The following is a 456,448-nucleotide window of genomic DNA, read 5'->3' as shown; positions in this document are numbered from 1 at the left end:
TTGGCAGAGCCGCCCGCGGAGTCACCTTCCACGAGGTACAGTTCGGAGAGTGCCGGGTCTTTTTCCTGGCAGTCAGCGAGCTTGCCCGGCAGGCCGGCGATGTCCAGCGCGCCTTTGCGGCGGGTCATCTCACGGGCCTTGCGCGCTGCTTCACGGGCACGGGCCGCGTCGATCATCTTGCCGACAACCAGCTTGGCTTCGTTCGGGTTTTCCAGAAGGAAGTCGGAGAAGTACTTGCCCATCTCCTGCTCGACCGCAGTCTTCACTTCGGAAGACACCAGTTTGTCTTTGGTCTGCGAGCTGAACTTCGGATCAGGCACCTTCACCGAGATGATCGCGGTCAGGCCTTCACGGGCATCGTCACCGGTGGTAGCGACTTTGTGCTTCTTCGCCAGACCTTCCTGCTCGATGTAGTTGTTCAGGTTACGCGTCAGGGCCGAACGGAAACCCACCAGGTGGGTGCCGCCGTCGCGCTGCGGAATGTTGTTGGTGAAGCACAACAGGTTCTCGTTGAAGCTGTCGTTCCACTGCAGGGCGATTTCCACGCCGATGCCGTCTTCACGCTGGATGTTGAAGTGGAACACCTGGTTGACCGCAGTCTTGTTGGTGTTCAGGTATTCAACGAACGCACGCAGGCCGCCTTCGTACTTGAACAGCTCTTCCTTGCCGCTGCGTTCGTCCTTGAGGACGATGCCTACACCGGAGTTGAGGAAGGACAGTTCACGAATGCGCTTGGCCAGGATGTCCCAGCTGAAGTGAATGTTCTTGAAGGTTTCGCTGGAAGCCTTGAAGTGGATCTGGGTGCCGGTGGTTTCGCTGTCGCCAACGATGGCCATCGGTGCCTGAGGCACGCCGTGGACATAGGTCTGTTCCCAGATCTTGCCGCTGCGGCGCACAGTCAGTACCAGCTCTTCGGACAGGGCGTTCACTACCGATACACCTACACCGTGCAGACCGCCGGATACCTTGTAGGAGTTGTCGTCGAACTTACCGCCGGCGTGGAGGACGGTCATGATGACCTCGGCGGCGGAAACGCCTTCCTCTTTGTGCACGTCTACCGGGATGCCACGGCCGTTGTCTTTAACGGTGATGGACTCATCCGGGTGGATGATGATGCTGATGTCGTCGCAATGGCCGGCGAGGGCTTCGTCGATCGAGTTGTCGACCACCTCGAACACCATGTGGTGCAGACCGCTGCCATCGTCGGTGTCACCAATGTACATACCGGGACGTTTGCGTACGGCATCCAGGCCTTTCAGCACTTTAATGCTCGTTGAGTCGTACGTATTTTCTTCGCTCAATGCCTTCACTCCCGATGGTCGTGGGTCTGGGTGATACGGCCCTGTTCCACGTGGAACAGAGCGACTGGCGTTTCCGTCTGCCAGCCTTCCCTCAATAATTCGTGATCTACACAGGTGATGAACACCTGGCAGCGTAAGTCTTCCAGCAAGCGGCACAGCGCGCGACGGTGGGCCTCGTCCAGCTCGGACGGCAAGTCATCCACCAGATAAATACACTGCCCGCGTCGGGCCTGGCTCACCAGATGCCCCTGGGCAATCCGCAAGGCACAGACCACCAGCTTCTGCTGACCCCGGGACAAGATGTCCGCGGCGTTGTGTGCGCCCAATCTAAGACGCAAGTCAGCGCGTTGCGGGCCGGCCTGGGTATGACCCATTTGCTGATCCCGTTGCACGGAGCCAGCCAGTACGGCACTCAATTCCCGGTCCTTGTCCCAGCCTCGGTAATAGCTGAGCGTCAAACCTTCAAGCTCAACCAGTTCGCTCAAGGTCTGTTCAAAGACTGGTTTCAAGGCTTTGATGTAAGCGCGGCGGTATTCATCGATTTCAGCGCTGGCCTGGCACAGTTCCCTGTCCCAAACCGCTTGCGAAACGGCGTCAAGTGTACCATGCCGCAGCCAGGAGTTTCTCTGGCGCAAGGCCTTCTGCAAACGTTGCCAAGTGGCCATGAACCGCGGCTCGACGTGGAACACACCCCAATCGAGAAACTGCCGGCGAATCTTCGGCGCCCCTTCGAGCAGGCGGAAGCTGTCGGGGTTGATCAACTGCAGCGGCAGGATCTCGGCCAGTTGCGCAGCGCTACGGGCGTTCTGCCCGTCGATGCGGATCTGGAACTCTCCCTGACGGTCACGGGAGATCCCCAACGCGCTGTGACCACCCTCGGCCAGCTCGACCTGACCGAAGACGGTGCAGGCGAGTTGTTCGTACTGAATGACCGGCAACAGCCGCGTGCTACGAAACGAACGGGCAAGCCCCAGCAGGTGAATGGCTTCCAGAACACTGGTTTTGCCGCTGCCGTTGGCGCCGTAAAGAATGTTGATGCGGGGGGAGGGGGAGAAGGTCACCGGGTGCAGATTGCGCACCGCGGTGACCGAAACACGACTTAAGGACATCCAGAATCAGCTGATTACAGACGCATCGGCATGACAACGTAAGCCGAGTCGTCATTGTCGGACTCTTGCACCAGCGCACTGCTGTTGGAGTCGGACAGGATCAAGCGAACCTGCTCAGTGGTCATCACGCCCAGCACGTCGAGCAAGTAGCTCACGTTGAAGCCGATTTCCAGCGAGCCGCCGTTGTATTCAACGCCCACTTCTTCTTCCGCTTCTTCCTGCTCCGGGTTGTTGGCCTGGATCTTCAACTGACCGCTGGCCAGTTGCAAACGGATGCCACGGTACTTCTCGTTGGACAGAATCGCAGTACGGCTGAACGCTTCACGCAGGGCCTGACGATCGCCCAGTACCAGCTTGTCGCCACCTTTGGGCAGTACACGCTCGTAGTCCGGGAATTTGCCGTCAACCAGTTTCGAAGTGAAGGTGAACTCACCGGTGGTGGCGCGGATGTGGTGCTGGCCGAGCACGATGCTGACATTGCCATCAGGCTCGGTGAGCAGACGGGCCAGTTCGAGAATACCTTTGCGCGGCACGATCACTTGGTGGCGATCCGGCTGACCGATATCGGCCTGCATCGAGCACATCGCCAGACGGTGACCGTCGGTGGCCACGGCGCGAATCACACCCGCCGAAACTTCCAGCAACATGCCGTTGAGGTAATAACGCACGTCCTGCTGGGCCATGGCGAAGCTGGTGCGTTCGATCAGACGACGCAGTTTGCTCTGCTCCAGGCTGCAGGTCAGCGAGCCCGGACCTTCTTCAACGGTCGGGAAATCGTTGGCGGGCAGGGTCGACAGGGTGAAGCGGCTACGACCGGCCTTCACCACCAGCTTCTGCTCGTCGACCTTGATGTCGATCAGCGCATCGTTGGGCAGACTTTTGCAGATGTCCATCAGCTTGCGCGCAGGCACGGTGATGGAGCCTGTTTCAGCCGGCTCTTCAAGTTGCACACGACCGACCAGCTCGACTTCCAGGTCGGTACCGGTCAGCGACAGTTGCTGGCCTTCGACAACCAGCAGCACGTTGGAGAGTACCGGCAAGGTCTGTCGGCGCTCGACGACGCCTGCGACCAGTTGCAGGGGTTTCAACAGGGCTTCGCGTTGAATGGTGAAATGCATGGTCTAGTCCCTTGCCTTAATAAGCTGCGCTGGTGTTCATCAAGTGGTCAGTGTACGCAGCAGGTTCTTGTAGTCCTCGCGGATGTCCGCGTCGGATTCCTTAAGTTCGTTGATCTTGCGGCAGGCGTGCAACACGGTCGTGTGGTCGCGGCCGCCAAACACATCGCCGATTTCCGGCAGGCTGTGGTTGGTCAGTTCCTTGGACAATGCCATGGCCACCTGACGCGGACGAGCCACCGAGCGCGAACGGCGCTTGGACAGCAGGTCGGAGATCTTGATCTTGTAGTATTCGGCGACAGTGCGCTGAATGTTATCCACAGAGACCAGTTTGTCCTGCAACGCCAACAGGTCTTTCAGGGATTCGCGAATCAGCTCGATGGTGATGTCACGACCCATGAAGTGCGAGTGGGCAATCACGCGTTTCAGCGCGCCTTCCAGCTCACGGACGTTGGAGCGAATGCGCTGGGCAATGAAGAACGCGGCATCGTGCGGCAACTCGACTTTGGCCTGGTCGGCTTTCTTCATCAAGATCGCGACACGGGTTTCCAGCTCAGGCGGCTCGACAGCAACGGTCAGGCCCCAGCCGAAGCGGGATTTGAGGCGCTCTTCAAGGCCTTCGATTTCTTTCGGGTAGCGGTCACTGGTGAGAATGACCTGCTGGCCACCTTCAAGCAGCGCGTTGAAGGTGTGGAAAAACTCTTCCTGCGAGCGCTCTTTGCGAGCGAAGAACTGAATATCGTCGATCAGCAAAGCATCCACCGAACGGTAGAAACGCTTGAACTCGTTGATCGCGTTCAGTTGCAGCGCCTTGACCATGTCGGCCACGAAGCGCTCCGAATGCAGGTACACAACCTTGGCATTCGGGTTCTTCTTTAATAGATGGTTACCCACCGCGTGCATCAAGTGGGTTTTACCCAGGCCGACGCCACCATAAAGGAACAGCGGGTTGTAGCCGTGCTTCGGGTTATCCGCCACCTGCCAGGCCGCTGCGCGGGCGAGCTGGTTGGATTTACCTTCGACGAAGTTTTCGAAGGTAAAGGTGCGGTTCAGGTAACTGGTGTGCTTGAGCGCGCCTTCGACCTGCACGGTGCGCTGTTCGGCGCGAACCGGAGCCTGCTGCGACGCGGCACCGGCCATCGGATCGAAGCTGTCGCGGGACGGCTCTTCACTGACTTCGGCGCTTTTCTGCGTGGAGCGCTTGGCCGCAGCTGGGGCGGGTGCAGGGGCTGGCGCGCTGACCGGAGCGGCATTCGCCTGCGCCTGGGAAACCTGCGCGGCGGCCAATGGTGCATTCGGCGCGGCCCGGGGTGCCGAGCTGCGCTTGCTGCCTATTAATAAGGAAAGCGCGGGCGCCATGCCATTGCCATGCTCATCCAGCAGTTCAAGGACACGGCCGAGGTACTTTTCGTTGACCCAGTCCAGCACGAAACGGTTCGGTGCGTAGACGCGCAACTCGTCGCCTTCGGCTTCGACCTGTAGTGGACGGATCCAGGTGTTGAATTGTTGGGCAGGCAGCTCATCGCGCAAAAGCTCCACGCACTGCTGCCAAAGTTCCACTGACACGGATATCCCCTAAGTTGAAAGCCGGTGAGGCAAAAACAAGCGGCCATTGTAGCGGCGAGCCGTCCACTTATCCACATGCAGGTGGCCTGCCGATCATGATTTATCAATGCGTTAACCACTAAAAAGGCGACCAACGGTGTGTGAATAAGCTCTGTGGATAACCGCCTCTGAGGGCACTGGACAACTGGGGGCGAAACTCGGTGGATAACCTGCCTGTGGATAACAGCCCTTTCCACACACAGGTTATCCGACAGCGCAGCACAGGCTGAACACGGTTTTCCACTGTAGTTGTCATTCTCTGTACATCACGTCGTACAAGGGCTTATGGCACTTATCCACAGAAGGAGGCGGGTCTAGCTTTTATAAGCTTTACAGAAAAGCTTTAAATAATTCCCTTCTTTATTTTTATGTATGGCGAACACGCGTTCCCGAAGAAACGCTCCGGAGATCTATTTATAAGGAAACGTTGGTTGGAAATTGACCTGAAGGCTTGCTTTCTCTAGAATCCCCGGTCTCTTAAAACGGGGGCCATTCCGGCCCGTTGTGGACGAACCAGGTAACACGACATGAAACGTACTTTCCAACCAAGCACTATCAAACGCGCTCGTACCCACGGTTTCCGTGCTCGCATGGCTACCAAGAACGGTCGTGCCGTCCTGTCGCGTCGTCGCGCCAAAGGTCGTGCGCGTCTGGCAGTTTGATAATCCGGCACTGGAGGTGAGTCAGGACTTCAGTCGGGAAAAGCGTTTGCTTACTCCCCGGCATTTCAAGGCAGTCTTTGACTCCCCTACCGGCAAGGTTCCGGGGAAAAATCTCCTGCTCCTTGCACGCAACAACGATCTTGATCACCCCCGTCTTGGGCTGGTTATCGGGAAAAAGAGCGTAAAGCTCTCCGTTGAGCGCAATCGCCTCAAACGTCTGATGCGCGAATCGTTCCGTCTGCACCAGGATTCACTGGTTGGCTGGGACATCGTTATCGTCGCGCGCAAAGGTTTGGGTGATGTAGAAAACCCCGAATTGATTCAGCATTTCGGCAAACTCTGGAAGCGTCTGGCTCGTAACAAGCCGGTTCCGGCAGTCAAAACCGAAACTGTAGGGGTAGACAGTCCAGATGCGTAAACTGGCCCTCGTTCCGATCCAGTTTTACCGCTACGCCATTAGTCCCCTGATGGCCGACCACTGTCGTTTCTACCCCAGTTGTTCCTGCTACGCGTTAGAAGCCATCGAAAATCATGGCCTTCTGCGCGGTGGCTGGCTGACCTTTCGTCGTTTAGGTCGCTGTCATCCGTGGAATCCCGGTGGTTATGACCCGGTTCCACCTATCCCTACCTCCCGTTCTTCTTCGATGGCCGAGTAATCATGGATATCAAACGCACGATCCTGATCGTCGCCCTGGCAATCGTGTCCTACGTTATGGTTCTTAAATGGAACCAGGACTATGGCCAGGCTGCCCTGCCGACTCAGAATGTTGCTTCCAGTACGACTACATCCGGTTTGCCGGACACCGCCACTGGCAATAACACTGCCGCCAGTGACGACATTCCGCGCGCCGCTAGCGATACCAGCGCACCTGCCGAAACTCCGGTAGCCGCCAGCAAGGATCTGATCCAGATCAAAACCGACGTGCTCGATCTGGCGATCGATCCACAGGGTGGTGACGTTGCTCAACTGACCTTGCCTCTGTATCCACGTCGTCAGGATCGTCCTGATGTGCCGTTCCAGCTGTTCGATAACGGCGGCGAACGTGTTTATCTGGCACAAAGCGGTCTGATCGGTACCAACGGCCCGGATGCAAATCCTGCCGGTCGTCCGGTTTACTCCTCGGAGAAGAAGACTTATCAACTGGCTGACGGTCAGGACCAACTGGTCGTCGACCTGAAATTCAGCAAGGACGGCGTCAACTACATCAAGCGTTTCACCCTGAAACGCGGCCTGTATGACGTAGCCGTTTCCTACATTGTGGATAACCAGAGCGCACAGCCCTGGAGCGGCGCAATGTTTGCCCAGCTGAAGCGCGATAACAGCGCTGATCCTTCGTCCACAACCGCTACTGGCACCGCGACTTACCTGGGCGCTGCCCTGTGGACAAGTTCGGAGCCGTACAAGAAAGTGTCCATGAAGGACATGGACAAGGCACAGCTGAAAGAAACCGTCACCGGTGGCTGGGTCGCCTGGCTGCAACATTACTTCGTGACAGCCTGGATTCCGGCCAAGGGCGAAAACAACATCGTCCAGACCCGTAAAGACAGCAAAGGCAACTACATCATCGGTTACACCGGTCCTACGCTGACCGCTGCTCCGGGTGCCAAAGTTGAAACCAGCGCTGTGCTGTACGCCGGTCCGAAAAGCCAGGCGGTGTTGAAAGAGTTGTCCCCAGGTCTGGAACTGACCGTCGACTACGGCATTCTGTGGTTCATTGCCCAGCCAATCTTCTGGCTGCTGCAACACATCCACGCCATTGTCGGTAACTGGGGCTGGTCGATCATCTTCCTGACCATGCTGATCAAGGGTCTGTTCTTCCCTCTGTCGGCTGCCAGCTACAAGTCGATGGCGCGCATGCGTGCCGTTGCGCCGAAACTGGCCGCTCTGAAAGAGCAACATGGCGATGACCGGCAGAAAATGTCGCAAGCCATGATGGAGCTGTACAAGAAAGAGAAGATCAATCCACTGGGCGGCTGCTTGCCGATCCTCGTGCAGATGCCGGTTTTCCTTTCGCTGTACTGGGTTCTGCTGGAAAGCGTGGAAATGCGCCAGGCGCCGTTCATGCTGTGGATCACTGACCTGTCGATCAAGGATCCGTTCTTCATTCTGCCGATCATCATGGGCGCAACCATGTTCATCCAGCAGCAGCTGAACCCGACTCCGCCGGATCCGATGCAGGCGAAGGTCATGAAAATGATGCCAATCATCTTCACCTTCTTCTTCCTGTGGTTCCCTGCAGGTCTGGTGCTGTACTGGGTTGTGAACAACTGCCTGTCGATTGCACAACAGTGGTACATCACGCGTAAGATCGAAGCGGCGACGAAAAAAGCCGAGGCGTAACTTGCACTGTGGATAACACCACTCAAAACGCCCCCTAGTGGGGCGTTTTGCTATCTGCCACTTTTGTCTGGATTCCGGTTTATGAGCACACCTCGTGAAACCATCGCCGCTGTCGCCACCGCTCAAGGTCGTGGCGGTGTGGGCATCGTCCGTATTTCCGGGCCGTTGGCCAGTGTTGCAGCGAAAGCCATCAGCGGCCGAGAACTGAAACCGCGTTATGCCCATTACGGGCCGTTTTTCAGTGACGACCAACAGGTGCTCGATGAAGGCCTGGCGCTGTATTTTCCCGGCCCGAACTCGTTCACCGGCGAAGACGTGCTGGAACTGCAGGGCCACGGTGGCCCTATCGTTCTCGACATGTTGCTCAAGCGTTGCCTGGAACTGGGTTGTCGTCTGGCTCGCCCGGGCGAATTCAGTGAGCGAGCATTCCTCAATGACAAACTCGACCTGGCCCAGGCCGAAGCGATTGCCGACCTGATCGAGGCGAGTTCTGCACAGGCAGCACGCAATGCTCTGCGTTCCTTGCAAGGAGCGTTCTCCCAGCGTGTGCATAACCTGACCGAGCAGTTGATCAGCCTGCGAATCTATGTCGAAGCGGCCATCGACTTTCCGGAAGAAGAAATCGACTTCCTTGCCGATGGCCATGTGCTGAGCATGCTCGACAAGGTACGCGACGAATTATCCACAGTGCTGCGCGAAGCCGGGCAGGGCGCATTGCTGCGCGATGGCATGACCGTAGTGATCGCCGGCCGACCGAATGCCGGCAAGTCCAGCCTGTTGAATGCTTTGGCGGGGCGTGAAGCTGCGATCGTCACCGAGATCGCCGGCACCACGCGGGACATTCTGCGCGAACATATCCACATCGACGGCATGCCGTTGCATGTGGTGGATACCGCTGGTCTGCGCGATACGGACGATCAGGTGGAAAAGATCGGCGTGGAACGTGCGCTCAAGGCCATCACAGAAGCCGATCGAGTGTTGTTGGTCGTCGATGCGACAGCGCCGGAAGCAGCAGATCCGTTTGCCCTGTGGCCGGAGTTCCTCGAAACCCGGCCCGATCCGGCGAAAGTGACCCTGATCCGCAACAAGGCGGACCTGACGGGCGAAGCGATTGCCCTGGAAGTCAGCGAGGATGGCCACGTCACCATCAGCCTCAGCGCCAAATCGGCGGGTGAGGGGCTGGAATTGCTGCGCGAACACCTCAAAGCCTGCATGGGCTACGAACAGACCTCGGAAAGCAGTTTCAGCGCACGCCGCCGGCATCTGGAAGCGCTGCGCCACGCCAGTGCAGCGCTGGAACACGGTCGCGCACAATTGACGCTGGCCGGGGCCGGTGAACTGTTGGCTGAAGATTTGCGTCAGGCACAGCACGCTCTGGGTGAAATCACCGGGGCATTCAGCTCGGATGATTTGCTTGGAAGGATCTTCTCCAGCTTCTGCATCGGCAAATAACTCTCCTGCTATTCACAGACAGGTCCGTTCGCGACCTGTCTGCTTCCCTCCTTTTTAAATTCCTTCCACGAGTGCCGGGCAGATTTTTCCGCCCTGAGCGGTTTTCCGCTGCCCGCTGTCTCCTCGTTCATCAGATTTCTGTGGATTAAGCTCTGTGAATAACTGCCACTGAGGTCAGTTGATAACAGGGCCTCAAAACTGGATATAACCCGCCCTGTGGATAACCACCTCATTCATCCACAGGCTTACACCGGTTATCCAAGGGCCTCATGGGCACATGACCACAGAGTTTTGAATCGCTGTACATATTGAAAATAAAGGCCTGTAGAGATCTATCCACAGAAAGGATGGGCAGTAAGAATAAACATAAAAACAAAGGTTTTATAAATTTCTCTCTTTTTTATTCTTTTAACTTCGAGTTCTCCACAGCTGGTTAAATTTTGTGCAAAGGGTTCTTTAGGAAGGGCGAAGTCCCTATACTTGTCGACCAGGTCCAGAAACCTGATCTCAAACTATTCCTGAATGACCTAATTAAGCAGGCACGAGGTGCGTGGTGGATTTCCCTTCCCGTTTTGAAGTGATCGTCATCGGCGGCGGTCATGCCGGTACCGAGGCAGCACTGGCCTCAGCACGTATGGGGGCAAAAACCCTGTTGCTGACGCATAACGTGGAAACCCTCGGTGCCATGAGCTGCAACCCGGCCATCGGTGGCATCGGCAAAAGCCATCTGGTCAAGGAAATTGACGCCCTTGGCGGCGCGATGGCCATGGCGACCGACCTGGGCGGCATCCAGTTTCGCGTGTTGAACAGCCGTAAAGGCCCGGCCGTGCGTGCAACCCGTGCACAAGCTGACCGGATTCTTTACAAGGCCGCTGTCCGCGAGATCCTGGAAAACCAGCCGAACCTGTGGATATTTCAACAGGCTGCTGACGACCTGATCGTCGAGCAGGAACAAGTGCGTGGTGTTGTCACGCAAATGGGTCTGCGGTTCTTCGCCGATTCCGTGGTGTTGACCACCGGTACTTTCCTCGGTGGACTTATCCACATCGGTTTGCAGAATTTTTCCGGCGGTCGCGCCGGTGATCCGCCGTCGATTGCCCTGGCTCATCGTCTGCGTGAACTGCCCTTGCGAGTCGGGCGGCTGAAAACCGGTACGCCGCCGCGTATTGATGGCAAATCTGTGGATTTCTCGGTGATGACCGAGCAACCGGGTGATACACCGATCCCGGTGATGTCGTTCATGGGCAACAAGGAACAGCATCCGCGTCAGGTCAGTTGCTGGATTACCCACACCAACGCCCGTACCCACGAAATCATCGCGGCGAACCTCGACCGGTCGCCGATGTATTCGGCTGCCGGCGAGATTGAAGGCATCGGCCCGCGTTACTGCCCGTCGATCGAAGACAAGATTCACCGCTTTGCCGACAAGGAAAGCCATCAGGTGTTCATCGAACCGGAAGGTCTGACCACCCATGAGCTGTATCCGAACGGGATATCCACAAGCTTGCCGTTCGACGTGCAATTGCAGATCGTGCAATCGATCCGCGGCATGGAAAACGCGCACATCGTGCGTCCGGGTTATGCGATCGAGTACGACTACTTCGATCCCCGCGACCTGAAGTACAGCCTGGAAACCAAAGTCATTGGCGGTCTGTTCTTCGCCGGGCAGATCAACGGCACCACCGGCTACGAAGAGGCCGGTGCACAAGGTCTGCTCGCCGGCGCCAACGCTGCATTGCGTGCGCAGGGCAAAGAAGCCTGGTGTCCGCGTCGCGATGAAGCGTACATCGGCGTGTTGGTCGACGACCTGATCACCCTCGGTACCCAAGAGCCGTACCGTATGTTCACGTCCCGTGCCGAATACCGTCTGATTCTGCGTGAGGACAACGCCGACCTGCGTCTGACCGAAAAAGGTCGCGAGCTCGGCTTGGTCGATGACGTGCGCTGGGCGGCCTTCTGCAAGAAACGCGAAAGCATCGAACTCGAAGAGCAGCGCCTGAAAAGCACTTGGGTTCGCCCGGGCACGCAGCAGGGCGATGCGATTGCCGAAAAATTCGGCACGCCGCTGACTCACGAATACAACTTGCTCAACCTCTTGAGTCGTCCGGAAATCGACTACGCTGGTCTGGTCGAAGTGACTGGCAACGGTGCCGAAGATCCACAGGTCGCCGAGCAGGTTGAGATCAAGACCAAATACGCCGGTTACATCGACCGTCAACAGGACGAAATCGCCCGTCTGCGCGCCAGCGAAGACACGAAACTGCCTGTGGATATCGACTACACCAACATTTCCGGTCTCTCCAAGGAGATCCAGAGCAAGCTGGGTGCGACGCGTCCGGAGACGCTCGGTCAGGCTTCGCGGATTCCGGGCGTGACCCCGGCAGCGATTTCGCTGTTGATGATTCATTTGAAAAAACGCGGCGCGGGCCGTCAGTTGGAGCAAAGCGCTTGAGTTCTAAGGTCACTTCGCAACACGCCGAAGAGTTATCCACAGGAGCCCGCGCGCTCGGTGTCAATCTCACTGAAACCCAGCACGAATTGCTGCTGGGTTATCTGGCCCTGTTGATCAAATGGAACCAGGCCTACAACCTGACTGCCGTGCGCGACCCGGACGAAATGGTTTCGCGGCACTTGCTCGACAGTCTGAGCGTGATGTCGTTCATCGAAAACGGCCGCTGGCTTGACGTCGGCAGCGGCGGTGGCATGCCGGGGATTCCGTTGGCGATCCTGTACCCGGACGCGCAAGTCACCTGTCTGGACAGCAACGGCAAGAAAACCCGCTTCCTGACCCAGGTCAAACTCGAACTGAAACTGGATAACCTGCAAGTTATCCACAGTCGCGTCGAAGCGTTCCAGCCTGCGCAGCCGTTCAACGGGATCATTTCCCGGGCGTTCAGCAGCATGGAAAACTTCACCAACTGGACTCGCCACCTCGGCGATGCCGATACACGCTGGCTGGCAATGAAGGGCGTTCATCCGGCCGATGAGCTGGTAGCATTGCCGGCAGACTTCAAACTCGATAGCGAACACGCCCTGGCCGTACCCGGTTGCCAAGGCCAACGCCATCTGCTGATACTGCGCCGCACGGCATGATTGGGAACACAAGCAAGAATGGCTAAGGTATTCGCGATAGCGAACCAGAAGGGTGGTGTGGGCAAGACCACCACCTGTATCAACCTCGCAGCATCCCTGGTCGCCACCAAGCGCCGGGTGCTGTTGATCGATCTCGATCCACAGGGCAACGCCACCATGGGTAGCGGTGTGGATAAACATGGCCTGGAAAACTCGGTCTACGACCTGCTGATCGGCGAATGCGATCTGGCCCAGGCCATGCACTATTCCGAGCACGGCGGTTATCAACTGCTGCCGGCCAACCGTGATTTGACGGCGGCCGAAGTGGTGCTGCTGGAAATGCAGATGAAGGAAAGCCGTCTGCGCAGCGCGCTGGCGCCGATCCGCGAAAACTACGATTACATTCTGATCGACTGTCCGCCGTCGCTGTCGATGCTCACGCTGAACGCACTGGTTGCCGCCGATGGGGTGATTATCCCCATGCAGTGCGAGTACTTTGCGCTCGAGGGTTTGAGCGACCTTGTGGATAACATCAAGCGCATCGCTGAACTGCTGAACCCGAACCTGAAAGTCGAGGGCCTGCTGCGGACCATGTACGACCCGCGCCTGAGCCTGATGAACGATGTGTCGGCGCAGCTCAAGGAACACTTCGGCGAGCAGCTCTACGACACGGTGATCCCGCGCAACATTCGCCTGGCCGAAGCGCCGAGCTACGGCATGCCGGCGCTGGCCTACGACAAGCAATCGCGCGGCGCCCTGGCCTACCTGGCCCTGGCCGGCGAGATGGTTCGTCGTCAGCGCAAAAATTCACGCATCGCCGCTGCCCAGCCAACTTAAGGAATCCCCATGGCCGTCAAGAAACGAGGTCTCGGACGTGGACTGGATGCACTGCTGAGTGGTCCGACCGTCAGCGCGCTGGAAGAACAAGCGGCGCAGGCCGATACCCGTGAGTTGCAACACTTGCCGCTGGACTTGCTCCAGCGCGGCAAATACCAGCCACGTCGGGACATGGACCCGCAGGCGCTGGAAGAACTGGCGTCGTCGATCAAGGCACAAGGCGTCATGCAGCCGATCGTGGTGCGCCCGATTGGCGGTGGCCGTTTTGAGATCATCGCCGGTGAGCGCCGCTGGCGTGCCAGCCAGCAGGCCGGGCAGGAAACCATCCCGGCCATGGTCCGCGATGTGCCGGATGAAACCGCGATCGCCATTGCGCTGATCGAAAACATCCAGCGCGAAGACCTCAACCCGATCGAGGAAGCGGTCGCCCTGCAGCGTCTGCAGCAGGAATTCCAGCTCACTCAGCAGCAAGTCGCCGAGGCTGTGGGTAAGTCCCGCGTCACTGTGGCTAACCTGTTGCGGCTTATTGCACTGCCGGAAGTGATCAAGACCATGCTGTCCCACGGCGACCTGGAAATGGGCCACGCTCGTGCATTGCTCGGTCTGCCGGACAATCAGCAGGTCGAGGGGGCGCGACATGTTGTCGCACGCGGCCTGACCGTGCGCCAAACCGAGGCACTGGTTCGCCAGTGGCTGAGTGGTAAACCGGAGCCGGTGGAAGCGGCCAAACCCGACCCGGATATCGCCCGCCTCGAGCAGCGTCTGGCCGAGCGCCTAGGCTCTGCGGTGCAGATTCGCCACGGAAAGAAGGGAAAGGGTCAGCTGGTCATCGGTTATAACTCCCTCGATGAGCTTCAAGGTGTGCTCGCACACATCCGCTGAAACATTTCCTCATGTAGCGCGCAGTCGGAAATCACTACCTGACAGTTGAATAGGGGCAGAACCGCCCCTATACTCTGCGCGCATTTTGTCGGCACAAATTATGCCAAGTTATTGAATTTCGGCAGCCGACCATTGGAGAGCAATCGTGATGGAAACCCGCAAGCCAAACCGCCTGCCGTTCCATCGCCTGGCGGTTTTTCCGGTGTTGATGGCTCAGTTTGTCGTTTTGCTCATTGCCGCTTTGGCGCTCTGGCAATGGCATGGAGTCGTTGCCGGATACTCGGGACTTTGCGGAGGCCTGATAGCCTTGCTGCCCAATGTTTATTTCGCTCACAGGGCATTTCGGTTTTCCGGCGCCCGAGCAGCCCAGTCCATCGTCCGGTCTTTTTATGCCGGCGAGGCAGGCAAACTGATTTTGACGGCAGTGCTCTTTGCACTGGTGTTTGCAGGTGTGAAGCCATTGGCGCCGATCGCAGTATTCGGCGCGTTCGTGCTGACTCAGTCGGTCAGCTGGTTCGCTCCCCTGCTGATGAGAACAAGACTTTCGAGACCTTAGGGCGTTTGAGGCAACCATGGCAGAAACAACCGCTTCGGGCTATATCCAGCACCACTTGCAGAACCTGACCTTCGGTCAGCTACCTAACGGCGGCTGGGGCTTTGCCCATACCGCAGCAGAAGCCAAGGAAATGGGCTTCTGGGCTTTCCACGTCGATACCCTCGGCTGGTCGGTCGCGCTGGGTCTGATCTTCGTTCTTCTTTTCCGCATGGCGGCAAAGAAAGCGACTTCGGGTCAGCCAGGTGCTTTGCAGAACTTCGTTGAAGTATTGGTCGAATTCGTCGATGGCAGCGTGAAAGACAGCTTCCATGGCCGTAGCCCGGTGATCGCACCGCTGGCACTGACCATCTTCGTCTGGGTGTTCCTGATGAACGCCGTCGACCTGGTACCGGTCGACTGGATTCCTCAGCTGGCCATCCTGATCTCCGGCGACCACCACATCCCGTTCCGCGCCGTGTCGACTACCGACCCGAACGCGACCCTGGGCATGGCCTTCTCGGTTTTCGCCCTGATCATTTTCTACAGCATCAAGGTCAAGGGCCTCGGCGGCTTCATCGGCGAGCTGACCCTGCACCCGTTCGGCAGCAAGAACATCTTCGTTCAGGCTCTGCTGATCCCGGTGAACTTCCTGCTGGAATTCGTGACCCTGATCGCCAAGCCGATCTCTCTGGCTCTGCGTCTGTTCGGCAACATGTATGCCGGCGAGCTGGTGTTCATTCTGATCGCTGTGATGTTCGGCAGCGGCCTGCTCTGGCTGAGCGGCCTGGGCGTTGTTCTGCAGTGGGCGTGGGCGGTGTTCCACATCCTGATCATCACGCTGCAGGCGTTCATCTTCATGATGCTGACCATCGTCTACCTGTCGATGGCGCACGAAGAAAACCATTAAGACCAGTCTCGACTAGTCTGATGTCCTTCCCGGTCAAACGGGAAGGGGCTCTTCACAGGGCACCTGAAACGATTTGTTTTACCGCTTTAATCTAAAAAACCTAAACCATACGACGTAAAAGTCGGGAGGAAAGATGGAAACTGTAGTTGGTCTAACCGCTATCGCTGTTGCACTGTTGATCGGCCTGGGCGCACTGGGTACCGCAATTGGTTTCGGCCTGCTGGGCGGCAAGTTCCTGGAAGGCGCAGCGCGTCAGCCAGAAATGGTTCCAATGCTGCAAGTTAAAATGTTCATCGTTGCCGGTCTGCTCGACGCCGTAACCATGATCGGTGTTGGTATCGCTCTGTTCTTCACCTTTGCGAACCCGTTCGTTGGTCAAATCGCTGGCTAATCATTCGGATTTTCCGAGTGATTTGGTGTGATGGACAACGTAACTGCGAGGTGTTGGCGTGAACATTAATGCGACCCTGATTGGCCAGTCCGTTGCGTTCCTGATTTTTGTACTGTTCTGCATGAAGTTCGTATGGCCTCCGGTCATCGCAGCTCTGCACGAACGTCAAAAGAAGATCGCTGATGGTCTGGACGCTGCCAGCCGTGCAGCTCGCGACCTGGAGTTGGCCCAAGAAAAAGCGGGTCAGCAACTGCGCGAAGCGAAAGCTCAGGCAGCTGAAATCATCGAGCAAGCCAAGAAACGCGGTAACCAGATTGTCGAAGAGGCCGTTGAAAAGGCCCGTGTCGACGCTGACCGTGTGAAGGTTCAGGCTCAAGCCGAGATCGAACAGGAACTGAACAGTGTCAAAGACAAGCTGCGCGCCCAAGTGGGCTTGCTGGCTGTCGGCGGCGCCGAGAAGATCCTGGGTGCCACAATCGATCAAAACGCGCACGCAGAGCTGGTTAACCAACTGGCTGCTGAAATCTAAGCGAGGGCGATCATGGCAGAACTGACCACGTTGGCCCGACCTTACGCTAAGGCGGCCTTCGAGCACGCTCAGGCCCACCAGCAACTGGCCAATTGGTCAGCCATGCTCGGCCTGGCTGCAGCGGTGTCGCAAGACGACACCATGCAGCGCGTGCTCAAGGCCCCGCGACTGACGAGCGCAGAAAAGGCCGCCACGTTTATTGACGTGTGCGGCGACAAGTTTGATGCCAAGGCACAGAACTTCATCAATGTCGTTGCCGAAAACGACCGTCTCCCGCTTTTGCCGGAGATTGCCGCTCTTTTCGACCTGTACAAGGCCGAACAAGAGAAGTCGGTAGACGTTGAAGTGACCAGTGCTTTTGCATTGAACCAAGAACAGCAAGACAAACTCGCCAAGGTTCTCAGTGCACGACTCAACCGGGAAGTGCGCCTGCAAGTTGCGGAGGATGCTGCCCTTATAGGTGGTGTCGTTATCCGCGCCGGCGACCTGGTTATCGATGGCTCGATTCGCGGCAAAATCGCGAAACTTGCCGAAGCATTGAAATCTTGAGTTTGAAGGGGCAGCAGAGCAATGCAGCAACTCAATCCTTCCGAAATAAGTGAAATTATCAAGGGCCGCATCGACAAGCTCGATGTGACCTCCCAAGCCCGTAACGAAGGCACTGTCGTCAGCGTATCTGACGGTATCGTGCGGATTCACGGTCTGGCCGACGTCATGTACGGCGAGATGATCGAGTTTCCGGGCGGCGTCTACGGTATGGCCCTCAACCTGGAGCAAGACTCCGTAGGTGCCGTTGTACTGGGCGCTTACCAGTCTCTGGCTGAAGGCATGAGCGCCAAGTGCACCGGCCGCATCCTCGAAGTTCCGGTTGGTAAGGAACTGCTGGGTCGCGTAGTCGACGCACTGGGTAACCCTGTTGACGGCAAAGGTCCACTGGGCAACACCTTGACCGACGCGGTCGAGAAAGTTGCTCCGGGCGTGATCTGGCGTAAGTCGGTAGACCAGCCTGTACAGACTGGCTACAAGGCTGTCGATGCCATGATCCCTGTCGGCCGTGGCCAGCGTGAGCTGATCATCGGTGACCGTCAGATCGGTAAAACCGCTCTGGCGATCGACGCGATCATCAACCAGAAAGACAGCGGCATTTTCTGCGTCTATGTAGCCATCGGTCAGAAACAATCGACCATCGCCAACGTGGTTCGCAAGCTGGAAGAAAACGGCGCCCTGGCCAACACGATCATCGTGGCTGCCAGTGCTTCGGAATCTCCTGCGCTGCAATTCCTGGCACCGTACTCCGGTTGCACCATGGGTGAATTCTTCCGCGACCGCGGTGAAGACGCGCTGATCGTTTATGACGATCTGTCCAAGCAAGCAGTGGCTTACCGCCAGATTTCCCTGCTGCTGCGCCGTCCACCAGGCCGTGAAGCTTACCCAGGCGACGTGTTCTATCTCCACTCCCGTCTGCTGGAGCGCGCATCCCGCGTTTCGGAAGAATACGTAGAGAAGTTCACCAACGGCGCAGTGACCGGCAAAACCGGTTCCCTGACCGCACTGCCGATCATCGAAACCCAGGCTGGCGACGTTTCCGCGTTCGTTCCGACCAACGTGATTTCCATCACCGACGGTCAGATCTTCCTGGAATCGGCCATGTTCAACTCGGGCATCCGCCCTGCAGTGAACGCCGGTGTTTCGGTATCCCGTGTGGGTGGTGCCGCTCAGACCAAGATAATCAAGAAGCTGTCCGGTGGTATCCGTACCGCTCTGGCTCAGTACCGTGAACTGGCGGCATTCGCCCAGTTCGCTTCTGACCTGGACGAAGCGACCCGCAAGCAACTTGAGCATGGTCAGCGCGTTACCGAGCTGATGAAGCAGAAGCAATACGCACCAATGTCGATCGCTGACATGGCGCTGTCGCTGTATGCCGCTGAGCGTGGGTTCCTGACTGACGTTGAAATCGCCAAGATCGGCAGCTTCGAACAAGCGCTGATTGCTTTCTTCAACCGCGATCACGCCGATTTGATGGCGAAGATCAACGTTAAAGGTGACTTCAATGACGAAATCGACGCTGGCATGAAAGCCGGTATCGAGAAGTTCAAGGCCACCCAAACCTGGTAAGCCGCAGCGGGAGCCGCGAGGCTCCCGCTTGCTAACCTGATAGGTGTTACATGGCAGGCGCAAAAGAGATTCGCAGTAAGATTGCGAGCATCAAAAGCACGCAAAAGATTACCAGCGCCATGGAAAAAGTGGCGGTCAGCAAAATGCGCAAGGCACAAATGCGCATGGCTGCTAGCCGTCCTTATGCGGAACGTATCCGCCAGGTAATTGGGCATCTGGCCAACGCCAACCCGGAATACCGCCACCCGTTCATGATCGACCGCGCCATCAAGCGTGTCGGTTATGTCGTTGTGAGCAGTGACCGTGGTTTGTGCGGCGGCTTGAACACCAACCTGTTCAAGGCCCTGGTCAAGGACATGGCGGTAAACCGCGAAAACGGCGTCGAGATTGATCTGTGTGTCGTTGGTAGCAAGGGTGCGGCCTTTTTCCGCAACTTCGGCGGTAACGTCGTTGCAGCTATCAGCCACCTGGGTGAAGAGCCGTCGATCAATGATCTGATCGGCAGCGTCAAGGTGATGCTGGATGCCTACCTGGACGGCCGTATTGACCGCCTGTCCGTGGTATCCAACAAGTTCATCAACACCATGACGCAGCAGCCTACCGTGGAGCAGTTGATTCCACTGGTGGCTACCCCGGATCAGGATCTCAAGCACCACTGGGACTATCTCTACGAACCGGATGCCAAAGAGCTGCTTGACGGCTTGATGGTCCGCTACGTTGAGTCGCAGGTCTACCAGGCGGTGGTCGAGAACAACGCGGCTGAACAAGCTGCGCGGATGATCGCGATGAAGAACGCTACCGACAACGCCGGTGATTTGATCAGCGATTTGCAGCTGATCTACAACAAGGCGCGTCAGGCTGCGATCACCCAAGAGATCTCGGAAATCGTCGGCGGCGCTGCCGCGGTTTAACGGTTCAAATATTCAGAGGATCCAGCTATGAGTAGCGGACGTATCGTTCAAATCATCGGCGCCGTTATCGACGTGGAATTTCCACGCGACAGCGTACCGAGCATCTACAACGCGCTGACTGTACAAAGCGCGGCCGCAACCACTCTGGAAGTTCAGCAGCAGCTGGGCGACGGCGTGGTTCGCACCATTGCGATGGGTTCCACCGAGGGCTTGAAGCGCGGTCTGGAAGTTACCGACTCTGGCGCAGCCATCTCCGTACCGGTCGGTAAAGCGACCCTGGGCCGGATCATGGACGTCCTCGGCAACCCGATCGACGAAGCTGGCCCGATCGACACCGAAGAGCGTTGGGGCATTCACCGTCCAGCGCCTTCGTTCGCTGAGCAAGCAGGCGGCAACGACCTGCTGGAAACCGGCATCAAGGTTATCGACCTGGTTTGCCCGTTCGCCAAAGGCGGTAAAGTCGGTCTGTTCGGTGGTGCCGGTGTAGGCAAAACCGTAAACATGATGGAACTGATCCGTAACATCGCCATCGAGCACAGCGGTTATTCCGTGTTCGCCGGTGTGGGTGAGCGTACTCGTGAGGGTAACGACTTCTACCACGAGATGAAGGACTCCAACGTTCTGGACAAAGTGGCACTGGTTTACGGTCAGATGAACGAGCCGCCGGGAAACCGTCTGCGCGTAGCTCTGACCGGCCTGACCATGGCCGAGAAGTTCCGTGACGAAGGTAACGACGTTCTGCTGTTCGTCGACAACATCTATCGTTACACCCTGGCCGGTACCGAAGTATCCGCACTGCTGGGCCGTATGCCTTCGGCAGTAGGTTACCAGCCGACCCTGGCTGAAGAGATGGGCGTTCTGCAAGAACGTATCACTTCGACCAAGGAAGGTTCGATCACCTCGATCCAAGCGGTATACGTACCTGCGGACGACTTGACCGACCCGTCGCCAGCGACCACCTTCGCCCACTTGGACGCCACCGTCGTTCTGTCCCGTGACATCGCTTCCCTGGGTATCTACCCAGCGGTAGATCCACTGGATTCGACTTCGCGCCAGCTGGACCCGAACGTAATCGGCCAGGACCACTACGACACCGCTCGCGGCGTTCAGTACGTTCTGCAACGTTACAAAGAGCTGAAGGACATCATCGCGATCCTGGGTATGGACGAGCTGTCGGAAGCCGACAAGCAGTTGGTAAACCGTGCTCGTAAGATCCAGCGCTTCTTGTCGCAGCCGTTCTTCGTGGCTGAAGTCTTCACCGGTGCATCGGGTAAATACGTTTCCCTGAAAGACACCATTGCTGGCTTCAAAGGCATCCTCAACGGTGACTACGACCACCTGCCAGAACAAGCGTTCTACATGGTTGGCGGCATCGAAGAAGCGATCGAGAAAGCCAAGAAACTGTAATCCCGGCGCCCGGCAACGGGCGCTAATTTAGGTTGAGGCAATCAGATGGCTATGACAGTCCATTGCGATATCGTCAGCGCGGAAGGGGAAATCTTTTCCGGCTTGGTCGAGATGGTGATTGCGCACGGTGCACTGGGTGATCTTGGTATCGCTCTGGGTCACGCGCCGCTGATCACTAATCTGAAGCCAGGTCCGATCCGCCTGATCAAGCAAGGCGGGGAAGCCGAGGTGTTCTACATCTCCGGTGGTTTCCTCGAGGTTCAGCCGAACATGGTCAAGGTGCTTGCCGATACCGTGCAACGTGCCGCCGACCTGGATGAAGCTCAGGCTCAAGCAGCTCTCAAGGCTGCCGAGGCTGCTCTGCACGAGAAGAGCGCAGATTTCGATTACGGAGCTGCGTCCGCACGTCTGGCCGAGGCTGCAGCTCAGCTGCGCACCGTCCAGCAGATCCGCAAGAAGTTTGGCGGTTAATCCGTCAGCCGCTTGTTGTGCGATTGATAAAAAAGGGTAGCCTCGGCTACCCTTTTTTCTTTTCCGAATTCCCAGAACCCGGTCGCAGTTGCTGACCACCCAGGATTGGTAGCCAGTCATGTCTCTCGAAATCGTTATCCTCGCGGCCGGTCAAGGCACCCGCATGCGTTCGGCGCTGCCGAAGGTGCTGCACCCGATTGCCGGCAACTCCATGCTGGGGCATGTTATCCACAGCGCCCGGCAACTCGATCCACAGCGCATCCATGTGGTCATCGGCCATGGTGCCGATGTGGTCCGTGAGCGTCTGGCCGCCGACGATCTGAATTTTGTCCTGCAGGACAAGCAACTGGGTACCGGTCATGCCACCGCGCAGGCGGTGCCGTTCATCAGCGCGGATACCGTTCTGATTCTGTACGGCGACGTGCCGCTGATCGAAGTCGAAACCCTGCAACGTCTGCTCAGGCACGTCGTGCCTGGACAGATGGGCTTGCTCACCGTCGAACTGGATGACCCGACCGGCTACGGCCGTATCGTGCGGGACGCCGACGGCAAGGTGGCGGCCATCGTTGAGCACAAGGATGCCAGCGAAGCGCAGCGCGCGATCACTGAAGGCAACACCGGCATCCTCGCCGTGCCGGCCAACCGTCTGGCCGACTGGATGAGTCGACTGTCGAACAACAATGCCCAGGGCGAGTATTACCTGACCGACGTGATCGAAATGGCGGTCAGCGATGGTCTGGTCGTGGCCACCGAACAACCGCACGACCCGATGGAAGTGCAGGGCGCCAACGACCGCAGGCAACTGGCCGAGCTGGAGCGTCATTACCAGTTGCGCGCTGGCCGTCGGTTGATGGCGCAAGGCGTGACGCTGCGCGACCCGGCGCGCTTTGATGTGCGTGGCGAAGTGACCGTCGGTCGCGACGTGCTGATCGACATCAACGTGATCCTCGAAGGCAACGTTGTCATCGAAGACGATGTGGTGATCGGCCCGAACTGCGTGATCAAGGACAGCACCCTGCGCAAAGGCGTGGTGATCAAGGCCAATAGTCATATCGAAGGTGCTGTTATGGGCGAGGGCAGTGATGCCGGCCCGTTTGCACGTCTGCGTCCAGGCACCGTGCTTGAAGCGCGCGCGCATGTGGGTAACTTTGTCGAACTGAAAAATGCCCACATGGGCGAGGGCGCCAAGGCCGGTCACCTGACCTATCTGGGTGATGCCGACATCGGTGCACGCACCAACATCGGCGCCGGCACCATCACCTGCAATTACGACGGCGCCAACAAGTGGAAAACCGTGTTGGGTGCCGATGTGTTCATCGGCTCCAATAACTCGTTGGTCGCGCCTGTGGATATCTCTGACGGTGCAACCACTGCTGCCGGTTCGACGATTACCCAAAATGTGGATAACGTGCAGTTGGCGGTCGGTCGTGCTCGCCAGAGGAACATCGACGGCTGGAAGCGGCCGGAGAAGATCAAGAAAAGCTGAGTTATACACAGGCCGTTCGAGTGCCATCGCGGGCAAGCCCGCTCCCACAGGATTCGTGTTGAAGGACAGATCTTCAACACACAGCGAATCCAGGTGGGAGCGGGCTTGCCCGCAATGCTTTTATCCACAGAATATTTATTGAGTGCCTGCTTGACGATTCAGGGCCGATAGGTTTTGATTACTTCCGTTATCTTTCGAATCGAAACTTATATCGCCATGTCGAAACGCAACACGCCCCAGCGCCGTCACAACATCCTCGCCTTGCTCAACGAGCAGGGCGAAGTCAGTGTGGACGAATTGGCCAAGCGCTTCGAAACCTCAGAAGTTACGATTCGCAAGGATCTGGCCGCACTGGAGAGCCACGGCTTGTTGCTTCGTCGTTACGGCGGGGCGATCACCATGCCGCAAGAGCTGGTGGCAGAAACTGCCCAGAGCGTTTCCAAATATAAACAGGCGATTGCCCGGGCGGCGGTCAAGCGCATTCGCGAACACGCACGCATCATCATCGACAGCGGCAGTACCACCGCCGCGATGATCCCCGAACTCGGCCAGCAGCCGGGTCTGGTGGTCATGACCAATTCCCTCCACGTTGCCAACGCCTTGAGTGAACTCGAGCACGAGCCGGTGCTGTTGATGACCGGCGGCACCTGGGATCCGCATTCGGAGTCCTTTCAGGGCCAGGTCGCCGAGCAGGTACTACGCTCTTACGACTTCGACCAGTTGTTCATCGGCGCCGACGGTATTGATCTGGTACGCGGCACGACGACCTTCAATGAACTGCTGGGGCTGAGCCGGGTAATGGCGGAAGTGGCGCGGGAAGTCATCGTGATGGTCGAGGCCGACAAGATCGGCCGCAAGATCCCCAATCTGGAGCTGCCCTGGAGCAGCGTCCATACCCTAATTACCGATGATCGCCTGCCTAACGATGCACGCGATCAGATTCAGGCCCGCGGTATCACCGTGATTTGCGCGGCTGTCAGTCAGGAGAAATAAGCATGTGTGGAATTGTCGGCGCAGTTGCTGAACGTAATATCACCGCCATCCTGCTCGAAGGTCTCAAGCGCCTCGAATACCGCGGCTATGACAGCGCTGGTGTGGCGGTGTACACCAATGACGCAAGCCTTGAGCGGATGCGCCGTCCGGGCAAAGTCAGCGAGCTTGAAACCGCACTGGCCGAGCATCCGCTGGTCGGTCGCCTCGGCATCGCCCACACCCGCTGGGCCACCCACGGTGCGCCCTGCGAACGTAACGCTCACCCACATTTCTCCGGCGATATCGCGGTGGTGCACAACGGCATCATCGAGAACCATGAAGCCCTGCGTGAACAACTCAAAGCGCTGGGTTATGTATTCACCTCGGACACTGACACCGAAGTCATCGCGCATTTGCTCAGCCACAAACTCAAGGATCAACCGGACCTGACCGTCGCGCTCAAAGCCACGGTCAAGGAACTGCACGGCGCTTATGGTCTGGCGGTGATCAATGCACAACAACCGGATCGTCTGGTCGCTGCGCGCAGTGGCAGCCCGTTGGTGATCGGCCTGGGGCTGGGTGAGAACTTCCTCGCCTCCGATCAACTGGCGCTGCGTCAGGTCACCGACCGTTTCATGTACCTGGAAGAAGGCGATATCGCCGAAATTCGCCGCGATAACGTGCAGATCTGGGATGTAAACGGTACTGCCGTCGAGCGCCAGACCGTGCAGTACAGCGACGGTGCCGAGGCCGCCGACAAGGGTGAGTTCCGCCACTACATGCTCAAGGAAATCCACGAGCAACCGACGGTGGTTCAGCGCACGCTCGAAGGTCGCCTGAGCCATGATCAAGTGCTGGTACAGGCCTTTGGCCCGCAAGCCGCCGAGCTGTTCGCCAAAGTGCGCAACGTGCAGATTGTGGCCTGCGGCACCAGCTACCACGCCGGTATGGTTGCCCGTTACTGGCTCGAAGAACTGGCCGGGATTCCGTGCCAGGTCGAAGTTGCCAGCGAATTCCGTTACCGCAAAGTGGTGGTGCAGCCGAACACCCTGTTCGTCACTATCTCGCAGTCCGGCGAAACCGCCGACACCCTGGCCGCGCTGCGTAATGCCAAGGAGCTGGGGTTCCTCGCCAGCCTGGCGATCTGCAACGTCGGCATCAGTTCGCTGGTGCGTGAATCCGACCTGACTCTGCTGACCCAGGCCGGCCGCGAAATCGGCGTGGCCTCGACCAAAGCCTTCACCACGCAACTGGTCGGTCTGTTGCTGCTGACCCTGTCGTTGGGTCAGGTGCGCGGCACCCTGGCCAAGGGCGTTGAAGCCCGTCTGGTGGAAGAACTGCGTCGCCTGCCAACCCGCTTGGGTGAAGCACTGGCGATGGACAGCACGGTGGAAAAAATCGCCGAACTGTTCGCCGAGAAGAACCACACCCTGTTCCTCGGCCGTGGCGCGCAATTCCCGGTGGCGATGGAAGGTGCGCTGAAACTCAAGGAAATCTCCTACATTCACGCCGAAGCCTATCCGGCCGGTGAACTGAAACACGGCCCGCTGGCGCTGGTGGATAACGACATGCCGGTGGTCACCGTGGCGCCGAACAACGAACTGCTGGAGAAGCTCAAATCCAACCTGCAGGAAGTCCGTGCCCGTGGCGGCGAACTGATCGTGTTCGCCGACGAGAAGGCCGGGATGACCAACGGCGAAGGCACCCACGTGGTGCAGATGCCGCACATCCACGACATCCTTTCGCCGATTCTCTACACCATCCCGCTGCAATTGCTGTCGTACTACGTCGCCGTGCTCAAAGGGACGGACGTCGACCAGCCGCGCAACCTGGCGAAGTCGGTGACCGTGGAATAAGTTATCCACAGTTGAGATAGCGGAAAAATTCGCAGCCTGCGACAGCTCCTACAAGGTATTGGCGTTCACCCTGTAGGTACTGCCGCAGGCTGTGATCGTTTGATTTTCAAGCGAGAGTCGACCCATGGATCGTTTCCAGGAAATGCACACCTTCGCCACCGTTGCGCAAGAGCAAGGCTTCTCGGCGGCGGCACGGCGTCTTGGAGTTTCGGCCGCCAGCATCACGCGCGCAGTCGCGGCACTGGAACAACGGATCGGTACGCAATTGCTGGTTCGCACGACGCGCACAGTCCATCTCACTGAAGCCGGTCAGCGTTACCTGGAAGACTGCCGCAGGATTCTCGCCGAAGTGCAGGAGGCCGAGGATTCCGCCGCCGGCAGCCACGCCGAGCCCCGTGGGCAACTGACGGTGACGGCGCCGGTATTGTTCGGCGAGTTGTTTGTCACGCCAGTGATGGCCGGGTATCTGGCGCAGTATCCGGACGTTTCGATCAATGCCTTGCTGCTCGACCGGGTGGTGAACATGGTCGAGGAGGGGATTGATGTGGCGGTGCGCATCGGTGAGCTGCCGGACAGCAATCAGCATGCGATTCGGGTGGGAGAGGTACGTCGGGTGGTGTGCGGCTCGCCGCAATTTCTCGCCGAACATGGCCGTCCCCGACATCCCCAGGCGCTGGCAGGCTTACCGGTGGTGGCGACGTCCGCCACTGGCCAGACGCGCAGTTGGCCGTTTCTTGAGCGCGGCGAGTCGCTGGTTGTGCGTCCGGAGCCGCGTTTGGTGGTCACCGCCAATCAGGCCGCGATCGCTGCAGCATGTCTGGGGCTGGGGTTGACCCGGGTGCTGTCCTATCAAGTGGCGAGCAAGGTGGCCGCAGGTGAGCTGGAAATTGTCCTCGCCGAATTCGAATTGCCGCCATTACCGATCCACGTGGTCTACCAAGGCGGGCGCAAGGCCCCCGCGCGCATACGCAGTTTCGTCGACTTCGCGGTCAACGCCCTGCGCGAACACCCGGCACTATTGCGTATGCTGAAATAATTGATTGCATTTGCTGGTTATTCTGTAGTTTTACCGATAGGTGGAAGATGACTCCCATCGGCGCTGTCATTCCCGTAACGGCGCCACTGTCCAGCGGAGTCGACCATGCAAGCGATCAAACTCTATAACTTCCCCCGTTCCGGCCACGCCCACCGGGTCGAATTGATGCTGTCCCTGTTGCAACTGCCTACCGAGCTGATCCTCGTCGATCTGGCGAAAGGTGAGCACAAACAGGCGCCCTACCTGGCCATCAACAGTTTCGGCCAGGTGCCGGCGATTGATGACAACGGCGTGGTACTGGCCGATTCCAACGCGATTCTGGTGTATCTGGCGCACAAGTACGGCAACGGCCGTTGGTTGCCAGCCGATCCGGTCGGTGCTGCACGGGTGCAGCGCTGGTTGTCGGTCGCGGCGGGCCCGATTGCGTTTGGCCCGGCGGCTGCACGGCTGATCACGGTATTCGGGGCGAAACTCAATGCCGACGAACTGATCGAGCGTTCGCACAATTTGCTCAAAGTGATGGACAGCGAGTTGGGCAAGACGCCGTATCTGGCGGGCAGCGAGCCAACCATCGCCGACGTAGCGGCCTACAGCTACATCGCCCATGCACCGGAAGGCAATGTGTCGCTGGACGACTATGGCAACGTGCGCGCCTGGCTGGCCCGGATCGAAGCGTTGCCCGGTTTTGTCGGCATGCCGCGCACCGTTGCCGGACTGCAAACCGCAGTCTGATTTTCTTGATCCACACTGCGCGAGCAGCGCGCAAGGGAGGTCGTGATGGAACGTTCACCGTGGCACGCTGGCGAGCGGCAACTGCAAGAAAAGGTGGGTGTTGCCGAGCGTATGGAGGCGTTCGGACGCAAGGTGATTCGCACCTGGATGCCGGATCAGCACCGTGAGTTCTATCAGCAACTGCCCTTCATGCTGTTCGGCGCGGTCGATGCCGACGGTCGTCCCTGGGCCAGTGTGCTCGAAGGGGCGCCGGGATTTGCCCGCTCGCCTGATCCGCAGCACCTGAGGTTTTCCAGCCTGCCGGCTGCTGATGATCCGGCGCAACTGGCTGACGGCGAGCCTGTCGGCTTGCTCGGCATCGAACTGCATACCCGGCGGCGCAATCGCCTCAACGGGCATGTGGCCAATCTTGCGCCTGACGGATTCGAGTTGACGGTGGATCAGGCCTTTGGCAACTGTCCGCAATACATTCAGTTGCGCCAGTTTCAACGGGTGCCGCTGGCCGATCCGGCCTCGCGACCGGCCCGGCATCTGGCGGCGCTGGATGACGCCGCGGTGGCGCTGATCGCCAGCGCCGACACGTTTTTCGTCGCCAGTTATGTGGATGCCGACGGCCAGCGTGCGGTGGATGTTTCCCACCGTGGCGGCCAGCCCGGTTTCGTGCGGGTGGAGGGCAATCGCCTGACCATTCCCGATTTTGCCGGCAACCTGCACTTCAACACCTTGGGCAATCTGCTGCTCAATCCCAAGGCCGGTCTGTTGTTCATCGACTTTTCCACAGGCGATGTACTGCAACTGAGCGGACGCACCGAGATCATCCTTGAAGGCCCGCAGATCGAGGCTTTTCAAGGCGCGGAGCGGTTGTGGACATTTGAAGTGGAGAAACTGGTGCGGCGCCCGGCAGCCCTGGCTCTGCGCTGGCGCTTCGACGGGATGTCGCCCAACAGCCTGTTGACCGGCAACTGGGCCGAGGCGGATGCCCGTTTGCAGGCGCAGGCTCTGGGCAACCAATGGCGACCACTGCGGGTGGCGAAAATCGAAGCGGAAAGCCGCCACATTCGCTCCATCTATCTGGAGCCGACGGATGGTGCCGGTTTACCGGTATTTCTCGCCGGCCAGCATTTGCCACTGCGCTTTACCCTCGATGGCGAGGTGCATATCCGCACCTACAGCTTGTCGAGCGCGCCGTCGGACGGTTTCTATCGCATCAGCGTGAAGCGTGAAGGCCGGGTCTCGACCCATTTGCATGAACAGATTCGCGTCGGTGATGTGCTGGAGGCGCGCGCGCCGCAGGGGCATTTCACCGTGGCGCCGCTGGAACGCCGGCCCTTGGTGCTGTTGGCGGCGGGCGTCGGCATTACGCCGTTGCTGTCGATGCTGCGCGAGGTGGTTTATCAAGGCCTGCGTACCCGCAGGATTCGCCCGACGTGGTTATTGCAGAGTTCGCGCAGTCTCGCAGACCAGCCGTTTCGCAAGGAGCTGAATCAGTTGCTGGAGAAGGCGGGCGATGCGGTGCAGGTGATGCGTTTGCTCAGCCAGCCGGAAGACGATGCCGACCTGGGCGAGGATTTTGATCGGCACGGACGCATCGACGGTGCGTTACTGCGCAATCTGCTGGAGGTCGAGGACTACGATCAGATCGACTTCGTGCTGTGTGGCCCTGGCAGTTTTACTCAGGGCCTGTACGACAACCTGCGTGAACTGGATGTGCGCGATGCGCGGATTCATGCGGAAACTTTCGGCCCGTCGACGCTCGTACGCCAGCGGGATCCGGACGCGATCGTCATCGAGCAGCCGCCGGCGGCAACAACGTCAGTGCCGGTGGTCTTTGAGCGCTCGGCCAAAGAGGCGCGCTGGCAACCGGACAGCGGCAGCTTGCTGGAGCTGGCGGAAAGTCGCGGACTGCGCCCGGAGTTCAGTTGCCGGGGTGGCTCATGCGGTACCTGCAAGACCCGGCTGATCAGTGGCGCAGTGAATTATCCACAGCCGCCAGCGGAGATTCCGGAAGAGGGGCAGGTGCTGATTTGTTGTGCGGTGCCGGCGCAGAGTGCACAGCCGTTGGTGCTGGACCTGTGAAGCAGAATGGCGCCGGCGCGTGGCGACAGGTGTTGGCAACGGTCGTTCTCTGGTAGCACGCAACAGCCTGCGCCGCTGGATGGGGCGCAGGCTTGTTCATTCGTTCGCGCAGACGCGATGAAACGCTTTCACCAGTGGTGTGATGCAGACCCCGAGACGGCTGGGCGGAGCATCGGGTATTCAGGTTTCAGCGGCAGCGTGGCTGCCGACTCACCGCTGTCCGCCGCGATGGCGCTGCCGTGTGCTGCCGGTACCTTCAGCACACGGTGTGCACTGCGCTCGACCAATTGCTGACTGGCCTGGCGCCAATCGATCCAGCGCCAGTTGCGGACATCGCGGCTGGCAGGGAACTGGCCGCTGCGTTCAAAGGTAATGATCAGCTCTGTGAGGCTACGCGGATCACGCAGGTCAAAATAGGCCATGAACTCGCCGCCAATCTCGCGGAATACCGGGATGTCACTGCCCATCGCCGGCAAGCCACGCTGCATGGCCTCCACCAGTGGCAAGCCAAACCCTTCGACAACCGAAGGGAATACCAGGGAGCTGGCATGAGCGTAGGCATGCTCCAGGCTGGTGTCGCTCAGGTTGTTGAACATGAACAGACGCTGGTTCAATTGCGGGTGGTGGCGAATACGGGCGAGCAACTCGTCGCACTTCCAGCCGACGTGCCCGGCGATGCACAGCCTGGCCTTGGAGCCGTTGGCCCAGGCGCGCTCGAAAGCGTTCAGCAGGTAAGCGTGGTTCTTGCGCGGCTCGATGGTGCTGACCATCAGGAAGACGGGCTCGGCACTCTCGAATACCCGTTGCAACGCAGGATCGACGGCGGCGTCCGAACTGCGCAGGTCCAGCTCCGAACCCAAATGGAAATAGTCGAACCAGCGCTTTTCGCTCTGCTCGGTGCCGATCCGGCGCTGCAGTTCTTCACGCACTTCATCGCGTACGGTGGCGGAAATCGCCATGTAGCCGTCAGCCGTGCGGCAGATCCAGTCGAACCACTCACTGAACACCTGCGCCGGTCGTGATTCATAGAAATGCGGGTGCTTGAGCGGGATCAGGTCGTAAATCACCGCAATGAGGCCGACGCCTTCACGTTTGAGTTTTTCGACGTGGGGGAAGAAATCCGAATGCCAAGAGGAGTCGAGCAGCACCAATTGATCGTCCGGTTGGTGTTGCAACGGGGTGCAGCGCTTGAGCAACTGGAACCGGCTTATGCGCCGGAACACCCGCATCGGCACACTGAACGCGGCGAATGCAGTGGCACGATAGCCGACATACAGCAGCCGTCGCGCCAGCTTCGATGTGCATTGCGCGTCGAGCCGTTGCTGCCATTGCCAGAAGCGATGGGCCAGCCGTTCCACGCGATCGCCAAAGGTTGCCAGGGCGTTGAACACCGGCGTGTCCAGAGGCGCCAGGCGCGTGACCCGATACAGCTGACCATTGAGCAAGATCACCGGCATGCACTCGACACCGTCCGTGCTCGGCGGCAGCTTGTTGATGACGTTGCGTACCACCCGCTGAATACCGGAATTGAGCTTGGGGTGGTTGAAAACGTGGGTGCATTCCACCAGTAGTCGAGTCATGGGGCGCGCTCCGTGATGGCCAAATCGACGCTGCGGATAATCGGTGTCCATTCCGAAGTCGCGGTCTCGCCAGCCGGAAACGCTTGCAGCGGCAGTCGATCCGGGGCGGTTTGCCGCTGACGGGCTCGCAGGTGTTGTTCGAGGAGTCCCCCGGGACCGGCGATGAACAGGCAATTTTTCAACAGCGACCCCTTGGCCGTTAACTTTCGCCACTTCCTGCAGGTTTCAAAGGAAGGTCTGTCAGACCGAAGGCAACAGTCGATCAGACGACAGGCGAAACAGTTGTTGTAGTTGTTTGTGAGCAATCTGTGCCAATTGCACAACAATTTCAACAGGGCAAACCGTGACCGGTCAGTTCTCGATAGCGTAGACCGATTTATTCGCGGCGCATGGTTCACGAACCCTCGACGGATGTGTTTAGAATGCCCTTCGTCACGATTACCCGGGTCCTTTGGGCAAGTCGTGCAAAGAGTTGAAACTGACCACTAAAACAAGAACAAGACGGGACCGCAGGCGTATGACGGACACCGATCCGATCGACGTTTGGCCGTCATAGTTTGAGGCTGCCGGGATGGCAGTTTCATCGTGGAACGCCATGAATTTCATTCTTTATTCGGATATCAACGACAGTTCCATCAGCCAGAATCCGGCTCAGCCTGATTCCAGTGACCTGCTACTGAAGGCCTATCGTCCGCTGCTTGAAACACTTGGGCGCGTTCACATCGTGCATTCTGTCGCCGCGGTCGATCCGCTCTACCGACAGTTGCTCAGCGCTGGCCAGGAGAGCGTTTGCCTCTCGTTCCACCCCCCGCAGACAACGCCCTTCGATCTCGAGTGCCCGACCGTTTGTGTGGTTGCCTGGGAGTACGACTCGATCCCCGACGAACAGTGGGACAACGATCCGCTGCAGGACTGGACGCGCATGCTGGCGAAACACGGGCGGGTGATCACCCTGTCCAGCCACGCGGCCGCCGCGATCCGTCGCTCAATGGGCGACGCGTTCCCGGTGCTGGTGTTGCCGGCCCCCCTGTGGGAAAGCTTTGCGGCGATCCGCGAGGAGCACGCGAGCACACCGGTCAATGCCGGCACCACGTTGACGGTCAAAGGTTGCATCTTCGATTCTCGGCTCATGGACCTGCACCCGGATAACCTGCTGCCGGAACCGCTCACTGCGGAGGAACAGGCGGAAATCGAGGCCCGACTGGAAGCTTCACGCCCACCGCCGTTGACCTTGAAGCGCCGCTATGTGATTGCCCGGCATTTCTTGCGCCTGTGGCTGCTGAATCTGGGCCACGAGCAGACGCCACCGGTGCCGCGGGTGAGATTCCTGCAGAACTGGTACTGGGAAGGACTGCACGATCTGCTGCCGGAGCGGCTGCATGACTGGCTCGGTAAACGCTTGCCAACTATCGCCGGCCCGATACCGGTGCCTGTGGTCGCTCCTGCACCACGGGAACTGCCGGATACCTCGGTAGAGGTCCAGACCCACATTGACGGGGTGGTCTATGTGTCGGCGTTCAGCCCTACGGACGGCCACAAAAACTGGATACAGATCCTTACCGCTTTTTGCGCGGCATTTCGCGACACGCCCGACGCAACACTGGTGATGCGCTTGACCCAGAGCGATCTGACGGATGTCTACGAGCACTTGATAACCCCGATGGCGCAACTGGCACCGTATGCGTGCCGAGTGATGCTGATCGTGGGCGATCTGGATGATCGTGAACATGCCCGGCTTTATCAGGCCGCGAGTTTTTACGTCAACGCCTCGCATTGCGAAGGTGTATGCCTGCCGCTGATGTCGTTCATGGCTTGCGGCAAACCGGTGATCGCGCCCGATCACACGGCAATGCAAGACTACATCGACGAGTCCGTGGCGTTCGTGGTCGGCTCCAGTCTGGAAGTGAGCATCTGGCCACATGATCCGCGTGGGCTGCATCGTGCGCGACGTTACCGACCGGACTGGGGCTCGCTGAAAAAGGCCTACGAAAACAGCTACCGGATGGCCACCACGCAGCCGCAGGATTATCAGCACATGGCACTGGCGGCGGCCGAGCGCATGCGCAACTACTGCGCGGTGCCCGCCTTGCAGGAACGCGTCGCAGACTTTTTCGGGCTGGCGTCACACGCCGGCAACGTTGCCCAGGTTACGGATAACGCCTCATGCTGATCATCATCCATTCGGAAACCAACCAGCACACCATCAACCGCAACCTTGGCCGGTCGGAATACAGCTATTACTTCGTGCTCAAGGAGTATCGGCCTGTGCTGGAACGCCTCGGACGGGTGGTCGAGGTTGCTGATCCGGTCGCTGAAGTCGATGCGTTGTACGCGGACTGCCATGCCCGTGGCGAGCCCTGCGTGTTCCTGTCGTTCTCGCCCCCGCATCGCACCCCGGTGCATCTGGCCTGCCCGACGTTGCCGGTGTTCGCCTGGGAATTCAGCACCATCCCCAACGAACCGTTCAACGGTGATCCGTTGAACGACTGGCGCACCGTGCTCAATGCCTGCGGCGCCGCGATCACTCATTCCAGCTACACGGTCAATGCCGTGCGCGAAGCAATGGACGCCGATTACCCGATCGTCGCCGTGCCTGCACCGGTCTGGGATCGGTTTGCCGCGCGGGGCGTGCAGTTGCAGGGGCAGCCTGTCGTCGACGCCGTGCGGTTGAAAATCAAGGGACTGGTCGTCGACAGCCGCAAGCTCGATCTGAATGCTTTTGGTCCGGTGCGCCTGCGCCGCGGCAAGGGCATTGATTTTCGAGCGCCGGTCACCGAGCAGACGTTATTGCTTGAAGGCGTGGTGTACACCTCGGTGTTCAACCCCCGCGACGGGCGCAAGAACTGGGAAGACATGATCAGTGCCTTCTGTGCGACGTTCCGTGACAACGAAGACGCGACGCTGGTGCTCAAGCTCACCCACCACGATGCCGAAGAAGCCCTCACCGACATCCTTCATCACTTGTACAAGAATCAGTCTTATCGCTGTCGTATCGTGCTGATCTATGGCTACTTGGCAGACGCGGATTACGAGCGTCTGGTGCAGGCGACCCGCTATGTCGTCAACACGTCCTACGGTGAAGGCCAGTGCCTGCCGCTGATGGAGTTCATGTCCTGCGGCAAACCGGCAGTGGCGCCGTGCACGACGGCGATGATCGACTATCTGAGTGCCGATAACGCTTTCCTGATTGCGGCAACGGAGGATTTGACCACCTGGCCACACGATCCACGCTCGGCGTACCGCACCCTGCGCTATGCCACCCAATGGTCTTCGATTTGTGCGGCGTACCGCGCCAGCTATGAGGTGGCCAAAAACGATCCACAGCGCTATGCGTTGATGTCGGCGCAAGCGGTGGAGAGTTTGCGAGGTTTTTGCAGTCAGGCCGTGGCGGAGCAGCGGTTGCAGGTATTTTTTGCGCAACTGTTCGAGCGGCACGCCGAACGGGCCATTGAGGCGACCGGAGCATGATTCGCCGATTGCTTCGGCGTTTGCTCGGCGCACAATCGGTGCCCTCGGTTGAACCTGTTGCCGAGCCGGTGGCTGAGCCGACAACTGAACCGCCACCGCTGTTCACCTGGTCGCCGCGCGATGTCGGCTTCCATGACGCGGTACTCGATGGCTGGTTTCTCAATGACAGCGGCGAATTGCTCAAAGGCTTTGCCATTACGCCGGACGACACCTTGCTCGACGTAGGCTGTGGCGAGGGCGGCGCGACGTTGTTTGCGGTACGCAAGGGTGCCTCGGTGATTTTCACTGACAGCGAACACGACAAAGTGCGTGATCTGGCCCGTCAGGTTGAAGCTCAGAGCTCCCGGCCCGGTCTGGGTCTGGTCAGTAATAGCCTGCCATTGCCTCTGGTTGATGGCTGCGCGAGCAAAGTGGTGTGCCTGGAAGTGATGGAGCACGTCGACGAGCCTGAGCCGTTCATGGCCGAACTGGTGCGCATGGGGCGCCCCGGTGCGTTGTATCTGCTCAGCGTACCGGCACCGGTTGGCGAGCATTTGCAAAAAGGCATCGCCCCCGAAAATTACTACCAGACGCCGAACCATGTGCACATCTTCACCCCGGAGCGCTTTGCAGCAATGGTCGAAGACGCGGGGCTGGTCATCGAGCATCGGCAGGCCAGCGGATTCTTCTGGGTGATGGGCATGATTTTCTTCTGGGCCAGCGAAAAGGCTGCCGGCAAGGATCCGGGGGGCGCGGTGCGCGATCGTATTCATGCGCCGTATCCACCGTTGATGGAAGGCTGGGCCCGAACCTGGGATGAGTTGCTGCAACGACCCGACGGACTCGCGGTCAAGCAAGTGCTCGACCAGTTCATGCCCAAGAGCCAGGTGATCATTGCCCGTAAACCCCTGGATACCGGGTTGCCCGATGAGCGCTGAACGAATGCTGGACATCATGGTGCCGTGCGCCAGTTGCGCCTACCTCACCGCCCGTAGTCCGACTCGCGCGCTGCGAGGTGGCCGCAACCGTCAGGAATCCTGGCGGATGCTCAGTGAACACAACGATCGCATTATCGAACTGCCCCTGCATTACCGTGGCGTTGCACGGGGCGAACGCCTCGGCACTTGCCGAACCGCCGTCCTATCCTCTGGAGCCACCTCATGCTGAGACTGTTGAAGAAACTCACGGCGACGACGCCTGTTCCAGCCCCGGCAGAGCCTGTCGCGGCGCCCGCCGCGAAGGCCGACTCGTACGCGCTCGGCCTGCACGATGCGGTGCTCAGCGGCTGGTTCAACCAGCAGACCGACGAGCTGTTCAAGGGCTTTGTGGTGTCGGCCGATGACACCGTGCTCGATGTCGGCTGCGGCGATGGCGGCAACGTGCATTTCTGCGGCATGCGCGGGGCGAAGATCATCATTGCCGACATTGATGGCGCCAAGGTCGAAGCCACCCGTCAGCGCCTGAGCGACACTCCGGCGCGCGACATCGAGTGCCACGTGACCGACTGCAACCCGCTGCCGATTGCCGACGCCACTGCCACGCGCGTGGTGTCCACCGAAGTCATCGAACACGTCGACGACCCTGCACAGTTCCTCGCTGAGCTGGTGCGCGTCGGCAAACCGGGCGCGTTGTACCTGTTGAGTGTGCCGCACCCCAGTTCCGAAGACCTGCAAAAGGACATCGCCGCGCCTGAGTACTTCCAGAAACCCAACCACATACGCGTCATCAGCGAAGATCAGTTCAAGGCGATGGTCAACGAGGCCGGGCTGGAAATCATCAGCCACAGCCAGTACGGTTTTTACTGGTCGCTGTGGATGCTGCTGTTCTGGGAAGCCAAGGTCGATTTGAGCGATCCGGATCATCCGCTGCTCAATCACTGGGCCAATACCTGGCAAGCCGTACTGGACTCGCCGCGCGGTTTGCAGATCAAGCAAGCGCTGGATGCGGTGGTGGCGAAAAGTCAGGTCATCATTGCCCGCAAGCCTGTTGCCTGATTAAGGTGGCGGTAACATCGGGTTGTATTTTTGGCGAGGGAACTTGCTCCCTCGCCACAGGATTGTTCACGGCATGCTGTTTTTTGTTCGTCAGCTGACATTAGCGGTCGCTGTATTACTGTTCGCCGGGTGCAAGCCGCAGGCCTCATTGCCGCTCGATCAGCAGCTCTACGTCTGGCAACGCCAGTGGACGTCGGCCCATGACCCTGCATTGCGCGACAGCCGTGCGGACTTCTCGACCTTGCGCGTGCTGGCCTTGCAGGCTTTTCCGGATGCAGGATGGAGCCGGGCGCGTATCGATCCGCAGGTGTTGAAGCGCGATGGTCGGCCATTGATCGCGGTCATGCGTCTCGACGGACAACTCAAGTCGCTGGACCAGGCGCAGGTCACGGCACAGATTCTCCAGGTCATTGCTGACTGGCAGGCACAAGGCCTGACCCTGAGCGGCATCGAGGTCGATCACGATGCCGGCAACGCACGGCTGCCGGCGTACGCGCAATTCCTCAAGCATCTGCGCGCTGCGTTGCCGCCCTCTCTGCCATTGAGCATCACTGCGCTGCCTGCCTGGCTCGACAGCGGGCAATTGGCGACGCTGCTGCAAACCGTCGACAGCAGTGTGCTGCAAGTGCACGCAGTGAGCGATCCGCGACGCGGTCTGTTTGATCCCGATCAGGCGCTGCAATGGGCCAGGGCCTGGGCGCGGATCACCGATAAACCGTTCTATCTGGCACTCCCAGCCTACGGCGTGGCATTGCTGCCGGATGAGGGCGGTGCGCCGCTGGTGGAGAGCGAGGTGCCGCTCGAGCGCGGAGGTCAGCGTCAGGAGCTGCTTGCCGATCCGCGGCAACTGAGCCAACTGGGCAACACATTGCGTGAGGATCCTCCGGCCCATCTGGCCGGGCTGATCTGGTTTCGCCTGCCGCTGGCCAACGACCGCCGTGCCTGGAGTCTGACCACGTTGCGCGCCGTTGCCCGAGGCGATGCCTTGAACAGTCAGTTGGGCCTGACGCTCAGCGAAACCGACGGACTCTACGACTTCACACTCGATAACCCCGGTAACCTCGACAGCGCCTGGCCCGCGCGTATCACGGTGAAAGCGCGGGATTGCGAAGGCGCCGATGCGCTGGCCGGTTATGCATTGCAACAAAGCCCGGATCTGCTTACCTTCACCCGCCTGCGCGACGGCCGATTGCCGGCAGGCGCACAACGCGCCATCGGTTGGGCTCGTTGCGCACATATTGATCAAGGAGGTTCGCATGTTGACCCGTAACTGGCCCCGCCATTTGCTCTGCCTGAGTCTCAGCCTGCCGCTGGGTTCGGCGTTGGCCTGCGGCCCGGACTTCCCGCTGCGTCTGCTCGACAATCGCGGGCAGACCCTGGCCGATCTGCCGGAGGGCAACTTCAACTTCGAGATCAGCCGCCTCGGCAAAACCATCGCCGGGCTGAAAAACGCCACGGCCGCGACGCGTAATCCCGATGATCTGTACGGCGATGAGAGCGCAGCTGCTGCGGCGCGGGAGACCGCCGAGCAGGCCGGTCTGAGCGCCGAACAACAAGCGCTGGTCAAACAGTTGCGTGGTTTGAGTGATGCGCGTCAGGCCGAGGCGCAGGGCGCCAGTCTGCCGCCGGAAATCCGTTTGTATGTGGCTGGCGCCGTGGCATTTGCCACGGGCAATCATCCATTGGCGGTCGAGTACTTCAACAAGCTGCTGGCGCTGCCGGCCGATCAACGTCCGTTGCGCAGCACCTGGGCTGCGTACTCGTTGGGCCGTACCTGGTTTGCCATGAGCACCGAGGCGGGGGATGCGCCAGAGGCGCTGGAACAATCGCGCGATGCCTTCCGCCAGGCCCGGCAACTGAGCATCGACGGCTTCAGCGACCCGCTGGAACTGGGGGTCGCCAGCCTCGGCGAAGAGGCGCGCGTGTTGCGCACCGCCGGCGACTGGAGTGGCGCGATCGAACTGTATGAAGCGCAAAACCTGCACGGCTCGGCCGTCGGGTATACCTCTCTGAAGCAATTGATGAATGAGCTGGCCGAGCTGCCCGAGGCTGAACTGGCGGATTTGCTCCAGCGCAAAGCCGTGCAGCAATTGGTCACGGCTTCTCTGGTCAGCCGTCTTGGCTGGTCGTTTGGCGATGAACCGCCGAATGAGAAAAAACTCGTGAAGCTGCTGCAGGACAGTACCCGAGGCAGCCTGGAAAATGCTGATCGGCTGGCAGCGATGAGTTATCAACAGGGCGATTACGCCAGCGCCAAGGCCTTTCTTGAAAATGCCGGGGACGGCGGTCTGGCGTGGTGGTTACGGGCCAAACTGGCGGTGCGTGACGGCGATAAGACTGGCGCTGCCGCCGCTTATGCGAAAGCCGCGCAAGCCTTCCCGCAGACCGAAGACTGGGGCTATCGACGCACGCCAGACTGGGCGTTTGAAACCGTTCAGCCGAAATGCCGGGTCGAGGGCGAAAGCGCGATTCTCGCCTTGCAGCGTGGTGAATACCTGCAAGCCTTCGTGCAGTTGTATCGCAGCAACAGCACCTATTGGTTTGACGCTGCGACCGTGGCCGAACGTGTGCTGACGGTGGAAGAATTAAAGCGGTACGTGGATGAAAACGTGCCGGCCCCAGCGGCGCGAACCCAGCAGGAACGCGACAACTACGTGCCGCTGCCGGTCGCCGCCAGCCTGCGCAATCTGCTTGGCCGACGCTTGTTGCGTGAAGGGCATTACGCCGATGCGGTGGCTTATTTCGACAACCCCGATCTGCAGAACAAGGCCCGTCTCTACGGTGAGCAACGGCTGAAGGCCGATGCCGCGTGGTGGCCGACCAAACGCGCCAGTGCGTTGTACAACGCGGCGTGGACCGCCCGTGAGTGGGGCATGGACATCCTCGGATACGAGATGGCGCCGGACTACGCCACGTTCGGGGGCAATTACAGCCTGGAATCCGTCGAGCTGAACGTCGGCCCGCTGGTGTCCGAAGCCGAAGTGCAGCGCCAGAAGGCCAGCGAAGCGCAACCGGATCAGCGTTATCACTACCGGTTTGTCGCCACCGCGCTGGCCAGTCGCGCCGCCGACAACCTGCCGCACACCAGTCAGGCGTTTGCCGCCGTGTTGTGCTCGGCCGCAGGCTGGAACAGCAGCCTGGAAGAGCAGAGCGCGTTATATCAGCGCTACGTGAAGGAAGGTCCGTACGTGCCCTGGGCGGTGGATTTTGGCCATCAGTGCCCGTATCCGGATTTCGAAAACGCCGACAAACGTTACGTCACCCAGGTCACCGATGCTGTGCGCACAACGCTGCGACCCTACAAATGGCCAGTGATCGGTGTCCTCGGGCTGGGCAGCGCCGCCGCGTTGTTGTTGATCAGCCGTCGCCGTCGCAAGACGCCCGACGTCTAAGCCTGTTGCACAAACGTCAGGCGCACCGCGAAGCCGATCAACAGGCTGCCGAACAGCCACTGTTGAACGCGTTGCGCCGTCGGGCTGTGTTGCAGCCAGCGGCCCAGGGCGGCGCCGGTCAGGGCATATGCACTGTCGAACAGCAGGCCGATGCCGACCAGCAGGGCGCCGAGCACGGCGAATTGGGTCAGCACCGGCGCGCCTTCGGCGACGATGAATTGCGGCAACAGCACCGAGCAGAACAACAACGCTTTCGGGTTGAGCAGGTTGGTCAGCACACCGCGCCGGATCGCTTCACGCCATTGCCCGGGCATGCCGGCAACGTCGCCGGCATTCAGGTTCGGCACCAGGGTGCTGCGCAGGCACTGGATACCGATCCACAGCAGATACGCCGCGCCGGCCAGCCGTACCACTTCGAATGTCCACGGCGCGGCCTTGAACAGCGCTGCCAGCCCCAACGCCGCCAGTGCCACGTGACAACCGCGGGCAATTGCCAGGCCTGTCGCCGTCGCCAGTGCCGCACCGCGACCCTGCCGGGCACCGGTTTGCAGCAGCAGGATCATGTCCGGGCCGGGCAGCAGATAGACCACCGCCAAAGCCAGAAAAAACAGCCAGAGACTCGCCACCTCACACCCCTTTCGTTGTCAATTCGGTGAGCCAAGTCTAGAGCGCAAGGGCGGGGCAGGTGCTTGCGAAGTCCGCTTCAAAAGCCTGCAGGTTTGGCATAACCTGCTGGTTTTCAGCGGCTTTACTCTCGGAATCTGCCAAATATGAAACTGGACGCCTTTGACCGCAAGATTCTCGCCGCCCTGCAACGTAACGGACGCCTGAGCAACGTCGAGCTGGCCGACGAAATCGGCCTGTCGGCATCGCCTTGTCTGCGTCGGGTGCGGATGCTGGAGGAGGCCGGCGTGATTCGCGGTTACCAGGCCAATCTGGATCGCGATGAAGTGGGGCTGGGTCTGACGGTGTTTGTCGGGGTCAAGGTCGAGCGGCACAACGACGCACAGGCCGAGGCTTTTTATGAAGCGGTCACCGCGTTACCGGAAGTGATTTCCGCGTTTCTCGTTTCCGGTGAATCGGATTTTCTCTTGCAGGTGGTGGTGCCGGATCTGCGCGCGTATGACCGCTTTCTCAGCGGGTGTCTGTTGAAGTTGCCGGGGGTGAGCGACATTCGCAGCAACTTTGCGATTCACACGGTGAAGACGCCGGGGGCGTTGCCGTTGGGGCATCTTCCGGATTAAGGCCGGCCTTCATCGCCAGCCTGCTCGCTCCCACATTGGAACGCGGTCAAAGGTGGGAGCCAGCCTGCCGGCGATAACGGTTTCTCTGCCTTGATTACATCTGCGTCGCCATCCCCTCGACATTCATCGCTGCCTGGCGCAACGCTTCGGAGCGCGTCGGGTGCGGATGACACGTCAGCGCAATGTCCTGCGCCGAAGCGCTGAACTCCATTGCCACACAGAATTCGCCGATCATTTCGCTCACGCTCGGGCCGACCAGATGCACCCCGAGAATTTCGTCCGTGCGTTCGTCAGCGAGGACTTTGGCAAAGCCTTCAGTCTCGTGGTTGATCTTCGCCCGGCTGTTGGCGGTAAACGGAAACTTGCCGACTTTGTAAGCGCGACCTTCGGCCTTGAGCTGCTCTTCAGTCTTGCCGACGCTGGCCAGTTCCGGCTTGGTGTAGATCACGTTGGGGATCAGGTCGTAGTTGACCTCGCCGGCCTTGCCGTGGATCTGCTCGACGCAGGCCATCGCTTCATCTTCGGCCTTGTGCGCAAGCATCGGCCCCGACGTGACGTCGCCGATCACCCACACGCCGGGCGCTTCGGTGCGGTGTTGTCTGTTGGCGAGCATGCCGCGCTTATCGGTGCTCAGCCCCACGTTTTCCAGACCCAGGCCCTGGGTGTACGGACGACGCCCGATGGCCACCAGCACGTAGTCGGCTTCCAGCAACTCAGCGCTGCCGCCGGTCGCAGGCTCAACGCTGAGTTGCACACCGCTGGCTGACGAGGTAGCGCTGGTGACTTTCGAACTCAACTTGAAGGCGATCCCTTGTTTGCTCAGCGAACGCTGCAGGGTTTTGCCGGCCTCGGCATCGACTCCGGGGCAGATGCGATCGAGGTATTCGACCACGGTGACCTGCGCGCCCAGACGCCGCCACACCGACGCCAGTTCGAGGCCGATGACCCCGGCGCCGATCACCACCAGATGGTTGGGTACTTCGCTCAGCGACAGGGCGCCGGTGGAATCCAGAATGCGTTGGTTGTCGATCTCCACGCCGGGCAGGGGAGTGGGCTCGGAGCCGGTGGCGATGATGATGTCCTTGGCGGTCAGTTCGACCTTGCTGCCCTGATCGTTGGTTACGCTGACTTTGCCCGGGCCGTCGATATGGCCCCAGCCCTTGATCCAGTCGACCTTGTTTTTGCGAAAGAGGAACTCGATGCCTTTGGTCAGGCCGCTCACGCTTTCGTCTTTCTGCTTCATCATCTGCGCCAGATTCAGCGTGGGTCTGACCTCGATGCCGAGGTTGGCGAATTCCGCACCCATCGCTGTGTCATACAGCTCCGAGGCATGCAGCAGCGCTTTGGAAGGCATGCAGCCGACATTCAGGCAGGTGCCGCCCAAGGTCGCGCGACCTTCGACGCAAGCGGCTTTGAGACCCAACTGGCCAGCGCGGATCGCCGCGTTATAACCACCGGGGCCGCCGCCCAGAATCACTACGTCATAGTTGCTCATGCGCTTGCTCCTGCTTGATGGATGCGGATGCTAAAAGTAGTCGGCGAAGAAAATTACGAACGTAATATGTGCGTTTATGGACATTTCGGTCAAGGCTTCAGGCAAGCGACAGGTTGGAAATCTTTAGATAAATGTAATTGTGTACGAATATTTCACGATTATCGTTATATCGTAACGATATGCGCAGTGAACCAATGATTTCGGGGTGTTATGCAAGTCGATCTGGAAGTTGAAGGCACGCCAGTGACCGGATTGCCGCGCTTTCAGCAGGCGGCGATGCAAGGTCGGCGATTACGGCGCTGGGCCATCGGCCTTGGCGGCTTGGCCGGGGCCGGGTGGGTGCTGGCGTTTTTTGTCGGGTTGTTCGCGCCGCAGTCGTTGTGGCTACCGCTGTTGGTCAACCAGAGTGCGGCGTTGCTGGTGCTGGTCGCTGGTTTGCAATCGGCGTGGTGGGTGGCGCGATGGCGTGAGCGGGTGATGACGCCTCTGGCGTCGAATCCTCCAACAATGGAAGAACCGTCTGCTGCGCAGGGATGGTACGAGCAGCTGTTGGAACGCTTGAGTCAGCGCAGTCTGCATTGGCTTGGCCAGATCGGTGCGGCGACGTTGTGGCTGGGTGGCTGGGCGATGCTGGTGTTGCTTGGCATCGAGCAGGCGTGGAACCTCGCGCTACCGGCTGCGGCGGTGGGTTTGTCTGCCACCGTTGGCGCGGTGATGGCGTTGTTGCTGGCCTTCGCCTTGCTGGTACTGGAGCGGCACCTGGCACAAGAGAGTCCGGCGCAATGGCCAGAAGCGGGCGCGCTGGCGCAACTGACGCGGGTGGTGATTATCACTCTGGTGCTGGGCGCACTGTGTTTACTGTTCGCCAGCGAGAGCGCCGTGTGGCCGGTTCGCGTAGCCGTACTGACTGGAATCTTGCCGGGACTGGTCGCGATCGAGCTGTTATTGCGCGCCGTATTGTCATTATTCAGTCCTCGTCGCGAGCAACTCGAGCCGAGCCTGCTGGCGCGCACTTTTAGCGCCGATCTGCTGCGTTGGCCGCCGCAACCGTTACTCGCGTTGCAGCACGAGTTGCACAACCGTTTCGGCATCGATCTGCGCCAGATCTGGGCATTCAGCTACATGCGCCGCGCATTTCTGCCTGTGCTGGCGCTGGTTGTGGGACTCGGCTGGCTGCTGACTGGCATTCATGAAATTCCGTTGCAAGGTCGTGGGATCTACGAGCGTTTCGGCAAACCGGTGCAGGTGTTCGCTCCCGGTTTGCACGTTGGTTTGCCGTGGCCGCTGGGACGGGTGCTGAACGTGGAAAACGGCGTCGTCCACGAACTGGCGACCAGCGTCGGCGAAAACCCGGCGCCGGTTCAGCCCGATCCTGCCGAAGGCCCGGCCCCCATGACGGCTAATCGTCTGTGGGACGCCAGTCACGTCAACGACAAGTCTCAGGTGATTGCCAGCAGCCGCGGCGAGCAGCAGAGCTTCCAGATCGTCAACATGGACGTGCGGTTTGTCTATCGCATTGGCCTGAGTGACCAGGCGGCATTGGCGGCGACCTATAACAGTGCCGATGTCCCGACGTTGATCCGCAGCACGGCCAGCCGGATTCTGGTGCACGATTTCGCTTCGCGCACGCTCGACGGTTTGCTCGGTACCGATCGGGTAGGGCTGGGCGACCAGATTGGTCGCGCGGTGCAAAACGATCTGCAAAAGCTCGACAGCGGGGTGGAGATTCTTGCCACGGTGGTTGAAGCCATTCATCCGCCGGCCGGTGCGGCCAACGCGTATCACAGCGTGCAAGCAGCGCAGATTGGTGCGCAGGCGTTAATCGCCCGTGAGCGGGGAGCGGCGGCTGAAGCGAGTAATCAGGCGCAGTTGCAGGCCAGCCTCGCCCGCGACCAGGCCAGCGCCAATGCGCGCGAAATCAATGCTTCGGCGCAGGCCGCAGACCTGAAATTCACTGCCGAGCAAAAAGCCTACGCCAGCGCCGGCCAGGCGTTCGTTCTGGAGCAATACCTCAGTCAGCTCAGCCAAGGCTTGAGCAAAGCCAAATTGCTGGTGCTCGACCATCGTCTGGGTGGCAGCAGCAATGCGCCGACCATCGACTTGCGTACGTTTACGCTGCCGGCTGATCCATCGCCCGCGCGCACCACCGCTCAACCAGGAGTTGCCCATTGAGCCAGTCGCACACTCACGATCACCATGACCACGGCGGCCACGATCACGGCCACGGCGGGCATCACCATCATCATGGCCATCACCATCACGGTGCACCGGAAGAGGCGGGGCCGTTCCCCTGGCGACGCATGGCTTGGGCGGCATTGCTGGTGGCGTTTGCCATCGCGGCGGCGAGTCTGGTGCAAGTGCGCTCGGGCGAGGCCACGGTCATCACCCGGTTCGGCAATCCGTCGCGTGTGCTGCTCGATCCGGGTTTGAGCTGGCGTTGGCCGGCGCCGTTTGAAGCGGCGATCCCGGTGGACCTGCGGCTGCGCACCACCTCCAGCGGTTTGCAGGATGTCGGCACGCGCGACGGTTTGCGCATCATCGTTCAGGCTTACGTGGCGTGGCAGGTGCAGGGCGATCCGGACAATGTGCAACGTTTCATGCGCGCTGTGCAGAACCAGCCGGATGAAGCGGCGCGGCAGATTCGCACGTTCGTGGGCTCGGCGCTGGAAACCACCGCCAGCAGTTTTGATCTGGCGAACCTGGTCAACACCGACGCCAGTCAGGTGCATATCGCTGATTTCGAGGCGCAACTGCGTCAGCAGATCGATCAGCAATTGCTCGCCACTTATGGTGTGCGCGTGGTGCAGGTGGGCATCGAGCGCTTGACATTGCCGTCGGTGACGCTTACCGCCACGGTGGATCGCATGCGCGCCGAGCGTGAAACCATTGCCACTGAACGCACGGCGATCGGCAAACGCGAAGCGGCGCAAATCCGTTCTGCGGCCGAGCGCGATGCGCGCATTGTGCAGGCGGACGCCACGGTAAAAGCCGCTGATATTGAAGCGCAATCGCGGGTTGAAGCTGCACAGATTTATGGCCGCGCCTATGCCGGGTCGCCGCAGCTGTATAACTTGCTGCGCTCGCTGGACACCCTTGGCACCATTGTTTCACCGGACACCAAACTGATTCTGCGCACCGACGCCGCCCCCTTCCGCGTATTGGTTGACGGCCCGCCCAGCGTCGACAGCAAATCCGGATCGCAGCCATGAGTGAAGAAGTTCCACGTGGAACACATGCGCTGAACAGTCCGTGGATTCAGGCAGGGCGCTTGGCGTTTTTCGCCCTGTATGCGGTGACATTGCTGGCCGCCCTGGCCTGGGCATTTTCCAATGTGCGGCAGATCGATCCGCAGAATCGCGCGGTGGTTTTGCATTTCGGTGCGCTGGATCGCATTCAGAATGCCGGTCTGTTGTTGGCCTGGCCGCAGCCATTTGAACAAGTGGTTTTGCTGCCGGCAGCGGACCGGGTGATCGAGCGCCGGATTGGCAACCTGCTGCGCAGCGCTGAGGCGGTGAAGGCAGATCGAGTCGCCTCGTTTGCGGTGCCGATCAGTGATGCGCTCGCCGGATCCGGATACCTGTTGACCGGTGATGCTGGTGTCGTGCAACTGGATGTGCGGGTTTTTTATAAGGTCACCGACCCCTATGACTTCGTGCTTCAGGGCGAACATGTGCTTCCGGCACTGGATCGCCTGGTCACGCGCAGTGCCGTGGCACTCACCGCCGCACGGGATCTGGACACCATTCTGGTCGCTCGTCCGGAGTTGATCGGCGCCGACAACCAGGCCGCCGAACGTCGCGAACGACTGCGCGGCGATCTGGTGCAAGGCATCAACAAACGCCTGGCCGAGCTTAAGGCGGGTGGGCAGGGCATCGGTATCGAGGTGGCGCGGGTCGATGTGCAATCGAGTCTGCCCGATCCGGCGGTCAGTGCCTTCAATGCGGTGTTGACCGCCAGTCAGCAGGCCGACAAAGCTGTGGCGAATGCACGTACTGATGCGGAAAAACTCACTCAGGCGGCCAATGAGCAGGCCGACCGCGCGCTGCAAGTTGCACACGCTCAAGCCGGCGAGCGACTCGCCAAAGCCTCCGCCGATACCGCCACCGTATCGAGTCTGGCCAAAGCCCAACAGCAGGGCACTGACCCGCAGATGCTGTTGCGTCTGTATCGCGAACGCATGCCGAAAATTCTCGGTCAGGCTGGATCCGTGACCACGGTCGATCCGAAGGACGATTCCCGTCTGATCATTCAGGGAGCCGCAAAATGACCGCGACTACCGCTGCACCGAGCCTGTTGTCCTCGGCTGAACAACGCCGCGCCGCGCGGCAATTGACCTTGGCAATGCTCGCCTTGGGGCTGCTCGGCCTCGGTTTGATCTGGCGCTGGGTGAGCCCTGAGCAAACCGGCGTCAGCCAGTTGCTGCTCGGTTTCGCTTCTTTATTGGTTGCCGTGCCGGTGATGCGCTCGGCGTGGTTCAGCCTGCGTTACCCGAGTCTGCACGGCATCACCGATCAGTTGATTGCCCTGGCGATGCTCGGCGCCTGGGCGACCGGTGATCTGCTGACCGCAGCGTTGCTGCCGATCATCATGATCTTCGGTCATGTGTTGGAGGAGCGCAGTGTCATCGGTTCCCAGGAAGCGATTCATGCGCTTGGCCAGTTGACCCGCAGCCATGCCCGCAAGGTTCAGGCCGACGGTACGATCATCGAAGTCGACAACGGCTCGCTCACATCCGGTGACACGGTCGAAGTGCGTGCCGGTGACCGTGTACCGGCAGACGGGCGGGTGTTGTCCGGCCAGGCCAGTCTCGACACAGCGTCGATTACCGGTGAGTCGGTGCCGGTAGAAGCGGGCGTCGGCATGACGGTGTTTGGTGGTGCGATCAACCTCGACGGTCTGCTGCGCATCGAAGTGACGCGCACCGGCGGTGAATCGACCCTCGGCAAAGTCATCGCGCTGATGCAAAACGCCGAGCGTTCGAAACCCCCGATCACCCGTTTGCTGGAGCGTTATGCCGGCAGCTACATGGTGCTGGTGTTGTTGTTGGCAGCGGTGACCTGGTTCATCACGCACAACGCGCAAGCGATGCTCGCGGTGCTGGTGGCGGCGTGTCCCTGTGCCCTGGTGTTGTCGGCGCCGGCCACAGCGATTGCCGGTGTGGCGGTGGCGGCACGCCACGGGATTCTGATCCGCAGTTCGGCGTTCCTCGAAGAGTTGGCCGATCTGACGTCGCTGGTGGTCGACAAGACCGGCACGCTGACATACGGCACGTTGCGCTTGCAGTCGATCGACAAGCCGCGTGCCGACGCATCCATCGTTATGGCGTTGGCCGCAAGCCTCGGCGCGGCGAGCAGTCATCCGGTCAGTCGCGCGCTCGCCGGGCTGGTCAGCCAGGAAGAATGCCTGACGCTGACGGATATCCACGAACGCCAGGGCCTCGGTGTGGTGGCGATGACCGCGCAGGGCGAAGCGGCACTCGGCCGTCCGGAGTTGTTTGCTCAACTGGGCATCACCACCACGGCCATTCCCGAGCACGATGGCCCGATCGCGGGCCTGGCCTTGAACGGTGAATTCCTCGCCTGGTTGCTGCTGGCCGATAGCGTCAAACCGGAAGCGCGCTTTGCCCTCGGTGAATTGCGCGACTTGGGTCTGGGCCGGCAACTGTTGTTGACGGGTGACCGGCAAAGCGTCGCCCACGCCCTGGCCAGGGAGGTGGGCCTGCACGAGGTTGAAGCGCAGGCGTTGCCCGAAGACAAACTCAATTGCGTGCTCAAGGAGATCGACAACGGTTTCCGGCCGATGGTGGTTGGCGACGGTATCAACGATTCGCTGGCCCTCAAGGCGGGCGTGGTGGGCGTTGCGATGGGGGCGGGTGGTGCCGATATCGCATTGGCCTCGGCGGATATTGTGCTGATCGGCAGCGACCTGCGTCGACTGGGGACTTGCGTGCGCCTGAGTCGGCAGTGCCGGCGAACCCTGCAAGTGAATGTGATCATCGGTCTGGGCTGGACGCTGGCCATCGTCGTGTTCGCTGCATTCGGCTGGCTGGGCGCCGCCGGAGCGATGATTGCCGCGCTGCTGCATAACCTCAGCACATTGCTGGTGCTGGGCAATGCCGGTCGTTTGTTGCGCTTTCAGGAGCCGCTGCTCAAGCTCAAGGAGGATGCCTGAAATTATTTTTTTCCGCCTCTGTAACGCCACAAGGGTAGGCCCTCTCTAGTGCTATGTCGGGACTGAACAACCTTCCAGCCGACAACCCCTGACAATGACCGAGGATAAAAAAAATGACTATCAAGACCGCTGCTGCTGGTGCCGCTCTCGCTCTGGCTGCTGCCACAATGTTTGCCGGTGTGGCGACCAATGCGATGGCTGCCGATGCCAACGTTCACTGTTACGGTGTGAATGCCTGCAAAGGCCAGAATGACTGCAAAACCAAAGACCACGCTTGCAAAGGCATGGGCTCCTGCAAGGGCCAGGGCTTCAAGGCCATGACCCAGGCGGCGTGCGAAAAGGCCGGTGGCAAGGTCGGCGAATAACCTGACCGCCAGGTGTCGCCGCAGTGGTTAACGCCACTGCGGCCACTATCAACAGGAGTTCGCCCATGTCCGCCTCTCTTCCCTGTCTCGGTTATGGCCTGGGCTTGCGCAGCGCCTATTACCAACAGATCCTCGAACAGGCCCCTGACGTCGACTGGTTCGAAGTGATCTCGGAAAATTTCATGGTGCCGGGCGGTAAGGCCCTGTACTACCTGGACGCCATCGCCGAGCGTTATCCGCTGGTCATGCATGGCGTCTCCCTGTCCATCGGCGGGCCGCACGCCCTCGATCGCGACTACCTGATACACCTCAAACAACTGGCCGAACGGGTCAAACCGGCGTGGATCTCCGACCATTTGTGCTGGAGCCGTGGCAACGCCCATCAACTGCATGACCTGTTGCCGTTGCCGTACACCGAAGAAAGTCTGGAATACATTGCCGGGCGCGTCGCGCAGGTGCAGGACGTTCTGCAGCGTCCACTGGTACTGGAGAACGTCTCCAGTTACGTGCGTGCCGCTTCCGATGATTTCACCGAATGGGAATTTCTCGCCGCCCTGAGCCGGGTGAGCGGCTGCGAATTGCTGCTGGACGTCAACAATGTCTACGTCAGTTCGCGCAATCACGGCTTTGATCCGTGGACCTTCATTCAGCAGTTGCCGGCCGACAAGATACGTCAGCTGCATCTTGCGGGACACAGCGATTATGGCGACTATGTGATCGACACCCACGATCATCCGGTCAGCGATCCGGTCTGGGCGCTGTATCAACGTACGCTGCAACACCTCGGCCCGGTGGCCACCCTGCTGGAACGCGACGATCACTTTCCGCCGTTCGACGAACTGCTTGATGAATTGCGCAAGGCTCGTGAATTGGCGGCAATGGTCCTGCAGGGGAGCACGCAATGCGCCTGAATGACTGGCAGTTGGCGTTCGAAGCATTTCTGCTGGATGAGGCCGTCGCCGATCCGGCACTGGTCGACTCGCTTGTCGGCGGCCCGACGCTGGATGTCGATACCGGTCTGGCGATTTACCACAACGCTTACCGAGCGCGACTGCTTGAGGTGTTGCGCAGCGACTTCCCGACGATCTGGCACTGGCTGGGCGACGAGGAATTCGACCTGCTGGCCAGCGCCTACCTGCGCCAACATCCTTCGACACATTACAGCCTGCGCTGGCTGGGCAAAGGCTTCGAAGGGTTCATCCGCGAACATCTGGTGCTGGCACAGAGTGCGCCGTTGGCTGAATTGGCAGCGCTTGAGTGGGCCTTTACGCTGGCCTTTGATGCGCCCGCAGGCGCGCCTTCAAGCATCGAGACAATGGCGACGCTGGCACCTGAAGAATGGCCTGAGCTGCGATTCAAACCGACCCCTTCATTGCAATGGTTTGAGTGTCGGTTCAACAGCCTTGCGCAATGGCGTGCGGTGAAGGAGCAAAGCGCTTTCCCTGCCAGCGTCAGCCTTGCGACGCCTCAGATCTGCCTGATCTGGCGAAAGGGTCTGGTCAGTCATTATCGCAGCCTGCCATCTGCCGAAGGCGAAGCGCTGAACGGGGTGCTGAACGAGAACTGGAGCTTCTCTGAACTGTGCGCACAGTCAGCAGTCACTTATGGTGAGGGCGCGCCACTTCAAGCCGTCACCTGGTTGAAACAGTGGGTACAGGATGGCTTGCTGGAGCGTCTGCAATCATAGTTTCGGCTAATTAATTCGATAGCCTGCTATTTTTTCAGGATGGTCTACCCTCAGATCAGACGTCTGAAACAAGGGGGATTTTCCATGCTCGCGCAACTTCCACCGGCCTTACAGAATCTGCAGTTACCGCTTCGTCTGCGGCTCTGGGACGGCCATGAAATCAATCTGGGGCCGGCGCCCAGCGTCACCATTGTGGTCAAGGACCCGCAGATGGTCAGCCAGTTTACTCATCCAAGTCTCGACGCGCTGGGGGCGGCGTTCATCGAGGGCAAACTGGAACTGGAAGGCTCGATCAGCGAGGTCATCCGGGTCTGCGATGAGTTGAGCAGCGCGTTGCTCGATGAAGACGAAGACAGTCAGCCGGTGCGTTCCGTGCACGACAAGGAGACTGACGCTAAATCCATTTCCTACCACTATGACTTGTCCAATGCGTTCTACCAGCTCTGGCTGGACAGCGACATGGCGTATTCCTGCGCGTATTTCGAAACGGGCAGTGAAACCCTCGAGCAAGCGCAACAAGCCAAGTTCCGTCACCTGTGCCGCAAGCTGCGTTTGCAGCCGGGCGACTATCTGCTGGATGTCGGCTGCGGTTGGGGAGGGCTGGCGCGTTATGCCGCGCGGGAGTTCGGTGCCAAGGTGTTCGGCATCACCCTGAGCAAGGAACAACTGGAATTGGCCCGTGAACGGGTTAAAGCCGAAGGGCTGGAAGACCGGGTCGAACTGCAGTTGCTCGATTACCGTGATTTGCCGCAGGACGGGCGCTTCGACAAGGTGGTCAGTGTTGGCATGTTCGAACACGTCGGTCACGCCAATCTTGCCGAGTATTGCAAGACCCTGTTTGGCGCGGTGAAGGAGGGTGGACTGGTGATGAACCACGGGATCACCGCCAAGCACACGGACGGTCGTCCGGTGGGGCGCGGTGCCGGGGACTTCATCGAGAAGTACGTGTTTCCCAACGGCGAGCTGCCGCACCTGGCGATGATTTCGGCCGAGATCAGCGAGGCTGGGCTTGAGATCATCGACGTCGAAAGTCTGCGCCTGCATTACGCGCGCACACTGGATCACTGGAGCGAGCGCCTGGAGGACAACCTCGAAGCGGCGGCGAAACTGGTGCCCGATCAAGCGTTGCGCATCTGGCGTCTGTACCTGGCCGGTTGTGCGTACGCGTTCGCTCGCGGCTGGATCAATCTGCACCAGATCTTAGCCGTCAAGGCGCATCCGGATGGCAGCCATGAACTGCCATGGACACGGGAAGATATCTACAATCCATGACGCCAGTGCGCCCTTGGCCTTTGGGCAAAGGGCTCAAAGAATCGGTGAAATGAGCCGGGCGATCCGCATGCCGACCTGTTGCAGGCGGTGGATCTCCCGGCTTTCTTCTTTGGCGACCTCATAGGATTGCTCGAAATCCTGATTGAGCATGTGTTCCACACTGGCGGCGAAGTCGCTATCGACGGTCAGCAACATCACTTCGAAATTCAGCCGGAATGAGCGGTTGTCCAGGTTGGCGCTGCCGATCGCACTGATCTCGCTGTCGATCAGCACCACTTTTTGATGCAGGAATCCGGGTTCATAACGAAATACCCGCACACCGGCGCGTACCGCCTCAAAGGCGTAAAGGCTGGACGCCGCGTAGACGATCCGGTGATCGGGCCGCGATGGCAGTAACAAGCGCACATCGACGCCGCGTAATACTGCCAGGCGTAACGCGGCAAATACCGCTTCGTCAGGAATGAAATAGGGGCTGGTGATCCACACTCGCTCTGTCGCGGCGTGAATGGCTTCGACGAAAAACAGCGAACAGGTTTCGTAGGCATCTGCCGGGCCGCTGGCCAGCAATTGGCAGAGCACGCCATCGTCCGGGTATTCATCCGGCAAAATCAGCGGCGGCAAGGCCCGTGCGGCCCAGAACCAGTCTTCGGCAAAGGATTCCTGCATGCACGCCACCACCGGACCGCGTACTTTCACATGGGTGTCGCGCCACGGTGCCAGCGGTGGCTTCTCTCCCATGTATTCATCGCCGACGTTATGTCCGCCGACAAAACCGACTACACCATCGACCACCACGATTTTGCGGTGGTTGCGGAAGTTGACCTGAAAGCGGTTGAGCCAGCCACTGCGGGTGGCAAACGCCTCGACCTCGACGCCGCCGTCGCGCAATGCCTGCACATAGCTGTGGGGCAGGGCGTGGCTGCCGATGCGGTCGTAGAGCAAATGAATCGCCACGCCGTCGGCGGTTTTCTTCAACAGCAGATCGCGCAGGCGCTGACCGAGGCGATCATCGTGGATGATGAAGAACTGGATCAGCACGGCTTCCTTCGCGTGTTCGATGGCCTGGAAGATTGCGTCGAAGGTGGCCGTGCCGTTCACCAACAACTGCACCTCGTTGTTCGCCAGACACGGCATGCGTCCCAGTTTGGGCATGGCGCGCAATGAGGTATAGGCGTTCGAGGCGCGAGCGGCCAGTGCTTCTTCGACCCACGGCCGCCAGTTCAGCTCGGAAATCGCCTGACGCATCTGTTCGTTGGCCTGGCGTCGCGCCTTGATGTAACCATCGAAAGTGCTGCGACCGAAGACCAGGTAGGGAATCAGCGTCAGGTAGGGGATGAAGATCAGCGACAATGCCCAGGCGATCGAGCCTTGGGCCGTACGCACGGTGAGCACCGCATGTACGGCGGCAATCAAACCGAGGGTATGTATCAGAGCGATGAGATAACCGAAAATGTGCGGTCCAAAATAATCCATGGGGCAGCCTTGCTCCGGAAGATTTAATGCTTAACAGACCATGTTCTGTTGCGAATGTCGCTATTTAATTGGTGCATGAACCGAAGCAATCGGCCGACGTCTAACGGCCACTACTGATCAGGAGTTTTTCGATGAACGTTCGTCTGCTGGGTTTGGCGCTGGGCCTGGGTTTGGCATTGCCGGTGATTGCGCAAGCGCAGATGTTGCAGCCAGGGCTGTGGGAAATGACATCGAGCAACGTCAAAGTCGATGATCAGCCGATGGATGTGCAGTCGATCCTCGGCCAGATTCAAGGCCAGATGACCCCGCAACAGAGGGCGGCCCTGGAAAAGAACGGTATCAATATTGGCGGTAAAGGCATCCGTGCCTGCCTGACGCCGCAACAGGTGGCAACCAACGATATCCCGTTGGCTGATCCGCAATCAGGTTGCAAGCAACAGATCACCGAGCGCAACGGCAACCAGTGGAAATTCCGCTTCAGTTGCCCGAAAGCCCAAGGCACGGGCGTGGCAACGTTCCAAAGCGATCGGGAGTTCACCACGGTAGCCAACGGCACGTTCAATGCCATCGGGATCAACCAGAAGGGCAGTCTGGAGACCCGCGCCGTGTGGTTGGGCCAGGATTGCGGCGCGGTTAAACCAAGAGCTTAAAAAACATCGCGGGCAAACCCGCTCCCACAAGGTTCTGCAGTGGACATCAATGTTGTGTTCACCGGTGCAACCTGTGGGCGCGGACTTGCCCGCGATCGCGTCTTGTCAGTCACTGAATGCCTCAGCGCAAGAATCGCAACGCCAACCCTCGACACCCGTCATGCACCCGGTCGTCCCGCCACGCAATCTGCCCCGAAACAATTGTCGTATTCACCCGATGCCGAAAGCGGCGACCGGCAAACGGCGTCCATCCACATTGCGACAGAATCGGTTGCCGAGACACCTCCAGCGTCTGCGGTTCAATCAACACCAGATCTGCCCAATATCCCTCACGCAAATAACCGCGATCCGGAATGGCAAACAGATCCGCCACCCGGTGACTGGTCTTCGCCACCAGCGTGGTGATCGGCAAGACAGCGTCCGCCACCAGCTCCAGCAAGGCGGGCAGGGCGTGTTGCACCAACGGTAATCCCGATGGCGCCTCGCTGTAAGGTCGCTGCTTTTCCTGCCAGGTATGCGGCGCATGATCGCTGCCGATGATATCCAGCCGCTGGCTGTTCAACGCGGCGCGCAATGCATCACGGTCGGCGGGGGTTTTGATCGCCGGGTTGCATTTGATCAGGTTGCCCAGCGTTGGGTAGTCACGATCATCGAACAGCAGATGGTGCAGGCAGACTTCGGCGGTGATGTGCTTTTGCGCCAGTGGTTTGTCTTCGAACAGTTCGAGTTCACGTGCGGTGGTGAGGTGCAAAACGTGCAAGCGCGTGCCATGGCGCTTGGCCAGGTCCACGGCCAGAGACGAGGAGCGATAGCAGGTCTCGGCATTGCGGATCAGTGCATGGGCATCCGGCGGCAGATGTGCACCGAACCGTTTGCGCAGGTTGGCCGCGTTGGTGTCGATGCTCGGCGTGTGTTCGCAGTGTGCCAATAGAAGGGTCGGTACCTCGGCGAACAGCCGTTCGAGGATTTGCGGATCATCCACCAGCATGTTGCCGGTGGACGCGCCCATGAACACTTTCACCCCGGCCACCTCACTCGGATTGAGCGCCGCCACCGTGTCGAGATTGTCCTGACTCACGCCAAAGTGAAAACCGTAGTTGGCCACCGAACTCATCGCCGCCCGGCGCTTCTTGTCCGCCAGCGCTTCGAGGGTGAGGGTGGCCGGTTGGGTATTGGGCATGTCCATGAAGCTGGTGATGCCACCGGCAACCGCCGCGCGGGACTCGGTATAAAGGCTGCCCTTGGCTGGCGCACCCGGCTCACGAAAATGCACCTGATCATCAATCATGCCGGGCAGTAGCCACTGACCGTTGGCGTCGATTTCCACCGCCGCGTTTTCGCCTTCGATGCTCCGGGCAATCTTGACGATGCGTCCGTTGCCAACCAATAAGTCGCCGTCGAACTCACGCCCTTCGTTGACCAGCCTGGCATTGCGAATCAGCACGCTGCTCATGGTTCAGAACTCGTTCTGCAAGGCTTTGTAGCCACGTACCAGATCGACATTAGTGCGCGCCACGTCTTCGGAAAACTCCGAGGCGCTGACGCTCACCGGTGGGAACTGCGAGAGATCGGTCTTCGGCCCGATGCGGGTGGTGGAGGGCACGTAGAACGCGTCGGGCAGATCGCGCCCGTCGACCACCGAGTTGTGCCGAACCACGCAGCCGTTGCCGACCACGCAGTTGAACAGCACGCTGTTGAAACCGATGAATACCCGGTTACCCACAACACACGGACCATGCACGATCGAACGGTGGGCGATGGAGCTGAATTCGCCGATCATCACCGCCGCGCCGGATTTGGAGTGGATGACCACGCCGTCCTGGATGTTCGAATTGGCACCGATGGTTATCGCTTCCATCTCGCCCGATGCATCCACTTCGTCCGCGCGGATGACCGCATAAGGCCCGACAAATACGTTTTCGCCGATCACTACTTTGCCGCAGATGATTGCGGTTTTATCGACGTAGGCCGATTCGGCAATCTGCGGCAGATCACCTGATGGGTTCTTGCGAATCATGGTTGGCTCAGTGCGTTGTAGAGGGTGTTGAGGTTGTACTCGAACAGACCGGTGAAGGTGCTGGCCGGGCCGCTTGCGGCGAGGGCATCCGAATAGAGCGTGCCGCCAATGTGCGCTCCGCTTTCGTCGGCGATCTGTTTGAGCAGGCGTGCGTCCTTGATGTTTTCCATGAACACCGCTTTGACGTGGGCCTGGCGAATCTGGGTGATCAACGCCGCGACTTCTGCGGCCGAGGGTTCGCGTTCGGTGGACAGTCCTTGCGGAGCCATGAAGTCGATACCGTAGGCCTGGCCGAGATAACCGAAGGCGTCATGGCTGGTGACGATCTTGCGGTTGCCCGCTGGCAGCGAACCGAATCTGGCCTTGGCTTTGGCGAGCAGGGCGTAGATCTGCTTCCGGTAGGTTTGACTGTTGCGTTCGTAGTCGGCCTTGTTGGCCGGGTCGGCGGCGATCAACGCTTTGGTGATGTTGGCGATGTACAGCTCGGCGTTGGCCAGATTGTGCCAGGCGTGCGGGTCGGGGATGGTCTCGCCATCTTCATCCAGCGAACGTGGAATCACCCCGTGACTTGCACTGATCACCGTGGCCTGGGTTTCGGTGCTGGTCACCAGTCGATCCAGCCATGGCTCGAAACCGAGGCCGTTCTTGATGATCAGTCTGGCCTTGAGCAGCGCTTTTGCATCGTCCGGTGTCGGCTCGTAGGTGTGAGCATCGGCGTCGGGGCCGACCATGTTGGTGATCTGGATATGCTCGCCACCGACCTGATGAACCATGTCGGCGAGGATGCTGAAGCTGGTGACCACGGGCAGTTTTTCCGCCGCCGATAACGACATCGACAGCATCAGGCTGAACAGCACAAATAGAGCGCGCATCGGGAGACACCTCATTGGGATGTGAGCAAAGGCGGGCGGCGCAACAGACCGTGGACCGGTCCGAACACCACGGACAGCAGATAACCGAGGCCGGCAATCAGCACGATGGCCGGGCCGCTGGGCAGCGAGTAGTAGAACGACAGCAACAACCCGAGCCAAACCGAGAGGCAACCGAGGGCGGCTGCGATAGCGATCAGGCTCGGCAGGTGTCGGCTCCAGAATCGCGAAGCTGCAGCGGGAAGCATCATCAGTCCCACCACCATCAAGGCGCCGATGGCCTGAAATCCGATCACCAGATTGAGTACGACCAGGGTCAGGAATACGCCGTGGGCCAGAGGGCCGAGGCGGCTGACGGTGCTCAGGAACAGCGGGTCGAGGGTGTCGAGCAGCAGCGGTTTGTAGATCAGGGCCATGGCGATCAGGCTCAAGGCGCAGACCCACAACATGCCATGCAGTGTCGGTCCGTCCACGGCCAGTGCCGAGCCGAACAGCAGGTGCAAGAGGTCGAGGCGTTTGCCGGCGATGCCGAGAATCAGCACACCGCTGGCGAGGGAAATCGGATAGATCGCGGCGAGGCTGGCGTCTTCGCGCAGGCCAGTGCGGCGAGTGATCCACGCGGCGAGGCCGGCCATGCTCAGACCGGCACCGAGACCGCCGAGGGTCAGGGCAGGCAGACTGAGGCCGGCGAACCAGAAGCCCAACGCGGCACCGGGAAGAATGCCGTGGGCGACTGCGTCACCGATCAGGCTCATCCGCCGCAGAATCAAAAACACCCCGAGTGGGGCAACGCTGCAGGCCAGCACCAGCCCGCCGAGCAGCGCACGCCGCATGAAAACGAAGTCGCTGAACGGTTGCCAGAAGTGCGCGATGGCAAGCATCAGGCCACCTGCATGTCGGGAGTTTGTTGAATCAGTTCCGTGCTCGCGCCGTACACACATTGGCGATTGTTGATCAGCACTGTTTGAGCGATGTGTTGGCGGACGGCAGCGAGGTCATGGCAGACCACGACGAGGGTTCGGCCTTCGCCGTGCCAGGCGTGAATATGTTCCCAAAGCAACTGCTGGCCGAGTTCATCAAGTGCGGCGTGGGGTTCGTCGAGCAACAGGATCGGCGCGTCGGTCAGGCTCAAGCGCGCGAGCAGGGCACGTTGCAGTTCGCCGCCCGACAGTGCCATCAGCGGCCGGTGGCTGAGTCCACTCAGGTGCCAGTTGTCCAACGCATCGGCGAGTCGCTGGGCACGCAGCTGGGTCGATAATCTACGGCCCCAGAAACCGGCGGCCACCAGTTCGTGGAGGCTGATCGGGAATTGTCGGTCCAGATGCTGTTGCTGTGGCAGGAAGGACAGACCGCTCTGGCGTGGAACACTCAGCGTGACCTGGCCCGCCAACGGCTTTTGTAAACCGGCCATCACTTTCAGCAGGCTGCTTTTGCCACAACCGTTAGCGCCAACGATTGCCGTGAGACTGCCGTTGTCCAGCTCAAGTGAAAGGGGGGATGTCAGGGCTTGTCCGGGGGCGCCCCACGTCAGGGATTGGCAACGGATCATGCGTGCTCCCGTTGCCAGCGACTTTGCGCAACGGCGTCGTGGGCGTGGAGGCTTTCGGCATGGACTACGCGCAGGTGGAACGCGCTGACGCCCGGCGTGCGTCGCAGGACCAGATTCAGTCGGCGGGCAGCGTCTTCGCAGAACATCAGATTTTGCCCGTTAGCGAGGGCGAAGGCTTGTTCGTCGGCGCGTTTCACTGCGGTTTGGACGGCGGTACCGAGCGCCGCTTCGGCGTCGTTGATGATTGCTGTCAGTGGCAACTCGTCGATGAATTCGTCCAGTTGAAGGTGCAATTCCGCAATGCTGCGTTGGCTGTGCGGCGTGGCGAGAATGCCTTGCGTTGAACCCAGCCAGGTCAAGACATCGGCATGTTGCAACGACTTGTTGGCGAAGTCGTCGATGAATTGCTGCTGAATCAGCTGGCGGGCCAGCGCGGCGGAGCAAGGGCATGTTGATGAGTAGGGCACGTCGATTTGTAGTTCCACGTGGAACATTTGCTTTTCCAGACGAGCAGCAATGGTTGCCGGATAGGATTTCCAGCCGCTCAACGGACTGACCAGTGCGGGTCTTTTCAGCAGCAAATCGGTGTGGATATTCAGATAGGCGCTATTGGATAAACCCTCATGGCTGTCGAGAAACCGTTGCAGCACCTGCCGTATCAGCGCAGGGGAAAGGTTTTCCTGCTCGAGTGTTGCGAGCGCCAGATAGAGGCGAGACATATGAATACCGCGTGCCTCGCCATCATCCAGACTCACGCCAGCATCTGCCTTCGCACTCAGTTGTCGGCCTTCCAGCCACACAGGTAAAGCAATGCCGCGCATGCCCACCCATTCGAGAGGGAGAGCTTGGCGAGCGGCCTGCGCGGCGATGTCCGGTAAGGTCAGCGCATTCATGTTCAGCCCCATCGTGTTAATTGAAATTGATGTTACATTATAACAATTCAAATCACGATGCCTTTTTTATGAACAGGCTTTCATATGCACAGACGCCATCTGCTTAACCTGATATTGGCCAGCGCGGCCTTCGCCCTTCCTTTCAGTGTCTCAGCCGCGCAAGTTCGTAACGCGCGGCTCTGGCGCTCGGGTGAGAAGTTGCGGCTGGTATTCGATTTGAGCGCACCGGTGCGCTACAAGACTTTTGCACTCAGCGCTCCAGAGCGATTGATCATTGATCTGAGCGGCGCCAGTGTGACCGGCGATTTCAGTCAGTTAGCCCTCGGTAACACGGTGATCCGTTCAATTCGATCCGGCCATTTCGGCCAGGATGACACGCGGATTGTTCTCGATCTGAGCAGTCCGGTGCTGCTTAACAGCTTCCTGCTGGCGCCGCAGGATGGCCAAGGGCACCGCTTGGTGCTTGATCTGGTGAGCGCCAAACCGGCCCCGACCGCCCCAATGGTTCCACGTGAAACACCTGCAAAAGGCGTTCATCCTCAGCGCGACATTATCGTGGTCGTCGATCCCGGGCATGGCGGGAAGGATCCTGGCGCGGTTGGCGCCAAGGGCGAGCGTGAAAAAGATGTGGTGCTTTCCATTGCACAACTGCTCGCAAAACGCCTGAAAAAAACCAGGGGTTTTGACGTGAAATTGGTGCGCAATGACGACTTTTTCGTGCCACTGCGCAAGCGCGTCGAGATCGCCCGCCAGCACAAGGCCGACCTGTTTATCTCGGTGCACGCTGACGCAGCGCCACGCCTGACCGCATCTGGCGCCTCTGTGTATTGTCTTTCGGAAGGGGGCGCGACGTCGGCAACCGCGCGCTTCATGGCGCAACGCGAGAACGGTGTGGATTTGCTCGGGGCTACCCGCTTGCTCAACCTCAAGGATAAAGACCCGATGCTGGCCGGCGTGATTGTGGATATGTCGATGAATGCAACGATTGCCGCCAGTCTGCAGCTGGGCAGTACGGTGCTTGCCAGCTTGGCGGGGATCACCACGCTGCACCAGAAGCGCGTCGAACAGGCCGGATTTGCCGTGCTGAAGTCGCCGGATGTGCCTTCCATCCTGGTTGAAACCGGCTTTATTTCCAATGCTCGCGACAGCCAACGACTGGTTACGGCGAGGCACCAGCAAGCGGTGGCCGAGGGATTGTTCGATGGTTTACAGCGCTATTTTCAAAAGAATCCGCCGGTCGACAGTTACATCGCCTGGCAACAGGCACAACACAGTTCGCGGGTCTAACAGCCCGTTATGCGGCTGCAGGTGAACTTTGCGCTGCTACCACCGGAGCTGGAGAAGCGATTGATGGTGGTCCAGCCCACCCGACGGGTGTAGCCCACCCAGGCTTCACCGTCGGACGCGATGCCGGTGAAGAACGTCAGTTGCCCGAAGCGGCTGTTGGTCTGCGCCCAGTAACGCTTTCCAGCTTTCTCGAATCCACGCAGGTAAAGCGTACTGCCCACGGTGTTGACGCTGTACGCATTGCCATCAGCATCCACGCAAGCCAGCAGATTGGCGCTGCGTGTGCAGCTGGCCAGCGCTGGAACCTGAGCCCAGGCATTGCCCACCATCAACAGCGCGAGGCTGAAAACCGAGTACTTCAGCGCATTTCTCATCACGTTTTCCAGGAGGCCAGTTGATTGCAGCTTCCAGTGCTTTGTCGTTCAAGGCAAGACAAGGGCTGGCTTGTTTGCGTTGTTATACTATAACATTAATTTGAACTGAGCCTGACCCGACCGACTTCGAACGTTTACTTTCTCTGAAGCCCATCGTTTGGGGCCAGAAAACGTCCGGCGCGAGCAAAAGCGCCAGTCGGCTACCATTTGATGAGGATTACCCAATGTCAGCTGCATTGCCTGTGACCGTACTTTCTGGATTTCTCGGCGCCGGAAAAAGTACACTTTTGAATTACGTACTACGTAATCGAGACGGATTGCGAGTGGCGGTCATCGTTAATGATATGAGCGAGATCAATATTGATGGCAGCGAAGTTCAGCGCGATGTCAGCCTGAACCGTGCCGAAGAAAAGCTCGTCGAGATGAGTAACGGTTGCATCTGCTGTACGTTACGCGAAGACTTGCTCGAAGAAGTGAGCAAGCTCGCCCGCGAGGGTCGTTTCGATTACTTACTGATCGAGTCCACCGGGATCTCCGAGCCGCTGCCGGTGGCAGAAACCTTCACCTTTCGCGACGAACAGGGGCAGAGCCTCGCTGACGTCGCGCGCCTCGACACCATGGTCACTGTCGTCGACGGCATGAACTTCCTCCTCGATTACCAGGCTGCGGAAAGCCTCGCCTCTCGAGGCGAAACCCTTGGCGAGGAAGACGAGCGCTCCATCACCGATCTGTTGATTGAACAGATCGAGTTCGCCGACGTGCTGCTGATCAGCAAGATCGACCTGATCAGCCAAGGTGATCGCGATGAGCTGATGGCCATTCTCGGACGCCTTAATGCTCACGCTGAAATCATCCCGATGGTGATGGGCGAAGTGCCGCTGGAGAAGATCCTCAACACCGGTCGCTTTGACTTCGAAAAAGCCGCGCAGGCACCGGGGTGGCTGCAGGAGTTACGGGGCGAACACGTGCCGGAAACCGAGGAGTACGGCATCGCGTCAACGGTCTACCGTGCGCGTCGGCCCTTTCACCCGCAGCGGTTTTTCAACTTCATCGACCGTCCGTGGCTGAACGGTAAACTGCTGCGCTCCAAAGGTTTCTTCTGGCTGGCCAGCAAACCCACGGATGCCGGAAGCTGGTCGCAGGCCGGCGGTTTGATGCGTCATGGCTTCGCGGGTCGCTGGTGGCGTTTTGTGCCGAAATCCCAGTGGCCGCAGGATCAGGAAAGCACCCAGGCGATCATGCAGAACTGGACGCCGAGCGTCGGTGATTGTCGTCAGGAACTGGTGTTCATTGGCCAGAACATCGACTTCGCCCAGCTCGCGGCGGATCTGGACGACTGCCTGCTGAGCGATGAGGAAATGGCACTCGGTGCGCAGGGCTGGCGATTGCTAGCGGATCCGTTCGGCCCCTGGCACGAAGAGGCCGCCTGATGCTCGCGTTCAAGCAGCTGCAAAACCGCGCGCGTTATCCGCATCACGGGCCGACGCCCAATGCATTGGCGCGGATCCTGGAGGACGACATCAACCTCGCGGTCTGGCAGCGACAACTGCCGCTGCACATTGCCGATTTCGCCGGGCTGCTGCTTTCGCGCAATGAACCCTTGGCGGAGTCGCTGTGCCTGGAATTGCCTGAGGAGGACGCCGAGCCTGACCTTGCCGGGCTGGCCGCAGGATTTCGTGACCTGGAAGGCTACGACAGCTTTATCGCCGACCTGAGATGGCTGGTCAGTGCATTTGCCTGTTTATTGGGTGCGCGGCGAATCGGCCTGCGGCTGCGGGTTCTGGACAAGGCCATGTGCCCACGCTTCCACGTTGACCATGTGCCGGTGCGCCTGATTACCACGTACGCCGGCGTCGGCAGTCAGTGGCTCACCGAGGGCGCCATGGACCGTACTCAACTGGGGCAGGCCAACGCCGAGCCGCAGGATTGCGCGCAGATCCAGCAACTGGGCAGCGCTCACGTCGCGCTGCTCAAAGGTGAAAAATGGCACGGCAACGAGGGCTTTGGCTTGATTCATCGTTCGCCGGCATTATCGCCGGGCGAGCGTCGGTTGATCCTGACCCTCGACTGGCTCGGTTAAGCGCTCAAGGTTTGAGCCAGGTGCCCTGGCTCTGGCCTTCGCAATACGGTTGCAGATACACCGCATCAGTGGCGACGCCGTAATAGTGGATATCCTGGCGGTAAGGCATATTGGCGACTTGCGCGTTGCTGCACACGCCAAAGGCGCCGGCGGGGCATTGATCGACGTACTGCACCTCGACTTTCTGTCCGGCCAGGGTCGGCTGACAGAAACCGTCGCTGAACAGCTTGGCCGGGATGTTGCGGTTCTGCTGGCAGACTTTTACATCAAGCCGCTCGCCCTGACTGTGCACGACACAGGCCTGAGCCAACGCTTCGCTCGACAGCAGCATCAACAGCAACGACCATCCCACCCAACGCATCTTCAACCTCCTCAGAAAATGCCAGCCATGTTGCAGAACATTCCAACTCATGTCATCGCCGGTCCCTTGGGGGCGGGCAAGACCAGCCTGATCCGCCAGCTCCTGGCGCAACGCCCGGACGGGGAGCGCTGGGCGGTGCTGATCAATGAGTTCGGCCAGATCGGCCTTGATGCCGCACTGCTGACTCGTGACGCCGATGGTATCGCACTGGGCGAAGTGGCCGGGGGGTGTTTGTGTTGCGTCAATGGTGCGCCGTTCCAGATCGGGCTCGGGCGCTTGCTGCGCAAGGCAAAGCCGGATCGGCTGTTTATCGAGCCGTCGGGGCTGGGTCATCCGGCGCAGTTGCTCAGGCAGTTGAGTGAAGCGCCGTGGCGCGGCGTGCTGGCGGTACAGCCGTGTGTTCTGGTGCTGGACGCTCAGGCGCTGGCGGCGGGAAAACCGTTAGCGGCAGCGCAACAGGAGGCACTGGCCGGCGCCGGTTTACTGTTGCTGAACAAGGCTGAAAACCTTGATGAGCGCCTGCGCGGGCAGATAACCGCACAACTGCCGCCCGTGCGGTTGATCTGGACGCAGCAGGCGCAGGTGTCCCTGAGCGAGTTACCGGGCCTGACCGCACGGGCGACGGCGGGTGCGGATAGCCTGATCGTGCCCAACGGCCCGGCGCCCATGCCAACGGTGTGGAGTGATCCGACGCAACCGATTTGTCTGAGCCAGGCCCTGGAGGGCAGTTGGAGCGTGGGGTGGCGTTGGCACCCGGGGCAAACGTTCGACAGCCAGCGAATCGCCGACTGGTTGGCAAGCCTGGAGTGGAAACGCGCCAAACTGGTTATCCACAGCGTCGCGGGCTGGATTTCAGCGAATGCGCTGGACCGGGCTGAATTGAATTGGCAACCGAGCGAATGGCGGCGGGATTCGCGGATCGAGCTGATTTTCAGTGAGCCACAGGAGGTCGGGGCGTTGCAGGCCGGTCTGGCGAGTGCGCGGACAAGCTGAGACTCAAAAGCTCACAAGACGGGGCTCAGGGCTTCCACTTGGTGTGTTCCTGGCGCCACTGACTGAGTTCGATCACTTCCGCGCGAGGCTTGTGCACCTCGACCACCGGCGGCGTATCGTCGAACGGCGCCGGGTAGGGCGCCAGTTCGATCTGTGCACTGTGCGCGCCGAACTGGGTGATGGTGCCGTTGTGGCGGGTTTCGCCGGTGACGGTGAATTCGAAGTTGTACACCCGCGCCAGGCGTCGGCGACCGCTGGCGTCCTTGATCAAGCCAATCTTTTTCAGCGCGACATTACCGTCCAGCAGTTCGATGCCAACGTTGATGCAATGCTGTTTGACCCGCTCCAGCGCTCGCTCGCGCAAGCCGTGGTTGTGCCATAGCCATGCGCCGGCAGCGGCGAACAGCATCAACACGAAGATGTTTTCGAGGGTCAGCATCGACAGGGGACTCCAAAAGATAGCGTCAGCTTAACTGCGTCGCCGGCCTGTCGTACAGGCTGCGTTTCGTCGCATACTGCGCGGCTTGAATTTCAATCGTTTTACGGAATGACCCGAATGAAACGTACGCCTCATCTGCTCGCCATCCAGTCCCATGTGGTGTTCGGCCACGCCGGCAACAGCGCTGCGGTTTTCCCGATGCAGCGGGTCGGGGTGAATGTCTGGCCCCTCAACACCGTGCAGTTTTCCAATCACACTCAATATGGCCAGTGGGCCGGTGAAGTGCTGGCACCGCAACAGATCCCCGAACTGGTTGAAGGGATCGCTGCCATCGGCGAACTGGGCAACTGCGATGCGGTGCTGTCCGGCTATCTCGGCAGTGCGGCGCAAGGGCGGGCGATTCTCAGTGGCGTCGAGCGCATCAAGTCGGTCAATCCCAAGGCGCTGTATCTCTGTGACCCGGTAATGGGCCATCCGGAGAAGGGCTGCAGTGTGCCGACCGAGGTCAGTGACTTCCTGCTGGAAGAGGCGGCCGCCGTGGCGGACATCATGTGCCCGAATCAGCTGGAACTGGACAGCTTTTCCGGGCGCAAGCCGCAGTCGCTGTTCGATTGCCTGGCGATGGCGCGAGCCCTGCTGGCCCGCGGCCCGAAAGCGGTGCTGGTCAAACATCTGGATTACCCGGGCAAGCCGGCGGATGGCTTCGAGATGTTGCTGGTCACCGCTGATGGCAGCTGGCATTTGCGCCGGCCGTTGCTGGCGTTTCCGCGGCAGCCGGTGGGGGTGGGCGATTTGACGTCCGGTCTGTTCCTGGCGCGGGTGCTGCTCGGGGACAGCCTGGTAGCGGCGTTTGAATTCACCGCAGCGGCGGTGCATGAAGTGCTGCTGGAGACGCAGGCGTGTGCCAGTTATGAGTTGCAACTGGTGCGGGCACAGGACCGGATTGCGCATCCACGGGTGAAATTCGAGGCGACGGCCATCAGTCTGTAGCCCGCGTCATGCGCATTCGCGAGCAAGCCCGCTCCGACATTGGTTTGGTGAACAGCACAGATCCAATGGGGGGGCGGGCTTGCTCGCGAAGGCTATCTATCAAGCCACATCAATTGGGGCTGGTCAGGCGTCGCCCTTGATCTCCTGATAACGCTTCTCCAGCTCCTGGCGAATCTGCCGACGCTGCTGCGCTTGCATGTAGCGGCGTTTGTCTTCGCTGTTCTGCGGTTGCAGCGGCGGTACTGCCGCCGGTTTGCGCTGGTCATCGACAGCGACCATGGTGAAGAAGCAGCTGTTGGTGTGGCGCACCGAGCGCTCGCGGATATTCTCGGTCACCACTTTGATGCCGACTTCCATTGAGGTGTTGCCGGTGTAGTTGACCGACGCGAGGAAGGTCACCAGCTCGCCGACGTGAATCGGCTCGCGAAAAATCACCTGATCAACCGACAGGGTCACTACGTAGCGGCCGGCATAACGGCTCGCGCAGGCGTAGGCCACTTCGTCGAGGTATTTGAGCAGGGTGCCGCCGTGGACATTGCCAGAGAAGTTGGCCATGTCGGGGGTCATCAATACCGTCATCGACAGCTGGGCGTTTCCGGGTTCCATAACGTTCTCACGGATCAAGGCTGAGTGGCTGAAAGCACCTCTGCGGGTGCCTGGTCGCTTTTCAAAAGCACCGTTATCGGGACGCCGGGCGACAGGCCGCCGTCACGCCGGAATCGTTCTGTTTCCATATATTGCACCGCCTTCCAGGCGGAAGTCGCGGTGTTAACCTGCAAAAGGCCCTGCCCAAGGGCAATTCCCACGTGAAAAGCGGATTTTTCTCACCTCGCCCAGACCGTTCTGACGTCTGTCCGCGAGTCTCGTCATACAAGGAGGCCACGCCATGCATGCCATCAGCTTTATTCAGGATCTGGCAGTGATCATGTTGGTCGCAGGCGTGGTCACGGTACTGTTTCATCGCTTCAAGCAGCCTGTGGTACTCGGCTACATCGTTGCCGGCTTCATCATCGGTCCGCACACCCCGCCGTTCGGCCTGATCCACGACGAAGAAACCATCAAGACCCTTGCCGAACTGGGGGTGATCTTCCTGATGTTCTGCCTGGGGCTGGAGTTCAGCCTGCGCAAGCTGTTCAAGGTCGGCGCCACGGCCTTCATTGCAGCGTTCCTCGAAATTGTCCTGATGATCTGGATCGGCTACGAAATCGGCCGCTGGTTCGACTGGAACACCATGGACTCGCTGTTCCTCGGCGCGATCCTGGCGATCTCCTCGACCACCATCATCGTCAAGGCGCTCAATGACCTGAAGATGAAAAACGAGCGTTTCGCGCAGTTGATCTTCGGGGTGCTGATCGTCGAAGACATCCTCGGCATTGGCATCATCGCGTTGCTGTCGAGCATCGCGGTGAGCGGCACGGTGAGTTCCGGCGAGGTGTTTTCCACGGTCGGCAAGCTGTCGCTGTTCATGATTGTCGCGCTGGTCATTGGCATTCTGCTGGTGCCGCGCCTGCTGGCCTACGTCGCCAGATTCGACAGCAACGAGATGCTGCTGATCACCGTGCTGGGCCTGTGTTTCGGGTTCTGCCTGCTGGTGGTCAAACTTGAATACAGCATGGTGCTCGGCGCCTTCCTGATCGGTGCGATCATGGCCGAGTCGCGGCAACTGCTGAAAATCGAGCGCCTGATCGAACCGGTGCGCGACCTGTTCAGTGCGATCTTCTTTGTGGCGATCGGTCTGATGCTCGACCCTATGATTCTGCTCGAATATGCCTGGCCGATCGCCGTGATCACTGTCGCCGTGGTGCTAGGCAAGATGCTGTCCTGCGGTCTCGGTGCCTTTATCGCCGGCAATGACGGACGCACCTCACTGCGCGTCGGGATGGGTCTGTCACAGATCGGCGAATTTTCCTTCATCATCGCCGCGCTGGGCATGACCCTGCAGGTCACCAGCAACTTCCTTTACCCGGTCGCTGTGGCCGTGTCGGTGATTACCACGCTGCTGACGCCGTATCTGATTCGTGCCGCCGATCCGCTGTCGATCAAGTTGTCCGCCGCTGTGCCCAAGCGCCTGGGGCGTGTTCTGGGTATGTACGGCGAGTGGCTGCGCAGCATTCAGCCGCAGGGCGAGGGCGCGATGCTGGCGTCGATGATCAGGCGAATCCTGTTGCAGGTCGGGGTCAATCTGGCGCTGGTGATTGCGATCTTCTTCGCCGGGGCCTACTTCGCCGAGCGTATATCGACCTCATTGCAAGACTGGGTCAGCGATCCGAGCTGGCAGAAGGCGTTGATCTGGGGCGGGGCATTGTTGGTGTCGTTGCCGTTTTTGATCGCGGCGTATCGCAAGCTCAAGGCGCTGTCGATGCTGCTGGCAGAGATGGGGGTAAAGCCGGAAATGGCCGGTCGTCACACGCAGCGAGTGCGCCGGGTGATCGCCGAAGTGATCCCGATCCTCTCGCTGCTGGTGATTTTCCTGCTGTTGTCAGCCTTGTCGGCCAGTATCCTGCCGACCAACAAGTTGCTGGTGCTGATCGCCGTGGTGGCGGCCGCCGTGGCGGCGCTGCTCTGGCGCTGGTTCATCCGCGTGCACACGCGGATGCAGGTGGCTTTGCTGGAAACCCTCGACAACCACAAGGAGTCGTCGGGGCACTGACCTACCGGGACGTGTGGCGGATCAGCTTTCCAGCCAGACGTCCCGCGCCCAATGCCACACCGATTCCCAGGACTCTTCGGTGATCAGCTCTTCTTCGCCGGACCACAGCACCACGGTGCCGTCTTCTTCAACGCAGTAGTAGTTGTAGCCGTCCTGACAGATCGGGATCAGGTCGCGCGGTACGCCAATATCCCAGGCGTTGGCCGCGACTTCCGGCAGGTAGGTGTGCGATTGCGGGTCGGTGACGGTCACCGGCTCGAGGCTGCCAAACACCACATCGCTGACGGTCAGCAGAAACTCTTTGAAGACGAACGGAATGTTGATGAACAGTTCTTCCTCGATCTCCACCAGTTGGTCTTCGTCAGGCAATTCCAAAGGAACCGGTACGGGTTCGTTGGCTTCGCGCAGTTGTTCGATGATTTCTTCCACGTCCGGGATCCTCTTGCTTGAATGGCGCGGTTTATATGGGCCGGTTTATACAGTAGCTCGCTATAGATGCAACCGCGAAATAGAAAAACCCCGGACGAGTCCGGGGTTTTCGTGGTCGCAGGTTCAGCGCAGCAAGGCTCAGCCGTTCTGACGAATACCGGCCACCAGCCAAGGCTGGTTGTCGCCCTGCGGACGTTCCATGTTCCAGCTTTCGCTGAACACTTCGCCCTGGTCGAAACGCGAGGTTTTCGACACACCACTGAAGGTCAGGGTGGCGATGGTCTTGTCGGCACGATCATCGACGCCGTCCAGCTGCACCTGCAGGTTGTCGATGTAGGTCGACTGGAAGCCGTCGCCCAGATCCGCACGCTCACGCTTGAGGAAGTCGAGCATTTGCGGGGTCACGAACTCGGCGATCTTGTCCATTTCGTTGGCGTCCCAGTGCTGCTGCAGCGACTGGAAGTGGCTGCGTGCGGCTTCAAGGAAGCGCTGCTCGTTGAACCAGGCTGGCGCGTTGATTACCGGACGAGCGGCAACCGGAGCCGCCGAACCACCGAAGATCGAACCCATGGCAGCAGGCTTCTGTTCGAACACTTCACGCTGCATCGGCGCGCCGGCCGGAGCCAGATGCTCCTGCTGCTTGCGTCGACGGGCGGCGATGAAGCGGAAGATCACGAACGCGATCACGGCCATGATCAGGATGTCGAAGATCTGCATGCCCTGGAAGCCGCCGCCCATGAACATGGACGCGAGCAGGCCACCGGCAGCGATACCGGCCAGCGGGCCGAGCCATTTCGAAGCGCCACCGGCCTTGGCAGCGGCGCCAGCGGCACCGGCAGCACCAGCGGTCGCTGCTGCGCCGCCCATGCCTGGAGAAGAAGGAGCCATCTGGCTGGTCTGGTGCGTCGGCGCAGCGCCGGCGCTTTTGCCACCACCGAAGCGCTTGGCGTTGGCGTCGAGGCTCATCGTCAGGCCGATGCACAACGCCATGGCGATGCTAAGAAAACGTTTCATAAAGGGAATTCCCGTTTGTGGAGACACGCGCGCCATGTTGCACAGCTGAAGTGTTACTGGCTAGCGAGAGAGTGTTTCGGGCTTTTGCCTGACAGGTTAGGTTCAGCTTGGTCAGGGCAATAAGGCTGTTTACTTTTGGCTGTAGGAAACGACGACGTGTTCAGTGAGAAATCGCCTTAACGACGAAACGCCAACATCACCACACCTGCCGTGATCAGGCCGATGCCGCCCCATTGGCGCAGGTCGAGTTTTTCGCCCAGCAGGATCACGCCGAGCACCGCCACCAGCACCACGCTGAGTTTATCCACTGGCGCGACCAGCGAGGCCGGGCCGACTTTCAGTGCGCGGAAATAGCAGAGCCACGATGCACCGGTCCCCAGACCGGACAGCAGCAGGAACAGATAGCTCTTGGCGGAGATCGAACCCAAGGACTGATATTGGCCCGTCGCGTACAAAATCAAGGCCAGGCTGACCAGTACCACGATGGTGCGCAGCAGGGTGGCGAAGTCGGAATTGACGTTTTCGATGCCGACTTTGGCAAAGATCGCTGTCAGTGCAGCGAAAGTCGCCGAGAGCAGGGCCCAGAATGTCCAGGAGGAAAAGAAGCCTGAGCCCATGAAGTGCTCCCAAATTGCATCAAAGCTCACACAAGCTCTGTAGGAGTGAGCCTGCTCGCGATTGAAGCACCTCGGTCTAACTGTCAAACCGTGGTGAAGCTATCGCGAGCAGGCTCACTCCTGCAGAAGAGCAATCGAGCAAAGCCTTAGATAGCTTCCAGCTTGGCGTAACCGAGCATCAGCCACTTGCTGCCTTCGCTGAAATTCACCTGAACCCGCGCCTGCGCGCCGGCGCCTTCGAAGTTGAGGATCACGCCGTCGCCGAAGATCGAATGGCGCACGGCCTGGCCCAGACTGAAGCCGGTTTCCGGAATTTCGCTGCCGCTGAACAGGTTGCTGCCGCTCATTGACTGGTTGCCACCGAACGGTCGGCTGACGCTGTTCGACAAACGCACTTCCTGAATCAGGCCCTTCGGCACTTCGCGTACGAAACGCGAAACCTTGTTGTAGGTTTCGCTGCCGTACAGGCGTCGGGTTTCAGCATAGGTCATCACCAGATTCTGCATGGCCCGGGTGATACCGACGTAGGCCAGGCGCCGTTCTTCCTCAAGACGCCCCGGTTCTTCCAGGCTCATCTTGTGCGGGAACAGGCCTTCTTCCATGCCCACCAGGAACACGTAAGGGAACTCCAGGCCTTTGGCGCTGTGCAGGGTCATCAGCTGAACGCTGTCTTCGTGTTCGTCGGCCTGGGTGTCTCCGGCTTCCAGCGAAGCGTGGCCGAGGAACGCCGCCAGTGGTGTCAACTCTTCGTCTTCTTCGGTGTTCTCGAAGTTGCGCGCGGCGCTGACCAGTTCCTCAAGGTTTTCCACCCGGGCCTGGCCTTTCTCGCCTTTTTCCGCTTCGTGATAGGCGATCAGCCCCGACTGCTCGATGACGGTCTGGGTCATCAGGTGCAGCGGCATCTCCATGCACTTGGCGGCGAGGTTTTCGATCAGCTCGATGAACGCACCCAGCGCCCCGGCGGCGCGACCGGTCAGGCCTTTATTGGCCACCAGTTGGCGCATCGCTTCCCACATCGACACATCGCTGTGGCGTGCGTGGTCGCGGATCGCTTCGACGGTTTTTTCGCCAATGCCACGGGCCGGTACGTTGATCACCCGTTCCAGCGCGGCATCGTTGCCGCGGCCTTCGAGCAAACGCAGGTAGGCCATGGCGTTCTTGATTTCCGCGCGCTCGAAGAAGCGCTGGCCGCCATAGATGCGGTACGGAATGCGTTCGCGCAGCAAGGCTTCTTCCAGAACGCGCGATTGGGCGTTGGAGCGGTACAGAATCGCGATATCGCTACGGGCCAAGCCGGTTTTCAGCGCGCTTTCGATGGTTTCGACAACGTAACGTGCTTCGTCGTGTTCGTTGAACGCGGCGTACAGATTGATCGCTTCGCCGTCGCCGCCATCGGTCCACAGCTCCTTGCCCAGGCGCCCGGTGTTATTGGCGATCAGGGCGTTGGCCGCTTTCAGGATGCCGGCCGTCGAGCGGTAGTTCTGCTCGAGACGAATGGTTACCGAATCCGGGAAGTCGGATGAGTACTGATGAATGTTCTCGATTTTCGCGCCACGCCAGCCGTAGATCGACTGGTCGTCGTCACCGACCACCATCAGGCTGTCGCCACCCTTGCCGAGCAGACGCAACCAGGCGTATTGCACGGCGTTGGTGTCCTGGAACTCGTCCACCAGAATGTGCCGGAAGCGCTTCTGATAATGCGCCAGCAGGCCCGGGTGGTCGCGCCACAGGTCGAGGGCGCGCAGCAGCAGTTCGGAGAAGTCGATGACGCCGGCACGCTGGCAGGCCGCCTCGTAGGCTTCGTAAATGCCGCGCATGGTGGCCAGGAACAGATCGCCACTGGCTTGAATATGTTGCGGGCGCAGACCTTCGTCTTTTTGCCCGTTGATGAACCACTGGGCCTGCCGGGCCGGCCAGCGTTGCTCGTCCAGACCCAGCTCGCGGATCACTCGCTTGACCAGTCGTTGCTGGTCGTCGCTGTCGAGAATCTGGAAGGTCTGGCTCAAACCCGCTTCCTGCCAGTGCGCCCGCAGCAAGCGGTGCGCCAGGCCGTGGAAGGTGCCCACCCACATGCCGGCCGGGTTGATACCCAGCAACTGCTCGATGCGGTGACGCATCTCGGCAGCGGCCTTGTTGGTGAACGTCACCGACAGGATGGAGTGGGGCGAGGCGTTTTCGACCTGGATCAACCAGGCGATACGGTGCACCAGCACTCGGGTTTTACCGGAGCCAGCACCGGCCAGGACCAACTGACGGCCAACGGGGGCGGCTACGGCCTGGCGTTGGGCATCGTTGAGGGAGTTCAGCAGAAGGGAGAGATCATCGCGCATCGGGGCATTCTAGGGTGCGCCGCAGGCCCGGGCAAACCGAGCTTTGCATTAGCCGATGAAAGTGCTGCCGATGACGACCGGTCGGTCATCCGCTGAAGGCGTGAGTCCGTGTGGCTCTGCGGGTTTCGGCGTCGTTGCGGGGAGCAAATGTTTCGCTGAAATTATGACCTGGGGCAGTTTGGCAACGGGATCGGCTTGTGTATGCTCCGTGCACGTTTCGGGCGCACGCCCCCCCTTATAAGAACAAGAACGTTGCCCATGACCCTCAGCTCCGAACTGTCGGGCCCCTCTGTGGAACCCCGGGTTATCCGCAAGCACTATGCCGTCGAAATGGCGGTGGAGCGCACGCGCCTGCTGTACCAGGGCTCTCTGTTGCCCACCCTGTTCATGTTGATCAATGGTCTGGTCTGCGCCGCTTTGCTCTGGAGCCCGCAGCGCTACTTCGTGGTCAGTGTCTGGCTGGTGTGGTTGCTGTCGCTGGTGGCGTTGCGCGTGATTCAAGTGGCGGCGTTCGATTCGGCGATACCCAATCGCCAGGCCCAGCCGATCTGGTTCCGCATGTTCCTGCTCGGCTCGACCATGACCGGCCTGACCCTGGCTGGCGCTGGCATTGCCCTGGTGCCGGCCGACAACTTCATGCAGCAGGCCTGGGTGTTCGGCCTGATCGGTGCCGCGACATTGTCGGCCAGTGTCGCCTATGCGGTGAGCCTGCCGGCGTTTCTGTCGTTTACCTTGCCGTGCCTGCTGCCGGCGATCGGCTATCTGTTCTGGGGCGGCGACGAGCAGGCGCGCGGCTGGGGCTGGCTGGGCCTGATTCTGCTCGGCTCGCTGAGCGTGGTGGCGTGGCAGGTCAATCGCCTGATTGATCGTGGCTTGCTGCGGCGCTTTCAGAATCAGCACCTGATCGAACATCTTCAGCAGACGCAGTCGCGCAGCGAACAACTCAATCAGGAGCTGGCGCGGGAAATCGAGCAGCGGCGTTGCGCCGAAGGCCAGTTGCGCGAAGCGCAGGTCGACCTGGAAGACCGCGTCGCTCAGCGCAGCCGCGAGCTGGACGCCGCCAATCAGGCCCTGAGCAAAAGCGAAGCGCGCCTGGCGCTGGCGCTGAAGGCCAGCGAGCTGGGGTTGTGGGACTGGAACCTGCAGACCGACGAAGTTCATCACACGCAGATTCAGGAGCTGTTCGGCCTCGCCCCGGAATACGTCACGGCCATCCTGCGCGACCTCAAGCCACGCCTGCACCCGGAGGATGTGCCGTCGCTCAAGCACGCCTTGGTCGAGCATTTGAAGGGCCGCACCGAGGACTATCAGATCGAATACCGCGTGCGCCACGGCGATGGTCACTGGGTGTGGATCGAAGACCGTGGCCGCGCCGTTGAACGTAGCGAGAGCGGGCAAGTGATCCGCATGGTCGGCACCCGCCGCGACATCAGTGCCAGCAAAAGCCTCGAAGAGCAGCAGCGCCTGGCGGCGACGGTGTTCGAAGCGGCCAGCGAAGGCATTGTGATCCTCGACCCGAACTACGCGCTGATCGCGATCAATCAGGCCTTCAGCCGGGTGACCGGTTACGACATCGACGACATGCTCGGGCGCAATGTCGTCGAGTTGCCGTGCAGCCGCGATGCCCGTCGGCATTACGTCGCGATCCGCCATGCGCTGGAGCAGCATGGCAGTTGGCAAGGTGAACTGGTGGAAACCCGCAAGAACGGCGAGTTGTATCCACAGTGGCTGCAACTCAATGCAGTGCGCGACAGTCGGGGCAACGTCAGTCATATCGTCGGCTTCTTCGCCGATCTTTCGGCGCGGCGCGAATCCGAAGAGCGCATGCGTTACCTGACGCACTACGATGAACTCACCGGACTGGCCAACCGCTCGCTGTTTCGCGAGCGCCTGCACGAAGCCCACCAACGGGTCCGGCAGGGCGGACGGCGCAGTCTGGCGTTGCTGCACATCAATCTGGATCGTTTCAAATTGCTCAACGACAGCCTCGGCCATGAGATCGCTGACCAGTTGCTGCAAAAAATGTCCCGGCGGCTGGTCAATGCCTTGCCGGAAGCGGACACGATTGCGCGGTTGTCCGGTGACGAATTCGCGGTGCTGTTCGACGCCTACGGCAACCTGTCGAGCCTGGCGCGGGTCGCCACGCGGTTGTCGAGCAAGCTGCGTCTGCCGCTGACCGTCGAAGGGCATGAGCTGGTGGTCAGCGCCTCGATGGGCATCAGTATGCTGCCGGACAACGCCCGTGAAATTTCCGCGCTGGTCAGTCAGTCGAACATGGCCATGCAGCATGCCAAGCATCTGGGCGGCAACAATTTCCAGTTCTACACCGACAGCCTGCAGGCCAGCACCCTTGAGCGTCTGCAACTGGAGAACCAGTTGCGCAAAGCTATCGAAGACAAGCAACTGAAGGTGTTCTATCAGCCGAAGTTGTGCCTGGCGACAGGTCGGCTGAATGCGGCTGAGGCTCTGGTGCGCTGGGAACATCCGATTCTGGGGCAGGTACCGCCAGGCGATTTCATCGGGCTGGCCGAAGAAACCGGGTTGATCGGCCCCATCGGCGAGTTCGTCCTGCGTCAGGCGTGTTGGCAGGCGTGCGAATGGCAGCGCGAGGGCCTGGAAGCGATCCGCGTGTCGGTGAACCTCTCGGTGCATCAACTGCGTCAGGGCAAACTGGTCAGCCTGGTGCGGCAGGTGTTGGAGGAGACCGGTCTGGCGCCGCATTTTCTCGAGCTGGAATTGACCGAAAGCCAGTTGCTCGACAGCGTTGAACACATCATTGCGACGTTCCAGCAACTGCGGGATCTGGGGGTGAAACTGGCCATCGACGACTTCGGCACCGGGTATTCGTCGTTGAGTTATCTGAAACGGATTCCGGTGGATTACGTGAAGATCGATCAGGCGTTCATTCGCGGCCTGGGCGAGGGCAGTGAGGATGCGGCGATCACCCGCGCGATCATTGCCATGGCCCACGGACTGTCGTTGAAGGTGGTGGCCGAAGGGGTCGAACGGCCGGAGCAACTGACGTTTTTGCGGGCCGAGGGCTGCGACGAGGTGCAGGGCTATCTGATCAGTCGTCCGGTAGAAGCTGCCGCGCTGGCCGGGCTTTTGCGTGAGCAGGCAAAACCGTTTTAAGTGCTACATGCGCGTCATCACGCCCAATACGGGGACATTGAGTTACGCATTGAGCAGGCAAAAAGCCAATTCATGTAGTATAACTACAAGCGTGCTACATCCTTGCCCATAAGAAGAGTCCAGCCCCTTGAATCTGCTGCAACACATCGCCCAGTCACGTCACCTGTTACGCAAGTCGGAGCTCAAGGTCGCCGACCACGTGCTGCTTGACCCTGCGGCCGTGATGCACAGTTCCATGGCCGATCTGGCCCACAGCGTCGGCATCAGTGAACCGACCATCGTGCGCTTCTGTCGCGCCATCGGTTGTTCAGGTTTTCAGGATCTGAAACTGAAACTGGCGCAGAGCCTGGCTGCCGGTGCCAGTTTTGGTCAGTTCGCGATCCATGAGGACGACTCGGTCGCCGACTACAGCCTGAAGATCTTCGACACCACGCTGCACACCCTGATGGAGGTTCGCGAGAAGCTTGATCCGGTGGAGTTGCAGCGCGCGGTGACGCTGATGTCTCAGGCGCAGCGTGTCGAGTTCTATGGCTTTGGTGCGTCGGGCGCGGTGGCGGCGGATGCGCAGCACAAGTTCTTCCGTTTGCTGCTGACGGCGGCGGCGTACTCCGACCCGCACATGCAGGCGATGTCGGCGGTGACGTTGAAGCCGACCGACGTGGCGATCTGTATTTCCCAGTCCGGGCGCTCCAAGGATCTGCTGATCACCGCCAACCTCGTTCGCGAGAGTGGCGCTTCGCTGATCACCCTGTGCCCAAGCCAGACGCCGTTGGCCGAACTGTCGACCGTCAACCTGGCGATTGATGTGCACGAAGACACCGAGATCTACACGCCGCTGACCTCGCGCATTGCGCATCTGGTGGTGATCGACGTGTTGGCGATGGGCGTGGCGATGGCGCGCGGGCCGAGCCTGGTCAATCACCTGAAGAGCGTCAAGCGCAGTCTGCGCAGCTTGCGCTTGTCGCCGAAAGCCGTAAAAGCGCTGGATGACTGAAGTCATCTAAGGTCGTTCCGAACTTAATCGCGAGCAGGCTCGCTTCCACAGGGATCTTCTGTGAACACAAATTTTGTGTCACGCCGAGATCAAATGTGGGAGCGAGCCTGCTCGCGAAGGCGTCCTCAGAAACACCACAACCCTGCGCAAGTTTCATCGCACTGTCATCCCCGCGCAGCCAAACCGTCATCCCTCACGCCTATCGTGAAACTCCCGTACTCGCCTTGGGAGACTCGAAATGGCTCAGCCCTACGAAGAACGCAACAGCGCCGCGAAAACCCGTCGTCAACAGGAAGACCAGCGCCGCATGGAATTCCGTCGCGCCATCGAAGATCGCTTCGAACTTCGTCAGCTTCAAAGCGAAATCAGCGATTTTCCCGAGGACATTGAAATCAACTACTGGCAGGCCGTACCGGCAACTTCCCGTCGAAGCGCTCAACCAGCGCGCTGATCTGCACCCGTTCGCTGCGGATAAACGCCAGGAAGGCGTGCGCCACCGGTGACAGCCGTTTGGCCTTGGCTTGCACCAGGCACCAGCTACGGAACAGCGGCAACTCCTCGACCGGCAACTCCACCAGGCCGCCGGTCGCCAACTCCAGGTTCAGGGCGTGGCGCGTCAACAGCGCCAGGCCCAGACCCGCCACCACGCATTCGCGCTGGGCTTCGGCCGAGGCCACTTCCTGAGTCTGGGTGAAGTGCACGCGTTTCTCCTTGAAGTAGTCCTCGCAGGCCATTCGCGTGCCCGAACCCGGTTCGCGGATCAGCAGTGTGTAGGGTTCAAGGTCCTGCAAACGCAGCGGCCCCATATGCGCCAGCGGATGATCCGGGCGCGCCACGGCGACAATCGGGTTGTTCAGAAAGGGCAGAAACTCCAGGCCCATGTCCTGCGGCACCATCGACATGATCACCAGATCGTCGCGGTTGTCCGAGAGGCGGCGGATCACCTGGCCACGGTTGACCACGGTCAGTTGCAGGTTCACTTCCGGGTGCTGGCGCTTGAAGGCGGCGAACAGGTGCGGCACGAAGTATTTGGCGCTGGATTCCACCGCCAGCTTCAGTTGGCCTTGCAGCGAGCCCTGCATGTCCGACAGCTGCATGTCGAGGTTTTCCAGGCGACCGAAGATGTCCCGGCTGGCCCGCTGCAGGGCTTCGGCAGCCTCGGTCATGTAGAGTTTTTTGCCGACATAATCGAATAATGGCTGGCCGATGAGCTCTTCCAGCTGACGAATCTGTAGGCTGACGGCTGGTTGTGTGAGCGACATTTCCTCAGCCGCACGGCTGTAAGAACGCAAATCACACACTTCGTTGAAGATCTGCAACTGGCGTAATGTCATACGCATCAAGGAGTTACGCATTTCTTATAGGCTCTGACGGCAGGCTGATGGTTTAACTATAAGTCTTTGCTTATGCCTGACCCAATTTTTATTCATTTTTGTTAATCCCTTGTGAGCGCTAGTGTGGGGCTGCGACTAAATTGAAACATTTGGTCACGCGTCGACCTGGGTCTAGCAGGTCGTGGTGCCACCGGCTCAAGGGAACCTCCAAGTGATAACAAAGATCCTGATCGCCAACCGTGGTGAGATTGCCGTAAGAATCGTGCGAGCCTGCGCCGAAATGGGCATTCGCTCGGTTGCGATTTTTTCCGACGCCGACCGCCATGCCTTGCATGTGAAGCGTGCGGACGAAGCCCACAGCATCGGTGCCGAGCCACTGGCCGGTTACCTGAACCCGCGCAAGCTGGTGAACCTGGCGGTGGAAACCGGTTGCGATGCATTGCACCCCGGTTACGGCTTCCTCTCGGAAAATGCCGAGTTGGCAGACATCTGCGCCGAACGCGGGATTAAATTCATCGGCCCGTCGGCAGAAGTCATTCGCCGCATGGGCGACAAGACCGAAGCCCGGCGCAGCATGATCAAGGCCGGCGTACCGGTCACCCCGGGCACCGAAGGCAACGTGGCCGACATCAATGAAGCCTTGGCCGAGGGCGACCGCATCGGTTACCCGGTCATGCTCAAGGCCACCTCCGGTGGTGGCGGGCGCGGCATCCGTCGCTGCAACAGCCGCGAAGAACTCGAACAGAATTTCCCTCGGGTGATTTCCGAAGCGACCAAGGCCTTCGGTTCGGCGGAAGTGTTCCTGGAAAAATGCATCGTTAATCCGAAGCACATCGAAGCGCAGATCCTCGGCGACAGCTTCGGCAACGTCGTGCACCTGTTCGAGCGTGACTGCTCGATCCAGCGCCGCAACCAGAAGCTGATCGAGATCGCCCCGAGCCCGCAACTGACCCCGGAACAGCGCGCCTACATCGGCGACCTGTCGGTGCGCGCAGCCAAGGCTGTGGGCTACGAGAACGCCGGCACCGTGGAGTTCCTGCTCGCCGAGGGCGAGGTGTACTTCATGGAGATGAACACCCGGGTGCAGGTGGAACACACCATCACCGAAGAAATCACCGGGATCGACATCGTTCGTGAGCAGATCCGCATCGCCTCCGGCCTGCCGCTGTCAGTGAAGCAGGAAGACATCCAGCACCGTGGCTTCGCGCTGCAGTTCCGGATCAACGCCGAAGACCCGAAGAACAACTTCCTGCCGAGCTTCGGCAAGATCACTCGCTACTACGCTCCCGGCGGCCCCGGCGTGCGCACCGACACGGCGATCTACACCGGCTACACCATTCCGCCGTTCTACGACTCGATGTGCCTGAAACTGGTGGTCTGGGCGCTGACCTGGGAAGAGGCGATGGACCGTGGCCTGCGCGCCCTCGACGACATGCGTCTGCAAGGGGTGAAGACCACCGCCGCGTATTACCAGGAAATCCTGCGCAATCCGGAATTCCGTAGTGGCCAGTTCAATACCAGCTTCGTTGAAAGCCATCCTGAACTGACCAACTACTCGATCAAGCGCAAACCCGAAGAGCTGGCCCTGGCCATCGCCGCCGCCATCGCCGCCCACGCAGGCCTATAAATGCAGCTGCGAGCTGTCAGCGACAAGCTTCAAGTGAGAGCGACTCGGCTTTTTCTTGCAGCTCGTAGCTTGAAGCTTGCCGCTATGAGGAGATACCAATGACTAAGAAGATCTTCGTTACCGACACCATCCTGCGCGACGCTCACCAATCGCTGCTCGCCACCCGCATGCGCACCGAAGACATGCTGCCGATCTGCGACAAGCTCGACAAAGTCGGCTACTGGTCGCTGGAATGCTGGGGCGGTGCGACGTTCGACGCCTGCGTACGTTTTCTGAAAGAAGACCCGTGGGAACGCCTGCGCCAACTGCGCTCCGCGCTACCCAATACCCGTCTGCAAATGCTTCTGCGCGGGCAGAACCTGCTGGGCTACCGCCACTACAGCGACGATGTGGTCAAAGCCTTCGTCGCCAAGGCCGCGGTCAATGGCATCGACGTGTTCCGCATCTTCGATGCGATGAACGACGTGCGTAACCTGCGCGTGGCGATCGAGGCGGTGAAGGCTGCCGGCAAACATGCGCAAGGCACTATCGCCTACACCACCAGCCCGGTGCACACCATCGACGCGTTCGTGGCGCAAGCCAAGCAGATGGAAGCCATGGGTTGCGACTCGGTGGCAATCAAGGACATGGCCGGCCTGCTGACGCCGTACGCCACCGGCGAACTGGTCCGCGCGTTGAAAGCCGAGCAGTCGCTGCCGGTGTTCATCCACTCCCACGACACGGCCGGCCTCGCCGCAATGTGCCAGCTCAAGGCGATCGAAAACGGCGCCGACCACATCGACACCGCGATCTCCAGCTTTGCCTCGGGCACCAGCCACCCAGGCACCGAGTCAATGGTTGCTGCGCTCAAGGGCACCGAGTACGACACCGGTCTGAACCTCGAATTGCTGCAAGAGATCGGCCTGTACTTCTACGCCGTGCGCAAGAAGTACCACCAGTTCGAAAGTGAATTCACCGCCGTCGACACTCGCGTGCAAGTCAACCAGGTGCCGGGCGGGATGATCTCCAACCTCGCCAACCAGTTGAAAGAACAGGGTGCTCTCAACCGCATGGCCGAAGTGCTGGCGGAAATCCCGCGGGTGCGTGAAGACCTCGGCTTCCCGCCGCTGGTGACCCCGACCTCGCAGATCGTCGGCACCCAGGCGTTCTTCAACGTGTTGGCCGGCGAGCGTTACAAGACCATCACCAACGAAGTGAAGCTTTACCTGCAAGGCGGCTACGGCAAGGCGCCGGGCGTGGTCAACGAACAGCTGCGTCGTCAGGCCATCGGCAGTGAAGAGGTGATCGACGTACGTCCGGCCGATCTGCTCAAGCCGGAAATGACCAAGCTGCGGGCCGACATCGGCGCGCTGGCGAAGTCCGAAGAAGACGTGCTGACTTTCGCCATGTTCCCGGACATCGGGCGCAAGTTCCTCGAAGAGCGTGCCGCCGGCACCCTCGTTCCGGAAGTGCTGTTGCCGATTCCTGAGGCCGGTGGTGTGGCGAAGGCTGGCGGCGAAGGCGTGCCGACCGAGTTCGTCATCGACGTCCACGGCGAGACTTACCGCGTCGACATCACCGGTGTCGGGGTGAAGGCCGAAGGCAAGCGTCACTTCTACCTGTCCATCGACGGCATGCCGGAAGAAGTGGTGTTCGAACCGCTCAACGAATTCGTCAGCGGTGGCAGCAGCAAACGCAAGCAGGCGTCGGCCCCGGGCCACGTCAGCACCACCATGCCGGGCAACATCGTCGATGTGCTGGTCAAGGAAGGCGACACCGTCAAGGCCGGCCAGGCCGTACTGATCACCGAAGCGATGAAGATGGAGACCGAGGTGCAGGCCGCCGTTGCCGGCAAGGTGACCGCCATCCATGTTGCCAAGGGCGACCGCGTCAACCCGGGCGAAATCCTGATCGAGATCGAAGGCTGAGATAACGGCCACGATCAAACGCTTTAAACCTCGGGGGGGCATGGTGCTCCCCTTTTTTTTGCCTGAACACAACGCTCACCTGTAGGGCGGCCGCAGACTACAAACCTTTGACTTTGATTTTTAAACCAGATTAAAAGACCGCAGCCTGTGGCAGCACTACCGATCGAGTTTTAGAACGCCATGCGCCATTGACCGACGACGCCGTGAGTGCGGCTGTCGGTACCCATTTCACCGGTGACGCCTACGCCCAGCGTGTGGTTGGCGGAAAGCCCTAGGTCGAGGCCGGCATCCACGGACAGGCTGTTACGATCCAGCGCCGCACCGGCAATATCAAAACGTTTGCCGCCCTTGACCAGTTGTTGGCGGGTATCGTTTTCGATCTCGCCAAAGGTGTGTTTCCAGCCGGTGCTCAGGCGCGGTGTCAGACGCATGCCGTTGTCGAGGAAGCTGGTTTTGGCAACGCGAACCCCGAAGGTGCTACTGAGGTTAGCGCGCGTCTGGCCGAAGACTCTCAGCGCCGCATCGCCACCCTTTTCGCTATAGCTGTCGCGTTGGTAGCGTTGAAAACCGAGGCCGGCGAACGGCTCGAGCGTCACGTTGTTGCGGCCAAGATTGAAACCCAGTTCGGCAAAGGCTTGCTGGGTATTGACGTCGTAGGCGCCTTTGAGGCGATCACTGAAATCATTGAACGCCACGCGTCGTTTGCTGCTGCCGGCATGGCTTGCGTAGGTGGCGCCCAGGCGCAGAGCCATCGGTCCGTCCTGACGCACGGCATAAGCACCGAGGTGCCAGCTGTCGAGGTCGCCGTCGTATTGACGGGCGTCGAGTTTTGTCTGGGATTTCCCGCCGATCAGTCCGACGTGCCATTGCTCATCGAGACGCCAGTCAGCACCGATTACCAGGCCTTGGGTCGCGTGCTTCAGGGCGCTGTCAGCGTCATGATCAACCTTGCCGCCATGGCCGAGCGCCTGAACCCAGACTCTGCCGGTATCAGCCGCGCCAGCTGCCTGGCGCGGCGAACTGGCGGAGCCATGGGTTGTGCCCGAGCGGGTGTTCAGCTGGTGCATGGCCGAGAGCATGCTTTTGCTCACGGGAGTGAGGCTGCTGAGTGTCGCCTTGGCGAGGTTGGCGTTGCTGCTGCCGGCGAGCTGTTCAATGGCGATCGGGGCGGACGCGCGGGTGCTACTTACGAGCGCTTGCACGGCGGTGTTGAGGGTTGCCGTCATCGGCGTATCAACACTGCGCGCCAGCGCCTGGCCACTGGCGGACCCCGCCAGTCGTTCGAGTGCCAGATCGTTGCGTTTGTACGTTAACGCTACGGCAGTGTCAGTGTACGAAAGCGTTGGCGTCAGGAAGGCCAGGTTAGTGCTGACCCGGCCGAATTCGCCGTCGATTTTTCCTGCAAACAGAATGGGGTGAGTGGCACTGTTGGCGTAGTCGCCGGGGGCGGCAAAAACCTGAACGCTGGCATTTGCCAGCGTTGCTGTGCCTTCTACCAGAACGGGGGTCGAAAACTGGTCAGCCGTCACTCCGTAGGAGTAAGTCGCGGTTTCGGTGAATTCCAGGTTGCCTTTGACGATTGGCGAACCGATTTCGGTATTGGCGACCAGTGCGCCTTGGACATATAAGTTGGAGACTTTGCCGTTCCCGCCGTACACGGCGGATTCGTCGACATAGGCATCGCCTTCAATCGAGCCGTTGTTCAACAGGCTGGCACCGGCCTGGACCTCGGCCGATCCCTGGAACTCATCGTGCAATTGCCATTTCCCTCGCGCGACACGTAGACCGGCAAAATTTGCGGTTGCCCCGATCTCTCCGCCTTCGGAAGCGTTCAGCAGTAATCCGTTCTTGCCTGCGCCGCCGTCGAGCCGGCCCTCCCATCGGGCGCCGTTGTTGATAACAAGCAAGTCGTCCGCCTCACCGAGTTGCAACGAAACGCCTTCAACGTTTTCAAGTGCTTGCGAGATAAACGAGATCTGAGTGGTGTAGGCATTCTGAAATTCGTCGAACGAATCTTCATCCAGCTCTGCTATCTCTGTTTCTCCAGTCTCAGGCTCGGGGAATTCGAGAAACTCATAGAAGGCGTCATCGAACTCGACAACCGCTTTGGCCGCTTCGACCACTGGCAATCGCGTTATCGCGTCTTCACGCGGCTCATTGATGGCTGGACGGGTATGCTCCATCGGGCCGATAAAATCCGGAATCTCAAAGAGATCGACGAAGGGCTCCGGTTGCTCGATGGCTGCATCAGGCAGGGCGGGGGCAACCTTTTTGGGGAGCCTTTTACGTGTTTTGGTTCCTTCTGCAGCGGTGACAACAGGTTCTTCTGCCTGTTGAGCGACGGAGCTCTCCACGCAGCAAACGGTCAGTGCAATCGCTAACGCCAGATGTTTCGGTTTGAATGTGTGTTGAACGGGCATCAAGTACGGCCTCTTTTGACAGGAGGCCAAACTCTAGGGAGATACCGCAAACTTCGATGTCGGCTGCTTCCCACGGAATTGCAGGGGACATCGGATCATTCTGTAGAAATTCACCGCGTGAGTCGGAACCGTTGTTTTTACGCGGTTCTACCGATCCCTTTTCCTACAAATAAACGGGACGACGCCTGCTAGCAAATATCAAAAACTCATTTGCCACTGCCCGATCAAACCGTGGTTGCGACTGTTGTTGCCCAACTCGCCGCTGTACCCCAGCCCCAGCGTATGCCGCGCAGAGACGCCCACGTCGAGGCCGGCTTCGAGCAGCAGGCTGTCGCGATCCAGTGCGCTGCCATCGACATTAAACGCAGTGCCGCCGGTCACGAACGCCTGACGCGTCGAACTGCTGACATCGCCGTACGTGTGCTTCCAGCCGAGTGCCATGCGTGGGGTCACGCTCATGCCGTTGTCCAGGCTGCTCAGGTGCGCCAGACGCAGACCGAGGCTGCTGCTGAAGTTGTCCTGGCTCTGGCTGTCGACCTGCAGCGCGGCGGCGCCGCCCTTTTCCTTATAGCTGTCGCGGTGGTAGCGCTGGTAGCCGAGGCTGGCATACGGTTCGGCGCTGAGGCGACCGCTGCCCATGGCGTAACCGAGTTCGGCGAAGGCTTGCTGGCTGTTGGCGTCGTAGTCGCCTTTGGGCCGGTCGCTGAAACCGTTGAAGGCGATGGTGCGTTTGCTTTCGCCCTGATGGCCGCTGTAGGCCGCCCCCAGACGCAGCGACATCGGGCCATTTTGATGCAAGGCATACACACCGGCGTGCCAGCTCTCGACGTTGCCGTCGACGCCGGTCGCGTCCAGATCGGTTTTCGAATAACCGCCCAGTACACCCAGGCGCCACGCCGGATTCAGTGACCGTCGGCGCCGAGCACGCTGCCCTTGGTGCGTTGTTCGAGACCACTGCTGCCATGTTCGCCGTCAAGCTTGCCGTAGCCACCGATGCCTTGCAGCCAGAGTCGGCCGCGAGCGTTCGGGTCATTCAGGTTGCGCGCCTCGGACGGCACGCCGTTGGCCGCCAGCACCGGCGTGTCGCGTTGATCGAGGCTGACCAGCAGTCCCGGGCTGCCGCCCATCTGCTGCAGCGCCGAGAGCATGCTGTTGCCGACCTGACTGCTGGCGCCAAGTGTGGCGCTGGTCAGGTTGGCGTTGCTGGCGCCGGCCAGTTGCTCGACGGCCGCGCTGGCGGTGCTTTGCGTGGTGTTGAGCAAGGCGTTGTACAGCGCCGTTTGCGTGCCCAGCGAGGCCAGGCTGTTGGCGGCGTTGCGGCCGTTGCCGGTGGCGGCGAATTCGCTGAATGCCACGTCGTTGCGGGTGTACGTCAGATCGACCTGCGTCGGCGTGTAGGCGAGGGTCGGCGTCAGGAACGCATAGTCGCTGGTGACCTGGCCGAAACGGCCGTTGACCTGCGCCGCTTGCAAAACGGTGTAATGATTCTGCCACGGCCAGGTGCCGCTGCCGGGCTTGACCGCCAGTGTTGCACCGTTCAGGTTGGCCGTGCCGCCGACCTGCACCGGCGCACTGCTGCCGTCGGCGTTGACGCCGTAGGCGAGGGTGGCGTCGCTGCCCAGGTTCAAGTCATGCACGATGGTTGCGCGGCCGAGCCGGGTGTCAGTACGCAGGGTGCCGTTGACGGTGAGGCTGCCGACCGAGCCGCCACCGGCATACACACCGCCGGTATCGACGGTCAGATTGCCGGCAATGCCGCCCTGGTTGATCAGCGTCGCGCCATTGCGCACTGCACCGCCGTCGCTGAAGTCATCATGGCCGGTCAGGGTCCACGCGCCTTGCCTGACCTCCAGCCACTCGAAGTTGCGACTGCTGCCGAAGTTGCCACCCGCCGGGTCATCCATCACCACCCGGTCATAACCGCTGCCACCGTCGACCACGCCGATGAAGCGGCTGCCGTTGCGCAAGGTCAGGTTGTCGTTGCCGCCGCCCAGATCCAGCGCCAGGCCATTGCTGCCGCTGAAGGTGCCGCCGTTGATGACGTTGTCGGCGAATTCGCCGACAAACTTCACACCGAAACCGTCGAGGCCCTGGATGCTGCCGAAGTTTTCCAGCGTGGTTGCCGCCAACCCGGAACCGCCGCTGCCGTCGTCCACCAGAATCGCGCTGTTGGCGCCACTGATCAGCGCGCCGCTGGCATTGAGGATGTAACCGCCGCCCAGTGCGATGCCTTCACTGCCATTGGCGAAACCGCCCTTGTCCACGCCGCCGGCGCCGACGCCTTGGAGGGTGCCGTAGTTTTCGATGTGGGCGATCTTGTCGATGTCCACACCGTCGCCGTCACCATTGGCCTGCAGCCCGGAATAGGCCCCGGTGATGGTGCCGTGGTTGATCACCGTGCCATCGCCGTCGGAGCCGAAGCCCGAGCCATTGCGCCCGGTGATCTGCCCGTAGTTGATCAGCGTCGCGCCAAGGTCGGTGGTGATGCCGTGACGGCCACCGGAAATCACCCCGTAGTTGGTGATGCTGACACCGTTGGCGGAATCAATGTCGATGCCGTCGAACTTCTCGTCGGCGTTGTGCGAATCCCCGGTGGAGATCTCGCCATAGTTGCTGATGGTCGCATGGGCGCCGGTTTTCATGCCGTCGCTGGCATCGCCGCGGATCAATCCGCCCGCGCGGTTGATAATGGTGGTTGTTACCCCTTCGCTGCGCAGGGCATCAAGGTCCAGGCCCTGGCCGGTGGTGGAGCGAATGATGCCGCTGTTGTCGATCAGCAGGCTGCCGCTGACGAAGTTGCTGTCGACACGCAAGGCGTCGTTGGCGCCGAGAATCTGCCCGCCGCTGCGGTTGTATATTTGGTAGTTGCGCGCCCGGGTCAGGTCGCCGCTGCTGTCGATTGCGCGGCCACCCGTGGAGATGATTTTGCCCGCATTGTCGATCACCACGCCGACCCCGCTGGTGCTGTCTTTCAGGCTCACGGCCTTGCCGCTGTTGGTGATGCTGCCCGGCGCCGAAATCGTCAGCGTGTCACTGCCGCCGAGAGTCTGCGATGCCGTGGTGGCGGTGTCGATCTGCACGGTTTTGCCGTGAGCAGTGGTGGCCGAGATCAGCAGGGCGATGGTGAGGGACAGACGCTGAGGCGGGAACGGCATGGTCGGACGGCCTTTTTGTTATAAGCGGGCCGTCCTGTATAGCGAAGGGTTTTTACAGAATGATGTCGGTGACTGATCTGCATTATTTTGCATTCGGATCGTACTGATAAAGATTTAATCTGCATTTTGTTGCAGATTTAGGGAGAGCTGTCAGGCTTTAAATGCACTATATTGCATCTGGTATGAAGGAAAGCTCTGCTGAAATGCATTTCAATGCAGGTGGGAAGGCATGTACAACCTGACATTACAGATATTCACGGCGGGTAAATGGCAAGACGCGATGATTCTGAGCTTCGACGATCCTGAAAAGGGTTTCGAGAGTCGCTGCAGTTTTGGTTACGAGACGGCCTACCTTGCTGAAAATATTGAAGCCATGGGCTCTCCGTTTTCCAGGGCGGTGAGTGCGTTGTACCCACTGGATTGGGACGGCCATCGTTCCAAAACGCCGGCATTTGTGCACGACATTGCCCCCGCAGGGGCCGCCAAACGCTTTTTACTTGAGCGTCTAGGTCGAGAAAAACCGGCGAACATCAGCGCCGATCTATATCTGCTCGGTCGCAGTACTCCAGCCCCCATCGGCAATATGCGCATAAAAGAGTCGGCCGAGGCTGTCGATGAGCGCAAGCCAATCGGATTCAAGCGTGAGGATGTCGTCCATCGTGACAACCGTTTCCTCGAATATGCCTATGAGCTGGGTGCGGCAATCGGTGGAGCTACAGGCGCGGGTGGTGAGGCACCGAAGCTTTTATTGGCCGAGAACAAGGCTGGTCTCCTGTACCCCGATGCCGTATTGGATGACGACAAAGTCAGACAACATTGGTTTGTGAAATTTGCCAGAAACAGAGGCGGTTTGACCGATCAAGACATCCTGCGAAGCGAATTCCATTACTACAAGGCGCTTCAGAAACTCGGTATCGAAACGATCGCAGCCGAAGGCTTGGCACTGGAAGAAGCGAACAAGCCAAGTTTGTGGATGCAGCGTTTTGATCGCAAGGTAAGGGACGGTGATGTAAGCCGCTTGGCTGTGGAGTCGATTTACTCGTTGGCTCAAGTGACGACGCCGGGAAGTGCGATGAACCATATGGAGGTTATCCGCATGCTCGCCGGGCTTTGGCGCCAAGCAGGGCAGGCCAGTCAGATACCCGCTCTTGTGACGGACTACTTACGTCGGGATCTGATCAACAAGATTCTTGGTAACTCGGATAACCATGGTCGCAACACCGCGATCATTCGTCAGGCAAACACATTTCGTTTGGCGCCGATTTATGACCTGGCCCCGATGGTCATGGATGACGAAGGCGTGACCCGTACGACCAAATGGCCTAGAGATCTGGAGAGGGCTGGAGACGTGGATTGGCGTGGAGTGTGCCGTGCGTTGGCGGATATTGCTGAACCCAATGACCCATTGGCAGCGCTATGTGATGCGCCAGCGCTTTTCGAACGATTGCGCGAAGATGCCCAACGTCTGGCGGCGCTGCCCGACATACTGACGGCCAGTGGTTTGCCCGACAGAACCATGAACCACCCAGGCATTCATCTGAAAAATCTGGAGCAACGCTTGAAAGAGTGGGATCTGCAATGACCATGACGGTTGCCGAGCGCACTGTGCTCATCGAAAGCATTCAAGAGGCGCTGGCCCAGGGGACGCTGGAGATCGGTGAGGCCGTTCGCCGTTTGCGCGTGGAAGTGACCGGTCTGCATCAGACCCAGTTTGCGAAGATGTGCAAAATATCGGTGCGTACGCTGGTTCATATCGAACACGGTGAGGGCAATCAGACACTTAAATCGTTGAACGCAGTGTTTCGTCCGTTTGGACTGAAAATGGGCGTTGTGCGGGTGCGCCGAGAGATCAATTAAAACCCGACGCTGCCCGCAATGTTCTGATCGCCCTAGCTGCGACGCACGTAAGCCTTGCCGTAGTGCCGCTCCATCCGCGCCTGAATCAGCTCCAGCCCGATCGACATCAGCCAGTAAATGATCGCTGCGGTCGTCAGCATTTCGATGTAGCGGTAGCTTGAGCGCCCATAGGATTGCGCCAGAAACATCACTTCCCAGACCCCCATCACCGAAATCAGTGACGAGTCCTTGAGCATCGAGATGAATTGGTTGGTCGTGGGCGGAATGATCGTGCGCATGGCTTGCGGCAGGGTGATCCGCCAGAAAATCACCGTCTCGCGCATCCCCAATGCCAGCGACGCTTCGCGCTGGCCGTGATCGACACCGAGGATGCCGGCGCGGAAGATTTCGCTCAGATAGGCGCCGTAGTTCAGCGACAAGGCGATGATGCCGGCCACAATCGCGCCGGGCACGATACCCAGTTGCGGCAAGCCCAGGTAGATCAGCAGGATCTGGATGAGCAGTGGCGTGCCGCGAAAGAACGAGGTGTAAAAACTGGCGATGCCGAACGCCACGGCGCTTTTCGACAGGCGTGCCAGTGCCGTGATGAAGCCCAGCAGCGACGAGGCGACGATCGAGCACAGACAGAGGAAAAGCGTCAGCGCCGCCCCTTGCAGAAAACCGTTGGGCGCCAGGTGCAGGCCGACCAGATTGGGCAGTTTGTCGAGGATGATCGAGAACTTCAGGTCGAAGCTCAGGAAGAACCCGGCGAACAGGCAGAACAGCGCTGCCCAGGTCAGGTACAGCCGCGTACGGAAACCGAACATGCGTTGCAGGCGAGATTCAGCCACCGGTTGCGGTGGCTGTGGAGGTGTCGGGAAAGCAGTCATTGGCTGATATCGGCGCCGATCCATTTTTGCGACAGTTGGCTCAGGGTGCCGTCCTGTTTCAGTTGCGCGAAGACCTCGCGAACTTTGGCATCCCATTGCGCGTCGCCCTTTTCGATGGCCACCGAATTCGGTTCCGAGTACAGCGCCGGCCCCGCCAGCTTGAAGCGTTTGTCTTGGTTCAGGCGCGGCTGTGCGGTGACGAGGTTGGTGAGAATCGCATCCAGGCGCACGCCGGCGCCCAGCCCCAAGTCCTGGAAGGCGACGTTATCGGTGTCGTATGGCGCGATCTGCACATCGTCGAACGGGTACTGCAACTGCGTGTCTTCGGCGCCTTCGATCACCAGGTTCTTGTTCAGATAGCTTTCGTAGCTGGAGGCGCTGGTGAGGCCGACTTTTTTGCCACTCAGGTCCTTGGCGTCGTGGATGCGCTCATCCTTGGCGTTGACCACGATCACCGCTGGCGAAGCGTAGTACTCAACCGGGAAATCGAACACTTCGGCGCGGGCCTTGCTCGGCGTCATCGAACAGATGCAGATGTCGTAGCGCCCGCTCCAGCGGCCGGCGGCAATGACGTCCCACGACGGCGTTTCGAGTCGCAACTTGACCCCCAGTTTTTCCGCCACAGCCTTGGCGACATCCACATCGAAGCCGTCGAGTTGGTTCTGGTCATTGAGGAACGAGAACGGTGGATAGCTTTCCATCAGCACGCCGACCAGCTCTTTCTTTTGCTCGATACGGTCCAGGGTGGCACCGCCAAACGCTTGCGTGGAGGCAGCCAGAATCGTCAGGCCCAGGGCCAGTAGCGGTTGAAATTTCACAGTCGATCCCTGAGCAAAAAAGAGGTTGTTATTAACCGGATGGTGCGTATTAAATAGTTATAAGAACGACTCCGATAGTGAGTTATTTTCATAAGCATATGAGTGAAAAGCATATGGGCGCAGCAAGCACGATTATTCTCGATGGCGGCATGGGCCGTGAGTTGCAGCGCGCCGGTGCGCCATTTCGTCAGCCGGAGTGGTCGGCGCTGGCGTTGAGCGAGGCGCCTCAAGCGGTCGAAGCGGTGCATGCCGCTTATATCGCCAGTGGCGCCAATGTGATTACCACCAACAGTTACGCTGTGGTGCCGTTCCATATTGGCGAAGAACGCTTCGCCGCTGAAGGGCAGGCGCTGGCCGCGTTGGCCGGTGAGCTGGCGCAACGTGCGGTGCAAGCCTCGGGGAAAACCGTGCGGGTGGCCGGCTCATTGCCACCGCTGTTTGGCTCGTATCGGCCGGATCTGTTCAACGCCGACCGAGTGACCGAGTTGCTGGCGCCATTGGTCAATGGCCTGGCACCGCACGTGGATCTGTGGCTGGCGGAAACCCAGAGTTCGCTGGCCGAGGCGCGAGCGATCCATGCGGGGTTGCCGAAGGACGGCAAAGCGTTCTGGCTGTCGTTCACCTTGCAGGATGAAGACACCGATGAAGTGCCTCGTCTGCGTTCCGGTGAGCCTGTGGCCGAAGCGGCCGCGGTGGCGGCCGAATTGGGCGTCGAGACGTTGTTGTTCAATTGCAGTCAGCCGGAAGTGATCGGTGCCGCGATTGATGCGGCGCGCGCCACCTTCGAGCGTCTGGGGGTGAAGATTCACATTGGTGCGTATGCCAATGCGTTTCCGCCGCAGCCAAAAGAGGCAACCGCCAATGACGGACTTGATCCGTTGCGCGATGACCTGGATCCACCGGGTTACTTGCACTGGGCGATTGACTGGCAGCAGCGTGGCGCCAGCCATTTGGGCGGTTGCTGCGGGATCGGCCCGGAGCACATTGCGGTGCTTGCGCAAAAGCTGGGCTGACAGCCAATCAAAAGATCGCAGCCTGCGGCTGCTCCTGCATGGGATTCAAATGCACCCCTGCAGGCGCTGTCGCGGGCTGCGATCGTTTGTTTTCAAGCGATCAGGAACGGCATTCCACCAAGCCTTTTACCTGCCCGTCTGGCGTCTGATTTTCATCCGCCAGCCACTGCTCGAACCCTGCCGCGATCGCCGGCCACTCTCCATCCAGAATCGAATACCACGCGGTGTCGCGGTTCTGGCCCTTGACCACCATGTGCTGGCGGAACACGCCTTCGAAGCTGAAGCCCAGGCGCTCGGCAGCGTATCTGGAGCGGGCGTTGCTGTTGTTGCACTTCCACTCGAGGCGGCGATAACCCAGCTCGAAGGAATACTTGGCCAGCAGGAAAACCGCCTCGGTGCTTTTCGGTGAACGCTGCATCGGCGCACCGAAGGTGACGTGACCGATTTCGATGCGGCCCTGGGCCGGGACGATCGACATCAGGCTGAGGAGACCTTGCACCTGACCGCTGGCGCGATCAACGACGCTGAAGAAGTACGGGTCGCTGGCGGCCGCGTGGTTGTTCAGCCATGCGTCGAACGCTGTGCGCTCCGGGAATGGGCCGTAGGGTAAATAATCCCAGAGTTTGGGGTCGGCACCGGGGCCTTCGAGGGCGGCGAACAGTTGGTCACCGTGGCGCGCCGGGTCGAGTCTTTCCAGGCGAATGAAGCGGCCCTCGAGCAGGGTGGCGGTGGGGGCGGGGACGCCTTTCCAGTCAGCGAGTGAAGCGGTCATGCGTGCGTCTCCTTAAAGGGCTTTGCGAAACTGGATGAAGCCCGGGCGTTCGGCGATGCGCTCGTAGAGCTGGATCGCGGTGGCGTTGGTTTCATGGGTCAGCCAGTGGACTTTGCAGCAACCGTCGGCCTTGGCCGTGGCGTAGACGTGTTCGATCAGTAGACGACCGACGCCGGTGCCGCGGACTTGCGGCACCACCAGCAAGTCCTGCAGGTAACAGGAGTTTTCGATGCTCCAGTTCGAACGATGATAAATGTAATGCACCATGCCCACCGCCTTGCCGTCGGCCCAGGCCAATGCCGCGTGGGTGAGTTCGCCCGGGTCGAGAAAGCGCTGCCAGGTGCTTTGCGTCACCGTGTCCGGCAGTTCGGTGTTGTAGAACCTCAGGTAAGCCTGCCACAGCGGCAGCCACGCGGCGTGATCGCCAGCGGTGACGGGGCGTATCTCGATCTGACTCATGGTGATTTCCTTAGCGCATCAGTTGGGCGAGGGTTTGATCGTTGACTTCGGGACTGGCGGCCAGGCCTTCGCGCACGCCGGCGATATCGTCAGCGCTGCGGTTCTGGCTGAGCTTGCGCTTGCCTTCGAGGCGGTCGACGGGAATGGCAAAACCGACGATGGCCTTGAGCATGCCGTCGATGTAATCGGCCGGCGCGTCGGCCACCGACCAGGGTTGTGCGCGGCCAGCCTCATGGCGGTCGGTGAGGGTGCTGACGATGTCGAGCAGGCGTCCGCCGTCGCTGAAGGTTTCGGCGCGGCCGTAGGCGTGCACGGCGACATAATTCCAGGTCGGCACGACTTTGCCGTGTTCGGCCTTGCTCGGGTAGAAGCCCGGGCTCACGTAAGCATCGGCGCCGGCAAAGATCAGCATGGCCTCGGCACCGTCGCGCAGGTCTTTCCACTGGGGATTGGCTTTGGCCAGGTGTCCGTACAGCGTACCGAACTCACCCTGTTCGCGATGCAGCAGCACCGGTACATGGCTGGCTTGCAGGCCGTTGGTGCCGTGGCTCACCAGAATGGCGAGGCGGGTGGCGAGAATCAGTTCGTGCAGTTGCGACAGCTCGTCGATGGCAAAGGCTTTGGGCGTGTACATGGCGAGATTTTCCTTGGCGAATGCCAGCATCGTAGGCAGGCTATTGGACTGTTGTAAGAGCCATTACCGGCCAATTTCACAGGTCCATTGCCATGTCCGTTTCGCCGCCGCTGTCCATGCCATTCAATCCTGCCGGTATCGAGCTGGATCGCCGCCAGGGCTTGAGCCGCCAGCTCTACCAGGACCTGCGTCTGCGGGTACTCGATGGCCGTCTGGCCAGCGGCACGCGATTGCCGGCGAGCCGGGATCTGGCGTCAGCATTGGGGATTTCCCGCAACAGCGTGGTGCGGGCCTACGATCAGCTGTATGCCGAAGGCTTTATTGAAGGACGAGTCGGCGACGGTACCTACGTGGCGCAACTGGCTCAGTCGCTGAGCTCGGCAAAAAAACTATCCACAAAAGTATCCACAGGGTTGTCAACAGGCTTACCCACAGCCTTATCCACAAATTGGCTGGATTTGCCTGTGGTTTCATCCAGTAAAGTTATCCACAGCGCGACATTTTCGCGCCTCGAAAAGAACCATTTACCGCGTCCGCCCAGTGGTCCGCCGCGTGCATTTCGCGTGGGTGTACCGGCGTTCGATCTGTTTCCCTTCGAGGTCTGGGCCAAGCTGAACGCGGCTTTCTGGCGCAAACCGGATCTTCAGCAGCTGTGCTACGGCGACCCGGCCGGCGATGCGCGTTTGCGCGGGATGATTGCCGCTTATTTGCGCAGCTCCCGTGGCATGCAGTGTTCGGCTGAACAAATTGTGATCACCAGTGGCGCCCAGCAGGGCATCAGTCTTTGTGCACAGTTGCTGGTAGAGCCGGGCGACGGTGTCGCGATCGAGAATCCCGGCTATCGCGCGGCGGGTCATGCGTTCGCTGTGGCCGGGGCGCAATTGCACGGCGTGGCGGTGGACAGTGAGGGCATCGACTGTGCGGCGATGGCCGGGCTCAGCGATTGTCGCGTGGCTTACGTGACGCCCTCCCATCAATACCCGACCGGCGTAGTGATGAGCCTGGCGAGGCGTCTGGAGTTGCTGGCGTGGGCCGAACGCAACCAGGGCTGGATCGTCGAGGATGACTATGACGGCGAGTACCGTTACACCGGCGCGCCTTTGGCGCCCTTGGCAGCACTCGATCGGCAGGGCCGCGTGTTGTACGTCGGTACCTTTGGCAAAGTCGCATTCCCGGCGTTGCGCCTTGGTTATCTGGTCTTGCCTCCCGGGCTGGTGGACGCGTTCTCGCAACGCCGGGCGGTGGATGTCCGGCATTCCGAGGTGAGTACTCAAGCGGTGATGGCCGAATTCATGGCCGCCGGGCATTTCCAGCGACACATCCGGCGCATGCGCCGCGCCGCGCTCAACCGCCGCAATACGCTGCTCGATGGCTGGCCGTCGGGCATTCCCGGGGTGGGTGCGCTGCCGGCTGTCTCGGCCGGGCTGCACCTGACGGTGGCGGTGGAGAGCATCGCGCGCGAGCAGCAGTTGGTCGAGCAGGCGGCACGCGCGGATGTGGAGATCAACGGTTTGAGCAGCTATTGGTTGCCCGACTCGACGACGCCAGCCGATCGCCGCGCCGGTCTGGTGCTGGGCTTCGCCGCCGTTCCGGAGCCGGCCATCAGAGCGGCACTGATGCGCCTGCGCCAGGCGTGGCTGGGGTGAAAAACAGGCTTTGCGCCAGCGGGTTGCTGATTTCGCTGCGGTAGATTGCGATCAGGTCCTGAGTGCTGTTGCCTTGCCGATAGAACGCGCCTCCCAGCCGTCGTTGCCGGACGGTTTTCATGTGTGCCGCGGTGAAGCGGCCAACCGCGTCAGCGCCTTTCGCGTAATGGAAATGCGCGTACCACAACACCTTGCCGGCTTTTGCATCGCGCACTTCATATTCATCCAGAAAGTCTTTGGCTCGCCCTTTGAGCCGGCGGCGTTTGACGGTTTGCGTGATCTTCACTTCGTTTTTGTGCCGGAGCCATTCCACGCGGGCCGCGGTCGGCGGTTGTTGTTTGATCATCTGAATACGCGCGTTCGTACCCTTTGCGTACAGGGCTGTCGCGGCTTCGCTCAGGGCGTGACCGAGGGCTTGCGTCGGCCGCTTTGAGTCGACGGTCTGATTGCTGGCCGTCAGCGCCTCGTCGATCGCTTCGCCGGCATTGCGTAAACGGGCGGCGTGCTGATGGTAGATTTCTTCGATCTCCACCGGAATGCGTTGCGCCCGATTGATGAGCGCCTCGGTACGTCGCCGGAACAGCGCCAGTCCGTCGATCAGGGCCTGACCGGCCTCGACGCTTTTCGCAAGATTGGGCGTGGTTCTGGCTGGCGTCGGTTTCGGCGAAAGGTGTTCGACCCACTCGCCGGGGGATTTCTCATGGAAGGTCGCGATGACCCCCGTCAGCTCGCCTCGTACTGCCACCAGATGAGCGGAATCTGCCTCTGTGCCGGTCACCGGTTCGCCGACGAGGGTGCCCTTGAATCTGGTTTTGATGATCTTGCGGCTCCATGAGACCGTCGGTTTCGACGGGTCAGGTATTGGCTCCAGCAAATGTTTGTTGCGCAGCAGGTCGGCCAGTCGTTCGTCCGTGCGCACCTTGAACTCAAGCGTGCGCGCACGCACGTGGTTCAGCCGGTCGTTGTCGAGCTGCTCAGGGAATTCGGCGGCAAAATCGACGAAGCGCTGATCGACCGAAGCAAATTGCTCGGAAAGATTGCTCAGGGCTTCGGTCCGCTCGCGCAGGTTGGTCAGGCTTTCGTCGGTGGTCAGATTCAGTGAACTCTGAATATTCAGGGCGGCGTCTTCGATCAGGGCTTCGAGCATCTGCCGGGCGTCGGCGTGAATCGCTGACGTGCCGGGTCGGACGCAGATTTCCTGGCCGAGACTGATCTGCAACAACTTCATGTTGTCCAGATTGTAATCGGGCACGCCCTTGCGATATTTGCTGACCCGCTCGACGCCCTCTTTGCCGAGCCGTTGCAATTCTTCGAGCCGCGACTCGACCGCTTCCATTTTCTCGATGATGCCTTGGGTCTGTCCGGTCATGCGTTCGCAGGCCAGGATAAACACCGACGATTCGGTGTCGGGGTTGGCGGCCATCATGTCCATCGTTGACTTGACGCTGACTTGATAGGTCGCGGAGTGTTCGTTGAGCCACTCCAGTATCAGGAATATCTGCATTTCCAGACGTTGAATCATCAGCCCGCGAAAGGCCGGCTCGGGCTCTATCAGCTCCAGGGCCTTGAGCTTCTCGATCATGGCCCCGTACTCCCGACTTTGCGCGTCGAGGACATCAAGGTATGGCTGGCGTTGCCCCTCACGGGCCTCAGGCAATGCTTCTTGCAGCGCGGCGCGCGCGGCCAGGAGACGGGTACGTTTGTCCGGCATGGTCAGGTCGAACGCTTCGATTTCCGTGTTCAGTGCCTTGGCTTGCGCCTGCCGTCTTTCCCGGGCTTCTCGCTGGCGCCTGCTCAGGCCGCCACCGCGCAGGCGCAAGCGCAGGTCGATGATCCATTGGCCATTGACGGTGCGGGCCAGCACCGGGCCGGCGCGAGGTGGCTGCTGGCGCGAGTCGATCACCTGAATGTCTTCGTTGTCGTTGATCTGCACTTCAAACCAGCGCTGGCCGACGGGCGCGTACCATTTCGTACCGTGGGCATACAGCGATCTGTATGGCCCTGAGCTGTGTGGCGTGCCGAGGTCTTCGGGCCGGGTGACTTTGAAACGGTCGAGCAAGGATGCCAGCGCTGTCGGTGAGCGTTTCAAAGCCGCAGGGGTGTTGAGTGAAGTCTCACGGGGGGGCAGAGGATCGTCGTCAATCACATCCGGCAAACGCTGCGGTTTGAGCGCTTGCGGGACGGGTTTCGGGACTTGCGTGGGTTCTTCCGGTGCGCTGATAGATTGCGTCTGGGGCTTGTCGCCGACCGCCGCGCGATGGGCCAGCACCATCCCCAGCGCGAGGAGAATATCGGCCAGTGCCGACCAGGCGACCTCGCCGGATGCTTGATTGGCGACGTCGCTGACTTCCTGCAGGTCGTCCATGATTTGCCAGATCCATGCTGCCGTTCCGACACTGCGCCCAAGAAACGGCAGCGCCGCATTGAACAGCATCCAGCCACCCTGCTTGAGCGTGGCCCAGCGTGCTTCTGCGTCGGAGACCGACTGACGATCCGCCTGGGTGATAAGCGCCTGGACGTTACTGGCGTACAGGGTCTCCAGTGCATCGTTTTCGATAAGCGTGGTGCCCAGTTCGACGGGGCGTGACATGTCCAGGGGCGTCACCGGATTGACCAGCAACTGCGGAATCGTCCACACCGAAGGCAGTCTGGCGGTGAACACAAACTGGCTGTAATTGAACCGCACATTGTCCGGCAGCCAGGCCAGCACCGACTCGCGCAGATGTTGCGAATGCTGGATCGCATACAGCAGGTTGGCGTGGCCGGGGTATTGGAGCAGTGCCGTTTCAAACAATGGTCGATACAACACGCAGGGGCCTGAACCGGCCACGCGCGGGCCGATGACGAACATGTTCTGCACCGTGTCCGCCCTTGAACTGCTGCGGTGGGCAACGAATGCCAATGGCCGGATGACAATGTCCAGTCCATCGACCCGACGCTCGCCGGCAGTGCTGCCGAGGGCGGCGAGTACATAGCGGTAACCCTGCTCGTCGATACCGGCCTTGCCAAGAATTTTGTTTTGCAACGCCAGCAGCGGCAGTTCGATGCACAGCTGGCGGGTGTAGAGCGCTTGCAGGGTGTGCGCCTGCGCAATGTCATCGACCAGCCGCGCTTTCAGGTACGCCGGGTAGGTCCTGCCGATGTCGACGGTGCTGACCAGGTTTTCCAGGTAAGCCACGCTCATCCACGCCGGCAATGCGCTGCCGTCCCTGGCGCTCACGGTCTTGTTGCCCAATGGCAGGCCCGCCAGGTTCTGCAGGGCCAGTTCGAGGAGCGACAGGGTCCGGGTCTGCGTATTGCCCGGCAGAACGAATGTGCCCCAGACCACCACGCTGGTGATGCTGACCTGGATGTCATCAATGTTCACATCAGCTGCTGTGGGATGGTCCTTGAGCATTGCCCGGCTCAGGGCATCGCGGGTGAAGGTCTGCAGGCTGTCCACTTCACTCTGAAAGGTTTTGCCATTGTTGGCATGCTGCACCGTGGTCAGGTCCAGCAGATGCCGGCTGTAGCTGGACTGATCGGCGGGGGATGCGGTGTTCAGCCACGAGGGTAACAACGGTTGCAGGCGTTCCATATGCGGTTTGAGGCGTGGCGTGGGTTGCTGATAATTGCCCGCAGTACCGGCGTGTGGGTAGAGGTTGTATTCGGTCGAGCCATCGAAGAAGTTGATCTGCCCCAGCGCATCGGCCTCCAGCGCAATCATGCTGCAGGCCTGATGATCGAAAAAATTGCCGTCGGGCTCGAACAGCCGCCACTTGAGCTCGGCACTGGTGCTGTTGCGCCCGAAACGGCGCGGCAGGGTGTCGGCGAACTCATCCAGCGAATCGAAGCGCTGAAATCCATTGATCACCGAGTAGCTGATGATCAGGCTGCGTTCTGCCGCGGTACCGATCAACACGGCTGTGTCGAGCCGGGCCATGTACCCGCGCTCAGCCTCGGCACTGTAGTCGAGGTCGATCAGGCAGGCGCGTGTCTTGTAGGGATCGCCGGGCAGCCGCTGGCGTTTGTCCGGCTGCTGGAAAACCCTGTGCGCCATGGCCTGCAGGTCGGCATCCCAGCCAAGGCTGGCGTCGACGTTCCACAGGTTGCGCAAGGCATCCGACAATTGCAGCCAGCGCGGCTGTCCGGGGCTGGTGAATTCGTCCCAGTATTCGACCTGTTGTTCTTTGTAGGCGATGAACAGCAACGGGGCCAGTTCGTTGAGCAGGGCGCCGATGGCATCGATCTTTACCGGCAACTGGAGTGACACGGGGACGCCAGGCTGCAAGGTGAGAAAGTGCTCGCCCTCGAGATACGTCACCGTGGATCCGGACAGGCCGAGCCGTACCAGCACATCGGTGAGCGATTCGCTGTGACTGGCGCCCGCGATCACCTGGTCGTCGGCGATGAGCCAGGAGGGGGTCACCACCATCGCCAGTTGCGGGTCGATGTCCAGCGTCGGGTACAGTGCTTTCAGCGCGGGTTGCAACGCCCGGGTCGCAACTTCGCACGGCGACGGGCCGGTCACCAGTTGCGTTATCACTTCAACGGCGCTGGGTAAGGAGGGTTCGGTCATGGGCAAGTCCTGCTCTGTTTGGGGCGCCCGGCATGGGCGGCGAGTCAGCGCAAGATAAAAGGCCCGTCGCAACGGTGTGCGGTACATAAAGCTTGCGGGCAAAAAAAGACCCGCAAGGGCGGGTCTCCGTCAGCAACGTTGTGTCAGGTGCCGGACTTGATCTTCGTCCATGCCCGGGTGCGTGCCCGTTCGGCGTCGCGCGGCAGTGGTTGCAGGGTGTACAGCGTGTTCATGGCGGCGTCGGTCGGGTACAGATTGGGGTTGTTGCGAATAGCCGGATCGACCTGTTCGGTGGCGTCCTTGTTCGGGTTCGGGTAACCGACAAAGTCGCTGACCGGCGCAATCACTTGCGGCTGCAACAGGTAGTTGATGAAGGTGTAGGCGTCCTCGGTGTTCTTCGCTCCCTTGGGAATGGCGAGCATGTCGAACCAGATCGGTGCGCCTTCTTTCGGCAGGCGCATGTCGACCACCACGCCGTTCTTCGCTTCCTTCGCCCGGTTGGCCGCTTGCGAGAAGCTGCCGGAATAACCGACGGCGACGCAGATGTCACCGTTGGCGATATCGGCCATGTACTTGGACGAGTGGAAGTAGGTCACGTAGGGCCGGATCTTCATCAGCAAGGCTTCGGCTTTTGCATAGTCGGCCGGGTTCTTGCTGTTCGGATCAAGACCCAGGTGTTGCAGGGCCAGCGGCAGAATCTCCGACGGCGAGTCGAGCAGGGCGACGCCGCACTGCTTGAGTTTGCTGATGTTGTCTTCCTTGAAAATCAGGTCCCAGCTGTCCACCGGCGCATTGTCGCCCAGCGCAGCTTTGACCTTGGCCGGGTTGAAGCCGATCAGGATGGTGCCGTACATGTAAGGCACGGCAAATTTATTGCCCGGATCGTTGGCTTCGATCAGCTTCATCAATTTCGGATCGAGGTGATTCCAGTTCGGCAGTTTGCTGCGATCCAGCGGCTGGAATACGCCGGCCTCGATCTGCTTGGCGAGGAACACGTTGGACGGCACCACCACGTCGTAGCCGGAGTTACCGGTCAGCAGCTTGGCTTCCAGCGCTTCGTTGGTGTCGAAGATGTCGTAGACCAGTTTGGTCTGGGCGTTCTGCGTCTTGAAGTCTTCCAGGGCCTTGGGCGTGATGTAGTCGAACCAGTTGTAGACGCGCAAGGTGCGTTCTTCAGCGTGGGCTGCGCTGCTCAGCAGCGCCGCGCACAGGGCTGGCGCGATGAGATGCTTGAGTCGGCTCATTGTTCAAACCCTTCCAGCACGTTCACTGCGTTGATGCCGATTTCTTCCACCGCGTAACCACCCTCCATGACGAACAGGGTCGGTTTGCCGAGGGCGGCGATGCGTTTGCCCATCGCCAGGTAATCCGGGCTGTCGAGTTTGAATTGCGAGATCGGGTCGTCCTTGAATGTATCGACGCCCAGCGAGACCACAATGATGTCGGCGCCGTAGCGCTCGATCTCGTTGCAGGCCTGGTCCAGTGCCGCGCTCCACACGTCCCAGCCGGAACCGGCGGGCAGCGGGTAATTGAAGTTGAAGCCAACACCTGCGCCATCGCCGCGTTCATCGTCGTAGCCGAGGAAGAACGGAAACTCGGCTTCCGGGTGGCCGTGAATCGAAGTGAACAGCACGTCGCTGCGCTCATAGAAAATCGACTGGGTGCCGTTACCGTGGTGGTAGTCGACGTCGAGGATCGCGACCTTTTTGTGCCCTTGGTCGAGGAACGCCTGAGCGGCGATGGCCGCGTTGTTGAGGTAGCAATAACCGCCCATCAAGTCGCTGGCAGCGTGGTGTCCCGGTGGACGGCACAGGGCGAAGGCACTGCGTGCCCCGCGCTGGATTTCCGCCTGGGCCGTCAGCGCCACTTGCGCTGCGCTGTAGGCTGCTTGCCAGGTGCCCGCGGTGATCGGTGCGCCGCCGTCGAAGCTGTAATAGCCGAGTTGGCCGTGCAGGCTGGTCGGTTTGATCTGCCGCAGCGTGCGCGCCGGCCAGGTGTAGGGCAGCAGATCACCGTCGGTGTTGAATTCAGTCCAGCGCTCCCATGCGCCTTTGAAGAAGTCGAGGTAATCGCGGCTGTGGATGCGTGCGATCGGCTCCAGGCCAAAGTCCTTCGGCGCCTCGACCGGGCCAAGGTGCTGGTTCTGCACCCGTTGCAACACGTGGTCAGCGCGTGAGGGCATTTCAAAGCATGGCTTGAGCTGGCCGTCGATGAGTTCACAGCGACCATGGTGCAGGTGGTGATCGTCCGAGTAGATCGTCAGCATTTGTTGTTCTCCGCAGGGCTGGTTCGGTGGCCTCCAGTGTTGCGGCGCGCGGCGAATCGGAGAACGGCAGAAAAGGCCAAAAGGGGATCGTTATGGCCAAAAGGTCTGACCGCAATTCGCCCCTTGCTGATGCAGGTTTGCACCTGTCATGGGCAGGAAATACAACATCCTTGTGGGAGTGAGCCTGCAGGGGGGGCTCAGTGGGGTCTGAACTGGCTGGGCGCCACACCGCTCCAGCGCACGAACGCATGGCGGAAACTGGCGGTCTCGCTGAAACCCAGCGTCTCGGCGATGCGGTAGATCGGCAACTGATCCTCACACAACATCTGCTTGGCGCGCTCGAAACGCAGCTCATCCAGCAACTCCTGATAACTGCTGCCCATGTCCTTGAGGTGGCGGCGCAGGGTGCGTGGCGAACACTTCATCTGGTGGGCCAGGCCTTCCAGTCCCGGCGCGGCATTCAGCTGGGTGCTGAGCAAGTGGCGGATGCGCCCCAGCCACGCCTGACGCCCGGTGAATTCAAGGTTCTGCTTGCGGCAACGTTCAGCCATCGCCTGATGGGTGATGACGTCGGCCAGCGGCAGTGGTTGCTCGAGCCAGCGGCGGTCGAACGCAAAGGCGTTGTCCTTGGCAGCGAAGTGCAGCGCACTGGCGAAGTGTTCGGCATAACTGTCGCGATAGTCCGGCGCATCATGCTCGAATCGCGTGGCCAGCAGCGGTAGTGGATGTCCGAGCAGGTCGTCGCAAATCACCTTCAGCGACACCAGGCAGAACTCGGCATTGAACACCGCCATCGCCGGGCTCTCGCGATAATCGGCGGCGACGAACCAGACCCGCTCGCCATCCTCTTCCAGACTCAGTTCAAAAAGTGTTCCCAGCAGCGCCGGATAACGGATCGCCAGACGTAAAGCGTCACCGAAGGTGGCACAGGTCAGCAGTGCGTAACCGAGGATGCCGTAGCAGGACACGTGCATGCGCCGGCCCAGTTCGAGGCCGATGTCATGCTTGAGGGCCACGGCGTTGGCGCAGACCTGCATTTCCTGATTGGTGGTGATGCGCGTGTCGGCGCGGGCCAGATCCGCCGCACTGATGCCGCTGCCCGTGAGCAGGGCGTCACTGGACAGGCCCTGATCCTTGAAGGTGTTAAGCACCAGCGAGACGGCGTTGAGGGTGGTGAGGTGGGAGTGCAGCATAGGATCTTCCAGCCTTGGGGATGGCTGGAGCGCAGCAAGTTGCATGCCGGACAACGATCAAAATGCAGGAGTGAGCCTGCTCGCGATAGCGGTCTGTCAGTCGCCCCAGGGTTTACTGACAGACCGCTATCGCGAGCAGGCTCACTTCTACAGGGTATTGCGTTGTGTCAGATCAGTTCGCCACACAGGTCGAGTTCGATCAGACGCCGCACTTCAGCCGTTTCCAGACCGGCACCGAGCAGCGCCTGCAACTTGCCGAACGCCGCCTCGCGGGTCATGCCGCCACCGGACAACACGCCCACGCCACGCAAGCGGCTGCCGGCCTCGTAAACGTCCAGCTCGACGCCGCCTTCATGGCACTGCGTGACCGCGACCACCACCACACCTTTATCCCGCGCACGGCCGAGGCTGGCGAGGAACTCGGCGTTGTCGCTCGGACCGGTGCCGCTGCCGTAGCACTCCAGCACCAGGCCCTGGATGCCGCCGTCGAGCAGGCCGTCGACAATCCCGGCGCTGATGCCGGGGAACAGCGGCAGCACCGCGACATTCGCCAGTTGTCTGGGCTGGTTGTAGTTCAGCGCTGCGGGGATCGCCGTAGCTTTCACGCCGCCACCCTGACGCTCCAGGCGCTTGAACGGATGCCGGCCGAAGCTGCGTACTTTCGCGCAGCGGGTCGGGGCCAGCAGTTCGCCGTGGAAGTACAGGTGCACGCCTGGCGCCAGGCCCTGGCCGAGGGCGACCAGCGCGCCACTGAGGTTTTCCCAGGCGTCGCTGTCAGTGACGCCCGCCGGCAGCATGGAGCCGGTGAAGCACACGCGTGCGTGGAGGCCGAGCAACTGGAAACTCATCGCGGCGGCGCTGTAGGCCAGGGTGTCGGTGCCGTGCAGGATCAGCACGCTGTCGCAGCCTTGCACGTCCACGGCATCGACCACCGCTTCACGCAGTTGCTGCCAATAGGCCGGGGTCATGTTGGCGCTGTCGATCAGCGGCGACATTTCCCGGAAGCGCCACTGCGGCACCACTAGCTCGGGTTGGCTGTGCAGGTAGTCGCGCATGCGGGCTTCGAAACCGGACGCCGGAGCCAGGCCGTTGGCACTGGCCTGCATGCCGATGGTGCCGCCGGTGTAGAGCACCATGACGTGTTGAGCGGCGGGGTAGGTCGACGAATTCATGGGGATTCTCCGAAAGGATGAGGTCCTTGTGGGAGCGAGCCGGCTCGCGAAGGGGGCATCCCATTCAACATTAATGTTGACTGATCAACCGCTATCGCGAGCAGGCTCGCGCCTACAAGTTATTGCATCACAATAACTGACGGGCGCAGGGGATGCGCCCGTCATTCACCTGTCAGCGTTGCGCTGCAGGCACGCCTTGCGGCTCGACGTCGGTCTTGCCGGCGGCTGGCGCGTCGGTCGGCCAGGCTTTCAGGTCCAGGTCCAGATCGGCAAATTTGCTGGAGTCGAACACGGGCTGCTTGACGCCGGCGCGGCGCTGCTCGTCGTAGTCGCGCATCACGCGCATGCCGACCTTGAACAGCATGGCCAAGGCCATCAGGTTGACGAAGGCCAGGCAGGTCATGGTGATGTCGGCGAAGGCGAACACGGTCGACAGGTCCTGCATCGAACCCCATACCACCAGCGCCAGGACCAGACCGCGGAAAATCATCAGTGCGGCGCGGTTGCGGGTAAGGAACTGCAGGCTGTTCTCGCCCAGGTAGTAGTTGTAGAGGATGCAGGTGAAGACGAACAGCGACAGCGCGACGCTGACGAAGATGCGGCCCCAGTCACCGACCACGGCGGCCAGCGAGTTCTGGGTCAGGACGATGCCGTCACCTTCGAAGCCCGGGGTGTAGAAGCCCGACAACAGGATCAGCAGCGCGGTGCAGGTGCAGATCACGAAAGTGTCGAGGAACACGCTGAAGGCCTGAACCACGCCCTGAGCGCCCGGGTGCTTGACGGAGGCCACTGCAGCGACGTTCGGCGCACTGCCCAGGCCCGCTTCGTTGGCGAACACGCCACGCTTCACGCCCATGACGATGGCGCTGCCCAGCAGGCCGCCGAAGGCCGGGTCGAGACCGAAGGCGCTCTTGAAGATGGTTTCCAGCATGGCTGGCACGTGTTCGATCTGGGTGCCGATCACGTACAGGGTCACGCCGATGTAGGCCAGGGTCTTGACCGGTACCAGCAGGTCAGACACTGCGGCGATACGCTTGATGCCGCCGATGAAGGTGATGGCCAGCAGCACCGCCAGGACGATACCGGTTTGGCGTGGGTCGAAGGCAAAGGCGTTCTGCAGCGAGTGGGTCACGGTGTAGGACTGCAGGCCAATGAAGGCGAAGCCGTAGGTGACCAGTAGCAGGATCGAGAACACCACCGCCATGCCTTTGAGTTTCAGGCCGTGCTGGATGTAGTAGGCCGGGCCGCCGCGGTACAGGCCGTCGCCATCGGCGCGCTTGTACACCTGAGCCAGGGTGCATTCGAAGAAGCTGCTGGACATGCCGACCAGTGCGGTCACCCACATCCAGAACACCGCACCCGGACCACCGAGGGTCACGGCGATGCCGACACCGGCGATGTTGCCTGCACCGACACGGCCGGCAAGGCTGAGCATCAGGGCCTGGAACGAGCTGAGTTGCCCGCCGCTGCTTTTCAGGCTGTCGCGGAACACCGCGAACATGTGGAAGAAGTGCCGCAGTTGAACGAAACGCGAGCGAATCGTGAAGTAACTACCGAGCCCGACAATGAGCACGATCAGTACTTTCCCTGAGAGGAAGTCGTTAATGACTTCGAGCATGGATTTTTCCTCGCTGTTTTTTGTGTGAGCAAATGCTGGACGGTCGGAAACATCGTGTTACGCCGGTGTGCACGCGGCACGACAGGAGAGGCGATGGTTTCGTCCCGGAGCTATTTCGCGGGTTTGTTATTAGTTCGGGTTTCGCATGGGTTATGGCCTCGTTACCGACGACCGCTCACGCGAAGAGGGGCGGCACTATACCGATCAGTGCGGCGCCCGTCTGCACGGTTGTGGTGCAAGCGACGAAACGAAGCTTTGAAACACCCGGCGTTACCGGCGCCGGGCTTTTGTAGGCGTGAGCCTGCTCGCGATGCAGACGCTGCGGTTTTGCAGGCTCACCGCGTAATCGTTCAGCGCGAGCAGGCTCACTCCTACAGAAGACATTTGTCCTTTCCAACAGTTAAAAAAAAGGGCTTGGAGACAAATCCCCAAGCCCTCAAAAGGTGAGAGGTGTCTAGTCCCTCGACCTGGTGAGCGGTGCTACACGTAACGCGTCGGCTCAGGCTTTGAGCGGAACCAGACGCGGAGCAATCATGTTTTCCGGGCGCAGGATGTCGGCGAGACTGGCTTCGTCGAGCAGACCTTCTTCGCGCACCAGTTCCAGCACGCCGCGGCCGCTTTCAAGGGCGATACGGGCGATGCGGGTGGCGTTTTTGTAGCCGATGTACGGGTTCAGCGCGGTGACCAGACCGATCGAGTGTTCGACCAGTTCGCGGCAGCGGGCTTCGTTGGCGGTGATGCCGACGATGCAGTGCTCGCGCAGCATGTCCATGGCGCGTTGCAGCAGGCGGATCGAGTCGAAGATCTTGAAAGCGATCAAAGGCTCCATCACGTTCAGCTGCAGTTGGCCGCCTTCGGCTGCCATGGTCAGCGCCAGATCGTTACCGATGACCTGGAAGGCCACCTGGTTAACGGCTTCCGGAATCACCGGGTTGACCTTGCCGGGCATGATCGAGCTGCCTGGCTGACGCGCTGGCAGGTTGATTTCGTTGATGCCGGTGCGCGGGCCGCTGGACAGCAGGCGCAGGTCGTTGCAGATCTTCGACAGCTTGACCGCAGTGCGCTTGAGCATGCCGGAGAACAGCACGAAGGCGCCCATGTCGGAAGTCGCTTCGATCAGGTCGGCCGCCGGCACTACCGGTTGACCGCTGATCAGTGCCAGACGCTGTACCGCCAGCGCTTGATAACGCGGGTCGGCGTTGATGCCGGTACCGATGGCAGTGCCACCCAGGTTCACTTCAGTCAGCAGTTCCGGGGCCAGCGTCTTCAGACGGGCCAGGTCTTCACCCATGGTGGTGGCGAAGGCACGGAATTCCTGGCCGAGGGTCATCGGCACGGCGTCTTGCAGCTGGGTACGGCCCATTTTCAGGACGTGATCGAACTCTTTGCCCTTGGCCGCGAACGCCTGAATCAGGCTGTCGAGGCTGGCCAGCAGGGTGTCGTGACCCAGCAGCAGGCCCAGACGGATTGCGGTCGGGTAAGCGTCGTTGGTCGACTGCGCCATGTTGACGTCGTCGTTCGGGTGCAGGTACTGGTACTCGCCTTTCTGGTGACCCATTGCTTCGAGCGCAATGTTGGCGATCACTTCGTTGGCGTTCATGTTGGTGGAGGTACCGGCGCCACCTTGAATCATGTCGACCACGAACTCTTCGTGGAAATCACCGCGGATCAATCGGGCACAGGCTTCGCTGATGGCAGCGTGCTTGGCTTCGCTCAGGTGACCCAACTCGCGGTTGGCGTCAGCGGCGGCCTGTTTGACCATCGCCAGACCGACAACCAGTTTCGGGTAATGCGAAATCGGAACGCCGGAGAGACGGAAGTTGTTCACCGCTCGCAGGGTCTGGATGCCGTAATACGCTTGAGCCGGTACTTCGAGGGCGCCAAGCAGGTCGTTTTCTGTGCGGAAAGATGCAGCGGAGGACATGATAGAAATCATCTCGATATGGACCCGGTCTGTGCCGGAACGCTGCGAATGCTAGGCTTGTGGGGATTTTTGGGCCAATGCTGTTCAGCACTGCCCTATGCACATTCGGCATAATGCCCGTGTGACGCCGCGTGCGCGGCAGACGTGTGACCCGTTTTGGTGCGTGTCCGGGAGGACGTGATGAATCTGGAAAGCAAATGGCTCGAAGACTTCAGTGCTCTGGCCGCCACCCGCAGCTTCTCGCAAGCGGCCGAACGGCGCTTCGTGACGCAACCGGCATTTAGTCGGCGGATCCGCAGCCTTGAAGCTGCATTGGGGCTGACGCTGGTCAATCGCTCGCGCACGCCGGTCGAACTGACGGCGGCGGGGCAGTTGTTTCTGGTGACCGCGCGCACCGTGGTCGAGCAACTCGGTGAAGTGCTGCGCCACCTGCATCATCTGGAAGGCGGGCAGGGCGAAGTGATGCAAGTCGCGGCCGCGCACTCGCTGGCGCTGGGCTTCTTCCCGCGCTGGATCGCGCAACTGCGCAACGAAGGTTTGAACATCGCCACACGGCTGGTTGCGACCAACGTCGGCGACGCGGTGCATGCGCTGCGCGAAGGTGGCTGCGATTTGATGCTGGCATTCTACGACCCGGACGCGGCGATGCAGATGGACCCGGAGATTTTCCCGTCGCTGCACCTGGGCCAGACCGAGATGCTGCCGGTGTGTGCGGCGGATGCCGAGGGCAAGCCGCTGTTCGATCTGGAAGGCGACGCCAGCGTACCGTTGCTGGCTTACAGCGCCGGGGCATTTCTCGGGCGGTCGGTGAACGGCTTGCTGCGTCAGCGGCAGCTGCGTTTCACCACGATCTACGAAACGGCCATGGCCGACAGCCTGAAAAGCATGGCGCTAGAGGGGCTGGGTATCGCCTGGGTGCCGCAACTGAGTGTGCGCGCCGAACTGGCTCGCGGCGAACTGGTGGTCTGCGGCGGCCCGCAGTGGCACGTGCCGCTGGAGATCCGCTTATACCGCTGCGCGCTGGTGCGCAAAGCCAACGTGCGCCTGCTGTGGCGCAAGCTTGAAGGCGGCGCTGCCCAAAACTCTTGAACCCACCCGCAGCCCCTGTGGGAGCGAGCTTGCTCGCGAAAGCGGTGTGCCAGACAACATCAATGTTGCCTGACACTCCCTCTTCGCGAGCAAGCTCGCTCCCACAAGGGATTTGTGGTGTTTGTCGGCTGACCTTCAGGTCAATAAAACCGGGCTTTTGCGGTAGATGACAGATGGTCGCGAAGGGGGCTGTTTATTGCTTTCTTTGCGGTATACTGCGCGGCCTTCGGCCGGTACGTCCGGCCATTTTTCGTACAATCAAGCCACGCAATCTGCGTGGCTTGTTGTTTTTGACGCGCCTGCGGGCGCCCAGAGAGAAGAGGCGCGACGATGAGTGCACTGGTTGGCGTGATCATGGGCTCCAAGTCCGATTGGTCCACCCTTAGCCACACCGCCGATATGCTGGAAAAGCTCGGCATCCCGTACGAGGTCAAGGTGGTTTCTGCCCACCGCACCCCGGATCTGCTGTTCCAGTACGCCGAAGAGGCCGAAGGCCGCGGCATTGAGGTGATCATCGCCGGTGCCGGGGGCGCAGCCCACCTGCCAGGCATGTGTGCGGCCAAGACCCACCTGCCGGTGCTGGGCGTACCCGTGCAATCGGCCATGCTCTCGGGCGTCGATTCGCTGCTGTCGATCGTACAGATGCCCGCGGGCATTCCGGTCGCCACCCTGGCCATCGGCAAGGCTGGCGCGATCAACGCCGCGCTGCTCTCGGCGAGCATCCTCGGTGCCAAGCATCCACAGTTCCACGCGGTACTGAAAACCTTCCGTGCCGAGCAGACAGACAGCGTCCTGGACAATCCAGACCCACGTATTGCCTGAGGTTGTTGAGATGAAGATCGGTGTAATCGGTGGCGGCCAGTTGGGTCGCATGTTGGCGCTGGCGGGCACTCCGCTGGGCATGAACTTCGCTTTCCTCGACCCTGCGCCGGACGCCTGTGCGGCCGCACTGGGCGAACACCTGCGGGCCGATTACGGCGATCAGGATCATCTGCGGCAACTGGCCGACGAAGTCGATCTGGTGACTTTCGAGTTCGAAAGCGTCCCGGCGGAAACCGTGGCGTTCCTCTCGCAGTTCGTCCCGGTGTACCCGAGCGCCGAAGCCCTGCGCATCGCTCGCGACCGCTGGTTCGAGAAGAGCATGTTCAAGGACCTGGGGATCCCGACCCCGGCCTTCGCCGACATTCAATCGCAAGCCGACCTGGAGGCCGCCGTGGCTTCCATCGGTCTGCCGGCCGTGCTGAAAACCCGCACCCTGGGTTACGACGGCAAGGGTCAGAAAGTCCTGCGCACGCCGCAAGACGTGGTCGGTACCTTTGCCGAGCTGGGCAGCGTTGCCTGCCTGCTGGAAGGCTTCGTGCCGTTCACCGGTGAAGTCTCGCTGATCGCCGTGCGTGCCCGCGATGGCGAAACGAAGTTCTACCCGCTGGTGCACAACACCCACGACAGCGGCATCCTCAAGCTGTCGGTGGCCAGTACCGATCACCCGTTGCAGGCCCTGGCCGAAGACTACTCCAGCCGCGTCCTCAAGCAGCTCGACTATGTGGGCGTGATGGCGTTCGAGTTCTTTGAAGTCGACGGTGGCCTCAAGGCCAACGAAATCGCCCCGCGCGTGCACAACTCCGGGCACTGGACCACCGAAGGCGCCGAGTGCAGCCAGTTCGAAAACCACCTGCGCGCCGTGGCCGGCCTGCCGCTGGGTTCGACGGCCAAGGTCGGCGAGAGCGCGATGCTCAACTTCATCGGCGTGGTGCCGCCGGTGGAGAAAGTCATCGCCATCGAAGATTGCCATCTGCATCACTACGGCAAAGCCTTCAAGGCCGGGCGCAAGGTCGGTCACGCCAACCTGCGCTGCGCCGACATGGCCACGCTGCAGGCGCAGATCGTCAAGGTCGAAGCGCTGATCGCCGAGTAACGACAGTTTCATCTGGCAGCGGCGGAACCATTCAGGGGCCGCCGTTCTCTGATGGCAGGATGCCAAAGTCTGACTAGGCTTCGCATATCTACTATTCAGAGGGAAATGCCATGGGAATTATCGGAACCATCTTTATCGGCTTGATCGTCGGCCTGCTGGCACGCTTCCTGAAACCGGGCGATGACAGCATGGGCTGGATCATGACCATCCTGCTCGGTATCGGCGGTTCGCTGGCAGCCACTTATGGCGGCCAGGCTCTGGGCATCTATCAGGCCGGTCAAGGCGCAGGTTTCATTGGCGCGCTGGTCGGCGCGATCGTGTTGCTGGTGATCTACGGTCTGATCAGAAAGAACTGATCCAAAGCGACAAAGTCCTCTCCGCCAGCGCGGCGGGGAGGGCTAGAATGCTCGGCGATTCAATGTACCTTCCTTTCTTGACCGAGCACCTTCATGCGCCGTCTTCTGTTGACTCTCCTTATTCTGGGCAGTGGTTTGGCCCACGCCGGCGAACTGCCGGAAACCGACTGGCTGGAACTGATGCCCAAGTCGGACCAAAAGGCCCTCGAGGCCATGCCCGAAATCGACCACAACTCCCCGGAAGCCACCGGCACCTTCACCGAGAAGGGCGGGATGAAACAGGCCAAGGGCCTGCCGGCGGTGATGTATTCGACCAAGACCGTGGCGTCGATGAACGACAAGCACATCCGCATTGGCGGTTACCCGGTGCCGCTGGAATCCGACGCCAAGGGCCGCAGCACGCTGTTCTTCCTCGTGCCATATCCGGGCGCGTGCATCCACGTGCCGCCACCGCCGCCGAATCAACTGGTGCTGGTGCGTTATCCAAAAGGCTTGAAGCTCGATGACATCTACACGCCGCTGTGGGTGACCGGCACGCTGAAGATCGAGAAGGTCAGCAATGATCTGGCCGATGCGGCGTATGCGCTGGAAGCGGACAAGGTGCGGGTGGTGCAGGAGTCCGATCTGTAGGACCTATACAAAACAATTGTGGGAGCGAGCTTGCTCGCGAATGCTATCTCTCAGTCACATTGAAGTTGACTGATACGACGCTTTCGCGAGCAAGCTCGCTCCCACAGTTTTATCGGGTGTAGCTTAAAGCGGTTGGCTGCCGACACTGACGCCCATGGTGTGGCTCGCGCCCGGCGCCAGGCTCACGATGTCATCCATCACATTCGCCGTCTCGATGCACAGCATGCGCTGCCAGCCATCGTTGTCCATGTCCGCCAACGCCGCTGCGCGGTCGATCCACGGGTTCCAGATCACCGCCGTGCGCGAACCTGTAGCGGTCAGCACAATACGCCGTTCCCAGGCCGGGTCGACGATGCTCAGTTGCGGCGGAGCGTCGAGGTAGATGCGGTCGGTCTCACCGGCAAAATGCAGATCGCCTTGCTGGCTGAGGGTTTTCCAGTCATCCAGCGTCTCGATGTAATTCAAGCCATCCACGCCATCGACGTGCACATTACGCACGTCACTGACGGCGAAATAGGTGTGCAGCGCCTGACTCAGGCTGACGGTGTCACTGCCACGGTTGTGGCTGGTCAGGCTGAAGCTCAGTTGTTCGGACAAATGCAGGGTCAGGGTCAGGTCGACCTCATGCGGCCAGCCCGGCAAGCCAGCTTCGGTGTCGGGCAGCTTGAACTCGACCTTGACGCCGTCGGCCTCCGATTCGATGCCGCCCAACGCCCAGTCCATCGCCCGCACTAGACCGTGCGCGGGTGCCGGTTGCTCACCGGTGTACATGGCCTGCACGCTCTGCGGGTTGCGTTCGAACTTGCCGAACCACGGCCAGCACACCGGCACGCCGGCGCGGATGCTCTTGCCAGTCTTGAACACAGCCTTGTCGTTGAGCCAGATGATCGGCGGCTGGCCGTCGATCTGATAACTGAGGATGTGCGCGCCTTGCTGGGCCACCAGCACTTCGGCCTGACCGTGGCGGATGCGCCAGCAGTTCAGTTCATTCAGTTTCACGGCTTCAACGTTGGGCGTGTTCATGGGACAACTCTCGATCAGACACTTGGGACGACTATCGACCGCAAAACGGTCGCGAGGTTTAACGTGCGCGTGGCGGTACCGAACGGGTGCGGCCGCTGCCGTCGATGGCGACGAAGACGAACACCGCTTCAGTGACTTTACGCCACTCGCTGGACAGCGGATCGTCGCTCCACACCTCGACCATCATCTGGATCGAGCTGCGGCCGATTTCCAGGGTCTGGGTATAAAAGGACAGCTGTGCGCCGACGGCCACAGGCACGAGGAACGCCATGCGATCAATGGCAACTGTCGCTACGCGACCGCCCGCCACACGGCTGGCCATCGCCGTGCCGGCCAAATCCATCTGCGCCACCAGCCAGCCGCCGAAAATATCGCCAAAGCCGTTGGTTTCGCGGGGAAGTGCGGTGATTTGCAGGGCCAGGTCGCCTTGCGGGATCGGATCTTCTTGTTCGAGCTCTATCATGCCGGGGGGGCCTCTGACCCGTGACTCTTCGTTGGTATTGCTGGTGGTAGCCGTCTTCAGGAAAAACGATTCAGCACCGAACATACTGCGTTCGTCACGTTTTCCATAGGCGCCTAAAGGGAAACTCTGCGAAAGCGGCTGGATCCACGCACCAAGGCGACCAACGACGTTTTCGCACAGCAACCCCCTACAAACCGGAGCAAGGTTGCGAGTATATCGGTCGGTAGACTCCGCGACGACCATCCGGTTCTCATTTTGACCGTCAAATACGCGCCTCTATGTGCTTTTTCGAACAATTTGCTATGGTGCCGAACCTGCCCAAGCCACAGCCAGCGTTGTTGTGGCGGCAGATCCGACTATAAGAGAAGCCCTTGCCATGACCACAGCGCCTTCGAGCCTCGCGCAGCCCGAGCAACCCGCACGACCGTTGACCCGCAATGACTACAAGACTTTGTCGCTATCGGCTCTGGGCGGTGCGCTGGAGTTCTACGATTTCATCATCTTCGTATTCTTTGCCACCGTGGTCGGCAAACTGTTCTTCCCGGCCGACATGCCCGAGTGGCTGCGCCTGATGCAGACCTTCGGCATCTTCGCCGCCGGCTACCTGGCCCGTCCGCTGGGTGGCATCGTCATGGCGCACTTCGGCGACCTGCTGGGCCGCAAGAAAATGTTCACCCTGAGCATTTTCATGATGGCCGTGCCGACCCTGATCATGGGGCTGCTGCCGACTTACGCGCAGATCGGCCTGTGGGCACCGATCCTTCTTCTGTTGATGCGGGTGATTCAGGGCGCGGCGATTGGCGGGGAAGTGCCGGGGGCGTGGGTCTTCGTTTCCGAACACGTGCCGCAAAAGCACATCGGCTATGCCTGTGGCACGCTCACCAGCGGCCTGACGGCCGGTATTTTGCTCGGTTCGCTGGTCGCCACGGCGATCAACAGCCTTTATACGCCGGTGGAAGTCGCGGACTACGCCTGGCGGATCCCATTCCTGCTTGGCGGTGTGTTCGGCCTGTTCTCGGTGTATCTGCGCCGCTGGCTGCACGAGACGCCAGTGTTCGCCGAACTGCAACTGCGCAAGGCGCTGGCTGAAGAAGTGCCGCTGCGTGCCGTACTGCGTGACCATCGCGGGGCGATCGCGATCTCGATGCTGCTGACCTGGTTGCTCTCGGCCGGCATCGTCGTGGTGATCCTGATGACGCCGACCGTGCTGCAGACGGTCTATCACTTCTCGCCTACGGTGGCCCTGCAATCGAACAGCCTGGCGATCGTGTTCCTGAGCGTTGGCTGCATCATCTCCGGTGCCCTGGCGGACCGTTTTGGCGCTGGTCGGGTGTTTGTCTTCGGCAGTCTGGGCTTGCTGATCAGCTCCTGGACCTTCTATCACAGCCTCGCCGATCACCCGAACTGGCTGTTCCCGCTGTATGCCCTGACCGGTCTGCTGGTCGGCACCATCGGTGCGGTGCCGTACGTGATGGTCAAGGCGTTCCCGCCGGTGGTGCGCTTCAGCGGGTTGTCGTTCTCGTACAACGTGGCGTACGCGATCTTCGGTGGTCTGACGCCGATGGTGGTCAGCCTGTTGCTTAAAGAAAGCGCGATGGGGCCGGCCTACTATGTGGCCGTCCTTTGCACGATGGGGATTCTGGTCGGGGCGTGGCTCTGGAAGAAGGGCCGCTGATTCCGATTCTGCAGCGGCTGTTCTGACGCCATCGCGAGCAGGCTCACTCCTACGGTTGGAATGTATTTCAATTGCAGGAGTGAGCCTGCTCGCGATTGGGACCACTCGAATCATTCAGTAGAAACCGGATGCTGGCCTTTCATCCAATTGTCATATTTCAGCCATAGAGTGTTCACACGGCCTGCTAATACTTGGCCCCGAATTAACACCCCCTATCTGCTAGGAGTAAGGCATGAAACTGAAGCGTTTGATGGCGGCAATGACTTTTGTCGCTGCTGGCGTTGCGACTGCCCACGCGGTAGCCGCTGGCGTTGACCCGGCAATTCCGGCTTACACCAAGGTCACCGGTGTTTCGGGCAACTTGTCCAGCGTTGGTTCCGACACTCTGGCCAACCTCATGACCCTGTGGGCTGAGAACTACAAAAAAGAATACCCGAACGTCAACATCCAGATTCAGGCCGCTGGCTCCGCCACTGCGCCACCTGCGCTGACCGAAGGCACCTCCAACCTGGGCCCGATGAGCCGCAAGATGAAGGACACCGAACTGGCGGCCTTCGAGCAGAAGTACGGCTACAAGCCAACCGCTATCCCGGTGGCTGTCGACGCCCTGGCGGTATTCGTGCACAAGGACAACCCGATCCAGCACCTGACCATGGAACAGGTTGACGCGATCTTCTCGTCCACCCGTCTGTGCGGCGCCAAAGCCGACGTCAAAACCTGGGGCGACCTGGGCGTGACCGGCGACCTGGCCAACAAGCCGGTGCAGCTGTTCGGTCGTAACTCGGTATCCGGCACCTACGGCTACTTCAAAGAAGAAGCCCTGTGCAAAGGCGACTACAAGCCGAACGTCAACGAACAACCAGGTTCGGCGTCGGTCGTGCAGTCGATCAGCTCCTCGCTGAACGGCGTCGGTTACTCGGGCATCGGTTACAAGACTGCCAGCGTGAAAACCGTTGCGCTGTCGAAGAAGGGCAGCACTGACTTCATCGAAGACACCGAAGAAAACGCCCTGAACGGCAAGTACCCGCTGTCGCGCTTCCTCTACGTTTACGTCAACAAGGCCCCGAACAAGCCTCTGGCCCCGCTGGAAGCCGAGTTCGTGAAACTGGTTCTGTCGAAACAGGGTCAGGAAGTTGTAGTGAAAGACGGTTACATCCCACTGCCGGCCAAGGTTGCTGCCAAAGCCCTGGCTGACCTGGGTCTGCAAGAAGGCGGCGCTGTCGCCAAGAAGTAACAAATTGAGTCCGGGGTGAACCCCTTCGGACTCAGGTGAAAGGCCGGACCTGCCCGCAGACCGGCCTTTTATACACCTCTCAAATTTTCGATCCTCTGCCAGCTCCGTTGGCGGTGGATTTGGTGCGTCACTGCATTGTCATCTTTCTGTCATACAGGATCGCTAGGGTGTGCGCATGAATGATCTGGCCAATTCCCACATGACTACTAATCCCCCCAAGCGCATTGATTTCAATACGCCTGAGTTGCAACGCAAGCGCCGTATTCGCGCGCTCAAGGATCGCTTCACCCGCTGGTATGTCCTGATCGGCGGTCTTGCCGTACTGGCCGCCATCACCCTGATTTTCTTCTTCCTCGCCTATGTGGTTGCCCCGTTGTTTCAGGGTGCCAGCCTGACCGCGAAAGATGCTATTACCCCGGCCTGGATGCAGGACGCCGGCAAGCCGCTGATGATTTCGCTCGAGGAGCAGAATCAGGTGGCGATGCGCGTTTCCGACAAGGGCCAGGCGCTGTTTTTCGATATCGACAGTGGCGCTGAATTGAAGCGCGTCGATCTGCCGCTGCCGGCAGGCGCTACCGTAACCTCCATCGGCGAAGATCAGCCAGGTCATCCGCTGGTGGCTGTGGGCCTGTCCAACGGTCAGGCGCTGGTGTTCCGTCACACCTATAAAGTCAGCTACCCCGATGGCAAGAAAACCATCTCCCCGGCCATCGAATACCCGTACGGCAACACGCCGATCGTGGTGAACGAAAACGGCGGGGCGCTTGAGCACGTTAGCCTCAATGCCACCGATTCGACGCTGATGCTGGTCGGCTCGACCGGTTCGCAACTCAATGTGCTGTCGCTGACCAGCGAAGAAAACATGATGACCGGTGAAGTCACCAGCGAGCAGAAGCGTATTGATCTGCCGCAGATGACCGAGCCGGTGAAAAACATCTTCGTCGACCCGCGCCAGCAATGGCTGTACGTGGTCAACGGGCGTGCCCAGGCCGACGTGTTCAGCCTGCGCGACAAGAGCCTCAACGGTCGCTACAAACTGCTGGAAAACGCTGACGCCGAAGTTACTGCGAGCACCCAGCTGGTGGGCGGTATCTCGCTGATCATCGGTGACTCCAAGGGTGGCCTGGCCCAGTGGTTCATGGCCCGTGACACCGATGGCGAGCTGCGCCTGAAGCAGATCCGCACGTTCCAGATGGGCACTGCGCCGATCGTTGAAATCACTGCCGAAGAGCGCCGCAAAGGCTTCGTTGCCCTCGATGCATCCGGCAAGCTCGGCGTGTTCCACAGCACTGCGCACCGCACGCTGCTGGTCGAGCCCGTGGCCGAAGGGCAGGGCCTGTTCGGTCTGTCGCCGCGCGCCAACCGGGTGATCGTCGAAGCCGGCGGCAAACTGCAACCGCTGCTGCTCGACAACCCGCACCCGGAAGTGTCGTGGAGCGCGCTGTGGAGCAAGGTCTGGTACGAGAACTACGACGAGCCTAAATACGTCTGGCAATCGACGGCGGCCAACACCGACTTCGAACCGAAACTGAGCCTTTCGCCACTGACCTTCGGCACCCTGAAAGCCGCGTTCTACGCGATGCTGCTGGCGGCACCGCTGGCCGTTGCCGCTGCAATCTACACCGCCTACTTCATGGCCCCGGGCATGCGCCGCAAGGTCAAGCCGGTGATCGAACTGATGGAAGCGATGCCGACGGTAATCCTCGGTTTCTTCGCCGGTCTGTTCCTCGCCCCGTATGTGGAAGGGCATCTGCCGGGCATCTTCAGCCTGCTGATGCTGTTGCCGATCGGCATCCTGGTTGCCGGTTTCACCTTCAGCCGCCTGCCTGAGTCGATCCGCCTCAAGGTGCCGGATGGCTGGGAAAGTGCGTTGCTGATTCCGGTGATCCTGTTCGTGGGCTGGCTGTCGCTGTACATGAGTCCGTTCATGGAGAACTGGTTCTTCGGCGGTGACATGCGCATGTGGATCTCCCACGACCTGGGCATCACCTACGACCAGCGCAACGCTCTGGTGGTCGGTCTGGCCATGGGTTTCGCGGTGATCCCGAACATTTATTCGATCGCCGAAGACGCCGTGTTCAGCGTACCGCGTGGCCTGACCCTGGGCTCCCTGGCCCTCGGTGCCACGCCGTGGCAGACCATGACCCGCGTGGTGATCCTCACCGCCAGCCCGGGCATCTTTTCGGCGCTGATGATCGGCATGGGCCGTGCGGTCGGTGAAACCATGATCGTGCTGATGGCCACCGGTAACACACCGGTCATGGAAATGAACCTGTTCGAAGGCCTGCGCACCCTGGCCGCCAACGTCGCGGTGGAAATGCCGGAGTCGGAAGTCGGCGGCAGCCACTACCGCGTGCTGTTCCTCTCGGCGCTGGTGCTGCTGTTGTTCACCTTCGTCATGAACACCCTGGCAGAACTGATTCGTCAGCGTCTGCGCAAGAAATACTCGTCGCTTTAAGAAAGGTAGAAGTCTGTGAAACAGAACTCCCTGAATGGATGGTTCAAGAGCGGCGCCCCGGGCGTCTGGATCAGCGGTGGCGCGGTGTCCATCGCGGTCATCATGACCATTGGCCTGCTGGCGGTGATCGCCGTGCGCGGTCTGGGTCACTTCTGGCCGGCGGATCTGATCCACGCCAGCTACGACGTGCCGGGCCAGGCCAATCACCTGGTCATCGGCGAAGTGGTGCAGAAAGAAGAAGTGCCCCGCGCCCGCTTGAAGAGCGCCGGCCTGCCGGTGCCCGATCAGGGCCCGGAATTCATGACCCGCGAGCTGATCAAGGTCGGTAACCGGGACTTGAATGGCAACGACTTCACCTGGATCGTCGGCGAGTGGCTGACCAACCAGAAAAATCCGCCGGAGCTGATGGCGCTGGAGCGCCGTGAGTGGGGCAACTTCTACGGCTACCTGGTCAACGTCAAACAGGACGGCAAAGTCATCGCCGAAGGCGAAGCAGCATGGCCTGAGCTGCAAGCGCGGATCAACCGTGTAAACGGTCTGGCTACGCAACTGAAGTCGCTGGAAAAAACTGACATCGGTGCAATCAACGCAGGCCTTGAGCGCATCCGTCTGCACGGTCGCAAACTGGAACTGGAAGGCAAACTCGACGCCACCGCGCAAGCGGACATGGACTCCGAGCGCGCCGAGCTGAATGCCCGTTATCAGGACATTGAAGCCCGTCTCTCTGACCTGCACGCGCAGTTCAACCGTGACGCGCTGACTGCCCGCGATGCCAACGGCAAGGAAATCGAAATCAGCCTCGGCAAAGTGGTTCACGCCTACCAGCCGAACGCCATGGGCACTTTCAGCAAGATCGGTTTCTACTTCAGCAAGGTCTGGGAATTCCTCTCCGACGACCCGCGTGAAGCCAACACCGAAGGCGGGATCTTCCCGGCGATTTTCGGCACCGTGATGATGACCCTGATCATGGCGATGATCGTGACCCCGTTCGGCGTGCTGGCGGCGGTGTACCTGCGTGAATACGCCAAGCAAAACACCCTGACGCGGATCATCCGTATCGCGGTGAACAACCTCGCCGGCGTTCCGGCAATCGTTTACGGCGTGTTCGGTCTGGGCTTCTTCGTCTACGTGCTGGGTGGTTCGGTCGACCGTCTGTTCTTCCCCGAAGCATTGCCGGCGCCGACCTTCGGTACACCGGGTCTGCTCTGGGCGTCGTTGACCCTGGCGCTGCTGGCCGTACCGGTGGTGATCGTGGCGACCGAGGAAGGTCTGGCGCGTATCCCGCGTACCGTTCGTGAAGGCTCGCTGGCACTGGGCGCAACCAAGGCCGAGACGCTGTGGAAGATCGTTCTGCCGATGGCCAGCCCGGCGATGATGACCGGCATGATCCTCGCCGTGGCTCGCGCCGCCGGTGAAGTGGCGCCGCTGATGCTGGTGGGTGTGGTGAAACTGGCACCGTCGCTGCCGGTGGACGGCAACTACCCGTACCTGCACCTGGACCAGAAAATCATGCACCTGGGCTTCCATATTTATGACGTCGGCTTCCAGAGCCCGAACGTCGAGGCGGCACGTCCGCTGGTGTATGCCACCGCGCTGTTGCTGGTGCTGGTGATCGCCACGTTGAACCTGTCGGCGGTGTATATCCGTAACCACCTGCGCGAAAAATACAAAGCACTGGATAGCTAAAGCTATTAGCCACAAGCGGCGAGCTACAAGCCGCTTTTGCTCAAACTTGCAGCTTGCAGCTAGAAGCTCGCAGCTACGAACGGAGTGAGAACCATGCAGCACGAAACACACACCCACGGCATCAACATGTCTGCCCTGGGTCGCGACAAGCAGAGCCTCAACCTCGAACAGGAAACCGTGGCCATCGAAGTGCCGGGCCTGAGCCTGTTCTACGGTGAGAAGCAAGCCCTGTTCGACGTCAGCATGAACATCCCGAAACAGCGCGTGACCGCCTTCATCGGCCCGTCGGGCTGCGGCAAATCTACGTTGCTGCGTACCTTCAACCGTATGAACGACCTGGTTGATGGCTGCCGTGTCGAAGGCGCGATCAACCTGTACGGCAACAACATCTACCGCAAGGGTGAAGACGTTGCCGAGCTGCGTCGTCGCGTTGGCATGGTGTTCCAGAAGCCTAACCCGTTCCCCAAGACCATCTACGAAAACGTGGTCTACGGCCTGCGTATCCAGGGCATCAACAAGAAGCGCATTCTCGACGAAGCGGTCGAGTGGGCGTTGAAAGGCGCGGCGCTGTGGGACGAAGTCAAAGACCGTCTGCACGAGTCGGCACTGGGTCTGTCCGGTGGTCAGCAACAGCGTCTGGTGATTGCCCGTACCATCGCGGTTGAGCCGGAAGTGTTGCTGCTCGACGAACCGTGCTCGGCCCTCGACCCGATCTCGACCCTGAAAGTCGAAGAGCTGATCTACGAGCTGAAGTCCAAGTTCACCATCGTCATCGTGACCCACAACATGCAGCAGGCTGCACGGGTGTCCGACTACACGGCGTTCATGTACATGGGCAAACTGGTGGAATTCGGCGACACCGACACGCTGTTTACCAATCCGGCGAAGAAGCAGACCGAAGACTACATCACAGGGCGGTACGGCTAGCCGTACAGCTGCAAGCCGCAAGTTTCAAGCGGCAAGAAAGATGCGGTGCGATATCAGGACTTATACATAACTGCTTGAAGCTTGCAGCTTGAAGCTTGCAACTTTCGCGGAGCGAACAATGATTTCTAAAGAAGGCCTCACTCATCACATTTCCGCGCAGTTCAACGCCGAACTGGAAGAAGTGCGCAGCCACCTGCTGGCTATGGGCGGACTGGTCGAGAAGCAGGTCAATGACGCGGTCACCGCACTGATCGAGGCCGATTCCGGCCTGGCTCAGCAGGTGCGCGAGATCGACGACCAGATCAACCAGATGGAACGCAACATCGACGAAGAATGCCTGCGCATTCTCGCCCGTCGGCAGCCGGCGGCGTCCGACCTGCGCTTGATCATCAGCATCTCCAAGTCGGTGATCGACCTGGAGCGCATCGGTGACGAAGCGACCAAGATCGCCCGTCGCGCCATCCAGCTGTGCGAGGAAGGCGAAGCGCCGCGCGGTTACGTCGAGGTTCGCCACATTGGCGACCAGGTGCGCAACATGGTGCGTGATGCGCTGGACGCGTTTGCCCGTTTCGACGCCGATCTGGCGCTGTCGGTGGCGCAATACGACAAAGTCATCGACCGCGAATACAAGACCGCCCTGCGTGAACTGGCGACCTACATGATGGAAGACCCGCGCTCTATCTCGCGGGTTCTGAGCATCATCTGGGTCCTGCGTTCGCTGGAGCGCATCGGCGACCACGCGCGCAACATTTCGGAACTGGTGATCTACCTGGTGCGCGGCACCGACGTGCGTCACATGGGCCTCAAGCGCATGAAAGAAGAAGTTGAAGGCACAAGCGGCGAAACCGCTAATGTTCCGGGCGTTGCTGACGATAAGTAAGATTGCCTGAGAAAAGCGCCCGGCCCTTTGGCCGGGCGTTTTTGTTTAGGGCTTTCAAGTAAAAAATCGAATTAAAAAGCAGCACCCGCGAACGAAAAGTCCCGGCGTGACTGAAGAGTTTTGGCAATGTGCCATCAGCCAGCGTTATGCTTGCCGGGATTTTTATAGGGGTGTTGGATGAGCAAGATCAGTGTGTTGGTCGTGGACGATGCGTCGTTCATTCGTGACCTGGTGAAAAAGTGCCTGCGTAATTACTTCCCGGGGATCCGCACCGAGGACGCCATCAACGGCAAGAAAGCCCAGGCAATGCTGGCCAGGGAAGCGTTTGACCTGGTCCTGTGCGACTGGGAAATGCCGGAAATGTCCGGTCTCGAACTGCTGACCTGGTGCCGCGAGCAAGACAACCTCAAGACCATGCCGTTCATCATGGTCACCAGCCGTGGCGACAAGGAAAACGTCGTGCAGGCGATTCAGGCCGGTGTTTCCGGCTACGTCAGCAAGCCGTTCACCAACGAGCAACTGCTGACCAAGGTCAAGCAGGCGCTGAACAAAGTCGGCAAGCTCGACACCCTGATGAACAGCGCCCCGACCAAGATGAACTCGGCGTTCGGCAACGACTCCCTGAGCGCATTGACCGGTGGCAAGCCTGCCGTGGTCGGTGGTGCTCCGGCAGCCGCTGCGGTCAACCCGTTCGCCAAGCCTGCTGCCGCTGCTCCGGCGCCTGCTGCTGCGCCGTCCCGTGGTTTGCTCAACAGCCCGCCAGTCCAGGCCCTGGCCGCCGCGAAAGCGCCGGCCGGCGGACGTGGCCAGGGTCAATTGCGTCTGCCGAGCGGCAACCAGCAATGCGTGATCAAGGCCCTGAGCATCAAGGAAGCGTTGCTGGTGGTGAAGCGCACCGACACCCTGCCGCAGATCCTCGACAGCGCCGTGCTCGACTTGGAGCAGGGCGACAACGCCGAAATCGCCCGCCTCAATGGCTACCTGCACGCCATCGTTGCCCACGAGCAGAAAGCCGACAGCGACTGGCTGCAACTGACCTTCCGCTTCGTCGACCAGGACGCGCAGAAGCTCGACTACATCTCCCGCCTGATCGCTCGCGGCACGGCACAGAAGCACTTCGTTCCGGGCGCTTGATCTTCTTCGACTGATACACCGCTATCGCGAGCAGGCTCACTCCTACATCTGGAATGCATTCCAATGTAGGAGCCAGGCTGCTGGCGATGGGGTCATCAAAAGCACCACCCATCTCCTGCGCTGGCCAATTTGAAACATCTGTCGACTAGCCTGGTCTGTCTGAGCTGCTAGGCTCATTTCCAGGCCTTACTTCGACAGACTCTTGCCCATGCTCGCGCGCCTGCTGTTTTTCTGTGGTCTTTTCGTGGCCTCCACCTCGGCTGTGGCCATGACGATCTACAAATCCACCGATGCCAACGGCGTGGTCTCGTACAGCGACCGTCCGAGCAAGGGCTCGCAGGTGTTCGTGTTTCAGGACCGCATGGTCGAGCGCCTGGAGCGGCAGGTCTATCTCGACATCAAGAAGCAGAAGGGCGGTGACGTGGTGTTCGTACGCAATGATCTGTACGCGCCGGTCGAGGTGGCACTGGCGTTTACCGGCATGAGCAATGTGCGGGGCGCGCCGGCGCAAACCATCCGCAGGGTGCTGCCGGCACGCAGCAACACGCGGCTGGCGCTGCTGACGGCGATTACCGGCGGCAAGCCGTTGGTGTATACGCCGCAATTCCAGTATGCCTTGGGCGACCCCGCTGGCGCGGCGCAGAGCTATCGCTATCCGCTGCCGTGGCGTGGCGGGCCGTTCCGCCTGAGTCAGGGCGCTGAAGGCCAGTACAGCCACTTCGGGCCAAAGAACCGCTATGCGATGGACATCGCCATGCCAGTCGGCACACAGATCATCGCGGCGCGGGCCGGGGTGGTGGTGAAAATCGAGAACTCACAGAGCGGGCGCGGTACGGATCCCTCCGGCAATTTCGTGCGGGTGCTGCACGATGACGGGACCATGGGCGTGTATCTGCACCTCAAGCAAGGGTCGGTAAGCGTACGCGAAGGGCAACGGGTGACCGTGGGCAGTCCGCTGGCGCTGTCGGGCAATACCGGCAACAGCAGTGGCCCGCACCTGCACTTTGTGGTGCAGCGCAACAACGGCTCGGGGCTGGTGTCGATTCCGTATCAGTTCAACCAGCCGCTGGGGGCGTTGCCCAACTTTGCGTTGGGCAAGCAATAAATCCAGTGGAGATCGACGGTGGCGAGGGGATTTATCCCCGTTGGGGCGCGTAGCGGCCCTGAAGCCGGCATTCGCGCGATCCCTGAGGGGATGCATTCAATGGTTTCGGGACGGCTTTGCCGTCCAACGGGGATAAATCCCCTCGCCACAAAAGCTACCCTGCAACCGCAATCAATCCAGCATCAACACCTTGGCCAGCACAATCTTCGGCCCTTTCATCTTCTTGATGATGATCCGCAGGCCTTCGACTTCCAGCACTTCTTCCTCTTCCGGCACCCGTTTCAGGGTTTCGTAGACCAGCCCGGCGAGGGTTTCGGCTTCGATGTGGTCCAAGTCGATACCCAGCAGGCGTTCAACCTTGAACAACGGCGTATCGCCGCGCACCAGCAGCTTGCCCGGCTGATACGCCAGAATCCCGCGCTCAGCCTTGCGGTGTTCGTCCTGAATATCGCCGACCAGTACTTCCAGCACGTCCTCCATGGTCAGGTAGCCAATGATGTTGCCGTCAGCCTCCTCGACCACGGCGAAGTGCGAGCCGCCCTTGCGGAACTGCTCCAGCAGCTGCGACAGCGGCATGTGTCGCGACACACGTTCCAGCGGACGGGTCAGTTCAGCCAGGTTGAACGACTCGGGAATGTGATCCAGCGCCGCCAGTTCCAGCAGCAGGTCCTTGATGTGCAGCAGGCCGACGAACTCCTGGCGCTCGCTGTCGTACACCGGGTAACGGCTGAACTTGTGGCGACGGAACATGGCCAGGATTTCTTTCAGCGGCGCGTTGAATTCCAGGGTGATCAGGTCTTCCCGGGAGTTGGCCCAGTCGACCACTTCCAGTTCGCCCATCTCCACCGCCGAGGCCAGCACGCGCATGCCTTGGTCGCTCGGGTCCTGACCACGGCTGGAGTGCAGGATCAGTTTCAGTTCTTCGCGGCTGTAATGGTGTTCGTGGTGCGGGCCGGGTTCGCCCTGGCCGGCGATCCGCAGAATCGCGTTGGCGCTGGCGTTGAGCAGGTAGATCGCCGGGTACATCGCCCAGTAGAACAGGTACAGCGGCACCGCCGTCCACAGCGACAGCAGCTCGGGTTTGCGGATCGCCCACGACTTGGGCGCCAGCTCACCGACCACGATGTGCAGGTACGAGATGATGAAGAACGCGGTAAAGAACGAAATGCCTTTGACCACCTCTGGCGATTGCACGCCGACTGCGCTCAGCAACGGTTCGAGAATGTGCGCGAACGCCGGCTCACCGACCCAGCCCAGGCCCAGGGAGGCGAGGGTGATACCGAGCTGGCAGGCCGAGAGGTACGCATCGAGCTGACTGTGCACGGTGCGCAGGATGTGCCCGCGCCAGCCGTTCTTGTCGGCGATGGCCTCGACCCGGGTCGAGCGCAGTTTGACCATGGCGAATTCCGCCGCAACGAAAAAGCCGTTGAGCAAAACCAGGATCAGAGCGAAAAGAATCATGCCGAAATCGGCGAACAGTGTTGCGAGGGACAAGCCAGGGGAAGGGTCCATGATGGAGTTTTGCGGGTTCCGTGTGATTCGTAAGAGAGAAAAAATCGCGCCTGAAAGGCAGACGCAAGTCAGCCAATGTAGCGGCTGACTTGGCGATTGCCTAGTGGCGCGTGCTGACCGGCGTTACTCGGCAGTGCTGATCGCCCGTGCCTGAGCAACCTGGGCCGGGGCGAAATGGCAGGTGAACGTGCTGCCGTGACCGGGCACGCTGCTGATCTCCATCCGCGCGCGGTGGCGCAACAACACGTGTTTGACGATTGCCAGGCCCAGCCCGGTGCCGCCAGTGTTGGAGTTGCGGCTGGAGTCGACGCGATAGAAACGCTCGGTCAGGCGCGGCAGGTGTTTGCTGTCGATACCGATCCCGGAATCCTGCACGCTCAGGTGCGCGCCTTGCTCGTCGCCCCACCAGCGAATGCGGATGTTGCCTTCGGCCGGGGTGTATTTCACGGCGTTGAACACCAGGTTGGAGAAGGCGCTGCGCAGTTCCGCCTCGCTGCCCTTGAGCAGGATTCTGCCGTCGGCGTCGAGGGTGATGTTCTGGTTCTTCTGCCCGGACAGCTGTTGCGCGTCGCTCTTGATCGACTGCAACAGCGTGTCGATCTGCACTGGCTGGTTGTCCGACGGGTAATCGGTGGCTTCCAGCTTCGCCAACAGCAACAGGTCGTTGAGCAGCGTCTGCATGCGCCCGCCCTGTTGTTGCATCTGCTGCAGCGCGCGGCTCCAGCGCGGGTTCACGTCCTCGACGTTGTCGAGCAGGGTTTCCAGGTAGCCGCAGATCACCGTCAGTGGCGTGCGCAGTTCGTGGGACACGTTGGCGATGAAGTCTTTGCGCATCTGTTCCAGCTGATGGATGCGTGTGACATCGCGCACCAGCATCAGGTGTTCGTTGTTGCCGTAGCGGGTCAGGTACAGCTGAATGCGCACGCGATCGTTGGTCGGCGAGGGGATTTCCAGCGGTTCGGCGTAGCTTTCCTGCTCGAAGTACTCCTTGAAGCGCGGATGGCGTACCAGGTTGGTCACCGGTTGGCCACTGTCCTGCGGGGTCTTGAGGCCGAGCAGGGTTTCGGCGGCACGGTTCCACCATTCCAGGTTGCCGTCGCTGTCGAGCATGATCACCGCGTCTTTCAGCGCGGCGGTGGACTCCTGCACCCGGTCGATCACCGCTTGCAGGCGCCCGCGCACCCGTTGGTCGCGGCGTTGGAGGTGGTAGATGCTGTCGAACACCTCGCCCCACAGGCCGTAGCCGTCGGGCGGTGCTTCATCGGGTTGGTGCAGGCGCAGCCATTCGTGCAGGCGCAGCAGTTGCTTGAGCGTCCAGGCCAGGTAAAGACCCAGGCCGGCAGCGAGGCTCCAGCCGTAATAGCCGCTGATCAGGCCGATCACCAGACAGGCGGTGACCAGCAACAGCATGTGGCGAATCAGGGTGCCATGCCAGTTTTGATTCACGGAGCGTCCTTAAACGCAGCTTCAAGTTTCAAGCTGCAAGCTTCAAGCTAAAGCGGATCGGCTTTTACTTGCCGCTTGCAGCTAGAAGCCTGCCGCTGCTTTTTTATGCTTTGGTGGAAAACCGGTAGCCGGTGCCGCGCACGGTTTGTACCAGATTTTCATAAGCATCGCCGAGAGCCTTGCGCAGGCGTCGGATGTGCACGTCGACGGTGCGTTCTTCAACATAGACGTTGCCGCCCCAGACCTGATCCAGCAATTGCCCGCGAGTGTAGGCGCGTTCCTGGTGGGTCATGAAGAATTGCAGCAGACGGTATTCGGTCGGGCCCATCTCGGCCGGTTTGCCGTCGATGGTCACGCGGTGGCTGATCGGGTCGAGCAGCAGGCCGCCGACTTCGATCGGCGCTTCGCCATCAGTCGGGCCGGCACGGCGCAGTACAGCCTTGAGGCGCGCGACCAGTTCGCGTGGCGAAAACGGTTTGGTGATGTAGTCATCGGCGCCGACTTCCAGGCCCTGGATCTTGTTGTCCTCTTCGCCCTTGGCGGTGAGCATGATGATCGGGATGTCCCCGGTCAGCTCGTCGCGCTTGAGGCGTCGGGCCAGCTCGATGCCGGAAGTGCCGGGCAGCATCCAGTCGAGCAGGATCAGGTCCGGTTTGCGGTCGACGATGATGGCGTGTGCCTGCTGCGAGTTCTCTGCCTCGAGGCAGTCATAGCCGGCCATTTCCAACGCAACGGCGATCATTTCGCGAATGGGCGCTTCGTCGTCGACGATCAGAATGCTCCTGCCAACCATGCCTTAATCCTCTTGTCATTTAACTGTCTTGCGCCGCATTAGATAACGGAATTATTGCAGTCGTGTGACAGTATTTTAGTCGCCCGGCGGACGGCGGGATCCTGGACTAAGCTCTAAGTCCGAATCCTGACAACCACAAAAGAAGGTTTCCATGACGCAAATGACTGCTTCTTTCAAAGCCCTGCTGATGGCTGCTGCCCTGACTCTGCCTGGACTGGCCATGGCCGCCGAACCGGCCATGATGAAGGACGGCATGATGGTTGATCACAAAGGCATGACCGTTTACACGTTCGACAAGGACGCTGGCGGCAAGTCGATGTGCAACGGTGATTGCGCGAAGAACTGGCCACCGATGATGGCGCCGGCGGGTGCCAAGGCTGAAGGCAAATGGACGGTCATCAAACGCGATGACGGGATGATGCAATACGCTTATGACGGCAAGCCGCTGTACACCTTCATGAAGGACGAAAAACCTGGAGAAATGAAAGGTGATGGCATGAAGGAGATGTGGCACGTGGTGCACGAGCACAAGTAAACGCAAATCCCCTGTGGGAGCGAGCTTGCTCGCGAAGACGTCGTCTCAGTCAGCCTATGTGGCAACTGACCCAACGCTTTCGCGAGCAAGCTCGCTGCCACAGGTTTTTGCGGATCAGCGCAACGCGTAATCCAGCACGATCCCGACAAAAATCGCCAACCCGGCCCAGTGGTTGTGCAAAAACGCCTTGAAGCAACGCATCCGGTCGCGATCGCGGGTGTACCAGAATTCCCACGCATAACACCCGGCAGCCACCAGCAAGCCGAGATGGAACCAGATCCCCAACTCGAACTTCGACCCCGCCAGCAGCAGGCAGCCCAGCGACAACGCCTGCAGGCTCAGGATGATCACCCGGTCCGCCTCGCCAAACAGAATCGCCGTGGATTTCACGCCGATCTTCAGGTCGTCGTCCCGATCGGTCATTGCGTAATAGGTGTCATAACCCACTGTCCACAACAGATTGGCGATCCACAGCAGCCACGCGGCGGCGGGCAGTTCGCCGGTTTCGGCGGTGAACGCCATCGGCATGCCCCACGAAAACGCCGCCCCCAGCACCACTTGCGGGTAATAGGTGTAGCGCTTCATGAACGGGTAGGTGAACGCCAATGCCAGGCCGCCCAGCGACAACCAGATCGTCGGTGCATTGGTGCACAGCACCAGCAGGAAGCTCACGCCCATCAGCAGCGCGAAAAACACCAGCGCCTCTTTCGAACTGATCTTGCCGCTGGCCAGCGGGCGTTGCGCGGTGCGTTTGACGTGGCCATCGACCTTGCGGTCGGCCCAGTCGTTGATCACGCAGCCACCGGCACGAGTCAGTACCACGCCGAGCACGAAAATCACGATATTGGCCAGCGAAGGCGAGCCTTTACCGGCAATCCATAGCGCCCACAGCGTCGGCCACAGCAGCAGGTAAATGCCGATCGGCTTGTCCATGCGCGTCAGCTGAATGAAATCCCAGGCGCGCGGATTCAAGCGGTTCAGGGACTTGAGCAGGCTCTGGTACATCAGCAGTTCTCCGGATGGGCGCGGGCGGCACGCCACAGGCTCGGCAGGAAAATCTCCGCGACCAGCACACTCAGGGCGCCACGGTCGAAACACGAACGGCGGCCCCACAGTTGCGGCGCTTTCGATGCGGCTGGCAACCACGCTTCAGGGTAGTGACAGACCTCGATGGCGCGGCGCTGGAAGGCGTGATCGCAAAACAGCAGCTCACCCAGGGAGCGGCTGCCCAGTTCGTCCATGTGCAAGCCATCACCTTGCAACGCGGCGCGTGACGCCACGCTGCGGGCAAACACCCAGGCCTCGCCGTGACCGCGCAGATACACCTCACGCACCCAGCCTTCGCTGCCTTCGGCCAGATCCAGCGCGGCGCATTCGTCGCTGCGCAGAGTGTCCCAGCCTTCGAACAACGGCGTGACGCTGAAGCCGTCATCGGACAGCCGCGTCAGGCGACGGGTCAGCGAGCCTTCGTCGAACAACCAGTCCAGGGTCAACGGATCGGGGAGGGGCGTCAGTCGGCTTTGAGTCAGCCAGAGCGGGGCCGGGCAGGCATTTGAATGTTGCACAATGAGTCATTATTGGCCGCAAATGAGGCGGCGAGCTTAACATGGCGTGCTGCGAATTTGATTGATCCGGGTCGCCGTTGCGCCGAACAGGCTTGCATCTGTCCGGCACCATCAGTACAAAACGCCCTGAGCCGGATGGCAGCGCAACCACCATCGACCGTCCGCGCCGACAAAAGCCTGAATCCTGAGGAAGTACCTGAATGAAAAAGTGGCAATGCATCGTCTGCGGCCTGATCTACAACGAAGCTGAGGGTTGGCCGGATGACGGCATTGCGCCGGGCACCCGTTGGGAAGATGTACCGGCAGACTGGCTGTGCCCGGACTGCGGCGTCGGCAAGATGGACTTCGAAATGATCGAAATCAACTGAGAAAAACCAAGGAGTAAGGTATGAACGCACCTGTCGTAATCGTAGGCACCGGGCTTGCGGGTTACAACCTGGCCCGGGAGTTTCGCAAACTCGATGGCGAAACCCCGCTGCTGCTGATTACCGCCGATGACGGCCGCTCTTACTCCAAGCCGATGCTCTCCACCGGTTTCGGCAAGAACAAGGACGCCGATGGCCTGAGCATGGCTGAACCCGGCACCATGGCCGAGCAGTTGAAGGCCGAAGTGCGCACCCATACGCGCATCAGTGGTATCGATGCCGGCCACAAGCGCCTGTGGATTGGCGAAGAGGCGGTGTACTACCGCGACCTGATCCTCGCCTGGGGTGCGGAAACCGTACGCGTGCCGATCGAGGGCGATGGCGCTGATCTGGTATTCCCGATCAACGATCTCGAGGATTACGCGCGTTTTCGTGCGGCAGCCGAAGGCAAACGGCGGGTGCTGGTGCTCGGTGCCGGTTTGATCGGCTGCGAATTCGCCAACGACCTGATCCTCGGCGGCTACGAGGTGCAGCTGGTTGCACCGTGCGAGCAAGTGATGCCGATGCTGCTGCACCCGGCCGCTGCGGCAGCCGTGCAGGCCGGGCTGGAAAGCCTGGGCGCGCGTTTCCACCTGGGTCCGGTACTGAATCGCCTGGAAAAGGACGCCGACGGGCTAAAAGCGCATCTGTCCGACGGTCAGGTGATTGCCTGCGATGTCGTGGTGTCGGCCATCGGTCTGCGCCCGCGCATTGATCTGGCAGCGGCGGCCGGGGTGCAGGTCAATCGCGGCGTCGTCGTCGACCGGTATCTGAAAACGTCCCACGCCAATATCTACGCCCTGGGCGACTGCGCCGAGGTCGATGGACTCAATCTGTTGTACGTGATGCCCCTCATGAGTGGTGCGCGTGCGCTGGCACAAACCCTCACCGGAAACCCTGCCGCAGTGAGCTACGGCCCGATGCCGATCACCGTGAAAACCCCGGTGTGCCCGTTGGTCGTTTCACCGCCGCCACGGGGCCGCGAAGGCGTCTGGACCGTCGAAGGGCAGGGCGCCGACATCAAGGCTGTGTGTCATGGCTCCGACGGCCAGTTGCTCGGTTATGCCCTGACTGGCGCGGCGGTGATGGAAAAACTCGCCCTGAACAAACAGCTTCCGGCGCTGCTGGCGTAAATACCGGTCGTTCTGTCGGAATCACCCCGCTTTTGCCCCTACAAAGGTCGCGGGGAGACTGGCGCCGCCGGTATCCGCGTGCCATTCTCACTCCCGTCTGCCGCAGAGTAGAGCCTGCGGCGCCTTGGGCGCTGTTCCAACGAGAACAGCACGGACATAACAACAAAAAACCGTCAAAGGGGCTTCACTAATGCGTAAACCAGAACTCGCCGCTGCAATCGCTGAAAAAGCAGATCTGACCAAAGAGCAGGCCAACCGCGTACTCAACGCCGTCCTCGAAGAAATCACCGGCGCTCTGCACCGCAAGGACAGCGTGACGCTGGTGGGCTTCGGCACCTTCCTGCAACGCCACCGCGGCGCCCGTACCGGCAAAAACCCGCAGACCGGCGAGCCGGTTAAAATCAAGGCCAGCAACACCGTTGCGTTCAAGCCAGGCAAATCGTTGAAAGACAGCGTTAATCCTTAATTGCGGCGAACTCTCCGAACAACGGGGAGCAGCGCAATAAAAAATGGGCACACCGATTGCGGTCGGGTGCCCATTTTTTGTGGTGATTACACAATTGAATCAATATCCAGCTGATAGGGCGCGCCGACCGCGTGTCCTCCCGTCATTGCCGCGATCGCTGCATCGTGGTCCTGGGCGGCGGGAGGAATCATCGCCAGTTGTTCCTGAACGAGATTTTCCGGGTGCGCGTTCCAGCGCAGCAGGTTTTCCTGCACCCACTCGGGCTGTTCGGCGTAGCTGCCGTAGACGTCGGCCTCGGTGACTCGCTGGCCGTGCAGGGCGACCAGTCGAGCGTGGGTCATTTCTATTTTGCTGATTTCTCTGTCGAGAACTGTCGTCTTGTGGGTTCTTTCCTCGTGCCGGACATACGCGCTGGGGTGGTCTCGGAGATTGCGCTTCACGGCACTCAGTTGGTCTTTGAGATTCTTTAAAGCGCCACTCACCCATTCGAACTCCCGGTACGTCACCACAGAGCGCTTGAGCTGCTGCGCCTCCTGCCAGCGGCGCAGACTGGCCCAACAGCCGGGGATGTAGCTCCCGACCATCGAGTGATCGCTCGCCGCGGCGAGCTGCTCCAGAAATGAGCCGCGCTTGGGCAAGCCATTGATATTTCGCAAGGCCTGCGCACAACCGTGATCGTTGATGAGGCTGCAGCCCGGCTGCCAGAGAATGGATGACTTGTGTTCCTTGCCAAACACCACCGGCATGAAGTGGCGTAGTTCACCGTGATGCCCGTAATCCTCACCAAAAAAGTTGGTTACGCCCCAGACCAGCAAGGCAAACCCGGCGACCGGTTGAAGGGCCAACACCACTCCGTTGGCGGTGTACATTTGCTTGGGTTCGGCATAGGTGTTCATCCAGGTGGCGGGTACGCTGGGTACCGGGTCGTTCTGGTTGACGATGCGGTGGTGGGTCAGTGACTGGGCGCTTGCGATGAAGGTGGTGTCGCCGGCGCGAGGGGCACCGTAGGTGTAGAGCACGATATCCGGTTGGTAGCGCTGATTCCGGCGCAACATTTCCGACAAGATCAGTGCTATCGCCCCGCCCAGGCTGTGTCCGGTAATCAGCAGTTTTTGCCCACTGTAGAACCTCTCCAGATAGCTCACGACAAACGGGAAAACCGCTTGGGCGCCCCCGTAGAAGCCACGGTGCACCTTGCCTTCTCCTTCTTGAAAAGGCACCTGATAGGCGTCTCCATCGCGCAGGCCATCGGGCAACGTTTCGCTGGTTCCCCGGACACTGATCAATATCACCTCGTCGTGATGCGTAATAAACGCCTGAGTGTCCGTACTGTCGGCTTGTTTGCGATCATCGAAAAAGTGCAGCTTGGCCGGATGTTCCTGTTGATCCCCCAGTGCTGGATCATTCACTTCGGGGTAGAGCTGTGGATCGAACGGCACCACTTCCAGGCGTTTCGAGTAAGGCACTTCTTCATACAACGGGTGGTACTTCTTCGTTTGCGAGGCATCGACTTTCCACAACTCATCAAACTGCGGCAGCGCATGGCCGAACCAATTGCCGCTGCTGGGCTGCACGGGGAAACTCACACGGTCGGTCTTGACCGGTTGCGTGTTCGGCTCCTGGCCGAAGTCGGTGTAACTCAGGGTCGCCATCAATGACAGTTGATAGAGGTTGAGTGCGCAGAACTCGTTGCCGATCGACAGCATAGGGCGTAGCGCCCGCATGGGGCGCACTTCCAGCACATGGTGCTTGTTCGGCAACAGAGCAATGCCCTTGGGTTCGGGCGGCGGCGGAGAGAAACCCAACTCGACCGTGGCCATGCTGGCCTGACTGAAGATCGCGCTCATTCCTGCGTCCGGCGCATTGCTATCAATCTGCGCGAACGTTCGGGTTTGGGGCGTGGAGCGCATTAGTTTGTGCACCACCATATTCGGCGGATCACGACGCTCTGCCAGAGGCGGCAAGTGCGCTACATGTTTGACCAGTTCGCTCACTTCAACCTGGTAATAGGCGTTGGTCCCGGCAAGGTCTTTTGCTGGATTGGCCTGGGTACGCACGCCTGATTTGGTGACGAAGCGGGTTTTCTCGGCGCGAACCTGGAGTTCGGTTATGGGGAGGGGGTAGTGCTCCCTTGTTCTTAAATCTTTATAGAGTGCTTCTGTTCCTTTAAAGGGCTGGTTGAACTTGAGTACTACCGGGCCGCAGTAATGGTCGTTCACGTTGCCGGAACCCGTGGCATCCAGTTTGCCCGTGTAAACGGTGTCCTCATAATCGATAATTTCGTACGTCAACCCAGCATAGGATTTGCCATCACCAAACTCGTCCACTAATTGAAAACTCGTCGAATGTCCGCGTATTGGGCAGGCGTGGATGTTGCCTTGCATAAAGGCAGCGACGCTCGGATCTAACGGTTCAATGCTCATGGGGTCTCGTCCTTGTTTTCCGTGCAGCCGGGGTAAATGGTGCAGATCCGTTCATCCACCATTCTGAAGGTGCTGAAGTCTTTGTAATTTCCATTGCAGTAACCACGCTGATCTTCCATACCTTCACCCAAACAGCGCTTCCAGCCACCGGGAACTTCAACCCAGGTGTCACCCCAGCCGGGCCTTTCTTCATCAGCCAACTTGATCTTCAGTTTTACGGTTTTCCCCGGCAGTTGCTTCAGCGTGTATGCCGTGGAAGGACGACTCCGGGCAACATTGCCCTGCTCATCCATTTTTTTGCATCTCAACATTTTTATGAGGTAACGCTTGGGGCTGACCGTGCGGAAAAACCACATGCATTCACCGAAGAACTCACCTGTACCGTCTTCGTCGAAAGTCCCCATGTGCCGCTCCAGCAACGCCGGGCGTACGGCAAATGAGGCGTAGTCATAGCTGCTATCACTCCGTTCCGGGCCAAAAACACCAATGACCTTGATCTCCACATGATTCAGCGCCAGCGGGCAGTTGCTCACGGTTCTGTAAAGCGGGATTTCTGATGTACCTTCATATTTCATGTTGGTTTTATTGAACCCAAGCTGAGTACCTTTTCCACCCGGCACCGAGCATGTCTGATCTTGGGCGGGCACGTAGGTGGCCGTCAGGTCGTACTTGAAGTTGGGCGGAAGGTCGGGAACAAAGGTGAAAGTGTTTGGTTTGCTGACAGCCGAGCAACCCACTGTCAGAGCAAGGCAAGCGCCCAATGTCAGACATTGAAGGACTTGTTTGAAATGCAGGAAATACACCCGCGATTGCTGTGTTTTTTGATCCCTCATGGTGTCGCATCCTTGTTTTCCGTGCAGCCGGGGTAAATGGTGCAAACGCGTTCATCCACCATTCTGAAAGTGCTGAAGTCTTTGTGATTGCCGTAACAAAACGCATGTTGATCTTCGAAACTTTTCCCCATGCAGCGCTTCCAGCCGTCAGCTACTTTGACCCAGGTGTCTCCAAAGGCCGGCTTTTCCTGTTCGGACAACCTGATCCTCAGCTTTATGGTTTTCCCCGAGAGTTGTGTCAGCGTGTAAGCCGTGAACGGACGACTTCGGCCAACATTGCCCTGCGCATCCATTTTTTTGCAGGTAAGCAGCTTGATCAGGTAACGCTTAGGCCCGACGGTACGAAAAGACCACATGCACTCGCCGAAGAACTCACCTGTGCCGTCTTCGTCGAAAGTCCCCATGTGCCGCTCCAGCAACTCCGGGCGTACGGCAAATGACGCATAGTCATAGCTGCTATCACTTCGTTCCGGGCCAAAAACACCGATGATCTTGATTTCCACTTCATTCAACGACAGCGGGCAGCCACTCGCGGTTTTGTACAGCTCAATTTCCGCGGTGCTGACGTATTCCATATTCTGCTTATTGAAGCTGACCCAGAAATCCGGCTTCCCCGCCACCCTGCACGTTTCACCTTCGATGGGCAGGTAGATGGCTTTAAGTTCGTACTTGAAGTTGGGCGGAAGGTCAGGAACAAAGGTGAATGTGTTTGGTGTCCCCACAGCCGAACAACCCACGCTCAGCGCGAGGCAACTGCCAAGTGCCAGCAATCGAAATGCACCGTTCATAAACGAGCCTCCCCCTGCCAATACAGCACTTGCTGGTAGACCCGCTCAAAATGCGCCGACGGTTCTTCTTCAGGTTTTGGCAGCCACGATTTGGGCGGCAGATACCCCGGCATCTGCAAACTCTGCATCAGCAAGAAATGCACTTGCTCCGGTGCTTGCCAGCCCCACAGGTGAGTTCGCTGAATCTGCCCCCACAACCAGTCATCCACATCCAGTTGTTCCGCGAGCCTGATCAGCGCTTCGGTGTGTTGGCCCACCAGATAGCGCCGGGCGTTATCGAACAGCACGTTGGCGTAAATCAGCTCCGGTGTCGGGGTCTGTAGCCATGGCGGGTCGGCTGGCACCGGGTGTGCGCCAGGATCGGGATTGTCGGCGACCCTCCATTGCCCGTCGTGCCAGTAACAGACGCTGACCATCGGCCCCAGAAGTTCGGCGTACTGCTGCGGTTGCAGATGAGCCAGTGCGCGGCCGAGTACCCGATTGTCATGCGCGCGATAGACCGCCAGAGTTGGCCGTTCACCGGTCATCACGCGTTCGCGCCAATGCGCAGCCAGGGCATCCAGCTCAACGTGACTGGCGCTTGCCAGCCAGCCCCAGTTGCGTTCGGGGGCGCGCAGCAAACTCTGAATCGCCGGGTCATGAATGGAGTCGATGTGAAACAGCAGCGGCCCTGCTTGCGCCAGTGCGTTTGCGGCTGTTCCTGCATACAGATTGCGATACCGCGCAACGCCCTGTTCGTCCAGCAGCGCAGCTCTTGTATCCATCTGCCCGTCGATATCGAGCATCAGATAAAGATCGCGCCCGGCCCGGTTTTGTTCGTGCAGCCATGATTCGAGCGCAGTCATGCGACTTCTCCAAGGCTGCACTGGCCAGCCAGACAGGCCTCGCAGAGCGGGCAATAGTCGGCCGCCTGCTGACGGGCGTCGCTGAGGATGGACGGCGGGGTGGCGATGGCGGGGATGGCTTGGCGGGCTTCAGCCTGCAATGGCTGCAACGGCGTGATCCCCGGCATGGGCGCACCGCCCTCGACGATGGGCACGCTACTGAAAATCCCCGCAGCGTTGATCACGAGGTGATGCCCGCCGGCCGTCAACGTCAGGCTCATGCCGGCATCAATCACCACGTTGCTGGCGCTCACATGTGCCTGTTCACCGGCCTGAATCACCAGTGCCCCGACCGACTGACTGCTGGTGCCACTGACCGTGAGCAAATCATCGGCGTTGATCACCGTGCTGCGCACGCCTTGGTGGGTGCGCAGCGCCTTGCCCTCGATCAGGGTGGTGCTGTCGTTGCCTGTCTGTTCGAAGCGGTCATGACCGATCACGCTGCGACTGTCGTTGAGGATCAGTTGCTCGATGTCGCGCTCGGCGCGCAGGTAGATTTTTTCCCTGCCGGCACGGTCTTCGATCGACAACTCGTTGTAGCCGCCATTGCGCGGCGAGCTTTGGCTGCGCAATACCGTTCGGGTCTTGTTTTCGGGCAGTTGATGGGCGACTGAGGTGACCTTGTTGGGCACGCAACCGGTGATCAGCGGTTTGTCCGGGTCGCCGTCCTGAAAGGTCACGACCACTTCCATGCCAATCCGCGGAATGGTTACCGCGCCAAAACCTTCACCCGCCCAACTGGATGCAACACGGATCCAGCAACTGCTTTTTTCGCTGCCGAGTTCGGCGCGATCCCATGGGAACTCCACGCGAACTCTGCCGTACTCGTCGCAAAAAATGTCCTCGCCAGCAGGGCCGGTGACGCGCGCGGTCTGGCAGACCAGCAGCGGCTTGCGCGGCGGCAGAGAAGGGCGGTAAGACACCTCCGCCGGCATGGCCGTGAAGGTGTTGCGATAGCCTTGGGTGAAACCGTCGGCGGGTGGGGCGTCATTGCTGCCTGCTTCTTCAAGTGACTGCGGCTGCCTTCCTTCATGATGAAGACTTGCCAGTAGCCACAGCTCGTTGCAGTCCTGGCGCGGGTGTTTGGTCAGGTCGAACAGGTAGCCGCTGCGCAAGGTGCTTTGATTGCTTTTGCCTTCGATCAATAAATAGTCGCGGCGGTGCCGCTCCAGTGCCTGACGTGCCAGTTGTCTGCCGTGTTTTTCCGACGTCATCAGCAGCGGGTAGCGATAGTCCTCAAGCTCGGGTGTGAATTCGGCAGTGAAACGACTTTCAAGCAACAGGCTGGGTCGCCTCAAGTCATAGTCGCGGCGGGTGACGGTGGTGGTGCGAGTGTTGAAGCGCAGGGTCAGTTCATTGACCACCGGGTGTTCCGCGACCATGCCGCTGTCGGCCTGAAAAGGCGTCGGACCCAGTGTCGGGAAGAACACCTGACTGTCGGTGAACACCAGCAAATGCCGGTCTGGCGAATGCTGGTGATGCCACGCAATTCCGTCTTCGGCGCACAGACGCTGAATGAACGCGAAATCGCTTTCGTCATACTGCGTGCAGTACTCACGCTCCGGATTGAGCGCGACGTTGAAGGTGAAGACGTCGGACTGGATGCCATGACGCTGGAGCACTTGCGCAATGATTTGCGGCACCGTCAGCTTCTGGAAAATCCGCTGGTCGTAGCTGAATTGCAAATAGTGCAACGCTGGCACCAGCGTGAGTGCGTAGCGGGTCAGGCGTTTTCCGGATTCCCCGAGCATCACCTCTTCGATACGCCCGTGAATGCCTTCCCCGTTGTGGCCGAACTGCAGGAATGCCGGTTGACTGAGCAGTCGCTCCAGATCGAGGTGCGGATACTCGCTGACCAGTTCTATGCGGATGGAATAAAGCTGACTGATAGCTTCAGTACCATCGAATGCCAGTACCTGAAAATCATGGCGAATTCCGGGAATTTGCAGGGTAAAAGGCGCGCAACTGCCCGTGCTGAACATACGCTTGTCCTTAAGCAAGGTGAGTCGATGCGCGGTGTTCGATCGTCCCTGATCGCCACGCGAAAGAATTTGCCAAGGCAAGCTAGCAATGCAGGAAATAAATTGATGTAAGAAGTATCCCTGAGGTTTGTCAGAGTATTCCGGGTGTGAAAGTGCGGGCAGAATTGAAGGAAAAGACTGTAGGGGAACACTTCAATAATTATTGAGTTGGTACGGATGTACAGTGTTCAGCAGTTCCGTATAAGTTTCAGGAATATGAATTGCCATCAATTTGATGGCACTTTTTTTGTTTAGCGTTGTCTGCGAAAAAATATTTAGAAAAATCTGCGTTTTTCGGAAGAGTCCTACTTCTATTTTTTTCGAGAGTTGTCATGCTTGCCGCCCTGTAATGGAACGGGCGTTCGGGCCGATACGGTCAAGTTCGAGCGGGCCGCTCTGGATCAAGGGTTCTGAAGGGGCGTGGCGAATGCAGGCCATATAAATCGCTATCAGGGATTCCCCTGTCGGATATAGGGCAATCTCTTACACGCACCAATGAACACTTCGTCTTGTTGTTTAATCGGATGCTTGCTAGTGGCCATCATAGTGATTACGATGCGCCCACTTGAAAGAGCACATCTCAATTGGATGAGTCGCTTCACCGCTCTTCGATACTGTCCCGCGCCGTGGCAACTCCAATAGGCGCAAGACTGTAATCCTAATTAAAGGCCATGGATGTCCTACTCAAGCAAACTTTCCGCCCACTACCTCGAACTCGCAAAAGTCTCTGTTTCCAAAGAGAATTTCGCGGGCGAAGACGTTCGTTTTTCGAGCGAATTCGAGGCCCTGGAAAGCGAGCTGGCCAAAGCTTCGTCGATGCACGAGAGCGGGCAGATCGACTGGCTGAAAATCCGTGAAAACAGCGAAAATCTCCTGCGCACCCAGTCCAAGGATTTGCGGGTTGGCGCCTGGCTGACCTGGTCGCTGTACCAGCGCGAGTCCTTCCCCGGGCTGCTGGCGGGCCTCGGTTTGCTGCACCACCTGTCGGAAAACAACTGGGCCGACGTTCATCCGCTCAAACCCCGTACCCGTGCCGCCGCCATCGGCTGGCTGGTGCCGCGTCTCGAGCAGGTCATCACTGAAAACATTGCGATCAAAGAGCAGTTGCCGATGTTCCGGCAGCTCTCCGAGCACCTGTCCGGTCTCGAAGCGGCCTGCGCTGAACATCTGGGCGATGATGCGCCGCTGCTGCTGCCGATCTCCCGTCGTCTGAAAACCATGATCCAGCGCGCCGCTGACAATCAGCCGGCCCCCGGCGTGGTGGGCGCGGCGGTGGCGCAGGTCAAGCAGGCTGCGAGCCAGTTGCTGACGCCCGGCGCGCCGATCGACAACGAGCGCGAGGCACACAAAGCCTTGCGCGCCCAGCAGGAAAGTGCCCGCCCGTTGTGTGCCTGGTGGCTCAAGCAGAAGGCCACCGACCTGCGCGCCCTGCGCCTGAATCGCACACTGCTGTGGATGACCATCGACGCGGTACCCGAGCGCAACGCCGAGCAGATCACCGTGCTGCGCGGCCTGCCACTGGAGAAACTCAAGCTCTATCAGGACCGCTTCGATCAGGGCAAATACGCCGACCTGCTGGTGGAACTGGAGGCGAGCCTGGCGAAGGCGCCGTTCTGGTTCGATGGCCAGAGGATGGTCTGGGAATGTCTCCAGAACCTCAACGCCGAGTTGGCCATGCGCGAAGTGGAAATCCACTTCGCGCTTTTGATTCAGCGCCTGCCGGGCATTGTCGAGTTGCGCTTCCATGACGGCGCGCCGTTTGCCGATCCGTCCACCCGGGCGTGGATCGCCGCCAACGTCATGCCGCACCTGCAAAGCGCCAGTGCGCCGCGCAAGGTCGAAAGCGAAAACGTCGAAACCCAGCCCGCCTGGGAAAAGGCCCTTGAGGAAGTGTTGCCACTGCTGCGCAAGGAAGGCCTGAAACCGGCCGTGCAGATCCTCAAGCAGGGTTTGCAGTCTGCCCACGGTGGTCGCGAGCGCTTCTTCTGGCAGTTCGCCCTCGCGCGCCTGTGCTTCATGGCCAAGAAGTACGAACTGGCCAAGAACCAGCTCGAAACCCTCGATCAGACATTACAGGACTCAGGCCTGCACGCCTGGGAGCCCGATCTTGCATTGGAAGTGCTGCACCTGCTGCACAGTTGCTGCGAGTTGTTGCCGCAGAACCATGCAGTGCGTGAACGCAAGGAAGAGATTTATCGCAGGCTGTGCCACCTCGACCTCGAAGTGGTACTCGAATAGGCCCCAGGGCCACAACCGCAAGGAGAAAAGCCATGGCCAAAGAAGGCTCGGTAGCCCCCAAGGAACGCATCAACGTCACCTTCAAACCCGCCACCGGCGGTGCTCAGGAAGAGATTGAACTGCCGCTGAAACTACTGGCAATCGGTGACTACACCCACCGCAAGGACGATCGCAAAATCGAGGATCGCAAGCCGATCAGCATCGACAAGATGACCTTCGACGAAGTGTTGGCCAAGCAAGAACTGGGTCTGACGCTGAGCGTGCCGAACCGTCTGCAGGAAGATGGCGAGGCCGACGAGCTGGCTGTGCAACTGCGCGTCAATTCGATGAAGGACTTCAACCCGGCCAGCCTGGTCGAGCAAGTGCCTGAGCTGAAAAAACTGATGGAACTGCGCGATGCGCTGGTGGCCCTCAAAGGCCCGCTGGGTAACGCACCTGCGTTCCGTAAAGCGATCGAAGGCGTGCTCGCCGACGACGAATCCCGCGGTCGCGTACTCGGTGAGCTGGGCCTGAACGCCGCAGCCCCGGACGCCTGAGAACCCAGCAGCCAAGGAAGCCAACACAATGAGCACTAGCGCAGCACAAGAGAAAAGCGCCGACAACGGCGAATACAGCATTCTCGACAGCATCATCGCCGAAACCCGTCTGACCCCGGACGACGAAGCCTACGACATCGCCAAGCGTGGCGTGTCGGCGTTCATCGAAGAGCTGCTCAAGCCGCAGAACAACGGTGAGCCGGTCAAGAAAGCCATGGTTGACCGCATGATCGCCGAGATCGACGCCAAGCTCAGCCGTCAGATGGACGAAATCCTCCACCACCCGGATTTCCAGGCCCTGGAATCGTCGTGGCGTGGTCTGCAGTTGCTGGTCGACCGCACCAACTTCCGCGAAAACATCAAGATCGAAATCCTCAACGTCTCCAAAGAAGACCTGCTGGACGATTTCGAAGATTCGCCGGAAGTCATGCAGTCGGGCCTGTACAAGCACATCTACACCGCTGAATACGGCCAGTTCGGTGGTCAGCCGGTTGGCGCGATCATCGCCAACTACTTCATGTCCCCAAGCTCGCCGGACGTGAAACTGATGCAATACGTGGCCAGCGTATCCTGCATGTCTCACGCGCCGTTCATCGCCGCGGCCGGCCCGAAATTCTTCGGTCTGGAAAGCTTCACCGGCCTGCCGGATCTGAAAGATCTGAAAGACCACTTCGAAGGCCCGCAATTCGCCAAATGGCAGAGCTTCCGTACTTCGGAAGACTCGCGTTACGTTGGCCTGACCGTGCCGCGTTTCCTGCTGCGTAACCCGTACGATCCGGAAGAAAACCCGGTCAAATCGTTCGTGTACAAGGAAACCGTTGCCAACAGCCACGAGCACTACCTGTGGGGCAACACCGCTTTCGCGTTCGGCACCAAGCTGACCGACAGCTTCGCCAAATTCCGCTGGTGCCCGAACATCATCGGCCCACAGAGCGGTGGCGCGGTTGAAGACCTGCCGTTGCACCATTTCGAAAGCATGGGCGAAATCGAAACCAAGATCCCTACCGAGGTTCTGGTTTCCGACCGTCGTGAATACGAACTGGCCGAGGAAGGCTTCATCTCCCTGACCATGCGCAAAGGCTCCGACAACGCGGCGTTCTTCTCCGCAAGCTCGGTGCAGAAGCCGAAGTTCTTCGGCATCAGCGCAGAAGGCAAGGCGGCAGAGCTGAACTACAAGCTCGGCACCCAACTGCCGTACATGATGATCGTCAACCGCCTGGCTCACTACCTGAAAGTGCTGCAGCGCGAGCAACTCGGTTCGTGGAAAGAACGTACCGACCTCGAGCTGGAACTGAACAAGTGGATTCGCCAGTACGTCGCCGACCAGGAAAACCCGAGCGCCGAAGTGCGTGGCCGTCGTCCGCTGCGCGCTGCGCAAGTGATCGTCAGCGACGTTGAAGGCGAGCCGGGCTGGTACCGCGTGAGCTTGAACGTGCGTCCGCACTTCAAGTACATGGGTGCCGATTTCACCCTGTCGCTGGTTGGCAAGCTGGACAAAGAGTAAGAGCGACTCATGGACGGATACGGCAGTCTTTTCGAACGCCTCAATGGCGATGCGGAACAGCGCAAGGGCAGGAGCCTCGAGGCTTCGGCCATGGCGTCGGTGGCTGCCCATCTGGCCAAAATGCTCAGCACCCGGGCCGGCAGCGTGCAAACGCTGTCCGACTACGGGTTGCCCGATCTCAATGACATGCGCCTGAGCCTGCACGACTCCCTGAGTCAGGCCCGCCTGGCCATCGAAAGCTTCATCGAAGCCTACGAGCCGCGCCTGAGCAACGTGCGTGTCATTTCCCTGCCGCGTGACCACGATCAGCTTCGCCTCGCCTTCAGCATCGAAGGCCTGCTGGAAGTTGAAGGGTTCAAGCGTCAGGTCAGTTTTTCCGCGCGCCTGGATGGCAGCGGACAAGTGAAGGTCACCTAAGGAGATCCCCGATGTCTGGCAAACCCGCAGCACGCGTATCCGACCCCACCGCTTGCCCCCTTCCTGGCCACGGTACCAACCCGATCGCCGCCGGTTCCGGCGACGTGTTCTTCGACGGCCTCGCGGCCGCCCGCCAGGGCGATGCCTCGGCGTGTGGTGGTGCGATGTCGGGAGGTTTGGCGACCACCGTGTTGATCAACGGCAAACCTGCCGCGACGGTTGATTCGGTGGGTACGCATGGCAACAAGGTTACGGCTGGATCCGGGACGGTGATTATCGGGAATTCGCATTCGCCGGCGCCGTTTGTGCCGCCGGTACCGCTGAATATTTTCGGATTCGATGTTCGAGTCCTGCTTTTGGACTCGGCTTCCGGCGCTCCACTAAAAAACGTTTCTTATATCGCGACCCTAGAGGATGGCTCGCAGGTGGAAGGCGTTACCGACGAGGCCGGCCTGTCTATGTCCCTGGGAAAAAAGGCTCAGTCACAAAGTGTCCAGTTCGCTGCCAAGCCGAACTGGCTTTTGCGAGGAGAATGAGATGGGGCAAGCGGCTCAAGTCACGACTGTTGTCACCACACCTGCATCTGATGTGGCACCTGTTCAAGTCTATTTGGTCGGTGACGACGACTACGTTATTCCACTTGTTTTCCCGGATTACAAAATCCACATCGACGGTTATCAGACGACCTTTTTTGGCAAGAAGATCGAAATACCTGGAGGTAAGGCCCCCTATCTCGGACATGCGGGGGTTCTTGTCATTAACGGTAAAACGGGTCAGTCAAAATATTATGAATATGGCCGATATCCGGGCCCTGGGCCCGCAGGGCGGGTGCGTGTTGGTCGGATTCCAGACGTTGTACTGAAGAGTGGAGCAATCACAGAGTCGTCTCTGAAGAAAACCTTAAGGCACATCGCGACCGAGCACGGTCAATCCGGGAATATCACGGGCGTTGTTTTGAGGGGGCATGTCTACGATCAAGCACTTGCCTGGTTGAAGGCGAAGGAGGCAGAAAACTCAGACGGCAAACGACAGGAATACGATCTTGGAAATCATAACTGCGTAACGTTTGCGACTGACTTGGCAGAGGCGGTGGGATTCTCCATTCCTTTCCGAACACGAGTTGTCGTACCAAGCGCCTACATGGCCCAGTTTCAATTCAGCGAGCCAGACCTTGATTACATTTTCGCGACCGACACGTTGGAGATAACCAAGTGAAGGTATTGAAGTGGGCTTTTATTTCCATAATTACATTGGCGTTCGTGTTGGTGATTGCAGCTTATTCGCTGCTTGAGCGTTCTGACGGAAAGGTATTGACCTTGAAAGATCATCCAAACGCTTACTGGAGTGGTGCGCAGGACGGTGGAGTTTTTTTTGAAATCACTAAATCCGACCCTCCCGCCTACTACATAGAAATTCGCTACGAGAGTGGAGATATCTGGGCTGAGGGCTGGGTAAAGCACGCCGTTAAACAGGGCGATACATTCAAGAGTCAGGATCTGCTGGGCTATGACGGCGGCGATGTCGTCTATCTGCAAGACGGAACAGTTCTGGATCTGAGTTCGGCGGCAGTGAAATGACTTGGTTGAATATGGGCTCTTTGCATGGTCTTCACAGGCCTGCTTTGGCTGATAAACGTTCGAATTCAATCACTGGATTCGCCGGCCTCATTCTGATGCTCGTTTCCTCGTACGGCTTTGCCATTCAGCAGGTTTACAACAATCGTGCGCACGTGGGATCTGCCCATGACGTACGTCGGCATTAACTGCCCTCAAATCGACAATTTTGCAAAAACTGAAGAAAGCAGGTAACCCCCGTGTCCTTTAACCACTACTACCAAAGCGAACTCACCGCACTGCGCCAACTCGGTCGCCGTTTCGCCGAGCGTAGTCCGGCGTTGGCGCCGTTTCTGGGCCAGGCCGGGCGGGATCCGGATGTGGAGCGGTTGCTGGAAGGCTTTGCGTTTCTCACCGGGCGGCTGCGGCAGAAGCTCGATGACGAATTGCCGGAACTCAGCCATTCGCTGATGCAACTGCTGTGGCCGAACTACATGCGCCCGCTGCCGGCGTTCAGCATTCTGCAGTTCGATCCGCTCAAGCGATCCGGGCCTGCATTGCGGGTCGAGCGCGATACGCCGATTGAAAGCAAGCCGATCGAAGACGTGCGTTGCCGCTTCCGCACCTGCTATCCGACTGAGGTGCTGCCGCTGGATCTGGCTGCGCTGAACTACTCGGTGAAAGGCGACGGCTCGCTGCTCAGCCTGCGTCTGGAAATGAGCGCCGACGGCCACCTCGGTGAGCTGGAACTGAGCAAACTGCGTCTGCACTTTGCCGGCGAGCGCTACATCAGCCAGATGCTCTACCTGAGCCTGCTGCGCAATCTCGAAGGCATCGAGCTGATCCCGCTCGACGGCGCCGGCAAGCCGATAGATGGTGTCGCCGGTAAGCCGATGGCGTTCAAGATTCCCGGTGACCGGGTCAAGCCGGTGGGTTTTGCCGAAGAAGAGGCGTTGATTCCGTATCCGCTGAACACTTTCCGTGGCTATCGCTACCTGCAGGAATACTTCGCTTTCCAGGACAAGTTCCTGTTCGTCGACGTCAACGGTCTGGACATTCTCAAGGCGCTGCCGGAAGACACGCTCAAGCAGATGCGTGGCCTGGAACTGCGCTTCGACATTCGCAAGAGCGGCATCATGCGTATGCGTCCGACCCTGGATAACGTGAAGCTGTTCTGCACCCCGATTGCCAACCTGTTCGCCCACGACGCCCTGCCGATCCGTCTCGACGGCAAGCAGGACGAATACCTGCTGCTGCCGGCGGAATACGATCTGGAAAACTGCGGTGTGTTCTCGGTGGAAACCGTGACTGGCTGGAAGCCCGGTGGCCTTGGTTATCAGGAATACGTGCCGTTCGAATCGTTCGAGCATGACCCGAGTTTCGACGTGCCCAACAGCCGTCCGCATTACAGCATTCGCCAGCGTTCGTCCCTGCTGCACGACGGCCTCGACACCTACCTGAGCTTCGGCATCCGCCACACCGAAGCCCACGAAACCCTGTCGATCGAGCTGATGTGCACCAACCAGAACCTGCCGCGCAAGCTCAAGCTCGGCGACATCTGCCTGGCCTGCGAAGAGACCCCGGAGTTCCTCAGTTTCCGCAACATCACCCCGGCGACGTCGAGCTTCGCACCACCGCTGAACCGTGACTTCCTGTGGAAGTTGATCAGCAACATGTCGCTTAACTATCTGTCGCTGGCCGACGTCAATGCGTTGAAGGTGATTCTGGAAACCTACGACTTGCCGCGCTACTACGACCAGCACGCGGAGAAGGTCAGCAAACGCCTGCTCGGCGGCCTCAAGCACATCAAGCATCACCACGTCGACCGGCTGCACCGTGGGCTGCCGGTGCGCGGTCTGCGCACCGAACTGACCATCGACCCGGAAGGGTATATCGGCGAAGGCGACCTGTTCGTGTTCGCTTCGGTTCTTAACGAGTTTTTCGCGCTTTACGCCAGTCTCAATTCGTTCCATGAGCTGCGGGTAAAAAGCACACAGGGAGAGGTGTACCAATGGACACCACGTATGGGCCTGCAGCCCCTGCTTTAAGCGGGCTGACCAAGGTAATACGCGAGTACTCGCTGTTTCAGGCCGTGCTGCTGGTGATCGACCGGCTGCGCGAGGCTCACCCGTACCTGAGCGAAGACGACTTGTACGATCACGTGGAATTCCAGGCCAACCCGAGCCTCGGTTTTCCGCGCAGCGATGTTGATCGTGTGGAGTTCTTCGAAGAGCACGGGCAGATGCGCGCGCGCATGCGTTTCAACCTGATTGGCCTGGTCGGTTCGGGCTCGCCGCTGCCGGCGTTCTATGGCGAACAAGCCTTGGGCGACAGCGAGGACGGCAACCCGACGCGCAACTTCCTCGACCTGTTCCACCATCGCCTGCAACGGCTGATGCTGCCGATCTGGCGCAAGTACCGCTATCGCGCCAGCTTCCAGAGCGGCGCGATCGACCCGTTCTCGTCGCAGCTGTTCGCGCTGATCGGTCTGGGCGGCGACGAGATCCGCAAGGCCAAGGAACTGAACTGGAAACGCCTGCTGCCGTACCTCGGCCTGCTCAGCTTGCGGGCGCACTCGGCGGCATTGATCGAAGCGGTGCTGCGTTACTACTTCAAACACGAAGACCTGGTCATCGAACAGTGCATCGAGCGCCGCGTGGAAATCCTCGACGAGCAGCGCAACCGCCTCGGGCGCGCCAACAGCCTGCTGGGTGAAGACCTGGTGCTGGGTGAGCGGGTGCGCGACCGCAGCGGCAAATTCCGCATTCACATCACCGAACTCGACTGGGAGCGATTCCACGAATTCCTGCCGATCGGGTTCGGCTACCAGCCGCTGTGCGCGCTGGTGCGGTTCACCTTGCGTGACCCGCTCGATTACGACATTCGCCTGGTGCTGCGCCCGGAAGAAATCCGCGAACTGCGCATTGGTGAGAAGAACGACTGTCGCCTGGGGTGGACCAGTTGGCTGGGCTGCGAAAAAGCAGACGGCGTAGTGACCCTGGGCAGCAAAATTCATTAAGGACGTGAGCCATGATCAACGTAGACCTGCAACAACTCATTCAGGCGCTGGACGCCGAAACCCGCCGTGATCTGGAGCGTTCAGCCGAGCGTTGCGTGGCCCGTGGCGGCAGCAAGATCCTCGTCGAAGACCTGCTGCTCGGCCTGCTGGAGCGTCCTAACGGCTTGCTGTCGCGTGCGCTGCAGGATGCCGATGTCGACGCCGGCGAACTGAGCGCCGCGCTGCAGTCGCGCGTTGAGCACAGCGCTTCGCGCAACCCGGTGTTCGCCCCGGAACTGGTGCAGTGGCTGCAAGATGCGCTGCTGGTGGCCAACCTTGAACTGGGCCAGACCCAGGTCGAAGACGCCGCGCTGATCCTCGCCCTGCTGCGCAACCCGATGCGCTACGCCGGTAGTCGCTATCAGCCGCTGCTCGCGAAATTGAACATTGATCGCCTGAAGGAATTTGCCCTGTCGCAACAGGAACAACCGGCGGCCAACGGTAAACCGGCGGCGCAGGGCGAGTCGCTGTTGCAGCGCTTCACCCACAACCTGACTCAGCAGGCCCGCGACGGCAAACTCGACCCGGTGCTGTGCCGCGATGGCGCAATCCGCCAGATGGTCGACATCCTCGCCCGTCGCCGCAAGAACAACCCGATCGTGGTCGGTGAGGCCGGTGTCGGTAAAACCGCCATCGTCGAAGGCCTGGCCTCGCGCATTGCTGCCGGTGAAGTGCCGCAGGTGCTCAAGGGCGTCGAGCTGCTGTCGCTGGACATGGGTTTGCTGCAGGCGGGTGCCAGCGTCAAAGGCGAGTTCGAACGTCGTCTCAAAGGCGTGATCGACGAGGTCAAAGCCTCGCCAAAACCGATCATTCTGTTCATCGACGAAGCCCACACCCTGATCGGTGCGGGCGGCAATGCCGGCGGTTCCGACGCAGCCAACCTGCTGAAACCGGCGCTGGCGCGGGGCGAGCTGCGTACCATCGCCGCCACCACTTGGGCCGAGTACAAGAAATACTTCGAGAAAGACCCGGCACTGGCCCGTCGTTTCCAGCCGGTGCAACTGCACGAACCGACCGTCAACGAAGCGGTGACCATCCTTCGTGGTCTGGCCCAGGTTTACGAGAAGAGCCACGGCATCTACCTGCGTGATGACGCGGTGGTCTCGGCGGCCGAATTGTCCGCACGTTATCTGGCGGGTCGCCAGCTGCCGGACAAAGCTGTCGACGTCCTCGACACCGCCTGTGCTCGCGTGCGTATCAGCCTTGCCGCTGCCCCGGAAAGCCTTGAGCGCCTGCGTGGCGAACTGGCCGAAGGTGGTCGTCAGCGTCAGGCCCTGCGTCGCGATGCCGAGGCCGGTCTGCTGATCGACCACGAAGCGCTGGATGCGCTGGAAGCGCGACTCGACGAAGCCGAAACCGAAATGGTCGCGCTGGAAAGCCTGTGGACCGAACAGAAACAACTGGCCGAACGCCTGCTGGAACTGCGCCAGCAACTGGCCAAGGCTCGCGAAGCCGCTGCCGTTGAACCGACTGTCAGTGTTGAAGAAGACGCCGAAGGCACCGTGATCGAAACCCTCGCCGCTGAAGTCGAGGAAGGCCAGAGCGTCGAAGCGCTGGAAGCCGAACTGAATAAAACCCACAGTGCCCTGACCGCCGCACAAGTCAAAGAGCGTCTGGTCAGCTTCGAAGTCTGCCCGCGTCTGGTCGCCGAAGTGATCAGCGCCTGGACCGGTGTGCCATTGGCGCAACTGGCCCGCGAACACAACGCCAAGGTCGCCAGTTTCGCCACCGACCTGCGCACGCGCATCCGTGGTCAGGAACAAGCCGTGCACGCACTGGATCGCTCGATGCGTGCCACCGCTGCGGGCCTGAACAAACCTGATGCACCGGTCGGTGTGTTCCTGCTGGTCGGCCCGAGTGGCGTCGGCAAGACCGAAACCGCGCTGGCCCTCGCTGATCTGCTGTACGGCGGCGACCGTTTCATCACCACCATCAACATGTCCGAGTTCCAGGAGAAGCACACCGTTTCTCGCCTGATCGGTGCGCCACCGGGCTACGTCGGTTACGGCGAGGGCGGCATGCTCACCGAAGCCGTGCGGCAGAAGCCGTACTCGGTGGTGCTGCTCGATGAAGTCGAGAAGGCCGACCCCGACGTGCTCAACCTGTTCTACCAAATTTTCGACAAGGGCGTGGCCAACGACGGCGAAGGGCGCGAAATCGACTTCCGCAACACGTTGATCCTGATGACCTCGAACCTCGGTAGCGACAAGATCAGCGACCTTTGCGAAGACGGCGCACGTCCGAGCGCCGAACTGCTCGAAGAAACCATTCGCCCGGTGCTGAGCAAACACTTCAAACCGGCGCTGCTGGCGCGGATGAAAGTGGTGCCGTACTACCCGGTCGGCGGCCCGGTGCTGCGCGAGCTGATCGAGATCAAACTGGGTCGTCTCGGCGAGCGCCTCAACCGTCGTCAGCTGGATTTCAGCTGGTGCCAGAACCTCGTCGATCACCTGTCCGAGCGTTGCACGCAAAGCGAAAGCGGTGCGCGCCTGATCGACCATCTGCTCGATCAGCACGTGCTGCCGCTGGTGGCTGACCGCTTGCTCGACGCGATGGCCACCGGCGAAAGCCTCAAGCGTGTGCATGCCACGCTCGACGGCGAAGCCAGCGTGACCTGCGAGTTCGCCTGAGGTGGGTGTGATGTTCACTCAAGTGCCGCAGCCACTGGTCTACGCCGAAGCGTTGCTGGCGCAATTCGCCAGCCTGTCGCGGGCGGCGGACGGTGCTGCGTTGTTGGGTGACTTCGTGCGCGGTCTGGCCGAGCTGAGCGGGTGCGAATTGACGCAACTGTATTTGCTCGACGCTACCCACACCTGCCTGGGGATGAACGCCGAATGCCTCGACGGCGCGCTGCAACCGCGCGAAGCGGCGAGCCTGCCGGCGGACTACAACGGTGAGCAACTGCTGCAGTTCGCCCTGTGCCAGAACCGCGTGGTGTGCCTCACCGACTTGAGCGGCAGCCTGCACGAAACCAGCTTTCTGCCGGCCGCGACGGCACCGTGGCAGTCGCTGCTGTGCGTGCCGCTGGTCAATCAGCACAAGGCGGTGGAAGGTTTGTTGCTGTGTGCCAGCCGTCGCCGCGTTGACCTGCAAGGCTTTGCCGACTCGCTCGGGCAGCTCGGTTCGTTCGTGCTCGGCCAACTGCACTTGCTGCAGCGTCTGCGTCAGCCGCTGGCGGAATCGGCCACGGTGGCGCGCAGCGTGCCAAGCATCAGTGGTTACGGCCTGATCGGCAAAAGCGCGGCGATGCGCCAGACCCATTTGCTGATCAGCAAGGTCCTGCACAGCGCGTACACCGTGTTGTTGCGCGGCGAGACCGGCACCGGCAAGGAAGTCGTCGCCCGGGCAATTCACGATTGCGGCCCGCGTCGTTCCCAGGCGTTCATCGTGCAGAACTGCGCGGCGGTCCCGGAAAACCTGCTGGAAAGTGAACTGTTCGGCTATCGCAAAGGCGCGTTCACCGGCGCCGACCGTGACCGCGCCGGCCTGTTCGATGCGGCCAATGGCGGCACGCTGTTGCTCGACGAGATCGGCGACATGCCGTTGTCGTTGCAAGCGAAGATATTGCGCGTGTTGCAGGAAGGCGAGATCCGGCCGCTGGGTTCCAACGACACCCACAAGATCGATGTGCGCATCATCGCCGCGACGCACCGCGATCTGTCGACGCTGGTCAGCGAAGGCAAATTCCGCGAGGACCTGTATTACCGCCTCGCGCAATTCCCGATCGAGCTGCCGGCCCTGCGCCAGCGCGAAGGCGACATCCTCGAACTGGCCCAGCACTTCGCCGAGAAGACCTGCACGTATTTGCAACGCGATCCGGTGCGCTGGTCGAGCGCGGCGCTGGAGCACCTGTCCGGCTACAACTTCCCCGGCAACGTGCGCGAACTCAAGGCGCTCGTTGAGCGCGCGGTGTTGCTGTGCGAAGGCGGCGAATTGCTGGCCGAGCATTTTTCCCTGCGCATGGAGCCGATGCCGGAGGACAACAGCCATCTGAATCTGCGCGAACGCCTGGAGCAGGTCGAGCGCACGCTGCTGCTCGATTGCCTGCGCAAAAACGATGGCAACCAGACCCTCGCCGCCCGCGAACTGGGCCTGCCGCGACGCACGCTGCTGTACCGCCTCGGCCGCCTGAACATCAATCTGGGAGATTTCGATGGGTAGGCAAAAGATCATCGTTTTTCCCGCAAAACCCCATTTCAGCGCCGCCCGCAAGGGTCGGCGCTTTGTGCTTTGTCTACACCTGGAGACCCTCTGATGTCTGTTCGTCACTGGCACGCTGTCCTGCTGACCCTCGTCGTTCTATGCGGCCTGGGCGGCTGTAGCGGCAACTACAAATTCAACGACAACGACTATCGCCCGTTGGGTGATCCGCAAGCGGTCAATCGCGGCAAGTGACCGCAAGGAGCATCAAACATGGAACTGGTTTTCGAAATGCTGAACACCAAGCAGTTCGTGCCCACCGAGTTGTGCCAGAAGACCTTTAAACAGGCCGGCGGCGTGATCGGGCGGGGCGAGGACTGCGACTGGATCATCCCTGACCGCAAGCGTCACCTGTCCAATCACCACGCGATTGTCAGCTACCGCGAAGGCACGTTTTTCCTCACCGACACCAGCAGCAACGGCGTGCAGGACGGTTCGAGCGGAGCACGTCTGCACAAGGGCGAACCGGTGCGGATCGAGCACGGCAGCACTTACGTGCTCGGCGACTTCGAAATTCGCGCGCGCCTGGTGCGTGACCCGGCGACCTTCGACGGGGAAGTCGGCCGTCCGCGTGCTGCCGGCAGCATCATTCCCGATGACGCGTTCCTCGATCTCGACCCGCTCAACGCCCTCGAACAGCAAGAGCGCGTCTACTCGGAAATCGACGAGTTGCTGGCGCCGAACACCAAGCCGGAAGATTCCCGCCAGCGTGCCGACTACGCACGTATCGACATGGAAAGCTTGATGGTGCCGGAGCTGATCGCCGCGCCTGCCGAACCTGAACCCGCTCCGGCACCGAAAGCCGTCGAGCGTCAGAGCGAAGGTTTCTGGGAGCACTTCGGGGCCGCATTGGGTGTGGACGTCAAAGGCCTGAGCCACGACGAACGCGAAGCCCTGGCACTGAACGCCGCGCGCCTGCTGCGGCAGAGCATCGGCGGTTTGCAGCAGAGCCTGCGTACCCGCTCGGAGCTGAAAAACGAATTGCGTCTGGCCCAGACCACCGTGCAAGGCACCAACAAGAACCCGCTGAAGTTCGCCGTCGATCCGAGCGAAGCACTGGAGATTCTGTTGCAGCCAAGCAAACCCGGCCACCTGCCGGCCGAGCAAGCCATCTCCCGCGCGTTCCGCGATCTGCAGGCGCATCAGGTGGCACTGCTGACCGCCAGCCGCGCCGCCGTACGCGGCACGCTGGAGCACTTCTCGCCAGAGCAGTTGACCCTGCGTTTCGAGCGCGACAACAAGCCGTTGATCGCCACCTCGGGCGGACGCTGGAGAGCGTTCGGCCGCTACCACCAGGCACTGCGTCAGGACGATGACTGGAGCGAGCGTCTGCTGGCCCGCGACTTCGCCCAGGCCTACGAAGAACAGATCCGCCTGATCTCCACCCTCCACACCGACCACCAAGGATGATGCGCATGTCTCGCCGCTCGACCGCTTTTTTCAAGACGCTGACTGCGCTCACCATGCTGGTGCTGCTCGCCGGTTGCTCGTCGCTGTCGCCGTACTCGAAAGTGACCAAGATCAACCTGAAGCTGACCGGCAGCGATCAGCTCAACCCGGACCTCAACGGCCGCCCTTCGCCAATCGTCGTGCGCCTGTTCGAACTCAAGCACCCGGTAACCTTCGAGAACGCGGATTTCTTCAGCCTCTACGAGCGCGCCAAGGAATCCCTCAACCCGGACCTGGTGGCCAGCGAAGAACTCGAACTGCGCCCGGGTGAAACCGTGGAGATGAAACTCAAGGTGGAAGAGGGCAGCAGTTATGTCGGCGTTCTCGCCGCTTACCGCGATTTGCCGGAAACCCAGTGGCGCTACACGGTGCAGATCACGCCGCTGGAAGTCACCGAAGTCGATCTGACCCTGGACCAGACCGGCATCCGCAACACTCATCAAGTGCTCGCCAAGGCGGATGACTGAACATGAATACCCATAAAGTCATTTGGCAGGAAGGCATGCTGCTGCGTCCGCAGCACTTCCAGCACAACGATCGTTATTACGATCACCAGATGAAAACCCGCACGCAATTGTTGGGTGGCTACACCTGGGGTTTCCTCAATCTGGAGATCGACCTGCAGTTCCTCAACATGGGCAAACTGGTGATCAGTGAAGCCTCGGGGATTCTGCCGGACGGCAGCCTGTTCGAACTCGGTGGCAACACCGAGCCGCTGGCCCTGGACGTACCGCCGAACACCGGCAACACGCCGATCTACCTGGCGCTGCCGCTGGTCACCGGTAACCATATCGAAGCGCGCCGTCCGGAGCAGTCCGACGTGCTGGCGCGTTACACCGCGTACGACGCCGAAGTCGCCGACTCCAACGCCGGCGACGATTCCGCCAGTCAGGTGAGCTGCGGTCGTCCGGACTTCAAACTGTTGCTCGGCGAGCAGCAGAGCGATCAGGCCTACGTGAAGCTGAAGATCTGCGACGTGCTCGATACCACGCCCGACGGCGTGATCAGCCTCGATCCGGATTTCGTGCCGACCTACATTCAGGCCCACGCCTCCAGCTACCTGCTGTCGTGCCTGAAAGAAGTCATCAGCATGCTCAACCACCGTGGCGACACGATTGCCGAGCGGATTCGCTCCAACGGCAAGGTTGGCGGTGCGGAAGTCGGCGATTTCATGATGCTGCAACTGATCAACCGCACCGAACTGCTGCTGCGTCACTACCTCGGCCTGGAGCAGGTGCACCCGGAAGAGTTGTACCGCACGCTGCTGACCATGCTCGGCGATCTGGCGACCTTCTCCGGCGAGAGCAAACGTCCGCGTCTGGACAGCCGCTACTCCCACGCCGACCAGGGCGGCAGCTTCCGCAAACTGATGGAAGCGATCCGTCAGGTGCTGTCGATGGTGCTCGAACAGCACGCCATCGAGCTGATCCTGCAAGCGCGTCAGTACGGCATCATCGTGTCGCCGTTGCACGACCACAAACTGCTCGGCTCGGCGTCGTTCGTGCTGGCGGCCAGTGCCAACTGCGACTCCGAAGAACTGCGCCACCGCTTGCCGGCGCACCTCAAGGTCGGCCCGGTGGAGCGCATTCGCCAACTGGTCAACCTGCACTTGCCGGGGATCAAGGTCAAACCATTGCCCGTCGCTCCACGGCAGATCGCGTTCCACTCGAACAAAACCTACTTCATCCTCGAACTCAGTTCCGAAGACCTGGCACAACTCGAGCGCTCCGGCGGCTTCGCGTTCCACGTGTCCGGCGAATTCGCCGAGCTTGAACTGAAATTCTGGGCCATCAGGAACTGACCGACATGATCAAGGAAACGGATTACAACCAGGACGACAAAACCGTCCTGCTCGATCGTCAGGGCCACGGACCGGCATCGAGTCCGCTGACCGACTTCGCCGCGCCGCCGCGTTTCGAGCAACTGGAAGAACGCATGATCTACGCCGCGCGCCTGCGTCCGGCGGAGGCGTTCAACATCAGCCTCAATTCGCTGGTGGCGGCCTCGTCCGAGTTGCTGTCGGAAGTGGTGCGCCTCAAGCACAGCGAAACCCGCGAAGACCTGTACGCGCTCAACGAGCGCCTGACCGCCGGGCTCAAGCTGTTTGAAGTGCGCGCCCTGCACAATGGCGCCGAAAGCAGCCAGGTGATGGCCGCCCGTTACGTGCTCTGCACCGTGGTCGACGAAGCCGTCGTGACCACGCCGTGGGGCAACGAAAGCGAATGGTCGCAGATGAGCCTGCTCAGCAGCTTCCACAACGAAACGTTCGGTGGCGAGAAGTTCTTCCAACTGCTCGATCGCTTGTCGAAGAACCCGGTCAAGCACCTGCCGATGCTCGAGTTGATGTACCTGTGCCTGTCCCTCGGTTTCGAGGGCAAGTACCGCGTGCAGGCACGCGGCATGCTCGAACTCGAAGGCATCCGTGACGCCCTGTACCGCCAGATCCGTCAACTGCGTGGCGACGTGCCGCGAGAGCTGTCGCCGCACTGGGAAGGCCTCAACGATCAGCGTCGCAACCTGGTGCGCATCGTGCCGGCGTGGATGGTGGTGCTGTTCACTTTCGTCTGTCTGGTGGTGATGTATTCGGGCTTCGCCTGGGTCTTGGGCGAGCAGCGCGACACCGTTCTGCAACCTTATCAGCCGCTTGATCCGGCCGCGGTGCAACCGCAGTCGCAGCCGTAAACAGGGACGTGTGATGAAAAAGTTTTTCAAGAAAGTCGGCGCCTTCCTGCGCCAGACCTGGGTCTGGACCCTGCTGCTGGTGCTGTTCGTGGCGCTGCTGGTGTGGTTTGTCGGCTCGTTGTTGGCGGTCGATGACTACAAGTTCTGGGAGAGCCCGACCTCTCGCCTGTTGACCATCGCCGTGCTGTTCCTGATCTGGGGCCTGACCATGGTCTTCGTCAGCTGGCGCGCCGGTGTACGCAAGAAAGAAGTCGAAGCCACCGAAGATGGCCAGGATCGGATCCGCCGCGAAGAGCTGATCGACGACGAGGAGAAAGAGTTGAAAGCGCGTTTCAAAGACGCGCTGAAAACCCTGAAAACCTCAAGCCTGTATCGCGGCCGCAGCGAGCGCTGGCGCAACGAACTGCCGTGGTATCTGTTGATCGGCCCGCAGTCCGGCGGCAAGACCAGCCTGCTGGATTTCTCCGGTCTGGAATTCCCGATCAACAAGATCGACCGCAAGCTGACCCGCGACACCCAAGGCACTCGTCATTGCGATTGGTACTTCGCCGACCATGGTGTGCTGATCGACACCGCCGGACGTTACATGACCCAAGGCGAGAAAGACGTCGACGGCAGTGCCTGGACCACCCTGCTGGAGCTGCTGCGCAAGCGTCGTCGCGGTCGTCCGTTGAACGGCGTACTGGTGACCATCCCGGTGGAAATCCTCACCGGTGGCAGCGAGCAAGACATCGACACCCTGGCGCGCCAGGTGCGTGGTCGCCTGCAAGAGATTTATCAGAAGCTGCACGTCGACGTGCCGGTGTATCTGGTACTGAGCAAGGCCGACAAACTGCTGGGCTTCGACGAGTTCTTCGATCAGCTGACCCGCGAAGAAAGCGATCAGGTGTTGGGTACCAGTTTCCGCAAGGACCAGGTTGGCACCGACGTGGCTGTGCTGCGCGGCGAGTTCGAGGAACTGCTGCGTCGCCTCAACAGCCAGGTGATCATGCGCATGCACTCCGAGCGTGACACGCAGCGCCGTGGCCGCATTCTCGATTTCCCGCATCAACTGGGGCAGATCGGCGAGCACCTGTGCCTGTTCGTCGACATGGCGTTCACCGGCAACCGTTACCAGCGGGCCACGCAACTGCGTGGTTTCTACCTGACCAGCGCACCCCACCTGGTTCAGCAAATGGACGAGACGGCTGCCGCCATCGGCGCGAATCTGGGTGTGAATGCCGGTGTGCTGCCGACCCTGCGCAGCGGTCGCTCGCGGTTCATCCACCATTTGTTCAGCCAGGTGATTTTCCCCGAGGCCGATCTGGCCGGTCTGGACAAGCGCGAACGCAGCCGCATCAACTGGGGCCAACGTGCTCTGTACGTCGGCGCACTGGCGGCACTGGCGCTGTTCGGCATGCTCTGGGCGGGCGGTTTCTCGGCCAACTATGAGCGTCTGGAAAACCTGCGCAATCTGGCGCAGAACTGGACGCAACAACGCTCGGCGCTGTCCCCGCGTGATGACGCTATGGGCGCGCTGAAAACCCTCGATACCAGCTACGCCGCGACGCAGGTGTTCCCGAAAAAGGGCGACGTGTCGTACCACGAGCGTGGTGGTCTGTATCAGGGTGAAGACGTCAATCCAGTAGTCAAAGAGGCTTACGAGCGCGAGCTTGAAAAGCAACTGCTGCCACGGGTTGCCACCCTGCTCGAAGGGCAGATCCGCGCCAACATGAAGGACCGCGACCGCCTGCTCAACAGCCTGCGCGCGTACCTGATGCTGAACATGAAGGACCGTCGCGATGCCGCGTGGCTCAAGGACTGGATCGCCACTGACTGGTCGCAGCGCTACACCGGCAACACCGCGGTGCAGAACGGTCTGAACGCGCATCTGGAGCGTCTGCTGAAGCAGCCGTTTATCTACCCGCTGAACGAACAGTTGGTGACCCAGGCGCGTCAGGTCCTGCGCAGCGAATCGCTGGCCACCGTGGTGTATCGCATGCTCCGCGAGCAGGCGCGCAACCTGCCGGACTACCGCTTCAGCCAACACCTCGGCCCACAAGGCTCGCTGTTTATCGGCACCGAATACGTGATTCCGGGCTTCTACACGCAAACCGGTTATCAGCAGTATTTCTCGGTGCAGGGCTCGGCGCTGGTCACCGACATCCTGCGTGACAACTGGGTGCTGGGCGAAGGTGCGGGCATCAGCGACATGGACTTGCGTCGCCTGATGGTCGAGCTGGAGCAACTGTACTTCCGCGACTACGCCAACTACTGGAGCGAAGCCGTTGGCCAGGTGGCCCTGCCGCCAATCAGCGACGCCGGTGAAGGCGCCGAGCAACTGGCGGGCCTGACCTCGGCCAACTCGCCGGTGCTGGCCTTGCTCACTGAAGTACGCGAGAACACACGCTTCCCGGCCGCCGCCGATCCGGTGGATGAAGCCGGTGATGCCGCCGATGCATTGGCTGGGCAGAAGGGCAAACTGGGTAAAGTCGGCAAGCTTGCCGCCGCCGCAGCGGATAAGGCGTCGGCCCTGAACGTGGCGAAGACCCTGCCGGACACCGCGAAGAAGTCGCTGCAACGCCGCTTCGAACCGCTGCATCGTTTGCTCGATGACAACAACGGCCCGGCGGCAGACCTGACCCCTGCGCTGAGCGCGCTCAACGACCTGCAGCTGCAACTGTCCGGTCTGGCCCGTTCCAGTACACCGGAACAAGCCGCGTTCGAAATGGCGAAAACCCGCATGAGCGGCCAGCGTGATGCGCTGACCAACCTGCGTGCTGCCTCGGGTCGCCTGCCGCGTCCGCTCAGCGTGTGGTTCAACGTGCTGGCCGAAGACTCGTGGCGTCTGGTGCTTAACGATGCCTACCAATACCTGAACGGCCGTTATCAGAACGAGCTGTACAGCGTGTATGGCAAAACCATCAACAAGCGTTATCCGTTCAGCGCCAGCAGCACCAGTGACGTGGCGATCAGCGATTTCCGCGAGTTCTTCCGGGCTCAAGGCACCGTCGACCGCTTCTTCGACAGCTACATGCGTCCGTTCGTCAGCGGTGATCCGGGCAACTACCGGATGCGCAGCGTCGATGGCCACAGCCTGCCGGTATCGAAGATGTACCTCGACCAGATGGCCGCCGCGCTGACGATTCGCCAGAGCTTCTTCTCGATCAACCCGGCCGAGCCGACCGTGCAGTTCAAACTGGAGCCGTACACCCTCGACCCGGCCGTGAGCCGTTCCGAGTTCAAGTTCGGCGACAAGACCATGGAGTACCGCCACGGTCCGATCCTGCCAATGTCGTTCAAGTGGCCGACCGATGCTGAAGACGGTCGCACCAGCCTGGTGATGGACAAGATGGCGGGGCGTCCGATCGGCATCGAGAAGAACTCCGGCCCATGGTCGCTGTTCCGTCTGTTCGACCTGATGCAGACCGAGTACCTGACCGGTCGCGACGTGCTGGTGCTGAAAGCCGACGTGGGTGGCCTGCGCGCCAACTACCTGCTGACCAGCCAGCGCACGCCGAACCCGTTCGACATGGGCGTGCTGCGCACCTTCCGTATGCCGGTGCAGCTCTGATGCTGGTGGCCAGTCCCTGGCGCAGCGCGGCGCGTACCGACCCGGGCAAGGTGCGGTCGCGCAACGAAGATGCCTTCCTCGACAATCCGCAGCAGGGGCTGTGGGTGGTCGCGGACGGCATGGGCGGTCATCAGGGTGGCGACATCGCCAGCCAGTTGATCGTCGCCAGCCTGGCTGAACTGCCGCAACACGAGGACTTCGACGAACGCCTCAAAGCCATCCGCCAGTGCCTGCACTGGCTGAACCGGCGTTTGGGGCAGGAGTTGACGGTCACCGCCGGGCGCCACGACAGCATCATGGGCAGCACCGTCGTGGCGCTGCTGGTGGAAGGCAATCGCGCGGCCTGCATCTGGGCCGGCGACAGCCGTTGTTACATGTGGCGTGGGCAGCGGTTGTATCAGCTGTCCAAGGATCATTCGCTGCAACAGCAACTGATCGACGAGCAACAAATGAGCGTCGAACAGGCGGCAGCGCACCCGGCGGCTCAGGCGTTGACCCGAGCCGTCGGCGCCGCCGAACAACTGACCCTGGATGTCCTCGAACTCGAGGTATATCCGGGCGATGCGTTTTTGCTCTGCAGCGATGGTTTGTATCAGGGCCTGAGCAGCGATGCCCTCGGCAACGCCCTCAGCCTCAGCGCGCCGCACGTGGCGCTGGAACGTCTGTTCGACGGCGCCCTGCGTGGCGCCGCCCGGGACAACCTGACGGCCGTGGTGATCCGCCAATGACTGAAATCGAATCCGCAGTCGATGACTTGCTGATGAGCGAAGAGCAGGCCAACAACCTGACCTACTTCGCCTTCGCCAAGGCAAACAAAGCCGAGCCGTTGCTGGCGCCAACCAAGGCCAGCATCGGTGCACTGCCGGATGTACTCGCCGGTCGCTACCACCTCGAGCGTCTGCTCGGGGCCGGTGGCATGGGGGCGGTCTATCGGGCGCGGGATCTGCTGCACGAGCAGTTCGGCGATCCCGATCCTTACATTGCGCTGAAAATCCTCAGCGAAGAATTTGCCGAATCGCCGGACGCCAGTGCCTTGCTCTACAGCGAGTTCGCCCTGACCCGACGCCTGCGCCACGACAACGTCGTGCGTGCGCACACCTTTGAAGTCGACACCGACTGCCAGCGGGCCTTCATCACCATGGAATACATGCGTGGCCTGACCCTGGACAAATTGCTCTGCGAGCGGCCCCTCGGCCTGCCGTGGAAAGAAACGCGCGACATCGCGCTGCCGCTGCTCGACACGCTGGCCTACGCCCACCGTCACGGCGTGCTGCACGGTGACATGAAACCGAGCAACGTCATGCTCAGCGAAGACGGCCTGCGCCTGTTCGACTTCGGTCTCGGCCAGGCAGACCAAGGCGTGTTGCCTGGTCTGCCACACCTGAGCCGCGAGCGTTTCAACGCCTGGACCCCGGGCTACGCCGCCCCCGAACTGCTTGAGGGCCAACCGTTGTCGGCCAGCGCGGACGTGTACGGCGTGGCCTGCGTGATCTATGAACTGGCGAGCGGCAAACACCCGTTCCGCCGCTTGCCCTCGACCCAGGCCCGCGACGAGCACTTGGAGCGCGAGCTGCAAGCCCCGGCGAACCTGCCAAAACACGGCTGGCCAGCGCTAAAAACCGCGCTGAGCTTCAATGCGGCAGAGCGCACCATCACTGCCGACCAATTGCGTGACGCTTTGGGCGCCACTTCGTCCTGGTTGCAACGTCTGCGGCTTCGGGCGTAACGGACGACATTCGAACAGGGAGCACTTTATGTTCAACCCAGCTAACGAAACCCACTTCAGCCTCAAGGTCGAAGATTACGTCGGCGACCTGCAAGTGCTGTCGTTCACCGGCACCGAAGGCATCAGCCAGCCGTTTCGTTTCGACCTCGAACTGGTCAGCGAAAACCCCGATCTGGACCTGGAAAAACTCCTGCACAAGCAGGCGTTTCTCGCATTCGATCCGCAGGGTTCAGGCATCCACGGCCAGATCTACCGTGTTGCCCAGGGCGATGCCGGCAAGCGCCTGACCCGCTACAAGGTCTCGCTGGTGCCGCAACTGCAATACCTGCATCACCGCACCAACCAGCGCATCTACCAGCAAATGTCCGCGCCGAAAATCATCGCGCTGATCCTCGACGAACACGGGATCAAGGGCAACGCCTACAGCTTCCAGCTCAGCCAGCCGTGCCCGGATCGCGACTACTGCGTGCAGTACGACGAAACCGACCTGCATTTCGTCCAGCGCCTGTGCGAAGAGGAAGGCATTCACTACCACTTCCAGCACAGCGAAAAAGCCCACCTGCTGGTGTTCGGCGACGACCAGACCGTGTTCCCCGACCTCGGCCAGCCAACCGCGTACGTGCAAGGCAGCGGCATGGTCGCCGAAGAACCGGTGATCAAAGGCTTCAAACTGCGCCTGGAAACCCGCACCAGCCGCACCACGCGCCGCGACTACGACTTCGAAAAGCCGCGTCTGCAAATGGAAGCGGCCTACAGACCCGATGGCGAAAGCACTGAGCCAGATCTCGAAGACTACGACTACCCGGGCCGCTTCATCGACCGCGCGCGCGGCAAGTTCCTCAGCCAGCGCGCCCTCGAGCGCCACCGCGCCGACTACCGCCAGGCCGAAGGTCGTGGCGACCAGACCAAACTCGTCAGCGGCCACTTCATGGCCATGTCCGACCACCCGCGCAGCGAGTGGAACGACCTGTGGCTGCTTACCGAAATCTTTCACGAAGGTAAGCAGCCGCAAGTCCTCGAAGAAGGCGTGACCAGCGACACCACCGACAACAAGGACGACTTCCACCAGGGCTACCGCAACACCTTCCTCGCCACCCCGTGGGACGTGTTCTACCGCCCGGCCCTCGAACACCCGAAACCACGCGTACTCGGCAGCCAGACCGCGATGGTCACCGGCCCCAAAGGCGAAGAAATCCACTGCGACCAATACGGCCGCATCAAAGTGCAATTCCACTGGGACCGCGAAGGCCTGGCCGACGACAAAACCAGCTGCTGGCTGCGCGTCTCCAGCTCCTGGGCCGGCGACCGCTACGGCGCCATCAGCATCCCGCGCGTCGGCATGGAAGTCCTCGTCACCTTCCTCGAAGGCGACCCCGACCAACCGCTGGTGACCGGCTGCCTGTACCACAAGGAAAACCCGGTGCCGTACGCACTGCCGGCAAACAAGACTCGCAGCGTGTTCAAAACGCTTAGTTCACCGGGTGGTGGTGGGTATAACGAACTGCGCATTGAAGACAAGAAAGGTGCGGAGCAGATCTACATCCACGCCCAGCGCGATTGGGATGAAAACGTTGAGCATGACCAGAAGATTCGGGTCGGGAATGAACGTCATGACACGGTGGTGAAGAACACCTACACCGAGCTGAAGGCCGAGGAACACCGCACCACGATCTCCGACCGTAAGATTGAAGCGAAGCTGGATGATCACCTGACGGTTGGGCAGAACCAGCATGTGAAGCTGGGGACTGCGCAGCTGACCAGTGTGGGCAAAGAGATTCACCTCAAGGCTGGGGACAAGATTGTTATTGAGGCGGGGACGGAGCTGACCATTCTTGGGGGTGGGAGCTTTATCAAGCTGGATGGCGGTGGGGTTACGGTAGTTGGGCCGGTGATCAAGATCAATGCCGGGGGCTCGGCTGGGTCGGGTACTGGCATCGGGATTAAACCGCCGGTGCTGCCGGGGGCGGCGGATAAGGATAAGGCGGGGAGTTTGATGGATCAGGCGTTGGGGAATGCGGTGCCTGAGAAGGTTAAGCCGAAGGCTTTTTTTGTGTTTTCTGAGTGATCGACATGAATGGTTTTTTTGAGAAGAGCAATGGCGTCGCGATGGCGGTTTTCATCGCGTCGCTGTTGAGCCTGTTTCATGGCAGAGCTTATGCGGATGAGTGTCCGTCTGAGGACTTTTCCCAGTTCCTGCCGGCGTTCTCTGCGAATGCTGAAATTCAGCAGCGGTTGACTGCGATGACGGTGAAGTCGCTGGTTTTGAAACCTGCTGGGGAGAGCGGAAATTTTGAGCCGCAAACGACGGGAGTCAAAAGCTCGACATTGGCCTTTCCACTGATGGCACCCGTAGCCACAGGTAAGACAGAAGGTGTCGAAGTCGAAGCCGTTGACGACAGTCACTTCAACGTTGTTGATAAGCGTGCAGGTAACAGCAACATCAAGATCTTTAACTTTTCTCACCAGGCGTGTTGGGTTTTGGAAGGTGTTGAGGATTGGTCGATTAGTGAGAAAGACCTTGTTGTATCGGGTTCTCCGACCATGAGTACGGCCGAGAGCATTTGCTATCAACGCGCGCGGAGTTTCGAAGGTCTAGGTGGACTGGAAAAGTATTATCTGACAGGAGAGTTTTTCGAGGCCGCGTTGGAAAACTATGTTTGCGCCGCTGCTTCGGGGGATCCTCAGGCGAGTTTGGATGCTGCAAGTTTGAGCCTCTCTGGCATGGCACCACAGTTGGAATCAGCCAAGGTTGAGTCGCTTTTCAAAGCTGCGGCAACAACCCTCGCGGATGGCGCAGCTTCTCTATCGACATTTTATTGTTACGGAAACAACCCATCCGCAGAAGGTGCTTGCCAACACCCCGATGAGGCCGAAAAAGAACTTATTCGTTCTGCCTCAATGGGGTCGACGGATGCAATGAACTATTTAGGTTACTCCTTCGAAACGGGAGGGCTAGTAACCCGGGATTTATCAAGAGCACTGGCCTGCTATCGCTTGGCAGCGGATAACGGTAATGAAACTGCCCTGAAAAATTTTAATCGATTGAAAGCGCAATCAGCTGAAGACAGCAGCTATTGCTACTAATTTGCAGGAAGCAGAAATGACTGAACCACTTGATTTAAAAAGTAACTACACCGGTGGCGATTACGTTTATAAAATGGGCGGCGATGGTTTTCAAACGAACGCCGCCGGTAAGAAAAAGATTGACTGTTCTCATATGGTTAATCTGTTGCTGACAGGCGCTGGATATAATATTCCGTATGAAGACACCCGTAACATGGATACTTCCAGTTACTACACAACGATTGAGCCACAGAGCGTAAAGCGAGGTGACATCGCCTTATGGATAAATGCCACTCCTAACAAACCAGGTGATCCGATTTTTCATACAGGGATTATCGAGGACTACAACCCCGCTACAGAAGTTGGGCATATATTTGGTGCTCAAAATAGTACAGGGCCAGCGATAACAATATTTGGTCCCAAACCACCCAGTCACTATTGGCCGAAAGCTACAAAATTCTTAAGAGCAAAGGAAAGTTTTCGAACAGGTACAAGCCCTGCACCTGCACCTGCACCTGCACCTGCTCCATCTGCAGCGATGCCGTTATTAAATTTTCAATATCCATTTCGAAAAGCAGACGGTAAACAGTTTTCTGATGCGGAAGAAGTATATAAGGTACTTGAGAATGAAACATCCGGGCATTATTTGTTGGGGAGTAACAAGTTCTGGCACGGTGGGATTCACATCAGCAATGCCAGCGCACCTCAATGTATTTTGAACGAACCGATTCGTTGTATGGCTGATGGTGAAGTCGTGGCCTATCGCCTTAACGAAGATTATCTAGAATCTACGTTCGGCGAAAATGAGAAAAAACTGCAGTATTCCAACTCGTTTTGTTTGGTGCGACATGAGTACAAATCTGCGCCAAACCCAGAAGAAGGACCGAATAAAGGCAAGCAAAACAAGCTGAATTTCTACAGCTTGTACATGCACCTTCTGCCCTTCAAGCGTTATCCGCTGACTGAGGAAGAAACTCCGAAGCCTCAAGTGACCATGAAGGTAAGTGACTTCAACGCTTACGACGATTTCCCTGAATCCAGTAGCGTTCAGAACGTTGGCAAGCTCGTTGCGGGGACCAAACTTGAAATACTGGATCAAAAGGCCCTAGGCAACGTTACCTATGCGAAAGGGAAAATTCTTTCAGGTAGCGTTAAAAAGAGCGGTCACAAAGTTCGCGAGGCTGGAAAGGAGATCTGGTTCGCATACTTGAAAGACGGAGAGCCCTACAAAAACTCCAAACCCGCACGTATATGGCTGGCAGACCCGATCCCGGAGCGTTTAAAGCCAAAATATTGGCAAGGTAAGGTGAAAGGAACCGCGTTGACAAGATTGGATCTTTATCAGGGTCCTATCTCTGCCCAAAATGGGCAGAATGCCGGTGATAAGATTGGCTCGCTGCAACTTAACCCTCAAAGTTCGGTTGAATTTGAAAGCAAAGAGGTACTGAACCTCAATGTTGCAGGGACAATTCGTCGAATGGCGAAATGTACGAGCAGCGGTAGCTTGGCTGGGGATGGAAGCCTTCCTCCCAGCTTCTGGGCGATTGTGGAAAACGAATATGTTGCCTGGGATGTAATCCCGAGTAGCTTCAATTCTGTAGAGCCTGCAAGTACCGGTATCAAGGCAGGTGATCCGATCGGATACTTAGGGCTGACAGAAAACCTCACAGGCGAAGATGGCGGCGTAACCAATAAGTATCAGGTTCATGTCGAGATATTCACTGCTGATGTCGACGTAAAAAATTTTCTTCAAAACGCTGCTGGTTTGAAGATAGGTAAACAATATCTGCATCTTTTGGCAGGAGCTGAGCTCAAGAAAAAGGCGCCTGCTACCGGTAGTATTCCGGTCAAAAAGGAGCATGTTGTTGATTTAAGTAAGGCTCCCGTGATCAAGGAAGGCGATGAAAGCTGGTATGACGTCAGTGTGGTGGAAGACGATCAACCGTTAAAGGGACTTGTTAAAAAATCTGGCGCAACGCTCATCACTCAGCACGACTGGGAGAAATTGGGTTTTCAGATCGTGGAAGAAACAAACACCGTTGCCGATGGATTCCTCGACCCTCAAGACATGCCTCAGTTCTTCAAAGATCTTTTCGCCAAAATTGATAAAAACCACGACGGGGATGTTGATCGCAATGAACTCTCTGAGGCATTGAAAAATGTTGATATGAGAGGTCACTGGGCGAAGCTCATTGCTCACCATCCAACTGAGTGGAAGGACAAGGCGGAGTCGGTTAAGTGGAGTAAGTTGGATAAATTACTAGAAGCATCTCCAAAAACGTTGAAGCACGAAAAAGAACGGATAAGCAAATATGTTTTTTGGAGTGAGCTGTCTGGTAAGGCCGCTGTTAGTTCAGATGTAGTTTGGCATTTTCATCCGGTTGAATTCATAAAAAATATGACCGCTAAAAAAATCTGCGAGTGCAATGCTATTGTTAAAGTGACTCGTTGGAATTCTAGCACTATGACCCACTATGGCCCATTACATACCGGTGATAAAGAGTTAGGCAGTGCTCCTCAATGGGATGAGCTAGTATCTGCGGGGAGGATTACAGCGGATGAAAAGAAAATCATTGTTGTCATGTCGGGGAATGAAGCAAAAATCAATGGGGTACAGTGTTATGACAGTGAAGTGATCACTGCGGGAGCGATGCAGAAAACAATGAAAGTCACCGGTGGCGGTGAGCTGCCAGATCAAATTAAAAAATTCAAGGATCAATATCCAGATGCATATGTAGAATTTTTTGAATCTAAAGGTTGGAAATTAGATGAAGCTGGTGTATCCCCGCAATTATATTATCAGGGGGAGGCTCGAGCTAACGGTGCTAAATTGGAAAAGCAGGCGCTAAAAGAAAACCTGCAACTTGGATGTAATGAAGCGACCTTTGGCAAGGTAATTGATTGCCAGCCAGTTTCTGCGATGGCGTGTGCAATTGCAAGCCCGCTATACGTGGAAATACAAATAATGGATTTTATTGATAGGCTGCATGCTGCATTGAGTAAAGTGCCCGCGGGGTACAGCTTTAGTGCCGAAAAGTTATTTAAGTCTCCTTTAGGAAAAGCTGTAGTACTTGATCATGATATAAATAGGCCCGCCTTTGTCAAGGATGATTTAGGTGCAGCGCTCGACACATTTTTCTCCCAGAATCCGGCGGTAAGTAGGAATATTGATACTTGGGGGGCGGCGCACGGCGCGAATGAGCGGAAGGTTCTCGATTTGTATGGTAATAACAGAAGAATGACGAATCCATCTCTCCGTTATAATCACTTAAAGGCAGGGCTTTGAAAATGTTAAAGGCAAAATTTTTTATAGGTACGTGTCTAATTTTTTCAATTGGATCTTTTTGTAATGCCGCAGATTCGAGTTTGACGAGTGCCGATGGTGCGATGCTCAAGTTTTCTTCTTGGGATCAAGGTGCCGCTGTATGGAAGCGCGCTACCTTCTCCAAGATGAACGAAAGCTATGATTTATACGATAGTGGGAGCAAAGCTTCAGTTGGCGTAGGTATTAACTCTGATTCTCTTTCGCCCAGCAAAAAATATGCGTTGGTTCAGCGAACTGTATTTGGAGAGTTGAGCAATGGGCAAGAGGTGGTTGCCACCGAGAATAATTATTGCGATATGGTTTCAATGGATACTGGTTGCGTACTTTTGTCACGCTCCGCTGAAGCGTGTTCTGGAAGTTGGAAAGGGGGAAATTGGTTGACTGATGGGGGAGAGGTGATTGTGCCGAACTTGGAAACGATTTCTCCTAACAACCTAATAAAGTCAGTGGAATCGATTAATAATACTTCTGCGAAAGGACTTGCTGTAAAAGACCAACTATTCATGGGGGTCGAATCTTATATGAGTTGCTACCCAGCCAGTAAGAACGTCCAAGCCTTGAACAATGTCGGTTTCTATCTAGCACAAGCAGGTGATGATTCGTCCGCACTGAGGATTTATCGGGGAATCGAAGTAGTTGGTAAGCGGACTGTGCTGATGCTCAATATCGCGGACTCTTTGTGGAATTTGAAAGAAACTTCCGAGGCTGCGAAATATTACAAAAAATACTCTGACGCCATGATCGCGGAAGGTAAAGCCGGAAAAGTGCCTGCACGCGTTGCTGAACGGGCGAAATAGCGACGCGAGGGAGGTTTCGATCCTGGGTGGCATGGGCACCACCGAGGCGTATGTGCGGTGATTGGTAAAGGGGACGGATTTATTTGTTGCGCTCGACTGCTTTGAATTTAGTTGAGAGCGTAAATAGATCTGACCCGTTTGTCGGTTCTGACTCTATCTTCTGTCGCAGGCCCGTTCAGAATTGAACGGATCACTGATTTTTTACGGACGCCAAGGAATGCAGTTTTTCAGATTCAGCCTCATTTTTTACTTTCAATACTGTCGCCTGTGGTCATGGCTGAAGGCACGATGATTGCCACCATCCTTCAGGCCGACTTTTCCAAGGATCCGGAAGTCCGGTTGCTTGTCAGAGTCGTTGATGTGGGTGGCGGTTCGGATACCCCTTCCATGGCTGTTCGTAATCAATGCCTGGAGAGGAAGGCGTCCGCAGAACGTCCTGGGCCGGATCCGTGCTTTTCGATAGAGATCACTGAGAGCAATAAGCAAAGGGCCATTGTTCGGCAAACGCTATTGAATGATCCTCAGCGCACAACCGACCCTATCTATTTGGAAATTGTTTATCGCTCGGAGGTCAGCGAGAGCGATCCGACGAATCACCATCAGCGATCCGCCACACTGAAGATCGAAGAAAACGGCCTCTACAATTGGAACAATGAGAGCGACCAGGCATTGGCGGACGTTGAGTGGTTTCCCTCGGGAAATGATGTTCTTGATCTGATGGTTCCTGACGCGGATGCATTGCTGAATTCTGTATATCGGGATCGTATGGGTCGGCTGGACGAAAGCGGTCAGAAAGCACTGAGAGAAACTCAAAGAGCCTGGATGAAATTTCGAGATGCGGAGTGCCAGGCCGACCCGAAATCGCATAAATCAGTTTTCGGTGAGTGGTCCGATGCCTGCCTGATTCGCGCGACGATAGAGCGTGCTCGCCAATTGGCTTTGGCACTGGACAAGAGCAGACGTTGAAACGGGCAAGCCAGAGCATTCGCGCGAAAGCGTCGACTTGGATGAGCATGAACAAATTTTTCTTTCTCTTTTTTGCGCTATTTCCTTTAGGCGCTCAAAGCGCAGTCACCACCGAATCACTTTGCTTCGAATTATCCCAATCGAGCCCGGTAAAGTTCGAACTCCGTACCTACTACGACGAAGCCAGCAAATGGTCCGGTGGTTTCGTGAAGTACGCCAAGTCCAGCGAACCCATTTCCATTGTGCTGACGGATTACGAGGACGAGATGCTCAGTCCCGATGCGCCTTGGCAGAGCACCACAACCTGGTCTGAAGTCATCAACGGCAACGTCACGGGAACCTATCAGTTCGTGTCTCAAGGGACGCACATCGTCTCGATGTCTTACACGAAGAGGTCTAACGGCAAGGTTTTTCATTTCGGAAATAACACCAGCATCGACTCCTCCCTGGAGTCCGGATGCAAGTGGGAGTAGGGCAGTACATGCAATTCAAAACTCTAGCGGTATCACTGCTCGGCCTGATGTGGACGATCCCTGCGTTAGCCCAAACCACCACGTTCAGTCCAACCAAAGGCGTCGACGCGACGCTGGTTCTCGAAGGCTCCAAGCTGAACATCGCGGTTAAAAGCGAAACGCACAGCGAGTCGCGGACAATCGATTTTGAAGCCGAAAACGAACTCCACATGCAGTTCGACGATTTCAATTTCGACGGCGCCAAGGATTTCGCGATCTGGCAACTCGATGACGGCATGGGCACTTACCACTACTACCGGGTATTCGTTTACCAAGCCAAAACCGGCACGTTCGAAGAGTTGCAGCCGGACTGCGGCGATGGCTTCGTTAACCTGCGCGTCGACAAAAAACGTAAAGCGTTGCTCAGCACTTACTGGGAAATGAACATACCCAAGCAATGCATCACCCGATTCACCAAACGCAAAGCCTGAATGACTCAAGGATGAACACAGTGAACCGTTTTGTTTTAACCCTGCTGGCCGTACTGCTGCCGGCTTCAGCGGCCTATGCGCAGGACGACTGCAGCCATGTCACCTCAAGCCTGGAAATGGTGCCCTGCTCGGAGGCGGCGAAGAAGGCTGCCGATGCGCAGTTGAACGTCAGCTACAAGCAGTTGATGTCGCGGCTTGAGTCTGACTATCGAGCAGATTCGGCATTGGGCGCGGAGTACGCTGCGAAGGTCAAAGAGTCGCAACGGGCGTGGTTGAAATTGCGCGACGCGAACTGTCCATTGGAGGCATTCGAGATCGAGGTGGGTAAGCCTGCTTACGTGGCGGTCAACAACTTGTGCATCGCCAAGAATGAGTTGCGAGCGCTCGGCGTATCTGGACAAGATCGTCCCTGCGCTTGCATCCGATGAGAGCGCTTCGACGGCTCCCACCAGCGACGTTTGCCCCTCGGAGGAGTTCGCGCCTTTCCTGACTGCGTTTTCCGCCAACAGCGAATCACAGCGCCGTCTCACGGCGATGACGGTCAAGTCGCTGGTGTTGAAACCGGTAGCAGGAAAGGATCGAAGTACCTTTGAGCCTTCGACCTCGGGTGTCAGTGGAGCTACTTTCACCTACCCGCTGATGGCCGCCATTACACCCGGCAAGACACCTGGAGTCGAGATCGAAGAGGTCGACGACAGTCACGTCAACGTTGTGGATAAAAGGGCAGGCAACAGCAATGTGAAAATCTTCAACTTCTCTCGTCAGGCGTGCTGGGTGCTTGAGGGGATAGAGGATTGGTCAATCAGTGAGAAGGATCTTGTCGCAACACGCAATCCAGGAATGAGCCGCGCCGAGAACTTCTGTGATCAGCGTGCTGAAGCTTTAGGTGGGCTTGGGTTGCTTGAGCAATACCCTCTAACGGTGGAACTGGTTGAAGCGTCCCTAGAAAATTATGTATGTGCTGCGGAGTCAGGTGATGCAGAGGCAAGTCTTTCGGCGGCAAGCCTAAGCCTTTCGCAAATGGCGTCTCAGTTGGAAACGAGCAAGGTAGAGGCGTTGTTCAAAGCGGCCTCGAAAATACCAAGTGGCGCGCTGGCCTATGCCACGTTTCTTTGTTCAGGAAACTCCACTGACTATAACGGCCCTTGCCTCCATCCCGAGCAGGCAAAAGAGCAGGTTATTCGTGCTATTTCCATGGGCTCAGCTGATGCGATGAATTATCTGGCCTCGACCTTTGAAGGTGGCGAGTTTGGAGCGAAGGATATGTCCCGGGCGTTAGCCTGTTATCAGATGGCGGCTGACAAAGGTAATCAGTTGGGCATCTTCAACGTGGCGCGATTGGGATCGCAGGGCGCTGAACCTATCAAGGCCAGTCACTGCATCTGAAATGCCGGGTCATGTCTGATGCGTTTTCGCAGTCGTTGAGTCTGAATACGTCCGGTAAAACGTTTAGTTTTTGAGCATCTGACGACCACCATTTTCCTTTAAACTCCCCACCCCCAAGGAATGCGCTCAGGACACGGAATGCCAGCCCCCTCGACCTCGCTTCGCCCCGCGCTAGTGCTCTGGCTATACGCCGCCGCAATCGTGCACATTCTCGCCGGTCTCACCCTGACCTGGGCCGGTCATTCCGGATTACTCGACGGCTACCTGCACAATCTCGAACTCGCATTCTGGGGTGCCGATGCGGTACCCGCTGCTGGCCACGAACAACAAGTCTGGTGGCTCGCGCTGTTCGGCGCGACGCTGCAAAGTTATTCGCTGTACATGCTCGCGCTGGTGCACTTGGGCAATCGCTTGAAAGCCCCGGCAGTTTGGGGCTGGTTGATCGCGGGCATCCTGTTATGGGCGCCTCAGGACATGTGGCTCTCAGCGCAACAACAGGTTTGGTCGCATCTATGGCTAGATGGTTTTGCATTGCTGGTGTTGGTGCCGCCGTTATTCTGGCTGTATCGACATGACCGCCGAAAATCTCCTTCAGTAAAGACTCCGAGCCAATCCAACCCGTTTGCCGGCGGCGCTTTCAAGCGTGTGCTAATCACCGGCGGCACCGGGTTCATCGGTGAAACCTTGGTCAATCAATTACTCGACGCGGGCCACTCGGTCAGCGTACTGACGCGCGATCCATTGAGCGCAGCCAATCTATTCAACGGCCGCGTCCGCTGCGTGCATTCGCTCAGCGAACTCAGCCACGACGAAGCCTTCGACGTAATCATCAATCTCGCCGGAGCACCCGTCGCCGGCCCACGCTGGACTCCCAAACGTCAGGCGCAACTGCTCGCCAGCCGAGTCGGCACCACCGAAGCGTTGATGACCTGGCTGAAGAACACCAAGCACAAACCCGCGCTGTGGATTCAAGCCTCGGCCATCGGCTTCTACGGCGTACGCGATGCCAGCGAAAGCCTCGACGAACACGCCAGCAAGGGCGACGGTTTCATGGCCGAACTCTGCGCACGTTGGGAAGCCGCCGCGCAACCGGCCACCGAGTTTGGCGTGCGTCAGGTGGTGCTTCGCCTCGGCGTAGTGTTCGGCCCCGGCGGTGCGTTGACACCGTTGCTGCTGCCGTTCCGCCTGGGTTTCGGCGGGCGTATGGGCGATGGTCGGCAGATCATGAGTTGGGTGCATCGTGACGATGTGCTTCAGGTTATCGCGCGGGCTTTCAACGATGACAGTCTGCGCGGCACCTACAACATTGTCGCGCCCGAAACGGTCAGTCAGGCAGCGTTCGCCGAGCAGGCCGGCAAGGTCCTCAAGCGCCCGGTGTGGTTCCACATTCCCGCCGCGCCAGTGCGTGCATTGGCAGGGGAAATGGCTCAGCTGTTCTTCGACGGTCAGCGCGTGGTGCCCCAGCGTTTGACCGAGGCCGGTTACACGTTCCGCTACCCCACCCTCGACGCCGCTCTGCGCGATCTGACCTGAGTGCCGCTCATGAGCAAGCCCTTGATGTACCTGCTGGCCGGCAACGGCAGCGCCGCCGATTGGTGGGATGACGCGCTGCCGCACTTTCAGCGCTACGACGTGGTGCCGCTGGAGTTGCCGGGCTTCGGCGCCAATCCGCAGCCACCCTGCGAGGATCTCGCGGACTACGCGCAGACTTTGCTGGCGATGACGCAGCAGGGCAGCGCGATCATGGCGGTCGGGGTCAATGCGTTGCTGGTGCTGCATGCGTTGCAACGTCGGCCGGGACACTTTTCTCGCAGCGTTTTGCTGGCACCGGTCGGTGCGTTTTTGTGGCAGCGTCGCTTGCCGGCACTGATGTCGCCGCTGCCGATTCGCAAGACCATTCACTGGCTGCTGTCGAACAAGCCCACGCTGTTCGCGCGCAAGTTTTCCAACCAGACCTGGACGTCCGCGCAGTACCAACGCATGGGCGCCGGCTATGCGCGCTGCCGTGCGTTTGTGCCGCATTGGGATCTGATCCGCGCAGATACTGCGTTGCCGCTGCTGGAGTGGATCACCGATCCGGTCGAGTTGGTCTGGGGCGATCAGGACGCTGTACTCGGCATCGAGCAAGCGGCTGCATGGTCGGCGATTCTCGCTCGTGCAGATCTGACCATCAGCCTCAAACCGGATTGGGGTCATTACCCATGGATCGACTCGCCCGCGCAGTTCGCGCAGTGGCTGGAGTCGGGCGAGCGCGGGTTTGTCGCGCATACCAAGGGTGGGCGGTTGCGCCTGGCTGAACTGGCGCGGCAACCAGTGCCGGCGGCACTGACGCTCAACGATTGCAACGATCCGCGTCTGCCGACATTTCTCGCCGCCCAACCTGATGTGACCTGGGCGGTGCGCTCCTCCAGTTATGGCGAGGATCAGGCAGATTCGGCGAATGCCGGTTTGAGCACGACCTATCTGCGCGAGCCGTCCGCCAATGTGCCGAAACGCATCGCCGAACTGACGGCCGAAGGCGTCGAGGAAGTGGTGGTGCAGCGCTTCATCACCCCGGTGGTTTCCGGAATCGCTTTTGTGCGACATCTCTCGGTAGAACTGGAATGGGTTGAAGGCCATCTCGAATCGCTCGCCGACGGTCAAGTCAGCCCCTCGCGGGCAACGCTTTCGCGGCTCGGCGATGCGTGGCGCAGTGGCACGTTCACGCCGTCCCACGGCTTGACCGAAGACCTGCTGTGGCGCTTTCTGCAAGACGTGTTGCGCGTGTTCCACTACGTGCCCGGCGACGTCGAATGGGCCTGGGACGGCGCGCAACTGTGGCTGCTGCAATACCGGCCGATCAGCGACTACGGCTGGCGCCGCCACCTGACCGCCGCCAACATCGCCGAGATCCTGCCGCCGCAACCGAGCGTGCTGGTGGAGTACGCCCAACGCCGCGCGGCAGCGAGTATCCCGGCGATCATGGCGCGGTGGGATGCTCGAGTGTTGCAGGACAACGAGCCGTTCACTGCCGTGTTCGGCGGCGCGTCCTACATCAACAACGACCTGTTCCTCGCCCGACTCGCCGACTGGGGCATCAGCGCCAGCAACTACGCCGGTGAAGTCGGCGGCGCGACCCCGCATCTGCCGTGGCAACCGCTGAAAGTGCTGCGCTCGTTGCCGCTGTTTTTGCGTATGCAACGCAAGGCTCGCGGCCATTTGCTGAACCTTGAAAACGGCTTGCAGCGCTTTGATCGGGAACTGGCCGAACTCGTCGCCCAAGCTGCCGATGGCCAACAACTCGCGGACTGGTTCTCCCGGTTTTACGTGTTCGTGGTACAAGGCAATCTGTGCATCGCCACGGCACTGGCCAGCAGCGGCGGCGATTGGCTGGGGCGCCCGCCGACCGCTTACGACAATCTTGAAAACAGCCCCCATCGACTGCCATGGGAAACCGATCCGGCCACGCCTCGACCCGCGTCTAGCGAACTGCCGCTACAACCACTCCCGCAATGGTCAGGGCTGATCCGCCTCGCTCATTCCACCGGCATGCCGGGTCTGCGCGGCTACTACCTGCAAGTGCGCGAGTGGTATCGCGACAACCTCATGCGCATCTTCTTTCGTCTGCACCACGCCATGCCGCTGGCGGATCGCGAGCACTGGTTTGCACCGCATCCCGACGTTCGCACTCGAGACGACAGCTTCTGGCAGGACGGTCGCGAAGGTGCGGAGCAGGCCACCGGGTTCATGATTTATCCGGGGCAGGTGCAAGGCATCCTCGGCGCCGACATCCTGCTCGAAGACACCCTCGATCCGGGGCGGCACGCGCATTATCAAGCCGCGCGGGCGGTGATTGCGCGGATGGGCGGGCGCCTGTCGCATGGTTCGACGTTGTTGCGCGAATTGCGCAAGCCGTCTGCGGTGATGCCGCAGGTGGATCAGGCGTGGTTGGGGTGTGAGGTGTTGTATCGGGATGGTGGGTTGGAGTTGATCAATTCGAAGGATATGAAGTGAAACGATTGCTGGTGTTATGTGTGAGCTGGTTGCCGATAGCAGTTATGGCGGCAGATGTTTGCAATCAGGAAGCTGACTCAAAATATTTCTTATCGCAATGGTCGCAGAGCAGTGAACAACCGGAAGACATACTTTCCAGTCTCGATGGAAAAGAGTTTTCTATCGATCCGGGCCACGTGGTTTTTCGCGGCGATCTAAATGGCGATGGCATCGAAGACTTCATCTTCAATTCCCGCGTCGGCATTGGCTCATCAATGGATAGCACATTTGCCTTCCTGATCCAGTGCCGTGGTTATTTGAGGTATTCGGGCGGCGATTACTTCGCCGGGGTCAAAGTTCTGGACGGCCCACCCAAGGGGGGAGGTGAGTTCAAGGACATCGAGATCTACTCCTACATCAGGGACAAGCGCGGGCGGATTCGCTACAAGGGTGAAAAGGCCATGACCCGGCCACATCTGTGGCAATTCGACCCGCAGACACAGCGTTACGAAGGGCAGGCTGAGTAAGCCGACGGTCCCCGTTGCATTTACGGAGTTACTACGTGAAAGGATTTTCGGTTCTTCTCGGCAGCTTGATATTGGCTGCCGCGTCCATGACATTCGCTGCCGATCCAACCTTCAAGGATTACACCATCACGCCAGTTTTCACCGGCCCCAACCATAAGCTGGTGTCGCAAGAAAACAGCAGCCCAATGATGGATCAGGCACGGGTGCAAGCCCTGAAAGGCAAGGTCAACTTCGCCGGCCATTACATCCTGCACAGGCTCGGTTGTGGCGGTAGCGCGATTTGCGGCGAAGTGCTGGACGCTCAGACTGGGGAAGTCGTTGGCGGTCTGCCGAATGCCTACGACGGCAGCACGTTCGGCATGGTTTACCAGCCCGACAGCCGCTTGATCATCGTCTCCGGCATCACGCTCGACGGCGAAGAAGATGCGCAGGGGAATGCTTTGGAAAGCGGCAACCGGGATCGTTACTACGAGTTTGTGAACAATGAGTTTCGGCTGCTGAGCATGACCGACGTGGAATCGTCGCCGATGGATGAGGAGTGAGTGGATGAACTGGTTTTTCATTCGGTCGGTGCTGATTGCGCTTTCGCTTTTATCTCATTCACTGCCCGCGACTGCCAGCGAAGGGAGTTGCTACGGCTACCTTACTGAGCTTGTCAGGAGCAGCGATTTTCCGTTTCGTTATGTCGGCAAGGACAAGGTCAATTTGCTGATCGACGAGGATGACGGTGAAGTAGTGCGCGCTCAGCTGTTTTTCGACACTGACGGCAGCGGCACGATTGGCTGGATCAAATACACCCCGGCTACTCACGAATTGCTCAACACCTCGGCCGAGCTGGATGAACCGGTGGCGTTGTCATTCGACGCCAAGTTTGCGGACGGCTATGCGAAGTGCTTGGCGGAACAACAGGCTGGTTAACGGCGAAAAGGATTTCTCAATGAATCAGCTTTTGGTTTCCGGGAGCCTGGCATGGTTGTTCTCTTCCCCAGCCTTCGCCGCGCCGACGGATGCTTACACCCAACGCGATGTCATGCAGTGCGGCGGTGTTGAAGTGGTGTTGGTGTCGTCCTGCCGATCGGTGACGGTGGATGGTGCGCAAGCCCACGTCATCCCGGTCTGCTCCGACCAGACCATCAACATCGGTAGCGAGGTGCTTCGACGCGATATCAGCAAAGTTTCACAACTCACTTCCGACGGTGCGAAGACGAAGATGTTGAGCAATGTTGTTGTGGCGATGGATTGCGTGGAAGGCACCCAGGGCAGTCTTGTTTCGATAGGCGGCTATGGCGGTTGTGGTGCTTGCGGGGAGTGGCACGGCTATTACTCGACATCAGGGCGATTGGAGCAATACAGCTTCGATAATAACCAACGCTCTTTTGGTTCGAAGGGATCTCGGGACGAGCTGATCAAGGCCTATGGCGTTACGAAGAGACAGCTAATGTCAGAAAGCCCGGCGGTGAAGAGGATCGTCTATGGCCAGCCTTAAGTGGGTGTTGATGATCAACTGCCTTCTTGCCGCCACAAGTGCCCTTGCCGAGGACCCGCCCATAGTCGGTATCGACGGACACACGGTTACGTTTCGAGCGACAAAGTGGACTATGCCCGGCGTTGAGTCGGCGACCGCATGGTTCACCGCCAACGGCAAAACCTTCCCGCTTTTCGGCGCCGACATTGGCGCCGATGGGCATTCCAATATGCTCAGTCCTGACAAGAAAACTCTGCTGCTCGATCCAGTGATCTTCGGGATGTTGTCGCTCGAGAATGGTGAAGAAAAACTGGAGTCGCAACAGCATTGCGTTGTGATCTCCATGGAGACCGGTTGCGTGCTCGCTGATCGTTGGGCCACTTTTTGTGTCGGTCAGTGGAAGGGCAATCAGTGGATTTCCGCAGACGGTGATGTGCTCACTCCTGCCCTGGAGACGAAGTCCCCAAAGGACTTGCTGAAATATGTTTCAAGTATGGTGCCGGCGCAATCCCGCGCAGAATCCATCGAATGGGGCCTGAACTTTTTAAGCCCCGAGTCCTACATGGCGTGCCATCCCCCGGCGCAAAATGTTCAGGCGTACAACGACCTAGGTTTTTATCTGGCCGAGGGCGGTAGAGATGAACTGGCGCTGAAGTTTTATCGCGGCGTTGAGGTCGTCGGTAAACGCACGGTGCTGATGTTGAACATCGCCGATTCACTCTGGCGCCTTGATCGCAAAGATGAAGCGCAGCGCTATTACAGCCAGTACCGCGACGCGATGAGCGCCGCCGGCAAGGCGCAGAAAATACCTCAACGTGTAGTTGAGCGATCCGTCATTCAGGGAATGAAAAATTGAACATGTTTGCGCGTTTTATCGCGTTGTCCTTTGGATGCCTGTTTGCCTCCTGCGCGATGGCCGAGGACGACTGCAAAGAAATCACCGTGAGCGCCCAGGTCGATCGGTGCGTGGAGGCAGCCCGCAAGGAAGCCGACACGCAACTCAATGCCAGCTACAAGAAACTGCTGGGACGGTTTGAGGCTCAACAAGCGCGTGACCCTGAGCAGGGTAAAGCGCTGGTCGCCATGGCCAGAGAATCCCAGCGCGCCTGGATCAAGCTACGCGACACCACATGCCCGCTTGAAGCCACGGAAATCGAGCCTGGGGTGGCAGCGCATGTCACGACGATCAACAACTGCGTGGCCAGAATGAGTCTGGAGCGTGCGGCTTATCTGGACACGATCGTCGCTGATGAGCCGGATAATGTAGTTGATCTCAACAAGGTGTACCTGTCCGGCTCCCAGCGCTTCGGCGATGTCGTGGCACGTTATGTCAGCACCTTTGGCAGCCCATGCCTGACGGTCCAGATACTGGCGCCCAACGGCGGTTGGAGGGTGCTGTCCTCCAAGCGTTTTTGCAGTTTCGAGGGCAAGGCATTTTGGACGGACTATGCCGATGCCGGGTTTGAGGATCATGCGTTTGCCGAGGATGGGTTGCACGTGACGCTCAGTTTGACGGAGCTTCGTGGGCTCGGAGAGAAGCGCCTTGCCTGTGTGATACCGATTCAGAGCGAGCAAATCAAAGAGCTGAAGTGTGGCGCGCTTGAGCCTGGGGCATAACAGGCCCGAATAGTTTGCTGATACCCCTGAAACCGCTAAAGGAATGTTCGGTTTGAAATTTTCGTCTGCATTGTTTTCCGCGTTGCTCGTTTTCGTTCCTCTGGCGGCTCATAGCGAGGTCGCGACCGAGGTTTTTTGCTTCCGCTCCTACGAAGGCAAACCCATAAATTTTGAATTCCGAACCTATTACGACTCTGTCGCCAAATGGAGCGGTGCTGGCGTCAAGTACAGCAAGTCGAAACAGGTTATTGGGCTGGTTCATCGCAGTACTGAACAAGAAGAGCTCGTGTATGGCCGGCCCTACCAGTACACGACAACTTGGGTTGAAGTAGTTGATGGCGCACTGACAGGTGAGTATCAGATGGTCACTCAGGGTGGCCGGGTTGATGCGATGACGTATACGAATTACAAGTCTGCAAAGAAGTATTCGTTTAAAAACGATTACAACGTGGATGCGAAACTCGAAAAAGGTTGCGAGTGGTGAAGCAGGGAATATTCAGAAAGGGGACTTAACGTCCCCTTTGTTTATCCGCAAATCTCGCTACGGCTTGGCCGCCATGCTCTTCAATTCAATGTGATCAAGCATCCCTTCCACCATCAATCGCACCCCGTCCGCCATTCTGCTTAGAGCCAGTGCCACTGAGCGGCGGGAGCCGGGGAGGTCGTCGGCGAGGTCGCAGGCGATGACGCTGATGGACAGCAGGTCTTCCGAGGCGTTGGCCATGAGGGCCTCGGCGTCGGTGCCAGGGGAGAGGCTGAAGAGGCCCGTTTCGCGTTTGGTATGTGGTTCGGTGGGCGGCTTGAAGTGGTGGTCGAGGGCGCGCTCGGCGGCTTCGTGGAATTTCTTTGATTCCAGAGTTTCGTAGGGCGAAACGTCTCGATTCTCTGGGGGATTGGGTGTTGGTTTGATCATTCGGTCTTACTCCAGTTTAAGGAGCCGACACCGTTTCGCTCGCACTTCGAAAGTGGTGGCAGCTGTGCATAGGTGTGCAAGACCGGTGGAGTAACCCGGCAGACCCGAAGGTCTCCCATACACAGCAGCCATAACGATCCGCGAGCATAGGAAAACGCTCGGCGAATTGCCATAACCAATGTGCACTCCAGCCGGACTTGCACGTCCGAGTCACCGATTTTGCGGCGACCCACAGAGCCTATCCACATCGCACCAACTCGCCTAGTTCATGGACAGCCCGGCACTTTGCAGGAAATTTCCCATAGATTCGCGGGCCGGAAGATCAAAAGATTGCAGGCTTCGCCAGCTCCTACAGGGATGTGTTTCAACAGGTGTAGGACGTTGCTTGCAGAATCGTGACTTGGTGGTCATCGTGCGGGAAATGACCAGCATCCTCTTCCAACAGCGGCAGATACTGGCGTTATCGTCCGAATCCCTTACACTCCCCCGGCCGTTCATTTTCCTTTTGAGGCTGTGCGCATGAAATTTCGTTTTCTTCTGTGGATGATGGGTTTGTTGATGGGTAAGGCCAGCCGGACAAATCCTGCGTTCCAGCAGCAGTTGGGTGACAAGGATCTGGTGTTTCAGCTGCAGACGCTGGACGGGAAAGTGGCGCGGCATTTCGTGGTGAAGAATCAGCGCATCACCAGCAAGTCCGGTGTGGTGGCGGAGCCGGCGTTTGCAATTGCGTTTAAAGATGCGGGTTATGGCTTTGCCACAATGCAAGCGAAGAACAAGCAGCTGGCGTTTATGCAGGGGATTCAGGACAAGTCGATCCAGCTGAAAGGTAATCCGGCGCTGGTGATGTGGTTTCAGGGGTTGATGAAGTATTTGAAGCCGAGGAAGGCAAAGCCCAAGGCTTGAGTAGAAGGGCTGTTGTGGCGAGGGGATTTATCCCCGATGGGCTGCGCAGCGGCCCCAAAACCTGAGACCTCGATATAACTGACACACACTGTTGGCTGGGTTTGCGACTGCTGCGCAGCCGGTCGGGGATAAATCCCCTCACCACAGGTTTTGTGTCAGACAGGTAAATTGGGTTGGATTCATCGCGGGCAAGCCCGCTCCCACAGGGATTGTGTTGATCTTGTGGGAGTGAGGCTTGCCCGCGAAGCTTTTTAGGCCTGACTGAACTGCGAGGCCAGTTCGCGCAGCAGAACTTCGGCTTCGAGGACTTTGCTGACCACGTCGTTGGCTTTTTCGCGAGTCAGGCCGACGCGTTCCAGCAGGGCGTCGGGAATGTCTTCGTCGGGGCCGGAGCCGATGCCGCGACCGCGCAGCAGGCGTACGGCCAGGCAGACGAGGTTCGGGTATTCGGCATAGGCGCCGTCGTAGCTCGGGTCGTGCTGGAAGCGCAGGGCGGTGGCCAGTTCGTCGGGCATGTCCCAGTAGCGCATCAGCCACGAGCCGATCTGTTCACGGCTGATACCGAGCAGGTGTTGCTCGATGTAGCTGTGACACAGGTGCGGGTTGACCTCCAGGTGACGGCAGATCAGCGAGAAGTGCGGCGGGAACACGTGGGCCAGCAGCAAGTAGCCGAAGTTGTGCAGCAGGCCGGCCAGATAGGTCAGGCCGGCTTCCGGGCGCTGGGCGCGCGGCATGGCGCGGGTCAGGCCTTCGATGACGGCGGCGGTGTAGATCGACTGCTGCCAGTACGGTGTGGTGTGTTGCGGGTGGTCTTTGGGCAGGCTCAGGGTCTTGCCGAGGGCCAGGCCCAGCGCGAGGTTGATCACCAGATCGAAACCGAGCACGCGGACGATCGCGTCTTCCACCGAACGGATCTTGCCCGGCGAGGCGTAGTACGGCGACGCCGCCCAGCTCACCACTTGCGCGGCCAGCGCCGGGTCGGTTTCGACCACGCCGGTGATGTCGTCGATGGTGGCGTTGGGGTCGACGCGCAGCTTGATGATTTTTTGTGCAGTTTCGGCCAGCGGTGGAATCTCGATGGTCGCTTCCAGACGCTGCTGAATCCGCCGCGCGGTGAACGCCTGCACGGCCTGGGTGATTTCCTCGCGGTCATCGTCCGGGCGGTCGAGGTTCGGGCGGATGCTGCTCAGGGCTTCGCCAAAGTTGGCGGCGCTGGCCTTGGTCAGCATGGTCTTGAAGTCTTCGCTGGCGATTTCCAGCAGCAGGCCCGGCTCGCCGGAGTTGATCAGCAACTTCGGCTCACGCAGCAGGCTTTCTTCGTAGAGGCACGGCGAACTGGTCAGTGCCGGCAGGCCCGGCAGCAGGCTCAGGCTGTGTTTGCCGAGCATTTTTTCCAGGCGATCGGTGGACACGGCGGTCAGGCGACGGCCCGTGAGTTCGGCGAGGCGGTTGAGGTCCAGCAACTGGCTCTGCGGAAACAGCACCATCAGCGCGCCGACGGCATCGTCCAGCAACACGGCTTGTACCTTGCGCGAAGCATTGAGACCGTGGTGGTCGAGCACCTCTTCGTAGGCGATACCCAGCTTGCCGAGCAGCAGCCGAATTACAGACGGCGCGTGCGGGAGTTCGGGGGCGAGAGCTGCGTCAGTCATGGTCTGTATCCGTTTTTGAAACAATTGCAGGAGTATAACCAGCTTGGTTGGAACGGGGGTTCAGAAACTGCGACGGTGCTCACACTTGGCCGTATTGCTGTCCGTGGCGCAGCCAGCGGTCGAGTAACGGGCTGACGTGGGTCGGCCAGCGTTCCAGCAAGGCTTGCGCGGCGTCGCGGACGGCGGGCAGCAGGTCGGCGTCGCGCATCAGGTCGGCAACCTTGAATTGCAGCAGGCCGGTCTGGCGGGTGCCGAGCATTTCGCCGGGGCCGCGCAGTTCGAGGTCTTTTTCGGCGATGACGAAACCATCGTTGGTCTCGCGCATGATGCCCAGGCGCTGGCGACCGATCTGTGACAGCGGAGGATGGTAGAGCAGCACGCAATGGCTGACCGCGCTGCCCCGGCCAACCCGGCCACGCAGTTGGTGCAGTTGTGCGAGGCCGAGGCGCTCGGGGTTTTCGATGATCATCAGGCTGGCGTTGGGTACATCGACGCCGACTTCGATCACCGTGGTGGCGACCAGCAGTTGCAGGTTGCCGGCCTTGAATTCGGCCATGACTGCGGCTTTTTCCGCAGGTTTCATACGCCCGTGGATCAGCCCGACTTTCAGCTCGCCGAGGGCGGCGGTGAGGTCTTCGAAGGTGGTTTCGGCGGCCTGACAGGTCAGCTCTTCCGACTCTTCGATCAGCGTGCACACCCAATAGGCCTGACGCCCTTCGGCACAGGCGCTGCGCACCCGTTCGATGACTTCGACGCGGCGGGTGTCGGTAACCAGCACGGTGTTGACCGGGGTGCGCCCGGGCGGCAATTCGTCGAGGATCGAGGTGTCGAGGTCGGCGTAGGCGCTCATCGCCAGCGTGCGCGGAATCGGCGTGGCGGTCATGATCAGTTGATGCGGACACATGCGCCCGCCAACGCCCTTCTGCCGCAGTGCCAGACGTTGCTGCACGCCGAAGCGGTGCTGCTCGTCGATGATCACCAGTGCGAGGTTCTTGAATTGCACCTCGTCCTGGAACAGCGCGTGGGTGCCGACCACCATCGGCGTGCCGCTGGCAATCTGTTCCAGCGCGGCGACGCGGTTCTTGCCCTTGAGCTTGCCGGCCAGCCAGGCGACTTCAATGCCCAGCGGTTCGAGCCAGCGCTTGAAGGTGATGAAGTGCTGTTCGGCGAGGATCTCGGTCGGCGCCATCAGCGCGACCTGATAACCGGCCTCCAGCGCTTGCAGGGCGGCGAGGGCGGCGACCACGGTTTTACCGGCGCCGACGTCGCCCTGAATCAGCCGCAGCATCGGTTCGTGCTGGCTGAGGTCGTAGGCGATTTCGTTGCCGACACGCTGTTGCGCGCCGGTCGGGTTGAAACCGAGGTTGGCCAGGTATTTCGGCGGCAGCTTCGTGGCTTTTGGCATCGCCGGTGCGCGCAATGAACGCATGCTTTCACGCAGGCGTTGCTGGGACAACTGATGGGTCAGCAGCTCTTCGAAGGCCAGGCGATGCTGGGCCCAGTGATGACCGAGGGCCAGTTCATCGACGTCGGCATCGGCGGGCGGGTTGTGCAGGTAGCGAATCGCATCGGCCAGCGGCGCCAGTTGGTAGTCGCGCGCCAGTTCGGTCGGCAGCCAGTCGGGCAGGGTGGCCGGCTTGAGCATCGTCAGCGTTTGCATGCACAACTGGCGCAGACGCGCCTGGGTCAGGCCTTCGGTGAGCGGGTAGACCGGGGTCAGGGTTTCATCCACGGGCGGCGGTTCGTCACCGGTGATGGCGCGGTATTCCGGGTGGTAGATTTCCAGCCCTGAAGCGCCGGGCCGGGCTTCGCCGTAGCAGCGAACCCGCGTGCCGCGCTTGAGGCCTTCTTTCTGCGCGTTACTGAAGTGGTAGAAGCGCAGACTCAAGCCTCCGGTGCCGTCCTGCAAGCGCACAACGAGGCTGCGACGGCGACCCATGACGACGTCGGCACCGCTGACGGTGCCTTCGACCACGGCGTCCTGACCCGGCCGTAACGCACCGATCGGCACCACGCGGGTGCGATCCTGATAACGCAGCGGCAGGTGGAACAGCACGTCCTGCAGGTTCTCCAGGCCGACCTTGGCCAGTTTCTCGGCCATGGCTTCGCCGACACCCTTGAGTGCCGTCACCGACACTTGCGACAGCTCCGTCATGACGCTCGCTTAACCGGCGGTGACCGGTGCCGCTGGCTTGGCCACCGAACACAGGCGAATGGAATCGGCGAGGATCTCGATGGCTTTCGGCCGCGGGAAGCTCGCGCGCCAGGCGATGGCCACGGTGCGGAAGGGCACCGGTGGTGACAGCGGACGCACTTCGATGACGCCGGGGGCGTAGTGATGGCTGTCGACGGCTGACAATGGCAGGATCGAGATGCCCAGGCCGGAAGCGACCATGTGCCGAATGGTTTCCAGCGAGCTGGATTCGACCGTGGTGTGTTTGGCGCCGTCGTTGCCTTTGGTCAGGGTCGGGCAGGCTTCGAGCACTTGATCGCGGAAGCAATGACCTTCGCCGAGCAGCAGCAGGCTCTTGTCGTTGAGCAGGCCGGCGTCGATGGTTTCTTTCTGTGTCCACGGGTGCTGGGCCGGCATCAGGACGTAGAACGGCTCGTCGTAGAGCGGCAGGGTCAGCACGTCGGCTTCGTTGAACGGCAGGGCGATGATGATCGCGTCGAGCTCGCCGTTGCGCAGTTTGTCGCGCAGCACGTGGGTGAAGTTTTCTTCGATGTACAACGGCATCTGCGGGGCGACCCGGTGCAGTTGTGGAATCAGGTGCGGGAACAGGTACGGCCCGACGGTGTAGATCGCGCCGACTTTCAGCGGTGCGGTCAACTGGTTCTTGCCGGCTTGGGCCAGTTCACGAATGCCTTGCGCCTGCTCGAGCACCTTTTGCGCTTGGGCGACGATGCCTTCGCCGACCGGGGTCAGGCGCACGGCGCTTTTGCTGCGCTCGAAAATCAGCACACCGAGTTCGTCTTCAAGCTTTTTCACGCCCACCGACAGGGTTGGCTGGCTGACGTGGCAACGCTCGGCGGCGTGGCCGAAGTGCTGCTCTTGGGCGAGGGTAACGATGTAGCGTAATTCAGTGAGGGTCATAGCAAGCGTCCATGAAGATGCAGGCCAAGCATACCGGCTGCAATTGATAGACGCACGTTATCAGACTGAGTGAGGAATGCGACACCGGCCAATGTGGGTTTGCCGCGTGCAGATACGCAAAAGGCACCTTTCGGTGCCTTTTTGGCTGGCTATTACATCATCCTGTGGGAGCGAGCTTGCTCGCGAATGCGGTATGTCAGACGAAACTGCTCTGACTGACCTGGCCCCTTCGCGAGCAAGCTCGCTCCCACAGGGTATTGCGGTGTTGCTTAGCGGCGGCGATCGAGTGAGTACACAAACGGCGCCACAATTTCGATCGAGCCATTGGTCAACATGTCGGCCGGTGGCTTGGGCAGCGGTTGCGCGCGGCGGATCATTTCCAGGGTGGCCCGGTCCAGATCGGCGTTGCCGGAGCGGCTTACCAGTTCGAACGACAATACGTTGCCTTCGCCATCGACCACAAAGCGCAGACGGTTCAAGCCCTCCTTGCCGCGAGCCTGAGCACTTTGCGGGTACTTTTTGTACTTGGCCAGGTGTGCGAGCAGGGTGCCTTGCCAGCTGGCCTTGGCCGCCAACTGTGCCGGCGACGGGCCCGGCGCAGGCGCAGCGGATTTCTCCGTCGGTGCCGGGGTCGGTGGCGTATCGGCCGGTTTTTCCTCGGAAGGTTTTTCCTTCGGCGGATCAGGCAGCTTTTTCTCGACCGGCTTCGGCGGTTTAGGCTTTGGTTTGGGCTTGGGTTTCTGCACCGCGATTTCGGCTTTCGGTGCTTCAGCCAGTTTCGGAATCGGCAACTCTTCCACCGGAGCCGGCGGCTGCGGCGGTGTGACGACTTTCGGCGGAGCCGGCGGTGGCGGTGCCGGAACCGGTGCCAGTTCGACCATCATTGCCTGCGGTGGCAGTTCGATGGGCGGGCGAGCGGTCCAGTTCAGCGCCAGCGCGATGGCCAGCGCATGCACGCCCAGCACCACGGCCAGGCTACCGCCGTAACGCGTCAGCTTATGGCGCGTCGTGATCATTTCTTGGCAGCCGTCTCAAGCCCGACCAGACCGACCTTCAGGTAGCCGGCGGAGCGCAACTTGTCCATCACGCTCATCAGGTCACCATAGTCCACGCCTTTGTCAGCCTGGAAGAAGATGGTGGTGTCTTTCTTGCCTTTGGTCTTGGCGTCGAGCGCGGCGCCAAGGGTGTCGGCTTTGACTTCGTCGTCGCCGATGTACAGGCGCTGGTCAGCCTTGACGCTGAGGAACACCGGTTTCTCCGGGCGTGGCGCCGGTTTGGCGGTCGAGGCTGGCAGGTCGACTTTGATATCGACGGTGGCCAACGGTGCGGCCACCATGAAGATGATCAACAGCACCAGCATCACGTCGATGAACGGCGTGACGTTGATTTCGTGGTTCTCGGCCAGATCGTCGTCTGCGCCTTCTTTCAAATGCAGGCCCATGGCCGATTACCCCACTTTCACCATGTGCGGTTGCGAGCTGCTGCGCTCAGGCTGGTGGTCGAGGTCGCGGCTGACCAGCAGCAGCACCTGCGCCGAGGCATCGGACACCTGCGCCTTGTAACCGGCAATGGAGCGGGCGAACACGTTGTAGATGACAACGGCTGGAATCGCTGCAACCAGACCCAGTGCAGTGGCCAGCAACGCCTCGGCGATGCCCGGCGCGACGACGGCAAGGTTGGTGGTCTGGGTCTTGGCGATGCCGATGAAGCTGTTCATGATGCCCCACACGGTACCGAACAGGCCGACGAACGGCGCGGTGGAACCGATGGTGGCGAGCACGCCGGTGCCGCTGCTCATGTTGCGACCGCAGGCGGCGACGAGACGTTCGAGACGGAAGCTGACGCGTTCCTTGATGCCTTCCTTTTCGCGGCTGTTGACCGACAGGCGCATCTCTTCGAGGGCGTCATGCACCAGCAGGTTGGCGAGGGTGCCTTCCTTCGCCGCCGTGGCGCTGGCTTCTTTAAGGGTGGCGGCTTTTTTCAGGGCGGCGATTTCGCCACGCAGACGACGCTTGGCGCCCATCAGCTCGAAGCCTTTGGCGATCCAGATGGTCCAGGTGATGATGGAAGCGATGGCCAGACCGATCATCACGATTTTCACGATGATGTCGGCGTTCTGGTACATGCCCCAAGGCGACAGGTCGTGGGCCATGCCCAGGGAGTTATCGGCTTCGAGGACTTCAGGGACGTCGGCAGCATCGACAGCCTGCACCGGATCGGTAGCGGCCGGGGCAACCGGAGTGGCGGCAGGTGCGCTTTGCTCGGTGGCGGCTGGAGTGGCGGGTGCCTGAGCGTCAGCGAAAGCGGCGGTCGGTGCCAGCATCAGGCTGAGCAGCAGAGCCGCTACGGTGCTCCAGGCGCGAGGTCGATTGGTTGGCGAAGCGGAGGTTTGATTACGTGTCATGCTGGCCGGACCTGAGATAGAAAAACGTTGCTGCTCTTCCAGGCCTCGTGAGGCCGAGAACAAAAGTGGCGTGCATTATTGCAAGTAATTCTTGTTAACAAAAGTAATAGAGTATCTTTTTTTCCTCGATTGCTAGCCGTTCGTCCTTCGCCGGGGCTAGTCTGTTCCTTTCCGATGGGAGTTTTCTGATGTCCGCGCCTTCTGTTTTGATTGCCGGTTGTGGTGATGTCGGCAGTCGTCTGGCTACGCAATTGTTGAACGCCGGCTGGGAGGTTCATGGCCTGCGCCGCAACATTTCGCGCCTGCCCGACGGCGTGATCGGCGTCGCGGGTGACCTGTTCAGTGAAGATTGCCCGGCGACCTGGCCGGTGGGTGCGGTGGATTACCTGGTGTATTGCGCAGCCGCCACCGATCACGACGAGGCCGGTTATCGCGCGGCTTACGTCCAGGGTTTGCAGAACGTGCTGAGTTGGTTGGGCGACTATGGTCAGGTGCCGGAGCGGCTGATTTTTGTTTCCAGCAGCAGTGTTTATGGCCAGCAGAATGGCGAATGGGTGGACGAGCATTCCGCAACGCTTGCGACCGGTTACTCGGGGCGATTGATGCTCGAAGCCGAGCAAGTGGCGCTCAACAGTGGCATTCCGGCCAGCGTCCTGCGCCTGACCGGCATCTACGGCCCGGGCCGTGAGTGGCTGTTGACTCAGGTGCGTCGCGGTTATCGCGTAGCGGTCGAGCCGCCGCTGTATGGCAATCGGATTCACGCTGACGACGCGGCCGGATTGCTAGCGTTCCTGTTGGAGAAGGATCGGCAGGGCGTGAAACTCGAGGATTTCTACATCGGCGTCGACGATGCCCCGGCACCGTTGGCCGAGGTGGTGGGCTGGCTGCGTGATTATCTTGGGGTTACCGAATGGGCGGAAGACGCCAGCGTGCGTTGCACCGGCAGCAAGCGCTGCAGCAATGCCCGGGCCAAAGCGTTGGGCTGGACGCCGACGTATCCGACTTATCGCGAGGGCTATGCCGCGATTCTTGAAGGTAAATGCTGACATCTGAACACCACACACGACTGTGGGAGCGGGCTTGCCCGCGATGGCGGCTTGGCAGTCAACTAAAGTGTTGAGTCTGTTGGCCTCATCGCGGGCAAGCCCGCTCCCACAGGATTATGTGTTGCTCCCAGGTGCGGTTACTGCTTTTCGAGCAACCACTTGCGCTCACCGGGGGTGAACTGCGGCATTTCATCCGCCAGTGCAGTGTTCACTGCCTGGAAAATCTCCAGTGCCCTGCCTTTGCGGGCAAAGATCCAGTTGTTGCCCTGGCCGTTGAGTTGCAGCCACATGCTGTCGTGGTCGCTGTTCATTGAAGCGCAGTCGCCCGCCAGGCACAGCGCATAGCGGTCAGCGCCGGGCAGGCCGGAAACCTGGCCGTCAGCCTGGAACTGCACGGTGTTGCCTTCGCCGTCGCCACTGGCAATCTTCCAGCTGCCGCCCAGATACGCCGAATACAGTGCGCGTTCGAAGCTGGCGCCGATTGGCGCGCCTTCCGGCACCGGGATTTGCGCGCGGTCGAACAATTGGTCGGGCTCGTTCTCGGTGGCCGCTTGTTTCATCCGGCCGCCGTCGCGTTTCAGCTCACTGCTGGAGCTGCCATAGAAGTCGACTTTCCAGGCGCCGGACTGTTCGCCCTGCAGCCGTCCTTCGACGTTCTCGAAACCGTTGGTGTAGCGGGCCTGGCCGGCCTTGGTGTTGATGTCCCACTCAAGGTTCGGGCCGTAAGCCTGAAGCGCTTCGCGCAGGGGGCCGCCCTTGGCAGCGGCATCGATCGCCACCTGATTGATCCAGGTGCCGCTGATGTCACGGTCGGCAGGGTTGCTGGCGCAGCCGCCGAGGAAAATGGCGAGCAGCGGGAGAGCTAGCGCTTTGCGCATGGTGGAATCCTTTCAAAACCTTTTCTTGCTGAGCAGTCGGCGCGGCGTATCAGGCCGCGCCGTGCGCATCACTCGATGACCAGAATGGCATCCATTTCAACCTGCGCACCCTTTGGCAGGGCAGCAACGCCGATGGCGGCACGGGCCGGGTATGGCTGGTCGAAGTACTTGCCCATGATCTCGTTGACCTTGGCGAAGTGGCTCAGGTCGGTGAGGAAGATGTTCAGCTTGACGATGTCCTTGAACGAACCGCCAGCGGCTTCAGCCACGGCTTTGAGGTTCTCGAACACCTGGACGGTCTGGGCTTCGAAACCCTCAACCAGTTCCATGGTTTTTGGGTCCAGAGGAATCTGACCCGACATGTAGACGGTGTTGCCGGCCTTGATCGCCTGGGAGTAGGTACCGATGGCGGCTGGGGCCTTGTCGCTGGTGATAACGGTCTTGGTCATGTATGACTCCTTGTTAGGTGTGAGTTATGCACGCATGCGGGTGATGCGAATGACCCCGGTCAGGGCGCGCAGCTTCTTGATCACGCGGGCCAGGTGCACACGGTCGTGGACGCTGACCACCAGTTGCACGACGCTGATGCGACCATCGCGTTCGTCCATGCTGATTTTTTCGATATTGCCGTCGGCCGCGTTGACGCTGCTGGCCAGCAGGGCGATCAGGCCGCGCTGGTGTTCCAGCTCGACGCGCAGTTCGACGTTGAATTCGCCGGTGACATCCTTGGCCCACGAGAGCTGGATGCATTTTTCCGGGTTGTGTCTGATTTCGCTGATGTTGCGGCAGTTGTCCAGGTGCACGACCATGCCTTTGCCTGCCGACAGATGGCCGACAATCGGGTCGCCCGGGATCGGTGTGCAGCACTTGGCATAGCTCAGAACCAGCCCTTCGGTGCCGCGAATAGCCAGCGGACCTTCCGGGCTCGGCAATTGCTCGCCTTCGCCGAGCAGGCGGCGGGCGACCACGTAGGCCATGCGATTGCCCAGGCCGATGTCTTCAAGCAGATCTTCGATCAGTTCGAGACGGTACTCGGCGAGCATCGCCTTGACGCGCTCGGCGTGGATCTTCTCCAGCGAACTGTCGAAGCCGTTGAGCACCTTGTTCAGCAGGCGCTCGCCGAGGCTGATGGATTCGGAGCGGCGTTGCAGTTTCAGCGCATGGCGGATGTGCGTGCGCGCCTTGCCGGTGACCACGAAGTTGAGCCACGCCGGATTCGGCCGTGCGCCCGGTGCGCTGACGATCTCGACCGTGGAGCCGCTTTGCAGCGGTTCGGACAGCGGCGCGAGACGACGGTTGATCCGGCAGGCGATGCAACTGTTGCCGACGTCGGTATGCACCGCGTAGGCAAAGTCGACCGCCGTGGAGCCTTTCGGTAGCTCCATGATCCGGCCTTTTGGCGTGAACACGTAGACCTCGTCCGGGAACAGGTCGATCTTCACGCTTTCGATGAATTCCAGCGAGTTGCCGGCACGTTGCTGCATCTCCAGCACGCCTTTGACCCACTGACGGGCGCGGGCATGGGTGCCTTTCGGCTGTTCGTCACCGCTGGACTTGTACAGCCAATGGGCGGCGATGCCGTTGTTGGCCATCTCTTCCATTTCGCGGGTACGGATCTGGATCTCGATCGGTACGCCGTGCATGCCGAACAGCGTGGTGTGCAGCGACTGATAGCCGTTGGCTTTGGGGATCGCGATGTAATCCTTGAAGCGTCCCGGCAACGGTTTGTACAAATTATGTACAGCGCCTAGTACGCGGTAGCAGGTATCGACCTTGTCGACGATGATCCGGAACGCGTAGACGTCCATGATCTCGTTGAAGGCCCGACGCTTGCCGCGCATTTTCTTGTAGATGCCGTAGAGGTGTTTCTGACGACCGCTGACTTCGCCCTGGATGCCGTCGATAGCGAGGCAGTGGCCGAGGGATTCTTCGATCTTGTTGACGATTTCCTTGCGGTTGCCCCGGGCGCGCTTGACCGCCTGGTAGATCCGCGCGGAACGCATCGGGTGCATGGCCTTGAAGCCGAGGTCTTCGAATTCGATACGAATGGCGTGCATGCCCAGCCGGTTGGCAATGGGCGCGTAGATCTCGAGGGTTTCCTTGGCTATGCGCCGGCGCTTTTCGCCGGACAGCACTTCCAGCGTGCGCATGTTGTGCAGGCGGTCGGCGAGTTTGACCAGGATCACGCGAATGTCGCGCGCCATGGCCATGGCCATTTTCTGGAAGTTTTCGGCCTGGGCCTCGGCCTTGGTCTCGAAGTTCATCTGGGTCAGTTTGCTGACCCCGTCGACCAGTTCGGCCACGGTTTCACCGAACTGCGCTTGCAGCGCTTCCTTGGCGATACCGGTGTCTTCGATCACGTCATGCAGCATCGCGGCCATCAGGCTCTGATGGTCCATGTGCATGTCGGCAAGGATATTCGCCACCGCAAGAGGATGCGTGACGTACGCCTCGCCGCTGCGACGGCGCTGACCGTCATGGGCTTGTTCGGCGTAGAAATACGCTCGGCGGACCAGGTTGACCTGGTCATTGCCGAGGTAGGTCGATAAGCGATCGGCGAGGGCGTCTATGCTCGGCATGATGACTCCTGCCGTAGGCTGTGTTCCCGCGCCGTGCTACGTCGACCAGGCATAGGCTTAGACGGCCTCGTTGGACTCGTCCTCGAACGCGGCGAAGACCGGGTCTTCATGGACAATTTCCTGCTCGGCGATGAACTCGTAGCTCATCAGGCCTTCAGCGATTTCACGCAGGGCGACAACGGTCGGCTTGTCGTTTTCCCACTGGACCAGTGGCTCTTTGCCGCCGGTGGCCAGTTGACGGGCACGCTTGGTGGACAGCATGACCAGTTCAAAACGGTTTTCCACGTGGTTCAGGCAGTCTTCAACGGTTACGCGGGCCATGGTATTCCTCGGAGCGAATGCAATATGCGCGCTGCCCGGGTGGGCGAGCGGACTGAGCAGTTTAAAAAATCACCAGCGATTAGGGAAGCGCTGATTTTTTGACCAGACCCTTCAACGCGCTGCAAGCACCAATGTAAAGCCCTTGCAGCAGTTTTGGGAAGTGCTGTTTCAGCCCAGCAGTTCGGCCAGTAACTTGCCGAAACGCACCTGTTGGCGCTTCTGTTGCAGCTGATTGGCGCGGAAAATCGCTTTCAGGTCGTCCAGCGCGTGGGCGAAATCGTCGTTGATGATCAGGTAGTCGTACTCGACGTAATGGCTCATCTCGCTGACGGCTTCACGCATCCGGCCGTCGATGATCTCGTCGCTGTCCTGGCCACGATTGGTCAGGCGCTGGTGCAGGGCCTGCAGCGATGGCGGCAGAATGAAGATCGAGCGTGCCTGCGGCATCAGCTTGCGCACTTGCTCGGCGCCTTGCCAGTCGATTTCCAGGATCAGGTCGTGACCTTCGTCCAGTGTCTGCTGCAGGCGGCTTTGCGAGGTGCCGTAGAAGTTGCCGAAGACTTCGGCGCGCTCAAGGAAGTCGCCGTGTTCGCCCATCTTCACGAACTCTTCGCGGGTCACGAAGTGATAGTTCACGCCGTCCACTTCGCCCGGGCGCATGGCGCGGGTGGTGTGGGAGATCGACACGCGAATCTCCGGGTTGGCGTCGGTCAAAGCCTTGACCAGGCTGCTCTTGCCCGCGCCCGATGGCGCGGAAATGATGTACAGGGTGCCGGTGTTGTGGGTCATGTCGGGGTAGCCTTACTCAATATTCTGCACTTGTTCGCGCATCTGCTCGATCAACACCTTGAGGTTGACGGCGGCTTGGGTGCTGCGCGGGTCGAAGGCCTTGGAGCCCAGTGTGTTGGCTTCGCGGTTGAGTTCCTGCATCAGGAAGTCCAGGCGGCGTCCGGCCGCGCCGCCGGATTTGAGCACCCGGCGCACTTCGATGATGTGGGTGCTCAGGCGATCCAGTTCTTCGGCTACGTCGCTCTTTTGCGCGAGGATGACCATTTCCTGTTCCAGACGCTGCGGATCCAGTTCGGCCTTCATGTCGGCGAAGCGGTCGAGGACTTTCTGGCGCTGGGTGGCGAGCATCTGCGGTACCAGTTCACGCAGGGTCACGACGTCTTCTTCAATAGACGTCAGACGCTCATTGATCAGGCGTGCCAGCTCCGCGCCTTCGCGCTCGCGGCCGGCTTTCAGTTCTTTCAGGCCTTGATTGAACAGGCCCAGCGCCTCGGCATTCAGCGCCTGCGGATCGGTGGCGTCAGCTACCAGAACGCCCGGCCAGGCCAACACTTCCAGTGGATTCAGTGCGGCAGGGTTCTTGATCAGGCCGGCAACTGTCTCGGCGGCGGCGACCAGTTGCGCAGCGCGCTCGCGGTCGACTTGCAACGGCTTGCCGGTGCTTTCTTCGGTGAAGCGCAGGGTGCATTCCAGTTTGCCCCGCGACAGGCCCTGACGCAGCGCTTCACGCACGGCGCCTTCGAGGTCGCGAAACGACTCCGGCAGGCGCAGGTGTGGTTCCAGATAGCGGCTGTTGACCGAGCGCAGCTCCCAGCTCAGGGTGCCCTGGACGCCGGCTTTCTCGACGCGGGCGAAGGCGGTCATGCTGTGCACCATGGCGGTGACCTCGCAATGCAGATCGGCGCGAAACGTCAGTTCCGCAGGCTCGATATGAATGAATTAAAGCCGACTGGCAGCAAAGGCGCAGGATTGTAGCGCAGTGCGGCGAATGCGCCCAAACACACGGTGTGACAAAGGGCTGCAGGCCGTCGGTTATGCGTGTTCTAGCGCCTTCGGTCGTCACCCGGAATTTTTAACGAGTGCTCAGGTGCGGTGCAGCGCTCTATAATGCTCGGCAGTTTTCCGTCCCCAGTACAGGTATTCCCTATGAAACGTCCAAGTGGTCGCGCTGCCGATCAGCTCCGCTCGATCCGCATTACCCGCAACTACACCAAACACGCCGAGGGATCCGTACTGGTCGAATTCGGTGATACCAAGGTCATCTGCACCGTCAGCGTCGAAAACGGCGTGCCGCGTTTCCTCAAGGGCCAGGGCCAGGGCTGGCTGACTGCCGAATACGGCATGCTGCCGCGTGCGACCGGCGAGCGTAACCAGCGCGAAGCGAGCCGTGGCAAGCAGGGCGGTCGTACTCTGGAAATCCAGCGTCTGATCGGTCGTTCCCTGCGCGCTGCACTGGACATGTCCAAGCTGGGCGACGTCACCCTGTACGTCGATTGCGACGTGATTCAGGCTGACGGCGGCACCCGCACCGCTTCCATCACGGGTGCCATGGTTGCGCTGGTCGATGCACTGAAAGTGATCAAGAAGCGTGGCGGCCTGAAGGGCGGCGACCCGCTCAAGCAAATGATCGGCGCAGTGTCGGTCGGCATGTATCAGGGCGAGCCAGTGCTGGACCTGGACTATCTTGAAGATTCCGCTGCCGAGACCGACCTCAACGTCGTGATGACCAGCACCGGTGGCTTCATCGAGGTGCAGGGCACTGCCGAAGGTGCACCGTTCCAGCCTGAAGACCTGAACGCCATGCTGGAACTGGCCAAGAAAGGCATGAACGAAATCTTCGAACTGCAACAGGCGGCATTGGCCGACTGAGCAGGTTCGTAACCCGCAAGGAGGACGCGATGAGTGATGAGCAAGAGTTGCTGCCCAAACCGAGCCAGGAGGTTCGTCAATGGGCGATGTTTTGTCACTTGTCCGCCTTGCTGGGCATCTGGATTCCGTTCGGTAACCTGATCGGGCCGTTGATCCTGTGGCAGATGAAGCGCGAAACCGATCCGTTCATCGATGCCCAGGGCAAGGAAGCGCTGAACTTTCAGATCACCGTGGCGATTGCTGCAGCGATCTGTCTGCTGCTGATGGTGTTGATCATCGGCTTCTTCCTGCTGGGCCTGTTGGCCATTGGCGCACTGGTGCTGACGATCATTGCCGGGGTGAAGGCCAATGACGGGTTTCCGTATCGCTACCCGTTCACTTGGCGATTGATCAAGTAATAACCAATTGCGGTTTTTCCTGTGGGAGCGGGCTTGCTCGCGAAGGCGGTGGATCATTCAGCATGAGTGTTGGCTGACACCACGCCATCGCGAGCAGGCTCACTCTTACAGAAAGCAAAAACCAGCGCGCACAAAAAAGCCGACAGCGATGTCGGCTTTTTTGCATCCACGAATCGACGCTTAGATGGTCAGCGTCCAGTCGTAGTCGACGATCAGCGGCGCGTGCTGCGAGAACCGTGGCTGACGCGGCAGGCGTGCACTGCGTACAAAGCGGCGCAGGCCCGGAGTCAGGATCTGGTAGTCGAAGCGCCAGCCCAGATTGAGCATCTCGGCCTGCTCGTTGTCCGGCCACCAGCTGTACTGGTCGCCTTCGCGGCTGACTTCGCGCAGGGCATCGACATAACCCATGTTGCCGACAATCTCGTCCATCCAGGCCCGTTCCGGCGCCAGGAAACCCGGGGATTGCTGGCTGTCGCGCCAGTTCTTGATGTCGAGCTTCTGCTGCGCAACATACAGCGAGCCACAATAAATGTACTCGCGACGTTTGCGCCGCTGTTTGTCCAGGTACTTGCCGAAGTCGTCCATGAGCTTGAACTTCTGGTTCAAGTCCTCATCGCCGTTCATCCCCGAAGGAAGCAGCAAGGTGGCAATACTGACTTTGTCGAAATCTGCTTGCAGGTAGCGCCCGTAGCGGTCGGCCGTCTCGAAACCGAGACCGCTGATGACAGCCTTCGGTTGCAACCGCGAATACAAAGCCACGCCACCTTGGGCAGGGACTTCAGCATCGCAGGCATAAAGGAAGTAGCCATCCAGTTGGAAGGCTGGGTCATCCAGTTCAAAGGCGGAGGCACGGGTGTCCTGCAGGCAGATGACGTCGGCATTCTGTGCTTGCAGCCAACTGAGCAAACCACGCTCGACTGCAGCCTGAATACCATTGACGTTCACACTGATGATCCGCATAAATGGCCCCAAAAATCGCGTGCGTGTATGATACACGGCGTCAAGCTAATTAGCTAAATCCGTGGTATTTGGGGTTTTTTTCATGCAAGCGTATCAGCGCGATTTCATTCGTTTTGCCATCGATCGCGGCGTTTTGCGCTTCGGTGAGTTCACCCTGAAGTCCGGGCGCACCAGTCCTTACTTCTTCAACGCCGGCCTGTTCAACTCGGGTTCGGCCCTGGCGCAGCTGGGGCGTTTCTACGCGGCAGCCATTGCCGAAAGCGGCATTTCTTTCGATGTACTGTTCGGCCCGGCCTATAAAGGCATTCCGCTGGCAGCCACCACCGCTGTCGCGCTGGCAGAGCACCACAACCGTGATCTGCCTTGGTGCTTCAACCGCAAGGAAGCCAAGGCCCACGGCGAAGGTGGCAGCCTGGTCGGCGCGCCGCTGACCGGCGATGTGCTGATCATCGACGACGTAATCACTGCCGGCACCGCGATCCGCGAAGTGATGCAGATCATCGCCTCCCAGGACGGCGCCAAGGCCGCCGGCGTGCTGATTGCCCTCAATCGTCAGGAGCGTGGCAACGGTGAGTTGTCGGCCATTCAGGAAGTCGAGCGCGATTTCGGTATCCCGGTGATCAGCATTGTTTCGCTGAATCAGGTGCTGGAGTTCCTCGCTGACGATCCGCAACTCAAGCAGCATCTGCCAGCCGTGGAAGCCTATCGCGCCCAGTTCGGCGTCTGACCGACTGGTGCAATACCTGTGGGAGCGAGCTTGCTCGCGAATGCGGTGATTCAGCTTGCATCAATGTTGAATGTGCCGCTGTCTTCGCGAGCAAGCTCGCTCCCACAAAGTTTGCGATGATAAAAAAGACCCCGCTCAGCCAGGCTGAGCGGGGTCTTTTGGTTTGTACGCCGGCTTACGGACGCTTGCGATTGCTGATCAGCGTGCCCACACCGGTGTCGGTGAAGATTTCCAGCAGGATCGCGTTCGGTACGCGACCGTCGATGATCAGCGAGCTGCCGACACCGCCCTGAACCGCTTCCAGCGCGCAACGGATCTTCGGCAGCATGCCGCCGTAGATCGTGCCGTCGGCGATCAGGTCGTCGACCTGCTGGGTGCTCAGGCCGGTCAGGACGGTGCCCGACTTGTCCATCAGGCCGGCGATGTTGGTCAGCAGCATCAGTTTCTCGGCTTTCAGCGCCTCGGCAACTTTACCGGCCACCAAGTCGGCGTTGATGTTGTACGACTCGCCGTTCTCACCCACGCCGATTGGCGCGATCACCGGGATGAAATTGCCTTTGACCAGCAGGTTCAGCAATTCGGTGTTGATCCCGACGACTTCGCCTACCTGGCCGATGTCGATGATTTCCGGCTGGGTCATCTCCGGGGTCTGACGGGTGACCGTCAGTTTCTTCGCACGAATCAGCCCGGCGTCTTTGCCGGTCAGGCCTATGGCGCTGCCGCCGTGACGGTTGATCAGGTTGACGATGCTTTTGTTGACCTGGCCGCCGAGGACCATTTCCACCACGTCCATGGTCGCGGCGTCGGTGACGCGCATGCCGTCGACGAAGTGGCTTTCGATCGACAGGCGCTTGAGCAGATCACCGATCTGCGGGCCGCCGCCGTGAACCACGACCGGGTTGATGCCCACGGCCTTCATCAAGACGATGTCGCGGGCGAAGCCGGTTTTCAGCTCCTCGCTTTCCATCGCGTTGCCGCCGTATTTGATCACCAGGGTCTTGCCGACATAACGTCGGATGTAAGGCAACGCTTCGGACAGGACCTGGGCGGTGTGGGCGGCGGCTTCGCGTTCGAGGGTCATTCAGGGCTCCGGGTGAATCAGAACGGTAGTTGGAGATCAGGTGCAACGCGTTTCAGTTGGGCGTGGAACACATCCTTGATGCGCTGCAATTCAGCCTCGTCATCGGCCTCGAAGCGCAGCACCAGCACCGGTGTGGTGTTGGACGCGCGCACCAGGCCCCAGCCTTTGGCGTAATCGACTCGCACGCCGTCGATGGTGGTCAGGTCAGCGCCTGCGCCCCATTGTGCGTCGTGCAGTGCATCAATGATGCTGAATTTGCTCTCTTCGGTCACATGGATATTGATTTCCGGCGTAGAAATATCATTCGGGAAGGTCGCAAACAGCTCCTCCGCGGTGGATTTTTCCTTGCTGAGGATCTCCAGCAGCCGCGCGGCGCTATAGATACCGTCGTCGAAACCGAACCAGCGTTCCTTGAAGAAGATGTGCCCGCTCATCTCACCGGCCAATAGAGCACCGGATTGTTTCATTTTCTTTTTGATCAACGAATGACCCGTCTTCCACATTAGCGGACGACCACCGTACTCCTTGATCAGCGGCACCAGGCGGCGGGTGCATTTGACGTCGAAGATGATTTCCGCGTCCGGGTTGCGCGCCACCACGTCGCGGGCGAACAGCATCAGCAGGCGGTCCGGGTAGACGATGCTGCCGGTGTTGGTCACCACACCGACACGGTCACCGTCGCCATCGAAGGCGAGGCCGATATCGGCGTTGGTTTCCTTGACCTTGGCGATCAGGTCGACGAGGTTTTCAGGCTTGCCCGGGTCCGGGTGGTGGTTGGGGAAGTTGCCGTCGACTTCGCAGAACAGCGGGATGACTTCGCAGTTCAGCGCTTCGATCAGTTGCGGGGCGATCACCCCGGCTGCGCCGTTGCCGCAGTCGACCACGACTTTCATGCGTCGGGCCAGTTTGATGTCCTGGACGATTTCGGTGGTGTAGCGGTCGAGGATTTCGACCCGCGTGACGCTGCCCTGGCCGCTGGTCAGGTCATTGCTCTTGATGCGCTCGTGCAGCACCTGGATCTGCTCGTTGGCGAGGGTGTCGCCGGCGATCACGATCTTGAAGCCGTTGTAGTTCGACGGGTTGTGGCTGCCGGTGAGCATCACTCCGGACTTGCCGGCCAGCACGTTGGCCGCGTAATACAGCGCTGGCGTCGGCACCAGGCCGACATCGCTGACGTGGCAGCCGCTCTCGGCGATACCGCGGATCAGCTCGGCCACCAGTTCCGGGCCGGACAGGCGGCCATCGCGGCCGACCGACACGTTCGGTTCGCCCTGGGCCAGGCTCTGCGAGCCGATGGCGCGGCCGATCCAGTAAGCGGTTTCGGCATTGAGGAATTCCGGCACGGTGCCGCGAATGTCATAGGCGCGGAAAATGCTGTCGGGCAGCTTCGGGGCAATCTTGGCTGGGGTGCTCATCTGCACAAATGCTCCATCTCGAAAGTGGCGGGACAGACCGACGATTCAATCGGCGGCAGGCTCAAACTGAAGGGTATGACGGCGTTTTCCACAGAGAGTTCGTGGTGTGAAAGAGCCATGACGCCTCAGCTGGCGTGGCTTGTGGCCGACAAAACCCTGGTTTTCGGTGCTAAAACCTGCTGCAAAAGTTGCGCAAATTTTGTGGCGTTACTTGGTGCCGGTATGGCCGAAACCGCCCGCGCCGCGCTCGGTTTCGACGAACTCTTCCACCATTTCGAAGTGCGCCTGGACCACCGGCACCAGCACCAGTTGCGCCAGACGTTCGCCAACGGTCATGGTGAAATCGCTCTGGCCACGGTTCCAGCAGGACACCATCAGCGGGCCCTGGTAATCCGAGTCGATCAGGCCGACGAGGTTGCCCAGCACGATGCCGTGCTTATGGCCCATCCCCGAGCGCGGCAGGATCAGCGCGGCGAGGTTCGGGTCGCCGATGTAAACCGACAGACCGGTAGGGATCAGCACGGTTTCACCCGGCTTGATCACGATGTCCTCTTGCAGCATGGCGCGCAGGTCGAGGCCGGCGGAGCCCGGGGTGGCGTATTGCGGCAGCGGGAATTCAGTACCGATGCGTGGGTCGAGGATCTTGGCTTGCAAAGCGTGCATGTAAATTAAACCTGGTTCAGACGTTCGGCGATAAAAGTGACCAGTTGGCGAGCGATCTTGCTCTTGCTGGTCTGGGCGAAAACCGTGGCGTGCAGCGCACGGTCAATTACGCTGCAGGCGTTTTCTTCGCTGTTGAAACCGATGCTCGGATTGGCCACGTCGTTGGCGACGATCAAATCGAGATTCTTGTCCTTGAGCTTGCGTGCAGCGTAGTCGAGCAGGTGTTCTGTCTCGGCGGCGAAGCCGACACTGAACGGACGATCGGGACGGGTCGCAATGGTGGCGAGGATGTCGGGGTTGCGCACCATTTGCAGGACGAAGCCGTCGCCGCTTGTAGGGTCTTTCTTAAGTTTTTGCGGGGCAACGACTTCCGGACGGTAGTCCGCGACCGCTGCCGAGGCGATGAACACGTCGCAAGGGATGGCCGACTCACACGCGGCGAGCATGTCGCGGGCACTGACCACGTCGATACGCGTCACGCGATCCGGCGTTGGCAGGTGCACCGGGCCGCTGATCAGGGTCACGCGGGCGCCGGCTTCCACTGCCGCTTCGGCGAGGGCAAAACCCATTTTTCCGGAGCTGTGGTTGGTGATGTAGCGCACCGGGTCGATGTTTTCCTGGGTCGGGCCGGCAGTGATCACGACGTGCTTGCCGGTCAGTGCCTGGCGCTGGAAGCAGTCTGCCGCGCACTGCGCCAGATCGGTGGCTTCCATCATCCGGCCCATGCCGACGTCGCCGCAGGCCTGGCTGCCCGAGGCCGGGCCGAAGGTCTTCAGGCCGCGGCTTTCGAGGAGTTGCAGGTTGGCCTGGGTCGCCGGGTCGCGCCACATCGCCTGATTCATTGCTGGCGCGACTGCCACAACGGCGTCGGTGGCCAGCACCAATGTGGTCAGCAAATCGTTGGCGATGCCTTGGGCCAGGCGGGCGATCAGGTCGGCGGTGGCCGGGGCGATCAGCACCAGATCGGCCCACTTGGCCAGCTCGATGTGGCCCATCGCGGCTTCTGCGGCCGGGTCGAGCAAATCGAGGTGAACCGGGTGCCCGGACAAGGCCTGCATGGTCAGCGGGGTGATGAACTCAGCGCCGCCATGGGTCATGACCACGCGCACTTCGGCGCCCTGGTCGATCAGGCGGCGAACCAGATCGGCGCTCTTGTAGGCAGCAATGCCGCCGCCGACGCCCAGAACGATGCGTTTCCGATACAGCCGCTGCATAGGTCTGCCTTTCATTTCGTGGGTGACATACGTGGCGAAACCCCCTCCCCAGGGTGAATTCGCCCGCAAAAAAGATGGGCTACGATATCACAGCGACCGCTACGGAACAGCGGCGCCCACAGACAAGGAATGTGTATGAGTATTCGCGATTGGCCTGCGGCGGAACGGCCGCGGGAGAAGCTGCTTGAACAGGGATCGGGAAGCCTTTCCGATGCTGAATTGCTGGCGATTTTTCTACGTACCGGGGTGTCCGGTAAAAGTGCGGTGGATCTGGCTCGACACCTTTTGAGCCAATTCGGCAGCCTGCGGGTTTTGCTCGAAGCCGATCTTGCGACGTTCAGCGAGCAATTGGGCCTGGGGCCGGCAAAGTTCGCCCAGCTGCAAGCGGTGCTGGAGATGGGGCGCCGACACCTGGCTGAGCGAATGCGCAAGAAACCGGCGCTGGAGAGTCCTCAGGTGGTCCGCGATTACCTCAAATCCATGCTGCGGCATGAGCCGCACGAGGTGTTTGGATGCCTGTTTCTCGACTCCAAGCATCAAGTGCTGACCTTCGAGGCGCTGTTTCGTGGCTCGATCGACAACACCAGTGTGCACCCTCGGGAGGTTGTGAAGCGCGCGTTGGCCAATAACGCGGCGGCGGTGATCCTCTGTCACAACCACCCGTCGGGGAACAGCGATCCGAGTCAGTCGGATCGACTGCTGACCAAGCGTTTGCAGAAGGCTCTGGAATTGATTGATGTGCGAGTGCTGGATCACTTCATCGTGGGCGAAGGCGAGCCACTGTCCATGGCGGAGTGCGGCTGGATGTAACTCTCGGGAACGATGCAAATCCGTGTGGGAGCGAGCTTGCTCGCGAAGGCGTCGTGTCAGTCAGCATCACGTTTACTGACAGACCGCTTTCGCGAGCAAGCTCGCTCCCACAGGTTTGATTGCATCCACAGGGTTTCGTGTCGGGCAGGTTATTTGAGGTTGACCTTGGAGTAGTCCTGCCGGCCAAACGGGCTGACCGAATAACCTTGCACATCCTTGCGCGTCAGCGCGAAAGCGGTCGGATGCGCCAGTGGCAACCACAGCGCCTGTTGCTGAATCTGCGTCTGCGCCTGCTCATACAGCTTGGTGCGCACGCCTTGCTCGCTGGTGGTCTTGCCGGCGCTGATCAGCTTGTCCAGATCGGCGTTGCAGTAGCGCGCGAAGTTGGTGCCCGATTTGACCGCCGCGCAGGAAAACTGCGGCGTGAGGAAGTTGTCCGGATCGCCGTTATCGCCGGCCCAGCCCATGAACAGCAGGTCATGCTCGCCCGCCTTGGCGCGGCGAATCAGTTCGCCCCACTCGATCACGCGGATTTCCGCTTGAATGCCGATCTCGGCCAGGTCCGATTGCAACAGCTGGGCGCCGAGGCTCGGGTTCGGATTGAGCAGACTGCCCGACGGACGCGTCCAGATCGTGGTCTGGAATCCGTCCTTCAAACCGGCCTTGGCCAGCAGTGCCTTGGCTTTTGCCACATCGTGTGGATAGCCCGGCAGGTTCTTCGCGTAGCTCCAGGTATTCGGCGGGTAAGGGCCGTTGGCGGGTTCGGCGGTGTCTTCGAACACGGCTTTGATGTAGTTGGCCTTATCGAACGCAAGGTTGATTGCCTGGCGCACTTCCGGCTTGTCCAGCGGCGGGTGCTGGCTGTTGATGCCGACGAAAGCGGTCATGAACGCGTCAGTCTTTTCCACTTTCAAGGTCGGCTCTTTCAGCGCGGCCTGTACGTCCAGTGGCTTTGGTGACAGGGCGATCTGACACTCGTTACGCCGCAGCTTTTGCAGGCGCACATTGGCATCCGGCGTGATCGCGAAGATCAGCGGATCCACCGCAGGCTTGCCGCCGAAGTAATCCGGGTTGGCCTTGTAGCGGATCGACGCATCTTTCTGAAACCGGGTGAACACGAACGGACCGGTGCCGATTGGCTGGCTGTTGAGCTTGTCCGTGGCGTTGGCCTTGAGCAGCTTGTCGGCGTATTCGGCGGAATAGATCGAGGCGAAACCCATGCTCAGGGTGGCGAGGAAGGTCGAATCCGGGTGGTCGAGGGTGAAGCGCACGGTCAGCGGATCCAGTGCGTCGATTTTCTTGATCAGCGCCGGCAACTGCATCGACTGCGCATGCGGGAAGCCGCTTTGCGCGACCTTGTGCCATGGATTGGCCGGATCGAGCATGCGGTCGAAGCTGAATTTGACGTCTTCGGCGGTCAGCTCGCGGGTCGGTTTGAAGTATTCGGTCGTATGAAACTTCACCTGTGGACGCAGTTTGAAGACATACGACAGCCCGTCGGTGCTGACTTCCCAGCTGTCGGCCAGGCTCGGGACCACTTTGCCGCTGGCGGTATCGAAGTCCACCAGGCGGTTCATCAGCACATCGGCCGAGGCGTTGGTGGTGGTCAGCGAGTTGTATTGCACCACGTCGAACCCTTCCGGGCTGGCCTCGGTACAGACGCTCAGGGCAGCGGCCTGGGCCAGAGGGCTCAGCAGGAGCGGGGCGAGCAACAGGGGTAGGGCAGCGAGGCGCATGGTCGGTTTCCTTTTACAGATCGAAGGCCCATCTGCAAGTGCAGTCTGGAAAAGGCCTACCCTAGAGGTCGCGATTGCAAATGACTATCCCCTTTTTGCATTTTTGGGGCAGGGCTTATGCAATTTCGACTGTCTGCTGGTGCATGCAAAGGCGTGATACCCTTCGCGGCCGGTTTTCTGCGACGAGCGGTAAAAGGCGACGGCGGCCTTTGTGTAAAGCGCTCGCAGCCCGAATTTGCGCCTTTTTGCTGATTGATTGCACACCGATTGTTGTTGCTCCCCGGTCTTTCTGGTATAAAGCAGCGCTCTTTTCTAGGGGCCCGGTTCCTTCACTGTAGGTGTAGCCGGTAAGACCTCTAAAGAAACGCGGCGCCTGGCGCCAAATGACTGAGAGATTAAGCGGCCAACCCATGCCGGGTTGGGCATGTGGTTTTAGAGGGCTGAGGCATGTCTAGAGTATGTCAAGTTACCGGTAAGGGTCCGGTAACCGGGAATAACATTTCCCACGCAAACAACAAAACCCGTCGTCGTTTCCTGCCGAACCTGCAGCATCACCGCTTCTGGGTTGAAGAAGAGAAACGTTTTGTGCGTCTGCGCGTATCTGCCAAAGGCATGCGTATCATCGACAAGCGTGGCATCACTGTCGTGCTCGCCGAACTTCGCCGCGATGGCAAGATTTAAGGGAGCTAATCATGCGTGAATTGATTCGTTTGATCTCGAGCGCCGGTACTGGTCACTTCTACACTACCGACAAGAACAAGCGTACTACCCCGGACAAAATCGAGATCAAGAAATATGATCCGGTTGTTCGCAAGCACGTGATCTACAAGGAAGGCAAAATCAAGTAATTGATTTTTCCCGACTTACAAAAAAGGCCCGTATCTCACGATACGGGCCTTTTTTGTTGCCTCGGGTTTCTGTGGTTTCTGGCCTGGCCTCATCGCTGGCAAGCCAGCTCCCACAGTGATCGCTGGTGTTCACAAAATTTGTGTTCACCGCAAAACCTGTGGGAGCTGGCTTGCCAGCGATAGGGCCGGATCAGTCAGCGACAATCTCAAGCCTTCTGTTCAAAGATCACATAGATCTTGCGGCAAGCCTCAAGCACTTCCCAGGTTCCACGAAACCCTGCCGGAATCACGAAGCGATCGCCCACGCGCAAGGTCTTGGCATTGCCATCGCTGTCTCGCAGCACCGAAACCCCCTGGAGGATTTCGCAATATTCATGCTCGGTGTAATTCACCGTCCACTGACCGACCGCACCTTCCCACACACCGACATTCATTTGCCCGCAAGGGCTGTCGTATTGATTGAACACCGCTTGCTCGGGATCGCCCTTGAGCACTTTGGCCGGGTCCGGACGATAGCGTTCGGCGGCGCTGGTGGTCAGGCTGATGTCGACGACGTTCTGGATGTTCATTGTTGTTTTCTCCCGTGATGACGGCGCGGTGGTTGGAAAGGGCCAAAGTCTATGTTTATTAAATTGAACACCGCAAGGCCGTATAGCCGGCGTATGTCAAATATATTGAAACAACCCCGGCCGCTGGTTTAGGGTGGCGGGTGCCTTGGGCCGAAAAGCAGGCTGGCCGGGCAGCATTCCTGAAGACGACCGCGAAGACCGCGGCGCTCTATTCAACAAGAGGAGGACACTCGAATGACCACCCTGACTCGTGCCGACTGGGAACAACGCGCCCGCGACCTGAAAATCGAAGGCCGCGCCTACCTCAATGGTGAATACACCGACGCCGTCTCCGGCGAGACTTTCGAGTGCATCAGTCCGGTCGATGGCCGTCTGCTGGGCAAGATCGCCAGCTGTGACGCCGCTGACGCTCAGCGCGCCGTGGAAAATGCCCGCGCCACCTTCAATTCCGGTGTCTGGTCGCGCCTGGCGCCGACCAAACGCAAAGCTACCATGATTCGTTTCGCCGGCCTGCTCAAACAGCACGCCGAAGAACTGGCCCTGCTTGAAACCCTCGACATGGGCAAGCCGATCAGTGATTCGCTGTACATCGACGTGCCGGGTGCTGCGCAGGCGCTGAGCTGGAGCGGTGAGGCGATCGACAAGATCTACGACGAAGTCGCCGCCACGCCGCATGACCAACTGGGTCTGGTGACCCGCGAGCCGGTGGGCGTGGTCGGCGCCATCGTGCCGTGGAACTTCCCGCTGATGATGGCCTGCTGGAAGCTGGGGCCGGCGCTGTCCACCGGTAACTCGGTGATCCTCAAGCCGTCGGAAAAATCCCCGCTGACCGCCATCCGTATCGCTGCGCTCGCGGTAGAAGCCGGCATTCCGAAAGGCGTGCTCAACGTGCTGCCGGGTTACGGCCACACCGTCGGCAAGGCGCTGGCGCTGCACAATGACGTCGACACCCTGGTGTTCACCGGTTCGACCAAGATCGCCAAGCAACTGATGATCTACTCCGGCGAGTCGAACATGAAGCGCGTGTGGCTGGAAGCTGGTGGCAAGAGCCCGAACATCGTGTTTGCCGACGCACCGGACCTGCAAGCCGCTGCCGAATCCGCCGCCAGCGCCATCGCCTTCAACCAGGGCGAAGTCTGCACCGCCGGTTCGCGTCTGCTGGTCGAGCGTTCGATCAAGGATAAATTCCTGCCGATGGTGATCGAGGCGCTGAAAGCCTGGAAACCGGGCAATCCACTGGACCCGGCGACCAACGTCGGGGCGCTGGTCGACACCCAGCAGATGAACACCGTGCTGTCGTACATCGAGTCCGGCCACACCGACGGCGCCAAACTGGTGGCCGGCGGCAAGCGCATTCTTCAGGAAACCGGTGGCACCTACGTCGAGCCGACGATTTTCGACGGCGTGAGCAACGCGATGAAGATCGCCCAGGAAGAAATCTTCGGCCCGGTGCTGTCGGTCATTGCGTTCGACACCGCCGAAGAAGCGATTCAGATCGCCAACGACACGCCGTATGGCCTGGCCGCTGCGGTGTGGACCCAGGACATCTCCAAGGCCCATCTGACCGCCAAGGCCCTGCGTGCCGGCAGTGTGTGGGTCAACCAGTACGACGGCGGCGACATGACTGCGCCGTTCGGCGGCTTCAAGCAATCGGGTAACGGTCGTGACAAGTCGCTGCATGCATTCGACAAGTACACCGAGCTGAAAGCGACGTGGATCAAGCTGTAAGCCTTTAGCGGGAGCCTGGCTCGTTCAGGCTTCCGAACTACAGAGATCCCCCTGTGGGAGCAAGCTTTTGTGGTGAGGGGATTCATCCCCGATCGGCTGCGAAGCAGTCGCAAAACCAGTGCATGCAAGGGTGCAGGTTTTGAGGTCGCTGCGCGACCTGTCGGGGATGAATCCCCTCGCCACAGGGTTTGCTCCCACATTGGTTTTGTGGTGCACATAAAAATAATCCACAGGAGCGTGGACCATGCGTTGGGCGACGTATTTCGCCGTGTTGGCGTCTGTCTTGAGTGTCGGCCTGGCCCTGGGGGTCAGCATGCCGCTAGTGTCGTTGCGCCTGGAGGGCTGGGGCTATGGCTCCTTCGCCATCGGCGTGATGGCGGCAATGCCGGCGATCGGCGTGTTGCTGGGGGCGAAGATTTCCAGTCATCTGGCGGCACGTTTCGGCACGGCGAACCTGATGCGTCTGTGCCTGTGGGCTGGAGCACTGTCAATCGGCTTGCTGGCGTTGCTCCCGAGTTATCCAGTGTGGCTGGTGCTGCGCCTGATGATCGGGGTGATCCTGACCATCGTGTTCATCCTCGGCGAGAGCTGGATCAATCAACTGGTCGTCGAAAACTGGCGTGGTCGCCTCGTCGCTCTGTATGGCAGCAGCTATGCGCTGAGCCAACTGTCTGGTCCGTTGTTGCTGGGCGCGCTCGGCACTGAACACGATTATGGGTTCTGGGTCGGTGTCGGGCTGCTGACGGTTTCGCCTTTTCTGTTGATGGGCCGCAGCGGTGCGCCGAGCAGCGAAGCCAGCAGTGTGACCTTCGGCGACCTGTGGGGTTTTGCCCGCGAGTTGCCGGCGATTGCCTGGGCAGTCTCGTTGTTCGCCGCGTTCGAGGCGATGATCCTGACGCTGCTGCCGGTGTATTGCCTGCAACAAGGCTTCAGCGCGGAGATCGCGCTGGCAATGGTCAGCACGGTGGTGGTCGGCGACGCGCTGTTGCAACTGCCGATTGGCGCGCTGGCAGACTATCTGTCGCGGCGCACATTGTTCACCGGCTGCGCAGTGGTCCTGATGCTGTCGAGCCTGGCGATCCCCATGCTGATCGACACGCTGTTGATCTGGCCATTGTGGGTGCTGTTCGGTGCCAGCGCCGGTGGGTTGTTCACTTTGTCACTGATCCTGATCGGCGAGCGTTATCGCGACGATGCGCTGGTGCGGGCCAATGCGCACATTGCGCAGCTGTGGGGTGTCGGTTGTCTGATCGGGCCGTTGATGGCGGGGGCGGGCAGTCAGTGGATCAGCGGGCATGCGTTGCCGTTGTTGATGGCGGCGGGGGCGTTTGGGCTGGTGATTCTGCTGATGCGCCAAGGTGCGTTTGGCACCGTGTCTGAACCTGCCTGACTTGATTCCGATCCGAGTAATGAAAGTGTGGTGCGACGGTTCGCTAAATCCCCTCGCCACAAAAGCCCGTCACAGCATTGACCTGTGTTTGTTTACAGCATCCGTTCAAGACCAATCGTGGTGCTGAACCATGCATTGAAGCGCCGCCACCAGCTCCCCGGTTCCTCGGTCAGCGTGTGCAGCTCGCCGTTGTCCTCGGTCACCCAGACGAGCTTGCCATCCTGCAGTTTCGCCTGATAACTCAGCGCTGGCGCCATGCCTTGCAAGGCCAGTTCGCGCACGTGCTCGGCCAGTTCCGGGCTGTCCACCAGCACGCCGACTTCAGTGTTCCATAGCACCGAACGCGGATCGAAGTTGAACGAGCCGATAAACGCTTTGCGCCGGTCGAAAATCATCGCCTTGCTGTGCAGGCTGGAATCCGAACCCCGAAACGACTTGCTGTAGAACAGGTGAGGGCCGCTGCCATAGTTATCCCCAGGCTGGCGACGCAGTTCATACAGTTTCACCCCGTGTTCCAGCAGCGCCTTGCGGTACGGCGCGTAACCGCCGTGCACCGCCGGCACGTCGGTGGCTTCCAGCGCATTGGTCAGCAGGCTCACCGCGACCCCGGCGTCGGCGCGTCCGGTCAGGTACACCAGGCCCGGCTGGCCGGGCACGAAGTACGCCGAAATCATGATCAGCTCTTTGTTGACGCCTCTCAGCTCCGGCGCCAGTTGCGTGGTCAGCAGCAGTTGCGGGTCCGGCTCGTTCTTGGCCAGCACCTTGCTCGGTGCGTCCCACAAAGCCTGGTTCCAGGCCCAGATTAATTCCTTGCGCCAGATGTCCATGCGCGGTGCGGTCTTGAACGTCATCAGCTGTTGGTACAGCGCGTGATTCTGTTTGCGGGTTTCATCCAGTGACTCTTCCAGGCGCGTGCGGGTGTTCTGCAAGTCCTTGGCGGTCGGTTTGCTGGAGAGGAATTCGTCGATCGGCTTGCTCAGCGCGCTGTTCCAGTACTGATCGAAACTGTGCCCGAGCTGCTCGGCCACCGGGCCGACGCTGAGCATGTCGATGTCGGTGAAATTCAGGTTCGGCTCGGCGTCGAAATACTCGTCGCCCAGGTTGCGCCCGCCGACGATGGCCACGCTGTTGTCCGCCAGCCACAGCTTGTTGTGCATGCGCCGGTGTTGCAGCGACAGGTTGAACAGGCGCCCGGCGGCGCGGGTGACGCCGGTGCTGCGGCCCAGGTGCAATGGGTTGAACAGGCGGATCTGGATCTGTGGATGCGCCGCGAGGGTGGCGATGAGCGTGTCGAGACCGTCGCTGGTGGTGTCGTCGAGCAGGATGCGCACGCGCACGCCACGGTCGGCGGCCTTGAGCAGTTCTTCCACGAGCATCCGCGTGCTGACGCCGTCATGGACGATGTAGTACTGCAAGTCGAGGCTGGTTTGTGCCTGGCGAATCAGCTCGGCGCGGGCGGTGAAGGCCTCAGTGCTGTTGGACAGCAGGCGAAACCCGGAGCGCCCCTGATAGGGCGCGGCCTGGGCCTGGATCGAGCGGCCGAAACTGGAGTTCGACGCCGGCAAGGCCTGGCTCGGTTCACGCGGCACATCGAGGCTGGCGCAACCGCTTAGAAGCGAGGCGAGCATCAGCAAAGCGAGTAGGGGCTGTCTGAAGCTCACGTAGGTTCATTCCGGTCGGCAGCAAAGGTCGGCATATGGACGCTGATCACTCGAAAAAAGTCAGTCGGCTTCGGCCAGTAATTTGCTGGCGGCGGCGCCGACCTTGCGCACCGCCTCTTCGATCTGCGGTGTCGGTTTGGCAGCGTAGTTCATCCGCAGGCAATTGCGGTATTTGCCCGAGGCGGAAAAGATGCTGCCGACGGCAATCTGTACGCCCTGGTCGTGCAGCGCCCGATTCAGTTTCAGCGTATCGAAACCTTCCGGCAGTTCGACCCACAACATGAAGCTGCCCTGTGGACGGCTGGCGCGGGTGCCGACAGGAAAGTAGCGGGTCACCCAGTCGATCATGACGTCGCGATTACGCTGGTATTGTGAGCGCATCCGCCGTAAATGCGGTTCGAAGTACCCGGATTTGAGAAATTCGGCAATCGCGATCTGCGGCTGCGGTGCAGTGGAGCCGGTGCTGATGTATTTCATGTGCAGCACCCGTTCCAGATAGCGGCCCGGCGCGACCCAGCCGATGCGCAATCCCGGCGCCAAGGTCTTGGAAAACGAACTGCACAGCAACACGCGGCCGTCCTCGTCGAAGGACTTGATCGTGCGTGGACGCGGGTAGGTATAGGCCAGTTCGCCGTACACATCGTCCTCGATGATCGCCACGTCGAAGCGCTGCGCGAGGTTGAGCAGCGCGCGTTTGCGCGACTCCGGCATGATGTAGCCCAGTGGGTTATTGCAGTTGGGCGTGATCTGGATGACCTTGATCGGCCATTGCTCCAGCGCCAGTTCCAGTGCTTCGAGGCTGATGCCGGTCAGCGGATCGGTGGGGATTTCCAGGGCTTTCATGCCCAGGCCCTTGAGCGTCTGCATGGCGCCGTGAAAGCTCGGCGAATCCACCGCGACGATGTCGCCGGGCTCGCAGATCGCGTGGATGCTGGTGGACAGCGCTTCGTGGCAACCGGTGGTGATGACCAGGTCGCTGGCGCTTAACTGGCAACCGGAATCGAGCACCAGCCGGGCGATCTGTTCGCGCAGTTCGAGGGTGCCGTGGATGTTGTCGTAATACAGACCGGGCATGTCCTGGCGCCGACTGATTCGCGCCAGTCCGCGCAACAGCGGTTTCATGGTGGGCGTGGTCACATCGGGCATGCCGCGCCCCAGTTGCACGACGTCCTTGCGGGGCACCGCACGAATCAGCTCCAGCACCTGATCCCACTGCGAAATCTCCACCGGCCGCTGCGCCGGACGGCCGACCGCCGGCAGCTCCGGCAGCTCGCGTCCGACCGGTACAAAGTAGCCGGACTTGGGCTTCGGCGACGCCAGACCACTGTCTTCGAGCATGCGATAAGCCTGCTGCACCGTGCTGAGACTGACGCCATGTTCTACGCTCAAGGCGCGCACCGACGGCAATCGGTCACCCGGACGGTAGAAACCTTGTTCGATGCGCGTGCCGAGCAGCTCGGCGAGATTCACATAAAGCGTCATGGCAGGTGCCTCGATGCAGGAGTTTCGTTAAACCAGTACAGATGCGGCGAAAATCGACAATTCAGTGGCAGAAACGGCAAATCTGTATGGAGTTAATACAGATCGGTTGAATCTGTAATGCTTTTGCCGGCCCGCGCATCATGGAATCTCTGGCGACCCAAGTAAACAGGAGCGACAAAAATGAACGGCTTGAGCGATGTGCGGCTGACGTTACACAGTCAGGAACTGGTGACAGGGCAGGAGGACGGTGCATGGAATACGGCCCTGCGCAACGCGCCTTCCGGCCTCAGTCGCTGGGGCCTGTTCTGGCATCGTCTGCACACGCGCAAGGCGTTGCTGGCGCTTACACCCGAGCAGCTCAAGGATGTCGGGCTGACCCGGGAGCAGGCGCAGGAGGAGGGGTTGAAGCCGTTCTGGCGGATCTGAGATCTGTATTGTTCTTTCGGGCCTCATCGCTGGCAAGCCAGCTCCCACAGTATTTTTGGTGTTCACAATATTTGTATTCGCCGCAAAAACCTGTGGGAGCTGGCTTGCCAGCGATGGCGGCTTCAAGGGCGCAGCAAAAACCTCAGACCAGCTCTTTGAGCCGATGCCACAACATCCCCAGCGCCAGCAACGGCGAGCGCAAATGCTTGCCGCCCGGGAAGGTGATGTGCGGCACCTTGGCAAACAGATCGAACCCGCCACTGTGCTGGCCGCTGATTGCCTCGGCCAGCAGCTTGCCGGCCAGGTGCGTGGCATTCACCCCGTGCCCGGAATACGCCTGAGCGTAATACACGTTCGGCTGATCATTGAGCCGGCCAATCTGCGGCAAGCGGTTGGCGCCGATGCCGATCATTCCGCCCCACTGATAGTCGATCTTCACCCCGGCCAGTTGCGGAAAGACGTCGAGCATCTTCGGCCGCATGTACGCGCCGATGTCCTTCGGATCGCGTCCTGAGTAATGGCAGGCACCGCCGAACAGCAGGCGCCGATCCGCCGAGAGCCGGTAGTAATCCAGCGCCACCCGCTGGTCGCAGACCGCCATGTTTTGCGGTAGCAGGGCGTGCGCCTGTGCCTCGCTCAACGGTTCGGTGGCGATGATGTAGCTGCCGGCGGGCAGGACTTTGCCACTGAGTTGTGGATTGAGGTCATTCAGATAAGCGTTGCAGCCCAGCACCAATGTCTTGGCGCGCACCGAGCCTTGCGCCGTGTGTACCTTCACTTCGAGGCCGTAGTCGATGCGAGTGACGGCCGACTGTTCAAACAGTTTGACCCCCAGTTGTTGCGCGGCAGCGGCTTCGCCCAGCGCCAGGTTCAGCGGGTGCAAATGTCCCGAACCCATGTCGATCAAGCCGCCGACATAACGCTTGGAGCCGACCACGGTGTGCATCTGGTCGGCTTGCAGCAAGCGGGTTTCGTAGCGATAACCGAGGCCGCGCAGTTCATCGGCATCTTCGGCAAAGCCTTCGAGGTCGGCAGGTTTGTTGGCGAGGTCGCAGTAGCCCCAGGTCAGGTCGCACTGGATCTGGAAACGCTCGACGCGCTGGCGAACGATTTCCACCGCTTCCAGGCCCATGAGTTTCATCTGGCGTACGCCGTCGGCACCGATGACGTTGGTGAACTGATCGAGGCCGTGGCCGACCCCGCGAATCAGCTGCCCGCCGTTACGGCCGCTGGCACCCCAGCCGATCCGGTGCGCTTCCAGCAACACCACGCTGAGGCCGCGTTCGGCCAGTTCCAGCGCGGTGTTCAGCCCCGAGAAGCCGCCGCCGACCACGCAGACGTCCGCTACCACCTCACCTTGCAACTGCGGATGATCAGGCTGTGGCAGGCTGCTGGCGGCGTAATAAGAGGCAACGTGTGGTTGGCTCGCGGTGATGTGGGCGCGGGCGATCATGGGCGTCATCCAACGGCTGAGTGTCGAGAAAATTTGACGGAGGATAAGCCGCACGCCCGAAATTGGGCAACATTGGTCGGCCTGCGGTGTCTGGATCAGGGCTTTTGCGGCACAATCGTCGCCTATTTCCCGTCGGTCACCGCTTCGATGAGCTGCAACAGCCAGAAAATCCGTACCCTGCGTCAGCAGATCCCTTCGTTCGACTGTGTGCCGGGCTGCCATGACTGTTGCGGGCCGGTGACCACCTCGCCGGAAGAAATGGCCCGCCTGCCGCGCAAGACCCGCGCCGAGCAGGATGCGGCGCTGGAAGCACTGAACTGCGTACACCTGGGGCCGAATGGCTGCACGGTGTATGAAGAGCGGCCACTGATCTGCCGGTTGTTCGGCACCACCAAAACGCTGCCGTGCCCGAACGGGCGAGGGCCGGTGGAGCTGATTCATCCGCGGGTTGAAAAGCAGATCTTCGAGTACATGGCTTCGAATCGGCAGGTGCTGGTCTAACGGGGTGGCACTCGGAACCGATTCGGCGCCATCGCTGGCAAGCCAGCTCCCACAGGTTCGGCGGCGAGCGGGGGATTTTGTGAACACCCGCACTCATTGTGGGAGCTGGCTTGCCAGCGATAGGGCCGGGCCAGCCCCAATACACCTCAATCCGGAATCGGCAGGCTCAGGCTCTCTTTCACCTCTTCCATCACGATGTAGCTCTTCGATTCGCGCACATGCGGCAGCTTCAACAGAATGTCGCCGAGCAACTTGCGGTAAGACGCCATCTCGGAAATCCGCGCCTTTACCAGATAGTCGAAATCCCCTGACACCAGGTGACATTCCAGCACATGCGGCAATTTCAGCACCGCGCGTCGGAACTCTTCGAAAGTGTCGCCGGATTTGTAATCGAGGCTGATCTCGACGAACACCAGCAGGCTACCCTTCAAATGCTGCGGATTCAGCCGGGCGTTGTAGCCCATGATGATCCCTTCACGCTCCAGACGTCGCACCCGCTCCGTACACGGCGTGGTGGACAGACCGACCTTCTCCCCGAGTTCGGTAAACGATATCCGCCCGTCCGCCTGCAGGATCCGCAAGATGTTGCGGTCGATCTTGTCCAGCTCACGTTTGGTCTGAGTGTTGGTACGCATAGGGGATGCGCCTCCGTGAAAAGGGTTTTTGCCGAGAATTGTCGCCAAATATAGGCGCTTATACAGTGAAAAGCACTGGCCAATCTTTTTTACACTGCGCGCATCATTGCTCTAACAACAGACGTACGCGGCCCTGCCGCGATGAGGGATACAAAAATGCGCGTAATGGTCTTGGGTAGCGGCGTCATCGGTACCGCCAGTGCTTACTATCTGGCCCGTGCCGGGTTTGAAGTGGTGGTGGTCGACCGGCAGCCAGCCGTCGCCATGGAGACCAGTTTCGCCAACGCCGGCCAGGTGTCGCCGGGTTACGCCTCGCCGTGGGCCGCACCGGGCGTGCCGCTCAAGGCGATCAAGTGGTTGCTGCAACGCCACGCCCCTCTCGCGATCAAGGCCACCGCTGACATTGACCAGTACCTGTGGATGGCGCAGATGCTGCGCAACTGCACCGCTAGCCGTTACGCGGTGAACAAGGAGCGCATGGTGCGTCTGTCCGAGTACAGCCGCGACTGCCTCGACGAACTGCGTGCGGAAACCGGTATCGCCTATGAAGGCCGCAGCCTCGGCACTACGCAACTGTTCCGCACCCAGGCGCAGCTCGATGGCGCCGCCAAAGACATCGCCGTGCTGAAAGAGTCCGGCGTGCCGTTTGAAGTCCTCGACCGCGCCGGCATTGCCCGCGTCGAACCGGCCCTGGCCAATGTCACCGACATCCTCGCCGGCGCCCTGCGTCTGCCGAACGACCAGACCGGCGACTGCCAGATGTTCACCACCCGCCTTGCCGAAATGGCGGTGAAACTGGGTGTGGAATTCCGCTTTGGCCAGGACATCCAGAAGCTCGACTACGCCGGTGACCGCATCAACGGCGTGTGGATCGACGGCAAGCTGGAAACCGCCGACCGCTACGTGCTGGCCCTCGGCAGCTACTCGCCGCAACTGCTCAAGCCGCTGGGCATCAAGGCCCCGGTGTATCCGCTCAAGGGTTACTCGCTGACCGTGCCGATCACCAACCCGGACATGGCTCCAACCTCGACCATTCTCGACGAGACCTACAAGGTCGCGATCACCCGTTTCGACAACCGCATCCGCGTGGGCGGCATGGCCGAGATCGCCGGTTTTGACCTGTCGCTGAACCCGCGTCGGCGCGAAACCCTGGAGATGATCGTCAACGACCTTTATCCTCAGGGCGGCAATCTGGCCGAGGCGAGCTTCTGGACCGGCCTGCGTCCGACCACCCCGGACGGCACGCCGATCGTTGGCGCCACACCGTTCAAGAACCTGTTCCTCAACACCGGTCACGGCACCCTGGGTTGGACCATGGCGTGCGGTTCCGGTCGTTTGCTGGCCGATCTGATGGCGAAGAAAAAGCCGCAGATCAGCGCCGAAGGCCTCGATATTTCCCGTTACGGCAACAAGCCTCAGGAGTCCGCAAAACATGGCAATCCAGCGCCAGCTCACCAATGAGCGCATGAGTCAGATCGTCACCCACAACGGCATCGTGTATCTGGCCGGACAGGTCGGCGATGACTTCAACGCCGGGGTCGAACAGCAGACCCGCGACGTGCTCGCCAATATCGAGCGTTTGCTGGATCTGGCCGGGACTGACAAGCAGCATCTGCTGTCGGCGACGATCTACCTCAACGACATCGAGGCGCACTTTGCCGGGATGAACTCGGTGTGGGACCAGTGGCTGCCCAAAGGCGCCGCGCCAGCCCGCGCCACCGTCGAAGCGAAGATGGCCAAACCGAGCATCCTGGTGGAGATTTCCATCGTCGCCGCGTTGCCGTAACCGTTTCAAAGATCCCTCTCCCGGCGCTGTTGGCGGTTCACGTCGTCAGTCGGCGCCGGTTTTTCTTCCCATGACCGCCTAGAAGTCTGCCGCCATGCGTCCTGCCCGTGCCCTGATCGACCTCCAAGCCCTGCGCCACAACTATCGAATTGCCCGCGAAGTCACCGGCGCCAAAGCGCTGGCCGTGATCAAGGCCGATGCCTATGGTCATGGCGCGGTGCGTTGCGCCCAGGCGCTGGAAGCCGAGGCCGACGGGTTTGCCGTCGCCTGCATCGAGGAAGCGCTGGAGCTGCGCGCCGCTGGCATTCGTGCGCCAGTGTTGCTGTTGGAAGGGATTTTCGAAGCCGATGAATTGGCGCTGATCGTCGAGCATGACTTCTGGACCGTGGTGCATTCGCTGTGGCAGCTCGAAGCGATCGAGCAGGCGGCATTGGGCAAACCGATCACCGTGTGGCTGAAACTCGACTCGGGCATGCACCGCGTCGGTTTGCATCCCAAGGATTACGCGGCGGCCTATCAACGCCTGCTGGCCAGCGGCAAAGTGGCGAAGATCGTGCTGATGAGCCACTTCGCCCGCGCCGATGAGCTGCACGAGCAGAGCAGCGCCGATCAGGTCGCGGTGTTCGAAGCGGCGCGTCAGGGCCTGGCGGCCGAAGTCAGCCTGCGCAACTCGCCGGCCGTGCTCGGTTGGCCGCAGATTCACAGCGACTGGGTGCGTCCGGGCATCATGCTCTACGGCGCGACCCCGTTCGAAGAAGCCAACGCCGTGGCCGAGCGTCTGCAGCCGGTAATGACCCTCGAATCGAAAGTCATCTGCGTGCGCGAACTGCCCGCCGGCGAGCCGATCGGCTATGGCGCCAAATTCATCACCGACAAGCCGATGCGCGTCGGCGTGGTCGCCATGGGGTATGCCGATGGTTACCCGCGTCAGGCACCGACCGGTACGCCGGTGTTGGTCGCCGGCCAACGCAGCCGCATTCTCGGTCGCGTGTCGATGGACATGCTGTGTATTGACCTCACCGATGTGCCGGAAGCCGGCCTCGGTTCGACCGTCGAGCTGTGGGGCAAAAACATCCTCGCCAGCGAAGTGGCGAAGTGGGCGGACACCATTCCATACCAGATATTCTGCAACCTGCGTCGTGTGCCAAGGCTCTATTCCGAGGGCTGACGCCGCTGCGGGGGCCAAGTGTTGTAAATACTGAACGCTGTCGCCATGATAACGCTCAATATTCTTACAACATCAGGAGGCTCCCGCCTTGGACGTCGGTGAACGACTGCAATCGATCCGCAAGCTCAAAGGGCTTTCCCAGCGTGAACTCGCCAAGCGCGCGGGCGTTACCAACAGCACCATTTCGATGATCGAAAAGAACAGCGTCAGCCCTTCGATCAGTTCGCTGAGGAAAGTGCTGGGCGGGATTCCCATGTCGATGGTCGAGTTCTTTTCCGAAGAGATCCTGCAGGAAGTCCCGACCCAGATCGTCTACAAGGCCAACGAGCTGATCGACATCTCCGACGGCGCCGTGACCATGAAACTGGTCGGCCGCGCGCACCCTAGCCGCGCTATTGCCTTCCTCAACGAAATCTACCCGCCGGGCGCCGATACCGGCGAAGAAATGCTCACCCATGAAGGCGAAGAAACCGGGATTCTGGTGGAGGGTCGTCTGGAGTTGGTGGTGGGTCTGGAAACTTTTATTCTCGAAGCCGGCGACAGCTACTACTTTGAAAGTACCAAGCCGCATCGTTTCCGTAATCCGTTCGACACGCCGGCGCGACTAATCAGCGCAGCCACGCCGGCGAATTTTTAACGATAGAGGCGCCAGGCCATGACGGCGAAGGCATCCGAATAGTTTTTCCACTGCGCGGTATAACCCCTTCGACTATGGGGTTGTTTCAGTGTGGCGGGCTACCCGCTATACTTGCGCCCGCCTGCGAACCGTGGCCGCAGGCGTGAATAGCCACCATTGAGGGTGAACGCGTGAACCTAATTATGAAAATGCTGGCCGCACCAGCAACCGTACTGGCCCTCTGGGCTGTCAGCGCTCAAGCTGCGACGAATGACGACATTGCCAAGCGCCTCGAGCCGGTCGGCCAGGTGTGCGTTCAGGGGCAGGAATGCAAAGGAATGGAGGTCGCTGCCTCCGCTGGCGGCGGCGGTGGTGCGAAGACACCGGATGAAGTGATTGCAAAACATTGCAACGCTTGCCACAGCACGGGGCTGCTGGGCGCACCGAAAATCGGTGACACCGCCGCCTGGAAAGAACGCGCCGATCACCAGGGCGGCCTCGACGGCATCCTGGCCAAAGCCATCACCGGCATCAACTCCATGCCGCCAAAAGGCACCTGCGCCGATTGCTCGGATGACGAGCTGAAGGGCGCGATCCAGAAGATGTCCGGCCTGAAGTAAGGCGCGCTTCTGATGAAAAAAACCGTCTTCGGACGGTTTTTTTTGTGTGCAGCATCACTGCATGCTTTTCGCGATAAAGGCACCGGAAGAATTAAGTACGGCTTTGTACACAGCATAAGCATCAGTATCTGCCAGAGTTATTGGTTCGGAGCGCCCTTCCGATATCTGTCTCAGATCACATCCCGGGATCGACAAAATGAGAGGTGAGTGAGTGGCGATGATGAACTGTGCGCCTTTGCGTGCTAACTCCATTATTCGGTTGATAAATACCAATTGCCTCAATGGGGATAACGACGCTTCCGGTTCATCGAGAACGTACAGTCCCTGGGCTTTGAATCGGTTTTGAAACAGTGCCTCCATTGCTTCACCGTGCGACATGCAATGCATATCCACGCCGCCGTAATAGGTCTTTATTTCGGGATCAAAGCTCCCCTCTGCATCAAGCTTGCGGATCGCGGTGTTCAAGTTATAGAAGGTTTCTGCTCTGTAGAAAAAAACGTCCTTCTCCCTTCGGTAGCCTTTTGAAAGCATCAGGGTTTCGTGCAGTTTCGAGTGGGTGTTCTCAGTCGAGAAATTGAAGTTCTTCCCACCGCCTTCTGGATTGCATCCCAACTTGATGGCAAGTGCTTCAAGCAACGTGGATTTTCCAGAACCGTTTTCTCCAATAAATACGGTAATTCTGCTATTGAATTGAAGCGGAAAAAGGCCGCGTAAAAAATGAGCCGCGGCTCTGTCTGGCTTCAGGCGTATCTGCTGGATGAATAAATCATTCATATTGGCGCCCCCTGAATACTCTACCAACGGATACCTTTACTCCAATCATCGTTATACCAAGTCTTATCGAACTCGTGCTGGCCATGGTAAAAATTCCGACGTAGCCAAGATAGGCAATAAGACGCTCGCCGAATAACTCCGGCGTCGCAGTGGCGCTAAAAATGATGACTGATACTGTCCCAGCCGAGATAGCCATTTCCGGCCAGAAGCACTGAATGGCGTTGGCTTTTTGATATTTGTAGCGTGCTTGTATTGTGTTGCTCAGACATTCATTGCTATTGCTGATAAGTGATTGAGAGCTTTGCTCATCAATTGTGCATGAGCTGAAAGTGCTGATTAACGATTCCTTGTACAGGTCTTCGTTGATCATTTCGGCTTTATACAGACTCTGGATATGTAGTTTTGCAAATTTCAACTGCACACAAGTCAATGTCATGATAAATATCAACGGGATGAAAAAATAAGTATTTTCACGGAGTAAGATATAGGCTGTAGCAAATGTCAAAATACAAGATCCTGCCAGATGAATTGAGTCATGAAGGACTGAAGCAATTTTCTCGGCATCTTCTTTGATCATCGTCACGCGAGAGCTTAACGGGCAAGGTCTTTCATCATGCACAATGAAATTGATGAGTGAAAAGCGAGATTTCGCTTCCATGAGCGCCGCCATGGAGCTGCCCAGAGTTTGAGTCGCGAGTTTGGATAAAAAAATAGCGGTGAGAAGGAAATACAGATTAGTGCTGACAGCACCACTACTGAGAGCAGTAAGTCCCTCTGCCACGATCGAAGGTATTAGCAACTGACATGCAGCTGCTAAAATCAGGCATATTGTTGAAAACAAAAATAATGCCCCGTTTTTTCGCAAGCACATAAGCATAATTCAACGCCCCCCGTGCTGTAGTTTATAGCTCAGTATTCGATTGCGGCGATAAGAGGCCTCTCTGCTTGAGTAGTAAATGGATATAAGTGACATTGTTGGGCTGAGCACACGCTCAAGGTAGATGGCCGAGGCAAAGATAGCGCCTGTTGTCAAAGCGCTTTCACTTATTAAATGAGCGGATATCAAGAATAAAAAAACTATCGCTACCAAGTAACATGTTCCTGAAATTGATTCGAAAAAAGATGCCTTCAGGTTTGAACGAAAAGCGAGGCGCTCAATGTTTTTGATGTCCAACTTGACTCTGTCGTTGTACGGTTTGGCATCGCATACATGCGCACAGATTTCCCCGATTATAACGGTGTTTTCTTGGACGTATTCTTCAAAAAGGGTGTCGCTCTTTCTCCGGGTTATAAAATATGCAGCTGAGGCATATAGCAGGCCGCTAAGGGGGGCGAGCGCCAGAAGAGGATGATACTGAGCCGTTATAATCAGCGCGAAGATTATGATGCTGAAATTGAGTGAAGTGTCAAAAAATACCGAATGGTATAGATACATCGAACCGTCAACATCGCCGTCGATGAGTTCGATCTGCTCACCTGGATTTCCCCTATATGTAGATGCCTTGCTTCGCAGGTGCGTTAGAATTGTCCTTTTCAAAATATATCTTGTTTTGGCAGCAGTCCTTTGTAGATATATGTTGGCTGCTAGTTTCAAGGGAGGCGTCGCGATGATAAGAAGCGAAGCGCCTGCGAGTGCATATAAATATAAGTGATCTTGGGATACATACAAATTAATTGAATTGCCGATTAGGTAGGGTGATGCGCTTGTTAGAACTGAAATGCCTAGGCCAAAGCAGCAAAGTATTAGGTTGCTTTTCATGGTTTGATAAATTCCATTTGGTGCGGAAGAAATGGAAACTCGTAGTTACGGTCAATCAAACCAATAGAGCCAAGTAGTGAGCCCACGCGTCCGATCCATAATCCTAATGGATCGGCAGTTTTTGTTCTCAAGATTCTCGAATTTTGTTCACTTAAATTAACGATATTCGACCATAGAAAAACTTGTGGATCGAGCAACGATTCCGGTGAGATCTTTTTCATGATATTCAGAATCCCATAAGCGCCATGACATAAAGAGTCATTGACGGGTCTCTTTCGTTTTTCGAGACTCGAATATGAGAATGCGGCTTTTGGTGGGTGCTTTTCCAAGAAATCTAGCGCAGGCTGTACTCCATTGTTTGCGAAATAACTGATCGCCAAATAATTACCGGGTAAACCGTGGCTCCACGCAAACTCACCGGCGCTTGATTCCGAGCGTTTTCTGTAGTCGCGCCAATTTTCAATTGACTCATCATATTCGTTAAGCTCCCAAGACAAAAAGCCTAGGAATAATTCGTGGATTGAATCTTTTTTTGCGATAAGTTTGTTGAAATAAAATAATGAGTATGCGCACCCCATTATTCCGTGAGACAGACCGCTCAATAAAGCGTCGCTTCTCGTTGTAATTGCATTGTCGAATGTGGGTAGTTTGCTTCCAGATATAAAGGTGAGTTCGGTCTCTATTTTTTTGTATAAGGAGTTGGCTAAATCGGAAAACGATAAATCTTTAGTAAGATCGAATAGCAGTGTGAGTACATTTAGAGTGCCGAACATTCCAGAAAGAAAGTCAGAGCCCCAAAAATATTTTTGCCACCATGGTTCTCCCAGTACGTCTTCAACATATTTTTTATACAGCTGTAGTAGTTGGCTTTGCCTTTCATCGTCAAAATAATTTAAGCCTATCAGGAGCGGAACGATTGCGGACGATAGACCGAAGTGAAAGCCCCCTAAGTGCGTACCCTTATTTGTCAGTTTTTTAACTATTCTACTGTGGCAATGATTTAGTAGTTCAGTTACCAGAGTTTTATCTATGACGCTGTTATGACTGGCCGCCACTACGCAGCCATAAAGAATACCAGACAGCCCGTAGTAGAAGTCATCTCCTAACTCCGAGAACTCCATATAGCCACCTGGTGATGAGTGAAATCCTAGCCAGAGTCCATTACTCGAAATTTCGGTGCGTAACAGTTCATTGATCAAGCATGCGTTGATTTCCGATGATGTCCTGATTTTGTTAATGATCTCGCCTACATTTGAATAACGGGGGTCTTTCACATCGTCGTGTTGTTTGAAGGAGTGGTCCGTGAGTTTATTTCCGTGTTCATACATGTTTTTCATTGCTAAAAGGGTGTTTGAGGTTAGTTTCTCTTCAAATGCAATTCTGTTTTTGTCCAGGCTTTTGATGTATTGGATACTGTTGTCTATTCCGTTTATATAATCTTTACTATCGAGGTGCCCTGAACCGCTGTAACCGGGTTCGTAGAACTCAAGAACACCGGCTTGTCCTCGAGCAAAAGGTATGTCCAGATCCAAGCAAGCTGAGACCTCCGCGTTGAGAAAACCTATCGCGGGAGCTGTGTCGTTATTAAGGATATTTTCCAGGAAGGCCGTTCGTTTGTCAGTGCAACGCATTAAGGTTGCATGCAGGGAACATTGAATGGCGTAGTGATATGTCGCGGTCGGTCTGGGGATATACCTGTTTTGTCGGCCTCTAAAAGATTTAATTGTTTCGATAATTGATGGTTGCGCATTGTTCAATATAGAAAATAGAGTGGTTAGGCCATCAATGATTTGATTTTCGTAGTCCCACGGCTGCACCGGTTTCCCGTTAAGATATAAAACATTCTGATTTGGAAATATTTTAACTCCGTCCATGCCAAATTGGCTGTGACCAGTTTCGTCTTCTAAGTGTTGATAAAGGTTTAGACTGACATATTGCTCTGATAATCCACCCAGCGCACTCAAGTCCACACCGATACCATCGGTGCCTTTCCAAGTCCAATTCGGAAGAATACTTGTTTGGGTAACGTTCCACCGAACTTCTCTCGGGATTGTCTCAATGTTTAAGGTGCTGTAAAAAATTGTCTCCAGATCAATGGGTATAGGGCTTGATCCATGCGCAATCAGATTGTCAGAGGTAATGTCCGCAGCCATAAAGGCCGTGCAATAACCTAATAAAAATCCTGCTCTTTTGAAATATTGATGTACCTCTTCTTCAGTTTCTGCCTGCTTTTGAGGTGTATGCTCTGACCATCCATGTTCTTTTTTCACCAAATAAATTGGTATTTTCCATTCGCAAAAGTCAGTGCCTGCGGCACTGCTCAAAGACAGTAGAAAGCCGGAAGCTTCCGCTTCAAGTTTAAGATTTCTTGGTTTGTAAACTATTTTTATGGAGTTAAAGGAAAGCGTGCAAACGGTCCTCGATCCATAATGCGTTTCGCTAGCCGAGACATCAATTGCGGAAAGATTGACGTCAGACCCAATATTGAATACTTCGTTAATCTCCTGCCTGTCTTCTATCAAGTCAGTAAAAAGTTGTAATGTAAATTCGACAAAATTTTGTGATATTTTGGTGAGGACTCGATCTAGCTCCGGATAAGCTTTAATAATTTCGGTGAGATAGATTTTATTTTCGCTAACTAACTTGTAGTAAGAGGAGGTTTCCATCTCTCTGCCGATGATGGATTTTTCAAATATTTGTTTTTCAGTGATTAAAACGTTATTAGCTACGTTGGTAATTCTCGCTGCCAGGTTTGTTGCGAAACCGCTGATAATGACTGACTGAGTTTCCAGGGCGCTTCCGGATGCTTTTGGAAGTTTATTTTCGATATGATAGATATAGTAAGACAGGTATGGCCATACCGGGCAGTCTGTGGTCAGGCTTCGGTTGGAGTTCAAGGGTTCAGTTAAAAACTCAATCGGCGTTTTCAATGTAAAAATCCTAAAGTAAGTGAAAGGAGCGGCACGTATTGACCGCCCCTGGCTCATAACTACATGTAAGTCGCGTAGCAGCATCCTTGCCAGCATTGTGAACAACAACTAGTGCATGGACGCGAACCGCTGCTGGCTGCGCTTAAGTTACTGAATGCTTGAATTGCCAGTGTTGAAATAGGTGCGCTTGAATTTAGAATGTGTGCCCTCGCACTACGGATTGCTAAGAAGTCGATTTCCATAATTTTTCCTTATAAGTTTATGTTTGGCCTAAAAGTATTGGTTGCTAATGTAGTGTTACGTTTTTAATGCTAGCTGTGACCTAAATAACTTCAATTCAGAAGTGTCCTGAAGTTCTGCGTGATTAAGTTAGAGTCAATGTGGGAAAGAAGCTGTAGGCTTGTGCGATGATTCTTTTGGTGTTGTTAATTCATTGTTATTGTTGAAGGTTTTCTGGATGTGCTTGCACCAAGCACCGCACTCGCCTATTTCACTTTTTTCGCATTAATTGCCTTCCCTCGGAAGTAAATCCCCGGCAATCTCGGTCTACCCCTTTTCACGGAACGGGCAGGAGGCTTCAGATGGTGCAGTTGTGTTCGATCGAACAGGCAGTGGACGAGGTGCTGGCGCGTTTGCCGGCGCATATCCACATGGGCATGCCGCTGGGCCTGGGCAAACCCAATCACTTCGTCAACGCGCTGTACCGGCGGATCAAAGGCCTGCCCGAGCGGCAACTGACGATGTATACCGCGCTGTGCCTTGGCCGTCCGACGCTGGGGGATGGTTTGCAGAAGCGCTTTATCGAACCCTTCGTCGAGCGGGTGTTCGGCGACTACCCGGAATTCGATTTCCTCGCCGACCTGCATCACGACAGCCTGCCCGCCAACATCCGTATCGAACAGTTTTTCATGCAGCCCGGCAGCCTGCTCAACAGCGCGCCGGCCCAGCAGGATTACGTCAGCAGCAACTACAGCCACGCCGCCCGTGACATCAACGCTGCCGGGCTGAACCTGGTGGCGCAACTGCTGGCCAGCAGCAGTGAACACCCGGACCGTCTGAGCCTGAGCTGCAACCCGGACATCACCCTCGACCTGTTGCCGATGATCGCCAAGCGCCGCGACGCCGGGGAAACCATTTTGCTGGTCGGCCAGGTGCACACCGATCTGCCGTACATGCCCGGCGACGCCGAAGTCGATATCGACACCTTCGACCTGCTGATCGACGCGAAGGACAGCAGTACGCTGTTTTCCACGCCGAACATGCCGGTGGGGTTTCAGGATCATTTCATCGGTTTGCACGCCAGCACGCTGGTGCGCGACGGTGGCACCCTGCAGATCGGCATCGGCTCGATGGGCGATGCCCTGACCGCCGCATTGCTCGCACGTCAGGCGGATAACGCCGGATACACAGCGTTGCTCGATGACATCAACCTCAGTCAGTGGGCGCAGTTGATCGAACGGGAGGGTGGCACCGCGCCGTTCGCCAAAGGCCTGTACGGCTGCAGCGAAATGTTCGTCAACGGTCTGCTGGTGCTGGCGGATGCCGGGATCATCCGGCGCAAGGTCTATCCCGACGTGCAGACGCAGGAACAGGCCAACGCTGGCACCCTCGATGAGGCCGCGCAGACTGACGGCATCTCGGTGCATGGCGGTTTCTTCCTCGGCCCGCGCAGTTTCTACGAGCGCCTGCGCGAGTTACCGCAGAGTAAACGCCTTGAATTCAACATGACCCGCATCAGCTACATCAACGAGCTGTACGGGCAGGAAGCATTGAAGCGCTTGCAGCGACTTGATGCGCGGTTCATCAACACCGTGTTCACCATGACGTTGATGGGCGCCGGCGTGGCCGATCAACTGGAAGACGGGCGGGTGCTCAGCGGAGTGGGCGGGCAGTACAACTTCGTTGCCCAGGGCCATGCGCTGCACGATGCGAGGTCGATTCTGATTCTGCGCAGTTGGCGTGAGTCCGGCGGCGAGGTCAGCTCGAACATCGTTTGGGAATACGGCCACTGCACGATCCCACGGCACCTGCGCGACATCGTGGTCACCGAGTACGGCATTGCCGATCTGCGTGGCAAGACCGATGCGGTGGTGATCGAGTCGTTGCTGAACATCAGCGATTCCCGTTTCCAGCAGGGGCTGATCGAGCAAGCGCAAAAGGTCGGCAAACTGCCAAAGGATTTCCGTCTCGATCCGCGTTTCGCCGAGAACACCCCGCAACGCTTGCAGGCGATTGCCGCGAAGCATCCGAACCTGTTTCCGGAGTATCCGCTGGGTTGTGATTTCACCGCGATCGAGCGCGATCTGCTGCGAGCGCTGAACTGGCTGAAGAGCAAGTTCAAGCTGAGCGAAATCCTCGAACTCGGCAAAGCCGCCCTCGACGCCCCCGAGGCATCGCTATACCCCGAACACCTCGAGCGCATGCAACTCACAAACCCGGAAGGCCTGAAAGAAGACCTCTTCCAGCGACTGCTGCTCACTGGCCTGAAGGCCACTGCGCAATAAAAAACGACAAAAAAACCTGTGGGAGCGGGCTTGCCCGCGATGGCGGTGTATCAGTCAACTTGGATGTTGAAGGATAGTGCCCCATCGCTGGCAAGCCAGCTCCCACAGGTATTACGGTGAGCTTGCGGCTTTCAGCGGTTATTCGATGAAGGTAACGACGCCATCCTTCAGCGATTTCACGCGGGCCAGCGATTCAACGCGATAACCCTGCGAATCCAGCTCGGCACGGCCGCCCTGGAACGACTTCTCGATCACAATGCCCAGGCCGGCCACGGTGGCACCGGCCTGCTTGATGATCGAGATCAGCGCTTGCGAGGCCTTACCGTTGGCCAGGAAGTCGTCGATGATCAACACGCGGTCGCTGCTGGTCAGGTGACGCGGGGAGATGGCCACGGTGCTTTCGGTCTTCTTGGTGAACGAGTAAACGGTCGCCGACAGCAGGTTTTCGGTCAGGGTCAGGGACTGTTGCTTGCGCGCGAAAATCACCGGCACACCGAGGTTCAGACCGGTCATGATTGCCGGGGCGATGCCCGAGGCTTCGATGGTGACGATCTTGGTGATGCCCGAATCCTTGAACAGCGTGGCGAATTCGTCGCCGATCAGCTTCATCAGGGCCGGGTCGATCTGGTGGTTCAGAAAGGCGTCGACTTTCAGGACCTGGTCGGAAAGCACAATGCCTTGTTCGCGGATTTTCTGGTGCAATGCTTCCATGAAGCTGTCCTCATTTGGCGCTTGGTGCGCCGAAGGTCTAGTAAAAAGGGGTCAATTCTAGCGCTTTAACATCGCGCGTATATCGGCCAATGCGTTGTTGCCGCGCACGGCTTTGACTTCGGTCGGTGTGTCGTCGTTGCCTTCCCACGCCAAGTCGTCCGGCGGCAGCTCATCAAGGAAGCGGCTCGGCGCGCAGTCGATGATCTCGCCGTACTGCTTGCGCTTGGCGGCGAAGGTGAAGGCCAGGGTCTGACGGGCACGGGTGATGCCCACGTAGGCCAGGCGGCGTTCTTCTTCGATGGTGTCGGCTTCGATGCTGGAACGGTGCGGGAGGATTTCCTCTTCCATGCCCATGATGAACACGTAAGGGAATTCCAGACCCTTGGAGGCGTGCAAGGTCATCATCTGCACGCCTTCGGCGCCGTCCTCTTCCTCCTGCTGACGCTCGAGCATGTCGCGCAGGACCAGTTTGCCGATGGCGTCCTCGACGGTCATTTCGCCTTCTTCGTCTTTCTCGAGGGTGTTTTTCAACGCCTCGATCAAGAACCAGACGTTACCCATCCGGTAATCGGCAGCCTTGTCGCTGGAGCTGTTGGTGCGCAGCCAGTTCTCGTAGTCGATGTCCATGACCATGCTGCGCAGCGCCGAGATCGGGTCTTCGCCGGCGCACTGCTCGCGGACCTTGTCCATGAAACGCTTGAAGCGCGCCAGACGATCGGTGAAGCGGCTGTCCAGGTGTTCGCCCAGACCGATTTCGTCGGTGGCGGCGTACATCGAGATTTTGCGTTCGGTGGCGTAGTTGCCGAGTTTTTCCAGGGTCGTCGAGCCGATTTCCCGACGCGGCACGTTGATCACGCGCAGGAAGGCGTTGTCGTCATCCGGGTTCACGATCAGGCGGAAGTAGGCCATCAGGTCTTTCACTTCCTGACGGCCGAAGAAACTGTTGCCACCGCTCAGGCGGTACGGCACCTGGTGGTGCTGCAGTTTCAGTTCGATCAGCTTGGCCTGGTAGTTGCCGCGATAGAGGATCGCGAAATCGCTGTACGGGCGGTCGGTGCGCAAGTGCAGGCTGAGGATTTCCATGGCCACGCGCTCGGCTTCGGCGTCCTCGTTGCGGCAGCGGATCACACGGATCTCGTCGCCGTGGCCCATCTCACTCCACAACTGCTTTTCGAATTCGTGCGGGTTGTTCGAGATCAGCACGTTGGCGCAGCGCAGGATGCGGCTGGTGGAGCGGTAGTTCTGCTCCAGCATTACCACTTTCAGCGACGGATAGTCGTCCTTGAGCAGCATCAGGTTTTCCGGCCGCGCACCGCGCCAGGCGTAGATCGACTGGTCGTCGTCGCCCACCACGGTGAACTGGTTGCGCTTGCCGATCAGCATTTTCACCAGCAGGTACTGACTGGCGTTGGTGTCCTGGTACTCGTCGACCAGCAGGTAGCGCACCTTGTTCTGCCACTTTTCGAGAATGTCGGCGTGCTCTTCGAAGAGTTTTACCGGCAGCAGGATCAGGTCGTCGAAGTCCACCGCGTTGAACGCCTTGAGCGTGCGCTGGTAGTGGGTGTAGACGATGGCGGCGGTCTGTTCCTTGGGGTTGCGCGCATTCTCCAGCGCCTGGGCCGGGAGGATCAGGTCGTTTTTCCAGGCGCCGATCATGTTCTTGATCTCGTCGACGCCGTCGTCGCCCGCGTATTCCTTCTGCATGATGTCGGTCATCAGGGCTTTGACGTCGGTCTCGTCGAAGATCGAGAAACCGGGTTTGTAGCCCAGCCGCGCGTGTTCCTTGCGGATGATGTTCAGGCCGAGGTTGTGGAACGTGCAGACGGTCAGGCCGCGACCTTCGCCGGCACGCAGCAGGGTGCCGACCCGCTCCTTCATCTCGCGCGCGGCCTTGTTGGTAAAGGTCATGGCGACGATGTACTGGGCGCGGATGCCGCAGTTCTGGATCAGGTGCGCGATCTTGCGCGTGATCACGCTGGTCTTGCCGGAGCCAGCGCCGGCGAGCACCAATAGAGGGCCGCCGACGTAGTTCACGGCTTCTTGCTGCCGGGGATTGAGTCGGGACATACGAAAATTCGGGAGTCGTTGACGAAATGGGCCGGCATTTTAACAGGCTCAGCGATTTGTGCTGCTCTGTCCGACTTGTGACGCACCACGCGATTCAAATTTGCCGGTTTTGTTACTTTCGCGGAGGATGCACGGTGATTTTGCGGCTAATGTTCTCATTCGTGACACAAAATAACGTTCTGATAACCGTTGTCATTTGGTCATTGAACATCGCAACGGCATAATGCCCCGCCCACATCATTGCAGAGTCTAGGGAGCTAGCTTGTCTACGCCTGTCGAACCCTTGCGTTTGCTGCTACTGGCCGAAGCGCCAGCGTGGACAGCGTTATTGCGTGAGTGTCTGGCTCCGATGGGGAGCGCGGCGGTGCTGATCAGCGCGCCGAGCTGGGAGTCGGTCAGCCGTTTGTTCGAAGACAACCGTCACGCGGTGTTGTTGACCGTACCCGCGTTGCAACCGGCCCCGGGCCGTTGCAGCCTGCCGACGGTATTGCTGCTGGAACACGAACCGGCCACTGCGCCCGTTGGCGTCAGCGACTGGCTGGTGTTCGACGCCCTCGACGCCGGCATGCTGCGGCGTTGCCTGCGTCATGTGCGCGAGCGCGGCGTGCTCGAAAACACCTTGCAACGTCTGGCCGAACAGGATCCGCTGACCGGCATCGCCAACCGTCAGGGCTTCCAGACCCTGCTCACGGCGCGCCTCGCGGAAAACGACGGGCGTGGCCTGGCCCTCGGACACCTCGACCTCGACAACTTCCGTCACGCCAACGACGCCCTTGGCCATCAGGCCGGCGACCGTTTGATCCTGCAAGTCGTCGCACGGCTGAAAAGTCAGCTCGAAGCCGGTGATCAACTGGCGCGGCTGGGCAGCGATGAATTTGCCCTGCTGATCGACACCCGCCGTGCACCGCAGCGCGCCGAGTGGATGGCCGAACGTATCACCGAAGCCTTGTCCGAACCGTATTGGGTCGATGGTGAAAGCCTGTTGATCGGTTCCAGCCTCGGCATCGCCCATGCCCGCGCACAAGGGGGCGCCGACCCGCTGATGTGGCATGCGCACATTGCCATGCAGCAGGCCAAGAGCACCCAGGGCTGCACTTTCCATATCTTCAACGAACGCATCAACCGTAACGCACGGAGCATGGCCGACCTCGAAAGCGAGCTGCGCCGGGCCTTGCGTCGCGACGAGCTGGAACTGCATTACCAGCCACGGCTGAACATGGCGGACGGGCAGATCGTCGGTCTCGAAGCGCTGGTGCGCTGGCGTCATGGCGAGCGCGGCTTGCTGCCGCCGAGCGAATTCGTGCCGCTGGCCGAGCAGAGCGGCTTGATCGTGCCGCTGGGGTACTGGGTGATTTCCCGGGCCCTGCGCGACATGCAGGCGTTGCGTGAACGTGGGCTGCCGGCGCTGCACATGGCGATCAACCTGTCGTTCCGCCAGTTTCAGGACAGCCAGTTGCTGCCGACCCTCAGCCGTTTGATCGCCGAGCGTGGTGTTGAAGCGCAATGGCTGGAATTCGAACTGACCGAAACCGCCGTCATGCGCCGCAGCGATCTGGTCAAACAGACCATGGACGCCCTCGGCCGCCTCGGCGTGCGTTTTTCGCTGGATGACTTTGGCACCGGGTTCTCATCGTTCGTGCACCTCAACAGCCTGCCGATCACTTTGTTGAAAATCGACAAGAGCTTCGTCGGCGGCATGGAGCAGCGTGAAGAGAACCGCAAACTGGTGCACGCGATGATCAATCTCGCGCACAACCTGCATCTGGAAGTGGTGGCGGAAGGGGTCGAGACGCCGGAGCAACTGGATCTGTTGCGCGGGTTTGGTTGCGATCAGGTGCAGGGTTATCTGATCAGCCGGCCGTTGCCGCTGGCGGAACTGGTTGAGTACCTGACCTTCGGCGCCAGCCAACAGCCCGCACTGGAAATCGTCAGCTAAATCCATAACTCAATTTGGAACAACATTGTGGCGAGGGGATTTATCCCTCGTTCGACTGCGAAGCAGTCGCAAGACCATAGCACTGGACACATCTGATAAACCCCAGCTACCGGTTTTGGGGCGGCCTCGCCACCCATCGGGGATAAATCCCCTCGCCACAAAGGCTCACTCCTACAAGGGATCTCAGTCAGTCTGGGCGACTGTGTATTGATTGGATGACGCAGGCTCCCGCCGAATCATCCGCTTCATCTTCCACTCAAACGCCAGGGTCAGGCTGATCGCCGCACACGCCAGGCCCAGCGCCAGCCCCCACCAGACGCCCGTCGGCCCCCAGTTGAGGTGGAACGCCATCCACCACGCCGCCGGCGCGCCGATCAACCAATAGCAACCGAGCCCGACCAGAAACGTGGTCTTGGCATCCTTGAGCCCACGGATGCAGCCCATGGCGATCGTCTGGGTGCCGTCGAACAGCTCGAACCACGCAGCCACTGCCAGCAGGCTCACGGCCAGGCGAATGACCTCGGCAAACGCCGGATCATTGTGATCGAGGAACAACCCGACCAACTGATTCGGCAACAACCAGAACACCATGGCAAAACCCAGCATCACCACCGCGCCGAAGGCGATGCCGACCCGTCCGGACATCCGCGCATCGTTCAACTGCCCGGCGCCGTAATGCTGGCCGACGCGCATGGTGATGGCGTACGACATGCCCGCCGGCACCATGAACGCCACCGAGACGATTTGCAGGGCGATCTGGTGCGCGCCCATCTGCGTGCTGCCCATGGTGCCCATGCACAAAGCCGCAAAGGCAAACAAACCCACTTCCACCGCATAGGTGCCGCCAATGGGCAGGCCCAGGCGCCAGAGCTCCTTGAGGTATTGCCGGTTCGGCCGCGACAGCCCGGCGCGCAGCGGGTAAGCGTCGTAAGCCGGATGCCGGCGGATATGCCAGGCCAGCGCCAGTGCCATGCAGCTGGCTACAATTGCCGTGACCAGGCCGATGCCCGTCAAACCCAGTTTCGGCAGGCCGAACATGCCGGTGATCAGTGCGTAATTGAGCAGGAAGTTGGCCACGGTGCCGCCCAGGCTGATGACCATCACCGGGGTCGCCCGGCCAATCGCGCTGGTAAAGCCGCGCAGTGCCATGAAACTCAAATAGCCGGGCAGGGCGAAGGGCAGGGCAATCAGAAATTGCCCGGCGGCAATGACGTTGGTTTCGGTCTGGCCGAACAGCAGCAACAGCGGTTTGAGATTCCACAGCAGCAACCCGGCGCCCAGCGCCATCAGCCACGCCAGCCATAATCCGGCCTGAGTCAGGCGTGCCGCGCCGATGATGTCGCCGGCACCCTGGCGGATCGCGACCAGCGTGCCGACCGCTGCAATTACACCAATGCAGAAGATCGACACGAACGAATAACTCGCCGCCCCCAGACCGCCACCGGCCAGTGCCTCGGGGCTGATGCGCGCCATCATCAGGGTGTCGGTCAGCACCATCAACATGTGCGCCAACTGAGAAGCGATCAGCGGCCCCGACAGCCGCAGGATGGCCCAGAGTTCGGTACGCACAGGTTGCTGCATGATCTTCACCACTCATTAAAAGAGGGAACAGGGAGCCGTCGATTCTCGGCGCTCAAACGGTTTCGCACAAAGGGATAAAAAGGATGGGTGGCATGAGTCAAACTCATCCAGGGCAGATTCTGCTAAGTTGGCCGCATCCCGCTATAGGAGCTTTCCGAATGTCTCGTCGTCTTCCTCCCTTGTATGCCTTGCGCGCATTCGAAGCGGCGGCGCGGCACAGCTCGTTCACCCGCGCCGCCGAGGAGCTGTCGATTACCCAAAGCGCGGTCAGCCGGCACATTCGCACCCTCGAAGAGCATTTCGCCTGCAAGTTGTTTCATCGCAGTGGGCGCAACCTGCAACTCACCGAGTCGGCACGGATGCTGTTGCCGGGGATTCGCGAAGGTTTCGCCGCCCTCGAGCGAGCCTGCAATACCTTGCGCGCCGAAGACGACATCCTGCGGATGAAAGCGCCATCGACCCTGACCATGCGCTGGCTGCTGGCGCGGCTCAGTCGATTCCGGCACTTGCAGCCGGGCAACGAGGTGCAACTGACCAGCGCATGGATGGACGTGGATTCGGTGGACTTCAACAACGAGCCTTTCGACTGCGCGGTGCTGCTCAGTGACGGGCACTTCCCGCCTGACTGGGAGGCCAGCCTGTTGTTTCCCGAAGAGCTGATTCCGGTCGGCGCGCCGAACCTGCTCAACGACCAGCCCTGGGACGTTGCGCGACTGGCCTGCACCGAGCTGTTGCACCCGACCCCGGATCGGCGCGACTGGCGCAGCTGGCTGGAGCACATGGGGCTGTCCGATCAGGTCTCGCTCAAGGGCGGTCAGGTGTTCGATACCCTGGAACTGGGGATGATCGCGGCGGCGCGTGGTTACGGGGTGTCGATGGGCGACTTGCTGATGGTCGCCGAAGATGTCGCTCAGGGGCGCCTGAGTCTGCCGTGGCCGACGGCCGTCGCCAGCGGGCTGAATTATTACCTGGTGTGGCCGAAAACCCGTCCGGGAGGTGAACGTTTGCGCCGTCTCAGCGATTTCCTCCAAGGCGAAGTGCGAGCCATGGAGTTGCCGGCGGTTGCACGCTTGAGCTGAAACGTTAGAGCCGCCACAATGCCGGCCTTGTGCCATAACCTTGTTTTCCGCTCAAGTATTCGGATCCACCGCCGAATACGTGCTTGTGGCACCGTCGTGCCGGTGTCCACGATTCACCCCACAACCAGAAAAATTTCCGAGTCGAGATCAAGGAGGATCACGTGGCTCGGCCAGGAGCTGCCCATGTCTCAACCTCGCGCCCGGATCGCCTCGCAGCTGGGCCTCGCGCTCGCCGTGATACTGGCGATTGTCATCAGCGGCAGTACGGTGTTCGCCCTGCGTTCGCTGGATACCGCCAACCTCGCCACCCGTGAAGAGCATCTCGCCAGCGAGGCGCGACTGCTGGCCGACCAGTTGAGCACTTTTCACGGCACGCTGCGTGAAAGCACCCAACGCCTGAGCGGGTTGTTCGAGAAGCGCTTCAGCAGCGGTCTGAGCATTCATCCGGATGAGCCGGTGACCGTGGCCGGTACCCAGACCCCGGGCCTGCACCTGGGCGACGAAGTGTTGAACAACAACTTCAAGCAAGTCGACGAGTTCAAGCAGATGACAGCGGGCGTCGCCACGCTGTTCGTGCGCAGCGGCGAAGACTTCGTGCGGGTCAGCACTTCGCTGACCAAACAGGATGGCACGCGCGCCATTGGCACCTTGCTCGATCATGCGCACCCGGCTTATGCGAAGTTGATGGCGGGGCAAGGTTACGTCGGCCGTGCCTTGTTGTTCGATCGCTCCTACATGACCCAGTACACCCCGGTGCGCGATGGCAGCGGCAAGGTGATTGCGGTGTTGTTCGTCGGCTTCGATTACACCGATGCGCAGAACATCCAGTTCGACAACCTGAAGCGCTTCCGCATCGGCCAGAGCGGTTCGCTGGCGTTGCTGGATGAGCAAAACAAATGGCTGGTCGCGCCGGCGGGGGTGCAGGCGCTGGATCAAGCGGTTCCGGTGATCAAAGGTCTGGCTGCGAAACCGGGCAAGGGTGAGTTCTGGAGCGATACCTCCGAAGACTTCTACAGCATCGCCGTGCCATTCGATGGCGGGCCATGGTCGGTCGTGGCGAGCATGCCGAAAGCCGAGATTCGCGCGGTGACCTGGAGTGTCGGTACGCAACTGGCCATTGGCAGTCTGTTGGCGATGCTGCTGGCCGTGGGTTCGGTGGTCTGGCTGCTGCGCAGCAAATTGGCGCCGCTGAGTGATCTGGTGCGACAGGCCGAAGCCTTGGGCGCCGGTGATCTGAGCGTGCGCCTGAACGTGTCGAGCAACGACGAAATCGGTCAGTTGTCCCGTGCGTTCAACCAGATGAGCCAGGCACTGTCGACCATGGTCGAGCACATCCGCCGCGCCTCGGAGGAGGTCAACAGCCGGGCACAGGCGCTGTCCGGTTTGTCCGGTGGCGCGTACGAAGGCATGGAGCAGCAGTCCGGGGAAATCACCAGCATGGCCGGCGCCGTCGAAGAGTTCAGCGCCACCTCGCTGAACATCGCCGACAACATGGGCAACACCCAGCGTCTGGCCCAGGAAAACGCTCAGCAAACGCAGATCGGTCGTAGCTCAATGGAAGAGGCTTCTTCCTCGCTGGAGCAAATTGCTGGCGCACTGAACACCACTGCTACCGTGATCAACACCCTCGGCCAGCGCTCCCAGGAAATCGGCGGCATTGTCAGCGTGATCACTTCGATTGCCGAGCAGACCAATCTGCTGGCGCTGAACGCTGCGATTGAAGCGGCGCGTGCCGGTGAACAGGGCCGCGGTTTTGCCGTGGTGGCGGATGAGGTGCGCAGCCTGGCCTCGCGCACCCGTCAGGCGACCGATGAAATTTCCAGCATGATTTACAGCATCCAGCAGGAAACTGGCAACGCAATCAGCACCATGGAACAGGGCAATGTGCTGATGCAGGAAGGTTTGTCGCGTAACGCGAATGTTGCTTCGGCGCTGGCGCGGATCGACGAGCAAAGCCGTTCGGCGGGGCAGCAGTTTGCGGCGATTACCACGGCCACTCAGGAGCAGAGCAGCACTGCGACTCTGTTGAGCAGCAATTTGCAGAGCATCGCACTGGCCAACAGTGAGCAGCGTGAGGTTGTGTCGAACCTGGCTGTTACCGCCAAGGAGCTTGAGAAGCTGGCGGCGGATTTGCGTTCCGAGGTTGATCGCTTTCGTTGATGCGCGGCTGAAATAGCTTTCGCGAGCAAGCTCGCTCCCACATTTTCCGGGGTAGCTCACAAATTGTGTGAACACCCGAAAACCTTGTGGGAGCGAGCTTGCTCGCGAAGGCATCCCTGCCAATTCTTGATAAATCACACGATCGCAAGCTCCGTTACGCTTGCTGAAACGTTTCCGCAGCGCTATAAAAATGGCACAACTCCAATAAAGGCTGCTGCCATGACCCCGCTCAAACTCGCCGTCGCCCTCGGCGCATTCTCTGCTGCTTCCCACGCCATGGCTTGGGATTACGTCCTTCTCGATACCAACAAGCCTGCGCAAAACTGGAGTATTACCAGTGAGCAGCTCGGGGTGAAAACCGACAAACCCTTTTCCGTGAGCCTGCGTACCTTGCACGGTGGGCGGCAGGAAGGGGTCAGCATCGTGGATATTGATAACGGCACGATGAAACTTTCGGTGGTGCCGACCCGAGGCATGAATGTCTTGCAGGCCTCGGTCGGCAACGTGCGCATGGGATGGGACTCGCCGGTCAAGGAAGTGGTCAACCCGGCCTTCATCGAGCTCAACGGGCGCGGCGGGCTGGGCTGGCTGGAAGGCTTCAATGAACTGGTGACCCGCTGCGGGTACGAATGGGTCGGCCATCCTGGCATGGACAATGGCGAGCTGCTGACCCTGCACGGGCGCGCCGCCAACATCCCGGCCAGCAGCGTCACCCTGCACATCGACGAAAAGCCGCCCTACGCCATCAGCCTGCGCGGCGAACTGAAAGAGCAGGCGTTCAAGAAAGTCGATTTCTCGGTCGTCACCGAGCTGGTCACCGAACCCGGCACTGCGCGTTTCGCCCTCAATGACACGCTGACCAACAACGGCGATTATCCGAAGGAATACCAGGCGTTGTATCACAGCAATTTCAGTACGCCGTTCCTCGAGCAGGGCGCACGTTTTGCCGCACCGGTAAAACAGGTCTCGCCGTTCAACGACAAGGCCAAAGCCGAGTTGGCCGACTGGCAGACCTATCGTGGGCCGACCAAGGACTACGATGAAACGGTTTACAACGTTGTGCCCTACGCCGACGACAAAGGCGAAACCCTGGCCGTTTTGCACAACAAGGCCGGCAGCCTTGGCGTCTCTGTTGGCTTCAACACGCAGCAGTTGCCGGTCTTTTCCCTGTGGAAAAACACCGATACCCAAGGGCAGGGCTATGTCACAGGCCTTGAGCCGGGCACCAGTTTTTCCTACAACCGCCGCTATCAGCGTCCGCTGAATCTGGTGCCGACCATTGCGCCAAAGGCCAGCCAACAGTTCCAGATCAGCTACAGCTTGTTGGCGGACAAGGGCGCTGTGGATAACGCCTTGAAGCGCGTGACCGAGATTCAGGCCGGGCGTGAAACCGAAGTGCGGCAGAAGCCTTTGGTCGATTTGACCGAACATTAAGGTGTCGCCGGCCGGTATTGCAGCGCCTCGGCCAAGTGCTCACGCTTGATTGCATCGACTTGCTCAAGGTCGGCCAGTGTCCGGGCGACTTTGAGCAGGCGATGCGCTGAGCGCAGCGATAGCGTCAGTCGTTCACAGGCTGATTCCAGCCATTTCTCATCGGCTGTGGATAACTTGCAGTGCCGCTTCAATCCCGGCAGATCGAGAAACGCATTGGCACAATGCTGACGCTTTTGCTGGCGCTCCCGGGCCTCGGCCACCACGGCTGCCGCACTGGCACTGTCCTCTCCCGGTTTCATTGTCGGACTCAGCGCCGTCGCCTCTCGCGCCACTGTCAGGTGCAGATCAATCCGATCCAGCAATGGCCCCGACAGTTTGTTGCGATAGCGCTGCACCATGTCCGGCGTACAGGAACACTTGCCGCTCGGCTCGCCAAGATATCCACAGGGACACGGATTCATCGCCGCCACCAACTGGAAGCGCGCCGGAAAGCGCACGCGATCCTTGGCCCGGGCGATGACGATATGCCCGGACTCCAAAGGCTCCCGCAAAACCTCCAGAACCTTGCGATCAAACTCCGGCAGTTCGTCGAGAAACAGCACGCCGTGGTGGGCGAGGGTGATCTCGCCGGGTTGTGGTTTCGAGCTGCCACCGACCAGCGCCGGCCCGGATGCCGAGTGGTGCGGTTGACGAAAGGGACGCTGCGGCCAATGGGTCAGTGGCGCGCCACTGGCGACCGATTGAATCGCCGCCACTTCCAGTGCTTCGCATTCAGACAGCGGCGGCAGCAGCCCCGGCAAGCGACTCGCCAGCAAGGTCTTGCCCGTCCCCGGCGGCCCGCTGAACAGCAGGTTATGCGCCCCCGCAGCGGCAATCAGCAATGCCCGTTTCGCCGCCACTTGCCCCTGCACTTCATTCAAGTCGGGATAAGGCTTGCTGGCATGCATCAGCCCGTCAGACACATACGGCTCAACCGGTGTATGCCCATTGAAATGCGCCACCGCCTCCAGCAGATGATCCACCGCAAACACCTTCAACCCCGAAGCCAGGCAGGCCTCCTCGGCATTCGCCCTCGGCACCACCAGCGCCCGTCCGGCCTTGCGCGCCGCCAGTGCTGCCGGCAAAACCCCGCGCACCGCTCGTACTGCGCCGGACAACGCCAGCTCGCCGAGGCATTCCACATCATCCAGCGTCAGACACGGCACCTGCACACTCGCCGACAGAATCCCCAAGGCAATCGCCAGATCAAACCGCCCGCCATCCTTGGGCAAATCCGCCGGCGCCAGATTCAAGGTGATCCGCCGCGCAGGAAACTGCAGCCCGGAATTGATGATCGCGCTGCGCACCCGATCCTTGCTCTCCTTCACCGCCGCCTCGGGCAGACCGACCATGGTCAGCGACGGCAGACCGTTGGCCAGATGGACTTCGACAGTGACAGCGGGAGCATCCACGCCTATCTGGGCGCGGCTGTGGACGATGGAGAGGGACATGGTCGTTCCTTGAGCTGAATCGGGGAGCCGCTTCCTGCGGGTTTTTGAAGGGTAGTTGAGCCGGGTTTCAGTGCTGAAATAGAGGTTTACAAGACGTATCAAGACCCGATGGGCCGTCACTGCTTGCCTGAATTGGAGCGTTGACTCTCGCCCGGCATTGACGGATCATCCCGTTCGAGGACTGCAACTGCGCATTCGTCGGGACTGGGCACCAGCAAAAGCTCCCCCGCATTTTTGGCAGCAGAGAAAGCTGGTTTCTCTGAAGTAGTGACGACGGGCTAGCCTGTCGGATTCTGAACCCAAGGCCGTAAAGCCCGGAGCTAAAGAATCGCTGCGACTACTCCTCGAAAAATACTTAAAAGGCGTCCATAGGACGCCTTTTTTTATTTCTGATTTGATGGTGCTCGTGGTATCTGCCCGACTAACGTGCCATGTGCGCGTTTTTGCGGGTACCAAGTCACCACGAAGTAACCAAATCCTGTGGCGCGCTCGTGTCGCGGTTCAAGAATCAGTGTTCCCATAGATGTCCTCAGTACCGCGACCCTGTTTCCACATCGCTGTTCTTTGAACTCACAATAGATTTGTGCTCCCGGGACGATCATTTTCGCAACAATCGCTGCTACCCCATCGGCAGTCTGGCAACCATGCTTGAGCAAATCGGCACTATGGGCTTCCCAAATGTGTACTACGCCAAAACCACTATTCGCTCGACGGTGGATACCTACCCGCAGATAAATCTTCCCGCCTGGCAAGCCGAATTTTGGCATATCGGGGATCGTGCCAAAGATGTAACCACCATCTGGATGCTGAACCAGGGTGTTTTCTTTGAGCTTGAGCAAATCAGACAAGAGGGATCCAGAACCAGAGTGTCTGGCGATCAATGTGTATCACCCTGGAACTCGACGAATAGGATCGACCAGCGCAGGCGAAAGCCACCAGCCTAATCACAGCGAAGAACTCACGGAATCAGGCGCAGACGCCGATTTTTGTAGGGCCCTGCCCTATTAGTTGTAGGACGCCGGCGAAACGGTTTCGATGGCTTGCTTCCCTGAACCGGATGCCCCAGTTTGGCCACTCAACGCAGCCTCTGGAGGCGAAAAATGAACCGCAATGGTATGCGCCCGATTCATTCGGGCGAGGTTCTGAATAAGGAATTCATGGAGCCGTTGGGCATGACCGTCATGGATCTGGCCATGCCCACGAAATGGCCCGAAAGTGAGATCGAAAAGCTTGTGAGTTGCCAGCTCAGGATCTGCGCCGATCTGGCAATCAGACTTGCCATTCATCTCAACACTACGCCTGAGTTCTGGATGAATCTTCAGTCGACTTACGATTTGCGCAGGGCTCAGCTCCGGCATGCGGTCTTATAGCGATTGCAGCATCCGCGAAGCTCTTTTCCACCAAGGCCCCGTTACTGGGCGCTTCGGCTCTTCCCGTTCCACCACCATCAGCGGCACATCCTGCAACCGTATCCACGGCTGATTATTCCAGTGCAACAAACTCAACGTCATGTCCGGCCAATTGAGCAGGCTCAGTTGTGGGCGTTCGCTTGTGGTGGGGTGTTGGGCGTCGCGCAGGGTGGGGATGACTTGGTGGGTGAGCCATTCGCGCAGCGCTCGGTATTCGGGGCAGTAGTGGTAGACGAGGAGGGCGTAGATGCCGGATTCGCTGATCAGCAGGGTGTTTTCGATCTGGTGGTGGATCAGGGTTTTGCGGGTTTGGTATTGGTCGGGGTCGAGTTTTCGCAGCATGCGTTCGTTGAGGTAGATGTGCAGCAGGCGGCTCAGGTCTCGGGCACAGAACCAGGGTTGGTTCTGGATGAGGAGGGCGTGGAGGGGGAGTTTGTGGCGGGTGAAGATGTGCGGGCTTAGATAAGTCTCTTCTTGAATCATTGAGCAGTTCCTCTTGCTTAACGGGCTGCCCTCAATCGTCGCCAAACGATTGGGTGGCAGTTGTACGCGGGTTGGCGAACCGGAGCAAAAGGAACCCGGCAGACCCGAAGGTCTCCCACGCACAACCGCCATGAAACGATGTGGCGGTAAATGTAGCCGCCATCATGGTTGTCGTGCGCCTTAAGCTATCCAGGTCGCCAAACCCGGTGCTGAACATTCAGCATCGGGTGAGCTTAGAAACCTGGGCTTTTCGGCGCAATCGGACGGCGGTGGTGCAAGTTGTAGGACGTTGCCGGGATGGTTGAAGGGCTGAAGATCAAAAGATCGCAGCCTTCGGCAGCTCCTACAGGGGGAGTGGATTATTCAGCCGGCGGTGTCAGCTTCGCTTCCATCTCAGCCACCTTCGCTTCAAGGCTTTCGAGGCGAGCGCGAGTGCGGGCCAGAACGACCATCTGACTATCAAACTCTTCACGGCTCACCAGATCGAGTTTGCTGAAGGCGCTCTGCAGCAGCATCTTGAACTGGCTTTCGATTTCGGCTTTCGGCAGCGGGGTGTCGCCGCTGAACAGGCGGGAGGCGGTGCCGCTCAGGGCGTCGAGGAAGTCTTTGGGCGCGAGCATGGGGAATGTCCTGAAAACAATGGCGGGCAGTGTATCACGCAGTGTCTATAGTCAATCCCGTGGTCAGGGATGCACGCTTTTCGCGCAAGGGGACGGACGGCGACGCACCGTTGTTGTGCGTATCCACAAGGCCTTTTGCACGGGATGGCTTGCGGCAGCGGCCAAGGGATTGAAATCAGAGGTTTTTGGCGAGATGGCAAGGTTTCTGCTTAGTCACCTTCGACCCATGCACTGATGCAGTCGCTGTGACGAATGCAGTGCGGCAGACGGAGCGGGGAGTTTCGTCAGCAGCGGTTAGCTGGCGTCAGTCGGGCAGGTAAGGCCGACGATGCGTTACAAAGCCAGGCACTGCGCTTAGACTTGAGTCGGGTTTGTTTTCCTGGGGCAAGTCCACCAATTCGGGAGAGAGTTTCATGAAGCTAGTCACTGCCATCATCAAGCCGTTCAAGTTGGACGACGTGCGCGAGTCGCTGTCCGAAATCGGCGTGCAGGGCATTACCGTTACTGAAGTCAAAGGCTTCGGCCGGCAGAAGGGTCACACCGAGCTGTATCGCGGCGCGGAATATGTGGTCGATTTTCTGCCCAAGGTGAAAATCGACGTGGCCATCGACGACAAGGATCTGGATCGGGTGATCGAGGCGATCACCAAGGCGGCCAACACCGGCAAGATCGGTGACGGCAAGATCTTCGTGGTCAATCTGGAACAGGCGATTCGCATCCGTACCGGCGAAACCGATACCGACGCGATCTAAGCGCCGCCACAAACCCCAACGCCCCAGGAGAAAACAATATGACTCTGCGTAAATTCGCAGGGCTAGGAGCCCTGTTGTCCATCGTAATGCCCAGCCTCGCTATGGCGGCAGACGAAGTGGCGGCCCCAGTCCTCAATTCTGGCGACACTGCCTGGATGCTCACCTCGACAGCCCTCGTGCTGTTCATGACCATCCCGGGCCTGGCGCTGTTCTACGGCGGCATGGTTCGCTCGAAAAACATTCTTTCCGTGATGATGCAGTGCTTCGCCATTACCGGTCTGATCAGCATCCTGTGGGTCATTTATGGCTACAGCATTGCGTTCGACACCACCGGCATGGAGCAGGGCGTCGTCAACTTCAACTCGTTCTTCGGCGGCATGGGCAAGGCGTTCCTCGCCGGTGTCACGCCTTCGAGCCTGACCGGCCCTGCGGCGTTGTTCCCTGAGGCGGTGTTCATCACCTTCCAGATGACCTTCGCGATCATCACCCCGGCGCTGATCGTCGGTGCGTTCGCTGAGCGGATGAAGTTCTCCGCGATGCTGATCTTCATGGCTATCTGGTTCACCCTGGTTTACGCGCCAATCGCGCACATGGTCTGGTCCGGCAACGGCGGCCTGATGTGGGACTGGGGTGTACTCGACTTCGCGGGCGGCACCGTGGTGCACATCAACGCCGGTGTCGCCGGTCTGATTGCCTGCCTGGTATTGGGCAAGCGTAAAGGCTTCCCGACCACCCCGATGGCCCCGCACAACCTCGGTTACACCCTGATGGGCGCGGCCATGCTGTGGGTTGGCTGGTTCGGCTTCAACGCCGGTTCCGCCGCAGCGGCCAACGGCACCGCCGGTATGGCGATGCTGGTCACCCAGATCGCTACCGCTGCCGCCGCACTGGGCTGGATGTTCGCTGAGTGGATCACCCACGGCAAGCCAAGTGCACTGGGCATCGCCTCGGGTGTGGTGGCCGGTCTGGTAGCAATTACTCCGGCTGCTGGCACCGTGGGCCCGATGGGCGCACTGGTGATCGGTCTGGCGGCAGGCGTGGTGTGCTTCTTCTGCGCCACTACCCTGAAACGCAAACTCGGTTATGACGATTCCCTGGACGCGTTCGGCGTACACGGTATCGGCGGTATCCTCGGCGCGATCCTCACCGGCGTATTCGCTGCACCGTCGCTGGGCGGCTTCGGCACCGTGACCGACATCGCCGCGCAAGTGTGGATTCAGTGCAAAGGCGTCGGCTTCACGGTGATCTACACCGCGATCGTCACCTTCATCATCCTCAAGGTCCTGGACGCTGTGATGGGTCTGCGTGTGACCGAGGAAGAAGAGTCGGTAGGCCTCGATCTGGCACAACACAACGAACGCGGCTACAACCTGTAAGTACGCGCAGCAAAAAACTTGCCCGGCTTGCCGGGCATTTTTTTGTCTGGAGTTTGTCGCAGAGAGAGCAGCTGAAAGGATTTTTCGTACGTCTTTGGTCGTGTTTACGGCGAGCGTTTTTCTGCGGCCAATCGCTTACAACATTGCGGGAATATTAGGGCCTTTGTTTTTTCCCAGAGCGCGCTAGAATGCGCCCCGAACGTGCGGAGAACTGTATGTGGCAACAGACTCTGATAACCCTGCGGGCACGGCCCCGGGGCTTTCATCTGGTAACGGACGAGTTACTCGCCGGACTGCCTGAACTCAGGCAGTGTCGGGTCGGTCTGTTGCATTTGTGGCTGCAGCATACCTCGGCGTCGTTGACCATCAACGAGAACGCCGATCCGGCGGTCCGTCGCGACTTCGAACGATTTTTCAATCGTCTGATCCCACAAGGAGCAGACGGCTATGAGCATAACGACGAAGGCCTGGACGACCTCCCGGCGCACTTCAAGGCCAGCGTGCTTGGCTGCCAGATCAGTCTGCCGGTGTCGGCAGGTCGACTGGCTCTGGGCACCTGGCAAGGCGTTTATCTGGGCGAGCACCGTGATCATGGCGGTGCCCGTAAAGTCCTCGCCACCTTGCACGGTGAAGGGGCGTAAACCGTTGGTCATCAGCGGTTACCGATTTTTTTACGGCGACTTTCGACAGTTGCCAAAGCTGGTCTATAACTAATCTGCTTTTCGCAAGTCATGAGGTAGAACATGAGCGACGATGATCTGGAAAACGACGACCTCGAAGTAGGCGACGAAGACGAGGCCGAGGATGGTCTGGAAGCAGCAGCGGACGACGTTGCTGAAGACGATGGCGGTGACGATACGCCGGTCCCGGCTGCCAAAGGCAAAGCCAAGGCTGCGGTGTCGGTAGACGAATTGCCGAGCATCGAAGCCAAGAACAAGGAGCGCGACGCCCTGGCCAAGGCCATGGAAGAGTTCCTTGCGCGCGGCGGCAAGGTGCAGGAAGTCGAGGCCAACGTGGTCGCCGATCCGCCCAAGAAGCCGGACAACAAGTACGGTAGCCGCCCTATCTGAGGCGTGCCGCTTGCTTGCTGAAAAAGCCCGCCGTCGCTGCGGGCTTTTTCATGTCTGGAATAAACAGGGACGCCCTATAAGAGAGGCCTGTGTGGCGAGGGGATTTATCCCCGATCGGCTGCCAAGCAGTCGTAAAGTCAGCTTGCGCGGAGTGTCAGGAAAGCACGATGCGCTGCATTTGGGGCTGCTTTGCAGCCCATCGGGGATAAATCCCCTCGCCGCATGGTTTCCACAGGGATTTTTGTCAGGCCTTGGCATTCCAGCGTGCGAGAACGGCTGGTAGGTCAGTCAGGCTGCGGATTTCCGCATCCGGCAGGCGCTCGGCTTCCCAGACCTTGCCCGCCGGGTTGTACCAGATCGCGCGCATGCCCGCTTGCTGCGCCCCGGCGATGTCATCGCCCGGATGATCGCCAATGTGCACCGCCACGTCAGCGCTCACGCCGCCGCGCTGCAAGGCCTCGTGGAACAGCCGCGCATCCGGTTTGGCGATGCCGATGTCTTCGGCGCACAACGCAAACTTGAAGTAGTCCGCCAGCCCCAGGCGACGCACATCGGCATTGCCATTGGTGACCACGCCAAGCGCGTAGTGGTTGGCGAGGATTTCCAGGGTCGGTTCGACTTCGGGAAACACCGTGATCTGGTGCCGCGCATGCAGGAACACTTCAAAGCTCTTGTCCGCCAGCTCGGAAGCTTCGCCATGGGCGTAACCCGCGTCCTCCAGCGCATGGAACAACACCCGCCGACGCAATGCGCTGATGCGGTGTTTGAGTCCCGGCTCATGAGCCAGCACCCGCTCGCGAATCGCCCACAGATGCTCCACCGGCACCGTGCCCAGATTCGGTGCGTGTTCGCTCAGCCACTCGCGCAATACCGCTTCGGCGCTGACGATCACCGGGGCGGTGTCCCACAGAGTGTCGTCGAGGTCGAAGGTGATCAACTGGATGTTCATGAATCGTCGCCTTTGCTGCGTTTGGCCCGTGGGTGGGCGCTGTCGTAGACCGCCGCCAGGTGCTGGAAGTCCAGGTGGGTGTAGATCTGCGTGGTCTTGATGTCCGAGTGGCCGAGCAGTTCCTGCACCGCGCGCAGGTCCTGCGAGGATTCCAGCAAGTGGCTGGCGAAGGAGTGCCGCAGCATGTGCGGGTGCAGGTTCTGCCCCAGTTCGCGCTCGCCGGCCAGTTTGACCCGCACCTGAATCGCCCGCGGGCCGAGGCGCCGGCCTTGCTGGCTGACGAATACGGCGTCGTCGGCCGGGTTGGTCATGGCCCGCAACGGTAGCCATTGTTCCAGCGCTTCGCGGGCCTTTTTGCCGATCGGCAGGACGCGGGTCTTGCTGCCCTTGCCGAGCACCTGAACCATGCCGTCAGCGAGGTCGAGTTGATCGAGGTCGAGCCCGGTCAGTTCGGACAGGCGCAGGCCGGAGGAATAGAACAGCTCAAGAATGGCTTGATCGCGGCGGGCGAGAAAATCATCCTCGACCGCACCTTCCAGTAGCTGCAACGCACGGTCGGTATCGAGGGTTTTCGGCAGCCGCCGTTCGCCTTTTGGTGGCGCCAGACCTGTCGCCGGGTCGTGGTCGCAGAGGCCTTCGCGATTGAGATAGTGATAGAGCCCGCGCACTGCCGAGAGCAAGCGGGCGAGGCTGCGTGAGGACTGGCCCTGGGCATGCAGGCGGGCGATCAGGCTGCGCAGGCGCTGGATATCCAGTGCGGCCCAACTGCCGACGTTCTGCTTGATGCACCAGCCGAGGACTTTATCGAGGTCGCGGCGGTAGGCCGACAGGGTGTGCGGTGACACCTGTCGCTCACTGCGCAGGTGTTCGCAGTAAGCGTCCAGTTGTCGTTCCATGTTCAGCGTACCGAGCGCAGGGAGCTATTGACCCGTGGCAGCACGCGGCCCATGACTTCGGCGATGTAGCTGAGGAACAGCGTGCCGACCGAACTCTTGTAGTGCTGCGGATCGCGGCTGGCGATCGCCAGAATACCGTGGATACCTTGATGGCTGATGGCAACGACGGCGGTGGAGCCGATTTGCTTGCGCTGCTCCTCGCCGAACAGGAAGTCCAGTTCATGTTCACGCAAGGTGCCGCTGACGCTTTTGCCTTCGGTGAGCAGGCCACCGATCGCGGTTTGCGCGTCGGCGTGGGTGACCCAGCGGCCGACCGGTGCCGGGTTGTCACCCAGCAGGATCAGGCTGACAAAAGGCACCTGGAAGTCCTGGCGCAGGCTGTCTTCAACGCTGATCACCACGTCTTCGAGGCTGGCCGCATCCATCAGGGACAGGATCAGGCGGCGGGTCTTGTCGAACAGGCGATCGTTGTCGCGGGCCACGTCCATCAACTGCGAGAGGCGATGACGCATCTCGATGTTGCGGTCGCGCAGAATGGTCATCTGCCGTTCGACCAGCGATACGGTGTCACCGCGTCGGTGGGGAATGCGCATTGCCGGCAGCAGTTCTTCGTGCTCGACAAAGAAGTCCGGATGAGCCTCCAGGTACGCGGCAACCGCTGCCGCCTCCAGGCTCTCGGACGCTGATTCGTCGGACTGTCGGGCGGGTACCTGAGGCTTATCGGTCATGGCTTCTGCTCACTCAAAGACGCACTTGTCCTTCGTATACACGCACTGCCGGACCGGTCATCAGCACCGGTTGGCCAGGGCCTGCCCATTCAATGGACAGACGCCCGCCGGGCAGGTCGATCAACAGCGGCGAATCCATCCACCCCTGACTGATTGCCGCGACAGCCGCAGCGCAAGCGCCAGTACCACAGGCCTGGGTTTCCCCGGCGCCGCGTTCCCAGACGCGCAGTTGCGCACGGTTGCGGTCGATGACCTGGAGGAAACCGACATTGACCCGCGCCGGGAAGCGCGGATGGTGTTCGATTTTCGGTCCCAGCTCATGCACCGGTGCACTGTTGATGTCCTGCACACGCAGCACGGCATGGGGGTTGCCCATCGACACGGCGGCCAGTTCGACCGTGGTGCCGTCGACTTCCAGCTGATAGCTGGTCGCCTGCGCTGGCGCTTCGAACGGAATGTCCGCCGGCACCAGGCGCGGCGCGCCCATGTTGACGCCGATCTGGCCGTCGTTACGCACGTCCAGTTCGATGATGCCACCCTTGGTCTCGACGCGGATCTGCCGTTTCGCTGTCAGACGCTTGTCCAGCACGAAGCGCGCGAAGCAGCGTGCACCGTTGCCGCACTGTTCCACTTCCGAGCCATCGGAGTTGAAGATCCGGTAACGGAAATCCACGTCCGGGTTGCTCGGCGCTTCAACAATCAGCAACTGGTCGAAACCGATACCGGTGTGCCGGTCGCCCCATTGCTTGGCGTGCTTGGGCTGAATATGCGCGTGCTGGCTGACCAGGTCGAGAACCATGAAATCATTGCCCAGGCCATGCATTTTGGTAAAACGCAGCAGCATGGGTTACTCCGGCAGCAGGCTTTCGCCGGCAAACAGCTCGGCCACAGTTTCGCGGCGGCGCACTTCAAAAACCTGATCACCGTCTACCAGCACCTCGGCAGCACGGCCGCGGGTGTTGTAGTTGGAACTCATCACGAAACCGTAGGCACCGGCGGAATGCACGGTCAGCAGGTCGCCTTCTTCCAGTGCCAGTTCACGGTCCTTGGCGAGGAAATCACCGGTTTCGCAGATCGGGCCGACAATGTCGTACTTGCGCGCGGCGGTATCACGCGGCTTGACCGCGGTGACGTCCATCCATGCCTGGTACAGCGCCGGGCGGATCAGGTCGTTCATCGCCGCGTCGACGATGGCGAAATCCTTGTGTTCGGTGTGCTTGAGGTACTCGACCTGGGTCAGCAGTACGCCGGCGTTGGCGACGATGAAGCGGCCCGGCTCGAACACCAGTCCCAGATCACGGCCGCTCAGACGCTCGCGCACAGCCTTGATGTAGTCGCCGGCCAATGGCGGCTCTTCATCGCGATAACGCACGCCCAAACCGCCACCGAGATCAATGTGGCGCAGGTGGATGCCGCAATCGCCGAGACGATCGACCAGATCCAGCAGGCGGTCGAGGGCATCGAGGAACGGTGGCAGGGTGGTCAGTTGCGAACCGATGTGGCAATCGACGCCGATCACTTCCAGGTTCGGCAGGTGCGCAGCGCGCACGTACACGTCTTCGGCGTCGGCAATGGCGATGCCGAACTTGTTCTCTTTGAGACCGGTGGAAATGTACGGGTGGGTGCCGGCATCGACGTCCGGGTTCACACGCAACGAAACCGGGGCGCGAACGCCGAGCTCGGCGGCGACCACTTGCAAGCGTTCCAGCTCGTCAGTGGATTCGACGTTGAAGCAGTGCACGCCGACTTCCAGCGCACGGCGCATGTCGTCACGGGTCTTGCCGACACCGGAGAAGACGATCTTGTCAGGGCTTCCACCTGCGGCGAGCACGCGTTCCAGTTCACCACGAGAGACGATGTCGAAACCGGCGCCGAGACGGGCCAGGACATTCAGAACGCCGAGGTTGGAGTTGGCTTTGACGGCAAAGCAAACCAGGTGCGGCATGCCGGCCAGCGCATCGGCGAAGGCCAGATACTGGGCTTCAATGTGTGCTCGCGAATAAACGTAGGTGGGCGTGCCGAAACGGTCGGCGATGGCGGACAGAGCCACACCTTCCGCGAACAGCTCCCCGCCACGGTAATTAAAAGCGTCCATGGCGATCCCTTAGTAAACGTCGTGCTTGTGTGCTTTGGAAACCGGTTGCTTTTGCGAAGACTGGGCTTGTTCGGCCGGGTCCTGATCGTCATCCGGCAGGTACAGCGGGCCTTTTTGACCACAGGCCGAAACGAGGCAGGCAACCGCGACGAGCGCAGCAAGGGAAGAGATCAGGCGCTTCATGGCGAAATCCTTGAAAATGCGTTAATTGCGCCGGAGTATACCGGCCACCCGGCAGCTTGCCTATGCGAGGGACTTCCCGTCCGGCGGGGCTCTCTGGATACCGGTTGGATACAGGTAATTCCTGTGGGAGCGAGCTTGCTCGCGAAGAGGCCGGTACATTCGATATGTTTGCTGGCTGACACACCGCTTTCGCGAGCAAGCTCGCTCCCACAGGGGCCAGTGCTGGATGGGAAACGGTGCTTGGTCGTTATCCTTTGCAATCGGCCGGCAGCGTCCGTATCTTTCGGCGCTTGAGCCTGATCAGACATTTTTTGAGGTTGCCACAATGAGTTTGTCCGAAGCCCGTTTCCACGATCTGGTCGATGCTACCCAGCAGACGCTGGAAGATATCTTTGATGACAGCGACCTGGATATCGACCTGGAAAGCTCGGCAGGTGTCTTGACCGTCAAGTTCGAAAACGGCTCGCAACTGATCTTCAGTCGTCAGGAACCCCTGCGTCAGTTGTGGCTGGCGGCGGTGTCCGGTGGTTTCCACTTCGACTACGACGAAGAGAGCGAGCGCTGGATGTGCGACAAGAGCGAAGAGCAGTTGGGCGAGATGCTCGAGCGCATCGTCAAGCAGCAGGCTGGCGCTGAATTCGACTTCGAAGGTCTGTGATTCCGTGACTGACACTGCTCCTGTTCGTCCGCCCAAACCGCTCTACAGCAACATCAGCCCGGCAGTGCCTTCGCCGTGCAGCGGTGTGTGCCGGCTTGATGAACAGAAGGTTTGTCTCGGCTGCTTCCGCCATGTCGAGGATATTCGCGAATGGCGCTCGGCGGATGATCAGCGCCGGCGGGTCATCTGCCAGCAGGCTGCCGCACGAAAATCCCTGAGTTGATTCGCTACAGGGGTTCTTGCCAGATCAAAATCGGGTGACTTGTATATTTTTTGAGCTGTGATAGTGTCCGGACACGCCTCAACCCATCGAGGCCTGGTGAAAACCCCGTCTTTTTTGGCGGGGTTTTGCTTTTTTTGTGTGCAGAAGAAAGGAGTCTGCCCGGATCATGACCGCACCTTCCATCACCCTTACCCGTCTGGACGTGCAACGTCTGGAGCGCCTGATCGACAGCCTGGATGACACGCTGCCGGGCGTGATCGCGCTGCAAACCGAACTGGACCGCGCCGATACCGTGGTCGGCCACGAAGAAGTGCCCGCCGATGTCGTGACGATGAATTCCCGCGTGCATTGCCGCGAAGAAGGCAGTGGCAAGGACTATCACCTGACGCTGGTCTATCCCAAGGATGCCAACGCCGACGAAGGCAAGATCTCGATTCTGGCACCGGTCGGCAGCGCGCTGCTGGGCCTGAAGGTCGGTCAGCACATCGACTGGCCGGCTCCCGGCGGCAAGACCCTGAAACTGACCTTGCTGGAAGTCGAATCGCAGCCGGCCAACGGCGGTGATTTCCGCGAATGACCCCGCCTCAGACCTGTTCGAGCGCCTCGTTCAGGGCGCGCTCCAGGTCGGCCTTGTAGCGCAGATACAAATTGCTTGAACTCTGAGCATCACCGAGCAGGCCCGACAGGTCCAGGTCGGTGATGTAGCAGCGATAGCGTTCGCTCTCGCGGCGCTGCTCGACGATCTCCCGGGCGACCACGCTGAACAGCTGGTCGCCATGTTCCAGCTCGCTGAATTCCCGTTGATTGCAATACAAAGTGACCTGCACTTCCCCCGGTGCGGCTTTGCCGACAATCGCCTGCACGTCGTAGAACGGCTTGTTGACCGGCGTTTGCGGTGCTGGTCGTGGTTCGACGCGGCGGGCTTTTCCCGGGCCTGACGGCAATAACTGGTAATACAAAGTGTCGAGGCTGGCCGAAGGCGCGGCGTCCATCGGCAGCAAGGCTTCGCGCCGGTACTGGATCGACTGCAGGAAGCGCTGTAATGGCACCAGCAGGCTCTGTTCGTCGTGATACGGCAGATGCTGTTGCCACAGGGCGTTGAATTCATCCAGCACGTACAGCTCGGCCTGCTGTTCGCTGATCCGGTAGAACACCTGAATGCAATCCGGCTGGCCCATTGGCAGGATCAGGGCGAGGTCGTGATCCTCCAACGCCATCGGGTCCAGGTGCAGCGGGCTGTAGCGCGGTTGTTCTTCGCCGAGGTACTCCAGCAACGCCGGCAGGGTGGCGAGGGCGACGTGGTTGACCTGGCCCGGGACCAATTCGAGTACGTGATAGTGCTGTTGCACCTGAATCAGGTAGCGATGATTCAACTCACTGAGCAGCAGGTTTTGCGCGGTATCGACGATCTCTTCAACGCGACGGGCGATGAATTGTGCGCGGTTGTGGCAGAAGCAGCGCACTTTCAACGACGGCTGCAGCGGCCCGCGCGGCAGGTTGTTGAGGTAGTCGCGCAGGCAGTCGAGCAGGGCGTGCGGGCCGTCGAAGCGGTTGACCAGCACTTCGTTCCAGCTGTTGAGCGTGACCTGATCCAGGGTCAGCACGAGGTTTTCCCGGACCCCGGCGTAGCTCAGCGAGTCGGTGCGCTCGGTGGTCATCAGAATATTCAGGTCGCGGTGATGCTTGAGCGGATCGACGCCGACGTTGACCAGAATCAGCACTTCGCTCGGCACGGCCGCGCGCAGCAACGGTGCTTCAGCCACCGTGGGCAAGGGCAGGGCGATGCACTGTTGCAGGCTGCCGAGCAGGTTGAACAGCTCGAACTCGCTCAGGTCGCTGCTGCCGGGATGCAGGGCCAGCCGGGTGCTGCTGTCGATCACGCCGTTGCGGTGGCACCAGGTCAGCAGTTCGAGCAATTCGCGGCTGCGCTTGATCGGCGCGAAGTGCTCCCATTCCAGTGCGGTGAGGCTGCCGTTGTACAGGCCCCATTGGGCTTGCCCCGGTTCTTTCTTGTTGCGTGACTGCACCAGGGTCAGGGTGTCTTCGGCCAGATCCGGAGCGATCCCGGGGTTGATGAACTCGACTTTGTCGGCCTTGCGCTCGAACGCGGCGTAGAGGCGGCGGCCGAGGACGTTGAGATCGCGTTTGTTGATCAGGCTGACGGTTTGCTCGGTGCGGGCAAACTGGGTCAGGAAGCGATAGCTGTAATTCAGTTCGTTGACCAGGGCACGGCGTTCGGCGCTGACCTGGCGCACTTTCCACTGGCTGCGGCTGTCGAGCAGCGCCAGTTGACGCTGATCCCAATGCCATTCGCTGGCCAGCCGTTCAAGCAGGGCGCGTTGCCAGCCCTGGCTGCGGCTGTTGCCGGTGAGCTTGCGGTTGACCTTGAGGTACAGCGCGCGGCGCACCAGTTCCAGACGCTCCGGTTCGTTGCGCGCGGTGAGGTATTCCTCGATACGCCGGTACACGACCATGTACGGGTCCAGCTCATCCAGATCCAGCTGGTTGGCGAACACCGCTTTTTTGAAGCGCAGGCTCAGGCACTGCACATGGGGGTGTTCGCTGGCATAAACCTCGGTCAGCAACAGTTTGAGCACCGACTTGTACGGTGACTCGATGCCCTTGAACAGCTGCCACAGCCCGGCGCCGATGAACTCGCCCGGCGGAATCGTCGCCAGGTGACCGAGGTCGAGGGTTTCGTCGGCACGGATAAAACGCTTGGACAACAACGTGTCGGTGTAAAGGTCGTAGGCGCTTTCCTCGTAGACCGGCACCAGCCACCAGATCGGTGTGCGCCCGGCCAGCCAGATCGCGGTGCGATAAAACTCGTCCAGCAGCAGGTAATGCTGAGTGCTGCCGCAGTTCTCGGAACTCAGTTGGGTGTCGCGTTCGCCTTTGACGAAGCGCACCGGGTCAATCAGGAAGAAATGCGCTTCGGCGCCCTGGCTCGCGGCCCAGGTTTCCAGGAGCTGACATTTTTTGCTCAGCTCGGCCAATTCGCTTTCGCTCAGGTCCGGCGCGTGGCAGACCCACACGTCCATGTCGCTCTGATCGGCCTGGGCCAGCGTGCCCAGGCTGCCCATCAGGAACAGCCCGTGAATCGGCCGTGGCGGGTTGCTGCCGTGGCGCGGCTTGTAGGAGAACGAGCGGGTCAGGCGCTGGGCTTCGGCGAGGGTAGTAGCGTCCGGTTCGTAGTTGGACAGGCCCGCCGGCGTACTGCCGGATACATAGCCGGGCAGCAGCGGATGATTGACGTGGAAGAACAGCGGCAGCAGCGTCAGTACGCCTTGCTGGCGCGTCGACAGACCCTCCAGTGCGCGACCCAGGCGACCTGCATTGAGTTTGAGAAAGCGCGCACGCAATTGGCTGAGCACCTTGCGGTCGATGCCTTCGTCCAGATCGGGGCGGATTTCATGGGTGCGCGTCATGTCAGCTCAAACCGGCTCGCAGGCTCGGACGAAGAGGGTCTCGGAATGGGAGGCAGTTTAGCCTCTGCGCAGCGGGACTTTTAAGCTGAATTTGTTTTTTTGACGTCAGATTTTTAGCGTGGGGTTATCAAGCGAGCCCGCGGAAATCCCGTGGCAGGAGTTCCCGTGGGCAAAGACGGGAAAATCAGGCGGTTTCCTGCTCTCTCAAAATGGTCAGTACGGTCTGCACATTTTGCGCGGCATCACGACCCAGGCTGGTCAGGTAGCCGCCATCGGGCTGGTCGGTGAGTTCTTTTTCAAAGAGGCGTTGTGCAGCAGCGATGTGTTTCGGGGCAGCGGTCTGATGAATTTTCAAACCTTCCTGGGAACTGTCCAGGTTGAAGAGTGCGAGGACTTCCAGTTCGGCAACCAGCTCAGGGGTAAGCGACATAAGGACTCCAGACTTTCTAGTAATTGGACGACAGCGCCCCTAAGGTGAACCCGCTTTTGCGGCATGTCCAGTGCTCAGATCAGGGATTTTGTCTTGAGGCGGATTCCAGTGTAGTCGGGGCCCGGAAGTTGGCTGGCTGGATACGTTACAAACATTGTAGGCCTTCGCCTGCTCGCGATAGAGGAGTGCCTGTCAGCATATTCTTCACTGACATGACAGAACGCTATCGTGAGCAGGCTCAGTCCTGCACGATCGGGGGCTTACTGCTTTTCGGGCGGCAGCTCTGGCAATGCGCGCAGCGCCGCTTCGTACCATTCGGTATTGAAGGCGCGGTCTTCATCGAGCATCGCGTCAATCTCGTAGGCCAGCACGTGCGCCATCAGGTTGAGGATCTCATCGCGCTCGACACCCACCAGTGTCAGCTTGTTGAAGGTCGCTTTGGCCGCTGGCGGGTTGTCGTTTTCAATCTGATTTTCGATCGCTTCAATCAAAGTGTTCTCGGCGAACTCTTCTTCGTCGTCAATCTCGATGTCTGTCGGCTCGCTCATGGCAGGCTCCTCAAGGAAAGGCGCCAGTTTACCTGCATTCAGCGAGGTGATGCTGCTGGCAGGATCGCGTCCGGCGATCTATAAACAGGGACTGCCCACCCCGCACGGCCCGGAGGCTATGTGATGCTCAAGCTCTACGGATTCTCTGTCAGCAATTATTACAACATGGTCAAACTGGCGCTGCTGGAAAAAGGCCTGCCGTTTGAAGAGGTCACGTTCTACCCGACGCCAACGCCGCAATCGCTGGCCATCAGCCCGCGCGGCAAAGTCCCGGTGCTGGGCGTTGATGCCGGTTACATCAATGAAACCGGCATCATCCTCGAATACCTGGAGCAGACCCAGAAGGGCACACCGCTGTTGCCAAGTGACCCGTTTGCGCGAGCGCAGGTGTTGGCGATTGCCAAGGAGATCGAGCTCTATATCGAGTTGCCGGGTCGCGCCTGTTACGGCGAAGCGTTCTTTGGCTCGCCGGTGCCGGAGGCGATCAAGGAGAAAACCAAAGCCGAATTGCTGCTGGGTTTTGCGGCGCTGGGGCGTCACGGCAAGTTCGCCCCGTATGTGGCGGGCGACAGTCTGAGCATCGCGGATCTGTATTTCCTCTACAGCGTGCCGCTGGCGTGCGCGGTCGGGCAGAAGCTGTTCGGGATCGATTTGCTGGCCGAGATGCCGAAAGCCAAGGTGCTGCTGGAGCGGCTTGAGCAGAGTCCGCATGTGCAGAAGATTGCGGCGGACAAAGAGGCTGCGATGCCGGCGTTTTTGGCGATGATCGCGGCGAAAAAGTAGATTTTTTAGCGTTCTGGAGTCAGTCATCGCGGGCAGGCCCGCTCCCACAGGATTTCGCGCTGAAACACCCTTGTGTGTTCGACGCAGAACGTGTGGGAGCGGGCTTGCCCGCGATGCTTTTAGCGGCTGGCGATCAACGCCTGACCGCGTACCACGGCAGCCTTGACCTGCGCCGGCGCGGTCCCGCCGATGTGGTCACGGGCATTCACCGAGCCTTCCAGGGTCAGTACGGCGAACACGTCCTGCTCGATCTGGTCGCTGAACTGACGCAGTTCTTCCAGGCTCATCTCGGCCAGATCCTTGCCAGTGTCGACGCCGTACTTCACCGCGTGACCGACGATTTCGTGGCAATCACGGAACGGCAGGCCACGGCGCACCAGGTAGTCCGCCAGGTCGGTCGCGGTGGAGAATCCGCGCAGCGCCGCTTCACGCATGATCGCGTGTTTCGGTTTGATTGCCGGGATCATGTCGGCGAAGGCACGCAGCGAGTCGCGCAGGGTATCGGCGGCGTCGAACAGCGGTTCCTTGTCTTCCTGGTTGTCCTTGTTGTAGGCCAGTGGCTGGCCTTTCATCAGGGTCAGCAGGCCCATCAGTGCGCCAAACACGCGACCGGTCTTGCCACGTACCAGCTCCGGCACGTCAGGGTTTTTCTTTTGCGGCATGATCGAGCTGCCGGTGCAGAAACGGTCCGGCAGATCAATGAACTGGAACTGCGCGCTGGTCCACAGCACCAGCTCTTCGGAGAAGCGCGACAGGTGCATCATCGCGATGCTCGCGGCCGAGCAGAATTCGATGGCGAAATCTCGATCGGACACGTTGTCCAGCGAGTTGCCGCCTACGGCATCGAAGCCCAGCAGTTGCGCGGTGTATTCGCGGTCGATCGGGTAGGTGGTGCCGGCCAGTGCAGCGCTGCCCAGGGGCATGCGGTTAGTGCGCTTGCGGCAGTCGACCAGGCGCTCGTAGTCGCGGCTGAGCATTTCGAACCACGCCAGCATGTGGTGGCCGAAGGTCACCGGCTGCGCGGTCTGCAGGTGGGTGAAGCCCGGCATGATGCTCGCGGCTTCGCGCTCGGCTTGCTCCAGCAGGCCTTTTTGCAGGCGGGTGATTTCGGCGAGGATCAGGTCGATCTCGTCACGCAGCCACAGGCGGATGTCGGTCGCGACCTGGTCGTTGCGGCTGCGGCCGGTGTGCAGTTTTTTGCCGGTGATGCCGATGCGGTCGGTCAGGCGGGCTTCGATGTTCATGTGCACGTCTTCGAGGTCGACGCGCCAGTCGAACTGGCCGGCCTCGATTTCGCCCTGAATGGTCTTCAGGCCATCAATGATGCTGTCGCGCTCGGCATCAGTCAGCACGCCGACCTTGGCCAGCATGGTGGCGTGGGCGATCGAGCCCATGATGTCGTGGCGATACAGGCGCTGGTCGAAAGTGACGGAGGCGGTGAAGCGGGCGACGAAGGCGTCGACGGGTTCACTGAAGCGGCCGCCCCAGGACTGATTGGTCTTGTCAGTGCTCATGAATTCGCTCGTATCGGCTTGAAGAAAAGTGGCGTGAAACGCTGGCGCGGATAATAACAGGGTTGCCAATCCTGTCGCTGACACTGGTCGATACGTTTTTTTCTCATTGCGTCAGCCATAGTGGCCGCTGGTGCCGGGGGATTTGCGCAAGGATATTTTTCGATTGAGCAATATCGGCCCGGCGAGCGTCTACAGTTGGACATAAGGGTCGGTGAGCGCGGATTGTGCAAAGGTCCGGTCGCCGACTATAAGAAGTGGGGGTGGGTTATGTCCTTGGACAAAACCCGTGAGAAACGCGGGAAACAGCGGGCTTCGAGCAGTACGACCCGGACACTGGCAAATATTGCTGGCCGACGTACGGCACTTTTTGGCGCTCAGGCTAGTCTTAGCGTGGATCGCGGTGACGGACGTCACTCCACCTGTCTACGCTATCCTTGTGCGAGACTCACGCAGGAATCCAGCGCAATATGAATGTCCTGATCGTTGATGACGAACCACTGGCTCGCGAGCGCCTCAGCCGAATGGTGAGTGAGCTCGAGGGTTACACAGTCCTGGAGCCCAGCGCCACGAATGGCGAGGAGGCGTTGGCGCTGATCGACAGCCACAAGCCGGATATCGTGCTGCTCGATATCCGCATGCCTGGCCTGGATGGCCTGCAGGTCGCTGCCCGTCTGTGCGAACGAGAAACGCCGCCCGCCGTGGTGTTTTGCACCAGCCCCGATGAATTTGCCGTGGAAGCCCTGCAGGCCAGCGCCGTGGGCTATGTGGTGAAACCCGTGCGAACCGAACATCTGCATGACGCCCTGAAACGGGCTGAACGTCCCAACCGGGCCCAGCTCTCGGCCCTGACCCGTCCCGCTGCCGAAAGCGGCAACGGCCCGCGCAGTCACATCAGCGCCCGTACTCGCAAAGGGATTGAACTGATCCCGCTCGATCAGGTGGTCTACTTCATTGCCGACCACAAATACGTGACCCTGCGTCACGAGGCCGGCGAAGTGTTGCTGGACGAACCACTCAAGGCGCTCGAAGACGAATTCGGTGAGCGCTTCGTGCGTATCCACCGCAACGCACTGGTCGCCCGCGACCGCATCGAACGGCTGCAACGTACGCCGCTGGGGCATTTCCAGCTGTACCTCAAAGGCCTCAACGGTGATGCGCTGATCGTCAGCCGTCGGCACGTGGCCGGTGTGCGCAAGATGATGCAGGGCCTGTAACCCGATCGTTTCGGCGGGTTTCTGCTTTTCTTCACCGGGCATCGCAGGCCAGGGAGGCCACGTCGTTTCTGATTCAGGTCAAAGTGGATTTGGCTGAGCTGTTATTATCCGCCGTATCTATTCAGTACGGATTGATCCATGTCCTCTCGCGAAATCCGCATCGCCACCCGTAAAAGTGCGCTGGCCCTCTGGCAGGCCGAATACGTCAAAGCCCGTCTGGAGGCGGCCCATCCGGGCCTGCTGGTGACGCTGGTGCCCATGGTCAGTCGCGGCGACAAGCTGCTCGACTCGCCACTGTCGAAAATCGGCGGCAAAGGCCTGTTCGTCAAGGAACTGGAAACCGCGTTGCTGGAAAACGAAGCCGACATCGCCGTGCACTCGATGAAAGACGTGCCGATGGACTTCCCCGAAGGTCTGGGCCTGTTCTGCATCTGCGAACGTGAAGACCCGCGCGATGCCTTCGTATCCAATACCTTTCAAAGCCTCGATGCGCTGCCTGCCGGCGCCATCGTCGGCACCTCCAGCCTGCGTCGTCAGGCCCAGTTGCTGACGCGCCGCCCGGATCTCGAGATCCGCTTCCTGCGCGGTAACGTCAACACGCGCCTGGCCAAGCTCGATGCCGGTGAGTACGACGCGATCATCCTCGCGGCGGCCGGCCTGATCCGCCTCGGTTTCGAAGACCGCATCACCTCTGCCATTAGCGTCGACGACAGCCTGCCGGCCGGTGGCCAGGGCGCCGTCGGCATCGAATGCCGCAGCGCCGACACTGAAATTCATGCCCTGTTGGCACCGCTGCATCACGCCGATACGGCTGCGCGGGTCAGCGCTGAACGCGCCCTCAATAAACATCTGAATGGCGGCTGCCAGGTGCCGATCGCCTGCTACGCCGTGCTCGAGGGTGAGCAGTTGTGGCTGCGAGGTCTGGTCGGCGAGCCGAGCGGTGGCAAGCTGCTCAGCGCCGAAGCGCGGGCGCCGCGTGCCGATGCCGAGGCGCTGGGGGTGAAGGTCGCTGAGGATTTGCTCGGCCAGGGTGCCGACGACATCCTCAAAGCGGTGTATGGCGAGGCAGGTCACGAGTGACCGGTTGGCGGCTGCTGCTGACGCGCCCCGCCGAAGATTGCGCGGCGCTCGCCGAGACGTTAGCAGGGCAGGGGGTTTTCAGCAGTTGCCTGCCGCTTCTGGACATCGTGCCGCTGCCGGTCTCTGACAAAATCCGTCAGGCGATTGCGCAGCTGTCGGGCTGCAGCGCGGTGATCGTGGTCAGCAAACCGGCAGCGCGCATTGCGGTCGACCTGCTCGATGCCGGTGGCCCGCCCATGTTGGCGATGCCGTGGTTCAGCGTTGGCGCGGCGACCGCGCAGATTCTGCGCGACCGTGGCCTGGACGTGCACTGCCCGGACACTGGTGATGACAGCGAAGCGTTGCTGCAGTTGTCGCGTCTGCGCGAGGCGGTCAGCCAGTCCGGTGCGCGAGTGCTGATCCTGCGCGGCGAGGGCGGCCGCGAGTTGCTCGCCGAGCGTTTGCGCACGCTTGGTGCTAGTGTCGAGTATCTGGAATTGTATCGTCGTGAGCTGCCAGCCTATGCCGCGCAAGAATTGCCGCGGCGGATTGAAGCGGAACGCTTGAACGGGCTGGTGGTCAGCAGTGGACAGGGTTTCGAGCACCTGCGCCAGATGGCCGGCGATGCCTGGCCGGCGATAGCGCAGTTGCCGTTGTTTGTTCCAAGCCCAAGAGTCGCCGAGCAGGCACGTGCCGCCGGGGCCCAAACAGTTGTGGATTGCCGTGGCGCGAGTGCCGCGGCTTTGCTGACGGCGTTACGGGAGCATCCCGTGCCCGTTCTCTAATGCAAAGGATGGATACGTGAGCGAAACAGCCTTGCCTAAAGATGATGTCCAGCCTGTGATCGAGACTCAGGTTGAAACGCCACCGCCGGCCACCGAGCCGCGCCGAGGCAATGGATTGGCGATCGTCGCCTTGTTGCTCGGCGCCGCCGGCGTCGCGATTGGTGGCTGGGGTGTCTGGCAGGTACGTCACCTGCAGACCAACACGCAACAACAGTCGGGCCAGGTGCAGGCGTTGAACGATCAGGCACAGAGCCTGAAACTCAACGAACAGCGCCTGACCGAACGCCTCGCGCAGTTGCCGGGTGCCGATGAACTGGCTGATCGACAGCGTCTGGTGACTCAACTGCAGGGTGATCAACAGCGCCTCAATCAGCGTCTGGAAACGGTCCTTGGCGCCAGTCGCAAGGATTGGCGCCTGGCTGAGGCCGAGCACTTGCTGCGTCTGGCCAGCCTGCGTCTGTCGGCGTTGCAGGACATCAGCAGCGCACAGGCATTGGTACAGGGCGCCGATGAAATCCTGCGTGAGCAAAACGACCCCGGATCGTTCGCCGCCCGTGAGCAAGTGGCGAAAACCCTCGTCGCCCTGCGCAGCACCGAGCAGCCGGATCGCACCGGATTGTTTCTGCGTATTGGTGCCCTGCGCGATCAGGTCATCAGCCTCACCGAGCTGGCGCCGGAGTACAAGGATCGCGGTGAGTCGCTGCTGGGCCTGACGTCCGATGGTGACGGCGCCAGTCGCTGGGCGCAGTGGTGGGATCAGATATCGCGCTACATCCGCATTGATTTCAACGCCGACAAGAATGTGAAGCCATTGCTGGCCGGCCAGAGCCTGAGCCAGGTCCGCCTGGCCCTGAGCCTGGCGCTGGAGCAGGCGCAGTGGGCCGCGCTCAATGGTCAGGCGCCGGTTTATACCCAGGCGCTGGCCGAGGCGCGTGACGTGCTCAAGGGCAATTTCAACCCGGACAATCCGCAGAGCAAAGTGATGCTCGAACAGGTCGCCGAGCTGAGCAAGGCACCGGTCACGGTCGCCACGCCGGATCTGGCCGGCACGTTGAGTGCGGTTCAGGCTTATCTTGAGCGGCGTAACGTCAACGCCGAAGAGTCGGTGAAACCCTTCGCCAAACCTGCTGCCAGCACTGCGCAGGAGGCCACGCCATGAAACGCCTGTATGTGATCGTGTTTCTGGTGATCGCCGCGACGGCGGCGTTGGGGCTGGCGATTGCCGAGCATTCCGGTTACGTGCTGGTCGCCTACAAGAGCTTCCGCTATGAGTCGAGCCTGTGGGCGACTCTTGCGGTGATCGCAGTGTTGTGGCTGGTGATCTGGGGGATCAAGGCACTGGTTGAACTGGTCATGACCTCCAGCGGCGTGGTCAACCCGTGGTCGCGACGCAACCGCAGCCGTCGCGTGCAAGTGGCGATCGAACATGGTCAGCTGGATCTGGCGGAAGGTCGCTGGGCCAGCGCGCAGCGTCATCTTTACCGCGCCGCCGAAGCTGAACGCCAACCGTTGCTGTACTACCTCGGCGCGGCCCGGGCGGCCAACGAGCAAGGCCATTACGAGGAGTGCGATCGCTTGCTGGAGCGGGCGCTCGAACGCCAACCTCAGGCTGAGTTGGCGATTGCCTTGAGCCATGCACAGTTGCAGACCGATCGCGGCGATACCGAGGGCGCCCTGGTGACCCTGCAAGCGATGCACGAACGTCATCCACGCAATGCGCAGACGTTGCGGCAATTGCAGCGTCTGTATCAGCAACGTGGCGAATGGTCGGCGGTGATTCGTCTGTTGCCGGAGCTGCGCAAGGACAAAGTCCTGCCGCCGTCCGAACTGGCTGAGCTGGAACGGCGCGCCTGGGGCGAAAACCTGTCGCTGGCGGCGCACCGTGACGAGGACGGCAGCGTGGGCCGGCAGTCGCTGCAGCGGGCCTGGGAACAGCTCACCTCTGCCCAGCGTCAGGAGCCACCGCTGGTGCTGGCGTACGCCGAGCAGTTGCGTCAGTTGGGGGCTCAGGTCGAGGCTGAAGAGGTCCTGCGCACGGCGCTGAAGCGCAAGTACGACAGCCATCTCGCCCGGCTTTATGGTCTGGTGCGCGGCAGTGATCCTGCGCGCCAGCTGCAAACCGCCGAAGGCTGGCTCAAGGAGCATCCGGGCGACCCGAGCCTGCTGCTGACTCTGGGACGTCTCTGCCTGCAAACCAGTCTGTGGGGCAAGGCCCGGGATTATCTGGAAAGCAGCCTGCGCGTGCAGCGCAATCCGGAAACCTGTGCCGAGCTGGCCCGCCTGCTTGCGCAACTGGGCGATACCGAGCGCAGCAATCAGTTGTTTCAGGAAGGGCTTGGTCTGTTGGATGAGCGCTTGCTGGCCGCGCCGTTGCCGGCTCCGGTGCATGCCTGAAGACACGAGGGAGGCCTCTCCCTCGTTGACCGTTTACGACCGAAATTCAACTTCAGTCAGCGCCCTGGATAAAGTCCTACAGAGGGCTTCATCCTTTCCTCTTGAACCTGTCGGGTTTTCCCTACACCTCTGGTGAACTGTCGTCAGGACCTCGTCTTGAAAGGCTGACACGCTTTCCTCTACCGTTACAGCCTGTCTCCACTGTTACGGAAAAGCCATGTCGTTGGCCTGCTCACGCTCCTTGTTTTTCATGGCTTTCACTGCGGGGGCCTTTGCTCTGGGAGCTTCCTATTATCTTGAATACGCGGTCGGTCTGGCGCCGTGCAGTCTATGTCTGGTGCAGCGGTTGTTTCTTACGCTGCTGTGCGTGTGCTGCGGTCTGGCGGCGGTGCATGGCCCCAGGCGTGTTGGCTTGTGGCTTTACTGGCTGCTGGTGCTGTGCGCGAGTCTGGGCGGCACCACGGCGGCCTGGCGCCAGGTGCTGATACATAGCGATCCGGTGCTGCAACTGGACAATTGTGCCCCGGCGGCCGAGACGCTGTTCAGTGGACTGTCGTGGATCTGCGCATTGCAACGAATGTTTAACGGCGGTACTGATTGCGCGGAAATTTCCTGGACGCTGTTCGATCTGAGTCTTCCGGAATGGAGTCTGTTGTTCTTTGTCGCGGTGTCGATTCTCGCGGTCTATCAAATGTTACGGCTGGTCTGGGGCGCTCTGCAGCGACCGCTCAGCGGCGAAGCGTCGCACCGGGGGGGGCTGCGGGATTAAACACTTGTATGAACTTTATCTCCTGCGTACCTTGAAGCCATAGGCGTGCGGGCATAATCTGGCCCGCACGTGTCATTGGATTTATGTTGCTCGATGACGCTCTGCCCGGCCGTCCCCCAAGCCAAAACCAAAAGCGGGGCGCGGGTGTAGAGCAGCATGACCCACAAGGGAAGAGAGATTGCCATGCTCGAAAGTTGTCAGAATGCTCAGGAACGTTGGGGTGGAGTTCATCTGCTGATCGACCGCTGGTTGCAGGAGCGTGAGGAGCTGATTGGCGCCTACGACAAACTCGGCGCGCAGCCTGAGTCGTTGTCCGAGAGCCGTAAGCCTTTGCAGGAATTCTGCGGCGTGCTGGTTGATTACGTGTCGGCCGGGCATTTCGAAATCTATGAACAGCTGACGGGCGAAGCCAAGGCGTTCAACGACAAGCGAGGCCTGGAACTCGCCGAGACGATCTACCCGCGTATCGACGTCATCACCGAGAAGCTGCTCGCGTTCAATGATCTGTGCGATGCCGGCAAATGCGTTGCCGAGAAATTCAAGGAGCTCGGTGGCCTGCTCCACGAACGCTTCGAACTCGAAGACTGCCTGATTGAAGTGCTGCATACGGCACACAAGGAAGAGGATCCGGTTCAGGCCTGATCCGAACCCTGATCAAAAAAAGGTGCGCCCCAGGCGCACCTTTTTTTATTGCCTGATCAACTGGTCGCGCCGCGTAATTCCACTTCAAACACCAGTGGTGTAAACGGTGCGATCAAGTCGCCGGCGCCATCAGCGCCATAGGCCTGATCCGATGGAATCACCAGTCGCCATTTCGCCCCTACCGGCATGTTCTGCAACGCGGTGCGCCAACCGGCAATCACGCTGTCGAGGTTGAACCATTGCGGTTGAGTGTTCTGATCGAACACGGTGCCGTCCGGCAGTCGACCGACATACAGCACCTGCACTTTTCCATCGGGGCCGGCCTTGGCGCCAGTGCCCGGTGTCAGCTCGGTGAGCAGGATGCCGTCAGCCAGTTCCTTCACACCCGGTTTGGCTTTTTCAGCGGTGAGGAAACGTTGTTCGTTTTCCATCGCGACGTCGCTGGAGTTCTGTGAAGCGTGCTCGGCGTTTTGCGATTCATGATCGGCAAGGATCTGTTCGATGCGCGCTTCGCTCAGCGCCAGCGGCTTGCCTTGATAAGCCTGCTGCAAGCCTTCGACCAGTGCCTGAATCTGCAATTGCGGGACTTCCTGGCGTAGCCGTTCACCGAGGCTGGCACCCAGGCTGTAAGCCAGATCGTGAGCGTCATTCGCGGTGGTTTTTTCGTCAGCGTGGACTGCGGAAAAAACCAGGCAGAGGGATAAAAAAAAGTAGCGCGACATGGGCACTCTCCGTCCTGAGATGCGGTGGATTATGCCAGCGCAAACGACTGCAACGGTGAACTGCTTTTGCCTTTGCGCAGAACATTTTCGCTTCGGTGCAACGCAACGCAAACGATACTGTCAAGATGCCCTAGCGGCGGTAACTGCAGAGGTCTAGTATGAGCCGCACCCACGTCAGCCAGGAGGTAAACCATGTCGGCCACCAAGAAGCCTGTAAATACTCCGTTGCACTTACTCCAACAACTCTCGGGCAGCCTGCTCGAGCATCTGGAAAACGCTTGCTCCCAAGCCTTGGCTGATGCTGAAAAACTGCTCGCCAAACTGGAAAAGCAACGCGGCAAGGCGCAAGAAAAACTGCACAAATCCCGCACCAAATTGCAGGACGCAGCCACTGCCGGTAAAGCCAAGGCACAGAACAAAGCCAAGGCTGCGGTGAAAGAACTGGAAGACCTGCTCGATGCTTTAAAAGAGCGTCAGTCCGACACTCGCAGCTACATTCTGCAACTCAAGCGCGATGCTCAGGAAAGCCTGAAACTGGCCCAGGGTGTGGGTCGCGTCCAGGAGGCAGTGGGTAAAGTGCTGACTTCCCGTGCAGCCAAACCCGCAGCAGCACCGGCGAAGAAAGCCGCAGCCAAACCTGCTGCAGCTAAACCTGCTGCAACCAAGGCGCCAGCGAAAACGGCTGCTGCCAAACCGGCGGCTAAAGTTGCTGCAAAAGCACCCGTGAAAGCGGCTGCCAAACCTGCTGTGAAAAAACCGGCTGCGGCCAGCGCTGCGAAGCCGGCTGCTAAAACCACCGCTGCAAAACCAGCTGCCGCTAAACCAGCCGCTGCCAAAGCCGCTCCGGCGAAAACCGCCGCTGCCAAACCGGCTGCCAAAACCGCTGCGGCAAAACCGGCTGCCAAGCCTGCCGCCAAAACTGCAGCCGCCCGTCCTGCTGCCAAAGCCGCCGCGAAACCGGCCGCGAAGCCTGCGGCAAAACCCGCGGCAAAACCCGCTGTGAAGGCCGCTGCCAAACCAGCAGCCAAGCCAACTGCTGCAGCCAAACCGGCAGCGACTGCCGCCAAGCCTGCTGCGGCTAAACCTGCTGCCAAGCCGGCCGCAAAACCAGCCGCAAAACCAGCCGCGAAAAAACCAGCTGCCGCCAAACCAGCTGCCGCCAAACCGGCCACGGCTCCAGCGGCCAAGCCTGCCGCACCGGCAACCTCGCCAGCGACCGCTGCGCCGGCAGCTACGGCCTCGACCACCACGACTGCGCCAACGCCGGCCGCTGCGTCGAGCGTCACCAGCAACCCAACCAGCGCTTCCTAAGCGCGGGTGACCGCGTCGCGCAGCACTTGCAGCGCGTCGCGGTTCGGGCTGGCGCCCATCAGGCTTTCCAGCCACTCATTCGCCGCTGATAGCGCCTGCGGCCAGTTCTGAGCCACCTGCTCCAACTGCCACAACAGATGCCGTTCGGCCTCCAGTTCCAGCGCCTTCATCTGTTCGCGCAACCCCTTGAGCACCGGATCTTCCGCCGCCAGGGTTTTCCATTGCATGCGCAATGCCCGCAGCGGTTGCACCACCTCGATATCCCAGGGACCCACCAGCATTTGCAGTTGCTGCACGCGTTGTTCGTTGCAGGCAATTGCGCGTTGTTCCAGCCACAAACCGCACAGCAGCAGGCAGACATTGGCCCCCGTCGATTGCAGTTGCAGGCAAGCGTCTTCCACACCCGGGCGGGCGTAGGTGGCAAGGGAAAAGCTCCACAGGTCAGAGGACATCGTGCTACTCGCGCCAGTTGTGAGCGAAGCTGGTAGACTCCGCCGCCATTATGATCCGACTTCAGAACCTGACTTTACAGCGTGGCCCGCAACGTCTGCTAGAAGACGCCGAGCTGACCCTGCACGCCGGCCACAAAGCCGGCCTCATCGGTGCCAACGGCGCCGGCAAATCCAGCCTGTTCGCCTTGTTGCGCGGCGAGTTGCACCCGGACTCGGGCGATTGCCTGTTGCCGGCCGACTGGCGGATCGCGCACATGCGCCAGGAGGTCGACACTCTCGAGCGTCTGGCGGTCGACTATGTGCTCGATGGCGACCTGCGTCTACGCGAAGTGCAGCGTGACCTTGCCATGGCCGAAGAGGCCCACGACGGCACCGCTCTGGCGCGTCTGCACGCCGAACTCGACAGCGCCGACGGTTATACCGCTGACGCACGCGCTCGCAAGTTGCTGGCCGGGCTCGGCTTCACCAACGAGCAGATGGATCGCCAAGTCGGCGATTTCTCCGGTGGCTGGCGGATGCGTCTGAACCTGGCGCAGGCGCTGATGTGCCCGTCGGACCTGTTGCTGCTCGACGAACCGACCAACCACCTGGACCTCGACGCGATCATCTGGCTCGAAGAGTGGCTGAAAAGCTACCCGGGCACCTTGTTGCTGATTTCCCACGACCGCGACTTCCTCGACGAAGTGGTCGATCACGTGGCTCACGTCGATCAACGCAAACTGACCTTGTACCGTGGCGGCTACACCGCGTTCGAACGTGCGCGTGCCGAGCGTCTGGCCCAGCAGCAACAGGCCTACGAGAAGCAGCAGGCGCAACGTGCGCACATGGAAAGCTACATCGCCCGCTTCAAGGCCCAGGCCACCAAGGCCCGCCAGGCGCAGAGCCGGATCAAGGCACTGGAGCGCATGGAAGAACTGTCGGCGGCCCACGTCGATTCGCCGTTCGATTTCGTTTTCCGCGAGTCGACCAAGATCTCCAGCCCGCTGATCGACCTGTCCGATGCACGTCTGGGCTACGGCGACAAAACCATCCTCGAGAAGGTCAAGCTGCAACTGACCCCGGGGGCGCGGATCGGCCTGCTCGGGCCGAACGGTGCGGGTAAATCGACTCTGATCAAGAACCTTGCCGGTGAGCTCGAGCCGCTGGCCGGGCGCCTGACCCGTGGCGAAAACACCGTGGTCGGCTACTTTGCCCAGCATCAGCTCGACTCGCTCGACGCCAAGGCCAGCCCGCTGCTGCACCTGCAGCGTCTGGCGCCGACCGAGCGCGAGCAGACCCTGCGCGACTTCCTCGGCGGTTTCGACTTCCGTGGCGCGCGCATCGACGAACCCGTACTGAATTTCTCCGGTGGCGAAAAGGCGCGTCTGGCCCTGGCGTTGATCGCCTGGGAGCGACCGAACCTGTTGCTGCTCGACGAACCGACCAACCACCTGGACCTGGAAATGCGCCTGGCGCTGACCATGGCGCTGCAGGAATTCAGCGGCGCGGTGCTGGTGGTGTCTCACGATCGCCACTTGCTCAAGAGCACCACCGACAACTTCTACCTGGTCGCTGACGGCAAGGTCGAAGAGTTCGATGGTGACCTCGAAGATTATGCCCGCTGGCTGGTGGAATACCGTCAGCGCAACGCGCCGGTCAGCAACACCCCGGTCAACCCGGACAAGACCGACAAGAAGGCCCAGCGTCAGGCCGCGGCGGCCTTGCGTCAGCAACTGGCACCGCACAAGCGTGAAGCCGACAAGCTCGAAGCCGAGCTGGGCAAACTTCACGAGAAACTCGCCAAGGTCGACGCCAGCCTCGGCGACAGCGACATCTACGAGCCGGCGCGCAAGAACGAATTGCGTGATCTGCTGGCCGAACAAGCCAAGCTGAAAGTGCGCGAAGCCGAGCTGGAAGAGGCCTGGATGGAAGCGCTCGAGACGCTGGAAAGCATGCAGGCGGAGCTGGAGGCGCTGTCCTGATGGAAGCGTTCAAGCTGCCGCTGCCGGCGGAGTGGGTCGAGCCGGTCTGGTTTGGCGTGCAGATTCTGCTGATCCTGCTGGCCGGTTATCTGGCCCAGCGCTTCGTCGCCAAAGGCCTGACCCGACTGGGTGAGCGCTATCCGTTCCCGCCGCAGTTGCTGATGCCGCTGCGTGGCGCGCTGCGCTGGCTGATCATGGGCAGCGCGCTGATCTTCGTGCTGGAACGCCTCGGGGTGTCGGCCACCGTGTTGTGGACGGCCCTGTCGGGTTTCGTCGCGGTGGCGGCGGTGGCGTTCTTCGCGATGTGGAGTGTGCTGTCGAACCTGCTGTGCGCGATCCTGATCTTCACCGTCGGGCCGTTTCGCCTGGGCGATGTGGTCGAGCTGGTCGATACCACTGACAAACCAGGCGTCAAAGGCCGGGTGGTGGCGATCAATCTGCTTTACACCACGTTGATCGAGGCTGAAGAACTGGGCACCGGTAGTGCGATGGTGCAGGTGCCGAACAGCCTGTTCTTCCAGCGTTCGGTGCGGCGCTGGCGCGGCAGCGATGTGTTTCCTTCCAGCGGTTTCGAAAAATAGATTCCCCGGACATTTGGTCTGACGCCTTTGCGGGCAAGCCCGCTCCCACCGTAAAAATCGGTAGTCATCCGCCCCAAACCGCATTAGCTTTGACGTTTGTCACGAGCATGAGTCGAGGTGTGCGATGGAGCTACAAACATGGCTGGCGTTTTTCGCCGCCTGCTGGGTGATCAGCCTTTCCCCGGGTGCGGGCGCCATTGCGTCGATGTCCAGCGGTTTGCAATACGGTTTCTGGCGCGGCTACTGGAACGCCCTCGGCCTGCAAATCGGCCTGGCTGTGCAGATTGCGATTGTCGGCGCCGGTGTTGGTGCGATCCTCACTGCCTCGGCCACCGCGTTCCATGCGATCAAATGGTTCGGTGTGGCGTATCTGGTTTATCTGGCTATCAAGCAATGGCGTGCGCTGCCCATGGACATGAGCGATGACGCGGCGGTGCGGCCGATCGGCCGGCCGCTGGCGTTGGTGTTCCGCGGCTTTCTGGTGAACATCAGCAACCCCAAGGCCTTGGTGTTCATGCTGGCGGTGCTGCCGCAGTTCATCAATCCCCATGCGCCGTTGCTGATTCAGTATGTGGTGATTGGTGTGACGATGATCTTTGTCGACCTGATTGTCATGGCGGGCTACACCGGGCTGGCGTCGAAGGTGCTGCGCCTGTTGCGTACACCGCAGCAGCAGAAGCGCATGAACCGCACGTTTGCCGGGCTGTTCATCGGTGCAGCGGCGTTTATGGCAACGTTGCGCAAAGCGGCGGCGTAAACCTTCCAGGCAGAAAAAAGGCGACCTCGTGAGGTCGCCTTTTTCATTTCTACCGAGACATCGGGGCAAGCGAGCTTTTGTGGCGAGGGGATTTATCCCCGTTGGACTGCGCAGCAGTCCCCATCTTCTTGAATCAAGAGCGAGGGCCGCTTCGCGACCCAACGGGGATAAATCCCCTCGCCACAGAGTCTCTCGCCACAAAGGCCTCAGATCCGGCTCAGTGCAAAATTACCGGCGCGGTATCACGCGGCAGATTGTTGCGCTGTGGTGCTTCGCGCGGCTGCTCGTAGCCGCCACCACCGAGCTGCATGCTCAGTTGCCCGGCCACGTCTTCCCCCAGTGCTTTCGACACCTCACGCACCACCCGAGGGCGGTTCAGCGAGATCTTGATGTCGCGGCCGTTCACCAGTTTGGTGTCCTGCGCTTCACCCATCGCCGTGAAGGCCGAGGTAATCTCGTAGGTCTTGGTGTTGATCAGGCTGAAATCCGCCACCAGCGTCAGGCCCAGCACCGCCGAATAGCTGTCGGTGTGCGCCAGCTCGTTCATGTCCTGGGTGAAGTCGATGTCCGACACGGTGCCGAACAGCACATAGTCGGCACCCTTGAAGTTGCCGGCCTTGATGCGCTTGATCACGTCGTAGATGTCACCCTTTGACGACGCGGTGTACGGCGTGCCCTGCACCAGCTGGAACATGCCGGTGCGCAGGATTTCACCCTTGATGTCGCCGGTGAATTTACGCAGTTCACCCTGTTCGATGTAGCTGGTGGTCGCTTCCAGCTCGTTGTAGTTCGAAGAACCACTGGAGCTGTAGTAACCCTCGCGGTAATTGCTCTGCGCTGAAACGATGTGGATGTATTGCTCCACGCGCTCCTGATACGCCAGATCCGTCACCGCGACTTTCGGGGCCGCTTGCACGCTGAACGCGCAAGCCAGGGCCATCATGCCAATCCATGTGCGCATTGATTAACGCTCCGTGGTTTTGCGGATCTCTTTTTCGTCCATCCACTCGGCCAGACCGCTTTCGACGTCGATCAGTTGCAGGCTGAATTTGTAGAAGACGTCCTTGTAGTCGCTGCTGCGCTTGACGATCGAGCTGATCGAGCCTTCGATGCGGTACTTGGCGGCAACCATGTTGCCAGTCTTGGCCACGGTGCTTTTCTTGTACAGGCCGCTCTGGTTTTGCAGCTTGAGCTGGTCAACCTGGCTCTGCATGGCGTTGTTGTCGCTGGCGAAACGGGCCACGCCGGTTTTCATCAACTGGGTCTTGATGCTGGTGGTGATCTCACGCGTGTCGATGTACTCGCTGGTCTTGTTCTTCACGTCGTAGACCTGAACCACCGGGCGACCCTGCAGGATGCCGGACTGGGCCAGGGAACGGGTCATCGACTCGGCAATCATTTGCAGGTCGGTCGAACCGAATTCGTTGGTCACGGTTTCAACCGCTTTGGTGTCGCCGTAGCTGATGTTCTTGCTGCCCAGGGTCGGCGAAGTGTTGGCGCAACCGGAGGCCAGCAGGGCGAGGACGGCGATGCAGGAAAAGCGTGCAAACATGGGAATGCTCTCTCAAACAGAAATAGGGTGGCGGACTTAAGGCGTCTTGAGTTCCAGACGGAAATCCACGGCTTTCGGCGTCGGCGCGATGCCCTGGATGAAGCTGGTCTGGGCGCCGTACATCATCTGGCTTTTCCAGACTTCTTCCTCGGCGATCGGGAAGCCTTCCGCGCCAAGCCAGGCGAAGCGGTAGTAGAAAATCTTGTTGCTGTTGAGCGTGTTGCTCAACTGCACATTGACGGTCATGAAGCCGTTTTCGCGGGCGACGCGCATGGCGCCGACGACGATGTGTTTCTGCGGCCCCATGGCCACGACTTTGCTCGCGGCGCTGCCCGGCTCTGGCGGTGGCGGGGTGGCGCAGCCGCTGGCCAGGACGGCGAGGGCGGCAACGGCGATGAGTTTGAAGCGCATGCAAAGACTCCGTTCTTAAGGTTGTTTGAGGCTGGCGACGTTGGTCGCGCCGGCGCTCGGGATCACGTGGGCGGCGATGCCACCGGCGAATACTTGATTGCCCACGGCGCGCAGGCTGATCACCTGATAACGCTGGTCGACGGTGACCTTGACCACCGAACCGCCCACGGCGCTCGGCAGGCTGACCTGGTGCTCGCCTTTCTTCAAGCGCAGACGCACCACTTGGGTGTTGTCTGGCAGGGTGCGCCACGTACGGGTATCGGCACCTTCCAGCACAGCTGAAGAGATACCCACGGCCAGACCCGCGAGCGGGTTGGTTTCGTTGATCTTTTTCTGCGCCACACCTTTGGTGATTGCGCGCACGGTGGTGCGCACGATGATCCCCGGCATGTCATCGCGCAGGGCGCGGCGGGACATGGCGGTGGTGCTGTTGAGGGCGGTCAGGTTGACTTGCTGGCCATCGACGCCGATCTGCGCGAACGGCGCAGTGGAGGTGTCAGGCTTGATGATCGGGAACGACAGCGGAGTGATCACCACGTTGTTGGAAATCGGCAATGGCAGCGGCACGCGGATCGAGTCGCGCGACGGCGCCAGGCCGCTTTGCACCACGATCAGGATGTCGCTGTCGTCAGACTTGGACGGCTTGTCGAGGTTGACCAGTGCCTGTTCCAGCAACGGTGTGTTCGGCCGCAGTTCGGCCGCTTTGCGATAGCCCGGTGCAGCCAGATCCTTTTCACCCAGGGCTTCGTAGACGAAACCGGCCAGGTAATGGCTGAACGCACTCTGGTAGCTGTTTTTCAGGCTGACCACTTCCGGCGCATCGAGGCTGGCGACCGGGTAACCCTGCAGATCCTTGTACTGGGTCTTGATCCCTTCTTTCTCGGCCTCTTCTTCGCTTTTCAGGTATTCCTTGTCGCGCAGGTCGGCGATCACCGCTTCACGTTCGTGGGTCTTCTTGATCGCGGTGCGGGCGCCATCGAAGTCATTGACCGCCAGCAGGTTGAGGGCCATCTGCGTGGTCAGCATGACTTTTTCGTAGTCGTAGCCCTCGTAGCGACGCACCTTGTCGTTGACGATGAAGCTGCCGAACTGGGCCAGGTATTTGGCGCTGTCGAGCTTGACCGCATCTTCCCACTGCCCGACCACCTGATCGGCGCTGGTCCAGGCGTTCTGGCTGCCGGACAGGTCGCCTTTGGCGCGCAGCAATTCACCTTTCTCGAAGTAATAGAGCAGGTCCTTGTCGGGGCCGGTGTTGTTCTTTTCCAGCAGGGTCAGGGCGGCATCGACATTGCCGCTGGCCAGTTGCTGGTTGGTCTGGGCCAGTTCCGAGTCGTAGTTGCGAAACGCTGAACAGCCGGATAGCAGGGTGATGGCGCTGAGCGCGATCAGAGTGGGGGCGCGGAATGCCATGGGGGTACTTCTTCCCTGGAGTAAATGCAGCCGCGAATGCTGGTCGGGCTGAGGTGACCCATCGACAGTGGCGCTGGCCTCCTGCCAATTCCTCATAACAAGAGGAGCTTTAATGCCTGATCGCAATAACGAAGGCGCGGCATTATAGGCGGGCGGTGCTGGCTATGTAATAGCTTTTTAATCGCACTTGTTAGTTTGGTGCCATCATTCTAAGCATTATCAATCGTCCTGCGTTCATGGCGTTTCAGGCAGGACCAGTGCGGAACCCACGAAATAGTTTTTGCCCATGAATACCCGCAGATTGAACACTTGATGGTTCTGGTCGACGCGTACCGTGAACCCGTCTTCTGCACGAAAATACGGAAAGCGCACGCGGTGCAGGCCTTTTTTCAGGCGCAGACGGGCGACCAGGGTTTTATCCGGCAGTGTGCGCCAGGTTCGTGTGTCAGCTTCTTCGAAAGGATCGTGATCGGTCACCACCAGCGAAGCCTTGGCCGGATCGCGTTCGTTCTTTTGCGCCTGGCTGATGGCGGCCATGTTGGCACGGAACATGGCGCGGGAAATGATCGCCGGCATGTCATCGCGCAAGGTGCGCATGGCCATGTCCGTGACGCTGTTGATCATCGTCAGCGGGTATTGTTTACCATCGACGAGCACACTCGGAACCGGAGGTGTGAGCGTGTCGGGCACCATCACCGGGAACGAAATCGGGGCGACAATCGTCAGGTTTTCGTTCAGACGCACCGGGATCGGCACTTGCACCGAACTGCGTGCCGGGGCGAAGCCGGCCTGGACCACGATCAGAATCTCGCTTTCATCGCCTGCCGGCCCGGGTTTGTCCAGATTGCGCAGAGCGTTTTCGAGAAACCGCAGGCCCGGGCGCAATTCGATCGCCTGTCGATAGCCGGGTGCCGCGAGCGTACGCTCGCCCAAGGCTTCATAGGTGAAGCCAGCCAGATAATGACTGAACGCACTCTGGTAGCCATTCTTCAGCGCGATGACTTGCGGAGCGTCGAGGATGGTCACCGGATAGCCTTGCAAGTCTTTGTAATGCAGCGTGATCCCTTGGCTTTTGGCTTGCTCTTCAGCTTCTTCGTATTGCCTTTCGCGCTGGCGGGCGATCAGGGTTTCGCGCTCGTGGGTTTTCTTGATGTCGGCCCGGGCACCGTCGAAATCGTTTTCCGCCAGTTGGTTGAGCGCCATCTCGGTGGTCAGCATGACTTTTTCGTAGTCGTAGCCCTCGTAGCGCAGCAGCTTGTCGTTGACCAGCATCGTGCCCATTTCGTTGCCGAAGCGGGTCAGCAGTTTGATTGGGGCTGAGGGGGTGGTCTCTTCACGCTGGAAAATCATCCGGTCGGCACTGCGCCAGGCTTCCTGGCTTTTTGGCAGGTTGGTGCCGGCGCTGAGAATCGCGCCGCGTTCCAGGTAATACAGCAGATCCTTGTCTTCCCAAGGATTGTGCAGCTCCATCAGGTAGAGCGCTTCGTTCAGATTGCCCTGCGCCATCTGGTCGATAGTCTGCTGCATTTCCTGATCGTAATTGCGATAAGCGGCGCAACCGCTCAGTTGCACGATGAGGCTGAGCAGCAGGTAGAACGGCAGACAAGGGCGCATGGAGACGGGTTCTTCCTTGAACGGCAAAAGCACGGGGATGACGCATTATAGGGGCGCTTTGCTGCTGCCGGGTGGGTAAGCATTACGCTAGGCTTGCGCGCTCAGCGATCAACAAGTCGGGGACTCTCGATGAATCAACTGCAAGCCATGCGCGCCTTTTGTTGCATTGTCGAGTGTCGCGGATTCAGCGCCGCTGCCGAGCGACTCGACACCACCCACTCGACCATCTCCCGGCAGTTGCAGCAACTGGAAAGCGAACTCGGCACGCGCCTGATCAACCGCAATACCCGCCGTTTCAGCCTGACCACGGCGGGGCAGCAGTATTACGCGGCGTGCGTGGACATTCTCGAGCGTCTTGATCAGGCTGCGCTGGCAGCGGGGCAGGCTCACGAAAGTCCCAGCGGTGTGCTGCGCATCAGCGCGCCGATGGTCATCGGTACGCTGGAGCTGGCGCATTGGCTGCCGGCGTTTCAACAGCGCTATCCCGAGATCGAGGTGGACCTGTCCTGCGACGATCGTTTCGTCGACCTGATCGCCGAGGGCTTCGACGTGGCGTTGCGCATCTGCGGGCCATTGGCCGACTCGTCATTGGTGGCGCGCCTGCTGACCGTTTCGGACATGTTGCTGGTGGCGTCACCGGGCTACGTCGCCCGTCATGGCCTGGTCCGTCAGGTGCGCGAGCTGACCGGACATCAGTTACTGGCGTTTGCCGGCGGCAGCGACTGGCTGCTGACCGATGCGCGTGGGGGCACCAGCAGCGTGCGCGCGCAAGGCCGGTTCAAGGCCGACTCGATCAGCTCGTTGCACGCTGCGGCGCTGGCCGGTGTCGGGATTGCCGCGTTCACCCGGGCTACGGTGCTGGATGATCTGCTGGCGGGGCGGCTGGTGCAGATCCTGCCCAATTGCAGCCTCGGTCAGCGCCACTATTACGCGCTCTATCCCCATGCCCGACACGTGGCGCTCAAGGTGCGGGTGTTTGTCGAATTCATGCTCGAACACTACCGAAACGCGTCGATGCCATTGCGCTGAAGCGGTTCTCCGTCGACAAAGCTTGAGTGAAAGGCGTTCGAAGTGAACAATATGTAACTTCGCATTTCCATTTGAGAATTCTTCATGACTGCCGCGTCCCGTTTCCTGGCCTGGCTGGCGTTTCCGTTGCTTGCCTTGAGCAGCTTCAATCTGCTCGCCGATACCGTGGAAGGCGCCCCGCAGGCGCTGCACTTGCTCGATTACATCAGTGCGGACTACCCGCCGACGGTGGCGGCGGGCAAGGTTGTCGACGACGGCGAATACCGCGAGCAACTGGAATTCACCCAGGTGCTGCAAGGCCTGATCGCCGGCATGCCGGTCAAGCCGGAGAAGGCGGCGCTGGAGCAGGGCGTCGCGGCTCTGCACGCCGCTATCAGCGCCAAACAGGACGGCGCCGAAGTCGCCCGTCAGGCCCGGCAACTGGGGGCACAACTGGCGGTGGCGTATGAAGTCAGCCAGGCACCGATCATCACGCCGGATCCGATCCGCGGCGCGCCGCTCTACGCGCAAAACTGCTCGGTTTGCCACGGTGAAACCGGGGCCGGCGACGGCCCGGCAGGTCTCGGCATGTCGCCGGCACCTGCCAATCTGCGCGATGCCGCACGGATGGATCACCTGAGCCTGTACGCGATCTACAGCACCCTCGGTCAGGGCGTCGAAGGCACCGACATGCCGGCCTTCGCCGATCAACTGGATGACCGTCAGCGCTGGGACCTGGCGACCTACATCGCCGGCTTCAGTGCCGACCCGGCAGCGGCCAAATCCGACAAGACCTACAACATCGCCGATCTGGCCCGCCAGACCCCGGCCGAAGTACAGGCCGCCGAAGGTGCGCAAACCGCCGCAACCTTCCGCGCCCAGCGCGCGCAGCCGCCGCAGGTCAAGCGGGGCCCGGCGCAGTTGCTCGACTACACCGCTGCGACTCTGGACAAGAGTCTCGCGGCGTATCGTGCCGGCGACCACGATCAGGCGTATGACCTGTCGGTGGCGGCCTATCTGGAAGGTTTCGAGCTGGTCGAAAGCTCGCTGGATAACGTCGACGCCACTGTACGCAAAGACACCGAAAAATCCCTGATGGCGTATCGGCAGTCGTTGCAGGACGGTTTGCCGGTCGAGCAGGCCGAACAGCGTCTGGATGCCGCCAATGCCAGGCTCAAGGAGTCCGCCGGGTTACTCGGCAGCGATGGCTTGAGCTGGTCGCTGAGCTTCATTTCCGGCCTGTTGATTCTGCTGCGCGAAGGTCTGGAAGCGATTCTGGTACTGGCGGCGATCCTCGCGTTTCTGCGTAACACCGGCCAGCAGTCGGCGGTGCGCAGCGTCAACATCGGTTGGGGCCTGGCGCTGTTGGCCGGTCTCGGCACCTGGGCGCTGGCCGCGTACGTGATTGATGTCAGCGGCTCGCAGCGTGAGTTGCTCGAGGGCGCGACGGCACTGTTCGCCAGTGTCATGGTGTTGTGGCTCGGCGTGTGGATGCATGACCGTCGCCACGCCGCAGCCTGGCAGGACTACATCAAGCAGAGTCTGGTGGGCGGCGGCGGGCGTTTCGGCTTCGCAATCCTCGCGTTCTTCTCGGTGTACCGCGAATTGTTCGAAGTGATCCTGTTCTACGAAACCCTGTGGTTGCAGGCCGGCCCCGCCGGGCATGACGCAGTGCTGGCCGGTGGTGCCACCGCGCTGGTGCTGCTGGTCGGTCTGGCCTGGGTGATCCTGCGCGGCTCGGCGAAACTGCCGCTGACGCTGTTCTTCAGCATTAACGCCGGTCTGCTCTGCGCGTTGTCGGTGGTGTTCGCCGGGCACGGCGTGAAGGCGTTGCAGGAAGCCGGGATCTTCGGCACGCGGCCGGTGGCGTTCTTCGACTTCGACTGGCTGGGCATTCATGCCGATGCCTATTCGCTGACGGCGCAGGCGCTGGCAATTCTGGCGATTGTCGTGCTGTATGGGCGTAGCCGGATGGCCGAGAAGAAGCAGGTGACTGCTTAAGAGCATTCGCTGCGCTCATATTCGCGGGCAAGCCCGCTCCCACAGGTTAGCGTTAACCTTGTGGGAGCGTGGCTTGCCCGCGATGCTTTTAAAAGAGGAAAAAAACATGCGTGTATGGATTGATGCCGACGCCTGCCCTCGGGCCGCCAAGGACCTGGTGGTGAAGTTCGCCCTCAAGCGCCAGTTCGAAGTGGTGCTGGTGGCCGGGCAACCGCAGACCAAACCGGGGCTGGCGATCGTCAAATTGATCGTGGTGCCGAGCGGCCCGGATGCGGCGGACGATTATCTGGTCGAGCACGCGGTGCCCGGTGAACTGGTGATCTGCAGCGATATTCCGCTGGCCGATCGTCTGGTGAAGAAGGGGGTGGCGGCGCTGGACCCGCGGGGCAAGGAGTTCGATGCGCAGAACATGGGCGAGCGGCTGGCGGTGCGCAACCTGTTCACCGACCTGCGCGAGCAGGGCCAGATCAGCGGCGGCCCGGCACCATTCGGCGAGCGCGAGAAGCAGGCGTTTGCCAATGCGCTGGACCGTATCCTCACGCGCCTGACCCGCAAGCCTTAAGCCCTGCACAAATCCCCTTGTAGGAGTGAGCCTGCTCGCGATAACGGTCGGTCATTCAACAGATATGTTGCCTGATACACCGCCATCGCGAGCAGGCTCACTCCGGCATCAGAACGCGTCAGGCATCATTTTCGTGGGTCAGTTCGAGGACGCGGTCGACCAGTTTATTGATCCCCGCAGCCGCTTCACTGATGTTCTGGGCCAGCATGTAAGCCGGGGTCGTCACCAGTTTGCGCGCCTTGTCTTCGATGATTTCCGTCACCGCGCAGTCTTCGTGGGTGGCGCCCATCTTGTTCATCGCGGTCGCCGTGTCGGCGTCGTTGCCGATCGTGCAGGTCACGCCCGGGCCGTAGATCTTCGCCGCCAGCGCTGGCGAGATGCACATCAGGCCAATCGGTTTGCCCGCCTCGGCAAACGCCTCGGCCAGTTCCAGCACTTGCGGCTGGACGCTGCAGCCGGCGCCTTCGACGGCGAAGTTCGAGAGGTTTTTCGCCGCGCCGAAACCGCCAGGCACGATCAGCGCGTCGAAGTCATCGACGTCGGCTTCGCGGATGTCCTTGATGTTGCCCCGGGCGATCCGTGCCGACTCCACCAGGACGTTGCGCGTTTCGGGCATTTCTTCACCGGTCAGGTGATTGATCACATGCAATTGCGCGATGTTCGGGGCGAAGCACTGCACTTGCGCGCCGCGTTGATCCAGGCGTAGCAGGGTGATGACGCTTTCATGGATCTCGGCGCCGTCGTATACGCCACTGCCGGACAGGATCACTGCAACTTTTTTGCTCATGGGGTTCTCTCCAGATTCATGGCGCTCAATGTCCACTAATTTGCCGTGCGTTGCCATAGGCTCAAGTGCGGCAGCACCTGCATGGAACGCTTACTACATGGATCGCAACAACGCCGGGGTGTTCATTATTCGGGATGGTCTGTTGCGTAAGGAGCGGCTGATTCTGGGCGTGAGAACGCCGCTGGCGAACGGCAATCCGTTACAGCAGGTGGGATGAGTGACATTCCCGACTGAAAGAGTCGTTCAGTCCGGATGCAGCCTGTTCAGTGGTGTCGGGCTGTATGCCTGTCGCCAGCGAGTTACTCGGTTGGCGGCTTGGGTTCGGCAGCGTTGGCCTGCTCGGCCTGATGCAACTGCGCAGCTTTTGCAGCTTGCTCGTCGGCATAAACCTGCCTGGCCAGCCGCGCATTCTTGAAGCGGCGGCGCAGCCACAGGCCGACGCCCAGCAGCAAGAGCGCACCCAGCACCCACAGTTCATATTTCTTGATGCTGCCGAGCATGCCTTCCAGCACCGCGCCGAAGTGGTAAGCCGCCGCAGCCAGCGCGGTGGCCCAGATCGCCGCGCCAATGCCGTTGAGCAGCAGATAACGTCCCGGCGGATAACCCGACAGACCGATCGCCACCGGCATTACCGTGCGCAAGCCATACACGAAGCGGAAGCTCAGGACCCAGATGTCCGGGTGCTTGCGAATGTGCTCCAGCGCGCGGTCGCCCATCATCTGCCAGCGCGGTTTGCGCGCGAGCAATTTGCGCCCGTGCTTGCGCCCCAGGAAGTACCACAGCTGATCGCCGGCATAGCTGCCGAAGAACGCCACGACGACCACCAGGTTGATGTCCATGTATCCACGGAACGCGAGGAAGCCCGCGAGCACCAGGATGGTTTCGCCTTCGAAGAACGTGCCGAGGAACAAGGCAAAGTAGCCGAAGTCATGCAGAAATTGTTGGAGCATTGTCTGGGTGCTGGCGAAATGAACGCGCAGCCTAACCCTTCGTACACATTCAGGAAAGTGTCCAAATGTGTCTCGACGTGAACAATTCCTACACTGACAATGGAATGCGGCTACATGTCACGGGGCACGCACAACTGTAATCTGTTCGTCATAATGGCCGTCTATAACTGTCACGCTCGCCCGTTTGCGCGGGCTCAGGAGTCTGCCGTGAGCTTTACCCCTGCCAACCGTTTGTTCCCAGCCACCCGCCTGCGCCGCAATCGCCGTGATGATTTTTCGCGTCGGCTGGTGCGGGAAAATGTGCTGACGGTCGATGACCTGATCCTGCCGGTGTTCGTGCTCGACGGTGAAAACCGCCGCGAAGCCGTGGCCTCGATGCCGGGTGTGGAACGGTTGACCATCGACCTGCTGCTCGAAGAAGCGGCGAAATGGGTCGAACTGGGGATTCCGGCGCTGGCCCTGTTCCCGGTCACGCCTGCAGCACTCAAATCCCTCGACGCCGCTGAAGCCTGGAACCCTCAAGGCATCGCCCAGCGCGCCACCCGCGCCCTGCGTGAGCGCTTCCCGGAGCTGGGCGTGATCACCGACGTCGCGCTCGACCCGTTCACCACCCACGGTCAGGACGGCATCCTCGACGAAGACGGCTATGTGCAGAACGACATCACTGTCGACGCACTGGTCCGTCAGGCCCTGTCCCATGCCGAAGCCGGTGCCCAGGTGGTTGCGCCGTCGGACATGATGGACGGTCGCATTCAGGCGATCCGCGAAGCGCTGGAAGTCGCCGGCCATGTCAACGTGCGGATCATGGCCTACTCGGCCAAGTACGCCAGCGCCTATTACGGCCCGTTCCGCGATGCAGTCGGTTCGGCCTCGAACCTCGGCAAGGCGAACAAGGCTTCTTATCAGATGGACCCGGCCAACAGCGACGAAGCGCTGCACGAAGTCGGCGCCGACTTGTCTGAAGGCGCGGACATGGTCATGGTCAAACCCGGCATGCCGTACCTCGACATTCTTTTCCGGGTAAAAGATGCCTTCAAAGTGCCGACCTTCGTCTATCAGGTCAGCGGCGAATACGCCATGCACATGGCGGCGATCGAGAATGGCTGGTTGAGCGAGGCGGTGATTCTCGAATCACTGACCGCCTTTAAACGTGCCGGCGCTGATGGCATCCTGACTTACTTTGCTGTCCGCGCCGCTCAATTGTTACGAGAGCAGAAATAGCCCTCCCAGGAACATTCGATGAATACCGAAGGACTCACAGAAGTTGCAGTAAAAGAAGCTCAGCCGGTGGTGGAACAAATCACCGAAACCCCGCCGGAACTGGAGCCTGCGCCACCCGCGCCGGTCACCGAAACCGTCGCGGCGGCGCCAGTGATTGCGATCCCGGGCCTGGATGACAGCAGCCTGTATATCCACCGCGAGCTTTCGCAACTGCAGTTCAACATCCGCGTGCTGGAACAGGCGCTGGACGAGTCCTATCCGTTGCTGGAGCGGCTGAAGTTCCTGCTGATCTTCTCCAGCAACCTCGACGAATTCTTCGAAATCCGCGTCGCCGGCCTGAAGAAGCAGATCACCTTCGCCCGTGAACAGGCCGGTGCCGACGGCCTGCAGCCGCATCAGGCGCTGGCGCGGATCAGCGAACTGGTCCACGGCCACGTTGACCGTCAGTACGCGATCCTCAACGACATCCTGTTGCCGGAGCTGGAAAAGCACCAGGTGCGCTTCATCCGTCGCCGCCACTGGACGACCAAGATCAAAACCTGGGTACGTCGTTATTTCCGCGACGAGATCGCACCGATCATCACCCCGATCGGCCTCGACCCGACGCACCCGTTCCCGCTGCTGGTGAACAAGAGCCTGAACTTCATCGTTGAGCTGGAAGGTATCGACGCCTTTGGTCGCGATTCCGGTCTGGCGATCATCCCGGCGCCGCGTCTGCTGCCACGGATCATCAAGGTGCCGGAAGAAGTCGGCGGCGCTGGCGACAACTATGTGTTCCTGTCGTCGATGATCCACGCCCACGCCGACGACCTGTTCCAGGGCATGAAGGTCAAGGGTTGCTACCAGTTCCGCCTTACCCGAAACGCCGACCTGTCGCTCGATTCCGAAGACGTCGAAGACCTTGCGCGCGCCCTGCGTGGCGAGCTGTTCTCGCGGCGCTACGGTGATGCGGTGCGTCTGGAAGTGGCCGACACCTGCCCGAAACACCTGTCGGACTACCTGCTCAAGCAGTTCAACCTGAGCGAGACCGAGCTGTATCAGGTCAACGGCCCGGTCAACCTGACCCGCCTGTTCAGCATCACCGGTCTGGACAGCCATCCGGAGCTGCAATACACGCCGTTCACCCCGCAGATCCCGAAACTGCTGCAGAACAGCGAGAACATTTTCAGCGTTGTCAGCAAACAGGACATCCTGCTGCTGCACCCGTTCGAGTCGTTCACCCCGGTGGTCGACCTGCTGCGTCAAGCGGCGAAAGACCCGCATGTGTTGGCGGTGCGCCAGACCCTGTACCGGTCCGGCGCCAACTCCGAGATCGTCGATGCGCTGGTGGACGCCGCGCGTAACGGCAAGGAAGTGACCGCGGTCATCGAACTGCGCGCGCGCTTCGACGAAGAATCCAACCTGCAACTGGCCAGCCGTCTGCAAGCGGCCGGTGCAGTGGTGATTTACGGCGTGGTCGGCTTCAAGACCCACGCCAAGATGATGTTGATCCTGCGTCGCGAGGCCGGCGAGATTGTGCGTTACGCACACCTCGGCACCGGTAACTACCACGCCGCCAATGCCCGTCTGTACACCGACTACAGCCTGCTGACCTCCGACGACGCCTTGTGCGAAGACGTCGGCAAACTGTTCAGCCAGTTGATCGGCATGGGTAAAACCCTGCGCATGAAGAAGCTGCTGCATGCGCCGTTTACCCTGAAGAAGGGCATGCTCGACATGATCACCCGCGAGACGCAGTTTGCCCTCGACGGCAAACCGGCGCACATCATCGCCAAGTTCAACTCGCTGACCGATCCGAAGATCATCCGCGCGCTGTACAAGGCCAGCCAGTCCGGCGTGCGCATTGATCTGGTGGTGCGTGGCATGTGCTGCCTGCGGCCGGGCATCGCCGGGGTTTCGCACAACATCCACGTGCGCTCGATCATCGGCCGCTTCCTCGAGCACACCCGGGTGTTCTACTTCCTCAACGGTGGCGAGGAGCAAATGTTCCTCTCCAGTGCCGACTGGATGGAGCGCAACCTCGACAAGCGCGTCGAGACTTGCTTCCCGGTCGAAGGCAAGAAGCTGCTGACCCGCGTCAAGAAAGAGCTGGAGCTGTACCTGACCGACAACACCCACAGCTGGAGCCTGCAGTCGGATGGCCGCTACATCCGCAACACGCCAACCGGTAATCAGAACCCGCGCAGTGCGCAGGCGACGTTGCTGGAACGTCTGGGCAGCCCGATTTTGCCGGTGAGCAGTTGAGGCCTTGAAAGTCAAAAGCCCCTCACCCTAACCCTCTCCCATCGGGAGAGGGGACTGACCGAGGTGTTTCGAGCTATACGTCGACCTGAGCTACCGAGTCGAACTCAGGCCTTGAAGCCAGCGGAGATCGGCGCCCTCTCCCTCGGGAGAGGGCTGGGGTGAGGGTTAACCTCCGTCCACAAGTCGAACCGAATAAAAAAGGCGATCCAGAAGGATCGCCTTTTTTGCACCTGAGATTTAACTCAGTGAACGGTGAGGACAATCCCCACCCGCGTCAGCCACTCGGCCTCAAGCCCGAAATCCGCCTGAGTCAGCTGGTTTTCATCCAGCCAGTTTTCCGGGAATTCCACATCAAGGCTGTCGCCCTTGGCGTGCAATGCCACTTGCGGCATCGCCTGGGTGCCCCGGATGTGGTGGAACAGGATCGCAAAGCGCAGCAGCACGCAGAGGCGAATCAGCTTGTCGCCGTCGTCACCGAATTCGGCGAATTTATCCTTGGGAATGTTGCGGCGATGGCCACGTACCAGCAGGGCGAGCATTTGCTGGTCTTCGCGGGAGAATCCGGCGAGGTCCGAATGCTCGATCAGGTAAGCGCCATGTTTGTGGTACTGATAGTGAGCGATGTCTAGCCCGACTTCGTGCACTTTCGCCGCCCAGCCCAGGAGTTCGCGCCAGATACCGTCATCCAGCTCCCAGTCGGCTGCGACCTGGTCGAAGGCATGCAGCGCCTTGCGCTCGACCCGCGCCGCTTGTTCCAGGTCGACGTGATAACGCTCCATCAGCGAGGTCAGGGTGCGTTCGCGCACGTCTTCGTGGTGATGGCGACCCAGCAGGTCGTAGAGCACGCCTTCGCGTAAGGCGCCGTCGCAGTGATCCATGCGTTGCAGTTCGAGGGCGTCGAAGATCGCTTCGAGAATCGCCAGGCCTGCCGGGAAAATCGTCCGGCGGTCAGGCTTGATGCCTTCGAAATCGATCTTGTCGACATCGCCGAGCTTGAACAGGCGGCGCTTGAGCCAGGCCAGGCCTTCGGCGTTCACTTCGCCCGTGCCATGCCCGCCGGCCTTCAGCGCCAGGCCGATGGCGCGGATGGTGCCCGAGGAGCCGATGGCTTCATCCCAGGTCAGGCGGTGCAGGGCGTGCTCGATGCTCATGATCTCCAGTCGCGCTGCGGTGTACGCCTGGGCGTAGCGGGCCGGGGTGATCTTGCCGTCCTTGAAGTAGCGTTGGGTGAAGCTGACGCAACCCATCTGCAGGCTTTCGCGCAGCAGCGGTTCGAATCTTTGCCCAATGATGAATTCGGTACTGCCGCCGCCAATGTCGGCGACCAGTCGTTTGCCCGGGGTGTCGGCGAGGGTGTGCGAGACGCCCAGATAGATCAGGCGCGCTTCTTCACGCCCGGAGATGACTTCCACCGGATGGCCGAGGATCTCTTCTGCGCGGCGGATGAATTCGCCACGGTTGCGAGCCTCACGCAGGGCGTTGGTGCCGACAATGCGCACGGCGCCCAGCGGCATACCGTTGATCAGTTGGGCAAACCGCTTGAGACAATCGAGGCCGCGCTGCATCGATTCTTCGTTGAGATGGCGCTCATCGTCGATGCCGGCGGCGAGCTGAACCTTCTCTCCGAGGCGCTCCAGGATACGGATTTCACCGTTCTGGGCCTTGGCCACGACCATGTGAAAGCTGTTGGAGCCCAGGTCGATTGCGGCGATCAGGGACAGATTCTTGGCTTGGGATTGCGGCATGGTCAGGGGGTCTCGGTCGATAACCCCGACATCGTGCCACGATCAAACGCTGGCGCCAACGCGCACGGTTCAAACCCTTGATTCAGCGCAGAAAGTCTGGAGATCGCGGCGCGGCCATTCGCGAGCAGGCTCGCTCCCACAGGTGAGCGCATTCCAATGTGGGAGCGAGCTTGCTCGCGAAGAGGGCACCACTGGCCCAGAGATTTTTCAGGCTGTCGCTTCAACCGTACCAATGAAGTTCGCCAATTCCGCCGTCTGCGGATTGGCAAACAGCACCTTCGGATCGCCCACCTCATGCACCTTGCCGTGGTGCATGAACACCAGTTTGTCGCCGACCTCCCGGGCGAAGCGCATCTCATGGGTGACCATGATCAGCGTCATGCCTTCCTTGGCCAATTGGCGCACCACGGCCAGTACTTCGTTGACCAGCTCCGGGTCCAGCGCCGACGTGATCTCATCGCACAGCAGCACCTTGGGCGACATCGCCAGCGCCCGGGCAATCGCCACGCGCTGCTGCTGACCGCCGGAGAGGCGATCCGGAAACGCGTCGAACTTCTCCCCCAGGCCCACGCGTTCGAGCATCTTGCGCGCCAGTTCGGCCGCCTTGGCCTTGGGCACTTTCTGCACCACTTGCGGCGCGAGCATCACGTTCTCGCCCACAGTCAGGTGCGGGAACAGGTTGAACTGCTGGAACACCATGCCGACTTTCTGCCGCAGGCTGCGCAGGTCGGCGCGGGCAGCGTCGAGGTATTCGCCGTCGACTTCGATCACCCCGTCATTGATCGACTCCAGGCCGTTGAGTGTACGCAGCAGGGTGGATTTGCCCGAGCCGCTGCGGCCGATGATCGCCACCACCTGACCTTCTTCGACGCTGAGGTCGATGCCTTTGAGTACGTGGTGGTCGCCGTAATATTTATGCAGGGCGGAAATTCTAAGCAGAGGCATGCAGTCTCCTTTCCAGGTAGCGCGCACTGAGCGACAAGGGGTAGCAGAGCAGGAAGTAGCCGAGGGCGACGAGGCCGTAGACCATGAACGGTTCAAACGTGGCGTTGGCGAGCATGCCGCCGGTCTTGGTCAGTTCGGTGAAGCCGATAATCGAGGTCACCGCCGTGCCCTTGACCACTTGCACCGAGAAGCCCACGGTCGGCGCCACCGCGATACGCAGGGCTTGCGGCAGGATCACGTAGCGCAGTTGCTCCAGCGGATTCAACGCCAGGCTCGACGAGGCTTCCCACTGGCCATGAGGAATTGCTTCGACACAACCACGCCAGATTTCCGCCAGATAGGCACTGGTAAACAGCGTCAGGGCAATCGCCGCCGCCATCCACGGTGAAATCTCGATCCCGGCCAGTGCCACGCCGAAGAACACCAGAAACAGCTGCATCAACAGCGGCGTGCCCTGGAACAGCTCGATCCAGGTGCGGGCGATGTTGCTCGACAGCGGGCTTTTCGAAATGCGCATGACCAGAATCAGCAGCCCGACGATCCCGCCGCCGATGAAGGCCACCAGCGACAACGCCAGCGTCCACTGCAGGCCGGTGAGCAGGTTGCGCAGGATGTCCCAGAAGGTGAAGTCGCTCATTGGCTGCTCCTCGAGAGATAGCGGCGCCCCAGCCAGTTGAGCAACTGGCGGATCAGCAACGCCATGCACAGGTAGATCAGCGTGGTCAGCGCATAGGTTTCAAAGGCGCGGAAATTGCGCGACTGAATGAAGTTGGCGGCAAAGCTCAACTCTTCGGTGGCGATCTGCGAACACACCGCCGACCCGAGCATGACGATGATGATCTGGCTGCTCAGGGCCGGCCAGACCTTGCCCAGCGCCGGCAGCAGGACCACGTGGCGGAACGCTTCGAAACGGCTCATGGCCAGCGCCGCTGCGGCCTCCAGTTGCCCGCGCGGGATCGCCTGGATGCCGGCGCGGATGATCTCGGTCGAATACGCACCGAGATTGATCACCATCGCCAGCACGGCTGCCTGCCACTCGGAAATCTGCACGCCGAGGGACGGCAGGCCGAAGAAGATGAAGAACAGTTGCACCAGAAACGGCGTGTTGCGGATCAACTCGACGTAGACGCCGAAAATCGCCGAGAACGGGCGGATGTTCCACGCCCGCACCAGCGCGCCGACGATGCCCACGCCGACCCCGAAGAATGCGCCAATGGCCGTCAGTTCCAGGGTAAACAAGGCGCCGCGCAACAGCAGGTCGGTGTTTTGCAGCACCGGAATGAAATCGAACTGATAAGCCATGTAGGTCTCCCGCGCAGTCGATCAGAGATCGGCCGGCAGCGGCTCTTTCAGCCAGGTCTGTGAATTCTTTTCCAGTGCGCCGTCAGCCTTGGCGGTGGTCAGGATGTCGTTGACCTTGCCCAGCAGCGCCGGCTCGTTCTTGTTCACGCCGACGTAGACCGGCGAATCCTTGAGCTTCACTTTCAGCGCCGGCACGCGTTTCGGGTTCTTTTCGCTGATGGCGACCATCACCACGTTGCCGCTGGCGATCAGGTCAACCTGGCCGGCGAGGTAGGCGGCGATGGTCGAGTTGTTGTCTTCGAAGCGCTTGATGGTCACGCCTTCGGGGGCGACTTTGCTCAGTTCGATGTCTTCGATGGCGCCACGGGTGACACTGATGGTTTTGCCTTTGAGGTCGTCGAGCGTGGTGATGGCGGCATCAGGCGGGCCGAACACGGCGAGGTAGAACGGGGCGTAGGCGCGGGAGAAGTCGATGACTTTCTCGCGATCCGGATTTTTACCGAGGCTGGAGATCACCAGGTCGACCTTGCCGGTGGTGAGGAACGGGATGCGGTTGGTGCTGTTGACCGGGGTCAGTTCGAGTTTGACCTTCAGTTGATCGGCCAGCAGTTTCGCTGTGTCGATGTCCAGGCCACGGGGCTTCATGTCCGGGCCGACCGAGCCGAACGGCGGGAAGTCCTGGGGCACGGCGACTTTCAATGTGCCGCGTTTGACCACGTCATCCAGCGCGTCGGCGTGGGCGGGGATCTGGCTGAGCAACAGGCTGGAAAACAGGGCGGCGAGGAGGGCGCGGTAACGCAGGGTCATGGCAAATCTCCGGATCGGCGGGAAGTGATTTCTGCGATCGGACAGAGCATGGGGCGTGCCAATACTCGGGTTTCCCCCGCGCAGGCCGCGGTTTTGGCGGATTTGTTCGGTCTTACTGGTCTGAACAGTCAGGTTGTTTTTCGCACTCCGATAGCGCATTGGTGTACGGCGCCGAACCCTGCTGGGGCACGACTTGCCGGCGTCAGCGAATAGCTTTACAACTAGCCGCACCTTGGCCTGGTTCGTCTGGAAAACCATGAACTCGATCTCCCGTGCCGTACCCGAAGTGGCGCTGCAAGCCATCCGCAAACTGATCTCCGAACAGGGTTTCGGTGCTGGAGATGCGTTGCCGTCGCAACGGGACCTGGCCTTGCAGTTGGGCGTCAGCCGGGCTTCATTGCGCGAGGCGCTGTCGTCGCTGAGTGCGCTCGGTGTGGTCAGCATTCAGCCGGGCAAGGGCGTGTTCGTTCAATCGCCGGTGGAATTGCCGCACGGCAGCCAGGCGCCAGGCTGGCCCTTTGCGGCACAGGCTTCGCCGCTGGATATCTTTCAGCTGCGCTATGCGCTGGAAGGGTTTGCCGCCGGGCTGGCGGCGGTCACGCTGAGCACGCTTGATCTGGATGCGCTGGAGGACAACGTTGCCGCGATGCGCGAGCAATTGAAGGCGGGTGATTTCGAAGCGGCGGCGAAACTCGACTTCGACTTCCACCGCCGCATCCTGCTGGCCAGCGGCAACCAGGCGATGCTGAGCATCCTCACCGCCAGCGCCGAAATCTTTCTCGAGAGCCAGAAGCTACCGTTCATCCGCGCCGAACGGGCGATGGAAACCTGGCAGGAACACCGCAAGATCCTCCGCGCCCTAGCCCGCCGGGCGTCCGCTGCCGCCCAGAAAGCCATGCAGGAGCACGTGCGCAACGCAGCCCTGCGCACCGGAATCGCCTTCATCGCCCCCGCCACGACGTGACTTGAGCTATACCCAGACTCATGGGGCGCCATAGCAAGACTCAATCAACTGCAGCTTCCTGAACAAGGTAAGGGCGGCTATGATGGGCCACGTTTTTTTGCTTACAACCTGGAGAATTCCATGAGCAGCGATTTGATCAAACACGTTAGCGACGCCAGCTTCGAAGCCGACGTACTCAAGGCCGAAGGCGCTGTCCTGGTCGACTACTGGGCTGAATGGTGCGGCCCTTGCAAAATGATCGCTCCGGTTCTGGACGAGATTGCCGAGACTTACAAAGGCAAGCTGACCGTCGCCAAACTGAACATCGACGAAAACCAGGAAACCCCGGCCAAGCACGGCGTGCGTGGTATCCCGACGCTGATGCTGTTCAAGAACGGCAACGTTGAAGCGACCAAAGTCGGCGCCCTGTCGAAGTCGCAACTGGCTGCTTTCCTCGACGCCAACATCTAAGCGTCGCGGTAAATCGCTGAAAAAAAGCCCCGCAAATTGCGGGGCTTTTTGCGTATTCAGGGCTAGACGCTCCGAAACTCAGGTGGTACATTCGGCCCCGCACTGGTTTCTCCACTGCCCCCTGCTAGCCGTCGCCGACGCACTCCTTTTCGAACAAGTTCGCGATCCTGTCGCCTTCTCCGCGGCGCGGCCTCATTAAGCCAAAAGCTTAATTTCCCCCCTCCATAAATGATTACGTCATTCCTATATGAATCTGACTGAACTCAAGCAAAAGCCGATTACCGAACTGCTCGAATTGGCCGAACAGATGGGCATAGAAAATATGGCCCGTTCGCGCAAGCAGGACGTGATTTTCTCCCTGCTGAAAAAGCACGCGAAAAGCGGCGAGGAAATCTCCGGTGATGGCGTGCTGGAGATTCTCCAGGACGGCTTCGGCTTCCTGCGCTCCGCTGACGCTTCCTATCTCGCCGGCCCGGACGATATCTACGTCTCGCCGAGCCAGATCCGCCGTTTCAACTTGCGCACCGGTGACACCATCGTTGGCAAGATCCGCCCTCCGAAGGAAGGCGAGCGGTATTTCGCCCTGCTCAAGGTCGACACGATCAACTTCGATCGTCCAGAGAACGCGAAAAACAAGATTCTCTTCGAGAACCTGACCCCGCTGTTCCCGACCGTGCGCATGAAGATGGAAGCCGGTAACGGTTCCACCGAAGACTTGACCGGTCGTGTGATCGACCTGTGCGCCCCGATCGGTAAAGGCCAGCGTGGTCTGATCGTTGCACCGCCGAAAGCCGGCAAGACGATCATGCTGCAGAACATCGCCGCGAACATCGCCCGTAACAACCCTGAAGTTCACCTGATCGTGCTGTTGATCGACGAACGTCCAGAAGAAGTGACCGAAATGCAGCGCACCGTGCGCGGCGAAGTGGTTGCTTCGACCTTCGACGAGCCGCCGACCCGCCACGTCCAGGTGGCTGAAATGGTGATCGAGAAGGCCAAGCGCCTGGTCGAACACAAGAAGGACGTGGTGATCCTGCTCGACTCCATCACCCGTCTGGCCCGTGCCTACAACACCGTGATTCCGAGCTCCGGCAAGGTCCTGACCGGTGGTGTCGATGCTCACGCCCTGGAGAAGCCAAAGCGTTTCTTCGGTGCTGCGCGCAACATCGAAGAAGGCGGCTCGCTGACCATTATCGCCACCGCGCTGGTTGAAACCGGCTCGAAGATGGACGAAGTGATCTACGAAGAGTTCAAGGGTACCGGCAACATGGAGCTGCCTCTGGATCGCAAGATCGCCGAGAAGCGCGTGTTCCCGGCCATCAACATCAACCGTTCCGGCACCCGCCGCGAAGAGTTGCTGACCGCCGACGACGAACTGCAGCGCATGTGGATCCTGCGCAAGTTGCTGCACCCGATGGACGAAGTGGCTGCCATCGAGTTCCTGGTCGACAAGCTGAAGACGACCAAGACCAACGACGAGTTCTTCTTGTCGATGAAGCGCAAGTAATACGCCAGCTGTTTAAAAAGAAGCGCCCGGAAGGGCGCTTTTTTTTGCCTCAGATTATTTGTATATGGATTGAAATGTACGCGGCTGATAACTTTCGCGCTTTCCAGGAACTTTGTATCCAGAACGAGAAAGGTTTTTCATGCACACGTTTGGCAATCGCCGTGATATCGACGGATTACGGGCACTGGCGGTTATTCCCGTCGTACTGTTTCATTTCGGATTCACTACATTCAGCGGCGGTTTTGTCGGCGTTGATGTGTTCTTCGTCATTTCCGGCTTCCTGATCACCTCGATCCTGTTCCGCGAAATCAGCGCACAGCGTTTCAGTTTTCTCGACTTCTGGGGCCGTCGTGCCCGGCGCATTCTGCCGGCGTTGACTGTGGTTGTGGTGGTGACGCTGGCTTTAGGCTGGCTGTTGCTGACAGCCAAAGACCTGGCTGAACTCGGGCGGACGATTCGTTACCAGTCGCTGTTCATTTCCAACATTCTGTTCATGCGTGAAGACGGCTACTTTGCTCCGGCGTCGGAGCTCAAACCGCTGCTGCATACCTGGTCGCTGGCGGTGGAGGAGCAGTACTACATCTTCTTCCCGTTGATGATGGTGTTGCTGATGCGGTATGTCCGTCATTGGCGCTGGATGCTGTTCGCGGTCCTGTTGGTGTCGTTTGGCCTGAACCTCATTTATATCGAACGCCGGCCTGAATTCGCCTTCTTCGCGCTGCCGACCCGCGCCTGGGAGCTGCTCTGCGGAGCAATGCTGGCGGTGCTGCCCGCGTCGAAACACGTCGCACGGCCGTGGCTGCGCCAGTCGGTGGGCGTGGCCGGACTGGCGGCGGTGCTGCTGGCGATATTCACCTTTGACAAGTCCACGGTGTTCCCGGGCTGGGCGGCATTGCTGCCGGTATTGGGCACTACCGCGTTGATCTGGTCGGGCGCGCAAGGTGCGACGTGGGCCAGCCGTCTGTTGAGTGTCCGCGTTCTGGTGTGGGTCGGCCTGCTGTCCTACTCCCTGTATCTGTGGCACTGGCCGGTTTATGTGTATGCCAATGCAATTTCCATCGACGGCATCCAGCCGCTGGAGGCGCTTGGCTGGATGGCCCTGGCGTTGGCCCTGGCCTGGTTGAGTCTGCGTTATATCGAGCTGCCCTTTCGTGAGAAACGAGTGTTCGCCAAGCGGAATTCCATGTTGGTCGGTGGTTTGCTGTCGATCACCGTGCTGGCGATTACCGGCTCGGTGATTAACTCGTCAGACGGTGTGCCACAGCGTCTGACCGGTAAGGCGCTGGAATACGCGCAATCGCGGGAGTGGAAGGCCGGGCAAGCGGATTGCATGCAGCTGAGCACGGACAAAACGCTGGACAAGGCCTGTCGGTTGGGCGGCGATGAGCAGGTCGCTCCGACCAAGATGTTCTGGGGCGACAGTCACACGGCGGCACTGTTGCCGGCCATCGCCGGCACTCTCGGTCGCGACGCGCAGCCGGTCTGGTTGTACAGCCTGACGGCTTGCCCGCCGATTGTCGAAGACCGCCTGCGCCCTCAATGCCAGGACTTCAACAAACGCAACATGGCGCTGGTGCTCAGTCGAGGGATCAAGGATGTCGTACTGGCGGCGAACTGGAGCCTGTACATTTATGGTCGCGAAGATGGCGACGGCGACAGACAGTTTCTGCTTGAGCGCAAGGACAGTCCGGCGCAAGCCGAACAGCGTCTGGCTGCCGGGCTCAAGGCGCAAGTGGCTGAGCTGCGCGCGGCTGGTGTGCAAGTCTGGCTGTTCAAGGAAGTGCCGCTGCAGCACAAGAGCTACATCGACCGCCTGACCAGCCTCGCGCGCATCGGGCGCTCGGCGCAAGGGCTCGGTCGCCCGCTCAATGAGCATCTGGCGCGCCAGCGGTTCTTCACCGAGCTGTTCGGCTCGATGAGTGCGGCGGATCCCGGCGTGCATGTTATCGACCCGACCTCGCTGATGTGCAAGGACGGCCTCTGCGCCATTGATGTCGATGGCCACTCGCAGTACAAGGATGCCGACCATCTTTCGGACGTGGGCAGTGCCAGACTGAGCCCGCTGTTTGCACCATTGCTGCTGGGTACTAGCCACAATTGAGCGATCCCGGGCGCTGACGGGCTGCTGTTTGCCCGTCAGAGCAGGTAGGATGTACGCCTATTTTGAGGGTGCCATCGTCAATGAAATTCAAGGATCTTCGGGATTTCGTGCAGCAGCTTGAGCAGCGCGGAGAGTTGAAACGCATCCAGATTCCCGTCTCGCCGGTGCTGGAGATGACCGAGGTGTGCGATCGCACACTGCGGGCCAAGGGCCCGGCGTTGCTGTTCGAGAAACCCACCGGCTACGACATTCCGGTGCTCGGCAACCTGTTCGGCACCCCTGAGCGGGTGGCGATGGGCATGGGCGCCGAGTCGGTCAGCGAGCTGCGCGAAATCGGCAAGCTGCTGGCCTTCCTCAAGGAGCCGGAGCCGCCGAAGGGCTTGAAGGACGCGTGGTCGAAACTGCCGATCTTCCGCAAGATCATCTCGATGGCGCCGAAAGTCGTCAAAGACGCGGTGTGCCAGGAAGTGGTCATTGAAGGCGACGATGTCGATCTGGCGATGCTGCCGGTGCAGACCTGCTGGCCCGGCGACGTCGGCCCGCTGATCACCTGGGGCCTGACCGTCACCAAAGGCCCGAACAAGGACCGCCAGAACCTCGGTATCTACCGTCAGCAAGTGATCGGCCGCAACAAGGTGATCATGCGCTGGCTCAGCCACCGTGGCGGCGCGCTGGACTTCCGTGAGTGGTGCGAGAAGCATCCGGGCCAGCCGTTCCCGGTGTCCGTGGCCCTCGGTGCCGATCCGGCGACCATCCTCGGTGCCGTAACGCCAGTGCCGGACAGCCTTTCCGAATACGCCTTTGCCGGACTGCTGCGGGGTAACCGCACCGAACTGGTCAAGTGCCGCGGTAACGACCTGCAAGTACCGGCCACCGCCGAGATCATCCTCGAAGGCGTGATCCATCCTGGCGAAATGGCCGACGAAGGCCCATACGGCGACCACACTGGCTACTACAACGAAGTCGACAGCTTCCCGGTGTTCACCGTCGAGCGCATCACCCACCGGATCAAACCGATCTACCACAGCACCTACACCGGCCGTCCGCCGGATGAGCCGGCGATCCTTGGCGTGGCGTTGAACGAAGTGTTCGTGCCGATCCTGCAGAAGCAGTTCCCGGAGATCACCGACTTCTACCTGCCGCCGGAAGGCTGCTCGTACCGCATGGCCGTGGTGACGATGAAGAAGTCGTATCCGGGGCATGCCAAGCGCGTGATGCTCGGTGTCTGGTCGTTTTTGCGACAGTTCATGTACACCAAGTTCGTTATTGTCACTGACGACGATATCAACGCCCGGGACTGGAACGACGTGATCTGGGCCATCACCACGCGCATGGATCCCAAGCGCGACACGGTGATGATCGACAATACGCCGATCGACTACCTCGACTTTGCCTCGCCGGTCTCCGGCCTGGGCTCGAAAATGGGCCTGGATGCCACCCACAAGTGGCCGGGCGAAACCACCCGCGAGTGGGGCCGCGTGATCGTCAAGGACGATGCCGTCACCCAGCGGATCGATGCCATCTGGAATCAGTTAGGAATAGATTGATGCGTGTAACCCTGCAGCCCTCCGGAGCGGTGCTTGAGATACAGCCCGGTGAGCGGATTCTCGACGGTGCGCGGCGCCTGGGCTACGACTGCCCGCAAAGCTGCCGCAACGGCAACTGCCACGTGTGTGCGGCGTTGCTGGTCGAAGGCCGGGTCGAACAGGCCGGCAAGGTGCACGACCACGGCGAGTTCTACACTTGCATAGCCGAGCCGCTGGAAGACTGCATCCTGTTGTGGGATGGCGTGCTGGCGTTGGGAGAACTGCCGGTGCGCAGCCTGTCGTGTCAGGTCATCGAATGCCGGGACGTTGGCGGTGACACCTGGCGTGTACGCCTGCGGGCGCCGGCCGGTAAACCGCCGCGCTACCACGCCGGACAGTACCTGATGATCGAGCGCGAGAGCGGCGAGAAGTCGGCGTTCTCCATGGCCTCGGCGCCGCACGGCGGGCGTGATCTGGAAATCCACGTGCTGGCGCGTGAAGCCAGTGCGCTGAGCCTGATCGAACAGTTGCAACGCAACCCGCTGGTGCGCGTCGAACTGCCGTTTGGCGACACCCACCTCGCCGAATTGCCTGACGGGCCGTTGGTGCTGATCGCCGCCGGTACCGGCATGGGCCAGATTCACAGCCTGATCGAACACTGCCGCGCCAACGGCTTCAAACACCCGGTGCATCTGTACTGGGGCGTGCGCCGTCCGGAAGATTTCTACGCCATCGAGCATTGGGACGAATGGCTGAAACTGCCCAATCTGTTCCTGCACAAAGTCGTCAGCGACCAGTGCGGTTGGGAAGGGCGCTGCGGGATGTTGCACCAGGCCGTGTGTGAAGACTTTGCGGATCTGAAGCCGCTGCACGTCTACGCCAGCGGCTCGCCGGCGATGGTCTACGGTACGCTGGATGCGCTGGTGGAAGCCGGGATGGATGCACACCAGATGCGCGCGGACGTGTTTGCCTATGCGCCGCGCTCTTGAGCCGCGCGAATTGAGCCTCACGAATTGAGCCGCACGAGCGTTGAGCCCAATCCCTAGAAACGTACGCCGGTCGTCACCATCGCCGCGTTGGCGCCGAGAAACACCAGCTCGGCCGCCAGCGGGCCGTAGTGAGTACCGACGGACGGAATGACTACCGGTGCCACGCCGAAGCGGTTCAACGGGATCTTGTCCTTGTAATCACCGCGATAACCCTGCAACAGGCCGCCGGTGACTTTCAGATACACCGGATACTCCCGGCTGTCATAGCGCTTGCCGACATAGGCATAGTTCGAGCGCTGGCTGAATGAGTTGCGAAAAGTTGCCCCGCCCAATACCCAGCCGGAAGCCTGATTGCGTTCGATGCCGATCAAGTCCTGATGATTATTGTGTTCAGGGTCGGGCGAGTAATGGCGGGTATAGACACTGGTTTGTGCGTACCAGAAGCCATCGTCTTTTTGTGAATCATTGGTGGCCAGAGCCTGGCCGGTCTGAAGCAATAACAATGCGGCCAAAAGCCTGAGTGCGTTCATGTTGCAGCCTCGGTTAAACGGGATGGCTTGCGCCAGAAGAAGGCCGTTATACGTAGGCGTTCAGCGACTGGAAAGACATAAAGTCCGACATTCTAGTAGGAAAATTCCTGCGTTTTCTTGAACCGTTCCTGAACAAGGGAAGGCTTATGCATATTTCATTCGGGTATTTAAGATATTCCTGCAATGGTATTAGGCTATATAAAAGCCGTTAACCGGGACCGCTAATCTCGATTTAACGCTATTGAGCCAGTCATACATCCTTTAGCACTTTTCGTTTTACAGTTACTGCTATATGTTCTATCCAGCGAATAGTGCTTACATCTTGTAATACTTGCGGGGCCGAACATTTCCGTCATGACAGCCATTGAATCTGCTTTTGTGAATCTGGCTTACCCTCCGCGGCTCGATTTGGGGCCGCAGCTGACCCACGAACAACTTCTCGTCTCGATGCAATCGACCATGGCGCGCCACAAGGGCGGGCCGGTGTGGCTGTTCGCTTACGGGGCGCTGATCTGGCGTCCGGAATGTACGGCAGTGGAGCGGGTGCGCGGGCGAGTCCATGGCTACCACCGCGGTTTGTACCTGTGGTCGCATGAGCATCGCGGTACGCCGGAAATGCCCGGGCTGGTGTTCGGTCTGGATCGCGGCGGTTCGTGCAGCGGCTTCGCCTATCGGTTGCCGGAAGAGAACCTCGACAGTGCGCTTTATGCGCTGTGGAAACGCGAGATGCCGTTCCCGTCCTATCGCCCGCACTGGCTCAACTGCCGGCTCGAAGATGGCAGTCAGGTTCAGGCGTTGGGGTTTGTGCTGGAGCGACACCTGCCCAGCTACGCCGGCAACCTGCCGGATCACGTGCTGAGTCAGGTGTTCGCAAGCGCTTGCGGGCGCTACGGTACCACTCGCGATTATGTCGAGCAGACCGCCCACGCCCTGCGCAGCCACGCCATGCCAGATCGGAATCTGGAGGCGCGGCTCAAGCGCTGTCAATCACAAAGCGATCAAGCGACGGCTTCGCGGCTCTGACTGGCGACTTGCTTGTGCCATAGCGTCGGGGCCAGGAAGGCCATCGACAGCAGGCAAGCGCCCACCAGCAGCACAAAACCACCGTCCCAGCCGAAGTGGTCAACGGTGTAGCCCATCGCCGCACTCGCCGCGACCGAACCACCCAAGTAACCGAACAGACCGGTGAAGCCCGCAGCAGTGCCGGCGGCTTTCTTCGGTGCCAGTTCCAGCGCCTGCAGACCGATCAGCATCACCGGGCCGTAGATCAGGAAGCCGATCGAGAACAGCGCAATCATGTCCACGGTCGGGTTGCCGGCCGGGTTCAGCCAGTACACCAGCGTTGCGACGGTCACCAGCGCCATGAACACCATGCCGGTCAGGCCACGGTTGCCACGGAAGATCTTGTCCGACATCCAGCCGCACAGCAGCGTGCCCGGAATACCCGCCCACTCGTAGAAGAAATAGGCCCACGAGGTTTTATCCACGGTGAAACCCTTGGCTTCCTTGAGGTAGGTCGGCGCCCAGTCCAGCACGCCGTAGCGCAGCAGGTAGACGAAGACGTTGGCCAGGGCGATGTACCAGAGCATTTTGTTGCGCAGCACGTATTTGACGAAGATTTCCTTGGCGCTGAATTCGTCTTCGTGGCTGGCGTCGTAGCCTTCCGGGTAATCGTTCTTGTACTTCTCGATCGGCGGCAGGCCGACCGATTGCGGGGTGTCGCGCATGGTGATGAAGGCAAACACCGCCACGCCCAGCGCCACGGCTGCGGGCACGTAGAACGCTGCGTGCCAGTCGTTGAACAGGCCCATGCCGAGCAGGAACAGCGGACCGATCAGGCCACCGCCGACGTTATGCGCCACGTTCCACACCGAGACCACGCCGCCGCGCTCCTTCTGCGACCACCAGTGCACCATTGTGCGTCCACTCGGTGGCCAGCCCATGCCCTGGGCCCAACCGTTGATGAACAGCAGGATGAACATCATGGTCACGCTGGACGTCGCCCACGGCGCGAAACCGAAAATGAACATCACCCCGGCCGATACCAGCAGGCCGAACGGCAGGAAGTAACGCGGATTGGAACGGTCGGAGACCAGGCCCATCAGGAACTTGGACAGGCCGTAGGCAATGGCGATGGCCGACATCGCCAGACCCAGATCGCCACGGCTGTAGCCTTCGTCGATCAGGTACGGCATGGCCAGGGAGAAGTTTTTGCGCAGCAGGTAGTAACCCGCGTAACCGAAGAAGATACCGGCGAAGATCTGCCAGCGCAGGCGTCGGTAGGTGCTGTCTATTTTTTCTTCAGGCAATGGAGCCTGATGGGCGGCAGGACGAAAGAAAGCAAACATTCAAGAGCTCCAGATTTCTTGTTTTGACTGCGGATGCGAATGTTACAGTTTCGTTACCGAAAATAGCACCGGTTCGCATTGGCAAAACAGCGGAAATGTTGGAAATCGCACTTTCCTTTATGAAGCTGTCGCTCAGCTGTAAGAACAGGGCGTTTTCACCACTTCTGAACATCGGGTGGCTTAGACTCGCGGCCAGTTCAACCGATTGATCAGCCGAGATAAGAAATGCCACTGAAGGTTCGCAGATTGATGCCGAGATTTTTGGTGGCAGCGGGTCTTGCCGTTGTATTACTGACATTGATCATCACCGATCATCCGACTCATTCCGGTCTGCGCAACGCCACGGTGCTGATCATTCGACATGCGGAAAAACCGGCTGAGGGGTCGGCGCTCAATGCCCGAGGCGAACAGCGTGCGGCCGCCTACGTCGACTATTTCAATCCGCTGAAACTCTACGGCCAGACGCTCACCCCCCAGCGTCTGATCGCTGCCGGCGACGTCCCGGAGAGTTCACGTTCGCGTCTGACCCTGACCCCGCTGGCCCAGCGTCTGAACCTTGTGATTGAGCAACCCTACGTCAATGGCGATCTTCATCAACTGGTCAAACTGTTGCGCAAAAGCAATCAGGCGCAAACGGTGTTGATCGCCTGGCATCACGGCCACATCAACAAACTGCTCAAGGCCTTTGGTGGCGACCCCACAGCGCTGATGGGCCAGGAAAAATGGCCGGATGATGTGTTCGACTGGCTGATCGTCCTGCGCTTCGATGAGAACGGGCGGCTCATCCCGTCCCGTAGCGAGAAGGTGCAGGAGCAGCTGTTGCCGGGCGACGCGGCACCATCGCCCGGCGGCTGAGACACGCTGCGGTTTCAGCGCACCTGCACCACCACCTTGCCCACAGCCTTGCGCTGCCCCAGATCATTGATCGCCTGCGCCGCGTTGCTCAGCGGATACACCTGCGACACCAGCGGTTTCAGCTTGCCCTCGGCGAACCAGCCGAACAGTTGCTGAAAGTTCGCCGCGTTATCCTGCGGCTGGCGCTGGGCGAAGGAGCCCCAGAACACGCCGACCACTGCCGCACCCTTGAGTAGCGCGAGGTTGACCGGGAACTCAGGGATGCGTCCGCTGGCGAAGCCGACCACCAGCAGCCGGCCGTTCCAGGCGATGGCGCGGATGGCTTGATCGAACAGGTCACCGCCGACCGGGTCGTAGATCACGTCGGCACCCTGGCCGTCAGTGAGGCGTTTGATTTCGTCCTTGAGGCTGGTTTCGCTGTAATTGATCAGCTCATCGGCACCGGCAGCCTTGGCCACGGCTAGTTTCTCCGCGCTGCTGGCGGCAGCGATGACCCGGGCACCCATGGCTTTGCCGATTTCCACCGCCGCCAGCCCCACACCGCCAGACGCACCCAGCACCAGCAGGGTTTCGCCCGGTTGCAGGTTCGCCCGTTGTTTAAGGGCGTGCATCGAGGTGCCGTAGGTCATGCTGAACGCGGCGGCGGTGTTGAAATCCATCGACGGCGGGATCGGCAGGACGTTGTAGCCCGGCACCGCGACCTGTTCGGCAAAGCTGCCCCAACCGGTCAAAGCCATGACCCGGTCGCCGACCTTCAAATGGCCGACCTTTTCGCCCACGGCGCTGACCACGCCAGCCGCTTCACCGCCCGGCGAGAACGGGAAGGGCGGCTTGAACTGGTACTTGCCCTCGATGATCAGCGTGTCCGGGAAGTTGACCCCGGCGGCGTGCACCTCCAGCAGGATTTCGTTCTTCTTCAGGGCAGGACTGGCGACGTCTTCCAGCACCAGCGATTCGGCAGGGCCGAAGGCTTTGCACAGCACGGCTTTCATCAGGGCTATTCCTTTGGGAGTGATGGCCGATAAGTGTAGGTGTGTCAGTCAACGGGTCAACGAGCATGCCCGACCCTGATAGTCAGCCATAAGCTTGTGCTTGCGCGGCGGGTCGTTATGCTAGGCCGCAAACCGGATAAGGAGCGAATTGTGAAAGCGTGGATCATGTTGTTGCTGGCCCTGTCTCTGCCTGTGGCAGCGCTGGCCGAAGAAGCCAAAGAAGGCGAGGCGCCGAAGGTCAACTACATCACCCTGAGCCCGCCGTTCGTGGGCAACTACGGGCTGGACGGCACGCCGAAGCTGAAGGTCTACAAGGCCGACGTGGCATTGCGCGTGACCGGTGAAGAAGCGACCAAACTGGTCAAGGCCAACGAGCCGCTGATCCGCAATCAACTGGTGGCGCTGTTTACCCAGCAGACCAGCGAGGCGATGAGCAGCATCGAAGGCAAGGAAAAACTGCGTCAGGAAGCCCTGAAGCAGACTCAGCAAGTGATGAACGACGAAACCGGCAAGCCGGTGGTTGAAGACCTGTTGTTCAACAACCTGATCATTCAGTAACCACACTGGCGGCTGTTCAGGACGCCAGGCTCTTGCGAAAGCGTGCCAGGGCAATGAAGAAGAACAGCAGGCCGATGGCCGTCAGCGCCAGCAAGTCCGGCCAGACCACGCTCAGCCCCGCGTCGCGAAACAGAATCGCGGCGCTGAGGCTGACAAAATGCGTGGACGGCGAGCCCTGCATGACCCACTGCAGCCATTGCGGCATGCTGTCCAGCGGCGTGCTGCCGCCGGACAGCAGCAACATCGGGATGATTACTGGAATCGCCAGCAGACCGAACTGTGGCGTCGAGCGCGCCAGGGTCGCCAGAAAAATCCCCAACGCGGTACTGGCAAACAGATAAACCGCAGTCACCAGCAAAAACAGGCCCATCGAGCCGGACAACGGCACGCCCAATGCGCCTTTGACCACCACCTCCAGCGACAGCCAGGTGCACAGCACCACCACCAGCAGGTTGCTCCAGATTTTCGCCAGCATGATTTCCAGCGCCGTCAGCGGCAGCACCAGCAAATGGTCGAGCGTGCCGTGCTCGCGCTCGCGCAGCAGCGCCGTGCCCGTCAGGATGATCGCCAGAATGGTGATGTTGTTGACGATCTGAATCACCGCCAGAAACCAGCCGCCCTCCAGGTTGGTGTTGAACAGTGCGCGGGTGGTCAACTGGATGGGCGTTTTGCTCACGGCATCGCCCTGGCCGCCGTAGGTCTGCAATTCACGCTGGAAGATCCGGCTGATGTAGCCGGCGCCCATGAACGCCTGGCTCATCGCGGTGGCATCGACGTTGACTTGAATGGCCGGTTGCCGCGCCGCGAGCAGATCGGTTTGAAACCCTGCCGGAATGTTGATCACGAAGGTGTACTGGCCGCTGTCCATCACCTGATCGAGTTGCGTATAGGGCAACAGCACCGGCGTCTGGAACTCCGGCGGTTGCAGGGCCTGGGCCAACTGGCGCGAGAGGGCACTGTGGTCTTCGTCGACGATCGCCACGCTGGCGTTGTGCACGCCGATCACCGAGCCGGCGGCGGGCATGTAGATCGCCACGGTGAAGGCGTAGAACAGGAACAGCAGCAACACGCTGTCGTGGCGCAGGCTGGTCAGTTCCTTGAGTCCCAGGCGCAGGATGTGCGCGAACTTATGCATCAGGCCTCCTGCTTTTTCAGCATGATCAGGCTCAGCCCGGTGAACCCGACAAAGAACCCGAACAGCGCCAGGCATTGCGGCCACAGTTGCCGCAGGTCCAGCGCTTTGGTGAACGTGCCCACCGCGATGTCGAGAAAGTGTCCTGCCGGAAACAGCATGCCCATCACCGCCGCCGCCCCCTCCAGCGAAGAGCGCGGCACGATCAGCCCGGAGAACTGAATGGTCGGCAGGCTGGTGATGATCATGGTGCCGAGGATCGCGGCGATTTGCGTGCGGGTGAACGCCGAGATCAGCAGGCCCATGCTGGTGGTCGCCAGCACGTACAACAGGCCGCCGAACGCCAGCGTCAGCAGGCTGCCCTTGAACGGTACGCCGAACAGCCAGCGGTTCATCGCCACCAGCAGCGCGAGATTGACCAGACTGACCAGCAGGTACGGCGCCTGTTTGCCCAGCAGAAACTCCAGGCGGGTCAGGGGCGTGGCGTAGAAGTTGGTGATCGAGCCGAGTTCTTTTTCGCGCACGATGCCCAGTGCGGTGAGCATCGCCGGAATGAACGCCAGAATCAGCGCCATGACCCCGGGGCCGATGGCGTTGACGCTGACCACATCCTGGTTGTAACGAAAGCGCGTTTCGAGGCTGGCGCCTGCCTGATGATTGATCGCGGGGCTGCTCTGCTCGGCCAACTGTTGCAGGTTGGCCAGGTGCACGGCTTCGACATAATTGCGGCTGGTCTCGGCGCGAAACGGCATGCCGCCATCCAGCCACGCCGCCACTGCAGGCTGGCGCCCGGCGTACAGGTCACGGCCAAATCCGGGGGGGATTTCCAGCGCCAGTTTGATCTCCGAGCGTTGCAGGCGGCGGTGTAGTTCCTGAGCGTCGTGGATGGCCGGGCGTTCATCGAAATAGCGTGAGCCGCGAAAGGCTTCCAGATAGGTTCGGCTCTGCGGCGTCTGGTCCTGGTCGTACACGGCAAACGCGAGGTTTTCCACGTCCAGGGAAATCCCGTAGCCGAAGATCACCATCATGAAGATCGCCCCCGCCAGGGCGAAGGCCATACGCACCTTGTCACGCAGCAGCTCCTTGCCTTCGCGACTGGCCACCGCGAGCAGACGGCCGAGGCTGAAACCGCGCTGCTTGAGTGGCGGCGCGGCGGCCGCTGGTGCGGTCGATGATTCGCTCGCGGGAGGCGTTTCGGCAGTGCCCTGGGCCTGTTCCAGGCAGGTCACGAAAGCGGCCTCCAGCGTCTCTCCACCGAACTGCTGTTGCAATGCCGCCGGGGTGTCGCACGCGAGGACTTTGCCGGCGTGCATCAGCGAGATGCGGTCGCAGCGCTGGGCTTCGTTCATGAAGTGGGTGGAGAGGAAAATCGTCACGCCCTGCTCGCGTGACAGTTCGATCAATAGCCGCCAAAAGTCATCGCGGGCTGCCGGATCGACCCCGGACGTCGGCTCATCGAGAATCAGCACTTCCGGGCGGTGCAACACCGCCACCGCCAGTGACAAACGTTGGCGCAGACCCAGCGGCAGGGCGCCGGACGGCTGATCGGCGACGCCGAGCAGGTTGAAGCGCTGAATCAACGCTTCGATGCGTTGCGCGCTTTCGACCTTGGGCAGGTCGAACAGCCGCGCATGCAGCTCAAGGTTCTGCCGCACACTGAGCTCGCCATACAGCGAAAAACTCTGGGACATGAAGCCGACCCGCTTGCGCGTGGCCAGATCCTTGGCATTCACCGGGTTACCGAGCAGCGTCGCGCTGCCCTCGCTGGCCGGCATCAGTCCGGTCAGGACTTTCATGGTGGTGGTCTTGCCGCAGCCGTTGGAGCCGAGAAAACCGAAAATTTCGCCGCGCCCGATGGCGAAGCTGACGTGATCCACGGCGGTGAAGTCGCCGAAACGCAACGTCAGGTCGTGGGCCTCGATGGCGATGTCGGTGGTGCTGTCGGTGCGTGGCGGAATCACCAGCGGCTGAGCGTCATGCTGGCGGTCGCCCTGGAAATGGGTGAAGGCCTCATCAAGTTTGCCGCTGGGGGTGACGGCCGCCAGTTCACGGCTCAGGCCGGTGGCAATCAATTTGCCGTTGTCGAGCATCAAGCAATGCTCGAACTGTTCGGCTTCCTCCATATACGCGGTGGCGACCAGCAGAGTCAGTTGCGGGCGCTGGCGCCGCACGTCGTCGACCAGTTCCCAGAACCGTCGGCGCGAGAGCGGGTCGACGCCGGTGGTCGGCTCGTCGAGGATCAACAGATCCGGTTCATGGATCAGCGCGCAGCACAGCCCGAGTTTCTGTTTCATGCCGCCGGACAATTTGCCGGCGGGGCGCTCGGCGAATTTCAGCAGGTCGGTGGCGAGCAGCAGGTTGTGCATGCGTTGCTCGCTGTCGGCCTTCGACAGACCGAACAACGTAGCGAAGAACTGAATGTTTTCGCGGATCGACAGTTCGGGATACAGGTTGCCGCCCAATCCCTGGGGCATGAAGGCGATGCGCGCATACAGCGTGTCGCGGTGGCGGCGCTGCTGGATCGGCCCGCCGAGGACGTCCAGTTGCCCTTGCTGCAAGGCTTTCACCCCGGCGATCAGCCCCAGCAGGCTGGATTTGCCAGCGCCATCGGGGCCGATCAGCCCGCAACGGGTGCCGGCGGGCAGGCTGAAGGCGATCTCGCTCAGCGCTTGCTGTTTGCCGTAGCGGTGCGCGATGCCGTTCGCCTGAACCGCGAGGCTGTTCATTGCAGATTGGCCGGCCAGGCGATCGGCGCGGTGCGTACATACCCGGCGCCGGGCATGCCGGGCTTGGCTTGCGGCACGGCGCTGGGTTGAGTCAGGCGCAGCTTGACGCGGAACACCAGTTTTTGCCGCTCGTCGCGGGTTTCGACCTCTTTCGGGGTGAACTGCGATTTGCCGGCGACGAAGCTGATTTTTGCCGGCAACGGCTTGTCGGGCAGGGCATCGAGCAGCACCCGCGCTTCATCGCCCACCGCCAGACGTCCGGCCACGGCGGCGGACAGGTAGAGGTTCATGTACTGATCATTGGGATCGATCAACAGCAGGACGCGGCCACCGGCCCCCAGCACCTCGCCGGGTTCGGCCATGCGCAACTGGATCACGCCATCAATCGGCGCGCGCAGGCTGCTGTCGTCGATTTCGCTGGTCAGTTGCGCGACCTGCGCCTGTGCAGCGCCAATCGCTGCACTGACCGCCGACACCTGAGCGCGCGCCGCTGTCACGGCGGCGTTGCCGGTGCCGATGCGCGATTGCAATTGATCGATGACCTGGGCGCTGACGAAACCGTGCTTGAACAGTGATTGGGAGCGCCCGAGTTCCTGCTGGGCCAGCAATAGCTCACTCTGACGCAACTGCACGTTGGCCTGGGCGGCGTTGAGGTTTTCCCGCGCACGCACGACCTCGGCTTCGGCCTGGTTGCGCTGGGCCTCAAGGGTGCGCGTGTCCATGCGCGCCAGCAATTGGCCCTGGCTGACCTTGTCGCCTTCATCGACCAGCACCTCGGCGAGGCGACCGGGGGTCTTGCTGGCGATCTGCACTTCGGTGGCTTCGAGTCGTCCGTTGCCGGCCGACAGGCCTTCGGGCAGGCGACTGCTGATTGACTTCCAGTAACCGAAGCCGCCGGCGGCCAACAGTAAGGCGATGAGCGATCCGGCAAATAAAAGTGAGGAACGGCGGTGCGTCGACATGGGGGCATCCTGCGGCTGTGGCGTCCAGTCTGACGGTTCAAGCGCGGGGGGCGCTTGATGTCAATCAAATGAGCGGCAAGCCTAGACCCTTTTGTCTGCCAGCACTGCGTGACCGGGCGGTTCTCAGCGCAGGCCGAGCACAGCGGCCCATTGTTCGGCGGTGACGGGCATCACTGACAGCCGCGAGCCCTTCTGCACCAGCGGCATTTGCGCCAGCGCGGTCTGCTGTTTCAGGTAATCGAGTTTCAAGACCCGCGCAAAGGTTTCGACGTGCGCCACGTCGATGGCGCTCCAGGCATTTTTCTCCACTGTGGCCTTTGGATCGAAGTAATGGCTCTCCGGCTCCAGTGCGGTGGGATCCGGGTACGCGGCCTGGATGATTCTGCCGATGCCGGCAATCCCCGGTTCCGGGCAGCTGGAATGGTAGAAAAAGAACTCATCGCCTACCGCCATCGCGCGCAGGAAATTGCGCGCCTGATAGTTGCGAACCCCGTCCCAGCGCGCTGTGCCGAGCTTCTCCAGGCCTTTGATCGAAAGTTCGTCGGGCTCGGATTTCATCAGCCAATAGGCCATGGTTTTTTGCTCCTGAAACGGTCATTGGGCAGGTTGTCGGGCAATTTTATGACAAACCGACAGTCGGTTGACGTCAGCGTTTGCGCGCAGGTTCACGTTGTCGCAAAATGCCGGCCTTTAAAGCTTGACGCTGCTGCACGGCCTACGAACGGAAACCGCTGCTGTCATCGTGATGATGTGCCTTGAGGGGGGCAATCGATGAAACGCAAACCGGATTTGCTATGGACTTTGGTCATTTTGTTCGGCCTGGGTGTCGTGACCACGGGTTACGCGCAAAGCCTGTGGTCCAACAAGACCGACGCGCCGATTGAAGTGGCGCAACAGGTGCAACAGTCGACAGCCTTCAAGCGCTGAAACTGCCTTTTCGACGCCGCGTTTTCGGGCGGCGTCCTATCCCGCGACATACCACGCCTTGTCAGTGACCGTGCCCTGCAGCGGTACATCCCAACTGGCTTGCGCCAATCGTTCGACCTTCTGACATTCGTGGGCCAGGCCCAACAGCGTGGGCTTGCGCCAGTGCTTGCGCCGGGCCAGATACGCCAGGCTGCGGTCGTAGAAGCCGCCGCCCATCCCCAGGCGCCCGCCGACGTCATCAAATCCAACCAACGGCAACAACACCAGGTCCAGTGTCCAGATCTTGCGCTGGCGCGCCAGTTGGGCGCGCGGCTCCAGAATGCGGAAGCGATTGGGTTTGAGTTTCTCCCCGGGACGGATGCGCTGGAACACCATTTTGGTCCGTGGCCAGGCACTGAGCACCGGCAGATAAGTGGCCTTGCCCCGGCGCTGGGCTTCGCGCAGCAGCAGGCGCGGATCGATTTCGCCGTCGGTGGGCAAGTACAGGGAGATGTGTCGGGCCCGGCGAAAGTGCGGGTCTTGTGCCAGTTGGCGGAACAGGCCTTTGGCGGCCTGGCGTTGCTCGCCTGGGGTCAGTGAGCGGCGCGCCTTGCGCAGCAGGCGGCGGAGTTGCGGGCGGGGCAGCAGCGCAGGTTCGGTCATGGTTCGGCTTCGGCAGGTGAGGGCGAAAACGCACGCATAAAAAATCCGATGCCGGCAAACACCGACATCGGATTCGAATCAGGCTCCCCGGATGAACCGCTGTCAACTTAGCCCTTGAACCCGAAAGTTCAAGGTGGAAGATGCAGTAGACTTTAAGGCTTTCCGTCTAGCGGACATGCACACCAGCCCAACGTGCAACTTCCAGGGTAGTGCGAATCGGCTCAGGGACATCGTCAACTGGCAAGCACCCCAGGGAGTGCGGCGAGTATACCGCAAGCGGCCGGTTGAATCAGCCCTTGCCGGTGTTCTGATCGTCGGCGAGGACCAGATCGACACGATCGAGCAAGTCGCGCACCTGTTCACGGGTCGAACCGCTGGCCTGGATGTCCGGGCGCTCTTCTTTGTGCAAGAGGTCGTGGGTGATGTTCAGCGCGGCCATCACGGCGATGCGGTCGGCGCCGATGACTTTGCCGCTGCTGCGGATCTCGCGCATCTTGCCGTCCAGGTAGCGTGCGGCACTGACCAGATTGCTGCGTTCTTCCTGCGGGCAGATGATCGAATACTCTTTGTCGAGGATCTGCACGGTGACGCTATTGCTTGAACTCATGAGTCTTGCTCCAGGGCCTTGAGGCGCGAAATCATCGATTCGACCTTACGCCGGGCGATTTCGTTTTTTTCAATGAGGTGAGCGCGTTCCTCGCGCCAGGTCTTTTCCTGAGCTAGTAAGAGTGCATTTTGACTCTTAAGTTGCTCGACTCGGGTAATCAGCAGTTCGAGTCTGGCCATCAGCGCTTGCAGGTCGGTGTCTTCCATTGTGTCCACTGGGTCGGAGTCTGTCTGATGGGATAGCTGGCGGACAGCCTTTAATAGTCTTGGCGAGTCTGTCGATGTAGGATACAAGGCCTTCATTCTAGACATAGCGCCGTCTGGCGCCTAGCTGCCCATGACCATTGCGAATTCCCCGTACCAAGCCTTTGCCACCCTGCTGACTTCCAGCGGCCACAACGTCTCGCCTGCCGAACTGCATGGCCTGCTGCTTGGCCGCAGCTGCGCCGGCGCCGGCTTCGATAACGAAGGCTGGCTGATCGACGCCGCCGAATTGCTCGAAGGCGACATCCAGGACAACGTCCGCAACGCCCTGATCGGCCTGCAAGAGATGGTCAAAGGCGAGCTGACCGGTGACGACGTCACTGTCGTTCTGCTGTTGCCGACCGATGATGCACCACTGACCGACCGCGCCGCCGCGCTGGGCCAATGGTGCCAGGGCTTCCTCAGCGGTTTCGGCCTGAACTGCCGCGACAGCAGCATGCTCAGCACTGAAGCCACCGAAGTGCTGCAGGATCTGGCTGCGATCTCCCAAGTGCAGGATGCCCTGGAAGAATCCGAAGACGGCGAAACCGACTACATGGAAGTCATGGAGTACCTGCGCGTCGCGCCGCTGCTGCTGTTCTCGGAAACCAAGAAAGCCGACGTACCGCCAGCCGCCAAGCCGTCGCTGCATTAATCGCGTGCCAGGGAAAGCCATCTGCCCATGACCCATATCCCCAAAGCGGAATACAGCCGTCGCCGCAAGGCCCTGATGGCGCAGATGGAACCCAACAGCATCGCGATCCTGCCTGCCGCCGCGGTGGCGATCCGCAACCGCGACGTCGAGCACGTCTACCGTCAGGACAGCGACTTCCAGTACCTCAGCGGATTCCCCGAGCCGCAAGCCGTTATCGTCCTGATGCCGGGCCGCGAGCATGGCGAGTACGTGCTGTTCTGCCGTGAGCGCAATGCCGAGCGCGAGTTGTGGGACGGTCTGCGCGCAGGGCAGGAAGGTGCGATCCGCGATTACGGTGCCGACGACGCCTTCCCGATCACTGACATCGACGACATTCTTCCGGGCCTGATCGAAGGTCGCGACCGGGTGTATTCGGCGATGGGCAGCAACCCCGAATTCGACCGCCACCTGATGGACTGGATCAACGTGATCCGCTCCAAGGCGCACCTCGGCGCCCAGCCGCCGAACGAATTCGTTGCCCTGGATCATCTGCTGCACGACATGCGCCTGTATAAATCGGCGGCAGAAGTGAAGGTGATGCGCGAAGCCGCACGGATCTCGGCCCAGGCCCACATTCGTGCGATGCAGGCCAGCCGGCCGGGGTTGTACGAGTACAGCCTCGAAGCCGAACTCGATTACGAGTTCCGCAAGGGCGGGGCGAAAATGCCGGCCTACGGTTCGATCGTCGCTGCCGGGCGCAACAGCTGCATCCTGCATTACCAGCAGAATGACGCGCTGCTCAAGGACGGCGATCTGGTGTTGATCGACGCCGGTTGCGAAATCGACTGCTACGCCAGCGACATCACCCGCACCTGGCCGGTCAACGGCAAGTTCTCGCCGGAGCAAAAAGCGATCTACGAGTTGGTGCTGGCCTCGCAGGAAGCCGCGTTCGCCGAAATCGCCCCGAACAAGAACTGGAATCAGGCCCACGAAGCCACGGTTCAGGTGATCACCGCAGGCCTGGTGCAGCTCGGGATATTGCAGGGCGAGGTCGACGAATTGATCGCGACGGAAGCCTATAAAGCGTTTTACATGCACCGCGCCGGCCACTGGCTGGGCATGGATGTTCACGACGTCGGCGAGTACAAGGTCGGCGGCGAATGGCGGGTGCTGGAGGTCGGCATGGCGCTGACCGTGGAACCGGGCATCTACATAGCCCCGGACAATCAGAACGTAGCGAAGAAATGGCGCGGCATTGGCGTGCGCATCGAGGACGACGTGGTAGTGACCAAGAGCGGTTGTGAAATCCTCACGGGCGGCGTGCCGAAAACCGTCGCTGACATCGAAGCGCTGATGGCGCAAGCACGGGCACACGCGGCATGAGTCGAGTCAACCTGGCAATCATCGGTGGCGGCCTGGTCGGCGCCAGTCTGGCGTTGGCCTTGCAGGCCGGGGCCAAGGCCCGCGGCTGGAAAATCGTCCTGATCGAACCGTTTGCCCCGGGCGACAGCTGGCAGCCGAGCTACGACGCCCGTTCGTCGGCGCTGTCCTTCGGTTCGCGGCAGATCTATCAGCGATTGGGCGTGTGGCAGGAAATTTCCCGCCGCGCCGAGCCGATCAAACAGATTCACGTGTCTGACCGTGGCCGCTTCTCCACTGCCCGACTGTCGGCGATGGAAGAGGGCGTGCCGGCGCTCGGTTACGTGGTGGAGAACGCCTGGCTCGGCCAGTGCCTGTGGCAGCATCTGGATAAAGACGTGATCAGTTGGCGCTGCCCGGCGGAAGTCGCGCGCATGGAGCCGCTGCCTGACGGTTATCGCCTGACCCTCAACGATGAAACCACCGTCGAGTGCGATCTGGCAGTGCTCGCCGATGGCGGTCGCTCCGGGCTGCGCGAGCAGTTGGGCATCAACGTGCGCAAGCGTCCGTACAACCAGAGCGCACTCATTGCCAACATCACCCCGAGCGAAGCGCACAACGGCATGGCCTTCGAGCGCTTCACCGACGAAGGCCCGATGGCCTTGCTGCCATTGCCGGAAAACCGCTGCGCGCTGGTCTGGACCCGTCTGGGCATGGACGCGCAACGTTTGGCCGACCTCAGCGAGCGCGATTTCCTCAGCGAACTGCAAGGCGTGTTCGGTTACCGTCTCGGTACCCTGAAGCAGGTGGGAGCACGCCATCTGTATCCGCTGTCGCTGGTCGAGGCCGAAGAGCAAGTGCGTTCGCATCTGGCCGTGCTCGGCAACGCCGCACACAGCCTGCACCCGATTGCCGGGCAGGGCTTCAACCTGTCGTTGCGCGATGCCGATGCCCTGGCCGCCGCGTTGCTCGCCAGCGACAAACCGCTGGGCGACTTCGCCACGTTACAGGCGTATCGCGAGCGCCAGCGCCTGGATCAAGACCTCACTGTGGGCTTCTCGGACCAGGTCACGCGATTGTTCGGCAGCACCCAGCCGCTGGTCTCGCTGGGGCGCAACATTGGTTTGCTCGGCCTCGATCTGCTGCCTCCCGCCAAGCGCTGGTTTGCCCGCCAGGCCATGGGGCTGGGGACGCGGCCGGATGCTTGAGCGGCTGGCCGGCACTTTCACTTTCAGGAGCGCGCCGCCCACCGGCGCGCTCGGTAAAACCCTTTACGGGCGGCGCACGCCGCCAGCGAGACAGGCTTAAAGCATGGAAATGCGCGCAGATCTGCTGATTGTCGGGGCCGGAATGGTCGGCAGCGCCTTGGCGCTGGCGCTACAGGACAGCGGGCTGGAAGTCCTGCTGCTTGACGGCAGCCCGTTGAGCGTCAAACCGTTCGCTGTCGACGCACCGTTCGAACCGCGGGTGAGTGCGCTGTCGGCGGCCAGCCAGCGGATTCTCGAACGCCTCGGCGTGTGGGACGGCATCGCCAGCCGGCGCAGCAGCCCGTACACCGACATGCACGTGTGGGACGGCAGTGGCACCGGCCAGATTCATTTCTCGGCGAGCAGTGTGCACGCCGAGGTGCTGGGGCATATCGTCGAAAACCGTGTGGTTCAGGATGCCTTGCTCGATCGTTTGCACGACTGCGATCTGGGCATGCTGGCCAACGCCCGACTGGAGCAGATGCGCCGCTCCGGCGATGACTGGCTGCTGACCCTGGCCGATGGTCGCCAGTTGCGCGCGCCGTTGGTGATTGCCGCTGACGGCGCCAATTCAGCCGTTCGCCGGCTGACCGGCGTGGCGACGCGCGAGTGGGATTACCTGCACCACGCCATTGTCACCAGCGTGCGCAGCAGCAAGCCGCACCGGATGACCGCGTGGCAGCGCTTTACCGATCACGGACCGCTGGCGTTTCTGCCACTTGAGCGCGACGGGCAGCAGGATTGGTGCTCGATTGTCTGGTCGACCACCCCGAGCGAGGCCGAGCGCTTGATGGCACTGGATGAAGCGGCTTTCTGCCAGGCGCTGGAGCGCGCCTTTGAAGGTTGCCTGGGCGAAGTCATCAGCGCTGATCCGCGCCTTTGCGTGCCGCTGCGTCAGCGCCATGCCAAACGTTATGTGGCCGAAGGTCTGGCGCTGATCGGTGACGCGGCGCACACCATTCACCCGTTGGCCGGGCAGGGCGTGAACCTGGGTTTCCTCGATGCGGCGGTGCTGGCTGAAGTGCTGTTGCAAGCCAATGAGCGTGGCCAGCGCCTGGCCGATGTGAAGGTGCTGAGCCGTTACGAGCGCCGGCGCATGCCCCACAACCTTGCGCTGATGGCGGCGATGGAGGGCTTCGAACGTTTGTTCCAGGCCGATCCGCTGCCAGTGCGCTGGCTGCGCAATGCCGGGTTGAAGATTGTTGAGCAGATGCCGGAGGCGAAGGCGCTGTTTGTGCGTGAAGCCCTCGGTTTGACGGGCGATCTACCGGCCCTCGCCAAGCCTTGATCTTTTCGTTGTTGCTGATGGCCACATCGCGAGCTGGCTCACTCCTACAGGGGAATGTATTCCTACGGTAGGAGGAGTCGTGCAACATCTGGTAACTCCTTGGAAAAGTGTTCGATTGAGAACCTAAATGTGAGTCCTTATCATTTGGCCCACATTTTCCGACCGAGAGATCACTCCCATGTTGGCACCCAAGCGTCTCCTGACCGCCCTGGCCCTGACCCTGATCGGCAGCACCACCGCCCAGGCCGCCGACGAGGTGGTGGTCTACTCCTCGCGTATTGATGAGCTGATCAAACCGGTGTTCGACGCCTACACCGCGAAGACCGGGGTGAAGATCAAGTTCATCACCGACAAGGAAGCGCCGCTCATGCAGCGGATCAAGGCCGAGGGCGAAAACGCCACCGCCGACCTGCTGCTCACTGTCGATGCCGGTAACCTCTGGCAGGCCGAGCAGATGGGCATTCTGCAGCCGTTCACCTCGAAGACCATCGACGCCAACATCCCGCCGCAATATCGCTCTTCGACCCATGCCTGGACCGGCCTGAGCCTGCGCGCGCGGACCATCGCCTATTCCACCCAGCGGGTAAAACCGGGCGAGTTGACCACCTACGAAGCACTGGCCGACAAGAACTGGGAAGGGCGCCTGTGCCTGCGCACGGCGAAGAAGGTCTACAACCAGTCGCTGACCGCGACCATGATCGAAGTGCACGGTGCCGAGAAGACCGAGAAAATCCTCAAGGGCTGGGTCAACAACCTGTCCACCGACGTGTTCTCCGACGACGTGGCGGTGCTGGAGGCGATCAATGCCGGCCAGTGCGACGTCGGCATCGTCAACACTTACTACTACGGTCGCCTGCACAAGCAGATGCCGGAGCTGCCGGTGAAATTGTTCTGGCCGAACCAGGCCGATCGCGGCGTGCACGTCAACCTGTCGGGTATCGGCCTGACCAAACACGCGCCGCACCCGGAGGCCGCCAAGGCGCTGGTCGAGTGGATGACCACACCTGAAGCGCAGAAGATCTTTGCCGATGTGAACCAGGAGTTCCCGGCCAACCCGGCGGTGGCGCCTTCGGAAGAAGTGGCGGCATGGGGCAAGTTCATCGCCGACACCCTGCCGGTGGAAGTGGCGGGCAAGCGTCAGGCCGAAGCGATTCGCATGATGGATCGGGCGGGCTGGAACTGAGGCTTTTCGTATAACGGTTCATCGTTCAAGATCGCTCCCTCACCCCAGCCCTCTCCCGGAGGGAGAGGGAGCCGACTTGTAGTGTTTTCGAAACCTGAGTCCGACTCGATGTTTCGGGTCGATGTAGCTACCTCACCCTAGGCCTCTCCCGAAGGGTGAGGGCAACAATCTCAACCTGAAACCCTAATCCCAAGAACACCCCCAATCCCCCCAGAGTCCAAAAAGTGGCCCACCCCGCCCAACGCCGCTGGTACCCCATCGTCTTCGCCATCGCCGCGTTGGTGCTGTTGCCCCTGACCGTCCTGTTGCTGTCGTGGCAAACCATCGACCAGCAGATCTGGTCGCACCTGTGGGAAACCCAGATGCCGCGCTTGCTGGGCAACACTCTGACCCTGGTGCTTGGCGTGGGCGTCGGTGTGACGCTGCTCGGCGTCAGTCTGGCGTGGCTCACCAGCCTCTGTGAATTCCCCGGCAGGCGCTGGCTCGACTGGGCGCTGATGTTGCCCTTCGCCATCCCGGCTTATGTGCTGGCGTTCGTCTTCGTCGGTCTGCTGGACTTTGCCGGGCCCGTGCAAACGCTGTTGCGCGAGTGTTTCGGCAGCGGGTTACGCCTGCCGCGGGTGCGCTCCACCGGCGGGGTGATTGTGGTGTTGGTGCTGGTGTTTTATCCCTACGTTTACCTGCTGGCGCGCACCGCGTTTCTCGCGCAGGGCAAAGGCTTGATGGAAGCGGCGCGGGTGCTCGGGCAATCGCCCTGGCAGGCGTTCTGGCGTGTGGCATTGCCCATGGCGCGGCCGGCGATCGGTGCCGGGGTGGCGCTGGCACTGATGGAAACCCTGGCGGATTTCGGTGCGGTGTCGGTGTTCAACTTCGACACCTTCACCACCGCGATCTACAAGACCTGGTACGGCTTCTTCAGCCTGCCCAGCGCGGCGCAACTGGCGAGCCTGTTGTTGCTGGTGGTGATGCTGGTGCTCTACGGCGAACGGCGGGCACGCGGTGCCAACCGGGCAAGCAACGAGCGACCACGGGTCAAGGCGCTGTATCACTTGCGCGGGCTCAAGGCGTTCGCAGCGACAGGCTGGTGCACGTTGGTGTTCGCCTGTGCGTTCGTGATTCCGCTGCTGCAGTTGATTGTCTGGTTCTGGCAGCGCGGGCGCTTCGATCTCGATGAGCGTTACGCCGGGCTGATCCTGCACACCCTCTACCTGGGCGGCATGGCGGCGTTGATCACCGTCAGCGTCGCGTTGCTGCTGGCCTTCGCCCGACGGCTGGCGCCAACCCGGGCGATTCGCTCCGGCGTCAGCCTGGCCAATCTCGGTTATGCGTTGCCGGGCTCGGTGCTGGCGGTGTCGATCATGCTCGCCTTCAGCTACCTCGACCGCGAACTGGTGATCCCGCTGTCGGGCTGGCTCGGCGGCGCCGGCAAGCCGCTGTTGCTCGGCAGTCTGGCGGCGTTGCTGATGGCTTATCTGGTGCGCTTCATTGCGGTGGCCTACGGGCCGCTGGAAAACAGTCTGGCGCGTATACGGCCTTCATTGCCCGAAGCGGCACGTAGTCTGGGTGTCAGTGGGCCGCGACTGTTTTTCAAAGTGTATCTGCCGCTGTTGCTGCCCGGCACGTTGAGCGCGGCGTTGCTGGTGTTCGTCGATGTGCTCAAGGAAATGCCCGCCACCCTGCTGATGCGCCCGTTTGGCTGGGACACGCTGGCGGTGCGCATCTTTGAAATGACCAGCGAAGGCGAATGGGCGAGGGCGTCGCTGCCGGCGCTGACGCTGGTATTGGTCGGTTTATTGCCGGTCATCGGCCTGATCCGCCGCTCGGCGCACCGAAACACTTAGTCGTCAGTCCTGAATCATGCGGCTACAATGCGCGGCATTCGGTGCGGTTCGTCTGACAGATCGGTACGCTGAAATCGGCTGAGAGCCTTATATTTCAAGGCTTTCAACTGTGCAGCGGCTGTCCGCGCCTTCGCCACGCCCGGAAGGAGAAACCCATGGGACAGCGTACGCCTCTGTATGACCTGCATCTCGCCCTTGGCGCGAAAATGGTCGATTTTGGCGGTTGGGACATGCCACTGCATTACGGCTCGCAGGTCGAGGAGCACCACGAAGTGCGCCGCGATTGCGGGGTCTTCGATGTATCCCACATGACCGTTATCGACGTTACCGGCAACCAGGCCAAGGCCTGGCTCCAGCATTTGCTGGCCAATGATGTCGAACGCCTGCACCGCCCCGGTCGGGCGTTGTACAGCACCATGCTCAACGAGCGTGGCGGCATCGTCGACGACATGATCGTCTATCGCCTCGAAGACCGTTATCGGCTGGTGGTCAACGCCTCCACCCGTGATCAGGATCTGGCCTGGATGCACGCACAACTGGCCGGGTTCGACGTGCAACTGCACGAGCGCACCGAGCTGGCGATGCTCGCCATCCAGGGCCCGCAGGCCCGGCACAGGATCGCCGAACTGGTCACCCAGTCCCGCGCCACGCTGATCCAGCACCTCAAACCGTTCGAAGCCGAAGTCGATGGCGACTGGTTCATCGCGCGCACCGGTTACACCGGTGAGGACGGGCTGGAAATCGCCTTGCCGGCCGAACAGGCGCCGGGATTTTTCAACGATCTGGTCGGTGCTGGCATTTCGCCGATTGGCCTCGGCGCCCGCGACACGCTGCGGGTTGAGGCGGGGATGAACCTCTACGGCCAGGACATTCATCAAGATGTCTCGCCGCTGGCGTCCAATATGGCCTGGAGCATTGCCTGGGAACCGGCCTCGCGGCAGTTCATCGGGCGGGCGGCACTGGCGGCGGAAAAAAACGCCGGCGTTGCGCACAAACTGGTGGGCCTGGTGCTTGAGGAGCGGGGTGTTTTACGCGCCCATCAGGTGGTTCGTATCGCCGATGTTGGCGAAGGAGAGATCACCAGTGGTAGTTTCTCTCCTACGCTGAGCAAATCGATTGCCCTGGCGCGTGTACCGATGGCCACAGCGGACCGCGCCGAAGTGGAAATCCGTGGCAAGTGGTATCCGGTACGGGTGGTCAAACCGACCTTCGTGCGCCATGGCAAAACCTTGATCTAACCTTTTCCGGCGGGCCTGACCGCTGACAATTTCTTGAGGACACCGAGCATGAGCAATATCCCCGCTGAACTGCGTTTTGCCGAAAGTCATGAGTGGGCACGTCTGGAAGCCGACGGCACCGTTACCGTGGGCATCAGCGATCACGCGCAGGAAGCGCTGGGCGATGTGGTGTTCGTCGAGTTGACCGAAGTGGGCAACAAATATGCGGCTAAAGATCAGGCCGGTGTGGTCGAGTCGGTGAAAGCCGCTTCCGACATCTACTCGCCGATTGCCGGTGAAGTGACCGCCGTCAACGAAGAGCTGAGCGCTTCGCCGGAACTGCTGAACTCCGACCCGTACGGTGCGTGGATCTTCAAGCTCAAGCCCGATAACGCGGCTGATCTGGACAAGCTGCTCGACGCTGCCGGCTACAAGGCGGCTATCGGCGAATAAGCAGACTGTAATACCTCAAAAGCCCCGATTTCTCGGGGCTTTTTTGTAGGCGTCAATCAGGCGTCGCGCAATACCGCTTTCACCGCCGCCACCGAACGCTCGACATCGTCCTTGGTCATGGTGGTGAACATCGGCAACGACACGATCAGCCGTCCGACCCTCTCCGCCACCGGCAACATGCCTTCCTTGAAGCCGCGCTCGCGGTACAGGCTCAGCAAGTGAATCGGCGGGTAGTGATAGCCGATGCCGATACCCCGTGCCTGCATCTGCTCCATGAATGTCGCTCGCGCCGGCAAGCCGTCCTTGCGCTCCGGCAGGACCAGTTGGAACAGGTGCCAGTTGCTGTGGGTGAAGTCCGCAGGCGGCAGTTGCGCACCATAGGTCGCTTCAAAGTCATCGCCAAAACATTTGAAGTAGTGTCGGGCCAGTTCCTGACGATGGGCGGTCAGCGCCTCGATATGCGCGAACTGACCCAGGCCAATGGTGGCGGCGACATCGGTCATGTTGAACTTGCCACCGAGCACGTCGACGTCCAGACCATCGAAGCCGTTGCGCGTCACGCCCTGCAAACGGTACTTCTCCGCCAGCCGCGCTTCTTCCGGGGTGTTCAGCACCAGGCAGCCACCCTCGGAGCAGGTAACGTTCTTGTTGGCCTGGAAACTGAACGACACGAAATCGCCGGTGGAGCCGATGCGCTGGCCGTTCCAGCTCGAACCCAACGCTTGGGCGGCGTCTTCAACAATGCGCAGATTGTGTTTGCGGGCGATGGCGTACAAGCGCTGCATGTCCACCGGCAGACCGGCGAGGTACACCGGAATCAGCGCTTTGGTGCGCGGGGTGATCGCCGCTTCCAGTTGGTCCAGATCAATGTTGCGGGTCACCGGGTCGATGTCGGCAAACACCGGGGTGGCGCCGACTTCGAGGATCACGTTGGCGGTGGCGACCCAGGAAATCGGGGTGGTGATCACTTCGTCACCCGGGCCGATGCCGGCGATGCGCAGGGCGATTTCCATGGTGCAGGTGCCGGAGTTGAACGTGCGCACCGGGCGCCCGCCGAAGTATTCCGACAGCTGTGCTTCGAAGGCCTGGACCTTCGGCCCGCTGGTGATCCAGCCGGAGCGCAGCACATCGCCGACGGCGGCAATCGTGGCTTCATCAATGACGGGTTTGGAAAACGGCAGGAACGGCAGTTGGCTCATGGGGACTGGATCATCCGAAAGTTGGACGCCTGATGCAGGCGCTACAGCATGCCCCGGAACCCCTCTGCCGCCAAGCCGTGCGCGGCGGTATCGGCTGCTATGCTGGTTTGACCGTGTTGCATTGACGCCGAGCGCCAGCCAAGAGAGAGCCCGTCATGTCCCAGTTGCCATCCTTGAGCCAGTTACGCGACCCCGAAGCCTTCCTGCGCCGCCATTTGGGGCCCGACGCCGCCGAACAGCAGGCGATGCTCGATAGCCTCGGCCTCGGCAGCCGGGCCGAACTGATCGAGCAGACGGTGCCGCCGGGCATTCGTCTGAATCGGGCGCTGGATTTGCCGCCAGCCCTCGACGAACAGGCGGCGCTCGCCAAGTTGCGCGGTTATGCCGAGCAGAACCAGGTGTGGACCAGCCTGATCGGCATGGGCTACCACGGCACGCTGACGCCGACCGTCATTCTGCGCAACGTGCTGGAAAATCCCGGCTGGTACACCGCGTACACCCCGTATCAACCGGAGATCGCCCAAGGCCGTCTCGAAGCGTTGCTGAATTTCCAGCAACTGACCATCGACCTCACCGGCCTCGAACTGGCCAACGCTTCGTTACTCGACGAAGCCACTGCCGCTGCGGAAGCCATGGCTTTGGCCAAACGCGTGGCGAAGTCGAAGAGCAATCTGTTTTTCGTCGACGAGAACTGTCATCCGCAGACCATTTCCGTGGTGCAGACCCGCGCCGAAGGTTTCGGCTTCGAGCTGATCATCGACGCTGTGGATAACTTGAAGCAGCACCAGGTGTTCGGTGCGTTGCTGCAGTATCCCGACACCCATGGCGAGATTCGCGATCTGCGCCCGGTCATTGATCAGTTGCACGCGCAGCAGGCGCTGGCCTGCGTTGCGACGGATCTGTTGAGCCTGTTGTTGCTGACGCCGCCGGGTGAGCTGGGCGCGGATGTGGTGTTCGGCTCGTCCCAGCGCTTTGGCGTGCCCATGGGATACGGTGGCCCGCACGCGGCGTTTTTCGCCAGCCGCGATGAATACAAACGGGCGATTCCGGGGCGGATCATCGGCGTGTCAAAAGACGCTCGAGGCAATGTGGCGTTGCGCATGGCCCTGCAAACCCGTGAGCAACACATTCGTCGCGAGAAGGCCAACTCGAACATCTGCACCGCGCAAGTACTGCTGGCCAACATCGCCGGTTGCTACGCGGTGTATCACGGGCCGCAAGGCTTGAAACGCATCGCCCAGCGCGTGCATCGGCTGACCTGCATTCTGGCGGCGGGCCTTGAGCGCCACGGGATGCAACGGGTCAACGGGCAGTTTTTCGACACCCTCACCCTCGACGTCGGCGGCGTGCAGAGCGCGATCATCGACAGCGCCAGGGCAGCGCAGATCAACCTGCGGATTCTCGGGCGCGGTCGAGTGGGGCTGAGCCTCGATGAAACCAGCGATGAAAGCACAGTGGCCAGGCTGTTCGATGTACTGCTGGGTGCTGATCATGGGCTGAACGTCGAGCAACTGGACGCAGAAACCCTGGTGTCTGGCATCCCCGACACCCTCCAGCGCAAGACGCCTTACCTGCGCCATCCGGTGTTCAATGCTCATCACAGCGAAACCGAGATGCTGCGCTACCTCAAACAACTGGAGAACAAGGATCTGGCGCTCAACCAGTCAATGATCCCGCTGGGCTCCTGCACCATGAAACTCAACGCCACCAGCGAGATGATCCCGATCACCTGGCCGCAATTTGCCAACCTGCACCCGTTCGCGCCGCGGGAGCAGGCGGTCGGTTACACCTTGATGATCGAAGAACTGGAGCGCTGGTTGTGCGCGATCACCGGGTTCGAGGCGATCTGCATGCAGCCCAACTCCGGGGCTCAGGGCGAGTACGCCGGGCTGCTGGCAATTCGCAAATATCACGAGAGCCGGCAGCAGGGCGCGCGGGATATCTGCCTGATTCCGTCGTCGGCTCACGGCACCAATCCGGCTTCGGCGCAGATGGCCGGGATGCGCGTGGTGATCGTCGAGTGCGACGAGGCGGGCAATGTCGATCTTGAGGATTTGAAGGCGAAAGCGGCGGAGGCCGGGGACAAGTTGTCGTGCCTGATGGCGACCTATCCATCGACCCACGGAGTGTACGAAGAGGGCATCAGCGAGATCTGTGAAGTTATCCACAGGCACGGCGGTCAGGTGTACATGGACGGGGCCAACCTCAATGCACAGGTCGGGCTGACGCGACCGGCGGACATCGGCGCCGATGTGTCGCACATGAACCTGCACAAGACATTCTGCATTCCTCACGGTGGCGGTGGACCGGGCATGGGACCGATCGGCATCCGTGCGCATCTGGCACCGTTCGTCGCCAATCACCCGGTGGTGCCCATCGACGGGCCGCTGGCGCAGAACGGCGCGGTCAGCGCAGCACCGTGGGGCAGCGCGAGCATTCTGCCGATCAGCTGGATGTACATCGCGATGATGGGGCCGCAACTGGCGGATGCCAGCGAAGTGGCGATTCTGGCGGCGAACTACCTGGCGCAACATTTATCTGGCGCCTTCCCGGTGCTCTACACCGGGCGCAACGGCCGGGTGGCCCATGAATGCATTCTCGATTTGCGGCCGTTGAAGGCGCAGACCGGAATCAGCGAAGAAGACGTTGCCAAGCGCTTGATGGACTACGGCTTCCACGCGCCAACCATGTCGTTTCCGGTGCCGGGGACGTTGATGGTCGAGCCGACCGAGAGCGAATCGAAAGCGGAGCTGGACCGCTTTATCGGCGCGATGCTGAGTATTCGCGCGGAAATCACCGAAGTGCAGAACGGCAACTGGCCGGCGGAAGACAACCCGCTCAAGCGCGCGCCGCATACTCTGGCGGATGTCACCGGGGTGTGGGAGCGGCCTTACAGCCTCGAACAGGGCATCACCCCCGATGTGCATACCAAGGCGCATAAATACTGGCCGGCGGTGAACCGGGTGGACAACGTTTATGGCGATCGCAATCTGTTTTGCGCCTGTGTTCCGGTGGACGATTACCGCTGATCTCCCTGTGCCCCCCACTCCTGCAGAGGTTGTGTGGTGAACAGGGAATTACAGGCAAAAAAATGCCGCTCAATCGAGCGGCATTTCTATCGGTGCCAGGCTTACTCGGACGCTACCGCATTCTTCGCCAGAATCGCGTTCGCCAGTTCCATGTCCGTGGCCTGCAGGCCCGGGTTGTCGGCGCGGACTTTCTGCATCGCGGCTTCCAGGTACGGCCCGCGGATACCGCCATCGCTGGCGACGAAACTGCCGGCATCGTCCTGCGCGGCGATGATCAGCTTGTGATCCTTGAAGGTCAGGTAGGTCGAGCCGGTGGTGGCACCGGACGAGATGACGTTACGCCAAAAGCTGTCCGCCATGGCCGAACCAACGGGAAGGGACAGCAAGGCCAGCGTGGCAACAGCAAGTTTGAGACGCATGATGAGGTGACTCCTGGGGGTTAACTACGGCGTTGGATCGTGGTTCCCCGATCCGGTTCCGTGACGGGTTATTTCTGCTCGCTCTGGGGGGTCACCCGCAGCACTTCCTCGATGGTCGTCAGGCCGGCGGCGACTTTCTGCGCGCCGGACAACCGCAAGCTGCGCATGCCTTCCTTGAAGGCCTGGCGACGAATCGCGGTGAGGTCGGTGTCCGGGGTGATGAAGGCTTTGAGGCTGTCGCTCAATTGCATGATCTCGTAGACCCCGGCGCGGCCGTGATAACCGGTGTCGCGGCATTCCAGGCAACCGATGGCGCACTGCGCATTAGCCGGCAGCGGCGCTTGCCAGGGCCGGGTCAGGGTTTGCCAGTCTTCCTCGGCGAGTGTCAGTGGCGCCTTGCAGTGTGGGCACAAGGTGCGCACCAGACGCTGCGCCATGACCCCGAGCACCGTGGCTTTGATCAGGTAGTGCGGCACGCCGAGTTCCAGCAGGCGACTGATGGCGCTGGGCGCGTCGTTGGTGTGCAGGGTCGACAGCACCAGATGCCCGGTCAGTGCGGCCTGAATCGCCATTTCGGCGGTTTCCAGATCGCGGATCTCGCCAATCATGATGATGTCCGGGTCCTGCCGCATCAGCGCACGCACCCCGGCGGCAAAGCTCAGGTCGATGTTGTGCTGCACCTGCATCTGGTTGAACGCCGGCTCGACCATCTCGATCGGGTCTTCGATGGTGCACAGGTTGACCTCCGGCGTCGCCAGTTTTTTCAGGGTGGTGTAGAGCGTGGTGGTCTTGCCCGAACCGGTCGGTCCGGTGACCAGAATGATGCCGTTGGGCTGGCGGGTCATGTCTTGCCAGCGGCGCAGGTCGTCGGCGGAAAAGCCAAGCTGATCAAAGTCCTTGAGCAGCACCTCCGGGTCAAAAATACGCATGACCATTTTTTCGCCGAACGCGGTGGGCAGGGTCGACAGGCGCAGCTCGACCTCGCCGCCGTCCGGGGTCTTGGTCTTGACCCGGCCGTCCTGGGGTTTGCGCTTCTCGGCGACGTTCATCCGCCCGAGGCTTTTCAGGCGGCTGACGATGGCCATGGTCACCTGCGGCGGGAATTGATAGACGTTGTGCAGTACACCGTCGATGCGAAAACGCACCGTGCCCTGTTCGCGGCGCGGTTCGATGTGGATATCGCTGGCGCGCTGCTGGAAGGCGTACTGGAACAGCCAGTCGACGATATTGACGATGTGCGCATCGTTGGCGTCCGGCTCCTGATCGCTGGCGCCGAGATTGAGCAACTGTTCGAAATTGCCGAGGTTGCCGCTCTGCGCGTCGGCATTGCTGGCGCCGCTGACCGATTTGGCCAGGCGGAAGAATTCGACGCTGAAACGCTGGATGTCCACCGGGTTGGCGACGACCCGTTTGATCGGCAGCTTCAGCACATGGGTCAGGTCGGCCTCCCAGCCGTTTACATAGGGTTGTGCGCTGGCCACGGTCACCGAATCGCGATCGACCGCCACGGCGAGGATCCTGTGCCGCTGGGCGAACGCGTAGGACATCAGCGGGGTGATGGCGGCGACGTTGATTTTCAGCGGATCAATGCGCAAGTACGGCTGGCCGGCCTGTTGCGCCAGCCACAGGGTCAGGCTTTCCAGGTCCAGGTGTTTGCCCGGACGGCTGAGGTCGTCCAGTTGCTGGCTGGCAATGAACTCCAGTGGATGCATCTGACCCTGAGCGGCGTGGCGACGGCGCGCGTTCAGCGCCTGCTCCGCCGAGTCCTGGCTGATAAACCCTTGGGCGACCAGTTCACGCAAGACATCGTTGAGTTCCAGCCAGCGGTCCTGAGTGGCGAGTTGAACGGACATGCGGGCTCCTTTTGAACGTCAGTTCGCAAAGGATAGCCGTGGCCCCGCAGACCGTTGGGCCACTACCTGACCAAGCCGTTGCCGGATTTGTCAGCCAGCCGCCTGTGCGGGCGCATCCCACGCCGCTTCGGTGTTTTGCAGATTCACCGAGTACACGCTGATCAGGTTACGAAGTTTTTCCCCGATCACCTGGGCGCGATGCCAGCTCAGGCCACCCATGACGATGTCGATCGACAGCAGATCGTCGAGCCGCTGCACGTTGACCTGTTCGGGGGTGAGGAACTGCAGCGCGAACAGGTTCAGCACACGCACCAACAGATCCGGCTCGGCTTCGGCAAGCAGTTGGTAGTGCGCCAGGCAGTGGGGGTTGTTGACATGCCAGACGTCGGCACGGGTGGGGAGGCTGTTGACGGCTTCGAGGTGCGGCATGGCGGGGCTCCAGAATCAGTGGAGGAATTTTTACATTCGGCGCCGGGCATTTCTTGGCTAAGATCGGTGTTATTGACGATTGATCGACCTGATCAATTCGCAAAATCTTATATCTGAGGTTTTTCTATGCACAGCGAGCTGGACGTCTACGACCGCAAGATACTCGCGTTGCTGCAAGAGGACGCTTCGCTGTCCAGCGCGCAGATCGCCGAGCAGGTGGGGCTGTCGCAGTCGCCATGCTGGCGAAGGATTCAACGGATGAAGGAGGAGGGGATCATTCGTGGCCAGGTGACCTTGCTCGACCGCAAGAAGATCGGGCTGAACACGCAGATTTTCGCCGAGATCAAACTCAACGCGCATGGGCGTTCCAACTTCACCGAGTTTACCGAGGCGATTCGCGGTTTTCCGGAAGTGCTGGAGTGTTATGTGCTGATGGGCGCGGTGGACTTTCTGTTGCGCATTGTTGCGGCGGATATCGAAGCGTATGAGCGATTCTTTTTCGAGAAGCTGTCGCTGGTGCCGGGGATTCAGGAAGTGAACTCGATTGTGGCGTTGTCGGAGATCAAGTCCACGACCAGCTTGCCGGTTTGAGATTGAGCGGTTGTTTGGCTGGCCTCATCGCTGGCAAGCCAGCTCTCACAAGGTTCAGTGTTGGAATGCAGATAGCGTTTCAACACAAGACCTGTGGGAGCTGTCTTGCCAGCGATGGCGGACTTACATGCGCAGCAGCATTTTCCAGGCACGATTCTGGTAAACCGCAATCGCCTGCTGCTTGCGCGCATCGAGCAGTTCGTCAGTGATCGTCGGCTCGTTGGCCAGTTGCGCCAGTTTGTTCAACTCGCCGTACAGGCGATCCATTTCCGGGATCTCCAGCACGTTACGCGCGTGGTGCAGCCAGACCTGGATGCGCTCGATGCGCGGCAGTTGCTCGGCCAGATCTTCCGGCTGTTGCTGATAGCGCTGCAGTTGCAGGGCCGTGGCTTCTTCGCCCAACAGGCGCGGCAGCCAGCTGTGCAACTGAGCGCCACCCTGGCGGTTGCCACGAACGTTGCGCTCGGCGGTCCAGGTGCGGGCCAGCAGCCAGCGCGAGGTGGTCAGCGAGAACAGGCCCCAGCGTGGGTCTTCCAGCTCTTCGAGGAATTGTTCCGGCGCCGCTTTGCGCACGTCTTCGTCTTCGATACCGACCTGAACCAGCGGGCGCCAGTCTTCGAGCAACGCATCCAGCGCCACGCGCAGGTCGTGCGTCGACGGTCGCGGCGCAGCCTGGCCGAGGCTGCTGAGCAGGGCACGCATTTCCGCGAGGTTTTCGACCCAGTCCTGCAGCAGGCGCCAGTGGCCGTTGAAGCGATACTGTTCAGCCAGACGCTGACTGCTGCCAAGCAGATGCCAGCAAAGTGCGGCGAAGGCATCGTCGAGTTGGGTTTCCGGGGTCAGTTGCGGCGCCGGCAGGCTCAGCGAGTAGCTGTTGGCGTCGTACAGGCGGTAGCCGCGTTCGGCCTTGCTGATGTCGCACGGCATCAGGGCCAGGGTTTCGGCCAGTTCGGCGGCCAGTTCCAGCAGCGCGGCAGGCTCGCCTTCGCGCAGTTCCAGTTCCAGCTCGCAGATTTCTTCTTTCTGTTTGCCGACCACCACATGACCGAGGTCCAGCGCGGCTTCGATGACCACTTTGGCCTTGCCGCGGCCCCAGGCGATGTCCGCGCGCTCGCGGACGAAATCGGTGGTGAAGATCGGTTTCAGGGTTTTCTTGTCCAGCTCGGCCAGCGACTCGGGCCAGCATTCGCCGTCGAGTTTTTTCACATCGAGCTTGGCTTTGGGCAACTTCCAGTCGTACTCGTTACGCTCGGACAGACCGGCGATGCTCTGGCCGCGCGTCTTGAGGGTCTGAATCACTTCGTCACCGTCCTTGCGCAGGCGCAGGGCGACTTTGGCCTGGGCCAGGTCGCGCTCGGGGGTGTCGAAGTACTGGTTCATCAACTCACGGCGTTCCCAGCCATTTTTGTTGCGTTTTTTCAGTAGCGGGTGCTCGCGCAGGGCGGCGAGGGTTTCGCGGCTGACGCGGAGTTTGATTTCGGTTTCTTTCTGCATGGCCGGAAAATCCAGGATCGGGAGCGCAGCCGGGGGAATGTGTGGCTGCCAAGGTCGTGCAGTGTACAGGACTCAAACTTCCTACGCCCTGCGGCGGTTTATTCCTGGCGCCGGATGGCTCTATGATGGACTTCAATTCGGGAGTTGGAGTCAGCGATGCCTTTGCCGTCCATGAAAGACCAGTTCGCCGCGCTGATTGCCGCGCCGTCGGTCAGCTGTACCCAACCGAACCTGGACCAGTCCAACCGGGCGGTGATCGACTTGCTCGCCGGATGGCTGGGCGAGCTGGGGTTCAGTTGCGATATCCAGCAGGTCAGCCCCGGAAAATTTAATCTGCTCGCCAGTTTCGGCAGCGGCCCGGGCGGACTGGTGCTGGCCGGGCACAGCGACACGGTGCCGTATGACGATGCGCTGTGGCAGACCGATCCGTTGAAACTCACCGAAGTCGATGGCCGCTGGGTCGGGCTGGGCAGCTGCGACATGAAGGGCTTCTTCGCCCTGATCATCGAAGCCGTGCAGCCGTTGCTCGACCAGCCGTTCCGGCAACCGCTGCTGATTCTCGCCACTTGCGATGAAGAAAGCTCGATGTCCGGCGCCCGTGCGCTGGCCGAGGCCGGGCATCCGATCGGGCGCGCGGCGGTGATCGGCGAGCCGACCGGGCTCAAGCCGATCCGCATGCACAAGGGCATCATGATGGAGCGCATCGACATCCTCGGGCAGAGCGGCCATTCGTCGGATCCGCGCCTGGGGCACAGCGCCCTCGAGGCGATGCACGATGCCATCGGCGAACTGCGTGGCCTGCGTCTGTTGTGGCAGCGTGAATTCAACAACCCGCAGTTCAGCGTGCCGCAACCGACGCTGAACTTCGGCTGTATTCATGGTGGCGACAACCCGAATCGCATCTGCGGCCAGTGTTCGCTGGAGTTCGACCTGCGCCCGCTGCCGGGCATGGACCCGAAAGACCTGCGTGCGGAGATTCTGCGCAAGCTCAATCCGGTGGCCGAACGGCATCAGGTGAAGATCGACTACAAGCCGTTGTTCCCGGAAGTGCCGTCATTCGAGCAGGCTGCAGACGCCGAACTGGTGCGCATCGCGGAAAAGCTTACCGGTCACAGTGCCGAAGCAGTAGCGTTCGGCACCGAAGCGCCTTATCTTCAGCGCCTTGGTTGCGAAACCATCGTGCTCGGCCCCGGCGACATCGCCTGTGCGCACCAGCCCGGTGAATACCTTGAAATGTCACGTTTGCAGCCTACCGTGCATCTACTGCGGCAGTTGATTGAACATTACTGCCTGACAACGGGTACAGCTTCGCAGGAATGAAAGTGAACACTTGTAGGCGTGAGCCTGCTCGCGACAGCGGTGAGTCAGTCACCGAAGATATTGACTGAAACTCCGCTATCGCGAGCAGGCTCACTCCTACAAGGGATTGTGTTTTGCCAAACTAAACGCTGTAAATTGCCTGCACCCCAACCCGTATTCATGAGGAGAGCGCGCGTGTCGCCAAGCCTGTTCCGACGATAACCATCAGCCCGCTGTGCGTTTTCCGTTTCGCCCCTATTTCCGGCTGCTATTTATTACAGGCCCAGGTTCATGCCCGAATACGTCAATTGGCTTCGCCACGCGTCTCCTTATATCAATGCCCACCGCGATTGCACTTTCGTCGTCATGCTGCCCGGCGACGGCGTGGAGCATCCGAATTTCGGCAACATCGTCCACGACATTGTCCTGCTGCACAGCCTTGGTGTGCGTCTGGTGCTGGTGCACGGTTCGCGCCCGCAGATTGAAACCCGCCTCGCCGCCCGTGGCCTGACCCCGCATTACCATCACGGCATGCGCATCACCGATGCGGCGACCCTGGAGTGCGTGATCGACGCGGTCGGCCAGTTGCGCATTGCCATCGAAGCACGCTTGTCGATGGACATGGCTTCTTCGCCAATGCAGGGCTCGCGCTTGCGCGTGGCCAGCGGCAACCTCGTGACCGCGCGGCCGATCGGCGTGCTCGAAGGTGTTGATTATCACCACACCGGTGAAGTGCGCCGGGTCGACCGCAAAGGCATCAACCGCCTGCTCGACGAGCGCTCGATCGTGCTGCTGTCGCCGCTGGGCTATTCGCCGACCGGCGAGATCTTCAACCTGGCCTGCGAAGACGTCGCCACCCGCGCCGCGATCGACCTGGGCGCTGACAAACTGCTGCTGTTCGGCGCCGACCTCGGTCTGATCGACGAGAACGGCAAACTGGTGCGTGAACTGCGTCCGCAACAGGTGCCGGCGCATCTGGCGCGGCTGGGCAACAACTATCAGGCCGAACTGCTGGATGCCGCCGCCGAGGCTTGCCGGGGCGGGGTGGCGCGCAGCCATATCGTCAGCTATGCCGAAGACGGCGCGCTGCTGACCGAGCTGTTCACCCGTGACGGTGGCGGCACGCTGGTCGCGCAAGAGCAATTCGAACTGGTGCGCGAGGCGGCGATTGAAGACGTCGGCGGCCTGCTCGATCTGATCAGTCCGCTGGAAGAGCAGGGGATTCTGGTGCGCCGTTCCCGTGAAGTGCTGGAGCGTGAGATCGAGCAGTTCAGCGTGGTCGAGCGTGAAGGCATGATCATCGCTTGTGCGGCGTTGTATCAGATCGCCGATTCGGATGCCGGCGAGCTGGCGTGCCTGGCGGTGAACCCGGAGTACCGCCATGGCGGGCGCGGTGACGAGCTGCTGGAGCGCATCGAAACCCGTGCCCGGGCGCAAGGCCTGAAAACCCTGTTCGTCCTCACCACCCGCACCGCGCACTGGTTCCGCGAGCGTGGTTTTGAGCCAAGCAGCGTTGAACGCCTGCCAGCGGCGCGGGCGTCGCTGTACAACTATCAGCGCAACTCGAAGATCTTCGAAAAGACCCTCTGATTCATCAGGAATGGCGAGTGGGGGAGCGCGCTACAGGCTCCCCACATCGCTGCACCTGTTGTGCGAATGGATGGGCTGTCGGCAATCGGCAGAATAACCCGCCAATCTGAAACGCTCCTTCTGATTCCCGTCACTGCAAACAATGTCTGAAAAGACTGGGTTCATTGCGGCAATGACGGCGGCCTCGCTATGCATGAAAAAAAATCCATCGACACACAAACTGTAACAATTGATCCGGATAGTGCGCTGGGTTGACGGTTGGAGTGATGGAATTGTTTCCGGATCGCTTCAGTGCAAATCACCATAAACAGAGCCGTCTAATACTCTTCAGGAATTGACCGGGGCGTTGGCGTGGGGAGCGCCAGAGCTTGTAAATACGGGGTTTAAATTCCTAAAGGGTATTAGAAAAGAAGGTATCCATTCTTTTCAGTGTCATGACGAATTCATGAACCTGCATGGACCAAAAAACCGGAGATTAGACTATGGTCGTAGACACATAAGGTTACGATTGACTTGTGGGTCACGCTCTGGCGCTAATCGCTTACCTTCGAGACCCGGGCATCGATTCGGGCCAGGTAACAATAATTAGAAACGAGAGGAGCTTAACAATGAATAAGTCCACCTTGGCCGTGGCTGTGGCCTTTGGGGTATTGGCGCAGCAGGCAGGTGCCGCGGGTTTCATCGAAGACAGCAAGGCTTCCCTTAGTTCCCGCACCATGTATTTCAACAACGACAACCGCGATGGCGGCGCAGATCAGCGAGAAGCCGCGCAGGGTTTCAAGTTTGATTACCTGTCCGGTTTCACTCAAGGTACGGTCGGTTTTGGCCTTGATGTGCAGGCGCTCAGCGGTATTCACCTGGATGGTGGTCGTGGGCACCACCCGGACAATAACTCGTTCAATCCAAGTGACTCCGACGGTTCGGCCACGCAGTCCTGGAGCCGCATAGCGGGTAACGTCAAGGCACGTCTGTCCAAGACCGAAGCGCACCTGGGTGGCGCGCTGCAACCGAGCTTGCCGATTCTGGTCGCGAACGATAGCCGCCTGCTGCCTCAAACCTTCGAGGGCGGCACGATCACCTCCAAGGAAATCGACAACGTCACCTTCAACGCCGGTCAGCTTGAGCATGCCGTGGGCCGTGCCTCGTCAAACAGTACCGGCCTGGCAGTGGCCGGCGGTACCCAAGACAGCAATCAGTTCCGTTATGCCGGTGCTGACTGGAAGGTCACCAAAGACCTGACGCTGCAGTACTACCACTCGAACCTGCAGGACTATTACAAGCAGAACTTCTTCGGCCTGGTGCACGTCTTTCCGATCGACACCAATCAGTCGTTCAAGACCGATATCCGCTATTTTGACAGCAGCTCCGATGGCAAGAACGGGGACGCAGGCTACCGTTTCAATAACAACGGTGGTTATGCCAAGACCCCGGGCGAGGTCGACAACAAGACCTGGAGCGCCATGTTCACGTATACCTTGGGTGGCAACGCCTTCTTGCTCGGCCATCAACGCGTCAACGATGACGGTGGTTTCGTCTACCTGAACCAGGGCAACGTGGTCGATGGCAACGGTCGCCCTGAAGGTGCCGGCGGCGCCAGTTTCTACCTGTTCACCGACTCCATGATTAACGGTTTCGTCCGAGCGGGTGAAAACACCACTTTCGGTCAGTACTCCTATGACTTCGCAGGTCTGGGTGTACCGGGTCTCAAAGCCTCGATCGCTTACCTGCATGGTGACAACATCAAGGCAACGAATGGCACCGGTAGCGATATGTCCGAGTGGGAACGCGACATGCGGATTGATTACACCGTTCAACAGGGCACGCTCAAAGGTTTTGGTGTGACCCTGCGTAACGGTGTTTATCGCGGCAGCCAAATCAATATTGCCGATCAGGACCAGACCCGTCTGATCTTCAACTACACCTACAGCTTCCTGTAACACGTCATTAAAAAAACCTTGCCGCTCGGCAAGGTTTTTTTTGCGCATTTTTTTATATTCCAAAATATAAGCTCTAGCGCATTTTTTATTCTTTTTATGTTCTTCGACGAATGCTTAAAGTAGACCCGTTCAGCATTCAAAAGACGCTGCGGTGTTTTGGCATTTTCGTCCCTCGACAATTTGACGGGTTCAGGAATCGGTGTTGAAGCCGATACCTCCAGTCTGAGGTGCCTTCTATATGTCTTCGGGTTCTGAAAAAGAATGAAACAATTCTTTTGGGGACTATGCCGGGGTATCCTTTCGCGGCTTTGACTGGGGGTAAAGGGTCCGCCGCGATCAAGCGTTCAGGATTTCGGGCAATCGATCCGAAACCGACAGTAAAAAAAGCAAAAGAATTAGAAACGAGAGGAGCGATACATGAACAAGTCCACCTTGGCCCTGGCTGTGGCCGTAGGGGTTATGGCGCAGCAGGCAGGCGCCGCCGGTTTCATCGAAGACAGCAAAGCTACTTTGGGGCTGCGTAACTTCTACATCAACACTGATAACCGCGACTCCGGTGCTCACTCCACCCAGAGCAAAGCTGAAGAATGGGGCCAAGGCTTCGATCTGCGCTTCATCTCCGGTTATACCCAAGGCACTGTCGGCTTCGGTATCGACGCCATCGGCCTGTTGGGCGTACGTCTGGATTCGGGTGGCGGCACCAATGGGGCAACCAGCAGCACTTCGTACGGCGGCACGGTTTTCCCAAGTGAGTCCAATGGCAAAGCGGTTAACAACTTCTCCAGCCTGGGCCTGACTGCCAAAGCCAAGATCTCCCAGACTGAACTGAAGCTCGGCACCCTGCAGCCAAAGCTGCCAGTTATCGTGACCAACGATGGCCGTCTGCTGCCGCAAACCTTTCAAGGTGGCCAGATCACGTCCAACGAGATCAAAGACCTGACTCTGATTGGCGGTCAGATCGAAGCTGTGAAGGGGCGTAACTCCAGCAATAACGAGAACATGGCCATTGGCGGTGCAAGTGCTCGTACGGCTAACAGCAACAAGTTCATCTACGCCGGTGGTGATTACAAAATCACCAAAGACCTGACTGCCCAGTACTACTACGGCAATCTGGAAGACTTCTACAAACAGCACTTCCTGGGCCTGGTTCACAACTGGGCAATCGGCCCTGGCGTGTTGAAATCGGACTTCCGTTATTTCAACAGCTCCGATGACGGCTTGAACGGCCACGACTCGGCTTATTTCAGCAACGGTAATTACACCGGTTTCAATGCTGGCAAGGGCAAAGTCGACAACAACCTTTACAGCGGCTTGTTCCTGTATAGCGTTGAAGGTCATACCTTCGGCGGCGGCTACCAGGTCAGCAACGGCAGCAGTGACTTCCCTTGGCTGAACCAGGGTGACGGCTCTTCGGCTTACATCACCACCGACATGCAGATCGCCAAGTTTGCCCGTGCAGGCGAACGTACCTGGCAGGCTCGCTACTCCTATGATTTCGCCAAGGTTGGCGTGCCTGGCCTGACCGCCGGTGTTGTTTACCTGCGTGGCGACAATATCGACACCGTGGGTAAAAATGGTCTTGAAAACGGCCATGGCAACTCCGAGTGGGAACGTGACCTGACCATCGGTTACGTTGTGCCAGAAGGCCCGCTGAAAAACGTTGGCGTGATGTGGAAAAACGCTATGTGGCGCAACGACATCCCGGGTCAACGCGACCAGGATGAAAACCGCCTGATCGTCAGCTACTCGATCCCGCTGCTGTAATAGCGCGCTCCTGCACCTGATGTAAAAAAAGCCCCGTCCGGCATCGCGCCGGACGGGGCTTTTGCGTTTTCGAGTCAGGCCCACCCCCGTAGGCCTTTCCCGAAATTTCCCTCTTTACAGCAACTCAAGGCCTTCTCGAACCTTGCGACCGATGTTCGTCGGGTTGCCGTCGAGCGTCCAGTGAACAGAAGTTTAATATTCACTAATGATCTAGATATCTAGTTATTTATTCTTTTTCATGATGTCGAATCCCGAGCTACAGTTGAGTTCTCCAACAACTCATCAGGAGCAGCATCATGAGCCTCAGACTCGGCGACATCGCCCCCGACTTCGAACAGGATTCCAGCGCCGGCAAGATTCGTTTCCACGAGTGGCTGGGCGATAGCTGGGGTGTGCTGTTCTCCCACCCGGCCGACTTCACCCCGGTGTGCACCACCGAACTGGGCTTCACCGCCAAGCTCAAGGATGAGTTCGCCCAGCGTGGCGTCAAAGCCATCGCGCTGTCGGTCGACCCGGTGGACTCGCACCACAAGTGGATCGAAGACATCAACGAAACCCAGAACACCATCGTCAACTTCCCGATCCTGGCTGATGCCGATCGCAAGGTGTCTGACCTTTACGACCTGATCCACCCGAACGCCAACGACACGCTGACCGTGCGTTCGCTGTTCGTGATCGATCCGAACAAGAAGATCCGCCTGACCATCACCTACCCGGCGAGCACCGGCCGCAACTTCCACGAGATCCTGCGGGTGATCGACTCGCTGCAGCTCACCGACAACTACAAGGTGGCCACCCCGGCCAACTGGCAGGACGGTGAAGAGGTGGTGATCGTGCCGTCGCTCAAGGATGAAGATGAAATCAAACGACGCTTTCCAAAAGGCTATCGCGCGGTGAAGCCGTACCTGCGCCTGACGCCGCAGCCGAACAAGTGAGTCAGTGAGATTTGCGGTGTGGCCATAGTCCAGTCACCACGAAACCACGATGCAGGGGATTTCAGGCCGTTTCGACGGCCTTTTTTTTCGCCTGGAAGAAGGCTGAATACATATCTCCAAAACGCATAACCAAATGAATAAATATGATTTATGGATATATAAATCAGCTGGTAAGGTCACTCCCATCGAAGCGAGATCGCAACCTGCGAATCGCCTGTAACGCTTAAGGAATAGTCTCAATGCTGGTCGTCTCACTCGGTGGCAGTCCCAGCCAGCGCTCCCGCTCCGGAGTGTTGCTGGAGCGCTCGCAACGCTGGTTGCAACAGCAAGGGGTGGAAGTGGTGAGTTATCAGGTGCGGGACTTCCCGGCCGAAGACTTGCTTCACGCCCGCTTCGACAGCCCGAAGGTGCTCGACCTGCTGCAACAGATCGAAAACGCCGACGGCCTGCTGATCGCCACACCGGTGTACAAGGCTTCGTTTTCCGGCGCGTTGAAGACGTTGCTGGATCTGCTCCCGGAGCGCGCCTTGAACCACAAGATTGTCTTGCCGATGGCCACTGGCGGCAGCATCGCTCACATGCTGGTGGTCGATTACGCGCTAAAACCGGTGCTGTCGGCGTTGAAAGCCCAGGAAATGCTCCAGGGCATTTTCGCCGAGGACAGCCAGATCGCCTACGGCGAAGGCAGTGCCGCCGCACAACTGGCACCAGCGCTGGAGCAGCGTCTGCACGAAGCGCTGGATCAGTTTGTCAGTGCCATGGCCCGCCGGCCGAAACCGCTGGAGCCGGGCTTGTTGAATGAACGTTTATTGAGTGCTCGCTGGAGCATTTAAGCCTCACCGGAACTTGATGTAACTCACCTTACTCAGCCGCTAACGGTTAAGCAGGTGCAGCCAAAACCCAACAGCAAAATAGGAGAGCGCTATGCGCACTGTATTTTTGCGTCGTGGTCTGGTCGCTCTGTTTGCTGCGGCTGTCACCTTCGGCGCCATCACTCAAGCTCAGGCCGAGACGCTTCGAATCGGCTATCAGAAGTACGGCACGCTGGTGCTGCTCAAAGCCAAAGGCACGCTGGAAAAACGTCTGGCCGCCCAAGGCGTCGACGTGCAATGGACTGAATTCCCTGGTGGCCCGCAACTGCTCGAAGGCCTGAACGTCGGTTCGATCGACTTCGGTGTCACTGGCGAAACCCCGCCGGTGTTCGCTCAGGCTGCCGGCGCCGATCTGCTCTACGTCGCCTACGAGCCACCAGCGCCGAACAGCGAAGCGATCCTCGTACCGAAGGACTCGCCGATCAAATCGGTGGCCGATCTCAAGGGCAAGAAAGTCGCCCTGAACAAAGGCTCCAACGTCCACTACCTGCTGGTGCGTGCGCTGGAAGACGCCGGCCTCAAATACTCCGATATTCAAACCGTATTCCTGCCGCCCGCCGATGCCCGCGCCGCGTTCGAGCGTGGCAGCGTTGATGCCTGGGTCATCTGGGATCCGTACCAGGCCGCTGCCGAGAAACAACTGCAAGCGCACACCCTGCGCGATGGCAAAGGCATCGTCGACAACCACCAGTTCTATCTCGCGACCAAGCCCTACGCACAGAAGAATCCTGAGGTGATCAAGACCCTCGTCGAAGAAGTGCGCGCCGTCGGCGAATGGTCGAAGGCCAACCCTGAAGACGTGACCCAACAAGTCGCGCCACTGCTTGGTCTGCCGGCGGACATCACCCTGACCTCGGTGAAACGCCAGGGTTACGGCGCACTGTTCCTGACCCCGGAAGTGGTCGCTGCGCAACAGAAAATCGCTGACACGTTCTTCCAGCTCAAGCTGATTCCCAAGCCGCTGAGCATCAAGGATGTGATCTGGACACCACCGGCCGCTGTGGCCAAGGCGCAGTAATTCGAATCCCCAAGGAGACCACTCCATGAGCCTCAATATCTTCTGGTTCCTGCCTACCCACGGCGACGGCCATTACCTTGGCACCGCCGAAGGCGCCCGCGCCGTCGACCACGGTTATCTGCAACAGGTCGCGCAGGCGGCGGATCGTCTGGGCTTCGGCGGCGTGCTGATTCCCACCGGCCGTTCCTGCGAAGACTCGTGGCTGGTGGCAGCATCGCTGATTCCGGTGACGCAGCGCCTGAAGTTCCTCGTTGCCCTGCGCCCCGGGATCATTTCCCCGACGGTGGCAGCGCGCCAGGCCGCCACGCTGGATCGTCTGTCCGGCGGTCGCGCGCTGTTCAACCTGGTGACCGGCGGTGACCCGGAGGAGTTGGCCGGCGACGGTCTGTTTCTCGATCACGAGGCGCGCTATCAGGCTTCGGTGGAGTTCACCCGGATCTGGCGTCGGGTGCTGGAAGGCGAGACCGTCGATTACGACGGTGAACACATCAGCGTGAAGGGTGCCAAGCTGCTCTATCCGCCGATCCAGCAGCCGCGTCCGCCGCTGTACTTCGGTGGCTCGTCGGAAGCGGCGCAGGACCTGGCCGCTGAACAGGTCGAGATGGTCCTGACCTGGGGCGAGCCGCCAGCAGCCGTCGCCGAGAAGATTGCGCAGGTGCGCGCCAAAGCCGCCAAGCTCGGACGCACCGTGCGCTTCGGTATTCGTCTGCATGTGATCGTGCGGGAAACCAACGCTGAAGCGTGGCAAGCGGCGGATCGCCTGATCTCGCATCTGGACGATGACACCATCAAGCGTGCGCAGGCATCGCTGGCGCGCTTCGATTCGGTCGGTCAGCAACGCATGGCCGCGCTGCACGGCGGCAGCCGCGACAACCTCGAAGTCAGCCCGAACCTGTGGGCCGGCGTCGGTCTGGTGCGCGGCGGTGCCGGTACGGCGCTGGTCGGCGATGGCCCGACCGTGGCGGCGCGAGTGAAGGAATACGCGGATCTGGGTATCGACACCTTTATCTTCTCCGGTTATCCACACCTCGAAGAGTCGTACCGCGTCGCTGAACTGCTGTTCCCGCACCTCGACATCGAGCGTCCGGAACAGCCGAAAAGCGCCGGTTATGTCAGCCCGTTCGGCGAGATGGTCGCCAACGACATTCTTCCCAAAGCCGCGTCGCAGAGCTGAGGCGCGCCATGAAGAAAATTATCCACAGCCTCGCGCCCTGGGCGTTACCGGTGTTGTTGCTGGCGGTGTGGCAGTTGTCGGTGTCGGCCGGTTGGTTGTCGACGCGGATCCTGCCGGCGCCGGTGGCGGTGATCGAAGCCGGCGTCAGTCTGGTGCGCAGCGGCGAGATCTGGACGCACCTGACCATCAGCGGCTGGCGTGCAGCGCTCGGTTTCACCATCGGCGGCAGCATCGGCCTGGTGCTGGGCTTCATCACTGGCCTGTCGAAGTGGGGTGAGCGTTTGCTCGACAGCTCGGTGCAGATGATCCGCAACGTGCCGCACCTGGCGCTGATTCCGCTGGTGATTCTGTGGTTCGGGATTGACGAGTCGGCGAAGATTTTCCTGGTGGCATTGGGCACGTTGTTCCCGATCTACCTCAACACTTATCACGGCATCCGCAACGTCGACCCGGCGCTGGTGGAGATGGCGCGCAGCTATGGCTTGAGCGGTTTCAGCCTGTTCTGGCAGGTGATTCTGCCGGGCGCGCTGCCTTCGATTCTGGTCGGCGTGCGCTTCGCGCTGGGCTTCATGTGGCTGACGCTGATCGTCGCGGAAACCATTTCCGCCAGCTCCGGCATCGGTTATCTGGCGATGAATGCCCGCGAGTTTTTGCAGACCGACGTGGTGGTGCTGGCGATCCTGCTTTACGCCGTGCTCGGCAAACTCGCCGACCTCGCCGCCCGTGGACTCGAACGTGTGTGGCTGCGCTGGCATCCGGCCTATCAGGTTGCCAAGGGAGGTGCGGCATGACGGCTCAACAACCTCCACGCCTGCTGCGCGGGATTCCGCTGGTGGTGCGCAACCTGCAGAAAACCTTCGGTGCGCGGCAGGTGCTGCGTGACATCGACCTGCACATTCCGGCGGGGCAATTCGTCGCCGTGGTCGGGCGCAGCGGTTGCGGCAAGAGCACCTTGCTGCGCTTGCTCGCCGGCCTCGACCAGCCGACTGGCGGCGACTTGCTGGCCGGCGCCGCACCGCTCAGCGATGCGCGGGAGGACACGCGGTTGATGTTTCAGGAAGCGCGACTGCTGCCGTGGAAAAAAATCATCGACAACGTCGGCCTCGGCCTCAAAGGCAACTGGCGCCCGCAGGCGCTGGCAGCGCTGGAGGCGGTGGGTCTGGCCGATCGCGCCAACGAGTGGCCGGCCGCCCTATCCGGCGGGCAGAAGCAGCGTGTCGCGCTGGCCCGGGCGTTGATCCACCAACCGCGCCTGCTGCTGCTCGACGAACCGCTCGGCGCGCTGGATGCGCTGACCCGGATCGAGATGCAGCAATTGATCGAGCGCTTGTGGCAGCAGCACGGCTTCACCGTGTTGCTGGTGACCCACGACGTCAGCGAAGCGGTAGCGATTGCCGACCGGGTGATTCTGATCGAGGACGGCGAAGTCGGCCTCGACCTGCAAGTTGAATTGCCGCGTCCGCGAGTGCGCGGATCGCACCGGCTGGCGGCGCTGGAAACCGAAGTGCTCAACCGAGTTTTGTCCCTGCCTGGCGAGCCGCCAGAGCCGGAACCCGTTTCACCCCTGCCTACGCAATTGCGTTGGGCGCAATGAAGCAGCTTCAAGCGGCAAGCTACAAGCTGCAAGTAAAAGCGCTGTGCTTTTGCTTGCCGCTTGGAACTCGCAACTTGCAGCTTATTTCGACCCCAGGAGAAATATCATGACTATCAAAGCCATCAACGTGCGCAACCAGTTCAAAGGCTCGATCAAGGAGATCGTTCTCGGCGACGTGCTGTCGGAAATCGACGTGCAGACCGCCTCCGGCATCGTCACTTCGGTGATCACCACCCGTTCGGTCAAAGAGCTCGAACTGGCGGTGGGCAGCGAAGTCATTGCCTTTGTGAAATCCACCGAGGTGTCGATCGCCAAGTTGTAAGTCTGTGAGTAAAAAACAACCCCGGAGGGCGTGAGCCCTTCGGGGTTTTTTGTGCCTGATCTGAAAACTGCGGCGCGGCCTTCGCGAGCAAGCTCGCTCCCACAGGTTCGGTGTCGTTCACAGATGTTGTGTTCACTACAAATCACTGTGGGAGCGAGCTTGCTCGCGAAGGGGTCGGTGAGGGCGCTAGAGATTTCTTTTGGGCAGATAAGGCGGCAGATACAACCCGATATAGGCATCAAACACCCGCATCCCTTCCTCGGCCATGCGCGGCGTGATCTGCCCGTGCTGCTGCACCGAGCGCGCATACACGCGGTCGCCGAGCTCCATCGCCAGCGCAAACACATCGACATCCTCCGGCAGCCTTGGCAATTCGAAGTGATGATCGAACAGCTTGTGCATCAGGTCGCCCAGTTCGATGTCGTGCTGGCGGTCGGCCTGGGTCACTTCGGTCAGGCCATGTTGCGCCAGGATCAACTGGCGCGCGGCGGCGTCTTCGTCGTAGATCTCCAGCATCCGCTGTTCGATCAGCCGCGACAGGTCACGCCAGTCGCGCAGGGCCTGGTGATTGATCGGGGCTTGCAGGCAGGCGCGAAAGGCCGCGTGCACATCGGCGGTCAGCGCTTCGAGCAGCGCCGGGACGCTGGCGAAGAAGTGGTACACGGAGGAGGGCGGAATCTGTGCGCGCTCGGCGACGCTGTAGATCGACAGACTGGCCACGCCTTCGGCCGCCAGCAGTGTGCGCGCGGCGTCGAGAATCGAATCGATCCGCGCCTGGCTGCGGGCACGGGGTTTGCGGACGGGGGCGGGACGCGTCATGGAAGTCTCCTGCGGGGCAGGGGGCATTGTACGAGCCGGGTTCCGTGTTGTCTTGTCGACCGCCATCGCTGGCAAGCCAGCTCCCACAATGATCTGTGTAGAGCACACATTTTGAGTACCCAACAGAACGCTGTGGGAGCTGCGGTGCGACGATTCGACTTGCCAGCGATCCGCCGCAGGCGGCCATCCACCCCATCAACAGAGATGGCTGGTTGGCCATAAAAAAACGCCGTGGGCTGCAGGAGCCGACGGCGTTTTATCTGGTTCGCAATCCGTTTAAACGGTATGCAGGTACCAGTTGTACTCGAGGTCGGAGATGGAGTGTTCGAACTCCTCCAGCTCGCTCTCTTTACAGGCGACGAAGATATCGATGTATTTCGGATCGATGTACTTGGCCATCACCTCGCTGTCGTCCAGCTCGCGCAATGCATCGCGCAAGTTGTTCGGCAGGCTTTGTTCGTTCTGCTCGTAACTGTTGCCTTCGACCGGAGCGCCCGGTTCGATCTTGTTCACCAGACCGTGATGCACACCCGCCAGGACCGAAGCCATCAGCAGGTACGGGTTGGCGTCGGCGCCGGCCACGCGGTGTTCGATACGCACGGCATCGGCAGAACCGGTCGGTACGCGGATCGCCACGGTGCGGTTGTCCAGGCCCCAGCACGGCGAGTTCGGTACATAGAACTGCGCGCCGAAGCGACGGTACGAGTTGACGTTCGGGCAGAGGAAAGCCATCTGCGCCGGCAGGGTCTCGAGCACACCGCCGATCGCGTGACGCAGCGCGGCGTTCTGCTCGGGATCCTCGCTGGCAAAAATGTTTTTGCCATCTTTGTCGAGTACCGAAATGTGCACATGCAGACCATTGCCTGCCTGGCCTGGGTACGGCTTGGCCATGAAGGTGGTGTCCATTTCATGGTCGTAGGCGATGTTCTTGATCAGACGCTTGAGCAGTACCGCGTAGTCGCACGCCTTGATCGGGTCGGCGACGTGGTGCAGGTTCACTTCGAACTGCGCCGGGGCACTTTCCTTGACGATGGCGTCGGCCGGAATACCTTGCTCTTTGGCGCCTTCCAGAATGTCCTGGAGGCAGTCGACGTATTCGTCGAGGTCGTCGATCAGGTAGACCTGAGTCGAGTGTGGGCGTTTGCCGGAGATCGGCGAGCGTGGCGGCTGTGGACGGCCGTTCACGTTTTCCTGGTCGATCAGGTAGAACTCGAGTTCGAACGCGGCGCAGATGGTCAAGCCCATCTCGTCAAATTTTGCAACAACTTGACGGAGCACTTCGCGCGGATCGGCGAAGAACGGGTCGCCTTCGAGTTCGTGCATGGTCATCAACAGTTGCGCGGTAGGGCGCTTCTGCCATGGCTCGTTGCACAGGGTGTCGGGGATTGGATAGCAGATCCGGTCGGCGTCGCCGATGTCCAGGCCCAGGCCGGTGCTTTCCACCGTAGAGCCATTGATATCCAGAGCAAATAGAGAGGCCGGCAGGTTGATGCCTTTCTCGTAAACCTTGTGGAGGCTGGTGCGTTCGATGCGCTTGCCGCGCACCACACCATTCATATCCGCAATCAGAAGGTCAACGTACAGAACCTCAGGATGTTCCTTAAGGAACGCGTTCGCTTCGTTAAGCTGAACGGCACGCGGGGGTACCGACATGATGCAACACCTTTGTTGTTAAAAATATCAATCATTGATCTTTTCTGGTTTCAGTCAACCCGAACGGCCTGCCGAAGTCAAGCGAGGCCTTTTTTGCCCTAAAAAAGCGCTGCGAGGGCATTTATGGGGCACTTTGGGGCGGTTTTTTATCCTTGGGACGCTTGGCACCCGCAGGCTTGAGCAGGCCGTGTTGTATTTTTTACGGGGGTGTTGTGTAAAAAAATGAACAAGGCTAAGCTCGGATCAAACCCATAACAGCAATAATACCGGGGTGCTTCATGTCTCGCCTGCCGTTAATCGGCATCACCGACTGCTCGCAACAGTCCGGTCTGCATGCTCATCACATCAGTGGCGATCAATCCGTCCGTAGCGCAGCCAGCAAGGCTCGCGGGCTGTCTATGCCGGTCTCGTCGGCAGCAGCCAGAACGGTCGCGTCCGTTATTCTGGACGTACGGCAAGGCATCCTGTTTATGGCGTCTCCTTTCACTATAGATCCCTTTGAGTCCCAAAGCCTGTGCCGCTCTTCGAGCCGTGCTCATGATTCTGCACGCCTTGAATGTGCACAGGAAATGCAACGCCAGCGTAAAGGGCAGGTAAGCTCCTCTTTCATTGTTGATGCGCGGTGCCAGGCGTAAGCCGGCACTGCGCGCAAGCAAGCACCCTTTAACGCGACGTCACGGCGTCAAACTTTGCCTGACACCCCTGTCAGGAGACTCAGCCCAGAGGCATTTATGAGTAACAACCTCGACCAGCTCACCGATTGGTTGAAAGACCACAAGATCACAGAAGTCGAATGCATGATCGGCGACTTGACCGGTATCACCCGCGGCAAGATCTCGCCGACCAACAAGTTCATCGCCGAAAAAGGCATGCGCCTGCCAGAGAGTGTGTTGCTGCAGACCGTGACCGGCGACTACGTTGAAGACGACATCTATTACGAACTGCTCGATCCGGCCGACATCGACATGATCTGCCGCCCCGACCAGAACGCCGTGTACCTGGTGCCGTGGGCGATAGAGCCGACCGCCCAGGTGATCCACGACACCTACGACAAGCAAGGCAACCCGATCGAGCTGTCGCCGCGCAACGTGCTCAAGAAAGTCCTGAAACTCTACGCCGACAAGGGCTGGCAGCCGATCGTGGCGCCGGAAATGGAGTTTTACCTGACCAAGCGCAGCGACGACCCTGACTATCCGTTGCAGCCGCCGATTGGCCGTTCGGGCCGTCCGGAAATCGGTCGTCAGTCGTTCTCCATCGAAGCGGCGAACGAATTCGACCCGCTGTTCGAAGACGTCTACGACTGGTGCGAACTGCAGGAGCTGGACCTCGACACGCTGATCCACGAAGACGGCACGGCGCAGATGGAAATCAACTTCCGTCATGGCGACGCCCTGTCGCTGGCCGACCAGATCCTGGTGTTCAAACGCACCATGCGCGAAGCCGCGCTCAAGCACGACGTGGCCGCCACCTTCATGGCCAAGCCGATGACCGGTGAGCCGGGCAGTGCGATGCACTTGCACCAGAGCATCATCGACATCGAGACCGGCAAGAACGTGTTCTCCAATGAAGACGGGACCATGAGCCAGCTGTTCCTGCACCACATCGGTGGCCTGCAGAAACTGATCCCGGAATTGCTGCCGCTGTTCGCGCCGAACGTCAACTCGTTCCGCCGCTTCCTGCCGGACACCTCGGCGCCGGTGAACGTGGAGTGGGGCGAAGAGAACCGCACCGTGGGCCTGCGCGTCCCGGATGCCGGGCCGCAGAATCGCCGTGTGGAAAACCGCCTGCCGGGCGCCGACGCCAACCCGTACCTGGCGATTGCCGCAAGCCTGCTCTGCGGCTACATCGGCATGGTCGAGGGCCTCAACCCGAGCGCGCCAGTCGTTGGCCGTGGCTATGAACGCCGCAACCTGCGCCTGCCGCTGACCATCGAAGACGCCCTCGAACGCATGGAAAACAGCGCGACCATCGAGAAATACCTGGGCAAAACCTTCATCACTGGCTACGTCGCGGTTAAACGGGCCGAGCATGAAAACTTCAAGCGCGTGATCAGTTCCTGGGAGCGTGAGTACCTGCTCTTCGCCGTCTGATACGCCGGGCACGGCTGGCAGCAGCCGTGCCTTCACCGATAACAAGGAGAATTGGCATGACCAGCAACAACCCGCAAACCCGTGAGTGGCAAGCCCTGAGCAGCGATCACCACCTGGCCCCGTTCAGCGACTTCAAGCAGCTGAAAGAGAAGGGCCCACGGATCATCACCAACGCCAAGGGCGTGTACCTGTGGGACAGCGAGGGCAACAAGATCCTCGATGGCATGGCGGGTCTGTGGTGCGTGGCGATCGGTTATGGCCGCGATGAGCTGGCTGACGCGGCTGCCAAGCAAATGCGCGAACTGCCTTACTACAACCTGTTCTTCCAGACCGCGCACCCGCCGGCACTGGAACTGGCCAAGGCCATCGCCGACGTGGCACCTGAGGGCATGAACCACGTGTTCTTCACCGGCTCCGGCTCCGAAGGCAACGACACCATGCTGCGCATGGTTCGCCACTACTGGGCGGTCAAGGGCCAGCCGAACAAGAAAGTCATCATCAGCCGCAAGAACGGCTATCACGGTTCCACCGTGGCCGGCGCGAGCCTGGGTGGCATGACTTACATGCACGAACAGGGCGACTTGCCGATCCCGGGCATCGTCCACATTGCGCAGCCGTACTGGTTCGCCGAGGGCGGCGACATGTCGCCGGAAGAGTTCGGCCTCTGGGCGGCCAACCAACTGGAAGAGAAAATTCTCGAAGTCGGCGTGGACAACGTCGGTGCCTTTATTGCCGAGCCGATTCAGGGCGCTGGTGGCGTGATTATTCCGCCCGACAGCTACTGGCCGCGCATCAAGGAAATCCTCGCCAAGTACGACATTCTGTTCGTGGCGGATGAAGTGATCTGCGGTTTCGGCCGTACCGGTCAGTGGTTCGGTTCGGATTTCTACGACCTGAAACCGGACATGATGACCATCGCCAAAGGCCTGACCTCCGGCTACATCCCGATGGGTGGCCTGATCGTTCGCGACGAAGTGGTGAAGGTGCTCAACGAAGGCGGTGATTTCAACCACGGCTTCACCTACTCCGGACATCCGGTGGCAGCAGCGGTGGGTCTGGAAAATATCCGGATTTTGCGCGACGAGAAAATTATCGAGAACGTGCGTAACGAAACGGCACCGTATTTGCAGAAACGTCTGCGGGAACTGAACGATCACCCATTGGTGGGTGAAGTGCGCGGGGTCGGTCTGCTGGGGGCGATCGAGCTGGTGCAGGACAAGGCCTCTCGCAAGCGTTACGAAGGTCGGGGCGTGGGCATGATCTGCCGGCAGTTCTGCTTCGATAACGGCCTGATCATGCGCGCCGTGGGCGACACCATGATCATTGCGCCGCCGCTGGTGATCAGCAAGGCGGAGATCGACGAGCTGGTTACAAAGGCACGCAAGTGTCTGGACCTGACCCTCAGTGCGTTGCAGGCCTAAGTGCTAGGCTTCGAGCGAGGGAGCCGCGGCGCTCTCGCTCGATGGTGTCAGAAAGGTCGGCCTTTTGTTGAAAGACCGCCTCCGATCTTGCCAGACTAGCCGCGGTTCCAGTTGTCGGGGTTCGGCCGCTGAACAGAGTGGTTCAAAAAAGAAAAATTTGGAGCATGACGCATGAAGGCATTAGGTAAAAAGCTTGCTGGCAAGACTCTTCTCGCTTTGTCCGTAGCGGGCATGATGGCGGGTGCGGTTCACGCGGACGACAAGGTGCTGCACGTCTACAACTGGTCCGACTACATCGCCCCGGACACCATCGCCAACTTCGAGAAGGAGTCGGGGATCAAGGTTGTCTACGACGTATTCGACAGCAACGAAACCCTGGAAGCCAAACTGCTGGCGGGCAAGTCCGGTTACGACGTCGTTGTGCCGTCGAACAACTTCCTGGCCAAGCAGATCAAGGCCGGCGTTTATCAGGAACTGGACCAGTCCAAGCTGCCTAACTGGAAGAACCTGAACCAGGACCTGCTCAAGGCCGTATCGGTCAGCGACCCGGGCAACAAGCACGCCTTCCCGTACATGTGGGGCTCGATCGGCATCGGCTACAACCCGGAGAAGGTCAAGGCTGCGCTGGGCGTCGACACCATCGACTCGTGGGACGTGCTGCTCAAGCCGGAAAACATCGCCAAGCTCAAGGGCTGTGGTGTGAGCTTCCTCGATTCGCCGACCGAAATGCTGCCGGTCGCGCTGCACTACCTGGGCCTGCCAACCGACAGCCAGAAGAAAGAAGACATCAAGAAGGCCGAGGAACTGTTCCTCAAGATTCGTCCTTCGATCACCTACTTCCACTCCTCCAAGTACATCTCGGACCTGGCCAACGGCAACATCTGCGTAGCGGTCGGCTACTCGGGTGATGTGCAGCAGGCCAAGTCCCGTGCTGCCGAGGCCGGTGACAAGGTCAAAGTCAGCTACGCCATTCCGAAGGAAGGCGCGGGCAGCTTCTTCGACATGGTCGCGATTCCGAAGGATGCCGAAAACGTTGAGGGCGCCTACAAGTTCATGACCTTCCTGCAGAAGCCTGAAGTCATGGCCGGCATCACCAACGCCGTACGTTTCCCGAACGGTAACGCTGCTGCAACGCCACTGGTGAATAAAGACATCACCAGCGATCCAGGCATCTACCCGCCAGCCGATGTGCAGGCCAAGTTGTATGCCATCGCCGATCTGCCAGCGGCGACCCAGCGTGAATTGACCCGCAGCTGGACCAAGATCAAATCCGGTAAATAAGCCGGTTTGAAGCCGTAACCGCTGGCCGTCGTCGTTTGTGAGGGCGGTCAGCGGATCAATTAAATGACAGGAAGTTTTGCAGGAACGGTTTTTCGAGGGTAAGTTGCGCGCCGGTTTTGTTTCCGGGCAGCCATGGCTGTCATGTAACGCGGGGCAACTTGGGCCCAATTAAATTAGAGGACCTCCACTTGCCTATTTTTTCTTCTTTGCGCAAAGCCCTGCTGGCCACTGCCGGCCTGACCATTGCTGTCGGAGCCCAGGCCGCCGGTACGGTGCATATTTATAACTGGTCGGACTACATCGGCGAGACGACCCTGGCTGACTTCCAGAAAGCCACCGGGATCACACCGGTCTACGACGTGTTCGATTCCAACGAAACCCTGGAAGGCAAGCTGCTGGCCGGGCGTACCGGTTACGACGTGGTCGTGCCGTCGAACCACTTCCTCGGCAAGCAGATCAAGGCGGGCGCGTTTCAGAAGCTCGACAAGGCGCAATTGCCGAACTATTCCAACCTCGACCCGGTGCTGCTCAAGCGCCTGGAACAGAACGATCCAGGCAACCAGTACGCCGTGCCGTACCTGTGGGGTACCAACGGCATCGGTTACAACGTCGACAAGGTCAAGGAAGTGCTCGGTGTCGACAAGATCGACTCCTGGAGCGTGCTGTTCGAGCCCGAGAACATCAAGAAACTGCACAGCTGCGGCGTCGCGTTCCTCGATTCGGCGGATGAAATGATGCCGACCGTGCTCAACTACATGGGCCTGAACGCCAACAGCACCAACCCCAAGGATTACGAAAAAGCCACCGACAAGTTGCTCGCGGTACGTCCTTACGTGACCTACTTCCACTCGTCCAAATACATCGGCGACCTGGCCAACGGCGACATCTGCGTGGCCATCGGTTTTTCCGGTGACATGTTCCAGGCCAAGCATCGCGCCGAGGAAGCCAAGAAAGGCGTGAACATCGCGTACTCGATTCCAAAAGAAGGCGGCGCGCTGTGGTTCGACATGCTGGCGATTCCGAAGGACTCGTCCAACGCCAAGGAGGCGCACGCCTTCATCAACTATTTGCTGAAACCTGAGGTCATCGCCCAGGTCAGTGATTACGTCGGTTACGCCAACCCCAACCCGGGGGCGGACAAGCTGATGGAACAGTCCATCCGCACCGATGCAGCGGTTTATCCACCGCAGGCCGTTCTCGACAAGACTTACGTGTCGGTCGAGTTGCCACCCAATATTCAGCGTTTGATGACCCGTAGCTGGACCAAGGTCAAGTCGGGCAAGTAAGGCACAAACTATCCTGGGTTCGTCTGCATTGGGCGAACTGCACTGTTTTTTTCTGGGAGTTTCGTAAATGGCAGTTGCCTCCGGCGCCTATAAGAAAGCCCTCGAGGGCGACCAGACACCTAAACAGGTGTTGGTCAAAATCGACCGGGTCACGAAGAAGTTCGACGAGACGATTGCCGTGGACGATGTGTCCCTGGAAATCAAGAAGGGTGAGATCTTCGCCCTGCTCGGCGGTTCGGGATCGGGCAAATCCACCCTGCTGCGGATGCTGGCAGGGTTCGAACGGCCCACGGAGGGGCGCATTTTCCTCGACGGCGTCGACATCACCGACATGCCGCCGTACGAGCGACCGATCAACATGATGTTCCAGTCGTACGCCCTGTTCCCGCACATGACTGTGGCGCAGAACATCGCGTTCGGCCTGCAGCAGGACAAGATTCCCAAGGCCGAGATCGACGCCCGCGTAGCCGAAATGCTCAAGCTGGTGCAGATGAGCCAGTACGCCAAGCGCAAGCCGCATCAACTGTCCGGCGGTCAGCGGCAGCGCGTGGCGCTGGCGCGTTCGCTGGCCAAGCGGCCGAAGCTGCTGTTGCTCGATGAGCCGATGGGCGCACTGGACAAGAAACTGCGGTCGCAGATGCAACTGGAGCTGGTGGAGATCATCGAGCGCGTGGGCGTGACCTGCGTGATGGTGACCCACGACCAGGAAGAGGCCATGACCATGGCCGAGCGCATCGCGATCATGCACCTGGGCTGGATCGCCCAGATCGGCAGCCCGATCGACATCTACGAAACCCCGACCAGCCGTCTGGTCTGCGAATTCATCGGCAACGTGAACATCTTCGAAGGTGAAGTGATTGACGACGCCGAAGGCCACGCGACGATCACCTGCAAGGACCTCGACCGGCAGATCTACGTCGGCCACGGCATCAGCACGTCGGTGCAGGACAAGTCGGTCACCTACGCGATCCGTCCGGAGAAACTGCTGGTCACCGCCGACCAGCCGACCTGCGAATACAACTGGTCGAGCGGCAAGGTGCATGACATCGCCTACCTGGGCGGTCACTCGGTGTTCTACGTCGAGCTGCCGAGCGGCAAGCTGGTGCAATCGTTCGTCGCCAACGCCGAACGCCGCGGCGCCCGCCCGACCTGGGGTGACCAGGTTTACGTGTGGTGGGAAGACGACAGCGGCGTGGTACTTCGCTCATGAACATGCGCAAATTCAAACGCCGCCTCAATCGAATAATTCCCGGTGGCCGCCAACTGGTCATCGGGGTCCCGTTCATCTGGCTGTTTCTGTTCTTCATGCTGCCGTTCTTCATCGTGCTGAAGATCAGCTTCGCCGAAGCCGACGTGGCCATCCCGCCGTACACCCAGATCTACACCTTCGCCGAGCAGAAGCTGCAGTTGCTGCTGAACCTGGGCAACTACGCGATGCTCGGCGACGACGAGTTGTACATTGCCGCGTACCTCGGCTCGCTGAAGATGGCGTTTTTCAGCACCATCCTCTGCCTGCTGATCGGCTACCCGATGGCCTACGCCATCGCCAGTGCCCGTAAAGAGCTGCAAACGGTGCTGGTGCTGCTGATCATGATGCCGACCTGGACCGCGATCCTGATCCGCGTTTACGCGTGGATGGGCATCCTCAGCAACAACGGCCTGCTCAACGGGTTCCTGATGAGCATGGGCCTGATCGACGAGCCGCTGCAGATCCTCAATACCAACCTCGCCGTGTACATCGGTGTGGTCTATTCGTATCTGCCGTTCATGATCCTGCCGCTGTACGCCAACCTCGTCAAACACGACACCAGTCTGCTGGAAGCGGCGTCGGACCTCGGTTCGAGCACCTTCAACAGCTTCTGGAAAATCACCGTGCCGCTGTCGAAAAACGGCATCATCGCCGGCTGCATGCTGGTGTTCATCCCGGTGGTGGGTGAGTTCGTGATCCCGGAACTGCTTGGCGGCCCGGAAACCCTGATGATCGGTAAAGTGCTCTGGCAAGAGTTCTTCAACAACCGTGACTGGCCGGTGGCGTCCGCCCTGGCGGTGGTGATGCTGGCGATCCTGATTGTCCCGATCATCCTGTTCAACCGCAGTCAGGCCAAGGAAATGGAGGGTAAAGAATGAAGCGCTTCCGTTTCTCCAGCCTGATGCTGGTTCTGGGTTTGTTGTTCATCTACCTGCCGATGCTGATCCTGGTGATCTACTCGTTCAACGCCTCGAAACTGGTGACAGTGTGGGGCGGCTGGTCGATCAAGTGGTACGTCGGCCTGCTCGACAACACGCAATTGATGGGCTCGGTGTTGCGCTCGCTGGAAATCGCCTGCTACACCGCGGTCGCCGCGGTGGCGCTGGGCACGCTGGCAGCGTTCGTGCTGACCCGCATCACCCGCTTCAAGGGCCGCACGCTGTTCGGTGGCCTGGTCACCGCGCCGTTGGTGATGCCGGAAGTGATCACCGGTCTGTCGCTGTTGCTGCTGTTCGTGGCGATGGCGCAGATGATCGGCTGGCCGCAGGAGCGAGGCATCGTCACCATCTGGATCGCCCACACGACGTTCTGTGCGGCTTATGTGGCGGTGGTGGTGTCGGCGCGTCTGCGTGAGCTGGACCTGTCGATCGAAGAAGCGGCCATGGACCTTGGTGCGCGGCCGTGGAAGGTGTTCTTCCTGATCACCATCCCGATGATCGCGCCGTCGCTGGCAGCGGGCGGCATGATGTCGTTTGCCCTGTCGCTGGACGACCTGGTGCTGGCGAGCTTCGTCTCCGGGCCGGGCTCGACGACCCTGCCGATGGAAGTGTTCTCGGCGGTGCGTCTGGGCGTGAAGCCGGAGATCAACGCCGTGGCCAGCCTGATTCTGCTGGCGGTATCGCTGGTGACCTTCATGGTCTGGTTCTTCAGCCGCCGTGCCGAAGAGGCGCGCAAAAAAGCCATCCAGCAAGCCATCGAAGAAGGCGCCGCCGATTCGTGGAAACAACCGGACGTACGTCGCGCCCCGGCGCCGGAAGCGGCGTAAGCCCTACGGTAAAAAAAGCCTCACTTCCTGCAAAGGTAGTGAGGCTTTTTTGTGGCTTGGCATCAGGCTTTTGTGGCGAGGGTGCAGTTGTATGGGCTGGCTAATCTCACCGGTGACCTGAGCATTGCCGATCTGGCGAATGCGGCGAACATGAGCGCACGCAATTTCTCTTGGGTGTTTGCGCGCGAAGCCAAGGTCACGCCAGCGGAGTTCGTCGAGCGGGCGCGAGTGGATGCGGCGCGGGTGATGCTGGAAAGTACGGCGGCGCCGTTGAAGACTGTGGCGTATCAGTGTGGTTTTCGCGATGCGCAACACATGCGCAGTGTGTTCAATCGCCGGCTGGGCGTGACGCCGCAGCAGTTTCGGCTGAATTTTGCGGTGGCGCATTAACCCTCACCCCAGCCCTCTCCCGGAGGGAGAGGGGGCCGACCACGGTGTCTGGCGTTTTACATCGACCTGAAAGACCCTATCGATTATGGATTCGGCAAAGCAGGGTCAGGACGGTGTAAGCCATGAGCATCCCCCGATCAGTCCCCTCTCCCTCTGGGAGTGTATGTACCGGACACATGGTGGACAGGTGTTCGGAGACATGGTGGACACTTTTTAATAGGCACATTGCTCATCACTAAGGAGATGACCTGTGTCTTGGGAAGAGGTGTCCACTGTGCAGCTTCGTTCAGAATTCGTGCTTTTGGCTCGGCAAGAAGGGGCCAATGTCCGGCAGCTTTGCCGTCGATTTAATATCAGCCCAAGCACCGCCTATAAATGGCTTAACAGGTTTGAAAACCTGGGTGCAGAAGGACTGAACGATCAGTCTCGACGACCGAAGACATCACCCAAGCGATGTGCTGATGAGGTTGAACAGCAGATTCTGACCGTGAGTCAGGAGTACGCGGCCTGGGGCGCTCGCAAGCTCAAACGTGTGTTGGAAGACAACGGCTTAGTGATGCCTTCGGTCAGTACCGTGCATGCGGTTTTACAGCGTCATTCACGCGTTGATCCAAAGGCCGCCGAGATCAAACCGTTTATCCGTTTTGAGCATGAAGCGCCCAACGATCTTTGGCAGATGGACTTCAAGGGGCATATCAGTCTGGGTCAGGGGCGTTGCCATCCGTTGACGATGCTGGACGATCATTCGCGGTTTTCACTGTGCATCGCGGCGTGTATCAATGAGCAGCGCGACACCGTCCAGGAGCATCTGGTCCGGGCCTTTCGGCGCTATGGCCTGCCTTTGCGCATGACGATGGACAACGGCTCTCCATGGGGTGATCAGACAGGCGTTTATACCGCGCTGGAGGTCTGGCTGATGAGTCAAGGCATCAAGGTCGGCCACTCACGACCTTATCATCCGCAAACCCAAGGAAAGCTGGAACGCTTCCACCGCAGTCTGAAAAATGAAGTCCTCCAGGGTCAGCACTTTAACGATCTCAACAGCGCGCAACGGGCGTTTGATATCTGGCGTGATATTTACAACCAGAAGCGCCCGCATCAAGCGCTGGACATGCAGGTTCCTGCTACTCGGTACAGCAGCAGCTCAAGGGAATATCAGGAGCAACCCGCAGCGCCGGAGTACGACGATGGTGATGTGGTCAGGAAGGTTCAGGTAAAGGGCGAGATCTACTGGAGGAACCGTGAATACACAGTCGGGAAAGCTTTTTACGGGAAGTCAGTAGCTATCCGGGAAACGACGGAGGACGGCATCCACGATGTCTACTGGAGTAGACATCGCATCGCCCGAATCGACTTGAACTTGCAGATCGTTACAGCAGGTAAGAAGATCTAAAACCGTCCACCATGTCTCCGAACATGTGTCCACCATGTCTCCGGTACATACAGGGAGAGGGCTAGGGTGAGGGGCTTTTAAGGTGCTGCCCGCGCCGGCAACAGCTTCAACGTACTGCGGGTATTGGCCGTGACTTCCTCTTCGCTGAAATGTGCCTGCACATACATCCCGTCCACATACGCCTCGGCCTGATCGTCGTAGTGACTGTCGAGCGGCACGCCGCTTTGACCGACCGGGTTGATGGTCAGGCTGTGCGCCGGGTCGGCGAAGTCCACCAGACGTCGTGTCGAGGGCCCGTACGTGACCGGCCATGGCGCCGGGCCGATTCTCGCCGACAGGTTATTCGGCACTTCATGGCTACCTGGCGCGGCGAATGGCCCAACATTGAAAATCCGCTCCAGTGGCTTCTGCTGACCCAGCGGATGACCATGGGTCAGGGTGTGCGCCACGCCCCATTTCCAGCCCTTCGTGTCGTCACCGAGGGTCTGTTTCAGGTGCGCCATGCTCGCCTGCCACGCCGCTTTGACGATGTCGGCTCGAGTCTCCTTGTTCGGCGTGTTGCGGCTGTCCCACCACGGTGAGTCGGCGTTCGCCGCCAGGCGCGGCAGGGCGGCATCGATCACGCGGGTCGACAGTAGCGTGTCGAAGAAATCATTGCCTAGCTCATCACGCATCGCCGCATCGGCCAGGTCGTAGAGGAACTGGTTGAACACCGTGGCACTGACCGAATCCAGCGGATAGTCGCCTTGCCATTGCGCCAGTTGCTCGACCAGCTTCAGTTGCGCCGGATCACTCACCACTTCACGCAGTACCGGCAGCAACGGCGCCAGCGTGCGCGGGCCGTAGGCGGTGGTGGTGCCCAGTTGCAGTTTCTGGTTGGCCTCGTTGTTCCACTTCACGCTTTTGTCGCTGAGCTGGCGGTTGAGCTGTTGGCCCCTGTCAGCCAGGTTGTAGTAACCGGGAATCTCCATGCCGGTCGGCGACAGTGGCTGGAAGTTGGCCGAGACGATGTAACCGCGCGCCGGGTTCTCCTCCTGCGGGTTGGCGCTGAACGGGTAGTAACCGTCCTTGTCCGCCTGACCGCTGCTGCCGTCGAGAATGAAGCCCGGTTTCACCCCGGCCGGCCGCTTGGGCAGCAACGCCGATGCCCACCAGGCGATATCGCCCTTGGCGTTGGCATACACCAGGTTCAGTCCGGGTGCCTGCACCTTGGCTGCGGCGGCGCGGGCCTTGGCCAGGGTGTCGGCGCGATTGAGCTGGTAGAAACCTTCGAGGATCGGGTTCGGCGTTTCGAGGAACGCCCACCACATGGCGATCGGCGTCTTGCCCGCCGCCGCGCCAAGGGCGTCGTTGACGATCGGGCCGTGGGGTGACTGACGCAGGGTCAGGGTCACCGGTGTCTGGCCCTTCACCTTGATCTGTTGTTCGCTGGTGACCATGTCGGTCCATTGGCCGTGGTACCAGACCTGATTCGGATTATCCGGATTGACCTTCTCGGCGATCAGGTCCAGATCGTCGTTCTGAAACATGGTCAGGCTCCAGCCGAAATCCAGGTTGTGCCCCAGAAATGCAAACGGCACCAGCGCCTGATGATGGCCGTACAACTCGAAGCCCGGCGCCGACAACTGTGCCTCGTACCACACCGACGGCACCGAAAAGCGGATGTGCGGGTCGCCGGCCAGCAGCGGTTTGCCGCTCTGGCTGCGGCTGCCGGCGATCACCCAGGCGTTGCTGCCTTCGAACTGAGGCAGGCCGTTGTCGAGCAAGGCCTGCTCGCTGAGGCGGGCGAGGGCGTTGAGGTCTTTCCAGTCAGCTGCCGCAAGGCCTGGGGTGGCTTTCGCGTGCCCCTTGGCCAGCACGCCTTTGGGCTGCCAGTCGAGGTCGAAGACATTCAGGTAATCGGCGCCGAGCTGGTCGCGCACGTAGGTCAGCAGCGGTTCGGTGCGAAACGCGGCAGCAAAGCTGTAGGCCATGTAACCGGCGACGCTGATGCTGTCCTCTGCCGTGAACGGCCGCTTGGGGATGCCCAGCACGTCGAACTCCACCGGCGCGGCGTGGCTGTCCTGATATTGGTTGATGCCGTCCAGATAGGCTTGCAGGGCCTTCCACGCCGGTGACTGTTTATCGAGACTGGCGACATAACTGGCGGCGCGTTCGCGGATGCGCAGGCTGCGGAACAGTTTGTCGGTGTCGAGCAGCTTCGGCCCGAGCACTTCGGCCAGTTCGCCGCGGGCGAGGCGGCGCATGGCTTCCATCTGGAACAGACGGTCCTGGGCATGTACGTAGCCGAGGGCGCGATAGAGGTCGGTTTCGTTCTCGGCACGAATGTGCGGCACGCCGCGCTCGTCGTAACGCACGGTCACCGAACCTTGCAGGTTGCGCAACTCCACCTGGCCCTGACGTGTGGGTTGTTTGCTGTAGACGTACCAGCCGGCGCCGGCGAGCAACACTAAGATGAGCAAGGCAAGAACGGTGAACACGCGTTTCATGGTGACTCCTTGTGCATGCGGGATTGCCGCCCGTCGGGCTGCAAACAATTAGCACAGACCTTCCGTGCCGTGCATCGCTGTCCTCGAAAAGTCCGGAATGCCTTACTGCGTCACCACCGGCCACGGGCAATAACAACCGACTGCCAGGGTGTGCGTGGCGTTGACCTGGCGATCTTGCGTCAGGGCATTGAGGATCGGTTCAATAAAACTGTTGCTGGAGTTGCAGGTCAGGCCTTCGCTGTAGGGGCCGAAGTACGCCAGTTTGCCGTTGCGGTCCCAGATCGCTACCGCCGGACTGGCGGGGATCTGCTCGGAGCCGGGTAAAACGGTGATGGTTTTCAGGCTGCCGAGGGTGGCGGGTAACTGGCCGTGGCTGCCGGCTTTCTGCACGGCAAAGAACTCGACGCCTTTGCTGCCGAAGTGCTCGACCATCTCGGTCAGGTGTTGCTGATTGCCGACGTTGCACGGGCAGGCCGGGTCCCAGAAATGCACCAGGCGAATCGGCCCCGGGCCGGCCAGTTCATCCGGCAGGCGCAACGGGTCGCCGGAAAACACCGCCGTGTGTTCGCTGAACGCGCGCAGATAACGCCCCTGAAACCAGTCGTACGCCGCCCACAGCACGCCGGCGCAGACCAAGGCGAGCAGGCTGGCAAACAGTGCGGTGCGGTAGGGCGGGCGCATGGTTTTCGATCCTCGAAAGGTCGGCTAGCTTGCCATGTCTGCCACTACAGATGAATATCGCAGGCCGATAAAGTCTGTTTACCGCTTTGGAATGACTGCATGCCTGACACTTTCGATCCCGATCATTTACGCGCGAGCCTCAAGCCCTTGGTCGAGTGGCAGCCGTTGTCGGACGAGGCCAAGGCCTATCAGCGCTTTTACAAAACCGACTTCCCCGAGCGTGATGTCTGGCGTGGCATGGGCCGTTTCGAGGTCGATGGCTATGAACTGGTCAGCCACTGCTGGTGGCCGGAGAAGGTCAAGGCGACGCTGTTTCTGTTGCACGGTTACTACGATCACACCGGTCTCTATCGGCATGTGATCGAGTGGGCGCTGGATCAGGATTTCGCGGTGATCGCCTGCGACTTGCCGGGGCACGGCCTGTCGAGCGGGCCACGGGCGAGCATTCGCGATTTCGCTGAGTACCAGGATATGTTGCAGGCGTTGTTCGCCGAGGCGCGTTCGATTGCGTTGCCGCAGCCGTGGCATCTGTGCGGGCAAAGCACCGGCGGGGCGATTGTGGTCGATCACGTGCTCAACCATGGCGAGGGCAGCCCGGCGCAAGGTCAGCTGATTCTGTTGGCGCCGCTGGTGCGCCCGCGCGCGTGGGGCTGGTCGCAGCTCAGTTATTACCTGCTGAGGCCTTTCGTGCGGGGCGTCACCCGGCGCTTCAGCGAAAACTCCAACGACCCAGCCTTCCTGCCGTTCCTGCAGGCCGATCCGTTACAGCCCAAACGCTTGCCGACGGCGTGGGTCGGCGCACTGTCGCGCTGGATCATCCGTGTCGAACACGCGAAAAAAAGCCCGCGACGGCCACTGATCATTCAGGGGCAGGCGGACATGACCGTGGACTGGCAGCACAATTTGCAGGTGTTGAAGTGGAAGTTTGATCGACCGCAGATCCTGCTGCTGCCGGAGGCGCGGCATCACCTGGCCAATGAAACGGCGGAGATGCGCGAGGAGTATTTCGAGTTTCTGAGCAAGCGGATCAGAGGGCGTAATCTTCAGTAACCTTACTGACCTCATCGCTGGCAAGCCAGCTCCCACGGATTCTCAAGTGCCCACAAATCCTGCGTTCACTAAAGATCCCTGTGGGAGCTGGCTTGCCAGCGATGGCGGTCTGACAGGCTTAAACGATTACTGGCTGAGGCTCGAAGCGCTTTGCCCCACCGCCAGCCCCGCCCGAATCGCTGCCAGCGCCGCCTGATAATAAGCCTTGCCCTCGGCGGACTCGGCAAAGGTCGCGAACTGCTCCAGTTCGTCATCCGACAGATCACGATAAACGTAGAGCAGGGTGTTGTTCATGTCGGCGCCAATCTGCTCCATCAAGCGCTGGCGCTGCCCATTCAACATACCTTGCGCCTGGCCCCCACCGAGCAGGCCGGGGATCATCGAACTCAAGCTGTCGGCCGCCACACCGGCAATCGCCAGGCTCACTTCAGCGCCGGCTTCACGGGCCGGCAACGCCTGGGCGAGGTGGCCAATGATCAGCAGGCGATTGTCACTGGCCGGCATCTTCGGCAGGCCCTTGGCATTCTTCGCCAGTTGATCGCGGCGGGTCGCGAGCAATTCGGCGGCGACGATTTTCCTGCCCAGCGGCGATTGGAAGAAGGCCAGGGCCGGTTTCGGGTCGGCGAGGTGCTGCCGCAGCTGGGCTTCGGCGCGTTGATCCATGGCCTGGGGAGCGAAGCGCTGGTTGCTGTTGTTGACCAGCGCCTGAAACACGGCGGGTGGCAGGCTGTTCTGATAGCGCTGCTGTGCGGCACTGAGGGCGTCATTGAAGTGCGCACGTTGATCTGGCCAGCCGGCGATCTTGTACAACTGATCGTGGCCGTCCGCCCAGGCGGGCAAAACGCAGAACATCAACAGTGAAAAAAGCAAACGGCGCATAGGGACTCCTGTCAGCAGCGGACTATTCTCCGTGCGGTGCCGGTACTTGTCGAGAATTCGTAGCAAGCCGCTGCGTGGCTCTGTCGGATTTCCTGCCGCCGACATACTATGCGCGCCATGCAAATATCCTCTGAACACCCACTGCTGTTACGCATCGTCGATGACCTGGCCGAACATGGCTGGTCGCAGCAGAACATATTCCTGCCCGCCGGTTTGACCCGCGAGCTGGCGGCCGAGTGCCGTAAACGTGAAGCCGAGGGTGAACTGGCGCCGGCGGCGGTCGGGCGTGGGCCGTTTTCAGAGATTCGCGAGGGGATTCGCGGCGACCACATTCAGTGGATCGATCCGGGCCAGGCCGATTCTAGCGACCGCTATCTGAATCTTATGGAGAGCCTGCGCGAGGCACTCAACCGAGGCTTGTTTCTTGGTCTTGAGGACTTTGAATGCCATTTCGCGCTGTATCCGCCGGGTGCTTTTTATCGCAAGCACGTCGACCGTTTTCGCGACGACGACAAGCGCATGGTCTCGGTGGTGGTCTACCTCAATGACGCTTGGTTGCCGGAGGATGGCGGGCAACTGCGCATGTACCTGAACGACGATCGCGTGCACGACGTGCAGCCAACTGGCGGTTGTCTGGTGGTGTTCCTCTCCGGTGAAGTGCCGCATGAAGTTCTGCCGGCGAACCGCGAGCGCCTGTCGCTGACCGGCTGGTTCCGCCGCCGTGGCAACGAGCCGTTCTGACATGGACAAGATTCTGGTCAGTCGCTGCCTGTTGGGCCACCGCGTGCGTTACGACGGCGGGGCCAGCGGGCCGTTTGATTTGCTCGAACAGTGGATCGCCGAAGGGCGCGTAGTGCCGCTGTGTCCGGAAGTCGCCGGTGGGTTGCCGACGCCACGGGCGGCGGCGGAGATTCCGGGCGGGCAGGGTGGTGAAGTGCTTGATGGCGTCGCGGCGGTAATCACTACCGAGGGCGAGGATGTCAGTGCGCAGTTTCTCGACGGAGCACGCCAGGCGCTGGCGTTGGTGCAAAAACACGGCATTCGGGTGGCGGTGCTCAAGGCCAACAGTCCTTCTTGCGGCAATCTGCTGACTTACGACGGGACGTTCAGCGGAGTGAAAGTCTCAGGCGAAGGCGTAACGGCCGCGTTGCTCAAGCGCCATGGCGTGCAGGTTTTCAGTGAACTCGAACTGCCGCTGGCGGCGGTGGCTCTGGCGGCTTTGGACTGATCCGGAATCGTTGCCCTCACCCCAGCCCTCTCCCTGAGGGAGAGGGGGCCGACCGCGGGGTCTGGCGTCTTGCATCGACCTGAAAGACCTCATCGATTATGGATTCGACAAAGTCATGATCAGTCGATTTTGGATTCGGTATAGCAATCCCAAGTCGATTATGGATTCGACAAAGTCATGATCAGTCGATTTCGGATTCGGTATTGCAATCCCAAGTCGGCGTATCTCTGAAGCGTCCCCCAATCAGCCCCCTCTCCCTGAGGGAGAGGGGGCCGACCGCGGGGTCTGGCGTCTTGCATCGAGCTGAAAGACCTCATCGATTATGGATTCGACAAAGCCATGATCAGTCGATTTCGGATTCGGTATAGCGATCCCAAGTCGGCGTATCTCTGAATCGTCCCCCAATCAGTCCCCTCTCCCTCTGGGAGAGGGTTAGGGTGAGGGGCTTTTAAGGCTTGAACCACTTCTCGGTCAGCGCCGCCAGGCGCCCGTCCGCCTTGATCCGCTGCAGCGCACCCGCAAGGCTGGCCTGAAACGCCGGATTGCCCTTCTGAAACGGAATCGCCAACTCGACCGGTGTCGCCGCTTTTGGCTTCTCTTCCGTCAATGCCTGCACCAGCACCATCGGCCGTGGCTGCTCATCCTTCTTCGCCAGCAACTGCGCATCGGCCTTGCCGTAAGGCTCACTGAAATCGAAACGATCCTTGAGTTCCGGTGTCAGTGCCATGTGGTTGAGCGCAACATCGTACTTGCCGCTTTCAACGCCCTGGAGCAGGTCGGCTTCGTCAGTGACGATGAATTCGGCGCGCACGTCCAGCTCGTTGGCCAGCAGTTGTCCCAGCTCGACCTCGAACCCTGTGAGTTTGTCGCTATCGTCCTTGTAATTGAAGGGCGGTGTATTAGCCTCAAGGGCTATGCGCAGCTCGCCACGGTCGTTGACGTCATCAATCAGTTCGGCGTGAGCCAGAGGGCTCAAAAGGGGTAGCAGGCAGATCAGGCCAGGCAGAAAACGCATGGTCACTCCTTTGAAATCATTATCGCGACGCTCTGATTCAGGCTCGCTTTGCTATGGTTGTCGAGTGCCTTCGACAACGAATGGTCATGAAGTTGTCATGACCACGCGGATTTTACGGAAAAACTGGAGAATAGAATGAAAACGTTTATGTCACGAGCAGCCTTGGCTGGCCTGTTGATGGGTGTTTCAGTGCTGGCCAGTGCAGCGACTCCGGCCCCCAAGGGCGCTGAAGTGTTCATCGTTTCTCCCGAGGACGGGGCCACGGTTTCCCAGGAATTCAAAGTCAAGTTCGGTACCAAGGATGTCGCGTTGGCGCCGGCCGGTGATGTCACCAAAAACACCGGGCACCACCACCTGCTGATCGACGTCGACAAGCTGCCGGCGGCAGGCGCGCCGATTCCGAATGATGCGAACCACATGCACTTCGGCAAGGCGCAGACCGAGGCCACGATCAAACTGGCACCGGGCAAGCACACCCTGCAACTGGAGCTGGGCGACAGCGGCCACATGCCGTTCGATCCGCCAATCGTCTCGAAGAAAATCACCGTTAACGTCGAATAAAAAAAAGGGAGCCCTTCGGGGCTCCCTTTTTTTACAGCTGCAAGCTTCAAGCTGAAAGCCTCAAGTCAAAGCAAAAGCGAACATCACTTGCCGCTTGTAACTTGAGGCTTGTAGCTGCTCTTAGAAGAGCACACGGCTACGGATGGTGCCGTTGACGTGTTGCAGCTTCTCTTGCGCCAGCTCCGAGTACTCGGCGTCGACGTCGATTACCACGTAACCGACTTTCTCGTTGGTCTGCAGGAACTGACCGGAGATGTTGATGCCGTTTTCGGCGAAGACCTTGTTGATCTCGCTCATCACACCCGGGATGTTCTCGTGGATGTGCAGCAGGCGGTGCTTGCCAGGGTGAGCCGGCAGGGCCACTTCCGGGAAGTTCACCGACGAAACGGACGTACCGTTGTCGCTGTACTTGACCAGTTTTTCTGCCACTTCCAGACCGATGTTGGCTTGCGCTTCGGCGGTCGAACCACCGATGTGCGGGGTCAGGATCACGTTGTCCAGGCCACGCAGCGGGCTTTCGAACTCTTCGTCGTTGGAGCGTGGCTCCACCGGGAATACGTCGATGGCTGCGCCGATCAGGTGCTTGTCCTTGATCGCGTCCGCCAGGGCGTCCAGCTCGACCACGGTACCGCGCGCGGCGTTGATCAGGATGCCGCCCTTCTTGATGGCGCGGATTTCCTTCTCGCCGATCATCCACTGGGTCGCAGCGGTTTCCGGTACGTGCAGGGTGACGATATCGGACATGCCCAGCAGCTCGTGCAGGTTGCCGACCTGAGTGGCGTTGCCCAGCGGCAGCTTGGTCACGGTGTCATAGAAGAACACCTGCATGCCCAAGCCTTCCGCCAGAACCGACAGCTGCGTACCGATCGAGCCGTAGCCGACGATGCCCAGTTTCTTGCCTCGGATCTCGAAGGAGTTGGCTGCGGACTTGATCCAGCCGCCACGGTGGCAGGAAGCGTTCTTCTCCGGGATGCCGCGCAGCAGCAGGATCGCTTCGGCCAGTACCAGCTCGGCAACGGAGCGGGTGTTGGAGTACGGCGCGTTGAACACGGCGATACCGCGCTCGCGGGCAGCACTCAGGTCAACCTGGTTGGTGCCGATGCAGAAACAGCCGACTGCCACCAGCTTCTTCGCGTGATCGAAGATATCTTCGGTCAGTTGGGTGCGCGAACGAATGCCGATGAAGTGAGCGTCAGCGATCTTTTCCTTGAGCTCGGCTTCCGGCAAGGAGCCTGTCAGGTATTCGATGCTGGTGTAGCCCGCCGCCTTGAGGACGTCGACAGCCGATTGGTGGACGCCTTCGAGAAGAAGGAACTTGATCTTGCTCTTATCGAGAGAAGTCTTGCTCATCTGCGTAAACCTGTATCCCGGAGAAAAATGGCAGGAAATGGTCAACAGACATTGACCTGGACGACAAGAAAGCCGTCACCGCAGAACTGGCCTTGGGCACTGGCCTGCGGGGTCGGTATGCTAGCATAGCCACCCCGCGAAACACTCATTCCTGCGACGTGAAGCGTCTTCAGGATGACCATGAATTGTTCGAGAGTTCTGTCGATGACCAATCCTGCCCTGATTGATGAACTGAAGACCCTGGTCGAGCCTGGCAAGGTCCTGACCGATGCCGACTCCCTGAACACGTACGGCAAGGATTGGACCAAGCACTTCGCCCCGGCGCCAAGTGCCATCGTGTTTCCCAAGACTATCGAGCAGGTGCAGGCCATCGTCCGTTGGGCCAACACCCACAAGGTGGCGCTGGTGCCATCCGGCGGGCGCACCGGGCTTTCTGCCGCCGCCGTGGCCGCCAATGGCGAAGTGGTGGTGTCGTTCGACTACATGAACCAGATTCTCGACGTGAACCTCACCGACCGCACCGCCGTGTGTCAGCCGGGCGTAGTCACCGAGCACTTGCAGAACGTTGCCGAAGAAAACGGCCTGTACTACCCGGTGGACTTCGCTTCGGCCGGTTCCAGCCAGATTGGCGGCAATATCGGCACCAATGCCGGCGGGATCAAGGTGATTCGCTACGGCATGACCCGCAACTGGGTCGCCGGCATGAAGGTGGTCACCGGCAAGGGCGATGTGCTGGAGCTGAACAAAGACCTGATCAAGAACGCCACCGGTTATGACCTGCGCCAATTGTTCATCGGCGCTGAAGGCACCCTTGGATTTGTCGTCGAAGCGACCATGCGTCTGGATCGCGCGCCGAAAAACCTCACCGCGATGGTCCTCGGCACTGCCGATTTCGATTCGATCATGCCGGTGCTGCACGCTTTCCAGGGCAAACTCGACCTGACCGCGTTCGAATTCTTCTCCGACAAGGCTCTGGCCAAAGTGCTGGGCCGTGGCGATGTGCCGGCACCCTTCGAAACCGATTGCCCGTTCTACGCGCTGCTGGAATTTGAAGCGACTACGGAAGAAGTGGCCAACAGCGCGCTGGAAACCTTCGAGCACTGCGTCGAGCAGGGCTGGGTGCTGGACGGCGTGATGAGCCAGAGCGAAACCCAGCTGCAGAACCTGTGGAAGCTGCGCGAATACATCTCCGAAACCATCTCGCACTGGACGCCGTACAAGAACGACATCTCGGTCACCGTGTCGAAAGTGCCGGCATTCCTGCAGGAAATCGACGCGATCGTCGGCGAACACTATCCAGACTTCGAAATCGTCTGGTTCGGCCACATCGGCGACGGCAACCTGCACCTGAACATCCTCAAGCCGGATAACCTGAGCAAGGACGAGTTTTTCGCCAAGTGCGCAACCGTCAACAAGTGGGTGTTCGAAACCGTCGAGAAGTACAACGGTTCGATTTCCGCCGAGCACGGCGTGGGCATGACCAAGCGCGACTACTTGACGTACAGCCGTTCGCCAGTCGAAATCGAGTACATGAAAGCGGTCAAGGCGGTGTTCGACCCGAACGGCATCATGAACCCGGGCAAGATCTTCGCGGTTTGATGGGCAATCTTTGATGAATCAATGAAGGCAGGAGTCGGTAAATGAGCTATCAGCACCAGTATGTCGACGGCACGCGCATTCACTTCCCGATCGGGAAAGTCGTGTGCATTGGCCGTAATTACGCCGAACACGCCAAGGAACTGGACAACCCGGTCCCGACCGAACCGTTGCTGTTCATCAAGCCGGGCAGTTGTGTGGTGCCGCTGGAAGGCGGGTTCAGCATTCCGACCGAGCGCGGTTCGGTGCACTACGAAGCGGAAATCGCTGTGCTGATCGGCAAGCCGCTGTCGACCAAGCCGAGCCGCGAAGAGGTGCTCGACGCGATCTCCGGTTTCGCCCCGGCGCTGGACCTGACCCTGCGCGACAAGCAGGCCGAGCTCAAGTCCAAGGGCCTGCCGTGGGAAATCGCCAAGTCGTTCGACGGCGCAGCGGTGATCGCCCCGTTCGTGGTCGGCAGCACCTTCGCTGACCTGACCGACATCGGCATACGCCTGACCATCAACGGTGAAGTGCGCCAGGACGGCAACAGCAGCGCGATGCTCAACCCGATCGTGCCGATGATCCAGCACATGGCCGGCTGCTTCTCGCTACAGGCCGGCGACGTGATTCTCACCGGCACCCCGGTGGGCGTCGGTCCGCTGAGTGTCGGCGACGACATCGTGCTCGAACTGGTCGGCGCGAGCCGCTTCACCAGCAGCGTACGCTAACCGCAACACTGCAAATCCCCTGTGGGAGCGAGCTTGCTCGCGAAGGCGCCAGGTCAGTCGACATCATCGTTGCCTGACACTCCGTCTTCGCGAGCAAGCTCGCTCCCACATTGTTTTGTGGGGCCCTGAAGATGGTTGGCAGCACACGACAATCCCGCCATTTGCCGTTTTTTTCACATCCTGTCCGGATAATTCCTCTCATTCTGGCGTCTGAGCCGGCCTCTTTGTGCTATTACCCATAGCCTGAATATTCGGAATGCGTCCCTGATGTCTGCTCAAACTCAGCTCGATTCTCCTCGTCGTTCACGTTTTGCCCTGCGTTGGTATGTCTGGCTGTTGCTGGTGCTTGCCGCCGCTTATGGTCTGGCGTTTGCCATGCATTGGGATGACCGTGGCCTGCTCTGGGTGCGCGAGCGTTTCGAGAGCCAGGCCGAGCAGAAAGCCAGCGTCTGGTTGCCGGACTATCGGGTGGTCATCGACGGCAAACTGCTGCCGGGCATGGAAAAGGACGAGGCCTCGGACCTCGCCTACAATCCACAGACCAAGACCCTGTTTTCGGTGATGGGCAAAAATCCGTTCCTGGTCGAGCTCACCCTGCACGGCGATGTGCTGCGCAAAATGCCGCTGGTGGGCTGGAGCAATCCGGAAGGCCTGACGGTCATGGAGAACGGCCTGATGGCCATTGTCGATGAGCGTCAGCACATGCTCTCGATCGTCAAGGTCGATGCCGACACTCGCGAATTGAACATCGCCGACTTCCCCAAGTACGATCTCGGCCCGTCGAAAGATCAGAACAAAGCCTTCGAAGCGATTACCTGGGACCCGCACAACCAGCAACTGCTGTTGGGCGAAGAGCGTCCGCCGGCGCTGTTCACCTGGAAAAGCGACGGCAGCCAGACCCTCAAGGGTGACAAGCAGAAGCTTGCCAATGATGAGCTGGATATCCGCAACCTCTCGGCCCTGGCGATTGACCCGCGCACCCAGCACACTCTGGTGCTGTCTGCCGATTCGCACCTGTTGCTGGAGCTGGACGAGAAAGGCGGACAGGTCAGCTTCATGACCCTGCTGGGCGGCTTCAACGGTCTGAAAAACACCATTCCCCGTGCCGAAGGCGTGACCATGGACGAGGCCGGTACGCTGTACATGGTCAGTGAACCCAACCTGTTTTACCGCTTCGAAAAACACAAATAGCCCCTGCTGCCGGGGTTGTCTTGTGGTTTAAGGCAAGTGGCCATTAAGCTTCAATTCAGACGGGCGTGATATTTCATCCGCCTGTTTTGAATCCGAGCCCGCCCGAATGCGTCGACTTGCCCGCCCCAAGCCCCTGTTCGTCACCCTGTCGGTGATTGCCCTGATCGCGTTGATTGCGATCGGCCAATACCTGCGCCTGTTCGAGCGCGCCTGGTTCAATCTGCACACGCTGTGGCAACCGCAGAGTAGCGAGTCGATTGGGCTGGATCAGTATCGGGTCGAGATTGAAGCGCGGGTGATTGACGGGCTGGACGACGATGTTTCGGCGCTCACCTTCGATCCGGTGCGCAAAAGCCTGTTCACCGTAACCAACAAGAATTCCGAACTGGTCGAACTGTCGCTCGAAGGCAAGATCCTGCGGCGCATTGCCCTGATTGGTTTTGGCGATCCCGAAGCCGTCGAGTACATCAGCGCCGACACCTACGTGATCACGGATGAGCGTCAGCAGCGGCTGATCAAGATTCACTTGGAGGCAGACACCACATTCCTCGACGCGGCGGACGCCGAGCAGATGACCCTCGGCGTGCATATGGCCAGCAACAAAGGTTTTGAAGGCCTGGCGTATGACTCGGTAGGCAAGCGCTTGTTTGTTGCGAAGGAACGCAACCCGATGCTGATCTACGAAGTGCACGGTTTTCCGCACTTCAATCCGGAGAAGTCCTACGCGGTGCACGTGATCAACGATCCCAAGCGCGATGCCGGGATGTTTGTGCGCGATCTGTCGAGCCTGCAATACGACGAGCGCAGCGGGCATTTGCTGGCGCTGTCGGATGAGTCACGGTTGATTCTCGAGCTGGATGTCGGCGGGCGGCCGTTGAGCACGATGTCGATCAGTGGCGGGCGCCAGGGTTTGAAGAAAACCGTGCCGCAGGCGGAGGGGATTGCGATGGATGATGACGGCACGTTGTATCTGGTGAGTGAGCCGAATCTGTTTTACGTTTTCAAAAAACCAACACTGAACTAATCAACACCACAAATCACTGTGGGAGCGAGCTTGCTCGCGAAGGCGCCGGGTCAGCCAATGAAGATGTTGGCTGATCCACCGCATTCGCGAGCAAGCTCGCTCCCACAGGTTCATTTGTCTGCCCATGAATTTCGGGCAGTCTGGGCTTACTCAGCCTTGAGGGTTTTCACGCCTTCGCTGGTGCCCAGCAGCAACAGGTCCGCCGGACGCGCCGCGAACAGGCCGTTGGTGACCACGCCGACGATCGCATTGATCTGCGCTTCCAGCTCCACCGGGTTGGTGATCTGCAGGTTGAACACATCCAGGATGATGTTGCCGTTGTCGGTCAGCACGCCTTCGCGATATACCGGGTCGCCGCCCAGTTTCACCAGTTGGCGGGCAACGTGGCTGCGGGCCATCGGGATCACTTCGACCGGCAGCGGGAATTCACCCAGCACCGGCACCAGTTTGCTGGCGTCGGCGATGCAGATGAAGGTCTTGGCCACGGCGGCGACGATCTTCTCGCGGGTCAGGGCTGCGCCGCCGCCCTTGATCAGGTTCAGGTGCGCGTCGCTTTCATCGGCGCCGTCGACGTAGAACTCCAGGTCGCTGACGGTGTTCAGCTCATACACTGGAATGCCGTGGCCCTTGAGGCGCGCAGCGGTGGCTTCGGAGCTGGCGACCGCGCCATCGAACGCGCCCTTGTGCTGGGCCAGGGCGTCGATGAAGCAGTTGGCGGTGGAGCCGGTGCCGACCCCGACGATGCTCTTGTCGTCGAGTTTCGGAAGGATGAAGTCGACGGCGGCCTGCGCCACTGCCTGTTTGAGTTGATCCTGGGTCATGCGGGCTCCGGAAGCGGGCAAGGTGAGAACGGAAAGGCCGGCATTATAGCCGCAAGCGCGGCTAAAACCTCTGGATTCGTGTGGTCGTCCGGGCAAAAGCCGGGTTAGACTCCTTGGCCCTGCCCAACCCGCTCAGTGATGCTTTCCGATGCTCGAACAGTACGTCAAAAAGATCCTCACCTCGCGCGTTTATGACGTTGCCGTAGAAACCCCGCTGCAGAACGCTCGCCAGCTCTCCGAGCGGTTGGGCAATGACATCTGGCTCAAGCGTGAAGACTTGCAGCCGGTGTTCTCGTTCAAGATTCGCGGCGCCTACAACAAATTGACCCAGCTGACCGACGAAGAGCGCGCCCGTGGCGTGGTCACTGCGTCGGCGGGTAACCATGCGCAGGGTCTGGCCCTGGCGGCGAAAGTGCTGGGCGTCAAAGCCACTATCGTCATGCCCAAGACCACCCCGGAGATCAAGGTCGAGGGCGTGCGCTCGCGTGGCGGCAAAGTGGTGCTGCACGGCGACTCGTTCCCGGAGGCACTGGCCTATTCGCTGAAACTGGTCGACGAAAAGGGCTACGTCTACATCCACCCGTACGACGATCCGCACACCATTGCCGGGCAGGGCACCGTGGCGATGGAAATTCTGCGTCAGCACCCGCAACCGCTGGACGCGATCTTCGTGCCGGTCGGCGGCGGCGGTCTGATCGCCGGCATCGCGGCGTATGTGAAATACCTGCGCCCGGACATCAAGGTCATCGGTGTCGAGCCGGACGACTCCAATTGCCTGCAAGCGGCCATGGCCGCGGGTGAGCGCGTGGTATTGCCGACCGTGGGCATCTTCGCCGACGGCGTGGCGGTGGCGCAGATCGGCCAGCACACCTTCGACATCTGCAAGGATTACGTCGACGAAGTGATCACCGTCAGCACCGACGAAATCTGCGCCGCCATCAAGGATATCTACGACGATACCCGCTCGATCACCGAACCTGCCGGCGCTTTGGGCGTGGCCGGGATCAAGAAGTATGTCGAGTTGCGCGGCGTCAGCGGCCAGACCTTCGTCGCCATCGACTCTGGCGCCAACGTCAACTTCGACCGCCTGCGCCACGTCGCCGAACGCGCCGAGCTGGGTGAAGGCCGCGAAGCGATCATCGCGGTGACCATTCCCGAGAAGGCCGGCAGCTTCAAGGCGTTCTGCGAGGCCGTTGGCAAACGCCAGATCACCGAATTCAACTACCGCTACAACACCGGCAGCGAAGCGCACATTTTCGTCGGCGTGCAGACCCACCCGGAAAACGACCCGCGCAGCGCCCTGCTGGCGAGCCTGACCGAACAGGGTTTTCCGGTCATCGACCTGACCGATAACGAGCTGGCCAAGTTGCACATTCGCCACATGGTCGGCGGGCACGCGGCGCACGTCATTGATGAAGTGGTGTTTCGCTTCGAGTTCCCGGAACGTCCGGGGGCGCTGTTCAACTTCCTCAACAAGCTGGGCGGGCGCTGGAACATCTCGATGTTCCACTACCGCAACCACGGGGCTGCCGATGGCCGCGTGGTCGCCGGTCTGCAAGTCCCGCACGACGAGCGCCATCTGGTGCCGGCGGCCCTTGAGGAAATCGGTTACCCGTATTGGGATGAAAGCGAGAACCCGGCCTATCAGCTGTTTCTTGGCTGAGCGGCTACGCTGATGGGCATGGCCCAAGGAAGACGAACACATGGAAACCCTGACCACCCTGAAAGTCCTTCACGTTGCGGCGACCGTGGTGATCCTCTTGAGCGGGCTGGGGCTCGCCGCACTTTCCTGGCGTAATCGCAGCGAAGGACCGGCCAGCACGATGCAGCGGCCTTGGCTGTTCATCTGGTGTCTGATGCTGCTCGGCATGTTCAGCATGCCGTTCACCGGATGGTGGCTGGTGCACCTGGTGGGCTGGTCGTTGGGGCAGTTCTGGATTCTGGGTTCCAGTGTGATCTATGCCGTGGCCACGTTCAGTGCCGTCTGGCTGCTGGTTCGGCTGAATCGGCTGTGGACGAGCGGGGTCGGCAATCGGAAATTCAATCTGGCACTGGCGATTGTCAGCGGCGTCGGATTTCTCGCCATTGCGGCGTTGATGGGGGCCAAGCCTGTTTAAGGCTTGAGACCGAGTCGAGCCAATCGCTGGCAAGCCAGCTCCCACAGGGATCTTCAGTGAACACGGATATTGTGGACAGCCGAAAAACCTGTGGGAGCTGGCTTGCCAGCGATGGCGTAATTAGCCGCGCAGACTAATCACCGGCCAGCCACGCTTCTCGGCCTCGGCCCGCAGATTCGGATCCGGATCAACAGCGACAGGGTTCGCCACCTGCTCCAGCAGCGGCAGGTCATTCATCGAATCGCTGTAGAAATAGCTGTGATCCAGCGAATGCCCGGTCTCATCCAGCCAGCGATTGAGGCGCGTTACCTTGCCTTCGCGAAAGCATGGGATGTCGGTGCTGCGCCCGCTGTAGCGGCCATCGATCATTTCGCACTCGGTGGCGATCAGGGTTTCCACGCCCAGGCGCACGGCAATCGGCGCCGTCACGAAGCGGTTGGTCGCGGTGATGATCACCAGTTTGTCGCCGGCGTCACGGTGTTGTTTGAGCAGCTCCAGCGCCTTGGGCAGCACGATCGGCTCGATGCAGTCGCGCATGTAGTCGTTGTGCCACTGCTCAAGCACGGCCATTTCGGTGCGGCCGAGGATTTCCAGGCAAAAGTTCAGGTACGCGGCGTTATCCAGTTGGCCGGCCAGGTAATCCTGATAGAACTCGTCGTTGCGAGCCTTGTACGCCACCGGATCGAGGAAGCCGCGTTCACACAGATAATCGCCCCAGGCGTGATCGCTGTCGCCGCCCAGAAGGGTGTTGTCCAAATCGAATAGAGCCAGGCGCATTGCAGTTACCCGCTGAAAAGTCAGTAAAAAGGCGACAAGAATACGGTCTTTTCACAAGAGTGCACATAAGGTAGGAACCTTCGTTGCCGCCTTATCAAGCTTTGTGGAACAATGCGGCGACATGCGTTTGCGAGGTTGTTGCCGTGATCGACCCCGATGGTTTCCGCCCCAATGTCGGGATCATTCTGACGAATGACGCCGGCCAGGTGCTATGGGCTCGCCGTATCAATCAAGATGCCTGGCAGTTTCCGCAGGGGGGAATCAACCCCGAGGAGACGCCGGAGGACGCCTTGTACCGCGAGTTGAACGAAGAAGTGGGCCTGGAGCGTGAAGATGTTGAAATTCTCGCCTGTACCCGGGGCTGGTTGCGCTATCGTTTGCCGCAACGTCTGGTGCGTACCCACAGCCAACCGCTGTGCATCGGCCAGAAACAGAAATGGTTTCTCCTGCGCCTGATCTCCAACGAGCAGCGGGTGCGGATGGATTTGACCGGTAAACCGGAGTTCGATGGCTGGCGCTGGGTCAGCTATTGGTATCCGTTGGGCCAGGTGGTGACATTCAAGCGCGAGGTGTATCGCCGCGCCCTCAAAGAGCTTGCCCCGCGCCTTTTAGCGCGCGACTGACGACGGAGTTCGACCCCGAGCCATGCTCAATACGCTGCGCAAGATCGTCCAGGAAGTTAACTCCGCCAAGGATCTCAAGGCGGCGTTGGGGATTATTGTGTTGCGCGTCAAAGAGGCCATGGGCAGCCAGGTCTGCTCGGTCTACCTGCTTGACCCCGAGACCAACCGCTTCGTCCTGATGGCCACCGAGGGCTTGAACAAGCGCTCGATCGGCAAGGTCAGCATGGCACCCAACGAAGGTCTGGTGGGTCTGGTCGGCACGCGTGAAGAACCCCTGAACCTCGAAAACGCCGCGGATCACCCGCGCTATCGCTACTTCGCCGAAACCGGTGAAGAGCGATATGCCTCGTTCCTCGGTGCACCGATCATTCACCACCGCCGCGTCGTCGGCGTGTTGGTCATCCAGCAGAAAGAACGCCGCCAGTTCGATGAAGGTGAAGAAGCCTTCCTCGTGACCATGAGCGCGCAACTCGCCGGGGTTATCGCCCACGCCGAGGCCACCGGTTCGATCCGTGGCCTGGGCCGTCAGGGCAAAGGCATCCAGGAAGCCAAGTTCGTCGGTGTGCCGGGTTCGCCCGGGGCTGCCGTCGGTACCGCGGTGGTCATGCTGCCGCCGGCCGATCTCGACGTGGTGCCGGACAAGACCATCACCGACATCGACGCTGAGCTGGCGCTGTTCAAGACCGCCATCGAAGGCGTGCGCGCCGACATGCGCGCCTTGTCGGCCAAACTGGCGACCCAGCTGCGGCCGGAAGAGCGCGCGCTGTTCGATGTCTACCTGATGATGCTCGACGATGCCTCGCTGGGCAGCGAAATCACCACCGTGATCAAGACCGGCCAGTGGGCGCAGGGCGCGCTGCGTCAGGTGGTCACTGAACACGTCAACCGTTTTGAACTGATGGACGATGCTTACCTGCGTGAGCGGGCGTCGGACGTCAAAGACCTCGGCCGGCGCCTCCTCGCCTACCTGCAGGAAGAGCGTCAGCAGAACCTGGTCTACCCGGAAAAAACCATTCTGGTCAGCGAAGAGCTGACGCCGGCAATGCTCGGCGAGGTGCCGGAAGGCACGCTGGTCGGTCTGGTCTCGGTACTCGGTTCGGGTAACTCTCACGTCGCGATCCTCGCTCGGGCGATGGGCATTCCGACGGTGATGGGGCTGGTTGACCTGCCGTACGCCAAGGTCGATGGCATCGAGATGATCGTCGACGGCACACGCGGCGAGGTCTACACCAACCCGAGCGAAGTGCTGCGCAAACAGTTCGCCGAGGTCGTCGAAGAAGAGAAACAACTGGCGCTGGGCCTCGACACCCTGCGCGACCTGCCGTGCGTGACCCTTGACGGTCACCGCATGCCGCTGTGGGTCAACACCGGTCTGCTCGCCGATGTGGCGCGGGCGCAGAAGCGTGGCGCCGAAGGTGTCGGCCTGTACCGCACCGAAGTGCCGTTCATGATCAACCAGCGCTTCCCGAGCGAAAAGGAACAACTGGCGATCTACCGCGAACAGCTCGCCGCGTTTCATCCGCAACCGGTGACCATGCGCAGCCTTGATATCGGCGGTGACAAGTCGCTGTCGTACTTCCCGATCAAGGAAGACAACCCGTTCCTCGGCTGGCGCGGCATTCGCGTCACCCTCGACCACCCGGAAATCTTCCTGGTGCAGACCCGCGCAATGCTCAAGGCCAGTGAAGGCCTGAACAATCTGCGGATTCTGCTGCCGATGATCTCCGGCACCCACGAACTCGAAGAAGCCCTGCACCTGATCCACCGGGCCTGGGGCGAAGTGCGCGATGAAGGCACCGACGTGCCGATGCCGCCGATCGGCGTGATGATCGAGATTCCGGCGGCGGTGTACCAGACCAAGGAACTGGCGCGGATGGTCGACTTCCTGTCCGTCGGCTCCAACGACCTGACCCAGTATCTGCTGGCGGTCGATCGCAACAACCCGCGGGTGGCCGATCTCTACGACTACCTGCACCCGGCGGTGCTGCAAGCCCTGCAAACCGTGGTGCGCGACGCCCATGCCGAAGGCAAGCCGGTCAGCATCTGCGGCGAAATGGCCGGTGACCCGGCAGCGGCGGTACTGTTGATGGCCATGGGTTTCGACAGCCTGTCGATGAACGCCACCAACCTGCCGAAGGTGAAGTGGATGTTGCGTCAGGTCAATCTGAGCAAGGCTCAGGAGTTGCTGGCGGAGCTGATGACCATTGATAACCCGCAAGTGATCCACAGCTCGTTGCAATTGGCGCTGAAGAATCTCGGGTTGTCGAAGATGCATCCGCCGGCGGTGGTCAAGGCCCTCTGAAGATCAAAAGCCCCTCACCCTAGCCCTCTCCCAGAGGGAGAGGGGACTGATTGGGGGATGCTGCCGAGGTACGCCGACCTGAAAGTGCATTGCTGAATCCATAATCGCCCCGCAGCGACTTGAAAGTGCATTGCTGAATCCACAATCGACCGGCAGCGACCTGATAGTGCAGTGCAGAATTCATCATCGACCGGCAGCAACTTGAAAGTGCTGTGCAGAATCCATCATCGCCCCGCACCGACCTGAAGGTGCTTTGCAGAATCCATATTCGGCTCGGTCTTCCAGGTCGGCGTATGGCTCAAGACACCTCGGTCGGCCCCCTCTCCCTCCGGGAGAGGGCTGGGGTGAGGGTAGCTTTCAAGCGTTTATCTCCACCTCGCCCAAATGCCCGCCATAAGGCCCAAAACTGCGCTCCAACATCCGCCGCGTTCCGTCCGCCTGCACCACCAGCGCCGTACTCGCCCGCGTCCCGTAACTCTGGCTGGCGATAAACACACTCGACAACAATGATTCGGTGGCCAACCCGACTCCGGTGTCCGGCAACTCGGCAAACGGCGCCGTCTGCGCATCGCCCAGCAGCTCCAACAACCGCTCAGGCTGCGGATCATCCAGCACGGCGTGCAACGCTGCCTTGGCCTTGAGCAACTTCGGCCACGGCGTATCCAGCCCGGCATTCGATAGCCCGTAAACCCCCGGCTCCAGCATCACTGGCTCGGACGTCCGCGCATTGAAGTGCCACAGCTCGTGGGCATTGCCCAGCAGCAGGTTGAACCCGGCATATTCCGGCGCACGTCCGACCACATCGCTCAAATAATCATCAATCGACGCATCGCCGGTAAGAAACCGCGCCACCAGTTCTCCCCGTGACTTGCGTGCCGGCGGCTGGTGCGGATCGCGGATGTTGGTCAGCGCGGCAAAGCGGCCGTTGGTGCCGATCCCCAGCCACGTGCCGCCCGCTTCCAGGTCGCGTCCGGCATGCACGTGCGGCGCTTCCGGCCATTGCGCCAGCGGCAGGCTGGGCCGGGCGTAGAACTCGTCACGGTTGGCCGCGACGATCAGCGGCTGGGCATGGCCCGGGCGCCAGGCGAAAACAATCAGGCACATAAGGTGGTCCTTGTGTGTTTTTTGCTCACTCTACGCATCCGGCGTCCGTGCATCCATCGCAAGTGGAGCAGGAGGCCATGCATCCGTTACCATGCCGCTCCGGTTTTGGGGATGCGGTCTGGGAGACGGTCATGGAATTTCTGCTCTATCTGGCGCTGGGCGCCTGTGCGGGCGTGCTGGCCGGGCTGTTCGGGGTGGGCGGCGGGATCATCATTGTCCCGGTTCTGGTGTTCAGTTTCACCCTGCAGGGTTTTGATCAGTCGATTCTTACGCATCTGGCGGTCGGGACATCACTGGCGACGATCATCTTTACCTCGGTCAACGCCGTGCGTGAGCATCACCGTCGCGGCGCGGTGCGCTGGCCGATTTTCATGTGGATGACCGTCGGCATTCTGCTCGGCGCCGGTTTCGGCGCGCTGACGGCCGAGGCTATTTCCGGTCCCAACCTGCAAAAAATCATCGGCGTGTTTGCTCTGGTGATCGCTGTGCAACTGGCGCTGGATGTTAAACCCAAGGCCAGTCGAACAGTGCCGGGCAAACTCGGTCTGACCGTGGCCGGCAGTGTGATTGGCTGGGCCTCGGCGATTTTCGGCATTGGCGGCGGTTCGTTGACCGTGCCGTTCCTGACCTGGCGCAGCGTGCCGATGCAGCAAGCGGTGGCGACATCGTCGGCTTGTGGCCTGCCGATCGCCCTGGCCAGTGCCTTAAGTTTCATGATTCTGGGCTGGCATGATCCGTTGCTGCCGCCGCATAGTCTCGGTTTTGTCTATTTGCCGGCATTGTTGGGCATCGCCCTGACCAGCATGGTGTTCGCCCGCATCGGCGCGCGCCTGGCGCACAAATTGTCGCCGCGCTTGCTGAAACGGCTGTTCGCCGCTTTGCTGTTCTGCGTGGGTTTGAGCTTTCTGCTTTAACCGCACCGCAATCCTGGCTTAATCCTGAGGTGGCAGCGTCGCCCGGGAATTTTGGTTTCAACTCTAACGAGGAGTCGCAATGCTGCCTTACCCGCAGATCGACCCGGTGGCCCTGGCCATCGGTCCGCTGAAAATCCATTGGTACGGCCTGATGTACCTGATCGGTATCGGCGGTGCATGGCTGCTGGCGTCGCGCCGGCTCAACCGTTTCGACCCGACCTGGTCCAAGGAGAAGCTCTCCGATCTGATCTTCTGGCTGTCGATGGGGGTGATTGTCGGCGGGCGGCTGGGCTACGTGCTGTTCTACGATCTGAGCGCCTACCTCGCCAATCCGACGCTGATTTTCGAAGTGTGGAAGGGCGGCATGTCGTTCCACGGCGGGTTTATCGGCGTGATGCTCGCGGCCTTGTGGTTCGGCAAGCGCAACGGCAAGTCGTTCTTCCAACTGATGGACTTCGTCGCACCGATGGTGCCGATTGGTCTGGGCGCCGGACGTATCGGCAACTTCATCAACGCCGAGTTGTGGGGCAAGCCGACCGACGTGCCGTGGGCGATGATCTTCCCGCCATTCAGCGACCCGGCGCAGTTGCCGCGTCACCCGTCGCAGCTGTATCAGTTCGCGCTCGAAGGCGTCGCGCTGTTCCTGATCCTGTGGCTGTTCTCGCGCAAACCGCGTCCGACCATGGCGGTATCGGGCATGTTCGCGCTGTTCTACGGCATCTTCCGTTTTATCGTCGAGTTCGTTCGTGTACCGGACGCGCAACTGGGCTATCTGGCCTGGAACTGGCTGACCATGGGGCAAGTGCTGTGCGTGCCGATGATCGTCGGCGGTCTGTTCCTGATCTGGCTGGCCTATCGTCGTGCGCCGGCAGCGCCGGTTGCCCCGACGGCTTAAACTACGAACCCCGGTGCGCGACGCCGGGGCTCAAAGGACACAGGTAACTCATGAAGCAATATCTCGAACTGGTCTCGCACGTCATCAAAAACGGCACCAAGCAGGCCAACCGTACCGGCATCAACACCATCAGTTTCCCGGGGGCGATGCTGCGTTTCGATCTGCAGGAAGGTTTTCCGGCGATCACCACGCGCAAGATGGCCTTCAAATCGGCCATCGGCGAGATGTGCGGCTTTTTGCGTGGCGTGAACAACGCCGCTGAATTCCGTGCGCTGGGCTGCAAGGTCTGGGACCAGAACGCCAACGAAAACGCGCAGTGGCTGGCCAACCCGTTCCGCCAGGGCGAGGATGACCTCGGCGAAATCTACGGCGTGCAATGGCGCAAATGGCCGGCGTACAAGCAGATCCCGCTGAGCAACCCGGCCGCCATCGAGCAGACCCTGAGCAACGGCTACAAGCAAATCGCCCAGGGCGAAGAAGATGGCCAGGCCTACGTGGTGCTGTACAAAGCCATCGACCAGGTGCGCCAGTGCGTCGACACGATCATCAAGGATCCGGGCAGCCGCCGCATTCTGTTCCACGGCTGGAACGTCGCTCAGCTCGATGAAATGGCCCTGCCGCCGTGCCATCTGCTGTACCAGTTCCACCCGAATGTCGAGACCAAAGAGATTTCTCTGACCCTCTACATCCGTTCCAACGACCTGGGCCTGGGCACGCCGTTCAACCTCACCGAAGGCGCCGCACTGCTGAGCCTGATCGGTCGCCTGACCGGCTATACGCCGCGCTGGTTCACCTATTTCATCGGTGATGCGCACGTCTACGAGAACCACCTGGACATGCTCAACGAACAGCTCAAGCGCGAGCCGTTCGCCATGCCGAAGCTGAAGATTTCGGATCGCGTGCCGGAATTTGCCAAGACGGGTGTGTATCAGCCGGAGTGGCTGGAGCTGGTGGAGCCGAGCGACTTCTCGCTGGAAGGTTACGAGCACCATGCGCCGATGACCGCGCCAATGGCGGTCTGAAGGCTTGCCAATAAACCTGTGGGAGCTGGCTTGCCAGCGATTACGGCGGCACATTCAACATTGATGTGTCTGTAAAACCGCTATCGCTGGCAAGCCAGCTCCCACAGTGTTTTATGCTGTTCTTAATGGCCGTGACTGCGGCCTACATGGGAGTGTTCGACTTCCGTCGCGACAACCCCGCCACTCACTTCCAGCCGCTGCAAAATCCCGCATTGATCGGCCATCGGCCCTTCGCCACAGCGTTGGCGCAGGTCGAGCAGCTGTGTCTGCAAGGCCAGCAAGCCGTCAATCCGCGCTTTCACATGCTGGATGTGCTCGTCGATCAGCGTATTGACGCTTTCACACTGATCCTGCGGGCTGTCACGCATGGCCAGCAGGCTGCGGATTTCTTCGAGGGTCATGTCGAGGGTGCGGCAGTTGCGGATGAAGGTCAGGCGTTCGGCGTGGGCCTGGGTGTAGACGCGGTAGTTGCCGTCGCTGCGCGCCGGTTCCGGCAGCAGGTTTTCGCGCTCGTAATAGCGGATGGTTTCCACCGCGCAGTCGGTGAGTTTCGCCAGTTCGCCGATCTTCATGACGGCCATCTCCAAAAGGGTGCTTGACCCTATAGTGGCTACAGGGTCTTTACTTGGCAACAGGCACCTTCATGGACGCGACCAATGAGCGATTCTCAGCACATCCACAAACCCGGCGACGGGCATGATCATGGCCACAGCCATAAATTGCAGCCCGTGCATAAGCACGACCACGGCGGCGATGCCTGCTGCGCGTCGAAAGCCGCCGCGCCTGCGCGGGTCCAGTTGAGCGAAAAGACCAGCGCCGATGCGCGGCTCAGCAGTTTCCGCATCGAAGCGATGGACTGCCCGACCGAGCAGACGCTGATCCAGAACAAGCTCGGCAAGCTGCCCGGCGTGCAGCAACTGGAATTCAACCTGATCAACCGCGTGCTCGGCGTCACCCACAATCTGCCGGACACCGCGCCGATCACCGAGGCGATCACGTCTTTGGGCATGCACGCCGAACCGCTGGAGGCGGGTGTCGAAGCGCCGGCCCCTGCGCCGGTGAAAAAACACTGGTGGCCGCTGGCGCTGTCCGGCGTCGGTGCGCTCGCGGCTGAAGTGATCCACTTCACCAGTGCCGCGCCGACCTGGGTGGTGGCGATCATTGCGTTGGTGTCGATCCTCAGCGGTGGCCTGACTACCTACAAAAAGGGCTGGATCGCCCTGAAGAACCGCAACCTCAATATCAACGCGCTGATGAGCATCGCGGTGACCGGTGCGGTGTTGATCGGGCAGTGGCCGGAAGCGGCGATGGTGATGTTCCTGTTTACCGTGGCCGAACTGATCGAGGCGCGCTCGCTGGATCGTGCGCGCAATGCCATCAGCGGTTTGATGCAAATGACGCCTGAGCAAGCCACGGTGTTGCAGGCTGACGGCAGCTGGATTGAGCAGGACGTGAAAAGCGTCGAACTCGGCGCCCGCGTGCGGGTAAAACCCGGCGAGCGCATCGCGCTGGACGGCGAGGTGGTCAGCGGCAGCTCGACCATCGACCAGGCACCGATCACCGGTGAAAGCCTGCCGGTGGAGAAGACTGTGGGCGATAAAGTCTTCGCCGGCACCATCAACCAGGCCGGTTCGCTGGAATACAGCGTGACTGCAGCGGCGAACAACTCGACCCTGGCGCGAATCATCCACGCCGTCGAGCAGGCGCAAGGTGCGCGCGCTCCGACCCAACGCTTCGTCGATCAGTTCTCGAAAATCTACACCCCGGTGGTGTTCGTCCTGGCGCTGGCCGTGGCGATTATCCCGCCGCTGTTCATGGGCGCGGCGTGGTTCGACTGGATCTACCGCGCGCTGGTGTTGCTGGTGGTCGCGTGCCCATGTGCCTTGGTGATTTCCACCCCGGTGACCATCGTCAGCGGCCTTGCTGCGGCGGCGCGCAAAGGCATTCTGGTCAAGGGCGGCGTGTACCTGGAGGGCGGTTTCAAGCTCGATTATCTGGCGCTGGACAAGACCGGGACCATCACTCACGGCAAACCGGTGCAAACCGATTACCTGTCCCTCGACCCAACGGCAGATGCCACGGCGCCGGCAATCGCTGCTGCGTTGGCCGGTCGCTCCGATCACCCCGTGTCGCTGGCCATCACCAACGCCGCTGTGGATAAAAACTTCAAAGCGCTGACTGTGGATAACTTCGAAGCGTTGGCCGGTCGCGGGGTGAAGGGGCAGGTCAACGGTCAGATCTATCACTTGGGTAACCATCGTCTGGTCGAAGAACTGGGCCTGTGCTCGCCGCAGCTGGAAGAAAAACTGTTTGCGCTGGAGAAGCAGGGCAAGTCGGTGGTGCTGTTGCTCGACAGCTCCGGCCCGCTGGCGCTGTTCGCCGTGGCCGATACCGTCAAGGAAAGCAGCCGCGAAGCGATCCGCCAGTTGCATGCTCTGGGCGTGAAAACCCTGATGCTCACCGGTGACAACGTGCACACCGCGCAGGCGATTGCCGCGCAGGTCGGCATTGATCAGGCCAAGGGCGACTTGCTGCCGACCGACAAGCTGCAAGCCATCGAAGCACTTTATGCACAGGGGCATCGGGTGGGCATGGTCGGCGACGGCATCAACGACGCCCCGGCACTGGCCCGCGCCGAGATCGGTTTCGCCATGGCGGCGGCCGGCACCGACACCGCGATTGAAACCGCCGATGTCGCCCTGATGGACGACGATCTGCGCAAGATTCCCGCGTTTATCAGCCTGTCGCGTGACACTGCCAGCATCCTGAAACAGAACATCGCCTTGGCACTGGTGATCAAGGCTATCTTTCTTGGGGTAACCTTCGCCGGACTCGCCACCATGTGGATGGCGGTATTCGCCGACATGGGTGTGAGCCTGCTGGTGGTGTTCAACGGTTTGCGCCTGCTGCGCAAATAGATGAGGAAAGGTTGTGCTGAGTGCCGAGCTGAAAGCGTTTTACATGGTCGCCCGCCTGGGCAGCATCACGCTGGCGGCGAAAAAGCTCGGCCTTAGCCAACCCACCGTGACCACGCAGATCCGCAACCTCGAAAGCCAATACTCGGTGGAACTGTTCTACCGTGGCGGTCGGCGCCTGAGCGTCAGCGACGAAGGCGCGCGGTTGCTGCCGATGGTCAAGGCGCTGTTGCAGCAGGAAGCCGACATCGAGTTCTTCCTGCGCAATAGCGGTCAGGTGCAGGGCACGTTGCGTATTGCCGCGACCGCGCCGTATTACATCCTCGATCTGGTGAAGACCTTTCGCGAGCGCTTGCCGCAGGTGGAAGTGTCGGTGGAAATCGGCAATTCGCAGCAGGTGCTCGAAGCGCTGGAGGACTACCGAGTGGACGTCGCCGCTTCGTCGCAGTTGCTCGACGATGCGCGATTGATTCGCCGGGTGCTGGGCACTGATCCACTGGTACTGGCGGTGCATCGCAATCATCCGCTGGCAGCTCATGATCACGTGGCCTTGAGCGCACTGGCCGGGCATACCCTTTTGATGCGTGAAACCGGGTCAACGACGCGGCGTTTGACCGAGGAGTTGCTGGCCAGTGCCGGGGTCAGTTTCGGGCCGTTGCTGGAGATCGGCAGCCGCGAGTCGATCCGTGAGGCGGTGCTGCGCAACATCGGCATCAGCATCATTGCCCGCCAGGAAGTGCCGCATGATCCGCAGTTGCGGGTGCTGACCATCGAGAATGCGCCGCAGATTCCCGAGTATCTGTATTGCCTCAAGGAGCGCAAGAGCGCGCGGTTGCCGGCGGCATTTCTGGGGTTGGCCCAGGAAATGTCCCCGGCCTGATTTCTTGGTTGCCCTTACTGGCCTCATCGCTGGCAAGCCAGCTCCCACAGGGATCTCCAGTGAATACAAATTTTGTGAACACCAGAAATACCTGTGGCAGCTGGCTTGCCAGCGATGAGGCCCGATCAAACAAGCCAAGACCTGAATCTTCTGAACCAAAATCCCCGAATACCACTATCGGCCGTTTTTGCCTCACTGCCACATGACGGACGCATTACAACTCTAGGATTGGCCCCATCAGCTTGATGAGGTCTGTCCATGAATCCTGCAATCGCAACTGCCCTGACCAATCCCGGTGCGCCGATGAAAGTGCGCGGCGTGCAGAAGCGCTTCGGCGCGTTTACCGCGCTGGATAACGTCTCCCTCGATGTCGCGGCCGGTGAGCTGGTGTGTCTGCTCGGCCCCTCCGGCTGTGGCAAGACCACGCTGCTGCGCTGCATCGCCGGTCTGGAGAAGCAGGACAGCGGCGAGTTGTACCTCGGTGACCGCGACGTTTCGCACCTCGCCCCACAAGCCCGCGACTACGGGATTCTGTTTCAGTCCTACGCGCTGTTTCCCAATCTGACGGTCGAAGCGAACATTGCTTACGGCCTCGCCGGCAGTGGTCGCGACGAGGTCCGTCGCCGCGTCGGGCAGATGCTGGAGCTGGTCGGCCTCACCGGCAGTGAGAAAAAGTACCCGGGCCAGTTGTCCGGCGGCCAGCAACAGCGAGTCGCGCTGGCGCGTGCCCTGGCCCCGGCGCCGTCGCTGCTGTTGCTCGATGAACCGATGTCGGCGCTGGACGCCCGGGTGCGCGAGCATCTGTGCACCGAACTGCGCCAGCTGCAGCGCAACCTCGGCATCACCACCCTGATGGTCACCCACAATCAGGACGAAGCCATGCTGATGGCCGACCGCATCGCTGTGATGAACAACGGCCGTGTCGAGCAGTACGCCACCCCGCAGGAAATCTACAACCGCCCGGCCACACCGTTCGTGGCCGAGTTTGTCGGTCAGGGCAACTGGCTGCCGTTCCAGCGCAGCAGCGCCAGTCACGCCCGGGTTGGCGGGATGGATGTGCGTCTGGCTGATGGCAGCGTGAGCGGCGCTTCGGGGCGACTGTTCTGCCGTCCGGAAGCGATCAACGTCAATCCCGTGGTGCACGAAGAAAACCTGTTTCCGGCCAAGGTGCGCGAGATCACTTTCCTCGGCAACCGCTGCCGCATGAGCTTCGAACTCGACCAATTGCCGGGGCATCCGTTGCTTGCCGAACTGGCGCCGGAAGCCATGCCGCGCCTCGGCGCCCAGCAGATCATGGTCGCCTTGCCGCCGCGCAGCCTGCAGGTGTTTGCCTGATGAGCGCGAACATCGCACTGCCGCTACCGCACAAGCAGGCGCGGCGAGTGTCCGGTGCCGAGGTCGGTGACCGGATCTTTGTCCTCGGCGGCAAACTCCTGCTGTTGTTGCTGCTCGGTGTCGCGGTGCTGCTGCCCTTGCTGGCGATCTTCTGGCGCGGCTTCAGCAGCGAGGCCGGGCAGGGCGGTGGCTGGCTCGCCGCGCAGGAGCTGGTGACCAGCGCCAATTTCCACTGGCTGCTCGGCAACAGCCTGAAAGTTTCCCTCAGCGTTGCGGCCATTGTCGTACCGCTGGCCTACCTGTTTGCCTACGCCCTGCAACGCACGCTGATTCCGGCCAAGGGCATCTGGCGCGGGATTTCCCTGCTGCCGTTGATGGCGCCGTCGATGCTGCCGGGGATCGCGCTGGTCTATCTGTTCGGCAACCAGGGCATGTTGCGTGGATTGCTCTCGGACAACATCTACGGTTTCTGGGGGATTGTGCTGGGTGAGGTGATTTACACCTTCCCGCATGCGCTGATGATTCTGCTCTCGGCATTGTCGCTGGCCGATGCGCGCCTGTTTGATGCCGCGTCGAGCATGGGCGCCAGTCCGGCCAAGGCCTTTCGCAGTATTACTTGGCCGGCAACCCGGCAGGCCGTGTTCGCCGCGTTCTGTCTGGTGTTCACCCTGACCATCACCGATTTCGGGGTGCCGGTGGTAGTCGGTGGCGACTATCAAGTGCTGGCGCTGGAAGCCTATAAAGCGGTGGTCGGCCAACAGCAATTCGGTCGCGGCGCGTTGATCGGCATGGTGCTGTTGCTGCCGGCGCTGTTCAGCTTTGGTGTGGATGCCTGGCTGCGCCGCCGTCATGGCGATTCAATGAGTGGCCGCGCCCAAGTGTTCAAACCGGTGCCATCGAAATTGCGCGACGGCTGCTATCTGGCGATTGTTTTGCTGATCAGCGCCGCGTTGATTCTGGTGTTCGGCATGGCGGTGTTTTCCTCGCTGGTGAAGTTCTGGCCGTACAACCTGTCGCTGTCGCTCAACCACTATCAGTTCAACGAAACCGCCGGCGGTGGCTGGCTGGCCTACGGCAACAGTCTGAAGATGGCCTTGGGTACGGCGCTGATCGGCAGTGTGCTGATCTTCACCGGCGCTTACCTGATGGAGAAAACCCGCACCCAGCGCGGCCTCAACCTGGCGTTGCGCATGCTCAGTTTCATCCCGATGGCGGTGCCGGGGCTGGTGCTTGGCCTGGGTTACGTCTTCTTCTTCAACCTCACCGGCAACCCGCTGCACGTGCTGTACGGGACGATGACCCTGCTGATCGTCTGCACCATTGCGCACTACCTGACCACCGCACAAATGACCGCGACCACCGCGCTGCGCCAGCTCGACGCCGAGTTCGAAGCCGCTGCGCTGTCGCTCAAGGCGCCGCTGTACCGCCATTACCTGCGCGTCACCGTGCCGATCTGCCTGCCGGCGCTGCTGGACATCGTGCGCTACCTGTTCGTTTCGGCGATGACCACCGTGTCGGCGGCGATCTTCCTCTACAGCCCCGACACCATCCTCGCGGCGGTGGCGGTGCTGAACATGGATGACGCCGGCAACGTCGGCGGCGCGGCGGCGATGTCGACCCTGATTCTGTTCACCTCGGCAGGCGTGTCCTTGCTGCTGGCGTGGGCTTCGCGCGGCTTGCTGCGCCGTTCCCAGGCCTGGCGGCAAACCGCGCCCGGTCACTGATTCAAACCTGCAAACCTCAACTCACCTACAGGAAAACGATCATGTTCAAGCCTATGGCCCTGGCCGCTGCTGTGCTCGCTACTTTCAGCCTGAATGCCTTCGCGGCAAAAACCGAGTTGACGGTGTACACCGCCCTCGAAGCCGAGCAACTGAAGTCCTACAAAGAAGCGTTCGAAAAGGCCAACCCGGACGTCGAGATCAAGTGGGTGCGTGACTCCACCGGGATCATCACCGCCAAACTGCTCGCCGAAAAGGCCCGTCCGCAGGCTGACGCGGTGTGGGGCTTGGCCGCTTCGAGCCTGGCGATTCTCGATCAGCAAGGCATGTTGCAAAGCTACGCGCCGAAGGATCTGGGCAAGATCGGCGCGAACTACCGCGACGCCGCCAACCCGCCAGCCTGGGTCGGCATGGACGTCTGGGCCGCGACCATTTGCTTCAACACCGTCGAGGCCGAGAAGCAGGGCCTGACCAAGCCAGTGAGCTGGCAGGATCTGACCAAGCCTGAGTACAAGGGCAAGATCGTCATGCCGAACCCGGCGTCGTCCGGCACCGGTTTCCTCGACGTCAGCGCCTGGCTGCAAACCTTCGGCGAGAAGCAGGGCTGGGCCTACATGGACGGTCTGCACCAGAACATCGGCCAGTACGTTCACTCCGGTTCCAAGCCTTGCAAACTGGCGGCGGCGGGCGAGTTCCCGATCGGCATTTCCTTTGAATACCCGGCCGTTCAGCTGAAACGCCAGGGCGCGCCGCTGGACATCATCCTGCCGAAGGAAGGCCTGGGCTGGGAGATCGAAGCCACTGCCGTGATCAAAGGCACGCCGCATGAAGAAGCAGCGAAAAAACTCGCGGACTTCTCTGCCAGCGCCGAGGCGATGGACCTGTACAAAGAAAACTTCGCTGTTCTTGCTCAGCCGGGTATCGCCAAGCCGCAAACCGAACTGCCGGCCGACTACGAGCAGCGCCTGATCAAGAACGACTTTGCCTGGGCCTCGAAGAACCGCGACGAGATCCTGACCGAGTGGCGCAAGCGTTATGACGGCAAGTCCGAGAAAGTCGTCGCCAAGTAAGATCTTTATCGACTGACAGGGCCCCATCGCTGGCAAGTCAGCTCCCACAGTATTCCGGGGTGGATACAGATTTTTGAACACCTCTAAACCTGTGGGAGCTGGCTTGCCAGCGAAAGCGGTCTCTCATTCAGAGCACCTCTAAATGACCCAACACAAAGACCTGCTCATCGCTGGCGCTGGCATCCTCGGCCTGTCTCACGCCTATGCCGCCGCCAAACGCGGGCTCAAGGTCAGCGTTTTCGAACGCACCGCCACGCCTCTCGGCGCCTCGGTGCGCAACTTCGGCCAGGCGCTGGTCACCGGCCAGCCACCCGGCCCGATGCTCGAACTGGCCAAGGCCAGCCGCGACATCTGGGGTGACTGGGCGCAACTCGCCGGTCTGCAGATCAAGCGTAACGGCTCGTACCTGTTCGCCCGCACCGAAGCTGAAGAACACCTGCTCGAAGCCTTCTGCAACGGCCGCGCCGTGGAACACGGTTACAACATCGCGCTATTGCGCGGTGCTGCCCTGCGTGATCTGTACCACGGTCAGTTCAGCCACCACCGCGCGGCGTTGCACGGCATGGACGATCAACAGCTGTACTCGCGTGAAGCGATCCCGGCGCTGATCGACTACCTGCGCCGCGACCTCGGCGTCGAATTTCATTTCTCCACGCTGGTGCGTGATGTCGAGCCGGGGCGCCTGCACAGCACCGCCGGTACGTTCACGGCGAAACAGATCATCGTCTGCTCCGGCCACGATTATCAGACCCTGCTGGCCGAGCCGATTGCCGCGCTCGACCCGCAAATCTGTCGCCTGCAAATGCTTCGCGCCAAACCGCAGATCGAACTTAACCTGCAACACGCCTTGCTCACTGGTTTGAGCTGCGTGCACTACGGCGCCTTCGCCGATCTACCGCAGGCGGCAGCGGTGCAGGCGCAGATCCTGCGCGAACAACCGCACCTGCACGACAACGGCATTCACCTGCTGATCAGCCCGACGCCGTATGGCGAGCTGATCATCGGCGATTCGCACCATTACGGCAGCGACCCGTCGCCGTTCAACGCCGAACAAGTGGACAACTGGATGCTGGAACTGGCCGAGCAGACGCTGGGCTGCAAGGTGCACGTGGTCGAGCGCTGGCAGGGCGTCTACGGTGCCCGTGCGCCGGGACCGTTTTCGTTCCTGCGCCCGGCACCGGGGCTGAGTGTGGCGCTGATGCACACCGGCGTCGGCATGAGCGTCGGCCCGGCGCTGGCCGAGCGCAACATCGCGCAGTTGCTGGAGGAAATCTGATGGCGGATCACCAACAAGTCGTCGCCCGGGTGTTCGGGTTGTATGAGCGTTTCGGCACTCGCGATTACATCGGCGAACCGGTGTCGCAGATCGAGCACATGTCCCAGGCCGCCGAACTGGCAATCGCCGAAGGCTTCGATGACGAGGTGGTGCTGGCGGCGTTCTTCCACGACATCGGCCATCTGTGTGCCGAGGGCGCCGAGAACATGGGCGGGTATGGCGTGGTCAGCCATGAGCGGCTGGGGGCGGATTATTTGCGTGAGGCGGGTTTCAGCGAGCGCCTGGCGCGGTTGGTGGAGTATCACGTGCAGGCCAAGCGGTATCTGACGTTGCGTGAGCCGGGGTATTTCGAGCGCTTGAGTGAGGCCAGTCGCAGGACACTGGCGTATCAGGGCGGGGTGATGACGGAGGCGGAGGCGGACATGTTTGAGCGCGATCCGTTGTGTGCTGTCAGCCTGCGGATGCGGCAGTGGGATGAGTTGGCCAAGGAGATAGCGGTGCCGGTAATGGATTTGAGTGTGCTGAAGCGCAAGGCTGAGGTTTTGTTGTCGGCTGAGTGATTGCAACCCTCACCCCAGCCCTCTCCCGGAGGGAGAGGGAGCCGATCTTCACGCCTTTCAAACCTGAGTTCGACTGGGTGTCTCAGGTCGATGTATGACCCGAGAACACCACGGTCAGCTCCCTCTCCCTCCGGGAGTGCAGGGTGAGGGAGCCGATCTTCATGCGTTTCAAACCTGAGTTCGACTGGGTGTCTCAGGTCGATGTATGACCCGAGAACACCACGGTCAGCTCCCTCTCCCTTCGGGAGTGCAGGGTGAGGGAGCCGATCTTCATGCCTTTCAAACCTGAGTTCGACTGGGTGTCTCAGGTCGATGTATGACCCGAGAACACCACGGTCAGCCCCCTCTCCCTCCGGGAGAGGGCTGGGGTGAGGGGCGGCGTCTAAAGCTCAAGCACCTTTCCCACCAACGCCTCAATCTGCTCCTGCCTTTCCGCCTGATTCAACTTTGCATGCGGATTCAACGACGACCACTGCGGATGCGCCCGTGCCTTGCTCAGTGCCTCGGGCAGCTTGCCCTCGCGCCAGGTTTTGTCCTGCGGGGTGGCGACCTGAACCGCCTCCATCGCCGCGTGTCCGCGTTGATCGAGCGCCAGCAACAGCTGCCGCTGACGCAGCGCCAACAGCCGCAACACGCCGTCATCCACGGTCAATTCCCGCTGGCCCTTGATCTTGCCGAGCAAGCGACTGCCATAACTGCGCGCCGTTTGCAGCGCGCCGCCAGCGATCGCGCCGGCCAAAGCGGCTGCACCGAGCGTAATCCCGCCCACCAGCAAATCCACACCAGCCCCGGCCGCGGCGCCTGCCGCAATCCCGCCACCAACGCGAACTCCCAGTTGCTTCAAGGTTTCCGGGTTGAACAAATCATCGCCCCAGCGCCCATCCAGCAACGGCAGATCACTGGCCGCTGCGTCCTGCGGGCGAAACGCGTAGAGCTTGAGCAACGCTTCGACGCACCTCTGCTCACGCTGACGCACGGCTTTGCGCAGTTCGCTGATCGCTTGCTGTTCCTGTTCGACGGCGCTGACCACACTGCGCCGGCACGCCGCGCAGTCGATCAGCAACTCGGCAATCAAACGCGCCGCACTTTGCTGCCGCGCGAGGCGCTGGGCCTGTTGATCGGCGATCAGTCGTTCCAGTTGCGGACGAGCATTTTCCAGTAGCAATGCGAGGCTTTCATACAGCCGCCGCTCGCCGTCCTCCGGCGGTGCAACGCTGTCGAAGCGCACCAGCGCATGCAGGCCGAGCCGCGCCAACGCTTCGCGCCAGTCCGGTTCGCGATGGTTGGCGCTGCTGACAAAATTCAGCACCGGCAGCAGCGGCTTGCCACAACTGGCGAGCACTTCCAGTTCGTCGCGGTATTTGGCCAAAACCGGTTCGCGGGCGTCGATCACATAGAGTCCGGCGTCGGAGGCGAGCAATTGCCGCAGCACTTTCGCCTCCTGTTCGAAACGCTGGCGTGCCTCGCTGCCGTCGAGAAACCGTGTCAGGCGCGCCGGCCCGTCGAGGCGTTCGCCGGGGCGTTCCAGGCGTTCGAGGAAATCCAGCAGGGCGATGGCGTCTTCCAGTCCCGGTGTGTCGTAGAGATCGAGCAACGGCTCGCCGTCCACCGACAACCGCGCACCCTCGACATGCCGAGTGGTGCTCGGCCGATGCGAGACTTCGCCGAAACCGACGTCGCGGGTCAGGGTGCGCAACAGCGAGGTCTTGCCGACGTTGGTGTGGCCGACCACCGCGAGTTTCAGCGGCGCTTTGCGAGCATCAGTCATGACCGTTCTCCAGCCAGTTCAACGGTGCGCAATCGGCGAACGGCAGCTCAAGCTGTTGCAGCGCCACGTGCCAGTCGCCGAGGCGGGCGCTGTCCAGCGCTTCACCGGGCGGCGCTTGCAGCAACCAGACGCGGGTGGCGCTGGCGTTGCGTGCCAGTTCGGCAATCAACGCGAGGCTGCCGCGATCCGGCGAGCGCCGCGGATCGCAGGCGATCAGCAGGCGCGCCGGGGGGAAGCGGCTGAGTTGTTCGAGCAGTTTGTGTCGCGATTCACGGCTGTCGAGGATGCCGGCGTTGCTCACGGTTTTCGGCAGGGCCGGTGGCCACGGGCGCTGGTCGTCGAGTTCGATGGCCACCAGCAGGGCGCCGTCGCTGGCGTGTGCACTGACGTGGCTTTCGACCCGATGCAATTGTTCCGGCGCCGCGTCGTTGATGCCAAGGCGTTCGCTGGTCGGCATCAGGCGTTCGCGCAACTGAGCGTAGCCGGGCAGCTTCAGGTCCAGGCTCAGCGCGGCTTTGCCACGGCTCCAGCGCCAGAAACAGAACACGGCCAGCAGCAGGCGCGGCAGCACACCGTAGACCACCAGCACACCCACCAGCCAGGTCGCCCAGGCCTGTCGGGCACTTTCGATGTCCAGCGCGGCGTCGCCGCTGGCGCGGATCATCTCCACGCTCGGCACGTTGAAACCGATCAGCGCCGGCAGCGCGCCGAGGGCCTGGGTCATGTTGATGAAAGTGTCAGCGCTGAGAATGGTGGTTTCCCAGACGAAGCCGTAGCGCCGGGTGGCCATCAGCGTCAGCAGCAACACCAGCGCGCTGAGCATCGCCAGCAGCCACAAGCCGTTGACCAAGGTGCCGAGGGCCCAGCGGTTGAGTTTTTTGCGTTGCAGCATCAACAGCAGAGCCGGCGCCAGTTGCGCGGCTTTGGCATCCCGGGCGAATTTTTCGCTGAGCCACAACCACAAGCGGCCAAGAGTGGCGCCGTGTTCGCCGGCAAAGATCAACCCCAACGCCCAGCTCAGCAGCAGAATCACGTTCAACCCGAGCAGACTGCCCAAGGCCCAGAACACATTGACCGGTGTCTGGCTCAACGCGGCGAAGGCCAGACCGGCACCGCTGAGCACTGCGAAGATCAGCAGCAGTACCAGCGCCAGGCGTGCGCCTTGCAGCCAGTGAGTGAGCGCAGCGCTCAGCCCGTCACGCTCGGCCAGCCACAACGCCCGGCGTTGAATGCGGCTCGGCAGATCGCCGCCGGCCGCGCGGGCCAGACGATTGGCTTCCAGATCCTCCAGCGGCCCGGCGTGTTCTTCGCGCAGGCGGATGGTTTCGCTCAGCCAGAGGTTTTGCAGGGGAGTCAGTTCAGTCACGCGCCATTCCGTTGCTCAATTGAGCTGTGAGCATAACCGCTGTGGCGCTTATCGGGTCAAGCGAGGCTCTGGTATCCTCGCCGGCATGACTAAATCACTCCCCCTCAGCCTGATCGCAGCCCTCGGTGAAAACCGCGTGATCGGCGTCGACAACAGCATGCCCTGGCACCTGCCGGGGGACTTCAAATACTTCAAGGCCACGACCCTCGGCAAGCCGATCATCATGGGCCGCAAGACCTGGGATTCGCTCGGTCGTCCGCTGCCGGGTCGCTTGAACATCGTGGTCAGCCGTCAGGCCGATCTGGTGCTGGAGGGGGCAGAGGTCTATCCGTCGCTGGAAGCTGCGGTGGTTCGCGCCGAGGAATGGGCGAAAGCGCAGGGCGTCGATGAGCTGATGCTGATTGGCGGTGCGCAGTTGTATGCGCAAGGGCTGGCGCAGGCCGATCGTCTGTACCTGACCCGTGTGGCGCTGAGCCCGGAAGGCGACGCGTGGTTTCCGGAGTTCGATCTGAACCAGTGGAAGCTGGTGTCGAATGTGCCGAATCCGGCGGAGGGCGACAAGCCCGCGTACAACTTTGAGGTCTGGGAGAAAAGATAGCTTCAAGCTTCGAGCTGCAAGCCACAAGTGAAAGCGGGAATGCTCTTCTTGCAGCTTGCAGCTTGCAGCTTGCAGCTTGCAGCTTGCAGCTTGCAGCTTGCAGCTTGCAGCTTGCAGCTTGCAGCTGGCTAGCTCGCTAGCGCCGCATGCTCATCCGCATCCAGCAGCGCTTTATCCGTCTGCTGCATCACCTGACTGGTAATCGCGCCTGCGGTGATCGAGCCACTCACGTTCAACGCCGTACGACCCATGTCGATCAGCGGCTCAACCGAAATCAGCAACGCCACCAGTGACACCGGCAAGCCCATCGCCGGCAGCACGATCAGCGCGGCAAACGTCGCGCCGCCGCCCACACCGGCCACACCGGCCGAGCTCAGGGTCACAATCGCCACCAGCGTCGCGATCCACAGCGGATCCAGCGGATTGATGCCCACGGTTGGCGCAACCATCACCGCCAACATCGCCGGGTACAGACCGGCGCAACCGTTCTGGCCGATAGTTGCGCCGAACGAGGCGGCGAAACTGGCCACCGACTGCGGAATACCCAGACGACGGGTCTGCGCTTCGATGCTCAGCGGAATGCTCGCCGCGCTGGAGCGGCTGGTGAATGCGAAGGTCAGCACCGGCCAGATCTTGCGGAAGAAGCGCAGCGGGTTGATCCCGGCGGCCGACACCAGCAAACCGTGGACCACGAACATCAGGCCGAGGCCGAGGTACGAGACCACGACGAAACTGCCGAGCTTGATGATGTCCTGCAGGTTGGAACCGGCGACCACTTTGGTCATCAGCGCCAGGACGCCATACGGGGTCAGCTTCATCACCAGACGCACCAGACGCATCACCCAGGCTTGCAGGGTGTCGATGGCGTTGATCACTTTCTGACCTTTCTCGACGTCATCCTTGAGCAGTTGCAGCGCCGCCACGCCGAGGAACGCAGCAAAAATCACCACGCTGATGATCGAGGTCGGTTTGGCCCGAGCCAGGTCGGCGAACGGGTTCTGCGGAATGAACGACAGCAGCAGTTGCGGCACATTCAGGTCGGCGACCTTGCCGGCATAGTCGGTTTGAATGGTTTGCAGGCGGGCCATCTCCTGAGTGCCGGCAACCAGGCCTTCGGCGGTGAGGCCGAACAGGTTGGTCAGGCCGATACCGATCAGCGCCGCAATCGCGGTGGTGAACAGCAGGGTGCCGATGGTCAGGAAGCTGATCTTGCCCAGCGACGAGGCGTTGTGCAGACGCGCCACCGCGCTGAGGATCGAGGCGAATACCAGCGGGATCACGATCATTTGCAGCAACTGCACGTAACCGTTGCCCACCAGATCGAACCAGCCGATCGAGGCTTTCAGCACCGGATTGCCGGCGCCGTAAACGCTGTGCAGCGCAACGCCGAACGCCACGCCCAGACCCAGCGCGAGCAGGACTTTTTTCGCCAGGCTCCACGTGGTGTGGCGGGTTTGCGCCAGACCGAAGAGCAGGGCGAGGAACACCAGCAGATTGAGGATCAGCGGCAGATTCATGAAGACTCCGATAAGACTTGTGCCAGTCGCATTCTTGAGCAACTGCGAACCGGCAAGCCTAACAGTTTGATTTCCAATGAATTAATACCGAAATCGCAGGTCGTCCGTCGTTTTTGGAATAAGCCACTGTCGCTCTCGGCAATGCAACTGGCGTTGAGGAGACGTAAGCGGTCGCTGACAGACGAGGACTGTCACACTTATTTGTTAGCGTCGATGTCTTTCAGTCAGGGAGAAAACGCCGATGAAGTTCGCACCGAAAATGCTCGCTGTGGTTCTTGGATTGGGCTTGGCCGCTCACGCATTCGCCACCGATCTGAAGCACTGGCCGGCGGATCAGGCCAAGGCACTGGACGCGATGATCGCGGCCAACGCCAACAAGGGTAACTACGCGGTGTTCGACATGGACAACACCAGTTACCGCTACGACCTCGAAGAGTCGTTGTTGCCGTTCATGGAAAACAAGGGGCTGATCACTCGCGACAAGCTCGATCCTTCGCTGAAACTGATGCCGTTCAAGGACACCGCCGACCACAAGGAAAGCCTGTTCAGTTACTACTATCGCCTGTGCGAAGTCGACGATATGGTCTGCTACCCGTGGGTGGCGCAAGTGTTCTCCGGCTTCACCCTCAAAGAGCTGAAGGGCTACGTCGATGAGCTGATGGCTTCGGGCAAACCGGTGCCGGCGACTTATTACGAAGGCGATGTGGTGAAGAAACTCGACGTTAATCCGCCGAAAGTCTTTACCGGTCAGGCTGAGTTGTACAACAAGCTGATGGAGAACGGCATCGAGGTCTACGTGATGACCGCCGCTTCCGAAGAACTGGTGCGGATGGTCGCGGCCGATCCGAAGTATGGCTATAACGTCAAACCGCAGAACGTGATCGGCGTGACTACGTTGCTGAAGAATCGCGAAACCGGCGAGCTGACCACTGCGCGCAAACAGATCACTGCCGGCAAGTATGACGAGAAGGCCAACCTTGGCCTCGAACTCACCCCGTACCTGTGGACCCCAGCGACCTGGATGGCCGGCAAACACGCGGCGATCCTGACCTACATCGACGAGTGGAAAAAACCGGTACTGGTGGGCGGCGACACCCCGAGCAGCGACGGCTACATGCTGTTCCACGATGTGGATGTGGCCAAGGGCGGTATCCACCTGTGGGTCAACCGCAAGGACAAATACATGACTCAGCTCAACGGCATGATGGCCAAGCACGCCGCGGCGCAGGCCAAGGAAGGCTTGCCGGTGACGGCGGACAAGAACTGGGTGATCGTCAAGCCTGAAGACATCCAATAAAAGCAGCTGATAGCGGGGAGCCGCAAGCTGCAAGTAAGAGCCGCGTTGCTCTTTCTTGCCGCTTGTAGCTCGCTGCTTTGAGCTTTTTTAGATCCCGTCGAGCATCGCCTTGTTACGCACCGCACCCTTGTCGGCGCTGGTCGCCAGCAAGGCGTAGGCCTTCAGCGCAGTGGTCACTTTGCGTGGACGCTGCTCGACCGGTTTCCAGCCTTTCTTGTCCTGCTCGACCCGGCGCGCAGCCAGTTCTTCATCGCTGACCAACAGGTTGATCGAGCGGTTCGGAATGTCGATCAGCACTTTGTCGCCGTCCTGCACCAGACCGATTGCGCCACCGGCCGCAGCCTCTGGCGAAGCGTGGCCGATCGACAGACCGGAAGTACCGCCGGAGAAACGACCGTCGGTGAGTAGCGCACAGGCTTTGCCCAGGCCTTTGGACTTCAGGTACGACGTCGGGTAGAGCATTTCCTGCATGCCCGGGCCGCCTTTCGGGCCTTCGTAGCGAATGATGACGATGTCGCCTTCCTTCACTTCGTCGGCGAGGATGCCGCGCACCGCGCTGTCCTGGCTTTCGAAGATCTTCGCGTTGCCTTCGAAAACGTGGATCGACTCATCGACGCCGGCGGTTTTCACCACGCAACCGTCGAGGGCGATGTTGCCGTACAGCACGGCCAGGCCACCTTCTTTGGAATAGGCGTGCTCGAAGCTGCGGATGCAGCCGTTTTCCCGGTCGTCATCCAGGGTTTCCCAACGGGTCGACTGGCTGAACGCGGTTTGCGTCGGAATGCCCGCAGGACCGGCCTTGAAGAAGTGGTGCACCGCTTCATCGGTGGTCTGGGTGATGTCCCACTTGGCGATGGCTTCTTCCATGCTGCGACTGTGCACGGTCGGCAGGTCGGTGTGCAGCAGGCCGCCACGGGCCAGCGAACCGAGGATGCTGAAGATGCCGCCAGCGCGGTGCACGTCTTCCATGTGGTACTTCTGGATGTTCGGCGCGACTTTGCACAGCTGTGGAACGCTGCGCGAGAGACGGTCGATGTCGCGCAGGTCGAAATCGATTTCGGCTTCCTGGGCGGCAGCGAGCAGGTGCAGGATGGTGTTGGTCGAGCCACCCATGGCGATGTCGAGCATCATTGCGTTCTCGAACGCCTTGAAGTTGGCGATGTTGCGCGGCAGCACGGATTCGTCGTTCTCGCCGTAGTAACGCTTGCACAGCTCGACGATGGTGCGGCCGGCCTGCAGGAACAGCTGTTCGCGGTCGCTGTGGGTGGCCAGGGTCGAACCATTGCCTGGCAGCGCGAGGCCCAGGGCTTCGGTCAGGCAGTTCATCGAGTTGGCGGTGAACATGCCGGAGCACGAACCGCAGGTCGGGCAGGCGCTGCGTTCGTACTCGGCGACTTTCTCGTCAGAAGCGCTGGAGTCGGCGGCGATCACCATGGCGTCGACCAGGTCGAGGCCGTGGGAGGCGAGTTTGGTCTTGCCGGCTTCCATCGGACCGCCGGATACGAAGATCACCGGAATGTTCAGGCGCAAAGCGGCCATCAGCATGCCCGGGGTGATCTTGTCGCAGTTGGAGATGCAGACGATGGCGTCGGCACAGTGGGCGTTGACCATGTACTCGACGGAGTCGGCGATGATCTCGCGGCTCGGCAGCGAATAGAGCATGCCGTCGTGGCCCATGGCGATGCCGTCGTCGACGGCGATGGTGTTGAATTCTTTCGCGACGCCACCGGCGCGTTCGATTTCACGGGCCACCAGTTGACCGAGGTCTTTGAGGTGCACGTGGCCTGGTACGAACTGGGTGAAGGAGTTGGCAATGGCGATGATCGGCTTCTTGAAGTCGTCATCTTTCATCCCGGTGGCGCGCCACAGTGCGCGGGCGCCGGCCATGTTGCGGCCGTGGGTGGATGTTTTCGAGCGGTAATCTGGCATGGAGCACTCCGGGCGGCTAATCAGGTATCAAAGGGGAGTGAGCTTCTATTGACGTCTGGAACACTCAGAAGTGGCCGTGTGTCCGTGAAGTTGCCGATGACGTTGCGGGATCGCCGCTGGTCTCAGCCTGAGCTCATAAACCCGCCGGGGGATGAATGGCGATGAATCAGCCGATTCTACACCGCTGGCGTCCGGAGGGAATGGCGCAAAGCATTGTTCCAGTGCCGACGGTGCGTGTGGCATGACGACCGGCAGGCTCAATCGCCGCCCGTGGAGGTGATGGCACTGCGGTCGAGCTCTCTGGCGCGACGGCTGATCCGCCTGTTCAACGCCAGTGCGATGCCACTGAGCAGGACAAAACAGTAGCCGAGGGTCGCTTGCAGGTTGCTCGGACTCAGGCTGATCAGCGCGCTGATCAACCCGCCACACACGAAGATGATCGTGCTGCCGGCCGAGGCCGACGTCCCGGCTATTTCCGGGAACAGGGCCATGGCTCGCGAGGTGGCGGCCGGGCGCGCAATGGTGGTGCCGGCGGTGCAGATCAGCATCGGAATCAGCACCGTGGCCGGCGAGCGCGCGAAGTGCTGCGCCAGAAACAGCATCACCAGCCCCGCCAACAGGATCAGGCTCAATCCGGCGACGATCTGTTGTCGCGCATTGATCCGTCGGCTCAAAAGCGTGGCCGCGATACCACCGAACACATACGCCGCGCCGTAGATCAGCAGAATCAGGGAAAAGTCATAAGTCGTCAGTTGCAACTGATCCATGAAAATCAGCGGCGAAATCACGATGAACGAGAAGTGACAGGCGAAGGCGAATGCCGAGATCAGCCAGTAGCTGACAAACTCGAAATCGCTCAGCACTCGCCGGTAAGCCCTGACAAAACCAAGGTGTGCTGCGCTGGACGTCGGGCGACCGCTGTCCAGAAACAGCCAGGCCTTGATCATCAACAGTGCCGACAGCGCGGTGAACACCCAGAAGCTGCCGCGCCAGCCAAGGGTGGCCTGCAGGAAGGCGCCGGCCAGCGGCGAGAGCGAAATGAAGATACCGGTGGCCGTGACCATCAGGATTCGCAAGCGATCCCGTTGCTCGCCTTCGAACAGATCCTGAACCAGGGCCTGAGATAACACGAAACAACCGCAGCCCAAGGCTTGCATCACCCGGAAAATCAGGAACAACGAATAATCTGCGGTCATCACGCAACCGATGGCGCCGAGCATCGACACGCCCAGGCCGCTGAGCAGCAAGCCCTTGCGCCCGATCCTGTCGGACAGCGGGCCGATCAATAGCTGCGCAAACGCGATTCCCACGGCAAACAGGCTGATCGACAGTGCGATGTCCGCCGGCGTCCGGTTAAAGTGCGCCGCCAGTGCCGGGAATGATGGCAGCAGAACGTCCAGGGGAAATACGCCGAGCAGTACCATCGCCAGCAACAGGCCGACAGCCCCGCGACGCTGGCGAGAGGTGACCACGGATGTGCCTTCAGTCATCGATCAGTCCTGCCTTGGCAAAGAGTGTCTGGTTATGGGGCAGCGCAAAAAAACCGGCTTTGCGCAGTGCATCCAGGGTCGCCACGCAGCCTGAGCGTGCACGTGCACGACTGGCCTGCGCCGTGGCCAGGCCACTGACAATCAGGGTTACGTCGCGGTCGGCGATGCCGGCATCGCGCAGGCTCTGTCGCAGCCAGGGTTCATCGGTCTCGAAGAACATCCCGATGATCTCCAGCAACGTTTTGCTGGCGAATGCGCGCTGGCGACTGTTCATCGACAGCCAGACGTAGTGGAACACTTCGGCAAAGTAGCGACTGTGGCGGGCTTCGTCGGCCAGGTGGTCACGCAGCATGTCGCTGACGCTGGACACCAGACTGTCGCGGCAAACGTCCAGCAACTCCCGGGCAATGATGGTTTCCGAGACGAAACCGAGCAGCAGCCATGCCAGTGCGCGGTGCTTCTGCGGTGTGCGGGCGATCAGTGCGTTCATGCGGGTGATCCGTTGCGGCATCACGGGACGTGCGCTGAACCCGTAGACCCCGGCGATCTGCTCCGCCAGACGGTTGGAGAACAGCGCGTGATAACCCTCGTCGGTGTAGAGCTGCAGCGCCGCGTGTTTCATCGCCTGAGGTACGTAGACCGGCAATTCCCGGTGCACGATCACCTCCACCGCACGATTGACGATGCGGTGCTCGAGCAGCGTGGTGTAATCGAGAAAGTGCACCAGATGGCTGGCGGTCAACCGGTGCAACGTTTCGCGTCCTGCCGCCTTGATCGCGGGGTGCGCCAGATACGGCAGGAAGGCCGGTGGAAACCAGTGGCGGCTCTGCAACTGTTGCTGCACGTCTTCCGGCAGTCGGTAGTCGTGAGTGCTGCTGCGCACCGAAGCCCGGTTCTCCCAGTCTCCGAGGGTGAATTTGAGTGCCCATGACACGGGTGCCTCGTGCGGATCGGCAATGAGCAGCGTCATGCCTGCACCTCGCGCAAAAGCGTGCGCATTTCTTCACACATCACCTGGCCGTCGCTTTTACCGCAGCCGACAAAAAACAGCGGTTGTTCGGCACTGCCCACCAGGTTGAGCAGCGTTTCGACCTGGGCGTCTGCAAACGCACCGGTCAGCCAGGTATTGAAACCTGATGCCGTGGCGACCAGTTGAAAGGTTTGTGACAGATGGCCGGCTTCAATGAATGCCATGCGATAGGCGCGCGAGTGTCCATATTTCCACCAGAGCCGATCGAATCGCGCCGTGATGAACAATCCCAATGGCAGGTTATTGATGAAGTGCTGGCCACCGAGCAGGTCGCCCAGTGCCGCTTCAGGCAGTGGATTGACAAAACGCAGGCTGTGCTCGGCGGGGTCATAGGCATACAGGCCGGGAGTGAGGCCTTCGACATTCTGTACCAGCAGAAAACCTTCACACGCATTCAGACCGCCGCCGGAAGGGCTGCTCCGACGTGCGTCGAGGCCTTGGGCGACGGTGTCGTCCTCGTCTTCCCCGCGCTCGCTGAGATAGCCAAGGGAAAGGTACAGCAATGTGCCGACATCATTCAGTGTCATGGCTGCGCCGGTAAAGGTGCGGCAGGTTTTACGCCGCAGCAATGCGTTCGCCAGACTGTCGTTGCTCAAGACATTCCGAGCGGGCAAGGCAATGCATTGCCCGGTTCCAGACTCCGGACGGGCCGCCGCCGGTGCCGGGGTGGCCAAAACGTCATCGCAGTGCGCCAGATACTGTCTGGCCCATTCATCAATATTCCGAGGTGTGTGTTCGCAGGGAATATTCTGAGTGCCGATATGATAAATCTTTGACAGTTCATCCCAGCCCCATGTTGGGCTGTCTGTTTTTGATACGGATAGAATGCCCGCATTTAATAGTTGTGTGTCTATTATGTTTTGCGCGTCGAACAGGTTGGGGTTGCTTATTAGTTGGGCGAGGCGCGAGGAGTAATCAAGATCAAGTTCGTGCTGGGTATGGTCTTTGTAGTTCCAGACTATTTGCCCGGGTGAGCGCGGCAATATAAACAGGTAAGGATTGATGTGCATGAAGTGGCTTCACTCTGGATAAAAACGATAAGGACGCCGGGTGCCGGCACTTCCCGGCGTCCTGACTTACTTAGCGGGTTTTATGGGCAACCAGAAAAGCCAGGTTTGCGAGTTTGTTTGTTTCCAGAGAAATACTTTTCATGATGTGAACTCCTTGTTCGATTTAGTTAAGTCACCTCGTGGTGACAACTTCATAATAGTTTGTAATGGATTATTCGCAAGAGGATATTAAGTAGGAATATTCCAGTAATTTTGTCGGAGCGATCTTTAGCGAGGATTAGAGTTGTAGGGTGTTTTTTAATAATTAAAAGACGTAAGGAAATGTCCTGCATGTATTCAGGAAAGAAAATGTAGGAAGTCGCGAGTGTCGAGGATGGACAGCACTCGCGGAAAGAGTGCCGGAGAACGGCATAAAGTAAACGGGGAGCCTGTTGGCTCCCCGGTGTCGATCAGCTGTTTGGCAGCAGACGGCAGGTGATGCTCTTGATATAGCGGGTTTCGGCGATGGCCGGGTGTACCGGGTGATCCGGCCCCTGACCGCCACGTTCCAGCAACTGGATGTTGCGATCCAGGTGACGGGCGCTGGTCAGCAGGATGTTCTGCAGGTCGTCTTCCGGCAGGTGCATCGAGCACGAAGCGCTGACGAGGATGCCGTCCTTGTTGAGCAGGCGCATGGCTTGCTCGTTCAGACGACGGTAGGCGCCTTCGCCGTTTTTCATGTCTTTCTTGCGTTTGATGAAGGCCGGTGGATCGGCAACGATCACGTCAAAGCGCTCTTCGCTGGCCTTGAGTTCTTTCAGGGCTTCGAAGACATCGCCTTCGATGCAGGTCATCTTGTCGGCGAAGCCGTTCAGCGCAGCGTTGCGCTCGACACCGTCGAGGGCGAACGCCGAAGCATCGACGCAGAACACTTCGCTGGCGCCGAATGCGGCCGCCTGCACGCCCCAGCCACCGATGTAGCTATAAAGGTCGAGCACGCGTTTGCCTTTGGCGTAGGGGGCCAGGCGTGCGCGGTTCATGCGGTGGTCGTAGAACCAGCCGGTTTTCTGACCTTGAATGACGGGGGCTTCGAACTTCACGCCGTTCTCTTCCAGCGCAACCCATTCCGGCACCAGGCCGAACACGGTTTCGACGTAGCGGTTGAGGCCTTCGGCATCGCGGGCAGCGGAGTCGTTCTTGAACAGGATGCCGCTTGGCTTGAGGACCTGGGTCAGGGCCGCGATCACGTCATCTTTATGCGCTTCCATGGTCGCCGAGGCGATCTGCACCACAAGAATGTCGCCGAAACGATCAACGACCAGGCCTGGCAGCAGGTCGGAATCACCGTAGACCAGACGGTAGAACGGCTTGTCGAACAGGCGCTCGCGCAGCGACAAGGCGACGTTCAGGCGATGCACCAGCAACGACTTGTCCAGGGCAACCTTGATGTCGCGCGACAGCAGGCGCGCGCAAATCAGGTTGTTCGGGCTCATCGCAACGATGCCCAACGGCTTGCCACCGGCGGCTTCGAGGATGGCCTGGTCGCCCGCATTGAAACCGTGCAGTGGCGTGGCCGCCACGTCGATTTCGTTACTGTAGACCCACAGATGGCCGGCGCGCAGGCGACGGTCGGCGTTGGCTTTGAGGCGCAAGCTAGGCAGGGACATGACGTCGCTCCGGAAAAAAGAGCGGGAGTATACCGTGTTGGGGCTGGTGCCGGGATTGGAGTGCGATGAAACGCAGATGGCCTCTTCGCGAGCAAGCTCGCTCCCACAGGGGATTTATGACCGGCACAGACCTGTGTGGGAGCGAGCTTGCTCGCGAAGGCAGTCCTGAGAGCTACGCAGACAGCGCGTTGATCAGCTCCTTGTTGAACGCCGGAATATCATCCGGCTGACGGCTGCTGATCAGGTGACCGTCCTTGATCACTTCTTTATCAACCCAGTTGGCCCCGGCATTCACCAGGTCATCCTTGAGCGTCTTGTAGCTGGTCATGGTCTTGCCGTTGACCAGCCCGGCGGAAATCAGCAACCAGCCGCCATGGCAGATCACCGCGATCGGCTTGCCGGCGGAGGCGCCGGTCTTGACCAGATGCTGGGCGTCCTGGTCGATACGAATGGTGTCGGAGTTCTGCACGCCGCCCGGCAGGACGATCGCGTCGTACTGTTCGCTGCTGGCGCCTTGAAATGTCTGGTCGACTTTAAAGTCGTCCGCCGGTTTGTCGTGGTTCCAGCCTTTGACCTTGCCGGCCTCGGCGGAAAGGATATCGACCTGAGCACCAGCCTGTTCCAGGGCCTGCTTGGGGCCGGTCAGTTCGACCTGTTCGAAACCGTCTGTTACCAAAATGGCGACGCGTTTGCCGTTGAGAGAAGTAGCCATCGTTAAGCTCCTGAATCGTCGGGAAATTGCCGCCGCAATGGACTGCAATCGTCCATCGGGCCTTACAGACTCCGAAGCCGGTGCGGGAATGAAAGTTCCTGACAATTGCCCACTGGTGTGTCGTCGAGCGGTTTTTAGAGGTTAGAATCGCCGCCTGTCCCAGAGTGTGTACTTATGTCCCAAGAGCTGACCACCGAACAGATTCAACAATCCCTGCAAGGCATCAGCGTGCCGGCGCAGCCGCAGATCATGGTGGATCTGCAAATGGAGCAGTACATGCCCGACCCGGACCTGGAGGTGATCGCCAAGCTGATCGCCCAGGATCCCGGCCTGTCCGGTTCTCTGCTGAAAATCGTCAATTCACCTTATTACGGCCTGAGCAACAAGATCACCTCGATCCAGCGCGCGGTGAACCTGTTGGGCAGTCGTTCGATCATCAACCTGATCAACGCGCAGTCGATCAAGGGCGAGATGAACGACGACACCATCGTCACCCTCAACCGTTTCTGGGACACTGCCCAGGACGTGGCCATGACCTGCCTGACCCTGGCCAAGCGTGTGGGCACCCAGGCTGGCGACGAGGCTTATGCATTGGGCCTGTTCCACGATTGTGGCGTGCCGTTGATGCTGCAACGCTTCCCCAACTACATGTCGGTGCTGGAAAAGGCTTACGCCAATGCCAGCGCCGAGTGCCGCGTGGTGGACACCGAAAATGCCGAGTTCAACACCAATCACTCGGTGGTCGGTTATTACACCGCCAAGTCGTGGCGTCTGCCGGAGCACGTCAGTTCGGCGATTGCCAATCACCACAATGCATTGGCGATCTTCAGCGACGAGTCCTCGCGCAACAGCCAGATGAAGAATCTGCTGGCGATCCTGCAAAATGGCCGAGCACATCTGCGCGTCGTACCGGGTGCTCGGCAACCAGGCCGAAGACCAGGAGTGGAACAGCATCGGTGCGCTGGTTCTCGATTACGTCGGCCTGTCGGACTACGACTTCGAAACGCTCAAACAAACGATTCGCGACCTCGGCGCGCATTGATCCGAGGACGCCATGCCTGAACTGCCGGAAGTCGAAACCACCCGCCGGGGCATTGCCCCCCACCTGGAAGGCCAGCGGGTCAGCCGGGTCATCGTGCGTGACCGCCGGCTGCGCTGGCCAATCCCCGAAGACCTCGATGTGCGCCTGTCCGGGCAGCGCATCGTGCTGGTCGAGCGGCGCGCCAAGTACCTGTTGATCAACGCCGAAGTCGGTACGTTGATCAGTCATTTGGGCATGTCGGGCAACCTGCGTCTGGTCGAGGTCGGCTTGCCGGCGCTCAAGCATGAGCATGTCGATATCGAGCTGGAATCCGGGCTGGCCTTGCGCTACACCGATCCGCGACGCTTCGGTGCAATGCTGTGGAGCACCGATCCGCTCAATCACGAACTGCTGATTCGCCTCGGGCCGGAGCCATTGACCGATCTGTTCGACGGCGAGCGCCTGTTCCAGCTGTCGCGCGGGCGTTCGATGGCGGTCAAACCGTTCATCATGGACAACGCGGTGGTGGTCGGGGTCGGCAACATTTACGCGACCGAAGCGCTGTTCGCTGCCGGCATCGATCCACGCCGCGAAGCCAAGAGCATCTCGCGGGCGCGTTATCTGAAGCTGGCGATCGAGATCAAACGCATCCTCGCCGCCGCCATCGAGCGCGGCGGCACCACGTTGCGTGACTTCATTGGCGGTGACGGGCAACCGGGGTACTTCCAGCAGGAACTGTTTGTTTATGGTCGTGGCGGTGAACACTGCAAGGTCTGCGGCACCGGCCTGCGGGAAGTGAAGCTTGGTCAGCGCGCCAGTGTTTTCTGCCCGCGCTGTCAGAGCTGAGGTAAACCGTTCGAAAACATCCTACGGTCTATAGTGAGTTGTCTCACTGCCTAGCCCGAAGGATCGTGCCATGAAATCCCTGCAAGTCCTCTGTGCCGCACTGCTGCTGTGTTCCAGTCTGGCTGTCCAAGCCACGGAAACCGGCAGCGGTGATCCGCGTTACACCATCCAGAACCCACCGGCCTACGCCATGCTTGGCGACTTGCTGATCGCCCGACCTTTGCTGGTGGTGGCGACGGTAATCGGTGCGGGGGCGTTTGTGGTGTCGTTGCCGTTTACCGCGCTGGGTGGCGGAATTGGCGAGGCAGGGCAGGCGCTGGTGGTTGACCCGGCGAGGGCAGCGTTTGTGCGGTGTCTGGGGTGTGTCGGGGAGGGTTTTGAGCAGCGCGAGTAAGCTGATCCGGGTTTTGCGGTGTTGCCGATGGCCTCATCGCGGGCAAGCCCGCTCCCACAAGGTTTTGGTGTTCACACAATTTTGTTCCACCACAGAACCCTGTGGGAGCGGGCTTGCCCGCGATGGCGTCGCCAGCGGCGCTGAAGAACTCAGGCCTTGCCGGTAATCTTGCGGTACTTCGCCATCAACTCTTCTTCAGTCTCCGGATGGGCTTCGTCCAGCGGTATGCAATCCACCGGGCAGACCTGCTGGCACTGCGGCTCGTCGTAGTGGCCAACGCACTGGGTGCACAGGTTCGGGTCGATCACATAGATCTCTTCGCCTTGGGAAATGGCGGCGTTCGGGCACTCGGGTTCGCAGACGTCGCAGTTGATGCAATCGTCGGTGATGATCAGGGACATGCTAACTCCAGCCGGGGCGGCAAGCCCGGGCGCAATAATCAATGCGCGCAATTGTGCCGCATTGACGCCCGCAGTGCACGCGGGCGCCGTTTGAACGGTCGTTACTTCTTGAAGCGCAGGGTCAGGGCGTCGGCCACGGCCGGGTGGACGAACTTGCTGATATCACCGCCCAGCGCAGCGATTTCCCGCACCAGCGTCGAGGAAATGAACGAATAACGCTCGGACGGTGTGAGAAACAGGCTCTCGACGTCCGGCGCCAATTGGCGGTTCATGTTGGCCAGCTGGAATTCGTATTCGAAGTCCGACACCGCGCGCAGACCACGCAGGAACACATTGGCGTTCTGCTCTTTGGCGAAATGCGCCAGCAGCGTCGAGAAACCGACCACTTCCACGTTCGGCAGGTGTTTGGTGACCTCGCGAGCCAGTTCGACCCGTTGTTCCAGCGGGAACAGCGGGTTTTTCTTGGGGCTGGCGGCGACGGCGATGATCACGTGATCGAACAGGCGCGAGGCGCGTTCGACCAGATCGCCATGGCCCTTGGTAATAGGGTCGAAGGTACCTGGGTACAACACTCGGTTCATCGCGTCGTCCTGGCGGGAGTCCGTTGGGGAGTCGGATGGTATCGCAGCCGTCCCGGTCGGCCAAGTCGCCTGTTGGGTAAGAAAGCACTATAGACGACGCGATAAACCGGTTTTTTCACGGATTTCTCAGCCGATCAGCGAGGGACGTCGTCAATTGTGCAGTCAGTCCATACACCGACAACTGCGGGTTGGCACCGATGCTGGTGGGGAACAACGAGCCGTCGTGAATCGACAGATTGCTCAGTTGATGATGCCGGCCAAGGCTGTCGGTGACTGCGTTTTTCGGGTCTTCGCCCATCGCGCAGCCACCCATGACGTGGGCACTGCCCAGGCGTGTGCGGTACAGCTCAAGGCTCAAACCGTCGATCAAAGTGCGCGCCTCGGCCAGGGTTTTCACGTAACGCGCATCGGCGTGCATCGGCATCACCGCTTGCGCGCCGCCGGCAAACTGGATCTCGGCCATGCTGTGAAAGGCGCGGCGCAAGCCTTCCCAGGCGTAAGGCGAGACCTGATAGTCGAGCACCGGCGAGCCATCGCCGCGCAATTCGACATTGCCGCCAGGGCTGTCCGGGTGGAAACCGTCGCGCAGCAGCGCCAGCATCGCGTGGGTGTGCGGCAGATCAGCCATGTGTTCGGCGTTCTGCGTGCCGAAGCCGCCCAGCAGCGTTGCCGCCAGCGCCGGGTGCAGCGGTGGCACTTCGAGTTTGTAGCCCATCGGCCCGCTGGTGCCGTCCCTCCACTGGAAATGATCCGAGTAAATCGACTGTGGCGCACCGTAGAACGGGTTGATCACTTCGTCGAAACGCCCGGCGGACATGTTCACCAGATGCAGGAAGGTGCGTTTGCCGAGGCGCTGATGCGGGTCTGGCGCGCCCGAGCGCAAGAGTAGGGCGGGGCTGTTGATGCCGCCGCCGGCCAGCACGTAATGCCGCGCCTTGACCGTAATCGTGCGCCCGGTCGGTGCGACGCAGCGTTCGTCCATCGCCACACACTGCAGGCCGGAGACCTTGTCGCCGCTGATCAGCAGTTTTTCCGCGCGAGCCAGGTAGAGCAGCTCGCCGCCCTTTTCCAGGGTCGCCGGAATGGTGGTGACCATCATCGACTGTTTGGCGTTGGTCGGGCAGCCCATGCCGCAATAGCCGAGGTTCCAGCAACCGCGCACATTGCGCGGAATCACGTGCCAGCTGTAGCCGAGCTGTTCGCAGCCCTTGCGGATCACGTCGTTATTGGCGTTGGGTGGCACCATCCAGGGTGCCACACCCAGGCGTTGCTCCATTTTCTCGAACCACGGCGCCATCTCGGCAGGGCTGTGGCCTTTGACGTTGTGTTCCTTGGCCCAGTGCTCGAGTGTCGGTTCCGGGGTACGAAAGCTCGATGTCCAGTTGATCAGTGTCGTGCCGCCGACCGCGCGGCCCTGGAGGATAGTGATCGCGCCGTCCTTGCTCATGCGGCCGATACCTTCCTGATACAGGCTGCTGTAGGCCTGGTCTTCGAGCATTTTGAAATCGGAGCTGGTTTTGAGCGGGCCTTCTTCGATCAGCAGCACCTTGTAGCCGGCAGCGCTGAGAATTTCCGCGGTGGTGCCGCCACCGGCGCCGCTGCCGATGATGGCGACGTCGGCTTGCAGCGTCAGGTCGTCGGTCAGTTGTGCGCCGTTATAGGTTTTCCAGCCACGGGCGAGGCCTTCGCGGAACGGGTCGGGTACGGGCATCGATCAGGTTCTCTTTATTATTCTGGCTGTGGTGGTGAGGCGGCTGGCGCCTTCGCGAGCAAGCTCGCTCCCACATTGAAATGCATTCCCTTGTGGGGGCGAGCCCCGGTTTCAAACGTTAGGCGGGCCGGGGTAGCCGCAGTGCGCCCAGGACTCGGCGCGGGTGTACCAGGCCATCATCACCATTTGCTGCAGTGAGCTGTGGCCCATGCGCAGCAGGCTCAGCGAGCTGTTCTGCCAGCGTTCGAGAAAGTGACGCATGGCCTCGGGGCCGGCGTTTTCCCAGCTGCCCCAGATTCCGGTGAGCGGCCCGCGCGTGACGGCCATGCCGAGCACGTCGAACAGTTGCCGGGTGAGTTTGAGCATTTCCGGCGACAGGTGATCGAGGCTGTAGTCCAGCGACTTGAGGGTGCCATCGACGGCGCCGGGCATTTTTTCGCTCGCCACGGCGCCCTCGAGCATCACTGGAATCAAGGCGCGCAGAAACAACAGATCACCGTCGCGCAATGCGGCGAACCCGTTGGCGGTCACGCTCGACGAACAGCCACTGAGGCTGGCGCCGAGTCCGGCAGTGGCAAGAAACGCGGTAGCGCCGAGGCTGAACTTCAGCAGGCCACGGCGCGACAGCGCAGGTGTTTCAGTCAGGCTTGGGTGCATTGTTTTTATTACCCGGCGGTGACAAGGGCTTAGCGGATGAACAGCTTCTGGATCAGTTTCTGAATCGATTTGCCGTAGGGCGGGTAAATCAGCCTGGACGCATTGAAGCGCTGCTTGATCAACACACCTTTGGCTTTACTGAATGTGAGGAAACCTTCATGGCCGTGGTAATGGCCCATGCCTGACGGGCCGATGCCGCCGAATGGCATATCGTCCTGTGCCACATGCAACAGGGTGTCGTTCAGGCACACGCCGCCGGAGTGAGTTTCGTGCAACACGCGGTGCTGTTCGCGTTTGTCGTAGCCGAAGTAGTAAAGCGCCAGAGGACGTGGTCGCTGATTAATGTAAGCGAATGCCTGCTGCAGATCCTGGTACGGCACGATCGGCAGCAGCGGGCCGAAGATTTCGTCCTGCATCACGGTCATTTCGTCGCTGACATTCAGCAACAGGCTGTGCGGCATGCGTCGGCCCTGACCGTGTTCGAACAATGGAATCAGCAACGCGCCTTTGCTGGTGGCATCACTGATGTAGCCATTGAGGCGTGCCAGTTGGCGTTCATTGATGATCGCCGTGTAATCCGGGTTGTCGGCGAGGGTCGGGTAAAAACCCTGGACGGCCTGGCGATAGGCTTCGACGAACCCGCCGACACGGTCTTCTGGCACCAGCACGTAGTCCGGTGCGACGCAGGTCTGCCCGGCATTCAGGGTTTTACCGAAGGCGATGCGTTCGGCGGCGTCCTTGAGCGGTACGTCGTGGGAGACGATGGCCGGCGACTTGCCGCCCAGTTCCAGGGTGACCGGCGTGAGGTTTTCGGCAGCGGCGCGCATCACGTGTTTGCCAATGCTGGTGGCGCCAGTGAACAGCAAGTGATCGAAGCGCAACCGGGAAAATGCCACGCCGACGTCCGCCTCTCCGAGCACCACGCAGACCAGGTCTTCAGGGAATACCCGGGCGAACAGTTGCTTGAGCAATTGCCCGGTCGCCGGTGTTGATTCGCTGAGTTTGAGCATCACCCGGTTGCCCGCCGCCAACGCGCCGACCAGCGGGCCGATGGCCAGATAAAGCGGGTAGTTCCACGGCACGATGACACCGACGACGCCGAGCGGCTGGTACACCACTTTCGCCGAAGCCGGCTGGAACGCCATGCCGACCTTGCGCCGCGAGGCCTTCATCCAGCCTTTGAGGTGGCGGCTGGCGTAATGAATGCCATGCAGGCTCGGCATCAGCTCGGCGAGCAAGGTTTCATCGGCGCTGCGATGGCTGAAATCGGTGCTGATGGCGTCGATCAGGGCCTGACGTTCGCTGCTGAGCAAATCGCGCAAGCTCTTCAGCCATTGCTGGCGTTGCGCGGCGGGGGGCATCGGGTTGGCGGCGTAGGCGGCACGTTGCGCGGCGAACAACCGGTCGAGCGCTTCAAGTGGCTCTTGCAAGGTTTGCAGGTAAGCAATATCGGCAGTCATTGAAGGCTCCGGTTTTATTATCGTGAGGACTTTCTAGAGTCTATGCTCTAGAAAGTCAAATGACTTCCTTGCGCAGCTTTGTTTTATCCCGCTCCGGATAGGTCGTAAGATGCCGGTCACCGCACTCTGAATTAAAGCTCAAGCCATGGCCCCACGAATAAAAACCAGCGAGCGCATCGTGCAGAACAGCCTGGAGCTGTTCAATCAGCAGGGCGAGCGCAGCGTCAGCACCAACCACATTGCGGCCCACATGGAGATTTCTCCGGGCAATCTGTACTACCACTTCCCCAACAAGCAGGCGATCATCGCCGTGCTGTTCAGTGAGTACGAAGCCCTGGTCGACAGCTTTCTGCGCCCGCCGCAGGGCCGCGCCGCGACGGTGGAAGACAAGCGTTTCTATCTCAAGGAATTGCTGTCGGCGATGTGGCGTTACCGCTTTTTGCATCGCGATCTTGAGCACCTGCTCGACAGCGACGCGGAGCTGGCGGCCCGTTATCGGCGCTTTTCCCAGCGCTGCGTGATTCAGGGCGCCGCCATTTACGAAGGTTTTGTCGCGGCCGGGATCCTGAAAATGGATCGCGTGCAGATCGAATCCCTGACCCTCAATGCGTGGATCATCCTGACGTCGTGGGTGCGCTTCCTGTGCACCACCCGGGAAAACTCCAATCACCTCAGCGAACAGGCCGTCAAACGCGGCGTGTATCAGGTGCTGGTGCTGGAAGCCGGGTTCGTCACCGATCAGGCGCGCGAGCAGGTCAACGCATTGTTCGAGGAGTTCTACGTGCCGCTGGCCCAGGCCCTCGAAGACGTGAAGTAAACCGTATCGCCGACATCCCACAGGAGTCCGTCATGCCGATTGCGCAACTGATCAGCCCCGTCGCACTGGATGCCCGCAAGGAGCAGCCGGGGCTGGTGATTCTCGATTGTCGTTTTGCCCTCGAAGACCCGGATTACGGTCAGCGCAGCTACGCCGAAGGGCACATTGCCGGCGCGCATTTCGCCGATCTGGAACGTGACCTCAGCGGGCCTGTGGTCAAGGGCGTGACCGGACGTCATCCGCTGCCTGAGCCGGCGGCATTGATCGAGCGACTGCAAGCGTGGGGCATCAATGCCGACAGCGATGTGGTGCTCTATGACGACGGTCCCGGTGCCTACGCGGCGCGGGCGTGGTGGTTGCTGGCGTGGCTGGGCAAGCGCGAGGGTGTGTTCATCCTCGATGGCGGACTCAAGGCCTGGCACGGTGCGGGGTTACCGCTGAGCCTGGATGCACCGGCGAACAGCCGTGGCCATTTCAGCGGTCAGGCGGACATGGGCTTGCTGCTCAGCGCCGAACAATTGCAGCAGCGTCTCGGCCAGCCGGCGCTGACGCTGCTGGATGCGCGGGCTTTGCCGCGTTTCAAAGGGGAAGTGGAGCCGATCGACCCGATTGCCGGGCACATTCCCGGTGCGCAATGTGCGGCGTTTACCGAGAACCTTGGCACCGACGGGCGTTTCCTGCCGGCGGACCAGCTCAAGCAGCGGTTTGCCGCCAAACTCGGCGATCGCTCGCCCGCGGCTCTGGTGGCGTATTGCGGGTCCGGGGTGACGGCGTGTCACAACCTGTTTGCGTTGTGCCTGGCGGGGTATCCGTTGGCTTCGTTGTACGCCGGGTCGTGGAGCGAGTGGATCAACGAGCCTTCCCGAGGCATCGCCACCGGCGAGTGATCCCCACGAGGTTCTCCCGGCAGGCTCACGCCTACAGCGGTTGTTCGGTGTTTGATGGTCTTTGTCTGGCACTGCGATACGCCGCTGGCCCCACGCCGTACACCTGCTTGAACTGCCGACTCAGATGGCTCTGATCGGCAAACCCCAGTTGCATGGCAACTTCCACCGGCAGACAGCCGCTCTGCAACAGGCCGCGCGCTGTGGCGATGCGCTGTTGCATTAGCCAGGTGTGCGGCGGCATGCCCGTGGCGCGGCGGAACACCCGGGCAAAATGGAACGGCGACAGATTGACCGCCGCAGCCAGTTCCTCCAGCGATGGCGGCGCGGCCAGTTGCGCATGCAGCAGCTCCTTGGCCAGCACCACCGCGCGATGTTCCTTGCCCGGTTTGCCGCTGATCTGCACCGCCGCGTGGCGCTGCAACAGCAGCAGCATCATCTCGCGCCACACCGTCTGCTGTTGCAGGGCGGTGGCGGGGCTTTCCAGCAAACGGTGCAACTGGCAGAAACCGTTGACCAGATCCGGATCGCGGTACAGCGTCGCGCCGAAGGCCGGCATCGGTGCGGTCGGCAGTTCCAGCTCTTCGAGCAACGAAACGATCTGCCCGGTATCGGGATAAAACGCCCGGTACAGCCAGCCGTCCTCGGTGCCTTTGTGACCGGTGTGCAACTCATCCGGGTTGATCAGCACCAGCGTGCCGCTGCCGGCCAGGTGTTCGGCACCGCGATACCGGTAGCGCTGGGCGCCGGCCATGATCATGCCGATCACGTAGCCGTCGTGGACGTGGGGGGCGAAGCGATGGTCGATGTAGCGCGCCGATAACAGTTCGACCCCGGCCAATGGCGCGGTTTGCCAGAAACGGATCGACTCGCCCGTCTCGTTCATGGCGTCACACGGGCCAGCCATTGCGGGATACGCCGTTCCAGGTAGTAACCGGGCTGACGGAACGTGCCATCGACAAAGCCGACATGCCCGCCCTTGGCCTGCAGTTCGAATTGCGTGGTGGCGGACAGCTCCTGCGCCGAAGGCAGGCTGTGGGGGAAGACAAACGGATCGTCGGCGGCCTGAATGATCAGGGTCGGCGTGCGTACTTCACCGAGGAAATAGCGGCTCGAGGCGCGGCGATAGTAATCCTCGGCGTCGGTAAAACCGTGCAGTGGCGCGGTCACCCGGCCATCGAAATCCCAGAAGGTACGCATGTTTTCCAGCGAGCCGAGGGCGGCCAGCGCGGCGAGGCCATCCTCGCGTCCGTCATGCTGGAATTGCCGTTGCTTGTTCTTGATGTAGGCGACCATCTCGCGCATGAAGTGCGCCTGATAGACCCTGGAAAAGCCCTGGCCGATGCGGTCGGCGCATTGATCGAGACGAAACGGCACCGACACGGCGACCGCACCGAGTACGCCGCTGTCGCTGCCGGTTTCTCCCAGATGCTTGAGCAGCACGTTGCCGCCGAGTGAATAACCGACTGCATACAGCGGCGCCAGCGGCCGTTTGGCGCGCAGGTGTCTGATGGCTTCGGCAAGGTCTTCGCTGGCGCCGGAGTGGTAACTGCGCGGCAGCAGGTTCGGTTCGCCCGAGCAGCCGCGCCAGTTCAGCGCGACACTGGCCCAGCCTTGACCGGCCAACGCCTTCTGAATGCCTGCGACGTAAGGTGAATTGGAGGAGCCGGTCAGTCCATGCAGCACCAGCACCAAGGGTGCCTCGGCACTGTGCGGGCCATGCCAGTCGAGGTCGAGAAAGTCGCCGTCCTCAAGCCATAAGCGTTCGCGCTCGCGTTCGATATGCACGGTTTTGCGCCACAGCGGCCCCCACAAGGTTTGCAGGTGCGGATTGCCGAGGCCGAAGGCCGGGGTGAAGCGTTCAGTTTCCAGAGGGCACACACCTTTTGTGGCGAGGGAGCCAGCTCCCGCGCCACAGGGTTCTTCAATACTTTCAGTTAACTGCCATGCGTTGCCACAACGCGTAATAGACCCGCCCGGATTTCTGCTCGCGGTGCAGGCGCCAGTTGCCCGGCAGGCCCAGGGTCGACGGCGCGGTTTCGCTTTCAGTGTAGATCCACGAATCGGGCGCCAGCCACTCGCGCTCTTCCAGCAATGTGCAAACGGCCGGCAACAGGTTCTGGTTGAACGGCGGATCGAGGAACACCAGGTCGAACGGCGTGGCGACCTGGGTTTCCAGGTAGCGCAAGGCGTCGGCGGTCTGCACCTGGCCGTTGGTGCAGCGCAGGGTGCCGAGGTGTTCTTTCAGGCTGGATACCGCGACATGGCTGGCATCCAGTGCCTGGCCCATGGCCGCGCCACGGGACAGTGCTTCGAGAAACAGTGCGCCGCTGCCGGCGAACGGATCCAGCACCTTGGCCCCGGCCACATACGGCGCGAGCCAGTTGAACAGGGTTTCACGCACGCGATCCGGCGTCGGGCGCAGGCCCGGCGCGTCGGGGAAGCTCAGTTTTCGGCTGCGCCATTCGCCGCCGATGATGCGCAGTTGGTTCACGCCGTTGTGCACGTTTTGCGCAGGTTTTTTCGGTGTACGAGTTGCCATTAATGCTCCGGAACCCCGAGCGGTTGCTCGGCAGGTTTATCAGATGGGGCCGGTAACGGCTTTTGCGGCACGGTCGGGCCAGCGCTGACGATGACCATTTTGTCCGTGCTCAGGTGTTTGTTCAGGGCGTCGCGCACCTGTTCCACAGTCAGGCTCTGGGACTGTTTCATGAAGTCGTCCAGATAACTCAACGGCAGATTATAGAAGCCCATGGCGCCGAGTTGGCCGACGATGTCGGCGTTGCTCGCGGTGGACAACGGGAAGCTGCCGGCCAGTTCGCGTTTGGCGTCGTCGAGTTCTTTCTGCGTCGGGCCGGTTTTCAGGTAATCGGCGAGTACGTCCTGCACCAGTTTCAGGGTGCCTTCGCTCATTTCCGCGCGGGTCTGCAGGTTGATCATGAACGGGCCACGGGCCTGCATCGGGCTGAACGCCGAATACACGCCGTAAGTCAGGCCGCGTTTCTCGCGCACTTCGCTCATCAGGCGCGTGCCGAAACCACCGCCACCGAGGATCTGGTTGCCCATCGACAGTGCCGCGTAATCCGGGTCATCGCGGTCGATGCCCAGTTGCGCGAGCATCAGGTTGGTCTGCTTGGACGGGAACTCGATGTGGCCGGTGCTGGCCTTCGGTTCTTGCGGCGGCGCGATCTTCGCCAGGGCCGGGCCTTTCGGCAGGGCAGAGGACACTTGATTGGCGATGGCCTCGGCGTCGGTGCGGGACAGGTCACCGACCAGCGCGATCACCACATTGCCGGCCGCGTAGGCTTTGGCGTGGAACTCACGCAGTTGTGCCAGGGTGATCTTCGGTATGCTTTGCGCGTTGCCGTCACTCGCGTGCGCGTACGGGTGGTCGCCGTACAGGCGCTTCATCAGTTCGAGGGTGGCAAGTTTGCCGGGGTTCTGTTTCTGGTATTCGAAACCGGCGAGCAATTGGTTCTTGATCCGCGCAAACGAGTCTGCCGGGAAGGTCGGCTTGCCGACTACGTCGGCGAACAGCTTGAGTGCCGGTTCGCGCTTATCGGCGGCGCTCAGGCTACGCAGCGAAGCCAGCGCCATGTCCTTGAAGGCACCGTTGCCGAAATCCGCTCCCAGACCTTCGAAGCCCTGGGCAATTGCACCGACGTCTTTGCCGGCGACACCCTCATTGAGCATCGCGTTGGTCAGCACCGCCAGCCCCGGCACGTTGCCGTCCTGACTGCTGCCGGCAGCAAAGATCAGGCGCATGTCGAACATCGGCAGCTCATGGGCCTCGACGAACAGCACCTTGGCGCCTTCGGCGGTGTGCCAGGTCTGTACGTCGAGTTTGCGGCTGGCCGGGGCCTTGCCGTCGAGTTCAGTCAGCGATTGCAGTTTCTGGCTCGACTTGGCGTTGTCCAGTGCTTCGCTGGCATGGGTCCCGGTGTCGGGTACCAGATAAAACGCGGCGGAGCCGATGACTGCCACGGCGATCAGGCCAAGCAGCAGGCGTGGGGATTTGCGCTTACTCATGAGTCGTCTCCAGTGGCAGGACGTGGGCGACGCTGAGACGTTCGCGGGTGAAATACAGCTTGGCGGCGTTCTGGATGTCTTGCGGGGTCACGCTTTCCAGGTCGGCCAGTTCGGTGTCCATCAGTTTCCACGACAGACCGACCGTTTCAAGCTGACCGATGGCGGTGGCCTGGCTGGTGATCGAATCACGTTCGAAGACCAGGCCGGCAATGACCTGCGCACGCACGCGCTCCAGTTCTTCGGCGGACGGCGCGGTGGTCTTCAACTGTTCCAGCAGTTTCCACAGACCGGCCTCGGCTTGCGCCATGGTCTTTTTCTTCTGGGTGTTCGGCGTCGCCGACAGAGTGAACAGGCTGTCGCCACGGGTGTAGGCGTCGTAGCTCGACGAGCCGCCGGACACCAACTCTTCGCCGCGCTCCAGTTGCGTCGGGATGCGTCCGCTGTAACCGCCGTCAAGCAGCGCCGAGATCAGGCGCAGAGCGTTGACCGAGCGTTTATCTTCGGCTGTGGCAATGCTTGGCACGTTGAAACCGAGCATCAGGCTGGGCAATTGCGTCTGCACGTGCAGGGTGATCTGGCGTTCGCCGGGTTCGGCCAGTTCCAGCGGCTTTTTCGCCGGTGGCACGTCGCGTCTGGCAATCGGGCCGAAATAGCGCTGGGCGAGGGTTTTGACTTCGTCCGGAGTGACGTCGCCGACCACCACCAGCGTGGCATTGTTCGGCACATACCAGGATTGGTACCAGTGGCGCAGCTCCTCGACCTTCATCCGGTCGAGGTCGGCCATCCAGCCGATGGTCGGCGTGTGGTAGCCGCTTGCCGGGTAAGCCATTGCTTTGTAGCGTTCGTAGGCCTTGGACATCGGCTTGTCATCGGTGCGCAGGCGGCGCTCTTCCTTGATGACTTCGATTTCCTTGGCGAACTCGTCAGCCGGCAGGCGCAAATTGGCCATGCGGTCGGCTTCCAGCTCAAAGGCCACGCCCAGACGGTCGCGGGCCAGCACCTGGTAATAAGCGGTGAAGTCGTCGCTGGTGAAGGCGTTCTCTTCGGCGCCGAGGTCGCGCAGGATCAGCGAGGCTTCGCCGGGGCCGACCTTTTCGCTGCCCTTGAACATCATGTGCTCAAGCGCGTGGGACAGACCGGTCTGCCCCGGGGTTTCGTAGCTGGAACCGACCTTGTACCAGACTTGCGACACCACCACTGGCGCGCGATGGTCTTCGCGCACGACGACCTTGAGGCCATTGTCGAGGGTGAATTCATGGGTTGGTTGCGGGTCGGCCGCCAGGGCCGAAAGGGGCAGGCAGACTGTGCTGAGCAGCAGGCCAGCAGCGCGGCGGGCTAGAGCATTCATTCGTTTTTTAACCTGTTGGGCTGCCCGCTTGGTCTTAGCCTAGGCGGGCGAGGAGGTGCTAGGATACTGATCCGTTTTACCGGCGACCACGCCTATCAGGTTTTCAGGCTTGATACGGCTGTATAGGTTGGCGGCAGAAAGCTGCGGTTTATCGACTAGACTTCGCTTTTTCGCCGATTTTGCCGGTTGAGTCCTTCGTTTATACGATTCTTTGGGGTGCCGCTGGCGCCTCGACAACATGTTGCGCGTGAACAAGCTGGATGAAACACAGTCTGTTCTGCATCGAATATTTATTTGCCGGGGCGCCCTTATGGCGCGTCGCTACCGTGAGATAGCCGTCCTCCATGTTTGGTTCCAACGACGACAAGAAGACCCCAGCTGCGGCTGGCGAGAAGAAAAGCCTGTTCGGATGGCTGCGTAAGAAACCGCAGGAACCCGTTGTCGAACAGCCGCCTGCGATTCCTGAACCAGCCCCCGCGCCGGCACCCATCGTAGAAGAAGAGCAAGCTCCGATCGTTCTGCCGATCGCCGAGCCGGTGTTGCAACCGGTTGAGCCAGAGCCAGAACCGGAAGTGCCTGTGGCAGGCGGGGTGTCGCTGACGCCGGCCGCCGAGCCGTGGCTGACCTTGCCGGTGGCGGAAGAGCCGGTGGCGCTGGTTGAAGAAGCTGCGCCGCACGTGACGCCGCCGATTCCTGCGCCTGCTGCGTTTGTTCCTGAAGCTGCACCGGCGCCGGTGCTTGAGCCCGTTGCCGAGCCTGCGCCGGCGGTGGTTGCTGAACCTGTTGCGCCTGCGGTCGTTGCCCCGGTTGTTCAACAACCTGCACCTGCACCTGCGCCTGTCGCCAGTGTGCCGGTTGAAACGCCGGTCGAAGCACCACGCACCGAAGAAACCAAGGCCGGCTTCTTCGCCCGCCTCAAGCAGGGCCTGTCCAAGACCAGCGCCAGCATCGGCGAAGGCATGGCCAGCCTGTTTCTCGGTCGCAAGACCATCGACGACGACCTGCTCGACGACCTAGAAACCCGTCTGCTGACCGCCGACGTGGGCGTCGAAGCCACCACGCAAATCATCCAGCGCCTGACCCAGAAGGTCGCCCGCAAAGAATTGGCCGACGCCGACGCGTTGTACAAATCCCTGCAGGCCGAGCTGGCGGCGATGCTCAAACCGGTCGAACAACCGCTGAAGATCGTCTCGCAGAACAAGCCATTCGTGATTCTGGTGGTCGGCGTCAACGGCGCCGGCAAGACCACCACCATCGGCAAACTGGCGAAGAAGCTGCAACTGGAAGGCAAAAAAGTCATGCTCGCCGCCGGTGACACCTTCCGCGCCGCGGCCGTTGAGCAACTGCAGGTCTGGGGCGAACGCAACAAGATCCCGGTCATCGCCCAGCACACCGGCGCCGACTCGGCTTCGGTGATCTTCGATGCCGTGCAGGCCGCCAAGGCCCGTGGCATCGACGTGCTGATCGCCGACACCGCCGGTCGTCTGCATACCAAAGACAACCTGATGGAAGAATTGAAAAAGGTTCGCCGGGTGATCGGCAAGCTCGACGCCGACGCGCCGCACGAAGTGCTGCTGGTGCTCGATGCCGGTACTGGCCAGAACGCCATCAACCAGGCCAAGCAATTCAACCAGACCGTCGAACTGACCGGCCTGGCGCTGACCAAGCTCGACGGCACCGCCAAGGGCGGGGTGATTTTTGCCCTGGCCAAGCAGTTTGGCCTGCCGATCCGCTACATCGGCGTCGGTGAAGGCATCGACGATTTGCGCACCTTTGAAGCCGAACCCTTTGTCCAGGCACTGTTTGCCGAGCGGGAGCGTTCATGATTCGTTTCGAACAGGTCGGTAAGCGCTACCCGAACGGTCACGTCGGCTTGCATGAGCTGAGCTTTCGAGTCCGTCGTGGCGAATTCTTGTTTGTGACCGGTCACTCCGGTGCCGGTAAATCGACCTTGCTGCGCCTGTTGCTGGCGATGGAGCGTCCGACCAGTGGCAAGCTGCTGCTGGCCGGGCAGGATCTGAGCACCATCAGCAACGCGCAGATTCCGTTCCTGCGCCGGCAGATCGGCGTGGTGTTTCAGAATCACCAGTTGCTGTTCGATCGCACGGTGTTCAACAACGTCGCGTTGCCGTTGCAGATTCTCGGGCTGTCCAAGGCCGAAATCGCCAAGCGTGTCGATTCGGCGCTGGAGCGCGTGGCGCTGTCGGATAAAACCGATCTGTACCCGGGCGACCTGTCCACCGGTCAGCAACAGCGCGTCGGCATTGCCCGGGCCATCGTTCATCGTCCGGCCCTGCTGCTGGCGGACGAACCGACCGGTAACCTCGACCCGCGTCTGGCAGCCGAGATCATGGGCGTGTTCGAAGACATCAACCGGCTGGGCACCAGCGTGCTGATCGCCAGTCACGACCTGGCCCTGATTGCGCGCATGCGGCACCGCATGCTGACCCTGCAACGCGGCCGCTTGATCGGCGACGGGGAGGCCGGCGTATGAGTGCGACACGCAGTCCGAAGGTTTCCGAACGTGTGGCCCCGAAGGCCGCCGATCCGCAGCCACCGAAGAAGAAAAAACACGACGAAGACGACGGTCCCGACTTTGCCACGCTGTTTCGCGCCTGGGTGGAAAGCCATCGCGCCAGCCTGCTCGACAGCCTGCGGCGTCTTGGCAAGCAGCCGATCGGCAGCTTCTTCACCTGCATGGTGATGGCCGTGGCGCTGAGTCTGCCGATGGGCCTGTCGCTGTTGCTCAACAACGTCGAGCGTCTGGGCGGCTCGTGGCAGCGGGCGGCGCAGATTTCGCTGTACCTGCAACTCGATGCCAGCCCGGAGCAGGGCGAGTCGTTGCGCGAACAGATCAAAGGCATGCCTGGCGTGGCGGATGCTGAATATGTCGGTCGTGATCAGGCGCTGGAAGAGTTTCAGCAACAGTCCGGCCTTGGCGAAGCCCTGCGCGAACTGCCGGAGAACCCGCTGCCCGGCGTGGTGCTGGTGACGCCGAACGAGGTCGACAAGCCGACCCTGGAAGCATTAAGACAAAAACTTTCCGAGTTGCCCAAGGTACAACAGGCGCAACTTGATCTAGTCTGGGTCGAGCGTCTGGCCGCGATCCTCAAGCTCGGCGACCGGTTTGTCTTCGGTCTGACGGTGCTGCTGGTTTCTGCATTACTTTTGGTGATAGGCAATACCATTCGTCTTCATATTGAAAACCGCCGAATCGAGATCGAAGTGATTAAACTCGTCGGCGGCACTGACAGCTATGTGCGACGTCCCTTCCTTTATATGGGTGCGTTGTATGGTTTCGGTGCCGGGCTGTTGTCCTGGGGCGTATTGGCGTTTGGCCTGAACTGGCTGAACGATGCGGTGGTTGGGCTGGCCGGCTTGTACGGCAGTGATTTCGCGCTGGCCGGAGTGCCAGTTGCCGACGGCCTGTCGCTCTTGCTTGGCGCGGTGCTGTTGGGTTATATCGGTGCATGGATTGCAGTCGCGCGTCATCTCAGGGAGCTGGCGCCGAAGTAGAATCTTTTTTGCGCGTGATTGGCCTTGTGGTTTTTTGGGAACTTGTACCTGAGTTCCCGGTCAATTTTTCGCAGTGCTGAAAGGCACGAGTATGTAAGTCGGAGGTTTTTTCGCATGACCAATTCTTTGCAACCTGCGTATGCGCTGGTTCCGGGTGCGAACCTGGAAGCCTATGTACACACCGTCAACAGCATTCCATTGCTGACGCCGGAGCAGGAGCGTGAACTGGCCGAGAGTCTCTATTACGAGCAGGATTTGGGGGCGGCTCGGCAGATGGTGCTCGCCCACCTGCGATTTGTCGTACACATTGCCCGTAGCTATTCCGGCTACGGCCTGGCTCAGGCTGACCTGATCCAGGAAGGTAACGTCGGCCTGATGAAGGCCGTGAAGCGCTTCAACCCGGAAATGGGCGTGCGTCTGGTGTCGTTCGCCGTGCACTGGATCAAGGCGGAAATTCACGAATTCATTCTGCGCAACTGGCGCATTGTGAAAGTCGCGACCACCAAGGCCCAGCGCAAGCTGTTCTTCAACCTGCGCAGCCAGAAGAAACGCCTGGCGTGGCTGAACAACGAGGAAGTCCACCGTGTGGCGGAAAGCCTCGGCGTCGAGCCGCGGGAAGTGCGCGAGATGGAAAGTCGCCTGACCGGCCATGACATGGCCTTCGACCCGGCCGCCGAAGCGGACGACGACAGTGCTTTCCAGTCGCCGGCCAACTACCTGGAAGACCACCGGTACGACCCGGCGCGTCAACTGGAAGATGCCGACTGGAGCGACAATTCCAATCACAACCTGCACGAAGCGCTGGAAGTGCTGGACGAACGTAGCCGCGACATCCTCTACCAGCGCTGGCTGGCAGAAGAGAAAGCCACGCTGCACGACCTGGCGCAGAAGTACAACGTGTCGGCCGAGCGGATCCGTCAGCTCGAGAAGAGCGCGATGAACAAGCTCAAGTTGTCGATCGCCGCATAACCGGCGCTCAGGCAACAAAAAACGCCCCGATCAGCGATGATCGGGGCGTTTTCATTTCAGGCTTCACACAAAACCCATGTGGGAGCGAGGCTGCTCGCGAAAGCGGAGTGTCAGTCACCGCCACTGCTGAATGATCCACCGCATTCGCGAGCAAGCTCGCTCCCACAGGGGATCTTCAGCGTTATTCAGACCAAGGCGCCCGGCGCGAATCATCGAGCCCCAGCAGATAACTGGTTCCGCCCAATTGACTCATCTGCTGCCGAATCCACCCGGCCCGGCGTGACACATAAGCCGTCGGATGGCTTGCGCTCCAGACGCGGGGGTTGGGCAGAACGGCCGCCAGATAACTCGCCTGCTGTCGTGTCAGCGACTTTGCGCTTACGCCAAAGTGATGGCGGGCCGCAGCCTCAGCGCCAAACACCCCGTCGTCCCACTCGACGCTGTTGAGGTACACCTCAAGAATCCGTTGCTTGGGCCAGAACACCTCGATCAGCGCGGTAAACCAGGCTTCCAGGCCTTTGCGCAAATAGCTGCGACCCGACCACAGAAACAGGTTCTTCGACACTTGCTGGCTCAAGGTGCTGGCGCCGCGAATCGAACCACCCAGCTCGTTATGCGCCAATGCGGCCTGGATCGCACTGAAATCAAAGCCCCAATGCTCCGGAAACTTCTGATCTTCACCGGCCATGACCGCGACTTTGAGGTCGTCGGAGATCTCGTCCCACGGTTTCCACGTGCGTTGCAGGTCGATCGGTTCGCCGTCGACCCAGGATTCGACTTTGCGCTCGACCATCAGCGCCGTGCCGGGCGGCGGCACGAAGCGGAACAGCAGGACCAGCACGACGCTGCCACCCGCGAACCAGAGCAGCGCCTTCGTGAGGCGACGGAAAATTGTACGCAGCATAGAGATGGCTTGGCCGAACCCGTGGAGCGGGCCATTATACAGACCCTGCCGATCGAGTCTGACTGGAGTTCCCAATGCTGCGTGGCTTTCTGATGCTGGCCGCTTTTTTCGGTTTCACGGGTGTCGCCCTGGGGGCCTTTGCTGCCCATGGCCTTAAAGCCCGCCTGACGCCTGAGTATCTGGCGATTTTTCACACAGGCGTCACCTATCAACTGGTGCATGCTCTGGCATTGTTTGGTGTAGCGCTGCTGGCGACGCAGATACCAGGCCGACTGGTGACGTGGGCCGGGGTTTCTTTCACTGTCGGCATCCTGTTGTTCTCCGGCAGCCTGTATGTGTTGACCACCACCGGCATCAGCAAGCTCGGCATCATCACGCCGTTCGGTGGCCTGGCGTTTCTGGTCGGCTGGTTGTGCCTTGGACTTGCCGCCTGGCGCCTGCAGTAAACCGCTTGACGCTTGGTGCTGACCTTTAGGTCATGATCGGGCTAGAATGCCACCCCCTAAAAATGATGGCGGCCTAGCGCATGCGCATTCAGTTGAACGGCGAATCCCTTGAACTGCCCGACGGTGAAACCGTTGCGGCCCTGATCGCCCGTATGGACCTGACCGGTCGCCGGGTGGCAGTCGAACTCAATCTGGATATCGTCCCGCGCAGCCAGCATGCCGACACCGTTCTCAACGACGGCGATAACGTCGAAGTGGTGCACGCCATCGGCGGCGGCTAGTTGCCCGGTTCGCAAGGGCACAGAATTCTGCAAGACCCTCACCCCTAAAGAGGATTCCCCATGAGCATCGTTCGTAGCGACAAGCCTTTCGTCCTGGCCGGTCGTACTTACCAGTCGCGTTTGCTGGTCGGCACCGGCAAGTACCGTGACATGGAAGAAACCCGCCAGGCCATCGAAGCCTCGGGTGCCGAGATCGTGACCTTCGCTGTGCGCCGCACCAACCTGGGCCAGATCGAAGGCGAGCCGAACCTGCTCGAAGTGCTGTCGCCGGAGCGCTACACCTTCCTGCCGAATACTGCCGGTTGCTACGACGCCATCGAAGCCGTGCGCACCTGCCGCCTGGCCCGTGAGCTGCTCGATGGCCACAACCTGGTGAAGCTGGAAGTGCTGGCCGATCAGAAAACCCTGTTCCCCAACGTGATCGAAACCCTCAAGGCCGCAGAAACGCTGGTCAAGGAAGGCTTCGACGTGATGGTTTACACCAGTGATGACCCGATCATCGCTCGCCAACTGGCGGAAATCGGCTGCATCGCGGTGATGCCGCTGGCCGGTCTGATCGGTTCCGGTCTGGGGATCTGCAACCCGTACAACCTGCAGATCATCCTCGAAGAAGCCAAGATCCCGGTGCTGGTGGATGCCGGTGTCGGTACCGCTTCCGACGCCACCATCGCCATGGAGCTGGGTTGTGACGCCGTGCTGATGAACTCGGCCATCGCTCACGCCCAACAACCGGTGATGATGGCTCAAGCCATGCAGCACGCCATCGTTGCCGGCCGTCTGGCGTACCTCGCCGGCCGCATGCCGAAAAAACTCTATGCCAGCGCCTCTTCGCCGCTGGATGGTCTGATCAAGTAAGAGCCATTGATGACTGAATCGAACGACACGCCTATCCAGACGGAAGAAGGCGACGAGCGCCAACACCGCCGCATCAAGAGTTTCGTGATGCGCGCCGGGCGCATGACCGAAGGCCAGCAGCGCGGTCTGGACCAGGGCGCGCCGCTGTACGTGCTGCCGCTGGCCGACGCGCCGGTGGATTACGACCAGGTGTTCGGCCGCTCGGCGCCGCGCTCGCTGGAGATCGGTTTCGGCATGGGCCACTCGCTGCTGGAAATGGCCGCGGCCGCGCCGGATCAGGACTTCATCGGTGTTGAAGTGCACCGTCCGGGTGTTGGCGCGCTGCTCAATGGCGTGCTGACCCAGGGCCTGACCAACCTGCGGGTCTACGATTGCGACGCGATCGAAGTGCTCAACCGTTGCATCGCCGACAACAGCCTTGATCGCCTGATGTTGTTCTTCCCGGATCCGTGGCACAAGAGCCGTCACCACAAGCGTCGTATCGTTCAGGCGTCGTTCGCCGAGCTGGTGCGCAGCAAGTTGAAGGTTGGCGGCATTCTGCACATGGCCACCGACTGGGAACCGTATGCCGAGTACATGCTGGAAGTGATGAACGTCGCCCCGGGCTACCGCAACCTCGCCGAAGACGGCAAGTGCGTACCGCGCCCGGCCGAACGCCCGATCACCAAGTTCGAACGCCGTGGCGAACGTCTTGGGCATGGCGTGTGGGATCTGAAGTTCGAGAAACTGTCCTGATCTCAGGCTGTAGATGAACCTGTGGGAGCGGGCTTGCCCGCGATGAGGCAATAACACTCAACATTTTTGTCGACTGTTATGCCGCCATCGCGGGCAAGCCCGCTCCCACAGTGTTTTTTGGTGCATTAGATTCAGCGGCGGTCAGCGACGACGCCAATCAACACCAGCACCACCAACAACACCGGCGCCAGGCTGTAGTTGTTGAACTGGCTCAAACCCTTGATCACCCACGGCGTGGCGTAGATCAGCGCGGCGCCGCTGCCGATCATGCACAGCAGCGCCATCAGCGGCACGCGCAGGGCGCCGGCGATACTGCCCAGGCGTTGCTCGACCCAGCCTTTGAAGTCAGCGCCGAACAGCACCAGCAGGCAGCCCACCAGGGCCAGGGCAATTTCCGAGAGGTTGCTGCGGCTCCAGCGGGACACGGTGGCGAGCAGGTCGAGTATCAAATCCATGCGTTTTCCCTTGGGACTGAAGTCAGGTCAGAAATTGTTGCAGCAAGTCGTTGAGAAACAGCTGTCCGCGCTCGGTAGCCGCCAGACGTGACGGTTCGACCTGCATCAGGCCGCTTTGTTCTGCCGCTGCCCGGCCTTCAGCGAGGCTTTCCAGCGACAGCCCGGTGCGCTCAGGATACAGGCGCGACTCGACGCCGGCGGTCAGGCGCAAGGCATTCATCAGAAACTCGAACGGCATCTCGTCGTTGGTCAGCGCTTTCTCGCCGGCCTGAAAGCTTTTTGCCGGGTTGAGATAGTCCTTCGGCAAACGGGTTTTCCAGGTGCGAACGATGCGTCCGTCCGGGTGGCTGAGCTTGCCATGCGCACCCGCGCCGATGCCGATGAAGTCGCCGAAACTCCAGTAATTGAGATTATGCCGCGCCGGGCGACCGGGCTGGGCATAGGCTGACACTTCGTATTGCGCGTAACCGTGCTCGGCCAGCAGCGCTTGCCCGGCCTCTTGAATATCCCACAGCGTATCGTCTTCCGGCAGCACCGGCGGCTGGTTCCAGAACACGGTGTTCGGCTCCAGTGTCAGCTGATACCAGGAGATGTGCGTCGGTTTCAGTTCGATCGCCTGGCGCAGATCGCTCAAGGCATCTTCCAGCGACTGATCGGGCAAGCCATGCATCAGGTCGAGGTTGAAGTTATCGAACCCGGCCTGCCGCGCCATGCCGGCCGCGCGCACCGCTTCGTCGCCGTTGTGGATGCGTCCAAGGGCCTCAAGCTTCTGCTGCTGGAAGCTCTGGATGCCGATCGACAGGCGATTGATCCCCAGCTTGCGGTACGCGACGAACTTCTCTTGTTCGAAGGTGCCGGGGTTGGCTTCCAGGGTGATCTCGATGTCGTGGGCGAACGGAATGCGTTGCTCGACGCCTTTGAGCAAGCGCCCAAGCGCCTCGGCACTGAACAGGCTCGGCGTGCCGCCACCGAAGAAAATCGAGCTGATTTCACGGCCGTAAACGGCGTGCAGGTCCTGATCGAGATCGGCCAGCAACGCGTCGACGTATTCCTCTTCTGGCAGCACCGGGCTGGCGGTGTGCGAGTTGAAATCGCAATACGGGCATTTGCGCACACACCACGGGATGTGGATGTACAACGCCAGGGGCGGCAGCGTTGGCAGCGGCGCCCGAGGCGAAGAAGCGGCGCCGCCGATGATCAGCGACGACGCAGAGGGGTTGTCGGTCATTTCAGGCCCAGACGCTGGCGCAGCAGATCCATTGCACGGGCGCGGTGGCTGATCTGGTTCTTGTCGGCCGGGCTCAGTTCAGCGCTGGACACGTCACGTTCCGGCACCCAGAACAGCGGGTCGTAGCCAAAACCGTGCTCGCCGCTGGCGGCGGTGAGGATGCGCCCGTGCCACAGGCCTTCGCAAAGGATCGGCAGCGGATCATCAGCGTGGCGCACCAGGGCGAGCACGCAGACGAACTGCGCGCCGCGCTCGGCTTGCGGCACGTCTTTGAGGGCGTCGAGCAGCTTGGCATTGTTCGCCGCATCGCCCTTGCCGTCGGCGTAGCGCGCCGAGTAGATGCCCGGGGCACCGCCAAGGAAGTCCACTGCCAGGCCGGAGTCATCGGCCAGCGCCGGCAAACCGGAGATGCGCGCGGCATTGCGCGCCTTGAGGATCGCGTTCTCGACGAACGACAGGCCGGTTTCTTCCGGCTCGACCTTGCTCCATTCGCCGATCGAGCGCAGTTGCACCGATTCGCCGAGCATGGCCTGGAGTTCCTTGAGTTTGCCGGCGTTATGGCTGGCCAGTACGAGTTGCTTGAGGTTCATCATTCGCCGGGGAAAAGCTCTTGGTTGAAATTGATGGTGTGGATCTTGTCGCCGTTCTGCACCTTGATTTCAAAGGTGCGGGTTTCCTGCTGCTCCACCGGGTACTGGGCGATGTAGTAGATCGCGCCCTGTTCGGTGACCTGGCGGAAATTCAGCGGCACGCTCTGGCTGGTCAGGTCTTTGACCGTGCCGGTGACGTTGGCGCTCAACGGTTTGCCGTCCTTGATCACCGAGACATTGATCACGCCCTGGTTCTTGCTGCGGATCAGCTCGGCCGCTTTGGCGATGTCGGGTGTCAGGAAGGTCGAGTTGAAGGTGTTGTAGTGCACGGTGACGTCACCGAACACTTCCTTGCGTTCGCCCTTGATGGCATCGGCGGCCACCGCAGACAGACTCAGGCAGGCGGCCAATAGCACAGTAATCAAGCGACCCATGATCGTTCTCCTCGAAATGTCGTGGTTCAGACCGCGATCCGGTGATCTGCAAGCACCGGGCTGCTGACGCGGTAGATACCGATCTCACCTAACAGATTAGGCCATAGCTTACTGGCCCACCCGTGGCGGTGCTGTTGATCCACGGCAAGCCGATCAATGACCTTCGCATCACGTTCGCGACAAAGTTCTTCAAAGTCTTCGAAGGTGCAGAAGTGGATGTTCGGCGTGTTGTACCAGGTGTACGGCAGGAACTCCGACACCGGCATGCGGCCCTTGCTCGCCAGGTACCAGCGGCAGCGCCAGTGACCGAAGTTGGGGAAAGTGATGATGCACTGGCGCCCGACCCGGAGCATTTCGTCGAGGATCCTGTCGGGATAATGCACGGCTTGCAGTGCCTGGGTCATCACCACAATGTCGAAGCTGTTGCTGGCGAAGTTGCCCAGGCCCTTGTCCAGGTCCTGTTCGATGACGTTGATGCCCTTGGCCACGCACTCGGCGATGTTGTCCGGGTCGTTTTCCAGGCCATAACCGGTGACTTGCTTATTGTCGCGCAGCCAGGTCAGCAGTTCGCCGTCGCCGCAACCGAGGTCGAGCACGCGGCTGCCGGCGGGGATCCATTCCTGGATGATTTCCAGATCAGCTCTCATGGCTTGTTCACACCGTAATTCGGTTCATGTAATTACCGAACGCCTGCAAATAGCGCGGGATCGGAATCAGGAAGGCGTCGTGGCCCTGTGGCGCGTCGATTTCCAGGTAGCTGACGTCTTTGCGCGCCGCCATCAGCGCGTCCACCAGCTCCCGCGAGCGGGCCGGGGAGAAGCGCCAGTCGGTGGTGAACGACATCACGCAGAACTTGGCTGTGGCGTTCTCGAAGGTTTTCGCCAGGTTATCGTCGAAGTTCGCCGCCGGATCGAAGTAGTCCAGCGCCTTGGTCATCAACAGATAAGTGTTGGCATCGAAACGCCCGGAGAACTCTTCGCCCTGATAGCGCAGGTAGCTTTCGACCTGAAACTCGACGCTGTGGAAGTCGTAGTTGAGCTTTTCACTCTTCAGGCCACGGCCGAATTTCTCGCCCATCGAGTCGTCGGACAGGTAGGTGATGTGCCCGACCATCCGCGCCAGCATCAGCCCGCGCTTGGGGATCACGCCTTGTTCCTGGAATGAACCGCCGTGGAACTCGGGGTCAGTGAGGATGGCCTGACGCGCAACTTCGTTGAAGGCGATGTTCTGCGCCGACAGTTTGGGCGCCGAGGCGATCGCCAGGCAGTGGCGCACGCGATCCGGGTAGGTGATGGTCCACTGCAAGGCCTGCATGCCGCCGAGACTGCCGCCGATCACGGCGGCGAACTGATGGATGCCGAGCAGATCAGCCAGACGCGCCTGGCTGTGCACCCAGTCTTCCACGGTGAGCACCGGGAAGTCGGCACCGAACGGCTTGCCGGTGTCCGGGTTGATGCTGCTCGGGCCGGTGGAGCCGTTGCAACCACCCAGATTGTTCAGGCTGACCACGAAGAATTTGGTGGTGTCGATCGGCTTGCCGGGACCGATGCAGCTGTCCCACCAACCGGGCTTGCGGTCGTCGGGGCTGTGATAGCCAGCGGCATGATGATGGCCGGACAAGGCGTGGCAGATCAGCACGGCGTTGCTCGCCTGGGCGTTCAGCGTGCCGTAGGTTTCGTAGATCAGGTCGTAGGCGGGCAGCGAACGTCCGCAGGCCAGGGCCAGGGGTTCACTGAAGTGCGCCGTTTGCGGCGTCACCAGACCAACAGAATCGGGGGGAAAGGCAGCTGGCATCGACCCTGCTCTCGTTGAAATGAGGCGTAAGTCTAAAGACCGGTGGGGTTAGCGGCAAGCAGCCCTCACCCTAACCCTCTCCCGGGGGGAGAGGGGACTGACCGAGGTGATCATTCAAGCGACGCCGACCTGAGTTATCGAGTCGAACCCAGGTATTGAAAACCAGCCAAATCAGGTTCCTCCCCCAGAGGGAGAGGGGGCTGACTGGCGGGATGTTCGAGATACGCCGACGTGGGATATCGAGTTGAACTGTGGTTTTGAAAACCACGCAAATTGGCTCCCTCTCCAAGGGGAGAGGGCTGGGGTGAGGGGCGCAGACGCCGCAGAACTCAAGACGGACGCCCAACCAGCCCCGGCAAATCCGGCAGCTTCTTCGGCGAACAGATCTTCACCCGTTTCTGCCGGTTCAATTCGCCGCTGAGCAAGCTGACCTGGCTCTTGGATACCCCGAACGCCTTGGCCAGAAAGGCCATCAGGTAAGCATTGGCCTTGCCCTCGACCGGCGGTGCAGTCAGGCGAATCTTCAAGCGATCCCCGTGCAGCCCGCAGAAATCATCGCTGCGGGCTGCCGGTTGCAGATGACATTCGAGGATCAAATCGTCCCCGTCCCAGCGAAACCAGCTCACATCAGCAGGCGCAGGATTTCCGGCATCATCGTCATCGCCGCCAGATTGTTGATCACCAGCATGTCGATCAGCTTCAGCGCGAGGAAGGCGAAGATCGGCGACAGGTCCAGGCCGCCGAGGTTTGGCAGAATCTTGCGGAACGGCGCCAGGGCCGGTTCGCAGATCTGGTTCACCAGTTCAGCGCCCGGGTTATGGCTGCCCGGGGCGACCCACGACAGGATCACGCTGATGATCAGGGCGAAGAAGAAAATCTTCAGGAACAGCGCGGTGACACCGATGATCGCCCAGATAAACAGCTGCAGCGGGTTACCGGTGGTGCCGTAGGTCAGCAGCAGGGTCAGGGCCATCAGTGCCAGTTGCACCAGAATCGCCAGCACCAGCGACGACATGTCCAGGCCGAACACGCTCGGGATGATCCGGCGCAGTGGCTTGAGCAGCGGCTGGGTGGCCTTGACCACGAACTGGCACAGCGGGTTGTAGAAGTTCGCCCGCACCAGTTGCAGGACGAAGCGCAGCAACACGATCAGCAAGTACAGGCTGCCGAGGGTTTGCAGCACGTAAACCGCTGCGGTGTTCAATCCAATCATGTAAGGCTCCTTATTTGCCCAGTTGTTCGGCCATTTCGGCCGAGCGGTGCGCGGCGGCGCCGAGTGCGGTTTCGACCAGGGCTTCGAAGCCGTTGGCCTGGAATGATTTGATTGCGGCCTCTGTGGTGCCGTTTGGCGAGGTCACGCGGCGGCGCAGTTCTGCGGCGTCGACATCGCTGGCGACCGCCATGTGCGCGGCGCCGAGGGCGGTTTGCAGGGTCAGCTGTTCAGCGATGTCCTGCGGCAGGCCGAGTTTGACGCCGGCGGCGGTCATGGCTTCGATCAGCAGGAAGAAATACGCCGGGCCGGAGCCGGAGACGGCAGTCACCGCGTCGAGTTGCTGTTCTTCGTTCAGCCACAGCGCGATGCCGACGGCGGACAGCAGCGCTTCGGCCTGCTGACGCTGTTCGGCAGTCACTTCGCTGGTGGCGTACAGGCCGCTGACGCCCTGACGCAGCAGTGCCGGAGTGTTGGGCATGCAGCGCACGATCGGCTGCTCGCCGAGCCATGCAGTCATGCTCGCGCAAGTGATGCCGGCGGCGATCGACACCACCAGTTGATGCGGTTTCAGGCTTGGGCGAATGGCTTCGCACACGGCTTTCATCGCCTGTGGCTTGACCGCCAGCACGATCACGTCGACGCCGTCGATGGCCTGGGCGTTGTCGGCGAAGGTTTCGATACCGTGTTCGGCGCTGACCCGTTTACGGGTTTCTTCGCCCGGATCGCTGGCGCGGATGTGGCTGGCTTCCAGACCTTTGGCGCGCAAGCCGCCGATCAAACTGGCGGCCATGTTGCCGGCACCGATAAAGGCAATACGTGTGTGGCTCATGTTTGGTCCTTATCTAGAAGCGTTCAAGAGTGGGCGGCGTAGTCGCGGGCACCGAACAGGGCCGTACCGATCCGCACCCAGGTGGCGCCTTGGGCGATGGCCGCCTCAAGGTCGTGGCTCATGCCCATGGACAGTGTGTCGAGCGGCAGATTCAGGCTGGCCTGCAAACGTTGCACGGCAGCAAACGCGGCGTCCTGTTCGGCGCGATCTTCGGTCGGCTCGGGAATCGCCATCAGCCCACGCAGTTTCAGCCGGGGCAGGGCGCTGATGGCCTCGGCCAGCGCTGGCAGGTCGGCCGGGGTGCAGCCGGACTTGCTGGCTTCACCGCTGACGTTGACCTGAATGCAGATGTTCAGCGGCGGCAGTTCGGCCGGGCGCTGTTCGGACAGGCGTTGGGCAATTTTCAGGCGATCCACGGAGTGCACCCAGTCGAAATGCTCGGCAATGGCGCGAGTCTTGTTCGATTGAATGGGGCCGATGAAGTGCCAGATCAAGGGCAGGTCGGCCAGTTCGAGCTGTTTGCCCAAGGCTTCCTGCAGATAGTTCTCGCCGAAATCGCGCAGGCCTGCAGCATGGGCTTCACGCAGGTCCTGTGCGGGTTTGGTCTTGCTCACGGCCAGGAGCTGCACGCTGTTTTCAGGGCGTCCGGCAGCGGCGGTCGCGGCGTGGATGCGTGAACTAACGAGGGCAATGTTGTCTGCTATCGTGGACATCAAGAGGCGCCGGCGGTCTGAAGGTTCGCGGCATTCTACTGGAATTGAGGAGCGCTATGGATATCACTGAACTGCTGGCCTTCAGCGCCAAACAAGGCGCTTCCGACCTGCACCTGTCGGCCGGTCTGCCGCCGATGATCCGTGTCGATGGCGATGTGCGGCGAATCAATCTGCCGGCGCTGGATCACAAGCAGGTGCACGAACTGATCTACGACATCATGAACGACACCCAGCGGGTCGACTTCGAGAAACACCTGGAAACGGATTTCTCGTTCGAAGTCCCCGGCGTGGCGCGCTTTCGGGTCAATGCCTTCAACCAGAACCGTGGCGCCGGCGCGGTATTTCGCACCATTCCCTCGAAAGTGCTGAGCATGGAAGACCTCGCCATGGGCGATGTCTTTCGCAAGATCACCGACGCCCCGCGCGGGCTGGTGCTGGTCACTGGGCCGACCGGCTCCGGCAAGTCGACCACGCTGGCGGCGATGATCGACTACCTCAATACCCACCGTCATCATCACATCCTCACCATCGAAGACCCGATCGAGTTCGTCCACGAATCGCGCAAATGCCTGATCAATCAGCGTGAGGTCCACCGTGATACCCGCAGTTTCGCGACCGCGTTACGTTCTGCATTGCGGGAAGACCCGGATGTGATCCTGGTCGGCGAGATGCGCGACCTGGAGACTATTCGCCTGGCCTTGACCGCTGCCGAGACCGGGCATTTGGTGTTCGGCACGCTGCACACCACGTCGGCGGCGAAAACCATCGACCGGGTCGTGGACGTGTTCCCCGGGGACGAAAAGTCGATGGTGCGTTCGATGCTGTCGGAGTCGCTGCTGGCAGTGGTGTCACAGACGCTGATCAAGAAGATCGGCGGCGGGCGGGTGGCGGCGCACGAGATCATGCTGGGAACGTCGGCGATCCGTAACCTGATCCGCGAGGACAAGGTGGCGCAGATGTATTCGGCGATTCAGACCGGTGGTTCGTTGGGAATGCAGACACTCGACATGTGCCTGAAGGATCTGGTGACCAAGGGCTTGATCAGCCGCGAGCATGCGCGGGAGAAGGCGCGTACACCGGATAATTTCTAAGGGGGATTTTCGGTGTTCTAACCGGCCCTTTCGCGAGCAAGCTCGCTCCCACAATTGATTGCATTCCTTCAATTGGAATGCTTTCACCTGTGGGAGCGAGCTTGCTCGCGAAGAGGTCAGTGCTGGCGATACCCGTTGCGGATCAGTCAGTTCAGCGTTGAACGACGCGCATCTGCTTGCCGGCCGGTTCTTTCGGCAACACACGCTTGGCAACCACGTAATGCTGTTCCCAATACGGCTTGTTCAGCGTGTCGATGCTCACTGCTTTGCCACGACGCGGTGCGTGGATAAAGCGGTCGTTGCCCAGGTAGATGGCAACGTGGTTGACCCGACGGCTCTTGATGTTGAAGAAAATCAGGTCGCCTGGCTTAAGATCCTTGCGCTCGACTTTCTCGCCGTGACCGCTGGCCATCGCATTGGAGGTGCGTGGCAGGTCGAAGGTGGCGTCGTTGAACGCATATTTCACCAGACCGCTGCAGTCGAAGCCTTTACTTGGGCTGCTGCCGCCCCAACGGTATGGAGTACCGAGGACGTTCACCGCGCGGCTCAGGACATTGCTGCTTTCCTTGTTCGCCATCGGTGGAACCAGCTTGCCGTGATTGTTGCTGGCGAGCGTGGTGTGTTTCGTTTGTTTGCTGCTCTTGCTCGAAGGAGCCGAAGCATGGGATTTAGGGGTGAAACCGTTAACGTTGGGAAGACGTTGCTCACGATTGGTGGCGTGGGCGGCCAGTGGCATTAATAGGCAAATAGTTAGCCATGTCTTGAAAAATGGTCGCATTAGGCGTGGCTCTTATGGGTTTGCGCGCAACTTTATAACAGCTTTTTTTTCGATTCCGAGGCCGTTGGTCGATTCAATCGGCTGACAATGGAACCAAATAAGCGGCAAAAAGACGCAATTGTCCGACAGAAGTCCGGTGCTGTAAGGCTTTGACGGGAGACACGGTAACATTTGCCATACGTCGGCTACCTGTAAAAAAGTCACAAAGAATTCAAGAATATTTATCTATCGTGTGAATCGAGGTCTTCATGAACCGCTATCAGCTACCCCGCGTGAACGAAAAGGACACCCACAGCAAAATCATCGGTTACCTGCTGTGGATCTTCGGATTTACCGGCGCTCACCGCTTCTATTACGGCAAACCGGTCACCGGGACGATCTGGTTCTTCACCTTTGGCTTGTTGGGTATTGGCTGGCTGATCGACGTGTTTCTGATTCCGGCGATGGATCGCGAGGCCGATCTGCGTTTTGCTGCCGGGCCGATCGAGTACAACGTGGCGTGGATTCTGCTGACGTTCCTGGGGGTGTTCGGCGTGCACCGGATGTACCAGGGCAAGTGGATCAGCGGGTTGCTGTATCTGCTGACCGGCGGGTTGTTCTTTGTCGGGGTGCTGTATGACTTCTGGACGCTGAATGATCAGGTATCCGTACGCAACGCCGAAGGCAGAGGCGCCTTCCAGTAAGCCATCGCTGGCAAGCCAGCTCCCACAGGTTTTTGCGCTAACCCAAAGATAGCGCAAGACCTTGTGGGAGCTGGCTTGCCAGCGATTGGGGGCAACCCGGTATCAAGCCTGGTGACTGATTCGCCCGTCCACCAGCGTGTAGCGAACCACACCCGGCAGGGTGTGACCTACAAACGGGCAGTTTTCACCCTTCGACAACCAGTGTTCACCGGCGACTGTCGAAGCTTTCGGATCGAACAGCACGATATCTGCCGCACCGCCCACCGCCAGTTTGCCCGCCGGCAGGCGCAGCGCGTCCGCAGGGCCAGCGCTCAGGCGCGCGAGCAGGGTCGGCAGATCCAGCAAACCATCCTCGACCAGGGTCATCGCCAGCGGCAGCAGCAGCTCGACGCTGCTGATGCCCGGCTCGGTCGCGCCGAACGGCGCCAGTTTGGCGTCGCGTTCGTGGGGCTGGTGATGGCTGGAGATTGCCGACACCACACCCGATTTCACAGCCTCACGCAGGCCATCGCGGTCTGCGCGGGTGCGCAGCGGCGGTTGCACGTGATAGAGACTGCTGAAGTCGATCAGCGCTTCATCGGTGAGGATCAGTTGATACAACGCGACATCCGCCGTGACCTTCAAGCCGCGGGCCTGAGCCTGGGCGATCAGAGCCACACCGCGAGCGCTGGTCAACTGGCTGAAGTGCGCGCGCACGCCGGTCTGCTCGACCAGCAACAGATCGCGGGCCAGGGCCACGGTTTCCGCCGTTTCCGGAATGCCCGGCAGACCGAGGAAGCTGGCGACCGCGCCTTCGTGGGCCAGACCGCCATCCGCCAGATCGTGATCCTGCGAGTTGAAAATCACCGTCAGATCGAAGGTGGCCGCGTATTCCAGTGCCCGGCACAGGGTGCGGGTGTTGCGGAAACTCTCCAGACCGTTGCCGAACGCGACGCAACCGGCGTCACGCAGCGCCACCAGCTCGGCAAGCTGTTCGCCGTCCAGACCTTTGCTCAGCGCGCCAATCGGGAACACCTTGGTGTTGCCGGCTTCGCGAGCACGGTCGAGGATCAGTTCGGCCACCGCCGAGGTGTCGAGCACCGGTTTGGTCTTCGGCGGGCAGCACAGGCTGGTCACGCCACCGGCCGCCGCTGCGCGGGTTTCGCTGGCGATGCTGCCTTTGCGGCTGTAGCCCGGCTCGCGCAGCGCGACGTTCAGGTCGACCAGCCCGGGCGCGGCGACCAGGCCCTGGGCGTCGATGGTTTCGACGGCAGTGAAACCGGCCGGCGCGGCGCCGAGGGCGACGATCTTGCAGGCTTCAACGTGGATATCGGTGATTTGATCCAGGCCGCTGCTTGGATCGATGACGCGGGCGCCGAGAATGCTGAGCTTCACTGGGCGTTCTCCTGCTCGAATTGACGTTGCGCTGTTTGCCCGCTCATGGCCATCGACAGCACGGCCATGCGGATGGCGATGCCGTAGGTGACTTGATTGAGGATCACCGAGTGCGGGCCGTCGGCCACTGCCGATTCGATTTCCACGCCACGGTTGATCGGCCCCGGGTGCATGACGATGCAATCGGGTTTGGCCCCGGCCAGACGCGCGGTGGTCAGGCCGAACAGGCGGTAGAACTCGCCTTCGCTCGGCAGCAGGCCGCCGGTCATGCGCTCACGCTGCAGGCGCAGCATGATCACCACGTCGACGTCCTTCAGGCCTTCGTTCATGTCGGTGTAAACCTTCACGCCGTACTGCTCGATGCCGATCGGCAGCAGGGTCTTCGGCGCGATCACGCGGATGTCCGGGCAGCCGAGGGTTTTCAGCGCGAGCATGTTCGAGCGTGCCACCCGCGAGTGCAGGATGTCGCCGACGATCGCCACCGAGAGGTTTTCGAAACCGCCCTTGTGCCGACGGATGGTGAGCATGTCGAGCATGCCCTGGGTCGGGTGGGCGTGACGGCCGTCGCCGCCGTTGATGATCGCCACCTGTGGGCAGACATGCTCGGCGATGAAGTGTGCAGCACCGGAATCGCCGTGGCGCACGACGAACATGTCGGCGGCCATGGCTTCGAGGTTGCGCAGGGTGTCGAGCAGGGTTTCACCTTTGCTGGCCGACGAGGTCGACACGTTCAGGGTGATCACGTCTGCCGACAGCCGCTGGGCCGCCAGTTCGAAGGTGGTGCGGGTGCGCGTGGAGTTTTCGAAGAACACGTTGCACACGGTCTTGCCGCGCAGCAACGGGACCTTCTTCACCGCCCGGGCCCCGACTTCGAGAAACGAGTCGGCAGTGTCGAGGATTTCCGTCAGCAACTCGCGGCGCAGGCCGTCGAGCGAGAGGAAGTGGCGCAGCTGGCCCTGATCATTGAGCTGCAGCGGGCGCTTGGTATCTAGAGGCGTCATCGCGAAGGGGACTCTCAATAGGGCGGATTAAGGGTTCAGGTCTTGCAGTTCGAGCGTCAGCGGCTCGGGGCCGGACAGCTTGACCCGCTCGTGGGCGGCCAGCGACAGGGTCGCGCCGACCACATTCGGGCGGATCGGCAGCTCGCCGGCGTCCAGGTCGAGCAGGCAGACCAGGGTCACGCTGGCCGGGCGGCCATAGTCGAACAGTTCGTTCATCGCGGCGCGGATGGTGCGGCCGCTCATCAGCACGTCGTCGATCAGCACCAGATGCTGGCCTTCGATCTCGAAGGGCAGGGCCGAGGGGCGCACTTGCGGGTGCAGGCCGTTCTGGCTGAAGTCGTCGCGGTAGAAGGAAACATCCAGCGTGCCCAGTGGCGCATCGCTGCCCAATTCCTTGAGCAGGGCCTGCGCGACCCAGATACCGCCGGTGCGGATGCCGATGTAACGCGGTTCGCGGATCTCACGCTGGGCAAGGTGCGCCTTGAGGCGGGTCGCCATCTGGCTGATCAGATCGGCGGGATTTGGCAGGCTCATGGTTGCTCCTTCTTGGGGTCGAGCCGGGTCCTTGGACGCGGCTCGGGTCGTAGCTCAAAAGAAAAGCGCCGAAGCGCTTGTCAGGATTCAAACAATGCAGTGTTTTCATCGAGCCAGCCCTGCAACAGCAGAGCGGCGGCGATGGCGTCCACCGGGTTGTCGCGGTAACTGCCTTTCTGCCCGCCACGTACCAGTCGCTCGCCTTTGGCCTCAAAGGTGGTCAGGCGTTCGTCGTGGGTATAGAAGGGCACATTGAAGCGGCCGTTGAGACGTCGGGCGAATTTCTCGGCGCGCAGGCACATTTCGCTGGGCGTGCCGTCCATGTTCAGCGGCAGGCCAACCACCACGGCGTCGGGTTTCCATTCCTTGAACAGCGCTTCGACCTGGTTCCAGTCCGGAACGCCGTTCTGCGCTTTCAGGGTGCACAGCTCGCGGGCCTGGCCGGTAATCACCTGGCCGACTGCAACGCCTATCTGTTTGGTGCCGTAGTCGAAGCCGAGAATCAGACGCAGGGCCATCAGGCGTGGCCTGCCTGGCTGGTCAGCAGACTGAGGTTGATCCCCAGGTGCCGTGCCGCCGCTTCCAGACGCAGTTCGCTGCTGGTGTTGAACAGGATGTCGGCATCGTACGGGCAGGTCAGCCAGGCGTTGTCGGCCAGTTCGGCCTCCAGTTGCCCGGCTTCCCAACCCGCGTAACCGAGGGCGATCAGGCTTTTCGCCGGGCCTGCACCGTCCGCGATGGCAAACAGCACGTCCTGGGAAGTGGAGAGCGCCAGATCGCCGTCCAGTTGCGCGGTGGCCTGGAACATCTGGCCGGCCGGGTGCAGGACAAAACCACGATCAGTCTGCACCGGGCCGCCGATGAAAATCGGTACGTGCTGGCAGAGTGCTGGCGGCTCGATGTCCGGACGCAGTTGCTCGAGGATGTCAGCCAGATTCAGCTCTTGCGGTCGATTGACCACCAGCCCCATGGCGCCATTGGCCGTGTGCTCGACGATGTAGGTCAAGGTGTGGGCAAAGTTCGGGTCGGCCATGTGTGGCATGGCGATCAGGAAGTGATGCTTGAGGTAGCTGGGGCTGACGTTTTTCATGAGCGATAGTGTGGCGTCGAAGGGGCAAACTGACAAGCTGAGGATCAGAGAACAACGCAGATCAAATGTGGGAGCGAGCTTGCTCGCGAAGGCGTCAGGTCAGGCAACATCAATGGTGCATGTGCCGGCCTCTTCGCGAGCAAGCTCGCTCCCACAAGGGGTTGCGGTGTGTCAGTTGCTCGAGAGTTTGTCGCCCCGGGCGAATTTCCAGGTGCGGATGATTTCCAGTCGGTCGATATCCGACAGATCACCGGTAAACGGTGCAAACGGTGCGGCCAGCCGGACGATGCGCTGGGCCGCCTGATCCAGCAATGGCTGGCCGGAGGATTCGAGCACCAGCACTTCATACAGCGAGCCGTCGCGGTTGATCGAGACCATCAGGCGCAGGTTGCCGTAGATCTGCTTGCGCCGGGCTTCTTCCGGGTAATTGAGGTTGCCGATCCGCTCGACCTTCTTGCGCCAGTCATCCTTGTACCAGGCGCCCTTGTCGCGCATGGTCGAGGCGGCGCTCAAACGGTGGATGCGCGGGCGTTTGGCGTACAGCTGTTGTTCCTTGGCCAGTTCCGCTTCGAGGCTGGCGATGTCGCTGGACAGCTGCGAGCTATCGAACGTCGGTGCGTCGACTGCCGGTTTGGTCTCGGTCTTGGTTTCTTCTTTCTTGGTCGGCGCCTTTTGCTGTTTCGGCGCGACCGTGGTTACGGCAGCCTTGGGCGCGGCTTCAAGGACTTCCGGCTTGGCGGCCGGAGGCGGGGTGACTTTCTTGACCTGATTGTCCTGGAACGGCGCGACCTCGGTGGTCTTGGGGATCGCCTTCTTGTCCAGCGTGCCGCTGCCTTCCTGGTTTTCCTGGGCGAGGAAATCGGCCTTCTTCGGCTTGGTGTCGCTCTTGAAGGTGGCGAGGGTGATTTCCAGGGTTTTGCTGATTTGCTTGGGCTCGACCATGGTGAAGCCGACGCCGAGCAGCAGCGCCAAATGAATCAGCGCTGCGAGAAACAGGGTAAATCCGAGGCGGTCGGCCGGGCGCACGCCACGGTGGGCGAGTTCTGCGGGCAGATCGGACGGGAGGGTCATGACAGAAAAACCAACATCGCGTTTTTACGGGCTCGGCATGATAACGCAATGTTGGTTTTTAGCTGCAAGCTTCAAGCGGCAAGCGACATAAGGGCAGCTGCAAGTTTCGAGCGGCAAGCTGCAAGTAAAAGCTTGTAGCTCATGGCTTGCGGCTTGTAGCTGGCCGTCAGGCTTGCTGCTTGCGGCTCGAGGCTTGCAGCTGCTTTTCGATCGCATCCATCAGCATGCCGCCGATGTCGGTGCCGAAGGCATTGTCGATTTCGCGGATGCAGGTCGGGCTGGTGACGTTGATTTCGGTCAGGTGCTCGCCAATCACGTCCAGACCGACGAACAGCAGGCCTTTCTCGCGCAGGGTCGGGCCGACTTGCGCGGCGATCCAGCGATCCTTGTCGGTCAGCGGCCGCGCTTCGCCACGACCACCGGCGGCGAGGTTGCCACGGGTTTCGCCCTGGGCCGGAATCCGCGCCAGGCAGTAATCCACCGGCTCGCCGTCGATCATCAGGATGCGCTTGTCGCCGTCCTTGATCGCCGGCAGGTAGGCCTGGCCCATGATCTGCTGGCCACCGAGGGCGGTCAGGGTTTCCAGAATCACCGACAGGTTCGGATCGCCCGCGCGGTGGCGGAAGATCGAGGTGCCGCCCATGCCGTCCAGCGGCTTGAGGATCACGTCGCCGTGTTTGGCGGCGAATTCACGCAGCACGTCTGCGCGACGGCTGACGACGGTCGGCGGCGTGCACTGCGGGAACAGCGTGGCGAACAGCTTTTCATTGCAGTCGCGCAGGCTTTGCGGCTTGTTCACCACCAGCACGCCCGCCGTTTCGGCCTGTTCGAGCAGGTAGGTGGAGTAGACGAATTCCATGTCGAACGGCGGATCCTTGCGCATCAGGATCACGTCCAGGTCGCTCAGCAGGTTGTCCTGCTCGGCGTCCAGTTCGAACCATTTTTCCGGGTTGGCGAAGACTTTCAGCGGCTTCATGCGCGCCCGCGCCTGACCTTCGGCCTGATACAGGTCGCGCTGCTCCATGTAGAACAGTTCCCAGCCACGTTTTTGCGCGGCCAGCAGCATGGCCAGCGAGCTATCCTTTTTATAGGAGATGCTGGCGATAGGGTCCATGACAATCCCGACGCGAACGCTCATTGGGTTTTCCTCGAAAATTGGCTACCGGATCGGTATTGAAAAAGTGCCGCCAGAGTGGCTCCGGGCGGGTTTTCGGTCAAGGAAAAACCCGTCGATAGATTGCATCTGGAGACTGTGCTAAAAAGGCTGGCATGCAGCGCTGGCCCTTGAACATCAAGGGTTTCCAGCCATCACTGATAGCAAAACGGACAATTTGATTCGCAAAGGCGACGGTAGAGCCCTCTTATGGAACAGCAGTCCAGCGCCTTGAAGGTCATGGTGATCGACGACTCGAAAACGATTCGTCGCACCGCCGAAACATTGTTGAAAAATGTGGGTTGCGAAGTGATCACGGCGATTGATGGTTTCGACGCGCTGGCGAAAATCGCGGACAACCATCCCGGAATCATTTTTGTCGACATCATGATGCCGCGTCTGGATGGTTATCAGACCTGCGCTTTAATCAAGAACAACAGCGCATTCAAGGCCACGCCGGTGATCATGCTGTCGTCGCGCGACGGGCTGTTCGACAAGGCCAAGGGGCGGATTGTCGGTTCCGATCAATTTTTGACCAAGCCTTTCAGCAAGGAAGAACTGCTTAACGCGATTCAGGCCCATGTTCCGGGCTTCGCCGCCGTTTTGCCGCAGTAAGACACGTACAGTGATGCTCGGCCAGCGGGCCGGGCGTCAACAAGAAAAATGGGGAAAACCATGGCACGTATCCTGATCGTCGATGATTCGCCGACTGAAATGTACAAACTGACCGGCATGCTCGAAAAGCACGGCCACGAAGTACTGAAAGCCGAAAACGGCGCCGACGGTGTCGCGCTGGCCCGTCAGGAAAAACCCGATGCAGTGCTGATGGACATCGTCATGCCCGGCCTCAACGGTTTTCAGGCGACCCGGCAATTGACCAAGGACCCGGACACCGGCCACATCCCGGTGATCATCATCACCACCAAGGATCAGGAAACCGACAAGGTCTGGGGCACCCGTCAGGGCGCCAAGGATTATCTGACCAAACCGGTCGACGAAGACACTCTGATCAAGACCCTGAACAACGTGCTCAAAGGCTGATCGCGCAACCATGAGCGAATCGCTGACTGCGTTCGAACTGCTCTGGCAAATCGACCAGCGCTGCCGCTTGCTGGCGGCGGACTTGCCGTCGCAGACCGCGCGCCAGGATCGCTGGAGCGGTATCGGCTTTCGCCTTGGCGAGCATTGGTATGTGGCGCCGATGGGCGAAGTCAGCGAAGTGCTGCACGAGCCGCGCTTCACTCAATTGCCCGGGGTCAAGCCGTGGGTCAAAGGGGTGGCTAACCTGCGTGGGCGCTTGCTGCCGATCATGGACCTGTGCGGTTTTTTCGGGCACGAGCTGTCGCCATTGCGTAAACAGCGGCGGGTATTGGTGGTCGAGCATGGCGATGTGTTTGCCGGGCTGATGGTCGACGAAGTCATCGGCCTGCAGCATTTCGAGCAGGACAGCTTCGAACCGATTTCGATCAGCAAGCGCCAGGGTTCCAAGGCCGAGTTCGTCAAAGGCTATTTCCGGCGCGAGCAGAACTGGCGGGTGTTCAGCCTGTTTGCACTGGCTAAATCCCCGGTATTCATGAGCGTCGCAATTTAGTCGAAACAACAGATAACCCATGTGGGAATGAGCCATGTAATGGTGTGATTCTGTGGCAAGGGAAACCTGTGGCGAGGGGATTTATCCCCGATGGTTGGCGAAGCCGACCCAAAGGCTGCATTCGAGATGTATTTGATACAGCTCGAATCTTGGGGCCGCTGTGCGACCCATCGGGGATAAATCCCCTCGCCACAAAAGCTCCACTTCACAAGGCTAGCTTCTACAGGTGCTTCGGTGAGTTTCAAATTAGGCGAGGACCGATGACAAAAGCAAAAACAGACAAGTCGGCGGAAGGATCGCGCAGTCGCTCGCAGATCATCGTGCTGTTCATCGCACTGATCGTGTTCATCATGCTGCTGTTCGCCAACTTCGCGTACCTCAACACCCAGGCTAACTACGACAAACAGTACATCGGCCACGCCGGTGAACTGCGCGTGCTGTCGCAACGCATCGCCAAGAACGCCACTGAAGCCGCCGCCGGCAAGGCTGCCGCGTTCAAGTTGCTGAGCGATGCGCGCAACGATTTCGCCCAGCGCTGGGGTTACCTGAAGAAAGGCGACCCGGCCACCGGCCTGCCACCGGCCCCGGCCACCGTGCGCCCGGAAATGCGCGCCGTGCAGCTGGATTGGGAACGCCTGCTGAAAAACACCGACGCGATTCTCTCCAGCGAACAGACTGTGCTGTCGCTGCATCAGGTCGCCGCGACCCTGGCCGAAACCGTGCCGCAGTTGCAGATCGAATACGAAAAAGTCGTCGAGATCCTCCTCCAGCGCGGTGCTCCGGCGGCGCAAGTGGCGATGGCCCAGCGTCAGTCGCTGCTCGCTGAACGGATCCTCGGCGCGGTCAACACCGTGCTCGCCGGCGACGAAAACTCGCAGCAGGCCGCCGATGCCTTTGGTCGCGACGCCACCCGTTTTGGCCAGGTGCTCAACGGCATGCTGCAAGGCAACCCGGCACTGAAAATCAGCCAGGTTGAAGACCGCGATGCCCGCGCACGCCTGAGCGAAATTTCCGAGCTGTTCCAGTTCGTCTCCGGCTCCGTGGACGAAATCCTCGAAACCTCGCCGGAGCTGTTCAAGGTTCGCGAATCGGCGAGCAACATCTTCAGCCTCTCGCAAACCCTGCTCGACGAAGCCTCGCACCTGGCCACTCGCTTCGAAAACCTTGCCGGCGGGCGCAACACCGACACCATCGGTGGCTACGTCCTCGGTTTGCTGGCACTGGCCTCGATTATCCTCATCGGTCTGGTGATGGTCCGGGAAACCAACCGCCAGTTGCGTGAAACCGCCGAGAAGAACGAGCGCAACCAGAACGCGATCATGCGCCTGCTCGACGAAATCGAAGACCTTGCCGATGGCGACCTCACCGTGACCGCCTCGGTGACCGAAGACTTCACCGGCACCATCGCTGACTCGATCAACTATTCGGTCGACCAATTGCGTGACCTGGTGGCAACCATCAACCTCACCGCCGGCCAGGTCGCCGCCGCCGTGCAGGAAACCCAGGCCACCGCGATGCACCTGGCCCAGGCCTCGGAGCATCAGGCGCAGCAGATTTCCGAAGCCTCGACCGCGATCAGCGACATGGCCGAGTCGATTGATCAGGTGTCGGCCAATGCTGCCGAGTCCTCGGCCGTGGCCGAGCGTTCGGTGGAAATCGCCAACAAGGGCAACGAGGTGGTGCACAACACCATCCACGGCATGGACAACATCCGCGAACAGATTCAGGACACCGCCAAGCGCATCAAGCGCCTCGGCGAGTCTTCGCAGGAGATCGGCGACATCGTCAGCCTGATCGACGACATTGCCGACCAGACCAACATCCTCGCGCTCAACGCGGCGATTCAGGCGTCGCTGGCCGGGGATGCCGGGCGCGGGTTTGCGGTGGTCGCCGATGAAGTGCAGCGACTGGCCGAGCGCTCGTCTGCTGCCACCCGGCAGATCGAAACCCTGGTGCGGGCAATTCAGACCGACACCAACGAAGCGGTAATCTCGATGGAGCAAACCACCACCGAGGTGGTGCGCGGCGCGCGTCTGGCGCAGGATGCCGGGGTGGCCCTGGAAGAAATCGAAGGCGTATCGAAGACCCTCGCGGCGCTGATCCAGAGCATTTCCAACGCGGCGCAACAGCAGACTTCGTCGGCCGGGCAGATTTCCCTGACGATGAACGTGATCCAGCAGATCACCTCGCAGACTTCGTCCGGCTCCACCGCCACCGCCGAGAGCATCGGCAACCTGGCGAAAATGGCCAGCCAGCTGCGCCGTTCGGTATCCGGTTTCACCTTGCCGTCGGCGTCCGCGACGGACAAGGCGTGAGTGGAGTGGTTATGGGTGACCGGCACGACTATGTGGCCCTCGAATGGGTCAAGGGCGAAATTGCCGAAACGCTGAAACAGGCGCATCAGGCAATTGAAGCCGTGCTTGAGGATCCGCAGGCCTTTCCCGGGCTGGACGAGTGCCTGGATTACATCCATCAGGTCCACGGCAGTCTGCAGATGGTCGAGTTCTACGGCGCAGCCTTGCTCGCCGAAGAGATGGAACATCTGGTCGAAGCCTTGCAGCACGAGCGCGTCAGCCACCGCGACGAAGCCCTGCACCTGCTGCTGCAAGCCCTTGGCCAATTGCCGATCTACCTCGACCGCGTGCAGGGCGCCCGCCGCGATTTGCCGCTGGTGGTGCTGCCGCTGATCAACGACCTGCGCAGCGCTCGCGGCGAAAGCCTGCTCTCGGAAACCAGCCTGTTCAGCCCGCAACTGCCGCAGCTGCCACCCCTCAGCGCGCAAGCGCTGGCGCTGCTGGAGCCGGCAGACCTGCCGAATGTGCTGCGCAAGTTGCGCCAGATGCTGCAAATGGCCCTGGTCGGTCTGTTGCGCGAGCAGGATGACCAGACGCATCTGGAGTACCTGGCGAAAGTCTTCCAGCGTCTCGAAGCCATGAGCGGCGATGCGCCCTTGAGTCCGTTGTGGCAAGTGGCCTCGGCGCTGGTCGAAGGCATGCGCGAAGGCGCGATCGCCAACAGCCCGGCGCTGCGCAGCCTGTTCAAGGACGCCGACAAGGAACTCAAGCGCCTGCTCGAGCAGGGCATGCGCGGTCTCAACCAGCCGCCCCCTGCGGAGCTGCTCAAAAGCCTGCTGTTCTATATTGCCAAAGCCGAACATCCCACCGGGCAGATGCTGACCATGAAAGATCGCTACTCCCTGGACGACGCGTTGCCCGACAGCGCGATGGTCGACGAAGAACGTGCGCGCCTGGCCGGCCCCGACCGCGATGCGATGCGCTCGGTGCTGGCGGCGCTGTGCGAAGAGCTGGTGCGGGTCAAGGAGCGCCTCGACCTGTTCGTGCGCAGCGACCGTCAGCACACCTCTGATCTGGACAGCCTGCTGGCGCCGCTGCGGCAGATTGCCGACACCCTGGCGGTGCTCGGTTTTGGCCAGCCGCGCAAGGTCATCATTGATCAACTGGCGGTGGTCCTCAGCCTCGCTCAAGGCCAGCGCGAACCGAACGACGCCACGCTGATGGACGTCGCCGGCGCGCTGCTCTACGTCGAGGCGAATCTGGCCGGGATGGTCGGCACCGTGGAAACGGAAAGCCCCGAAGAGGCGCGCCTGCCGACCACCGATCTGACGCAGATCCACCAGATCGTGATCAAGGAAGCGCGCATCTGCCTGCAACAGGCCAAGGACATGATCGTCGACTACATCGACGCCGACTGGGATCGCCAGCACCTGCAAGCGTTGCCGGAGTTGCTGACCCAAGTGCGCGGCGCGCTGGCGATGATTCCGCTGAGCCGGGCGGCCAGTCTGGTCGAGGCCTGCAATGGCTTTATCCGCGAGCATTTACTGCTTGATCCCCACGAGCCGGGCTGGCAGCAACTGGACAACCTCGCCGACGTGATCACCAGCCTCGAGTACTACCTCGAACGTTTGAGCGACGACCCGCAGGCCGCGAGCGAACAACTGCTGGATGTCGCGCAGAAGAGCCTGGCCAGCCTGGGCTACTTTCCTGACGAAGAGCCCGGCGCACCGCAGGTGCCAGTGCTCGATGACGTGCTCAGCCCCAGCGAAGCGTTGGTGATGCAAGACCTGCAAGTGCTGGACGACCCCGATATCGTGCAGTCGCTGGCCGAGGTGCTGGCCAGCCCGGTGTCGGCGGTCAACCCGCCGGCCCTGACCACCCCCGGCAGCCTGATGCCGCCACCGGCTGACGAAGAGCCGGTCGACGACGAGTTGCGCGAAGTGTTCCTCGAGGAGACCGACGAAGTCCTCGAAGTCCTCCACGAATACCTGCCGCGCTGGTCGGCCAATCCGCAGGACCGTGCGGCCCTGACTGAACTGCGCCGGGCCTTCCACACCCTCAAGGGCAGCGGGCGCATGGTCCGTGCGCTGGTGCTGGGTGAACTGGCCTGGGCGGTGGAGAACCTGCTCAACCGTGTGCTGGAACAAAGCGTCGAGCCCGGTGCGGTGGTGCCGCAACTGCTCACCGACACGGTGTTGTTGCTCCCGGAATTGATCAGTGAATTCGCCACTCACCGGCAGCGTCAACGCAGCGACGTCGATCAGCTCGCCGCCCGCGCCCATGCGCTGGCCAAAGGGGACGAACCGCTGGCCGCTGAAGACGTGAATGATGTCGCGGCCCTTGATCCGCTGTTGCTGGAAATCTTCCGCAACGAGGCGGAAACCCATCTGGCCAGTCTCAACCGTTACCTCGATCAGGCCGCCGAACATGTGCCGCTACCGGCCAGCGATGAACTGCAGCGCGCCTTGCATACGCTCAAGGGCAGCGCGTCGATGGCCGGGGTGTTGCCGATTGCCGAACTGGCCGCGCCGCTGGATCAACTGGCCCGCGAGTTCAAGGCGCATCAGTTGCCGCTCGATCTCGACGAAGTGGAATTGCTGCTTGAGGCCGAAGGTTTGTTCCGCGTCGGTCTGCGCCAGCTCAAGCACGATCCGCTGGCGCCGATCGTCGGTGCACAGTCGTTGATCAAGCGCATTGAAACGCTGCTCGGCGAGCGTCTGGAAGCGATCCTCCAGACGCCGAACACCAGCCTGCGAATCAAGCGCGATCCGCAATTGATCAACAACTTCCTCGCCCAGGGCATGGACATCCTGCTCGACGCCGAAAACCTCTTGCAGCGCTGGCAACAACATCCCGGCGAGCGCCAGGAACTCAGTGCCTTGCTGGATGAACTGACCACCCTCGGCGAAGGCGCGCACCTGGCTGATCTGCTGCCGGTGGACGTGTTGTGCGAAGCCTTGCTCGACCTCTATGGCGCGGTGGAAGAAAGCAGCCTGGCGGTCAGCGAGCGGTTTTTCGAAGAAGCGCAGAACGCCCACGAAGCGCTGATCAACATGCTCGACGAATTGGCCGCCGGCCAGGAAGTCACGCCGCAGCCTGCGCGCATTCGCGCCCTGCACGAGCTGCTCGACGAGAGCCTTGACCCGTCGTCGATGGGCCTGATCCGCAGCGATGGCAGCCGTACCCTGAGCATTCGTGAACTGGGCAGCGCCACCGCAGAGTTGCAGCAGTCGGCGAGGTCGTTCGAGGGCGACGACGAGATCGTCGAGATCTTCCTCGAAGAGGCCGTCGACATTCTCGACAGCGCCGGACAAGCCTTGCACCGCTGGCTCAACGACCCGGACAACGCCGCACCGCTGTCCTCATTGCAGCGCGACCTGCACACCCTCAAGGGCGGCGCGCGCATGGCCGAAGTGGCGGCCATCGCAGATCTGGCCCAGGAGCTGGAAAGTCTTTACGAAGGACTGGTGGATCGCCGCTACAGCCACAGCGACGCTTTGGGCCGGTTACTGCTCAAGAGCCACGCGCAGTTGGCGTTGCTGCTTGACCAGTTGCAAAGCCATCAGCCGCTGAGCCCGGCGCAGGAACTGATCGGCGCGATTCGCGAGCTGCGTCAGGGGCAACCGGTGGGCGAAGCGCCGTTACCGACGGCGGATCATGACAGCGCCGCACACGATCCGGAGCTGCTGGAAATCTTCCTCGAAGAAGGTTTCGACATCATTGAAAACTCTGGCGCGGCGTTGCTGCGCTGGCAGGCCGAACCGGGCAATCGCCAGGAAGTGGAAACCCTGCTGCGCGATCTGCACACCCTCAAGGGCGGTGCACGGATGGTCGAGATCGGTCCGATCGGCGACCTCGCCCATGAGCTGGAATACCTTTACGAAAGCCTTTCCACCGGGGCGTTGCAGCCGTCGGCGGAACTGTTCGCACTGGTCCAGCGCGGGCATGACCGCCTGGCGCAAATGCTCGATGGGGTGCGCGCCGGGCAACCGTGCCCGCCGGCCGATCGGCTGATCAGCGCGATCCAGAATTTCAGTCATCCGGCGACGGTCGAAACCCCGCCGGTATTGCCGCTGCCCGCCAAGACCGAGCCGGCGCCACCGGCTGCCGATGCCGGTGCGGACATGGTCAAGGTCTCCGCCGAACTGCTCGACGAGTTGGTCAATCTGGCCGGGGAAACCTCGATTTTCCGTGGGCGTATCGAGCAACAGGTCAGCGATGCGCAAACCGCACTGAACGAGATGGAAACCACCATCGAGCGCATGCGCGATCAATTGCGCCGGCTCGACACCGAAACCCAGGGACGGATTCTCAGCCGTCAGCAAGTCGATGCCGACCATCTCGGTTACGAAGAATTCGACCCGCTGGAAATGGACCGCCACTCGCAGTTGCAGCAACTGTCGCGGGCGCTGTTCGAATCCGCTTCCGACCTGCTCGACCTCAAGGAAACCCTCGACCGCCGCAACCACGACGCCGAGAACCTGTTGCAGCAACAGGGGCGGATCAACACCGAATTGCAGGAAGGCCTGATGCGCACGCGCATGGTGCCGTTCGAACGCATGCTGCCGCGTCTCAAACGCATCGTGCGGCAGGTCGCCGAAGAGCTGAACAAGGACGTCGCGTTCATCATCGACAACGCCGAAGGCGAGATGGACCGCAACGTGCTGGAACGCATGGCCGCGCCGCTGGAGCACATGCTGCGCAACGCCGTCGATCACGGTCTGGAGTCTGCCGAAGTGCGGCTGGCGGCGGGCAAACCGGCACAGGGTACGATCAGCCTGGACTTGTCCCGTGAGGGCGGCGACATCGTTTTCGATATCCGCGACGACGGCGCCGGGGTGCCGCTGGAAGCGGTGCGGCGCAAGGCGATCAAGCGCGGTTTGCTGGCTCCGGATGCCGAAATCAGCGACCGCGATGTATTGCAGTTCATCCTTCAGCCGGGTTTCTCCACCGCTGAAAAGATCACGCAGATTTCCGGGCGCGGCGTCGGCATGGACGTGGTCCACGAGGAAGTGCGCCAGCTCGGCGGCACCATGAGCATCGACTCGGTGCCGGGGCAGGGCGTGCATTTCCGCATTCGCCTGCCGTTCACCGTGTCGGTCAACCGCGCGCTGATGGTGCAGTGTGGCGAGGATCAATATGCGATTCCGCTGAACACCATCGAAGGCATCGTCCGCGTCCTGCCGAATGATCTGGAAGGGCACTTCCGTAACGACCCGCCGAGCTACCACTACGGCGGCCAGCGCTATGAGTTGTGCTATCTGGGCGAACTGCTGAAAACTGCGCCACGCCCGAAACTGCTCGGCCAGAGCCTGCCATTGCCGGTGCTGCTGGTGCAGTGCAACGACCGGCACATCGCGGTGCAGGTCGACGCGATGGCCGGCACCCGCGAGATCGTGGTCAAGAGCCTCGGCCCGCAGTTCGGCGCGGTGCAGGGCGTGTCCGGGGCGACGATTCTCGGCGATGGCCGGGTGGTGCTGATTCTCGATTTGCTGGCGCCGATCCGCGCGATGCAGGCGCGGGTTGCGCAGCGTCCGGCCCATGCGGACATCGACAGCGAGCCGCAAAAGCCGCTGCTGGTGCTGGTGGTCGACGACTCGGTGACCGTGCGCAAGGTCACCAGCCGTTTGCTCGAACGTCACGGCATGAATGTGCTGACCGCCAAGGACGGGGTCGACGCGATGCTGTTGCTCGAAGAACACATGCCCGACCTGATGCTGCTCGACATCGAAATGCCGCGCATGGACGGCTTCGAAGTCGCCACCCAAGTGCGCAACGATGAACGCCTGCAACACCTGCCGATCATCATGATTACCTCGCGCACCGGGCAGAAACACCGCGACCGCGCGATGGCCATCGGCGTCAACGACTACCTCGGCAAGCCGTACCAGGAATCGGTGCTGCTCGAAAGCATTGCCCACTGGAGCAAGAAACATGCATGAGCGCCGCCACAACGCGCGCACCAGCCAACTCACCGGCCTGCTGCTGCCACTGGCCGACCGCAACCTGATCCTGCCCAACGTCGCCGTGGCCGAGCTGATTGACTATCAGGCCAGCGCCTTCGATCTGGATACGCCGCCGTGGTATCTCGGCAAGGTTACGTGGCGTGAGCGGCAGATTCCGCTGCTGAGTTTTGAATCGGCGTGCGGGCAGAAAATCGTCATCGGCGAGCGGGCGCGGATCGTCATCCTCAACGCCCTCGGAGGCTTGCCTCAGCTCAAATTCATTGCGCTGCTGGTGCAGGGGATTCCGCGCTCGTACAAGCTCGACAGTCAGTTGAGTTATGTCGATGTGCCGTTGTGTGCGTTGGAACAGGCGGCGGTGCAGGTCGGGGACCAAGTGGCGAAGGTGCCGGATTTGTTGGGGCTGGAGCAGTTGTTGGTGGAGGCTGGGCTGGTCCATTGATCCAGAATTCGTGTTGCTCTGACTGGCCTCATCGCTGGCAAGCCAGCTCCCACAGTGTCCGAGTTGTATTCGAATTCTGTGAACCACACAAAACCCTGTGGGAGCTGGCTTGCCAGCGATGGAGCCAGTTGCACCAGCAAACTCTTACAGGCAAATCCTCAATTTCTGCAGTGCAATAAACATCATTTAGCCCAGCTGTTTAAAGACACCCGGTGTTACGGCTCACTAGCCTACAAATCCTTGCGCCGCTGCCTACGCATGCACCAGAATCCGCCGGCTTGTGCGCCTTGGGCAGGCTGCGTAACTTGATTCCGTCACTGATTCCCAGTGATCGGGTTTAGCAGCCCGGCTTCTTCCTTACCTCGGTTGTACAAGTCTCATCCAGTCAGGCATTCGCCTGCGCTTGATGGTGGCTGTGCGCATGGCACCTTCGGGTGCGCCGGGTTGGGGTTTGACCGGTCTGCTAACTTGCGCATAGCCGCCACCCTACCGTTTAGCAGCGGGATGGTGAGGCCTGATAGAGGTTCATCCCCATGTTCAAAGTAACGCCTAACCCGCCGTCCACCGACCCGGCATCCCCCTACGAATCCCCCGACTCCAAGAAACTCCACGAAGCCGCCGAACGCGCCCTCGACCATTACCTCGGCCCGACCAACGCCGACCTGATGGCCACGCCCTACACCCCCAACACGCTGTATATGGCCAACCCCAATGCCGACACCGAATCGCTGTTGGCCGACGCCAGTGAAACCCTTGGTTCGGCCACGGTGATGCTTAACAACCACGCGGCAATGGTGGAAGGTACGCACCGCAAGACTGTGCAGGGTATTGCGCAGGTGGTGATGGTGGCGGAGATGGCGGTGAATCGGGTGTTGGATAAGTTGGTGCCGACGGAATAGCGGAAAAGCCCGCCCCTCACCCCAGCCCTCTCCCGGAGGGAGAGGGGGCCGACCGAGGTGTCTGGCGTTGTACATCGACCTGAAAAATCGAGTCGATTATGGATTCGGCGCGGCAAGATCAGGTCGATGTACATCAGAAGCATCCCCCAATCAGTCCCCTCTCCCTCCGGGAGAGGGCTAGGGTGAGGGCGCTCTTGATCATTACCCTGAGCGTAACGATTCACCACCGCGCTTGATTGATGCCCCCACCCCACACGCCTACCTTAGCTCCACGACAGCGAACCCCGTGGAGTGAGCATGACAACAACAATTTCCCCCGACTCGCGCTGGACGCGGCGGCGTGACGAGAAGCAGCGGCGTCTCGACAAGGTGCGCGGGCTGGCCGACGGTGTGGTGTTGCCCACCGACAAGATCGTCGCCGCGCTCGAAGCGCTGATTCATCCCGGCGACCGCGTAGTGCTGGAGGGCAACAACCAGAAGCAGGCGGATTTCCTTTCCCGTTCGCTGGCCAAGGCTGACCCGGAAAAGCTCCACGACCTGCACATGATCATGCCCAGCGTCGGTCGCTCCGAGCATCTGGACCTGTTCGAACGCGGCATCGCCCGCAAGCTCGACTTCTCCTTTGCCGGCACCCAGAGCCTGCGCATCAGCCAGTTGCTCGAAGACGGCCTGCTGGAAGTCGGCGCGATTCACACCTACATCGAACTCTATGCGCGGCTGGTGGTGGACCTGATTCCCAACGTCGTGCTCTCGGCCGGGTTCATGGCTGACCGCGCCGGCAACATCTACACCGGCCCGAGCACCGAAGACACCCCGGCACTGATCGAACCGGCCGCGTTCAGCGACGGCATCGTTATCGTCCAGGTCAATCAGTTGGTCGACGACGTCAGCGAACTGCCCCGCGTGGACATTCCCGCGTCATGGGTCGATTTTGTCGTAGTGGCCGACAAGCCGTTCTACATCGAACCGCTGTTCACCCGCGACCCACGGCACATCAAACCGGTGCACGTGTTGATGGCGATGATGGCGATCCGTGGTATCTACGAAAAACACAATGTGCAGTCGCTCAACCACGGCATCGGTTTCAACACTGCCGCCATTGAACTGATCCTGCCGACCTACGGCGAATCCCTCGGCCTCAAGGGCAAGATCTGCCGCAACTGGACGCTCAACCCGCACCCGACGCTGATCCCGGCGATCGAAAGTGGCTGGGTCGAAAGCGTGCATTGCTTCGGCACCGAACTGGGCATGGAAAACTACATCGCCGCACGGCCCGACGTGTTCTTCACCGGGCGCGACGGCTCGCTGCGTTCCAACCGGATGTTCTGCCAGCTCGCCGGGCAGTACGCGGTGGATCTGTTTATCGGCGCGACGTTGCAGGTCGATGGCGACGGCCATTCCTCGACCGTGACCCGTGGTCGCCTCGCCGGTTTCGGCGGTGCGCCGAACATGGGCCACGATCCACGCGGCCGGCGTCACGGCACCCCGGCATGGCTCGATATGCGCCACGACGATGCGCAGCAACCGATGCTCGAACGCGGCAAGAAACTCGTGGTGCAAATGGTCGAGACCTTCCAGGAGGGTGGCAAACCGACCTTCGTCGAAACCCTCGACGCCGTGGAGGTGGCGAAGAAAAGCGGGATGCCGCTGGCGCCGATCATGATTTACGGCGACGACGTCACCCACCTGCTCACCGAAGAGGGCATCGCCTACCTGTACAAGGCGCGCTCGCTGGAAGAGCGTCAGGCGATGATCGCAGCGGTGGCCGGCGTCACCGCAATCGGCCTGCGCCACAACCCGAAAGACACCGAGCGCATGCGCCGCGAAGGTCTGATTGCCTTGCCCGAAGACCTCGGCATCCGCCGCACCGACGCCACCCGCGAACTGCTCGCAGCGAAAAGCGTGGCCGATCTGGTCGAGTGGTCCGGCGGTTTGTACAACCCGCCCGCCAAATTCAGGAGCTGGTAATGCACGCATTTAACCTGCAAGCAAAACCGCTGTCCCAAGCTGATCGATTGGCTGATCTGGCGGTGGACGCGCTGATCGACGAAGCCGATCTGTCGCCGAAACCGGCGCTGGTCGACCGTCGCGGCAATGGCGCGCACACCGATTTGCACTTGGGCCTGATGCACGCTTCGGTGTTGTCGTTGTGGCCGGCGTTCAAGGAAATGGCTGAAGCGGCGGTCGAGATCGGTGAAGTCGATTCAACGTTGCGCGAAGCGATTGGCCGCATCGGTCGCGAAGGCGAGCAAGCGATGCTCGCCACCACCAATGGTGTGAACACCCATCGCGGGGCGATCTGGGCCTTGGGCCTGATTGTCACAGCAGCTGCACTGGACGCGAAATCCAGCAGCGCCAATGCCGTAACCCTGCGCGCCGCACGTCTGGCATTACTCGACGACCGCTACGCACCGCGCCCACTCAGCCACGGCGCCCAAGTCGCCCTGCGTTACGGCGCACGCGGCGCGCGTGAGGAAGCGCAACTCGGCTTCCCCTCCGTTCTGCAACGCGGCCTGCCACAACTCAAACGCAGCCGCGGCAACGGCCACGGTGAACAGAACGCCCGGCTCGACGCCTTGCTCGCAATCATGACTGACCTGGCCGACACCTGCGTGCTCTATCGCGCTGGCGAAGAGGGTCTGCACGCCATGCAGCAGGGCGCGCAAGCGGTGCTCGACGCCGGTGGCAGCGCCAGCCTCAGCGGTCGCCGCCGCTTGCATGAACTGGATCAACAACTCATCGCATTGAATGCCTCGCCCGGTGGCGCCGCCGACTTGCTCGCCGCCACGCTGCTGCTCGACCGAATCGAGCGCAACGGCATCCTTCAGGGAGCGTTTTGATGGAAACCTTATCCTTTGAATTCCCCGCCGGGCAGCCGCCACGCGGGCGTGCGCTGGTCGGTTGTGTCGGTTCGGGTGATCTGGAAGTGCTGATCGAACCGGGGCTGGCCGGCAAGCTGACGATCAACGTGCAGACTTCGGTCAACGGTGCGCAGCAGCGTTGGCAGCATCTGTTTGCGCGGATGTTCGACGGCACCACACCACCGGCGATGGCCATCGACATCCACGATTTCGGCGCGACGCCGGGGGTGGTGCGCTTGCGTCTGGAACAAGGTTTCGAGGAGATCGGCCATGACTGACAGCGCAGCGCTGTTGCACAAACACAGCTTCGTCGAACTCGGTGCGCGGCAACGGGCGCAAGCCTTGCTCGATGCCGGAACCTTCCGCGAATTGCTCGACCCGTTTCAGCGCGTCATGTCGCCGTGGCTCGAACGCCAGGGCGTGGTGCCGCAGGCCGATGACGGCGTGGTAATCGCCAAGGGCAACCTCGACGGGTTGCCGGTGGTGATCGCTGCCATCGAAGGCGCGTTCCAGGGCGGCAGCCTTGGTGAAGTCGGCGGGGCGAAGATCGCCGGCGCGCTGGAACTGGCCGCCGAAGACAACCGCAAGGGCATTCCGACCC

The 456,448-nt window shown here is 60.3% G+C and carries 413 protein-coding genes, 1 other RNA gene and 6 pseudogenes (2 of these 420 only partly in view); 247 read left to right on the top strand and 173 right to left on the bottom strand.

All coding sequences use genetic code 11. The annotated features are described in order from the left end of the window. The 4 genes in view from gyrB to dnaA are tightly spaced (at most 39 nt apart) and all read right to left on the bottom strand, a layout consistent with a single transcriptional unit that may run on beyond the window. Positions 1-1,301: the 5' portion of a DNA topoisomerase (ATP-hydrolyzing) subunit B gene (gene gyrB / locus ACXX9E_RS05650; RefSeq protein WP_007960764.1), read on the bottom strand. Its footprint begins 1,117 nt before the window's first position; only the first 1,301 of its 2,418 coding nucleotides appear in the window; it begins with the start codon at positions 1,299-1,301; the stop codon falls past the left edge of the window. 5 nt (positions 1,302-1,306) lie between these two features. After that, positions 1,307-2,410, bottom strand: a complete 1,104-nt coding sequence (gene recF / locus ACXX9E_RS05645) for a DNA replication/repair protein RecF (protein WP_123470104.1) — start codon at positions 2,408-2,410, stop codon at positions 1,307-1,309. A 14-nt stretch (positions 2,411-2,424) separates the two neighbouring features. Continuing rightward, positions 2,425-3,528 (bottom strand): DNA polymerase III subunit beta, encoded by a 1,104-nt coding sequence (gene dnaN, locus ACXX9E_RS05640; RefSeq protein ID WP_016772390.1) that lies wholly within the window; start codon positions 3,526-3,528, stop codon positions 2,425-2,427. Positions 3,529-3,567: 39 nt separating this feature from the next. Next, the gene (gene dnaA / locus ACXX9E_RS05635; RefSeq protein WP_186743775.1) at positions 3,568-5,091 is read right to left on the bottom strand and encodes a chromosomal replication initiator protein DnaA; all 1,524 of its coding nucleotides are present in this window, start codon (positions 5,089-5,091) and stop codon (positions 3,568-3,570) included. 566 nt (positions 5,092-5,657) lie between these two features. On the opposite strand from dnaA, the gene rpmH reads away from it, so the two are divergent. The 24 genes from rpmH (at position 5,658) to ACXX9E_RS05515 (ending at position 29,800) form a co-directional block, all read left to right on the top strand. Then, entirely contained in the window at positions 5,658-5,792 is a 135-nt protein-coding gene (gene rpmH / locus ACXX9E_RS05630; protein ID WP_003213577.1) for a 50S ribosomal protein L34, read from the top strand. A gap of 16 nt (positions 5,793-5,808) precedes the next feature. Continuing rightward, on the top strand, positions 5,809-6,210 hold the full coding sequence (gene rnpA, locus ACXX9E_RS05625) for a ribonuclease P protein component (RefSeq protein ID WP_011336726.1): 402 nt from the start codon (positions 5,809-5,811) through the stop codon (positions 6,208-6,210). Further along, on the top strand, positions 6,203-6,448 hold the full coding sequence (yidD, locus tag ACXX9E_RS05620; protein WP_010565858.1) for a membrane protein insertion efficiency factor YidD: 246 nt from the start codon (positions 6,203-6,205) through the stop codon (positions 6,446-6,448). Before rnpA ends, yidD begins: the two co-directional genes overlap by 8 nt. Before the next feature lie 2 nt (positions 6,449-6,450). Beyond that, positions 6,451-8,133 carry a membrane protein insertase YidC gene (gene yidC / locus ACXX9E_RS05615; protein WP_123470098.1) on the top strand — a complete coding sequence of 561 codons (1,683 nt, stop codon included), beginning with the start codon at positions 6,451-6,453 and terminating at the stop codon, positions 8,131-8,133. 81 nt (positions 8,134-8,214) lie between these two features. Beyond that, on the top strand, positions 8,215-9,585 hold the full coding sequence (gene mnmE / locus ACXX9E_RS05610) for a tRNA uridine-5-carboxymethylaminomethyl(34) synthesis GTPase MnmE (protein WP_123470096.1): 1,371 nt from the start codon (positions 8,215-8,217) through the stop codon (positions 9,583-9,585). Between the two features lie 553 nt (positions 9,586-10,138). Next, the gene (gene mnmG, locus ACXX9E_RS05605) at positions 10,139-12,037 is read left to right on the top strand and encodes a tRNA uridine-5-carboxymethylaminomethyl(34) synthesis enzyme MnmG (RefSeq protein ID WP_458555141.1); all 1,899 of its coding nucleotides are present in this window, start codon (positions 10,139-10,141) and stop codon (positions 12,035-12,037) included. Continuing rightward, entirely contained in the window at positions 12,034-12,678 is a 645-nt protein-coding gene (gene rsmG, locus ACXX9E_RS05600) for a 16S rRNA (guanine(527)-N(7))-methyltransferase RsmG (protein WP_122842119.1), read from the top strand. Before mnmG ends, rsmG begins: the two co-directional genes overlap by 4 nt. A gap of 18 nt (positions 12,679-12,696) precedes the next feature. Then, a complete protein-coding gene (locus tag ACXX9E_RS05595) occupies positions 12,697-13,494 on the top strand; it encodes a ParA family protein (RefSeq protein ID WP_003229787.1) in 798 nt (265 codons plus the stop codon). 9 nt (positions 13,495-13,503) lie between these two features. Next, positions 13,504-14,376 carry a ParB/RepB/Spo0J family partition protein gene (locus ACXX9E_RS05590; protein ID WP_041073587.1) on the top strand — a complete coding sequence of 291 codons (873 nt, stop codon included), beginning with the start codon at positions 13,504-13,506 and terminating at the stop codon, positions 14,374-14,376. A 148-nt stretch (positions 14,377-14,524) separates the two neighbouring features. Continuing rightward, complete coding sequence (locus ACXX9E_RS05585) at positions 14,525-14,932, top strand: F0F1 ATP synthase subunit I (protein WP_123470093.1); 408 nt, start codon at positions 14,525-14,527, stop codon at positions 14,930-14,932. A gap of 16 nt (positions 14,933-14,948) precedes the next feature. Next, entirely contained in the window at positions 14,949-15,818 is an 870-nt protein-coding gene (atpB, locus tag ACXX9E_RS05580) for a F0F1 ATP synthase subunit A (protein ID WP_007954148.1), read from the top strand. Between the two features lie 133 nt (positions 15,819-15,951). Next, positions 15,952-16,209, top strand: a complete 258-nt coding sequence (gene atpE / locus ACXX9E_RS05575; RefSeq protein ID WP_003097235.1) for a F0F1 ATP synthase subunit C — start codon at positions 15,952-15,954, stop codon at positions 16,207-16,209. Between the two features lie 58 nt (positions 16,210-16,267). Then, on the top strand, positions 16,268-16,738 hold the full coding sequence (locus ACXX9E_RS05570) for a F0F1 ATP synthase subunit B (RefSeq protein WP_007954149.1): 471 nt from the start codon (positions 16,268-16,270) through the stop codon (positions 16,736-16,738). Between the two features lie 12 nt (positions 16,739-16,750). Next, positions 16,751-17,287, top strand: coding sequence for a F0F1 ATP synthase subunit delta (locus ACXX9E_RS05565; protein ID WP_007911956.1), 537 nt, complete (start codon positions 16,751-16,753; stop codon positions 17,285-17,287). A 21-nt stretch (positions 17,288-17,308) separates the two neighbouring features. After that, positions 17,309-18,853 carry a F0F1 ATP synthase subunit alpha gene (gene atpA, locus ACXX9E_RS05560; RefSeq protein WP_123470091.1) on the top strand — a complete coding sequence of 515 codons (1,545 nt, stop codon included), beginning with the start codon at positions 17,309-17,311 and terminating at the stop codon, positions 18,851-18,853. 50 nt (positions 18,854-18,903) lie between these two features. Next, the gene (atpG, locus tag ACXX9E_RS05555) at positions 18,904-19,764 is read left to right on the top strand and encodes a F0F1 ATP synthase subunit gamma (protein WP_008084419.1); all 861 of its coding nucleotides are present in this window, start codon (positions 18,904-18,906) and stop codon (positions 19,762-19,764) included. Between the two features lie 27 nt (positions 19,765-19,791). After that, the gene (gene atpD / locus ACXX9E_RS05550; RefSeq protein WP_025112247.1) at positions 19,792-21,171 is read left to right on the top strand and encodes a F0F1 ATP synthase subunit beta; all 1,380 of its coding nucleotides are present in this window, start codon (positions 19,792-19,794) and stop codon (positions 21,169-21,171) included. A gap of 45 nt (positions 21,172-21,216) precedes the next feature. Next, positions 21,217-21,642: a F0F1 ATP synthase subunit epsilon gene (locus ACXX9E_RS05545; protein ID WP_007954164.1), complete on the top strand. Its 426-nt coding sequence runs from the start codon at positions 21,217-21,219 to the stop codon at positions 21,640-21,642. Between the two features lie 118 nt (positions 21,643-21,760). Then, complete coding sequence (gene glmU / locus ACXX9E_RS05540; protein ID WP_458555140.1) at positions 21,761-23,128, top strand: bifunctional UDP-N-acetylglucosamine diphosphorylase/glucosamine-1-phosphate N-acetyltransferase GlmU; 1,368 nt, start codon at positions 21,761-21,763, stop codon at positions 23,126-23,128. 216 nt (positions 23,129-23,344) lie between these two features. Continuing rightward, positions 23,345-24,121 (top strand): DeoR/GlpR family DNA-binding transcription regulator, encoded by a 777-nt coding sequence (locus ACXX9E_RS05535; protein ID WP_123470087.1) that lies wholly within the window; start codon positions 23,345-23,347, stop codon positions 24,119-24,121. 2 nt (positions 24,122-24,123) lie between these two features. Continuing rightward, complete coding sequence (gene glmS / locus ACXX9E_RS05530; RefSeq protein WP_123470086.1) at positions 24,124-25,956, top strand: glutamine--fructose-6-phosphate transaminase (isomerizing); 1,833 nt, start codon at positions 24,124-24,126, stop codon at positions 25,954-25,956. A gap of 124 nt (positions 25,957-26,080) precedes the next feature. Then, positions 26,081-26,992 (top strand): LysR family transcriptional regulator, encoded by a 912-nt coding sequence (locus ACXX9E_RS05525; RefSeq protein WP_458555139.1) that lies wholly within the window; start codon positions 26,081-26,083, stop codon positions 26,990-26,992. Positions 26,993-27,097: 105 nt separating this feature from the next. Then, positions 27,098-27,724: a glutathione S-transferase family protein gene (locus ACXX9E_RS05520; RefSeq protein WP_186743787.1), complete on the top strand. Its 627-nt coding sequence runs from the start codon at positions 27,098-27,100 to the stop codon at positions 27,722-27,724. 45 nt (positions 27,725-27,769) lie between these two features. Beyond that, positions 27,770-29,800 carry a pyridoxamine 5'-phosphate oxidase family protein gene (locus ACXX9E_RS05515; protein ID WP_458555138.1) on the top strand — a complete coding sequence of 677 codons (2,031 nt, stop codon included), beginning with the start codon at positions 27,770-27,772 and terminating at the stop codon, positions 29,798-29,800. 128 nt (positions 29,801-29,928) lie between these two features. On the opposite strand, the gene ACXX9E_RS05510 is transcribed toward ACXX9E_RS05515, so the two are convergent. Further along, complete coding sequence (locus ACXX9E_RS05510; protein ID WP_458555137.1) at positions 29,929-31,380, bottom strand: glycosyltransferase family 4 protein; 1,452 nt, start codon at positions 31,378-31,380, stop codon at positions 29,929-29,931. A gap of 595 nt (positions 31,381-31,975) precedes the next feature. Here ACXX9E_RS05510 and ACXX9E_RS05505 point away from each other — a divergent pair. The 7 genes from ACXX9E_RS05505 to ACXX9E_RS05475 all read left to right on the top strand — a co-directional run bounded on the left by ACXX9E_RS05505 (position 31,976) and on the right by ACXX9E_RS05475 (position 40,213). Then, positions 31,976-33,550 carry a glycosyltransferase gene (locus tag ACXX9E_RS05505; protein WP_458555136.1) on the top strand — a complete coding sequence of 525 codons (1,575 nt, stop codon included), beginning with the start codon at positions 31,976-31,978 and terminating at the stop codon, positions 33,548-33,550. Further along, positions 33,544-34,848, top strand: coding sequence for a glycosyltransferase (locus ACXX9E_RS05500; RefSeq protein WP_458555135.1), 1,305 nt, complete (start codon positions 33,544-33,546; stop codon positions 34,846-34,848). Before ACXX9E_RS05505 ends, ACXX9E_RS05500 begins: the two co-directional genes overlap by 7 nt. Then, positions 34,845-35,765 carry a class I SAM-dependent methyltransferase gene (locus tag ACXX9E_RS05495; RefSeq protein WP_429541586.1) on the top strand — a complete coding sequence of 307 codons (921 nt, stop codon included), beginning with the start codon at positions 34,845-34,847 and terminating at the stop codon, positions 35,763-35,765. The genes ACXX9E_RS05500 and ACXX9E_RS05495 overlap by 4 nt, the downstream gene beginning before the upstream one ends. Then, positions 35,755-35,994 carry a hypothetical protein gene (locus ACXX9E_RS05490; protein ID WP_458555134.1) on the top strand — a complete coding sequence of 80 codons (240 nt, stop codon included), beginning with the start codon at positions 35,755-35,757 and terminating at the stop codon, positions 35,992-35,994. The genes ACXX9E_RS05495 and ACXX9E_RS05490 overlap by 11 nt, the downstream gene beginning before the upstream one ends. Next, complete coding sequence (locus ACXX9E_RS05485; RefSeq protein WP_123470059.1) at positions 35,988-36,821, top strand: class I SAM-dependent methyltransferase; 834 nt, start codon at positions 35,988-35,990, stop codon at positions 36,819-36,821. The genes ACXX9E_RS05490 and ACXX9E_RS05485 overlap by 7 nt, the downstream gene beginning before the upstream one ends. 73 nt (positions 36,822-36,894) lie before the next feature. Continuing rightward, positions 36,895-38,091 carry a DUF3142 domain-containing protein gene (locus ACXX9E_RS05480; RefSeq protein WP_458555133.1) on the top strand — a complete coding sequence of 399 codons (1,197 nt, stop codon included), beginning with the start codon at positions 36,895-36,897 and terminating at the stop codon, positions 38,089-38,091. Further along, positions 38,078-40,213, top strand: a complete 2,136-nt coding sequence (locus ACXX9E_RS05475; protein ID WP_128614097.1) for a hypothetical protein — start codon at positions 38,078-38,080, stop codon at positions 40,211-40,213. The genes ACXX9E_RS05480 and ACXX9E_RS05475 overlap by 14 nt, the downstream gene beginning before the upstream one ends. Here the strand turns inward: ACXX9E_RS05475 and ACXX9E_RS05470 are convergent. Then, positions 40,210-40,839 carry a LysE family translocator gene (locus tag ACXX9E_RS05470; protein WP_458555132.1) on the bottom strand — a complete coding sequence of 210 codons (630 nt, stop codon included), beginning with the start codon at positions 40,837-40,839 and terminating at the stop codon, positions 40,210-40,212. The genes ACXX9E_RS05475 and ACXX9E_RS05470 overlap by 4 nt on opposite strands. Positions 40,840-40,983: 144 nt before the next feature. On the opposite strand from ACXX9E_RS05470, the gene ACXX9E_RS05465 reads away from it, so the two are divergent. Beyond that, positions 40,984-41,457 carry an Lrp/AsnC family transcriptional regulator gene (locus ACXX9E_RS05465; RefSeq protein ID WP_123470052.1) on the top strand — a complete coding sequence of 158 codons (474 nt, stop codon included), beginning with the start codon at positions 40,984-40,986 and terminating at the stop codon, positions 41,455-41,457. A gap of 94 nt (positions 41,458-41,551) precedes the next feature. On the opposite strand, the gene lpdA is transcribed toward ACXX9E_RS05465, so the two are convergent. After that, positions 41,552-42,952, bottom strand: a complete 1,401-nt coding sequence (gene lpdA / locus ACXX9E_RS05460) for a dihydrolipoyl dehydrogenase (RefSeq protein ID WP_458555131.1) — start codon at positions 42,950-42,952, stop codon at positions 41,552-41,554. A gap of 210 nt (positions 42,953-43,162) precedes the next feature. Here lpdA and hflK (ACXX9E_RS05455) point away from each other — a divergent pair, with 210 nt between their 5' ends. The 8 genes from hflK (ACXX9E_RS05455) (at position 43,163) to cfaB (ending at position 52,447) form a co-directional block, all read left to right on the top strand. Continuing rightward, on the top strand, positions 43,163-45,124 hold the full coding sequence (hflK, locus tag ACXX9E_RS05455; protein WP_458555130.1) for a protease modulator HflK: 1,962 nt from the start codon (positions 43,163-43,165) through the stop codon (positions 45,122-45,124). Further along, positions 45,121-46,161 (top strand): protease modulator HflC, encoded by a 1,041-nt coding sequence (hflC, locus tag ACXX9E_RS05450; RefSeq protein ID WP_123470046.1) that lies wholly within the window; start codon positions 45,121-45,123, stop codon positions 46,159-46,161. Before hflK (ACXX9E_RS05455) ends, hflC begins: the two co-directional genes overlap by 4 nt. Continuing rightward, positions 46,158-47,219, top strand: coding sequence for a protease modulator HflK (hflK, locus tag ACXX9E_RS05445; RefSeq protein WP_186743815.1), 1,062 nt, complete (start codon positions 46,158-46,160; stop codon positions 47,217-47,219). Before hflC ends, hflK (ACXX9E_RS05445) begins: the two co-directional genes overlap by 4 nt. After that, positions 47,216-49,123, top strand: a complete 1,908-nt coding sequence (locus tag ACXX9E_RS05440) for a heavy metal translocating P-type ATPase (RefSeq protein ID WP_422495648.1) — start codon at positions 47,216-47,218, stop codon at positions 49,121-49,123. Before hflK (ACXX9E_RS05445) ends, ACXX9E_RS05440 begins: the two co-directional genes overlap by 4 nt. 113 nt (positions 49,124-49,236) lie before the next feature. Next, positions 49,237-49,488 (top strand): BufA2 family periplasmic bufferin-type metallophore, encoded by a 252-nt coding sequence (bufA2, locus tag ACXX9E_RS05435; RefSeq protein WP_123470041.1) that lies wholly within the window; start codon positions 49,237-49,239, stop codon positions 49,486-49,488. Between the two features lie 65 nt (positions 49,489-49,553). After that, the gene (gene bufB, locus ACXX9E_RS05430) at positions 49,554-50,399 is read left to right on the top strand and encodes an MNIO family bufferin maturase (protein ID WP_267795759.1); all 846 of its coding nucleotides are present in this window, start codon (positions 49,554-49,556) and stop codon (positions 50,397-50,399) included. After that, the gene (locus ACXX9E_RS05425; protein ID WP_458555129.1) at positions 50,390-51,175 is read left to right on the top strand and encodes an HvfC/BufC family peptide modification chaperone; all 786 of its coding nucleotides are present in this window, start codon (positions 50,390-50,392) and stop codon (positions 51,173-51,175) included. Before bufB ends, ACXX9E_RS05425 begins: the two co-directional genes overlap by 10 nt. 84 nt (positions 51,176-51,259) lie before the next feature. Further along, a complete protein-coding gene (cfaB, locus tag ACXX9E_RS05420; RefSeq protein ID WP_458555128.1) occupies positions 51,260-52,447 on the top strand; it encodes a C17 cyclopropane fatty acid synthase CfaB in 1,188 nt (395 codons plus the stop codon). Between the two features lie 33 nt (positions 52,448-52,480). Here cfaB and cls read toward each other — a convergent pair whose 3' ends face one another. After that, positions 52,481-53,920 (bottom strand): cardiolipin synthase, encoded by a 1,440-nt coding sequence (gene cls / locus ACXX9E_RS05415; RefSeq protein WP_186743824.1) that lies wholly within the window; start codon positions 53,918-53,920, stop codon positions 52,481-52,483. Positions 53,921-54,051: 131 nt separating this feature from the next. Here cls and ACXX9E_RS05410 point away from each other — a divergent pair, with 131 nt between their 5' ends. Then, positions 54,052-54,570, top strand: a complete 519-nt coding sequence (locus tag ACXX9E_RS05410) for a DUF3617 domain-containing protein (RefSeq protein WP_123470034.1) — start codon at positions 54,052-54,054, stop codon at positions 54,568-54,570. Positions 54,571-54,691: 121 nt separating this feature from the next. Here the strand turns inward: ACXX9E_RS05410 and ACXX9E_RS05405 are convergent, their stop codons facing one another. From ACXX9E_RS05405 to folE2, 6 genes are read right to left on the bottom strand one after another with little or no spacing between them, the layout of a single operon-like run. Continuing rightward, the gene (locus tag ACXX9E_RS05405; RefSeq protein WP_458555127.1) at positions 54,692-56,023 is read right to left on the bottom strand and encodes a dihydroorotase; all 1,332 of its coding nucleotides are present in this window, start codon (positions 56,021-56,023) and stop codon (positions 54,692-54,694) included. Between the two features lie 3 nt (positions 56,024-56,026). Beyond that, entirely contained in the window at positions 56,027-56,587 is a 561-nt protein-coding gene (locus tag ACXX9E_RS05400; protein WP_123470030.1) for a gamma carbonic anhydrase family protein, read from the bottom strand. Beyond that, a complete protein-coding gene (locus ACXX9E_RS05395) occupies positions 56,584-57,459 on the bottom strand; it encodes a metal ABC transporter substrate-binding protein (RefSeq protein ID WP_186743827.1) in 876 nt (291 codons plus the stop codon). Before ACXX9E_RS05395 ends, ACXX9E_RS05400 begins: the two co-directional genes overlap by 4 nt. Positions 57,460-57,470: 11 nt before the next feature. Next, a complete protein-coding gene (locus ACXX9E_RS05390; RefSeq protein ID WP_458555126.1) occupies positions 57,471-58,337 on the bottom strand; it encodes a metal ABC transporter permease in 867 nt (288 codons plus the stop codon). Further along, positions 58,337-59,005, bottom strand: a complete 669-nt coding sequence (locus tag ACXX9E_RS05385; RefSeq protein ID WP_123470024.1) for a metal ABC transporter ATP-binding protein — start codon at positions 59,003-59,005, stop codon at positions 58,337-58,339. Before ACXX9E_RS05385 ends, ACXX9E_RS05390 begins: the two co-directional genes overlap by 1 nt. Continuing rightward, complete coding sequence (gene folE2, locus ACXX9E_RS05380; RefSeq protein ID WP_458555125.1) at positions 59,002-59,898, bottom strand: GTP cyclohydrolase FolE2; 897 nt, start codon at positions 59,896-59,898, stop codon at positions 59,002-59,004. The genes ACXX9E_RS05385 and folE2 overlap by 4 nt, the downstream gene beginning before the upstream one ends. 84 nt (positions 59,899-59,982) lie before the next feature. Here folE2 and ACXX9E_RS05375 point away from each other — a divergent pair, with 84 nt between their 5' ends. Beyond that, positions 59,983-61,185 (top strand): N-acetylmuramoyl-L-alanine amidase, encoded by a 1,203-nt coding sequence (locus ACXX9E_RS05375; protein ID WP_458555124.1) that lies wholly within the window; start codon positions 59,983-59,985, stop codon positions 61,183-61,185. Here ACXX9E_RS05375 and ACXX9E_RS05370 read toward each other — a convergent pair. Then, positions 61,182-61,559 (bottom strand): glutamine synthetase, encoded by a 378-nt coding sequence (locus ACXX9E_RS05370; RefSeq protein ID WP_222834012.1) that lies wholly within the window; start codon positions 61,557-61,559, stop codon positions 61,182-61,184. The two genes, ACXX9E_RS05375 and ACXX9E_RS05370, sit on opposite strands and share 4 nt — an antisense overlap. Positions 61,560-61,783: 224 nt before the next feature. Here ACXX9E_RS05370 and zigA point away from each other — a divergent pair, with 224 nt between their 5' ends. Further along, a complete protein-coding gene (zigA, locus tag ACXX9E_RS05365) occupies positions 61,784-62,989 on the top strand; it encodes a zinc metallochaperone GTPase ZigA (RefSeq protein ID WP_458555123.1) in 1,206 nt (401 codons plus the stop codon). Then, positions 62,989-63,639: a DUF1826 domain-containing protein gene (locus tag ACXX9E_RS05360; protein WP_458555122.1), complete on the top strand. Its 651-nt coding sequence runs from the start codon at positions 62,989-62,991 to the stop codon at positions 63,637-63,639. Before zigA ends, ACXX9E_RS05360 begins: the two co-directional genes overlap by 1 nt. 4 nt (positions 63,640-63,643) lie before the next feature. Here the strand turns inward: ACXX9E_RS05360 and ACXX9E_RS05355 are convergent, their stop codons facing one another. Next, positions 63,644-64,000, bottom strand: coding sequence for an NADH:ubiquinone oxidoreductase (locus ACXX9E_RS05355; RefSeq protein ID WP_222834015.1), 357 nt, complete (start codon positions 63,998-64,000; stop codon positions 63,644-63,646). A gap of 27 nt (positions 64,001-64,027) precedes the next feature. On the opposite strand from ACXX9E_RS05355, the gene ACXX9E_RS05350 reads away from it, so the two are divergent. After that, positions 64,028-64,993 (top strand): CobW family GTP-binding protein, encoded by a 966-nt coding sequence (locus ACXX9E_RS05350; RefSeq protein WP_458555121.1) that lies wholly within the window; start codon positions 64,028-64,030, stop codon positions 64,991-64,993. Positions 64,994-65,018: 25 nt separating this feature from the next. On the opposite strand, the gene ACXX9E_RS05345 is transcribed toward ACXX9E_RS05350, so the two are convergent. Continuing rightward, the gene (locus ACXX9E_RS05345; protein WP_123470010.1) at positions 65,019-65,432 is read right to left on the bottom strand and encodes a DUF3301 domain-containing protein; all 414 of its coding nucleotides are present in this window, start codon (positions 65,430-65,432) and stop codon (positions 65,019-65,021) included. Positions 65,433-65,549: 117 nt separating this feature from the next. Here ACXX9E_RS05345 and pdxY point away from each other — a divergent pair, with 117 nt between their 5' ends. After that, positions 65,550-66,422 carry a pyridoxal kinase PdxY gene (pdxY, locus tag ACXX9E_RS05340; protein ID WP_128615994.1) on the top strand — a complete coding sequence of 291 codons (873 nt, stop codon included), beginning with the start codon at positions 65,550-65,552 and terminating at the stop codon, positions 66,420-66,422. 123 nt (positions 66,423-66,545) lie between these two features. Here pdxY and ACXX9E_RS05335 read toward each other — a convergent pair whose 3' ends face one another. Then, the gene (locus ACXX9E_RS05335) at positions 66,546-67,028 is read right to left on the bottom strand and encodes an acyl-CoA thioesterase (protein WP_003229693.1); all 483 of its coding nucleotides are present in this window, start codon (positions 67,026-67,028) and stop codon (positions 66,546-66,548) included. Positions 67,029-67,308: 280 nt separating this feature from the next. Between ACXX9E_RS05335 and ACXX9E_RS05330 the strand changes: the two genes are divergently transcribed. Beyond that, positions 67,309-69,072: a cation:proton antiporter gene (locus ACXX9E_RS05330; RefSeq protein ID WP_123470007.1), complete on the top strand. Its 1,764-nt coding sequence runs from the start codon at positions 67,309-67,311 to the stop codon at positions 69,070-69,072. Positions 69,073-69,093: 21 nt separating this feature from the next. Here ACXX9E_RS05330 and ACXX9E_RS05325 read toward each other — a convergent pair whose 3' ends face one another. The 4 genes from ACXX9E_RS05325 to uvrD all read right to left on the bottom strand — a co-directional run bounded on the left by ACXX9E_RS05325 (position 69,094) and on the right by uvrD (position 73,462). Beyond that, the gene (locus tag ACXX9E_RS05325; protein ID WP_123470006.1) at positions 69,094-69,501 is read right to left on the bottom strand and encodes an SMI1/KNR4 family protein; all 408 of its coding nucleotides are present in this window, start codon (positions 69,499-69,501) and stop codon (positions 69,094-69,096) included. Positions 69,502-69,639: 138 nt separating this feature from the next. Continuing rightward, the gene (locus ACXX9E_RS05320; protein WP_186743839.1) at positions 69,640-70,515 is read right to left on the bottom strand and encodes a Tim44 domain-containing protein; all 876 of its coding nucleotides are present in this window, start codon (positions 70,513-70,515) and stop codon (positions 69,640-69,642) included. Between the two features lie 176 nt (positions 70,516-70,691). Further along, on the bottom strand, positions 70,692-71,132 hold the full coding sequence (locus ACXX9E_RS05315) for an EamA family transporter (RefSeq protein WP_016984014.1): 441 nt from the start codon (positions 71,130-71,132) through the stop codon (positions 70,692-70,694). 146 nt (positions 71,133-71,278) lie between these two features. Next, a complete protein-coding gene (gene uvrD / locus ACXX9E_RS05310) occupies positions 71,279-73,462 on the bottom strand; it encodes a DNA helicase II (protein ID WP_123470002.1) in 2,184 nt (727 codons plus the stop codon). Positions 73,463-73,720: 258 nt separating this feature from the next. Between uvrD and ACXX9E_RS05305 the strand changes: the two genes are divergently transcribed. From ACXX9E_RS05305 to ACXX9E_RS05295, 3 genes are all read left to right on the top strand, one after another. After that, positions 73,721-76,594: a putative bifunctional diguanylate cyclase/phosphodiesterase gene (locus ACXX9E_RS05305; RefSeq protein ID WP_186743841.1), complete on the top strand. Its 2,874-nt coding sequence runs from the start codon at positions 73,721-73,723 to the stop codon at positions 76,592-76,594. A gap of 127 nt (positions 76,595-76,721) precedes the next feature. Then, positions 76,722-77,588, top strand: a complete 867-nt coding sequence (gene hexR, locus ACXX9E_RS05300; RefSeq protein ID WP_007962240.1) for a transcriptional regulator HexR — start codon at positions 76,722-76,724, stop codon at positions 77,586-77,588. 238 nt (positions 77,589-77,826) lie between these two features. Then, positions 77,827-78,039 (top strand): PA3496 family putative envelope integrity protein, encoded by a 213-nt coding sequence (locus tag ACXX9E_RS05295; protein WP_123469998.1) that lies wholly within the window; start codon positions 77,827-77,829, stop codon positions 78,037-78,039. On the opposite strand, the gene ACXX9E_RS05290 is transcribed toward ACXX9E_RS05295, so the two are convergent. Further along, positions 77,981-78,943 (bottom strand): LysR family transcriptional regulator, encoded by a 963-nt coding sequence (locus tag ACXX9E_RS05290; RefSeq protein WP_458555120.1) that lies wholly within the window; start codon positions 78,941-78,943, stop codon positions 77,981-77,983. The genes ACXX9E_RS05295 and ACXX9E_RS05290 overlap by 59 nt on opposite strands. 190 nt (positions 78,944-79,133) lie before the next feature. Here ACXX9E_RS05290 and ACXX9E_RS05285 point away from each other — a divergent pair, with 190 nt between their 5' ends. Together ACXX9E_RS05285 and oadA are read left to right on the top strand one after the other, a co-directional pair. Further along, positions 79,134-80,549, top strand: a complete 1,416-nt coding sequence (locus ACXX9E_RS05285; protein ID WP_123469995.1) for an acetyl-CoA carboxylase biotin carboxylase subunit — start codon at positions 79,134-79,136, stop codon at positions 80,547-80,549. A 98-nt stretch (positions 80,550-80,647) separates the two neighbouring features. Beyond that, the gene (gene oadA, locus ACXX9E_RS05280) at positions 80,648-82,456 is read left to right on the top strand and encodes a sodium-extruding oxaloacetate decarboxylase subunit alpha (RefSeq protein WP_123469993.1); all 1,809 of its coding nucleotides are present in this window, start codon (positions 80,648-80,650) and stop codon (positions 82,454-82,456) included. A 170-nt stretch (positions 82,457-82,626) separates the two neighbouring features. Here the strand turns inward: oadA and ACXX9E_RS05275 are convergent, their stop codons facing one another. Together ACXX9E_RS05275 and ACXX9E_RS05270 are read right to left on the bottom strand one after the other, a co-directional pair. Beyond that, positions 82,627-84,876 (bottom strand): autotransporter outer membrane beta-barrel domain-containing protein, encoded by a 2,250-nt coding sequence (locus ACXX9E_RS05275; protein ID WP_458555119.1) that lies wholly within the window; start codon positions 84,874-84,876, stop codon positions 82,627-82,629. A 198-nt stretch (positions 84,877-85,074) separates the two neighbouring features. Continuing rightward, a pseudogene (locus ACXX9E_RS05270) lies at positions 85,075-88,031 on the bottom strand (autotransporter outer membrane beta-barrel domain-containing protein). A 229-nt stretch (positions 88,032-88,260) separates the two neighbouring features. On the opposite strand from ACXX9E_RS05270, the gene ACXX9E_RS05265 reads away from it, so the two are divergent. Continuing rightward, positions 88,261-89,613: a type II toxin-antitoxin system HipA family toxin gene (locus ACXX9E_RS05265; protein WP_128613605.1), complete on the top strand. Its 1,353-nt coding sequence runs from the start codon at positions 88,261-88,263 to the stop codon at positions 89,611-89,613. Then, positions 89,610-89,888 carry a helix-turn-helix domain-containing protein gene (locus ACXX9E_RS05260; RefSeq protein ID WP_128613606.1) on the top strand — a complete coding sequence of 93 codons (279 nt, stop codon included), beginning with the start codon at positions 89,610-89,612 and terminating at the stop codon, positions 89,886-89,888. The genes ACXX9E_RS05265 and ACXX9E_RS05260 overlap by 4 nt, the downstream gene beginning before the upstream one ends. Before the next feature lie 32 nt (positions 89,889-89,920). On the opposite strand, the gene ACXX9E_RS05255 is transcribed toward ACXX9E_RS05260, so the two are convergent. Continuing rightward, the gene (locus tag ACXX9E_RS05255) at positions 89,921-90,757 is read right to left on the bottom strand and encodes an amino acid ABC transporter permease (protein WP_123469989.1); all 837 of its coding nucleotides are present in this window, start codon (positions 90,755-90,757) and stop codon (positions 89,921-89,923) included. After that, positions 90,754-91,575: an ABC transporter substrate-binding protein gene (locus ACXX9E_RS05250; protein WP_128613607.1), complete on the bottom strand. Its 822-nt coding sequence runs from the start codon at positions 91,573-91,575 to the stop codon at positions 90,754-90,756. Before ACXX9E_RS05250 ends, ACXX9E_RS05255 begins: the two co-directional genes overlap by 4 nt. Before the next feature lie 113 nt (positions 91,576-91,688). Here ACXX9E_RS05250 and ACXX9E_RS05245 point away from each other — a divergent pair, with 113 nt between their 5' ends. Continuing rightward, entirely contained in the window at positions 91,689-92,588 is a 900-nt protein-coding gene (locus ACXX9E_RS05245) for a homocysteine S-methyltransferase family protein (RefSeq protein ID WP_336347583.1), read from the top strand. A 100-nt stretch (positions 92,589-92,688) separates the two neighbouring features. Here the strand turns inward: ACXX9E_RS05245 and ACXX9E_RS05240 are convergent, their stop codons facing one another. The 3 genes from ACXX9E_RS05240 to ACXX9E_RS05230 are packed head-to-tail and all read right to left on the bottom strand — an operon-like array spanning position 92,689 to position 94,453. Beyond that, positions 92,689-93,360 (bottom strand): GNAT family N-acetyltransferase, encoded by a 672-nt coding sequence (locus tag ACXX9E_RS05240; RefSeq protein WP_123469983.1) that lies wholly within the window; start codon positions 93,358-93,360, stop codon positions 92,689-92,691. Positions 93,361-93,372: 12 nt separating this feature from the next. Continuing rightward, complete coding sequence (locus tag ACXX9E_RS05235) at positions 93,373-93,819, bottom strand: GNAT family N-acetyltransferase (RefSeq protein WP_123469978.1); 447 nt, start codon at positions 93,817-93,819, stop codon at positions 93,373-93,375. A 10-nt stretch (positions 93,820-93,829) separates the two neighbouring features. Then, positions 93,830-94,453, bottom strand: coding sequence for an FMN-binding negative transcriptional regulator (locus ACXX9E_RS05230; protein WP_186743866.1), 624 nt, complete (start codon positions 94,451-94,453; stop codon positions 93,830-93,832). Between the two features lie 92 nt (positions 94,454-94,545). Between ACXX9E_RS05230 and pdxR the strand changes: the two genes are divergently transcribed. Then, positions 94,546-96,099, top strand: a complete 1,554-nt coding sequence (gene pdxR / locus ACXX9E_RS05225) for a MocR-like pyridoxine biosynthesis transcription factor PdxR (RefSeq protein ID WP_447807056.1) — start codon at positions 94,546-94,548, stop codon at positions 96,097-96,099. Here pdxR and ACXX9E_RS05220 read toward each other — a convergent pair. From ACXX9E_RS05220 to aspA, 7 genes are all read right to left on the bottom strand, one after another. Then, on the bottom strand, positions 96,056-100,657 hold the full coding sequence (locus tag ACXX9E_RS05220) for a dermonecrotic toxin domain-containing protein (protein ID WP_458555118.1): 4,602 nt from the start codon (positions 100,655-100,657) through the stop codon (positions 96,056-96,058). The two genes, pdxR and ACXX9E_RS05220, sit on opposite strands and share 44 nt — an antisense overlap. Before the next feature lie 143 nt (positions 100,658-100,800). Continuing rightward, positions 100,801-101,901 carry a polyamine ABC transporter substrate-binding protein gene (locus ACXX9E_RS05215; RefSeq protein WP_322375205.1) on the bottom strand — a complete coding sequence of 367 codons (1,101 nt, stop codon included), beginning with the start codon at positions 101,899-101,901 and terminating at the stop codon, positions 100,801-100,803. Then, the gene (locus ACXX9E_RS05210) at positions 101,898-102,923 is read right to left on the bottom strand and encodes a histone deacetylase family protein (RefSeq protein WP_458555117.1); all 1,026 of its coding nucleotides are present in this window, start codon (positions 102,921-102,923) and stop codon (positions 101,898-101,900) included. Before ACXX9E_RS05210 ends, ACXX9E_RS05215 begins: the two co-directional genes overlap by 4 nt. A 197-nt stretch (positions 102,924-103,120) precedes the next feature. Then, on the bottom strand, positions 103,121-104,116 hold the full coding sequence (locus ACXX9E_RS05205; protein ID WP_123469967.1) for an AraC family transcriptional regulator: 996 nt from the start codon (positions 104,114-104,116) through the stop codon (positions 103,121-103,123). A gap of 167 nt (positions 104,117-104,283) precedes the next feature. Then, positions 104,284-105,288 (bottom strand): asparaginase, encoded by a 1,005-nt coding sequence (locus tag ACXX9E_RS05200; protein WP_186743873.1) that lies wholly within the window; start codon positions 105,286-105,288, stop codon positions 104,284-104,286. Positions 105,289-105,460: 172 nt separating this feature from the next. Then, entirely contained in the window at positions 105,461-106,906 is a 1,446-nt protein-coding gene (locus ACXX9E_RS05195; protein ID WP_128613616.1) for an alanine/glycine:cation symporter family protein, read from the bottom strand. A 499-nt stretch (positions 106,907-107,405) separates the two neighbouring features. Next, positions 107,406-108,830 carry an aspartate ammonia-lyase gene (aspA, locus tag ACXX9E_RS05190; protein WP_123454738.1) on the bottom strand — a complete coding sequence of 475 codons (1,425 nt, stop codon included), beginning with the start codon at positions 108,828-108,830 and terminating at the stop codon, positions 107,406-107,408. A 180-nt stretch (positions 108,831-109,010) separates the two neighbouring features. On the opposite strand from aspA, the gene ACXX9E_RS05185 reads away from it, so the two are divergent. The 5 genes from ACXX9E_RS05185 to ACXX9E_RS05165 all read left to right on the top strand — a co-directional run bounded on the left by ACXX9E_RS05185 (position 109,011) and on the right by ACXX9E_RS05165 (position 112,820). Next, positions 109,011-109,919, top strand: coding sequence for a LysR substrate-binding domain-containing protein (locus ACXX9E_RS05185; RefSeq protein ID WP_123469962.1), 909 nt, complete (start codon positions 109,011-109,013; stop codon positions 109,917-109,919). A 330-nt stretch (positions 109,920-110,249) separates the two neighbouring features. Continuing rightward, a complete protein-coding gene (gene purE / locus ACXX9E_RS05180; protein WP_007954291.1) occupies positions 110,250-110,741 on the top strand; it encodes a 5-(carboxyamino)imidazole ribonucleotide mutase in 492 nt (163 codons plus the stop codon). A gap of 10 nt (positions 110,742-110,751) precedes the next feature. Continuing rightward, positions 110,752-111,834, top strand: a complete 1,083-nt coding sequence (locus ACXX9E_RS05175; protein WP_123469961.1) for a 5-(carboxyamino)imidazole ribonucleotide synthase — start codon at positions 110,752-110,754, stop codon at positions 111,832-111,834. A 110-nt stretch (positions 111,835-111,944) separates the two neighbouring features. After that, positions 111,945-112,190, top strand: a complete 246-nt coding sequence (locus ACXX9E_RS05170; RefSeq protein ID WP_123469959.1) for a GlsB/YeaQ/YmgE family stress response membrane protein — start codon at positions 111,945-111,947, stop codon at positions 112,188-112,190. A gap of 93 nt (positions 112,191-112,283) precedes the next feature. Beyond that, positions 112,284-112,820: a DUF3299 domain-containing protein gene (locus ACXX9E_RS05165; RefSeq protein WP_186743876.1), complete on the top strand. Its 537-nt coding sequence runs from the start codon at positions 112,284-112,286 to the stop codon at positions 112,818-112,820. A 123-nt stretch (positions 112,821-112,943) separates the two neighbouring features. On the opposite strand, the gene ACXX9E_RS05160 is transcribed toward ACXX9E_RS05165, so the two are convergent. Together ACXX9E_RS05160 and ACXX9E_RS05155 are read right to left on the bottom strand one after the other, a co-directional pair. Next, positions 112,944-113,843, bottom strand: a complete 900-nt coding sequence (locus ACXX9E_RS05160; RefSeq protein ID WP_458555116.1) for a D-hexose-6-phosphate mutarotase — start codon at positions 113,841-113,843, stop codon at positions 112,944-112,946. 58 nt (positions 113,844-113,901) lie between these two features. Continuing rightward, a complete protein-coding gene (locus ACXX9E_RS05155) occupies positions 113,902-114,306 on the bottom strand; it encodes an acyl-CoA thioesterase (RefSeq protein WP_003229628.1) in 405 nt (134 codons plus the stop codon). A 376-nt stretch (positions 114,307-114,682) separates the two neighbouring features. On the opposite strand from ACXX9E_RS05155, the gene ACXX9E_RS05150 reads away from it, so the two are divergent. The 8 genes from ACXX9E_RS05150 to ACXX9E_RS05115 all read left to right on the top strand — a co-directional run bounded on the left by ACXX9E_RS05150 (position 114,683) and on the right by ACXX9E_RS05115 (position 125,405). Next, entirely contained in the window at positions 114,683-115,981 is a 1,299-nt protein-coding gene (locus tag ACXX9E_RS05150) for an MFS transporter (RefSeq protein WP_123469955.1), read from the top strand. A gap of 232 nt (positions 115,982-116,213) precedes the next feature. After that, positions 116,214-117,215 (top strand): phosphate ABC transporter substrate-binding protein PstS, encoded by a 1,002-nt coding sequence (locus ACXX9E_RS05145; protein WP_128613619.1) that lies wholly within the window; start codon positions 116,214-116,216, stop codon positions 117,213-117,215. Between the two features lie 424 nt (positions 117,216-117,639). Then, a complete protein-coding gene (locus tag ACXX9E_RS05140; RefSeq protein WP_177490388.1) occupies positions 117,640-119,673 on the top strand; it encodes an ABC transporter permease subunit in 2,034 nt (677 codons plus the stop codon). Positions 119,674-119,688: 15 nt separating this feature from the next. Next, a complete protein-coding gene (gene pstA, locus ACXX9E_RS05135) occupies positions 119,689-121,359 on the top strand; it encodes a phosphate ABC transporter permease PstA (protein ID WP_123469949.1) in 1,671 nt (556 codons plus the stop codon). A gap of 93 nt (positions 121,360-121,452) precedes the next feature. After that, the gene (gene pstB / locus ACXX9E_RS05130; RefSeq protein ID WP_123469947.1) at positions 121,453-122,286 is read left to right on the top strand and encodes a phosphate ABC transporter ATP-binding protein PstB; all 834 of its coding nucleotides are present in this window, start codon (positions 121,453-121,455) and stop codon (positions 122,284-122,286) included. A gap of 118 nt (positions 122,287-122,404) precedes the next feature. Further along, positions 122,405-123,166 (top strand): phosphate signaling complex protein PhoU, encoded by a 762-nt coding sequence (phoU, locus tag ACXX9E_RS05125; RefSeq protein ID WP_123469945.1) that lies wholly within the window; start codon positions 122,405-122,407, stop codon positions 123,164-123,166. Positions 123,167-123,343: 177 nt separating this feature from the next. Next, positions 123,344-124,300 carry a response regulator gene (locus ACXX9E_RS05120; RefSeq protein WP_458555115.1) on the top strand — a complete coding sequence of 319 codons (957 nt, stop codon included), beginning with the start codon at positions 123,344-123,346 and terminating at the stop codon, positions 124,298-124,300. Positions 124,301-124,508: 208 nt separating this feature from the next. Continuing rightward, the gene (locus tag ACXX9E_RS05115; protein ID WP_128613623.1) at positions 124,509-125,405 is read left to right on the top strand and encodes a peptidoglycan DD-metalloendopeptidase family protein; all 897 of its coding nucleotides are present in this window, start codon (positions 124,509-124,511) and stop codon (positions 125,403-125,405) included. Positions 125,406-125,576: 171 nt separating this feature from the next. Here the strand turns inward: ACXX9E_RS05115 and ACXX9E_RS05110 are convergent, their stop codons facing one another. From ACXX9E_RS05110 to phoB, 3 genes are all read right to left on the bottom strand, one after another. Next, a complete protein-coding gene (locus ACXX9E_RS05110) occupies positions 125,577-126,917 on the bottom strand; it encodes a hemolysin family protein (RefSeq protein WP_123469940.1) in 1,341 nt (446 codons plus the stop codon). 123 nt (positions 126,918-127,040) lie between these two features. Continuing rightward, positions 127,041-128,327: a phosphate regulon sensor histidine kinase PhoR gene (phoR, locus tag ACXX9E_RS05105; RefSeq protein WP_189655731.1), complete on the bottom strand. Its 1,287-nt coding sequence runs from the start codon at positions 128,325-128,327 to the stop codon at positions 127,041-127,043. Between the two features lie 139 nt (positions 128,328-128,466). Continuing rightward, the gene (gene phoB, locus ACXX9E_RS05100; RefSeq protein ID WP_007896474.1) at positions 128,467-129,156 is read right to left on the bottom strand and encodes a phosphate regulon transcriptional regulator PhoB; all 690 of its coding nucleotides are present in this window, start codon (positions 129,154-129,156) and stop codon (positions 128,467-128,469) included. Between the two features lie 151 nt (positions 129,157-129,307). On the opposite strand from phoB, the gene ACXX9E_RS05095 reads away from it, so the two are divergent. Next, the gene (locus tag ACXX9E_RS05095; RefSeq protein ID WP_128613625.1) at positions 129,308-129,691 is read left to right on the top strand and encodes a COG4315 family predicted lipoprotein; all 384 of its coding nucleotides are present in this window, start codon (positions 129,308-129,310) and stop codon (positions 129,689-129,691) included. A 114-nt stretch (positions 129,692-129,805) separates the two neighbouring features. On the opposite strand, the gene ubiA is transcribed toward ACXX9E_RS05095, so the two are convergent. Further along, entirely contained in the window at positions 129,806-130,696 is an 891-nt protein-coding gene (ubiA, locus tag ACXX9E_RS05090; protein WP_007920263.1) for a 4-hydroxybenzoate octaprenyltransferase, read from the bottom strand. Beyond that, on the bottom strand, positions 130,696-131,256 hold the full coding sequence (locus ACXX9E_RS05085; RefSeq protein WP_458555114.1) for a chorismate--pyruvate lyase family protein: 561 nt from the start codon (positions 131,254-131,256) through the stop codon (positions 130,696-130,698). Before ACXX9E_RS05085 ends, ubiA begins: the two co-directional genes overlap by 1 nt. A 200-nt stretch (positions 131,257-131,456) precedes the next feature. On the opposite strand from ACXX9E_RS05085, the gene ACXX9E_RS05080 reads away from it, so the two are divergent. From ACXX9E_RS05080 to ACXX9E_RS05070, 3 genes are all read left to right on the top strand, one after another. Then, positions 131,457-131,624, top strand: coding sequence for a rubredoxin (locus tag ACXX9E_RS05080; protein ID WP_053148867.1), 168 nt, complete (start codon positions 131,457-131,459; stop codon positions 131,622-131,624). A gap of 20 nt (positions 131,625-131,644) precedes the next feature. Beyond that, positions 131,645-132,793 carry an NAD(P)/FAD-dependent oxidoreductase gene (locus ACXX9E_RS05075; RefSeq protein WP_123469933.1) on the top strand — a complete coding sequence of 383 codons (1,149 nt, stop codon included), beginning with the start codon at positions 131,645-131,647 and terminating at the stop codon, positions 132,791-132,793. Positions 132,794-132,983: 190 nt separating this feature from the next. After that, positions 132,984-133,259: an HU family DNA-binding protein gene (locus ACXX9E_RS05070; RefSeq protein ID WP_003213368.1), complete on the top strand. Its 276-nt coding sequence runs from the start codon at positions 132,984-132,986 to the stop codon at positions 133,257-133,259. Positions 133,260-133,345: 86 nt separating this feature from the next. Here ACXX9E_RS05070 and ACXX9E_RS05065 read toward each other — a convergent pair whose 3' ends face one another. Genes ACXX9E_RS05065 through tssI form a run of 5 tightly spaced genes read right to left on the bottom strand, consistent with a single transcriptional unit; the run spans position 133,346 to position 140,169 of the window. Beyond that, positions 133,346-135,682: a lipase family protein gene (locus ACXX9E_RS05065; RefSeq protein WP_458555113.1), complete on the bottom strand. Its 2,337-nt coding sequence runs from the start codon at positions 135,680-135,682 to the stop codon at positions 133,346-133,348. Next, a complete protein-coding gene (locus ACXX9E_RS05060; RefSeq protein ID WP_458555112.1) occupies positions 135,679-136,515 on the bottom strand; it encodes a hypothetical protein in 837 nt (278 codons plus the stop codon). Before ACXX9E_RS05060 ends, ACXX9E_RS05065 begins: the two co-directional genes overlap by 4 nt. After that, the gene (locus tag ACXX9E_RS05055) at positions 136,512-137,303 is read right to left on the bottom strand and encodes a hypothetical protein (RefSeq protein WP_458555111.1); all 792 of its coding nucleotides are present in this window, start codon (positions 137,301-137,303) and stop codon (positions 136,512-136,514) included. The genes ACXX9E_RS05060 and ACXX9E_RS05055 overlap by 4 nt, the downstream gene beginning before the upstream one ends. Then, a complete protein-coding gene (locus tag ACXX9E_RS05050) occupies positions 137,300-138,148 on the bottom strand; it encodes a DUF4123 domain-containing protein (protein ID WP_457236507.1) in 849 nt (282 codons plus the stop codon). Before ACXX9E_RS05050 ends, ACXX9E_RS05055 begins: the two co-directional genes overlap by 4 nt. Continuing rightward, the gene (tssI, locus tag ACXX9E_RS05045) at positions 138,145-140,169 is read right to left on the bottom strand and encodes a type VI secretion system tip protein TssI/VgrG (RefSeq protein WP_458555110.1); all 2,025 of its coding nucleotides are present in this window, start codon (positions 140,167-140,169) and stop codon (positions 138,145-138,147) included. The genes ACXX9E_RS05050 and tssI overlap by 4 nt, the downstream gene beginning before the upstream one ends. 714 nt (positions 140,170-140,883) lie before the next feature. On the opposite strand from tssI, the gene tssA reads away from it, so the two are divergent. The 36 genes and pseudogenes from tssA to ACXX9E_RS04865 all read left to right on the top strand — a co-directional run bounded on the left by tssA (position 140,884) and on the right by ACXX9E_RS04865 (position 181,669). Then, positions 140,884-142,446 (top strand): type VI secretion system protein TssA, encoded by a 1,563-nt coding sequence (tssA, locus tag ACXX9E_RS05040; protein ID WP_123469924.1) that lies wholly within the window; start codon positions 140,884-140,886, stop codon positions 142,444-142,446. Between the two features lie 32 nt (positions 142,447-142,478). Then, entirely contained in the window at positions 142,479-142,982 is a 504-nt protein-coding gene (gene tssB, locus ACXX9E_RS05035; RefSeq protein WP_003229587.1) for a type VI secretion system contractile sheath small subunit, read from the top strand. Between the two features lie 28 nt (positions 142,983-143,010). Then, a complete protein-coding gene (gene tssC, locus ACXX9E_RS05030; protein WP_123469922.1) occupies positions 143,011-144,486 on the top strand; it encodes a type VI secretion system contractile sheath large subunit in 1,476 nt (491 codons plus the stop codon). 9 nt (positions 144,487-144,495) lie between these two features. Further along, positions 144,496-144,903 (top strand): type VI secretion system baseplate subunit TssE, encoded by a 408-nt coding sequence (gene tssE / locus ACXX9E_RS05025; protein ID WP_122594477.1) that lies wholly within the window; start codon positions 144,496-144,498, stop codon positions 144,901-144,903. Positions 144,904-144,914: 11 nt separating this feature from the next. Further along, entirely contained in the window at positions 144,915-145,439 is a 525-nt protein-coding gene (locus ACXX9E_RS05020; protein WP_123469920.1) for a PAAR domain-containing protein, read from the top strand. A 1-nt stretch (position 145,440) separates the two neighbouring features. Further along, positions 145,441-146,118 (top strand): DUF6695 family protein, encoded by a 678-nt coding sequence (locus ACXX9E_RS05015; protein ID WP_221178341.1) that lies wholly within the window; start codon positions 145,441-145,443, stop codon positions 146,116-146,118. Further along, positions 146,115-146,480, top strand: coding sequence for a hypothetical protein (locus tag ACXX9E_RS05010; protein WP_123469918.1), 366 nt, complete (start codon positions 146,115-146,117; stop codon positions 146,478-146,480). Before ACXX9E_RS05015 ends, ACXX9E_RS05010 begins: the two co-directional genes overlap by 4 nt. 236 nt (positions 146,481-146,716) lie before the next feature. After that, on the top strand, positions 146,717-148,504 hold the full coding sequence (gene tssF / locus ACXX9E_RS05005; protein WP_123469916.1) for a type VI secretion system baseplate subunit TssF: 1,788 nt from the start codon (positions 146,717-146,719) through the stop codon (positions 148,502-148,504). Beyond that, the gene (gene tssG / locus ACXX9E_RS05000) at positions 148,468-149,475 is read left to right on the top strand and encodes a type VI secretion system baseplate subunit TssG (RefSeq protein WP_123469914.1); all 1,008 of its coding nucleotides are present in this window, start codon (positions 148,468-148,470) and stop codon (positions 149,473-149,475) included. The genes tssF and tssG overlap by 37 nt, the downstream gene beginning before the upstream one ends. Before the next feature lie 11 nt (positions 149,476-149,486). Further along, on the top strand, positions 149,487-152,144 hold the full coding sequence (gene tssH, locus ACXX9E_RS04995; protein ID WP_123469912.1) for a type VI secretion system ATPase TssH: 2,658 nt from the start codon (positions 149,487-149,489) through the stop codon (positions 152,142-152,144). Positions 152,145-152,154: 10 nt separating this feature from the next. Further along, positions 152,155-153,675, top strand: coding sequence for a sigma-54 interaction domain-containing protein (locus tag ACXX9E_RS04990; protein WP_458555109.1), 1,521 nt, complete (start codon positions 152,155-152,157; stop codon positions 153,673-153,675). A gap of 93 nt (positions 153,676-153,768) precedes the next feature. Further along, on the top strand, positions 153,769-153,909 hold the full coding sequence (locus ACXX9E_RS04985; protein ID WP_003229566.1) for a hypothetical protein: 141 nt from the start codon (positions 153,769-153,771) through the stop codon (positions 153,907-153,909). 18 nt (positions 153,910-153,927) lie between these two features. Then, a complete protein-coding gene (tagH, locus tag ACXX9E_RS04980) occupies positions 153,928-155,124 on the top strand; it encodes a type VI secretion system-associated FHA domain protein TagH (protein ID WP_123469908.1) in 1,197 nt (398 codons plus the stop codon). A gap of 5 nt (positions 155,125-155,129) precedes the next feature. Beyond that, complete coding sequence (tssJ, locus tag ACXX9E_RS04975; RefSeq protein WP_458555108.1) at positions 155,130-155,630, top strand: type VI secretion system lipoprotein TssJ; 501 nt, start codon at positions 155,130-155,132, stop codon at positions 155,628-155,630. A 2-nt stretch (positions 155,631-155,632) separates the two neighbouring features. Beyond that, the gene (gene tssK / locus ACXX9E_RS04970) at positions 155,633-156,964 is read left to right on the top strand and encodes a type VI secretion system baseplate subunit TssK (RefSeq protein WP_123469904.1); all 1,332 of its coding nucleotides are present in this window, start codon (positions 155,633-155,635) and stop codon (positions 156,962-156,964) included. A 5-nt stretch (positions 156,965-156,969) separates the two neighbouring features. Beyond that, positions 156,970-157,845 carry a type IVB secretion system protein IcmH/DotU gene (icmH, locus tag ACXX9E_RS04965; protein WP_016985783.1) on the top strand — a complete coding sequence of 292 codons (876 nt, stop codon included), beginning with the start codon at positions 156,970-156,972 and terminating at the stop codon, positions 157,843-157,845. 13 nt (positions 157,846-157,858) lie between these two features. Further along, positions 157,859-161,398: a type VI secretion system membrane subunit TssM gene (gene tssM, locus ACXX9E_RS04960; protein WP_458555107.1), complete on the top strand. Its 3,540-nt coding sequence runs from the start codon at positions 157,859-157,861 to the stop codon at positions 161,396-161,398. After that, on the top strand, positions 161,398-162,126 hold the full coding sequence (locus ACXX9E_RS04955; protein WP_128615661.1) for a PP2C family protein-serine/threonine phosphatase: 729 nt from the start codon (positions 161,398-161,400) through the stop codon (positions 162,124-162,126). The genes tssM and ACXX9E_RS04955 overlap by 1 nt, the downstream gene beginning before the upstream one ends. Further along, positions 162,123-163,124 (top strand): serine/threonine-protein kinase, encoded by a 1,002-nt coding sequence (locus tag ACXX9E_RS04950; protein WP_458555106.1) that lies wholly within the window; start codon positions 162,123-162,125, stop codon positions 163,122-163,124. The genes ACXX9E_RS04955 and ACXX9E_RS04950 overlap by 4 nt, the downstream gene beginning before the upstream one ends. A 28-nt stretch (positions 163,125-163,152) precedes the next feature. Then, positions 163,153-165,189, top strand: coding sequence for a type VI secretion system Vgr family protein (locus tag ACXX9E_RS04945; protein ID WP_458555105.1), 2,037 nt, complete (start codon positions 163,153-163,155; stop codon positions 165,187-165,189). A 5-nt stretch (positions 165,190-165,194) separates the two neighbouring features. Further along, positions 165,195-166,208, top strand: a complete 1,014-nt coding sequence (locus ACXX9E_RS04940) for a tetratricopeptide repeat protein (RefSeq protein ID WP_429541604.1) — start codon at positions 165,195-165,197, stop codon at positions 166,206-166,208. Between the two features lie 16 nt (positions 166,209-166,224). Beyond that, positions 166,225-169,473, top strand: a complete 3,249-nt coding sequence (locus ACXX9E_RS04935) for an EF-hand domain-containing protein (protein ID WP_458555104.1) — start codon at positions 166,225-166,227, stop codon at positions 169,471-169,473. Further along, on the top strand, positions 169,470-170,309 hold the full coding sequence (locus ACXX9E_RS04930; protein ID WP_458555103.1) for a tetratricopeptide repeat protein: 840 nt from the start codon (positions 169,470-169,472) through the stop codon (positions 170,307-170,309). Before ACXX9E_RS04935 ends, ACXX9E_RS04930 begins: the two co-directional genes overlap by 4 nt. Before the next feature lie 138 nt (positions 170,310-170,447). After that, positions 170,448-171,275: a lysozyme inhibitor LprI family protein gene (locus ACXX9E_RS04925; RefSeq protein WP_458555102.1), complete on the top strand. Its 828-nt coding sequence runs from the start codon at positions 170,448-170,450 to the stop codon at positions 171,273-171,275. Positions 171,276-171,322: 47 nt separating this feature from the next. Beyond that, complete coding sequence (locus tag ACXX9E_RS04920; RefSeq protein WP_458555101.1) at positions 171,323-171,748, top strand: hypothetical protein; 426 nt, start codon at positions 171,323-171,325, stop codon at positions 171,746-171,748. 8 nt (positions 171,749-171,756) lie between these two features. Next, complete coding sequence (locus tag ACXX9E_RS04915) at positions 171,757-172,218, top strand: XAC2610-related protein (RefSeq protein WP_458555100.1); 462 nt, start codon at positions 171,757-171,759, stop codon at positions 172,216-172,218. A gap of 20 nt (positions 172,219-172,238) precedes the next feature. Next, positions 172,239-173,604: pseudogene (locus ACXX9E_RS04910) on the top strand (lysozyme inhibitor LprI family protein). Between the two features lie 138 nt (positions 173,605-173,742). After that, positions 173,743-175,137, top strand: a complete 1,395-nt coding sequence (locus tag ACXX9E_RS04905) for a TIGR01777 family oxidoreductase (RefSeq protein ID WP_458555099.1) — start codon at positions 173,743-173,745, stop codon at positions 175,135-175,137. A 9-nt stretch (positions 175,138-175,146) separates the two neighbouring features. Further along, complete coding sequence (locus ACXX9E_RS04900; protein WP_458555098.1) at positions 175,147-177,597, top strand: alpha/beta hydrolase; 2,451 nt, start codon at positions 175,147-175,149, stop codon at positions 177,595-177,597. Further along, positions 177,594-178,103, top strand: a complete 510-nt coding sequence (locus tag ACXX9E_RS04895; protein WP_458555097.1) for a hypothetical protein — start codon at positions 177,594-177,596, stop codon at positions 178,101-178,103. Before ACXX9E_RS04900 ends, ACXX9E_RS04895 begins: the two co-directional genes overlap by 4 nt. Positions 178,104-178,189: 86 nt before the next feature. Beyond that, on the top strand, positions 178,190-178,645 hold the full coding sequence (locus ACXX9E_RS04890; RefSeq protein WP_458556570.1) for a hypothetical protein: 456 nt from the start codon (positions 178,190-178,192) through the stop codon (positions 178,643-178,645). A gap of 4 nt (positions 178,646-178,649) precedes the next feature. After that, entirely contained in the window at positions 178,650-179,021 is a 372-nt protein-coding gene (locus ACXX9E_RS04885) for a hypothetical protein (protein ID WP_458555096.1), read from the top strand. 19 nt (positions 179,022-179,040) lie between these two features. Further along, positions 179,041-179,589: a hypothetical protein gene (locus tag ACXX9E_RS04880; protein WP_458555095.1), complete on the top strand. Its 549-nt coding sequence runs from the start codon at positions 179,041-179,043 to the stop codon at positions 179,587-179,589. Next, a complete protein-coding gene (locus ACXX9E_RS04875; protein WP_458555094.1) occupies positions 179,576-180,424 on the top strand; it encodes a tetratricopeptide repeat protein in 849 nt (282 codons plus the stop codon). The genes ACXX9E_RS04880 and ACXX9E_RS04875 overlap by 14 nt, the downstream gene beginning before the upstream one ends. A gap of 2 nt (positions 180,425-180,426) precedes the next feature. Continuing rightward, a complete protein-coding gene (locus ACXX9E_RS04870) occupies positions 180,427-181,185 on the top strand; it encodes a lysozyme inhibitor LprI family protein (RefSeq protein ID WP_458555093.1) in 759 nt (252 codons plus the stop codon). A 43-nt stretch (positions 181,186-181,228) separates the two neighbouring features. Then, positions 181,229-181,669, top strand: a complete 441-nt coding sequence (locus tag ACXX9E_RS04865) for a hypothetical protein (RefSeq protein WP_458555092.1) — start codon at positions 181,229-181,231, stop codon at positions 181,667-181,669. A gap of 57 nt (positions 181,670-181,726) precedes the next feature. Here the strand turns inward: ACXX9E_RS04865 and ACXX9E_RS04860 are convergent, their stop codons facing one another. Beyond that, positions 181,727-182,098, bottom strand: a complete 372-nt coding sequence (locus tag ACXX9E_RS04860; RefSeq protein WP_458555091.1) for a DUF6124 family protein — start codon at positions 182,096-182,098, stop codon at positions 181,727-181,729. 519 nt (positions 182,099-182,617) lie between these two features. Here ACXX9E_RS04860 and ACXX9E_RS04855 point away from each other — a divergent pair. Then, positions 182,618-183,001 (top strand): helicase, encoded by a 384-nt coding sequence (locus ACXX9E_RS04855; protein WP_025112696.1) that lies wholly within the window; start codon positions 182,618-182,620, stop codon positions 182,999-183,001. 251 nt (positions 183,002-183,252) lie between these two features. Here ACXX9E_RS04855 and ACXX9E_RS04850 read toward each other — a convergent pair whose 3' ends face one another. The 6 genes from ACXX9E_RS04850 to exbB all read right to left on the bottom strand — a co-directional run bounded on the left by ACXX9E_RS04850 (position 183,253) and on the right by exbB (position 190,151). Then, positions 183,253-184,653 carry an aminoacyl-tRNA deacylase and HDOD domain-containing protein gene (locus ACXX9E_RS04850; RefSeq protein ID WP_336347554.1) on the bottom strand — a complete coding sequence of 467 codons (1,401 nt, stop codon included), beginning with the start codon at positions 184,651-184,653 and terminating at the stop codon, positions 183,253-183,255. Between the two features lie 79 nt (positions 184,654-184,732). Beyond that, positions 184,733-186,808: an ATP-dependent DNA helicase RecG gene (gene recG / locus ACXX9E_RS04845; RefSeq protein WP_186743951.1), complete on the bottom strand. Its 2,076-nt coding sequence runs from the start codon at positions 186,806-186,808 to the stop codon at positions 184,733-184,735. A gap of 9 nt (positions 186,809-186,817) precedes the next feature. Then, positions 186,818-187,747, bottom strand: a complete 930-nt coding sequence (locus tag ACXX9E_RS04840; protein WP_007920331.1) for a hydrogen peroxide-inducible genes activator — start codon at positions 187,745-187,747, stop codon at positions 186,818-186,820. 269 nt (positions 187,748-188,016) lie between these two features. Continuing rightward, the gene (locus ACXX9E_RS04835; protein WP_123469872.1) at positions 188,017-188,763 is read right to left on the bottom strand and encodes an energy transducer TonB family protein; all 747 of its coding nucleotides are present in this window, start codon (positions 188,761-188,763) and stop codon (positions 188,017-188,019) included. Further along, positions 188,760-189,188 carry a TonB system transport protein ExbD gene (gene exbD, locus ACXX9E_RS04830; RefSeq protein ID WP_123469870.1) on the bottom strand — a complete coding sequence of 143 codons (429 nt, stop codon included), beginning with the start codon at positions 189,186-189,188 and terminating at the stop codon, positions 188,760-188,762. Before exbD ends, ACXX9E_RS04835 begins: the two co-directional genes overlap by 4 nt. 6 nt (positions 189,189-189,194) lie before the next feature. Continuing rightward, positions 189,195-190,151, bottom strand: a complete 957-nt coding sequence (gene exbB / locus ACXX9E_RS04825; protein WP_123469868.1) for a tonB-system energizer ExbB — start codon at positions 190,149-190,151, stop codon at positions 189,195-189,197. Between the two features lie 188 nt (positions 190,152-190,339). Between exbB and ACXX9E_RS04820 the strand changes: the two genes are divergently transcribed. Further along, the gene (locus tag ACXX9E_RS04820) at positions 190,340-191,197 is read left to right on the top strand and encodes an SDR family oxidoreductase (protein ID WP_458555090.1); all 858 of its coding nucleotides are present in this window, start codon (positions 190,340-190,342) and stop codon (positions 191,195-191,197) included. Between the two features lie 137 nt (positions 191,198-191,334). Here the strand turns inward: ACXX9E_RS04820 and ACXX9E_RS04815 are convergent, their stop codons facing one another. The 6 genes from ACXX9E_RS04815 to ACXX9E_RS04790 all read right to left on the bottom strand — a co-directional run bounded on the left by ACXX9E_RS04815 (position 191,335) and on the right by ACXX9E_RS04790 (position 196,640). Further along, positions 191,335-192,075 (bottom strand): putative periplasmic lipoprotein, encoded by a 741-nt coding sequence (locus ACXX9E_RS04815; protein WP_128615337.1) that lies wholly within the window; start codon positions 192,073-192,075, stop codon positions 191,335-191,337. Positions 192,076-192,143: 68 nt separating this feature from the next. Then, positions 192,144-192,524 (bottom strand): deaminase RidA, encoded by a 381-nt coding sequence (ridA, locus tag ACXX9E_RS04810; RefSeq protein ID WP_014340863.1) that lies wholly within the window; start codon positions 192,522-192,524, stop codon positions 192,144-192,146. Between the two features lie 24 nt (positions 192,525-192,548). Continuing rightward, positions 192,549-194,654 (bottom strand): bifunctional GTP diphosphokinase/guanosine-3',5'-bis pyrophosphate 3'-pyrophosphohydrolase, encoded by a 2,106-nt coding sequence (gene spoT, locus ACXX9E_RS04805; protein ID WP_123469862.1) that lies wholly within the window; start codon positions 194,652-194,654, stop codon positions 192,549-192,551. Positions 194,655-194,711: 57 nt separating this feature from the next. After that, positions 194,712-194,975, bottom strand: a complete 264-nt coding sequence (gene rpoZ, locus ACXX9E_RS04800; RefSeq protein WP_123469860.1) for a DNA-directed RNA polymerase subunit omega — start codon at positions 194,973-194,975, stop codon at positions 194,712-194,714. 168 nt (positions 194,976-195,143) lie between these two features. Further along, the gene (gene gmk / locus ACXX9E_RS04795) at positions 195,144-195,764 is read right to left on the bottom strand and encodes a guanylate kinase (RefSeq protein WP_123469858.1); all 621 of its coding nucleotides are present in this window, start codon (positions 195,762-195,764) and stop codon (positions 195,144-195,146) included. A gap of 12 nt (positions 195,765-195,776) precedes the next feature. Further along, positions 195,777-196,640 (bottom strand): YicC/YloC family endoribonuclease, encoded by an 864-nt coding sequence (locus ACXX9E_RS04790; protein ID WP_123469856.1) that lies wholly within the window; start codon positions 196,638-196,640, stop codon positions 195,777-195,779. A gap of 270 nt (positions 196,641-196,910) precedes the next feature. On the opposite strand from ACXX9E_RS04790, the gene rph reads away from it, so the two are divergent. Continuing rightward, positions 196,911-197,633, top strand: coding sequence for a ribonuclease PH (gene rph / locus ACXX9E_RS04785; protein WP_123469854.1), 723 nt, complete (start codon positions 196,911-196,913; stop codon positions 197,631-197,633). Between the two features lie 29 nt (positions 197,634-197,662). After that, positions 197,663-198,031: a DUF4870 domain-containing protein gene (locus ACXX9E_RS04780; RefSeq protein WP_025112709.1), complete on the top strand. Its 369-nt coding sequence runs from the start codon at positions 197,663-197,665 to the stop codon at positions 198,029-198,031. A 180-nt stretch (positions 198,032-198,211) separates the two neighbouring features. Here ACXX9E_RS04780 and crc read toward each other — a convergent pair whose 3' ends face one another. Further along, positions 198,212-198,991: a catabolite repression control protein Crc gene (gene crc, locus ACXX9E_RS04775; RefSeq protein WP_007920349.1), complete on the bottom strand. Its 780-nt coding sequence runs from the start codon at positions 198,989-198,991 to the stop codon at positions 198,212-198,214. A gap of 82 nt (positions 198,992-199,073) precedes the next feature. Between crc and pyrE the strand changes: the two genes are divergently transcribed. Beyond that, a complete protein-coding gene (gene pyrE / locus ACXX9E_RS04770) occupies positions 199,074-199,718 on the top strand; it encodes an orotate phosphoribosyltransferase (protein WP_095057652.1) in 645 nt (214 codons plus the stop codon). A gap of 175 nt (positions 199,719-199,893) precedes the next feature. On the opposite strand, the gene argB is transcribed toward pyrE, so the two are convergent. From argB to coaBC, 4 genes and pseudogenes are all read right to left on the bottom strand, one after another. After that, positions 199,894-200,799: an acetylglutamate kinase gene (gene argB, locus ACXX9E_RS04765; RefSeq protein ID WP_003229488.1), complete on the bottom strand. Its 906-nt coding sequence runs from the start codon at positions 200,797-200,799 to the stop codon at positions 199,894-199,896. A 17-nt stretch (positions 200,800-200,816) separates the two neighbouring features. Continuing rightward, positions 200,817-202,193: pseudogene (locus ACXX9E_RS04760) on the bottom strand (phosphomannomutase/phosphoglucomutase); the annotation flags it as partial. Between the two features lie 228 nt (positions 202,194-202,421). Then, positions 202,422-202,877: a dUTP diphosphatase gene (dut, locus tag ACXX9E_RS04755; protein WP_123469848.1), complete on the bottom strand. Its 456-nt coding sequence runs from the start codon at positions 202,875-202,877 to the stop codon at positions 202,422-202,424. A 5-nt stretch (positions 202,878-202,882) separates the two neighbouring features. Next, complete coding sequence (coaBC, locus tag ACXX9E_RS04750; RefSeq protein WP_007920365.1) at positions 202,883-204,091, bottom strand: bifunctional phosphopantothenoylcysteine decarboxylase/phosphopantothenate--cysteine ligase CoaBC; 1,209 nt, start codon at positions 204,089-204,091, stop codon at positions 202,883-202,885. Between the two features lie 135 nt (positions 204,092-204,226). On the opposite strand from coaBC, the gene radC reads away from it, so the two are divergent. Then, complete coding sequence (gene radC, locus ACXX9E_RS04745) at positions 204,227-204,901, top strand: RadC family protein (protein WP_186743961.1); 675 nt, start codon at positions 204,227-204,229, stop codon at positions 204,899-204,901. Between the two features lie 149 nt (positions 204,902-205,050). Here radC and ACXX9E_RS04740 read toward each other — a convergent pair whose 3' ends face one another. Then, positions 205,051-206,637 (bottom strand): ABC transporter substrate-binding protein, encoded by a 1,587-nt coding sequence (locus ACXX9E_RS04740; protein WP_128615339.1) that lies wholly within the window; start codon positions 206,635-206,637, stop codon positions 205,051-205,053. 447 nt (positions 206,638-207,084) lie between these two features. On the opposite strand from ACXX9E_RS04740, the gene rpmB reads away from it, so the two are divergent. Further along, on the top strand, positions 207,085-207,318 hold the full coding sequence (rpmB, locus tag ACXX9E_RS04735; protein WP_007920377.1) for a 50S ribosomal protein L28: 234 nt from the start codon (positions 207,085-207,087) through the stop codon (positions 207,316-207,318). Between the two features lie 11 nt (positions 207,319-207,329). Next, positions 207,330-207,485: a 50S ribosomal protein L33 gene (rpmG, locus tag ACXX9E_RS04730; protein WP_003177274.1), complete on the top strand. Its 156-nt coding sequence runs from the start codon at positions 207,330-207,332 to the stop codon at positions 207,483-207,485. Positions 207,486-207,691: 206 nt separating this feature from the next. On the opposite strand, the gene ACXX9E_RS04725 is transcribed toward rpmG, so the two are convergent. Further along, on the bottom strand, positions 207,692-208,054 hold the full coding sequence (locus tag ACXX9E_RS04725) for a cupin domain-containing protein (protein WP_336347552.1): 363 nt from the start codon (positions 208,052-208,054) through the stop codon (positions 207,692-207,694). Between the two features lie 234 nt (positions 208,055-208,288). On the opposite strand from ACXX9E_RS04725, the gene ACXX9E_RS04720 reads away from it, so the two are divergent. Together ACXX9E_RS04720 and ACXX9E_RS04715 are read left to right on the top strand one after the other, a co-directional pair. Further along, positions 208,289-209,782, top strand: coding sequence for an aldehyde dehydrogenase (locus ACXX9E_RS04720; protein ID WP_008086799.1), 1,494 nt, complete (start codon positions 208,289-208,291; stop codon positions 209,780-209,782). A gap of 244 nt (positions 209,783-210,026) precedes the next feature. Next, positions 210,027-211,172, top strand: coding sequence for an MFS transporter (locus tag ACXX9E_RS04715; protein ID WP_123469840.1), 1,146 nt, complete (start codon positions 210,027-210,029; stop codon positions 211,170-211,172). Between the two features lie 92 nt (positions 211,173-211,264). Here the strand turns inward: ACXX9E_RS04715 and ACXX9E_RS04710 are convergent, their stop codons facing one another. Further along, positions 211,265-212,833, bottom strand: a complete 1,569-nt coding sequence (locus ACXX9E_RS04710; protein ID WP_458555089.1) for a phospholipase D family protein — start codon at positions 212,831-212,833, stop codon at positions 211,265-211,267. A gap of 60 nt (positions 212,834-212,893) precedes the next feature. Next, on the bottom strand, positions 212,894-214,315 hold the full coding sequence (locus ACXX9E_RS04705) for an aminotransferase-like domain-containing protein (protein ID WP_458555088.1): 1,422 nt from the start codon (positions 214,313-214,315) through the stop codon (positions 212,894-212,896). A gap of 180 nt (positions 214,316-214,495) precedes the next feature. Here ACXX9E_RS04705 and ACXX9E_RS04700 point away from each other — a divergent pair, with 180 nt between their 5' ends. Beyond that, entirely contained in the window at positions 214,496-214,741 is a 246-nt protein-coding gene (locus ACXX9E_RS04700) for a DUF1127 domain-containing protein (protein ID WP_123469834.1), read from the top strand. A gap of 142 nt (positions 214,742-214,883) precedes the next feature. On the opposite strand, the gene ACXX9E_RS04695 is transcribed toward ACXX9E_RS04700, so the two are convergent. After that, positions 214,884-216,194 (bottom strand): NAD(P)/FAD-dependent oxidoreductase, encoded by a 1,311-nt coding sequence (locus ACXX9E_RS04695; protein ID WP_128615343.1) that lies wholly within the window; start codon positions 216,192-216,194, stop codon positions 214,884-214,886. A gap of 147 nt (positions 216,195-216,341) precedes the next feature. Between ACXX9E_RS04695 and ACXX9E_RS04690 the strand changes: the two genes are divergently transcribed. Next, positions 216,342-216,695: a YkgJ family cysteine cluster protein gene (locus tag ACXX9E_RS04690; RefSeq protein ID WP_123470310.1), complete on the top strand. Its 354-nt coding sequence runs from the start codon at positions 216,342-216,344 to the stop codon at positions 216,693-216,695. 146 nt (positions 216,696-216,841) lie between these two features. Here ACXX9E_RS04690 and ACXX9E_RS04685 read toward each other — a convergent pair whose 3' ends face one another. Next, positions 216,842-217,330, bottom strand: a complete 489-nt coding sequence (locus tag ACXX9E_RS04685; RefSeq protein ID WP_003177284.1) for an Lrp/AsnC ligand binding domain-containing protein — start codon at positions 217,328-217,330, stop codon at positions 216,842-216,844. A gap of 156 nt (positions 217,331-217,486) precedes the next feature. On the opposite strand from ACXX9E_RS04685, the gene dadA reads away from it, so the two are divergent. The 5 genes from dadA (at position 217,487) to ACXX9E_RS04660 (ending at position 221,520) form a co-directional block, all read left to right on the top strand. Beyond that, on the top strand, positions 217,487-218,791 hold the full coding sequence (gene dadA, locus ACXX9E_RS04680; protein ID WP_123469830.1) for a D-amino acid dehydrogenase: 1,305 nt from the start codon (positions 217,487-217,489) through the stop codon (positions 218,789-218,791). Next, positions 218,763-219,116, top strand: a complete 354-nt coding sequence (locus ACXX9E_RS04675; RefSeq protein WP_123469828.1) for a RidA family protein — start codon at positions 218,763-218,765, stop codon at positions 219,114-219,116. The genes dadA and ACXX9E_RS04675 overlap by 29 nt, the downstream gene beginning before the upstream one ends. Positions 219,117-219,210: 94 nt before the next feature. Then, a complete protein-coding gene (alr, locus tag ACXX9E_RS04670) occupies positions 219,211-220,284 on the top strand; it encodes an alanine racemase (protein ID WP_429541621.1) in 1,074 nt (357 codons plus the stop codon). An 88-nt stretch (positions 220,285-220,372) separates the two neighbouring features. Next, on the top strand, positions 220,373-220,921 hold the full coding sequence (locus ACXX9E_RS04665) for a cupin domain-containing protein (protein WP_123469824.1): 549 nt from the start codon (positions 220,373-220,375) through the stop codon (positions 220,919-220,921). A 182-nt stretch (positions 220,922-221,103) separates the two neighbouring features. After that, positions 221,104-221,520 carry a c-type cytochrome gene (locus ACXX9E_RS04660; protein ID WP_123469822.1) on the top strand — a complete coding sequence of 139 codons (417 nt, stop codon included), beginning with the start codon at positions 221,104-221,106 and terminating at the stop codon, positions 221,518-221,520. Positions 221,521-221,574: 54 nt separating this feature from the next. Here ACXX9E_RS04660 and ACXX9E_RS04655 read toward each other — a convergent pair whose 3' ends face one another. From ACXX9E_RS04655 to lanM, 4 genes are read right to left on the bottom strand one after another with little or no spacing between them, the layout of a single operon-like run. Further along, on the bottom strand, positions 221,575-222,294 hold the full coding sequence (locus ACXX9E_RS04655) for an AAA family ATPase (RefSeq protein ID WP_458555087.1): 720 nt from the start codon (positions 222,292-222,294) through the stop codon (positions 221,575-221,577). Then, a complete protein-coding gene (locus ACXX9E_RS04650; protein ID WP_458555086.1) occupies positions 222,287-223,165 on the bottom strand; it encodes an ABC transporter ATP-binding protein in 879 nt (292 codons plus the stop codon). Before ACXX9E_RS04650 ends, ACXX9E_RS04655 begins: the two co-directional genes overlap by 8 nt. Positions 223,166-223,174: 9 nt before the next feature. After that, positions 223,175-224,053, bottom strand: a complete 879-nt coding sequence (locus ACXX9E_RS04645) for an ABC transporter ATP-binding protein (protein ID WP_458555085.1) — start codon at positions 224,051-224,053, stop codon at positions 223,175-223,177. Further along, positions 224,050-226,983, bottom strand: coding sequence for a type 2 lanthipeptide synthetase LanM (lanM, locus tag ACXX9E_RS04640; protein ID WP_458555084.1), 2,934 nt, complete (start codon positions 226,981-226,983; stop codon positions 224,050-224,052). The genes ACXX9E_RS04645 and lanM overlap by 4 nt, the downstream gene beginning before the upstream one ends. A 581-nt stretch (positions 226,984-227,564) precedes the next feature. Between lanM and ACXX9E_RS04635 the strand changes: the two genes are divergently transcribed. Further along, positions 227,565-229,487, top strand: coding sequence for an acetyl-CoA hydrolase/transferase C-terminal domain-containing protein (locus ACXX9E_RS04635; RefSeq protein WP_458555083.1), 1,923 nt, complete (start codon positions 227,565-227,567; stop codon positions 229,485-229,487). Positions 229,488-229,625: 138 nt separating this feature from the next. Here the strand turns inward: ACXX9E_RS04635 and ACXX9E_RS04630 are convergent, their stop codons facing one another. Then, positions 229,626-230,198, bottom strand: a complete 573-nt coding sequence (locus ACXX9E_RS04630) for a xanthine phosphoribosyltransferase (protein ID WP_003229440.1) — start codon at positions 230,196-230,198, stop codon at positions 229,626-229,628. 57 nt (positions 230,199-230,255) lie between these two features. Continuing rightward, positions 230,256-232,265, bottom strand: a complete 2,010-nt coding sequence (gene rep / locus ACXX9E_RS04625) for a DNA helicase Rep (RefSeq protein WP_123469818.1) — start codon at positions 232,263-232,265, stop codon at positions 230,256-230,258. Positions 232,266-232,527: 262 nt separating this feature from the next. Here rep and ACXX9E_RS04620 point away from each other — a divergent pair, with 262 nt between their 5' ends. Next, positions 232,528-234,201 carry a putative bifunctional diguanylate cyclase/phosphodiesterase gene (locus tag ACXX9E_RS04620; RefSeq protein ID WP_123469816.1) on the top strand — a complete coding sequence of 558 codons (1,674 nt, stop codon included), beginning with the start codon at positions 232,528-232,530 and terminating at the stop codon, positions 234,199-234,201. Positions 234,202-234,384: 183 nt separating this feature from the next. On the opposite strand, the gene ACXX9E_RS04615 is transcribed toward ACXX9E_RS04620, so the two are convergent. Further along, complete coding sequence (locus ACXX9E_RS04615) at positions 234,385-235,782, bottom strand: NorM family multidrug efflux MATE transporter (protein ID WP_128616382.1); 1,398 nt, start codon at positions 235,780-235,782, stop codon at positions 234,385-234,387. A gap of 158 nt (positions 235,783-235,940) precedes the next feature. Between ACXX9E_RS04615 and ACXX9E_RS04610 the strand changes: the two genes are divergently transcribed. From ACXX9E_RS04610 to ACXX9E_RS04600, 3 genes are all read left to right on the top strand, one after another. Next, a complete protein-coding gene (locus ACXX9E_RS04610; RefSeq protein ID WP_123469812.1) occupies positions 235,941-236,861 on the top strand; it encodes a LysR substrate-binding domain-containing protein in 921 nt (306 codons plus the stop codon). Positions 236,862-237,044: 183 nt separating this feature from the next. After that, a complete protein-coding gene (locus tag ACXX9E_RS04605) occupies positions 237,045-239,021 on the top strand; it encodes a methyl-accepting chemotaxis protein (RefSeq protein WP_458555082.1) in 1,977 nt (658 codons plus the stop codon). Between the two features lie 219 nt (positions 239,022-239,240). Further along, on the top strand, positions 239,241-240,455 hold the full coding sequence (locus ACXX9E_RS04600; protein ID WP_186743979.1) for an aldose 1-epimerase family protein: 1,215 nt from the start codon (positions 239,241-239,243) through the stop codon (positions 240,453-240,455). Here the strand turns inward: ACXX9E_RS04600 and ACXX9E_RS04595 are convergent. Next, positions 240,452-241,945, bottom strand: coding sequence for a YifB family Mg chelatase-like AAA ATPase (locus tag ACXX9E_RS04595; protein ID WP_123469806.1), 1,494 nt, complete (start codon positions 241,943-241,945; stop codon positions 240,452-240,454). The two genes, ACXX9E_RS04600 and ACXX9E_RS04595, sit on opposite strands and share 4 nt — an antisense overlap. A gap of 383 nt (positions 241,946-242,328) precedes the next feature. Continuing rightward, positions 242,329-242,793, bottom strand: a complete 465-nt coding sequence (locus tag ACXX9E_RS04590) for a hypothetical protein (RefSeq protein ID WP_267795958.1) — start codon at positions 242,791-242,793, stop codon at positions 242,329-242,331. Between the two features lie 252 nt (positions 242,794-243,045). Here ACXX9E_RS04590 and ACXX9E_RS04585 point away from each other — a divergent pair, with 252 nt between their 5' ends. Then, on the top strand, positions 243,046-243,315 hold the full coding sequence (locus ACXX9E_RS04585) for a HigA family addiction module antitoxin (protein ID WP_458555081.1): 270 nt from the start codon (positions 243,046-243,048) through the stop codon (positions 243,313-243,315). Here ACXX9E_RS04585 and ACXX9E_RS04580 read toward each other — a convergent pair. Continuing rightward, positions 243,310-243,837, bottom strand: a complete 528-nt coding sequence (locus tag ACXX9E_RS04580) for a BRO-N domain-containing protein (protein WP_458555080.1) — start codon at positions 243,835-243,837, stop codon at positions 243,310-243,312. The genes ACXX9E_RS04585 and ACXX9E_RS04580 overlap by 6 nt on opposite strands. Before the next feature lie 359 nt (positions 243,838-244,196). Then, the gene (locus ACXX9E_RS04575) at positions 244,197-244,457 is read right to left on the bottom strand and encodes an accessory factor UbiK family protein (RefSeq protein WP_007920416.1); all 261 of its coding nucleotides are present in this window, start codon (positions 244,455-244,457) and stop codon (positions 244,197-244,199) included. A gap of 413 nt (positions 244,458-244,870) precedes the next feature. Here ACXX9E_RS04575 and glnK point away from each other — a divergent pair, with 413 nt between their 5' ends. The 4 genes from glnK (at position 244,871) to sutA (ending at position 247,655) form a co-directional block, all read left to right on the top strand. Further along, positions 244,871-245,209, top strand: a complete 339-nt coding sequence (gene glnK, locus ACXX9E_RS04570) for a P-II family nitrogen regulator (RefSeq protein ID WP_002555808.1) — start codon at positions 244,871-244,873, stop codon at positions 245,207-245,209. A gap of 38 nt (positions 245,210-245,247) precedes the next feature. Then, on the top strand, positions 245,248-246,585 hold the full coding sequence (locus tag ACXX9E_RS04565; protein ID WP_123469803.1) for an ammonium transporter: 1,338 nt from the start codon (positions 245,248-245,250) through the stop codon (positions 246,583-246,585). 215 nt (positions 246,586-246,800) lie between these two features. Further along, positions 246,801-247,226, top strand: coding sequence for a secondary thiamine-phosphate synthase enzyme YjbQ (locus tag ACXX9E_RS04560; RefSeq protein WP_123469801.1), 426 nt, complete (start codon positions 246,801-246,803; stop codon positions 247,224-247,226). A gap of 102 nt (positions 247,227-247,328) precedes the next feature. Further along, on the top strand, positions 247,329-247,655 hold the full coding sequence (gene sutA, locus ACXX9E_RS04555; protein ID WP_336347545.1) for a dormancy-specific transcriptional regulator SutA: 327 nt from the start codon (positions 247,329-247,331) through the stop codon (positions 247,653-247,655). Between the two features lie 244 nt (positions 247,656-247,899). Here sutA and ACXX9E_RS04550 read toward each other — a convergent pair whose 3' ends face one another. The 6 genes from ACXX9E_RS04550 to lptM are packed head-to-tail and all read right to left on the bottom strand — an operon-like array spanning position 247,900 to position 252,506. Next, on the bottom strand, positions 247,900-248,604 hold the full coding sequence (locus tag ACXX9E_RS04550) for an HAD family hydrolase (RefSeq protein WP_458555079.1): 705 nt from the start codon (positions 248,602-248,604) through the stop codon (positions 247,900-247,902). Next, positions 248,601-249,500 carry a tyrosine recombinase XerC gene (gene xerC, locus ACXX9E_RS04545; RefSeq protein ID WP_458555078.1) on the bottom strand — a complete coding sequence of 300 codons (900 nt, stop codon included), beginning with the start codon at positions 249,498-249,500 and terminating at the stop codon, positions 248,601-248,603. Before xerC ends, ACXX9E_RS04550 begins: the two co-directional genes overlap by 4 nt. A 2-nt stretch (positions 249,501-249,502) precedes the next feature. Beyond that, the gene (locus ACXX9E_RS04540; RefSeq protein WP_123469796.1) at positions 249,503-250,228 is read right to left on the bottom strand and encodes a DUF484 family protein; all 726 of its coding nucleotides are present in this window, start codon (positions 250,226-250,228) and stop codon (positions 249,503-249,505) included. A gap of 13 nt (positions 250,229-250,241) precedes the next feature. Continuing rightward, complete coding sequence (dapF, locus tag ACXX9E_RS04535) at positions 250,242-251,072, bottom strand: diaminopimelate epimerase (RefSeq protein ID WP_007911094.1); 831 nt, start codon at positions 251,070-251,072, stop codon at positions 250,242-250,244. A gap of 3 nt (positions 251,073-251,075) precedes the next feature. Beyond that, the gene (gene lysA, locus ACXX9E_RS04530; RefSeq protein ID WP_123469793.1) at positions 251,076-252,323 is read right to left on the bottom strand and encodes a diaminopimelate decarboxylase; all 1,248 of its coding nucleotides are present in this window, start codon (positions 252,321-252,323) and stop codon (positions 251,076-251,078) included. Between the two features lie 9 nt (positions 252,324-252,332). Beyond that, a complete protein-coding gene (lptM, locus tag ACXX9E_RS04525; protein WP_123469791.1) occupies positions 252,333-252,506 on the bottom strand; it encodes an LPS translocon maturation chaperone LptM in 174 nt (57 codons plus the stop codon). Between the two features lie 325 nt (positions 252,507-252,831). On the opposite strand from lptM, the gene cyaY reads away from it, so the two are divergent. From cyaY to rnk, 3 genes are all read left to right on the top strand, one after another. Then, positions 252,832-253,164, top strand: coding sequence for an iron donor protein CyaY (gene cyaY, locus ACXX9E_RS04520; RefSeq protein WP_123454569.1), 333 nt, complete (start codon positions 252,832-252,834; stop codon positions 253,162-253,164). Positions 253,165-253,168: 4 nt separating this feature from the next. After that, positions 253,169-253,387: a DUF1289 domain-containing protein gene (locus ACXX9E_RS04515; RefSeq protein ID WP_123469790.1), complete on the top strand. Its 219-nt coding sequence runs from the start codon at positions 253,169-253,171 to the stop codon at positions 253,385-253,387. Positions 253,388-253,553: 166 nt separating this feature from the next. Continuing rightward, the gene (gene rnk, locus ACXX9E_RS04510) at positions 253,554-253,964 is read left to right on the top strand and encodes a nucleoside diphosphate kinase regulator (protein ID WP_123469788.1); all 411 of its coding nucleotides are present in this window, start codon (positions 253,554-253,556) and stop codon (positions 253,962-253,964) included. Between the two features lie 7 nt (positions 253,965-253,971). Here rnk and ACXX9E_RS04505 read toward each other — a convergent pair whose 3' ends face one another. From ACXX9E_RS04505 to ACXX9E_RS04495, 3 genes are all read right to left on the bottom strand, one after another. After that, the gene (locus ACXX9E_RS04505; protein ID WP_128615482.1) at positions 253,972-256,815 is read right to left on the bottom strand and encodes a class I adenylate cyclase; all 2,844 of its coding nucleotides are present in this window, start codon (positions 256,813-256,815) and stop codon (positions 253,972-253,974) included. Positions 256,816-256,999: 184 nt separating this feature from the next. Further along, the gene (locus ACXX9E_RS04500) at positions 257,000-257,245 is read right to left on the bottom strand and encodes a TIGR02647 family protein (RefSeq protein WP_039757399.1); all 246 of its coding nucleotides are present in this window, start codon (positions 257,243-257,245) and stop codon (positions 257,000-257,002) included. A 260-nt stretch (positions 257,246-257,505) separates the two neighbouring features. Next, positions 257,506-257,793, bottom strand: a complete 288-nt coding sequence (locus tag ACXX9E_RS04495) for a hypothetical protein (protein WP_267796414.1) — start codon at positions 257,791-257,793, stop codon at positions 257,506-257,508. Positions 257,794-257,916: 123 nt separating this feature from the next. On the opposite strand from ACXX9E_RS04495, the gene ACXX9E_RS04490 reads away from it, so the two are divergent. Beyond that, a complete protein-coding gene (locus ACXX9E_RS04490) occupies positions 257,917-258,576 on the top strand; it encodes a glutathione S-transferase family protein (protein WP_123469782.1) in 660 nt (219 codons plus the stop codon). A gap of 119 nt (positions 258,577-258,695) precedes the next feature. Here ACXX9E_RS04490 and argH read toward each other — a convergent pair whose 3' ends face one another. After that, the gene (gene argH, locus ACXX9E_RS04485) at positions 258,696-260,090 is read right to left on the bottom strand and encodes an argininosuccinate lyase (RefSeq protein ID WP_027610449.1); all 1,395 of its coding nucleotides are present in this window, start codon (positions 260,088-260,090) and stop codon (positions 258,696-258,698) included. Between the two features lie 330 nt (positions 260,091-260,420). Here argH and ACXX9E_RS04480 point away from each other — a divergent pair. From ACXX9E_RS04480 to rsd, 8 genes and pseudogenes are all read left to right on the top strand, one after another. Further along, positions 260,421-260,561, top strand: a pseudogene (locus tag ACXX9E_RS04480) (sensor histidine kinase); the annotation flags it as partial. Continuing rightward, complete coding sequence (locus tag ACXX9E_RS04475) at positions 260,558-261,304, top strand: LytR/AlgR family response regulator transcription factor (RefSeq protein ID WP_123469778.1); 747 nt, start codon at positions 260,558-260,560, stop codon at positions 261,302-261,304. The pseudogene ACXX9E_RS04480 and the gene ACXX9E_RS04475, both read left to right, overlap by 4 nt. Positions 261,305-261,442: 138 nt before the next feature. Next, complete coding sequence (hemC, locus tag ACXX9E_RS04470) at positions 261,443-262,384, top strand: hydroxymethylbilane synthase (protein WP_186744033.1); 942 nt, start codon at positions 261,443-261,445, stop codon at positions 262,382-262,384. Further along, positions 262,381-263,148, top strand: a complete 768-nt coding sequence (locus ACXX9E_RS04465) for a uroporphyrinogen-III synthase (protein ID WP_458555077.1) — start codon at positions 262,381-262,383, stop codon at positions 263,146-263,148. Before hemC ends, ACXX9E_RS04465 begins: the two co-directional genes overlap by 4 nt. 16 nt (positions 263,149-263,164) lie before the next feature. Further along, positions 263,165-264,307 carry a uroporphyrinogen-III C-methyltransferase gene (locus tag ACXX9E_RS04460; protein WP_123469772.1) on the top strand — a complete coding sequence of 381 codons (1,143 nt, stop codon included), beginning with the start codon at positions 263,165-263,167 and terminating at the stop codon, positions 264,305-264,307. After that, a complete protein-coding gene (locus ACXX9E_RS04455; protein ID WP_128616327.1) occupies positions 264,304-265,542 on the top strand; it encodes a heme biosynthesis protein HemY in 1,239 nt (412 codons plus the stop codon). Before ACXX9E_RS04460 ends, ACXX9E_RS04455 begins: the two co-directional genes overlap by 4 nt. Positions 265,543-265,759: 217 nt before the next feature. After that, positions 265,760-266,311, top strand: a complete 552-nt coding sequence (locus ACXX9E_RS04450) for a disulfide bond formation protein B (protein ID WP_458555076.1) — start codon at positions 265,760-265,762, stop codon at positions 266,309-266,311. Positions 266,312-266,494: 183 nt separating this feature from the next. Continuing rightward, positions 266,495-266,953 (top strand): sigma D regulator, encoded by a 459-nt coding sequence (gene rsd, locus ACXX9E_RS04445; RefSeq protein ID WP_123469766.1) that lies wholly within the window; start codon positions 266,495-266,497, stop codon positions 266,951-266,953. 56 nt (positions 266,954-267,009) lie between these two features. On the opposite strand, the gene ACXX9E_RS04440 is transcribed toward rsd, so the two are convergent. Next, positions 267,010-267,675 carry an FKBP-type peptidyl-prolyl cis-trans isomerase gene (locus ACXX9E_RS04440; RefSeq protein WP_123469764.1) on the bottom strand — a complete coding sequence of 222 codons (666 nt, stop codon included), beginning with the start codon at positions 267,673-267,675 and terminating at the stop codon, positions 267,010-267,012. Positions 267,676-267,867: 192 nt separating this feature from the next. On the opposite strand from ACXX9E_RS04440, the gene ACXX9E_RS04435 reads away from it, so the two are divergent. After that, positions 267,868-268,986 carry an AlgP family protein gene (locus tag ACXX9E_RS04435; RefSeq protein ID WP_458555075.1) on the top strand — a complete coding sequence of 373 codons (1,119 nt, stop codon included), beginning with the start codon at positions 267,868-267,870 and terminating at the stop codon, positions 268,984-268,986. Here ACXX9E_RS04435 and ACXX9E_RS04430 read toward each other — a convergent pair. Further along, entirely contained in the window at positions 268,983-269,438 is a 456-nt protein-coding gene (locus tag ACXX9E_RS04430; RefSeq protein WP_458555074.1) for a TIGR02444 family protein, read from the bottom strand. The genes ACXX9E_RS04435 and ACXX9E_RS04430 overlap by 4 nt on opposite strands. 50 nt (positions 269,439-269,488) lie before the next feature. Between ACXX9E_RS04430 and ACXX9E_RS04425 the strand changes: the two genes are divergently transcribed. The 3 genes from ACXX9E_RS04425 (at position 269,489) to ACXX9E_RS04415 (ending at position 272,737) form a co-directional block, all read left to right on the top strand. Continuing rightward, positions 269,489-271,399, top strand: a complete 1,911-nt coding sequence (locus tag ACXX9E_RS04425; protein WP_458555073.1) for an ATP-binding cassette domain-containing protein — start codon at positions 269,489-269,491, stop codon at positions 271,397-271,399. Next, the gene (locus ACXX9E_RS04420; RefSeq protein WP_123469756.1) at positions 271,399-271,980 is read left to right on the top strand and encodes a mechanosensitive ion channel family protein; all 582 of its coding nucleotides are present in this window, start codon (positions 271,399-271,401) and stop codon (positions 271,978-271,980) included. The genes ACXX9E_RS04425 and ACXX9E_RS04420 overlap by 1 nt, the downstream gene beginning before the upstream one ends. A gap of 124 nt (positions 271,981-272,104) precedes the next feature. Continuing rightward, positions 272,105-272,737, top strand: coding sequence for a LysE family transporter (locus ACXX9E_RS04415; protein WP_123469754.1), 633 nt, complete (start codon positions 272,105-272,107; stop codon positions 272,735-272,737). Positions 272,738-272,954: 217 nt separating this feature from the next. On the opposite strand, the gene ACXX9E_RS04410 is transcribed toward ACXX9E_RS04415, so the two are convergent. The 5 genes from ACXX9E_RS04410 to ACXX9E_RS04390 all read right to left on the bottom strand — a co-directional run bounded on the left by ACXX9E_RS04410 (position 272,955) and on the right by ACXX9E_RS04390 (position 277,724). Next, on the bottom strand, positions 272,955-273,698 hold the full coding sequence (locus ACXX9E_RS04410) for a penicillin-binding protein activator LpoB (RefSeq protein ID WP_123469752.1): 744 nt from the start codon (positions 273,696-273,698) through the stop codon (positions 272,955-272,957). Positions 273,699-273,701: 3 nt separating this feature from the next. Next, positions 273,702-274,289, bottom strand: a complete 588-nt coding sequence (gene lpoB / locus ACXX9E_RS04405) for a penicillin-binding protein activator LpoB (RefSeq protein ID WP_123469750.1) — start codon at positions 274,287-274,289, stop codon at positions 273,702-273,704. A 36-nt stretch (positions 274,290-274,325) separates the two neighbouring features. Further along, positions 274,326-274,700 (bottom strand): YcfL family putative periplasmic lipoprotein, encoded by a 375-nt coding sequence (locus tag ACXX9E_RS04400; RefSeq protein WP_186744045.1) that lies wholly within the window; start codon positions 274,698-274,700, stop codon positions 274,326-274,328. A 15-nt stretch (positions 274,701-274,715) separates the two neighbouring features. Then, on the bottom strand, positions 274,716-276,110 hold the full coding sequence (locus tag ACXX9E_RS04395; protein ID WP_123469746.1) for a COG3014 family protein: 1,395 nt from the start codon (positions 276,108-276,110) through the stop codon (positions 274,716-274,718). A 234-nt stretch (positions 276,111-276,344) separates the two neighbouring features. Continuing rightward, the gene (locus tag ACXX9E_RS04390; protein WP_458555072.1) at positions 276,345-277,724 is read right to left on the bottom strand and encodes a COG3014 family protein; all 1,380 of its coding nucleotides are present in this window, start codon (positions 277,722-277,724) and stop codon (positions 276,345-276,347) included. Positions 277,725-277,853: 129 nt separating this feature from the next. On the opposite strand from ACXX9E_RS04390, the gene ACXX9E_RS04385 reads away from it, so the two are divergent. The 3 genes from ACXX9E_RS04385 (at position 277,854) to ACXX9E_RS04375 (ending at position 281,295) form a co-directional block, all read left to right on the top strand. Then, on the top strand, positions 277,854-278,753 hold the full coding sequence (locus ACXX9E_RS04385; RefSeq protein ID WP_458555071.1) for a LysR family transcriptional regulator: 900 nt from the start codon (positions 277,854-277,856) through the stop codon (positions 278,751-278,753). Between the two features lie 84 nt (positions 278,754-278,837). Beyond that, complete coding sequence (locus ACXX9E_RS04380; protein WP_458555070.1) at positions 278,838-280,733, top strand: FTR1 family protein; 1,896 nt, start codon at positions 278,838-278,840, stop codon at positions 280,731-280,733. A gap of 106 nt (positions 280,734-280,839) precedes the next feature. Further along, entirely contained in the window at positions 280,840-281,295 is a 456-nt protein-coding gene (locus tag ACXX9E_RS04375; protein ID WP_098966204.1) for a YaiI/YqxD family protein, read from the top strand. A 118-nt stretch (positions 281,296-281,413) separates the two neighbouring features. On the opposite strand, the gene elbB is transcribed toward ACXX9E_RS04375, so the two are convergent. Further along, complete coding sequence (gene elbB / locus ACXX9E_RS04370) at positions 281,414-282,082, bottom strand: isoprenoid biosynthesis glyoxalase ElbB (protein ID WP_128613823.1); 669 nt, start codon at positions 282,080-282,082, stop codon at positions 281,414-281,416. 299 nt (positions 282,083-282,381) lie between these two features. Then, entirely contained in the window at positions 282,382-283,032 is a 651-nt protein-coding gene (locus tag ACXX9E_RS04365; protein WP_123469737.1) for a DedA family protein, read from the bottom strand. Between the two features lie 207 nt (positions 283,033-283,239). Here ACXX9E_RS04365 and hemB point away from each other — a divergent pair, with 207 nt between their 5' ends. Further along, the gene (hemB, locus tag ACXX9E_RS04360; RefSeq protein WP_128613824.1) at positions 283,240-284,253 is read left to right on the top strand and encodes a porphobilinogen synthase; all 1,014 of its coding nucleotides are present in this window, start codon (positions 283,240-283,242) and stop codon (positions 284,251-284,253) included. A gap of 18 nt (positions 284,254-284,271) precedes the next feature. Beyond that, positions 284,272-286,497 (top strand): polyphosphate kinase 1, encoded by a 2,226-nt coding sequence (ppk1, locus tag ACXX9E_RS04355; RefSeq protein ID WP_128613825.1) that lies wholly within the window; start codon positions 284,272-284,274, stop codon positions 286,495-286,497. 242 nt (positions 286,498-286,739) lie between these two features. Here the strand turns inward: ppk1 and ppx are convergent, their stop codons facing one another. The 5 genes from ppx to ACXX9E_RS04330 form a co-directional block, all read right to left on the bottom strand. Beyond that, entirely contained in the window at positions 286,740-288,242 is a 1,503-nt protein-coding gene (ppx, locus tag ACXX9E_RS04350; RefSeq protein WP_128613826.1) for an exopolyphosphatase, read from the bottom strand. Between the two features lie 207 nt (positions 288,243-288,449). Continuing rightward, a complete protein-coding gene (locus tag ACXX9E_RS04345; protein WP_095137640.1) occupies positions 288,450-289,187 on the bottom strand; it encodes an amino acid ABC transporter ATP-binding protein in 738 nt (245 codons plus the stop codon). Next, positions 289,174-289,824, bottom strand: coding sequence for an amino acid ABC transporter permease (locus ACXX9E_RS04340; RefSeq protein WP_123469729.1), 651 nt, complete (start codon positions 289,822-289,824; stop codon positions 289,174-289,176). The genes ACXX9E_RS04345 and ACXX9E_RS04340 overlap by 14 nt, the downstream gene beginning before the upstream one ends. Next, positions 289,821-290,489: an amino acid ABC transporter permease gene (locus ACXX9E_RS04335; RefSeq protein ID WP_123469728.1), complete on the bottom strand. Its 669-nt coding sequence runs from the start codon at positions 290,487-290,489 to the stop codon at positions 289,821-289,823. The genes ACXX9E_RS04340 and ACXX9E_RS04335 overlap by 4 nt, the downstream gene beginning before the upstream one ends. Before the next feature lie 21 nt (positions 290,490-290,510). Beyond that, positions 290,511-291,296, bottom strand: a complete 786-nt coding sequence (locus ACXX9E_RS04330; RefSeq protein WP_186744054.1) for a transporter substrate-binding domain-containing protein — start codon at positions 291,294-291,296, stop codon at positions 290,511-290,513. Positions 291,297-291,552: 256 nt separating this feature from the next. Here ACXX9E_RS04330 and ACXX9E_RS04325 point away from each other — a divergent pair, with 256 nt between their 5' ends. The 6 genes from ACXX9E_RS04325 to ACXX9E_RS04300 all read left to right on the top strand — a co-directional run bounded on the left by ACXX9E_RS04325 (position 291,553) and on the right by ACXX9E_RS04300 (position 298,833). Further along, complete coding sequence (locus ACXX9E_RS04325; RefSeq protein ID WP_458555069.1) at positions 291,553-292,260, top strand: FadR/GntR family transcriptional regulator; 708 nt, start codon at positions 291,553-291,555, stop codon at positions 292,258-292,260. A 120-nt stretch (positions 292,261-292,380) separates the two neighbouring features. Then, complete coding sequence (gene trxA, locus ACXX9E_RS04320; protein ID WP_003206727.1) at positions 292,381-292,710, top strand: thioredoxin TrxA; 330 nt, start codon at positions 292,381-292,383, stop codon at positions 292,708-292,710. Between the two features lie 247 nt (positions 292,711-292,957). Beyond that, positions 292,958-294,217, top strand: a complete 1,260-nt coding sequence (gene rho, locus ACXX9E_RS04315; protein ID WP_003229334.1) for a transcription termination factor Rho — start codon at positions 292,958-292,960, stop codon at positions 294,215-294,217. 139 nt (positions 294,218-294,356) lie between these two features. Next, positions 294,357-296,318: an acyltransferase family protein gene (locus ACXX9E_RS04310; protein ID WP_186744066.1), complete on the top strand. Its 1,962-nt coding sequence runs from the start codon at positions 294,357-294,359 to the stop codon at positions 296,316-296,318. A gap of 80 nt (positions 296,319-296,398) precedes the next feature. Next, positions 296,399-297,865 carry a 4-hydroxy-3-polyprenylbenzoate decarboxylase gene (gene ubiD / locus ACXX9E_RS04305; RefSeq protein WP_003229330.1) on the top strand — a complete coding sequence of 489 codons (1,467 nt, stop codon included), beginning with the start codon at positions 296,399-296,401 and terminating at the stop codon, positions 297,863-297,865. Next, positions 297,865-298,833, top strand: coding sequence for a CDP-6-deoxy-delta-3,4-glucoseen reductase (locus ACXX9E_RS04300; RefSeq protein WP_186744068.1), 969 nt, complete (start codon positions 297,865-297,867; stop codon positions 298,831-298,833). Before ubiD ends, ACXX9E_RS04300 begins: the two co-directional genes overlap by 1 nt. A 53-nt stretch (positions 298,834-298,886) precedes the next feature. Here ACXX9E_RS04300 and ACXX9E_RS04295 read toward each other — a convergent pair whose 3' ends face one another. Then, positions 298,887-299,363, bottom strand: a complete 477-nt coding sequence (locus ACXX9E_RS04295; RefSeq protein ID WP_123469720.1) for a sn-glycerol-3-phosphate transporter — start codon at positions 299,361-299,363, stop codon at positions 298,887-298,889. Between the two features lie 354 nt (positions 299,364-299,717). Between ACXX9E_RS04295 and ACXX9E_RS04290 the strand changes: the two genes are divergently transcribed. Continuing rightward, positions 299,718-300,386 (top strand): gamma-glutamylcyclotransferase, encoded by a 669-nt coding sequence (locus tag ACXX9E_RS04290; protein WP_458555068.1) that lies wholly within the window; start codon positions 299,718-299,720, stop codon positions 300,384-300,386. Here ACXX9E_RS04290 and glpT read toward each other — a convergent pair. Then, positions 300,362-301,711: a glycerol-3-phosphate transporter gene (glpT, locus tag ACXX9E_RS04285; RefSeq protein ID WP_122596666.1), complete on the bottom strand. Its 1,350-nt coding sequence runs from the start codon at positions 301,709-301,711 to the stop codon at positions 300,362-300,364. The two genes, ACXX9E_RS04290 and glpT, sit on opposite strands and share 25 nt — an antisense overlap. Positions 301,712-301,936: 225 nt before the next feature. Here glpT and ACXX9E_RS04280 point away from each other — a divergent pair, with 225 nt between their 5' ends. Continuing rightward, entirely contained in the window at positions 301,937-302,566 is a 630-nt protein-coding gene (locus ACXX9E_RS04280; protein ID WP_458555067.1) for a flagellar basal body-associated protein FliL, read from the top strand. Positions 302,567-302,580: 14 nt separating this feature from the next. On the opposite strand, the gene ACXX9E_RS04275 is transcribed toward ACXX9E_RS04280, so the two are convergent. Continuing rightward, positions 302,581-303,558 carry an NADPH:quinone oxidoreductase family protein gene (locus ACXX9E_RS04275; RefSeq protein ID WP_123469716.1) on the bottom strand — a complete coding sequence of 326 codons (978 nt, stop codon included), beginning with the start codon at positions 303,556-303,558 and terminating at the stop codon, positions 302,581-302,583. A gap of 150 nt (positions 303,559-303,708) precedes the next feature. Here ACXX9E_RS04275 and ACXX9E_RS04270 point away from each other — a divergent pair, with 150 nt between their 5' ends. Then, a complete protein-coding gene (locus ACXX9E_RS04270) occupies positions 303,709-304,116 on the top strand; it encodes a flagellar basal body-associated protein FliL (protein WP_177490592.1) in 408 nt (135 codons plus the stop codon). A 16-nt stretch (positions 304,117-304,132) separates the two neighbouring features. On the opposite strand, the gene ACXX9E_RS04265 is transcribed toward ACXX9E_RS04270, so the two are convergent. The 4 genes from ACXX9E_RS04265 to ACXX9E_RS04250 all read right to left on the bottom strand — a co-directional run bounded on the left by ACXX9E_RS04265 (position 304,133) and on the right by ACXX9E_RS04250 (position 309,509). Next, positions 304,133-305,251: an ABC transporter permease gene (locus tag ACXX9E_RS04265; protein WP_123469713.1), complete on the bottom strand. Its 1,119-nt coding sequence runs from the start codon at positions 305,249-305,251 to the stop codon at positions 304,133-304,135. Further along, positions 305,251-307,974, bottom strand: a complete 2,724-nt coding sequence (rbbA, locus tag ACXX9E_RS04260) for a ribosome-associated ATPase/putative transporter RbbA (RefSeq protein WP_222834081.1) — start codon at positions 307,972-307,974, stop codon at positions 305,251-305,253. Before rbbA ends, ACXX9E_RS04265 begins: the two co-directional genes overlap by 1 nt. Then, positions 307,971-308,936, bottom strand: a complete 966-nt coding sequence (locus tag ACXX9E_RS04255; protein WP_123469710.1) for an HlyD family secretion protein — start codon at positions 308,934-308,936, stop codon at positions 307,971-307,973. Before ACXX9E_RS04255 ends, rbbA begins: the two co-directional genes overlap by 4 nt. A gap of 123 nt (positions 308,937-309,059) precedes the next feature. Then, the gene (locus ACXX9E_RS04250; protein ID WP_186744083.1) at positions 309,060-309,509 is read right to left on the bottom strand and encodes an EVE domain-containing protein; all 450 of its coding nucleotides are present in this window, start codon (positions 309,507-309,509) and stop codon (positions 309,060-309,062) included. Between the two features lie 198 nt (positions 309,510-309,707). Here ACXX9E_RS04250 and ACXX9E_RS04245 point away from each other — a divergent pair, with 198 nt between their 5' ends. Further along, positions 309,708-309,863 carry a hypothetical protein gene (locus tag ACXX9E_RS04245; protein ID WP_095186895.1) on the top strand — a complete coding sequence of 52 codons (156 nt, stop codon included), beginning with the start codon at positions 309,708-309,710 and terminating at the stop codon, positions 309,861-309,863. Between the two features lie 36 nt (positions 309,864-309,899). Here ACXX9E_RS04245 and ACXX9E_RS04240 read toward each other — a convergent pair whose 3' ends face one another. The 4 genes from ACXX9E_RS04240 to ACXX9E_RS04225 form a co-directional block, all read right to left on the bottom strand. Continuing rightward, on the bottom strand, positions 309,900-310,505 hold the full coding sequence (locus ACXX9E_RS04240) for a 5-formyltetrahydrofolate cyclo-ligase (RefSeq protein ID WP_123469706.1): 606 nt from the start codon (positions 310,503-310,505) through the stop codon (positions 309,900-309,902). A gap of 80 nt (positions 310,506-310,585) precedes the next feature. Beyond that, a non-coding RNA gene (ssrS, locus tag ACXX9E_RS04235) (6S RNA) lies at positions 310,586-310,764 on the bottom strand. A 30-nt stretch (positions 310,765-310,794) separates the two neighbouring features. Continuing rightward, the gene (locus ACXX9E_RS04230) at positions 310,795-311,112 is read right to left on the bottom strand and encodes a cell division protein ZapA (protein WP_336347527.1); all 318 of its coding nucleotides are present in this window, start codon (positions 311,110-311,112) and stop codon (positions 310,795-310,797) included. Beyond that, the gene (locus ACXX9E_RS04225) at positions 311,109-311,318 is read right to left on the bottom strand and encodes a TIGR02449 family protein (protein WP_007940359.1); all 210 of its coding nucleotides are present in this window, start codon (positions 311,316-311,318) and stop codon (positions 311,109-311,111) included. Before ACXX9E_RS04225 ends, ACXX9E_RS04230 begins: the two co-directional genes overlap by 4 nt. A gap of 130 nt (positions 311,319-311,448) precedes the next feature. Between ACXX9E_RS04225 and ACXX9E_RS04220 the strand changes: the two genes are divergently transcribed. The 8 genes from ACXX9E_RS04220 to gcvH all read left to right on the top strand — a co-directional run bounded on the left by ACXX9E_RS04220 (position 311,449) and on the right by gcvH (position 320,576). Next, the gene (locus ACXX9E_RS04220) at positions 311,449-312,009 is read left to right on the top strand and encodes a YecA/YgfB family protein (protein ID WP_123469704.1); all 561 of its coding nucleotides are present in this window, start codon (positions 311,449-311,451) and stop codon (positions 312,007-312,009) included. Between the two features lie 27 nt (positions 312,010-312,036). After that, positions 312,037-313,371 (top strand): Xaa-Pro aminopeptidase, encoded by a 1,335-nt coding sequence (pepP, locus tag ACXX9E_RS04215; RefSeq protein WP_458555066.1) that lies wholly within the window; start codon positions 312,037-312,039, stop codon positions 313,369-313,371. Beyond that, positions 313,368-314,555 carry a 2-octaprenyl-6-methoxyphenyl hydroxylase gene (gene ubiH, locus ACXX9E_RS04210; protein ID WP_123469701.1) on the top strand — a complete coding sequence of 396 codons (1,188 nt, stop codon included), beginning with the start codon at positions 313,368-313,370 and terminating at the stop codon, positions 314,553-314,555. The genes pepP and ubiH overlap by 4 nt, the downstream gene beginning before the upstream one ends. A gap of 109 nt (positions 314,556-314,664) precedes the next feature. Continuing rightward, on the top strand, positions 314,665-315,882 hold the full coding sequence (locus ACXX9E_RS04205) for a 2-octaprenyl-3-methyl-6-methoxy-1,4-benzoquinol hydroxylase (protein ID WP_267796840.1): 1,218 nt from the start codon (positions 314,665-314,667) through the stop codon (positions 315,880-315,882). 178 nt (positions 315,883-316,060) lie between these two features. Then, a complete protein-coding gene (locus tag ACXX9E_RS04200) occupies positions 316,061-317,065 on the top strand; it encodes an extracellular solute-binding protein (RefSeq protein ID WP_123469698.1) in 1,005 nt (334 codons plus the stop codon). Between the two features lie 224 nt (positions 317,066-317,289). Continuing rightward, the gene (locus ACXX9E_RS04195; RefSeq protein WP_458555065.1) at positions 317,290-318,906 is read left to right on the top strand and encodes an ABC transporter permease; all 1,617 of its coding nucleotides are present in this window, start codon (positions 317,290-317,292) and stop codon (positions 318,904-318,906) included. 155 nt (positions 318,907-319,061) lie between these two features. After that, complete coding sequence (gcvT, locus tag ACXX9E_RS04190) at positions 319,062-320,144, top strand: glycine cleavage system aminomethyltransferase GcvT (protein WP_458555064.1); 1,083 nt, start codon at positions 319,062-319,064, stop codon at positions 320,142-320,144. A gap of 48 nt (positions 320,145-320,192) precedes the next feature. Beyond that, the gene (gcvH, locus tag ACXX9E_RS04185; protein ID WP_186744091.1) at positions 320,193-320,576 is read left to right on the top strand and encodes a glycine cleavage system protein GcvH; all 384 of its coding nucleotides are present in this window, start codon (positions 320,193-320,195) and stop codon (positions 320,574-320,576) included. A gap of 56 nt (positions 320,577-320,632) precedes the next feature. On the opposite strand, the gene ACXX9E_RS04180 is transcribed toward gcvH, so the two are convergent. Further along, complete coding sequence (locus tag ACXX9E_RS04180) at positions 320,633-321,775, bottom strand: DegT/DnrJ/EryC1/StrS family aminotransferase (RefSeq protein ID WP_458555063.1); 1,143 nt, start codon at positions 321,773-321,775, stop codon at positions 320,633-320,635. 155 nt (positions 321,776-321,930) lie between these two features. Here ACXX9E_RS04180 and gcvP point away from each other — a divergent pair, with 155 nt between their 5' ends. Further along, on the top strand, positions 321,931-324,804 hold the full coding sequence (gene gcvP / locus ACXX9E_RS04175) for an aminomethyl-transferring glycine dehydrogenase (RefSeq protein WP_458555062.1): 2,874 nt from the start codon (positions 321,931-321,933) through the stop codon (positions 324,802-324,804). A gap of 101 nt (positions 324,805-324,905) precedes the next feature. Here gcvP and ACXX9E_RS04170 read toward each other — a convergent pair whose 3' ends face one another. From ACXX9E_RS04170 to ACXX9E_RS04160, 3 genes are all read right to left on the bottom strand, one after another. Beyond that, positions 324,906-325,226: a DUF2388 domain-containing protein gene (locus tag ACXX9E_RS04170; protein WP_171057234.1), complete on the bottom strand. Its 321-nt coding sequence runs from the start codon at positions 325,224-325,226 to the stop codon at positions 324,906-324,908. Positions 325,227-325,291: 65 nt separating this feature from the next. Next, entirely contained in the window at positions 325,292-327,076 is a 1,785-nt protein-coding gene (gene tfpB / locus ACXX9E_RS04165; RefSeq protein WP_267796541.1) for a type IV pilus assembly ATPase TfpB, read from the bottom strand. A gap of 90 nt (positions 327,077-327,166) precedes the next feature. Beyond that, a complete protein-coding gene (locus ACXX9E_RS04160; RefSeq protein WP_458555061.1) occupies positions 327,167-327,505 on the bottom strand; it encodes an ACT-like domain-containing protein in 339 nt (112 codons plus the stop codon). Between the two features lie 126 nt (positions 327,506-327,631). Here ACXX9E_RS04160 and ACXX9E_RS04155 point away from each other — a divergent pair, with 126 nt between their 5' ends. Continuing rightward, complete coding sequence (locus ACXX9E_RS04155; RefSeq protein ID WP_458555060.1) at positions 327,632-328,096, top strand: Lrp/AsnC family transcriptional regulator; 465 nt, start codon at positions 327,632-327,634, stop codon at positions 328,094-328,096. Between the two features lie 123 nt (positions 328,097-328,219). Here ACXX9E_RS04155 and ACXX9E_RS04150 read toward each other — a convergent pair whose 3' ends face one another. Next, a complete protein-coding gene (locus ACXX9E_RS04150) occupies positions 328,220-329,590 on the bottom strand; it encodes a CYTH domain-containing protein (protein WP_458555059.1) in 1,371 nt (456 codons plus the stop codon). A 156-nt stretch (positions 329,591-329,746) separates the two neighbouring features. Here ACXX9E_RS04150 and argE point away from each other — a divergent pair, with 156 nt between their 5' ends. From argE to ACXX9E_RS04095, 11 genes are all read left to right on the top strand, one after another. Then, positions 329,747-330,910, top strand: coding sequence for an acetylornithine deacetylase (gene argE / locus ACXX9E_RS04145; protein WP_458555058.1), 1,164 nt, complete (start codon positions 329,747-329,749; stop codon positions 330,908-330,910). Between the two features lie 270 nt (positions 330,911-331,180). Next, positions 331,181-332,479, top strand: a complete 1,299-nt coding sequence (gene argA, locus ACXX9E_RS04140) for an amino-acid N-acetyltransferase (protein ID WP_123469685.1) — start codon at positions 331,181-331,183, stop codon at positions 332,477-332,479. Positions 332,480-333,087: 608 nt separating this feature from the next. Then, on the top strand, positions 333,088-334,416 hold the full coding sequence (locus ACXX9E_RS04135; protein WP_123469682.1) for an OprD family porin: 1,329 nt from the start codon (positions 333,088-333,090) through the stop codon (positions 334,414-334,416). Positions 334,417-334,833: 417 nt separating this feature from the next. Continuing rightward, entirely contained in the window at positions 334,834-336,180 is a 1,347-nt protein-coding gene (locus tag ACXX9E_RS04130; RefSeq protein WP_123469680.1) for an OprD family porin, read from the top strand. A 296-nt stretch (positions 336,181-336,476) separates the two neighbouring features. After that, the gene (locus ACXX9E_RS04125) at positions 336,477-337,115 is read left to right on the top strand and encodes a peroxiredoxin (protein ID WP_123469679.1); all 639 of its coding nucleotides are present in this window, start codon (positions 336,477-336,479) and stop codon (positions 337,113-337,115) included. A 239-nt stretch (positions 337,116-337,354) separates the two neighbouring features. After that, positions 337,355-337,948 (top strand): NADPH-dependent FMN reductase, encoded by a 594-nt coding sequence (gene ssuE, locus ACXX9E_RS04120; RefSeq protein WP_085708988.1) that lies wholly within the window; start codon positions 337,355-337,357, stop codon positions 337,946-337,948. A 91-nt stretch (positions 337,949-338,039) separates the two neighbouring features. Further along, complete coding sequence (locus ACXX9E_RS04115) at positions 338,040-339,005, top strand: sulfonate ABC transporter substrate-binding protein (RefSeq protein WP_007913834.1); 966 nt, start codon at positions 338,040-338,042, stop codon at positions 339,003-339,005. Positions 339,006-339,030: 25 nt separating this feature from the next. Beyond that, a complete protein-coding gene (ssuD, locus tag ACXX9E_RS04110; RefSeq protein ID WP_123469676.1) occupies positions 339,031-340,179 on the top strand; it encodes an FMNH2-dependent alkanesulfonate monooxygenase in 1,149 nt (382 codons plus the stop codon). An 8-nt stretch (positions 340,180-340,187) separates the two neighbouring features. After that, a complete protein-coding gene (gene ssuC / locus ACXX9E_RS04105; RefSeq protein ID WP_458555057.1) occupies positions 340,188-340,970 on the top strand; it encodes an aliphatic sulfonate ABC transporter permease SsuC in 783 nt (260 codons plus the stop codon). Beyond that, a complete protein-coding gene (ssuB, locus tag ACXX9E_RS04100; RefSeq protein WP_429541643.1) occupies positions 340,967-341,773 on the top strand; it encodes an aliphatic sulfonates ABC transporter ATP-binding protein in 807 nt (268 codons plus the stop codon). The genes ssuC and ssuB overlap by 4 nt, the downstream gene beginning before the upstream one ends. Before the next feature lie 106 nt (positions 341,774-341,879). Then, the gene (locus tag ACXX9E_RS04095; protein WP_007967989.1) at positions 341,880-342,095 is read left to right on the top strand and encodes a TOBE domain-containing protein; all 216 of its coding nucleotides are present in this window, start codon (positions 341,880-341,882) and stop codon (positions 342,093-342,095) included. Positions 342,096-342,281: 186 nt separating this feature from the next. Here ACXX9E_RS04095 and ACXX9E_RS04090 read toward each other — a convergent pair whose 3' ends face one another. Further along, a complete protein-coding gene (locus ACXX9E_RS04090) occupies positions 342,282-342,914 on the bottom strand; it encodes a TetR/AcrR family transcriptional regulator (RefSeq protein WP_222834089.1) in 633 nt (210 codons plus the stop codon). 276 nt (positions 342,915-343,190) lie between these two features. Further along, positions 343,191-344,567 (bottom strand): glutamine synthetase family protein, encoded by a 1,377-nt coding sequence (locus ACXX9E_RS04085; RefSeq protein WP_128615876.1) that lies wholly within the window; start codon positions 344,565-344,567, stop codon positions 343,191-343,193. Positions 344,568-345,298: 731 nt separating this feature from the next. Here ACXX9E_RS04085 and ACXX9E_RS04075 point away from each other — a divergent pair. The 9 genes and pseudogenes from ACXX9E_RS04075 to ACXX9E_RS04035 all read left to right on the top strand — a co-directional run bounded on the left by ACXX9E_RS04075 (position 345,299) and on the right by ACXX9E_RS04035 (position 355,442). Next, complete coding sequence (locus ACXX9E_RS04075; RefSeq protein ID WP_007967993.1) at positions 345,299-346,657, top strand: glutamine synthetase family protein; 1,359 nt, start codon at positions 345,299-345,301, stop codon at positions 346,655-346,657. A gap of 56 nt (positions 346,658-346,713) precedes the next feature. Further along, entirely contained in the window at positions 346,714-348,078 is a 1,365-nt protein-coding gene (locus tag ACXX9E_RS04070) for an aspartate aminotransferase family protein (protein WP_458555056.1), read from the top strand. Positions 348,079-348,249: 171 nt separating this feature from the next. Then, positions 348,250-349,359 (top strand): polyamine ABC transporter substrate-binding protein, encoded by a 1,110-nt coding sequence (locus tag ACXX9E_RS04065; protein WP_128615878.1) that lies wholly within the window; start codon positions 348,250-348,252, stop codon positions 349,357-349,359. A gap of 188 nt (positions 349,360-349,547) precedes the next feature. Then, positions 349,548-350,645 (top strand): polyamine ABC transporter substrate-binding protein, encoded by a 1,098-nt coding sequence (locus ACXX9E_RS04060; RefSeq protein ID WP_123469664.1) that lies wholly within the window; start codon positions 349,548-349,550, stop codon positions 350,643-350,645. 67 nt (positions 350,646-350,712) lie between these two features. Continuing rightward, positions 350,713-351,855 (top strand): ABC transporter ATP-binding protein, encoded by a 1,143-nt coding sequence (locus ACXX9E_RS04055; protein WP_103302476.1) that lies wholly within the window; start codon positions 350,713-350,715, stop codon positions 351,853-351,855. Between the two features lie 35 nt (positions 351,856-351,890). Then, positions 351,891-352,772: an ABC transporter permease subunit gene (locus tag ACXX9E_RS04050; protein ID WP_457237102.1), complete on the top strand. Its 882-nt coding sequence runs from the start codon at positions 351,891-351,893 to the stop codon at positions 352,770-352,772. Further along, entirely contained in the window at positions 352,769-353,659 is an 891-nt protein-coding gene (locus ACXX9E_RS04045) for an ABC transporter permease subunit (RefSeq protein ID WP_123469660.1), read from the top strand. The genes ACXX9E_RS04050 and ACXX9E_RS04045 overlap by 4 nt, the downstream gene beginning before the upstream one ends. Before the next feature lie 72 nt (positions 353,660-353,731). Next, positions 353,732-354,049: pseudogene (locus tag ACXX9E_RS04040) on the top strand (helix-turn-helix domain-containing protein); the annotation flags it as partial. Between the two features lie 250 nt (positions 354,050-354,299). Further along, complete coding sequence (locus ACXX9E_RS04035) at positions 354,300-355,442, top strand: IS481 family transposase (protein WP_409202038.1); 1,143 nt, start codon at positions 354,300-354,302, stop codon at positions 355,440-355,442. Between the two features lie 77 nt (positions 355,443-355,519). Here the strand turns inward: ACXX9E_RS04035 and ACXX9E_RS04030 are convergent, their stop codons facing one another. Beyond that, complete coding sequence (locus ACXX9E_RS04030; RefSeq protein ID WP_458555055.1) at positions 355,520-357,931, bottom strand: penicillin acylase family protein; 2,412 nt, start codon at positions 357,929-357,931, stop codon at positions 355,520-355,522. Between the two features lie 102 nt (positions 357,932-358,033). After that, a complete protein-coding gene (locus ACXX9E_RS04025; protein ID WP_128615554.1) occupies positions 358,034-358,612 on the bottom strand; it encodes a DUF6436 domain-containing protein in 579 nt (192 codons plus the stop codon). A 99-nt stretch (positions 358,613-358,711) separates the two neighbouring features. Between ACXX9E_RS04025 and bipL the strand changes: the two genes are divergently transcribed. Then, positions 358,712-359,662, top strand: a complete 951-nt coding sequence (gene bipL, locus ACXX9E_RS04020) for a phospholipase BipL (protein ID WP_222834094.1) — start codon at positions 358,712-358,714, stop codon at positions 359,660-359,662. Positions 359,663-359,788: 126 nt separating this feature from the next. On the opposite strand, the gene ACXX9E_RS04015 is transcribed toward bipL, so the two are convergent. Beyond that, the gene (locus ACXX9E_RS04015; RefSeq protein WP_128615555.1) at positions 359,789-360,541 is read right to left on the bottom strand and encodes a DUF2059 domain-containing protein; all 753 of its coding nucleotides are present in this window, start codon (positions 360,539-360,541) and stop codon (positions 359,789-359,791) included. A gap of 108 nt (positions 360,542-360,649) precedes the next feature. Here ACXX9E_RS04015 and ACXX9E_RS04010 point away from each other — a divergent pair, with 108 nt between their 5' ends. Together ACXX9E_RS04010 and ACXX9E_RS04005 are read left to right on the top strand one after the other, a co-directional pair. Then, a complete protein-coding gene (locus ACXX9E_RS04010) occupies positions 360,650-361,282 on the top strand; it encodes a 2OG-Fe(II) oxygenase (RefSeq protein ID WP_123469650.1) in 633 nt (210 codons plus the stop codon). Between the two features lies 1 nt (position 361,283). Further along, the gene (locus tag ACXX9E_RS04005) at positions 361,284-361,769 is read left to right on the top strand and encodes a 2-thiouracil desulfurase family protein (RefSeq protein ID WP_128615556.1); all 486 of its coding nucleotides are present in this window, start codon (positions 361,284-361,286) and stop codon (positions 361,767-361,769) included. A 448-nt stretch (positions 361,770-362,217) separates the two neighbouring features. Here ACXX9E_RS04005 and ACXX9E_RS04000 read toward each other — a convergent pair whose 3' ends face one another. Beyond that, positions 362,218-362,784: a transporter substrate-binding domain-containing protein gene (locus ACXX9E_RS04000; RefSeq protein WP_458555054.1), complete on the bottom strand. Its 567-nt coding sequence runs from the start codon at positions 362,782-362,784 to the stop codon at positions 362,218-362,220. Between the two features lie 135 nt (positions 362,785-362,919). On the opposite strand from ACXX9E_RS04000, the gene ACXX9E_RS03995 reads away from it, so the two are divergent. Continuing rightward, on the top strand, positions 362,920-363,345 hold the full coding sequence (locus ACXX9E_RS03995; protein ID WP_123469644.1) for a DUF4399 domain-containing protein: 426 nt from the start codon (positions 362,920-362,922) through the stop codon (positions 363,343-363,345). A gap of 120 nt (positions 363,346-363,465) precedes the next feature. On the opposite strand, the gene serA is transcribed toward ACXX9E_RS03995, so the two are convergent. Continuing rightward, positions 363,466-364,695 (bottom strand): phosphoglycerate dehydrogenase, encoded by a 1,230-nt coding sequence (serA, locus tag ACXX9E_RS03990; protein WP_128615558.1) that lies wholly within the window; start codon positions 364,693-364,695, stop codon positions 363,466-363,468. Between the two features lie 204 nt (positions 364,696-364,899). Here serA and ACXX9E_RS03985 point away from each other — a divergent pair, with 204 nt between their 5' ends. The 4 genes from ACXX9E_RS03985 to ACXX9E_RS03970 all read left to right on the top strand — a co-directional run bounded on the left by ACXX9E_RS03985 (position 364,900) and on the right by ACXX9E_RS03970 (position 369,216). After that, complete coding sequence (locus ACXX9E_RS03985; RefSeq protein ID WP_123469642.1) at positions 364,900-366,294, top strand: D-2-hydroxyglutarate dehydrogenase; 1,395 nt, start codon at positions 364,900-364,902, stop codon at positions 366,292-366,294. Between the two features lie 41 nt (positions 366,295-366,335). Then, positions 366,336-367,001 carry a fumarylacetoacetate hydrolase family protein gene (locus tag ACXX9E_RS03980; protein ID WP_322375801.1) on the top strand — a complete coding sequence of 222 codons (666 nt, stop codon included), beginning with the start codon at positions 366,336-366,338 and terminating at the stop codon, positions 366,999-367,001. Positions 367,002-367,268: 267 nt separating this feature from the next. Then, positions 367,269-368,192, top strand: a complete 924-nt coding sequence (locus ACXX9E_RS03975; protein WP_186744113.1) for an SdiA-regulated domain-containing protein — start codon at positions 367,269-367,271, stop codon at positions 368,190-368,192. Between the two features lie 106 nt (positions 368,193-368,298). Continuing rightward, entirely contained in the window at positions 368,299-369,216 is a 918-nt protein-coding gene (locus ACXX9E_RS03970; protein WP_123469638.1) for an SdiA-regulated domain-containing protein, read from the top strand. A 146-nt stretch (positions 369,217-369,362) separates the two neighbouring features. On the opposite strand, the gene rpiA is transcribed toward ACXX9E_RS03970, so the two are convergent. Next, positions 369,363-370,037, bottom strand: coding sequence for a ribose-5-phosphate isomerase RpiA (gene rpiA / locus ACXX9E_RS03965; RefSeq protein WP_007913886.1), 675 nt, complete (start codon positions 370,035-370,037; stop codon positions 369,363-369,365). A 148-nt stretch (positions 370,038-370,185) separates the two neighbouring features. Between rpiA and ilvA the strand changes: the two genes are divergently transcribed. Together ilvA and ACXX9E_RS03955 are read left to right on the top strand one after the other, a co-directional pair. Next, positions 370,186-371,700 (top strand): threonine ammonia-lyase, biosynthetic, encoded by a 1,515-nt coding sequence (gene ilvA / locus ACXX9E_RS03960; protein WP_186747059.1) that lies wholly within the window; start codon positions 370,186-370,188, stop codon positions 371,698-371,700. A gap of 40 nt (positions 371,701-371,740) precedes the next feature. Beyond that, the gene (locus tag ACXX9E_RS03955; protein ID WP_123469634.1) at positions 371,741-372,154 is read left to right on the top strand and encodes a DUF2269 family protein; all 414 of its coding nucleotides are present in this window, start codon (positions 371,741-371,743) and stop codon (positions 372,152-372,154) included. 120 nt (positions 372,155-372,274) lie between these two features. On the opposite strand, the gene ACXX9E_RS03950 is transcribed toward ACXX9E_RS03955, so the two are convergent. Beyond that, on the bottom strand, positions 372,275-372,931 hold the full coding sequence (locus ACXX9E_RS03950) for a histidinol-phosphatase (protein ID WP_457237099.1): 657 nt from the start codon (positions 372,929-372,931) through the stop codon (positions 372,275-372,277). Positions 372,932-373,074: 143 nt separating this feature from the next. Between ACXX9E_RS03950 and ACXX9E_RS03945 the strand changes: the two genes are divergently transcribed. Then, positions 373,075-373,554 carry an RNA pyrophosphohydrolase gene (locus ACXX9E_RS03945; RefSeq protein WP_003229203.1) on the top strand — a complete coding sequence of 160 codons (480 nt, stop codon included), beginning with the start codon at positions 373,075-373,077 and terminating at the stop codon, positions 373,552-373,554. Between the two features lie 22 nt (positions 373,555-373,576). Continuing rightward, complete coding sequence (ptsP, locus tag ACXX9E_RS03940) at positions 373,577-375,856, top strand: phosphoenolpyruvate--protein phosphotransferase (protein ID WP_093429796.1); 2,280 nt, start codon at positions 373,577-373,579, stop codon at positions 375,854-375,856. Positions 375,857-376,213: 357 nt separating this feature from the next. On the opposite strand, the gene ACXX9E_RS03935 is transcribed toward ptsP, so the two are convergent. Then, positions 376,214-376,960 carry an NRDE family protein gene (locus tag ACXX9E_RS03935; RefSeq protein WP_128615562.1) on the bottom strand — a complete coding sequence of 249 codons (747 nt, stop codon included), beginning with the start codon at positions 376,958-376,960 and terminating at the stop codon, positions 376,214-376,216. Between the two features lie 131 nt (positions 376,961-377,091). Between ACXX9E_RS03935 and ACXX9E_RS03930 the strand changes: the two genes are divergently transcribed. The 3 genes from ACXX9E_RS03930 (at position 377,092) to ACXX9E_RS03920 (ending at position 379,791) form a co-directional block, all read left to right on the top strand. Beyond that, positions 377,092-377,874, top strand: coding sequence for a sulfite exporter TauE/SafE family protein (locus tag ACXX9E_RS03930; RefSeq protein ID WP_123469628.1), 783 nt, complete (start codon positions 377,092-377,094; stop codon positions 377,872-377,874). Between the two features lie 79 nt (positions 377,875-377,953). Beyond that, complete coding sequence (gene lgt, locus ACXX9E_RS03925) at positions 377,954-378,769, top strand: prolipoprotein diacylglyceryl transferase (RefSeq protein WP_123469626.1); 816 nt, start codon at positions 377,954-377,956, stop codon at positions 378,767-378,769. 50 nt (positions 378,770-378,819) lie between these two features. Beyond that, positions 378,820-379,791 carry a thymidylate synthase gene (locus ACXX9E_RS03920; RefSeq protein ID WP_123469624.1) on the top strand — a complete coding sequence of 324 codons (972 nt, stop codon included), beginning with the start codon at positions 378,820-378,822 and terminating at the stop codon, positions 379,789-379,791. 122 nt (positions 379,792-379,913) lie between these two features. Here ACXX9E_RS03920 and cadR read toward each other — a convergent pair whose 3' ends face one another. After that, entirely contained in the window at positions 379,914-380,363 is a 450-nt protein-coding gene (gene cadR / locus ACXX9E_RS03915; RefSeq protein ID WP_016983204.1) for a Cd(II)/Pb(II)-responsive transcriptional regulator, read from the bottom strand. Between the two features lie 84 nt (positions 380,364-380,447). Here cadR and ACXX9E_RS03910 point away from each other — a divergent pair, with 84 nt between their 5' ends. The 7 genes from ACXX9E_RS03910 (at position 380,448) to ACXX9E_RS03880 (ending at position 389,548) form a co-directional block, all read left to right on the top strand. Then, the gene (locus tag ACXX9E_RS03910; protein ID WP_458555053.1) at positions 380,448-382,709 is read left to right on the top strand and encodes a heavy metal translocating P-type ATPase; all 2,262 of its coding nucleotides are present in this window, start codon (positions 380,448-380,450) and stop codon (positions 382,707-382,709) included. 13 nt (positions 382,710-382,722) lie between these two features. Beyond that, positions 382,723-383,586, top strand: a complete 864-nt coding sequence (locus ACXX9E_RS03905; RefSeq protein WP_123470308.1) for a LysR family transcriptional regulator — start codon at positions 382,723-382,725, stop codon at positions 383,584-383,586. A 258-nt stretch (positions 383,587-383,844) separates the two neighbouring features. Continuing rightward, positions 383,845-384,921 (top strand): putative 2-aminoethylphosphonate ABC transporter ATP-binding protein, encoded by a 1,077-nt coding sequence (locus ACXX9E_RS03900; protein ID WP_123469620.1) that lies wholly within the window; start codon positions 383,845-383,847, stop codon positions 384,919-384,921. After that, positions 384,921-386,645, top strand: coding sequence for a putative 2-aminoethylphosphonate ABC transporter permease subunit (locus ACXX9E_RS03895; protein ID WP_123469618.1), 1,725 nt, complete (start codon positions 384,921-384,923; stop codon positions 386,643-386,645). The genes ACXX9E_RS03900 and ACXX9E_RS03895 overlap by 1 nt, the downstream gene beginning before the upstream one ends. A gap of 41 nt (positions 386,646-386,686) precedes the next feature. Continuing rightward, positions 386,687-387,712 (top strand): putative 2-aminoethylphosphonate ABC transporter substrate-binding protein, encoded by a 1,026-nt coding sequence (locus ACXX9E_RS03890; RefSeq protein WP_016983209.1) that lies wholly within the window; start codon positions 386,687-386,689, stop codon positions 387,710-387,712. A 142-nt stretch (positions 387,713-387,854) separates the two neighbouring features. Then, positions 387,855-388,988 (top strand): TIGR03364 family FAD-dependent oxidoreductase, encoded by a 1,134-nt coding sequence (locus ACXX9E_RS03885; RefSeq protein WP_458555052.1) that lies wholly within the window; start codon positions 387,855-387,857, stop codon positions 388,986-388,988. Beyond that, a complete protein-coding gene (locus ACXX9E_RS03880; RefSeq protein ID WP_447806987.1) occupies positions 388,988-389,548 on the top strand; it encodes a phosphonate degradation HD-domain oxygenase in 561 nt (186 codons plus the stop codon). Before ACXX9E_RS03885 ends, ACXX9E_RS03880 begins: the two co-directional genes overlap by 1 nt. 382 nt (positions 389,549-389,930) lie before the next feature. Here ACXX9E_RS03880 and ACXX9E_RS03875 read toward each other — a convergent pair whose 3' ends face one another. After that, complete coding sequence (locus tag ACXX9E_RS03875) at positions 389,931-391,316, bottom strand: GTPase/DUF3482 domain-containing protein (protein WP_222834104.1); 1,386 nt, start codon at positions 391,314-391,316, stop codon at positions 389,931-389,933. Continuing rightward, positions 391,309-392,682, bottom strand: coding sequence for a DUF2868 domain-containing protein (locus ACXX9E_RS03870; RefSeq protein ID WP_458555051.1), 1,374 nt, complete (start codon positions 392,680-392,682; stop codon positions 391,309-391,311). Before ACXX9E_RS03870 ends, ACXX9E_RS03875 begins: the two co-directional genes overlap by 8 nt. 85 nt (positions 392,683-392,767) lie before the next feature. On the opposite strand from ACXX9E_RS03870, the gene ACXX9E_RS03865 reads away from it, so the two are divergent. Then, the gene (locus tag ACXX9E_RS03865) at positions 392,768-393,280 is read left to right on the top strand and encodes a dihydrofolate reductase (protein ID WP_128615986.1); all 513 of its coding nucleotides are present in this window, start codon (positions 392,768-392,770) and stop codon (positions 393,278-393,280) included. A gap of 128 nt (positions 393,281-393,408) precedes the next feature. On the opposite strand, the gene ACXX9E_RS03860 is transcribed toward ACXX9E_RS03865, so the two are convergent. Then, the gene (locus tag ACXX9E_RS03860; RefSeq protein ID WP_128615985.1) at positions 393,409-394,797 is read right to left on the bottom strand and encodes an L-cystine transporter; all 1,389 of its coding nucleotides are present in this window, start codon (positions 394,795-394,797) and stop codon (positions 393,409-393,411) included. 241 nt (positions 394,798-395,038) lie between these two features. Here ACXX9E_RS03860 and ACXX9E_RS03855 point away from each other — a divergent pair, with 241 nt between their 5' ends. Beyond that, on the top strand, positions 395,039-396,094 hold the full coding sequence (locus ACXX9E_RS03855) for an HAD family hydrolase (protein WP_128614393.1): 1,056 nt from the start codon (positions 395,039-395,041) through the stop codon (positions 396,092-396,094). 87 nt (positions 396,095-396,181) lie between these two features. On the opposite strand, the gene ilvD is transcribed toward ACXX9E_RS03855, so the two are convergent. The 6 genes from ilvD to ACXX9E_RS03825 form a co-directional block, all read right to left on the bottom strand. Next, positions 396,182-398,023, bottom strand: coding sequence for a dihydroxy-acid dehydratase (ilvD, locus tag ACXX9E_RS03850; protein WP_186747084.1), 1,842 nt, complete (start codon positions 398,021-398,023; stop codon positions 396,182-396,184). Between the two features lie 257 nt (positions 398,024-398,280). Beyond that, positions 398,281-399,513: an MFS transporter gene (locus ACXX9E_RS03845; protein ID WP_458555050.1), complete on the bottom strand. Its 1,233-nt coding sequence runs from the start codon at positions 399,511-399,513 to the stop codon at positions 398,281-398,283. Further along, positions 399,506-400,483: a diiron oxygenase gene (locus ACXX9E_RS03840; RefSeq protein WP_123469601.1), complete on the bottom strand. Its 978-nt coding sequence runs from the start codon at positions 400,481-400,483 to the stop codon at positions 399,506-399,508. Before ACXX9E_RS03840 ends, ACXX9E_RS03845 begins: the two co-directional genes overlap by 8 nt. Next, on the bottom strand, positions 400,480-401,553 hold the full coding sequence (locus ACXX9E_RS03835) for a SagB family peptide dehydrogenase (protein ID WP_458555049.1): 1,074 nt from the start codon (positions 401,551-401,553) through the stop codon (positions 400,480-400,482). The genes ACXX9E_RS03840 and ACXX9E_RS03835 overlap by 4 nt, the downstream gene beginning before the upstream one ends. 449 nt (positions 401,554-402,002) lie before the next feature. Continuing rightward, complete coding sequence (locus ACXX9E_RS03830; protein ID WP_093429813.1) at positions 402,003-403,199, bottom strand: class I SAM-dependent rRNA methyltransferase; 1,197 nt, start codon at positions 403,197-403,199, stop codon at positions 402,003-402,005. A gap of 172 nt (positions 403,200-403,371) precedes the next feature. Then, positions 403,372-403,911 carry a type 1 glutamine amidotransferase domain-containing protein gene (locus tag ACXX9E_RS03825; RefSeq protein WP_123469598.1) on the bottom strand — a complete coding sequence of 180 codons (540 nt, stop codon included), beginning with the start codon at positions 403,909-403,911 and terminating at the stop codon, positions 403,372-403,374. Between the two features lie 228 nt (positions 403,912-404,139). On the opposite strand from ACXX9E_RS03825, the pseudogene ACXX9E_RS03820 reads away from it, so the two are divergent. From ACXX9E_RS03820 to ACXX9E_RS03810, 3 genes and pseudogenes are all read left to right on the top strand, one after another. After that, a pseudogene (locus ACXX9E_RS03820) lies at positions 404,140-404,953 on the top strand (HDOD domain-containing protein). A gap of 12 nt (positions 404,954-404,965) precedes the next feature. Beyond that, a complete protein-coding gene (gene mutM, locus ACXX9E_RS03815; RefSeq protein WP_025112080.1) occupies positions 404,966-405,778 on the top strand; it encodes a bifunctional DNA-formamidopyrimidine glycosylase/DNA-(apurinic or apyrimidinic site) lyase in 813 nt (270 codons plus the stop codon). Positions 405,779-405,848: 70 nt separating this feature from the next. Next, complete coding sequence (locus tag ACXX9E_RS03810) at positions 405,849-406,172, top strand: multidrug transporter (protein ID WP_123469595.1); 324 nt, start codon at positions 405,849-405,851, stop codon at positions 406,170-406,172. 149 nt (positions 406,173-406,321) lie between these two features. On the opposite strand, the gene ACXX9E_RS03805 is transcribed toward ACXX9E_RS03810, so the two are convergent. The 5 genes from ACXX9E_RS03805 to ACXX9E_RS03785 all read right to left on the bottom strand — a co-directional run bounded on the left by ACXX9E_RS03805 (position 406,322) and on the right by ACXX9E_RS03785 (position 410,982). Continuing rightward, positions 406,322-406,573 carry a YfhL family 4Fe-4S dicluster ferredoxin gene (locus tag ACXX9E_RS03805; protein WP_007921257.1) on the bottom strand — a complete coding sequence of 84 codons (252 nt, stop codon included), beginning with the start codon at positions 406,571-406,573 and terminating at the stop codon, positions 406,322-406,324. Between the two features lie 101 nt (positions 406,574-406,674). Next, positions 406,675-407,154: a pantetheine-phosphate adenylyltransferase gene (gene coaD, locus ACXX9E_RS03800; RefSeq protein ID WP_003229157.1), complete on the bottom strand. Its 480-nt coding sequence runs from the start codon at positions 407,152-407,154 to the stop codon at positions 406,675-406,677. A 115-nt stretch (positions 407,155-407,269) separates the two neighbouring features. After that, positions 407,270-408,865 (bottom strand): GMC family oxidoreductase, encoded by a 1,596-nt coding sequence (locus ACXX9E_RS03795; protein ID WP_458555048.1) that lies wholly within the window; start codon positions 408,863-408,865, stop codon positions 407,270-407,272. 111 nt (positions 408,866-408,976) lie between these two features. Further along, a complete protein-coding gene (locus tag ACXX9E_RS03790; protein ID WP_222834111.1) occupies positions 408,977-409,522 on the bottom strand; it encodes a twin-arginine translocation pathway signal protein in 546 nt (181 codons plus the stop codon). Positions 409,523-409,551: 29 nt separating this feature from the next. Continuing rightward, complete coding sequence (locus ACXX9E_RS03785; RefSeq protein WP_123469589.1) at positions 409,552-410,982, bottom strand: coniferyl aldehyde dehydrogenase; 1,431 nt, start codon at positions 410,980-410,982, stop codon at positions 409,552-409,554. A 145-nt stretch (positions 410,983-411,127) separates the two neighbouring features. On the opposite strand from ACXX9E_RS03785, the gene ACXX9E_RS03780 reads away from it, so the two are divergent. After that, complete coding sequence (locus ACXX9E_RS03780) at positions 411,128-411,799, top strand: TetR/AcrR family transcriptional regulator (RefSeq protein WP_123469587.1); 672 nt, start codon at positions 411,128-411,130, stop codon at positions 411,797-411,799. Between the two features lie 32 nt (positions 411,800-411,831). Beyond that, positions 411,832-412,686 (top strand): sulfurtransferase, encoded by an 855-nt coding sequence (locus tag ACXX9E_RS03775; protein ID WP_458555047.1) that lies wholly within the window; start codon positions 411,832-411,834, stop codon positions 412,684-412,686. 31 nt (positions 412,687-412,717) lie between these two features. Here ACXX9E_RS03775 and ACXX9E_RS03770 read toward each other — a convergent pair whose 3' ends face one another. Genes ACXX9E_RS03770 through ACXX9E_RS03750 form a run of 5 tightly spaced genes read right to left on the bottom strand, consistent with a single transcriptional unit; the run spans position 412,718 to position 418,060 of the window. Beyond that, a complete protein-coding gene (locus ACXX9E_RS03770; RefSeq protein ID WP_123469583.1) occupies positions 412,718-413,569 on the bottom strand; it encodes an AraC family transcriptional regulator in 852 nt (283 codons plus the stop codon). Continuing rightward, complete coding sequence (locus ACXX9E_RS03765) at positions 413,566-414,564, bottom strand: hydrolase (protein ID WP_222834115.1); 999 nt, start codon at positions 414,562-414,564, stop codon at positions 413,566-413,568. Before ACXX9E_RS03765 ends, ACXX9E_RS03770 begins: the two co-directional genes overlap by 4 nt. 52 nt (positions 414,565-414,616) lie before the next feature. Next, positions 414,617-415,225, bottom strand: a complete 609-nt coding sequence (rsmD, locus tag ACXX9E_RS03760; RefSeq protein ID WP_123469579.1) for a 16S rRNA (guanine(966)-N(2))-methyltransferase RsmD — start codon at positions 415,223-415,225, stop codon at positions 414,617-414,619. After that, entirely contained in the window at positions 415,225-416,712 is a 1,488-nt protein-coding gene (locus ACXX9E_RS03755) for a M16 family metallopeptidase (protein WP_458555046.1), read from the bottom strand. The genes rsmD and ACXX9E_RS03755 overlap by 1 nt, the downstream gene beginning before the upstream one ends. Next, entirely contained in the window at positions 416,705-418,060 is a 1,356-nt protein-coding gene (locus ACXX9E_RS03750) for a M16 family metallopeptidase (RefSeq protein WP_123469575.1), read from the bottom strand. The genes ACXX9E_RS03755 and ACXX9E_RS03750 overlap by 8 nt, the downstream gene beginning before the upstream one ends. A gap of 344 nt (positions 418,061-418,404) precedes the next feature. Between ACXX9E_RS03750 and ftsY the strand changes: the two genes are divergently transcribed. The 4 genes from ftsY (at position 418,405) to rpoH (ending at position 422,545) form a co-directional block, all read left to right on the top strand. Then, positions 418,405-419,886 (top strand): signal recognition particle-docking protein FtsY, encoded by a 1,482-nt coding sequence (gene ftsY / locus ACXX9E_RS03745; RefSeq protein WP_458555045.1) that lies wholly within the window; start codon positions 418,405-418,407, stop codon positions 419,884-419,886. Next, positions 419,883-420,554: a cell division ATP-binding protein FtsE gene (ftsE, locus tag ACXX9E_RS03740; protein ID WP_003229148.1), complete on the top strand. Its 672-nt coding sequence runs from the start codon at positions 419,883-419,885 to the stop codon at positions 420,552-420,554. The genes ftsY and ftsE overlap by 4 nt, the downstream gene beginning before the upstream one ends. Next, positions 420,551-421,576, top strand: a complete 1,026-nt coding sequence (ftsX, locus tag ACXX9E_RS03735; RefSeq protein WP_123469571.1) for a permease-like cell division protein FtsX — start codon at positions 420,551-420,553, stop codon at positions 421,574-421,576. Before ftsE ends, ftsX begins: the two co-directional genes overlap by 4 nt. Before the next feature lie 114 nt (positions 421,577-421,690). After that, positions 421,691-422,545 (top strand): RNA polymerase sigma factor RpoH, encoded by an 855-nt coding sequence (gene rpoH, locus ACXX9E_RS03730; RefSeq protein ID WP_003229146.1) that lies wholly within the window; start codon positions 421,691-421,693, stop codon positions 422,543-422,545. A 181-nt stretch (positions 422,546-422,726) separates the two neighbouring features. Here the strand turns inward: rpoH and mtgA are convergent, their stop codons facing one another. Then, complete coding sequence (gene mtgA, locus ACXX9E_RS03725) at positions 422,727-423,449, bottom strand: monofunctional biosynthetic peptidoglycan transglycosylase (protein ID WP_123469568.1); 723 nt, start codon at positions 423,447-423,449, stop codon at positions 422,727-422,729. Positions 423,450-423,523: 74 nt separating this feature from the next. On the opposite strand from mtgA, the gene ACXX9E_RS03720 reads away from it, so the two are divergent. From ACXX9E_RS03720 to trmB, 4 genes are all read left to right on the top strand, one after another. Then, the gene (locus tag ACXX9E_RS03720; RefSeq protein WP_222834117.1) at positions 423,524-423,895 is read left to right on the top strand and encodes a DUF423 domain-containing protein; all 372 of its coding nucleotides are present in this window, start codon (positions 423,524-423,526) and stop codon (positions 423,893-423,895) included. Between the two features lie 80 nt (positions 423,896-423,975). Beyond that, positions 423,976-424,176 carry a sulfur carrier protein ThiS gene (gene thiS, locus ACXX9E_RS03715; RefSeq protein ID WP_027610571.1) on the top strand — a complete coding sequence of 67 codons (201 nt, stop codon included), beginning with the start codon at positions 423,976-423,978 and terminating at the stop codon, positions 424,174-424,176. 60 nt (positions 424,177-424,236) lie between these two features. Beyond that, positions 424,237-425,031 (top strand): thiazole synthase, encoded by a 795-nt coding sequence (locus ACXX9E_RS03710; RefSeq protein WP_110644432.1) that lies wholly within the window; start codon positions 424,237-424,239, stop codon positions 425,029-425,031. Between the two features lie 9 nt (positions 425,032-425,040). Continuing rightward, a complete protein-coding gene (gene trmB, locus ACXX9E_RS03705) occupies positions 425,041-425,766 on the top strand; it encodes a tRNA (guanosine(46)-N7)-methyltransferase TrmB (protein WP_064589653.1) in 726 nt (241 codons plus the stop codon). A gap of 131 nt (positions 425,767-425,897) precedes the next feature. On the opposite strand, the gene ACXX9E_RS03700 is transcribed toward trmB, so the two are convergent. The 10 genes from ACXX9E_RS03700 to ACXX9E_RS03655 all read right to left on the bottom strand — a co-directional run bounded on the left by ACXX9E_RS03700 (position 425,898) and on the right by ACXX9E_RS03655 (position 433,022). Further along, a complete protein-coding gene (locus ACXX9E_RS03700) occupies positions 425,898-426,221 on the bottom strand; it encodes a DUF3392 domain-containing protein (protein ID WP_095186985.1) in 324 nt (107 codons plus the stop codon). A 22-nt stretch (positions 426,222-426,243) separates the two neighbouring features. After that, positions 426,244-427,449, bottom strand: a complete 1,206-nt coding sequence (gene hemW, locus ACXX9E_RS03695) for a radical SAM family heme chaperone HemW (RefSeq protein ID WP_458555044.1) — start codon at positions 427,447-427,449, stop codon at positions 426,244-426,246. After that, a complete protein-coding gene (gene rdgB, locus ACXX9E_RS03690) occupies positions 427,446-428,042 on the bottom strand; it encodes an RdgB/HAM1 family non-canonical purine NTP pyrophosphatase (RefSeq protein ID WP_128616408.1) in 597 nt (198 codons plus the stop codon). The genes hemW and rdgB overlap by 4 nt, the downstream gene beginning before the upstream one ends. Next, positions 428,039-428,473: a DUF4426 domain-containing protein gene (locus ACXX9E_RS03685; protein WP_128616409.1), complete on the bottom strand. Its 435-nt coding sequence runs from the start codon at positions 428,471-428,473 to the stop codon at positions 428,039-428,041. The genes rdgB and ACXX9E_RS03685 overlap by 4 nt, the downstream gene beginning before the upstream one ends. A 26-nt stretch (positions 428,474-428,499) precedes the next feature. After that, positions 428,500-429,120 carry a methionine biosynthesis protein MetW gene (gene metW, locus ACXX9E_RS03680; RefSeq protein WP_123469559.1) on the bottom strand — a complete coding sequence of 207 codons (621 nt, stop codon included), beginning with the start codon at positions 429,118-429,120 and terminating at the stop codon, positions 428,500-428,502. A 7-nt stretch (positions 429,121-429,127) separates the two neighbouring features. Beyond that, the gene (gene metX, locus ACXX9E_RS03675; RefSeq protein WP_123469557.1) at positions 429,128-430,267 is read right to left on the bottom strand and encodes a homoserine O-succinyltransferase MetX; all 1,140 of its coding nucleotides are present in this window, start codon (positions 430,265-430,267) and stop codon (positions 429,128-429,130) included. 329 nt (positions 430,268-430,596) lie between these two features. Further along, a complete protein-coding gene (locus tag ACXX9E_RS03670) occupies positions 430,597-430,893 on the bottom strand; it encodes a DUF167 domain-containing protein (RefSeq protein WP_123469555.1) in 297 nt (98 codons plus the stop codon). Further along, a complete protein-coding gene (locus ACXX9E_RS03665) occupies positions 430,890-431,480 on the bottom strand; it encodes a YggT family protein (RefSeq protein WP_123469553.1) in 591 nt (196 codons plus the stop codon). Before ACXX9E_RS03665 ends, ACXX9E_RS03670 begins: the two co-directional genes overlap by 4 nt. A 10-nt stretch (positions 431,481-431,490) precedes the next feature. Beyond that, complete coding sequence (gene proC, locus ACXX9E_RS03660; RefSeq protein WP_186747123.1) at positions 431,491-432,309, bottom strand: pyrroline-5-carboxylate reductase; 819 nt, start codon at positions 432,307-432,309, stop codon at positions 431,491-431,493. A gap of 23 nt (positions 432,310-432,332) precedes the next feature. Continuing rightward, positions 432,333-433,022, bottom strand: a complete 690-nt coding sequence (locus ACXX9E_RS03655; RefSeq protein ID WP_123469549.1) for a YggS family pyridoxal phosphate-dependent enzyme — start codon at positions 433,020-433,022, stop codon at positions 432,333-432,335. 56 nt (positions 433,023-433,078) lie between these two features. On the opposite strand from ACXX9E_RS03655, the gene ACXX9E_RS03650 reads away from it, so the two are divergent. After that, entirely contained in the window at positions 433,079-434,113 is a 1,035-nt protein-coding gene (locus ACXX9E_RS03650; protein ID WP_007953348.1) for a type IV pilus twitching motility protein PilT, read from the top strand. A 151-nt stretch (positions 434,114-434,264) separates the two neighbouring features. On the opposite strand, the gene ACXX9E_RS03645 is transcribed toward ACXX9E_RS03650, so the two are convergent. Then, complete coding sequence (locus tag ACXX9E_RS03645; protein ID WP_128615070.1) at positions 434,265-434,891, bottom strand: C40 family peptidase; 627 nt, start codon at positions 434,889-434,891, stop codon at positions 434,265-434,267. A gap of 248 nt (positions 434,892-435,139) precedes the next feature. Here ACXX9E_RS03645 and ACXX9E_RS03640 point away from each other — a divergent pair, with 248 nt between their 5' ends. Beyond that, positions 435,140-435,574 (top strand): NINE protein, encoded by a 435-nt coding sequence (locus ACXX9E_RS03640; RefSeq protein ID WP_447806968.1) that lies wholly within the window; start codon positions 435,140-435,142, stop codon positions 435,572-435,574. Between the two features lie 102 nt (positions 435,575-435,676). Here ACXX9E_RS03640 and ACXX9E_RS03635 read toward each other — a convergent pair whose 3' ends face one another. The 7 genes from ACXX9E_RS03635 to gshB form a co-directional block, all read right to left on the bottom strand. Then, a complete protein-coding gene (locus ACXX9E_RS03635; protein WP_123469544.1) occupies positions 435,677-436,948 on the bottom strand; it encodes a dihydroorotase in 1,272 nt (423 codons plus the stop codon). Then, entirely contained in the window at positions 436,945-437,949 is a 1,005-nt protein-coding gene (locus tag ACXX9E_RS03630; protein WP_003229107.1) for an aspartate carbamoyltransferase catalytic subunit, read from the bottom strand. The genes ACXX9E_RS03635 and ACXX9E_RS03630 overlap by 4 nt, the downstream gene beginning before the upstream one ends. A gap of 27 nt (positions 437,950-437,976) precedes the next feature. Beyond that, positions 437,977-438,483, bottom strand: a complete 507-nt coding sequence (gene pyrR / locus ACXX9E_RS03625) for a bifunctional pyr operon transcriptional regulator/uracil phosphoribosyltransferase PyrR (RefSeq protein ID WP_458555043.1) — start codon at positions 438,481-438,483, stop codon at positions 437,977-437,979. Positions 438,484-438,563: 80 nt separating this feature from the next. Beyond that, positions 438,564-439,001, bottom strand: a complete 438-nt coding sequence (gene ruvX / locus ACXX9E_RS03620) for a Holliday junction resolvase RuvX (protein ID WP_003229101.1) — start codon at positions 438,999-439,001, stop codon at positions 438,564-438,566. Then, positions 439,001-439,573 carry a YqgE/AlgH family protein gene (locus ACXX9E_RS03615; RefSeq protein WP_123469539.1) on the bottom strand — a complete coding sequence of 191 codons (573 nt, stop codon included), beginning with the start codon at positions 439,571-439,573 and terminating at the stop codon, positions 439,001-439,003. The genes ruvX and ACXX9E_RS03615 overlap by 1 nt, the downstream gene beginning before the upstream one ends. A 171-nt stretch (positions 439,574-439,744) precedes the next feature. Further along, complete coding sequence (locus ACXX9E_RS03610) at positions 439,745-440,644, bottom strand: energy transducer TonB (protein ID WP_458555042.1); 900 nt, start codon at positions 440,642-440,644, stop codon at positions 439,745-439,747. A gap of 166 nt (positions 440,645-440,810) precedes the next feature. Then, positions 440,811-441,782 (bottom strand): glutathione synthase, encoded by a 972-nt coding sequence (gshB, locus tag ACXX9E_RS03605; protein ID WP_322375835.1) that lies wholly within the window; start codon positions 441,780-441,782, stop codon positions 440,811-440,813. Between the two features lie 225 nt (positions 441,783-442,007). On the opposite strand from gshB, the gene pilG reads away from it, so the two are divergent. From pilG to ACXX9E_RS03550, 11 genes are all read left to right on the top strand, one after another. Beyond that, positions 442,008-442,412: a twitching motility response regulator PilG gene (gene pilG, locus ACXX9E_RS03600; RefSeq protein ID WP_007913673.1), complete on the top strand. Its 405-nt coding sequence runs from the start codon at positions 442,008-442,010 to the stop codon at positions 442,410-442,412. 60 nt (positions 442,413-442,472) lie between these two features. Continuing rightward, the gene (pilH, locus tag ACXX9E_RS03595; protein WP_222834122.1) at positions 442,473-442,838 is read left to right on the top strand and encodes a twitching motility response regulator PilH; all 366 of its coding nucleotides are present in this window, start codon (positions 442,473-442,475) and stop codon (positions 442,836-442,838) included. Positions 442,839-442,848: 10 nt separating this feature from the next. After that, positions 442,849-443,388, top strand: a complete 540-nt coding sequence (locus ACXX9E_RS03590) for a chemotaxis protein CheW (protein ID WP_123469531.1) — start codon at positions 442,849-442,851, stop codon at positions 443,386-443,388. A 260-nt stretch (positions 443,389-443,648) separates the two neighbouring features. Then, entirely contained in the window at positions 443,649-445,703 is a 2,055-nt protein-coding gene (locus tag ACXX9E_RS03585; RefSeq protein ID WP_186747144.1) for a methyl-accepting chemotaxis protein, read from the top strand. An 11-nt stretch (positions 445,704-445,714) separates the two neighbouring features. Then, positions 445,715-451,624 carry an Hpt domain-containing protein gene (locus ACXX9E_RS03580; RefSeq protein WP_458555041.1) on the top strand — a complete coding sequence of 1,970 codons (5,910 nt, stop codon included), beginning with the start codon at positions 445,715-445,717 and terminating at the stop codon, positions 451,622-451,624. After that, positions 451,617-452,087, top strand: a complete 471-nt coding sequence (locus ACXX9E_RS03575; protein ID WP_458555040.1) for a chemotaxis protein CheW — start codon at positions 451,617-451,619, stop codon at positions 452,085-452,087. Before ACXX9E_RS03580 ends, ACXX9E_RS03575 begins: the two co-directional genes overlap by 8 nt. 533 nt (positions 452,088-452,620) lie before the next feature. Then, positions 452,621-452,986, top strand: a complete 366-nt coding sequence (locus tag ACXX9E_RS03570; protein WP_186747149.1) for a DUF6124 family protein — start codon at positions 452,621-452,623, stop codon at positions 452,984-452,986. Between the two features lie 297 nt (positions 452,987-453,283). Then, positions 453,284-454,954: a malonate decarboxylase subunit alpha gene (gene mdcA / locus ACXX9E_RS03565; RefSeq protein WP_038358792.1), complete on the top strand. Its 1,671-nt coding sequence runs from the start codon at positions 453,284-453,286 to the stop codon at positions 454,952-454,954. Then, complete coding sequence (locus ACXX9E_RS03560) at positions 454,954-455,826, top strand: triphosphoribosyl-dephospho-CoA synthase (RefSeq protein WP_458555039.1); 873 nt, start codon at positions 454,954-454,956, stop codon at positions 455,824-455,826. Before mdcA ends, ACXX9E_RS03560 begins: the two co-directional genes overlap by 1 nt. Further along, on the top strand, positions 455,826-456,125 hold the full coding sequence (locus tag ACXX9E_RS03555) for a malonate decarboxylase subunit delta (protein WP_003229075.1): 300 nt from the start codon (positions 455,826-455,828) through the stop codon (positions 456,123-456,125). Before ACXX9E_RS03560 ends, ACXX9E_RS03555 begins: the two co-directional genes overlap by 1 nt. Next, positions 456,118-456,448, top strand: the 5' portion of a protein-coding gene (locus ACXX9E_RS03550) for a biotin-independent malonate decarboxylase subunit beta (protein ID WP_458555038.1). Its footprint extends 521 nt past the window's final position; the window shows 331 of its 852 coding nt (coding positions 1-331); the start codon lies at positions 456,118-456,120; its stop codon lies off the right edge, out of view. The genes ACXX9E_RS03555 and ACXX9E_RS03550 overlap by 8 nt, the downstream gene beginning before the upstream one ends.

This window comes from Pseudomonas sp. GNP014, assembly GCF_054344005.1.
This window is presented reverse-complemented; position numbering and strand designations above follow the sequence as displayed.

Excerpts from the sequence above, each read along its gene's own strand:
- ACXX9E_RS05590 (WP_041073587.1), top strand. The coding sequence starts at position 13,504 with ATGGCCGTCAAGAAACGAGGTCTCGGACGTGGACTGGATGCACTGCTG.
- ACXX9E_RS04045 (WP_123469660.1), top strand. The coding sequence starts at position 352,769 with ATGAAGCGCTTCCGTTTCTCCAGCCTGATGCTGGTTCTGGGTTTGTTG.
- ACXX9E_RS05205 (WP_123469967.1), bottom strand. The coding sequence starts at position 104,116 with ATGCTGCACTCCCACCTCACCACCCTCAACGCCGTCTCGCTGGTGCTT.
- ACXX9E_RS04505 (WP_128615482.1), bottom strand. The coding sequence starts at position 256,815 with ATGACGCGCACCCATGAAATCCGCCCCGATCTGGACGAAGGCATCGAC.
- uvrD (WP_123470002.1), bottom strand. The coding sequence starts at position 73,462 with ATGCGCGATGATCTCTCCCTTCTGCTGAACTCCCTCAACGATGCCCAA.
- ACXX9E_RS04920 (WP_458555101.1), top strand. The coding sequence starts at position 171,323 with ATGAACAAATTTTTCTTTCTCTTTTTTGCGCTATTTCCTTTAGGCGCT.
- ACXX9E_RS03685 (WP_128616409.1), bottom strand. The coding sequence starts at position 428,473 with ATGGGTCGCTTGATTACTGTGCTATTGGCCGCCTGCCTGAGTCTGTCT.
- ACXX9E_RS04660 (WP_123469822.1), top strand. The coding sequence starts at position 221,104 with ATGAAAATGCTGGCCGCACCAGCAACCGTACTGGCCCTCTGGGCTGTC.
- radC (WP_186743961.1), top strand. The coding sequence starts at position 204,227 with ATGAGTATTCGCGATTGGCCTGCGGCGGAACGGCCGCGGGAGAAGCTG.
- ACXX9E_RS03995 (WP_123469644.1), top strand. The coding sequence starts at position 362,920 with ATGAAAACGTTTATGTCACGAGCAGCCTTGGCTGGCCTGTTGATGGGT.
- ACXX9E_RS05440 (WP_422495648.1), top strand. The coding sequence starts at position 47,216 with ATGACCGCGACTACCGCTGCACCGAGCCTGTTGTCCTCGGCTGAACAA.
- ACXX9E_RS03795 (WP_458555048.1), bottom strand. The coding sequence starts at position 408,865 with ATGCCCGTACCCGACCCGTTCCGCGAAGGCCTCGCCCGTGGCTGGAAA.
- ACXX9E_RS03665 (WP_123469553.1), bottom strand. The coding sequence starts at position 431,480 with ATGATTGGATTGAACACCGCAGCGGTTTACGTGCTGCAAACCCTCGGC.
- ACXX9E_RS04790 (WP_123469856.1), bottom strand. The coding sequence starts at position 196,640 with ATGGTGCACAGCATGACCGCCTTCGCCCGCGTCGAGAAAGCCGGCGTC.
- ACXX9E_RS04330 (WP_186744054.1), bottom strand. The coding sequence starts at position 291,296 with ATGACCCTGCGTTACCGCGCCCTCCTCGCCGCCCTGTTTTCCAGCCTG.
- cls (WP_186743824.1), bottom strand. The coding sequence starts at position 53,920 with ATGGATTATTTTGGACCGCACATTTTCGGTTATCTCATCGCTCTGATA.
- ACXX9E_RS04395 (WP_123469746.1), bottom strand. The coding sequence starts at position 276,110 with ATGGCATTCCGCGCCCCCACTCTGATCGCGCTCAGCGCCATCACCCTG.
- ACXX9E_RS04605 (WP_458555082.1), top strand. The coding sequence starts at position 237,045 with ATGTCTCAACCTCGCGCCCGGATCGCCTCGCAGCTGGGCCTCGCGCTC.
- lpdA (WP_458555131.1), bottom strand. The coding sequence starts at position 42,952 with ATGAGCAACTATGACGTAGTGATTCTGGGCGGCGGCCCCGGTGGTTAT.
- rnk (WP_123469788.1), top strand. The coding sequence starts at position 253,554 with ATGACCGCACCTTCCATCACCCTTACCCGTCTGGACGTGCAACGTCTG.
- rdgB (WP_128616408.1), bottom strand. The coding sequence starts at position 428,042 with ATGATGAACCTCAAGCAACTCGTACTGGCCAGCCATAACGCCGGCAAA.
- tfpB (WP_267796541.1), bottom strand. The coding sequence starts at position 327,076 with ATGTCCGTTCAACTCGCCACTCAGGACCGCTGGCTGGAACTCAACGAT.
- bufB (WP_267795759.1), top strand. The coding sequence starts at position 49,554 with ATGTCCGCCTCTCTTCCCTGTCTCGGTTATGGCCTGGGCTTGCGCAGC.
- ACXX9E_RS04645 (WP_458555085.1), bottom strand. The coding sequence starts at position 224,053 with ATGAAAAGCAACCTAATACTTTGCTGCTTTGGCCTAGGCATTTCAGTT.
- ACXX9E_RS03895 (WP_123469618.1), top strand. The coding sequence starts at position 384,921 with ATGAGCGCGAACATCGCACTGCCGCTACCGCACAAGCAGGCGCGGCGA.
- dadA (WP_123469830.1), top strand. The coding sequence starts at position 217,487 with ATGCGCGTAATGGTCTTGGGTAGCGGCGTCATCGGTACCGCCAGTGCT.
- ACXX9E_RS05320 (WP_186743839.1), bottom strand. The coding sequence starts at position 70,515 with ATGAAACGTTTTCTTAGCATCGCCATGGCGTTGTGCATCGGCCTGACG.
- ACXX9E_RS04010 (WP_123469650.1), top strand. The coding sequence starts at position 360,650 with ATGCGCGCCATGCAAATATCCTCTGAACACCCACTGCTGTTACGCATC.
- ACXX9E_RS04065 (WP_128615878.1), top strand. The coding sequence starts at position 348,250 with ATGAAGGCATTAGGTAAAAAGCTTGCTGGCAAGACTCTTCTCGCTTTG.
- pstB (WP_123469947.1), top strand. The coding sequence starts at position 121,453 with ATGCAGCACGAAACACACACCCACGGCATCAACATGTCTGCCCTGGGT.
- ACXX9E_RS04695 (WP_128615343.1), bottom strand. The coding sequence starts at position 216,194 with ATGATCGCCCGCGCCCACATCACCGCGAGCCAACCACACGTTGCCTCT.
- ACXX9E_RS05065 (WP_458555113.1), bottom strand. The coding sequence starts at position 135,682 with ATGAGCATTGAACCGTTAGATCCGAGCGTCGCTGCCTTTATGCAAGGC.
- ACXX9E_RS03970 (WP_123469638.1), top strand. The coding sequence starts at position 368,299 with ATGCGTCGACTTGCCCGCCCCAAGCCCCTGTTCGTCACCCTGTCGGTG.
- rph (WP_123469854.1), top strand. The coding sequence starts at position 196,911 with ATGAAACGTCCAAGTGGTCGCGCTGCCGATCAGCTCCGCTCGATCCGC.
- ACXX9E_RS05235 (WP_123469978.1), bottom strand. The coding sequence starts at position 93,819 with ATGAGTCAGATCGAGATACGCCCCGTCACCGCTGGCGATCACGCCGCG.
- ACXX9E_RS05060 (WP_458555112.1), bottom strand. The coding sequence starts at position 136,515 with ATGAGGGATCAAAAAACACAGCAATCGCGGGTGTATTTCCTGCATTTC.
- atpB (WP_007954148.1), top strand. The coding sequence starts at position 14,949 with ATGGCAGAAACAACCGCTTCGGGCTATATCCAGCACCACTTGCAGAAC.
- ACXX9E_RS04430 (WP_458555074.1), bottom strand. The coding sequence starts at position 269,438 with ATGTCCTCTGACCTGTGGAGCTTTTCCCTTGCCACCTACGCCCGCCCG.
- ACXX9E_RS04675 (WP_123469828.1), top strand. The coding sequence starts at position 218,763 with ATGGCAATCCAGCGCCAGCTCACCAATGAGCGCATGAGTCAGATCGTC.
- ACXX9E_RS03570 (WP_186747149.1), top strand. The coding sequence starts at position 452,621 with ATGTTCAAAGTAACGCCTAACCCGCCGTCCACCGACCCGGCATCCCCC.
- ACXX9E_RS04450 (WP_458555076.1), top strand. The coding sequence starts at position 265,760 with ATGTCGTTGGCCTGCTCACGCTCCTTGTTTTTCATGGCTTTCACTGCG.
- ACXX9E_RS04860 (WP_458555091.1), bottom strand. The coding sequence starts at position 182,098 with ATGATCAAACCAACACCCAATCCCCCAGAGAATCGAGACGTTTCGCCC.
- ACXX9E_RS05520 (WP_186743787.1), top strand. The coding sequence starts at position 27,098 with ATGCAAGCGATCAAACTCTATAACTTCCCCCGTTCCGGCCACGCCCAC.
- ACXX9E_RS04310 (WP_186744066.1), top strand. The coding sequence starts at position 294,357 with ATGCACACGTTTGGCAATCGCCGTGATATCGACGGATTACGGGCACTG.
- ftsX (WP_123469571.1), top strand. The coding sequence starts at position 420,551 with ATGAGTGCGACACGCAGTCCGAAGGTTTCCGAACGTGTGGCCCCGAAG.
- ACXX9E_RS04475 (WP_123469778.1), top strand. The coding sequence starts at position 260,558 with ATGAATGTCCTGATCGTTGATGACGAACCACTGGCTCGCGAGCGCCTC.
- ACXX9E_RS03975 (WP_186744113.1), top strand. The coding sequence starts at position 367,269 with ATGTCTGCTCAAACTCAGCTCGATTCTCCTCGTCGTTCACGTTTTGCC.
- xerC (WP_458555078.1), bottom strand. The coding sequence starts at position 249,500 with ATGGAACGACAACTGGACGCTTACTGCGAACACCTGCGCAGTGAGCGA.
- ssuD (WP_123469676.1), top strand. The coding sequence starts at position 339,031 with ATGAGCCTCAATATCTTCTGGTTCCTGCCTACCCACGGCGACGGCCAT.
- ACXX9E_RS03710 (WP_110644432.1), top strand. The coding sequence starts at position 424,237 with ATGAGCATCGTTCGTAGCGACAAGCCTTTCGTCCTGGCCGGTCGTACT.
- ACXX9E_RS05360 (WP_458555122.1), top strand. The coding sequence starts at position 62,989 with ATGCTCGCGTTCAAGCAGCTGCAAAACCGCGCGCGTTATCCGCATCAC.
- ACXX9E_RS04000 (WP_458555054.1), bottom strand. The coding sequence starts at position 362,784 with ATGCGTTTTCTGCCTGGCCTGATCTGCCTGCTACCCCTTTTGAGCCCT.
- ridA (WP_014340863.1), bottom strand. The coding sequence starts at position 192,524 with ATGACCAAGACCGTTATCACCAGCGACAAGGCCCCAGCCGCCATCGGT.
- ACXX9E_RS03825 (WP_123469598.1), bottom strand. The coding sequence starts at position 403,911 with ATGGCTACTTCTCTCAACGGCAAACGCGTCGCCATTTTGGTAACAGAC.
- atpA (WP_123470091.1), top strand. The coding sequence starts at position 17,309 with ATGCAGCAACTCAATCCTTCCGAAATAAGTGAAATTATCAAGGGCCGC.
- ssuB (WP_429541643.1), top strand. The coding sequence starts at position 340,967 with ATGACGGCTCAACAACCTCCACGCCTGCTGCGCGGGATTCCGCTGGTG.
- ACXX9E_RS05220 (WP_458555118.1), bottom strand. The coding sequence starts at position 100,657 with ATGACCGAACCCTCCTTACCCAGCGCCGTTGAAGTGATAACGCAACTG.
- ACXX9E_RS03950 (WP_457237099.1), bottom strand. The coding sequence starts at position 372,931 with ATGCGCCTGGCTCTATTCGATTTGGACAACACCCTTCTGGGCGGCGAC.
- ACXX9E_RS03920 (WP_123469624.1), top strand. The coding sequence starts at position 378,820 with ATGAAGCAATATCTCGAACTGGTCTCGCACGTCATCAAAAACGGCACC.
- ACXX9E_RS05400 (WP_123470030.1), bottom strand. The coding sequence starts at position 56,587 with ATGATTCGCAAGAACCCATCAGGTGATCTGCCGCAGATTGCCGAATCG.
- ACXX9E_RS04655 (WP_458555087.1), bottom strand. The coding sequence starts at position 222,294 with ATGAATGATTTATTCATCCAGCAGATACGCCTGAAGCCAGACAGAGCC.
- ACXX9E_RS04325 (WP_458555069.1), top strand. The coding sequence starts at position 291,553 with ATGAACTCGATCTCCCGTGCCGTACCCGAAGTGGCGCTGCAAGCCATC.
- argB (WP_003229488.1), bottom strand. The coding sequence starts at position 200,799 with ATGACCCTCGAACGCGAAGCCGCCGCCCACACCGCCCAGGTCCTGTCC.
- ACXX9E_RS05200 (WP_186743873.1), bottom strand. The coding sequence starts at position 105,288 with ATGAATTCGTCGACCTACCCCGCCGCTCAACACGTCATGGTGCTCTAC.
- ACXX9E_RS04490 (WP_123469782.1), top strand. The coding sequence starts at position 257,917 with ATGCTCAAGCTCTACGGATTCTCTGTCAGCAATTATTACAACATGGTC.
- ACXX9E_RS04950 (WP_458555106.1), top strand. The coding sequence starts at position 162,123 with ATGACTGAAATCGAATCCGCAGTCGATGACTTGCTGATGAGCGAAGAG.
- tssB (WP_003229587.1), top strand. The coding sequence starts at position 142,479 with ATGGCCAAAGAAGGCTCGGTAGCCCCCAAGGAACGCATCAACGTCACC.
- ACXX9E_RS03780 (WP_123469587.1), top strand. The coding sequence starts at position 411,128 with ATGGCCCCACGAATAAAAACCAGCGAGCGCATCGTGCAGAACAGCCTG.
- ACXX9E_RS05355 (WP_222834015.1), bottom strand. The coding sequence starts at position 64,000 with ATGCGTTGGGTGGGATGGTCGTTGCTGTTGATGCTGCTGTCGAGCGAA.
- ACXX9E_RS05075 (WP_123469933.1), top strand. The coding sequence starts at position 131,645 with ATGAACGCACCTGTCGTAATCGTAGGCACCGGGCTTGCGGGTTACAAC.
- ACXX9E_RS05495 (WP_429541586.1), top strand. The coding sequence starts at position 34,845 with ATGATTCGCCGATTGCTTCGGCGTTTGCTCGGCGCACAATCGGTGCCC.
- ACXX9E_RS04130 (WP_123469680.1), top strand. The coding sequence starts at position 334,834 with ATGAACAAGTCCACCTTGGCCCTGGCTGTGGCCGTAGGGGTTATGGCG.
- ACXX9E_RS04380 (WP_458555070.1), top strand. The coding sequence starts at position 278,838 with ATGACTGCCGCGTCCCGTTTCCTGGCCTGGCTGGCGTTTCCGTTGCTT.
- ACXX9E_RS04725 (WP_336347552.1), bottom strand. The coding sequence starts at position 208,054 with ATGAACATCCAGAACGTCGTCGACATCAGCCTGACCACCAGCGCCGCC.
- ppk1 (WP_128613825.1), top strand. The coding sequence starts at position 284,272 with ATGAATACCGAAGGACTCACAGAAGTTGCAGTAAAAGAAGCTCAGCCG.
- ACXX9E_RS04090 (WP_222834089.1), bottom strand. The coding sequence starts at position 342,914 with ATGACGCGTCCCGCCCCCGTCCGCAAACCCCGTGCCCGCAGCCAGGCG.
- glnK (WP_002555808.1), top strand. The coding sequence starts at position 244,871 with ATGAAGCTAGTCACTGCCATCATCAAGCCGTTCAAGTTGGACGACGTG.
- glpT (WP_122596666.1), bottom strand. The coding sequence starts at position 301,711 with ATGTTTGCTTTCTTTCGTCCTGCCGCCCATCAGGCTCCATTGCCTGAA.
- proC (WP_186747123.1), bottom strand. The coding sequence starts at position 432,309 with ATGAGCCACACACGTATTGCCTTTATCGGTGCCGGCAACATGGCCGCC.
- ACXX9E_RS05510 (WP_458555137.1), bottom strand. The coding sequence starts at position 31,380 with ATGACTCGACTACTGGTGGAATGCACCCACGTTTTCAACCACCCCAAG.
- cyaY (WP_123454569.1), top strand. The coding sequence starts at position 252,832 with ATGAGTTTGTCCGAAGCCCGTTTCCACGATCTGGTCGATGCTACCCAG.
- ACXX9E_RS05070 (WP_003213368.1), top strand. The coding sequence starts at position 132,984 with ATGCGTAAACCAGAACTCGCCGCTGCAATCGCTGAAAAAGCAGATCTG.
- exbD (WP_123469870.1), bottom strand. The coding sequence starts at position 189,188 with ATGGGCCTGCATTTGAAAGAAGGCGCAGACGACGATCTGGCCGAGAAC.
- bipL (WP_222834094.1), top strand. The coding sequence starts at position 358,712 with ATGCCTGACACTTTCGATCCCGATCATTTACGCGCGAGCCTCAAGCCC.
- ACXX9E_RS04435 (WP_458555075.1), top strand. The coding sequence starts at position 267,868 with ATGTCGGCCACCAAGAAGCCTGTAAATACTCCGTTGCACTTACTCCAA.
- tssC (WP_123469922.1), top strand. The coding sequence starts at position 143,011 with ATGAGCACTAGCGCAGCACAAGAGAAAAGCGCCGACAACGGCGAATAC.
- ACXX9E_RS05245 (WP_336347583.1), top strand. The coding sequence starts at position 91,689 with ATGGGCGCAGCAAGCACGATTATTCTCGATGGCGGCATGGGCCGTGAG.
- ACXX9E_RS05110 (WP_123469940.1), bottom strand. The coding sequence starts at position 126,917 with ATGGACCCTTCCCCTGGCTTGTCCCTCGCAACACTGTTCGCCGATTTC.
- aspA (WP_123454738.1), bottom strand. The coding sequence starts at position 108,830 with ATGTCCTCCGCTGCATCTTTCCGCACAGAAAACGACCTGCTTGGCGCC.
- ptsP (WP_093429796.1), top strand. The coding sequence starts at position 373,577 with ATGCTCAATACGCTGCGCAAGATCGTCCAGGAAGTTAACTCCGCCAAG.
- purE (WP_007954291.1), top strand. The coding sequence starts at position 110,250 with ATGAGTGCACTGGTTGGCGTGATCATGGGCTCCAAGTCCGATTGGTCC.
- ACXX9E_RS05485 (WP_123470059.1), top strand. The coding sequence starts at position 35,988 with ATGCTGAGACTGTTGAAGAAACTCACGGCGACGACGCCTGTTCCAGCC.
- serA (WP_128615558.1), bottom strand. The coding sequence starts at position 364,695 with ATGAGCAAGACTTCTCTCGATAAGAGCAAGATCAAGTTCCTTCTTCTC.
- ACXX9E_RS05475 (WP_128614097.1), top strand. The coding sequence starts at position 38,078 with ATGTTGACCCGTAACTGGCCCCGCCATTTGCTCTGCCTGAGTCTCAGC.
- ACXX9E_RS04540 (WP_123469796.1), bottom strand. The coding sequence starts at position 250,228 with ATGACCGATAAGCCTCAGGTACCCGCCCGACAGTCCGACGAATCAGCG.
- argH (WP_027610449.1), bottom strand. The coding sequence starts at position 260,090 with ATGAGCACTGACAAGACCAATCAGTCCTGGGGCGGCCGCTTCAGTGAA.
- gcvT (WP_458555064.1), top strand. The coding sequence starts at position 319,062 with ATGGGACAGCGTACGCCTCTGTATGACCTGCATCTCGCCCTTGGCGCG.
- lptM (WP_123469791.1), bottom strand. The coding sequence starts at position 252,506 with ATGAAGCGCCTGATCTCTTCCCTTGCTGCGCTCGTCGCGGTTGCCTGC.
- ACXX9E_RS04880 (WP_458555095.1), top strand. The coding sequence starts at position 179,041 with ATGAATCAGCTTTTGGTTTCCGGGAGCCTGGCATGGTTGTTCTCTTCC.
- ACXX9E_RS04390 (WP_458555072.1), bottom strand. The coding sequence starts at position 277,724 with ATGCGCCCTTGTCTGCCGTTCTACCTGCTGCTCAGCCTCATCGTGCAA.
- tssM (WP_458555107.1), top strand. The coding sequence starts at position 157,859 with ATGAAAAAGTTTTTCAAGAAAGTCGGCGCCTTCCTGCGCCAGACCTGG.
- ACXX9E_RS05095 (WP_128613625.1), top strand. The coding sequence starts at position 129,308 with ATGACGCAAATGACTGCTTCTTTCAAAGCCCTGCTGATGGCTGCTGCC.
- ACXX9E_RS03755 (WP_458555046.1), bottom strand. The coding sequence starts at position 416,712 with ATGAGTAAGCGCAAATCCCCACGCCTGCTGCTTGGCCTGATCGCCGTG.
- ubiA (WP_007920263.1), bottom strand. The coding sequence starts at position 130,696 with ATGTACCAGAGCCTGCTCAAGTCCCTGAACCGCTTGAATCCGCGCGCC.
- ACXX9E_RS03860 (WP_128615985.1), bottom strand. The coding sequence starts at position 394,797 with ATGAATCTGCCGCTGATCCTCAATCTGCTGGTGTTCCTCGCCCTGCTC.
- ilvD (WP_186747084.1), bottom strand. The coding sequence starts at position 398,023 with ATGCCAGATTACCGCTCGAAAACATCCACCCACGGCCGCAACATGGCC.
- ACXX9E_RS03775 (WP_458555047.1), top strand. The coding sequence starts at position 411,832 with ATGCCGATTGCGCAACTGATCAGCCCCGTCGCACTGGATGCCCGCAAG.
- rsd (WP_123469766.1), top strand. The coding sequence starts at position 266,495 with ATGCTCGAAAGTTGTCAGAATGCTCAGGAACGTTGGGGTGGAGTTCAT.
- ACXX9E_RS03935 (WP_128615562.1), bottom strand. The coding sequence starts at position 376,960 with ATGTGCCTGATTGTTTTCGCCTGGCGCCCGGGCCATGCCCAGCCGCTG.
- ACXX9E_RS04135 (WP_123469682.1), top strand. The coding sequence starts at position 333,088 with ATGAATAAGTCCACCTTGGCCGTGGCTGTGGCCTTTGGGGTATTGGCG.
- ACXX9E_RS05425 (WP_458555129.1), top strand. The coding sequence starts at position 50,390 with ATGCGCCTGAATGACTGGCAGTTGGCGTTCGAAGCATTTCTGCTGGAT.
- ACXX9E_RS03900 (WP_123469620.1), top strand. The coding sequence starts at position 383,845 with ATGAATCCTGCAATCGCAACTGCCCTGACCAATCCCGGTGCGCCGATG.
- ACXX9E_RS04160 (WP_458555061.1), bottom strand. The coding sequence starts at position 327,505 with ATGCCGCACCTCGAAGCCGTCAACAGCCTCCCCACCCGTGCCGACGTC.
- pyrR (WP_458555043.1), bottom strand. The coding sequence starts at position 438,483 with ATGAGCCTGCCAAATCCCGCCGATCTGATCAGCCAGATGGCGACCCGC.
- gcvP (WP_458555062.1), top strand. The coding sequence starts at position 321,931 with ATGTCCCAGTTGCCATCCTTGAGCCAGTTACGCGACCCCGAAGCCTTC.
- hemC (WP_186744033.1), top strand. The coding sequence starts at position 261,443 with ATGTCCTCTCGCGAAATCCGCATCGCCACCCGTAAAAGTGCGCTGGCC.
- ACXX9E_RS04955 (WP_128615661.1), top strand. The coding sequence starts at position 161,398 with ATGCTGGTGGCCAGTCCCTGGCGCAGCGCGGCGCGTACCGACCCGGGC.
- ACXX9E_RS04705 (WP_458555088.1), bottom strand. The coding sequence starts at position 214,315 with ATGACGCTTTATGTGAATCTCGCCGAGCTGCTCGGCACGCGCATCGAA.
- ACXX9E_RS03750 (WP_123469575.1), bottom strand. The coding sequence starts at position 418,060 with ATGAATGCTCTAGCCCGCCGCGCTGCTGGCCTGCTGCTCAGCACAGTC.
- ACXX9E_RS05350 (WP_458555121.1), top strand. The coding sequence starts at position 64,028 with ATGTTGCAGAACATTCCAACTCATGTCATCGCCGGTCCCTTGGGGGCG.
- ACXX9E_RS04250 (WP_186744083.1), bottom strand. The coding sequence starts at position 309,509 with ATGGCCTATTGGCTGATGAAATCCGAGCCCGACGAACTTTCGATCAAA.
- ACXX9E_RS04155 (WP_458555060.1), top strand. The coding sequence starts at position 327,632 with ATGCACAGCGAGCTGGACGTCTACGACCGCAAGATACTCGCGTTGCTG.
- ACXX9E_RS03560 (WP_458555039.1), top strand. The coding sequence starts at position 454,954 with ATGCACGCATTTAACCTGCAAGCAAAACCGCTGTCCCAAGCTGATCGA.
- ACXX9E_RS05175 (WP_123469961.1), top strand. The coding sequence starts at position 110,752 with ATGAAGATCGGTGTAATCGGTGGCGGCCAGTTGGGTCGCATGTTGGCG.
- ACXX9E_RS03555 (WP_003229075.1), top strand. The coding sequence starts at position 455,826 with ATGGAAACCTTATCCTTTGAATTCCCCGCCGGGCAGCCGCCACGCGGG.
- ACXX9E_RS04935 (WP_458555104.1), top strand. The coding sequence starts at position 166,225 with ATGACTGAACCACTTGATTTAAAAAGTAACTACACCGGTGGCGATTAC.
- tssA (WP_123469924.1), top strand. The coding sequence starts at position 140,884 with ATGTCCTACTCAAGCAAACTTTCCGCCCACTACCTCGAACTCGCAAAA.
- mutM (WP_025112080.1), top strand. The coding sequence starts at position 404,966 with ATGCCTGAACTGCCGGAAGTCGAAACCACCCGCCGGGGCATTGCCCCC.
- ACXX9E_RS05255 (WP_123469989.1), bottom strand. The coding sequence starts at position 90,757 with ATGACTGCTTTCCCGACACCTCCACAGCCACCGCAACCGGTGGCTGAA.
- ACXX9E_RS04420 (WP_123469756.1), top strand. The coding sequence starts at position 271,399 with ATGGAAGCGTTCAAGCTGCCGCTGCCGGCGGAGTGGGTCGAGCCGGTC.
- ACXX9E_RS04400 (WP_186744045.1), bottom strand. The coding sequence starts at position 274,700 with ATGCGCTTCAAACTCATCGCCGTTGCCGCCCTCGCCGTCCTGGCCAGC.
- ACXX9E_RS05375 (WP_458555124.1), top strand. The coding sequence starts at position 59,983 with ATGCACAGACGCCATCTGCTTAACCTGATATTGGCCAGCGCGGCCTTC.
- ACXX9E_RS04230 (WP_336347527.1), bottom strand. The coding sequence starts at position 311,112 with ATGAGTTCAAGCAATAGCGTCACCGTGCAGATCCTCGACAAAGAGTAT.
- ACXX9E_RS03650 (WP_007953348.1), top strand. The coding sequence starts at position 433,079 with ATGGATATCACTGAACTGCTGGCCTTCAGCGCCAAACAAGGCGCTTCC.
- ACXX9E_RS04345 (WP_095137640.1), bottom strand. The coding sequence starts at position 289,187 with ATGCCTCTGCTTAGAATTTCCGCCCTGCATAAATATTACGGCGACCAC.
- sutA (WP_336347545.1), top strand. The coding sequence starts at position 247,329 with ATGAGCGACGATGATCTGGAAAACGACGACCTCGAAGTAGGCGACGAA.
- tssK (WP_123469904.1), top strand. The coding sequence starts at position 155,633 with ATGAATACCCATAAAGTCATTTGGCAGGAAGGCATGCTGCTGCGTCCG.
- ACXX9E_RS04265 (WP_123469713.1), bottom strand. The coding sequence starts at position 305,251 with ATGCATAAGTTCGCGCACATCCTGCGCCTGGGACTCAAGGAACTGACC.
- ACXX9E_RS05305 (WP_186743841.1), top strand. The coding sequence starts at position 73,721 with ATGACCCTCAGCTCCGAACTGTCGGGCCCCTCTGTGGAACCCCGGGTT.
- ACXX9E_RS04365 (WP_123469737.1), bottom strand. The coding sequence starts at position 283,032 with ATGCTCCAACAATTTCTGCATGACTTCGGCTACTTTGCCTTGTTCCTC.
- ACXX9E_RS04565 (WP_123469803.1), top strand. The coding sequence starts at position 245,248 with ATGACTCTGCGTAAATTCGCAGGGCTAGGAGCCCTGTTGTCCATCGTA.
- ACXX9E_RS05275 (WP_458555119.1), bottom strand. The coding sequence starts at position 84,876 with ATGCCCGTTCAACACACATTCAAACCGAAACATCTGGCGTTAGCGATT.
- bufA2 (WP_123470041.1), top strand. The coding sequence starts at position 49,237 with ATGACTATCAAGACCGCTGCTGCTGGTGCCGCTCTCGCTCTGGCTGCT.
- ACXX9E_RS05195 (WP_128613616.1), bottom strand. The coding sequence starts at position 106,906 with ATGCTCGAAGTCATTAACGACTTCCTCTCAGGGAAAGTACTGATCGTG.
- ACXX9E_RS04635 (WP_458555083.1), top strand. The coding sequence starts at position 227,565 with ATGGTGCAGTTGTGTTCGATCGAACAGGCAGTGGACGAGGTGCTGGCG.
- ACXX9E_RS05055 (WP_458555111.1), bottom strand. The coding sequence starts at position 137,303 with ATGAACGGTGCATTTCGATTGCTGGCACTTGGCAGTTGCCTCGCGCTG.
- ACXX9E_RS04740 (WP_128615339.1), bottom strand. The coding sequence starts at position 206,637 with ATGCGCCTCGCTGCCCTACCCCTGTTGCTCGCCCCGCTCCTGCTGAGC.
- exbB (WP_123469868.1), bottom strand. The coding sequence starts at position 190,151 with ATGACACGTAATCAAACCTCCGCTTCGCCAACCAATCGACCTCGCGCC.
- ilvA (WP_186747059.1), top strand. The coding sequence starts at position 370,186 with ATGCTCGAACAGTACGTCAAAAAGATCCTCACCTCGCGCGTTTATGAC.
- ACXX9E_RS05150 (WP_123469955.1), top strand. The coding sequence starts at position 114,683 with ATGACCACAGCGCCTTCGAGCCTCGCGCAGCCCGAGCAACCCGCACGA.
- ACXX9E_RS04200 (WP_123469698.1), top strand. The coding sequence starts at position 316,061 with ATGTTGGCACCCAAGCGTCTCCTGACCGCCCTGGCCCTGACCCTGATC.
- ACXX9E_RS05410 (WP_123470034.1), top strand. The coding sequence starts at position 54,052 with ATGAACGTTCGTCTGCTGGGTTTGGCGCTGGGCCTGGGTTTGGCATTG.
- ACXX9E_RS04890 (WP_458556570.1), top strand. The coding sequence starts at position 178,190 with ATGACATTCGCTGCCGATCCAACCTTCAAGGATTACACCATCACGCCA.
- zigA (WP_458555123.1), top strand. The coding sequence starts at position 61,784 with ATGTCAGCTGCATTGCCTGTGACCGTACTTTCTGGATTTCTCGGCGCC.
- folE2 (WP_458555125.1), bottom strand. The coding sequence starts at position 59,898 with ATGAATGCGCTGACCTTACCGGACATCGCCGCGCAGGCCGCTCGCCAA.
- ACXX9E_RS04335 (WP_123469728.1), bottom strand. The coding sequence starts at position 290,489 with ATGGCTTATCAGTTCGATTTCATTCCGGTGCTGCAAAACACCGACCTG.
- ACXX9E_RS05595 (WP_003229787.1), top strand. The coding sequence starts at position 12,697 with ATGGCTAAGGTATTCGCGATAGCGAACCAGAAGGGTGGTGTGGGCAAG.
- pyrE (WP_095057652.1), top strand. The coding sequence starts at position 199,074 with ATGCAAGCGTATCAGCGCGATTTCATTCGTTTTGCCATCGATCGCGGC.
- rbbA (WP_222834081.1), bottom strand. The coding sequence starts at position 307,974 with ATGAACAGCCTCGCGGTTCAGGCGAACGGCATCGCGCACCGCTACGGC.
- ACXX9E_RS04600 (WP_186743979.1), top strand. The coding sequence starts at position 239,241 with ATGACCCCGCTCAAACTCGCCGTCGCCCTCGGCGCATTCTCTGCTGCT.
- tssH (WP_123469912.1), top strand. The coding sequence starts at position 149,487 with ATGATCAACGTAGACCTGCAACAACTCATTCAGGCGCTGGACGCCGAA.
- atpD (WP_025112247.1), top strand. The coding sequence starts at position 19,792 with ATGAGTAGCGGACGTATCGTTCAAATCATCGGCGCCGTTATCGACGTG.
- ACXX9E_RS04005 (WP_128615556.1), top strand. The coding sequence starts at position 361,284 with ATGGACAAGATTCTGGTCAGTCGCTGCCTGTTGGGCCACCGCGTGCGT.
- ACXX9E_RS04560 (WP_123469801.1), top strand. The coding sequence starts at position 246,801 with ATGTGGCAACAGACTCTGATAACCCTGCGGGCACGGCCCCGGGGCTTT.
- tssG (WP_123469914.1), top strand. The coding sequence starts at position 148,468 with ATGGACACCACGTATGGGCCTGCAGCCCCTGCTTTAAGCGGGCTGACC.
- phoB (WP_007896474.1), bottom strand. The coding sequence starts at position 129,156 with ATGGTTGGCAGGAGCATTCTGATCGTCGACGACGAAGCGCCCATTCGC.
- ACXX9E_RS05230 (WP_186743866.1), bottom strand. The coding sequence starts at position 94,453 with ATGTACACGCCCAAAGCCTTTGCCATCGACGAGCTGTCGCAACTGCAC.
- pilH (WP_222834122.1), top strand. The coding sequence starts at position 442,473 with ATGGCACGTATCCTGATCGTCGATGATTCGCCGACTGAAATGTACAAA.
- ACXX9E_RS03830 (WP_093429813.1), bottom strand. The coding sequence starts at position 403,199 with ATGTCCCTGCCTAGCTTGCGCCTCAAAGCCAACGCCGACCGTCGCCTG.
- ACXX9E_RS04075 (WP_007967993.1), top strand. The coding sequence starts at position 345,299 with ATGAGTAACAACCTCGACCAGCTCACCGATTGGTTGAAAGACCACAAG.
- ACXX9E_RS03590 (WP_123469531.1), top strand. The coding sequence starts at position 442,849 with ATGAGCGAATCGCTGACTGCGTTCGAACTGCTCTGGCAAATCGACCAG.
- gcvH (WP_186744091.1), top strand. The coding sequence starts at position 320,193 with ATGAGCAATATCCCCGCTGAACTGCGTTTTGCCGAAAGTCATGAGTGG.
- ACXX9E_RS04290 (WP_458555068.1), top strand. The coding sequence starts at position 299,718 with ATGACAGCCATTGAATCTGCTTTTGTGAATCTGGCTTACCCTCCGCGG.
- ACXX9E_RS03700 (WP_095186985.1), bottom strand. The coding sequence starts at position 426,221 with ATGGATTTGATACTCGACCTGCTCGCCACCGTGTCCCGCTGGAGCCGC.
- ACXX9E_RS05165 (WP_186743876.1), top strand. The coding sequence starts at position 112,284 with ATGCGCCGTCTTCTGTTGACTCTCCTTATTCTGGGCAGTGGTTTGGCC.
- ACXX9E_RS04610 (WP_123469812.1), top strand. The coding sequence starts at position 235,941 with ATGTCTCGTCGTCTTCCTCCCTTGTATGCCTTGCGCGCATTCGAAGCG.
- coaBC (WP_007920365.1), bottom strand. The coding sequence starts at position 204,091 with ATGCAGCGGCTGTATCGGAAACGCATCGTTCTGGGCGTCGGCGGCGGC.
- ACXX9E_RS04580 (WP_458555080.1), bottom strand. The coding sequence starts at position 243,837 with ATGATTCAAGAAGAGACTTATCTAAGCCCGCACATCTTCACCCGCCAC.
- ACXX9E_RS04575 (WP_007920416.1), bottom strand. The coding sequence starts at position 244,457 with ATGCTCGCGCCCAAAGACTTCCTCGACGCCCTGAGCGGCACCGCCTCC.
- ACXX9E_RS04255 (WP_123469710.1), bottom strand. The coding sequence starts at position 308,936 with ATGTCGACGCACCGCCGTTCCTCACTTTTATTTGCCGGATCGCTCATC.
- ACXX9E_RS04030 (WP_458555055.1), bottom strand. The coding sequence starts at position 357,931 with ATGAAACGCGTGTTCACCGTTCTTGCCTTGCTCATCTTAGTGTTGCTC.
- ACXX9E_RS03835 (WP_458555049.1), bottom strand. The coding sequence starts at position 401,553 with ATGCACATCAATCCTTACCTGTTTATATTGCCGCGCTCACCCGGGCAA.
- ACXX9E_RS05405 (WP_458555127.1), bottom strand. The coding sequence starts at position 56,023 with ATGAGCAGCGTGCTGATTCGCAATGCCAGGCTGGTCAACGAAGGGCGT.
- ACXX9E_RS05345 (WP_123470010.1), bottom strand. The coding sequence starts at position 65,432 with ATGCTGACCCTCGAAAACATCTTCGTGTTGATGCTGTTCGCCGCTGCC.
- ftsE (WP_003229148.1), top strand. The coding sequence starts at position 419,883 with ATGATTCGTTTCGAACAGGTCGGTAAGCGCTACCCGAACGGTCACGTC.
- ACXX9E_RS04410 (WP_123469752.1), bottom strand. The coding sequence starts at position 273,698 with ATGCGCACATGGATTGGCATGATGGCCCTGGCTTGCGCGTTCAGCGTG.
- phoU (WP_123469945.1), top strand. The coding sequence starts at position 122,405 with ATGATTTCTAAAGAAGGCCTCACTCATCACATTTCCGCGCAGTTCAAC.
- elbB (WP_128613823.1), bottom strand. The coding sequence starts at position 282,082 with ATGAGCAAAAAAGTTGCAGTGATCCTGTCCGGCAGTGGCGTATACGAC.
- ACXX9E_RS04840 (WP_007920331.1), bottom strand. The coding sequence starts at position 187,747 with ATGACCCTCACTGAATTACGCTACATCGTTACCCTCGCCCAAGAGCAG.
- hflK (WP_186743815.1), top strand. The coding sequence starts at position 46,158 with ATGAGTGAAGAAGTTCCACGTGGAACACATGCGCTGAACAGTCCGTGG.
- ACXX9E_RS03875 (WP_222834104.1), bottom strand. The coding sequence starts at position 391,316 with ATGACTGATGCTCGCAAAGCGCCGCTGAAACTCGCGGTGGTCGGCCAC.
- lgt (WP_123469626.1), top strand. The coding sequence starts at position 377,954 with ATGCTGCCTTACCCGCAGATCGACCCGGTGGCCCTGGCCATCGGTCCG.
- ACXX9E_RS04820 (WP_458555090.1), top strand. The coding sequence starts at position 190,340 with ATGTCCGCGCCTTCTGTTTTGATTGCCGGTTGTGGTGATGTCGGCAGT.
- ACXX9E_RS05465 (WP_123470052.1), top strand. The coding sequence starts at position 40,984 with ATGAAACTGGACGCCTTTGACCGCAAGATTCTCGCCGCCCTGCAACGT.
- ACXX9E_RS04630 (WP_003229440.1), bottom strand. The coding sequence starts at position 230,198 with ATGGAAGCATTGCACCAGAAAATCCGCGAACAAGGCATTGTGCTTTCC.
- ACXX9E_RS05515 (WP_458555138.1), top strand. The coding sequence starts at position 27,770 with ATGGAACGTTCACCGTGGCACGCTGGCGAGCGGCAACTGCAAGAAAAG.
- ACXX9E_RS03640 (WP_447806968.1), top strand. The coding sequence starts at position 435,140 with ATGAACCGCTATCAGCTACCCCGCGTGAACGAAAAGGACACCCACAGC.
- ACXX9E_RS05395 (WP_186743827.1), bottom strand. The coding sequence starts at position 57,459 with ATGCGCGCTCTATTTGTGCTGTTCAGCCTGATGCTGTCGATGTCGTTA.
- ACXX9E_RS05295 (WP_123469998.1), top strand. The coding sequence starts at position 77,827 with ATGGCTCAGCCCTACGAAGAACGCAACAGCGCCGCGAAAACCCGTCGT.
- ACXX9E_RS04295 (WP_123469720.1), bottom strand. The coding sequence starts at position 299,363 with ATGAACGCACTCAGGCTTTTGGCCGCATTGTTATTGCTTCAGACCGGC.
- ACXX9E_RS05145 (WP_128613619.1), top strand. The coding sequence starts at position 116,214 with ATGAAACTGAAGCGTTTGATGGCGGCAATGACTTTTGTCGCTGCTGGC.
- hemW (WP_458555044.1), bottom strand. The coding sequence starts at position 427,449 with ATGACCGACAACCCCTCTGCGTCGTCGCTGATCATCGGCGGCGCCGCT.
- ACXX9E_RS04500 (WP_039757399.1), bottom strand. The coding sequence starts at position 257,245 with ATGTCGCTTACCCCTGAGCTGGTTGCCGAACTGGAAGTCCTCGCACTC.
- ACXX9E_RS04180 (WP_458555063.1), bottom strand. The coding sequence starts at position 321,775 with ATGAGCCAACTGCCGTTCCTGCCGTTTTCCAAACCCGTCATTGATGAA.
- mnmE (WP_123470096.1), top strand. The coding sequence starts at position 8,215 with ATGAGCACACCTCGTGAAACCATCGCCGCTGTCGCCACCGCTCAAGGT.
- ACXX9E_RS04990 (WP_458555109.1), top strand. The coding sequence starts at position 152,155 with ATGTTCACTCAAGTGCCGCAGCCACTGGTCTACGCCGAAGCGTTGCTG.
- trxA (WP_003206727.1), top strand. The coding sequence starts at position 292,381 with ATGAGCAGCGATTTGATCAAACACGTTAGCGACGCCAGCTTCGAAGCC.
- atpG (WP_008084419.1), top strand. The coding sequence starts at position 18,904 with ATGGCAGGCGCAAAAGAGATTCGCAGTAAGATTGCGAGCATCAAAAGC.
- ACXX9E_RS04375 (WP_098966204.1), top strand. The coding sequence starts at position 280,840 with ATGCGTGTATGGATTGATGCCGACGCCTGCCCTCGGGCCGCCAAGGAC.
- ACXX9E_RS05565 (WP_007911956.1), top strand. The coding sequence starts at position 16,751 with ATGGCAGAACTGACCACGTTGGCCCGACCTTACGCTAAGGCGGCCTTC.
- ACXX9E_RS03585 (WP_186747144.1), top strand. The coding sequence starts at position 443,649 with ATGACAAAAGCAAAAACAGACAAGTCGGCGGAAGGATCGCGCAGTCGC.
- ACXX9E_RS04650 (WP_458555086.1), bottom strand. The coding sequence starts at position 223,165 with ATGTGCTTGCGAAAAAACGGGGCATTATTTTTGTTTTCAACAATATGC.
- lpoB (WP_123469750.1), bottom strand. The coding sequence starts at position 274,289 with ATGTTTGCACGCTTTTCCTGCATCGCCGTCCTCGCCCTGCTGGCCTCC.
- glmU (WP_458555140.1), top strand. The coding sequence starts at position 21,761 with ATGTCTCTCGAAATCGTTATCCTCGCGGCCGGTCAAGGCACCCGCATG.
- ACXX9E_RS04870 (WP_458555093.1), top strand. The coding sequence starts at position 180,427 with ATGTTTGCGCGTTTTATCGCGTTGTCCTTTGGATGCCTGTTTGCCTCC.
- rpoZ (WP_123469860.1), bottom strand. The coding sequence starts at position 194,975 with ATGGCCCGCGTAACCGTTGAAGACTGCCTGAACCACGTGGAAAACCGT.
- ACXX9E_RS04340 (WP_123469729.1), bottom strand. The coding sequence starts at position 289,824 with ATGAGCGACTTCACCTTCTGGGACATCCTGCGCAACCTGCTCACCGGC.
- ACXX9E_RS05290 (WP_458555120.1), bottom strand. The coding sequence starts at position 78,943 with ATGCGTAACTCCTTGATGCGTATGACATTACGCCAGTTGCAGATCTTC.
- cadR (WP_016983204.1), bottom strand. The coding sequence starts at position 380,363 with ATGAAGATCGGCGAACTGGCGAAACTCACCGACTGCGCGGTGGAAACC.
- ACXX9E_RS05500 (WP_458555135.1), top strand. The coding sequence starts at position 33,544 with ATGCTGATCATCATCCATTCGGAAACCAACCAGCACACCATCAACCGC.
- ACXX9E_RS05265 (WP_128613605.1), top strand. The coding sequence starts at position 88,261 with ATGTACAACCTGACATTACAGATATTCACGGCGGGTAAATGGCAAGAC.
- ACXX9E_RS04850 (WP_336347554.1), bottom strand. The coding sequence starts at position 184,653 with ATGACTGACGCAGCTCTCGCCCCCGAACTCCCGCACGCGCCGTCTGTA.
- ACXX9E_RS05170 (WP_123469959.1), top strand. The coding sequence starts at position 111,945 with ATGGGAATTATCGGAACCATCTTTATCGGCTTGATCGTCGGCCTGCTG.
- ACXX9E_RS04440 (WP_123469764.1), bottom strand. The coding sequence starts at position 267,675 with ATGTCGCGCTACTTTTTTTTATCCCTCTGCCTGGTTTTTTCCGCAGTC.
- ACXX9E_RS05015 (WP_221178341.1), top strand. The coding sequence starts at position 145,441 with ATGGGGCAAGCGGCTCAAGTCACGACTGTTGTCACCACACCTGCATCT.
- ACXX9E_RS04945 (WP_458555105.1), top strand. The coding sequence starts at position 163,153 with ATGTTCAACCCAGCTAACGAAACCCACTTCAGCCTCAAGGTCGAAGAT.
- pilG (WP_007913673.1), top strand. The coding sequence starts at position 442,008 with ATGGAACAGCAGTCCAGCGCCTTGAAGGTCATGGTGATCGACGACTCG.
- rep (WP_123469818.1), bottom strand. The coding sequence starts at position 232,265 with ATGTCCCGACTCAATCCCCGGCAGCAAGAAGCCGTGAACTACGTCGGC.
- ACXX9E_RS04700 (WP_123469834.1), top strand. The coding sequence starts at position 214,496 with ATGAACGGCTTGAGCGATGTGCGGCTGACGTTACACAGTCAGGAACTG.
- pepP (WP_458555066.1), top strand. The coding sequence starts at position 312,037 with ATGACCCATATCCCCAAAGCGGAATACAGCCGTCGCCGCAAGGCCCTG.
- ACXX9E_RS03645 (WP_128615070.1), bottom strand. The coding sequence starts at position 434,891 with ATGCGACCATTTTTCAAGACATGGCTAACTATTTGCCTATTAATGCCA.
- ACXX9E_RS04815 (WP_128615337.1), bottom strand. The coding sequence starts at position 192,075 with ATGCGCAAAGCGCTAGCTCTCCCGCTGCTCGCCATTTTCCTCGGCGGC.
- ACXX9E_RS05545 (WP_007954164.1), top strand. The coding sequence starts at position 21,217 with ATGGCTATGACAGTCCATTGCGATATCGTCAGCGCGGAAGGGGAAATC.
- ACXX9E_RS05390 (WP_458555126.1), bottom strand. The coding sequence starts at position 58,337 with ATGCTTGCCATCGCGCACTTCTGGCAACCGTTCAGCGACTTCGTTTTC.
- ACXX9E_RS03930 (WP_123469628.1), top strand. The coding sequence starts at position 377,092 with ATGGAATTTCTGCTCTATCTGGCGCTGGGCGCCTGTGCGGGCGTGCTG.
- ACXX9E_RS03855 (WP_128614393.1), top strand. The coding sequence starts at position 395,039 with ATGAAGTTCGCACCGAAAATGCTCGCTGTGGTTCTTGGATTGGGCTTG.
- ACXX9E_RS04615 (WP_128616382.1), bottom strand. The coding sequence starts at position 235,782 with ATGCAGCAACCTGTGCGTACCGAACTCTGGGCCATCCTGCGGCTGTCG.
- ACXX9E_RS05335 (WP_003229693.1), bottom strand. The coding sequence starts at position 67,028 with ATGGAACCCGGAAACGCCCAGCTGTCGATGACGGTATTGATGACCCCC.
- recF (WP_123470104.1), bottom strand. The coding sequence starts at position 2,410 with ATGTCCTTAAGTCGTGTTTCGGTCACCGCGGTGCGCAATCTGCACCCG.
- rpmB (WP_007920377.1), top strand. The coding sequence starts at position 207,085 with ATGTCTAGAGTATGTCAAGTTACCGGTAAGGGTCCGGTAACCGGGAAT.
- ACXX9E_RS04715 (WP_123469840.1), top strand. The coding sequence starts at position 210,027 with ATGCGTTGGGCGACGTATTTCGCCGTGTTGGCGTCTGTCTTGAGTGTC.
- lysA (WP_123469793.1), bottom strand. The coding sequence starts at position 252,323 with ATGGACGCTTTTAATTACCGTGGCGGGGAGCTGTTCGCGGAAGGTGTG.
- ACXX9E_RS04905 (WP_458555099.1), top strand. The coding sequence starts at position 173,743 with ATGCCAGCCCCCTCGACCTCGCTTCGCCCCGCGCTAGTGCTCTGGCTA.
- ACXX9E_RS05215 (WP_322375205.1), bottom strand. The coding sequence starts at position 101,901 with ATGAGCCGACTCAAGCATCTCATCGCGCCAGCCCTGTGCGCGGCGCTG.
- icmH (WP_016985783.1), top strand. The coding sequence starts at position 156,970 with ATGATCAAGGAAACGGATTACAACCAGGACGACAAAACCGTCCTGCTC.
- ACXX9E_RS04865 (WP_458555092.1), top strand. The coding sequence starts at position 181,229 with ATGTTCGGTTTGAAATTTTCGTCTGCATTGTTTTCCGCGTTGCTCGTT.
- ACXX9E_RS04855 (WP_025112696.1), top strand. The coding sequence starts at position 182,618 with ATGAAATTTCGTTTTCTTCTGTGGATGATGGGTTTGTTGATGGGTAAG.
- ACXX9E_RS04115 (WP_007913834.1), top strand. The coding sequence starts at position 338,040 with ATGCGCACTGTATTTTTGCGTCGTGGTCTGGTCGCTCTGTTTGCTGCG.
- ACXX9E_RS05160 (WP_458555116.1), bottom strand. The coding sequence starts at position 113,843 with ATGAACACGCCCAACGTTGAAGCCGTGAAACTGAATGAACTGAACTGC.
- ACXX9E_RS03910 (WP_458555053.1), top strand. The coding sequence starts at position 380,448 with ATGAGCGATTCTCAGCACATCCACAAACCCGGCGACGGGCATGATCAT.
- ACXX9E_RS05115 (WP_128613623.1), top strand. The coding sequence starts at position 124,509 with ATGCTCGCGCGCCTGCTGTTTTTCTGTGGTCTTTTCGTGGCCTCCACC.
- dut (WP_123469848.1), bottom strand. The coding sequence starts at position 202,877 with ATGCACGCTTTGCAAGCCAAGATCCTCGACCCACGCATCGGTACTGAA.
- ACXX9E_RS04425 (WP_458555073.1), top strand. The coding sequence starts at position 269,489 with ATGATCCGACTTCAGAACCTGACTTTACAGCGTGGCCCGCAACGTCTG.
- ACXX9E_RS03885 (WP_458555052.1), top strand. The coding sequence starts at position 387,855 with ATGACCCAACACAAAGACCTGCTCATCGCTGGCGCTGGCATCCTCGGC.
- ACXX9E_RS04780 (WP_025112709.1), top strand. The coding sequence starts at position 197,663 with ATGAGTGATGAGCAAGAGTTGCTGCCCAAACCGAGCCAGGAGGTTCGT.
- ACXX9E_RS04585 (WP_458555081.1), top strand. The coding sequence starts at position 243,046 with ATGAACCGCAATGGTATGCGCCCGATTCATTCGGGCGAGGTTCTGAAT.
- ACXX9E_RS05080 (WP_053148867.1), top strand. The coding sequence starts at position 131,457 with ATGAAAAAGTGGCAATGCATCGTCTGCGGCCTGATCTACAACGAAGCT.
- dapF (WP_007911094.1), bottom strand. The coding sequence starts at position 251,072 with ATGCTGCTGCGTTTTACCAAAATGCATGGCCTGGGCAATGATTTCATG.
- ACXX9E_RS05240 (WP_123469983.1), bottom strand. The coding sequence starts at position 93,360 with ATGACCGCTTCACTCGCTGACTGGAAAGGCGTCCCCGCCCCCACCGCC.
- rpiA (WP_007913886.1), bottom strand. The coding sequence starts at position 370,037 with ATGACCCAGGATCAACTCAAACAGGCAGTGGCGCAGGCCGCCGTCGAC.
- ACXX9E_RS05585 (WP_123470093.1), top strand. The coding sequence starts at position 14,525 with ATGGAAACCCGCAAGCCAAACCGCCTGCCGTTCCATCGCCTGGCGGTT.
- ACXX9E_RS03785 (WP_123469589.1), bottom strand. The coding sequence starts at position 410,982 with ATGACTGCCGATATTGCTTACCTGCAAACCTTGCAAGAGCCACTTGAA.
- ACXX9E_RS03580 (WP_458555041.1), top strand. The coding sequence starts at position 445,715 with ATGGGTGACCGGCACGACTATGTGGCCCTCGAATGGGTCAAGGGCGAA.
- ACXX9E_RS05370 (WP_222834012.1), bottom strand. The coding sequence starts at position 61,559 with ATGAGAAATGCGCTGAAGTACTCGGTTTTCAGCCTCGCGCTGTTGATG.
- oadA (WP_123469993.1), top strand. The coding sequence starts at position 80,648 with ATGACTAAGAAGATCTTCGTTACCGACACCATCCTGCGCGACGCTCAC.
- dnaN (WP_016772390.1), bottom strand. The coding sequence starts at position 3,528 with ATGCATTTCACCATTCAACGCGAAGCCCTGTTGAAACCCCTGCAACTG.
- ACXX9E_RS04125 (WP_123469679.1), top strand. The coding sequence starts at position 336,477 with ATGAGCCTCAGACTCGGCGACATCGCCCCCGACTTCGAACAGGATTCC.
- coaD (WP_003229157.1), bottom strand. The coding sequence starts at position 407,154 with ATGAACCGAGTGTTGTACCCAGGTACCTTCGACCCTATTACCAAGGGC.
- ACXX9E_RS04495 (WP_267796414.1), bottom strand. The coding sequence starts at position 257,793 with ATGAGCGAGCCGACAGACATCGAGATTGACGACGAAGAAGAGTTCGCC.
- ACXX9E_RS04245 (WP_095186895.1), top strand. The coding sequence starts at position 309,708 with ATGAAACGCAAACCGGATTTGCTATGGACTTTGGTCATTTTGTTCGGC.
- ACXX9E_RS05185 (WP_123469962.1), top strand. The coding sequence starts at position 109,011 with ATGAATCTGGAAAGCAAATGGCTCGAAGACTTCAGTGCTCTGGCCGCC.
- ACXX9E_RS03655 (WP_123469549.1), bottom strand. The coding sequence starts at position 433,022 with ATGTCCACGATAGCAGACAACATTGCCCTCGTTAGTTCACGCATCCAC.
- recG (WP_186743951.1), bottom strand. The coding sequence starts at position 186,808 with ATGACGGAGCTGTCGCAAGTGTCGGTGACGGCACTCAAGGGTGTCGGC.
- ACXX9E_RS05490 (WP_458555134.1), top strand. The coding sequence starts at position 35,755 with ATGAGCGCTGAACGAATGCTGGACATCATGGTGCCGTGCGCCAGTTGC.
- ACXX9E_RS04055 (WP_103302476.1), top strand. The coding sequence starts at position 350,713 with ATGGCAGTTGCCTCCGGCGCCTATAAGAAAGCCCTCGAGGGCGACCAG.
- gshB (WP_322375835.1), bottom strand. The coding sequence starts at position 441,782 with ATGAGCGTTCGCGTCGGGATTGTCATGGACCCTATCGCCAGCATCTCC.
- metX (WP_123469557.1), bottom strand. The coding sequence starts at position 430,267 with ATGCCAGCTGCCTTTCCCCCCGATTCTGTTGGTCTGGTGACGCCGCAA.
- ACXX9E_RS05315 (WP_016984014.1), bottom strand. The coding sequence starts at position 71,132 with ATGGGCTCAGGCTTCTTTTCCTCCTGGACATTCTGGGCCCTGCTCTCG.
- tssJ (WP_458555108.1), top strand. The coding sequence starts at position 155,130 with ATGTCTCGCCGCTCGACCGCTTTTTTCAAGACGCTGACTGCGCTCACC.
- rpmG (WP_003177274.1), top strand. The coding sequence starts at position 207,330 with ATGCGTGAATTGATTCGTTTGATCTCGAGCGCCGGTACTGGTCACTTC.
- ACXX9E_RS04300 (WP_186744068.1), top strand. The coding sequence starts at position 297,865 with ATGCGTGTAACCCTGCAGCCCTCCGGAGCGGTGCTTGAGATACAGCCC.
- ACXX9E_RS03575 (WP_458555040.1), top strand. The coding sequence starts at position 451,617 with ATGCATGAGCGCCGCCACAACGCGCGCACCAGCCAACTCACCGGCCTG.
- ubiH (WP_123469701.1), top strand. The coding sequence starts at position 313,368 with ATGAGTCGAGTCAACCTGGCAATCATCGGTGGCGGCCTGGTCGGCGCC.
- ACXX9E_RS04685 (WP_003177284.1), bottom strand. The coding sequence starts at position 217,330 with ATGCGTACCAACACTCAGACCAAACGTGAGCTGGACAAGATCGACCGC.
- rsmD (WP_123469579.1), bottom strand. The coding sequence starts at position 415,225 with ATGGCAACTCGTACACCGAAAAAACCTGCGCAAAACGTGCACAACGGC.
- ACXX9E_RS04275 (WP_123469716.1), bottom strand. The coding sequence starts at position 303,558 with ATGAAAGCCGTGCTGTGCAAAGCCTTCGGCCCTGCCGAATCGCTGGTG.
- ACXX9E_RS03770 (WP_123469583.1), bottom strand. The coding sequence starts at position 413,569 with ATGAACGAGACGGGCGAGTCGATCCGTTTCTGGCAAACCGCGCCATTG.
- ACXX9E_RS04875 (WP_458555094.1), top strand. The coding sequence starts at position 179,576 with ATGGCCAGCCTTAAGTGGGTGTTGATGATCAACTGCCTTCTTGCCGCC.
- ACXX9E_RS03880 (WP_447806987.1), top strand. The coding sequence starts at position 388,988 with ATGGCGGATCACCAACAAGTCGTCGCCCGGGTGTTCGGGTTGTATGAG.
- ACXX9E_RS04985 (WP_003229566.1), top strand. The coding sequence starts at position 153,769 with ATGTCTGTTCGTCACTGGCACGCTGTCCTGCTGACCCTCGTCGTTCTA.
- argA (WP_123469685.1), top strand. The coding sequence starts at position 331,181 with ATGCCCGAATACGTCAATTGGCTTCGCCACGCGTCTCCTTATATCAAT.
- ssuE (WP_085708988.1), top strand. The coding sequence starts at position 337,355 with ATGCTGGTCGTCTCACTCGGTGGCAGTCCCAGCCAGCGCTCCCGCTCC.
- rpoH (WP_003229146.1), top strand. The coding sequence starts at position 421,691 with ATGACCAATTCTTTGCAACCTGCGTATGCGCTGGTTCCGGGTGCGAAC.
- ACXX9E_RS04085 (WP_128615876.1), bottom strand. The coding sequence starts at position 344,567 with ATGTCGGTACCCCCGCGTGCCGTTCAGCTTAACGAAGCGAACGCGTTC.
- cfaB (WP_458555128.1), top strand. The coding sequence starts at position 51,260 with ATGCTCGCGCAACTTCCACCGGCCTTACAGAATCTGCAGTTACCGCTT.
- rho (WP_003229334.1), top strand. The coding sequence starts at position 292,958 with ATGAATCTGACTGAACTCAAGCAAAAGCCGATTACCGAACTGCTCGAA.
- ACXX9E_RS03980 (WP_322375801.1), top strand. The coding sequence starts at position 366,336 with ATGAGCTATCAGCACCAGTATGTCGACGGCACGCGCATTCACTTCCCG.
- mdcA (WP_038358792.1), top strand. The coding sequence starts at position 453,284 with ATGACAACAACAATTTCCCCCGACTCGCGCTGGACGCGGCGGCGTGAC.
- ACXX9E_RS03840 (WP_123469601.1), bottom strand. The coding sequence starts at position 400,483 with ATGACGCTGCTCATTGCCGATCCGCACGAGGCACCCGTGTCATGGGCA.
- ACXX9E_RS05260 (WP_128613606.1), top strand. The coding sequence starts at position 89,610 with ATGACCATGACGGTTGCCGAGCGCACTGTGCTCATCGAAAGCATTCAA.
- ACXX9E_RS04150 (WP_458555059.1), bottom strand. The coding sequence starts at position 329,590 with ATGCAGAAAGAAACCGAAATCAAACTCCGCGTCAGCCGCGAAACCCTC.
- thiS (WP_027610571.1), top strand. The coding sequence starts at position 423,976 with ATGCGCATTCAGTTGAACGGCGAATCCCTTGAACTGCCCGACGGTGAA.
- ACXX9E_RS04070 (WP_458555056.1), top strand. The coding sequence starts at position 346,714 with ATGACCAGCAACAACCCGCAAACCCGTGAGTGGCAAGCCCTGAGCAGC.
- tssI (WP_458555110.1), bottom strand. The coding sequence starts at position 140,169 with ATGTTCAGCACGGGCAGTTGCGCGCCTTTTACCCTGCAAATTCCCGGA.
- ACXX9E_RS05330 (WP_123470007.1), top strand. The coding sequence starts at position 67,309 with ATGCATGCCATCAGCTTTATTCAGGATCTGGCAGTGATCATGTTGGTC.
- ACXX9E_RS04095 (WP_007967989.1), top strand. The coding sequence starts at position 341,880 with ATGACTATCAAAGCCATCAACGTGCGCAACCAGTTCAAAGGCTCGATC.
- phoR (WP_189655731.1), bottom strand. The coding sequence starts at position 128,327 with ATGCTGTTGCTGGTCACCGCCTGTCTGGTGATCGGCCTGATCAGCGGC.
- ACXX9E_RS03615 (WP_123469539.1), bottom strand. The coding sequence starts at position 439,573 with ATGAAAAACGTCAGCCCCAGCTACCTCAAGCATCACTTCCTGATCGCC.
- ACXX9E_RS03845 (WP_458555050.1), bottom strand. The coding sequence starts at position 399,513 with ATGACTGAAGGCACATCCGTGGTCACCTCTCGCCAGCGTCGCGGGGCT.
- mtgA (WP_123469568.1), bottom strand. The coding sequence starts at position 423,449 with ATGCTGCGTACAATTTTCCGTCGCCTCACGAAGGCGCTGCTCTGGTTC.
- argE (WP_458555058.1), top strand. The coding sequence starts at position 329,747 with ATGCCTTTGCCGTCCATGAAAGACCAGTTCGCCGCGCTGATTGCCGCG.
- ACXX9E_RS05140 (WP_177490388.1), top strand. The coding sequence starts at position 117,640 with ATGCAGGACGCCGGCAAGCCGCTGATGATTTCGCTCGAGGAGCAGAAT.
- ACXX9E_RS04455 (WP_128616327.1), top strand. The coding sequence starts at position 264,304 with ATGAAACGCCTGTATGTGATCGTGTTTCTGGTGATCGCCGCGACGGCG.
- ACXX9E_RS04690 (WP_123470310.1), top strand. The coding sequence starts at position 216,342 with ATGAGCTGCAACAGCCAGAAAATCCGTACCCTGCGTCAGCAGATCCCT.
- spoT (WP_123469862.1), bottom strand. The coding sequence starts at position 194,654 with ATGCCGAGCATAGACGCCCTCGCCGATCGCTTATCGACCTACCTCGGC.
- ACXX9E_RS05480 (WP_458555133.1), top strand. The coding sequence starts at position 36,895 with ATGCTGTTTTTTGTTCGTCAGCTGACATTAGCGGTCGCTGTATTACTG.
- pdxY (WP_128615994.1), top strand. The coding sequence starts at position 65,550 with ATGAAACGTACGCCTCATCTGCTCGCCATCCAGTCCCATGTGGTGTTC.
- ACXX9E_RS05155 (WP_003229628.1), bottom strand. The coding sequence starts at position 114,306 with ATGATAGAGCTCGAACAAGAAGATCCGATCCCGCAAGGCGACCTGGCC.
- rpmH (WP_003213577.1), top strand. The coding sequence starts at position 5,658 with ATGAAACGTACTTTCCAACCAAGCACTATCAAACGCGCTCGTACCCAC.
- ACXX9E_RS05210 (WP_458555117.1), bottom strand. The coding sequence starts at position 102,923 with ATGCTGACGATCTACTCGGACGATCACCACCTGCACCATGGTCGCTGT.
- ACXX9E_RS03955 (WP_123469634.1), top strand. The coding sequence starts at position 371,741 with ATGGAAACCCTGACCACCCTGAAAGTCCTTCACGTTGCGGCGACCGTG.
- ACXX9E_RS05525 (WP_458555139.1), top strand. The coding sequence starts at position 26,081 with ATGGATCGTTTCCAGGAAATGCACACCTTCGCCACCGTTGCGCAAGAG.
- alr (WP_429541621.1), top strand. The coding sequence starts at position 219,211 with ATGCGTCCTGCCCGTGCCCTGATCGACCTCCAAGCCCTGCGCCACAAC.
- ACXX9E_RS04225 (WP_007940359.1), bottom strand. The coding sequence starts at position 311,318 with ATGGAAGACACCGACCTGCAAGCGCTGATGGCCAGACTCGAACTGCTG.
- ACXX9E_RS03810 (WP_123469595.1), top strand. The coding sequence starts at position 405,849 with ATGAAATCCCTGCAAGTCCTCTGTGCCGCACTGCTGCTGTGTTCCAGT.
- ACXX9E_RS05505 (WP_458555136.1), top strand. The coding sequence starts at position 31,976 with ATGAATTTCATTCTTTATTCGGATATCAACGACAGTTCCATCAGCCAG.
- pdxR (WP_447807056.1), top strand. The coding sequence starts at position 94,546 with ATGTCCGTTTCGCCGCCGCTGTCCATGCCATTCAATCCTGCCGGTATC.
- ACXX9E_RS03805 (WP_007921257.1), bottom strand. The coding sequence starts at position 406,573 with ATGTCCCTGATCATCACCGACGATTGCATCAACTGCGACGTCTGCGAA.
- hflK (WP_458555130.1), top strand. The coding sequence starts at position 43,163 with ATGCAAGTCGATCTGGAAGTTGAAGGCACGCCAGTGACCGGATTGCCG.
- ACXX9E_RS03865 (WP_128615986.1), top strand. The coding sequence starts at position 392,768 with ATGACTAAATCACTCCCCCTCAGCCTGATCGCAGCCCTCGGTGAAAAC.
- ACXX9E_RS04915 (WP_458555100.1), top strand. The coding sequence starts at position 171,757 with ATGCAATTCAAAACTCTAGCGGTATCACTGCTCGGCCTGATGTGGACG.
- ACXX9E_RS04940 (WP_429541604.1), top strand. The coding sequence starts at position 165,195 with ATGAATGGTTTTTTTGAGAAGAGCAATGGCGTCGCGATGGCGGTTTTC.
- yidC (WP_123470098.1), top strand. The coding sequence starts at position 6,451 with ATGGATATCAAACGCACGATCCTGATCGTCGCCCTGGCAATCGTGTCC.
- ACXX9E_RS04240 (WP_123469706.1), bottom strand. The coding sequence starts at position 310,505 with ATGACCGAACCTGCGCTGCTGCCCCGCCCGCAACTCCGCCGCCTGCTG.
- ACXX9E_RS05385 (WP_123470024.1), bottom strand. The coding sequence starts at position 59,005 with ATGATCCGTTGCCAATCCCTGACGTGGGGCGCCCCCGGACAAGCCCTG.
- ACXX9E_RS04415 (WP_123469754.1), top strand. The coding sequence starts at position 272,105 with ATGGAGCTACAAACATGGCTGGCGTTTTTCGCCGCCTGCTGGGTGATC.
- ubiD (WP_003229330.1), top strand. The coding sequence starts at position 296,399 with ATGAAATTCAAGGATCTTCGGGATTTCGTGCAGCAGCTTGAGCAGCGC.
- ACXX9E_RS03890 (WP_016983209.1), top strand. The coding sequence starts at position 386,687 with ATGTTCAAGCCTATGGCCCTGGCCGCTGCTGTGCTCGCTACTTTCAGC.
- tagH (WP_123469908.1), top strand. The coding sequence starts at position 153,928 with ATGGAACTGGTTTTCGAAATGCTGAACACCAAGCAGTTCGTGCCCACC.
- ACXX9E_RS04015 (WP_128615555.1), bottom strand. The coding sequence starts at position 360,541 with ATGCGCCGTTTGCTTTTTTCACTGTTGATGTTCTGCGTTTTGCCCGCC.
- gmk (WP_123469858.1), bottom strand. The coding sequence starts at position 195,764 with ATGACCCACAACACCGGCACCCTGTACATCATTTCCGCGCCATCGGGC.
- ACXX9E_RS04550 (WP_458555079.1), bottom strand. The coding sequence starts at position 248,604 with ATGAACATCCAGTTGATCACCTTCGACCTCGACGACACTCTGTGGGAC.
- ruvX (WP_003229101.1), bottom strand. The coding sequence starts at position 439,001 with ATGGCCCTGCGTCTGATTCTCGGCTTCGACTACGGCACCAAACAGATA.
- trmB (WP_064589653.1), top strand. The coding sequence starts at position 425,041 with ATGACTGAATCGAACGACACGCCTATCCAGACGGAAGAAGGCGACGAG.
- metW (WP_123469559.1), bottom strand. The coding sequence starts at position 429,120 with ATGAGAGCTGATCTGGAAATCATCCAGGAATGGATCCCCGCCGGCAGC.
- ACXX9E_RS04220 (WP_123469704.1), top strand. The coding sequence starts at position 311,449 with ATGACCATTGCGAATTCCCCGTACCAAGCCTTTGCCACCCTGCTGACT.
- tssE (WP_122594477.1), top strand. The coding sequence starts at position 144,496 with ATGGACGGATACGGCAGTCTTTTCGAACGCCTCAATGGCGATGCGGAA.
- ssuC (WP_458555057.1), top strand. The coding sequence starts at position 340,188 with ATGAAGAAAATTATCCACAGCCTCGCGCCCTGGGCGTTACCGGTGTTG.
- ACXX9E_RS05020 (WP_123469920.1), top strand. The coding sequence starts at position 144,915 with ATGTCTGGCAAACCCGCAGCACGCGTATCCGACCCCACCGCTTGCCCC.
- ACXX9E_RS04900 (WP_458555098.1), top strand. The coding sequence starts at position 175,147 with ATGAGCAAGCCCTTGATGTACCTGCTGGCCGGCAACGGCAGCGCCGCC.
- glmS (WP_123470086.1), top strand. The coding sequence starts at position 24,124 with ATGTGTGGAATTGTCGGCGCAGTTGCTGAACGTAATATCACCGCCATC.
- ACXX9E_RS03985 (WP_123469642.1), top strand. The coding sequence starts at position 364,900 with ATGACCAATCCTGCCCTGATTGATGAACTGAAGACCCTGGTCGAGCCT.
- ACXX9E_RS04385 (WP_458555071.1), top strand. The coding sequence starts at position 277,854 with ATGAATCAACTGCAAGCCATGCGCGCCTTTTGTTGCATTGTCGAGTGT.
- ACXX9E_RS04835 (WP_123469872.1), bottom strand. The coding sequence starts at position 188,763 with ATGATCACGACGCGCCATAAGCTGACGCGTTACGGCGGTAGCCTGGCC.
- atpE (WP_003097235.1), top strand. The coding sequence starts at position 15,952 with ATGGAAACTGTAGTTGGTCTAACCGCTATCGCTGTTGCACTGTTGATC.
- ACXX9E_RS03790 (WP_222834111.1), bottom strand. The coding sequence starts at position 409,522 with ATGCACCCAAGCCTGACTGAAACACCTGCGCTGTCGCGCCGTGGCCTG.
- ACXX9E_RS05050 (WP_457236507.1), bottom strand. The coding sequence starts at position 138,148 with ATGACTGCGCTCGAATCATGGCTGCACGAACAAAACCGGGCCGGGCGC.
- ACXX9E_RS04280 (WP_458555067.1), top strand. The coding sequence starts at position 301,937 with ATGCCACTGAAGGTTCGCAGATTGATGCCGAGATTTTTGGTGGCAGCG.
- ACXX9E_RS05535 (WP_123470087.1), top strand. The coding sequence starts at position 23,345 with ATGTCGAAACGCAACACGCCCCAGCGCCGTCACAACATCCTCGCCTTG.
- ACXX9E_RS04025 (WP_128615554.1), bottom strand. The coding sequence starts at position 358,612 with ATGCGCCCGCCCTACCGCACCGCACTGTTTGCCAGCCTGCTCGCCTTG.
- ACXX9E_RS04205 (WP_267796840.1), top strand. The coding sequence starts at position 314,665 with ATGCGCGCAGATCTGCTGATTGTCGGGGCCGGAATGGTCGGCAGCGCC.
- ACXX9E_RS03720 (WP_222834117.1), top strand. The coding sequence starts at position 423,524 with ATGCTGCGTGGCTTTCTGATGCTGGCCGCTTTTTTCGGTTTCACGGGT.
- ACXX9E_RS05120 (WP_458555115.1), top strand. The coding sequence starts at position 123,344 with ATGAGCAAGATCAGTGTGTTGGTCGTGGACGATGCGTCGTTCATTCGT.
- ACXX9E_RS03610 (WP_458555042.1), bottom strand. The coding sequence starts at position 440,644 with ATGACCCTCCCGTCCGATCTGCCCGCAGAACTCGCCCACCGTGGCGTG.
- ACXX9E_RS04720 (WP_008086799.1), top strand. The coding sequence starts at position 208,289 with ATGACCACCCTGACTCGTGCCGACTGGGAACAACGCGCCCGCGACCTG.
- yidD (WP_010565858.1), top strand. The coding sequence starts at position 6,203 with ATGCGTAAACTGGCCCTCGTTCCGATCCAGTTTTACCGCTACGCCATT.
- ACXX9E_RS03630 (WP_003229107.1), bottom strand. The coding sequence starts at position 437,949 with ATGACGCCTCTAGATACCAAGCGCCCGCTGCAGCTCAATGATCAGGGC.
- crc (WP_007920349.1), bottom strand. The coding sequence starts at position 198,991 with ATGCGGATCATCAGTGTGAACGTCAATGGTATTCAGGCTGCAGTCGAG.
- ftsY (WP_458555045.1), top strand. The coding sequence starts at position 418,405 with ATGTTTGGTTCCAACGACGACAAGAAGACCCCAGCTGCGGCTGGCGAG.
- ACXX9E_RS04595 (WP_123469806.1), bottom strand. The coding sequence starts at position 241,945 with ATGTCCCTCTCCATCGTCCACAGCCGCGCCCAGATAGGCGTGGATGCT.
- ppx (WP_128613826.1), bottom strand. The coding sequence starts at position 288,242 with ATGCCGCAATCCCAAGCCAAGAATCTGTCCCTGATCGCCGCAATCGAC.
- ACXX9E_RS04885 (WP_458555096.1), top strand. The coding sequence starts at position 178,650 with ATGAACTGGTTTTTCATTCGGTCGGTGCTGATTGCGCTTTCGCTTTTA.